Here is a 461,373-nt window from a genome sequence, read left to right as displayed (position 1 = left end):
TTGATTAAGCTTATAAGCTTCTTCTCTAGTTAACCAGCCACGCCATAGTGAGATAAACCCCTGAGAAAGCACCGGTTTAATTTCGTCATTTTCATCGTAGAAATCAGATATTTTCAAAATGCCCTCCGAACACCTAACGCCCTTGCTAAGCGGCTACCAACAATAAAACAAAACTCCAGCAAACCACCGTAAACACTAAACATAACCAGACACAAAACCACCAAGCGTTGGTTGTCCGTCTTGAGCTGATTGTTAGCTCGATAAGGTGAACATTTTACGATACTCAGCATAAATTGACTCTGCACCTTTATGTACTTGAGGGCTAAAGAACCGCCCACTTAAGCTCGGTTTCAAATCGCAAGGATATCGACCAGACCACCTTACTGACTCAGTCAATATTTCTAATGTAAGTTTATATTGCTCTGATAAATCAAAATTTATTGATTCAGCAAGCTTTATCAAATCATGTGTTTGGATTGCTTTAGGAAACTTTGATTCCGGCATCCAGTCTTCGCTAAGTGGCGAACCATATTTATTATAAACCCAAACAGCTTTGAATAAGTTTTCCAAGGCTAAGCCATACAACAAATAGCAAACACTTTCTAATTCTTGGCGTTCGGTATGATTTATAAGGATATCTACTCGTTCCATTGATATTCGTGCAGATGCCATTAAAGCTCTTGAGCGCTCAAACCAAGTATTAGCATCACAAACAACATGTGCAAAACTCGCGTCTTTTATTTCATTTAATTCCGTTAGTTCCAAAACTTCCCCCATCGAGCTAACGCCCTTGCTAAGCGGCTACCAACAATACCACAAAACTCCAACAAACCACCGTAAACACTAAACATAACCAGACACAAAACCGCCAAGCGTTGGTTGTCCGTCTTGAGCTGATGGTTAGGTATGCTCATTACGAATGCTTTTGCTCGCTTAAGCTATAAGACTAAACCACGAAACACCAAAGCTAACTACACCGCAACAACCACCGAAGCTGAATGGCAATCACATCACTATTTTTGCGGTGGTTCACTAAAGCCAAAAAGCTAGCCAAATTGAGATGACAAACTTCCAATGAATAGACTTGGACAAGAGCACTTAAAACAGAAGACGCTCTGCCTACTCACACAAATGTTTGTCAATAGAAGGAAACCTTCACCTAAAAAAGTTCGAGCCACATGACCACTGACACTAGCGAAAACAATATTATTGAAGTGGCTGGACCCCAAACTAAAAAACCGAACAAACTTAAAGCAACCTAACGCCCTTGCTAAGCGGCGACCAACGATACCACAGAACTGAAACAAACCACCTTAAACACTGAGCACAACCAGACACAAAACCGCCAGGCGTTGGTTGTCCGTCTTGAGCTGATTGTTAGGCATGCTCATTACAAACGCTTTGCTCGCTGAAGCTATAGGACTAAACGATGAAACACTAAAGCTAACTGCACCGCAATCACCATCGAAGCTGAATAAACAACCACGTCACTATTTTTGCGGTGGTTCATTGAAGCCAAAAAGCTAACCAAATTGAGATAACGAGCTGCCAGTGAATAAACTTGGGCAGGAGCACTTAAAAACAGAATACACTCACCCACTAACGTCAAAACTTGCCAATTGAATGAAACTTTCACATGCAAAAGTTCGAGCCACATGGCCACAGATACTAGCGACAAACAAGAGAACTTAAGTGGCTGAGTGCCAAACTAAAAAAACGTACAAACTTAAAGCAACCTAACGCCGCGTTAAGGGGTGAACAACGCTACCACCGAACTTAACCTATTGTGCCGTAAACACTAAAACTGATTCAAACTGAAAGTGCCAAGCGTTGAGAATCCCTCTTAAACGCCTTGTTAGCTATTTGGTGAAGTGTACCCCGTAGTTGTCGCTACGATTTCAAAACCACGCTTTGATACGATTGGTTTACTCATATCTGAGGCATCGATTATAAGATATTTAACCCCCTTTCGACTTTGCTTCAGCAATACGCTTATTGAGTAGCAAACTATAATAACCGTTACCCCGAAATTCTTCGATGGTGCTTCCGCCCCAAATACCTGCAAATGGACTACTTCTATTAAATGTTAGCCAAGCAGAAGTGACCGGTTGGTCGTTGACATACACTACATAAATGGACACTGAATCTGGCGAATGTTCTTTGAGACTCATTAGGTAGTTGTATTGCCAATCGAAGTCTCCACCCCAAACCTGTTCTTGAACCCTTATTGCGTCACGAATGCCTGCGCTGTCAGAAACTTCTGTGATCTGAGATTCATCAAAGGACTCACCCGAGGCCTTTGAAAGATCCAAAACCATAAATGATTCGGAAGCTTCTTTTTCAAATCCATTAGCAAGCAATACGTCACCGATATTACTTGGTTTATCGGTGCTGTACGTTTTCCATTCAAAACATAAATTGCGCTTGTTAAAATATGCAAGTTGCTCTTTAACTATTGATTCAGTGAGACTTTCATCGAAGCTGAAAAATGAAATATAGCTACCATGACGATCATTTGATACGAACTTAGTCAGATTACTATCCGTTTTCTTTACACCATTAAACGAGTTAATGCGCTTTCGTTCAAACTCATTGTACTCTCGCATTACATCCACTGTATTCATTTTATCCTCGTATATAGCTAACGCCCTTGCTAAGCGGCAACCAACAATACCATAAAACTCAGACAAACCACCGTAAACACTGAGCACAACCAGATACAAAACCGCTAAGCGTTGGTTGTCCGTCTTGAGCTGATGGTTAGGTATGCTCATTACGAGCATCTATGTTCGCTTAAGCTATAGGACTCACCCATGAAACACCAAAGCTAACTGCACCGCAACAACCACCGAAGCTGAATGACAATCACATCACTATTTTTGCGGTGGTTCACTGAAGCCAAAAAGCTAGCCAAATTGAGATGACAAACTTCCAATGAATAGACTTGGACAAGAGCACTTAAAACAGAAGACGCTCTGCCTACTCACACAAATGTTTGTCAATAGAAGGAAACCTTCACCTAAAAAAGTTCGAGCCACATGACCACTGACACTAGCGAAAACAATATTATTGAAGTGGCTAGACGCCAAACTAAAAAACCGAACAAACTTAAAGCAACCTAACGCCCTTGCTAAGCGGCGACCAACGATACCACAGAACTGAAACAAACCACCTTAAACACTGAGCACAACCAGACACAAAACCACCAGGCGTTGGTTGTCCGTCTTGAGCTGATTGTTAGGCATGCTCATTACAAACGCTTTGCTCGCTGAAGCTATAGGACTAAACGATGAAACACTAAAGCTAACTGCACCGCAATCACCATCGAAGCTGAATAAACAACCACGTCACTATTTTTGCGGTGGTTCATTGAAGCCAAAAAGCTAACCAAATTGAGATAACGAGCTGCCAGTGAATAAACTTGGGCAGGAGCACTTAAAAACAGAATACACTCACCCACTAACGTCAAAACTTGCCAATTGAATGAAACTTTCACATGCAAAAGTTCGAGCCACATGGCCACAGATACTAGCGACAAACAAGAGAACTTAAGTGGCTGAGTGCCAAACTAAAAAAACGTACAAACTTAAAGCAACCTAACGCCCTTGCTAAGCGGCTACCAACAGTACCACAAAACTCAGACAAACCACCGTAAACACTAAATTCAACCAGACACAAAGCCGCCAAGCGTTGGTTGTCCGTCTTGAGCGGATGGTTAGGTATGCTCATTACGAACGCTTTGCTCGCTGGAGCTATAGGACTAACCCATGAAACACCAAAGCTAACTGCACCGCAATAACCACCAAGGCTGAAAACAACCACGCCACTATTTTTGCGGTGGTTCGCTGAAGCCCAAAAGCTAATCAAGTTGAGAGAACAAACTACCAATGAATAGACTTGGACAAGAGCACTTAAAAACAGAAAACACTCAGCCACTAACATCCAAGCTTGCCAGTTGAATGGAACCTTCACCTGCAAAAGTTCGAGCCACATGGCCGCTGAGATTCGCGACAAACAAGATTATTGAAGTGGCTGAACGCCAAACTACAAACCGTTCAAACCCAAAGCAACCTAACGCCGCATTAAGGTGTGAGCAACGCTACCACTGACCTAAACCATTGCGCTGTAAACACGAAACCCAACCTTGAATTGAAAATGCCAAGCGTTGGGAATCACTCTTAAATGCTTTGTTAAGTTTTCTATTTTACTTTAACAAAATTGAATGTTGGGTAGTTACTATGGCATCGTTGAGCAACCGTTGTATCTGCATTTTGGATAACGACAACTTTACCGGATGCATGTGCAGCAAGAAGCATTGATAGATGTCTATCGTTCAATGTTTCTGGGTTTTTGATAAAATACTTTAAGCTGTCTCCACACGGATTTTTATCCATTGTACCTTCAAGTTCAATACCAAAGTACGGGGTGTGTAAACGCTCATGCAGATAAATGCTCTTAATTTTTCCTTCATAAGTTGAGAATGTCTCCGCCAACACCTCTGAAGATTGTAATAGAGCAAAAAACACACCCCAAAATATCGATTTATAAACCTTCATATTACCTCTAAAAAATTTAACGCCGCATTAAGGGGTGAACAACGCAACCACCCGACTTAACATATTGTGCCATATACACTTAAATTGAAGTAGAAGCTGAAGTGCCAAGCGTTGAGAATCCCTCTTAAATGCTTTGTTATGTGAATTTTCACTCGTACTTTTTACCGTTGTGCTTTAGCCAACCGTGCGGATGCCTATTGTTGGGATCACGGTGTGTCCAGTGAATTACACCACCCTTTTTATTCCATTCATATTCGCCGTAAAACTGAACTCGATCGCCGACTTTTAGGTTGGGGGTTCTTGGCGCTAAATCGATATTATGGGCAACAAGCAAAGTCTGCTTACTATCTAATTTGAGTATAAATCTTTGATGTCGAGTTCCTTTGTTGTCATCTGGCAATAGGCGAATCACTGTTCCTGAACCACGAACTTGAAGGTCACTTTGATGATTTTCAAACGCCTGCCCGAGCTTGTAGTTATTCGCTAGAGCATCAACTGAAACTAAACAAAAAGCTGCAATAAATATTGCGAAGAACTTCTTCATACACTCAATTCTCTCTGATTCACATAACGCCGCATTAAGGTGTGAACAACGCGACCACCAAGCTTAACCTTACCACCGTAAACACTGAACTTAACGATGGAATGAAAAATGCCAAGCGTTGAGAATCACTCTTAAATGCTTTGTTAACTGTACTTTCCGACATGGACTCGATCCAATTCTACGGCTTTATCCAAAGCTCCAAACATTACGATAAGAGCTGTAAAAACCAAGCAAAGACAGCCAAACATAACTATGTACACAAAGAAGTCTATAGCTGCGTGGGATGATACGGATAAAAGATATGCTAGCGGGATGATCATGACTAATAAGAAAAATGATACAAAACCTACAAACTTAAGCCTTTCAAACACCCTTTTTCTTAAGGTGTTGACTCGTGGCGTCAGAGAGAATGTGTTGTTGCTAAGATCTGCTTCCAAGTACCTAGCTCCGCTAATACCAAAATCTTTGAGATAACGAAATGCACCTGGATATTCAACAAACCACTCAACTTCTTTCGGACTTAATTCTCGTGAAGTAATACAGTTCATTAGCACTAATAATTCAGCATAATTGTCAGTCAAAGAATCTTGAACTAAAGCCCTGACCTTTTCATAGATCTGATAGTACTCTTTATTCTTGGTAAACGAATAATCCTGAATTTGCCTTAATAAAGGAACAATACCGATTACAGGAACAAATAATGCGATAAATTTTAGCCAATCTTCTAACATAAAATCCTTTCTCAGTACATACGATTTGCGGGTACAGTTAACGCCGCATTAAGGTGTGAGCATCGCTTGGCTATACTTGAGCGAAGCGAAAGCGCCAAGCGTTGCGAATCACTCTTAAATGCTTTGTTATGGTAATTTTTCCATGAGCTGCAAGAACTCATCAGATAGTTCTCGGCGTGAGATGCTCTCAGTATTTGAGATGCGCCAACTTGTGCCAAGCATAGTATTAATCTCAGGGTAAGCATATGTGTATCCTGTTGGGTTTTTTCGAGCTGCTTCAAATTTAGCCAGTGGAACTCTTAAACGCTCAAATTTATGTTTTAGTCCCCGCACTTCATCTTTAAAAGCCTTAAGAGCTGTACCCTCAGTACTATCTGCAAACTGAGATATTGTCCTTATTATTTCATAAGCCCCGAGAACCCATAAGTATGATTGAGTTAAATGAAAGCTTAAATCTCCTTTAAATTGTGTTGGATTACCTTCAATTATGTTCCTATCTTCAACAACCAATTGAGCGTCGACTAAAGCAATTCCTTGGTATGGTACTATCATTAATTTATGTATTAGCTCTAGTGTGTTTTGACATGCAATCCACTTGTTGCGTCTATCAAAATCCGTTGTTGCCTGCATATGCAACAGTTGCTGAATTTCTTTTTCACTTAATTCCAAAATAACACCTCATTACCATAACGCCCTTGCTAAGCGGCTACCAACCATACCACAAAACTAAAACAAACCACCGTAAACACTGAACACAATCGGACACAAAACCGCCAAGCGTTGGTTGTCCGTCTTGAGCGGATGGTTAGGTATGCTCATTACGAGTGTCTTTGCTCGCTGGTGCTATAGGACCAGCCCATGAAACACAAAAGCTAACTGCACCGCAATCTCCACCGAAACTGAATAACAACCGCGTCACTATTTTTGCGGTGGTTCGCTGAAGCAAAAAGACTGACCAGATTGAGATAACGAACTACCAATGAACAAACTTGGCCAAGAGCACTTAAAAACAGAAAACACTCAATCACTAACGTCAAAACTTACCAGTTGAATGAAACCTTCACCTGAAAAAACTCGAGCCACATGACCGCTGAAACTAGCGACAACAAAAGGATTCGAAGTGGCTGAACGCCAAACTAAAAAACCGTACAAACTTAAAGCAACCTAACGCCCTGTTAAGGGGTGAGCAACGCTATACCAAAGCCGCAGCATACCACCTTAAACACTAAAACCAACGCATAGTGAAAATACCACGCGTTGCGAATCCCTCTTGAACAGTTTGTTAAGTTACTGTTTCGAAGTACGTCTAATTAGAACATAAATAAATGGTACCAAAAGCCCCAAACCAGCAAACAATGGCTCATAATTACCTTCTGGGTCACTAAACCACATACCTGATATAAATATTAATGAAGCTATTACAACAAGCTCAAGTACCCACAAACCTATTTCTAATGGCGTTTTGATATGCACTCTTTTTAATTCAATTATTTTTAGGTTTAACTGGTTCTCAAAATTTGTTCTCGTAGCAGAAGTCTCTGACATTAAATCCGGTAACAAAGCCTCATATAAATCTGGTTTTCCAGCAATCTCTGTACTTCGTTGGAAAACCGACAGCACTTTCTTTGCGAAGCGCGTTTTAGCTTCAGAAACAAGACATGAAATATCTGACTCGAGTGATGAACTATATTGAATGTTAAGGCTATCGATATGCACGAGAGCACTGGAATATAGATTAGAGTCTAAACGTGAAACCAACTCCATTGTATCTTTGATCGTTTTTCCTGATCGCAACATGCCATCAGCAGAATTACGACGAAGTAGCGCCTCAAATTCAGTGTCCAAAGAAGTCATCAGTTCATCTGATATCAGCTCCAGCTTAACTTTAAGGTTTTGTTTAATTTCGTTTTTCATGTCCACTTTTCTGAAGTAACTTAACGCCGCGTTAATGGGCAGACAACGCTACCAAATACTTGAACCACTGTGACATAAACACAAGAATCAAACTGTGAACCAAAACTGCCAAGCGTTGGCTGTCCTATTGAACGCTTGGTTATGCTACCTTTTCGCCATTGGGTGGTCTGGGTTTAATTGAAGAAGGTCCCACAGATTTCCATACAAGTCTTCAAACACGGCTACCGTTCCATAGTCTTGTTCAGTAGGCTCGCGGACGAAGTTAATACCTATCGATTTCATACGCTCAAAGTCTCGCCAGAAATCATCTGTATTTAGGAACAGAAATACTCGGCCGCCTGCTTGATTACCAATGAAATCATGTTGTTCTGGCTTCGAGGCTTTGGCCAATAACAACGTAACACCATGAGAATTCGGTGGTGCTACAACCACCCAACGTTTGTCTTGCTCAGGTTGATAGATATCTTCAATAAGTTCGAATTTGAGTTTATTCACGTAAAAATCAATGGCTTCATCATAGTCTTTCACGACCAAAGCGATATGGACAATGTTCTGTTTCATAGTACCCCTTATTGAAGATTTTGACCGGTAGCATAACGCCCTTGCTAAGCGGCTACCAACAATACCATAAAACTCAAACAAACCACCGTAAACACGATACCCAACTAGACATACAACCGCCAAGCGTTGGTTGTCCGTCTTGAGCGGATGGTTAGGTATGCTCATTACAAACGCTTTTGATCGCTTAAGCTAGGACTAAGCCATGAAACACCAAGGCCAACTGCACCGCAATCCCCACCGAAGCTGAATAACAACCACATCACTATTTTTGCGGTGGTTCGCTGAAGCAAGAAAGCTAACCAAATTGAGATAACTAACTACCAATGAATAGACTTGGGCAAGAGCACTTAAAACGGAAAGTCCTCAGCCACTAATGTCAAAGCTTACCAGTTGAATGAAACTTTCACCTGAAAAAGTTCGAGCCACATAGCTGCTGAAATTCGCGAAAAACAAGATTATTGAAGTGGCTGAGCGCTAAACTAAAAAACCGTACAAATCCAGAGCAACCTAACGCCGCGTTAAGTGGTGAGCAACGCTACCACCAAGCCTAATCCATTGTGCCGTAAACACTAAATTCAAATTAAACCGAAAATGCCAAGCGTTGGGAATCCGTCTTAAACGCTTTGTTATAACTTCAACATCGCCACAAACAAAGGAACTATTGTGAACAATGGACCAAATATAAATACAGGTGAAAGCAGCCCGACTACGATTTTTATAACTGTTCGGCTTAACTTAAACTGTGCGAGGTAGTCACCAATAAACGCAGACAAACCAAATAAGAAACTCTGCCATACGTATGCAACACTGACCAGGGCAAAAGGAGCAATAAATAGGTTAAATTTACTAGAACCCCATGCTACGCAGATTACTACCGTTAAAGTCATCCACTCGACCCACTTAAAGAATGACTCTATGTGATCCTTTCTGAAAAAGTACTTTACTAGCGCCTCTCTTTGCATGCCACCTCCAGAAGTTATAACGCCGCGTTAAGTAGTGAGCAACGCTAACCACCTAACCTAAACCTTTACACCGTAAACACTAAAACCAAATTTGAATGCAGAGTGCCAAGCGTTGGGAATCTGCCTTAAACGCCTTGTTGGCATTCGAGCTTAAACTTGGATACTTTTTATGGAGCAAAGTATCGAGCACACTCTGAAGCAGATAACCCAGGACAAGTTACCGCTTTCGCATCGAGCGCCTTCCGAGTTTTCTTTTTGTGGAGTTCCTGAATAACTAAGTATCCCCAATAACCTCTTTGTGCAGTAACTATAATTTCTTCTCCAACTGAAAAATAATGAGATGCTATGTCATTGGAATCATATTTAAGTTCTCTTTCACCGTCGTTGATACACAGATACTTTATTCTCCCACCTTTGACTGAGCGCTCACCTTTACAAGTAACCGTGTAGTTGATTTTTACTACATCTCCATCCACATACCTTTCATTTGAAATTGACATCCCAATTCTTATTAAGATAAACAGCGGAATAACCAGAATTGGTAACAAACGAATTGCAGAGTTGGGACTCTTTCCATACTTTCCATGTTCCACTATTATGTTTTCGACGCGTTTAACTCTTCTAATTTTATACATGTATAAAATCGCAGTTAGAGATACTGCCAAGAAAGCTGAAACATAAGTCAAAACACCATTGTCGAGAGTATTGTGATATACCGAAACCCTTGCCTTAAACACAATAAACAATACAAAAATCAATGGAGCTATCAATGATACAATCTGAATACTTCCTCCTAGAATGCTAACGCCGCGTTAATGGGCAGACAACGCTACCACATACTTAAACCATTGTGACATAAACACTAATGCCCAAATGAGAGCCAAAACTGCCAAGCGTTGACTGTCCTATTGAACGCTTTGTTATATGGCTTTACACCAACACTGATTTACAACTAGCACCCTAATCCAGGGCTTTCAACTTTGGTGAAGCTGTATGCCAGACATCATCTCTTTTCATTTTCGGTGGTTCGTAAATTTGCTCAGGCTCTTTGGCTATGTCAATACCATAGTTTATTAGGATATCACGATGACGTCTTAGCGTTTGTTTAGACACATAGTGAGTGGATATTTGCCCCTTGAACCATAGCTCTGCAGTAACCCAAACATTGTATTTTTCACCTTGGTGTATACGCTTTAGCAAACTGTGAGGGTGATCCTCAGGATATGTGGGTTCAGGCACTTCAACATACTTCTTGAACTCAATAATATGCATCTTAAGCTTGGAACTATTTTTCCAATCATTAAAAAATGCTCTAGCTTCATCAATTGAGTTAAACTCAGCGGCTTTTCCCCAACCACATTTTCTCTTTTTTGCTGATAAATATAACGCGCTATCATATTCATTTGAGCCATAGGGCCAACGATCAAAATGTGCTGGGTCATATAATCCTATGTTGAAAAACGAACGATATTCCGTTGCCACTAGTTGCTCCTAAGTCATACATTAGGTTAATACCTGATAGCCATATAACGCCCTTGCTAAGCGGCAACCAACGATACCACAAAACTCAAGCAAACCACCGAAAACACTGAACACAGCCAGACACAAAACCGCTAAGCGTTGGTTGTCCGTCTTGAGCTGATGGTTAGGTATGCTCATTACGAATGCTTTTGCTCACTTAAGCTATAAGACTAAACCATGAAACACCAAAGCTAACTGCACCGCAACAACCACCGAAGCTGAATGGCAGTCACATCACTATTTTTGCGGTGGTTCACTGAAGCCAAAAAGCTAGCCAAATTGAGATGACAAACTTCCAATGAATAGACTTGGACAAGAGCACTTAAAACAGAAGACACTCTGCCTACTCACACAAATGTTTGTCAATAGAAGGAAACCTTCACCTAAAAAAGTTCGAGCCACATGACCACTGACACTAGCGAAAACAATATTATTGAAGTGGCTGGACACCAAACTAAAAAACCGAACAAACTTAAAGCAACCTAACGCCCAATTAAGGGGTGAACAACGCCGCCACCCTAACCTAAAGTATTGTGCCATAAACACTAAATTTGAAGTAGAAGCAAAAGTGCCAAGCGTTGAGAATCCCTCTTAAATTGCTTGTTATGTGCATGCTTTAGGTGTCACATACTTTGCGAGTTTTATACCTTTACTAATTTCTGTACCGTAAGACTCATTGATGTGTGCAGCTTTAGCAATAGATTTACTAGACGCACCAAGATCTTTGATTTCAACGGCATATTTGATTCCAAATAGGTGAATCATAGCAACTGAATCACCGTTAGGAGCATTGTGATACATACCTGATAAGGCTTCACCAAGTTCATTAAGAGTCATTATAAATTACCTCTGTTTGAAAATTGTAGGCCTTACGATCTTAGCTTAATGCTCAACAATGCACATAACGCCGCATTAAGGTGTGAGCAACGCCACCACCAGGCTAAATATTTGCGCCATAAACACAAAACCCAACGAATAGCACCGAAAATGCCAAGCGTTGGGAATCACTCTTAAATGCTTTGTTAGGGCTACGATACCCAGCAATTACTTTCTAGTCGTGATAAAGCTTTCTTGAGATATTTTTCTTTAATTGAAGCTTTATGGTCATTCCATTGATAGATGAATAACTTGATTGAGTCAAAGTCATTTGGACTATAACCCTCATGCTTAACAACCCAGTGAACCGTAGATAACACTTCCATACTTAATGGTGTTTCATATCCGCGTATCAGTTTCTCAACTTTACAAATAGCCTCATCACTTTCTGGATGGTTAGATAAATATTCTTCCGCTGCATCGAGTGAGTTATTAATGATAGAGATCCTTGATTTGGCAACACGGTCTCCAAAACCACTAATAAAATGTCCATCTATATGGCTCAACACATGGTTCAAATTATCGGCATACGGTCCAAAATTGTGAGCTTCATACTTCAGTTTAAGGTCAACTCCCGCTTCCTGGAGGAAGTATGCTAATTTCTGAGCTTCCAATTTAGTACACTCATAACCTTTAGAAGAATAAATACCCAATAGCTTAAGTAATAATGCTCGACCTTTGGTCATATTCGGTACTTTAGTATTAATTACTATATCTTTAGCATCCGGACTACCAAGTGGCTCATAGATATTAATAGAAACATCTTGAATACTACCGAGCTTATCGATAATCATCGATCTTACCGTTGACCACTCCAATCCACCCAGACCTGCGCCTAATGGTGGAATGGCAATAGACTTAATACCATATTCTTGTATTTTAATTGCTAAATCATCTAAGCCGGATTCAATATATTCATATTTTGACTTACCTTTCCAATGATCTTTAGTAGGAAAGTTAATAATAATTTTACGGTTAAACATGTCACCTTGCTCAGTGACAAACATCTTTCCTATTTTAACTTCTTTACGGTCACAAGCTGATTTATACTGTTTAAAGTTATCCAAAAATGCCTTTTTAAACTGTAAAGCAAGACCTTTCCCCATAACACCAACACAGTTTACGGTATTCACTATTGCTTCAGAGTCATCAATTATTATATTTCCAGTTCTGTAACTAATCATAACCCCTCCGCTAAAAATACCAACCAAGCTTAATTTCTACACTTGGTTTGTGTGCAAGATGTTGAATCAAGCTTTCAACACGATCTTTCATAGTCTGATTATAGACCCCAATGGTTTCTATGAGTTCCCAATCTAGTTTGGAGTGAACAAGGAACTCGGACTGCCTTAAGCGACTACCATCTACGAAGTTGTTCCAGTATTTCGCGTTGACAACATTCCAAGGCACTTCTGAAAGTTCAGTGAGGTCGTTATAGTAATCTGTCAGCGCCATAATTCCATGACCATCAGTAAATACAAACAACTTTCCAGCCCCATCAACTGTTTGAGCAGTTGTTTTAAAGAAAACAACTTCGCGCATATCGACACCTGGGATGTTTCTTCTATGCACCGCATAAAGCATTGGGGAAAGGCTATTAAAGTAAAAAGGCACATAGTCATGGATCACACCACCAGGCTCAACTGGGACTTCAAAGCTCTCCCTATGCCCTTGGACACTCTCATATGCTGAGCTTTGGTAAGTAATCGAACTCGAATCAACACCATTCTTACAAATTATTCCTCCTGAACTAATCAAGCTTGAGAGGTTGGAAATGTGCGTAAAATGATAAATCGGTGTTGGTAACGGAACTTGTGCCACTGAACTTTCCTTAAAAACTAGAATTTCGCAATTATACGGGACCAAACACTTAGACGCTATAGTCACATGCTGACAAGTAGCCCTAACGCCCTTGCTAAGCGGCTACCAACGATACCACAAAACTACAGCAAACCACCCTAAACACCACACCCAACCAGACACAAAATCGCAAAGCGTTGGTTGTCCGTCTTGAGCGGATGGTTAGGTATGCTCATTACGAACACTTTAGCTAGCTTGAGCTATAGGACTAACCCATGAAGCACCAAAGCCAACTGCACCGCAATCACCACCGAAGCTGAAAACAACCACATCACCATTTTTGCGGTGGTTTACTGAAGTCAAAAAGCTAACCAAATTGAGAGAATGAACTTTCAACGAACAAACATAGCCAAGAGCACTTAAAAATAGAAACACTCAGCCACTAACATCAAAGCTTGCCAGTTGAATGAAACCTTCACCTGAAGAAGTTCGAGCCACATAAACACTGAAACTAGCGACAAAGAAAGATTCGAAGTGGCTGAGTACAATAATAAAAACCGTAAAAACTTAAAGCAACCTAACGCCCTTGCTAAGCGGCAACCAACGATACCACAAAACTCAGACAGACCACCGTAAACACTAAACATAACCAGACACAAAACCGCCAAGCGTTGGTTGTCCGTCTTGAGCTGATGGTTAGGTATGCTCATTTTGAGTGTCTTTGCTCGTTGGTGCTATAAGACTAAGCCATGAAACACCAAAGCTAGCTGCACCGCAACAACCACCGAAACTGAATAGCAACCACGTCACTATTTTTGCGGTGGTTCACTGAAGCAAAAAGCTAACCAAATTGAGATTACGAACTTTCAATGAACAAGCCCAGCCAAGAGCACTGAAAACGGAAAACACTCAGCCGCTGACACCAAAACTTGCCAATTAAATGAAACCTTCACCTGAAAAAGTTCGAGCCACATAGCCGCAGATACTAGCGACAAAGAAAGATTCAAAGTGGCTGAGTACAACAATAACAACCGTACAAACTTAAAGCAACCTAACGCCGCATTAAGGTGTGAGCGACGCTTGGCTATACTTGAGCGAAGCGAAACTGCCAAGCGTTGCGAATCACTCTTAAATGCTTTGTTAGTTGCACAATGCGCACTGAATTTTTTGTTTATTTTCAGTGATATATTCTATGTCATTTAGATAGGCTTGAAGATGACCTTGCTCTATGTTTTCAGCAAAGGTTTCATTACCATTTTCAGCTTCATTGCGCATGAACAAAACTAAAGCCTGTAATCGCTCAATCATTGCGTCAGCTAGTTGATTTCTTTCGAACGTAGTTGCACCGTAACTATCACAGAATAACTTAGCTCTAGTTACCTGCTCAGAGATTGTGCCTAACTTATCATTGCTGTCAGTTTTGAAAGGCGACCAACAATAAACTGAATATGCCAAATCCCATATTCTTGGCGCAGGGTGCGCAGTATCAAAGTCAAATACACCTACAACTGTGTTCTCGGATAGAGCAACATTATAAGGGGTAAAGTCACCATGACAGATAACCTCAAAAGGCTCTCTTGGCTCTAGCATCCACTTGTGCGCATTGACATCTACTTGTTCCAAAAGTGGCACAGTTGAGTCATGTATTTTACGCAATAGTTTACCTGCTGATGTGAGTGCATCCACAGTCGAAATTGCACCGACTAGAGGGTAGTTATAAGTATTACCAACAACAAAACTTAGAACTTCCTGTTCTTGGTTAACACCAAGAAATCTTGGACATTCATCTACATTTTCTCGCTCGAGGTGTTTCAAAATAAGCTGAATTGTAGGACTCCACGGCTGAAGAGGACGATAGACAACTTCACCATCTCGATATATTGCTGATTCTCTTCCACCTGATAATTCTTCCACGAAACCTCCTCGTGCAACTAACGCCCTTGCTAAGCGGCGACCAACCATACACAAAACTCAGATAAACCACCGTAAACACGATACCCAACTAGACACAAAACCGCCAAGCGTTGGTTGTCCGTCTTGAGCTGATGGTTAGGTTGACGATTTCGATACTCTTCCAACATGAACTAAACTTGTAAGCTTTATTAGTGGTTTAATGATTAGTTGGGCACTACCTACAACAAACAACCAAGTACCACTTTCAACAAGAGACTCATTCAAAAAGAAAAAACTACCAACTAAAAACCAAATCGCTATTAGCAAATCATTGATTGCTCCCAAGGCCTCATAACGACGTTGGATGACAATATGTCGATTACCAATGTCTAGATCTAATTTCATTGTTTGGCTCATTTTCACCTCATAAAACGATACATGACTGAATAAAATAAGCATCAGGTCGCAAATGTCCATTGGCAACCTAACGCCGCGTTAAGTAGTGAGCAACGCTAACCACCTAACCTAACCCATTGCACCGTAAACACTTAACCTGGCTTAGAATGCAAAACGCCAAGCGTTGGGAATCTGCCTTAAACGCCTTGTTATGCGAATTTGCACGCATAAGCCAACTTGGCCCAATGCAGACTACCTTAAGCGCGAAAAACCACAAACAAACCAAACATTTTTTGTGATTCAAGAAACAGCAGGGTCACTATGTTACAGCCGAGATTTTAACAACCACTAAATGCGGCCTTTCAGCAACAATGCTGCTTTTAAACCAACTAACCTAGCAGAACCGAGCGTTCAACAAATACAAAGCGTCGATAGCCTTGCTATTTCCACACTTTGAGCCAGTGGAACTCGCCACAAACCAGCACTGAAAACCAATGAGGCAACCCGCGAATATTGGCATGTTTTACAGCCTGATAGATTCAAGAAATTGAGCCGACAATGCTGAGTTGCCGACACCGAAAGATGGATAGCCAAAGAGAGCGAAAACGAGAGATGGGATAATTTTCCTTCCAGTCGCATAACGCCCTTGCTAAGCGGCTACCAACAATACCACAAAACTCAAACAAACCACCGTAAACACTGAGCACCACCAGACACAAAACCGTTAAGCGTTGGTTGTCCGTCTTGAGCGGATGGTTAGGTATGCTCATTACAAACGCTTTTGCTAGCTTGCACTATAGGACTAAACCATAAAACACCAGAGCCAACTGCACCGCAATAACCACCGAGCCTGAATAACAACCCCGCCACTATTTTTGCGGTGGTTCGCTGAAACAAAAAAGCTAACCAAATTGAGATAACGAACTTTCAATGAACAAGCTCGGCCAAGAGCACTGAAAACGGAAAACACTCGGCCACTAACATCAAAACTTGCCAGTTGAATGAAACTTTCTCCTGAAAAAGTTCGAGCCACATGGCCGCTGAGATTCGCGACAAACAAGATTATTGAAGTGGCTGAACGCCAAACTACAAACCGTTCAAACCCAAAGCAACCTAACGCCCTTGCTAAGCGGCTACCAACGATACCACAAAACTCAAACAAACCACCGTAAACACTAAACATAACCAGACACAAAACCGCCAAGCGTTGGTTGTCCGTCTTGAGCGGATGGTTAGGTATGCTCATTACGAACACCTTTGCTAGCTTGAGCTATAGGACTAAACTATCAAACACCAAAGCTAGCTGCACCGCAATAACCACCCAAGCCGAATAACAACTAAATCACTATTTTTGCGGTGGTTCGCTGAAGCAAAAAAGCTAACCAAGTTGAGAGAACAAACTTCCAATGAATAGACTTGGACAAGAGCACTAAAAACAGAAGACGCTCTGCCTACTCACACAAATGTTTGTCAATAGAAGGAAACTTTCACCTGAAAAAGTTCGAGCCACATGGCCACTGAAACTAGCGACAAACAAGATTATTGAAGTGGCTGAGCGCTAAACTAAAAACCGTACAAATCCAGAGCAACCTAACGCCCTTGCTAAGCGGCTACCAACAATACCATAAAACTCAAACAAACCACCGTAAACACGATACCCAACTAGACACAAAACCGCCAAGCGTTGGTTGTCCGTCTTGAGCGGATGGTTAGGTATGCTTATTACGAACACTTTAGCTAGCTTGAGCCATAGGACTAACCCATGAAACACCAAAGCCAATTGCACCGCAATAACCACCGAAACTGAATAGCAATCATCACTTTTTTGCGGTGGTTCACTGAAGCAAAAAAACTAACCGGATAGAGATAGCGAACTTTCAACGAACAAACTTGGCCAAAAGCACTTAAAACGGAAAAGCCTCTGCCACTAACGTCAAAGCTTGCCAACTAAATGAAACTTTCACATGAAAATCTTCGAGCCACATGGCCGCTAAAATTCGCGACAAACAAGATTATTGAAGTGGCTGATATCAAGACTAAAAAGCCGTATAAGCTTAAAGCAACCTAACGCCGCATTAAGGTGTGAGCGACGCTTGGCTATACTTGAGCGAAGCGAAACTGCCAAGCGTTGCGAATCACTCTTAAATGCTTTGTTAGTTGCACAATGCGCACTGAATTTTTTGTTTATTTTCAGCAATATATTCTATGTCATTTAGATAGGCCTGAAGATGACCTTGCTCTATATTTTCAGCAAAGGACTTATTACCATTTTCAGCTTCACTACGCATGAACGAAACTAAAGCTTGTAATCGCTGAACCATTGCGTCGGCTAACTGATTTCTTTCGGGTTCAGTGGCACCGTAACTATCACAGAACAACTTAGCTCTAGCCGCCTGCTCGGAGATTGTACCTAACTTATCATTTCTGTCTGTTTTGAAAGGCGACCAACAATAAACTGAATATGCTAGATCCCATATTCTTGGCGCAGGGTGCGCAGTATCAAAGTCAAATACACCTACAACTGTGCTCTCGGAGAGAGCAACATTGTATGGGGTAAAGTCACCATGACAGATAACTTCAAAAGGCTCTCTTGGCTCTAGCATCCACTTGTGCGCATTGACATCTACTTGATCCAAAAGTGGCACAGTTGAGTCATGTATTTTACGCAATAATTTAGCTGCTGATATGAGTGCGTCAGCAGTTGCGATTGCACCAACTAGTGGGTAGTTATAAGTATTACCAGCGACAAAACTTAGGACTTCCTGCTCTTGGTTAACACCAAGGAATCTTGGGCATTCAGCTACATTTTCTCGCTCAAGATGCTTCAAAATAAGGTGAATTGTAGGACTCCACGGCTGAAGAGGTCGATAGACAACTTCACCGTCTCGATATATTTCTGACTCTCGTCCGCCTGATAATTCTTCCACGAAACCTCCTCGTGCAACTAACGCCCTTGCTAAGCGGCTACCCACGATACCACAAAACTCCAGCAAACCACCGTAAACACTAAACATAACCAGACACAAAATCGCCAAGCGTTGGTTGTCCGTCTTGAGCGGATGGTTAGGTATGCTCATTACGAGCATCTATGTTCGCTTAAGCTATAGGACTCACCCATGAAACACCAAGGCCAACTGCACCGCAATCACCATCGAAGCTGAATAGTAACCACATCACTATTTTTGCGGTGGCTCGCTGAAGCAAAAAAGCTAACCAAGTTGAGATAACGAACTTTCAGCGAACAAATATGACCAAGAGCATTTAAAGCAGAAGACACCCAGCCACTAACATCAAAGCTTGCCAGTTGGATGAAACCTTCACCTGAAAAACGTTCGAGCCACATGGTTGCTGAAACTAGCGACAAACAAGATTATTGAAGTGGCTGAGTACAAAACTAAAAACCGTACTAGCTTAAAGCAACCTAACGCCGCATTAAGGTGTGAACAACGCGACCACGAAACTTAACCTTACCACCATAAACACTGCACTCAACGATGGAATGAAAAATGCCAAGCGTTGAGAATCACTCTTAAATGCTTTGTTAGTTTACAGTTTTCCACATTGTTTTTGACTGCTCTTCAAAGCCCAGTTTGGCATAAAAACTTTGCGCACGCTTATTGAAAGCCATTACCTCTAGTCTAATTTGTTCAGCACCTTGGGATTTAGCCCAGTCATTACACTGAGCCATGAGTTGAGTTCCAATACCGGCAACTCTAACACTTTCATCAACTACGATTGTACCTACACGACAGATAGGTGTTTTAACGAGAAATGGGATTGCTTCATTTTGAGTCACTGTGGCAGTTACAAAACCAACAACATCACCAGAAATTTCCGCAACTAGAAAGAATCTTGATTGATCATTTATAGCTTGAAGAAGAAACTCTTTTTCTTCAGATGATGGTTCAACAAATGCTTCTGGTGCATTTTCAAAGTGCATGACTCCAATCTGATAATTTAGACGCAAGAGTGAGTCTAAATCTGACACTTCAGCCGATCTGATTTTCATTTTTGTCCTCTGAATTTGATATGTAAACTAACGCCGCATTAAGGTGTGAGCAGCGCTTGGCTATACTTGAGCGAAGCGAAACTGCCAAGCGTTGCGAATCACTCTTAAATGCTTTGTTATATTTATTTGGCGAGGATGTACTTTAAGTTTTCAACTCCCCCTCTGAGAGTACAACTATTTGTTCCAGATACCACAACTGTTTTTTGTGCAGCATAAGCTGTAAGGACTAGACTTAACGTCATTTGTCCCTCTGGCGTCGTTCCATCGAAAACGTAGTTGTACCATTGATTTGTGTGACATTCAGGCAAACTAGATGGATTAGTATCCACCGTAATTAGAACTTGTTTTCCAAATTCAGGGCCAGATAAAACTCGTTTTATCGTTGTCTCGCTGGTCTCACTTGCCAACGTTAAACTTGGCAAAAGATAGGTTAGTAAAAATAAATTTATTTTATTCATATATATCTCGTTCATTTCGTATATAACGCCCTTGCTAAGCGGCAACCAACGATACCACAAAACTCATACAAACCACCGTAAACACTAAACATAACCAGACACAAAACCGCCAGGCGTTGGTTGTCCGTCTTGAGCGGATGGTTAGGTATGCTCATTACGAACGCTTTGCTCGCTGGAGCTATAGGACTAACCCATGAAACACCAAAGCTAACTGCACCGCAATAACCACCAAAGCTGAATAACAACCACATCACTATTTTTGCGGTGGTTCGCTGAAACAAAAAAAGCTAACCAAATTGAGATAACGAGCTTCCAATGAATAAACTTGGACAAGAGCACTTAAAACAGAAGACGCTCTGCCTACTCACACAAATGTTTGTCAATAGAAGGAAACCTTCACCTAAAAAAGTTCGAGCCACATGACCACTGGCACTAGCGAAAACAATATTATTGAAGTGGCTGGACGCCAAACTAAAAAACCGAACAAACTTAAAGCAACCTAACGCCCTTGCTAAGCGGCTACCAACAATACCATAAAACTCAAACAAACCACCGTAAACACTGAGCACAACCAGATACAAAACCGCTAAGCGTTGGTTGTCCGTCTTGAGCGGATTGTTAGGTATGCTCACTACAAACACCTTTGCTAGCTTGAGCTATAGGACTAAGCCATGAAGCACCAAAGCTCAATGCACCGCAATCACCACCAAAGCTGGATAATAACCACGTCACTGTTTTTGCGGTGTTTTACTGAAGCAAAAAAGCTAACCAAATTGAGATGGCGAACTTTCAACGAACAAACTTGACCAAAAGCACTTAAAAACAACAAACACTCAGTCACTAACATCAAAGCTTGCCAGTTGAATGAAACTCTCACCCGACAGAGTTTGAGCCACATGACCACTGAAACTAGCGACAAACAAGATTATTGAAGTGGCTGAGCACCAAACTAAAAACGTACAGTCTTAAAGCAACCTAACGCCCAATTAAGGGGTGAACAACGCCTCCACCCAAACCTAAAGCACTATGCCATAAACACTAAAACTGAAGTAGAAGCAAAAGTGCCAAGCGTTGTGAATCCCTCTTAAATTGCTTGTTATACGTTTGTTTCCACCCAACTCGACGCTAGACATTCACCTTATATGTCAGGTCTTTAACGTCATCCCCGGTCATTCCACGAAAACCCCAACAGTGCGGTGGTTGCTCTTTAATCGTAATTTCGATGTCTACGGGAGAAATACCTAAGCTAGATTCAATATTGGCAAAAAGTGTCTTTATGAGAGCTTTTTTAGTTTCGGCTTTTCTCCCTTCCATCATATTGATTTCGATGACTGTATAAGCATCCGTACGACCTTCAGGGTAATAAAAGTCAGATTTGTCGAGAGGCACAATCCTATGAGCGCGTTTGCTTTCGGGCAGACTCAGCACTTTTGTCATAGAGGCTTGAATCACATCAGATAATTCAGCTTTGATCGGGTTTAAATACTCTTTGATTCCATATATTACTACCACCGTTCCTCCTTAGAACGTATAACGCCCTTGCTAAGCGGCTACCAACAATACCACAAAACTCAAACAAACCACCGTAAACACTAAACATAACCAGACACAAAACCGCCAAGCGTTGGTTGTCCGTCTTGAGCTGATTGTTAGAGGTATTCCGGGTCATCAGCTGCAGACCAATATACTTCATAATCAACATTTTCAATTATTTGATTGTCTTTAAACTGGTAAAAATCATACTTGGCAGGTTGCAGAAATTCCAAATCTGGTGGGATCATTTCAAATTCATCCTCACTACCACCTTCGACTTTGACTAATAACCCATTCTCGTGAGCTGAAACAATTATTCCCCAGAAACCATCATATTCATCATCGCGATTTGGATATACAATCCTTATGGATACTAATACACGTTTTCCAATTTCTTTGGATGCTTCATCAATTGAATATTCCACTTTATACCTCTAACGCCCTTGCTAAGCGGCTACCAACGATACAACAAAATACGGCAAACCACCGTAAACACTGAGCACAACCAGATACAAAACCGCCAAGCGTTGGTTGTCCGTCTTGAGCTGATTGTTATGCCTGTCCTAAAACGCGCTCAATAAAAGCTGACTTTTTTCGACGATACTCTTCGTGAGCCCAGCCTGTACAAGACATCTTGAGTTCATTGTATTGTTGAACTAACTCAGGGCTTTCACGAAGCTTGTCCCTAAAAACCACAAAGACGTCAAATTCTGAGCCATTCACTACGACTTGGAAAGCTACATCTTCACCTGAGCTATTCTCCAGCATGCAAAGCTCTTGTGTTCTTAACGTATTGGATTTTTCGTTAAAACCTAAAGTAGAAAGTAACTTCACTGCTTTTTCTAGCTCGTTAACGTTAACACCAACAAGTATGTCTAGGTCTCCCTTAGATACAGCATTAGGAATAGAAGAAGCACCAATATGCTCAATTGTTGCGCGCGGAAGTAAAGCGGCTATCTGAAGTTTATACTTACGATAAAGGTCTTCACAAGATGCCTGATACTCATCTGCTTTGTAAAACTGCATATTTTCCCCAAAAAGGCATAACGCCGCATTAAGGTGTGAGCAACGCTACCACAAAACTTAACCATACTACCCTAAACACTAAGCCCAACGATGGAATGAAAATGCCAAGCGTTGGGAATCACTCTTAAATGCTTTGTTATGTGTTTTTTATTAATGGGTTAACGATTTCAAAACTTTCATTTAGAGGCATTACACCTTCAAAGAATCCCTCAACAACACATTGAAATCTTTCTCTAAAGTTATGTAATTCACTATCAGTTATATTTAACAGCTCAAAGCCATCATTGGAACTATAATGCGCTTGAATTGACATCATAATATAACTAAAAATTCGAGTGATTGGCCATGCTATATCCCTCGGTATATCATTAGAATGATTTTCTTTAGCCAAATCAAAAATGTCTTTTTCAAGTTCCCAGTATCTATCAATATCGAATAAAGACTCTTCATGCCAAATTCCAATAAAGGAACTATCTTGAAACTCATTACAGTGAGGAAAATTCATAAGTAAATTTTTCATAGTTAAAGATCATATAAAACAAGGAGACACATAACGCCCTTGCTAAGCGGCTACCAACGATACCACAAAACTCAAACAAACCACCGTAAACACTAAACATAACCAGACACAAAACCGCCAAGCGTTGGTTGTCCGTCTTGAGCGGATGGTTAGGTATGCTCATTACGAACACCTTTGCTAGCTTGAGCTATAGGACTAAACTATCAAACACCAAAGCTAGCTGCACCGCAATAACCACCCAAGCCGAATAACAACTAAATCACTATTTTTGCGGTGGTTCGCTGAAGCAAAAAAGCTAACCAAGTTGAGAGAACAAACTTCCAATGAATAGACTTGGACAAGAGCACTAAAAACAGAAGACGCTCTGCCTACTCACACAAATGTTTGTCAATAGAAGGAAACTTTCACCTGAAAAAGTTCGAGCCACATGGCCACTGAAACTAGCGACAAACAAGATTATTGAAGTGGCTGAGCGCTAAACTAAAAACCGTACAAATCCAGAGCAACCTAACGCCGCGTTAAGGGGTGAACAACGCCACCACCTAGCCTAAATCATTGTGCCGTAAACACTAAAGCTGAATCAAACTGAAAATGCCAAGCGTTGAGAATCCCTCTTAAACGCCTTGTTATGTTTATATTAGAAACCACTTTTTCTCAGTCCGGCAAATTTCTTTCAAAACAATCTGTCTTGCAGATTCTCTGTTAGACGCTACGTTTTGCCCTTTAGTCGTTTGATCCAACAATTCATCGAATCGGGCTACCGCTTTTTTAGAAAACTCTTGTCGAAGCGTATAGTAGTGGTCTTTCTTAGTATATTGAACAATGCCGAATTGCTTTGACATTACATATGCTCTCGCTTCATGCATAAGTTCATATCGAGCAGCTCGCCTCGTTTGACGCTTTTCAATACCCCAATGGACCCAAGGAGCTATCAGAGACCCAATAACACCACTTATTAACCCGAGAACTGCCGCAATAACATTGTCCAACGCCAAAATATGTTCCACCGAAACTCCTCATAAACATAACATTTGTATACTGCGCGAGCTCTGTTTGAAACACCCGGTTTTCGATGAACCTCTCTGATTCCTATACAGAAAACGCTAGAAAAACCGTAAACAAAATGCGCGTGCGTATTTTGACTGCGCAGTATCTCTTTATTACTTTTTGTAACTTATTGAATTTTAAAGTCACTTATCATTTGTCACAAACATAAATGAGCGTCATCGTGTGTATGATCACTTTTGTTATTCAATTCTTTGTTCTTCCAGATGCAGATACAAAACCGCCGCATAGTTTATGCGGCGGTTTCACGATTTGCTTCGCTATAGGAGATGAAGCTCGTTAAGCCACTTCAGTCGTTGGACGAGAGAAATACGCTGGGTACTTCTGGCGAATATGGCGCTGCTCTTCAACCATATTCTTAAAAGATGGACCTTTTCTGAGCTTAACAATTACCTCATTTTGGTCGAATCGTAGCACATTGCCCTCAAAGGTCACTTGCTTGTTGTTATGCAAATGAATCGTCCCAGACATTGCTAACCCTTTGTACCAATTGGTAAAGGTATTTTTTACCACTCGGATACCACCCTCAGACACTTCGGTGACGTGAAACAGTTCGTTAGAAATACGTACTGAAGGCCTTGCTCTTCTTGGGTACTTCAATCGATAAAATTTACGCTTTTGTTCAAAATCACTCATTAACTTTCTCCTATAACTTCGAGTGATAACGTCCCGAAGAGTCTTATCTTTCTGGTGATTCTAGGGTCAACCAGATAAATCTAATTTTAAGATAATATAATTGTCGGCTATCAAAAGAAAATCTTTAGCCGCTAGTTGTGAGCCTGTGATCTCTCAGCATACTATTCAGCTCGCAACATATAATCATAAACATCTGATTTTAAACAAGTAAAATCAAAAAACCAATCATAACAAATCTCTTTACAATACGAGGTTTTGCTCATACATTGCACGCATCAAAATCGCTAGGTGTATTCCATGTCACAAGAACGTACTGGTAACTGGATGGCTGCTCTTTCATTCCTTTTATGGGGATTGTTACCACTCTATTATCAATATTTGCCTAATGCGGCTTTGGACGAGTTACTCACCGTTCGACTAGCTGCCTCTGTACCCTTTGGTATACTGATCGTACTGTTTGTCACAAAAAAGTGGCCTAATTTTACAGCTATTTTTAGTGATCACCGCTCTTTAGTCATCACACTATTGGGCAGCACTCTAATGTCAATTTCTTGGTGTGCATTCACATGGGCGATGACAAATGATCGCGTGATTGATGCCAGTTTAGGCTTTTTCATCAGTCCACTAACAATGACAGCCTTGGGGGTATTCGTGTTAGGTGAAAAACTCTCACTTGGCAAAAAGGTGGCATTAGTATTAGCGACGGCAGGATTAAGTTATCAAGTCATGCAATATGGGCAAATACCTGTTATCGCACTGACTATGGCCATTTTCTTTACACTGTATGGTTGGTGTAAAAAGAAGATTCAATACGAATGGAGCACATGCCTGTTGGTCGAAGCCTTAGTGTTGCTGCCCTTTGCACTTGGCTATCTCACTTTCAAAGAACTCACTGTTGGTACTGAATCACTGAACTCAGGTTGGTCAACCTTTGCACTTTATATTGGCTCAGCTCCTGCAACCCTCGTTCCTTTGTTGTTTTACTCTTTAGCGATTCGTTGGACCAGTATGTCAACGGTCGGATTAATGCAATACATTGAACCGTCAATTCAATTTCTATTAGCAATATATCTCTTTGGTGAAATCTTTGATGAAGTCAAACTAATCAGCTTCAGCCTGATATGGACCGGTTTGCTTTTCACCATTGCAGAAAGTGCCAAAAACCGAATGATACTGAAACGCTCATAAAATCCCCCTCCGGGGGATTTTTAAAATGAAAGATGAAGCGTTCCTTGCCAAAGCAATCCGACAGCCAAAACAGCAGCTACACTCAACACACCAGCACCAAGTTTCTCTTTACCTTCAAACGGGTTGATCCCCTGCTCTTTCTTGGCCTGAATGTAAAAATACAGACCAGGCACATAAAGAATCGCCGAAAGAAGTAGGTAATTGAGCCCAGATGCATACAGTAGCCACAGACCATATAACGTAGCGCCAATGCCCACAGCAAGTAAGCTATCTCGGCTTTTTTGTGTTATTGCTAATTTGAGTACGTAGGCACCGACCAAAAAATATGGTACTAAGATCATTTCAGAAGCAATGATCAACAAGGTATCGTACGTGCTGCCCGCAAACATCACCAAGATCAGAGAGATCTGAACCCAAATATTGGTCAAGGTTAGCGGCTTTACCGGGCTACCAGCTTTATTCAACTTCGCATAACTGGCCGGAAACATTTTCTCTTTTGCACACAGATAAGGTGCTTCTGAAGCTAAAACCGTCCAACTCAAGAATGCACCACACACAGACACGAGCAAGCCGACACTGATTATGTATTGACCCCATGGCCCGAGAATATGAGTCAGCACTTTTGCCATTGACGGGTTTTGATAGTGCGCCAACTCTGTTGGCTTAATGACTCCCATAGAGAGCAAAGTCACCAACACATAGATAGATAAGGCAGTCAGCAGCCCCAATATTGTTGCACGTCCAATATCTTTGCGGTTACGAGCCCGACTGGATACTACCACCGCACCTTCGATACCAATGAACACCCAAACTGTCACTAGCATAGTACTTTTTACTTGATCCCATAGCGTATGCGCATCACCAAAATGGAGACCACTGAAGTCAATCGTAAATGTGTCCCAGCTAAACGCAAACATTGCACAGAGTATAAACACCACCAGCGGTACAAGCTTCGCGTAAGTCGTTACCATATTAATCAAAGCGGCCGTTTGCACACCACGTAGGACTAATGCATGTACCATCCACAAAAGCATGGATGCCCCTAAAATAGATACCCAAGTATTACCCTGGCCAAAGATCATGTTGTCAGGTGTGTCAAACAGCATGCCTAAGGTACTAAACACAATAACCAGATAAGAAACGTTGGCCAACATCGCACTTAGCCAGTAACCCCATGCAGAGCAGAAGCCGACAAAATCTCCAAAGCCTTCTTTTGCATAGCCAAACACCCCGCTTTCAATCTGAGGTTTATGAGAAGCCAGCTTTTGGAATGAGAATGCAAGAAAGACCATGCCAATACCAGTAATCGCCCAGCCAATCATGACTGCCGCAGGGCTTGCAACAGAAGCCATGTTTTGTGGCAAGCTAAATACGCCTGCGCCGATCATTGAACCAATGACGATCGCAGTGAGAGAGCTCAACCCAAGTTTGTTATTCATTGTTGTTCCGGATTATAAATTCAATGGTTTCGGAAATGGTCATATTACGGAGAAACTGCAATAAGAGGCAGAGTGGTTGTGACTTCTATCGCAAAGAAAAGCGAATAATCAGACACTTCATTGCTGCCGATCAAACCAAATCTTAATATTTAATTCCAGCAATTAAAATATAATTAGAATTTAAAACCACAAAAATGGCAATAAAACAGCCCACAACATCAACAAAAGGGCCACTAAACAGCAAATTGAACTTTAAAAAGAAAAGGTCGCTTGGGGAATAAAAGAAGACAAAAGCAGGACCTAAAGAGCCCTGCTTTATACTGGGTTAGTGATGAGAGCCAGACGGGTCAAATCCGAAGTCTGACTGCTGGTAAATGTCCGACAAAGCCTTTTCTTTCTTAGACTTAGTCGAACTCCTTGAAGCCCCTGTGTGGTGTACATCCTGTGACTCCAAAGCCTTTTCATGTGCTTTTGCCGATCGAATAAATTCTGGGTTGTTAAGCGCCTCCTGACGCAGGCGATTAACACGTTCAAGGGTTTCCCACAACATAACTCACCTCCAGACTCTGTGTTTATATACAGTATAGATAACCTCACTAATATCTCAAGAAAACACTGTCTATTTGAACAGTTATTTTACTGCAAATAGGCGTTAAGCATCCACATCAGCTTTTCTTGCTCTCGAATATAGTCTCCCATCAGGGCTGCCGTACCTTCATCTTCTGCTTCTTCTGCTTGGTTTAAAATCGCGCGTTGCTGAGTCAGTAACGTGCTAAAACTATGAACAAGACCTCTCACACATTCTTTACCTGTTGTCGCATTTTGGTGTTCTTCAATGCCACTCTTTGCTAAATACTGGCTAAAACTGTGGTCTGGCGCTGAGCCAATAGTCAGAATACGCTCTGCTAGCTCATCAATTTTGGTTTGAAGATCGGTGTAGATCTCTTCAAATTTCAAATGCAGTTCAAAGAATTGCTGACCTTTGATGTTCCAGTGATAACCGCGGGTGTTCATATAAAGCACTTGATAGTGCGCTAACAACGCATTCAACTCGGTCGCCAGTACTTGTGATTTTTCGTTGTTTAGGCCAATTAAGTTAATTTGGTTTGTCATAGTGCATTCCTCATCACAATCAATGTTTTTGGCTGTTGCCTTTCAATGATTTAACTATACTCACTCCTAATAGATAGTTAAAAACGTTCATTTCTATAGATTTAATAGGCAATTCCTATAACACTCAGTCTAATAGTGAGCAGCCTCTACTCTCTGTAGAAGTGAACTAGCGTTACTCTGAAGCTGTAGTGCAAATATGAAGATAATGGCTAAATAGGGGCTTATGCGGGTAAAAGAGCACTTTAACCGCGAGAGAGTTGAAATAGTAGGAATGACAGAAATGAGAGTTCTCATTTCTGTTCCTTAATGTACACAATGAGTTTACGGCACGCTTGTTGTACTAGGGTATTGAATGAAAGGTATATCCACTAAAGCGAAGAGAGATCCAACTCAACAGGTTTGCCCAACCAATAAGCAAATTCGGTATGATCTTTGAGGTCATTACCCGTCAATGCGTGAACCAAAACCGGTAACTCCCCACGGGATTTATCTAACCAAGGGATTAAAACATCAAAGTCATCCGCCGTAAACGTCACAGAAAAGCTCCACATGGTATGAGGGCCAACCAGTTTCTGATTAAATCGCCCGACAGACAAAGCAAACTCACGGCTGATTTGATCCCTCAAGTCAGAAGCGAAATCGTTGCTGTAGGCGTCAAAATAGACATGTGCATGGTAATCTTGATGGATATTTTTTGGATAAGTCATAATAATCTTCATTGAACGTGTTCGGATACACGATCCTGCCACGTTATTTAGTTAACTTGTGAATGCAGATGCGGTCGCTAACCCAATAGCCCTTGTTCGACAGCATATTTGGCAAGCTCTGCAGTGCTGTGTATATCTAGCTTCTGCTTAATGTTTTGCCGATGGGTTTCCACGGTGCGGTAACTAATACTCAGCAAAGCGGCGATTTTCTTACTACTGTTTCCTTCCGCAACCAATTTAAGAACGGCTTCCTCGCGTCGACTGAGAGGGTTAGGTTTTTGCGCAGCGGGAATCACTTCTTGAGAAAACAAAGTCTGTGTCACGGATTCGCAAAAATAGGTCGAGCCTTGATAGACCGTTTTAATCGCCTGCACCATCCGACGGGCACAAATCTCTTTCAGCATGTAACCAACCGCGCCAGCCTGCATCACCTTCATGATGTATTCGCGGTTATCATGCATGGTCAGCATCAACACCTTAATCTCTGGCAACTCTTCCTTAATCAGACGCGTGGCATCGATGCCGTTCATTAATGGCATACTCACATCCATCAACACAACGTCTGGCGTTAGCTCCTTAACCTTTTCAACCGCCTCCAAGCCATTGCTGGCCGAGCCAATCACCTCTATTTCTGGTTCCAGTTGGAGCCGAGCGATAAATCCATCTAAGACGACCTGGTGATCGTCGACTATCACCACTTTGATCGGTTTATCCATATATTAATCCATCTAATTTCAACAGAACGGTAATCTCTGTACCAAACCCTGGTTCGCTTTCAAGCTCAAAATCGCCACCCAAAAACTCTACTCGCTCACGCATATTGCGTAAACCAATACCCGACTTTCTTAGCGTTGAGCCTACATCAAACCCGACACCATCATCACGTATGATCAGTTGAAGCATGTCACCCAATTGCTGCAGGATTACCGTCACCTGCTTCGCTTGAGAGTGCTTCTCTATATTGGTCAGCGACTCCTGCGCTACCCGGTAAAGCGTGGTTGCTACCTCTGATTTTAGCCTGCTCTGACTGGTTGACAATGACGCCTCAACATTGACGCCAGAATGCGCTTTAAAGTCCGTCAGCAGAGTCGTCATCGCAGCCTCAAGGCCGATATCATCCAGCGCACTAGGCCTTAACTGATGCGAAATATGTCGAACTTCATTAATCGCTGTCATGAGAGAATTCTGCGACTTAGCTAGATGCTGCTTTTGTGTTTCGTCATCAAGTTTAGTGCCAAGCAACTCCAAATGGCATTTGCTTGAGATCAGAAGCTGGTTAATACCATCGTGAAGCTCCCTCGCTAAATGCTTTTTTTCATCTTCCTGAAACATCACAGTTTTATGCGCCAGCTCTTTTAAGCTCTTATCCGCCAGTCGATGCTCATGTAAATTGACCGCTAATGTCAAAACCAGAATCACCGCGACGGTCACCACAACAATCACAATAAGTGAAAAGAAGGTCGTCTCAATATTGTCGTTGACCGCTAATTGGAGGTTTGCCACTTCTTCAGTGACATCTTCAATGTACAAGCCCGTACCAATCATCCAGTTCCATTTGCTTAACCAAGCCGCGTAACTCAATTTAGGAACGCTTTCTCCTGTGGATGGCTTTTGCCACAAATACTGATGAAAACCGCCACCGGATTTTGCCTGCGCCAATAAAGATTCAATTAAGTGGTTGCCGTTTTCATCCTGAATGTGTAGTAGGTTTTGCCCCACCAATTCGGGCATAATTGGGTGAACTAGATTGGTCCCGTTCTTGTCGTAAACAAAGAAGTAGCCATCAGTTCCATATTGCAGACGACTGATGATCGCTTTGACCTGCTCCTTGGCCTGATGCTCTTCGATATTAGGATCGTTATAGATGTGCTCAATGGCATCAAAGGCCAAATCCACCAGATCCTTGAGCGCCGATTCTTTTGACTTAATGAGGCTGGAGTGGAAGATCTTCACTTCTTTATCACCCAGCGTTTTGGTTTGGTAGATAGCGATCCAACTTGTCAGCGCCATCACTAACAACAGCGGTAACAAGCTCAACAAAATCAACTTAGCTTTTAGAGGCATTCCTTCTCCCATACTAAAAAGCTGCCCATACGAGCAGCTTTACTTTAGCAAGAGTTGTTACATTTCTGTAATCAGTCGATCACATTCCATAGAATCCAGGGAAGACTAACAGTGACGCCAGAACGAGGATCTGAATACCGATGAATGGCATCACGCCTCGATATATATCTCGAGTTGTCACCCCTTTTGGTGCTACACCTTTGAGATAAAACAGGCTGAAACCAAATGGTGGGGTCAAGAAGGAGGTCTGCAGGTTCATCGCAATCAAGATCGCAAACCAAGTCATGTTTATACCCATAATCTCGGCAACGGGTGCGATGATTGGAACGATGATAAAACAGATTTCCACAAAGTCGATGAAGAAGCCCAGAACCAGAATCACCAACATAGTGATGATCAGAAAGCCCCATTTTTCCCCCGGTATTTGTAGCATCCACTCTTCAACTAGGTAGTCACCGCCCGTGTAGGTGAATGCCATGGAGAACGCTGTGGCACCGAGCAGAATCGCAAACACCATAGCGGTTACTTTGACCGTCTCTTTCGACGCTTCGTACACCATGTTCCAGCTGAATTGCTTGTAAAGCAGAGATAGCACTATCGCACCTGCTCCACCAAGCGCGGCAGATTCTGTTGGTGTCGCGACACCAGCAAAGATGGAGCCGAGTACCACTACGATAAGCGCAAGTGGCGGGATCACAGCTTTAAGCGCAGTGATGACTTCCTGCTTACGGCTTACCGACTCATCACGAGGAATAGGCTGCGCAGCTTCTGGATTGAGTTTGGCGTAAATCAGAATATAGAGAACGTAAGCGCCAACTAAAACGAGACCCGGCCAAACCGCTGCCTGAAACAAATCCCCAACAGGAACACCTAACACATCGCCAAGAAGGATTAAGACGATAGACGGTGGAATGATTTGACCTAACGTACCTGAGGCACAAATCGTTCCGCACGCTAACCCTTTATCGTAGTTGTACTTAAGCATAACTGGCAGAGAGATAAGCCCCATTGCTACAACAGAGGCACCAACAACGCCTGTAGAAGCCGCCAGCAAAGCACCCACTAACACGGTAGAAATCGCGATACCACCGCGCACACCGCCAAACAACTTACCCATGGATTCAAGCAGCTGTTCCGCTAGACGTGTTTTTTGCAGAACCAAACCCATGAAAACGAACAATGGCACTGCCATCAATACCGTGTTTTCCATGATGGATTGGATGCGATATGGCATGAAAGCAAACATATCCATGCCTTCGGCCCAGACGCCGAATATCAATGCAATACCACCAAAGGTGAACGCAACTGGGAAGCCAAGCAGTAAAGCAAACAAGGCAACAAAAAACATTACAATACCGACCATTTTTGTCTCCTTACTTTTGCTCTGTTGAGTTGGCGTAAATTAAATGCGGGTTAAAAATCTTATTGAGAGAATGAAGCAGTAATCCAACACCACTTATTGCCATAAACATAAACGACAATGGAATCATGGCTTTAATTACCCAGCGATAGGGCAAGCCACCTGGATCACCAGACGTTTCACCTAGGGCGAAACTCTCTTTAGCGAAATCAACGCCGTACCAAGCCACCAGCAGACAAAACGGAAAAAGAAAAACGATGGTACCGATTAAATCAATGATGGCCTGAGCTCGATGAGACAAGCGCTCGTAAAAAAGGTCTACCCTGACATGGCCACCCGCTTTAATGGCATAAGGAACACCCAATAGGAATACGGCAGAGAACAAGTGCCACTCCATTTCCTGAAATGCAATGGAAACATCATTAAACACGTAGCGCATCACCACATCGTAAACGACATTTGCGAGCAATAAGATAAACAGGATACTCGACAGCCATCCTAGGAAATCGCCGAAGCGATTAAAGATGCGCTCTATATAGATTAGATTTCTCATTCCCTACTCCATGGAACTTTGAAATAACTCCGCTTGGCCGAAACCTGCGGAGCTTTGTTATAGACTCTTCAAATTATAAGAGAGTTTTCTTGGGCTTCTCGTTGCCAGCTCAATCAAACTGGCAACGAATTTTTATGATTATTGTTGTGCCTGACTGTTCAGGTATGCGCGGTGTGAGATGTCAGACCAAGGACGAACTTGCTCGATATAAGCTGCCTGAGACGCTTGGATCTCTTTTGCCATTTCATCTTTGTCAGCATGTTCTTTAAGCAGACGCTCGTTAGCTTCGCGAAGTGCTGTCATAACTTCCGCTGGGAAGTTTTTCACCTGTACATTTGGATATTCAGACTTGATTGACGCCCAGTTCTTACCACTTTCGTGTTTAGACTGAGTGTACATATCGTAAGCCGCAGTTTTCATGGCAACCTGAAGAATCGCTTTCAGATCGTCAGGCAGACGGTTCCAAGTGCGCTTATTGATCAGGAATTGCAGCTCTGTACCTGGCTCATGCCAACCTGTGTAGTAGTAAGGTGCAATCTTGTGGAAACCCATACGTAGGTCAAGTGATGGCCCTACCCACTCAAGTGCATCGATAGTGCGGCGCTCAAGCGAGGTATATAGCTCACCCGGTGCGATGTTGGTTGGTTTTGCACCCAGCTCCGCCAAAATCTCACCGGCAAATCCAGGGATACGCATTTTCAGACCTTTTAGGTCATCAACCGAGTTGATTTCTTTCTGGAACCACCCCCCCATCTGAGTATCAGTGTTACCTCCAGGGAAAGACATCAGGTTATGAGGTGAATAGACTTTCTCCATTAACTCCATACCACCACCGTAATAGAACCAAGCGTACTGCTCTGTCGGCAGCATACCAAAAGGCATCGAGGTGAAATAAAGCGTATTAGGCACTTTACCTTTCCAGTAGTAAGACGCAGAGTGCCCCATGTCATACTGGCCCGATTTCACCATGTCAAACACGCCCAGTGGTGCTTTGTGCTTATTTGCAGAGTCGATTCGAATCTGAAGGCGGCCATTAGACATTTCTTCCGCCATCTTCGCCATGTTTTTGGTTGCGTCACCAAAGATTGGGAAGTTTGGCCCCCAAGTTTCCGCCAGCTTCAAGCGGTACACTTTTTCAGCAGCATTCACTGATGTCGCAGCAACAGCTAGTACTGCTGCCATAGCCGTACCTTTCAGTACTCGTTTCAAAGATTGTCTGATTAGACTCATGTTCACGTCCTTTGTTAGATTCAGCAACTTTCCAGCTACTTTTTACTCAAGCAAAGAGTGGTTCATCTAATCAGTTTTAGAAATAAGCGTGAACACGGAGAAAAATTAACAATGTCGTTTGCTATTTGACTTGTTAATTACGTATTTATACGTAGGCCAAAGTGCAATGAAGATTTTTAGTCATTAACAATCAATCCATTACATAGAGGCAAAGTATGAGTTTATTTCAATAATACGTAGACAACGATACGTGATACGGATAGGTGGGGATTTTTTATAAATGTGACAAATGTTAAATATTGATAGATATAGCGATAACTGACCAGATATTATTCTCAAAATAACAGCGCCCCGACATTAAAGTGGGGGCACTTCTATTCGTTCTCAACAACAGAGTGCTCTGCTGTTCAAAAGAGCGCTATAACAGTATGAATTAAAGGGCTTTATAGATAACTTTGTTACCTGCTAGCTGCTCTTTTGCCACTAGGTTTTCTTCTAGCAGTTTTTTCAACGCGCCCGTCGCCCATGAAGCAGCTTTGGCTTCTTCTTGGCCTGCGGCAAGACCAATGCCTTTCGGGTTAATGCCTTCTGCATTGGCAACAACAATGTCTAGCACTTGTTGTTGTTTAGGAGTCAGTGCAACGCTAACTTCTTTAGTCGCAACAACTTTCTCCGCTGCTGATGCTACAGCTACTTTTTTCTCAACTACAGGCTTAGCTTTCTTAGTTGCTTCTACGTTTGCAACTGTCGCCTTAACGCGTTTTTGCAATTTCATCTGCACTTTACGCTTATGAGCAAGTCTCATCGAGTTTCTCTCCATTTCACTGCATACGGAGCAGTGGTGAAAATTTGAAGCGCGATTTATACCAAAATTTTGCGGCTATTTACAGGGTATAAGGGGCTTTATCGAGCAAAAATGCGTGATATGCTGTCATCAGACTACAATTTAATCAGTGCTGATTATGATCCTTTTCATAACTACTGAATATATAAACAGAGGTTTGGGTCATTGCTAGGGAGTCGTAAATGCAGACGTTGCATCTTACCAATCAACCTATCCGGCTTTCTTCACCGTTAGCCAAAATCATTGCGACTATCACATCTATTATAATGATTTCTCTTGTTATGTTTTCACCAGACTTTCAACAAGCCCTTTTAACGCTGGTGGTAATTTTATCGCTGGTTGGTTTTGGCTACCTGATGATTCTTAAAGGCACAGTTTCCTACACGTTGACGGCTACACATTTTCAGCAGCACTTGTTCAAAGGAGGTTGGGTAGTGAAATGGAATAACGTCAGCAAAATTGGCATCTGCCACTATGATCAAGAAGGCTGGCAACAACCTTTGCCTTGGATTGGCATTAAACTCAAACACTACTCCCCTTATCTCGATAGCATCTGCCCTCGAATCGCCACAGAAATCCTTCTCAGCCAAAGAGCGCTGTTGTATCTCGGTGCCAAGCAAAGTCAACAGGGCATTCAGTTTGAAGACATCGTTTTGGACTCCCAACCTTACAAGAACTCAACAGGAGAAGAGTATTCAGGTTTACAAGCGATGCTCGCTAATCGCATGCGATACCAGAGAAACTACTTTGATTACGATATATTCATTTCTGCTCATGACTTGGATCGATCGGCTGAAGAGTTTGTCGGGCTTGCAAGACGATATCTTGCGGCTGCAGAGCCTGAAGAAGGTTAAGAATAACAAAAGGTCGCGCGAGGCGACCTTTTCAGTGATTAATAAAGTGGCATCTCATCAGCCACAAATGGGTTGGAAGCGCGTTCTCTGCCAAATGTCGACTCTGGACCATGGCCAGGTACAAACCGAACGTCATTACCTAGAGGCCAAAGTTTGGTTTTAATCGAGTGAATCAGAGTATCGAAATCGCCTTTAGGAAAGTCCGTACGTCCAACTGAACCGTTAAATAACACATCACCAACAAAGGCCAATTTAGCTTCTTTACTGAATAACACCACATGACCCGGTGTGTGACCCGGTGTGTGATAGACATTGAGAACTTGATTACCAAACTCTACGGTATCGCCATCATTCAACCACTTTTGCGGTTCGAATGCTTCGGTCAATGGAAAACCAAACATCTGGCTCTGCCCTGCTAAGCCCTGAAGCCAGAAATTGTCATCTTTGTGTGGACCGACAATCTCTACTCCACCAAGTTCAGCGGACAAAGGTTCAGTACCACCAACATGATCCAAATGACCATGTGTCAGAACCAAGTTTGTCACCTTAACCCCTAACTCTTTGATCAACGCAGCCAATTGCTTTACATCCCCACCGGGATCAACCACTACGCCTTGCATAGTTTCATCACACCATACGATGGAGCAGTTTTGCGAAAAAGAGGTAACGGGAACGACTTGGTACTTCAGAGACATATTGAAACCTTACGAATATCTAAACTGGCGAAACTATGACATTTGGTAAGGTCTTTGACAACCTTGTCTTACGCAAACGTACTTACCAACGACGTACAGGCCCAGTATCAATGTGCACAAAGTTGCTTCTCGGATAATAACCGACTCCACCCGCTTGAAGTTCAATCGCAGCATCACGAACCCTTTTCAAATTGACGCCATCGAGTCGAAAATCAATCGCCTGTCCCAACATGTGGTAACTCTTCTTAGCCACACCGTTTGACTTAGAGCGCAGCGCAGCGTTGGTAGCGGGAGAGCGGTAGCCAGAAATGATCTGCACTTCTGCATCGACTCCAAGTTGAGATTGAATCAGCGAGATTTGATCAAAAAGATACTTATCCATCTTATGGACTTCATTGCGGCGAAAGTCTCGACAGATATTATCTATTCGACTCAACTCATTCGCCACATAGACTCGGCCATCAAAGTAGCAAGATTCCAGCTCTTCCCCAGTATGGAGGTTACTAAATGCCAGAGCGCGAGGTTGGTCTGGGTGAGCGGCGAAAGCAAGAGAAGGAGCGCAGCTGGCTACAATTAAACCACTACCAGCTAACTTAATAAAATCTCTACGAGAAAAATCCACGGTGAACAGCCTTCAAAATATCGTTGATGATGCGTGTCGAACGGCGACACTACCTAACTCTAAAATGAAGTGCAAATGCATAAACTGTGCTCACAGAGAGATCTTGAGCATCGAAATTTACTTAGTACTTGACCTTATTAATAAAAAAGTTTGTTGGGAGAAAATGTGATTTTTTGGTCAGGTTTACCCTTTGCCGTAACTGAAACGATCCCAGCGGTATATATCGTCCCTGTAATGGATCTTGCCGCCCTCTGACCAGGCTGTTTGGTAGATGATATGCACCGGCACCCACTGTTTGAGTGGAATCGATTTGTTTGCCGCCAACTCTTCTTCGTCCAGCGTCGACATATCCAGCCCTTGGGTCTCAAGTAGCCGAGTTGCAAACTGATCGGCATGTTCAACCCGAATGCAGCCTGAGCTAAATGCCCGGCTTGCTTCATCAAACAAATTTTTACTTGGTGTATCATGCAGATAGATCGCACGGCGATTAGGGGTGTTAAACTTGTATAGGCCGAGCGCATTGTTGTTTCCTGAAAGCTGCGTCATTCGATAAGGAAATGCACTGGGGCGCATGTTCTGCCAATCAATATCCTCTGGGTTAATCAACTCTTTTGATCCCCACTTAGGCACAATCTTAATATTTTGCTTAACCAAATACTCAGGGTCTTCTTTTACCTTAGGAATTATATCTTCAACCATAATTTTCCAAGGCACGTTCCAAGTAGGATTGAGGATCAGTGAGTCCAGCTTAGTCGTCATCATCGGTGTTGGTCTGCCTTTACGCCCTACAACTACTTTGGACTGAAACACAGCTTGACCTGAGTACCAATATTTCATTTCAAAGCCCGGAACGTTCACCACAATGATGGTGTCACGCTCAATCGGCCACAGTCGACTGCGCTCAGCATTGAGTGCCAAAATGGATAAGCGTTCACTCGGGCTAGTATTAAGCCAGCGAATCGTATCGGGGCCGATAATGCCATCACCGATTAAACCATGAAGGCGTTGGAACTGCTTTACTGCGACTTCTAAGGTAGCATCGTACCAGCCGACATCACGTCGAACTCCCGACAAATCAACATCGACCATCTCCATTCTGACTAACAACACTTCGCGGTTTTCAAGCTTATCACCGATTTCTCTTAATCCTCGCTGGTGGTATTCAGGGAGGTTCAATTCTTCAAACTTTACAACGTGCAGGTAACTATCTATCAGCTGCTGGTAGTCATCACTATCAGGCGTATACACTTCGATCAGCTCGCTTAACTGCTGATGTTCGACCGCCACTGCGACAGCGATCAAATTGGTCTGGCTCAATCTCGGTAAGGGCTTATACAGCTTAGACTCGAAAAACCAGTCATAGCCAAGCAGCTTGGCTTGCTCAGCATAACTGATATAAAGAAGTAAGGTGTCGGTGGCAAGAAGGTCATATTCATGCCAGCGATTACTCTTACGATAGTACTCAAGGTATCTCAATTGACGGGCAAACAGAGGGCTGAACCCCGCACTGGTAATGATTTCAAGCTGGAACTCAAGGCGAGAGCTCTGTTGCAGGTCAAACCAAATCAGTTGGTTGTGATTGCTCTGATAAATGTGTTCGACATCTTTGGAATATTGCAGAACCCGAAGGACATGACTGTCTGGCTCCAACCACCCAATTCGCTCAAAATAGCTACTGGCCCAAGTCGGTATAGGAATAATTATCAGCAGTAATAGAAGGGGGTTAAGTCTAGCCATCTTACTCTCCAATCTAATCACCCGAGATCAAAGTATGGCAGAGAAATAAGAGGCTAGGATGAAATGTTGATGAGAATATTAATTTTCCCAAGCTTTACAATGAAGTAGGCTAAGAAATCATCGACCAGTGGTTATCCCATTGAATTCCTGACTGAATTTTTTTCTTCTCTTCGGGTGAATATTGCGTGATCACGCCGCCAGCCCCCGAGCTAACTCGGAAAAAGCCGTTCTGAACGACGACACCCGAAGCGTCTGGCAATGAGGCCAATTCAACCATTTTTCTGGTTTGCTTAGACCAGATTCCATAGCAGTTTCCGCGAGGTGATGTTGCCAAGATCCACTCATCGGTTGCCGCAATACTCGCGATGTAGTGATTGAACCTTGCCCACTGTTCCGGTTCCCCTTCAAGCGGGATCATTTCACCACCTTGAGTATGCATTGCCAAAAGAGACGGATACTCATCAGGCTCACCACGGTACTGCTGACCGCAAAGAACCGTTTTAGAACCATCATGGGCAAGATGACGAATGCTTAAATGGTGATCCGGTAGAGAAACTTGTTCGGTCAGTTCACCGTTCGAGTTCAGGTAACTTAAGCTAGGTTTCATGGTTGCAATATTAAGCGGCTGTCGGCCATTGGTATGAACGCCGCCAACACCAATTGCCAGAGAGCCATCTGGCATGGCAATAACTTCATGAGGCCCGAGGCCAAAGTTGGTAAACTCTGCCACCTTGTCGTATCCAGCCAGCACATCGTAAACACCAATAATCCCTCGACTGGTACCACGCTCACCTTCTGTTGCATACAGCCACTTACCGTCGTTTGAATACACGCCATGACCATAATAGTGACGATTGGAATGGGCGGCTGATGATTTGATCACTTCACCCGTCATGTAATCAAACACAACGAAAAACGTACCCGGACGACGAGCAAACGCCACCGCATGGTTAAGTTTCGCGTTTGTTGCGACTCCATGCCCTCTTGCAGGAAGAGGAACTTGTCTTATCGGGTGACCAAACTCATCTGCGACCACCGCAGAGTACTTGTCTCGACCATATAAGGAGCAACCGATCAGTGACGGCTGACCCAATGTCTCGGACGTGCTCGCGCAACCGAAAGGCAGCAAAGGCGCAGCAGCGCCAAACAGCGCTGCCTTGAGAAGGTTTCTTCTTGTGTTATCAGTCACCATCAGTTGCGTTAAACCCTATTACGACACCAAGTTCAATCGCCACTTCTTCGTGGATAAGATACTTCAACTGCTCCAGCTTATTGTATTGAGCGTAGGCTTTGCGATAGCCCTCTTTTGTCTGCAGCATGTCAAACAAGCTTTCATCGGTCGGCCACGTTTCCAGTGCGGTATCAAACTGCTGAGCAATGCTGTCAGCAAGTTGTACTTTTCCACGCTCACGCAGCAGTTTATCCAGCCCATTTCCGCCCGCTAAGTACAACGCCTGCATCGCTTCAATGTTAGCTTTGAGATTCTGCATGGAAGTTTCTGATCGCCAAGACTCAGCGAAATACGGTCTTGGTTTACCAAAGTTAGCTAAAGGGCGACTCATCTTTTTCATGCTGTATTCAAGCTGATTAGAAAGAAGAGAAATGTACTCGGACGTCCATGCTTTTTCATCCAGATCAACCCAAGGGTTAGTCTCCCATGCCGTAGCAATGGTCTCAGCATTCGCGGCAATGTTCTCTGCGATTGCAATACCGGTTTGGCAGGTAGCTTGTGATGAACTCAAAGAAGAGGCTTGATCATACAACAGCCATTCTACCGAGCCTAACCCCTGAACCGTCACGCTCTGCTGTGAAATTTGCGCTTGCGTCCAAGTCTTGCTTTGGCCCGTCAGTGCAGTCATCTTGCGACCCGTCGTATTTTTCTTGTCTGGCCAAAACTGAATATTCCAGCTCTGCTCAAGTGCCTTTTCAGGCCCCCTTTCCTGCCCTTGTAGTGCCATCCAAGCAACCATGGTTTGATGCCATTGTGACTTCAGTGACTCCAATTCCGTCGCGTCCGCACAATAAGCTGCCATTTGAGCGGCCAGCTTATCAGCTTGATTTGAGAAAGTGTGCGCTGCGGCAAACTCTACTTGATAAACCCCCTGACTAGGATGAGAGGTTTTCTGGGCGACAGGCCCTGTGCTGCTGGTTGACTGACAGCCAGCCAGTAGCATCATCGAGGCAGCCAGTGCGGATAAAGAAAAGATCTTCATCGTGATTCCTTACAATGAATTCAAGAAAGCGATCAATGCATCGCGCTCTTTTTGATTGAACTTGAGAACGGTTTGTTTCGCCGGCTCAGCTTCACCACCATGCCACAACACCGCTTCCATCAGGTTACGTGCTCGGCCATCATGAAGGAAATAAGTATGGCCGTTGACTTCTTCGGTGTAACCGATGCCCCATAATGGCGCAGTTCGCCATTCACGTCCATTAGCCAAATACTCAGGCCTGTTATCTGCAAGTCCTTCACCCATATCATGAAGCAGCAAATCGGTGTAAGGATGAATTTTCTGATTCGATAAAGCTGGCAGGCCTTCTCTCTTCATAGTTCTGACTTCGCTCTTATGGCAGCTATCACACCCTGCTTTGGCAAATAACTTCTGCCCAAGCTTAACTTGCGGATCATTCATATTACGACGAATCGGTACGGCTAAGTGCTGAGAATAGAATTCAACAAAATCGAGAATGTTGTCGCTTACTTCGGGAGCTCCACCGTTTGGTAATTCAGCACAAATAGATTGCTTTGACGTGCAGTTTTCATTCGGGAACAGGTTGCTGGTCAGGCCAACATCACCGTTAAATGCCGCAGCATTTTGTTGCATCAGCGTGGGTTGCCCAGACTTCCAGCCAAAGCGACCAATGGAGAAATCATTCTTCTGTACATCCCAAACTATGTTCACCTTACCTGAGATACCATCGCCATTGGCATCATGTTCATCTGCCCAAGTTTGCAGCGTTTCATCAGAAATACTTTCTAATAGCCCCAAGCCAATCATTGGCGGAGCAACGCGTGCAGAAAATTGGGTATCTGGGTGCATCTCGCCATAACCTAAATCTATAATTTTCAGGTTTGGTTTACGTAGCACCACTTTTGTACCATCGGTAAAGGTCACTGGTACATCTGTGTATGTAATGTTGATCTGTCCTTCAGGAGTTTGATCCTGAAGTGAAAAGTCTTGTAGCTGACCACCATACGTTGGTTCAGGGATCACACCGTCTTTGATGAAAGCTTTTTTCTGCTCTGGTGTCATCGCAGGAATACTCAAACGCACTAGCATGGAAACGGCATGAATGTCCCCTTCTTCTGGTGGGTGGCCACGACCATCTTTAATATGGCAGTTTTGACAACCATTGGTATTAAAAAGAGGCCCTAAGCCGTCACGGGCATCAGTAGAAGCCGGTGCTTGTACCCATGGGTTACGGAAAAAACTGTTACCAACACTGAAATCCAGTCGCTTGGACATTGGCAGGTTTCCAGCCGGCAAAGAGTATGCATTGGCACCCTCTTTCTTAACCGCTGTACCGCCGCCAGATTTCATTTCATAACCAGAAACAGAAGCACTCACCAGTATTAGAGAGGCTAATATGGACTTTTTATACAACTTCATACCAATAGTTCTCGGGTAAAGACCAACACTTTGTTAAGAAATATTCTCATTAAAAGTGTGGTTATATAAACAGCAAAAGGGCTCACTAAGAGCCCTTAAAATTAATTAATTGTTTTTAGAATTCGTGGTCAGCTGTATCAGGGTTCAGGCTGTTGATACCAACGATTTTTGCCGCACGTTCGATAGATGAAGTCTGAGCAACTAGAGACATGATTGTCTCGTTTACTAGCGCGTTACCTTGTGCATTGCCTGCTGCAATTAGCTGGTCAAAGTACTGACCGTTCTTTTCAGCAGAAGTGACAAGTTGACCTACTTGAGAGCGTGTTACGTCGAATTGCTTCTGGATCTCTTCCGCTGCTGCTTTATCTTTCTGAGCTACAAGATCTGCGATGCTAGGACCAGATAGAAGCGTACCGTCTTCACGCTTGTACAGACCAGTGTATACGTTGTAGATCCCCTGCTCGTTGTAGTAGTGAGAGTTGTGCGTGTTGTCAGAGAAACAATCGTGCTCATCTTCAGTAGAGTTTGCTTCTAGAGCGACTTTCATACGTTCACCAGCAAGCTCACCTAGAGATAGAGAACCCATGCCGAATAGCATTTTGCGAAGGCCATTGTCCGCAGAGTCGTTGAGAAGTTCTTCACGGTAGTTACCTTTTACATCTGAAGACCACTGCTTCTCCATCCACTGTAGATCTTGAACCAGTAGATCAGCCGCTGCTTTTAGGTACTCACCACGACGGTCACAATTGCCATTAGTACAACCTTTACCAACAACGAAGTCAGTGTAAGCACGCTCACCAGCACCAGCGTTAGTGCCATTTAGGTCTTGACCCCAAAGCAGGAATTCAATCGCGTGGTAGCCAGATGCAACGTTCGCTTCAGAGCCACCCACTTCGTTCAGATCAGCAATCGCTTCTGGAGTCAGCTGTGCAACGTCAAGTGTAGTTGCACCAATCGTTAGCTGCTTGTTTGCAACGATATTTGCGCTCGCGCCTTCGTTACCTAGCTCATATTGGTAATCCGTTGATACGTAGTCGATAAGGCCTTCATCAAGAGGCCATGCGTTTAGTTGGCCTTCCCAATCATCAACAACCGCGTTACCAAAACGGAATACTTCAGACTGTTGGTACGGTACGCGAGAGTCCAGCCAAGCTTGTTTTACTTCAGCAAGTTTGGCTTCAGATGGAGCAGCAAGGAAAGATTCGATAGATTGGTCTAGTGTCTTAGCAGTAGTTAGTGCATCGGCAAATACTGCGTGAGCAACATCTGCGTAGTGTTCTACCACTTGCTCTTTTGTCACGTTCGCTGCAAAAACAGAGCTGCTAGCAAGAACGAGAGAAGTGGCAACAGAGCGCGCTAAAAGTGATTGTACATTCATTGAAAAGCATCCTTGTTGAGCTTAATAATTATTCTGCAAAATAAGTGCTAATTATTCTCATTTGCACTCATAGTCGCAGATAATACAAACTTACATTTTTTTTGCAAGCGCTATACAAAAAAGCCTCACAAAAGTGAGGCTTTTATCAACATAGGGTATTCAACGGGTTACAGCTTTAGATCGTGCTTACCATGCGAGACTTTGGCTTGAAGGTATCCCTCGTTGCCTTCTTTGACATGAGCTGAAGTATTGACAGTGTCTTCAATTTCGATGCCATGCTCTTTCAATTCACGGATCTTTTTCGGGTTATTAGTGATTAGACGGATCTTATCAACGCTTAATGCTTTGAGCATCTGCGCGGCTTCGGTGAAATCACGCAAGTCATCACCAAATCCTAGATGATTATTGGCTTCATAAGTGTTCATGCCTTGGCTTTGTAGCTTATATGCGTCAATCTTATTATATAAGCCAATACCACGACCTTCTTGGCGAAGGTAAAGAATAATGCCACCAGACTCTCCCATCTTATTGATGGTTTCATCCAATTGTTCACCGCAGTCACATCGAGAAGAATGGAACACGTCGCCTGTCAGACACTCTGAATGTAAACGAACTAAAGGGCTGGACTGGGTCTTATCGGCTTGTTTGAAAATGACGGCTACGTGTTCCTTGTCGGTCTTCAGTCCTTTAAACGAAAGAAGCTCAGCTTCTATGTCACTGTTTTTACCGACTTTAAAATCTACTCTGGCTCTAACTTCCGCCATATCCCTACTCACTTGAATCTTGCTATCTTCTATTTCTATCATTTTAGAAATCTCTTATGTGACTAACTATGGGGATTGATACCCGATAAATCAATGGTCAGATCACTTTTTGTTATAATATAACAATTTAATTTTGAGGCAATAAAAAACCTCAGCGAATTTCATTCGTGAGGTTCTTTATAAAACTGGGTGAGTAGGGTCGTTAGTGATTCTGTTTTTTCTTCCAAACAGAAAGTTCAATCCACAAAGCTTCAAGCACTTGAAGTTCTTCTTCGGTCAATAGAGAAAGAGTGGGCTTAGTCTGCGGCAAAGAGTAAGCCTGTAATGAGCTTATTTGAGCATAAAAATCTTTGCGTAATTGAGAGATATTTGTATCCACTACTATTCCCTAAGTCTCTTTCTATAAACCGATATAAATTGGTGACTCAAACCATTTGTCTCAAAAATGATAGCAAATTACATAAATTGCGCAAAGGTATGAGCTAATTTTGAGTAATAAATCACATTTTATTTGCTAGCTATATCTTTATAATTCAGCATATTACTTGATCAAATTTGATCTTTTAAAAGAGCTCTACGTAATCCAAATGATCATCATCATTCGGACCTGCTCTTCCTAAGATGAGATCTTCATAACACTCAATTCGGTTACGCCCATTCTCCTTCGCACTGTACAATGCAGTATCCGCATGACCTAAAATCGTCGGCAAGTACTCATGCCGAGAGATCGCACATACACCGCAGCTGAATGTCATACTATTAACTCGTGGGAAGCGGAATGCCTCTATATGTCGACGAAAGCGATCAAGTTCATTGATCACTTGCTGTTTTTCCTGAGGAGGCAGCAGTAAGACAAATTCCTCACCACCGAAGCGAAATAACTGAACTTGCTCTGAAAAAAAGTTCTGTAGTTGTTGAGAGAACATCAGTAGCACTTCATCTCCAATCATGTGCCCGTAGGTATCGTTGATGCACTTAAACAGATCAAGATCAATTATCGCAACCCATGCCTGCTCATCCGCTTCATGGCCAGAGGCCAAATTAAAGCTATGAGACAACCTTTCTTCTAATGTTTTCCGATTGAGTAACCCAGTTAATTTATCCCGCTCACTCTCATGTAATACAATTAAGTAATTGCGATAAATCTTTGAAAAACCATCGATAAGAAGTTCAAATTGAGATGGGTCCGAAGTGGTTTTTATCTCTAACAACGCTGAGCTCTGCTCAGAAATAGGGATCGGGCACTGACAAACATACTGAGTGTTATTGAGTTGGTTAATAGTCAGCACACTATGACTATGCTCGTGGCTATAACATTGCTCAGGTGCTTGATCATATGTCCATTGGTAGTCATTACTCTCACCATGTCGATAAACACTCGCAACCACAATAGAAGTACTCGATAAATAATGAACAAGACGAATTGATTCAATGGGCATCATTTCTAATAAGGTGGCAACGAGGCAGTGGCCAAGAGATAAAGAATTTCTTTGCTCAGTGATTTCGACAACAGAGTTCAGAATCTTATCTTCCATCAACAAACCTAACCAGACTTCATTAACTAAATTCATTATAGACGTTAATAAAAATAAATGAGTTTTATTGCATATAATAAAGATTCAAGGAAGCAAACGCGCAATCACAAGGAGAAGACTATGTTCCTAGTCAGGTTGGTTTACACCAGTACCATCGCTAAGGGAGTGACTGAATCAGACATTCAAAACATTCTTGATGTGGCAAGGAAAAACAATTCCCTCATTGATGTGACAGGCTTACTTTTGTTCAATCGCAATTACTTTTTGCAATGTCTTGAGGGTTCAAGGGCGCAAGTTAATAAAATCTACCATCAGATCCTTAATGATCCACGACATGAGAATATTCTATTGCTGGACTACTCCGAAGTCACTGAACGAGAATGCAGTGAATGGAGTATGGGGTATATCCCAGAAGTCAACGCAACCATGCCCATCCACCTTAAGTATTCAACCAACTCAAAGTTTGAACCATACAGTTTGTCTGGCAGCAGTGCTCATAAACTTTTGCTTGATCTACGTAATGTAGTCACGGTTGTTTAGCGAATAAAAACAAAGCAGCCAATTGGCTGCTTTGTCTAGTCTCGATGCCCAAGTTTTACATTACCTTCTGAATCAAACCACAAGGCCTCTTTACGTCTACGGCCAATAAGAATAGGCCCATCATCGTAAAACAAAAAGTTTTTCCAGTGCTTCTTAAATACACTCCACTTGGTTTCAATAACATTGTACTTTTCGTAGCAAAAATAAACCGTAACATCGTCTTGCCAGTCAATGAATTCTGCAACTCCCTCGGGCAATGCTTCTTCATCCGACTCCCAGGCCGCCATCCAGTTCACATTATCTTTCCAGTTGGACTCTTTCATTGGCCAATCACCCGAGCTTAAACGCTCTGAGTCTGGGCTTTGAGCACTAATATTATCTTTCCAAAGCTGCGCAGCACGAGCCTGCGTCATGGGTTTTATTTGCTCTAGTTCCTGTTCTGGCACAGGCATAGATTGATGAGTGAAAATCCATTTTCTTTGGTATTCATCCAAAGTGAGATACGACATTCATTTTCCTCGTAATGGCATTCATTTAAACTTTGAGCCAGCCTTTTTGGGTGGCTTCTTCAATGATTTTCTGTGCTTTATCCCATAAAGCTTCTGAGCCATATTCTATTTTTCTATTCACCGTCAGCGCCTGTTCACGGGTTACTCCGTGTTCAAGCCAGCTCTGACCATTATTGTGGTAATTAAGCAGCATAGGAATGAGCCTATCCAAAGCTTTACCAAATTTGGCATCTGCCGATTCTGCTCGCTCAAACTCTAGCCAAAGATCAAGCAGTTCTTGTCCTTGCTCTTTTGGTAACATCGCAAACAATCGCTTTGCAGCTGCAAGCTCTTTCTCTTGCTGAACTTGCGATGCCGCAACGTCGTATACGAAAGTATCGCCAGCATCAATTTCCACTATGTCGTGCAATAACAGCATCTTAACGACGCGCGCAATATTCACCGGCTCATTAGCATGTTCTTCCATTAAAATTGCCATCAAAGCAACGTGCCAGCTATGTTCCGCACTGTTTTCAAGACGCCCCTCCGCACTTTTGACTCGAGTACGTCTCAAAACCGATTTCAGTTGATCCAGCTCCATCAATAAAGCCAGTTGTTGCTCTAATCGACTCATGCTCAGCCTTCTTTCCAATCCGGGTTAATCAAAGAGGTTAGGTTATGGTCTTCCCATTTTCCATCAATCAATAGGTAATCCTGCGCAAAACCTTCTCGTTTAAAACCAAGACGGTCAAGCACTGCCTCGCTACGATGGTTGCGCGGCATGTAACCCGCCATAATCCGATGAATATTTTGGATGCGAAACATATAGCGAACCGCCATTCTCAACGCTCGTGTCATGACTCCTCGACCCTGAGCGCTCTCACCAAGTGAGTAACCAAGATTGCAGGCATGAAAAGGAAAGCGTGAAATATTGCTAAACGACACCGTACCGAGCATTGCTCCTGACTCACTATCAATGATGATGAGGTAATAACCTAAGCCCATACGATGCAGCTCATTGAGCTTAATCAAACGCTGGGTCCAACCTGATTCCGAAAAGAAAGCTTCTTCCCTTCTTGGCTCCCATTGCTTGAGGTGCTCTCGATTGGCAATGAAGTAATCGGAAATTAGCTGACCGTCAGAGGGTTCAGCAGTACGTAGGATAATATCCCCATCCTGCTCAAATACCTGCTGGGGAGTGCTGATTCGTTCCATTTAGTTTTTTCTTATTCCGTATTCACGTAATTTGTTGGCCACTGAAGTGTGAGAAACATTGAGACGCTTCGCTAGCTTCCGACTTGATGGGAAAGACTGATAAAGGCGCTCAAGAACCTGAGATTCATAATCTTTCATTATCTCATCCAGCGATCCATCCAAATTGATCGTGGGCCCGCTGGCCGTTGGACTTTCAAGCTGAGGAAGGTGGAATAGGTCAATAGTGAGAGTGTCGGAATCCAGCTCTGTCAACGCTCTAAGTACCATATTCTCTAACTGACGCATATTGCCTGGCCACTGGTAGTTAACTAACTGATCCACCAAGGTTTCATCAATATCTGGTTTCTTGATACCCAGCTGTTTAACGTATTTCACAACGAACAAGTCCAATAAAGGGCCAATATCATTGGAACGTTCACGCAGAGCTGGGATATTGAGCGTCAAAACGTTAAGACGGTAGAAAAGATCTTCACGGAAAGACTTAGACTCGGCAAGATCCGCAAGGTTATGTCGAGTAGAAGCAATCACTCGCACATCAACATAAATTTCCTGCTCAGCACCGACACGACGGAAAGTACCATCCTGCAATAGGCGTAGTAATTTAATTTGCAGATGCGGACTCATCTCACCGATTTCATCTAAGAAAACCGTGCCCCCATCAGCTTGCTCAAAAATCCCCTTATGGCCCTGTTCATGATTGAACGAGCCTGGCGCATGACCAAATAATTCCGTTTCTGCCACATCGTCTGGCATAGAGGCACAGCTTAGTACCAAGAAAGGAGAAGCCGCACGATGTGATCGGTTATGACACGCCCTGGCCAGCATCTCTTTACCTGTCCCAGTCTCCCCTTGAATCAATAAAGGCTGGTCAAGCATAGAAAGTTTTTTTGCTTGGCTTATCAGAGCCTTGTGCCGATTTGACACACCTACAAAATGCTCGAACCCCAAATTATTGTGCAGAGGTAGTGAGTCTTCTAGGGCGGATTTTTCTTGCGAAGAGCGAATGATCATAACGGTACTGGCTAGAATCGACTCATTCGATTCATCGGTAATATAGACCGGCATGATCTCCATGCTGTAGTCGAGGCCACTAATAACAATGTTTTCGCGTTGGCGAGTAATTTTACCTTCAGCCCATTTAGAAAAGTTAAAGCTCGGCAGTAGAGTGCTTATCTGGTGGCCAATCATTTCCTCTTCTTCACAACTAAACAAGCTCAATGCAGCATGGTTCGCCATGTCCACATTGCCCTTTAAATCAATCGCCAAAACTGGCTCAGGAAGGTTGTTCAATAGAGAAATGAGTTCCGTGTTATGCCTTTCCATAGGCATGAACTGAATCTTGCGTACGTCTCTTACTCCCGAAATTCGACGTATCTCGGCCATGAGTTCACTAAAAGTATCAAAATCAATATCAGGACAATTCAGGTAGATAATGCCTGTAATGTCGATTTCGATCCCTCGTAAATCAATATTTTTAGAAGCCAGAATATCGAGTAGCTCACGAGTGAGCCCTAATCTGTCTTCACATGTCACTTCTAAACGCACTGATTATATCCCTAGTCTGAGGTGTCAGGAAAAGTTGACAGTAGTTTCCCCTAAGCCTAGATCCTCGTCAAGCAAACCAACATCACCTGCTTCACATTCACACTATTTGATTGTTATGGCGGCGATTTTTTCAACGATCTGCTTTCTTATCGCCCCGAGTTTGACTCTCCTGTCTTGGTGCCACGGAGTTGGTCTCAGCAGCGCCATCGCTTTGATGCCCAATCTTGCTGTCAGTATACCAACGCCCAGCCCCTGACCTGCTCTGGCCGATACTTTCCCAGCAAGATCCATCGACATCAAATCCATACTGGCGTCAACCGCAAGTTCACTGGCACCTGCAGCCGCCATATTGATCAACGTCGCTTTGAACAGCTTCAACCTAGACCAGTATCCAAGCTCTACACCGTAAACATCGGCAAGACTGTCGATCATTTTGAAATTGCGCCATGCCACCAGCAACATGTCGGCAATAGCCAGTGGGCTTATTGCCACTAAGGCGGCTGATTCCGTTGCATGCTGAGTGACGATTTTGGTCGCTTTCTTATCTTGTTCACTCACCACCATCGCGTCATACATGTCGAGCACTTCGGCGTCGCTGTGTGAGGCATTCACACTGTGTGTCCAACGGTCATAACTTGGTGATACTGTCTTAATGCCACTTTGCTTCGCTATAGATTCACAAAACGCTTTACCTTGCCCAACACTGTTGGCTTCTATCAAGGCTTCACTCTGTTCTTGCACAGAAAAGTGATGACGTAACGTTTTAAGCTTCCACAGCTCCTTACCAATTGCCCCGATCCCTAACGCTGCCAGTGTCGACATAAAGCCAGCCCAGCCAAGCGCTAGCCAATCTGCACTTTGAACAGACGTAATAATACTGTCGATGGCTTGCCAACCAACCAAACCAGAAAACGCCATAAGTAACCCGCTCGCTAACCATCGGCGCCCTGTTTTAGGTCGAATCACCTGTTCCAGCTTTTCTTCTGCCTCGCTTTGCGTTTCTTTTGAGTTGATTGCCGTTGGTATAAAGGTTTCTTGTTCTTCAAACTGCATTTGGGAGGTCAAGTCCGGGTCGCTGCCCATAGGCTCTTGCTCCAATGTTTGAGTGAAGACTTGTTTTTGCTTTAGCTTTGCATCTTGAGAATCGGTCATTTCAGCTTGTCTCCAATCAGGTATTCCAGCGCTTTATCAATACGAATATGGGGCAGAGGATCGTCTACCGAGCTAGGGAGTGGCCGGAAAGCGGTAAATTCGAACCCTTCATTTTGCCAGAAACTCTTCTGAGGCAGTTTTTTCGGAACTTCACCAGGAAAGATTGTCAGTGGTTGTTCATCAAGGGTTATGCCCTGAATTGCCGGCACCGATTCAGTACCACGATTGATGAAACCTGTTTTAGTTGCCTGAATAGACGCCATGGAGATACAACTCATTTCGATGTTCTCATAAGACGCCGTTTGCCAAGCGGGATGTACCATCTGCTGCAATAAAGAAACTAGATTTGGATGCTGCTCTGGCGTGACATGATCGGCCTTAGTCGCCGCGAACAATATCTTATCGATTCTCGGGGCAAATAATCTCTTTAACATATTGCTTCTGCCATAGCGGAAGCTGTGCATGATCTGCTCAATCGCATGGCGCATATCGTGGAAAGATTCGTAACCGGCGTTCAATGGTTGTAAGCAATCAACTAATACAATTTGACGGTCAAATGTCGAAAAGTGATGCTTGTAAAACGCTTTCACAACCTTTTGCTGATACTCCTGATACCGCGCTTTTAGCATGGCTAAATTAGAGTCTTTGCTGGCTTTGTCCTCTTGTTCGAAACGACAAGGAAAAAACTGCAGCACGGGGGCTCCTTCAAGCTCACCTGGCAAAACAAATCTTCCTGGTTGCACCCAGTGCAATCCCGCATTTTTGCAATCATGCAAATACTGGGTATAGCTTTGAGCGATCGCCTCAAGCTCTCTTTCGTTGACGTCATCTGCTAGGTTTAGTTGTTCAAGTTTAGCTAACCACTCTTGTGCCAACTCTCCACGCTGACCTTTTAGAGCCGCGAATTGCGTCTGTGACCACTCATGAAAACTCATATCCAATAAAGGGAGATCCAGTAACCATTCACCGGGATAGTCAATGATATCGATGTGCAGCGTTGATGTGCTGCCAAACAACTTTTTGGACTTTCTCGTCGGCTTGTATTTCACTGCAAGACGGATTTCACTCACATCGCGAGTCGGCTCGGGCCATTTTGGCGGCTGCGTGAACACATGCTCCATCGCTTCATCGTAGGCAAAACGTGGCACCATCATATTGGCTTGGGGTTCACGCTTCGCACCCACTAGGCGCTTATCGCGTGCTGAAACCAGTAAAGGAAGATTGTCGTGAGTGGAAGTGTGCAACAACTGATTCACCAAGGAGCTGATAAACGCCGTTTTCCCCGCACGAGATAAACCAGTCACCGCGACACGCACATGGGAATCAACGCTTCGATTAATAAAATCATTCACTTCCTGAGTAATGCTCTTCATTGACAGTCTCTTTGTTTTGAAAACATATCCATCCTAATCATTGTAATCTTAATGAAAGATGAATAAAAAACCTCTGATAATAATCAGAGGCTTAGTTATTTTCAGCGTAGATGGGAGGTACTTTTAGTCATCTTCTATCAACTTGTAGATCACGAATAAAGCTATTTCCAGTAAAACAAACAACGCGCAAGTAATGGTGACGTACTTCTGATCAAAGATGCTGATCCCATGCAGAATAAGATCGTAGCCGACAAATACACCGATCACTGCGGCAATAACCAGCTGTAGGATTTGAATAAATCGAGGCATGAATGCTCCTGAGGTTCTCCAACATAAAAAGCAGTATATAAAAAAAGGTGCATTATCTTCTGCACCTTTCATCAAATATTTGCTATGTAATTCAGCTATTTCTCATCAGCCTTAGGCTTGAGATTCCATTTCTTGGATTTTCACTTTCCAAGTATCCGGGCCGATTTGGTGTGCATTAGCACCATTCGAGTCAACCGCAACCGTGACAGGCATATCTTCGACTTCAAACTCGTAAATCGCTTCCATACCCAGGTCTTCAAATGCCACAACGCGTGCTTTTTTGATGGCTTTTGCAACAAGGTAAGCCGCACCACCAACTGCCATCAGATAAACCGCTTTGTGCTTTTTGATCGACTCAACCGTCGCTGGGCCACGCTCAGCTTTACCTATCATGCCCATAATGCCAGTTTCTTCCAGCATCATATCAGTGAACTTATCCATACGGGTGGACGTTGTTGGGCCAGCTGGCCCCACTGCCTCATCCCCCACGGCATCGACAGGACCGACGTAGTAGATAAACTTGCCTTTAAAATCGACGCCTTCTGGAAGGCCTTCACCATTTTGCAGCATAGTCTGAATACGCTTGTGCGCAGCATCACGGCCGGTCAGAATTTTTCCTGATAGTAGAACGGTTTCACCCGTTTTCCACTGCTCTACGTCTTGCTGAGTGACTTCGTCCAAGTTCACACGGCGTGTGTTTGCCCCCGCTTCCCAAGTGATATCCGGCCACTCTTCAAGTTTAGGTGGAGTGAGATCCGCAGGGCCTGAGCCATCGAGAGTAAAGTGTACGTGGCGTGTCGCCGCGCAGTTTGGAATCAAGCACACTGGCTTAGAAGCGGCGTGCGTTGGTGCTGTTTTGATCTTCACATCGACCACAGTTGTTAAACCGCCAAGGCCTTGTGCACCGATACCCAGTTTGTTGACACGATTGAAAATATCAAGACGTAACTCTTCTTCAGCATTTTCTGGACCACGTTCGATCAACTCTTGAATATCAATATGCTCCATCAGAGATTCTTTCGCCAATACCGCTGCTTTCTCGGCCGTCCCGCCAATACCTATACCCAACATTCCCGGTGGACACCAGCCTGCCCCCATGGTTGGCAGTGTTTTCTCAACCCATTCTGCAACGTCATCAGATGGGTTAAGCATCACCATCTTGGTTTTGTTCTCAGAGCCACCACCTTTTGCCGCAATCTGAATTTCAACTGTATTACCCGGAACCATATTGATATGAACAACCGCTGGCGTATTGTCCTTGGTATTGATTCGTTTACCTGCTGGGTCAAGCAGAACAGACGCACGTAGCGGGTTGTCTGGATTAGTATAGGCCTGACGAACGCCTTCATCGACCATCTGTTGCACCGTCATATCAGTAGAGTCCCACTGAACTGCCATACCGATATTCACAAAACAAGTGACGATTCCGGTGTCTTGACAGATAGGTCGATGACCTTCTGCCGACATTCGAGAGTTAATAAGAATCTGAGCAATAGCGTCTTTGGCCGCTTGGCTCTCTTCTTTGTGGTAGGCTTCTTCAAGGGCTTGAACAAAGTCTAGAGGGTGATAGTAAGAAATATACTGAAGTGCATCAGCGACACTGCTGATCACATCTTGCTTGCGAATTACCGTCATTGCATGCCTCGTTATAGTTATGCTTCCTTTAACACCGCCGTATAAACGCCAGTTTTATATTCTTGCTTGTCACCACAAGTTTAGAAGACTGACACTATCTTTTTATTATAAAACGTCACTGTAGCGGCGATAGTTGGCAATATGATACTCTTGGTTCTCCTCTCTTGCTATGCAGTGAACGATCTCTTTGTCACAAATTAAACAAATGAATAACAACACACCAAATTGCTTAGAAATCAAACCCATTAATTACCATGCTGAACTTTCAAAGCAGCTTTTCAGCCATATTGAGGACAAGCCATGGGCAATGTTGTTACGTTCTGCATCCGAAAACCACATTGACAGCCGATTCGACATTTTGGTCGCTGATCCGCTGGTGACACTTACCACCTGTAGTGACATCACAAAGATAGTGAATCCTGAAGGACAATTTGAGTCTGACCAAGACCCTTTTATGCTTTTAGAGCAACAGCAGAGTCAATGGCTACCAAGCCAAGAATACAAAGGTGAACTACCTTTCATTGGCGGTGCACTAGGGTACTTTGCCTATGATTTAGGCCGCCGAGTTGAAAAGCTGCCACAAATGGCGGAGCACGACCTCTCGACACCCGATATGGCCGTCGGCGTTTATGAATGGGCTGTAGTGATAGATCATAAAGATAAACAAGCATTCGTCGTTGGCGAAAATATCGAGCGCCATTACGATTGGCTTCTATCTCAATCATCTAAACAGTCGCCGCCATTTGCCCTCATCAGTCCTTGGCAGTCAAACATGACAAAACAAGGTTATCAAGCGCGCTTTGAACAAGTCCAAGAGTATTTGCGCTCAGGAGACTGCTATCAAATTAACCTCGCCCAGCGCTTTAAGGCAGAGTATTCAGGGAGCGAGTGGCAAGCATATCAAAAACTGGAAGCGTATAACAAAGGACCATTTTCGGCTTTCGTTCGCACTGAACACAGTGCAATTCTTAGCGTCTCACCAGAGCGTTTTTTGCAAGTCCATGATCGCCTCATCGAAACAAAGCCGATCAAAGGCACTCGGCCAAGGCATCAAGATGCTGAGTTGGATGCTGCTTCAGCACAAGAACTCGCACTAGCAGAGAAAGATCAAGCAGAAAACCTGATGATTGTCGACTTGCTGAGAAACGATGTAGGACGAGTGGCGAAACCGGGGTCTGTTCATGTACCAAAACTGTTTGATATTGAAAGCTTTCCCGCAGTGCATCATCTTGTCAGTACAATACGAGCAGAATTAGATACTCAGTATTCATCTGCGGACTTGCTTCGTGCCAGCTTTCCCGGTGGTTCAATCACTGGGGCCCCTAAAGTTCGGGCCATGGAAATTATTGAAGAGTTGGAACCTCATCGGCGCAGTGCCTACTGCGGGAGCATTGGCTACATCAGCCGACATGGAGCCATGGATACTAGTATTACCATTCGTACGCTCATTGCAGAAAACCATCAAATATACGTTTGGGCTGGCGGCGGCTTAGTCGCGGATAGTGGTTGCGATGCGGAGTATCAGGAAACGTTAGACAAACTTTGCCGTATTCTTCCGATATTGGAGAGTTAAGCCCATTTTTCCAACATAAGCTTGAGATCTTTGGCGGTATACGGTTTGGTGAGAATATCATCCATACCACATTGGATGCATTTCTCGCGCTCTTCCAACGTTGTCCCAGCCGTTAAAGCAATAATTGGCAATTTAAATTCTTGCTCGCGCAAGTAGCTGGTCGCTTCAAAGCCGTCCATTTCTGGCATACGACAATCCATAAAGATAAGGTCATAACGGCTTCCTAATGCCGCTTGAATCGCTTCCACACCATTGTTGGCAATGTCAGGCGTGATCGACCATTTTTTCAACATTTGATTGATGATGACTTGATTCATTCTGATATCATCCACTACCAAAATAGATAGGCTTTCAAGTGGCTTAGCGTTGGTATGACTTTCGGCTTTGTTGGGTATTGACTCTTGCTCTGCAACTTTGAGGGGAATAGACACCTTAAACTCGGTACCCACCCCTTTTTTACTAGTAAAGTTAATCTCACCTTCCATTAAATCAATCAGGTTTTTGCAAATAGCTAACCCTAAACCTGTCCCTTCAAAGTGGCGTTTTGCGGTTCTGTCGGCTTGAACAAATGGATCAAAAAGAATCGGCTGCGCAGCCTCAGGGATACCTATTCCGGTATCTTTGACCGATACTTTTAAGCTATTTTCAGACCACAGGACTTCGACAGTTACAGAACCTACTGAGGTAAATTTGATGGCATTACCAATAAGGTTAATCAGAATTTGGCAAATACGGTCAAAGTCACCAATAAGTAGAGCAGGCACTTCTGAGGAGGAGTGAATGGAAAATTGCACCCCTTTTTCTTTCGCCTTATTAACGAACACTCCCTGAAGCATTTCATTGAGATCAACCCAAGCAAACGTCGACGGAATAAGATCCATCATACCCGCGCTCATTTTGCTGAAATCAAGAATGTCGTTAATGATGTGCCTTAAAAAATCACCGGTATGCGAAAGGTTAGTCAACAAAGTGCGTTGCTCGTCATCCAGAGAAGTGTCGGACAGTAATTCAGCACTACCCAGTAATCCATTGAGCGGTGTTCTCAACTCATGATTGATCATCGCAACAAATTCTTTCGTTGATCTCTCTGATTCCTCAGCCCTCGCTCTGGCTTCCTGGTTACTAGTTAACATGATTTGTCGGCTGATGGCACTGCAAAGTAAGTCCGCAACCAGGCGCATCTGACTCACAATGAACTCAGCGTCTATATCGTGGTCTTTTGTCAGAACAGACAGTTCCCCAACCACTTGATGATCGACTTCTAAGGGCAGTGACACTCTTTCGTCTTCCCAATAAGCATAGGGTTTGATCGCATCGATATGCTCTCGTTGAACACAACCAAAATGACTGTCATGCACCGTTGACACAACATCTGGGACAATATACAGACCAGATTTGGTCAGCGCGGAGGAAGAGTCTAAGCGCTCAAGAAGACTCGAAAGCAAACCATCATCCAGTGTCCGGCTTAAAAAAGCACGACCAAAGTGAATTAATGTCTCGTTGATTTGCTCTTCAAAAGCCAGCTTGTGTAAGTCTTTATGCGTCTGCCTTTTTAACTGAGTAAGCACCAGTTTCAGGTGTTCATTGGCTTCATAAAGTTCAAGACTTTTCTGTTCCAATAACAGCTCTGCTTGCTTGCGCGCAGCAATCTCTCTGGCAAGTTTCCGCTCTAACGCAGACTGACTACTCATCTACATTTACCCTACGACCGTCACCTTGAACCTAACATCATTGCCACTTTTATTGTTGTTTTCCATGGCTATATTCAATGATTCATCAAAATGCTGGGCACATCCCTCAATTAAACCTAAGCAAACATGGGACATACATCGGGCGCTTTTGTAATCAAATACCATCTCAGTTTCCGTTTCCGAAATGAATTCAAAGCGTGGCGGGTTGGCGTCCTGATAAAGCTTTTTGACCTCAATATGAATATAATCTTCCACTAATCGGATAAATTGCAGCGAGTTTTTGCACCCCTGAAGACTACTTCGCTCGGGTAAAGATTGGTAAAGATTTTCAAAAACAGACTGACCAAATACGCGCTGTAATTCCTCCGCAGAAATACCTGTTTGCTTACTCAATTGAACAATCAATGCGACCAAAGCTTTATGGTCGTAACTGCCTACAGCCGTGTAAATTCCATCATCACCAACATCTGAAAGCAGTTGGTCAAGTGCATCAAGACCAAACTTCTCTTCGACTAAGTCCATAAATTCTGTGAAGATAATTCCTTTCATATATTGAGCTATCCTTGGTATATGATGGTCTTTCAAGCATGAATCATAAAGTTCAGTTTTTCAAATACACATACGGAGCTAACGTGTTGTCAGAACTCAATAAAAACCAATTAATTCAGAAGTTCCAGCTACAACAAACTGTCGACTACCACCATGAAGCGTTAAAGCGAGTTGCGCATATTAACCATGCCTCTTTACGTAAAGCCTCGGTACTTATAGGGTTTGTTGAAAGAGACGACGGCCTGAACATTATTTTCACTAAGCGAGCCAAACACTTAAAGCACCACCCTGGGCAAGTCAGCTTTCCAGGTGGAAAATATGAACACTGGGACAATTCACTAGCTGACACAGCATTGAGAGAGACTTATGAGGAAATCGGCATTGCACAGCATGAAATCTCCATTTTTGGCCAAATGCCAGAGCTCATCACCATTAGTAAGTTTACAGTGACACCATTTCTTGCTTTTGTGTCCCCCGATTACCAAGCAACTATAGACACCAACGAGGTCGATGAAGTGTTCGAAGTGCCAGCGGAGATTGTCCTTGATAAACGACACTTGCACAGTGAGCGTTTCCAATTCCGGAATCATTCACATCGTGTATTTGGCTTATCCTATGAAAAGCACTTTATTTGGGGTATGACTGCACAAATTATCCACGCGATGCAGAAGCATATCATGCACCAATATTAATAAATCTTAATATCGACCGACATTCACTCACATTAGTTAAACTATTCATCAATAAAGAAAACGTTTTCTTGCGACATACACAAAACATTATCGCAACAATATTAGTTTTTCTAATCTTAACAATTAGCATAAATCACCAGTAGCACATCATTTTCGTGAGCAAAAACCTGTTTTTGACATATCATATTATCACTCGTATCAATTCATGATTTAGATCTATTTTTCGTGCAAGATTTTTATGCAAAATTGCACCCGACTTATTTCCTGTTCCCAAAAATGAGTATCACAAAATGAATGTTACAAATTCGGCGGTTTCAGCCGCACAATCGTCTAGTAAGTTTACTTACAAGGACTTCACTTGGTGTCTATCACTTTTCGGTACTGCTGTAGGTGCTGGTGTACTATTCCTTCCAATCAAAGCAGGTGCTGGCGGCTTTTGGCCATTAGTTATCCTTGCTTTAATCGCCGCTCCAATGACTTGGTTCGCTCACAAATCTCTGGCTCGTTTCGTTCTTTCCGCGAAAAACCCTGAAGCAGATATCACTGATACAGTAGAAGAACACTTCGGTAAAGCTGGCGCAAACCTTATCACTTTTGCTTATTTCTTTGCTATTTACCCTATTGTTCTTATCTATGGTGTAGGTATTACAAACACAGTCGATTCTTTTCTCGTCAACCAAATGGGCATGGAGTCCATCCCTCGCTGGTTGCTGTCTGGTGCACTGATTGCAGCAATGACTGCAGGCGTTGTATTCGGTAAAGAACTAATGTTGAAAGCGACATCTGCGATGGTATACCCACTGGTATTCATCCTTCTTGCTCTGTCTTTCTACCTGATTCCTGACTGGAACAGCTCAATGGTTGAAGTCGCACCGGACTGGTCTGCAATGCCTTCTATCGTTTGGCTAGCCATCCCAATCATCGTTTTCTCTTTCAACCACAGCCCAATCATCTCTCAGTTCTCTAAAGAGCAACGTCGTGTATATGGTGAAAATGCTGTTCAGAAAACAGATGCTATCACCGGCGGCGCAGCTATGATGCTGATGGGTTTTGTTATGTTCTTCGTATTCTCTGTTGTACTGTCTCTATCTCCAGAGCAGCTAGCAATGGCGCAAGAGCAGAACATCTCTGTACTGTCTTACCTAGCAAACGTTCATGAGTCACCACTGATCTCTTACATGGGCCCACTTGTCGCATTCGCGGCAATTACATCTAGCTACTTTGGTCACTTCCTAGGAGCGCATGAAGGTCTTGTTGGCCTAGTTAAATCTCGCTCTGAAGCACCGAAGAGCAAGATTGAAAAAGCTTCTCTACTATTCATCGTTATCACCACTTGGATTGTGGCTATTGTTAACCCAAGCATCCTTGGCATGATCGAAACCATGGGCGCGCCAATGATTGCGGCCATCTTATTCTTAATGCCTGTATTCGCAATGCAGAAAGTCCCAGCAATGGAGAAGTACAAAACTTCTGCACCTGTACAGATTTTCACAACTATCTGTGGTCTTGCGGCAATTAGTTCTGTAATCTACGGAGCACTTTAATCACACTAGTGAATTAAGTGGTTAAACAAAAAATATAACGATAATAATAAGCCTCCCGCTCCCCCTTGGGAGGCTTTATTTTGAGGAAATCGATATGATTAGTGTTTTTGACATCTATAAAATCGGTGTTGGTCCTTCAAGTTCGCACACTGTAGGCCCAATGAAGGCGGGCAAAGAGTTTATTGATGATTTACGTTCAATGGGAAAATTGCGCGACATCACTAAAATCACCGTTGACGTTTATGGATCGCTATCACTGACAGGGAAAGGTCACCACACAGATATCGCTATCATCATGGGTCTTGCAGGCAATACTCCTGAGAAAGTCGATATCGACTCTATTCCGGGCTTTATCGCTCGTGTAGAGGAAACGGAGCGCCTACCTGTTGGCATGCACTGTCACACAGTATCGTTCCCGAAAGATGGCGGTATGAACTTCCATACTACTAACCTTGAGTTGCACGAAAATGGTATGCAAATCCACGCATGGATCGACGACGAAAAAGTGTACTCAAAAACCTATTATTCAATCGGTGGTGGCTTCATTGTTGACGAAGAGAACTTCGGCAAAGAAGAAGAAAACCCGATCAAAGCACCTTACGAATTCACCACGGCGGAAGAACTAGTAAACCAGTGTAAAGAAAACGGTCTTTCAATCAGCACTCTTGTGATGAAAAACCAAGCAGCTCTACACTCTGAAGAAGAATCTCGAACTTACTTCGCTAACATCTGGAAAACCATGCGTGAGTGTATGGATCGCGGTATGAACACAGAAGGCATTCTGCCTGGTCCACTGCGCGTGCCTCGTCGTGCTGCGGCTCTTCGTCAGCAGTTGATGACTTCTGAGAAAACGACGAACGACCCAATGGCTGTTGTAGACTGGGTCAACATGTTTGCTTTCGCCGTCAATGAAGAAAACGCAGCAGGTGGCCGTGTGGTTACGGCTCCAACGAACGGTGCGTGTGGCATTATCCCAGCGGTATTGGCTTACTATGACAAGTTTATCCAAACCGTCACTGAGAAAGATTACATCCGCTACTTCGCCGCTTCTGGCGCGATTGGTGGCCTTTACAAGCGTAACGCGTCAATTTCAGGTGCGGAAGTTGGCTGTCAGGGTGAAGTTGGCGTTGCTTGTTCTATGGCTGCAGCAGGTCTTGCTGAGCTTATGGGTGGTAGCCCTGAGCAAGTCTGTATGGCAGCTGAAATCGCGATGGAGCACAACCTAGGCCTCACATGTGACCCTGTCGCAGGTCAGGTGCAGGTTCCATGTATCGAGCGTAACGGTATTGCCGCAGTGAAATCGATCAATTCCTCTCGTATGGCTCTACGCCGTTCATCGGCTCCGACTGTGTCTCTGGATAAGGTTATCGAGACCATGCTAGAAACCGGTAAAGACATGAACGCAAAATACCGCGAAACGTCTCAGGGTGGTTTAGCCGTTAAAGTTATTTGCTAATTTGCCTCTTTATCCAATTTCAAAGCCCGGTATTTCACCGCAACGTAGTTCACTTAAGAGGAGCCGCGTAGCGATTAACAGGGTATCGGGTCTTTGATATTTTTACCGCCCTAGGCCGATTTGGCTTAGGGCGTTTGTCTATAAAGAGGATAGATAAATCTCCTCGAAGGCTCTTTAAGCGTTTCGGCGTGTTACCTAAAGACTCCGCTTTACTCATCATTTTGAGCTGGCTGGCTATAAATTGGCAAGCGTACTTAAAGCTGATTTCATTAGGTAAGCGTCCGTGTTCAACGGCAGCTTGACTAGCCTCTCGTCTCACCAAGTTATAACCAAGTAATAACCCCCACAGCTCTTGATAGACGAGTTCGACTGTTTTGCTTCTCAACACTAAAGCGTTGTGTTGCATTGAGCTCTTGATGTCACGATAACCTAATTCGATTTCCCATCTTTCATGATAAAGCTCTGCCACAGATTGAGCGTCATACAGCTCTCTAGGAAGCGAGGTAAACACCGTTTTGGATTTACCTTGAACCTCATAACTGACGGCTCTGACTGTCCATTTTTCTGGAAGACGAGGATTCTTTTTACGAGCTTGCGGTGAGACCTTCATCTCCACAAGCATGTCACTGCTTTCTTTATCATCCAGTAGAGTATATTTGACTCCTTTCCTTGCAGGGAGAAGCCAGTGTCTATTTATTCCACTGTTTTGCAGAGAAAGGAGTAAATCTGCACCATAAAAACCTTTATCCAGTAACGTCACTGAGTTGTCTGGTAGAGCGTTGATGAAAGGCATCGCTAGAGGAATTTCACCTCGGCGATACGGGCTTATCGCCGCATCAACGATGACATGAGAGCTAGTCACAACTCTCAATACTGGATGAGGTGTTTGTCTGTTGCTAGACGTATTTCCAGAGCCAAAATGTTCCCTCAATTCTGGTGTGTCAGCCGTTCTAAAAAGAGCGCCATCGACAGCAAAAACTTGTAAGCCTTGCCATGTATCATCAGGGTATCGCTCAAGTCCCCACGTTTTCCCACATTGCTTAAACAGCCATTCGGGTGCTGCTTTGCCTAAGCGTTGTCTTGCTTGGGTTAAGGCGCTCTTTGCCAATAGCTCTTCATCAGCCAAACCGTCAGCACAGACGTTCATTCTTCGAGCGACTTCGGCAATGGGTTCATTGCGGAAAAAAAGCCATACCCACAATCAGCCACAACACCATATCGCTCGGTAATCGGCGTCGACGGATAGTCGCTTTATCGGACAGTGAGGCTGCTTTAGCTACCCACGCATCGGGAATGTGTTCAGAAAAGGTGGTGAGTTGGGCAACATCAACAGGGTTTTCTTCAAGGAAATCGGCAAAGAAGTGTTGAATAGACATAAAAAATCGGAAACCTATAAACAGATTTCCGATTGTCTCTCATCATAAGGATCGGTCAACCGATCCTTATCTGATCTACATTGCGGTATTTCACCGGGCTTTTTCATTAAATAACCTGTGAGACCAGCAAGAAACTACCAAACAACAAAGAGAACATCAGCATTATAGCGCCTCCCTCAGCGGTGTATCGCGTCGTTGCGGTATTTGCCAATCTGACTTTATACACCATCGTCAGTGGCACAAATACAGCCAGAAACACCAAAATGATACCGGCGTAACTCAGTACCGCCAAAAACTTATCAGCGGCCAATAGTGCACCGACAAGAGGCAAGATAAACGTCATCACATATGTCACTACGCGATTTTGTCCGAACATATCGCGGTTTTGGTTAAACAGAGACATCGCCACACCAAAAAATGACGTCAAAAGTGCAAGCCCAGTGAATACAGATAATATCGTACCGATCCAAGGTGAGTGATATTCAAACGCAATAATAAGTTCTGAGACATTAGAAAACTCGCCTAACTGCTCTGGTTGTAAGTTACCCACAACCGCAAACAACCAGCACAAGTAACAGATCAAAGGAATCACAGAACCAATAATCACCATGTTTCGCAATTGCTGATCTGTCGCTTCATGGTTGTAGGAAACAAGAGAAGGAATAACAACCATAAAGCCAAAGCTGGTAAACAGAACCGCACTAGTCTTGATCAACGCAACTTGATCATGATTCATCACCTGCATCAGATTCGTTAGGCGAAAATCCGGTAGCAGGAGTATTAAACTTAAACTCAAGCTGGCAATCATAATGAAAAACAGCGTGCGATTGAGCTTGTCAATGACACCTGTACCGCAAGCGATAACCGCGCCAGCAATAAGCGTGAAGAGGATCTGAGTTTGGCTTGCAGAAAGCTCAATGCCAATCGCACGAGTCAGCTGACCGACAAGATCAGCAGCGCCAAGAATATAAGCCATTAATAGACAAATTAGCAGAGCGTATAGAAGCAAGTTTGTCACTAATTGCCCTACTTTTCCTAACGTTTGGCGAGCCACTGAGTTAAGACCAAGGCCACCGCCTGCCTTTAACGTCGCTTCAAGCAACAACAAAGCCGCATATGTGGTGCCGAAGCAAATAAAAACCATTAGTAAGGCTCCATACCACAAACCAAATTGTGCCAGAACCATAGGAATTGCGAGCATACCAGCACCGAGCGCGGTACCAGAAATAATCAGGGAACTACCAAGAAGTTTAGTATTCATATTTTCGTATCTATTTTGAAAGTGAAAAGATTGAGATGTGCGCGTGCCTAGCGCGAGGGCTAACAATCAAAAACAATACGAATAGCGAGCTTTAAAGAAGAAAACGCGTTGAAAAGAATGACGTAGAGAGGAAACATTGTTGAACGCTTGAGAGGCAAGAGAAAAGGTAACAGCAGTGTGTGGCGAACCTTCCGTAGGTTCGATGATCGGTGTGGTAATTTTGAAGATCATTTAGGTGTCCGATATTATGAGACAATCCCTTGAAACAAAAGCAGCAATCCTTCCGCTGCCTGCCCTTCAACATGAAGGGACTCGTCATCTTAATCATTGACAGCGGGATTGCAATGTCTTCAATAAAGAAATTTCGCTATTCACCTACTGGTACATTCATAGGCGAGTATTCATAGCGGATCTCATGACGATCAAAAAAGCGAAGCTTTGAGCTTCGCTTTTCACAATTTATATCGTCGCTTAATTGCCGGTGTAAATACAACCCGCAGTACAGGTTTCTTTGATTTCGACTTTGCTTAATAGTGGCAAAGTTGGTTTAAGTTTCTGCCAAATCCATTTCGCCAGCACTTCACTGGTCGGGTTTTCTAAACCTTCAATGTCATTGAGGTAATAGTGGTCAAGTTGATCATAGATAGGTTTAAACGCAGCTTTAATTTCTGCAAAGTCAACAACCCACCCAGTATGTGGATCGACTTCACCTTCTACGTAAAGACGAACTAAGAAAGAGTGGCCATGCAATCTGCCGCACTTATGGCCTTCCGGTACGTTAGGAAGATGGTGCGCCGCTTCAAACATAAACTCTTTGTATAATTCAGTTTTCATTTTGGATCTCGGGCATTACAAAAGACACGCAATACTAAGGAAATAGTATAGTAGTGACAAGGTTCACCCCGAGATTAATAGAATTATTTATAAGAGCCTAGTTCTTCGACCTTTGTAGCACGTCGAAAAAATGTCGTCGCGTCAAAGATTTGGTTACATCAGTTCCACATCACATTTACATAAACCACACATTGTGTATGGTCACAATAAATCTCTCTATCGATTGAGTGAATATGCATATAAGTCATTATATTTGACGTCTATTCCAATTCTAACAATTAAGCATTTGAAATGAGTTCAACCATTACTACCAAATTGCTGGCAACCCTCGTCACGGTTTTCTCTCTGGTACTAGCCTCCTCCACCGCGTATCAGTACTGGCAACAGAAAGAGCTAATGAATTCCGTACTTAGCGAGCAGTTACATGATAAAGCCAGTAACTACTTTGACAGCCTCAATATGATGATGCTAACAGGCACTATGGCGCAAAAAGAAACTCTACGACAAAAAGCTCTTGCTCAAGACGGCATTGAGCAAGTCAAAGTACTCCGTGCTGAGGCTGTCAGTAAACTTTATGGCCCAGGCCAGCCAAGTCAGGCACCTGAAGACGAGATTGACCAAAGAGCTCTAAAGGGTGAACTGGTCATTGAACCGATTTCTGCCAAGTGGGGTAAAGGTTTAGTTGTCGCCTTACCGATGAAGGCAAGCGAAAACTATCGCGGAACAAACTGTGTCTCTTGTCACATGGCACCAGAAGGAGAAGTGCTCGGCGCGATTCGATTAGAATACAACTTATCTCACGTCAATAGCATGATCAGTCAGCGAACCATTATCGCCGTGACCATTATGGCAACCTTCGGCTTTATCGGCTTTTTGTTGACCCTGTTCTTGATCCGTAAATTCATTGTTCGCCCGATTCAAAAGACATCGCGCTACATGCAGAGCGTGAGTGAAAGTAAAGATTTATCCAAACGAATTAAACACGAGAACAAAGATGAGATTGGCCAGCTCTCTGTAGCGATCAATTCGTTTATGGACACGGTAAGCCATAGCTTGGAAAAAGTTCAGGAAACCTCACACCACCTAAACAGTTCAGCGGCAGGGCTTACCGACGTCGCTCAAGTGACCGATCAAGCCGCACATAATCAGCAAAACGAGACATCAGACGTTCAAGCCAACATCGAACAAATGCAATCTCAGCAAGTTCAGGTAGAACAGGCTACCGATGATGCTTCCAACTTGATCAAACATACCACCAGCATTGCTGAGCAAAGCGCTGGACAAGCGCACAGCGCCAGTACTGAAATCAAGAGTCTGGTAACCGATATAGAGCAAGTAAAAGTCAATATTGTCGAGCTCAACGATCAGACGGCTGAAGTATCTACCATTTTAGAAGTGATAAAGGGTATTGCAGAGCAAACCAATCTACTGGCACTCAATGCCGCTATTGAAGCCGCTCGCGCAGGCGAACAGGGCCGTGGCTTCGCCGTGGTCGCGGATGAGGTCCGCCAACTTGCCAGCCGAACATCCGACGCGACTGGAAGCATCGAAAACATTATCTCGCAATTCCAGAAAGACAGCCAAACTTCTCTGGCTTCCGTTGATACTGTATGCGAGACCGCTCATGAACGCTCCAATGAGATTGAAGCGCTGTCTGTAGCAATGTCTGAAGTGGTAAGCGAAATGCAACAGGCACTCGCTCATGCGCAGAGTATTCAGCATCAAACCAGCAATACCACTCAGATTAGCCAACAAGTCCAACGTAAGGTCGAAATTATTACACAACACGCAGATAACACATCACAATCCGCTGCGAAAACACGTGATATCAGCATGAACCTAGAACAACTTTCTGAGCATTTGGAGTCTTTGATCAACCAGTTTACGCTTTCGCGGAAGAATTAAGTCGATTTGGACAATTTTTGCGCCACTATTCGCGAATAAAGGTTGAAGCATAATAATTGAAAGGTAATATGTTCCATTGAATAGATGAATTCAGTCCAACCCAATGTTTGCTCACTTTTTATTCGGTGAGTCCACAAAAAAACATTGGGTTGATTTTTTACTCAATGGAGAATATTTACAACATGACTTACGCGCCTGTATCAGACGTATTGAACGGTAAGCTAGCAGTTGACAGTGAAGTCACTGTCCGCGGCTGGATCCGTTCGCGTCGTGATTCCAAAGCTGGAATCTCTTTCCTTGCCATCTACGACGGCTCTTGTTTCGACCCGATTCAGGCCGTGGTCCCTAATAATCTAAATAATTACAACGATGAAGTCCTAAAGTTAACAACAGGCTGCTCTGTTGAAGTAACAGGCACTATCGTTGAATCTCCTGCGAAAGGTCAGGATTTTGAGCTTGCAGCGACAGATGTAAAAGTCGTTGGCTGGGTTGAAGATGCTGAGACTTACCCAATGGCGAAAACTCGCCACTCAATTGAATACCTACGTGAAGTAGCACACCTTCGTCCACGTACCAACGTTATTGGTGCAGTCGCACGTGTACGTAACTGTTTGTCTCAGGCAATTCACCGTTTCTACCACGAGCAAGGTTACTTCTGGGTTTCTGCGCCACTTATTACCGCTTCTGATGCAGAAGGTGCGGGTGAAATGTTCCGCGTATCGACGCTAGACATGGAAAACCTACCGCGCACAGAAGAAGGTAAAGTGGACTACAACGAAGACTTCTTCGGTAAAGAGACGTTCCTAACGGTATCTGGCCAGCTTAACGGCGAAGCTTACGCTTGTGCACTAAGCAAAGTTTACACGTTCGGCCCTACGTTCCGCGCAGAAAACTCAAACACCAGCCGCCATCTAGCGGAATTCTGGATGGTTGAACCTGAAGTTGCTTTCGCTGATCTTGAAGATATCGCGAAACTGTCGGAAGACATGCTGAAGTACGTATTTAAAGCAGTACTAGAAGAGCGTCGTGATGACCTTGAGTTCTTTGCACAACGCATCGACAAAGAAGCGATTACTCGCCTAGAGAAATTTGTTGAGTCTGATTTCGCTCAGGTTGATTACACTGATGCAATCCAGATTCTTCTAGACTCTGGCCGTGACTTCGAATTCCCAGTTGAATGGGGTATTGATATGTCTTCAGAGCACGAGCGTTATCTAGCGGAAGAACACTTCAAAGCACCGGTAATCGTTAAGAACTACCCGAAAGACATCAAAGCCTTCTACATGCGCCTAAACGAAGATGGCAAAACAGTAGCAGCAATGGATGTACTTGCACCGGGCATTGGTGAAATCATCGGCGGTTCTCAGCGTGAAGAGCGTCTGGACGTTCTAGACGCCCGCATGCGCGATATCGGTATCGACCCAGAGCATATGGATTGGTACCGTGACCTTCGTCGCTACGGTACAGTGCCTCACTCAGGTTTCGGTCTGGGCTTTGAGCGCTTGGTTTCTTACGTAACGGGTATGGGTAACGTACGTGATGTTATTCCATTCCCACGTACACCACGCTCAGCTAACTTCTAAACAAGAAGTGAATGACATAAATATCAAAAAAGCCTCCTTGGAGGCTTTTTAAATGAATAAACCTCCAATATGGAGGTTTATTTTTGCACTTAAGACTGTTCTGCTTTCGAGGCATATTTAATACCAAACAGGCAAAGTCCAAACATCACAAACGGAATGGCGGCTGCAGTGTATTCCGTCCACACCAAATCAGCAAAAGACTTAGCAAGAATCAGGTGACCAAAAATCAATAAGAATGCGCTGAATATCGCGATGGCAATCAGTCGAAATTCATGCTTATAGCGTTGTTTTTCCATACTTTCCTCGCTAACTGTTTATATTTCTGGTGTATTTCATCACAGACCTCGTCAGTCAGCGCAGTACAGTTGAAGCGAAAAATAGCCAAACAGTAGCTAATCAGTGATCACCTTAGCAATTCCAATAATGGTCTGTTCCAACTCACTTGTCATCGGATAGGATGCGTTCAAACGCACACAGTTCTGAAACTTTTCCCTTGAGCTGAATAGTCCGCCATAAGCAATGGTAATTCCTTGCTTTTGCAACCTTTGGTACAACTGGTAAGTATCGACGTCCTCATTCAATTCTAGCCAAACAAAGTAACCACCACTGGGCCGGCTGACCTTCGTTCCTTTGGGAAAATAACGCTCCACAACATTAATAAAAGCATGCTGTCTTGCTGCCAATTCCTTACGCAGTTTTCTTAGGTGATTATCTAAGCTTTCATACTGGAGATAATGCGCGATCCCCTCCTGAACAGGTACGCTACCGGATAACGTTGAAACCAGCTGTAGCTTTTGTAAACGCTCGTTGTACTGACCATTAACTACCCACCCGACCCGATAACCGGGGCATAAGGATTTGGATAAAGAGCCACAGAGCAGCACCCTATCTTCTTGGTCCCAGTATTTAAGCGGCATCGGTTTGTGAACACCAAAATAGAGTTCGGAATAGACGTCATCTTCGACGATGGCGAGCTGATGTTGGTTCGCCAACTCAATGACCTTTTGCCTGTTAGCGGACGATATGCTCGCTCCGGTCGGATTGTGGAAGTTTGGCATCAACCAGCACGCCGTCACCTTATGTTTTTTAAGCGCTCGCTCAAACTTCTCCAAACATAACCCAGTTTCAGGATGAACAGGGACTTCAATAGCTTTCAGGTTTAATCGCTCAATTGCCTGAATGGCGCCATAGAACGCTGGAGCTTCAACGATGACAGTATCACCTGGCTGTGTTACCACCTGTAGCCCTAGATTCAGTGCTTCCATTGCGCCTGAAGTAATGACGATATCTGTATGAGAAACTGTTATTCCTTGCTTGAGGTAACGCTGCGCGATTTGACGACGCAGTGCCTCATTACCAGGCGGCATGTTATCAAACACACTGTTGAGCGGCATTTTGCGCCCCGCACTCGCCAGGTGACGATTCAGTGATTGAAGAGGAAATAATTGAGGGTCAGGAAAAGCCGAACCGAGAGCAATATCAGCTTTACTATTACTTTGTAAGAACTCATACAGCTTATCGTTAAATTCAGGTGCAACGACTTTGCTTTCTGGCTCAGGAGTTGGAACCCGTTCCATGATCGAGGTAACGAAATAACCTGACTGTGGTTTGGCGAGTAACCATCCTTGAGATTCAAGAAGTTGATACGCCTGAAGGACAGTTGAAGCGCTGACTGAGCAGTTACGACTGGTCATCCTGACTGAAGGAACTTTCTCTCCGGCTCGCCAGACACCATTCTCAATTTGTACCTTAAGCTGTTCAGCTAACTGTTGATAGCGATTCATACTTCCCTCACCTCTTCATTCAGGTGACAAAAGATAACACACATTTGATTCACACTGGCTTAAGCTAATTAAAACAAACTCGTTAATTTTTAACGCATTCCGTTTGTTGATGATAATCACATTAAATATTTACTTCTCTGTTACATTTAATCACGTATTAGTGATCAAACTAACCTTAACGTAAGGATTGATGATAATGAAGAAATACGATGAGTCGCATATCGAATATAAAGGTGAAAGCAACGGCGTTCATAGCTGGATAGCTCCACATGGTCAGCCGTACTATTGGCACCCAGATTGGCTACACATTGCCGAAGACGCAACAGGTTCACACCCCAAAAAAGATATTGATATTGAGCAAGGTGAAAAACCGACCCAAAAACACGCACTAAAAGCGATTATTTCGCATGTAAATGACTGGGCAGCGAAAAAGCTTAAATAATCGAAGCTAATAGCAAGTGCACTAAACAACAGCAGAGCCACATATCCGGACACGGTTATGTGGCTTTCTTCTGAGTAGCGAGATGGCATTGGATATCCCTAAATTGGTATTACCACTACTACTAAAGTTGCAAAAATCTATCTAAACTCGAAATGAAACGATACTATCGCGGGTCATTTATACAGGATAGATATGAAACTTAATCCAAACAGATTAATTTCAACGCAAAAATAAGGGCTAGAAGATGGTTAACTCAAACTACAACGCGCCTCTCACACTAAAGCTGTATGCTATTGCAGCGATGGTTTTCGGCACTTATGGAGGTCGAGTCTGTCCTTTTCTTGAAACACTGACAACAAAAGAGATTTTGTTTCATGTTGGAGTCACCTTTGGCTCACTATTCTTAATCCGACATTTTTTGCTCAACAACCACTCTCTCCTTGCCGAACAACGTCAAGCAAGGCTTGACGCCACTCTATTCTTCATGGGTAGTGTTCCTCTGGCCCTGTTCTATAACACTCAATACGACTTCGCTCTCGATAGCAACCTTAAAGTCTTGTTCGGTATGACTCTCTTCGGGTTCTTTACGGGTTTAATTCTCCAACTCATTTCTAAGATCAAACAGTTCGAGCACTTGAGTCAGGAAGAACAATATCAGTTCGAACTTAGTGGTGAACGTCAATCAATGGTCAAGCAAATGATCATGATGATCTGTATGTTACTCGTGACTCTTACCACTATGTTAACGATGGTTGCGGTGAAAGATATATTCTGGTTACAACACAACCCAGAACGTGTCCTAGATGGCAGTGGCACTATCAGTATCATTAAAGAGTTTATTTACCTGTCATTGGTTCTTGGCGCGTACGTCGTCACAATTCTTGTGCTTTGGACCAAATTAGTGCGCAAAGTTTTGCTCACTCAAGAGTGTTCATTGCTGGAAGTTACGCAAGGCAATATTGCCAAGCGCTTGCCTATTTTTGAGCATAATGAATTAGGTTCGATGGCCTCACTCACCAATAAAATGCTCGATAGCCTGCAGGCGAGTCAGGATGAAGTAAAGACGACGCGTGATGTCGCAATTGTATCCCTCTCCGCTCTTGCCGAATCACGGGATAATGAGACAGGCGCCCATATTCTGCGTACGCAAGAATACATCCGTGCGCTGGCCAATTATTTAAGTCAGTTTGATAAGTACAAAGCACTTCTTACTCCAAACTATATAGAATTGTTGTACAAATCGGCACCGTTACACGATGTGGGTAAAGTGGGTATTCCAGACAATATTTTGCTCAAGCCCGGTAAACTCACAGATGAAGAGTTTACCACCATGAAACGTCACCCAGAAATTGGGGCAAAAGCACTGTCGATTGCAGAAAAGCACTTAGGCAGCAACTCTTTCTTACGTCTTGCTAAAGAAATCGCACTTACCCACCATGAAAAGTGGGACGGCGCAGGCTACCCTAAAGGCTTGAAAGGTGATCAAATCCCACTCTCAGGCCGTTTGATGGCACTTGCCGATGTTTATGATGCTCTCATCTCTGAGCGCGTTTACAAGAAAGCCTTCAGCCACGAAAAAGCCAAATCAATAATCCTAGAAGGAAAAGGCAGTCACTTCGATCCTGAGTTAGTTGATGCGTTTCTCACCATAGAGCAAGAATTTGTCGATATTGCAGATAAATACCGTAGTTTAGAAGCGGAAGAGAATGCGATGGCTTTGGAAGAACTTCAAGCCAGTGCGTCCGCTTAAATTTCTTCCAGCGACTTCACATTGATTTACAAAGTTCAACCACTTTTGACCTGCTTTTTATTGGCAAAATGCAGGTTAGGCAATGAGCGCTAACAAAATGTGCTTATTTTATAATTTTCTTACTGGTTGATGTTGTCTCAGCGCGCGCAGATAAGGTATAAATAACCGAAATACTTATATCCTCCCTTCGATTAACATGGATGACAATTATGTTTGAAAAAGTAGTAGCTGCACCTGCCGATCCTATCCTTGGACTGACGGAAGAGTTTAAAAAAGACTCTCGCGCAGACAAAATTAACCTCGGCGTTGGTATCTACAAAAATGAACAAGGTGAAACACCTGTTCTTGCGACCGTAAAGAAAGCCGAAGCCGCCCTGATTGAAAGTGAAAAAACCAAATCATACTTGACCATCGAAGGGACTGCAGAGTATGGTCTAGCGGTACAAAAACTGCTATTTGGTGATGACTCGAACATTGTAACTAACAAGCTGGCAAAGACAGCACAGGCGCCGGGCGGTACAGGTGCTCTGCGTGTCGCAGGTGAATTCATCAAGCGTCAGCTTGGCAATGTAAAGATCTGGATCAGCAACCCTACTTGGGCCAACCACAACAGTGTATTCACTGCCGCTGGGATCGAAACTGCACAATACAGCTACTACAATGCTGAGACAAAAGATAAAGATTTCGCGGCAATGCTCGCTGACCTTGAAAAAGCGTCTGAAGGTGACATCGTCCTTCTTCACGGCTGCTGCCATAACCCAACAGGTATTGATCCTACAGTTGAAGAGTGGGAAACATTAGCGAAACTGGTCGCAGACAAAAAACTTCTGCCTCTATTCGATTTTGCTTATCAAGGTTTTGCTAAAGGCGTTGAAGAAGATGCCGCTGGTTTACGTGTCTTCACTAAGTACAACAAGGAGATCTTAGTTGCGAGTTCGTTCTCAAAAAACTTTGGTCTTTACAATGAGCGGGTTGGTGCGTTTACCTTAGTTGCAGAATCAGAGCAGACGGCAAATACAGCATTCTCTCAAGTGAAAGCCATCATTCGCTCTATCTACTCTAACCCACCAGCACACGGTAGCGCAGTTGTGACGCACATTCTTAACAATGCTGAACTGCGCAATGAGTGGGAAGCGGAAGTAAAAGAAATGCGTGACCGCATTCAAGACATGCGCGAGCTGTTTGTCACGACTCTAAAAGAGCAAGGCGTTGACGCTGACTTTAGCTTCATTGAGCGTCAAAATGGTATGTTCTCCTTCTCTGGCCTTTCCAAAGATCAAGTGGCTCGCCTTAAAGATGAGTTCGGAATCTACATCGTGGGTTCAGGCCGTATCAGCGTAGCCGGTATGACTCGTTCAAATATGCTGCCACTGTGTAAAGCCATTGCAGCGGTTTTGTAAGCCTATTCTCTAATAGAAAGAGCCATCTGGCTCTTTCTATTACTACTGCCCTAAAGTAAATATCGTAGACTCACGCCACCTTCGTTAGTCGTTGTCGAGCCGTTATTGCGATGAGTATAAAAACCTCCAAGCATTAGCTTAGGTGAGATTTGATAATCGCCACGCATATTAAAGATATCTTCATCCAAGATATCACTTCGCCTTACTCCTCCAGTGACTGACAGTTCCCAAAGTTTGCTCAATTCATATTTAAGGGTTATATCGCCACCCCACATGAATTTACTGTCACTCGAGATTTTCTCATCTGTAACGTCATTCGTTTGAGTTGACCATATAAAGCCAGCTTTAGCACCTGCGACCAAGTCCCATTTATCCTCTAGCGAATACCTGAACGCTGCACCGGGCAGTAATGTGTAACGCTCAGTAGTGGTATCTTTCGGATGGATAAACCTCGCTTCATAATCCAGTGTCGCGAGAAACTGATCATCAAGAAGCATATTGCCACCGACGGCCAAAGAGGTCACATTGCTGTTGACCCCTAAATTCTCATCCAACGAGCCTGCACTCAAGTCTGCGTACAGAAAGTTATAATTAAGGTCGTGGGCCGTGTTTTGTCCAAAAGCGGATAAAGATGTAACCAAGAATATAGGAGCAAGCAGATAAGGCAGTTTTACTTCCATGAATACCTCTCTTAATACAGACAAATAAAGCCAGTCTATGGGAAAGAACGCATCCTCTATAACGAGAGATGGGCATCGTTCTGGATTAGAAAGTATAGAACAAGTTAACGCAAGTTATTGAGAGATATATAGGATTCTCTGAAGAGAATAAGGCCCGATACAGGGCCTTAAAGTGTAATGAACAGTTCGTCCTGCTGATCGCTTTCGATAGAGGTATTTGAGCGAGTTTCGAGGCTTTCAATTTGTTCTTGCTCTAGCTCATAGGGCATAACCACCTTGAGCTCTTCAATACCTTCACTGCGAGCAATCTGCATCAGTATGAGAATATTGGCCTCATCACTACGACTTGCCGAGAGCGATTTCATCGCTTGGTCCCACAAGCGGTCTTCGGCTGAGATTGCTTCTTTGATTGAACTTTTCCAGGCAAGGCTGAAAATAGGGGCAAACGTACTCATCGCTTCTAGGAAAGTCCATTTTTTGCTGCACGATGCGCCAAGAAAAGAAGTATAGTCAAAAACAACACTAGTCTTGCCCTGATGTTCCATATCAACCTCCTCTGGTAGGCAACACAGTGTTCTCAATATCCTCTATCCTTAGTCATATAGCAATAGGATATAAAACAATCGTCTTTTATACCCATTTTTTCGAGAAAAAAGCTATATCAAAACCAACCCGATAACAAAAGATGTACAAAATCGAGACATACACAATCTGTTGCGTAATATTTTAGAGACCAAATTTATCCCTACGGTTTAGATAATTATTCCTCTATCGAATATCTACGATTCGGCTCGCTTTCTTGTATTGAACTCGCCAACCGGACCATCGCGGCAGTTCCCAACGTTTTGGGTCTCCCTTTCTCAATCCAGATTTATACACCACATACACCAGCTTCTTTTTCGGGTGATATTCAACACTTAGTTGTAAATCACCAATGAAAAGCTCAAATGGGTAAGTCACTGCAAAATCTTCATATTCCCAATAAGGTATTCCATCAAAAGGAAAATCGTCAGCGCTGAACATTTCTAGCTCCGAGGCATCTGTCAGTTCTAATGCTTCGAGTTGTTCTATAAACCAAGTATCAAAAGTGAGTGGTTCATGACATGCCTGAGAAAGCGTCTTATCTAGCGCTTGATAGAGTTTCCAATGTTCGATCTCCTGATGACGCTGTTTCGCAAAACCGGGCAGTAATTCCTCACGTTTTACCGCTTCAAGCAGCGGCTTAATCGCAAATTCTCCCTCAGCTTGCGTTTTCTTTGAAGCCACCTTACGTCCCGCGTAAATCAAATTGAGCTCGACATGAGGGATATCATCAACATTCACTACATCGCCTTCCACCCACTTTCCGACTCCAAGTGCTTCAAACAGTGCAAGATTGACTGGCATAGCTACGGTTACGAGGTTTAAAGTCTGCTTAACGCCTCGTCCTGGTAGGCTGTGAGTATCCAACACCAGCGCTGCATCGACATTACTGGGTAGCCGACTCGCTCGTCCTAGTATGACTTCCATATGTCCGTTGCCCAATGCCTCTTTGCGCTTTTCCCGTCTAACGAACAAAAGCTCAGGATGCAAAGCAGCGATGGCCTCTACCAATTCATGGTGTGCATAGCGAGATGCCACGCCAAGTTGCGGCAATTCGAACACCACTCGCATCTGTTCAGACAAAGCTTTGGCTTCTTTCAGAACATCCGATTCAACGTTCACTCCCGGTAGACGTTCACCTCGCAAAGTCCGAATCGCGACCTCAGCATCACAACCCAATGGCTCTTCTTTATCGAGTTGCTCTAACGCTTCTGTATTTGACGACAATCGATACAAAGCCGCGGGGGTAGCAAGAACCGACGTAAGATCCACCATAGCTTCCTGCAATTTTCGAGTTGGCATACGCGTCACCAGATCCGCATACAGAGCGTCTATAGGTAAAGGGTATATTCGTTGACCATGAGATGTAGCAAGGCCGGAATCGTCAATCGCCCCCATGTTTTTCAATATGGTCATCGCCTGCTCAAATGACTTGTCAGGCAGTGGTTCCAAGAAATTTAGATCCGTCAATGATTGACCACAACAGGCCGATGCCAGCATTGCTTCAGTCAATGTTTCACGATGAAGCTCTGGCGGTGTCACATCCGCTAAAGCGGCATGCTCACCATATAAACGAATACACACGCCATCCATAACTCGACCTGCGCGGCCACTGCGCTGCCTAGCGCTGGCTTTAGAAATATGCTTCAAGCTCAGCGTGGTCTTACCGTTTCTCTGTTCCGTACGGCGCTCTAAGCCGGAATCAATCACCGCCACGACATTAGGTATCGTCAGTGAGGTTTCCGCCACGTTGGTCGCAAGCACGATTTTCTTTAGGCTTTGTTGGTTTAAGGCAATTTCTCTTTGCTGTTCAGTAACTGAGGCATGCAGTGGAACCACAATCACATCATTTATGTGTGACAGCGCACCTTGACACTGAGCAATCTCTTTTCGTCCGGGCAAAAAAACCAGAATATCGCCATCAACATCGAGTAGAGCCTCCACCTCGGTTTTGACTTTTTGTTCCAAGTTTCGGCTATCGGGCAACTGACGAGAGTCACCCGCTCTATGGGCGACTGCAACTTCAAAATTACGTCCTTTGGCCTGCAATCTTTCAGCACCCACATAGCGGGCAAGTTTCTCACCTTCGATTGTCGCTGAAGTAATAACCAAACGGTGCTGGTCGAGTTTTCTTAGTAGAGCAACCATCAAATCGGTATCCCAACGACGCTCATGAAACTCATCAATAATAATCGTTTGATAGCCACTCAACCGATTTTCTGAATACCAACGCAGTGCAACTCCGGGGGTGACAAAGACGATTTGTGTCTCTTCATCACATCGGTTTTCAAGTTTGATTGAGTAACCAACTGATCGACCAAGTGGCTCCTTTTTTTGTTCCGCAAGAAACTGCGCTAGCGAGGTACAAGCGATACGTCTCGGTTCAATCACCAGCACTCTCCCCTTCTCTGCTGACCAAAGCGGTAATCGGGTTGATTTGCCCGAGCCAGTTTCGGCTTCTACTATCATATGGTGAGTAGAAAGCAGGTTCAGAAAGTCGGGTTTGAGAATATCTATAGGTAGGCTGGACATCGTTAGCATCGAGATCGTGGAAAAGGCGGAAAGTATATAACTAATCTGTGCCAGAATGCATGAATATTCGGTTTACAATATGGTCACTAATCCCTATCATTTTCTGGTTCCCGTTCCTTAAGACCCTACGACAAGGCAAGTGATGAATAACGATAAACGCCCTTTATATATCCCTTTCGCTGGTCCAGCGCTTCTTAGTACGCCTCTTCTCAATAAAGGCAGCGCATTCTCAGCAGAAGAAAGAGCTTCTTTCAATCTCGAAGGTTTGTTACCAGAAACAACTGAAACCATTCAGGAACAAGTGGAACGTGCTTACCAACAGTATCGCAACTTTGAAAGCGATATGGATAAACACATCTACCTACGTAACATTCAGGATACCAACGAAACTTTATTCTACCGCTTAGTGCAGAACCACGTTTCAGAAATGATGCCGATCATCTATACACCAACGGTAGGTGCGGCCTGTGAGAACTTTTCAAATATCTATCGTCGTGGTCGTGGTCTATTCGTCTCTTATGCAAACCGTGACCGCATTGATGATCTTCTTAACAACGCCTCAAACCATAACGTAAAAGTGATTGTTGTTACCGATGGTGAGCGTATTCTTGGCTTAGGTGATCAGGGCATCGGTGGTATGGGTATCCCTATCGGTAAACTTGCACTGTACACCGCCTGTGGTGGTATCAGCCCAGCTTACACACTACCTATTGTACTGGATGTTGGTACGAATAACCCTCAGCGTCTTGCTGACCCAATGTATATGGGCTGGCGTCATCCACGTATTACTGGCTCTGAATACGATGCATTCGTCGAAGAGTTTATTCAAGCGGTGCAGCGTCGCTGGCCAGATGCGTTGATTCAATTTGAAGATTTCGCACAGAAAAATGCAATGCCTTTGCTTGAACGTTACAAAGATCGCATCTGTTGTTTCAATGATGATATTCAAGGTACGGCTGCTGTCACTGTTGGCTCTCTACTGGCAGCTTGTCAGGCAGCGGGCACGCAGCTTTCTGAACAGCGCGTGACGTTCCTTGGTGCAGGCTCTGCGGGCTGTGGTATTGCAGAAGCTATCATCGCTCAAATGGTATCGGAAGGGATTTCTGACGAGCAAGCACGTTCACAAGTTTACATGGTAGATCGTTGGGGCCTACTACAGGAAGGAATGCCAAACCTACTTGATTTCCAACAGCGTCTGGTACAAAAGCACAGTAACACCGGCGACTGGGAAGCGGAAGGCAATGGCTACTCACTACTCGACGTTATGCGCAATGCCAAGCCTACCGTTCTGATTGGCGTTTCTGGTGCTCCAGGTTTGTTCAGTGAAGAAGTGATCAAAGAGATGCACAAACACTGTTCTCGCCCAATTGTATTCCCTCTGTCAAACCCAACCAGTCGAGTTGAAGCAACGCCTCATGACATTATTCGCTGGACTAACGGTGAGGCTCTCGTTGCCACTGGCAGCCCATTTGACCCAGTCGTACACGATGGTAAAACTTACCCAATTGCACAATGTAATAACAGCTACATCTTCCCGGGTATCGGCTTAGGCGTACTTGCTGTACAAGCAAAACGTGTTACTGACGAAATGCTCATGGAATCCAGCCGTGCTCTCGCTACGTGTTCTCCGCTGGCGATTAATGGTCAGGGTGCGCTGCTGCCTCCTCTCGAAGCTATCCACTCAGTGTCGAAGAAGATTGCTTTCGCAGTAGCAAAGAAAGCGATTGCACAGGGCGTAGCGCTTGAAATTACTGACGAGGCACTAGAAGAAGCGATTGAAAATCACTTCTGGCAACCGGTTTACCGTCGTTACAAGCGTACTTCATTCTAATTACTATATTGACTCAGCCCCTACTAATAGGGGCTTTTTTGTTTATGATGATTTTTGAATTCCTTTCCCCTGCGGGAAAATATCTCTTACCTTATCTAACTGAAATTTCAACAGCGCTGATCGCTTGTTTTCTTGTGATGGCTGGTGGCGAAGTCAACACTTTGCTCAGAAGAACGCTGCGAAACCACAACTTTGTACTCAGAACCGTCGTATTTGTCTTGATTAACGCCTTTGGTTACGGCTTAATCATTGTTAAAGCCACCCCTTACCTCGCTCGGACATTACGTGATATGGACGCTGGCATCATGTTTTCTATTGTTATTGTCAGCTTTATATTAATTGGTTCATGGGCACAACGGAATCGACAAATTTAGTGCGAAGACTCTTTCACAGACCAAAACCCTCTGATCATTATTTAGCCTACGCGCTAAAGGGGCTTCGCTGTATCCCTCTCTTGCTGATCTGCGCGGCTATCTCTCTCTTTTTGATAGACCGTTGGGTCTCCTATCAGACCAAAGATCAGCTCTATACTAGTTCAGAGCAAGTCGGTAATTTTGATGTCGCCGTCGTCTTGGGCACCAGTAAGTATCTTGGAAAAATCCTTAACGATTACTATACCAATCGCATTAGTGCAGCGATCGAGCTATACCAAAGTGAGAAAGTCGATAACTTCCTGTTAAGCGGCGACAATGCCCACCGGTCTTATAATGAACCTTGGACAATGAAGCGTGATTTGCTCAAAGCGGAAGTGCCTGAGAATCATATATACCTAGATTACGCAGGCTTTCGCACTCTTGACTCTGTGGTTCGAGCAAAGGAAATTTTTGATACCGATAATTTTTTGATCATCACTCAGAAGTTTCATTGCGAGCGAGCGCTATTTATTGCCAACTTCCATAATATCAATGCCAAATGTTTTGCGGTTCCCGGCCCTTCGTCACATTCTGGTTATCAAATCCGATTACGAGAAGTGTTTGCCAGAGCCAAAGCCGTATTGGATCTTTACATCACACGAGCCAAGCCCAAATTCTTGGGGCCAAAAGAACCAATTCACCCCAACGAAGCAGAGCCACTAAATATTGAAGATAGCGTAGTTGAAGACACCGAATAGCCTATCGAAACGGGCTGACTTCACCCCCAGCTACATCGTTTATCTTCATAAAGCCACATCAGCCAAGTAGCAATATGGTCGATAACGATTCTCTGCTACACTAACCGCTGAGTTAAACAGCTCAAATACAACATTTACCCATATAAGAGCTGTCAATATAAAATGAGTAATGTCATGTCTTTAATCGCAAAAGGTACGCTAAGTAAGATGCGTGCTTCGTTAGATGGTGAAGTACACTATCATCTTCCAGTCGGTGATGAACTCGTCGACCTTCAGCCTTTCATAGGCCAGAAAATAACTCTAAACCATACCGGTAACATCTTTTGTTGCTCTTGTGGTAAGAAAACCAAAAAAAGCTACTCACAGGGCCACTGTTTCGTGTGCATGAAAAAGCTCGCGAGCTGCGATATGTGCATTATGAAACCGGAAACGTGTCACTATGATCAAGGCACATGTCGCGAGCCGCAATGGGGCGAAGATAACTGCATGGTTGACCATTTCGTCTATCTTTCGAATACATCAAGCCTCAAAGTCGGAATTACTCGCCATACACAGATCCCGACACGTTGGATTGATCAAGGAGCCACACAAGGCCTTCCAATATTCAAAGTGAAAACTCGCCATATCTCAGGCCTGATTGAAATTGAGTTAGCAAAACACATTGCAGATAAAACCAATTGGCGGACTTTGCTCAAAGAAGATGGCGAACCAATGCCACTTGAAGAGAAGTTTACAGAGCTATTGCCGTTGGTTGAGGACAAAATCACTGAGATAAAACATCAGTTCGGTGATGATGCAATTGAGATACTCAACGCTGATATCACGTCCATCAGCTACCCAGTTTTGCAGCACCCGACAAAAATCACATCGCATAACTTTGATAAGAACCCTGAAGTGGCAGGCACTTTACAGGGTATTAAAGGTCAATATATGATTTTTGATACTGGTGTGATTAATATCCGCAAGTTCACGTCTTACGAAGTTGAAGTCAGCGTATAACACCTGGCTTATTAACTCCTATTAAAAAAGCCCTTTCATTAAAGATGAAAGGGCTTTTTGTAACAAGGCGACTTATTGGTCTAGCGGGCTAAGTATGTATTTGTAATGCTCTGCACCTTGACCAAATGACTCTATAGCACGAACTCGCACGTCATCTAACGTAATCGTTTTTGCTACCTCTCTTGATTGAGTGAAGGCTTCTTCACCAAAATCATTCACCAAAGTTAAAGCACGGAACCAAGCAACGTCTGAGGGGTAGTTAATCGTGTCTTCAAGGTACACATCCAACTGCTCCTTCGCAATCGCTAGCTCCTCTTGGCTCACAGAAGTGATCAGATTCTGAATGACCTTATCAATGGCTTGTTCTACCTTAGGTAGATCTTCTGCTGCAACTTGAGCTTCAATCGTCCAATCCGTTGCCGGCTCATTATTGTCAGTAGAAAAGTAACTGTCGGGGGCATAATCTAAGCTCAGCTCTTCACGTACGTAAGCATCTAGACGTCTGGCTAAAATACGCTGAACAACCTTATCTACCAACGTAAGTTTTGCATCTTGAGCCCTTGCGGATTGATTAATAGAGCGCAGTCTGTAACGGCTATTTTGCTCATTATTGATCGCTAGGTTAATTTTGCTATCGGGGCGAGCATTATAACGCACTTGATAAGGCGGCATCTTCGCAGCTTCCAGAGGAATTGTCGAAATATAGTTCTTCACACCATAAGCAATCTGCGAAGATTCAACCCCAGCCACAATCACCAGCTTACTATTGCGAGCCTTTCTAAATAGCTCGTCATAAGCTTGTTGCACTTGATCGACCGTCACGCTTTCAAAATCATGAGCATAAGTAGGAAAATACACACTTTGAGCAGCAAAGGTATTCGTTTCAATCGCGTCATACCATTGACCGAGCGGAGATCTGAGATAAGACATGAGTTCATCCGCATACTCCTGCTTTAACACTTCGATCTGCTGTTCACTAAACTTAGGGTATGCCATCACGTTATAAAGAAGTTTGAGTACCTCATTAACTTGGTCTTTAGGAGCACTGATTTCAAAACCATGTTCAGTGCCATTAATGTAACTCTGAACATCAATATCATTTTTGCGGATATACGCTTTGAGCTGAGTACCATTAAACTGAGCAACACCACTCTTTATGAGGGTTGCCAAGAGTAATTGAGATGCTGGTACAAGCTCTCGCTCCAGAACGGCTTTCCCACCCGAAGACATATAAACAATATGAGCAAAATCAGTGTCGTTATCGGGGTCAAATAGTACGTCAATACCATTATCCAAGGACCAAGTCACTTCTCCATTGTTTTGTTCTATGGCATTAGGTAGAGGCTTTTCTGACTCCACTTCAACCAATCCATTCATATCCGTACTTATGTGATTACTGGCCACACCAGGCATTCCATACATGCTTTTCCACTCAGGCAGACTTTGCTTCACTTGCTCAATCGATTCCACGGGGTCAGTACCGACGAACATATCATATGAAGAAGATAGCATATTTCGTACATGTTGATTGATGTAGTCAATATCCGCTAAACGCAGCAGTTGATCGAGACTGCGCTTGTAATCGGCTAATGACTGAGAAGGTTCTCCCTCCGCCAATTGGCTTGTTCTGTCTTCAGCGAAGTCTTCGCTTCCACGCCGAAACCACTCATCGTCCGCGTGTTCACGACGACTTCTATATTCAGCCATAACTACCTTCAATTCTTCTTGGCTAACACCATGATCCCTGAGCGACGCCAAAGTTTCAAAAAACAAAGGCTGAACGGCATTTCGATCTTGAGGGGAGAATGAGATAGACGCATCGTATACGCGCTCTTGCACACTCGTATAAATACTAGAATCCCAACCGCGTAAAGGTAAAGCATGTTCGGTGTATACTGCATCTAATCGATGTGATATCAAGCGAGCAACAATTTTGTCTTTCCAATACTCGATAAGATCATTTCTTGTGAGAAGCAAATTTTCCCCCAGATAGAAAGTCATCCCTACCACCGATGGCTCATCAATACTAACTTGAGTAACAAAGTCACCTCTGTTGATCGCAGCTTTTGCTCGAACAGGTGGTGGTAAGTCATTCGTTGGCTGCCAATCTGCAAACATTTTTTGGATTAACCCTTTCGCATCTTCACGCTTAATATCTCCGACAATGATTAATTCACTGGATTGTGGCTGATACCAAGTGTCATAAAACGCTTTCAGTGATTGAGAAGTTGCGCTTTGGATAGTCTCTGGTGTACCAATCGCGTCCTTTCCCTCATAAGGTGTCCCTTTCACGCTGTTTTCATACGCCTTGTCGTAGAAAGACAAATGCTCAGGCACCCCTCGGCGATATTCTGCCAGAACGACTCCTTTCTCGCGCTCAACCTCCTCAGGGGCGAATGTCACACGATTTGCAACGTCTCTTAGCCAAAGTATTGCTTTGTCGAGTTCATCTTGGTTCGGTAAACTTAGTGTGTAGACTGTTTCCTCGTACGAAGTATAAGCGTTAACATCGTGACCGCTTGCTCCCGTCTTCTCCATCAGTTCAATGACTTCATTTGGCGTAAAATTTTCACTACCATTAAATGCCATATGCTCGACAAAGTGGGCATACCCGAGTTGGTCAGGTGTTTCTTCCAATGAGCCAACATGGACAAATAACCGAAGAGATATTGCTTCTGTATCAATTGGGTAAATATGGTATCTGAACCCGTTGTCTAACTGACCTGACGTCCAGTTAGTATCTTGCTGAATAGGTATATTCGTACTTTGCTGAGCACAACCGGCTAACAGCAAGACAAACATAATTAAGACTTTCTTCATAATCGATATGCTTCTGTTTTATATTCAGCCGAAATATAACTGTTAATACATCAATGTCGATAGTCTATTTAATAAGAATTAGTCCTTCACGATCAAAAAAGACCCTCAATGAGGGCCTTATTTATAGCTTAAACACAGAAAAAGTCTTTCGCTATTCATTGTCCTAAGATAAGTTTCAGCTCATCAAACAATACATCGACTTCTTCTAATGTGTTGTAGTGCATAAAACCAATTCGAACCACACCACCTGATTGTTCAAGATCGAGCTGACGGGCCAAGCCAAGCGCATAAAAATGTCCGTTCCAAACACAGATATTACGCTGACCCAGCTTCTGAGCAATCTCCTCAGGGGAATGGCCATCAAAAGTCAGTGCGAAAGTTGGCGTTCTCAACTCACTGTTGGCTTCATTGCGTCCCCACAACCTCACTCCTTTTAGCTCTGCTAAACGTGTAAGGAAACGTTCACTGATCGCGGACTCGTGTTGATTAAACTGTTGGAAAGAGTCGACTAACCGGCGGCGAAGATCATCACCATCCTTACCCCATTGAGCCAGATACTTGACAGCGGCAATGACCCCCGCAAGACCTTCAAAGTTCTGAGTGCCCGTCTCAAATCGACCCGGACCTGTATTGGTGGCAGGCTCGACTTTGTATGGCTGTAAAGACTGTAACCACTTAGGCGCGATATATGCAATCCCAACATGGGGGCCAAAGAATTTATACGCAGAGCAAGCCAAGAAATCACAACCTAGCTGTTGTACGTCAACCAAGTGGTGCGGAGCGTAATGTACAGCATCGACATATACCATAGCTCCCACACTGTGTGCGGCTTCAACTACACGTTTCACGTCCACAATTGAGCCTGTGGTATTAGATGCGTAAGTCAGCGCGACAAGTTTAGTCTTAGGAGTGATCAGCGATAGCAAATGCTCTAAGTCTAGTGAACAATCTTGCTCATTCACTCGAGCCTGATAGACTTTCACTTGCTTATCATCCGCCGCTTGCTGCCAACTCGACACGTTGGAGTAGTGATCGAGAGAGGTAACGATGACTTCATCTCCTGCTCGCCAACCGCGACTAATTGCCCGGCTAAGCTGGAACGTCAAAGAGGTCATGTTGGCACCAAAGACGATGTTATCGCTCGATTCTGCATTGAGTAACGCTTGTGCAGATTCTCTCGCTTGTTTCATCAAGTCAGTGGTATGGGCACTGGAAAAATAGTGACCACCAAGATTCGAATTAAAAAAGCCCAGATACGCGGTCATCGCCTCTAGCACACTATTTGGCACCTGTGATCCACCCGGGCCATCAAGAAACATCACCGGCAGGTCATTGTGACTTTGCTGTAAGGCGCGAAACTGCGCGCGTACCAAGTTAGGAGTGAAGTTCATTCACGGCTTCCTTCGCGGTTAGTACAAATACGTCCATATACCCTTCTTCACCCTCAATCACAGAGCGAATTGGCGTTGCGTTATGCCACAATTTATTGTCGGCCAACATGGCAACTTCACCGTTTTGAAGCACTTTGCGGAAAAAAGGTGCTTCGTTGAAACTGCTGTATAGCATCACATCGCCACCTTCGATGTTATGGCGACCCATTCCGACAAGTGCAATATGGTCGAAGCCATCTTGATGCACGCCTTCAGGAGCTACCTGCGTCTCATCAAAAATGGCAGAGATGCGCATTTGGTGAATTTCAATTTCCTGACCATCTATCAACTTATTAGCATCGACAAACAGCTGACAGATCTCGCGCATCCCTTCACTTTGAAGGGTCGTCGCTTCAATAGGCTCAAATTGACGCACGACATTGCCTTGAAACCGGTTGATATCATCGGTTTGCATGAACTCATTTTTCTGAAGATCAATAACCTGACCATCTTTAAACTGGATGACTGAGTAACGACGCAAACGGTATTGACCGTCTGCATGCTCGGTATTAGGTAGTTTGGTAAAAGACGGCGCCAACTGTGCAAACGCAGAGTCACTTAACTGAGTGAGCTGCAAAGTTGTTTCGCGGTTATGTAACATCATCATCTCCTTAATGAATGTTCATATGGGAATCTTTGGTTAACATCTTGTTCACAACTATTATTTGCGCATTTATATTGCAAGTTCAACAAATATCAGCAGTTAAAACCAACAAAAATTATAATTTGGAATGTAACACCAATAATAAAAGCAATTACAGTTAAATAAACCATTTTGAGAGTTTAACGAGTCAAAAATTCAGATGACTTATCTGTTAACAGCGATATAAATCTTTCAGCTCAATTAGTTAAGGTGCTCTTTTGTCGTTACAAGCGTCATCGTTTGCGTTCTAATCTATAACCATTTATTACATTTCGACGACTTGCTAACGCTTTCAATACCCCAAACTATTCCATACAATCGAATGAAATTGATAAGCGTCACCGCTAATGGAGCACAAATGAGCGACGTAAAACACAGTAAGTTACTTATCCTTGGTTCTGGTCCTGCGGGCTACACTGCTGCAGTATACGCTGCGCGCGCAAATCTAAACCCAGTATTGGTGACTGGTATGCAACAAGGTGGTCAGTTAACGACAACAACCGAAGTTGAAAACTGGCCGGGTGATCCTGAAGGCTTGACTGGGCCAGCTCTCATGGAACGTATGAAAGAACATGCCGAGCATTTTGAAACCGAGATCGTTTTTGATCATATCAACCAAGTCGACTTCAGCCAGCGCCCTTTTCGTCTGAAAGGCGACAGTGGTGAATATACATGTGATGCTTTGATTATCTCGACTGGTGCCTCAGCGAAGTACCTTGGCCTTGAATCCGAGGAAGCGTTCAAAGGGCGTGGCGTATCAGCATGTGCAACCTGTGATGGTTTCTTCTACCGTAATCAAAAAGTCGCGGTGGTTGGCGGCGGCAACACGGCTGTTGAAGAAGCGCTTTACCTCTCTAACATTGCTTCAGAAGTACATCTGATTCACCGTCGTGACAGCTTCCGTGCTGAAAAGATTTTGGTTAAACGCTTGATGGACAAAGTCGAAAGCGGCAACATCATTCTCCATACGGATCGCACTTTGGAAGAAATCACTGGCGACGACATGGGTGTGACGGGCGTTCGCATTAAAGACACCAAGTCAGACTCTATCGAAGAATTGGAAGTGATGGGTGCTTTCATCGCAATTGGCCATCAACCCAATACAGGCATTTTTGAAGGTCAGTTGGAGATGAAAGATGGCTATATTCTTGTCCAATCTGGCCTTGACGGTAATGCGACACAAACCAGCGTCCCAGGCGTCTTTGCTGCGGGTGATGTCATGGATCACAACTATCGCCAAGCAATCACTTCAGCCGGAACCGGTTGTATGGCAGCCCTTGATGCTGAACGTTTTCTGGATGCTCTAGCAGACCGTAAATAATATTTTTCATTTTTGACTCAAATCCTTAAAGCCTCGTGGTATTCCCACGAGGCTTTCTTTTGTATAATCGCGAACCTCAACTCGCATAATAATTATCATTAAGCCTTCACGATGGACAAAAAGAAACAGCGCAGCTTGAATAAATGGCTCAAGCAGCAAAGTAAGTTAGCAAAACGCTGGCTGATGATTGCTGTTGGCCTCGGCGTACTTTCAAGCGTATTTTTGTTAGCTCAAGCAGCCTTGCTCGCCACCATTCTGCATCAATTGATCATAGAACAGGTCGACAAATATCAACTTGTGCCTTATTTCATTGGCTTAGCCGCCGTCATTGGTGTTCGAGCGCTGTGTTCATGGGGCCGAGAGATCGCAGGTTATCGCTGCGGCGCGCAAATTCGTGTTTATATACGTCAGCTTATTCTCGACAAGCTAAGAGAGTTAGGCCCAGCTTATATCAAAGGTAAACCTGCTGGTTCGTGGGCAACATTGTTGCTTGAACAAGTAGAAGATATGCATGATTTCTTCGCGCGTTATCTGCCTCAAATGTCTCTCTCTGTGCTTGTTCCCTGCGTGATACTTATTGTCGTCTTCCCAGTGAACTGGGCAGCCGGTCTTATCTTCCTGCTCACTGCTCCATTAGTGCCAATGTTTATGGCCCTAGTCGGTATGAAAGCCGCCGACGCCAACCGCAAGAACTTCAAAGCATTACAGCGTTTATCTGGTCACTTTTATGACCGCTTACAGTCGATGACAACGATCCGTCTTTTTGACCGAACCAAAGCAGAAACGGAAGTCATGCGTGGGGCTTCTGAAGTATTCCGAACTCGTACAATGGATGTCCTGAAAATTGCATTTCTGTCTTCCGCCGTTCTGGAATTTTTTACCTCTATTTCCATTGCACTGACCGCCGTTTACTTCGGTTTCGCCTTTATCGGTGAACTTAACTTTGGCGACTATGGTGCAGGGGTAACCTTGATGGCCGGCCTGTTTATTCTGGTGCTGGCTCCTGAGTTTTATCAACCACTGCGTGATTTAGGTACTTTCTATCACGCTAAGCAACAAGCGGTTGGAGCTGCTGAAAGCATTGTTGAGTTCCTTGATACTGATGTCAGTGCCGTTCGTTCAGGTGACAAAACGCTCAGCGCGAATGACGCTATTTCCATCCAAGCAAAAGATTTAGAGGTGTTCTCACCAGAAGGCATTAAATTGCTTGGTCCTGTGAGTTTTGAACTCTCGACGGCTCAAACGACAGCTTTAGTTGGCCCAAGTGGCGCCGGCAAAACCAGCTTAATCAATGCGATACTCGGATTTCTCCCATATCAGGGATCACTCATCATCAATGGCATTGAGAGAACAGAGCTGAATCTCGAAAACTGGCGAGAAAAAATCAGCTGGGTTGGCCAAAACCCGTTGCTATTGCATGGCTCTATCCGTGACAACATCACGTTGGGCAAGGACAACGTATCGGATGACGCTATTCAAACTGCATTACAAGAGTCTTTCTCCGCAGAATTTGTTGAGCAACACGGCCTCGATTACGCCGTATCCGACCGCTCTGGCGGCCTTTCCGTTGGGCAAGCTCAACGATTAGCACTCGCAAGAGCGATGGTACAGGACGGAAAATTCTGGCTTCTGGATGAACCAACCGCTAGCTTGGATGCACGTAGTGAGCGCTTAGTCATGCAGGGTTTAGCTGGTCAGATCGAAGGTAAAACAACGCTGATGGTCACCCACCAGCTTAGCCCTTTACAGAACGTTGCACAGATTCTGGTCATGGAAAACGGTGCGATTATTCAAAGTGGTCACTACAACGAACTCTCCAGCCAAGAGGGGTTATTCCAAAATATGCTTCAGGCGAATAATACTCTAAACCAAGCCAATAAGGGGAATCTCGATGCGTGATTTAGTTCCCTATCTAAAACTGTATAAAAAGCACTGGTTCGGCCTATCTCTGGGAATGCTGTTGGCCCTCCTGACTCTATTTGCCTCTATTGGCTTACTGACTTTGTCCGGTTGGTTCTTATCTGCAGCCGCAGTGGCCGGGTTAACTATCGCCCGAGAAACCTTCAACTACATGCTGCCAGGGGCTTTTGTCCGCGGCTTTGCCATGGGACGCACCGCTGGTCGATGGGGTGAGCGCGTTGTTAGCCATAACGCTACCTTCAAGCTACTGACCGATCTGCGTATTTTCTTCTTCTCCAAACTCGCACCATTAATTCCGGGTCGAGTATCAAACCTGCGTGATGCCGACTTACTCAACCGCCTAGTTGCCGACATCGACGCGATGGACCACGTCTATCTTCGCCTTGTCAGCCCTATGGTCGTCGGCACACTTGGCATCCTAGGTTTAACAGCACTAATTTGCTGGTTTGATATGGAGCTCGGCTTAACGCTTGGCACCATTCTTATGGCTTTACTGCTCATCTGGCCAGTGTTGTTCTACAAATTAGGTAAAACCAATGGCGCAGAGCTGACACAGAACAAAGCCGATCTGCGTATCGCGACATTGGATTGGTTACAAGGCTACAGCGAGCTAACCCTATTTGGAGCGGAAGAACGTTACCGTAATGCGATTTTAAATGTGCAAGAACGCTTACTGAAGAATCAGTATTTTAATGCTCACTTTGCAGGTTTAGCACAAGCATTGCTGATGCTGGCTAACGGTTGGACAATTGTTCTGATGCTATGGCTTGCGGCAGATGGAGTGGGCGGTAATATGCCTGATCCTATGGTTGCCTTAGTGGTATTCGCTACAATGGCCAGTGTCGAGCTTCTAATGCCAATTGCTGGCGCTTTTCAACATTTGGGTCAAACACTGACTTCAGCACGGCGATTAAACGACATCATCTTGTCCGAGCCTGATGTTCAATTCCCAGAGCAAAATACAGAGCACGACGACACCTATTCAATTGAGTATGAGAATGTCACTTTCCGTTATCCGGATGGCGACTCAAATACACTGCAAGACATTAGCCTGCAAATTCCTGCCAAGCATCGCATCGCAGTGGTGGGGCAAACCGGTTCTGGTAAATCGACATTAATGCAGCTACTGAACCGCTACTGGGACACCCAGCAAGGCGACATTAAAATTGCGGGCCAATCCATTCGTCATTGGAGTGAAAGCCAGTTACGCCAAGCCATCAGCGTGGTCAGCCAGCGAGTTGATATATTAAACGGTACTTTGCGTGATAATTTATTGATGGCTTCTCCAGATGCTAACGATGAACAGTTAGCTGAAACGTTATCTAAGGTCGGCCTAAACAAGTTATTGGATGAGCAAGGTTTAGATACATGGTTAGGTGAAGGTGGTCGCCAACTGTCCGGTGGGGAAAAGCGCCGTATCGGTATTGCGCGTGCTTTACTACACAATGGCCCTATCCTATTACTTGACGAGCCTACCGAAGGTTTGGATAAGCAAACAGAACGACAGATCATGAAACTGTTCGAGCAGCACTTTGAAAACAAAACGGTTGTTTTCATTACTCACCGCTTAGTGGATCTCCACAGAATGGATGCCATTTGCCTAATTGAGCAAGGCCAGATTGTCGAGCATGGTAGCCATCAAGCGCTACTTGAAAAGCAAGGGCGATATTTCGCACTTAATCAAACACTATGATCCACAAGGGCGATAGACATCGCCCTTTTTTACGTCTCCTTTGTTATCCATCATACTCCGTAATTTCATACACATTAATTGGGTATAAGTGCTCGCATACAATCTAAAAGTCACTTGGTTGCGAGAAAACATCAAGCAACTTAGTATGCGTAGAATACTTAATCAAAGCGGAACACACGCATGGAATTGGATATCTATCAAGTCGACTCATTTACAAGCGAAACTTTCAAGGGAAACCCAGCTGGAGTCTGCATTACAGATCAACCACTTGATGAATCATTAATGTTTGCTATTGCTGCAGAAATGGCGGTGTCTGAAACGGCGTTTTTATCCTTAAACGATATGCGATTACGCTGGTTCACACCTGCAGTAGAAGTCAAACTGTGCGGACATGGGACACTCGCAGTTGCCCATGTTCTCAAACAACAAGGAAAGATTAGAACTGGTGACAATATTACCTTCAATACCCTTTCCGGTTTGCTGAATGTCAAGGTGTTAACTTCGACTTATGAGTTGGACTTCCCTACCCCTGAATTGAAGTATAACCCACATTGCTCTGAAGAGAGACTCAATGCACTTGGGTTATCTGAACAACAGGTTATGTCCTACTGTCAGTTTGATGACAAAGAACTGTTTGAGCTTACCGACGAACAAGCAGTGCATGACCTAAGCCCGGATTTTTCTTCATTGGTAAGACAACCGGGACGAGGGATCATCGTCACCGCTCGATCAACTCAATCCGATAGCGATATCATCTCTCGCTACTTTGCGCCTTGGGTCGGTGTGAATGAAGATCCAGTGACAGGTTCAGCGCACTGTGCATTGGCAGAGTTCTGGGCAGGTACAATCAAAAAGTCTGTATTCACCGCCTACCAAGCATCCTCAAGGGGCGGTTATCTTGATATCAAACGAGAGGGAAATGGGAGGGTCAAGATTTCTGGTAGCGCGGTGACCGCTCTAAAAGGCACGCTATTTATCTGATTGGGGTACAAAAAAGCAGCCACACGGCTGCTTTTTGAAATAGATTGATTAGCGCTAACGCTGCTTATTACGAGCACCTTGCTCACCCGCACCTTTGCGCGGTTTACGGCGAGCTGGATTGTTACTACGTCCACCACCGTTGTTCATTCGTTCTTCATGACGCTTAACTGCGCGACGAATTTTCTGGCTACGAGAACGCTCACGCTTACGTGACGTATTGGCTTTGTTTTCGTCAAGCATGGTCTCTTTTTCAGGACGCAGCTCTACCAATTCACGCAAGTAGTTCACCTCTTTGAGGTCAAGCTCCATCCATCCGCCACGAGGCAATTTCTTATCAAGGAAGATATCACCGTAACGAACACGCTTCAGGCGGCTAACCGTACAGTCCTGAGATTCCCACAAACGGCGTACTTCGCGATTACGGCCTTCGTTGATCACAACGTAGAAAGTGTGGTTCATACCATCACCACCTGCGTAAACAACATCTTCAAAGCGCGCTAAACCATCTTCCAGCTCAACACCACTGACGAGGTTACGTACTTTCTTCTCATCCACTTCACCAAATACACGCACTAGGTACTCACGCTCGACCTGACGACTTGGATGCATGAGACGGTTAGCAAGCTCACCATCGGTAGTAAATAACAGCAAGCCTGATGTATTCGCATCTAGGCGACCAACAGAGATCCAACGCGAACCACGGATTTTTGGTAGACGGTCAAATACAGTACGACGACCTTCAGGATCATGACGAGTACACAGCTCACCTTCCGGCTTGTAGTAAGCTAGCACACGGCACACAACTTCTTCCTGCGCCTTCGCAGAAACAGTGTGACCGTCAATACGTACTACGGCATTTTCGTCTTCTAGTCGTTCACCAAGCTTAGCCACAACACCATTTACACTTACACGACCCGCTTTAATTAAGGCTTCTAGCTCGCGTCGTGAGCCATGGCCTGCTCGCGCTAATACTTTCTGTAATTTTTCGTTCATTCATCTACCTTTGTGTCGTCTTCTCAGACGTCGATTCTATTTTGCGACCTAAATTCGCGGCCGCATATTATCGCAAATCCTTGGAAAAAACGCATGCTTTATTTTCGATTTTGACAGCAATAACAATAGCCAATAATAAGAGTAATCGTAAGATTTTATAACCTTTATACACCTCATTAACCTAGCTCTTTATTGACGAGAATGAACAGAGCCTATCGCCTTAGCTTTTGGTTCAATATCCCCCCAACGCTGATCTTCTAACACCTCTAGCCAAGGTGTTAACTGTTCTGCAGGCTTCGGCCGACTAATAAAATAGCCCTGCGCATAATCACAGCCATTGTTTATTAACCAATCCAGAGAGGCCTGGTCCTCCACACCTTCCGCGACCGTTTTCAACCCAAACCTTTTAGCCAGTTTGATTGTCGATTGTGCAATCGTCTGATCTTGCTGGTCGTCAGCGACATTTAGGATGAAGGATTTATCAATTTTGAGTTCTGTAGCAGGTAAATGTTTGAGCTGAGATAACGATGAGTAACCTGTTCCGTAGTCATCAATCGAAATTGACAGACCTCGTCGGGACATTCTGCTCAGTAGCGATAATGCATACTCAGGATCCTCTGCAAGAGCGCTTTCGGTGATCTCTATCGTAACCTCAGCTTCACTGCAACCAAACTGAGAGAGGAAACGAGCGACTTTAACATCAAAGTCTTTCTGTTTAAGGTTAACCGCTGAAACATTGATCGCGACGCCAAGCTCATACCCCGCCTCTCTCCAAGTTTGAAGCTGCCGCAATGCATTACCTATCACCCAGTCCGTTAGAGCATCGATTTGCCCTGTTGTTTCTGCAATTTCAATAAACTCATCAGGAGGAATCATGCCCAGCTCTGGATGTACCCAGCGCACAAGAGCTTCGACTTTATCGATTCGTGATGTGTGTAGATTTAATTTGGGTTGAAAGTGAAGAACCAACTGCTCATTCCGAATAGCTTCTGTCAATTCATGGATTAGACGCACTCGGTTAATTGCACTCTCCGCCATGCTAGAAGCAAACTCTAAGCTGGGTTGCTTTATTTTCATTGCCTGTTGTAAAGCAATCCCTGCATTATGAAGCAGTTGTCGCGCCGTTTCACCATGTTTGGGATAACGACAATAACCAGAAACAGTGTGCACCGTCACTGAAATACGTCGCAAAGTAAACACTCCCGATAAACACTGCAAAACTACATCGACACTTTGTTCATCACTTTGAAGCTTGCTACAGGTCGTTAGTAAAGCAAATTCAGATGAGTCAAGCTGGTAAAACTGAGCTTGTTCATCCAAAGTCAACAAACGACTCGCAGCCGCCACCTGCAATTCTTCCCCCGTATCCAGACCTAGGCTGTAATTAAGTTCTTCAAACTCTAGGACTCGAAATCGAATTAGCATAAAGCCATCGCATTGGTTCTGAATCAAATGGGCAATATCTTCAAATAACTTTTTCTTATTCGGCATTTGTGTCAAATCAGAGTGATAGGCACGGAAATTAAGCTCTGCTTCACGATCATTAACCGCCTGATTCATTAAATTGAACTCATGAGCCAATACACCTAACTCATCTTTGCGTTTAACCACCAACTCGTTACTTGCCTGACCCTTAGCGATTTGTTGTGCCTTTTTCACTAGCTCCTGCAAAGGTTTCGCAAGGCTTTTTGACAAGAAATACGCAGCAAGCACCGAACAGCCAAACGTACCCAATACGATCAGCACAACTTGGAACCAACGGCTTTGAAGTGTGGCGAATAGATCCGATCTGGAGAGGTAAAGTGCAGCGATCAGGTCTTTTTCTTCTTTAAAGCCAATCGCTACCTCAGTCGCTATAGTATTGGCATCCGTTTGCTGGGGCTTAGAAGAAACACCACTCTCTTTACCTTCAATACTACTAGCAAGCAGTGACCATTGACCACTTTCCTGATAGCCGATATCAACATTCATACCGGTTAACAGTGCTAACCTTTGGGCCAATATCTGATCGATAGCGAAGCCAAAACCTATCCATGCAACGGTTTCTGCACCACTTTGTACTGGAACCAAAACTAATTGGAACACAGCGCCCTGATAATCATAAAGGATGGGGCGGTCTTCATCTGGGGCAGCAGTTTCAGCCATCGTCAGCATATTGTTTTCCGTATCGGCAAGTGTCCGATTACTGCTTCTGTCATAAACCAATTTGCCAATAAAATTACCATCGGCAGTAAGACCGATCGCCAAATCAGCGGATATCCGTTGACGGTGATTGTTTAACGCCACCAAAAAGCTGCGTTCATCCTCTCTCAGCGCCTGTTTAAGGCCAAAGTCTTTTGCCACAGTTTGTGCAAATGCGGTCAGATTCCGCGTACGTTGTTCAAACTGATTTTCAAACACCACCTTTGCTGTACTTAGGTGTATTTGGGCTCGTTCAGCTCTCTCTTTTTCATTCGATTGAACGATGGAGTAAAACAGAACACACTGTACAGTGACTAATACCGCCAGGAATGAAAGCAGAATTTGTGTCTGAATGCTTTTGAATTGACTCATTTGTATGACCCGTAAGATCTGTAAAAATCAATCGTCTGAGTATTTTTCTGTTTGGGTATTGGTGACATCTTTTTCGTCAGCGACAAGGTCAACTCTTTCTCTTGACTAAGCTGGGCATACAGTTCCTCATTCATCTGAGGGTGCCATGCAATAACTTTCACATTTTCCAATTCATCCGGTAAGGTCATTCTTACCACTCCAGATTTACCTGTGATGGTAAAATACGGCGTGTCCACAACCTTAATATAGCCGCTCATCCAATCATGAATATTACACCCCATCGCTATGACTCCTTCACTGGGGAAGGACTTCTCTACCCCTGCTTCCGAGGAACGAATAACGAAAGAAAAATCCAGTGGACCAGTAATTGAGTATATATGGTGAGAAATGTTGTCTTTATTGGTAAACAACACTGGCTGGTTTACTTTAACTACTGAGATATAAGGCTTAAATGCACGCTTATCTTGCGAGATCTCAGTCACTAAAGTTTCTTTTACTGAGGAAGATTGCTTCGGTAAATTGGACGCCGTGACATAGACCACTGCATCTTTAACAGGTTTACCATTATTTTGGACAACACGAATTTCAACCGGAGCAGCGAGGCAGACAAGGCTGAAAAAGGAGAGAGCAAAGATCAAGTGACGCATATTGCATATCTGATTAGTGAGACTTAACAATCAGCATAGCAGTCAGTGGGAAGTTTTGCGGGTAAAGAGAGCATAAGCATCAATGTCTTATGCTCTTTAGGAGCCAGCAAAATTGGCTGTTACTTAAAAGGCGCAGGGTCTCCAGAGCCTAAACGAGCAATAACAGGTTCATCATCACTGAAGTCAACCACTGTTGTTGGTTGCTCACCAAGGTAGCCACCGTTGAGAATACAATCGACAGCATGCTCCAGTTGGTCGCGAATCTCTTCTGGATCAGACTCTGTAATGTCGTTACCCGGAAGAATAAGAGACGTCGACATCAGTGGCTCACCGAGCGCTTCGAGAAGATCGAGTGCGATGCGGTTATCGGGGACGCGGATACCAATCGTTTTACGCTTCGAGTTCATTAAGCGACGAGGAACTTCTTTGGTGCCTTTGAAAATGAAAGTGTACGGCCCAGGCGTGTTGTTCTTTAGTAAACGAAATGCCGTATTGTCGACACGGGCATACAAAGACAATTCGGACAAATCACGACAAAGTAGCGTGAAGTTGTGCTTCTCATCCAATCGGCGAATCTTACAGATTCGTTCTAATGCTTGTTTATTTTCTAATTGGCAACCCAGTGCGTAACCTGAATCTGTTGGGTAAATAACCACGCCACCATTACGAATGATTGCTACAGCCTGATTAATCAAGCGAGCCTGCGGGTTTTCTGGGTGAACGTAAAAAAACTGGCTCATTGTCATTCCTCATCATCGAGTCTCTCGACTCTATATATCTTAACGTATTGATTTAATAGCAATCTTATAAACTAATCAGTCCAATTATTGACCATCAGCTTGCGAAGGCTCAATACCCCAATCTTTCCATACAGGTTCAACACCTGCAGGTAGCCATAGATTTCTGCCTAACTCCATCCAAGGAGATGGATAATGGAAATCGCTGCCTTGAGACGCTAATAGTTTGTATTGTATAGCATAATTAGCCAAGTTGCGTCTTTCTTGTTGACCTTGTTGTGGTTGAGCCACCTCCATCGCATCACCACCCGCTTCAACAAATGCTGTAATCAGTCGTTTTATCCACTTAGCGGTTAAGTTGTAACGTCCCGGATGGGCTAGAACGGCCTGCCCACCTGCGCTATGAATAGCCGATACCGCTTCTTCCATTGAACACCAACTGGGCGGCACGTAACCAGGGTTATTGCGAGTTAGATATTTTTTAAATACCTGCTGCATGGTTTTCGCGTAACCGTTATCAACCAACCATTTAGCAAAATGAGCACGGGTGATGGGCGCATCCCCCGCAATAGCTTGAACTTCTTCCAGTACGCCCTCTCTGGTTGCCTTAGCCAAACGATGCGCCATCATTTCTGCTCGACCTTCTCGATGCTTTTTCTGCTGCTCGATGAGCTTGCCGAGTTGCTCAGATTGCGGATCTAAATTCAACCCAACGATATGGATATCCTTGTTCTGCCATACCGTTGAGATTTCGATACCGTTAATGATCTTAATTGGCAGCTGGTTTGCTTCTACGTACTGATGCGCTTGCTCTAAACCATCGACCGTATCATGATCAGTGATCGCGAGGACATCAATGTTGAAACCGAGAGCTCTGTCTATCAATTCGTTGGCAGGTAATCGTCCGTCAGAGGCGGTTGTGTGGCTGTGTAAATCAATTCTCATAAATGTGTTTTTTTAGTTGACTTTTTACCTCTGCACTAGTTAACTAGTACATAAATACGAAGTACCTGAATAAAGGCTCACTATGTTACAAGAATTTAACCAAAACCAAAAAGCGAATCTTGCATCTGACACTCTACGTGACAGTTCTGCAAACCTTGCTTGGTGGCGCACTTGGACAAGTTCTTGGTGGGCTAACGTGTACTTTTAATTGAACAGATTAATGTTACCAAGCCCGCTACTAAAGCGGGCTTTTTGTTTTGTCGGATACAAAGCACTCAACTGATCAAACATTCATCAATTACTGCAAAATCCACATTGGGTGAATGTTTTCTTTGTGCGACTATGTACGACAGGAAGTAAGAAAGAATACAAATGAAAAGGAGGTCTTGTGAACAAGGCCATTGAAATCAAAAAGCTAGGAAATCTTGAAGTCATTCAAGCGTCTGCACCTTACGCACAGGACCCAACTCGTCTGTTTCATTCCTTGTGTGAGAATAAAACTGACAGCCTATTATTAGAGTCTGCGGAAATTGACTCTAAGCAAAACCTCAAAAGCTTGCTGATCGTAGATTCTGCCGTTCGCATCGTTTGCAACGGTCACATTGTTACCATGCAAGCACTGACGAATAACGGCAAACACCTGCTTTCTCATTTGACTCACAACATTCACAACAATGTGACTCATTCTTTTGATGGCACGACGCTGATACTTAAGCTCGAAGCACCTTGCGACACATTAGATGAAGATTCTCGCTTACGCGAAGCTTCATCCTTTGACGCCCTGCGCCTAGTTCAACACAGCTTTGACCTCAGTGAACAGCAAAAGCATGCGCTTTTCCTTGGTGGCTTATTTGCTTACGATATGGTGGCTAATTTTGAACCTTTAGGTGATGCCGAAGCCACCAATAAATGTCCAGATTATGTGTTCTATGTCGCTGAAACACTGCTCATTGTTGACCACCAGCGCGAGTCCTGTGACCTACAAGCTACCTTATTTGCAAACGAAGAAGAAAAAGCAACGTTAGAAGCTCGTATCGAAAGCATTCAATCTCAATGCTCCAACCTTAAACATTTACCACTGGCAACGAAACTGCCAAACATCACCCCTCAACCAAGTGTGAGTGATACCGATTTCTGTCAGATCGTTCGCGATCTAAAACAATATGTGGTTAAAGGCGATATCTTTCAGGTTGTTCCGTCACGTCGCTTTACTCTGCCTTGCCCCTCACCTCTTGCAGCATATAAAGAGCTCAAGCAAAGTAACCCAAGCCCTTATATGTTCTATATGCAAGATGAACTCTTCACACTATTCGGAGCTTCACCAGAAAGTGCTCTGAAATATGAGACTGAGACTAATCAGGTCGAGATCTACCCTATTGCTGGTACACGTCGCCGTGGCAAACGCCCAGACGGCGCTATCGATTTCGATCTAGATAGCCGTATTGAACTTGAACTGCGTACTGATATGAAAGAGAACGCCGAACACATGATGTTGGTGGATCTCGCGCGTAACGACGTTGCTCGTATTTCCCAAGCGGGTTCTCGCCACGTTGCAGATTTGCTTAAAGTCGACCGCTACAGCCATGTAATGCACTTAGTATCCCGAGTGGTTGGTCAGCTTCGTGAAGATCTGGACGCTCTGCACGCTTATCAAGCTTGCATGAACATGGGGACGCTGACTGGTGCACCTAAAATTCGTGCGATGCAACTTATCCGTGATGTCGAAGGTGCACGCCGTGGTAGCTATGGCGGTGCCGTTGGCTACCTCACTGGCGAAGGTACATTAGACACCTGTATCGTTATCCGTTCTGCTTATGTCGAGAATGGCATCGCTCAAGTTCAAGCAGGAGCTGGCGTTGTGTTTGATTCAGAACCACAAGCCGAAGCAGATGAAACTCGTGGTAAGGCGCAAGCCGTTATCTCTGCAATTCAGTCAGCACATAAGGAGTCGTAGAGATGGCTAACATTGTATTTATCGATAACTTTGACTCGTTTACTTATAACTTAGTGGATCAGTTTCGCTCACTCGGACACAACGTCAAAATCTACCGTAACCACATTGCCGCGGAAACGATTGAAGGTGCGGTCAACGAGCTAGACAATCCGGTAGTGTTATTGTCTCCCGGCCCAGGGGCGCCATCTGAAGCGGGCTCCATGCCGGAAGTCATCCAACGCCTGAAAGGTAAAGTGCCGATGATCGGTATCTGTCTCGGTCATCAAGCCATTGTTGAAGCCTATGGTGGTACCGTTGCTGGCGCGGGTGAGATTGTCCATGGCAAAGTGTCGATGATGGAGCACCAGAATCATCCGACATACTCCAACCTACCTTCACCACTTGCCATTGCACGTTACCATTCGTTAGTGGCTACACAGGTACCTGAAACACTTACTGTAACCGCAGAAGTCGATGGCCTTGTCATGTCTGTGGTTCATGAACAAGATAAAATTTGTGGCTTCCAATTCCACCCTGAATCCATCATGACTACTCATGGCGCAACACTGCTAGCCAATGCGATTGAGTGGGCTTTACAAAAATCAAATCTAACGTCAGCGCAGCAATAAGGAGCAAATAAGAATGGAAACGATCATCAACAAACTCTATGAACAACAACCGCTAACTCAGGAAGAAAGCCAACAGCTTTTTGACATCATTATTCGCGGTGAACTTGATCCAATTCTTATGGCATCGGCGCTGACAGCACTGAAGATTAAAGGCGAAACACCTGATGAGATCGCTGGAGCGGCTAAGGCCTTACTTGCTAACGCAAACCCATTCCCACGTCCAGATTATGATTTCGCAGACATCGTTGGCACTGGTGGCGACGGGCATAACACCATCAACATTTCGACCACAGCCGCCTTTGTTGCCGCTGCCTGTGGCCTAAAAGTCGCCAAACATGGAAACCGCAGTGTATCAAGTAAATCAGGCTCTTCTGATCTACTCGACTCATTTGGCATCAACCTAGCGATGAGTGCGGAAGACACTCGCTCTGCTGTTGATAGCCTAGGAGTGGCTTTTTTGTTTGCGCCGCAATATCACAGTGGTGTTCGCCACGCGATGCCAGTGCGTCAGACAATGAAAACGCGCACCATTTTTAACATCTTAGGCCCGCTGATTAACCCTGCTCGTCCAAATATTGAGCTTATGGGTGTTTACAGCGAAGAGTTGGTCCGTCCTATCGCTGAAACCATGCTAAAGATGGGCATGAAGCGTGCTGCAGTAGTGCACGGTAGCGGTCTAGATGAAGTTGCTATTCATGGCAACACCACAGTGGCGGAAATCAAAGATGGGCAAATTACTGAATACACTTTGACTCCAGAAGACTTTGGCCTAACAGCGCATCCGCTTGAAGCGATTAAAGGCGGCGATCCAGAAGAAAACAAAGCCATTATTACCAATATCCTTACGGGCAAAGGCACCGATGCGCAGTTGGGTGCGGTAGCGGTTAACGTTGCGCTTCTCATGCGTTTATTTGGTCATGAAGATCTCAAGGCCAATACTCAGCAAGCGATTGAGGCTATGAACTCTGGTAAAGCGTTTGAGCTGGTTAATCAGCTAGCAGCTCACGCCTAAGCACCTGAAGGAAGGAACAAAAGATGACTCAGACGCAAGATAAACTTTCAGAGCACGTGTCCCTAAAAGAAGCGCAAATGGCAGAAGTATTGGCAAAAATCGTTCGTGATAAGTACATCTGGGTGGAAGAACGTAAAGCCTCTCAACCTTTGGAGCAGTTTAAAGAGGCGCTAACTCCGTCTGATCGTAGCTTCTATGACGCAGTAAGCGGTAAAAAAACTGCCTTCATCACAGAATGTAAGAAGGCGTCTCCGTCCAAAGGACTGATTCGTGACGACTTTGACCTCGATTACATTGCGTCCGTGTACAATAATCACGCTGATGCGATTTCAGTGCTCACCGATGAAAAGTACTTTCAAGGAAACTTCGATTTCCTGCCACAAGTGAGAAAGCAAACATCTCAACCGATTCTGTGTAAAGACTTTATGGTCGATACTTATCAGGTTTATCTAGCTCGCCATTATTCTGCTGATGCGATTCTGCTGATGCTATCTGTACTTGATGATGCCGAGTATAAAGGACTAGAAGAAGTGGCTCACTCACTCAATATGGGTATTCTGACCGAAGTCAGTAATGAGGAAGAGTTGCACCGCGCGGTGAAACTTGGCGCTAAAGTTATTGGTATTAATAACCGCAATTTACGTGACCTAACAACAGATTTGAACCGCACCAAAGAGCTGGCACCAACAATACGTGAGCTGGCACCAGAGGCGACCATCATTTCGGAGTCAGGCATCTACACACACCAGCAAGTTAGAGATCTTGCAGATTTTGCTGATGGTTTCCTCATCGGCAGCTCATTGATGGCAGAAGACAACTTAGAGCTGGCAGTACGAAAAGTCACACTAGGTGAAAATAAAGTTTGTGGTCTGACACACCCAGATGATGCTGCGAAAGCTTACCAAGCAGGAGCAGTATTTGGCGGACTGATTTTTGTCTCTAAGTCGAAGCGTTGCGTGGATTTAGAAACCGCTCGACTAACCATGTCTGGTGCTCCTTTGAAATATGTGGGCGTATTCCAAAACCATGATGTCGACACCGTGATTAGCATTGCGCAAGAGCTTGGCCTCTGCGCTGTTCAGCTGCATGGAGATGAAGACCAGAACTTTGTCACTGCGATCCAGGAGCAGCTGGGTGATCAAGTTGAAATCTGGAAAGCTTACGGTGTTACTGACAGCTCACCAGATCTGCTAGACACTCCAGTCAGCCGCCACTTACTCGATACCAAAGTTGGCTCTCAAGCGGGTGGGACAGGCCTAGTCTTCGACTGGTCATTGATTGGTGATAGATCAAAAGTAATGCTCGCGGGTGGCATTTCACCTTTCAACGCTCAGAAAGCGGCCCAACAAGGCTGTCTAGGTCTGGATTTAAACTCAGGCGTTGAAGTTTCACCCGGCAAGAAAGATGCAGAGAAGCTGCAACAGGCATTTGATGCGATTCGCAGCTACTAAATAGATTTATTAAAGATCAATTACTCATAATTAAAGAAATTTTTTGGTGTGCTAGAGAGCAATGCCAAACTGAATTGAAGGAATAAAACCATGGCAAAACTTGATGCCTACTTCGGCGAATACGGTGGTCAGTATGTACCGCAAATTCTCGTTCCTGCACTGGAACAGCTAGAACAAGCGTTTATTGATGCGCAAGAAGACCCAGAGTTTCGCAGCGAGTTTATGACCCTGCTGCAAGAGTACGCAGGTCGCCCAACGGCGCTAACACTGACTCGCAATCTGACCAAAGGTACAAAAACCAAACTGTACCTCAAGCGCGAAGATTTATTGCATGGCGGCGCACACAAAACTAACCAAGTGCTAGGTCAGGCACTGTTGGCTAAGCGTATGGGCAAAAACGAGATCATTGCAGAAACTGGCGCGGGTCAACACGGTGTCGCTACCGCATTGGCTTGTGCATTGCTCGGTCTGAAATGTCGCGTGTACATGGGAGCAAAAGACGTAGAACGTCAAAGCCCGAACGTGTTCCGTATGAAACTTATGGGCGCGGAAGTCATTCCTGTTCACTCGGGTTCTGCAACTCTGAAAGATGCATGTAACGAAGCACTGCGTGACTGGTCAGCAAGCTACGAAGAAGCTCACTATTTGCTGGGTACCGCTGCTGGTCCTCATCCATTCCCAACCATAGTGCGTGATTTCCAACGAATGATTGGCGAAGAAACAAAAAACCAAATTCTGGCTCGTGAAGGTCGCCTTCCTGATGCAGTCATCGCTTGTGTCGGTGGTGGCTCAAATGCAATCGGTATGTTTGCTGACTTTATTGAAGAGGAAACGGTTCGCCTGATCGGTGTTGAACCTGCAGGTAAAGGTATAGATACCGACCAGCATGGCGCCCCTCTTAAGCACGGTAAAACCGGCATCTTCTTTGGTATGAAAGCGCCACTGATGCAAGACGTAAACGGGCAAGTTGAAGAATCTTACTCTGTTTCTGCGGGCCTTGATTTCCCTTCAGTTGGGCCTCAACACGCTCACTTAAATGCAATTGGCCGTGCGGAATACGACAACGTAACCGATGATGAGGCTTTGGACGCATTCCAAGAACTTGCCCGAAGTGAAGGTATTATTCCTGCACTAGAGTCATCTCACGCACTAGCTCATGCACTACGTATGGCTCGTGAGAACCCAGACAAAGAACAACTTCTCGTCGTAAACCTATCAGGTCGTGGTGACAAAGACATCTTTACTGTTCACGCCATTCTAGAAGAAAAAGGAGTTATCTAATGAGCCGTTATGAGTCTATGTTTGAGCGCCTGAACGAGAAAAACCAAGGTGCATTTGTTCCTTTCGTAACCGTGTGCGATCCAAACCCGGAGCAGTCCCTGAAAATTATGGAGACACTGGTTGAAGCGGGTGCCGATGCACTTGAACTGGGTATTCCGTTTTCGGATCCACTTGCGGATGGCCCTACTATTCAAGGAGCGAACATTCGCGCACTGGATTCGGGAGCAACCCCAGATATCTGCTTTGATTTGATTGGAAAAATCCGCGCCAAATACCCAGAACTCCCAATCGGCCTTCTGATGTACGCAAACCTAGTTTATGCGCGCGGGATTGATAGTTTTTACCAGCGTTGTGCGAATGCCGGTATCGATTCTGTATTGATTGCTGACGTACCAACCAATGAAAGCCAAGAGTTTGTTGAGGCGGCTAAGAAGCACGGTATTGAACCTATCTTTATCGCACCGCCAACGGCGTCAGAAGAGACACTAAAATCAGTTGCTGAACTAGGTGGTGGCTATACCTACCTACTCTCTCGTGCTGGTGTAACCGGTGCAGAAACAAAGGCCAACATGCCAGTTGGAGACTTGTTAGAAAAACTCAATAAATACGACGCACCGCCATCGCTTCTCGGTTTTGGTATATCTCAGCCCGATCAGGTTAAACAAGCGATTGAGTCTGGTGCCGCAGGGGCAATTTCAGGCTCTGCTATCGTCAAAATCATCGAATCACACGTTGAGTCTCCGCAAGAAATGTTAAACCAACTCGCGAGTTTTGTTTCACCGATGAAAGCCGCAACACAAAAGTAGCGAACTAGCCATCTAAACACCTATGAGATCGGTTTTTTAACAACTTAAGACACCGATCTTTTTTTTTAACATCTATTCTTTTTATCCACGCCTTCATTTGAATTAAAAAAACCAATGTTTAGATAACAACTCATCCCCCAAGCGAACAGCAAACGTTTGCTATCGGTCAAAAAGTTATCACCCATCAAGGAAAATGATTTTAATCGACCCAATTAACTTGGGCGCTTATTGCTAAATGTAAAAATAAAGTGTAAAAAGCGAAGCGAAATTACTGTCTAAATTATAAATTTGATTTAGATATTAATTCTGGAATTTTAAAATTTGTTAGCACAGAGGTTATGGAAGTGTTAAAAGAAAAGAGTTTACTAAACAACATCGGCGTTCAAGTTGTGATCGCCATATTGTGGGTACTGCCGCGGGTGCCTTCATGGGAGACAGCGCTACGGTCTTCGCTCCACTAGGTGCGATTTTTATTAACCTAATCAAAATGCTGGTTATTCCATTGGTCGCTGTCGCGCTAATTTCGGGCGCAGCGGGCTTAGGTAATAGTCAGTCAGCGGGTAAAGTTGGTTTAGTCACTTTAGGTTACTTCGGTCTAACATCTGCACTCGCTGTTGCACTTGCTCTATTTATGGGTGAAGTCTTCAAACCAGGCATGGGTATCGATGTCTCTGGCGTTGAGGGCATGTTCTCATCTGAATACGCTTCTAAAGGTGACCTACCTTCTTTCTGGGCAACCATTACTGGTATGATCCCAACTAACGTTTTCCAGTCACTTAATGAAGCCAACATCCTACAGATCCTAGTTTTCTGCATGTTTTTCGGGATCGCTATTTCTAAGCAAGCTAAAGAACGCCGTGACCCAATCATTAACGGCGTAAACTGCATTGTTGATGCCATGGTTTGGATGATCAACAAAGTGATGATCATTGCACCACTGGGTGTATTTGGCCTGATGGCAGAAGCAGTGGGAACCTTCGGTTTTGGCGCCTTAATGGTGGTATTCAAACTATTTGTTGTCTACATCGCTGCAATTCTTATCTTTGGTTTCGTGGCCTACCCTCTTATGGTTCACATCTTCACTAAGACCTCTGCGAAGAAATTCCTGACAGCGATGAAGAAGCCTCAAGCCGTGGCTTTATCTACCGCTTCATCAATGGCAACTCTGCCAGTCACGATGGACACCTGTGAGCATGAGCTGGGTGTACGAAATTCAACAGCGTCTTTCGTTCTCCCGCTGGGCGCAACAATCAATATGTCAGGTAACGCGATTTACTACGGTTTAGTCGCAATCTTCTTCGCGCAACTGTTCAACATCGATCTTGGTATGGGCGCGTACATTGCCATCATTATTACCTCGACACTTGGTGCAGTAGGTCAAGCTGGGGTACCTGGTCCTTCGTTCCTAGTGGTTGCCGTTCTTCTGGCAGCGGGTATCCCTATCGAAGGTCTGCCTCTACTGTTCGCTCTTGATCGTATCTTCGACATGATTCGTACTGCATTGAACATCACTGGTGACGCCGCTTGTGCTGTGATTGTTGATTCACTGATTGAAGAAGACGTAAAAGAAGCTGAGCTTCAAAAACAGCAAGCTTAATCACTGATTTCAGGTAACAAAAAGCCCGGCTAGTTACTAGCCGGGCTTTTTCGTGATATGTCTATTACAAGAAGTGGAATGTCGCGTTTAGCGAGAAGTTCTTCACATCGTCTTCTTTCATATTGAATACGCTGTAGCTTGCCCCTAAAGAAAGAGGCCCCATGACAAAGTACTCAGCCCCAACGCCATACATCACATCGATCTCATCTTCTTTAAAACCATCAGCTTCTAAGTCATATGAATGAAGGCCGCCTTTCGCGTATACATGCAGTGGGCCAAAGTCAAGGCTTGGTTTCGCAGCAAAGTAAATTGAAGAACCGGTTAGGTTCGTTTTAATACCAGAGTAATCAACACGATCATAATCGCCCAAGTCTTGGTAGCCCGCTTCAAGGCCGATGAATGGCAAAATACCTGTACCAACATGAACGTTGTATGAGGTTGTAGATTCACCACCTAAGTCTGCTTGACCTACACTTGCACTACCGTAGATCCATGAGTCCGCTGATGCTGTTGCTGATGCACCTAATAAAGCTAGTGCGAGTAGTGTCTTTTTCATATTTAACCTTCTTTCTTTTCCCTTTGCAGAGGCTGCCACGGCAATCCTCTGCCAGTATAAGTCAAAATATTGTTATGTTTAAGTTTAATGCAATTTATATACCTAGCATTGGTCAATCGCGTTCTTTACGCGTTTGTCCGATACCGGATATGGCGTGCCCAGCTGCTGAGCAAAATAGCTAACGCGCAGTTCTTCAAGCATCCAACGCACTTCTTTGACGTTATCTGGTACAGCCATTCCTTTAGGAATTTTGTTGAGCAATTCTTTGTAGTCGTTAGTAACGGCCTCAATCTTCAACATATGCAAACGGTCCTTATTAGGATCGATTGGCAACTTCTCCATACGACGCTCAATCGCTTTCATGTAACGCAAAATATCTGGAAGGCGTCTCCAACCACATTCTGTCGCAAACCCTTTAAAGATAAGCCCCTCAATTTGTGCCTTAATATCAGACAAAGCAAAAGCCATCGAGAAGTCTATCTTGCCCTTTAACTTCTTATTAATACTGAATGCGGTTGTCAGAATTGTCTCTACTTGTTTCGCAATCTCCACCACAGTATCACCGAGTTCGGCTCGAACATGCTCTTTAAGCTGCTCAAATTCCTCAGGTTGCCAAACTATTCCGCCTTTTTCTTCGATCAGTTTATCCACACCACAAGCAATACAGTCATCAATCAGGTCAAGGACTTTCCCATAAGGGTTAAAATATAGACCGAGTTTAGACTTATTTGGCAAGTTACTGTGCAGGTATTTGATCGGAGATGGTACGTTCAGCAATATCAATCGACGTTGGCCAGCCCGCATCGCAGAGGCCTGTTCTTGCTCCGTCTCGTAGAGTTTGATTTCAACACTGTCTTTGCTGTCAACAATCGCTGGATAAGCTTTGACGTCATAGCCGCCGCGCTTTTGCTGATAGACTTTTGGCAACTCACCAAAACTCCAAGTATGAAGCCCTTGTTGCTCAATATCGTCATCGGCGACTTTAGAGAGTGTTTCCTGAACTTTGTCTTTTAAGCTCTCTTTTAGCTCATGCAGATCGCGATTTTCTTTGAGTTTACGATTTCTATGGTCCACTGCGCGGAAGGTAACCTTCAAGTGATCTGGTACTTGCTCCATATTCCAATCTTCGCGTAACACTTCCACACCAGTCATACGACGAAGCTCTTTTTCCAGAGCATCAAGTAACGGCACTTCCATTGGCGTGGCACGAGCTAAAAATGCATCAGCGTAGTTGGGGGCAGGGACGAAGTTTTTACGAATCGTCTTTGGCAGTGATTTGATCAGGCTAACGACCAATTCATGGCGCAGCCCCGGAATTTGCCAGTCAAACCCGGCTTGTTCAACCTGATTCAATATAGGTAGAGGTAAGTGAACAGTCACACCGTCATTGTCTTCACCCGGTTCAAACTGGTAACTCAGTTTCAGCTTGAGGCCATTTTGGTGCCAGAAGTTAGGGTAATCCAGATCCGTAACATGGCTAGCGTCACCTTTGAAGAGCATTTCTTTTTCAAAGTTCAGCAGCTCACTGTTTTCTTTAGACGCGTTCTTCCACCAAGTATCAAAATGACGCCCTGAAACAACTTCCGTCCCCACTCGTTGGTCATAAAAATCAAACAGCTCATCATCATCAACCAAAATATCACGGCGACGGGACTTGTGTTCCAGCTCTTCCACTTCTTGAAGCAACTTACGATTTTGCTTAAAGAAAGCGTGTTTGGTTTCCCATTCACCTTCTACCAAAGCACTGCGGATAAAGATCTCACGGCTCACTTTTGCATCGATAGGGCCATAATTCACTAGGCGTTTAGGCACGATTGGCACGCCATAAAGCATCACTTTTTCATGAGCCATGACAGCAGCACGCTTTTTCGACCAATGTGGTTCGCTGTAACTGCGTTTAATCAGGTGCTTTGCCAGCGGTTCAATCCACTCCGGTTGGATCTTGGCGATAATACGCCCCCACAACTTTGATGTTTCCACTAGCTCAGCAGACACAATCCACTTTGGCTGTTTCTTAAACAACCCAGACGCAGGGAAGATATGGAAGCGCGCATTCCGTGCCCCTTGGTACTCATTCTTCTCCTGATCTTTCATACCAATATGAGAAAGTAAACCGACCAGTATCGCACTGTGAGTTGCTTGGTAGCTCGCTGGTTCATCATTGAGTTTGAAGTCCATCTCACGCATAGACTGGTGTATCTGGAAATAGACGTCCTGCCACTCTCGGACTCGGAGATAGTTTAGATAGTCCTGCTTGCACTGCTTGCGGAATTGGTTTCCAGACAGCGTTTTTTGCTGCTTCTGAATGTAATCCCACAAATTAACCAACGTCAGGAAATCAGACTCTTCGTGAAAGAAACGTCTGTGCTTATCGTCTGACGATTGCTGTTTATCGCTTGGTCTCTCTCTCGGATCCTGAATCGAAAGTGCAGAAGCGATAACCATGACTTCTTTCAGTGCCCCATACTTTGGCGCTTCCAAAACCATACGGGCCAAACGTGGATCGATTGGCAAACGAGCTAACTGGCGACCAATTGAAGTCAGACGCTTTTTAGGGTCTTTTGCGTTTTCATTGATTGCACCCAGCTCTTCCAACAGTCGGACACCGTCTTGAACATTGCGTTTATCAGGCGCTTCAACAAACGGGAAAGCTTGAATGTCACCCAACCCCAGCGCCGTCATCTGAAGGATAACCGATGCTAGGTTAGTACGAAGAATTTCAGGATCGGTAAACTCTGGACGAGACTCAAAATCTTCCTCAGAGTACAAACGGATACAAATGCCCTCCTCAACACGACCACAACGACCTTTACGCTGGTTGGCACTCGCTTGAGAGACAGGTTCAATCGGCAGACGTTGTACCTTGGTTCGATAGCTGTAACGACTGATACGCGCAGTACCCGGGTCGATGACATACTTGATGCCCGGTACTGTCAGAGACGTTTCAGCAACGTTGGTCGCCAATACGATTCGACGCCCTGCATGAGGTTGGAAAATTTTGTTCTGTTCACCGGCTGAAAGGCGCGCATACAATGGGACAATCTCTGTGCTCTTCAGGTTACGCTTTGCCAATGCATCAGCAGTGTCACGAATTTCTCGTTCACCGTTCATGAAGATAAGAATATCCCCTAACCCTTCATCGCAAAGCTCATCGACCGCATCAAAAATACCTTCTAGCTGGTCACGCTCGACATCATCATCACCACGTAATGGTCGGTAACGCGTTTCGACTGGGTAAGTACGGCCAGACACCTCAATAATGGGTGCATCATTAAAATGCTTAGAAAATCGCTCAGGGTCAATCGTTGCCGAAGTGATGATCACTTTAAGATCAGGACGGCGTGGCAGCAGTTCTTTCAGGTAACCAAGGATAAAATCGATATTAAGACTGCGCTCGTGCGCTTCATCGATAATAATGGTGTCGTACTGGTTCAAGAAACGGTCATGCTGGATTTCAGCCAGCAAAATCCCGTCAGTCATCAGTTTAATTTGGGTATTGTCTGAAATTTGATCGTTGAATCGGACTTTATAACCGACAAACTCACCCAATTTGGTTTCCATCTCTTCCGCGATACGATTCGCTACCGAACGCGCAGCAAGGCGTCTTGGCTGTGTATGGCCAATCAAACCATATTTGCCACGCCCAAGCTCAGCACAAATTTTGGGGAGCTGAGTGGTTTTCCCTGAACCCGTTTCACCGGCGACAATAACCACTTGGTTTTCTTCAATCGCCTTTGCAATATCATCTTTTTTCTGACTTACTGGCAGAATTTCCGGGTATTCGATGGTGGGTTTGTTACTGGCTCTTTGCTCGACATCCATCATGGATTTAGCAATATCTAAGGCTATTTCATCGAAAACGGCATGACGAGACGCTTCTTTCTTTATTTTACTGGCGCCTGAAATGCGCTTACTCAGACGAAACCTATCTTTGAGCATGCACTGATTCAATGCCTTACGCAGAGAAGTAGCCGTGTTGGCCTGCACTTTCTCTTCAGAGGCGGTATTTTTTTCTGGCTGTGACGAAGTCAAAGCGTTACCTATTCTTTTCACTACATAAAACTGCGACAAATTGTACCACAGTCACCGTGACAAATGTCTCAGTCCATACAACAAAAAAGCCGTTAGTGACGTTCTCACTAACGGCTTTTCATCATCGGCTCAATCAAAAGTCGAACTGCACATAGATGGTATTGTAGTTACTGCCACCTTTGATCCGACCATATTGGGACGCTTGTTCAAATATCGCGCTGCGATGATGCAGTGAATAACCCACCCACATGTTGTCTAAGTCACGCTTGTTGAATAAATCGCCAATATTGACGTCAAACGAAAAATCGAGATAGTTAAGGAAATTACTCGCGTTGTAACCCTTAGAGTCCATCTCCGTTTGTTCGATATACGTGATGCTGTCAATGAATGACATCCCTTCAGCCACACCAAATCGCCACTGAGTTGGCCAATTAAACGTGTAGTAGGCTTTAATCGCAGCAACGTATTCGGTGCTGGCAGATTGCACATCTGAAGACCAGTGATGAACAATGCCCGGTGTAAAGTAAATATCCAGCGGCATACCAAACAATTCGTCCGTTAAAGGATGGCCATAGAAAAGCGACGTCATTTGGTTATTGTATGGGTCTTTTTCTGTATTGAGCTTCATGATGTCGCCGATATTGGATGGCGTTGCCCAACCATGCGCAATCCGAACGTAACGTTTATTCTTGAGTTCAGGCTTAGGCGCTTTCGATTTATCATTAAAGAAACCAAAGCCAACAAAAAGCTCGCCTTGATACCTATCTTCAACGGTATTGGAATGATAGGCGTTATTATCCAGTCGGGTCACGCTGGTAGAACCCAACAGATACAAGTTGGAATAAACGTGATAACGCGCGTCTATTCCTATGTTGAGATCAATGCCACCACCAATATTTTCTTTGGTGATATCGGAAAAAGAGTAATACTGACTATTGAAATCCGCATCCTTATAACGAAGACGGGCATGTGGCCTAAGTTCCCAGTCCCCATAATCAAACTCACCACTCACGCTTAGGTTACTATGGAAACGAAACTCGTCATCTGTCATCAATTCAGCATCTAGGTACCAATCGTCATCAAGGAAATAGCGTAGTTGACCACCAAAGTCGACCGCATCTCCACCGTTAGCATTTTGTTCAGAAGAGGGGATGTCTACAAACCTAAGCCGCATTAATGCACTCAACTGGAAGGCTTCATCCTCTGGCTTAAAAAGATAAGCCCCGCCCTGCAAACCTTCGACAAACACGTGCTCGCTCTCAAAATACATCATCGGTACAAACGTACCAACCGTCTGGTCATTGTTACCCGTGTAAAAAGGGATGGAAGCCATACGATAGACAGCAGCAATACCCCAATCTTGTTCACTGATGCCTTTTTCTTCCTCGGCGACAGCAGAAAAACTGACGGCGTTTACAGCTAGCACCGTCAGTGTCGATAGTCTCTTTACGCTAATCATTTTTTGTCCAAAACTGACCGAACGACTCAAATTCTCATCAATCGATAAAGTTAATACTTATCTTTAAGCACGATTCGCCGTTAATATAAGAGTACATGTTCGCCTAAATTCTAAAATTGTGAAAGCATCAGATTTAAAGAAAGTTCTCGACTCATTACCTGAAAACCAAGATCCGCACATAGTGACTGGAGAAGAATGGCTTCCTGAAAGGTTGGTTAATACTCACCTCGACAATGACATGCTATTTTTAGAATTTGATAACGCACCCGAAGAAACCCAAGGAGAGGAAGAAGGTCGAGGATTTGTCGAGCACGAAGTTGACATGATTCGTCAGCGATTTAAACAAATTCTTGACGAAAGCTCCGATACAAAAACCAAAGCAGATGCTATGCTGGCGCTCTTTCTCATGGGTCACGAAATGTCGAGTTCTGAGATCATCGAAATATTGGAAGACCCTGAAGTACCTAAAGATCCGACAGAGAACCAATGAAACCAACACCTGAATTGCCCTTTCTCTTAGCTGGCCCCATTTTAAGAAAATCTACCGCTGATGAGCTTGTCTTCTGGTTAGCAACCAGTCGTCCCTTAGAGGGAAAGTTCATTCTTTCTCAAGCGTCCGATCACAACGTAGTCTTTCAAGACAGTCTTTCTGATTGCCAGCAAATTCAGGTGGGCACACACTGCTTCGTGACCTTAGCGCATTTTAAAAGTGACTTTCCAACTGATGTGGCGCTTAGTTATGAATTCGAGACTCACCTCGGTCCACTAAGCACGCTTTACCCGCATTTACTGCATACTGACGAAGAACAGTTGACGTTTAAAATCTCGACTAAAGCGAATTATGTCCTGCATGGTTCCTGCCGCAATCCGCATTATCCTAGTAAAGATGCGCTCGCCACTATGGATAATAAGGTCGCCACTCAATCTCTGAATGAGAGACCAGACATGCTGATCTTGAGCGGCGATCAGATCTATGCTGATCATGTAGCGGGACCAATGCTTGATGCGATCTTACAAACCATCGACATACTTGGTTTGCCATCAGAGTCGTTTCCTGATGCTCCCATTGATTGTGCCGAGTCGCTATATGCGCATCCCGACTGCTTTTATGGGCGAGATAAAATTCTACCCCACTACGTTGATGACGGGACATTCCTGAGCAAATTATTTCCCAAGCGCCGTGTCCCTATTTTCAGCTCACGCGAAAACGAAAATCATCTGGTCACTTTTGCTGAGTTCCTAGCCATGTACATTTTGGTCTGGTCTCCCACTCTTTGGCCATGCCTCAATTTGACACGTCTGCTCGATAAAGAATTTACCCATGGCGGTCAAACGCTTTCCCCTCGCTGGCAACAGCAATGGCGTGAAGAAAAACAAGTACTCGAAGCATTCATCGGCACTTTACCTCAAGTACAGCGCTTACTTGCTCATATACCGACTTATATGATTTTCGATGATCATGATATTACTGATGACTGGAATCTGACCGTTGGTTGGGAGAAAGCCGCATACGAAAACCCATTCTCTAAGCGTATTATTGGCAATGGCTTGATTGCTTATTGGTTGTGTCAAGGGTGGGGAAATGAACCGGATAACTTCAATGACGAGTTTCTGTCCGAGGCATTGAACTACCTAAGCCAACCCACAGCGCAAAACCAAGATGAGTTCATCAGTTACCTTTACAGTTTCGAGCGATGGCATTTTACCATCCACACTTCACCTAAAGTTGTCGTTCTGGACACCCGCACACGAAGGTGGCGTTCAGAATCAAGAATGAACAAACCCTCTGGTTTAATGGATTGGGAAGCACTAATAGAGTTTCAGCAAGAGCTAATGCATCAAGATAAAGTGATTGTCGTATCCGCAGCCCCCATGTTTGGCGTCAAGTTTATCGAAGCTCTGCAAAAAGGCATGACCATGCTTGGTCAACCACTAGTGATTGATGCAGAAAACTGGATGGCACACCCTGGCAGTGCAAATACGCTATTGAGCATTTTTACTCACACGAAAACACCTGCAAACTTTGTTATTTTGTCAGGTGATGTCCATTACTCATTTGCGTACGATATAAAACTCCGTTTTCGACGCTCTAGCCCCAATATTTATCAGATCACCTGTAGCGGCTTTAAAAGTCAGTTCCCTGAGCCTTTATTAGCAGTGTGTGACCATCTGGATAGGCTACTCTATTCCCCACGCTCACCACTCAACTTTCTGACTAAACGTAAACGTCTGAAAATCAAAAAGCGGGATCCCAATACCGAAGGAGCCCGTCGTTTGGTCAATGCCAGCGCCATCGGCGAAGTAAAGCTGGATGACAACGGTAAACCTAAACGGATCTCGATATTAACGGGAGATGGCAAAGAAATTGATTTTCCACCGATAGGAGAAAAGTAATCTTTTTGTAAAGAGACTTGTGCTTGCTTCACATCATCACTATCTATAGAACTAGGAAACAAATTTGAGGCGCGTCACATGCTGAATTCCATCACAACTCTATTTAAACAACTTATCGACGGTCAAGATCTCGGAAAACACGTAGAGACAGACCCAAATCTTGCCATCGCCTGTTTGCTCTGCGAAGTCTCCGGTGCTGATCACCAAATCATTGGCGCCGAGACTGAGGCCAAGTGTCAATTGCTCACTCGTCTTCTAAATATCAGTCAACCTGAAGCGTCTTCTCTCCTCGAACGTGCTGCGATAAAAAGTAAAGAGTCTGCCTCTTTGTATGACTTTACTTCACAGTTAAGAGAACTCAGTCAGAATACTCGGTTTGACCTTATTAAAGCGATGTGGGAAGTTGCGCACGCTGACGGAAACATTGATCCACTTGAAGATGCTGTTATTCGCAAAGCCGCAGAATTGCTCTATGTCGATCACAGCGAGTTTATTCGCGCCAAATTGCAGGTGATTGAGAATAATAACGGCTAACCTAAGCCACCATGACGACAGCCTAAGGCCAACTTTCCGCCACTAAAGCATGGTTAACGCTAATTTAGCGAGATTATAGGCGTCAACGTATCCAGAGTGCTGTCGTCCTTCCCAGTCAATATTTTGCGCTTCCTGAGCGGCCTTGTGGCCAATGCGTTTATCTTTAAGGCGATGCTGGATGCGATACAGAGTAGCTAAGTTAATGAACTCTTTAAACGGCATTTCAATGCCTTTATCCTGACATTCTTGCGCTAAGATCAGATCGTCTCTACCCCATGAGGCGTAAATTTTATTCGCGCCGCCGAAGTTTTTGATCATCGACTTGAGCACTTCTTCGAGCGGGCGACCCTGTTTCTCAATTTTACGCGGCGTAATACCCGTTAGTTGAGAACAAAACAGGGACACTTCATCTTGTTCTGGTTTCACATAGTACTGAGCACGTTTGACGATCTCGCCTTTGACAAGATCAATTTCCGCCAGTCCGACTTCGATGATTTCACCAGTAGTACCGACACCGTTTTCATTCCAACAGCACATTTCCAAATCGAAACAAACTATACGGTTATGGTTCATTGCTCGCCTATGTTTTGTTTTCTGATAAAGCGCCGAATTCTACCTCAGTTGAAGCTAAAACTCGAATCACACCGAGTTGGTTGCGCAGTTCTTCCGCAATCTTGTGTCGAACTCACCACCTAATTTTGGTCAACTTACCTATAGTGTGACTCAAAATGCCTAAAAACAAATCAATCAGGCCTGTTACTGCCTCTTTTCTGAAGGCCTGTTGACTTGAATGTGATAATATTTGCCCCAATTTAACCCAATAATTACGACAATAGCACTCAGGTGTGACTGCTATTTCTTCCATCAATTAAGAGAAATGTCATGACGTTCGATTTACAAATGATCCCTCAAACGTTCGATATGCTGCACGCTGGCCTAACGGCATCAAGCGTCCTTTTACTTCTGATTGCGGTATCACGCAAATCTAAAGTCGTCGAGAAAGTGGTTGAAAAGCCCGTTGAGAAAGTCGTCGAAGTTGAGAAGCCAGTTGAGAAGATCGTTGAAGTAGAAAAAGTAGTCGAAGTAGAGAAAGTCGTAGAGCGTGTTGTAGAAGTTGAATCAAAACTTGCAACCGCTTCAACAGACTCTGCTATGCAGCTACTTTCTATCATGCAACAAGAAGCTCGTCTGATTGACTTCCTAAAAGAAGACCTAACCTCATTCTCTGATGAAGAAGTCGGCGCGGCCGCTCGAGTTATCCACACGGGGGGGCAGAAAGTGCTGAACGATTACGTTTCGCTTGAGCATATCCGTAATGAAGATGAAGACACTCGTATTACGATTGAAGACGGCTTTAACTCGCAGGAGATTCGCCTAACCGGTAATGTGACAGGAAGTGCACCTTTTAATGGCACCTTAATTCATAAAGGCTGGAAAGCACGTGAAATGAATCTACCGAAACTTGCTGAAAACTACGACGCTTCTATTATTGCACCTGCCGAGGTGGAGCTGTAATGGAACACCACAACACAGCGACTGACACGCCTAAATTCAGTGTTGGTATCGACTTAGGCACAACACACTGTGTGATGTCTTTTATCGACACGCACAATGAAGATGCGCAAGTTGAAGTGATGCCGATTCCACAGCTCACTGCGCCCGGTACAGTAGAGACTCGCAGCCAATTAGGCTCTTTTCTATACCAACCACATGAGCACGAAATGAACCCGCAATCACGCGTTCTTCCGTGGTCGAGCGAGCCAAAAGCGCTGGTTGGTGCTATTGCACGTAACCTAGGCTCTAAAACACCAATTCGTCTTGTTGCCAGTGCCAAATCTTGGCTTTGTCACTCAGGTGTGAACCGTCGTGATGCTTTCCTGCCAGCGGGTAGCCCAGAAGAAGTGGAAAAAGTATCCCCTCTTCGCGCGACAGAACTTTACCTAGAGCACCTAAAAGACGCTTGGAATCACGCGAATCCAAATCACAACCTTGCCGATCAAGACGTGACTATTACGGTTCCTGCTTCTTTTGATCCTGCAGCTCGCGATCTCACTGCAGAAGCAGCACGCAACATTGGTTTTGTGCACCTAACGCTTCTAGAAGAGCCACAAGCTGCGCTTTACAACTGGATCGATAACAGCAACGACAAATGGCGCGACCAAGTTGAAGTTGGCGACATCGTACTTGTGGTCGATATCGGTGGTGGTACCACTGACCTTTCTTTGGTGGAAGTCACTGAAGACGGCGGTAACCTAACTCTGAACCGTATCGCGGTAGGTGAACACATCCTACTTGGCGGTGACAACATGGACCTCGCACTTGCGTACCGCTTGAAGATGAAGCTAGCGCAAGAAGGCAAAGAGCTACAGCCATGGCAAGTTCAGGCAATGACGCACGCATGTCGTGACGCGAAAGAAGCACTATTGAACGACAGCGAGCTGCAGTCAGTGCCAATCGTAGTACCAAGCCGCGGTTCTAAACTGCTTGGCGCAACGTTGAAAACAGAACTGACTCAAGAAGAAGTACAGCAAACACTGGTTGACGGTTTCTTCCCTCAAGTTGCGATTACGGACCACCCTGTTCAACGTAACCGTGGTGCACTAACGCAAATGGGGCTACCTTACGCACAAGATGCAGGCATTACTCGTCACATCGCTGCGTTCCTGTCTAAACAAGCTAATGCCCTTTCTACTTCAGGAAATGGTGGCACAGAAGCAACTCAAGATTTCAACCCATTCGCTAACATGCCGGGTATGCCAGGTGCTGATACAGAGCAATCAGCTGACTTCATCAAGCCCACCGCAATCCTATTCAACGGTGGTGTTCTGAAATCGAAACTTCTAGCAACTCGTCTAGAAGACACGATCAACGAATGGCTAATTGAAGCAGATACTGACATGGCAAAACGCCTAACAGGTGTGGATCTAGACCTTGCAGTTGCTAGCGGTGCGGCTTACTACGGCTCTGTGCGTCGTGGACAAGGCGTTCGTATCCGCGGTGGTATTGCTTCGGCTTACTACGTGGGTATCGAAAGTGCGATGCCAGCGATTCCGGGCATGGCGCCTCCAATGGAAGCACTTTGTGTCGCACCATTTGGTATGGAAGAAGGCTCAAGTGTTGACGTACCAAGCCAAGAGTTTGGTTTGATCATCGGTCAGCCAGTTAACTTCCAATTCTTCGGCTCAACCGTTCGTCGTGATGACCTAGCAGGTACTCACCTAGACTACTGGGCACCAGAAGAGCTTGAAGAGCTTCCAGAAATTCAAGTAACGCTACCTGTATCTGAAGGTCGTCGTGAAGGTGAAGTGGTTCCAGTAACTCTAGCTTCTCGCGTCACAGAGCTGGGTACGCTTTACTTAGAAGCCATTGCCGCTGATAACGGTCAAAAGTGGCATGTTGAGTTCGATGTGCGCGAAGACGCGAAAAGCGACTCAAACGAAGAAGAATAAATAGAAATCAAACGGCATCCAATCGGGTGCCGTTTTTAAATACACGAAGGTTTGTATGGCATCTCCTCGTTTTCTTGTTGGTATTGACCTTGGCACCACAAACACTGTGGTGGCGTATTGTGAAATCACCGACAACCTTGAACAATCCGAAGTATCCCTATTCGACATCGACCAATTGATTGGTCCGGGTGAAGTGGTTCGTAAACCATTACTGCCCTCTTTCCGTTACCATCCTGCGGTTGGTCAAATCTCCCCTGCTGACATAACACTCCCATGGGAAAACGAACCCGTTTCCGGCGACATTAGTCATGTGATCGTGGGTGAATGGGCTCGTGAATTAGGTGCGAAGGTAGAAGGGCGTCAGGTCTCCAGTGCAAAAAGCTGGCTATCGCACCAAGCAGTGGATCGTAGTTCAGACATTCTTCCTTGGGCTGGTGCGCAAGACGTGGATAAAGTCTCCCCCGTGATTGCCAGCGCAAGCTACCTCAACCACATTCGCCAAGCATGGAACTACCGTCATCCTAGCAACAAGCTAGAAGACCAAGATGTGGTTGTGACGGTTCCTGCCTCGTTCGATGAAACCGCTCGTAAGCTCACGCTTGAAGCCGCTGAGCTGGCAGGTTTAAACAAAATCGTCTTGCTCGAAGAGCCACAAGCGGTCTGTTACGATTGGTACGCTCGCCACCAGCAAACTGCAGCCGATGAGTTAAAAGAGCTACCACTGATCCTAGTTTGTGATGTGGGCGGCGGTACCACCGATTTGAGTTTAATCGAAGCAAAGTACCACAATGATGAACTGGCACTGGATCGCATTGGCGTGGGTGAACACCTGATGCTCGGTGGTGATAACCTCGACTTAGCATTAGCGCACCTTGCAGAAAGCCGCTTCAATCAAAGTAAAAAACTCACTGCTGCGAGCCTAACTAAACTGATTCAGCAAACTCGTAAAGCAAAAGAAGATTTGCTGTCAGCGAGTGCCCCAGAAGAAGTAAAAATCACCATGCTGGGCAGCGGCTCGAAACTGCTGGGCGGAACAAAGAGCATTGGGCTGAGCAAACAAGAAGTGCACCAAATTGCTTTGGATGGCTTCTTCCCGCGTTCTGATTTCAGTGAAGTTCCAGATAAACGCCGCAGCGCAGTGGTCGAGTTTGGTCTTCCCTACGTTGCTGACCCGGCAGTGAGTAAGCACGTCGCCGAATTTTTAACTCAGCATCAACAGGTCTCTCGCGCCGCGCTTGGCATTGAAGATGACAAACAAAATGCTATCCCCGTTGGAATACTGCTTAATGGTGGTGTATTCAACAGTGAATTGGTCACAGAGCGTGTCACCACGTTGCTTTCTGATTGGCGCGGAGATCCTGTCACCGTGCTGGATAACCCACACCCAGATTGGTCTGTGGCCCTCGGTGCTGTTGCATTTGGTAAAGCGCGTCGCGGGGCACAACTCAAGATCGGTGGTGGTGCCGCACGTTCTTACTTTTTGCACCTGCAAGAAAAGAACAAGATGGGTAAAGCGCTTTGCTTGCTGGCGAAAGGGACAGAAGAAGGCAACGAAATTCGCCTCAGTGGACGTCGCTTTTCGTTAACGCTTGGTGAGCCAGTACGCTTTAACCTTTTGACATCGACTCACGATACATTAAGCCAAAACACCGCCATTCAAAACGGCGTAATGGTTGATGTTGACCCAGATTTGTTTGCTCCTCTGCCACCTTACATCACCACCCTTGAAGGCGAAGGGGCCGAGCTGCACGCCAACCAAAAAGAGCGTGTTGAAGTGCAACTGGCGTGTCAGTTGACTGAAGTCGGCACACTGAAAATGGAATGCGTCAGTGCAGAAGACGACAACAAGCGCTGGCAGTTAGAGTTTGAAGTTCGCAACAAGCAGGCCGAAGAAGAGGATCAGGTTGAACTTCACCCTCGTCTGAATGAGTGTAAAGAACTGATCGGTCGACTTTACAGTGGCAATAAGAAAAGCGCTGATGGTAAAGAGATAAAAACCCTAGCTAAAGATCTAGAAAAGAAACTTGGCAAGCGCGACGAATGGGACTTCACCACTCTACGCCAACTGTTTGATACGTTTGCTCAAGGTCGAAAGCGTCGCCGCCGCTCTGAACCACACGAGAAAAACTGGCTGCGTTTAGCTGGCTTCTCTTTAAGACCAGGGTTCGGTGACGCTACGGATTCATGGCGTATCGAGCAGGTATGGGGGCTTTATCAGCAAGGTATCCAGTTTAAAAACCACCAAGGTTGGACGGATTGGTGGGTCTTTTGGCGTCGTGTTGCAGGTGGTCTTAGCCAAGAGCAGCAAGAAACCATCTTGGCGGACATGGCTAAATACCTTCATCCGGGTGCAATGAAAAACCCACAATCAGCCAAAGCGGCACAAGAAATGGGTTACGAGTCCATGGTACGCCTTGCGGCCTCCTTGGAGCAGTTAGAAGTCGAAGACAAAGTGCTACTCGCAAGCTGGTTTATGAGTAAAGCGATTAATCATAATCAGTTCGAGCAAGCGCACTGGTGGGCTCTAGGGCGACTCGCTTCACGAACACCTCTTTATGGTAGCCAACATAGTGTTATACCTCGCGAGCAAGCTGAACAGTGGTTGCCTAAGCTATTGGAACAAAACTGGCACAAAGAGCCAATGATCGCTTTCGCAGCAGTAATGATTTGTCGTAAGACGGGTGACCGCCTATTCGATATTTCTGACGACTACCGTGAACAAGTTCTCACTAAGCTGAAGCAAAGCAAAGTGCCTGAGTCTTGGTTATCACTGGTTGAAGAAGTCAAAGAGCTGTCTGAGAGCGAATCGAAGCGAGTCTTTGGTGATGCACTGCCGAGTGGCCTAACACTGGTCAATAGCTAAATGTCAGTGGCCTATCTGCTAGAAACATCGAGAGCAGATAGGCCATTGAAACTGTCGTATTGTATATTGGACAGATAAAGCCACACTATTTACGAAGTAAAGCCACACACTCGTCATATGACGGGTTATCACTGACTCCAATGTCCCACAGTTGCTTAGCCGCGTAGTGAGCAAAATTTGGATCAGCTGGGAATAAAGCCTGCCTAGAACGCTTCTTTTTCAGATAGATAATTTTTATTTCTTTTAATTCAGAACCAATAATATGCCTAGAGTTGGCACAGATTTCTGCAAGTCCTTCATAAGCATAAGCGTTAACTTCGGCCATATTAATCGCGGCAAACGCATTAACAGGGGCCAATACAGTCAACAGAATTATCTTGTTATGCTTTCTCATATGTTACGCCCCTGCCACATTACAGGTTGTGAGCGAATAGAACATTCCGAACCTCCAGCGCTAGCCTACATCCACTTAGTGAACTAATCGTCGTTCTGTATATTTTGTAAAAAAGCGGCTTCCGATTGCATGATTTCACTGTACTCGCCGGTTTCCATCAAATGCTGTAAACCTGCGTTAAATTCTTTGACCAATACTTGACTGCGTTCACTATCAAATCGGCTGAAAATCACAAACATATCATCTTCAAGTAAAGGTTTAGTATCCAATTTAATGTGTTGTCTTAGCTCTTTAGGCACATAGTGTTTTATGAGATACAAACCGCGTTCAACACCCGTTGGATAAGCATCAAGTCGTCCCTTAGCCATTTTCTGAAAATTAGTTTCTTCAGAGTTATTTATCTCTACTTTAACACCAAGTTTCTGCATCACATGGGTTGCTTGATACCCTTGAGTCGCACCTATTTGATACTTATGAAGATCGGCCACTTCCTGCCAAGAAAATAGCGTATCAGAGTGGTAAAAGAACTGAACCCGTTGACTAAAGAAGGGCTCTGAAAAGATAAACTCTTTCACCCTATCCTCATTTTTCATCCAAGGGAAAGTACCATCAAATTTACCTCTTATCGCATACTGATAAGATCTCACCCATGGGTAGTATTCGAGTTCTACGGTATAGCCTCGAACTTCAAATGCCCTTCGTACCAATGTTTCCGATATTTTTAGCTCAGGATCAGACAGAGAGCTGGTATATGGCTCCCAATCTCCCACCGCAAACTTAACCACCTTATCGTCAGAAAAAGACGGGAATGAATAGAGTAAAAGAAGTAAAAAACTCACCCAAAAGCACTTCATAACAACACAACTATCAGTAACACCAATTGTAAGTGTAGCCCTAATACTCATATCCGATAAGCAGTATAGATTTTAGAAAGATCGCAGTGTTCTTAGAGCACTAGGTGCTTTGCCTGACCAGCGTTTAAAACTTCGCCTAAAATTCGCGCTATCGCTATAACCAAGACGAAAAGCGATGTCATCAACCGTCAAGTTTGTGCGCAACAAAAACTCTTTGGACAATTCAAAACGGACTTCATCAAGCAGAGACTGATAGCTGGTTCCTTCTTGGTTTAGCTGCCTTCGTAACGTCCGGGTTGAACAAGCGTGTAGCTGGGCGACGTCATCAAATGAAGGGAATACTCCAGCACTTTGGTAAAGATGTGCTTTAATCTGATTACTCAGTCGCATTGGAGACTGAAATAATGCGATGACAGACTCACAAGAATGGAGGTAAATTCCGAGCAGATCAGCATTATGGGAAGTCAATCGCCAATCCAATACATGAGCGTCAAAAGTCAATGCGAACCGTGGCTGTTCAAAGTTAACTTCACATTGAAAGCGCTGCACATACTCTTCTGCGTACACTGGTGGTGCGAACGGGAGCTCAAGCTTTCTGGCCTTGAGTTGTTGCCCCGTCAGTTCAGCAAATAACGATAAAAGTGAGCTAAAAAAGTACTCTGTACAAAAAGGCAATAACTCACCAATATTTAAGTCATTTTCGATCTCAATCGAAGCTGTGTTATCGCCCCGTAATACTCTGACCGAGAAGATAGGGCCATTTAGATTCAAATACTTAAATCCAGCTTTTATTGCTTCAGAGACGGTTTGACTGCTCATAATGGCATAACCCAATATACCAAAGTGACTGAGTGTGGCTTTTCCACCCAGTAATAAACCTAAGCCGATAGAGGGGTAGCACTGCTGAGCAGAGCGAAATAGCAGAAGCTTGTCCGAGTAACTGATATGGCTCTGGGGCTGCTGCCAATCTAAATCATCAAGGCCCGTTTGTCGTAATAAACTCTGCGAGTCTAAGCCGTATTTCTCTAAAATGGTAAGCAACAAAGAGACATCAAGTACCCCTAACTGATAACGATGTTCAGTGGGTAAATACTCCGCGATCACTTCCATATCAGCTCCCATTTCCAGTTACTGTTTAGAGTAACCAAGTTTAGCTCTCTTAATCGTGATGTTTATTCGTTTTCTGACCGAAAATGACCTGTCAAAATAAACCAAAGCACGTAAAACTAACGGAAATGTTATCAACTTGTGAATACATTATGTTACTGAGTCAAGCGGCTCCAGAGTGCCTAATTCAATCTAATGGGAAGCCTTATTTCGGCCACTTTGATGGCGTACCCAAGCAGCTGGGGATCACCCATTTTGATTATCGAAACAATATGGACCGTAAAGTCGGTAAGATGAAAAAGTACTTTCATTACAAGCAGTTTCAATTCGCAAGTATATCAACGTCTAGCTATGTCATCGGTATCGCTATTGCCGATATCCGCTATGTGGGTTCCGCATTTTGCTACGTCTACGATATGGAAACCGACACACTGATAGAAAAGAGCTGGCTAAGGCCGTTATGTATCGATAAACAAATGGCTGCATCTCCGTACCGCGGTAAGACGACCATTGCTGCAAAGCGCCTGATATTTAATATCGAACATCCTAGATGGCGCATGAAAGCCGATACTGATTTTCTACACCTTGATGTGTCACTGGAGCCATTACGCCATAGCTTACCGCTCTCGCTCTGCACACCGACAGGCTATAACGGCTGGACTTACACCCAAAAGCACAACGCGCTGACCGTGACAGGAAACATTGAAATTGGTGGTGACACTATCGACCTTTCGGGCGCGTTAGGCGGCTACGATTTTTCCGCTGGTTTCATGAGGCGAGAAACCAGTTGGCGATGGGCAAGTATTAATGGCAAGACTAAGGATGGCACACTAGGCCTCAATTTGGCCGCCGGTGTAAACGAGACCGGTAGCCATGAGAATGCCTTATGGCTCAACGGTTCACGACATTTGCTAGGAGCCGTCCACTTTCGTTTTGATCGTCAATCCTCTCAGAGAAATTGGCATATTTTCTCGGATGATAGTCGAGTTGATCTCACCTTCACACCAATCAACAGAAGAAGCGAAAAGCTTAATCTTTGGCTGCTACAAAGTAATTTTCGTCAGTTTATTGGCCGCTTTTCTGGTTTTATTGAGGATGGAAATGGTATCCGTCACACGCTAGATCAACAACTTGGGTTAACCGAAGATCATTTCGCTCGTTGGTAACTCTCTCGGAGCTTCACTTATGGACTTCAGAACTCTTATCGAGCACCCAGAATGGCTGCTGATACTGTTAGCCCCCTTATTTATTGGTTTAATGTTGGCCGAATACTTCATCGGACAAAAACGCGGTAAGCTACCTAGAAGCTCCTCCTATATACTCCCTGAAGTTCTGTGTAACTTTACCCTTGCAGGCATGCACCAACTCGCAGATCTATTAACTGGGCTTTTGATCATTCAACTATATCAGTGGTTATTTGGCTGGCGTCTATTAGAGATTGAAATGGGAGTGACCAGCTTTGTGATACTGCTCGTTCTGCAAGATTTCTTTTACTACTGGTTCCATCGAGCCAGTCATCGTACTCGCTGGATGTGGGCAGCACATGTCGCTCATCACAGCTCTGAACGTATGAACTTCAGTACCGCCTTTCGCCAGAGCTTGATGTACCCTTTCGCTGGGATGTGGTTATTTTGGGTGCCTCTGGTGATCATCGGATTCGAGCCTAAATGGGTTATTTTCGCCGTACTACTGAACTTAGGTTTGCAGTTCTTCGTCCATACGCAATGGATACGCTCGCTTGGCCCCTTAGAGTCTATTTTTAACACTCCTTCCCATCACAGAGTTCATCACGGAAGAAACCCTCAGTACATAGATAAAAACTATGCGGGCGTATTGATTATCTGGGACAAATTGTTTGGCACCTTCGAACCCGAAGTAGAGACCGTCCGCTACGGTGTCACAAAGCCAGTAAACAGCTTCAATCCTTTGATCGTGACCTTTCAAGAGTGGGGAAACCTATACCAAGATGTCTTCAAGAGTAAGACATCGATAGCCCACAAACTAAAGGCTTTATTTTCCCCACCCAAAGATCAATGAGCCCCCTAAGCCTTACAGGTAGGCTTCCCAAACACTACCGGCAAAATTTATTTCTTGTCTTGCCTAACAACCAAGAAATCCAACGTTTTCTGGAATTGAGGACAAACTCTTCCTCTGGGCCGATACCATCAACAATCCAACCATCAACATCCTTGCTTTGGCCAAGTGCTGAAAATTGCCAGTCTTGACTGCTGACTCGCTCGCCCTGAATCAAAGCCTTATTCAACGCTTGACTTCTCACCACGATTTTTATTCCCTCGGCCAAACCAATTCCTAGGCCTGATTCTCCTCTTTGCCCTACTGCAACTGGTATTTTCATCGTGCAATGATGGCCATGTCGATTCACCCAAGTGTAATTGCCTTCTCCCACACGACCTCGAAGCCAAAGCAATTCACCAGATGCCGTATCATCGACCTCAAAAATACCCAGTACCTTTTCAGGATAAATATGAGGGTCAAACCCCGCCATGGATTCAGAAACAAAAACAAGTAGTAGCCATACTATCCACTTCATGAGCATTGTCCTCCATGGCTTTCAGGCACAATGCCATGCTGAACAAGTAGGTACGTCAACCAGAATGGGCCTAGGGCGGGGATAAAAAACACTAGCCCCCAATAGCCCGACTTGCCAATATCATGCATCCGCCTTGATACCAAAGCGATGATAGGAATAAAGCTGGCGATGCTATACAACACGTCAAACGAAGATAAAGACAAGCTAACGTCCACAGCAATAAATACCAAACTCACCACTACATGAACCAACATAAACACCCAAAACTCTTGCCTTGATGAGTGACCCGAAAAGTCCAATCCTCGTTTCCAAGCTAACCAATAGAAGTGCATCTTTGTTCTCTCTAGATTGTAAAATGAGAGTGTATTTTGCTCATGAAAAGAGAAACGATGCGTCCTAAAACGGGTTTTAGGACGTTCTGATACCCGTTTTAGTCTAGTCTGAGCTTCTAATTCAGTTTCATATCGTTATGCTATGACGAGTTTATCTATCACTTTTTCAATCCAGGACAAACTATGCTCGCGATTCCTGTCCCTTTTGTTGTCTCATTGCTTTTAGGGCTACTGGCTGTCAGCCTCTATTCAAATAATCGTGATCAATCAAAGTTTGCTTGCGGTTTCTTACTTCTCTGTGCCTTGACGACCGCTGTTGTAGGGCTTAGATGGACATATCAGGCACCTCTTCTTTTGTTCGCTCAACCTATCTTAGCGTCTATCATTCCAATCGCAGCATGGTATGCATTCACACGTACTCATAACACAGCTCTAAGCTCGATATACAAGCATGCTGTGCTTCCATTGATTGTCGTACTATTTCTCCTTACCCAAACGTTTTGGCAGCCTCCGCTCGATGAATTACTGACGGTTATTTACTTGTTTTATGGCATCGCTTTGATGAGAACCTCTTCTGCTCAAGAACTGCTAGTGAATGTCTCGCTGGGCAGTTGGGAAAGAGTGAAGCACGCAAGAGTGATAGCGGGTTGGATGCTCATGTTTTCCGCTTCCATCGACGCTTTTATATCGCTCGATTTTGCCTATAACCATGGCAACCTGACACTGTATATATTAACTATCGGACACCTTGTCCTCTTACCCATTTTATCTTTGGCGGTTGTGATTACAGGTATTCACACATCACCCAGCAGAGCAGAACCGGCATTTGAACACAAAGAACCGACAGCTCAACCTGCTATGTCAACATGTAAAGCCAAGGAAATCGCATCACAGCTGGATGAAACCATCAAAGAAAAGTGCTTATACCTAGATCCAGAACTGACGCTTTCTCGTTTGTCGCGCAAGCTTGGTATTCCCGCTAAGCAAATATCAATGGCCGTCAATTTGGTTCACGGCAAAAATATATCAAAGCTCGTCAACGAGTATCGAATACGTCATGCACAGAACGCTCTAATTCAAACCGATGAGCCTGTTACGCAAATTATGATGAACTCAGGTTTTCAGACTAAATCTAACTTCAATCGAGAATTTAATCGCATTGCAGGAATGAGCCCCAGCGAGTACAGGAAGCAATCAAAATGAAGGATGAATAATTTAGGCGTTGTTTTGCTTGATACGACGACTGAGTTTGCCCGGCGTGATCCGCGCAAAGCTCTTAAACTCTCTGGTCATATGCGCTTGGTCAGAAAAGCCTTGATAAGCGGCTAAGTCGGCAAGCGATAACTCGGGGTTATTTCGCAGCGCTTGAATTGATGTATGCACACGACGCAGGCGTTGAAAGTGCTTAGGGGACATACCAATCCAGTGCTGGAATTTGCGTTCCACCTGTCTTTGACTCTCACCGAAGCACTCACCTATCTTGCCATCCTGAGCTCGTTGAATCAGTTTCGCTCTCTCATCAGTGGTATTACTTTGAGCCACAAAGCCCAAACACCAACGCATCAAAAGCACGATACGAACACTGTGGCTTGGCGCCTCTTTGAGTTGGGTAAGCAACTTACTTGGTCCCTTAAAGGGAAACGTGTCTTGAAAGCACACTTGATTCGTCTCAACCAAACGATCCAAAAACGAAAAGCTCATCCCAGGGTGAAAACGAATACCACAAAGCTGGCTTTTTGGTGCAAGAGTAATGGTTTTGGTAATTTTGCTGTATGGCTGATACATCGCACTCTCAGTGTAGGTTTTACCTTCAAGGCCTACCATCCCTTGTAAAACAAACATCACACCAGAGCCGCCATCACAGTAGAGAGGTTTACAGACCTCGCCTTCGTGAGACACGTTGACCGACCATATTGCTTGAATATGGTCGGCGAGTGGCCCAATTGGGTTAACTATTTGAAAATCCATATTCTGAGAAATAGCTATACTCACTCTTTTGAAAAGCTGCCCACTTCTGGCTTGAATGCTTTGACAATACGATTCCAGCTGTTTATCGCATTGATTGCCAACGTCAGGACGACAAGCCCTTTTTCACCAAACGTATCGAGTGTCACTTGATAGTCAGCATCCGCTACCTGACCACCCTTCGTTATACTCTCTGCCCAATGTAGCGCAACTTTTTCTTGTTCGCTATACAAAGGCATATCTCGCCATGCACTCAACCCGATCAAGCGGTGCTGAGACTCACCTTGCTTCAGAGCATCTTTACTGTGCATATCGATACAAAAGGCACATTGATTGATCTGGGATATGCGAAGTTTAACCAGCTCCCACAGCGTGATCGACAATGTACTTTGCTGCTCAAATTGAGCTTTAAGATACTCTTCTTGCCCCATTAAAATTTGGATACCTTCTGGCGCTGCATTAAAGTAATTTAATCTTGGTGTCATAAGTCTATCTCCTTGTTTGATATTGGTAGCCTACCCCCAGCAAAAAACAAAAGATTGAATATTTTCGACATCCCTACCCACCAATCTTGTCTATGCTGTTAAAACACTCTCCACAACAAGGAATTAGCTAATGCGCAACCTGACATTGATGTTTTTTAGCCTGATCTTGCTAACATCGCCAGTACGTGGCGATGTTCTTACTCTTACATCTCTTGAGTGGCCTCCCTATGCAGGGCGAAACTTAGACGCTCAAGGAGCCTCCGTTGCTGTTGTAAAAGCCGCTGTAGAAGCCATGGGGCACGAGCTAAACGTCGAATTCTACCCTTGGGAAAGAGCGGTCCATCTCGCGAAGAATCAAGCAAAATATGCTGGCTACTTCCCAGAATACTACTTCGACGCCTCTGACCTAATATTTTCTAACCCCATAGGAACCGGTCCTTTAGGTTTTGTTGAGAATAAAGCCAATCCCATCTCATGGAGCAGTTTACAAGACTTAAAATCCGTTAAGATCGGGGTGGTGCGTGGGTACGTGAACACCGAGGAACTCGACAGCATGATTGCGAGCGGTACACTTCAATCTGAAGCGGTCACCAGTGATAACCAAAACCTGAAAAAAGTCTCGGGGCAGCGCATCCCTCTCGCCGTTATAGATAGCAATGTTCTTAACTACTTACTGACTAGTGACAAGAGCCTCCAAGCAGCACAAGACAAGTTGCAAATGAACTCAAAGTTACTTGAAGAGAAGGAACTGTTCATTGCATTTGGTAATGATGAAACAGGTAAAAAGTGGAAAGCAATCGTTGATGAGGGGCTGAAAAAAATCGACAGCAAGCAAATTATGTCGGACTACTTTAAAAAATAGTCCTTGTCTTACGGATGCAAATGGGAGAAAAACTCCCATTTGCAGTTATATACCGACCAGATTCATAGATAACGATAACTGATCTCATGCCATCGCTTATCGCCTATTTTTTCAGTCACGGCCTTAACAAATTCTGCAGATAAACTTCCATCAGTTTCAAATTTCAATTGAGTCATCAAGTTATCTAGACTTGAGCCTACCCCATTCAAAGCTGAATCCAATTCATACCAAAACGCAGAGCCTTTAAAGTAAAACAACGGATAATATTGCCCTGCTCCTTGTTCATTGTAGAGGCGGTTTGCTTTAATCAGCCCTGTTGTAGAAAAAGGAAATTTTTTAGCAAAACTACCCCAGAAACGAGTCGGTTCTTCAGCAGCATAATCCGTAGCTTGCAGCGATTTTATCGCGTAGTACTCAGCCAAACTTTCCGCTGCCCAAGTTGGTCTGCTAGCTGAGTCTAAAACATGCACTGACTCATGCGCTGCAATCTTGAGTAACATCTTTAGTGAAGCTGGGGTGAGTTTTCCTTTCTCTAGCCAGGCATTAATCAAGATCATATTTTCACCAGCAGCTCCACTTATACTCCCTGACGAGCTGTCCTTTTTGAAAAACGCCATTTGCCAATCGTGTCGCTGTGAGTTCGAGAATACGCTATTCAAGTAATTGAGTGACGTTTTTAATACTGGCTTCCATTGTTCTACCTGCTGCATCACTTGAGGCGCATCGCTGAAAACGGTGACTTTTTTGTCATTGATGTTTAGTTCTGTACTTTCCATGCCCCAAACAACAAACAATGGTGGCTCAGATAAGTCAGGCATCGACTGACAGCTATGAGCAGGAGTACAAACGCGAATATCTTCACTCCCTTTGAAACGCGGCAGGGAATTCCACTCACTAACGAAATACCAACCATCATTGATGCTCCTGCTATCAATTTGTTGTGAGGTATCCATACCTTGCTCAGGTGTGTGCTCCATTCGCAACGACCATTGAACCTGTTGGCATTCCTTAGGGTTCAATTGCTCTAAAGCTGTGACCCGCCCCAAACCAGATTCGCATGATACCGACGGCTGATCCATGGTAGTTAAAGTGCGAGCAGATATCATCTCTACTTGCTCTAAATTACTCGTATCTACAGTGACGATGACAATATCAGCGTCATCAGGATCGACAGATAACTGATAAGTCAAAGACGGGTTAGCAAACACCTCAGCTGACACAAACACAGTTATAACGAGCAAAGCATGTTTCAAATTGAACATAAACGTATGGAGTTGAAAAGTTTGCTAGATAGGACATCGACTACATAAATAAAGTTCGACCAAGGAAGTGAAAACTAAATATTCACATAGCAGATTTTCAGTAAATTCGACGCAGAAGAACTTCGGCAAGCTGGTTAACTAACTATGACAAGAGGCCAGAGCTTATTGATAAGCTGCCTTTTCCCAATCGGTGAGCAACTTCATGATCTGGTATGAATCATCAAGGGTAGCACTTGGTCTGCTCAAGCCCTTCTTACCTCCTTCAATTGCTTTGCGTATGTTCGCCACTTGGTAGAAGAACCCGTCCCCATCTGCCTCTATTTCGACTTGTCGTTGTGACGCTTCATAAACTTCCACAGTGAATTGGTTGCTCTGTGTCGCAAGCCAAGGGTTTGAATCGAGCGAGATCGCCCCTTTGCTCCCCAAAATGGTGAAGCTGTGCTTCAAACCATGATCTTCAGCAGTATGAATTTGAGCGGTTAAGCTGTCACTAAAATGAATCAGCACTGAAGATTCACAAATATTACCGTCTTGCCCTAAACGACCCAAAGCCTGCATCGAGTAACTATCGAAGATCTGATCGCCAAATTGCGATTGAAGGAGTAGGTGCAGCAGAGACATTGGATAGCAGCCTAAGTTATACAGAGCACCTTTACTGCCCGGATTAGTAAACTGTGAGATAGCAGCAATATACGATGCCTGAATTGAACGAATTTCGCCTATGGTGCCCTGATTTAGCTCTTCAAGAACCGCGCTCACTAAAGGATGATTGAGATACATCAGACCTTCCGCAAAAAAGACTCCACTCTGCTTCACTACTTCCAGTGCTTGCTGAGTTTTCTCCATATCCACCGATAACGACTTCTCACAAAGTATCGCTTTACTTTTTTGAGCCGCTTTAATGACATACTCGTGATGAACATGATTTGGAAGTGCAATATAAACGATATCGACTTTGTCATCACTTAGCACTTCATCGTAGTTTGAATAGGTTTTAACAGGCTTGTAGTTTGAAACAAAATCCTCCAAAGGTGCTTGGCTACGCCCTGCTACTGCATATAACTCGCTGCCTTCATCATTATTGATCGCTTCCGCCATCACGCCCGATATAAAACTGGTTCCGAGGATGCCCCATTTCATCGTTCCACCTCTCCACTTCGTGACTCAAACACCTGCACTAAATCCGTCATACCCATCTCGATAAACGCCTTTGTATGGCACATAGTAAAATGCGCTTCAATCGCTGTGCGATCCTGATACCTTTCCCAAAGAATCACTCGGCTCGGATCCTCTAGATCATACGTGGCTTTAGCTTCCAAGCAGCCAAGCTCATTCTCCATATCCCTACAAAACTGTTCGATTGCCATACGAGCTTCATGGCGCTGCACTTCAGGTTTAATTTTTAATTCGGCCGTGACGTAAATCATTTCTTTACTCTCAGAATTCGACTCATATTCAGACTCCATAATGTAATTATCTCCATTCAATTGATAAACTCAGCTTTAGTTAATTATTTATAAACCCTGAGTGTTCAATGGATAAATTCACAAGTATGAGAGTCTTTGCCTACATCGTAGAACATGGCAGTTTTCGCAGGGCAGCGAATCACTTTGGCCTTTCACCGACCATGATCAGCAAACACATTAGTCACCTAGAGAGGAATCTGGCGACGCAATTGATCCATCGAACTACTCGAAAACAAACATTGACCGAGTCAGGTCAACTCTACTACGAGGAATGTCTGCGCATTCTTGAGGACATCGCGAATGCTGAGAATCTAATCCAAACGTTGGAAAACCGCCCGAAAGGAACGGTAAAAATCAATTGCCCAATCACTTATGGTAACAAGGTCATCGCACCACTCATTGCTGATTTTCTCTCATTGAACCCCAACATTAACGTCGAAATGGAGCTCAGTAACGAGCTCGTTGACCCACACCTTACTGACGCAGACATGATGGTACGGATCGGCAATCTTGAAAACTCTACTCTGGTCGCACGTTACCTCGGAGATTATCAACTCATCTTCTGTGCTGCACCTAGCTACCTTAGTGCTCACGACCCCATCCATTCAATCTCTCAACTTAACCAGCATCAATGCCTTGGCTTCAGTTACAGTGAATGCAGCGCCAACCTAACCACACAACTGGCTAGGAGCGCGTTCTTACGCGGACAGACTCGACTAGCCTCGAACAATGGCGAAGTATTGCGCAGTGCTGCGCTATCCGGTGTAGGTGTGATGCTGCAACCTGCTATATTAGTCGCTGATGATCTAGCGAATGGCAGACTGGTCGAAATACTCAAGCAGGATGCACCAGAGCCAAAACCCATACACTTGCTTTACAAGAATAAACACCTGTCGCTAAAGAACCGAACATTTGCTGATTTCATCCTCAAAAACTGCCGGCATAGTCAATTGAGATAAAGCCTAACAGGCTGTTATGATGTGGAAAATTTAAAAAGGGCAACGTGTATGACTGTTGAGAAATTTGAACATATCTATCAGAGAGCGGCACAACGAAAAGGTGGTGAAGAGCAACTGGAAGCCCTACTCTCTACTCCGCTGAGTAAAGAAGAGATCGCTGCTATACCCAACGATCGCTGGCTATCGGCATTCAGTATGAAGGTATTCCAAAGCGGGATTTCATGGAGTGTAGTTCGTAATAAATGGCCTAACTTTGAAGAAGTTTTCTTCGGTTTTAAAATTGAGCCGTTACTGATGTTGTCTGAAGAGCAATGGGATAACAAAGCAGCGGATAAACGTATCATTCGCCACCATGCCAAAGTGAAATCCATTTATGCTAATGCGCAAATGATTCATGAAGCGTCACTTGAGCATGGTTCTTTCGGGCAAATGGTCGCAGAGTGGCCCACCGAGACCATCACGGAATTATGGCTTTTTTTGAAGAACAAAGGTCATCGACTTGGCGGAAATACTGGTCCTTATAGTCTTCGCCAAATGGGCGTCGATACCTTTATTTTGTCCGGTGACGTTGAAGCTTATCTAAGAAACTGCAAAATCATCGAAGGTGGTAAAGACACTAAACGTTCTTTAGAGGCAGCAAATAAAGCCTTCGCTGAATGGCAACAACAAAGTGGACGCAGCCTGACTCAGATTAGCCAGACGATTGCGTTTAGCACCGGAGACAATCGTGTTTAGCCTAAACTAGGTTCTTCAGCACTTTTTCACATAACTGTTTCAACGTAATCAGTTCATCGAGTTCAAGGTCGATTTTACAGCGCATAGCGTTAGGGACTGACTTGGCGGTTTCTTTCAGTGCTTGACCTGATTTGGTTAGGTTAAGCACTCTCACTCTCTCATCGTCCTGACTTCTTCCCCTTATAACAAACCCTTTTGCTTCTAACCTTTTCAGTAATGGTGTCAACGTGCCTGAATCAAGGTACAGCCTTGTACCTAAGTCCTTTACGCTAGCACCGTCTTTCTCCCATAGCAGCATCATCACTAAATACTGTGAGTAGGTGAGATCCAACTTATCAAGCATAGGACGATACGCGCGGATGACGGCATTAGCAGCACTGTAAAGTGGGAAGCAAAGCTGATTATCGAGAAGCAACTTCTCTTCATCTGTTATGTTGTCTACGTTTTGGCATTCTCTCATTCGACGCTCACAGAAACATTTAAGTTGCGCACAATATAGTTGCATTCCAGACAACTTTCGATCTAATATTGCAAGCAATTAAATTGCACACAACACAAATAGAAGGAAAGATAACATGACAACTCTATACAAAACTTCCGCTAAAGCACTGGCAGGTCGTAACGGCCAAGTTAAAACAGACGATGGTTTACTTGATCTAGAACTGACTTATCCGAAAGAAATGGGCGGTAGTGGTGCAGCGACTAACCCAGAACAACTTTTTGCCGCAGGTTATTCTGCCTGTTTCTCTAATGCCATTTTGCATGTTGCTCGTGAAGCGAAAGTGGCCCTTAGCCAAGCACCTGTCACGGCAGAGGTAGGAATTGGTCCAAATGACAATGGTGGATTTGCACTTACTGTAAGCCTAGCTGCAGAAGTGGACTTACCACAAGAACAAGCTTTGGAGCTCACACGCGTTGCCCATCAGGTATGTCCGTACTCAAACGCGGTCCGTGGTAATGTGGATGTTCAGGTCAGTGTAAATGGTGAGTCGATCTAAGTTAGATAGCAACCGAAGATTAAACCTTCGGTATGAGCTTCCAAAAGATGTCCCTGACTAAAAACCTCGTATTCAAGAGACACCGCGACATAACAATAGAGACCCAAATGGGTCTCTATTTTCATTTAGAGCTTCAATATAATCGAATTCAAGTTCAATTGTTGGTCAGAACTTTACTGTCAATTAGCACACCATTGATATTGCGTGACTCGATTGTCAGCTCTTCGCCTTGAATATGCAAAGTTGTGAAAGTATGAACATCATCGTCATACAAAACATCTGCAATCGGTACTATGCCATCTTGACCCGCATCATAGAACTTCATTGACGCAGAACCTGCAATCAAATAGTTCACCCCTGCAGCGTTTGGCTTACCACCTTCAACCGCAACACTGCGAGAGTAGATATGGTCATGACCCGAGAGCACAAGGTCAACGCCTGCTGTGTCTGCTGCTTGCGGAAGGTACTGATTCACCATGTCATTACCCGAATTCGGATTCGCATTGTATGGTGGACGGTGCAGCATAACTAGTTTCCATGGCTTATCAGAAGCTTGCATATCATTTACCAGCCAATCGGTCATATCAATCCACTCTTCATCAGTAAAGAGTTCGGTATTCAACACAGCAATATGAGCGTTGCCATAATCAAAACTATAGATAGACTTTTGGTTAGGGTATCCGAAAGGCCCGTTCTGAGGTGTATTGAAGATGGCTTCGAATTTCTCGCGTCCTTCGTTATAAACCTCATGATTACCCACAGTCGGAACGAATAGCTTAGACGCCAGACGACCTTCACCAGAAATTGCATCGAAGAATTGACGCACCAATTGGTAGTCACTCATATCTTCAGTAAAGTCACCAACATGCATGATAAGGTCAGTATCTGGAAGTTGACTCTCCATTTTATCAAACAGCTCAGTCACCAGAGGAGCACCATGGTTAATACTACCATCACCGGTTGTTTGCGTGTCACCGTACAACATGATACGCACATCATCGTCTTGATCATCGGTAGTAAAGCGATAAGTTTCACTCAACTTCCCTTGATGACCCACTCGATATTGGTACTCAGTACCAGGTTTCAAGCCGCTCAATAGAGCATGATGAACACGAACAACACCCGCTTCCTCACCGTAGAAAAACGGTAAGATCTCAGAAGAAGTAACAGAAGCGGTTTGGTTCAAACCATCCGTACCATAAAAAGCCACTGTATCTTCAACCGTAGATTCGGTGAACCAAGTTACATTCACCTCACTCACATCACGACCTGGTGTAATAAACACTTGACTTGGTACATCTGTTAACTGCTCATCAAGAGACATCAAAGTAGACATCAGAGAAGCGCCTTCATCATCATAAGCTCGGAAATAAACTTCTCGGCTTGGCCCTGCATCTATCTCATCGAACTCAACTCTACCTGTGTGATCTGTGGTACCTAACCATCTAGGGAATGAAACTTCATCGTTTTCACTGTTATACAAGAAGGTTTCTACCTCAACACCAGGAGCAGGTTTGCCTTGTGCATCGGTGACCAATAGCCATTTCGTTTGACCTTGAATAGTGTGGTCCGTGATCAGCATATACTTACCACCCACATCCTGCTTGATCATTGGATGATAGTAAGTTTCACCATCTAGGGTACCGCCAATGCCCAGAGATATAGCACTGTTCTGAACATAATCATTAACCATTAGCTCAACGCGAGCCAAAGTCTCTGAATTTTCGTCCATACCAGTGAAGGTGCCTTTCCAATAACCCACATCTGTTTCAACATCAGTAGGCACAATATCTTCAGCCTGAACAATCAACTGCGATTTAGTCGCATCATAAGTCAGCTCTAGAACAAAGGTACCGAGATCTTCGCCTTTAGTCACTTTAACAGGGAAATCAAACGTACCTGATGGATAGATCAACTCATGTTCAGATTCAACATACACTCGAGATTGATCGGTCACCACATTAAATAGTGTGTCCCCTGCAGAAACGTTGCCATTCTTATCGTAAGCACGATATTCGACCTTGTGCCAACCATCAGACAAACCGCTCGCATCAAACCATACCGCATCAATGCCATTGCTTTGCAGTGAGCCACTGACATCTTCGCCATCTAGGATCAGTTCGGTGCGCTCGAAATCCACTTCTGAGTCGTCAAATAACTGCAGACGAATCGAAACATCTTGGCTGTCGACCGTCTCTTGGTCTGCTGGTGTCACGGTCACACTTGGGCCATTCAGGTCGGTATCACTGCTATAAATGGTCGTGAAGTTATCAAGAATAACGTGCGAATCAATGCGATTGGCTGTTTCCAACACCAAGAAACGGAATGGTTCACTCATTTTAAATGGAGGAGTAAAGCCTTCAGGTACTGGCGCTTGCATAAAGTGCCAGCCTTTCTCGGGCAAACTATCACCTTCATTATTGTAATCGATGGCTACGTCAGAGCCATTTTTATCGACAAGCTTGCCGCGCACCCACCACTCTTTTCCAGCCAGCTCTTCGGGAATATAAACATTCACACCAAATGCTTGAGGATAACCGCTAAGTTCTCGTTGCAGATCATCTACCACATAAGCACCAAACGTGCCTGGCTGTGCTGGGTCTGTTATCCAGCTTAACTTTAATGCAGAGCTACCATCAAAGACATTTTCACTTTCTGGCTCAATGTTAACTTCCAAATGTCTAGAACCACTAGCTACATAAGTATCAACCCCAGACTCAAAGTCATCCACCACCTCAGGTGGTACACCTATCTTAATCAGTACAGAGGCTTGCTGGTCTTGATATTTAACCGTCGCTTCAACTTCCGCGCCTTGAACATCTTTGGCATGGAAAACCCCAGTCTCTGGGTCAATATAGCCAAACTCATCACTACTTAGCTGATATTCAAGTTGGTCAGGTGTATAGGTTACCTGTTCATCGTTAGCAATAAGAGTCGGGAGGAGCGTCACTTCACCGCCCGCATCCACAGTCACTTCCTCCAAATCGAAGATGAGAGAATCAACACTGTCTACCACTTCAACTTGAGCAAAGCCTTGCAGCTCACCGACATTAACACCGACATAACCTTCAGCCGCTTTGTCAGACGCTTTAAATGCACCTGAATCAATATTTATTCGACCGATATCGATTGAGCTAATACCAAACTCTTTATCGACCTCATTTCCAGCAAGCGTGGAGCCATCGTAGCCAATCGCCATAAAGCTCTCATATTCAGCACCAGCCAAAATGGTCATAGTTTTTGGATAAATCGCCACATCATCAGGATAAGTCGCTTGATCTTTATCTAAAGTCAGTGCCAGTTTATTGGCAACTTCACGCTCACTGCCATCAGCAGGGACATTAATCACATGATTTTGTTTCTGCCCAGGCATCTTCGCCACCATAGTGGTCGAGCCGCCACCATCTAGGTTAACCGCTTTCACTGCGCCATAACCCAGCATGATTTGACCCAGCTTCTTCAAACTAATGCCATCGCCATTAGAACCAACAGGTTTATCCACCGTAAGAAAGAAAGAGGATCCATCTGCCTTAATACCAAATGCGGTACGACTATTGATATCGCTTGGATCATCGATAGCACCATCAGAAAGCTCGCCCTCTTTAACAAGCAAGTGTGCATGGTTGCCGGCACCGATAGCGTGCTTTACATCAGCCCAATCCGAGTCTTCGGTGATAAATTTAGCCTCGAATTTATCACCTATTGCCAAATCTGTTTTTCCAGCATCGTAAGCCACTAGCGCGTAGCCAGAAGGGATCACATAACTACTATCCCCTTGAATAATCTCAGTGATTTCACCCGCTAAAGGAGCAAACTGCACTTGTGCCGAATCATCGCTGTTTGCCACCACAGTGATGCCGTTTACCTCAGGTTTGACCAAAGCACCAGTCATACTAGAGAGATCGACTGTGCCGCGGTAACTATCGCCTGGGTAAATCGAAATTGAGCCCTTATCTGGGGTTTCTGACGTATAAATTTTACTTATATGTTCAGCTTTATCGAAATAGTGAACCCCTTTTACGCGCTCAAACTCACCACCATTTAAAGCCCAAACCAGCTCGAAATAAGGGGAAGATTCGACAATGTCTACCTGACCATCATGTTTGATCACAATGGCGGCTTCACTATTGGTGTCCCAACCGGTGTAGTTCACTCCATCACGGGTAAAAATACCTAGGTTCCACCCATCATAAATGTCGAAAAAATCTCCATTTACCGCGCCGATAACATTGATGCCTTTTTCCAGTTCACTGTTGGCTGACTCGGTGGTCGATTCCATAGTGAACTGACCCGTTGAGCGCTCTAGCGGTAAAAGATCTAAACCGTTTCCGGTTAAGAACTCCATTGACATGATAGATGAGCCTTTAGTGTGGTTCAGTTCACCACGGGTCAGCTTCAAATCCGAGTTAATTTGATACTCGTTGTAATCAGAGATCTCGGTAGAGTCAGGCTCAGCTCCAGTAGTTCCATCAACGACTGGTGGATCTATTGGTAAAAACTGCTCTTCAATATCATCGGGCGGGGTAATAATGTTGACTCCGAAATTGTTGTCACCATTAACTGTGTCGTTATCAGAAGAGTCATCGCAGCCTGACAAGGCCAGCATCAGCATGACTGCTACTGAAGAATATTTAAACTTGATCTTCATTGTTCATCCGAAGAAAGGCTAAAAGTGGCTTGAACTGTTCAACGCCACATTGAAAAGTGCGACACTTTAGAAACTCTGTTTTACAGTTCTAAGTCAGTTTTTTTACATCAAACAATAAGATAGATAATTAAGGGTAATCATGAAAAAAATACCAGTAACGCGTGAGAATAAACTCCCTAAGCCAATGAAAAAGCTGTAAATTATTTATTTTAATTATGTATAGATACACACATAAAAATGCCGACATAAAGCCGGCATCTCATCTTTGGTGTATTAAGCAAATGCCACTCGTAGCTTTTTCGCCGCCGAAACCATGTTAGCCAGTGACGCTTCGGTTTCTGCCCAGTCTCGTGTCTTCAAACCGCAATCTGGATTCACCCACAAACGGTTTGCCGGTATCTTATCAGCGGCCTTGTACAACAGGCCTTCAATCCACTCTTCAGTTGGGATATTTGGAGAGTGAATGTCGTAAACGCCAGGGCCAATTTCATTAGGATAGTCAAACTCCTCAAACGCTTTTAGTAACTCCATATTTGAGCGAGAAGTTTCTATCGTAATCACATCCGCATCTAATTCAGCCACGGAATCAATAATCTCATTAAACTCTGAATAGCACATATGTGTATGGATTTGTGTCTCGGGCTTGGCACTGGCTGCAGCGATCTTGAATGCCGCTACCGCCCACTCTAAATATTCGGCATGATCACGTTTTTTAAGTGGCAAGCCTTCTCGAATAGCCGGCTCATCAATCTGGATAATATTGATACCTGCCTCTTGCAGAGCAGACACTTCATCACGCAATGCTAGCGCCAATTGATTGGTTATTTCTTTGCGACTGATATCCTCACGAGGGAATGTCCAACAAAGAATTGTCACTGGTCCTGTCAACATCCCTTTCATTTGCTTAGAAGTGAGTGACTGGGCATATGTCGACCATTCAACTGTAATGGGTTTTTCGCGCTCGATATCCGCAACGACTATCGCTGGTTTAACGCATCGTGAGCCGTAGCTCTGTACCCAGCCAAATTTGGTGGTTTGAAACCCTGCTAAGTTCTCGGCAAAATATTCCACCATGTCGTTACGTTCGGCCTCACCATGCACCAGTACATCAAGGTCCAGTGCTTCCTGGCGTTTTACCGCATCTTCGATGTGACCTTTCAAGGCTGTCAAATAGTCTGATTCCGATAGCTGGCCGCTACGGTAAGCACTACGCTGAACTCGTATTTCATTCGTTTGTGGAAAAGAACCAATCGTCGTTGTGGGGAACAATGGCAAACCTAATACCGCATTTTGATACTGAGCGCGCTCCTCATAAGGTACACTGCGATCAGACCAAGCTTTTGTTATCTGATTAAGACGCTGCTGAACTTGAGGCTTGTTGACGTGGACGGCATTCTTACGAGCCTGAATTGAAGCACTGTATGTATCGCACGCTAAAATAGCCTGATGATCACCATCCAAGGCTCTGCCTAATAAGGCCACTTCGGCCACTTTTTGCTTTGCAAAAGCAAACCAACTGCGTACTTCTTCGGTCAACTCAGGTTCAAGATCCAGATCCACAGGGCTATGAAGCAATGAACACGAGCTCGCAACCCATAACCTATCGCCCAGACGCTTTTTCACAGGCTGAAGCCGTGCAAGCTGCGCGCTTAGATCCGCCCGCCAAACATTGCGCCCATTAATAACGCCTGCCGAAAACACCCACTCTTTCGGTAATCGAGAAATGACTTCACTTAACTGTTCTGGGGCTTCTGACAGGTCAACATGCAAACCATCGATCTCTAATTCGACAATCTTGTCCAATGTGTCTTCCACTGAATCAAAGTAGGTCGTTAGCAGTATTTTCACCTCGCCACGAATGACCTGATAAGCAAGCTTGAATGCATCAAGCCAAGGTGCCTCCAACTCTAGTGATAGAATAGGTTCGTCGATCTGCACCCACTCAACACCTTGGCCTGCTAATTTGGCTAGAATGTTTTGATAAGCGGTAAGAAGACGTGGTAACAGCGTCAAGCGATCAAACCCTTGTTCCACTTCTTTACCAAGGTAGAGATAGCTCAACGGACCTAACAGAACAGGTTTCACATTTTGTCCCGCTTTGATAGCCTCATTAACTTCCTCAAACAGTTGAGGCCAGCTAACTTCAAAGCTATCATCCCGACTAAACTCAGGTACGATGTAATGATAATTGGTGTTAAACCATTTGGTCATATCCGACGCCGCAGATCCGCTACAGCAACAATTTGCCTGAGACTGACCACGTCCAACTTTGAACAAGGTATCCAAATCAGACTCCCCTTCTCGGTGACGTTTAGGAACATGCCCTAGTAATAAGGTCGTGGTCAGAACATGGTCATACCATGCAAAATCACCTGCGGTAACAAAGCTCAGTTCGGCCTCAGATTGTACTTGCCAATTTTTCTTTCGAAGCTGGGCCCCCACTGCTTTGAGCTCAGCTTGGTTAATTTCTCCTCGCCAATATTTCTCCAGTGCAAATTTCAATTCACGCTTTTCGCCGATTCTTGGGTAGCCTAGGATATGAGTCGTCGTCGCCATATTTCTAATCCTTCTTGATTATTAAAGCAATTAGGCCTGTACTGCCTAAACAACAGTAAGGCGTCTAGATGGCTAAACTATCTCGATTAAGACATGAATGAACAACCTCCAATTATTCAAGCTGTTTATTAGAAAACTTCATGTCCACGACAGCGAATTAGCTCAACTAACGAATTCAATCATTAATGTCTTTTTAGACGTCTAGATGTTTACATGCCTATAAAACACAGGTAAGTTAGTTATATTCATCATCAGCGAGCAAGATTGAAGGGATTTCATGATTGAGATTAAGCATCTGAAAACATTAGCCACATTGCGGGACACTGGCTCTTTGACTGCCACTGCAACAACGCTACATCTGACTCAGTCAGCCCTGTCTCATCAAATAAAAGATCTAGAAGCTCGTATTGGTGGTCAGCTTTTTCTGCGTAAGACTCGTCCTGTGAGATTTACCTCTGAAGGCGAAATCCTTCTTAGCTTGGCAGATGAAGTGCTACCACGCATTGCCAGAGCGGAAAATGAATTAGCCAGTTTGAAAGAGGACGTTAACGGACGTTTGCATATGGCTATCGAATGCCACTCCTGTTTTCAGTGGCTAATGCCTGCGCTAAGAGAATATCAAGTGGCTTGGCCAAGTGTAACTCTAGATTTCTCATCTGGATTTGGTTTTGAGCCTCTACCGGCGCTGATGAATGGCGAGTTGGACTTGGTGATCACCTCTGATATTCAACCAAGATCAGAAGTCCATTATGAGCCTCTCTTTGATTTTGAAATGCGCTTAGTTACCGCAACTACCCACCCACTGGCATCAAAAACCTCTATTGAGCCGGAAGATTTAGCCAATGAGACCATGTTGTCCTACCCAGTTCAAAAGAACCGACTTGACGTGGTGAAACACTTTCTACAGCCCGCAGGCATTGAGCCCGCCAAATGGAAACAAGCAGACAACACACTGATGCTAGTACAAATGGTGTCTGCCGGTTTAGGAGTAGCCGCTTTACCTAACTGGGCAATAAGCGAGTTCTCCCGTCAAGGCTTGATTACCAGTCTCTCTTTTGGCGATGGGTTGTGGCGACGTCTGTTCGCTGCAACACGAAATTCAGACAAAGACAAACGCTACCTTCAAGCCTTTTTTAATACTGCCAGACAACAATCAAAAAGCCATTTAGAAGGGATAAAAACGGTATAAAAAAGGAGGCATCAGCCTCCTGTTTCATTCTATCTATCGTAAGATTTAAACTGATTGGTGAGCGGATCATATTGATAACCCAATATATCCAATTTCCCCACCACTGTTTCGACATCCATTTCATACATGGTCACGAGTTCTTCAAAGCTATCACACTCGAGTCTCAGCTTTTCATTAACAATGCCAAGTAAAATCGCACTGTCTAACCGACCTACATGAGTCATATCCATAACCACGCTCCTGTGTTGACCATCTATATCAAGCGTAGCGTCAAATCTTCAAATTAACAGTGAGCGATTTCTCTTCTAAAGAACAAACAAGCCTTGATTGAACGTCATTGCCGAGATAAGACTTAATAATGCAATCGCCAACTGAGCCTTATGTACCGTCTTTGACATAATGATGTGCCAACACCAGATAAGAACCGAAGTAATGAGCAGTGCAAACCCAATCAATAGTGGCTGAGTAGCTTGAGCAAGAATGGCTTCATCTAGGCCAAAGGCTTTAAGCAAAATCGCTAAACTCATCAGCATTGCTGAAAGCACACCAGTCACCGGCAGAATACGGTGAAAAGCTTGTAAACGCGTTCTCGCTACGGTGAGGAGCAAGTGAGCAAACAGCGCACCTAAAAGTATGATTTGAATAAACACACTCAGGCTAGCCGCAAGATCGGATTGCTCTCCAATACCAATCGCAACATAGGCAAGTGCCAAACCATTAGCAAGGTACATAACCCACATTGGCCCTTGTACTCGCGTTTTTTTGGTTTGAACTTGAGAGTAGAAGTATGCAATGGCAAATACAATCATCATGGCTTCAATTTTCAATGAAGCAACAGCCAGCCACATAATTGCGAGCACAGGAAGGACCTTATGAATACGGCCTCTCTGACCCGGGCAGATATCACCCTTGACCAAAATGAGCGTCAAAATGAATTGAGCACCTAAAAGCATAGGAGCAAACACTGCTAACAATTGCTGAACCATGATGTCTGATATCGCTGTAATTTCTGATGGGTGCGGATAATAACAGACTTGCTAAGGCCAATTCCACCAGCGATTCATATTTAAAAATTTGCAAAGCTCATCCCTAAATAAACTCGTCTAAGGCTTAGATTTACAACTCAATAAATACTGCATAACTCTTTCATGTTCGACGATACCTTTGAATCGTGATTCATCATCAACCAGCACCCAGGGCAGCGGTGATCTTGCCATTAAGTCTTCCAATTCCATTAATGGTGTATGCCAAGACAGTAGTGATTCCGGTGCAGACATTATACGGTGAGCAGACTTATGCCACATCGTGTGCTCTTTACTGGTCTCATGATCTGTTCCCATATTCGGCGTCAAATGCAAATTCATTGCAGCTCTGCTAATAATGCCCACGCAATGATGTGATTCAATAACAGGCAAAACATTGATCGTTTCCGTTTTAAAATAAGTGTAAATAAGGGACAGAGGTTCGCCCGGGTCAAGATGTGGTAACTGAGGTGTTATCAACTCTAATAACGTACCGGTTTTAGCATTTGACATACTTTGAGTTGACGGTAAAACACAGTAATGACTCACCGATCGTAGATCTTTTATTGGCAATGGCTTCGAGAAGAAGTAACCCTGAATGCAATCAACGCCTAAATTACGTAATGTTGTATACTCACTTTCGGTTTCAACACCTTCAGCCACCACTTTTAGCCTGAGTTTTTGGGCTAACTGAATGATGGTATTCACGACATGATATTGCCGACTGCCAAAGCAAATATCTTGAACAAAGCTTCGATCAATCTTCAGTACATCAAAATAGTTTCGATTAAGATAATCGAAAGACGCGCACCCAGTACCAAAATCGTCAACCGCGATGGAGACGCCTGCTTTTCGAATCGCTGCCAGTAACTGCTCTTGATAACTGTCGCCACCAAAGTACGCACTTTCGGTGAACTCAATCGTCAGCATGTTTGGTTTAATGCCGCTTTCATCGATGAGCTGGGCACAGTGACGAAGGATTTCGACAATGTCTTGTTTAGAATTGAATGAACGATTAACAGACAGCCCAATGTCCTCGCCAAACAATTGCTGCAGTTCCGGCAATGCCGACATAGCTTTTCGATTGACAACATCATCCAATCGGACAATTAGATCAAGATCTTCAACGACATTGATCAACTCCTGCGTTGAGGCGCTGGCAGTGTCACTTTCAGGAAAGCGACACAAGGCCTCAAATTTATCAATTCTTCCTTTTTTGATATTCACAATCGGTTGGTAAAAAACATCTATTGTCTCTTCCAATATGGCTTGTTCAACCCAGCTTTCCAGCCGTTTCTTACGCTCCACTTGTTCGTGAAGTTCGCGGTCATAAAACCTCACTCTTTTATTTTCGTCTGAGTGCAACTCCAGCAAAGCTTGCAATGCGTGCGAGAGTAATCGCTTGGGCGATTTCGCATCAGAATGCAACACAGAGACACCGGTGAGACCAAATCTAAGTGCTTGTGCAACGGGCGCTTGAGCATGCTTAAAACTGTGGAAAAAAGCTTTAATTAACTTTCGGATAGAGCGGATACTCTCACTCCCCTGCTTCATACTCGCTTTTAGCGTAACGGCAAACCGGCTATCACCAACATAACTAGCAGACGAGACTAGCGAATTTTCAGCAATATAACTGGCAAATTGACGCTTGATTTCCTGCTCATTCTCCAAAGGAAATTGTGGTTGTAATGCCAACATGATCAACAAATCTTCACATTGGCTGTCAGCGTAGTCTTGCTCGAGCTGCTCTAAAAAGCGTTCACGCGATGGCAGTTGCGTCAGTAAATCTACACCGCCAGTTTCTCTGCCATCAATCCGCTGAAGCTGATTCGATAAGTCTGCACACAACCCCAGTAAATACGACTCGCCGTTCCCGGGTTCAATCTTGTGAATTGTCAGTTCTTGAGGCAGTAAAGAATCATCAGCCTTTCTTGTCAGCATAGGACCACTCCAATGCCCATGTTGTTCTATGCTTTGCCAAAGCTCACGGTAATAATCATCACTGAGTTTCCCTGCATTCAAAATATTCGTTTTTAGACCAAGGATATCCTCAAGCCTATGGCCCGTTATACGCTCGAAATGACGATTGCAAGCTAGAATTCGAGTCTCTGAGTCCGTTACGACCACACCATGATGCCTATTCTCAAACACAGAATAGAAAATATCTGCTGCCACCATCCGTGATGAAATGACCAAACAAGGTGCAACAACCCCTTTCAGTAAAAACTCACTTTCAGCTTTGATAATGAACTCTACATAAGTAAAGAGGCTATTGGGCGTCAGTAAGCAACAGGGAAAGGAATGGGCTTTGTTGGAGGTTAATGCGGTTTTAAACATGGTGCGAGCCATACGGCGTTGAGCGGTAGGCAATAGCTTAAGTAGTTCCTTAGCCGAAATGGTGAGCTTGTCACAACCGAATAATTGCTTCATCGCTTCTGGCTCACAGCTAAATTCCTGAGTCACAAGGTCCAACTGCCAAGCGTACGTTTTGTACTTTCGCTGGCGAGTAGGCGCGACCATCTCCTTCACAGCGGTACCAGAATCAACCTCATACATAAGCGCCCACCTCAAGTTTAGTGCTCATCACTACTCTATAATACTAGTCCCATATGGTACCGTAATCTGTTATATAGCCAACACATCTAATAACAACGTGATGCATAACTAACCGAGAGACACTTAAACATGCAAAACCTAGGGATATGTTGAGGTAGATACTCCGCTCGCAAGCCGCTATAATTCGCGCTCCCTGGAACAGAGAACAAAATATGTACAGCAATATCACCCCTATTCATGAGCACAAAAAATACTGGGCAGAATGCTTCGGTAATGCCCCTTTCCTACCGACAAGTCGCAAGGAAATGGATGCCCTAGGATGGGACAGCTGTGACATTATTATCGTAACTGGCGATGCTTACGTTGATCACCCCAGCTTTGGCATGGCGATCATTGGCCGCTTGCTAGAAGCACAGGGATTTCGAGTCGGCATTATTGCGCAGCCTGAATGGCAAAACAAAGATGCCTTTACTCAACTGGGTAGGCCAAACCTGTTCTTTGGTATTACTGCAGGCAACATGGACTCAATGATCAACCGATACACCGCTGATCGTAAACTACGCCATGACGATGCTTATACCCCTAATAATGAAGGGGGAAAACGTCCAGACCGTGCAACGCTGGTTTATTCTCAGCGTTGTAGAGAAGCCTACAAAGGGGTGCCGATTGTTCTCGGAGGAATCGAAGCCAGTTTGCGCCGTTTGGCCCACTACGATTATTGGTCAGACAAAGTTCGCCGCTCTATTCTGTTTGATGCCAAAGCGGATATATTGCTGTTTGGTAATGCTGAACGTGCTTTGGTTGAGGTCGCACATCGACTGGCTGACGGCGAAGATATTGGTAATATGACCAACATTCGCGGCACGGTAGTGAGCCTCCCAGCAGCGCCAGAAGGCTACAAGATCATTGACTCTTCACGCATTGAGAAACCACGTAAAGAGGCCTTCATACCGCCCAATCCATATGCCGTCGAAGAACAATGTGACACTAAAGCAAAAGCAGAAGAACAAACAGCGAAGCCAATCACTATTCGTCCATCACGTCATGATGCAGCAACCACGGCAGTGCGCATTCCACACTTTGAAAAGCTGAATAATGACCGAATTCTCTATGCTCACGCTAGCCGTATTATGCACCTTGAAACCAACCCTTACTCGGGGCGTGCATTGATTCAGCGTCATGGTGATCGTGAACTTTGGGTTAACCAAGCTCCGATTCCTCTTTCAACGGAAGAAATGGATTACGTTTTCGGCCTGCCTTACGCCCGTGTACCGCACCCGAAATATGGTAAAGCAAAGATTCCTGCCTACGACATGATCAAAACCTCCGTGAACATCATGCGTGGCTGTTTTGGTGGCTGTTCTTTCTGTTCTATTACTGAGCACGAAGGTCGTATCATCCAAAACCGTTCTCAAGAGTCGATCATAAACGAGCTTGAAGAGATCCGAGACAAAGTACCAGGCTTCACTGGTACTATTTCCGATCTTGGTGGTCCAACTGCAAACATGTATCGACTCGGCTGTAGCGATCCGAAAGCTGAAGCAAACTGTCGCCGTCCATCGTGTGTTTTCCCTGGGATCTGTAACAAGCTGAATACCGACCACAAGCACACTATCGATCTGTATCGCGCAGCGCGCAAAGTAGAAGGCGTAAAGAAGGTAATGATAGCTTCTGGCGTTCGTTACGATTTGGCCATCGAGTCACCAGAATACGTTAAAGAACTGGTTACACACCATGTTGGTGGTTACTTGAAGATAGCGCCTGAGCACACAGAAAAAGGTCCGCTTGATCTGATGATGAAGCCGGGCATGGGCACTTATGACCGCTTCAAAGAAATGTTCGAAAAGTACAGTGCTGAAGCAGGTAAGAAGCAGTATCTGATCCCTTACTTCATCTCCGCGCACCCAGGCACCGAAGATGAAGATATGCTGAACTTGGCTCTATGGCTGAAGAAAAACGACTTCGAGTGCGATCAAGTACAAAACTTCTACCCATCACCTATGTGTAATGCCACCTCTATGTATTACTCAGAAACGAACCCGCTTAAGCGAGTGAAATACAAACAGCGTGAGGAAGTCCCAGTTGCGAAGGGTGAGCGCCAACGCCGATTACATAAAGCCCTACTTCGCTACCATGATCCCGCCAACTGGCCTTTGATCCGCGAGGCATTGATCAGCATGGGCAAAAAACACCTGATAGGCGACAAACCAAGCTGTCTAGTCCCAGCAGAAGACAATGAAGCCCTGACTCCCGCACAGCGAAGAAAATCTGGTCGTCATGGCTCGAATCGATTCGCAACCAAGCACACCAAGAGCCAGCCAGGTTTTGAAAAGATGAACGGCTCTGGTAACAAAAAGCCAAACAATAGCCGCAACTCAGGCAACGGTGGTAAACCAACAGGTGGTCGCAACGGAAAATCGGCTGGTCAAGGAAATAGCAGGCCAGTAGCGGGCGGGAAACCTTCGGCAGGTCGCAAACCTAAACGTCGATAAGCAAACCACTTTAACACATTTCAAAATCGCAGCTTAGGCTGCGATTTTTTATGACAACCAATCAACATCATGCCGATAATTATCACCGAATTTGTCAATTATTTTTGCACCTTAAGTCATAAGCTCCATACTTAGTTCATTGGAATCCAACTCCCGATGGAGAGATATAGATGAATGTTCGTCTGTCCCATGCCCTCTACATGGGCTTTTCAATTATCATCATTACGACCCTAATATTAGCTTTCGTCGTCTGGTCTCTAGTCAATAAATCCGCCACTATTTCAGAAGATATAGAATCAGATGATGTTCCCGGTGTACTTGCGTATTTCAACGTCTTGGATGAGATAGGTGATCTTCAAACCAACGCTCTGGAATATCTTAATGGAGATGCTGGTCAGCGTAACGCATTTGAAGTGAATGCCAGCGAGTTTCAGCAACACTACTCTCGACTCCGCTCTCTAGAGTCAGCGAAAGCGTCTGACGTCAAAAAAATGGACCGTATCATAGGACTGGCTAACCAATACATAGATCAAGTGAAGCAAGGTGTTTTCACCAAATACAACCCCGCCGACGAGCAACAAGCCATTCAAAAAATAAACCAATTAACCAAAAATGTAGGGGCTCCACTGGAAGATTTACTCAATCAATTGGCTGAAAAACGCTTTACCGAAGCCTACAGTAGTACCAATCTTAACCGCTCTCTCAATCAAGATTTGCCGAGTATTCGCTATTACCTTGAGCTCGTTGACGAAGCAGGCGATATGATTGCAACTCTCAATGCTTATATCATGGGTGATCCGACTGCTCGTGAGACATTTAATGATGATGCTGGCTCCTTTGCTGGCTATCTTGATAAGCTTCGCCCTCTGGAACCAGACCCACAAGCTGCAAGCCAAATCGATGATGTAGAACAATATTACTACGACATTATCCGTACCGCTCAGGAAGTATTTGAAGGCTATGATCCATCAGGAAAAATGTCTGCAAATCAATTGGTAAGGGAACTAAAACAATCTATTATCCTACCACTCGAAAAAGTACTTAACACCTCAGCCACTGAAGAAACCAGTGACTCTATACAAGCTCTCGCAGAATTGAATGACAATATGTCGACAATTATCTTCTGGCTAACCGTCAATGTCATTGTGGTATTAGTCGTCGGCATTGTTGTCGCTTGGGGGCTTTCGAACATCATACGTCAGAGACTGGATGTGATTGCCGCCAAAGCGAAATCTATTGCCGATGGCGATTTGTCAGAACCACCCATCAACGAAACCAACAAGGATGAACTGGGCGAACTCGCTCGTGCTATTGATGCTATGCAACAATCTCTCAGACGTGTGCTTTCCAACATCACCAATGTCGCCTCCGAAGTGGCCAGCAACACTCAGATGGTAGATGACACAAGCAAACAGGTTGCTTTAGGTATTAAAGAGCAAGCAGACAAAGCGACATTAATCGCCAGTGCCGTTGAAGAAATGACGGTGACAGTTAATCAAGTTGCCGATCAAAGTAGCGATGCGGCTGAAAGTTCTAGGCAAGCGGGAGAAGAAGCCACCAGTGGCGGAAAACTAATGCAAGAAACCGTTCACGGTATGAACCGTATTTCGGAAGTCGTGAATGAAACTGCGGAGACGATCGATAGTCTAGGCAAGCGAGGAGAAGAGATTGGCAATGTGATCCAAGTGATCAACGATATTGCTGAACAAACCAATTTGCTGGCACTAAACGCTGCGATAGAGGCAGCTCGTGCAGGTGAGTTAGGCCGGGGATTCGCCGTCGTCGCTGATGAGGTCCGAGGGCTCGCGGAAAGAACCTCGAAAGCAACCGAAGAAGTAGGTGGTTTGATTTCTTCCATTCAGAATGAGACCCGCCAGGCAGTCTCTAGAATGAGTGAAGGCACTCAACTGGTCGCTGAGGGAGTTACTTTATCGAACTCTGCGGGTGATGCTCTGACACAAATTGTTTCGAGAGCCCAAGATGTCAATCAAATGATCGATATGATTGCCACAGCAGGTAATGAACAAGCCACCGCTGCGCAAGAAATATCACGTGATATCAACGCCATTAGCCAAATTGCAGGTAATTCCGTTCGGACGACTCAAGATGGTGAGCAGGCCGTTAGTCAGCTGTATAGAAAAGTCGAAGAGCTAGAGCAAGTCGTGGCGAGATTCCGGCTTTAAGCCATAAAAAAGGCTTAGCCATTGTGGCTAAGCCTTTGTCTATTTATGAGTTAAGCGTTCTCTGCTTCAAACTCTTTCATAAACTCAACCAGCGCTTTAACCCCTTCAACGGGCATCGCGTTATAAATCGAAGCACGCATACCTCCCACTGCACGGTGGCCTTTCAACGAAACAAGGCCTTTTTCCGCGGCCAGCTCTAAGAACATGCTGTCTAATTCTGGTTTTGCTAACTGAAAAGGTACATTCATTCGGGAGCGGTTCTGAGCATGGACATCATTTTTATAAAAATCCGAACTATCAATGTAATTGTACAAGATCGCGGCTTTCTCACGGTTAACCTGCTCCATCGCTGCGACACCACCCTGTTCTTTCAGCCATTTGAACACCAAGCCTGACAGATACCATGCGAAAGTTGGGGGCGTATTAAACATTGAATCTTTTTCAGCTAAAATTTTATAACTGATAAAACTTGGTAAAAGATCGTGGGCAAGATCGAGTAAGTCATCGCGAACTATGGCAATACAAATCCCTGCCGGACCAATGTTCTTTTGCGCACCGGCATAAATAACACCATATTGAGAAACATCTATTTCTCGTGACAATATGTTAGATGACATATCTGCAACGATAGGTTTGTCGGTCTTTGGCAAATCTGAGATTTCAATACCATCGATCGTCTCGTTTGGACAAAAGTGCACATAAGCTGATTGAGGGTCAATTTGCCATTCAATAGGGTCTGTAACCGTTAGTTTGCCATCTTTTGTCGTTTTGGCATTAAAAACATCAACTTCACAGTATTTTTCTGCTTCTTTGATCGCACTTTCCGCCCAGTAACCTGCATTGATATACGTCGCTTTCTTAGCACTCCCTAAAAGGTTCAGAGGAACCGCTGCAAACTGAGCACGAGCCCCACCTTGACAGAATAAGACTTTATAATTGTCAGGGACATTCAGTAGGTCGCGTAGATCTTGCTCTGCTTCTTCTGCTACCTTAATGAATTCTTTACTTCTATGACTAATTTCCATCACAGAGGTGCCAAGTCCATTCCATTCAACGAATTCAGCTTGTGCTTTTTCCATTACAGCTCTAGGTAGACCAGCAGGCCCAGCACTAAAGTTATAAACATTGTCCATTTCGAGGTTCCTTGCTCATACTTCAATAAGAAATTAACAGGATTAATAGCATGTTTTTCCAAGTATAAAAAGCAAGAAAAGGAGCCTTTCAGGCCTTTGTTTAAGTAGAAGTGCAGAAAATTGAGTATCCCACCATGATGAAAGTCGATGTTATCACTCATTGAAGAGGGTAATCGCAACCCAATTAGGCTTTAATGTAGTCCAACAATTCATCTTTCAATTCACGCAGTACACCTGGCTTGGGCTGTGTATGAGACAGAGTACGGATCCCATAAATACCCATAACTAAAAATTGAGCCAATTGGGTCGCTGACTTATGCAGGCTAGCTTCTCCTGCTTGCTGTGCTAAAGCAATTTTATCTTCAATCGACTGATGCCAATCTTGTAGCATCATACTGATTAAACGCTCTACTTCATCATCTTGCTGTGCCATTTCGCTGAGTGATTTCTGCAGTAAACAGTCTTTGATCTCCTCTGTTTCACACTCTTCAAGCACCCAATTTAAGTACATCTCAAAACCAGCCATAACACTGGTCTGAGATTCAAAAAGAGTTTGAAAGTCTCGTTTTTTATCGTCACGGTATTGCTCTAGAGCTGCGATTAGCAAGCCTCGTTTATTTTCAAAAGCACAGTAGATCGACCCCGGGTGCAACCCGGTTACGGCTTTTAGATCTTGCATACTGGTTTTAGCGTAACCCTTAGTCACAAATGCATCCATAGCAGAACGTAGGACGTCTTTTCGATCAAATTCAGCGCTGCGCATCGGCTCTCTTATCTCAATCATCAATATGTGTTGATTCTACTTTATTTTGAACAATCATTCAAAAAGTAGTTGAACGCAGGTTCAAATTAGAATAACTTGAATGGGCATTCAAGAAATCATACAAGGGAACATCATGAACAACCTATTTGAGCCAATAGCACTAAACGACACTATTACGCTAAACAATCGAATTGTGATGGCTCCACTGACCCGCTGCATGGCAGACAATCACTTAGTACCAACTCAACAAATGGTAGATTATTATGCCCGTCGTGCAGACACTGGACTTATTATCAGCGAAGCAACCATCATTCGCCCAGATGGACAAGGCTACCCTAACACCCCGGGTATCTACAGTCAGAAACAAATAGCAGGATGGCGAAAAGTGACAGATGCTGTTCATGCCAAAGGAGGGAAAATATTTGTTCAGCTGTGGCACACCGGTCGCGTTGCTCACCCACACTTTTTCAACGGTGAATTCGTTTTAGCGCCCTCTGCCATAGGCGTTGAAGGAAGTGTACCGCGCATGCGTGAGCTGACATACACCATTCCTAAACCTGCCTCTCGCGAAGAAATTGAAGAGTTGGTTGAAGATTACCGCCAAGCGGCCATCAATGCATTAGAGGCGGGCTTTGATGGCGTTGAAATCCATGGTGCAAATGGCTATCTAATTGATCAATTTCTTCATTATTCAAGCAACACTCGTGACGATGAGTTTGGCGGTTCGGCAGAAAATATGGCACGTTTCCCCCTACAAGTCGTAGACGCTGTCGTTGATGCCATTGGTAAAAATAGAACCGCACTGCGGCTCTCTCCTGGCGCTTACTTCAACATGGAAGCCGACAATCGTGATCGATTGGTGTTTGATTACTTACTTCAAGCACTAGAAAGTCGAGACTTGAGCTACCTTCACGTTGGCATTTTTGATGACAGTATGACATTTGATTATTTAGGCGGCACAGTATCTGAGTATATGCGCTCTCATTATAGTAAGACGTTAATGGGGGTTGGTGGCTTTACACCAGAGACAGGTAGTGCTGCCCTTGAAGCTGGGAAATTCGATTTACTGGCAATCGGTCGGCCATTGATCGCAAACCCAGATTATGTAGAGAAAGTAAAATCCGGCTCTGATCTAACTGACTACTCTGAAGAAATGTTGGCGCAACTAGTTTGAGCCCATGACTAGAGATCGGCAGCTTTCGCTGCTGATTTTGATTATGTACGCCATAATCAAAAAAGCCCTGACCTTAGGTCAGGGCTTTCTTAACTTGGAGCGACACACGAGGTTCGAACTCGTGACCTCAACCTTGGCAAGGTTGCGCTCTACCAACTGAGCTAGTGTCGCATAAATGCGTTAGATGGTGCCCCGGGCCGGACTTGAACCGGCACAGCGCGAACGCCGAGGGATTTTAAATCCCTTGTGTCTACCAATTCCACCACCAGGGCACACAAATCTAATTTGTGATGGAGACACCATCTTGGATATCGCTACATTCTCAGCGCTATCCTGAAATTTGGAGCGACACACGAGGTTCGAACTCGTGACCTCAACCTTGGCAAGGTTGCGCTCTACCAACTGAGCTAGTGTCGCAAATGGAGGCGCGTCCCGGAGTCGAACCGAGGTCCACGGATTTGCAATCCGCTGCATAGCCACTCTGCCAACGCGCCTTCGTAACTCCAATTGGATGCTTTTCTGCGTTCCTCTTGGGTACGGGATGCATTCTACGGATTCGAACTAATGAGTCAACACTATTTTTAATTTTTTGAATCGTTTGTCTAATTAACAGTCAAAAGCAGTCAATTTGATTAATTTACTGCCAAAATTCTTTTGATTTTGACTAAGTTAGCTTAAACAAAGTAAATTGTAGGCATAAAAAAACGGGCAACCGCCCGCTTCTTTAGTGATGTTCTTCATTAAGTAGATCGTCTTTCGCAGCCATAAGATACTGCGCCATCGACCAATAGGTAAGCACTGTTGCTATATACAAAGCCACATACCCCAGCCAAACCATCCAATCATCATAACGCCAGATAAGTACCCACAAAGCAAACATCTGGCTAAGCGTCTTCACTTTACCGACCCAAGATACAGCCACACTCGCGCGTTTACCGATCTCTGCCATCCATTCTCGTAACGCGGAAATAATGATCTCGCGAGCGATCATAGTTACAGCAGGGATCGTCACCCAAATAGAGTGATAATGTTCAGTGATAAGAATAAGAGCCGTCGCCACGAGAACTTTATCCGCAACAGGGTCGATAAAAGCGCCGAAACGGGAAGTTTGACCCAACTTTCGAGCTAACATTCCGTCTAGCCAGTCTGTAAAGCCTGCCACCCAGAACACCATCGCAGCAGCAAACGGAGCCCAGCCATAAGGTAAATAGAAAACTACGACAAATACAGGGATAAGGAAAAGTCGTAGTAAAGATAAAATGTTAGGGATATTTAAACGCATATTTATTGAGGCTCTTATCGTTTGCGTATTGCTCTGTTTACTGCTGAAAAACAGGGCTCTTATGGTGCGGGATTTTTCCTATTGTTTCAATGCTTGATAAATGTTTTCTGCCAAAGAAACACTAATCCCAGGAACTTTGGCGATTTCTTCAACGCTCGCACGCTGCAGTTCCTGTAAACCTCCCATGTATTTGAGCAAGGCTTGACGACGCTTAGGCCCTATCCCTTCAATACCTTCGAGTGCACTGGTTCGCCGAGTTTTACCGCGCTTAGCCCTGTGCCCAGCAATCGCATGGTTGTGGCTTTCATCACGGATATGTTGCATTAAGTGCAAGGCAGGCGCATCACTGGGTAGATTGAATTCTTCACCATCTGAGCTAATTAAAGTTTCCAGCCCCGGCTTACGGGTCACACCTTTTGCAATGCCAATCAAGCGTGGTCGCTTAGGCCAATCTCCCCAATATTGAGAGATAATTTCAAGCGCTCGGTTAAGCTGCCCTTTGCCACCATCAATAAATACAATGTCAGGGATTTTCTCGACATCCAATTGCTTCGAGTAGCGCCGCTCTAAAGCTTGCCCCATCGCAGCATAGTCGTCACCACCTGTGATTCCCGTGATATTGTAGCGGCGGTATTCTTGTTTGACAGGGCCTTCATGATTAAACACTACACATGAAGCGATAGTGCTTTCCCCCATCGTATGCGAAATATCAAAACATTCCATCCGTGAGATGTTGTCCATCCCCAACACTTCTCGTAGCTCTTTAAAGCGTTGCGAGATGGTCATTTTGTGATTGATCTTAGTCGTAATTGCTGTCAGCGCGTTGGTATTCGACAATTTAAGATAGCGACCTCGAGTGCCCGTCGGGTTTACGTGGAAGTGAACTTTTCTCCCTGCAATGTCCCCTAATGCATCTTGCAGTGATTGTAACTCCGTCATCAACCCAGAGTTAAGGATGATTCGTGTAGGAATGGTTCGAGCTTCGTTGTGACTCAGGTAATACTGACTCAAAAAACTATAGAAAACCTCTTCCTGAGTAGTGTCATTAGGAATTTTAGGAAAGTGACTTCGACTGCCTAAGATCTTACCTTGACGGATCATAAGGATATGAATACAAGCGATACCATTTTCTTGAGCAAAACCCAGTACATCCATATCGTCTTGAGAGTCTTCAGATACAAATTGCTGTTCCTGAATGCGACGTATGGCTTGGATTTGGTCTCTAAATTTCGCCGCCTCTTCAAACTTAAGGCTACGACTGGCAAGCTCCATTTTCTCAACCAGGGTCGTCAATACTTGCTGATCTTTTCCTTGCAGGAATAAACGCACAAACCCAACTAACTCAGCGTAGTCTTGATCAGAAATAATGCTGCTAACACAAGGGCCTGCACATCGGCCAATCTGGTACATCAAACATGGGCGTGTCCGATTACTGTACACCGTATCTTCACACTGTCTAACAGGAAAGATTTTCTGAATAAGATGTAGCGTTTCTCTTACTGCTCCAGAATCAGGGTAAGGCCCAAAATACTCACCTTTCCGCTTTTTAGCCCCACGGTGCATCGATAATCTAGGGTGCTTATGCCCGCTGACAAAGATGTAAGGATATGATTTATCATCACGCAGTAACACGTTGTACTTGGGTAAGTACTGCTTAATGTAATTATGTTCTAGGATCAGCGCTTCTGTTTCACTGTGCGTGACCGTGACATCAATCTTGTTAATATTACTGACTAATGCACGTGTTTTTTCACTATCTACCTTCTTGCGAAAGTAGCTAGAAAGACGCTTTTTGAGATCTTTGGCTTTACCAACATAGATCACTACAGCCTCAGCGTTATACATTCTGTAAACGCCGGGCTGATTGGTCACTGTTTTAAGAAAGGAAGCCGAGTCAAATGTGGCATTCACTACAATGTCTCGGTATCTAACATTCCATGACGGATAGCAAGGTGGGTCAGCTCGACATCACCGCTTATGTCCAGCTTGTTGAACAGGCGATAACGGTAGCTGTTGACGGTTTTCGGACTCAGGTTTAGCTGCTCTGAAATATCCGTCACTTTCTGCCCTTTGGTGATCATCATCATGATCTGTAACTCACGCTCAGACAGATCGGCAAAAGGGTTTTCCGATGCTGGAGAGAATTGGCTAAGCGCCATCTGTTGAGCAATTTCAGGTGAGATATAACGTTGGCCGCTATTAACGACACGAATGGCGTTGACCATTTCATCTGGTCCCGCCCCTTTAGTCAGGTAGCCAGCGGCACCTGCTTGCATCACTTTAGTTGGAAACGGATTTTCCGTATGAACAGTTAAAACAATGATTTTCACATCAGGATTGAAACGCAGTATTTTTTTGGTTGCCTCTAAGCCACCAATACCCGGCATATTCATATCCATCAAAATGACATCGGCATGGTTGCCTCGACACCATTTTGCTGCATCTTCACCGCTTTCAGCTTCCCCTGCTACGTTCATTCCACGGACGTCTTCAATAATACGTCGTATCCCTGTGCGAACCAGCTCGTGATCATCTACAAGGAAAACACTTATCAAACTTGTATCTCCACACTTCTTGATTGGCTCTGTATCTACTCTGAAGCAGATGACAGCATAGCAGCCTATTTTAACTCAAATTTCGTTTTTTGCTTACTCTGAATATGTGCCCAAACGCAAACTTTAGCAAGTACTTATTTTCACATCTGCCGCTTAGTACACTAATGACATTACAATCAATAATTTAAGCCATACACTGCGGTTATGATTCAGAAATCTGCATATAGCCACACAACACAAGGCTTACCATTGAAAATGAATCTAATTTCACTTATTAATACATAGTGCATACATACAATTGCACAAAATAAATACACTTTAAATGATATCTTATAAGGATATATTATGAAAAAGCTTCTAGCAGTGGCAGCCCTAGCAACAACTCTTCCAATGTCTAACTTTGCACTGGCTGATAACGATGTAGGTTGTGGTTTGGGTACTATGGTATTTGACGGTCAATCAGGTAAGGTTTCTAAAATTCTAGCGGCGACAACGAACGGCACTTCTGGTAACCAAACTTTTGGTATCACTTTCGGTACTTTAGGTTGTGACGGTACTGGCACTATTTCTTCATCTGAAAAACTAGCCATGTTTATTGATGGAAATATGGATAACCTAGCACGTGACATCGCTAAAGGCGAAGGCGAAACTCTTGCAACTCTTTCTGAAGTTTGGGGTATCAATGAAGCGGACAAAGCAACATTCAATACTCTAGCTCAAGAAAACTTTGCCCAAGTTTTCAAATCTGAAAATGTCACTTCTCAAGAAGTATTTGTAAACCTAAACAATGTTGTTGCCGATAACGCACAACTAGCAGGTTACGCTATTTAAGTTATACCCCCTAAAAGGTGCCTTCCTAGGCACCTTTTTAACATCACTCTCAAGCCTTCCTATTATTCGTTGTGTCTTGACGCAGAAAGTAAGAAACTCAACCAAACCGTAAGACTGTGTATTAGATGAAGTCACCTGTGCTGAAAACCTCTTTGTTGTGCGGCTTAAGCTTAAGCCTTTTATTACCTTCGACGTTAATGGCTAGTGAGTTCGATGTCGATCAACTTTCAAAGCACTCCTATTGGCTCAAACTCGGCCACTATTTGCCGACGTTTCTATCTGGTTACGAAAGTACTGTTGATAAAAGTGAGTTTTTTCTTGCGAAAGAGGGAAAATACTCCCCTAAAGCAGAACTGGAAGCAACTATCAGTCGGCTGTACTCCGAAGACAAACAACTCGCTGTAGAGACTCAATGCCAATACCCTGCGCGTTATCACTGGTTGGAGCAACAACAAGGCCGCCAGGCAAAACTCAATTGTCCAGAGCTAGAAACTTGGAGCCAAGTGATTGACCCTGCAGGCCTTACGCTGGTTTTTCCCACAGCGTTTATGAATAACCCTTCTTCTATGTTTGGACACACTCTGCTGCGTGTCGATTCCAAAGACCAAACGAGACACAAAGAATTAGTCGCGTTTGCCATTAATTTTGCTGCGGAACCAGAAACCGACGACAACCCCGCCTTATTTGCGCTCAAAGGGTTGTTCGGTAGCTACCCCGGTCGTTATACCGTGATGCCATACTATCGAAAAGTTCGAGAATATAATGACATCGAATCTAGAGATATCTGGGAATACAAACTCAACCTCACTGAAGAGGAAGTCAATCGCGTTTTGCTCCACTTATGGGAAATGCAGCGGGCAGAGTTTGATTACTATTTCCTAGATGAAAACTGCTCTTACCAGCTTCTTTCACTATTGGATGTCGCCCGAGACGACTTACGATTAATTGAAGGCTTTCCAATCCAAGCAATCCCATCAGACACTGTGTATGCCTTGGCTGAAAATGGATTGTTGGCAGAACCTCATTACCGAGAAGCGTTTGGAACCCGATTATTACACCAAGCTAATGAAGCCAACAAGGAGATCTTCGAGGCGGCGCAAAGAGCCATACAAGGTGAATACCCAAGTGAAAGCGAGTTCTCAGTTCAAGAGCGAGCAGCAATCCTAGAACTCGCTTACGAATGGCTTAACTTCCAACTATACGATTCTGGTTTAGAGCGCGATCCGACAGCCAAAAGGCTAACCAAGCTACTTTATCTGCGTAGTAGAATAAAAGTAGAGTCTCCATTTACTCCTGTTCCGCAACCTGAAGTCCCACCGGAAAAAGGACATGCATCCGCTCGAATCGGATTGAGCTACCAATACTGGGATGAACACAATAATCAAGCCACTATTGAATGGAGAGCAGCGTATCACGATTTGCTTGATTCTCAGGACGGCTTTATACCCGGAGCCCAAATCAACTTCCTAGATACGCAAGTGAGTGTCGACCAGCAAGGCACTTCTCGACTCGATAGATTTTACTTTATCGACACAATGGCGCTCGCACCCAGCAATAGGGTGTTCGATAGTTGGGCTTGGAACATTCGTACAGGCTTTGATAGGCAGCCTATGTCCGATGAATTGGCTGGAAGATGGTTTGGTCAAGGTGGATTTGGTAAAGCTTGGGGCTCTTCGGATAAACTCCACGTATACTCGCTCTTATCAGGTGCGGTAAGTGGCGGCACTCTGACTCAATATGATGCGATCCCGGGGCTAGGTTTAGAGATGGGCGCCATTTACCAAGCAGGCCGTCACCACAGAATCGGATTACAAACTCAATACATGGCGCTAATCGACTCTCAGGATGACAGTCATGTTGAGATTGATGCCAGCTGGAACTGGAGCTTTAACCGTAATTTTGCCGTGCGGACACAATTGAGTTACCAAAGTTGGCAGTCTGAGAATATTGGTGCCAAGGTGACAGGCTTTATCTATTATTAAGAGCACGCCTGCTTATGCTAAGCTAGTGAAACCAAGCTTCATCCGTTGCTTGGTTTTCTTTTAGAGCAGTTTCATGGCAGTCCAACACGGTTTTCTCCTTACTCGACAAGCCAGAGATATTTCTGGTAAAACGCAAATTGATTTGTGGCTCTCGACTGATAGCGGCCCGACTAGGCTTGTGATCATAGGTGAAAAACCTGTTTTCTTTATTCCTCAAGCGGATATAACAACAAGTCTCTCCTTGATGAAGCAATTATCCGTTGATGCCGAAGTTAAGCCTCTCTCTCTTGAAAGCTTCGATGGCACCAAGCTGGCTGCTTGTTACTGTTCAACGATTAAAGACTCACAACTACTGAGTCAAAAGCTCAAGCACCAAGAAATCCTCGTCCTAGAGGATGATATACGCCTGGCGGATCGCTATCTCATGGAACGCTTTGTTCAAGGCAGCGTTGAGTTTACTGGTCAGCCACAAAAGAGAAACGGTTATACTCAAGTTGCCAATGTGAAATGCCGCCAAGGTAGTTATACCCCTCAGTTAAAGGTCGTTTCACTTGACATCGAATGCTCAGAAAAGGGGCTTCTCTACTCTATCGGTTTAGATAGTCCAATGGACAGCCGTGTCATCATGATTGGAGAACCACAAGAGGCAGAAACGGAGATCGAGTGGGTCAAAGATGAAAAGCAATTACTCCTCTCATTGATCTCGTGGTTTAGGCAATTTGACCCCGATGTCATCGTAGGTTGGAATGTCATCGATTTTGACTTTCGACTCCTACATAAAAGAGCTGAATGGAACAAAGTTCGATTAACCATTGGGCGAGCCAACCAAGCGAGCTTTTTCCGTACCTCAAATAGCACACAGCAAGCCTTTATTTCTATCCCAGGACGTGTGGTGATGGACGGCATTGATACTCTGAAAACGGCAACCTACCATTTTCGCAGTTGGTCATTGGAGTCAGTGTCACAGGAGCTGCTCGGCGAAGGGAAGCAAATTCACAACGTCCATGACCGAATGGCAGAAATCAACCATATGTTCAAAAAGGACAAACCGTCACTGGCCAAGTACAACCTGCAAGATTGTGTTTTAGTTAACAAGATTTTTGCCCACACTCACCTACTCGAATTTGCCATTGAACGTTCCAAGCTCACTGGTGTTGAGTTAGATCGCGTCGGTGGCTCAGTCGCTGCATTCACCAATCTCTATTTGCCACAAATTCACCGTGCCGGCTACGTTGCTCCTAATCTCCAACCTGAGAACTGGTTGGCAAGCCCTGGGGGATACGTAATGGATTCGATTCCCAATCTTTATGACTCGGTACTTGTGCTGGATTTTAAGAGCCTTTATCCATCGATTATCCGTTCATTTCTCATCGATCCCATGGGCTTAATAGAAGGCCTTAAATTGGAAGTAGGTAAAGGTGAAAATCAGGCTGTAGCAGGATTTCGCGGGGGTCAGTTTCATCGTCACAAACATTTTCTGCCTGAGATGATCGAACACTTATGGGCTGCCCGTGATGTTGCTAAGAAAAACAATGAAAAAGCCTTCTCACAAGCGATTAAAATCATCATGAACTCCTTCTATGGCGTATTGGGCTCTTCCGGTTGCCGCTTCTTTGATACTCGCCTAGCATCAAGCATCACCATGCGTGGGCATGAAATCATGAAGCAAACCAAGAAACTGATTGAGGAGAAAGGCTATCAGGTGATCTATGGGGATACTGACTCAACCTTTGTATCACTAAACGGAAAATTCTCGCAAAGCGAAGCCGATGAGGTTGGGCACCAGCTTGTTGAACACATTAATGCTTGGTGGACTGCTCACCTAAAAAACGAATACAACCTCACTTCTATCTTAGAGCTAGAATATGAGACTCATTATAAAAAATTTTTGATGCCAACCATTCGCGGCCAAGAAACTGGATCTAAAAAGCGTTATGCAGGCCTAATAGGTCAAGGTATAGAAGAGAAAATTGTCTTTAAAGGTCTGGAAAGTGCACGTACCGATTGGACACCGCTCGCTCAACGCTTCCAGCAAGACTTGTACAGTCTAGTTTTTCACGGTGAAGACCCTTCCAGTTACATTCGAGGTTTGGTTGAGAAGACCATGGCAGGTCAGTTTGATGAAGAATTAGTTTATCAAAAGCGCTTACGTCGAAAACTATACGAATACCAGAAAAATGTGCCTCCACAAGTACGTGCCGCTCGATTAGCCGACGAAATTAATGCTCAGTTAGGCCGTCCTTTGCAATACCAAAATAAAGGGCGAATAGAATACTTGATCACGATATTTGGTCCAGAACCCAAAGAGTACCTTAAGAGTACTATCGATTATCAACATTACATTGATAAACAACTCAAACCCGTAGCCGAAGCTATCCTACCTTTTATTGGCATCGACTTTGCGACACTCAGCGAACCGCAGCTAGGTTTATTCTGAACCAGCCGAGCTCTTACCCTATCTTAAATTCGGTTTTTTTGTACTGCTTCGCCAACCACTCACCGAAGCCATCAAGAATACCTATGACAGAGCGTTTTGCGATCACTCGGCCAGTGAGCAAAATCCCCAAGCGCTCTATCTCGACCTTTTTTTCTGGATAATAGCGCAGAAAGTTCTGACCACACTCGACAGGATCGTCAAACCAATTTTTGTCTTTGTACATAACCAATGAATAACTCGCACGTAGCAGCTTCTTAGCAATAATTTGCTGAGCTTTAGACTGCTCTTCTGGTGTTGCAGAGCGAGCAATACGATTACGATAAACAGCAACCCAATCTTCCACATCCATGTTCCAATGTTTAGCAATTTCCCAGCTCGGCTCATAGTCGCCAAAACATTCAGATAAGTCTTCACCATAAATACAAACAGAACAGTGGCGTAGCTGGAAACCCCAAGAAAAAATACTCTCTAAACTTGCTACTTCTTTCGCGAGTGTATTTTTTAAAGAGACCTCAGTGATGAAAGGGTAAGATTTCTGAAATCGCCACTTTATCGAGTTGAAGAGCGTTGTTCTGATATCACTAAAGCTCTCATGCGTAACGACTAGTACATCAAGATTCGAACGATGTGGCTTCGCTCGTTTGCGAGCCACGCTTCCATAGATATATACGCTGTGTAAATTATCGCCTAATCCTCCTCTTAGAAAAGCAATAAGATCATTGATGGCAGGTTGGTACCTTTCTTGAAAAGGTTGCTTAGGATCGATAACGGAAAGAAGCATTAAATTGATAGCAATAATTGTTAGACTTTCGATATCTTAATGTTCGCCTACACGCTTACACGAATCAAGATATTCCTTACCCTAAACTCTATGTATATAATACGACAATTCCATTCCACACTAAGGAAACACTTTTATGCCAAGGGCAAGTGAGCTTAAAAAAGGTTTTGCGATTGAATCTAATGGTAAAACTCTCCTGATCAAAGATATCGAAGTTACCACACCAGGTGGACGTGGCGGCGCAAAAATCTACAAACTGCGTTGTACTGACCTTTCCACTGGCGCACGAGTTGACGAACGTTTTAAATCGGACGACGTGGTTGAGACCGTGGACATGTTTAAACGTGCTGTGGCTTTCTCGTACGTCGATGGCGACGAATACATCTTCATGGATAACGAAGACTACACGCAGTACACTTTCAAGAAAGAAGAGATCGAAGAAGAGCTCATGTTCGTTACTGAAGAAATTCAGGGGCTACACGTTATTGTGGTCGATGGCAACGCTGTTGGTTTAGAGCTTCCTGCTTCCGTAGAGCTTGTTATTGAGGAAACCGATCCATCAATCAAAGGCGCATCAGCCTCTGCCCGCACAAAACCTGCACGTTTTGCAACAGGCCTTACGGTTCAAGTACCGGAGTACATAGCAACAGGTGATCGCATTGTGGTCAACACAACTGAACGCAAATACATGAGTCGAGCCTAATTATGTCTGAACTTATCTCTTATGATGACGCCATTGAGACGGCTTACGACATCTTCCTAGAGATGGCTGCGGATAATCTAGAAGCGGCAGATGTGATCATATTCACCGCTCAGTTTGATGACCGTGGTGCAGCTGAACTGGTTGAAACTGGCGACGATTGGGCGGGCCACGTAGGTTTTGAAGTCAACAAAGAAACCTACGCTGAAGTACGTATAGGCCTAGTCAATGAAGAGAATGATGTGTTAGATGAAGTGTTTGCTCGTTTGTTAGTGAGCCGAGATCCAGAACACAAATTCTGCCACATTCTATGGAAAAGAGATTAAGAACAAAAATACCCAAGCTGTGATAGCTTGGGTATTTTTAGGAATAGCTAGAGGACGAATTATCGATTAATCCGTCTTCTAGAATTCTGTAGGTTTCAACTGACAAGCATCATGCGTGTTAGTCTTCTACCTTGGCATTTTCTACACGGGCTTTTAGTTTTTGCCCCGGGCGGAAGGTGACAACGCGACGAGCACTGATTGGAATGTCTTCACCCGTCTTTGGGTTTCGACCTGGACGTTCATTTTTTTCTCGGAGATCAAAGTTACCAAATCCAGACAGTTTTACCTGTTCGCCACTCTCTAGTGCCTTACGAATTTCTTCGAAAAACGCCTCAACCGTTTCCTTGGCATCCCGTTTACTGTATCCGAGCTTCTCAAACAGGTTTTCTGCCAAATCGGCCTTTGTGAGCGCCATAAAACTTTCCTCAAAGCTGTGTTAAACATTGCTACCGAATGGGTAGCGCCAAAGCATTTTGCCCAGCCAATCAACAACATATCGGCTTTACTTGGGAAAGTGTATGCCAACCTTCTGATTTTCGCCAACTTTTTTGTTAAGAGAACGCAAATTAACCAAAAAAATCAGCAGTATATAGTATTCTTAATCTAGATTTATGTATTACTCAGGATGCAATCTGGCTCTATAAAACCAGAGATTAGCCTCCATATTTCTAGCTTCAAGGAATTTCATTCTGATTATATTTACATAAAACTCAAAAACGAATACTAACCAAGCTAAATCATCATTTTATCGCTACTGTCAATGATGCCTAAACCAGACTCACAGTAATAGCTAAAACCTAAACACCCCAACAACTAAATACTACTTTCCATCGACTTTTGTAACAGCCCCGATTATATAACCCAAAGTTACATTAACAATCTGTCATATTTTTATAAAATGATGAGATGAAGCTCAGATAGTCATACAAATCAAGTTGCATTGACACTGTCATCATGTAAATAGATAAGTATAAAAATATAAATGCAACTTACAACGTCTATGGTTAATACAAATCAATTACTACCGACAGGTAAACTGGAAGATAAGAGAGCATCGTGGTTCAAGGAATTAAAAGGCTTATTTGAAAACGAAACTCACCTATTTTTTAATCAAGTTCTGAATGCTCGCTTTAAACAAATAGATGAACTTATTCCTGACCTTAAATATCAAAGTTCATCAAAGAAGGTAAACTCAACCTACTACCAAAAAATCATTAGCAAGGAGTGCCCTTATCTACCGCAGGGTTGGCACACGATAGAACGTCAAGCCTATCAGTTATTCGATAACTGGGCGGAAGCTTGGTGCGAATATCTAATATGGCAAATTAAAGAAAAATATTGTGGTACTTCTTCCATGAGTGGAAGCTATCCAAAACAGATCTCAATCAATGAAGATAATTTCACTGATAGTGTCATTGAAGACATATCTAACCATGAACAGCAATATTATACTCTGCATTCTGATACCCCGATGAAATTGTCAGATGCAGTCACATTAATAAACCTTTCGACCTTTGTTAAAGAGCAACAATGGTACGAAATGCTTGGTTCAATTGAACTGTCAAACGCAGGGAGGCACTTTATACTGACGTATAATTCGGAAGAAACAACTGTCCCCACGATAGTCTCAACGGTGAGAATAAACTTATATGAAGACGCTAAGAATTGGCTTTATTTCTCATCTTTCTTTATGTCTCCAAACTGGCAGTTAGTTCCTAAGCGTAATATTCTGGCACAACTTGGAGTAACACATCATCTTCTCTCTAGCCCCCTGTCACTTTCAGCATCCGACTTTGACACACAAATTTGGCCGGAACTATCCACTAAACATCATTGTTGTGAGATCATTCGCATGACAGTCAGTGGAACTCAGAACCAGAAAATGTTCTTTTTGTACCTATCACAAAAGCGATTAATGAAGCAGCTTCACGAGAAAAACTTCGAGATCGCTTTTGTTGTGATCGAACAACCGTTCATGATCAAGTATTATGAGAGTCTACCCACTGACGCATACTGTCATATCAGTAGGAATACTCTCTCCGATAGCGGGTTTTCGACTTACAAGGGGCTGTGGTTGATAAAAAACCTTAACTATGAATTACAAAACTCTGACTTTAGAAAGTACAAAAGACAAACTTTAAGTCAGCTTAAACAACATCACAAGCCGGTGCTAGAAGAACATCATGTCCAGTTATCTATTTAGTCAAATTTTGTATACAAAAGCTGTGTTCTTAGCCCTTACTGCTACTCTAGTTCTAGTATGGACAGGCTATTTCTGCATGGCTTTAGCTAAAAGACACGGTTCTTTGAGCTTGAAGCAATATTCCTACTACATCTCATACACTGCGGGTTTGTTCATTTGGATATTGAGTAATAGCTACTTTCATACTGGGCTACTGAAAGAATTTGGAAATGCTATTGCAATTAATATGGCAGTAGTAGCAAATATTTCAGCCTTAGTGGCGTTTACTTCTGCTTATCTCTTTTCTGTAAAATTACAAACCTACTACGCTCATAAGTCCGTTGCTGCATGGCAAAGCCTTTCGGTGACGGTCATTGTCATCTTTGGAGTCATCTGTAACCTAGTTCCTGAACTAACGGTTAAAGGAGTTACAATTACGGGCCCAAGTCAATTTGAGCTAGACTTTGGCCCCTATACACAACCATTTTTCTTAGGGCTCACAGCACTAGTTATACTAACCTTCATCAACCTGCTATCACTTAAAAAATGTAGTAATAGGATCCGTCGTACAAGAATTAATTATATGATTCTTGGTATGACCATATTCATGTGCTCCACAGCAATAATCCAACTTGGTTTCACATTCTTTTTCAATGACTTCTCTTTGACCTGGCTACCACCAGCACTTTCAGTAAGTGAGATGTTGTTTATGGGCTACGCATTGCTTACATCGAGATTTTATAGCCCCAAATACGTTTTCTTTATCATGACCAGCGTAGTAGCTACCGCTTTGATCTATACGGGGCTGTTATCTGTTCTCAATGTATTTGACGATGTTAAGCGGACAGAAGTTATACTGATAGTGCTATTTGTAGGACTGACATGGCGAAAAGCTTATCAAACAACGCAAATGGTCATAAGTCGAGCCCTTTATGGTGACCCACTTTCTCCGGTAGAAAAAATTTCACGTCTAGAAGAGGAATTTCAAAATTCACCGACTTTGGCAATAGATATGCTCGCTAACTACTTAGGTGTACCAAAAGAAAATCTTCGTTTACTTGATGACTACCAAGGTGCAAGCTTTTACAGGCCTTATTTCGAAAGCAGCACTACTCCGCTTGTGATTGATGAGGTTGAAGAGGAGCTATCTCAGACCAGAAACCAAACGTTGAGCAACATCCATCACAACATGAGCGAGACACAGTCAGCAATAGTGCTTCCTATCTATGAAGGAAGAAATAGGCTCTCCCATGTACTAGTTTCTAGTTATAAAAACGATGGCTTGCACTTCTCCAATGAAGAGCTGTCTGCTCTCGAGCGAGTTTTGCAGAAAGTTCAGGTCCACATCAATTACGAGAGAAAAGTGCGACAGTCCCAAGCTCTTGCGAACTCCATCGCCCATGAGATGAGAAACCCACTTACACAAGTTCAGTTTGAATTTGAAAACTTAGAGCAAAAGATTGAAAGTCGACAATCATATAGTGATCTAGCTATACATGTAGACAAGGGGAGGCAAGCTATCAATAGAGGTCGGCAATTGATCGATATTATTCTTCGTGAAGTCAATAGTTCGTCTCTAGATCAAGAACCTGCTGTACCGACATCTATATCTTCAGCAATTCACTCAGCGGTCAATCAATATGGATTTGATGATGAACTGATGAGACAGCGTGTTCAGCTAGATATCCAACAAGACTTTGTTGTTAAGCTCAATGAAACGCTATTTAACTTTGTACTATTTAACTTGCTCCGTAATGCTATCTATTATTTTGATTCATACCCTAATAGCACTATATGCATTCGAACAGAAGCAGGAGAGTATGAAAATAGAGTAATCTTTTCCGATACTGGCCCTGGTATACCTCAAGATTACTTAACAAGAATCTTCGATGACTTTTTCAGCCATAACAAAAGTGGAGGAAGTGGTCTTGGTTTGGGATACTGCCAAAGAGTGATGAAAGCATTCGGAGGTTCAATTCGCTGCGAGTCCCAAGAAGGAGAATTCACAGAGTTTCATCTATCATTCCCCACTGTCGCTGGAGTAAAACCAGTTAAAGTAGATAACGATGTACCTCAAAATGTGAAAACTAGTATGCAAGAGCAAACGAATGCCTTTGTCGCTAATTTGACACACTCTATTGAGAGGTTCGATAAGCACCTCATTTTAGTTGTCGATGATAAAGAAGTTCAACGCTCCCTTGTCAAATTATATCTTGAGCAACTAGGCTACGATGTCGTCCTAGCCAACAATGGTAAAGTCGCTATTGAGATTATACACAACAACCCAATTAATCTAGTTTTCATGGATATACAAATGCCCGTCATGAATGGTTTTGAAGCGGCAAGCATCATAAAGCGCTCTTACCCGACAATTCCCATTATTGCGTTATCTGGAGAGTCAGGAGAAAGGGAATTAAGTATGATAAGTGAACTCATGGATGGACGCCTTTCGAAACCGACAACCAAACAAGCGCTCGAACAAATGTTAACATCAGCTCTATCGATGAATGTTCATTAACAACTCCTCTATACTGGAGCAGAATAACACTCAAAGAAAGGTGGAATAAAAAAGCGGTAAAAGGGAGACTCACTTTCACCGCTTTTTCGTTTTATCATCATGCTGTTCATAGAGTGAGCCATTCAGCCGAACCAGACTAAATCTAGTCATTATCCACTCTAAAACTTTACATAGAACAAGCTTTTCATATCAAAAAGTGGGACAGCGCTCAGACACAAATAAAAAACTAGTTGCATAATTACTTTTGTCAGGTAAATAAGTCTATCAACGTTGAATCTACTAACTCACATTAGTCATTGGTTGTCTTACACTTTTCACTCAAAAGTCAGTTAATTGCCTAGATACAAATGAATACCGACGAAGACACCAACCCAACTCGGACCCACGATAGCAATGTCAATATCTGGTGAAAACAGAACATCATGTTCAATTATTTATTGAATCAATTAATGTATACCAAGGCGGTTGTTTTAGTTTTAACCGCCCTACTCGTACTATTGTGGGCTGTCTACTTTTGTACAGCGCTTGCAAAACGTCATGGTACGTTCAGTTTGCAGCAATATGGCTACTATATTGGCTACACAATTGGTGTTTTCATATGGATGCTGAGTAATAGCTATTTTCATACAGACCTGATTAAGCAATTTAGTCATGAAGTGGCTATCAATATGGCTATCTTAGCCAACTTAGCCAACTTGATTGCATTTGCTTGTGCTTATTGCTTTATTGCAAAGCTACACAAACATTACACAGGACAATCAGTCCCTTATTGGCAACAGAAATTGGTTTTTGCCATTTTTATCTCTAGTGTTGCTTGTAATCTACTTCCAGGCTGGACAATAAAAGGCATAGAAATTACCGCACCGAGTAACTTTCGACTGGAGTTCGGTCCATACACTAAATACTTCTTTCTTGGCATCGTAACACTGATTTTACTTACATTTACTAACCTGCTTTCACTTAAAAATAGTAATAGCCCAATCCGCAGAACTCGTATCAACTACATGATATTGGGTATAACCATATTCATGTGCTCAACAGCAATTATTCAAGTAGGCCTAACCTATTTTTTCAATGAATTTTCACTCACTTGGTTACCACCAACGCTTTCACTCAGTGAAATGCTTTTCATGGGTTATGGACTACTTACTTCTAGATTCTATAGTCCAAAATACATTTGCTTTGTAGCTCTAAACGTTGGAACAACCGCTCTTATTTATGCAAGCTTGATTTCAATTCTTTATCCCTTTATTGAAATTAGATTGACCGATGTACTGCTATCAGTATTGCTCGTTGGCGTGACTTGGCAAACACTCTACAAAACGATAAGAAGAGGAGCCAGCTTGCTTCTGTACGGTGATTCAATATGCCCTGTAGAGCGCATTTCTCGGCTGGAGGAAGAATTTCAGCACTCACCGGCTCAAGCCATAGAAAGCCTTGCCAATTATTTGCAAGTACCCAAAGATAAGCTTCGTTTACTTGATGACTATCAAGGCGCACATTTATATCGTGCATATTTTAAAGATCACAGTGCAGCACTCGTCATTGAAGAGGTTGAAGAGGTATTGTCACAACTTGGGAATCATACATTAAGTCTCGTTCACCAGAATATGAACAAGACGCAATCGGCACTTGTCCTCCCTATATATAAGAGTAAAAACAATCTTTCACATGTCTTAGTGTCAAGTCCTAAGAATGATGGTGTGTATTTTTCCTATGAAGAGTTATCCGCATTAGAGAGGGTGTTTAAAAAAGTACAAGTACATATTAACTACGAACGAGAAGTTCGTCAGTCACAAGCCTTAGCAAGTTCTATTGCCCATGAGATGCGTAACCCCTTCGCTCAAGTCCAATTTCAGTTTGAGCACCTAGGCTCAGGAATCGATAGCAACCGACCACTTGAAGAACTTGCTACCCACGTAAACAAAGGAAAACAGGCCATAAAACGTGGTCACCAATTAATTGATATCATAGTGCGCGAAGTGGATAATGCATCGCTCGATCAGGAGCCTGTACTCCCTTCATCTATGTCATCGGTGATACTTGCAGCAGTGAACCAATATGGGTTTGATGACGATTCTATGCGTCAAAGAGTCCACTTAGATATTGAGCAAGATTTTGTCGTAAAAATAAACGAAACCCTGTTTAACTTCGTTCTCTTCAATTTGCTACGTAATGCGATATATTACTTTGACCCCTACCCTGATAGCACAATAACAATCCGAACATTAAAAGGTAATGACCAAAACCAAGTTATATTCTCAGATACTGGTCCCGGTATTCCTGAAGCATATTTGTCTAAAATATTTGACGACTTCTTTAGCCACAACAAAAGCGGTGGCAGTGGATTAGGACTAGGATACTGTCAACGTGTAATGAAGGCTTTTGGTGGCACGATTTGCTGTGAGTCAAAAGAAGGAGATTTCACAACATTTTATTTGTCTTTTCCACCGATGCCTAACACCACTAATGTTAAACTTAATAACGGCGCTAACGAATCCTTGGAGCTCATTTCCAGCACGCCAACGATTGCTATTTCAAATCAGATAAAGCCCTCAGCCAAACGAATGGAAAAGCCGTTAATCCTCGTAGTAGACGATAAGCGGGTTCAGCTTTTACTTGCTAAGCTTTATCTTGAGCAACTAGGCTATAACGTCCTACTAGCCAATAACGGGAAGGTCGCAGTTCAGACGATTCAGAACAACCCTATTGATCTCGTCTTTATGGACATTCAAATGCCGATAATGGATGGGTTTGAAGCGGCTAGCATCATCAAACGCTCACACCCATCTTTGCCCATCATTGCTCTGTCCGGAGAGTCGGGTGATAAAGAGCTAAAAAAAATCAATGAACTGATGGATGGTCATTTATCCAAGCCGACATCAAAGCAAGCATTAGATGAGGTGTTGACCACTGCATTAGCGCCTGCTCCTGTCTAATACATCGCTGTTTCAAAACGACTCGCAATTTGCATGTCAGCTATCATGCGATAACCCAAGGACTCATTTTCATTATCAACGCCTCATATGTGTTTGGATGTTGACGTGACTTTAACCTACATTAACTGGTTAATATCGTTAATAAAAAATCTATGTCATGGCATTTTCAGTAGTTGTGGCACTTATTATGCTTTTAGACAGCTATGAATGAAAAAGTGGCAATATTTTGTCTTTGCCACTTTCTCAGTCTGAGAGAGACATCAGACTGACATAGCTAAGAGAGGCAGCTTATGGAAATTCATCGTCATACATACTATCGCCTTATTCATCATGGCATTAAAAGCTTGTTGGTTGATCGTCTTGGTCACTTTACTGAGCATGAATATCACGACTACCTCAACTATATGACAGGCAAATCGAGCTGTTTCGCAATGTCCAATGAAGAGCTTCAAGTTGCCGTTTCTAACTTGAAAGACGAGGGCTACCTCGAAGATATTAAGCCCCTAATTAGGCGATTAGAAATGCACTCATAAGTCATCAGTATTAGGCTGGTCAAATATGGCCAGCCACTTGAACACTTGAAACAGCAAAATAAGGTTTTAAATCCGCTGCTTTTAATACCTTTGTGATTTCATCAGACTTGGTTAGACTGAATCCTCCCCAAACTCTATAGAACCGGCAATAATGAAACAACTGATCGATTTTATTCCGCTCATTATCTTTTTCGTTTTATACAAAATGCACGATATCTATGTGGCGACTGGTGCTCTAATCATAGCAACTGCTATCCAATTGGTTATCACCTATGCCTTATATAGGAAAATCGAGAAAATGCAGTTGATCACCTTTGTTATGGTTGCTCTGTTTGGCGGAATGACCATCGTCCTGCACAACGATGATTTCATCAAATGGAAAGTCACTATTGTTTATATCGTTTTCGCTATCGGCCTTGCAGTAAGCCATGTAATAGGCAAATCCGCGATAAAGGGGATGTTAGGTAAAGAAATCAGCCTACCAGACCACGTGTGGTCAAAAGTGACTTGGGCGTGGGTTGCCTTCTTTTCTTTCTGTGCTGGAGTGAACGTCTATATTGCCTTTAAACTTCCGCTCGATGTTTGGGTTAATTTCAAAGTCTTCGGCTTACTCGCAGCAACATTTGGCTTCACCTTAATCACAGGTATCTACATCTATAAACATCTTCCAAAAGATAAATCCGAAGCCAATTCTGGTGACTAACCACACGCTTTTGATATAATTCATACTAATTTTTCCCCTTTGAGATATTGCAGCGGCCACTTCGGCCGCTGTTTAGTTTTACGGATGTCAAAATGAGTAAAGAAATCACTTCCCCTCGTGGACAAATGCTTTTGCGCACCCTTGCAATGCCTGCAGATACTAATGCGAATGGTGATATATTCGGAGGCTGGATCATGTCTCAGCTCGACTTAGCTGGTGGGATTCTGGCTAAAGAAATATCGGGTGGGCGTATTGTGACGGTTTCCGTCTCAAGTATTACCTTTAAAAAGCCAGTAAAGGTGGGTGATGTGGTTTGCTGCTACGGTGAATGTACCAAGATTGGTCGCACATCAATGAGTATTGATCTCGAAGTATGGGTTAAGCCAGTCAAAGAACATGGTGTAGAAGATCGCTTTATGGTGTGTGACGCGACATTCAACTACGTCGCTATTGATACTGAGGGTAAACCTCGCCCAATCAAACAAAACTAATCTCACACTTTGCTGTCAGAAAGTCTTTAAAAAGCTGTTACATTCTGTAGAGTTAGGTAAATCACACAATAACCGGCTGCTTAGTCGCTTATTCATTATAAGGACATCAATACATGTGGTATGTTATTTTCTCTCAAGACGTTGAAAACTCATTGGAAAAACGTCTAAGTGCACGCCCAGCACACTTAGAACGACTTCAAAAGCTTCGAGATGAAGGACGTTTACTGACAGCGGGGCCTATGCCTGCCATCGATTCAGATAACCCAGGTGAAGCTGGCTTTACAGGTTCAACAGTTATCGCAGAGTTCGATTCACTTGCGCAAGCGCAAAGCTGGGCAGATGCTGATCCGTATATTGAGGCGGGTGTGTACGAGAAAGTCATCGTTAAACCATTCAAGAAAGTATTTTAAGATGAAACTGAAGATTACCTTAGCCGTGCTTTCTGCTGCCATATTGGCAGGCTGTGCCTCACCAGAGGGCGATAAACAGCGCGAGCTCGAATTGCTTGCCGCCAATCGAGCGAATTTGTTGGCTTCGGAGTTACCTATGGAAGCTGGCCCACTTTCTATCATGAGAGCAAACTCCAAAGGCACAATGATCGAGATCATGATGGTGTATAACCAAGATGCTCAGGGCGCTAAGCCATTGAAGCAAGTGCTTCGTCACAGCGTTAATAGTTACTGCACGAACCCTGACACAAAAAATAATTTGGAGGTTGGCTTAAGCTATCGACTTAAGATGCGTAACAGCCGCGGGCAACTGATGGTCGACGAAATCGTCACAAAACAAACCTGCCAAGCCGCGACCCCTTAAAATTCTCTAAAGACTCTGGAATGTAAAAAGACTTCCACAAGCGAAGTCTTTTTCTTTAAGCCTTCCAATAAATAGGTATCATTTCACATCAATCCACACCGCACATCGAGCTAACATAAATTAATGAAATTTTTATGACATTACTTATATAGGCAAAATGAGACAATCTCACCTAAGGTCATATTGTTTAACAAAATAATCCTCCTCCCACTGAATACATAAGAACCAAAGCAAAGACAATTATTCTTTAAAAGTGTGATCTCATATTGACGATAGCTCAATCGACTCCTAACTTTTCATATTAGTGTCATAACCAAGGAGGATCACCTAAATGAAACGCGCAAGCAATTCCTATCGTCTGCAATTAATAAAAGAAGTCGCGACTCGGCAAGAACGGCTAAATTGCAGTGATCCTATGGCCAATTACATTCAACAACTGCTTGATTCAAAACCTGAATCTGAGCAACACCCTGAACAAAACTATCGCTTTAGCGGCAATCACTTTGACGACCATGTCGGTGGTTGGATAAGTGATAAGTGGGGAATTAAATAGACCCTCCTCGCTTTCAAAAAAGAAGGCGAATCTAGATTGGTATTAAAATAGATCTTGCTGTGGGCTTTGAAGCTCTAAGCCCACTTCTGGCTCGGTCTTCGCACCTTGCATTTTTCGGCGATAGCGTAAGCGGCACAGTTTGATAATGTGGCGCTGTTCGTCTGGGGTAAAATTCAACCAATTAAAACGCTCGTCACGCTTGCGCATACAACCTTTACAGTAGCCTTTTTCATCTACTGTGCAAACGCCTACACATGGGCTTGGGACGGCAAAAAATTCTAGTTGTTCCATATGTGCCTCATCATAGTTTTCTTAGCTACGCTTTAAGCACTTACTCCTACTGTATTAAATTTATAATTAAATGAAATTCAATAACTTTCATTATGTGACTGTAAACAAACTATGACCTTAACCTGACAAAAATAGTGCTTTCTGACCTATACTTTGTGCCATTAAAGTCGACAAAATGTCGAATAACGTTTCTATATTTCGGAGTTCATTACTATGAAGTTTAGTCCAAAAACATTACTTGCTGCTGCCTCACTCCCTTTTGTCATGACAGCTTGTGCAAGCAATGGAGGCGATGTGAAACAAATTACAGCTCAAGATCTTCAGCATCACAACTGGGAACTGGTTAGTATTGATGGCGAAGCAGTTAAGGTAGAAAACCATCAGAAAAAACCTCGCCTTGAAGTGGGAGAAAATTTGATGGCTAATGGTAATGCAGGCTGTAACAATTTTTTCGGTCAAGCTGAGCTCAAGGGTAACCAGCTCCGCATTGAAAAAATGGGCATGACGATGAAAATGTGTATTGGAGACGTGATGGACTTAGAACGTGCATTCTCTCAATCCTTGGCGGAATGGAGTGACGTAACATTGACCGATGAAGGTATGGTATTAAAGAACGACATTCATACTTTGACTTTCAAGCTTAGCGACTGGAAAGGCTAGTTATTAACCTACATATTATAAAGCAGCCATCAATGGCTGCTTTTTTGTTATTAAGCTAAGAACATGTTCAATTCTCATACAGTCCGCTTACAATTCCTTCAAATACATAAGAAAATTAAATTTTTTCAGTCATAATGAATGAAAACCATAGATAGCACGGTCTATCACCACATCAATGAACTCATTCAAAGGGTAAGGACAACCATGAAAAGGCTGATCACTTTCATCTCTACCTTGTTGCTGTCTTTTGGGGCAACGGCGCAAGATAATTGGCAACAGATTACAGAGAAAGCCAAAGGGCAAACCGTATACTTCCATGCATGGGGTGGCAGTCAAGAAATCAACAACTATCTACGCTGGGCAAATAGCCAACTGCAAGCGCGCTATGATGTGACATTACAGCATGTAAAAGTAACTGACATCGCCGAAACCACAACACGCTTGATTGCAGAGAAAGCGGCCGGAAAGAATACTGGCGGCAGTGTCGATATGGTTTGGATTAATGGCGAAAACTTCAAATCTATGAAGAACAATCAATTACTTTTTGGCCCTTTTGTTCAGCACTTACCAAGCTGGCAGAAAGTAGATAAATCCTTACCGGTTGATCGTGATTTTTCAGAGCCAACAGAAGGTTTAGAAGCCCCATGGGGTGTCGGGCAGTTAGTTTTTATTCACGATAAACTAACTCTCAACAACCCTCCTGCCTCCTATACGGAGATGTTAAGTTACGCCAAGGCATTTCCAAACAAGCTGAGCTACCCTCGCCCGCCAGAGTTTCATGGTACCAGCTTTCTTAAAGCCGTATTGATTGAACTGACTGCCAATGATCCTGCTTTGGCTAAGCCGGTTGAACAGGTCAACTTTGATGCTGTCACTGCGCCTTTATGGAAATACTTAGATGAATTCCATCAAGTCGCTTGGCGACAAGGTAAGCAATTTCCGGCAAGCTCTGCAGAAACAGTACAGCTCTTAGATGACGGACAGCTTGATCTTGCCATCACATTTAACCCAAATTCCGTTTACTCTGCTCAGGCAAACGGTAACCTAGCCGAGAGCACAACGGTTTATGCAATGGATGGAGGTGCTCTCTCTAATATTCACTTCCTTGCGATCCCATGGAATGCCAACGCCAAAGAGGGTGCATTAGTGGCAGTTAACTTCCTGTTGAGCCCTGAAGCTCAATCTCGCAAAGGTGACTTGTCTATTTGGGGCGATCCATCCGTGCTTGAGAATCAATACTTAACAGGCAGCGCAAAGAAAACAACGCTATTCAAATCTGTTGCTGAACCACACCCTAGCTGGCAGGCTGCTCTGGAAACAGAGTGGCAGAAGCGCTACGGTAATTAAGAGCAACCATAACCATTAAGTGACGAAAGCCAGATGTTAAGAGCTGCGTACACAGTATTCATTTTGATTTGCATTACCCCAACAATCCCCGGATTAGTTGGTGTATTGCTCTCATCATTTGGTTATGTTCCTCCTGTCGGCCTGTTCGATTTCTCACTCAGCAGCTATCAGCAGTTTTTCGAATGGCCGGGGATTGAGCACTCCATTGGGCTCACTTTATTCAGCTCCATAGCCAGTACTTATCTTTCTTGTTTAATCTGCTTTGCGATTCTTCAAAGCCTTTGGTTAGACCACCATTGGCGAAAAGTTGAAGCACTGCTTTCCCCCTTGCTAGCGATGCCTCACGTCGCTTTCGCGATAGGGTTTGCTTTTCTTTTCGCTCCTACAGGCATGGTTGCACGTTTGTTGGCTCAAACCTTAGGTATTGACGTCGACACACATGAAGCAACTTGGTTAGTGCATGACCCTTATGCGCTGGGGTTAGCCATGGCACTTTCATTTAAAGAAGTGCCATTTTTACTGCTCATGAGCATTCCCGTTTTGCAGCAGATTAAAATCGACAAACTGTATCAAGTTAGCAGTTCTCTGGGCTATTCACCCGCACAAATGTGGTGGAAGGCGGTCTTCCCTCTTTGGTTGGTAAGAATGCGCTTCGCTATGTTTGCCGTGATGGCTTATGGCGTTTCCGTGGTCGATTTGAGTTTGATCTTGGGCCCAACCAATCCACCTACTTTGGCCGTATTAGTATGGCAGTGGTTTAACGACCCTGACTTATCACTAATCCCTCGTGCGGCATCTGGCGCGGTTATGCTGTTTGTGTTAGCCAGTTTACTTTTAGTCTTAATCGTACTGGTCGAAAAGCTTCTCGTCGGCCATTTTGGTCAGTGGCAATACTCAGGTCGAAGAGGGTTTAGTCTCCCCGGGAAAACGCTGTTTACCGTTTCGGCCATTTTAGCCGGCATTATGTTTCCACTGATGTTGATCTGGAGCTTCGCTCATCGATGGCGCTTTCCGGACTTTCTCCCTACCCGATATAGTGACCGCTTTTGGAGCAATGAGTGGCTCAATATATTACCGACGATTAACCAAAGTTTGATCATTGCTGCCGTTACCGCTTGTTTTGCTTTGATATTGGGTGTGGTGGCTCAAGAAAGTCGTATCCGTTTTCGCTTACACTTGCCAGGTTATGTCATTGCTTTACCTATGCTTATCCCACAGCTTTCTATCTTATTTGGTATCCAGATAACCACTCTCTACTTGTCTGGTGATGCCTATTACATCTGGGTCATCTGGTCACACGTGTTCTTCGCTTTCCCATTTGTGTACTTAGCACTCGATGGCCCATGGCGAAGCTATGACAACAACTATACTCGAGCAGCATTAAGCCTTGGCAAAACGCCTCTCTTTGTCTTTTTTCATATTAAGGTTAAGTTGCTGCTACCAGCCATCTTGTACGCTTGGGCTGTCGGAGCCAGTGTGAGCTTGGCGCAATATCTACCGACTCTGATGCTCGGTGGGGGCAGGATTGCAACCGTGACCACGGAAGCCGTCGCTCTTTCGAGTGGCTTCGATCGACGCGTTACTGCCATCTACGCGATTTGGCAAGCCATCTTGCCATTTGTTTTCTTTGTCTCTGCCATCCTTATTGGCAGATTCGCATTGCGACAACCTGATTATCAAAAACAAACGAACAAGGATGCCCTTACGCATGACGCTGTCTCTAGAAAGCCTCGCCATCCATAAAACCAGCGGCGAAGCCCTATTTTCTGATTTGAATATATCCGTTTCAGCGCAGGAAGTCGTTTGCCTAATGGGCCCCAGTGGATGCGGAAAATCAACCTTATTGAGTTTGATCGCCGGGCATATGAGCAGTGAGTTTGTCCATTCCGGGCGCGTGCTACTGAATGGCATTAACTTAGCTAAACTTGAACCCCATCAGCGACAAGTTGGAATTCTGTTTCAGGATGATTTGCTATTTCCACACCTAAACGTGTGGCAGAACCTCGCTTTTGCCCTTCCTAACTCAATCAAAGGCGATGAAAGACGCCACCAAGCCATGGTCGCATTGAACAAGGTTGAGCTCTCACAACTCGCAGATTCATTTCCTGACCAGATTTCCGGCGGCCAACGTGCTCGTGTCAGCTTGCTAAGAATGCTACTGGCCAAGCCTAAACTAGCGCTGTTAGATGAACCGTTTAGCAAACTGGATAAAGAACTTAGAACACAGTTTCGTGACTGGGTCATCGCTCAACTGGCAGAAGCAAATATTCCTACCTTGATGGTGACACATGACAAGGATGATGTTCCTGAGAACGGACGGGTATTAAGTTGGCCGTGGGAGACTCATCATGCTTGATCGGTTCAGTATCAAAGTCATTCGCTCCCCTTTGGCTATTACAGCCGCCGGATTAGATAAACTCGGTGTGACCGCAAACCAAACCACGCTAAGTGGTTTTCTTCTTGGGTGCCTAGCGTTTCCTGCTCTGTACTTTGAGCAATACGAGCTGGCACTTGTGTTCATCGTTATTAACCGAGTATTTGATGGTTTGGATGGCGCGCTAGCTCGGCGTCAGGGCATCACAGATGCAGGTGGATTTCTCGATATCAGCCTCGACTTCCTGTTTTACTCTCTGATCCCATTTGGCTTTGTGGTCGCTAATCCAGAGCAAAACGCGGTGGCGGGCGCCTTTCTCATTTTCTCATTCATTGGTACTGGCTGCAGCTTTCTTGCTTTTGCCGTCATGGCAGGGAAACGTGGAATTGAGAATCCTGTTTATAAAAACAAATCCCTTTACTATATGAGTGGGCTGACTGAGGGCACTGAAACCATAGCGTGTTTCATTGCGTTTTGTCTTTTCCCACAGCACTTTGCCATCATTGCATATCTGTTTGGCACCGCCTGCTGGTTCACGACCTTTACTCGCATCTATTCAGGTTTCCACACTCTGAAATAGACATAAAATAGGTCGCTCAATGCGACCTTTTTTAAAAGACAAAATTGATTATCACTGCGACCAACAATCCGGAGAAGAAACTCGGAACATGAAACTGACGTTTCGGCATAGATTGGAATTCTAGTGCTGGCTCTTCCTGAAATGTTTTCTTTGATAATTCCTTGATGTAGTCATTTTGCATATCCGTTCTCCCAACTGAAGTAATTCTGACTTCAGCATAGAAGCTCAAGTTAAGTTGAGGTCAATATGGAATTACAAAGAACTCAGTAAATTTAGCGGAACAGCATCACTTTAAGCGCCGCTTCACTATCAACATCAGCAAATTCTGGCGGATTATCTAACCGTTGTACAAAGCTCAGCTCCGGTGCTTCTTCCTTCATACTTTCAATTAAGAAATCGCTACTGACCTGAGGAGAGTTCACACACGCAAGCACTTCGCCCTTATCAGTGAGCAGCTCAGGTAGACGACGAAGAATTCTCTTATAGTCTTTGGTTAGCGCAAAGCTGCCTTTTTGAAAGGAAGGTGGATCGATGATGACTAGATCATACGGCCCTGATCTTTTGATTTTTCCCCAAGATCTAAAAATGTCATAAGCCAGAAACTTCACTTGATTAAGGTTGTGCTCATTCAATCTATGGTTATCTCGCCCTTTCGACAGAGACGCCCTTGCCATATCGACATTCACAACCTGATCAGCACCACCATCGATAGCCGCAACTGAAAATCCACAGGTATAGGCAAATAAGTTGAGAACATTTTTATGTTTAGCATGCTGCTGAACCCACTCTCGGCCTAGGCGCATATCGAGAAACAAACCAAAGTTTTGGTTACGTCCAATGTCGAGTTGGTACTTCAGCCCTGACTCAACCACAACAGGTTTAGTGTTCAGTTCACCGATGATCACTTCCGATGGCGAACCTTCGCTGTATCTATGCTGGATAACCACACATTTGACGCCTTTCTCCTGCCATAGCACAGTCTCAGATAGCTCACGTAATCCCTGTTTGAGCTGTTCAAGAAACTCGTCGTCAACACTCTTGAATATATTGATCAGCAATTGGCAATCGACCCAGTCACAAGTGATCTGCTCTAAACCTTGGTATACGCGGCCTCGACCGTGAAATACACGCCTGACTTCGTTGGAAGTACTCGATAACTGCTCCGAAATGTGAGCGAAGAATGTAGGGAGTTGTTCAACCTGCATACTGGTTCCTGTTATTTTTTGATTTTCGGCCATGAGAGCTCCCAAGGTTTTAGCCAAGTATTAATGCCTTGGCTGACATTTTCCTGCCGCCATTTCTCACCAAGCCGAGCATTTTCTCTCGGCTCACAGACAAACTGGAATGCTTCTCCATGAAACTCAAATTCAAGCGCAAATGCATGGAGGTAACCTCGGTCTGATTTACTGGTGGGGGCATAAATCGCATCTCCGACGATAGGTGAACCGACCGACTTTAGTGCTACCCTGATTTGATGCGTTTTACCTGTATGGGGCTTGCACAAGAACAAACGCTCTCCCGGTTCCGCGCTAGCTGAAAGAAACTGCGTGATCGCAGGATTTGAATGAGAGTTGGTTAATTTCCATGCAGAGCGACGCGAGCGCTCCATATCACCACTAACAAGCCCTTGTTTCTTTTTCGGCTTCTTACTACCAATCGCCAAATAGAATTTTACCACACGACGTTGAGCAAATTGTGTCGATAACTCACTCGCAGCCGCAGCGTTGCGCGCAAGCAAGAGAAGCCCAGAAGTCATCTTATCCAATCGATGCACAAGATAGAGTTGCTCATCACCAGTAACTAATGCCACTTCATGTAGCAACATGGTTTCGCCATCATCTTTATGAACGGAAACATTGGGGTGTTTATTAATGACGACAAAGTCTGAATGAGAAAAAACGATATCAAACATAGAGGGCTCCACTTTGGACGCATGAGTATACCTGTTATGCGTTCTAATTCCACAAGTAGATAAGCAAATAAAAACGGGGAGCCATGTAGGCTCCCCGTTTACGTTGTTAACTGGATTCAGCGTTACAGTTTCTTAGAAAGCACACCTGCAAACGCAATGATTCCGATACCCAGTAGCATGATTTCACCTTTGCCACTATCAAAGCCAGACTTGATGCCCATGAAAGCAACGATTGCGATAGCAACAGGGATTACGTATTTCACTAGGTTGTACCATAGGCCAAACAGTGGGAAAGAGACTTCACCGTCATTAGTGATTTCTTTCTCAAGGTCAGCACGGCTTAGACGCCAGCCCGCAAAGATACATACCAACATACCGCCAACTGCTAGGAAAATCTTATCAGTCAGTAGGTCGAAGATATCAAATGCACCAGTACCAAACAGAGTTGGACCAACGCCACCCAGAGATAGAGAAGCAAACACACATAGTGCCGCCATTACTGAGCTTGCTGCGATTACCGCTGTTGGGCGCTTCATACCTTTCTCATCGATTAGGTAAGAAACTACAACTTCAAGCAATGATACCGAAGATGTCAGTGCCGCTACTGTTAGACCAATGAAGAACAGCAGTGCGAACAGAAGACCAATAACGCCGCCCATTTCAGCGAATAGCTGAGGCACAACAACAAAGACCAGACCAGGACCTGCTGCTGGTTCCATACCAAATGCGAACATAGCTGGGAACATTGCCACACCAGCTAGGATAGCAACACCCGTATCCATAGCCGTTACCATACCGGTAGTCTGAACTAGGTTCTCTTTCTTCTTCAGGTAAGAACCGTACGTCATCATACAACCCATACCAAGACTTAGAGAGAAGAACGCCTGACCCAGCGCTGCAAGCACTACGTTGCTATCTACTTTGGAGAAGTCCGGCATGAACAGGAACTCTAGACCTGCCATCGCACCTGGAAGCATCAGACCTTTCACTGATACAACGATCAGGATAAGGAATAATAGTGGCATCAGAATCTTACCTGCTTTTTCGATACCGCCAGAAATACCTTTCATTACGATAACGATGTTAAACATCAGGTAAATACCCATCCACATCAGTGGCTGTACTGGGTCAGAGATAAAGCCACCAAAACTATCACCAATAGCTTCTGGCGTGCTAAGCAGACCACCACCTACTTTAAAGATGTATGCCAGTGCCCAACCGCCTACTACCGGGTAGAAGCCCATGATAAGCAAGCCACTGACAACACCGATAACGCCGGTAAATGTCCAACGACGATCAGTAGACTTAAATGCACCTACTGCAGATAGACCTGTCTTACGGCCAATAGCGAATTCTGTCAGCATAACGCTAAAGCCAATGAAAATTACAAAAATCAGGTAGATAGCAACGAACGCACCGCCACCACTCTCACCTGCCGTGTAAGGAAACTTCCATATGTTACCCAAACCAACAGCAGAACCTGCTGCGGCCATAACGAAGCCTAATTTAGACCCCCATGTATCACGGGGCTGTGCACTTATACTGTTAGCCACGATTACTCCATTAAAAATTTATAAGTTGTGTTTGCTTACGTTAGGCGTCGAAAAGTTGAGTGTATAAAAAAATTTACACTTATTAGAATTCTAGGTGACCCTAACAATGTGGCAAGTAAAACAGTTTGAGATTAAAATTGGAACCCCAAAAAGTGTAAATTCCCACCACCGCACGGTATATCGCGCTTAAACGCTGCTTTTTTGAACTAATACCTCCCCTTTTATCTACATTTTACACTTTTGCAACATAATAATTCTATTTAGGATATTTATCTAACCCACTACGTCACATTACTCATAACAACATTTGAAAACGAAATGTTTGTTGTCGCCGCACCTAACTGGATTTAATATTTAAGTTAATCCTTTATTATACTCAAGCGATTGATTTATTCAGGAAATTGAATGGAAAAGTTCTATCACTTCCTCACATTGGCTGGCATTGTCTTCTACTGGATTCTGGTTGCTGGGGTAACATTACGAGTTGTTCTCAAACGAAGAGCGGTGAGCGTGTCTCTTTCTTGGCTGATGATCATCTACATCATTCCTATCGTCGGCGTGGCTTGTTACTTCCTCTTTGGGGAACTAAACCTCGGCCGAAGAAGAGCAGAAAGAGCAAAAGAAATGTTCGTTCCGTTCGCCAAATGGTTTTCCAGCCTTAATGAATGCCATGCACACGATACTGAGAGCTTCGGTCGTCACATCTATCGCATTGATGAACTGTGTAACAATCGACTTGGATTACCTGCCCTGAGTGGCAACACCTTATCATTACAAAGTTCTCCGAATGATATTCTACATTCGATCATTGAAGATATTGAGAATGCGCAAACCAGTGTACGAATGGTTTTTTATATCTGGCATCCGGGTGGATTGGCTGATGCCGTGGCTTCTGCTCTGATCAGAGCTGCGAAGCGCGGTGTAGAAGTCAAACTGCTTCTTGACTCTGCTGGCAGCCTACGTTTCTTCCGCAGTCAGTGGCTCAAGATGATGCAAACAGCTGGGGTTGAAGTCGTACAAGCTTTAGAGGTCAGCCCTTGGCGTATTTTTCTCCGCCGCCTCGACCTACGTCAGCATCGTAAAATCATCGTTATAGATGACAAGATTGGCTATACAGGTTCAATGAACTTAGTTGATCCTGCCTTCTTCAAACAGGAATCAGGGGTTGGTCAATGGATAGACATCATGGTGCGAGTGACAGGGCCAACCGTTAATGTACTCTCTGCTATCCACTGCTGGGACTGGGAAGTTGAAACTGGGTCGCGCTCTCTTCCCCAATTACCAGAATGCCAATTAGACCCTAACGAGCCTCAGCACCCAGTTCAAGTCGTCCCTTCAGGACCAGGGATGCCAGAGCACCTAATTTCTCAGGTATTGACCCTTGCCATCAATCAGGCAAACCAATCAGTGAGAATCACAACACCATATTTTGTACCCAGCGCGGATCTGCTCGAAACGCTTAAAATGACAGCGCAGCGTGGCATTACTGTTGAGCTGATCATTCCACAAAAAAATAATTCACTCATGGTGCAATGGGCTTCACGTGCTTTTTACGCAGAACTTATGGAAGCAGGTGTAAAAATTTATGAGTTTTATGGCGGCCTACTGCATACAAAATCCGTGGTCATAGATCAGCAATTCTGTTTAGTTGGCACCGTAAATATTGACATGCGCAGCTTATGGCTCAATTTTGAATTGACGCTAGCCATTGATGACGAAGCTTTCACCAAAGAAATGTACTGGCTGCAACAAAGTTATATAGAAACCTCTCATGAAGTAAAACTAGAGGAGTGGAAAAAGCGCTCTCTATATTCACGTTTCTTAGAGCGAACCTACTACTTATTCAATCCTCTTCTATGATAAGTAATTTCTGACTTCTGACTCTCTTGCTATTAATGCGTTGCCATGTTTTAAATAAGGCAACGCATTTTCAGATAAGGATTTTCAATGTCAGAAGATAAGCAAACCAAGCTGGTCACCGCAGGTCGAGACAAAAAATGGACCAATGGGGTCGTGAATCCACCAGTTCAACGCGCTTCTACTGTCGTATTTGATACCGTTGCAGAAAAACATCACGCAACGGTTAACCGAGCAAATAAAACCCTCTTTTATGGCCGTCGTGGCACCCATACTCACTTTGCTTTCCAAGATGCAATGGTTGAAGTTGAGGGTGGTGCCGGCTGCGCTTTGTATCCTTGTGGTACAGCAGCTATTTCCAACGCGATTCTTTCTTTTATTGAATCAGGCGATCATATTCTGATGGTGGATACCTGCTATGAACCAACTCGAGACTTCTGTGACAAGATCATGAAGAAGATGGGAGTGGAAACAACCTATTACGACCCAGTGATCGGCGAAGGTATCCGTGATTTAATTCAGCCAAACACCAAAGTGCTGTTCCTAGAGTCGCCCGGCTCTATTACCATGGAAGTACAAGACGTTCCAACCTTAGCCAAAATTGCCCATGAACATGACATCATTGTCATGCTCGACAACACTTGGGCCGCTGGTGTGAATTTCTCACCTTTTGAGCATGGTGTTGATATTTCCATTCAAGCCGCGACTAAGTACATTGTTGGCCACTCTGATGTCATGCTGGGCACCGCTGTCGCAAATGAAAAACACTGGGATCAGTTGCGAGAACAAAGCTATTTAATGGGCCAATGTGTGTCACCTGATGATGCCTATCTTGGGCTACGTGGCATTCGTACTCTCGACGTACGTCTTCGCCAACATGCAGAGAACAGCCTGAAAATTGCTAAGTGGTTACAAAATCGTCCGGAAGTCGATCATGTTCGCCACCCTGCACTAGAAACTTGCCCTGGCCATGAGTTTTTCCAACGTGATTTCACCGGTGGTAATGGCTTATTCTCATTTGTGTTAAAAACTAGCTATCCTCGCGCCACCACGGCACTGCTTGATGGTATGAAGCATTTCAGTATGGGGTACTCTTGGGGCGGGTTTGAAAGTCTGATTTTAGCGAACGAGCCAAAAAGCTTTAATAGCCTACGAACCGTTGCGAACCCCAACTTCGAAGGCACACTCATTCGGCTACATATAGGGCTGGAAAATATCGACGATCTGATCACTGATCTTGAACGTGGCTTGGAGCGCTATAATTCGCTCATTCTAGAACAACATACCACCGCTTGATCTAACAAACTCCTATAAGCCCCACCTCTGGGGCTTGATTTTAAAATATTGATATTATTGAATATTTTATCAATACATAATAACACGTTAAACAATTGTGTTGTTTTCCTTTCTCAATTCACAGTTCTATCGCTTAGCTTATATTCATATTTCTTATAGCTCATTTTCTAATCTACTGTTTATTTACTCATCAGAGGTCAAACCAGAAGGAGCTAAACTTTGAAACACAAACTGATACTTGCTGCGCTCTGTATCTTCAGCTTAGGGCTATCAGCAACCACTAGTGCGTCCAGTGCTAGCGGTTACACACAAACTCAACACCCTATTGTTCTTGTCCATGGGTTATTCGGTTTTGATACATTAGCTGGCGTGGACTATTTCTACGGCATTCCTCACGCTTTAACCAAAGACGGAGCAAGTGTTTACGTTGCTCAGGTCTCTGCGACGAATAGCTCAGAAGTTCGAGGCGAGCAGTTGCTAGAACAAGTTGAAACTTTACTTGCGGCAACAGGCGCAGCAAAAGTCAACTTAATCGGTCATAGTCATGGCGGTCCAACAGCGCGCTATGTGGCTTCTGTCAGGCCAGATCTTATCGCCTCTGTGACCAGCATCGGTGGTGTCAATAAAGGTTCTAAAGTAGCTGACCTCGTTCGCGGTACGGTGCCTGAAGGATCTGGGTTAGAAGCTTTAGCGGTAAAACTGGCTGAAGGGCTAACGACACTGATTAATCTATTGTCTGGTGGCAGTGACCTTGATCAAGATCCTCTTGCCTCTTTGGATGCCTTAACGACCGAAGGCTCACTTGCGTTCAATCAACACTACCCGGAGGGTATTCCCGACACTGAATGTGGCAATGGCGATTTATTAGCTGATAACGGTGTGTACTACTATTCTTGGACGGGTTCATCCACTTTTTCTAACATCTTTGACCCGACTGACGCTGCAATGATGATTCTTGGTCTAGCATTTGACGAGCCAAATGATGGTCTTGTTGGGGCGTGTAGCACTCACTTAGGGCAAGTTATTCGCGACGATTACAAGATGAACCATCTGGATGAAATAAATGGATTGCTCGGTATTCATCATTTATTTGAAACAGACCCAGTCACCCTTTATCGTCAACATGCTAATCGCCTGAAGCTGCAAGGCTTATAGGAAATAAAAGATGAAAAAGACCGCTCTAATAACGACAATGATGATCGCCTTGATGAGCCTCGGAGCGGTCTATTTTATCAATCAAGGCAGTGAAGAAATTACAAATCAATCGCAATCCCAACGAGATACCCAGATCGATACCTCCTCAAGTCGAGATTTGTTTGATTACGCGTTAAGCAGCTTAGGAGAACAGCAATTAGACCAAATTAAAGCTCGGATACAAAGTCTTCCTAAAGACCAACAAGGGCTAGTCGTCGATGAAGCACTTTTCGAGACCTATTTACAATACAAAACAGAACTAGAAACTCTGGAGTCTATAACCTCACAGCAAATTACCTTGACCGACTTAGAGCAGCTTCATCAGCAGATTATGGCGCTGCAAAGTCAGTATTTTACTGACGAACAGATACAGACATTGTTTGGTGAAGAAAATCGATTACGCCAGCTCGCGATCGATAAGCTTGCGATAGCCAATCAAAACTTGGATGCGGAGTCGCAAGCGCAATGGTTAGAAGAGACCTTAGCCGAACAACCTGATTACATTCAGCAAGCAGAACGCAATAACCAGCTCATTATAGGGCTCAACCACAGTGAGCAGATGGAAGCACAAGATAAACACCTCACCCGTGTCGAGTTGGTTGGGGAAGAGGCTGCGGGCAGGCTAAGTAAACTCGACGAGAAACGCGAGCAGTTTAATTCTCAACTGGATAGCTATTTGGCGCAGCGAAATGAAATACTGGCTGACAACACTTTATCGGATGCCGCAAAGCAAACCCAGATAGCTTACCTAAGAGAGCAAAGCTTTGACACCGTACAGTGGCGCAGAGTCGAAGCACTGGAACGCATCCATGATCAAAACTTATCGCCATAGCATGCCCCTACGTCACTAGTATCTAGGTTTCTTGGGGCAATTCACCATATGATCGTCAACCATGCCTACAGCCTGCATAAACGCATAGCAAATGGTCTCACCTACAAACTTAAAGCCTTTCTTTTTCAGGAATTTGCTCATGGCTTTTGACTGCTCTGTCGAGGCTGGCACTTCGCTCATATCCTGCCACTGGTTGACCTTAGGCTTACCATCTACAAACTGCCATAACGCCTTCGATAAGCTGCCATATTCTTCGATAAGAGCTTTAGCCGCCCGCGCGTTGCTGAACACTGATTTGATTTTTCCTCTGTGCTTGACCACATCATAACTTTCTACGATATGTTCCGCATGTTCATCATCGTATGCCGCCAACTTATCTAAGTCATAATCATCAAAAGCCTGTCGGTAACCTTCTCGCTTCTTTAATATGGTTATCCAACTCAGTCCTGCTTGAGCACCCTCTAACGTAATAAACTCGAACAATACCTTATCGTCATAAACCGGAACGCCCCACTCTTTATCGTGGTATTCACGCTCAAGTTCATGATTCATTGCCCATGCGCAAGTGGTATCCATTGCTTTCTCCTTAAATAAAACGCCCCCAACAAAGTCAGGGACGTCTTCGATCTTAGTTGAATCAGTTTGGCACTGTCACTTTGTGGAAGATACGATACAACACTGGCACGACAATAAGTGTCAGTACGGTCGCAAATCCCAAACCAAACATGATGGTAACCGCCATGGGTTTGAAGAAGATATCCGGTAACAGTGGGATCATGCCCAAAATAGTCGTGATTGCTGCCATGCAAACAGGTCGCACACGGCTTAGAGATGCCTCGACAACAGCTAAATATGGGTCTTTGCCTGACTTCATTTCAATTTCAATCTGATCGAGCAATACGATGCCATTTTTCAGCAGCATGCCTGACAAGCTAAGAAAACCGAGTAATGCCATGAAACCAAATGGGGTATCCAAAACCAACAGCCCTGTTGTGACACCGATAATTGCCAGTGGCACTGTCAACCAGACGATGAGCGGCTCTTTAACAGTGTTGAACAAGAACACTGTGACTAAGAACATAAATAAATAGCCCATTGGCATGGTAGTGAACAGTGAGGCCTGCGCATCGCCAGAGGATTCATACTCCCCCCCCCACTCCAACGCATAACCAGATGGCAGTTCGATGGCTTCAATCAAAGGCTGTAAACGCTTTTGCAATGTCGAAGCCGTTTCCTCTCCCAACAAGTCAGGATCAGCCATAACCGTCAATATACGCTTACGATTCTTACGTACTATAATCGGGTCTTCCCAGCGCATGTCGTAGCCTAATGTCACTTGCTGCAAAGGGATATATTCACTTAACGCTGGGCTCCAAATTTTCATGCCCTCAATATTGCGAATATCGACACGCTCTTCTTCTGGCAATCGAGCAACAATTGGCATTAACGTTGTACCGTCACGATATACCCCGACTGATTTACCTGAGAAAGACATTGCAAGGAACTCGTCAACATCTGATTTAGTGATGCCGTAACGGCGAGCTTGTCCTTCGTTAAACTGCGGCTCTAACACTTTAGTACGTTCACGCCAATCATGGCGGATGTTCGTCGCTCCAGGGTCCGCATGCATGATATCTTCAACTTGTCTGGCAATCCCTCTAAGGATAGTTGGGTCAGACCCAATGATACGTGCCTCAATTTTAGCTCCGCCGCCAGGGCCGAGTTCAATTTGCTTGAGCTTGTAATTGATCTCTGGGAAGTTGGCTTCAACATGCGCTCGAAAATTAGACATCAAATCCGCAAGTTGCTCATAATTCTCGACTCGAGTGGTGATTTCACCATAGGCAGCGTAGCTTTTCTCTGGCGCATAAGTCAGCATGAAACGTTGCAAACCTTTACCTGCTGTCGTAGTTATATGCTCAACTCCGTCTTGATCTGACAGCCAAGATTCCAAAGCTTTAAGCTTGGTGTTGGTTGCACGAATATCGGTCCCTTCTGGTAACCAGATATCGGCTTGGAACATAGGCGTTGTTGACGATGGGAAAAACGACTGCTTAACGAAAGTAAAGCCATAGATACTTGCCGCAAGACCAACAATCATAACCACAACCGTTAGCCAAGCCCGCTTCATACAAAACTCTAGAAACCCCTTGTATAGCACAAAGATCATACCGTTGTAGGGGTCACTGCCTTCGCCACCCCCTTTGATTTTTTGCCCTTTAAAGAAGATATCAGCAAAAAAAGGCGTCAACGAAATCGCAGTGAACCAACTGAGCATGAGTGAGATTAATAGTACCGTGAACAAAGTACCACAATACTCACCTGTCGCATCCTCAGACAACCCAATAGGGGCAAAGGCAGTCACGGCGATGACGGTAGCACCAAGCAATGGCCATTTAGTCTGAGTCACGATATCAGTCGCCGCCTGCATTCTTGTTCGGCCTTTCTGGGTCCCGATGAGTATTCCTTCAACCACTACAATCGCATTGTCCACCAGCATACCGAGCGCAATCACCAATGCTCCCAACGAGATGCGTTGCAGGTCGATTGCAAAGTACTTCATAAAGATAAATGTACCCAACACGGTAAGGAGCAGAATCAAGCCAATAAGTAAGCCGGAGCGTAGCCCCATAAAGAACAGTAAAACGATAATAACGATCGCGACCGCTTGCCCCAAACTAACGACAAAGCCACTCACTGATTTGTCGACTTCTTTTGGCTGACTGTAGATTTCAGAGATCCCAACTCCCACAGGTTGTTGGTACTTTAGTTCGGCAAGGCGACGGGCAAAGCGCTTACCTACCTCAACCACGTTAACGCCTTGCGCAAAAGAAACACCGAGATTGAGCGCTAACTTGCCATTAAAAGTAATAATATTGTCCGGTACGTCGATGTAACCGCGTTTGATTTCCGCAACGTCACGCAGATAAATTAATCCTTGGGCACCACTTTCAGTAATGATCAAGTCTCCTAGCTGGTCAACATTCTGGAACTCACCCGTTGGTTGGATACGGATGTACTCATCACCGATCCGAATTGCACCGGCATCCGAGACCACATTTTGAGTTGAGAGCAAATTAAACACGGTATTAGGAGCCAAACCTAAACTACTCAAACGCTTCATCGAAATCTCAATGAAGACTTGCTCTTGTTGCTGGCCAGAAACAGAGACTTTACTGACCCCCTCTACCAACTCTAATTCACGCCTCAAATAGTCAACATAATCGAGTAACTCCTTGTAACTGTAACCTTCTCCTGTGACGGCAAGTAAAATACCGTAAACATCACCAAAATCGTCAATGACCTTTGGATCATTCACTCCGGGAGGAAACTGACCTTTAAGGTCATTGACCTTACGGCGTAATTCATCCCAAATCTGCGGTAAATCATCAGGACCATAGTTATTTTTCATGGTCACGGTAATTTGAGATAAACCTCGGCTGGAGATCGAATTAACTTCATCAACATAAGTCAGTTGCTGAATGGCCTTTTCGATTGGGTAAGTCACTTCTTCCTCGACTTGCTGAGGTGTCGCCCCTGGATAGGATGTCACCACCATGGCATCTTTGATCGTGAAAGCAGGATCTTCGAGACGGCCTAAACCAAAGAAAGCGGCTACACCACCAATCAAGAAAATTAATGAAATCATCCAACTGATGACACGGTTGCGAATGAAATATGCAGCGATACCAGTCACATCTTGGTCTTTCTGAGACAGTGGGTTATTTTGATCACTCATTGCCTGCCTCCTGCTTTACGATTTCCACTTTCACCCCTTCTCTTAATCGGGAAATTCCCGCCACGACAACTTTTTGTTTGCTCTCGAGCCCCTCTAGGATTTGCAACGCTTCTTTCGTCATTTTGCCAATCGTCACAGCTTGTTTGGCAACGGTATTATCATCGTTTAGCACCCAAACAAACCTGTTAAGTCGGTCAATCTCATCACCATCTGCATTGAATACCGCTTCTATAGGAACCAAAACACCAGTATTCAAGTTCAGACCAATATCATTACTTTTGGACGTAACTTCAACGGCCATACCGTCAAGGATGAACTCTTCCTCAGGCATAGGAAGTGACAAAGTTACGGTAAACGTCCTTGTGGCTGGGTCAGGTTCAGTCGTAAATTCTTTAATTGAGGCCGAGTATTCGTTACCACTTGGTACTTTAACCAGAGCCTCAATACGCGATAGGGTTTCTTGATCCGGCTGGTTGACGTATAGACGATCTGGCAACTGTATGAGCACTTCAACACTATCGAGACTATGAATATTCACGATTTGCTGACCGACTTGAATGTTTTCAAATTGCTCGACATTCACTCGGGAAATGATGCCATCGACAGGCGCCAGCAACTTAGTGAAAGATAGCCTCAACTGCGCTAACTTCAGCTCTGAGTAGGCTATCTGACGATTGGCGGCAATCTCATCAAATTGCGACTTGGCCAGCAGGCCTTTATCGACAAGAGGCTTAGAACGTCTATATTGGCTATCGATAACACTAAACTTTGCCGATGCGTTATCAACATCAAGCTTGTAATCTGTCGGATCCAGCTTCGCAAGCACATCGCCTTTTTTTACCTGATCGCCTTCTTTAACGTTGAGCTCACTGATTTCACCCGCTACCCGAAAACTTAAATGAGAGCGCTCAGCGGCATTGGCGACAGCAGGGAAATATAAGTGCTCCTTTGGGATACCACTGTCTATTTCTATGATTTTGACTTTAGGGGGGCCAAAGTCAACGTATTCACTATCACCACCGCAGCCTACAAGAATGACAGCTGTTGAGAGCACGATGAGGCTAATCCATTGCTTCATATTACAATCCTCGCTCCTTGATCCACTCCCTCACTTTGGTCCCGGGTTCAATGCCACTGACACCAGAAATGATGATCTGATCACCATCATTTAAACCACTCTTAACTTCACGCTTGTTGTTCAACACAATGGAAGCTTTTTCCACTACGCCATTGTGTGCTACACGCCAAACACAAGTTTTTCCGTTTTCGTTAAATATTGCTGCATTAGGAATCCGTGTCGCTCCTTCTGAATCAATTTTGACATGCACCTCCCCCGCCATACCCGGCAAAATTCCGGTATCTGTTGGGCGTGCCATGACCATGGTGACCTTGTAAGAGCCCGTTTTAGGATCGGCCTCCGTATCTACTTCCTGAAAAGTCAGCTCATAGCGGCTCTCAGGAAAAGCATCAAATTTCATAGTTGCAGTCAGGTTGATGCCGCTTGCAAAGCGATTCAACAGGTGGTCAGGGAGCTGGAATTGTACTTTCATTAACTGATTCGTCTGAATATTCATTACACCTTGCTTAGCAGCAATGTATTCGTAGTTATCAGCCGTAATCAGTGAAATCGTGCCATCATAAGGTGCAACCAACTTGGTATAACGAAGATTGGCACGGGCTTGTTCTAATGTGGCTTTGGCAGAGTTAAGGTTCGCTTTAGCTTGATCAAAATCTTGCTCTGAAACTACCTTATCAACACGCAGTTTTTTATAACGTTCAAACTGAACATCCGCGAGGCGGTACTGCGCTTCTGCCTGCTTAGCTAATAAGGAATATTCATCTGGGTTTAGGGAGGCAAGGGCTTCACCTTTGCTCACAGGTTGGCCCGAAAGGACATCGATAGACTGAAGTTGTCCGGGTACTCGGAAAGCTAAAATCGCTTTGTCACCAGCTTCGGATGTGGCGGGAAAATGTCTTTCAAACTGTGCGTTGCCAACCGAAACGGTAAAGAGTTTTGCTGGTCTGGATTCGGGTTCAGGAACAGGAGGGAGCTCCTTACCACAGCCACCTAATGTTGCAGCTATGGCGAGAAGCACAAAATTCTTGTGCATAGTCAAACATCCATTTGTCACTTTTAGTTACAAAGATAGATGAATGATTACGCGACTGCCAGACACATACCAGTAAATTATTATTAAAATTAATAATTTGCTAACAAAACATAGTGGCGGTTCTCATTATCGAACTATAAACTTTTAAACTCTCGATCAACTTTAAACGTATCGGAGGTGACATACGCCTCTAGGCCACGAATTTGATTTTCAAGGCCATCAAAATCTTTCTCAAGCGTTTCTAGCAATGCCCCAGGAGCCTGACCTTGTTGCCATGGTTTACTTTTCAACTTGTGTTCCTGCTCCATTTTAAGAGATTCAACATAATTAGCAGGTTGTTTTTCAAGCATGAAAGTCATCGCGATATAGGCCAACAACACCAAGAAGCTGCCACCAAGAAGTGCAGCAGAGATCACTAAGATTCGAATCAACCAAACTTCAGTACCAAAGTAATTAGCTAAGCCTGCACAAACACCTGAAATCTTACCATTAACGGTATCGCGGTACAGCTCTCGCTTATTCATATCGGCGTCTCCAGTTAGGGGTTTCAGCATCAAGAATACGCTCTAACGTGTCCACACGCTTTTGCATCTGTTCTGCTTTTTCTGACAAGGTTTGTAATCTCTGGAAATCATCTTCTGATAGACCACTTGCCGTTTTCTTCTTGCTACGATAATGAAGTATTAACCATAGTGGAGCGACGAAAATCAGAAAGACAATCAGTGGTCCTGCAATAAGAAATGACGACATAAATGACTCCTAATAAATAGACAACAGTTTCACACGAGTACACCTCTACTCTGCCGCAAGCTGTTATAAAATCAATTAAATAAAACTAAGAACTTCGAAAATATTGGAAAAACCATAAATTGGTTTTGATGAGGTCAGGTGCGACCCACCTGACCTGTGCACCTTCAGATCTCGACTTTTATGACTTTTTTTCGTTCATCTGTTTTTTCAAATTTTCAAGCTCTTGTTCAATCTCGTCTTGCGCTTGCAGCTCAGCAAATTCCTGATCTAAGGATTTCGAATTACCGGACTTAGCATATACATCTGCTTCTGCTTCCAGTTCATCTATCTTACGAGTGTATTGCTCGAACTTTGCCATTGCTTCAGATGTACGCGCCGTATGTAAATGCTTTTGCACATCACGTCGGTTCGAAGCCGCTTGAGAACGAATAGCAAGTGCTTGCTGCTTAGCACGTGTTTCGGTGATTTTACTTTCAAGCTTACTGATTTCGCCGGTGAGCTTTTCAATCGTTTCTTCCACTAATGTTTGCTCAGTATGCAAACCTTTCAACATATCTTGCAGTTTTTGCTTTTCAATTAAAGCTGCACGAGCCAAATCCTCACGCTGCTTGGTCAGAGCTAGTGTAGCTTTCTCTTGCCAATCGCTAATTTGGCCTTCAAGAGATTCAACTTTACGTGCCAACTCTTTTTTATCAGCAATCGCCTTGGCCGAATTCGTACGAACTTCGACTAATGTATCTTCCATTTCCTGAATAATAAGACGAATCATTTTTTCAGGATCTTCCGCTTTATCTAATAAGGCACTAATGTTTGAGTTTACGATGTCGGCAAAACGAGAAAAAATACCCATATTTAACTCCTTATCCTGTAATCAATCACATTATCGCGACTTGGTTACATCTGATGTTCATTGTAGGTTTCACTTACTTATTCAATAACCAAGATACGTGCCAACTTATAAATAAATACAAAACAAACACTTACGAAAACTACCATTGTAATTCGAACTTATCTATGATGAATTTAGCTAACAATAGGTAAATTTCACCATTGGAGTGTTTTCATGCAACAAAATCTCATTGGCGAGTCACCAGCTTTCCTGACGATACTAGACAAGGTCTCCAAACTCGCAGCCATAGAACGTCCTATTCTGATCATTGGTGAACGAGGGACAGGTAAAGAACTGATTGCTCAACGCCTCCATTACCTATCAAAACGTTGGGATCAGCCACTAATTTCCCTCAATTGCTCTACCTTGAGCGAAGGCCTGATCGACTCAGAGTTATTCGGCCATGAGCAAGGCGCTTTTACTGGTTCAAAAGGACGTCACAAGGGGCGCTTTGAACGAGCTGAAAATGGCACCCTCTTTCTCGATGAGCTCGCCACCGCTCCATTGCTGGTGCAGGAAAAGCTATTACGAGTGATTGAATACGGCCAATATGAACGCGTTGGTGGGCACCAATTGCTTAACGCCAATGTGCGGCTGATCTGCGCGACTAACGCCGATCTGCCGACAATGGCTGAGGACGGTAAGTTTCGAGCAGATCTGCTTGACAGGCTTGCTTTCGATGTCATTCATTTACCTCCACTTCGAGAACGCCAAGAAGACATTCTGCTGTTAGCGGAATATTACGCCATCAAGATGTGTCGAGAGTTGAACTTTGACTACTTCGTTGGTTTCTCTCCTGATGCTCAGCAAGCACTGCTTGACTATCAATGGCCCGGAAACGTCCGTGAACTTAAAAATGTGATAGAAAGGGCGGTTTATCAGCATGGTCAGCAAGATGAGCCAATCAAACAATTGATATTCGACCCGTTTGCAACACAGTGGCAAACAGAACCTGAGCCCGTTTCTCTTCAATCACAACCATTACCAGACCAACCAACCTTTCATTTTCCAATGGACTACAAAGCGTGGCAGGAAAGCCAAGATATTCGCCTGCTGAAAGCGGCCCTTGAAGAGAGCAAATTTAACCAACGGAAGGCAGCCGATATGCTTGGCCTGAGCTATCATCAGCTAAGAGGGATGATCAGAAAGTACGACCTCTCGAATCTTTCCTGAGTGCGTATAGGTTATTTTAAAAACCATAAACTAATAATGGTAAATTACTGAGATATTAAGGCATAATGGTGAGTTCTATTATGCTTTGTCTCTGGCAATTGTTCTTCTATGAAAGCATTCATTCAACTGACATTAAGTATCTTCAGCATCACCTTGCTTACAGGCTGTGGTGAAGAGCTTGATCACAATAAAATTCGCCAAAGTGGTTTCGTCTACTGTGGTCAAGGCGGTCCAACCAGCTTTAACCCTCAATTGGTTGATAGCGGCATTACGTCTGAAACTCTTAGCCCTCAGCTATTTGATACTTTGCTGACGCTAGACTCGAACAATTTCAAACCTATTGCCAACCTTGCGACCAGCTGGTCCGTTAACAAATCCGGCACAGAATATACGTTTAACCTGCGCAAAGACGCTCAATTCCAAAATACCGCTTGGTTTACGCCCAGCCGAGCCATGAATGCTGAAGATGTAGTGTTCAGCTTCCGTCGAATCATCGACAATTCCCATCCTTATCATTATGTTGGAAGTGGCCTCTACCCTTGGTTTAGCGGGATCGATTTTCAAAACCTACTCGTTGATGTTCGGGCTATCTCACCATATCAAGTCCGTTTCACCCTAAGCCGACCAGACAATACGTTTCTGTCCAATATCGCCACTAGCCATGCAGTTATCCACTCTGCAGAGTACGCTAGCCAACTTACGCTGAGCGATAACAAAGCCATGCTCGACAGCCACCCTGTTGGAACCGGTCCATTTTATCTTGATGATTATCAGGTCAATGACCTCGTCAGGCTCAAACGTCACAATGGGTACTGGAAAGGCAAACCTAAGATGGCTCAAGTGGTATTTGATATTTCTCACCGAGGTACAGGCACTTTAGCCAAGCTACTTCGTAATGAGTGTGATGTACTCAACTCGCCATTATCGAGTCAGATCCCCATTATTAAACAACAAAGCGATATTAAACTAATGGCTAAACCCGCGATGAATATTTCATTCATTGCCGTCAATACCACTCACCCAGCACTTAATGACCCTAGAGTTCGTAAAGCTCTTAACTACGCCATTAATCGCCAAAACATTCTCGAATCCGTTTACTACGGCACCGGTAGTCAGGCCTATTCGGTGCTCCCTCCCAGCTCTTGGGCTTATCTCAAAGACAGTGTGCAAATTCGTTACGACCGTAATTACGCGATTGCATTAATTAAAGAAGCAGGATTCGATAAAGGGCTGGAGTTGACCATGTCAGTCCCTCTTGAGCCACGTGCTTACAACCCAAGCCCTCGTAAAACGGCTGAGCTTATCCAAGCAAACTTAGCAGATATCGGCATTACACTTAACCTACTGACAGATGATCGCTATGATCGCACTGACGTCGCCAGCAACACCAACATCGATCTGTACCTTACAGGCTGGATTGCCAATACAGGTGACCCAGATAATTTCCTCCGACCATTACTATCGTGTGATTCAAAACGAGTGGGCTTGAATGTCTCCAGCTGGTGTAATGCTGATTTCGATTTCCTACTCGACCTTGCACTGGAAGTCGATAAGCCACGTTACCGTCTTAACTTGTATAAACAGGCACAAAACATTCTCAACGAAGAATTTCCGGTGATTCCACTTAGCCATGGTATGCAGTTCCAAGCTTATGATGCTTCATTACAAGGGTTTAAAGTGAGTCCATTTAACGCACAACCTTTTGATGCGGTAGAGAGGGTCAAATAATGTTTCTCTATACTGTTCGACGTATCAACCTTTTCATCATCACATTACTTATCCTAACCATGGTAGGCTTTAGCCTGCTTAGGCTTGACCCAAATTCTCCTTGGACCGTTCAAGATTTCTGGCCGGGTTGGATGACTTATATTGGCGAGCTGATGCACCTCAACTTTGGGATGACAAAAAGCGGTGTTCCAATCGCAGATGAACTCGCTGTTGTTTTCCCTGCAACGTTGGAATTATGTTTGATTGCTTTTGCCCTTTCTCTCCTGATCGGGATCCCAGTTGGCACGCTCGCCGGTATGAAGCAAGGCAAGTGGATTGACACAGCCATTTCCTTTACCTCAATGTCCGGTTACTCCGCACCGATTTTTTGGGTCGCACTCCTCATGATCATGGCATTCTCACTGCATTTCGAGCTATTCCCAGTCGCTGGCCGTTATGACCTACTCTATGAAATTGATCATGTCACGGGTTTTGCCATCGTGGATGCATTCTTTGCGCGTGGCGAGTATCGCGCTCATGCACTACAAAGTGTTTTAGAGCACTTGATACTACCTTGTTTAGTGTTAGCACTTGCTCCAACCACTCAAGTCATTGGCTTAATGCGTACTTCGGTTGCCGAAGTCATGGGCCAAAACTATATTCGAGCCGCTCGCATCAAAGGTCTATCGACGCACAAAATCGTCACTCAACACGTGCTGAGAAATGCGATACCGCCGATTATCCCTAAGATAGGCGTTCAGCTATCTAGTATGTTGACTCTAGCTATCATTACAGAATCGATCTTTAACTGGCCGGGTATTGGTCGCTGGTTACTCGACGCACTTTCCAATCAGGATTATGTTTCTATTCAGGCTGGTGTTATTGTTGTCGCCACCTTAGTGTTGACGGCGAATATTCTTTCAGATTTGGTTGGCGCTATGGTCAATCCGTTAGTAAGGAAAGAGTGGTATGCTAACCGATAACATCTATCAAGAAGAACAAATCCCGACGCAATTCGAGCGTTTCTGGCGCAGCTATCGTGCAAACGGCTTAGCCATGTTCGGTTTATGGTGCCTTGTTTTTATTGTTGTCGTCACTTTAGCTTCTCCTTGGCTAACTCCTCATGACCCTCAAGCCCAGACGGGGGAACTGCTGGTCCCTCCCTCTTGGAACCCAGCAGGCACAGTCGAATATTTTCTCGGTACTGATGACCTAGGTCGAGATATCCTATCTCGGCTTATTGAGGGATCACAGTTAACGTTCGGCGCTGCTGTTATCATCACACTCATTGCAACAATTGTGGGTTGTTTGATTGGTATTTTAGCTGGCATGACCAAAGGATTGTTATCAAGTACACTCAACCATTTACTTGACACCGTCATGTCGATTCCATCGCTTCTCCTCGCGATTATTTTTGTCGCTTTCTTGGGGTTTGGCGAGTTTAATATTCTACTTGCGATATGCCTCGCTTTGATCCCAAGATTCGTCCGCTCAGTCTATATCGCTGTGCATACTGAAGTTGAAAAAGACTACATTATGGCTGCTCGCCTTGATGGTGCGAACGACTTTTATCTGCTCTGGAACTCCATTCTTCCCAATATTTTGGTTGTGATTGCTTCTGAGGTAACCCTCGCTCTGTCAATCGCGATTTTGGATATTACTGCACTGGGCTTCCTTGGTTTAGGCGCACAAACCCCAAGCACTGAGTGGGGTGCGATTCTTGGTGACTCTGTTGAATTAATCTATTTAGCACCTTGGACAGTGACGCTTCCTGGCCTTGCCATCATGTTCATCGTGATTGTCATTAATTTGGTGGGTGAAGGCGTTCGTCAGGCACTTAACGCGGGGATCGAATAATGCCGTTACTAGATATTCGCCACCTAACGATTGAGATTGAAACTCCGCAAGGCCTGATGAAGGCAGTGGATCGCATGAGTCTAACCATGAACGAAGGAGAAATTCGTGGATTGGTGGGAGAATCTGGCTCAGGTAAGAGTTTGGTAGCCAAAGCCATCGTTGGAGTCTGTAAGGAAAACTGGAAGATAACAGCCGACCGAATGCGCCTTGGCAATGTGGATTTGCTGCAGTTAACCCCTAAAGAGCGTCGCAGAGTCATCGCACGTGATATTGCGATGATCTTTCAAGAGCCTTCAACGTGTCTGGATCCTTCGGAAGAAGTCGGACGCCAATTGATAGAGTCCATCCCCGCTCATTCTTTTAGCGGAAAGTGGTGGGAGCGCTTTAAATGGCGTAAGAAACAAGCGGTTGCTCTACTTCATAAAGTAGGGATCAGAAACCACGAACAAATCATGTCAAGCTATCCGTATGAGCTGACGGATGGCGAATGTCAAAAGATCATGATTGCGATGGCCATCGCCGCTAAGCCTAAGCTTCTGATTGCCGATGAACCGACCAACGATCTCGACCCAATCACTCAATCCCAAATCCTACGACTTCTTAGTCGTATGAATCAGATCAACAACACGTCGATCATGCTCATCGGCCATGACTTGACAACCATTACCCAGTGGGCAACGCGGATTACCGTCATGTACTGTGGCCAGTCTGTTGAGTCAGCGGACACTAAAAAGATTCTTGCCAAGCCAAAGCACCCTTATACCGTTGCTTTACTTAAAGCTATGCCCGATTTCGGTGAATGGATTCCTCATAAAGAGAAACTCCAGTCTCTCCCAGGTAGTATTCCGCCACTGCAGCATCTGCCCATTGGTTGCCGGCTTGGCCCCCGTTGTCCTTATGCTCAAAGGCAGTGCGTAGAAATGCCAATCACTAGACGAGTCAAAAATCACAAATTTGCCTGCCACTTCCCTCTGAATATGGAGAAGAAGAAAGCATGAGTGCGCTACTAGAAGTTAATGGCCTAAGTAAAGAGTTTGTCACTCGCTCAGGCTTGTTTCGCAAAAAAATCCACCATGCCGTTAAACCTGTCAGCTTTACATTAGAAGCTGGGCAAACCATTGGTTTTATTGGTCAAAACGGTTCAGGAAAGTCGACATTAGCTCGCATGCTTGCGGGAATGATCGAGCCAACCAGTGGTGAAATACGGGTCAATGGCGAACTTTTGGAACACAAAGATTACTCGACTCGTTGCAAATTGATCAGGATGATATTTCAAGACCCGAATACGTCACTCAATCCACGTATTCAGATTGGCCGCATTCTTGAAAGTCCTTTGAAACGAAATACCAGTATGACACCTGAAGCACGTATGAAGCGCGTTAAAGATGTTTTGCTTAGGGTCGGACTGCTTCCAGAGCACGCTTATTTTTACCCTCAGATGCTAGCTGCAGGCCAAAAGCAGCGCATATGCTTGGCTCGTGCGTTGATTCTACAACCTTCGATTATTATCGCTGATGAAGCACTAAATGGTTTAGACATGGCCATGCGTTCTCAGATTATTAATTTATTCTTAGAATTGCAGGAAGAGATGGGCGTATCGTTTATCTATGTTTCCCAACACTTAGGGGTTGTCAAACACATTACTGACAAGGTGATGGTTATGCATGATGGAGAGGTAGTGGAAGCAGGTGAAACACAGCAAGTGTTAACCTGCCCAGACAACATCATTACTCAACGCATGGTGGAAAGTCACTTCAACAAAGCAACCTGTTTCAAATAATAATCCCATCTGCCAAGGCTGCAATGGGATCATACACTGTTTGACTTAGCCAATACGGTAGTGACATCTCTTGGGAAAAGATGCCCTCAGGTTTAGCATTTCTTTTGGTGCTTTTTCAGTTCAAATTCGAACTCATCAGGGTACAGAACTAGCCCTTCTTCGCTTTGATTGGGAAACACGACAATAGATAACTCATCGTCTTCAAGTCCGTAGGTCCAACGACTAAACCATTTTGCGGTCGATATAGCCTCTGCTTTGCAGTGCTCCCAATCACCTGTAGCCCATTGATTGGCAAATTCTTCATGGGGCCAAACCGGTATACAATCTTCATCTTCTGTATTAAGCATCACGCAGCCATGCTCATCAGTCAAAATCCAGACTTGTCTGTTTTTGGCGATTTCTTTCACCGTGTAACTGAATCGCTCGTCTTCACGCATTTTTAGCACAGAGTCTATCTGTTGTTGTGAAAGTGGCTCTGACATTTCCTTACTCCTTAAAGCAAAACGCCCACGATGACCGTGGGCGTTACATTTAATCATTGAACGGTGTTATGCTAACTCAGCCTGAAGCCAAGGCCAACCTTGCTTCTTACGACTTAGCGTATTTTCCATCATCAGCATGCCGTCTTGCTCGTGCTGAGTCAGTTTCTCTGCCCACTCACCTTTGTATAGTAGGCGAGTTTGAGCTGTAGTGATGTCAGTTAGCATTACTGCAGCAAAGGCTAGGTTTTCTTCGGCACAGCGGCGTTCTAGATCTGACTCCAGCGCTTCAATCATGCCGTCTACTTGCTCTAGAGTCGCCAGTTCAACCTGACCGACAACAACATCACGGCCGTTAAATGGATAGCCTTTCAGATCTTTTTCTACAAGCTCAGCCGCAGAAAGACCTTCGATGTTTGTTTTTGCGATAAGAAGATCCTTGATGAAAGCGTCAACATCACATACGTCTGCAATTTTCGCTAGCTCTTCAACGGCATCTTTATCTTTCTGTGTGCAAGTTGGAGAAGCAAAGCCGACGGTGTCAGACAGGATAGCCGACATCATTAGCTTAGCGATTTGCGGTGAGATTTCATGACCTTCAATTTTGAACATGTTGAATAGAACAGTGTTGGTACAACCAACAGGCCAGATCCATGCTTCCATAGGGTTTACGGTCATGACATCACCAAGACGGTGATGGTCAACAATACCTAAAATTTCAGCTTCAGCCACGTCATCCGGTGCTTGCGCTAGATCTGAGTAGTCAACCAACCAAATTTTTTCACCCGCAACAGAAGTACGAAGTTCAGGTACTTCTGCGCCCGCGACTTCAAGAATGTGCTGTGTTTCACGATTGATTTCGCCTTGGCGAATTGGCATTGCTTCAACGCCACGAGCTTTTAGCAGCTCAGTTGCTACCAATGCACTACAGATGCTATCACTATCAGGGTTCTTGTGACCTACAACTAGAATCATCTTTTTTCCTATTACGACTTACATAGGCCCATATTGGGCAATTACTCACAAAGGCCGTTACTTTACCTGAATTTTGAAATTTGTCATGAGTTAGCAAAAAGAAAAGTGTAAATCACAACTTTTAGTTGCAAATAATTCTCATTAAAATATATTGATAATTATTCTCATTTGTATTTTGGAATTATGAATTCGATTAGACTTCTAGCGGCTTTACCCCATTGGCTGTCTTTCTCTCAGTTCCAACCAGCTTACAAACGCCTTTTATTACCCGTCGTTTTGCTGGCTTTAGTGCTTAACGAAGCAACCCGAGAGGTCACAGTTTCAACGTTGTCTGATGCCTTTTGGGCAGTGTCAGCCTACGTTGCTTTTACTTTGGTCATCTACCACTATATGTCCCTATGGATGAACAAAGAGAGCAAGCTGGTTAACTTATACCAGAGCTCACGTAGCTATCAGGTTTTCTTTGCTTCTTTACTGGGTGCACTTCCCGGATGCGGTGGTGCCATCATAGTCACGACACAATTCGTTAGTGGACGAGTCGGGTTTGGTGCTATTGTCGCGGTGTTAACCTCTACGATGGGGGATGCTGCGTTTCTTCTGTTAGCCAGTAAACCTGACATAGGTTTGGCCGTTGTTGCACTGGGCATTGTGGTAGGCTCGGTCTCTGGATGGGTTGTCAACGCTATCCATCAAGACGACTTCTTAAGACCAACCGTTACATCAGCATTAGCTGAAAAGTTCTGCTGCCGCTCTGATCATAGTCAGCAGTCCCACTTTGAAAAGAAGGCCATCAATCTCCAAGGTGCCTTTTGGCAATGGCTAATCGTACCAGCAATATTTGTTGCCGTACTAGGCTCGTTTCAAGTGGATATCAACACGCTTCTTTCTCTTCCTGCAGCGAGTATTGAATGGCTAGGAACAGGGCTTATCATTCTTAGCATGTTACTTTGGTCCTTAACCAAAGAAATCAAAGATTATGAGTCAACAGTATCGGAAGATAAAAAAACCGTTTCTTCACATCCCCTGCAGAAAGCGGCGCAAGATACTAACTTCGTAACTGCATGGGTTGTTCTCGCTTTTATGACCTTTGAACTCATAGCCTACTTTGGTCACATTAACTTAACGGAGACTTTTTCCGGTTGGGGTGCGTGGATGCCTTTGCTCGGGGTCGCTGTCGGTATGCTACCAGGATGTGGGCCTCAAATCTTAGTCACCAGTCTCTACATTTCAGGCGCGGTGCCTTTATCTGCACAATTAGCGAATGCGATATCCAATGATGGCGATGCGCTATTTCCTGCTATCGCATTGGCCCCTAAAGCGGCACTAGTTGCGACTGTTTACTCTGCGATTCCAGCCCTAGTGGTGGGTTACAGTTACTACCTAGTATTCGAGTGACAACGTTAAGTCAACGCACAAATGAGTTTGCATAAAATTGATGGCTTCTATCGTTTAATAACTAGCTCATGTGGCCTATTTTAACGCATTCGCGATTTTCGCAAGAAGGATATCAGCTTTCGTCGGTTTCACAACATAATCGACAGCACCCAGGCTGATACTGGATTTAATGATGTCTTTATCAGAGTGACTGGTTAGCATGATAATTGGTATGTGCTTAATAGTCTCGACCTTTTTCACTGCGTCTAACGTTGCTAAACCATCCATGATCGGCATATCTATATCGAGAAGTATGAGCTCTGGTTTCATGACTTTTGCTTTCATAAGAGCTTCGACACCATTACTTGCGCTTTCGACTTTATAGCCCTTTGGCTCTAAAATTGAGGATATGATTTTTAGCATCACAGGCTGATCATCAGCAACAACGATCAACGGCCCTTTAGATAAAGTCTGAGGCTTTGAAGCGTCCAGAGAGCTGGAAATCTTATTCAGCATTTCTGCACTGTTATTGCGATATTTTTCTAGATCATCACGAAATTCTTTAATAGAGAATTGGCTGAGTGTCGTTCTTTGTACAGATTCCGGCATTGAGCGCACAATATTAGTAAATGCTTTTTCCCACTCAATGGCTGGCACTCGAGCCAATAGCTCATTAAGCGACTTAGTCACCTGTTCAAACTCACTATCTTGCTGAGTTGATGTCTCCTGTACCTGCGTTTGCAAAGCATCTATCGACTCAATACTGCTATTAATGCTCTCTTCCATCTTAAGATTATCTTGTTCAACTTGTTGGAGCTCTACTTTGGTCGCCAAGTGCTGCGCTAGTCGACGCAATGTCAGGATAACCTTGTTGGTGTCATAAATTGGCTTGATCGTTTCATAGCTATAGAACAGTTCCTTAACGCATAGGTCATATGCTTCCTGACGATAAGATTTATTGCACATTAATAGATCGTATTTAGGAATGTGTGCTTGATGTTGAAGAGCACCATGCTCATTGAGCAACTTGGAAAGGGTGGCCGCTTCTTTAGGACTTTCAAAAGCATAGATAGAAATAATGCTTAAGTGTGGCTGCTTAAGCGACTGCACAAACTTGGCTTGTTCTTTCTCAATATTAATGGGTGACACATTATCGAACAATATTGACGCAACAGGCTTTACCATATCTAGTATTTCTTTCGAATTATAGAATATGTAAATACTGGTTTGCGAAACATCCATGTCACCCCCTAACTCTTTCTTTTAACTCGATCGTGCACTTTTTATTGCACTCATTACCGTCGCATCTAGCTTATCTGTATAGTTGTGTTTCTCAGAGCCAATTTGAGCGACAACACTCGCCTCGGTTAATTCCCTTTCTAGTGTATCCAGACAAAGTTTAAACTGCTTATTTGAGCTATTCGCTAACAAAATGGTAAATATGTTATCACTAAGCCGGGCGATAACCCCCTCATCAGTGACTGATGAATTAATGATAGATACAACAATAGTCAGCAACTGTTGATACTCATCTCCCTTTTCTTTGCCAGGCAAGGTCACATCCAGAGCCACAATATACAGAGGAGTCCCCACTGCACGAACATTACTCTCCTCCTTCTCCAAGTATATTGACCACCCTAATCGGTTTAAAAAACCCGTTTGGTTATCTTTTAATGGTTCAGGTAAAAAACTAATTTGCTTACGAGATAAAGCTATATTTTGCAGTTCTAACTGCAATAGGCTTGAGAGTAGTTTAGAGACTAATTCAACGGTTTCTTTACCATCCGCAGGGATTCTACCAGATGGTACTGTATCAATCGCACATAAGGTGCCAAACAGATCGCCATTGGCAAAACAAACTGGGATCCCAACATATGACTTAATTTTTTCCGCTCTATAAATTGGCGCTTCAACATAAGATGGAATGTCATCGACATCAGGAGCCCACCTAGGCCCTTCACCTTTGACCATGCGACTGCACATAGAGTCATTCCAATTAATGACCGTTAACTCGTCGATTTGATACCCATCTCCTTCAACCTGTAATATAACCCACTCATCCTCATTTTTACGCGTCATCATCCAAGCCCCATACCCATACTTATTTCTAAGGTATTTCAGCGTACTACGACTCGCCTCAGAAAATGTCGCAAAAGGCGTTTGATCCATCACATGTAGGTTTAACAAAGTACCTCCTTGCCATCGGCTAGATGATTTTATCTCGCTCTAACTGCTGCTGTATTTTCTTCATCATATTGACCACTTCTTTTATCGCTTGCTCGACGTGTTCAATATCATGGCTGTTTTTTTCTATCGAACGAAAGATCTCACTCAGTAATAAAGCCCCACTGGAAGCTGCTGCCCCCTTCGCACCATGAGACAAACTTTTAACTTGTGATAAGTCGTTCTCTTGGCAGGCTACTTGCATTTTCTCGATATCCTGCGACACACTTTCCCAAAACATCGATAAAACAGCTCGAGTCATTTCTTCATCTCGGCTACCGATCACTTCACTAAGGTGATTTAAGTCGATCAATGGCTTCGAGTCATTTTCAGGTAAATCAAGAGTTTTGACTGGTTCAGCAAGTTGGTTCTCACTGTCACCTTTCGGCTTGCGTAGTGATTTGCCACGTAAACGAAGTGCTAATACTTTCCTTAGGGTAGAAAGCTCAACAGGCTTGGGAATATAGTCATCCATTCCCGCTTCTAAACAATGTTCCGCTTCACCGACCAACGCATTGGCAGTAATGGCAATGATCAGAGTCCTTTCACTGACCATTTCCGACTCAATACGGCGAATTTCTGAAGTCAGTTCAAAGCCATCCATTTCCGGCATATGGCAATCTGTTAACACTAGCGCATAGTCATTTGATTGCCATTTTTCAAGCGCCTCACGCCCGTTGTCCACCATATCAAAGCGATAACCTAACTTAGTAAGCTGCTGAGCCAATACCATCTGATTGGTTGGTTGATCCTCTGCGCATAGGATTGTGATATCTTGATTATTCACCCAATCAATTTCGCTGTTATCGGTGCTCTCAGCTGTAATCGCTTCGCTCCAATCAAAATCTGGGCTTTCTTGACCGGTCAAGATAGCTAGACCGATCACTAGCTCACTGGGCTTGAGTGGGTGTGTACCAACACCATACTTATCCGGCGCTATGTACCCCCCTTTTGCTGCCGGATTATCACTGAGTATCAGCGAACGCCCTTGAGCCACATTGGCGATATCATCGTCGGTCAAATAGACCGCTTTATGCTCTTCCCAAGTAAACGATGACTGAACATCAACAATAATATCTCGTGTCTCGAAGCTACTTAGAATTTCAGCACATATATGCTTGAGGTTGGCATTTTCAATGTCTAAAACCAACGTTATCGTAGAGAAATCAAAACGACCAAATACTGAGTGGGTACGGCATGGCGCGGCAGGAATCGTAAACGAAAATTTGCTTCCTTCACCAATACGGCTTTCGACATCAATATTCCCCCCCATTAGATCAATGAAGGATTTAGTAATGCTAAGACCAAGCCCTGTACCACCAAACTTTCTTGTGGTTGAGCTGTCAGCTTGTGTAAATGGCTTAAACAGCTTCAATTGCTGCTCTTCTGTCATACCCACGCCATTATCTTCTACCGAGATCGAGAGAAGCTGCTGTGTATTATCATAGCTCGTCGCCACTTTGACTAAGCCCGATTTATCTTTGCACTGACTAAACTTGACGGCATTGCCAAGCAGATTAAGGATAATTTGGCGAGTTCTAACTGGATCTATAAGTATAAATTCTGGAATTTGGCTCTCGTATGTCATAAACACATCAACGCCTTTCTGATTAGCGCTTAACCACAGCGCCTCCAGTGTTTTTTCTATCAGATAAAGAGGGTTAGTTTCCGTCGGATCTAACTCCATCTGCCCCGATTCGATTTTCGAGAAATCGAGAATGTCGTTAATGATTTCCAGTAAGGAGAAGGACGAATCACGAATGGTGCTCACCATTCTCCCTTGATCGTAGTCGAGAGCAGTTTCTTTCAGAAGGTCTACCATGCCTATAACACCATTCATCGGTGTACGTATTTCATGGCTCATCGTGGCGAGGAAGCGAGATTTGGCTTCATTCGCTTGTTTTGCGGCAATACTCTCTTTCTCGAGAGCGGCCTGAATATCTCTTTCTTCTGTGATATCGAGGTTAATACCAAAGACATGACGTAAATTAGAGTCTTTATCAACAACTACATCCCCAGCGGCCTTCACCCAATGCATTGTGCCTGTAGCCTGGTTAATGATTCGAAACTCTGCGTTGTATACATCACCGTCTTCAACCGCGCGATTAAAGCTTGTTACTGCACTTTCACGGTCATCAGGGTGTATGCTTTGTTCCCAATCGGGATAGGACACTGGCTTATTGGGTTCAATACCATATAGGCGATACATGCCTTCATCCCAGCGTAGTGCCTGTGACTGAATGTCTAGCGACCAGTTACAGATACCACCAGCGTCAGAGGCTAAACGCATTCCTCGTAATAACTCGTCTCGAACAGCTTTTGCAGAGCGAAGCTCTTTTTCAATCCGTTTTCGATTAGAGATATCTTCAACAACAGCCACAAAATATTTGGGTACTGTGTCGTCCTCGCAAACGATGGACACTGAAATAGTCGCCCAGAACTCTGACCCCGATTTACTTAAGTAGAGCTTATCGATAGTGAACGATCGCTTATCGCTTTCGGTCAGTTGCCCTACCAAACGTTGGCTCTTTTCGCGGTATTCAGGATGAGTCACATCGAGATAGCTCAGCTCTAATAGCTCAGGTTCACTGTAACCGAAGATCTCACACATTTTGTCGTTTACTTCGATAAAGTTGCCATCAAGATCCACTCGGCAAATACCTACTGCCGCCTGATTGAATGCGGCGCGGTAGACCAGTTCCCGCTCGCGTAATTCCGACTGTAGTCTCTTCTCTCGCTGTTTGGTTTCTTCTTGTGATGTAATGTCTTTGACTACGCCAACAAAAACCTGAGCATCTCCCAACCAAGTTTCCCCAACAGAAACCTCGATAGGAAATACACGACCAGATTTATGTAACCCTTCTACTTGGCGTGGTGTCCCGATGAGTTTTTTATTTCCAGTTAACAAGTACTTAGAAATGAAACCGTCATGAACATCAGCATAGTGTGGAGGCATAAGAATGCTGACATTTTCCCCAACCAGCTCCTCTCTTATTCGACCAAAAATCATTTCAAGCGAGCGGTTAACATCAACGATAATGCCTTTATTATCAATCACCACCGTACCATCGAGCGCAGTATCAAAAACCGTACGTAGGCGACTTTCAGAATCACGAGCTTGCTGGGTTCTTCGGGCAACTTCATCCTCAAGCTTAATTTTCGCTTGATCCTCAATCCTCTTAATTTCAGTAATATCCGTCTGAACACCAATGTAATGAGTGAGTTCGCCATCATCATTAAATACAGGGTCGATACGTAAATTGTTATAGAACAAGGTACCGTCTTTTTTGTAGTTCTTTAGCACTACCGAACAAGATACTTTATTGGCTATTGCATACCTGAGTTTCTCAATATCAGGTTGCTCGGTATCATTACCTTGCAGGAATCGGCAATTGCGACCGATGACTTCATCTCGTGTATACCCAGTAAGATCTTCAAACGCTTTATTAGTAAATATGATTGGTGAGTCAGGCAACCGTACATCTGCAACCGTAATACCCGTTGCTGTCGAATCGATTGCGCGGCTTTGGATTTCTAATTGAAAACGCTGCTCATCCGTTTCTTTGGTTAGCTTAGCTCGCTCCACAACGATTTCTTTGAGGTTTTTCAACTCAGAAACCATTTTAGCAATTTCATCTTTTCCGGATATTTCCGGTAAAGTCACATCCTTCTCTCCATGTGCTAAGCTGTTGATTGCTTTAGATAATTCATTCAGCGGTCTGGCGATTCTTTTCCCAAGATAAAACGCCACTAAGATGATGAGCGTCAATAATAAGCCCGCCAGCGCAAAAGAGCTTTTGTATAGACTTTCCGAATCCGCGAATGCCTCGCTGACTTCAACACGTATTAACGCGGACCAACCTAAACCTGGGTAGTCATAAGCGCCATTGGTGTAGGCGTATCCTGTCACCTGATCGACTTGTTTCCGAAAATGGGTAGACACATTTGAGCCACTCAGCCCTGACACCGCCAGTCTTGCCCCCTCAACACCATTGGTTGCTAAGTTTAACTGGCTCAGAACGTCGAAATCCCTTTCATAGACAGCTTCACTTTGTCCTACCGGATCGTAGTCAACAATTATCCGGCCCTTGTTATCAAGTATCGTTAACTCAGAACTTAAGAAACCACGTTTCGATAACAGGTCGTATGTATCAGAGACAATGGCCTCTACAGCTTTAAAATCAACCACATTTACCCAAAGGCCCGCCGGCTCTCCAGCTCGGTCTAAAATTAGCGTGGCAAAAACCATATCGTAAGAATTAGGGTTGTCATCGATCAAATATCGTTCAGGCCCAAAAACATAACTACTTCTTGGGCTGTCTGGGGCTAATGTGATTCCAGAAATGGCTTCCGAAAACCACTGGGTCTCTCTTACCTCTCGTGCGGTACGTGTGAGATTAGGTAACGTTTTTCCAAATTCATTCTCTGTATTACTAGCAAGAATATTACCTTCGTAATCGAAAATAAGTATCCGCCTATAAACTTTATAATTTTGTACAAAATTATTAAGGTTTTCAGCCATCAAAGAACTGGTTGCCACGTAGTCTAACTGCTCTTTATCTACCACACCTAACGACATAGGAAACGCTTGAGCATCGTGGTAGCGCTCAAATAAGTTACGCTCAATAAGGCGGATAAGCAGCGCCGCTTCCCTTTCAATATTCGTGAACGTCGTCTCTTGTAGAATGTCTTTACCTTTCCAAGATGTCAGAGTCACCGCTCCCAACATCAACACTCCAAAAACAAAAAACAGTAACGGTAGTTTGGTAGAAAACTTCATGAGCGATCCTCATAAATGCTATTTGAGCGCTTCATATAAGCAAGGATGTAGCTCAGTTCGTCCGGCTTAGAATACAAGTAGCCTTGGGCAATATTGCAACCGATAGACACTAAAAATTCTTCAACTTCACGATTTTCGACCCCTTCGGCTACAACACTCATACCCATTGCTTTACCCATCCGAACACTTTGCTCCAAGATTGCTTGAGACTTGGTGTTTGTTAAGCAGTCGAGCACAAAGCGCTTGTCTACTTTAAGTTCATTGAAAGGTATAGAGTGAAGCTGAGCAATAGAAGAATAGCCTGTACCAAAGTCATCGATTGAAAGATTAAACTTAAGTAGCCTTAGCCGAAGCAATTGCGTGTTAATAGCCGCCTGATCATGAGTCAGCGCTGTTTCGGTTAACTCACATAAAATGCTTTCTTGCGGAATTTGATATTCATTTGCAACCTGGTCCAGCCAGCTAGTAAAACCTTGGTCTTCCAAAACTTTTGCCGATATATTGAGGGAAAATGTAATGTCTTGAAGAGATTGGAAATGTTTGGCTATATCAGAAAAGGCTGCTCGAATAATGGTTTTGGTGAGTGATAAAATGAGGTCTAAATTCTTTTCTGCTACGGGAATAAAACTGTCAGGAGGGATAATATTATCATCTTCATCCACAACACGAGCCAAAACTTCTAAGCCACAGACCCGACCCGTTTCCAACTCTATCTGGGGTTGAAAGAATGCCCTCACGCAACCCGTATCAATAAAGTGTTGAACCGATGCCGCACTCAAAACCGGGGGAGGACGATTGTTGATTCTTGATATTGTTGACTTTTCGACCTGTGACATCAAATCTTTCACCGTAGTAAAAGAGATGGGTTTCTTCAAACTACCTAAAATGTCGAGCTTGTAAAGACGGGCTAGGTTCGAAGATGAAGATAACACTTCTTCTTCCTCGCCACTGATTAAAATCACACTGCCACTGAAATGGATTTCGCCTAAGTATCGCAACACCTCAAAGCCATCTTCAACTGGCATATTTAAGTCACAAAAGATGATATCAATATCGTGCTCGACTGCGAGTTGCTTGGCTTCTTTTCCATCACATGCTTCTAGCACATCCTGATAATCGAGATTTTGTAAGCAGAGCTTCAGGGTGTGCCTCACTACTTTTTGATCATCTGCAATAAGCGTTATTTTTTTGCCGTGAGCCACCTTCACTCCGACCTCCTCATAACTCAACAACCTCATTTCGTCTTACGCTACAACTTCTTACCAACAAAAGTAGCAACATAAAAGCCCTTTTAAGAAGAGTAGTTTATATACGCGATAACGAAAGAAACGATCGATAAAGATGATATTTACAACAAAAAAACCGTAAGGCGTACTTACGGTTTAGTCAGGGGAGATGTTGAGATGAGTATACTTATAAGATTAGGTTTTGCTCGAAAGCCAAAAAGCTATTTATGACGCTCTTTAAGTTTGTTCACTACGTCATTCATCGATAAGCCTTGGTCTTGCAGCAATACCAGCAAGTGATAAATCAAGTCTGCTGATTCACACACTAACTCCGCCTTGTCACCCGACGTCGCCGCAAGCGCGACTTCAACGCCTTCTTCGCCCACTTTCTGCGAAATACGCTTGGTGCCACGGGCATAAAGACTGGCAGTATAAGAGGAATCTGGGTCGGCACTCTTGCGGGCAGCCAATAGCTGCTCAAGTTGATGAAGCCACACCATTTGTGACTCCTCTTGTGGATCGACATCCCAGCAAGTTGTGTTACCCAAGTGGCACGTAGGACCAATGGGATTCACTTTCACCAGTAGCGTATCGTTGTCACAATCGAGCTGAATGTTCACCAATTGCAATACATTGCCAGAGGTCTCACCTTTGGTCCAAAGACGCTGTTTGGTACGAGAGAAAAACGTCACTTGACCCGTTTCACCCGTTTTTGCCAACGCATCTTGGTTCATGTAACCCATCATCAGCACTTGGCTTGATTGGAAATCTTGTACGATGGCAGGTACCAGACCATCCACCTTTTCCCAGTTGATTCGCTCAGCTAGCGAACTGACTTCGGCGGCTTTCACACTCATAGTCGTACCTCAATGCCTTGTTGTTTCAAATACTGCTTTAGTTCACCAATGTTGATGACTTGTTTGTGGAATACCGATGCGGCAAGCGCACCATCCACATTCGCTTTTTGGTAAGCTTCTGCGAAGTGCTCCATGGCCCCCGCCCCGCCTGATGCAATCAGCGGAACGTTACACACTTCACGTACCATGTTCAGTTGTTCGATGTCGTAACCGTTACGCACGCCGTCTTGGTTCATCATGTTCAATACGATTTCACCAGCGCCACGCTTTTGCACTTCTTGCACCCAATCACGCGTTTCCCATTGGGTCGCTTTAGTGCGTTCCTCATCGCCAGTAAACTGGTAAACCTGATACTTGCCAGTATCTTTGTCGTAATAAGAGTCGATGCCAACCACGATACACTGAACACCAAATTTATCAGCAAGGTCGGTAATCAGTTGCGGGTTCGCCAATGCCGGTGAGTTGATCGACACCTTGTCCGCACCAAACTCAAGAATGCGTGCTGCGTCTTCGGCTGATTTAATGCCACCAGCGACGCAGAACGGAATATCAATCACTTCTGCAACGCGAGCGACCCAGCTTTTATCGACGACACGACCATCACTGGAAGCGGTAATATCGTAAAACACCAGCTCGTCGGCGCCTTCTTCCGCATAACGCTGTGCCAGAGGAACGATGTCGCCAATGATTTCGTGGTTGCGGAACTGAACGCCCTTCACCACTTGTCCATCGCGAACATCAAGACATGGAATTATTCGCTTTGCCAGCATGCAAATGCCTCCTCTGCCGTGAACTTTCCGTCTAGCAGTGCGCGACCAACAATCACGCCTGCCACACCACTGCCTTTTAGTGCTTCGATATCTGCTAGCGATCCGATACCGCCTGAAGATTGGAACTGCACTTGTGGGTACTGTTTACATAGGTCAACATAAAGCTCTACGTTTGAGCCTTCTAACGTACCGTCACGTGAAATGTCGGTACAAAGCACATGCCGTAGACCTACTGTTAGGTAATCGTTGATAAGCGATTCGATGGTCACGCCTGAGTCTTCTTGCCAACCAGAGATCGCCACTTTACGTGTGCCGTTTTGGTCGATGTTAATGTCTAGTGCGAGAACGATTTTCTCTGCGCCGTATTTTTCCATCCAACCTTTCACAAGCTCTGGTTGTTTTACTGCTGTAGAACCAACTACAACACGTTGAGCACCGGCTTCTAACAGATCAATCACGTCTTGCTCAGTACGCACACCACCACCGATTTGGATGTTCGCTGGCGTACTTGCTAATAGCTTTGCAATCAAATCAAGCTGGCGTGCTGTCGTGTCTTTCGCGCCAGTTAAATCCACCAAGTGCAGCCAGTTAGCACCTGCTTGGTGGTACAAGTTGAACTGCTCTGCTGGGTCGACTTTGTACTCGGTTACTTGACCGTAATCACCTTGATAAAGACGAACCACCTGTCCTTCAATTAAATCAAGAGCTGGAATAATCACACTAAATCCCTTTTATAATTCTAAGAAGTTTTGAATAAGCTTTGCGCCCGCTTTTGAAGAACGCTCAGGGTGGAATTGCACGCCGTAGTAATTACCGCTTTGCACCGCTGCCGTGAACGGATTTCCGTATTCACATTCTGCAATGGTGTAGTCCCCTACTGGCATGGCAAAGCTGTGTACAAAGTAGAAGTACTCACCTTCTTCAATGCCTTTGAACAGCGGGTTGCCTGTTTTCGCAGAGACTGTGTTCCAGCCCATATGCGGCAGCGGCAAGTCGCCAGTTTGTAGTAGCTTCACTTCGCCATCACAAAGTCCAAGACACTCAACCAATTCATCAGCTTTCTGTCCTTTCTCTTGAGACACTTTACCTAACAGTTGCATGCCTAAACAGATACCTAGTAGTGGCTTTTCTACCTGTTTTACCAAGCTGATAAGATCGCGCTCTTCTAGGTTCTTCATCGCTTCACTGGCGGTTCCTACGCCCGGTAGAAATAGCTTATCTGCCGACAATACAACTTGTGGATCTTTTGAAATCGTTACGTCATAACCTAGGCGTTCAATAGCAAACTTCACCGAAGAGACGTTGGCGCAGCCAGTATCGATGATGACAACTTTCTGTTCTGTCACTGTTTTTCTCCTTGCTAACGTGAGCCTTATAGCACGCCTTTACTACTCGGTAGCTCAGTGCCTTCTACTTTGATTGCTTGGCGCAGAGTGCGACCAAACGCTTTAAATAGGCTCTCGATGATGTGGTGATCATTGTTGCCCGCAGAAGAGAGGTGTAGCGTACACGCTAGGGTGTCAGTTAGAGAGCGGAAGAAGTGAACCACCATCTCGGTTGAAAGGTCACCCACTTGCTCACGGCTAAACTTCGCGTCGAACTTAAGGTAAGGACGCCCTGATAGGTCTAGCGCACATTGTGCCAAACACTCATCCATTGGCAGGCTAAAGCCAAATCGGCCAATACCACGCTTATCACCTAGCGCTTCTTTCAGCGCTTGGCCCAACGCAAGTGCGGTATCTTCTACTGAGTGGTGATCGTCTATGTGTAGATCGCCCTCCACTTTACACACCATCTTAAATCCACCGTGTGTTGCGATTTGATCCAACATGTGATCGAAGAAGCCTAAGCCCGTAGAAATGTCATTACCGCCTTGGTCATCAAGATTTACCGCGACTTTAATATCAGTTTCTTTCGTAGTTCGAACCACTTCAGCAACGCGAGCCTTCACCGTCAGATCTTTCAGGATCTGTTTCCAACCCATGGTTTCTGGGTTGTATTGAATACCTCGAATTGCCATGTTTTCTGCAAGTTGAAGATCGGTTTGACGATCGCCAATCACAACAGAGTTTTGGAAGTCCACTTTGCCACCCTGAAGGTACTCTTTCACCATGCCTAATTTAGGCTTACGGCATGAGCAGTTATCTTCTTCAAAGTGAGGGCAAATCAGTACGTCATCGAACTTCACACCTTGAGATTCGAAGATTTCCATCATCATATCGTGCGGTGCATCAAAATCTGCTTGTGGGTAGCTGTCAGTCCCTAAACCGTCTTGGTTCGTTACCATCACTAGACGGTATCCTGCATCCTGCAACGACAGCAGACTTGGGATAACAAATGGTTCTAGTTTTAGTTTATCTAAACGATCAACTTGAAAATCAACCGGCGGCTCAACAATTAAGGTGCCATCACGGTCGATAAAAAGGATTTTTTGTTGTTTGCTCACTCGAACTTCCTTATTGCTAATCTTTGGCGCCTCCGCTTTGTCAGCGAAAGCAATTAATTTTGTCTCTACTTATGAGTAGTAGTTTCTAATAAATCCGAGTGTTTTTTCGCACTCGTCGCGGTTACCCACACTGATACGTACGCAGTTCTCAATTGGCGAGTTACGCAAGATAATGCCTGTTTCCCAAGCGGCTTTGAAAAGATCATCACCATCTGGGAATTTAACCAATAGGTAGTTACCCCATCCTTCAAAGACTTCCAAGCCCGGAATCATCGACAACCCCACCTGCAAATAAGCACGGTTCGCGTTCAAATCGAGAACTTGGAACTTCGCTCTCGCTAGGCCTGCTTCAGAAAGCGCTTGAGTGGCAATTTCTGCAACAGGAACTGGGACTGGGTATGGTGCGATGACTTTCAGAAGTACATTAATCAGCTCTTCGTTCGCAAGCGTAAATCCACAACGCAAACCCGCAAGGGCAAAAGCTTTCGACAGAGTACGCAGAATTGCAAGATTCGGGTATTGCGCCAGTAAATCTACCGTTGACGCTTCTGGGCAGAAATCAATGTACGCTTCGTCCATCACCACGATTGCGCGGTCTTTTGTCATTTCAAGCAGAGAGACAATATCTTCACGCTTAACCAAGTTACCCGTAGGGTTATTTGGTGAACATACGAAAACCAGTTTAACGTTATCCAGATTAGCTTCGATGCCAGCAAGGTCTAGTTGCCAATCTGATGTTAGCGGCACGGTTTTGCGCTCTACACCAATGGCTTCAGCGCTGATGGAGTACATACCGTAAGTCGGTGGGCAGTAAAGAATCGCATCTTCACCTGGCTCACAGAAAGCACGAATCAGTAACTCGATGCCTTCATCTGCACCGCGAGAAGTCAACGTTTGTTCTGGGTTCACCCCTGCATACGCAGCGTATGCAGAAATCAGTTCTTTAGGCTGACATTCGCTATAACGATTAAGACGAGCGAAGTCTGTTTTGTATTCATTGTTGAATGGCGATTCGTTGGCGTTCAGCCAAACATCACCTGTACCACCGATACGACGAGCCGATAAATAAGGGGTCAGTTTTTGGACCTGTTTACGCGCTAGCTTTTCCATCTCATTGCCCTCTTACTTAACTGCCAGTTTTTCTACACGAATAGTCACGGCACGTTTGTGTGCATCCAAACCTTCTGCTTCAGCCATGGTCACCACCGTTGGAGCAAGGTTTTTTAGACCATCAGCAGACAACTCTTGAACTGTCATCCGCTTAGAGAAATCCGCTAAACCTAAGCTCGAATACGTACGCGTGTAACCGTAAGTAGGGAGAACGTGGTTAGTGCCCGATGCGTAATCACCCGCCGATTCTGGTGACCAATCCCCTAGGAAGATGGAACCTGCATTATCGAGTAAAGGCAAAAGCTCGCGAGGGTTCTTGGTCTGAACAATCAAGTGCTCAGGGCCGTAGTAATTTGAGATTGAAACCGCCTGAGTCAACGACTCCGCGATGATAACCAAACTTGAAGCGAGTGCCTTCTCAGCAATATCCGCACGAGATAGCTCTTTGAGTTGGCGCTGAACTGCGTCAGTGACTTGGTCCGCAATCACAGGTGAAGGCGTCACAAGCACTACTTGAGAGTCAGGGCCGTGCTCTGCTTGGCTTAGCAGGTCGGCAGCAATAAAATCAGGGTCCGCAGTTTCATCGGCCAAAACCAGTACTTCTGAAGGACCCGCTGGCATGTCAATCGCTGCGCCGCGAAAATCATTACTTACCTGACGTTTTGCTTCTGTCACATAGGCGTTGCCCGGGCCAAAGATCTTATCGACTTTGGATACTGTCTCTGTACCATAGGCCATCGCAGCAACGGCTTGGCCACCACCGACGTTGTACACTTCATCAATACCACACAGTTTTGCTACATAAAGGATCTCGTCAGCAATTGGCGGTGGAGAACAAAGCACCACTTTACGACAGCCTGCAATTTTTGCAGGAACCCCAAGCATCAAAACCGTCGATGGTAATGGAGCGCTGCCACCTGGAATGTACAAACCCACTTTTTGGATTGGACGCGTGACCTGTTCACAAAGCACACCCGGTTGAGTTTCTACTTTGATAGGTTGTGGCTTCTGCGCTTTGTGAAACTTAGAGATGTTGGCATAAGCTTGCTCCAGTGCGTTCTTCATTTTTTCAGAAAGACGTGCTGACGCTTCCTCAATCTCTTGAGCCGATACACGAATGGATTCCGGCTTCACGCGATCAAACTTCTCAGTTAATTCAAGCAGGGCTGAATCGCCCTCACTACGAACTTTCGCGATAACGTCAGAAACCGCAGCAGTGATGTTTGCACCCTCTGCAATTGCAGGACGTTCTAGAATCGAGTCTTGCTGAGATTCACTCAGCGATTGCCATACGACGGTTCTCATTGCGGTTACTCCATCATTTTGTCAATTGGTAGCACTAGGATTGAGCTTGCGCCCAGCTCTTTCAGCTGTTCCATGGTTTCCCAGAACAGGTTTTCAGTACTGACCAAATGAACCGCAACTTTTTGCTTGTCGGCAGACAGAGGTAATACAGTAGGGTCTTCAGCGCCCGGAAGTAGTGCCTTGATTTGGCCTAGCTTCTCAGCAGGTGCATGTAGCATGATGTATTTAGATTCTTTCGCTTGCTGTACGCCTTGCATACGAGTCAGGAGTTTCTCGATTAACGCCACCTTGTCCGCATCGAATTCACCGGTGCGTTGAATCAGTGTCGCTTTTGACTTGAAGATGATTTCTGCTTCTTTGAGGCCGTTCGCTTCCAGTGTTGCCCCCGTAGACACTAAGTCAGCGATCGCATCTGCAAGACCAGCGCGAGGGGCAACTTCTACTGAGCCTGTCAGCATACATGTTGAGAATGGGACACCCGCTTCATCCATGTAAGCTTTTAGCAACTGTGGGTATGTAGTTGCGATGCGCTTACCAGCAAGGTCTTGAGGGCCGTTGTACTCTTCGTCTTTGTCAATTGCGATAGACAAACGGCAGCCACCGAAATCAAGTCGACGAAGTTGGATAAATTCCGATGGTTCGCCCAATGCTTTACGGTCGAGGCGAACTTCTTCTAATTCATTTTCACCAATAAAGCCTAGGTCAACGACACCATCCATAATCAGACCCGGAATATCGTCGTCACGAACCAAAAGTAAATCAATTGGCATATTTTCAGAGTGAACGACAAGGCGCTCACCCATAACGTTGAATTTAACGCCACACTTTTTAAGTAGAGCTTGGCTCTCTTTACTGAGGCGACCTTTCTTTTGGATTGCGATTCTCAGGCGTTGTGTTTGCATTGCTTTTATCCCTGTGCAAATTAATTCTTAAATCGTTAAAACTAAAAAACCCTCGGAAGAGTAGTCTCCCGAGGGTTCTAAATCTTGTAGTTTGCGATTTCTGCCTCCGGGAGTTTCCTGTCCCCCGGGTATGCGTACATCTCCCGAAAGACTAGACTGGGTGATGATGGTGATGAATGTTCATTACAAAATTACGCATACTTATAAGCTCTTCAGTTCGCTTGCTTGATAACCACACTAACCAAGGAAAAACTATTTTTCAACTAAAAATTAAAGATTTTTAAAATTTGTATTAGACAAATAAAAAAGGAGCTTTCGCTCCCTTTTAAGTTCTTTATTGAGTTCAATTCATTAAGCGTTATGACAGCTTGCTATCTTGGCTCTTGAAAGAATTGACAACAATACACAAACGCCAAAGAAGGCAACGGCTGAAGCGGCAAATGAAATTCCTACGGAAGCCGTCATCCCCAATGTGATAAAACCAATACAAGATACAGCAGCCACTGAAAGCGCATAAGGTAACTGGGTCGCTACATGATCAATATGGTTACAACGAGCCCCTGTTGAAGATAGAATCGTCGTATCAGAAATTGGCGAGCAGTGGTCACCAAATACTGAACCAGCTAATACAGCACTTAGCATAGGCAACATCAAAGCAAGATCCGTTGCGCCAGCCATATCACCGGCAATTGGAAGCATGATGCCAAATGTCCCCCATGACGTACCGGTAGAAAATGCCATAAGGCCAGAGAGTAGGAATAGAATAACTGGCAGCCAATTTGGATTTATATTACCTTGCGCCAATGTCGACAGGTATTTACCCGTATTCATATCACCAATCACTGAGCCAATAGTCCAAGCAAAAACTAAGATCAAAATGGCACCAAACATTGATTTTGCACCAATCCATAGTGTGCGTGTGATCTCGCTTACCGCAATACCTTGCTTAAATACCGTAAACAGTGCGATAGCTAAACCAACAAGGCCACCATAAATTAACGAGGTGCCTACATCGGTGTTTTCAAAGGCACCTAGAATATTAAATGCCTTGCCATCAGCAGCCAAAGCTTGACCGCCGGTGTATAACATAGAAGCAATGGTCGCAACAATCAGGAATACGATCGGTAAAACCAAGTCTGAAACTTTACCGCCTTCGCTCTCTTGAATATCTAACTCTTCATTGATTTCATGAGCTTCCTGTGAATCATTCGCTTGCTCTTTCTCAAAACCATGGCCTTGTGAGGCCGCAATTTCGTGATTACGCATTTTACCAATATCAAGGCCAAACCAAGCAACGGCAAACACCATCAGCAATGCAAATACCGCATAGAAGTTCATTGGAATAAGACGCACATATGCGCCAAGAGCGGAATACTCAGTAATGCCATGTGAAACGAGAATGCCACCAATAATCGTCATGATATACGCGCCCCAGCTTGATGCAGGCATAATCACACACATTGGTGCTGCTGTTGAGTCTAAGATGTAAGCCAATTTAGCTCGAGACACATAGAAGCGGTCTGTGACAGGACGAGAAATCGCACCAACGGCTAGGCTGTTAAAATAGTCATCAACAAAAATAAATACGCCTAGAAAAGCCGCGAGTAATTTGGAACCACGTTTACTTTTAACGCGCGATTGCGCCCATTCGGCGAAAGCACGGGTACCACCCGATAACGTCAGTAACGCCGTCATCATACCAAGTAAAAGTAGGAAACCAACGATACTCATATTCCATGTATTAATACCGCCGTCTTCAATGAAGACACTCGATACCGTTGAGCCTACATAGCTGAGTGTATTACCCAGAGAGTAATCGTTAAGAAGGACAGCGCCCAAAGTGATACCCACACCTAAAGACACCAGTACACGACGAGTAATAATCGCCAAACTCAGTGCAACCAATGGAGGTAGCAAAGAAATCGGAGATGTTGCAAAATCAATTAAATTCATGATCTTCAAAAACCAGTAATCAATGGTTAGAGATCTACTGCAGATAAATTGAAAGAAATGAGTATCAAACAATTTATGTTGAACTAAGCGAAAGGGAAGCGAAAACTCCACCCTGCCCTACAGTAGCGCTCCATAGTTTTACAAAATTATAGACTATGGCAGTGTTACCCCTTTCGAGTGTAACCCCAGCAAGCACCGTTGATATGAATACTCACTTCGGCAAAACAACCTTTCATATCTGTTCATTGGCATCACCCCAACAAATACTACTGATTTATTTCGCACCTCTACCGCGACAGTTGATATTTTAAACTACTGAAAAACAATTTTAACAACAATTTAACCAACACATCGCATTAGGTGGCGCCCATTGTACTGATCGAAAGCCCCATTGCAATACATCTTACCCAATTAAGCATTAATGATTTTTCTTCTTCTGTGCATAAAGTTTCTGCTCATACCATTTAAGCTCAACTAATATCATAATGGGCGAGCGATGACCCTTCCTATTTATTCATCAACTCGGTCTTTTCGATGTACATCTTCGATTACGCTCGTAAAGTGAAGAAAAAAATCAGCATTTAGTGAGAAAAAATATGAATTAAAGAAGATTTGTTACTATCTTGATAATGTCATGACAAAAGGATAATCCAACTTATTTTTATGATATAAAATAAATATCATTAGTGTATGAAACTTATCCTCTATCAGTATTGTCAAAATCACAAAACCAACGATATTCTATGCAACAAGAATTCATCAGTTAATAAGAAAGGTCTCATTACTCTAATCCTTAGGCGATTAATTAATAGTTTTTATAACAATTTAACTGGAAAATATTGTATTGCGAATAATACGGGTTTAATATTTATTTCATCGGCTCCTTAATTAAGTGGGAAATTACATGTCGGAACTAACAAAAACTCTATTAAACATTCGTAGCCTACGAGCATTTGCGCGTGAGCTTACCTTGGAACAACTAGAGGAAGCTCTAGACAAATTATCAACTGTTGTAGCTGAACGAAAAGAAGCGGAAGAAGCAGAGCGTGAAGCCAAAGCAGCACAAGAAGCAAAATTGGCAGATATTGCTGAGCAAATTAAGCAACTAGGTCTAGATAAAGACATGGTTATTTCAGCTCTAGCAGGTGAAGCTACTGGTAAACAGAAATCAAAACGCGCTCCACGCCCAGCAAAATACAAATATGTAGATGCTAACGGCGAAGAAAAAACATGGACAGGTCAAGGTCGTACACCTTCAGCAATCCAAGAACAGCTAGATGCAGGTAAATCACTTGATGACTTCCTGATCTAATTGAAATTTATAGAAGTGTTTTTAATAAACACTTTTGTATTGTAAAAAAAACCTCGCTATGCGAGGTTTTTTTGTAATTAATTATTACTGAATTAACGTTCCCAATATGCTTCTTCTAAACTATCTTCACGCTCTGGCAAGCCTCGTGATAGGCGTGGTGAATGCTGAACTAAAACCTCATAACTAGCACGATTCGAATATTTGCAAACCTGAGAGAATGACGAATATGTCAAGAATGTATGTGCATGCTTACTTGAATTAGGCACATTTTCTTTATGGTATTTATTCGCAGCCATATCATGCAATAACGCGGACAATGCTGCATCACCTGCCCCATTAGTATTTTTAATTTTTTCTGGCCCCCCCATGTAAGGTGAAATATGCGAATACACCTTAATTGGGTTCTCACAGGCCGCTTTCGCTGCTGGACGACTAAATTCAAAACGATTAAATTCAGCAATACTACCTGGAAGTAATGGTAGAGAAGTCTGACGCTTGGCCGCTTCCTCAGTATAACCTGCCATAAATAGACCCACAGGACCGGCGGTACAGAGAACCAAATCTACCCACTCCAATGTCTTATCTGACGCCGCTAACGGATCGGACTCACCGGTTAACGCCTCAGCTTCATCCTCATTCATTGCTACGACGCTAACGTGGTCACGCAAAAAGTCTTGCCAGAATACAGGATCATCTTGAATCACAAATTTCGTTCCGAGAGTAAGAACGACTGGCACATTGTATTTCTTCGCATATTCAATGGCTTTCATCGTCGCTTCCGGCATTGGATCACCTTCTTTGCAACGCACTAAATAGGCGGTTAATACTAAAGCAGAGGCATTCTCGAAAATCGTTTCAGGAATACTACTTGGATGTAATTGATTCATCTGACCTTCGCTAATAGCAAACGTCCTTTCACCATCATCAGAAATGAGAGCAAAACACCGACCAATTGCACCATCAACACCTTGAAGGTAATTCAAATCCATCCGGCTTGAAGTGTTGCATAAATAGCGAAAGCCGTAACTTCCGATCTTAATATCTTGGCTCATGACACCCAAAAGTGTTGAACGATCATCGGCCAGAACAGAATAGTTATGAAGTGTATTACCGATCGTCCCACCAGCATATTCATTGGTGATGAGGGCATTATCTTTCAACTCATTATAAAGCGCTTCTGCAGTAGCATCATCTATGACTAATGAGTGACCTTTACTCAGCTTGTATTTCTCAATAAGCTCCGAGCTTACTTTCGCTTCAATATCGACCAAAGTTTGGTCAATACCAATAATGTGCGTGCTGGACATTTTCTTGCTTTCTTGAGATTGACTCACTAAAGGGTCACGCGCATGCACAGGAAAATAGTGCTTAGATTTTCGTTGGCCAGGAAACTTCATAACAAATATTCTGAGTAAGGGATGAAAGGATGCCGGATTCTACCTCGCACTACCTAACGCGGCAATAACTGGAATTATAGCAAACGTTTGCCACTAAAATTTAATCTTGATGTAATAAATAAGAGGGACTCATAAAACCCTTCAAGGGTCTGTATGAAAAATATGCCAGCTCTATTTGAGTGGCACATTGGGTACCTAAATGGAGGCTTATTCGCCTTCCATAAACCCTATATCGGGGAGCCTGTCTAAGTGCTCAGAGTAGCGCTTTAAGTTGAATTTACCCTCGTTTTTCATGACATCAAATATTTCAATCGAAACAGCACAAGCCATCATCGCTATGGCTTCGTCTTTTGGTGTTCCCGTCATCATCAATCGCATTAGCGTTTCTTTAACCTTCAGCGGCTTACCATCTTCAAGCTGATTTTCAACAATCTCAATCAGCTCTGCTTCCGACATGAATTGGTTATCATCACTCATGTTTACACCTTGTTTAACTTGAATTTCGTCAACTATGCCATATATAGGCTGTCTATAGTCATAAAATCGTAGATTTCAGTTACGTGCGAGTAAAATTGCAGCAAAATCGAAGTGTGAGTTCGATCTCGGAACTGTCACCTCGAAACGCTTTCTGTTAAGATCTGCCTCCAGTTAAATTGTGTGGTGTTTAGTAATGTCTGAGAACTGTACTGACAACAGTAAAAAGAAAGTTATCGTCGGCATGTCTGGCGGTGTCGACTCATCCGTTTCCGCGTATCTTCTGAAACAACAGGGCTATCAGGTCGAAGGACTGTTCATGAAGAACTGGGAGGAAGACGATAACGAAGAATACTGTACTGCTGCAGAAGATTTGGCTGACGCTCAAGCCGTTTGTGACAAGCTAGGTATTCATCTGCACACCATCAACTTTGCTGCAGAGTACTGGGACAACGTTTTTGAATACTTTTTGGCAGAATACAAAGCTGGCCGCACCCCTAACCCAGATATCCTTTGTAACAAAGAAATCAAGTTCAAAGCTTTTCTTGAATTCGCCGATGAAGTGCTCGATGCCGACTACATCGCAATGGGTCACTACGTACGCCGTACTTTCCCTGAAAACGGCGAAAAACCTCAAATGCTTCGTGGCCTTGATGGTAATAAAGATCAAAGCTATTTCTTGTACACACTCAGCAGTGAGCAAATCGCTCGCAGTCTTTTCCCTGTCGGTGAACTAGAAAAGCCTGAAGTACGTCGTATTGCAGAAGAGCAAGATTTGATTACCGCTAAGAAAAAAGACTCAACCGGAATCTGCTTCATCGGTGAGCGTAAATTCACCGACTTCTTGTCACGCTATTTACCGGCACAACCAGGTAAGATCGAAACACCGGAAGGTAAAGTGATCGGTGAGCACCAAGGTCTGATGTATCACACTTTGGGACAACGTAAAGGCCTGCATATTGGTGGCCAGAAAGGTGGTGGCGGCAATGAAGATCCTTGGTACGTTGCTGATAAAGATTTAAAGCGTAACGTACTTATCGCAGTTCAAGGCGCTGATCATCCATTACTAAAGTCTCAAGGGCTAATTGCCTCTCAACTACACTGGGTAGACCGTGAAGTCATCAAAGCACCTGTTCAGTGCAGCGTGAAAACGCGTTACCGTCAGACAGATATTCCATGTACTCTCATCCCTATTGATGATGAAACGATCAAAGTAATCTTCGACGATCCCCAGGTCGCCGTGACTCCTGGTCAGTCAGCGGTATTTTATAAAGACGATGTCTGCTTAGGTGGCGGCATCATTGAAGAACGAATTTAATTCAACGCATTTAGGAGTATTACTACGTGGCTAACGCACTTTACGATCGCACCATCGCATTTGCAGGAATTTGCCAAGCTGTCGCTCTGGTTCAACAGGTCGCGAAAAATGGTCACTGTGACTCTGATGCGTTTGAAACGTCACTAAAAGCGATCCTCAACATTAACCCAAGCAACACCGTTAGTGTTTATGGTCGTGAGTCGGATTTAAAGCTAGGACTTGAGTGCCTAGTAAAAGGCATTGATAGTACCCCTACTGGTAGTGAAATTACTCGCTACATTATTAGCCTGATGGCGTTAGAACGTAAGCTGAGTGGCCGTAACGATGCAATGTCTCAACTTGGTGATCGTATCCAGATGATCGAAAGACAGCTTGATCACTTTGAGTTGCTTGACGACCAAATGATCAGCAACTTGGCCAGTATCTATCTCGATGTCATTAGCCCAATTGGTCCTAGAATCCAAGTCACTGGTACCCCTTCTGTCCTACAGCAGACAGGTAACCAGCACAAGGTTAGAGCATTGCTGCTATCGGGTATTCGAAGCGCAGTGCTTTGGCGTCAAGTCGGAGGCAAGCGCCGTCACCTTATCTTTGGGCGTAAGAAGATGGTTGAACAAGCTCAAATCCTACTCGCCAGAATGTAAGACTTAATCATACCGCTCGCGTCACGACGCGAGCGTATTTTTTCTACCAGAACAAACCCAAAGCAAACGTTTGCGCAATGTGCGTGACAATTGCGTAAGTTATTGGTATAAAGCTCACGAAATTTAGACACTCAATTCAGGAGAACATCATGGAACTGTCAGCATTGACTGCTGTTTCGCCAGTAGACGGCCGTTACGGAAGTAAGACCATTGCACTTCGCAGCATTTTTAGCGAGTTCGGCCTTCTAAAGTACCGCTCTATCGTTGAAATTCGTTGGTTGCAAAAGCTAGCAGCCACTGATGCAATCAAAGAAGTACCAGCTTTCAGTGCAGAAGCAAACCAGTTCCTTGATGAGTTAGCAGCAAACTTCTCGGAAGAGGACGCAGCGCGCATCAAAGAAATCGAACGTACCACTAACCACGACGTTAAAGCGGTTGAGTATTTTCTAAAAGAGAAAGTAGCTGGTATTCCTGAGCTTCACGCGGTAAACGAGTTCATCCACTTTGCATGTACATCAGAAGACATCAACAACACGTCTCACGCTCTAATGCTGAAAGAAGCTCGTGACGAAGTGATTCTTCCTGAAATCAAAAACATCATAGATGCTATTAAAGCACTTGCTGTTGAATACCGTGACATCCCTCTTTTATCACGTACACACGGCCAGCCTGCTTCTCCATCTACTATGGGTAAAGAAATGGCGAACGTGGCGTACCGTATGGAGCGTCAATACAAGCAGATCGCTAACGTTGAAATCCTAGGTAAGATCAACGGTGCTGTAGGTAACTACAACGCTCACCTTTCTGCTTACCCAGAAGTAGATTGGCACCAATTCTCTGAAGAGTTTATCACTGAGTCTCTAGGCGTGACTTGGAACCCGTACACAACCCAAATCGAACCGCACGATTACATCGCTGAACTATTCGATGCTGTTGCACGCTTCAACACTATCCTAATCGACTTCGACCGTGACATTTGGGGCTACATTGCACTGGGTCACTTCAAACAGAAAACGATCGCCGGTGAGATCGGCTCATCCACAATGCCTCACAAAGTTAACCCAATCGACTTTGAAAACTCAGAAGGCAACCTTGGTCTTGCAAACGCGGTATTCGGCCACCTAGCACAAAAACTGCCTATCTCTCGCTGGCAGCGTGACCTAACTGACTCTACGGTTCTTCGTAACCTAGGTGTAGGTGTTGGCTACGCGATCATCGCATACACTTCTACTCTGAAAGGTATCAGCAAGCTAGAAGTTAACCGTGAAGCACTGCTTGCAGAGCTAGACCAAAACTGGGAAGTTCTTGCAGAACCAGTACAAACAGTAATGCGTCGCTACGGTATCGAAAAACCATACGAGAAGCTAAAAGAGCTAACTCGTGGTAAGCGTGTAGATGGCGAAGCAATGCGTCACTTTATCGATGGTCTTGAGCTTCCTGAGCACGAGAAAGCACGTCTGAAAGAGATGACGCCAGCTAACTACATCGGTCAAGCGATTGAATTGACAGATAAGCTGTAATAGAACACGGTATAAAAACAACAGGGTTGACGTAACAACGTCAACCCTTTCTTTTTGACTCCCAATTACCTGAAAGCTATCGAGTTAATTCGGTGTCCGTTTTTGAAAGAACAAAGTGATTTGACCGACTTCAACACCCAACTTACGAATACTGGTGATATTAAATACATGTCGATCGTCCTGTCTGAATAACCAATCATCAAAAGTGACCTTCACCTTTGAATCATCAAGGGTCAGCTCAAAGTCGTATACCCAGTGGAGCGCATTACCTACTTCTTTACCTTGTGCAATACCCAATATATCCCCCGCTTCCCCCTCATAAGTGCTGTCACTTAATCGCTTAATTTTCCAAATTCTCTGGTCAAGCTCACCATCATCAAACACAAAATCTTCAACGAGAGTTATGGTATCTCCATTAATAGTGCCAACGATGTCAACCTTAAAACGGCGCTGCTGTTTATTGGTATAATCTTGAACCATTCCCCAAGCGGTCACTTCACCATCAAAGTACTCAAATAGATTAAAAGCTGGCGTACTTCCTTTATATTCAGAAACTTCTGTCGAACAGCCGATAAGTATCGTTAAAAGTACACCGATGATGGCCGTTTTCATTTTTCGCATGCTACTTAGCTCCAATTAAGTCTTGTCTAAGCTTTGGGTATTGCGTTTGAGGAGATAGCCAGATCGCAAGAAACGCGTCATTGAGCTTCGGATCCGTAATCGATCCAATCCACTGATTTTTTTCTTGATGAGAAGAAAAGTAGAAACGTCCTTTATCACCATCGGATACGTAGGTCAGTTGCTGTCCATCTTTGATATCTGGGAAGATTTTTTCTAACTGAGTAACCCATGGGCCAGTGTCAGAATAGCCAAGTTTCTCCCACTGCTCTCTGGTGGCATTAACCAACTGCTTTTGGCTAATATCTCTTTGATACTCAATAGATAAAGCGAGAGGATGTGGGGAAAGATCTCCGCTTTGGGTATAATTACCAGTAGGTGTGAGAAGCTGAGAATGGTAGATTTCGAAAAAGAAATAAGTAAGTTGAGCACTCCCAACTTGGCGCCACTCCTGCCAATTTTTATCACTCACAGCATCAGCTTTTATGCTTGTACTGATGGTTAAAGAGCTAGCGATTAACCCTGCCAGCGTAACCGATTTTATTTGACGTATTTCCATAAACCTTTATCACAGCAGCAATTATGAGTAACCACTCGACCATTAATATAAGAATCGTTGTGGTTGTCGGTAAAGGAAAATAGACTGCGCCCAGTTTTTCTCCTGCTAAATAACTGAGTGCTCCTCCAATTCCTCCTAATATAGATACGAGAAAAATTGGAAATCGGCTCACTAGTGGGGCAAGAAAATACGCATACCAAGCAAAAATAAACCAGAGTGCCATCAACCAAATCGGGAATTCACTGAATTGGAAACGAAAGATCCCCAGCGTCATATTGGCGTAATCAACAACGACGCCCAATACCGCCATTAAAAACACTCGTTCAAGCTTTATCGGTGCGACTAACTGACTGTATACGTAACTAACAACAACAAGGCCAACAGCCACCCACTCAAAGTCCTCCCGGCCTAATACCGCGACAAGCCAGACAACTTGGAACCAGAGAGAGTAAACGATCAGCCTTTTGTTTGTCATATCAAGCCTTTTGAAAAGTCATATGTACCGTGCTGATACTTCTCGCACGGAATCCACCCTCGCAATAGCAAAAATAATATTTCCACATACGAATAAACGTCTCATCAAACCCTAGTTGTCTTACGTCTCTCTCCGATGCCACAAACCTTGCATGCCACTCTTTCAAAGTGTTCGCATAATCTAAGCCAATGTCGAAAAGGTTTCTCAAGACTAGATCGCTATGAGTCGTCGTCGCGTGAGTTAAGGCTGTTATCGAGGGTAAAAAACCGCCAGGAAAAATATACTTCTGGATAAAATCTACATTGTTGCTGTAGTAATCGTACCTTTGATCGGCAATGGTTATCGCTTGAATCGCCATTAACCCTTGTGGTCTTAAAAGGGACTGACATTTGTCGATATATGACCCCAAGTATTCTTTGCCCACCGCTTCGATCATCTCAATAGACACTAACTTATCGTAATGGCCTTTTAACTGTCTGTAATCCTGTTTTAGTAGAGTTATCTTATGCTCAAGTCCCTTTTCGATTATCTTCTGTTGAGCGTACTGGTACTGTTGCTCCGATATCGTGGTGGTCGTTACATGGCAGCCATACTTTTCCGCCATGTATATCGCCATCCCTCCCCAACCGGTACCAATTTCAATCACCCTATCACTGGATGTCAGCTCAAGCTGCTGACATAGCCTTTCCATTTTATTGAGCTGAGCTTGCTCTAAGCTATCTGACGCTGAGTTGAAGAGGGCTGCCGAATACAACATTTCTTTATCAAGAAAGGTTTCATAAAGCTCGTTACTCAAATCATAATGAGCACTAATATTCTTCGCGGCATTTTTCTCTGTATTGCGATTGAACCAATGCCCGAGTTGGTAAGATATGCGGGAAATAAAACTACTCTGTCCTTCGATAGAATCTAAGGTTTTTAAATTTAAGGCCATCAATTCCATCAGCTTGGTTAAATCCGGGCTATCCCACCAACCATCCATATAAGCTTCACCAGCAGCAATACTGCCACCTTTAAGCAACCTTGCGTAAAAACTCGGGTGTTTGATCTCAATGACCGCATGTAACCGTGATGTCTGCGCTGCGCCAAAAGTTGCTCTAACTTCTGACTGTGAGAAAGATTCTATGACAGTGAGTGAACCTGATGTGATTTTTTTTAGGAATGACATTGCCAAACTGCGCGCTGTTTTTTGCCCTGCGCTCAGTGATGATGAGTAACCTAAAGTTTGGGAGTTGATCATGTCCTATGCTCCTTAACCTGATCTCTCGATTTATATTTTCCGGAAGAGGCTTCCGGCTTTATTTTATATTTAGGATGTGAGTAGAACGGTGCACCTTTACACCACAACTTAAACGCATGCCAGTATATGCCTGACAACATTTTTGCTGCCATTAACGGCGTTCTAATCAAATGTTTAAGGAGTATCCTTGATGTAAGTGGTTGCTTACTCATACTGAGCGTGGCATCAAATTCCTTTTGATCCCGATGACACTCAAGATGAATAGAAAGCTTCTTCCCTAAGGGTTTCAACCGCCAAACATATTCTTGTTCTATGGGGTTAAAAGGGGACACATGAAATGCTTTGCTGTGTCGCCACAATGTTTCATCGAAAGCAGGAACTGCATAGTAGTGCCTTTGATTCCAGGGAGTATTACTTACCTCAGCCAACAGATAACGCCAATCTCCATCCTTGTTATAAACATAGTAGAAGTTTACCGGACTGAAATAGATGCCGAGATAGCGAAGGTGAATAACTGCCTCAACGCGCCCATCCACTTTCTCTCCAGTCAATTCTTCTATCTTATCGAAGACCGCGCGTTTTAGATCTCCTTCCCCAAGGTAATCCGTTCGTTTGAATCTCGCCCAGTGCCACCACTTCTGCCCAAACCCCCATACAGATTTTTCCACTGCTTTGATCTGGTCCAAATCAATACAAGGCATAAAAATGGGGTATTTTAACTGATGCTCTACTGGGCTAAAGCGTCGATGTCTTACGTCACCAACAAGCAGAGAGCAGCCATGCTCAGGCTTCATTATGCGGCACCTCTCTGTCGTTCTTCTTCATCACGAAGGCGAAGCTCTCTCACGACATCCAAAGCACTTTTTACCCCGTCTTCATGGAACCCGTTATACCAATAGGCACCACAGAACCAAACTTTATCCTGTCCATTTATGTCAGGGCGGCGCTTTTGAGCGCGCATCGATTGTTCACTAAAAACAGGGTGATGATAGGTAAATGTTTTAAGCACTTTGCTCGGCTCTATCAGGTGTGAACTGTTTAAAGAAACACAGAATGTCACGGGAGCTTGTATGTGCTGCAGTATGTTCATGTTGTAGGTCAGCGTTGGCGGACACTCACTTTCACCTTGCTCTCCATCTAACCAATAATTCCAAGAAGCCCACGCTGATTTTCGCTTGGGAAGTAAACTTTCGTCCGTATGAAGAGTGACCTCATTGGCTTGGTACTCCAACTGACTAAGCACTTCATTCTCTAGGTCATTAGCATCCTGTAGCAAAGCTAGCGCCTGATCGCTGTGACATGCAAAAATCACTTGGTCAAAGCGTTCAGTTCGCTGACCTAGGTCGATTCGTACACCAAGTTGCTCTCTGCGGACAGATTTAACCGGCGTTGACAGCCGTATACGATGTGCGAACTCACGGGTTAGCGGCTCAACATAAGCATTTGAGCCTCCTTTCACAACGTACCACTGAGGTCTGTTCAGTACATCGAGTAACCCATGATTCAGAAAGAAACGAGCAAAAAACTGAAGAGGAAAAGCACGCATATCAGCCAAAGTGGAAGACCAGATAGCAGCCCCCATGGGTAAGATATAGTTGTCGCAAAAATAGTCACTAAACTTCTCTTCTGATAAAAATTCGCCAAGCGTTTTTTCAGGTTCATTAGCTTGCTTGACTAACTGTTTTACCTGTTTGTTGAAGCGTAAGATCTCGAATATGAAAGCGTAGAATTTAGGATTGAACCAATTTCTTTTCTGCGCGAAAAGTGTCGATAATGTATGGCCGTTATACTCTAGGCCACAACCGTCATTGCGCACGCTAAAGCTCATCTGCGTTGGAATACCTTCGACACCAACTTGCTTCATCATGGCAATGAAATTGGGATAAGTCCTATCATTGTAAACAATAAAGCCAGTGTCGACTGCATAGTTCTCACCTTGCACCTCAACATTGACCGTAGCAGTGTGGCCACCAATATAGTCGTTGGCTTCAAAAAGAGTGACATCATGTTGCTTGTTGAGATGATAAGCGCATGTCAACCCAGAGATACCTGTCCCGATTATGGCTATTTTCATTGTGAATCCTCTTACTCTGAGATCAATTTGGCGGTAAGCCACTTCTGCCAGCGGTATGGCATCGTGCCGATGAGACGCAATAGCGTTGTAAATCTTCGCGGAAAGTAAATGTAAGGTTTACGTGCCGACAGCCCTTTCCGTATTGCTTCAGAAGCCTGTTGTACCGATACCAGCATTGGCATTGGAAATGTGTTTTTGTCCGTAAGAGGCGTTTTGACAAAGCCTGGATATATGAGTGACACTGAGATGTTTTTCTTATCCAAGTCGAGTTGAAGTGTTCGGCCTAGATAACTCACCGCGGCTTTAGATGCCCCATAGGCTTCTGCTCTTGGTAACGCCACTTCACTGGCGATAGACCCCACCAGAGCAACAATGTGCCCGGGTTGAAAGTGGTGCTGACTGGCTTCAATAGCGTTGGCAAGACCAATCACATTGATTTCGAATACGCGCTTAATCAATTGAGCATCAATGACACCGTCGTCTATATACTCACAATCACCAGCGTTAAATATCCAAACCTCAGGTATAACCTCTAGAGTTTCTAGCGACCGTTTTGTACTAGATAACTCGGTTAAATCGAACTCAAGCGTAGTAATAAAAGGAGAGCTCGATCTTAGCTCTTCAAGCGCTTGTTGGTTTCTTCCACAAGCCACTACTTCATAACCCGCTTTAGCATAATCTTCAGCAAGTTGCCTGCCGATACCAGATGTGGCACCAGTGATGAGAACACAAGTCATTGTCCTAACCTCTGCTTGATTGTTTTGATGATTGAGCCAAGCAAAGGTAGATTTTCATACAGCATTTCACCTAGGTCGAAATAATCCCGGTGATAGATCACCCTGCCATCTTTGAACTTGAGATGACTGACTCCATTGACGACAACCGTCTTACCTTTTTGCAGCTTGGGGTGCTCTAGCGACATTGACCAAGTCAAGAATCCACTGTCGCCTAATTGCTGATGTTCTTTTATATCAAAGTCACAGCGTCTGACATTAGTGTAAAGACTATCGAAATAACTTTGTAAGGCCTGCCAACCTTGGAGGCGATGCGCTGAATCTTCAAAGATCACATCTTGGTGATACACATCGTTCAACAGATACAGATTGCTTTTACTTAGTTGCTGGTAGACTTGACCAACCGACTCGACGTTCATGCCTTCTCCGATAAGCAATTTAGTTATACAAAATATTTTTATGTACAAGATAAACTAAAGATTAGGTCACTTTCTTGAGTTGTACAAATATAAATTTTGTAAAAGTTTAATTTGTACATTTGTACGTCGATTCGATAGGAAGGGATCAAAAAAGGCTTGATATAGAATCAAGCCTTTTCGTTAAATCAAAAACTTATGAGTTACGCAACGCCGCAATGCGCTTGTCCAATGGTGGGTGACTCATCAGTAGCTCTGTCATTGAACGTTTGCCATTAATACCAAATGCCATCATGGAGCCTTCAAGTTGGGATTCATGGCTGACTTTCAAACGCTCTAACGCAGCAATCATTTTGTGCTTACCAACCAGCTGCGCAGCACCTGCATCCGCATGGAACTCACGGTGACGGCTATACCACATAGTAATAAAGCTCGCGAGGAAGCCAAAAACGAGTTCAAGAACAATGGAAACCCCAAAGTAAACCATCATATTGCTACCGCCTTCTTCTTCATCATTAGAAGACACAATATTCGCAATGAAGCGTGATAGGAAGATAACAAACGTGTTCACAACACCTTGCATCAGTGTCATCGTGACCATATCACCATTAGCAATGTGGCTCACCTCATGCGCAAGTACAGCTTCGGCTTCATCACGTGTCATATTATGAAGTAGGCCAGTAGAGACCGCGACCAATGAGTCATTGCGCTTAGCTCCTGTCGCAAAAGCATTGATATCTGCAGAGTCATAAATAGCAACAGTTGGCATACCAATACCCACTTGCTCGGACTGGCGTCGAACGGTTTCTAACAGCCAGTGTTCGGTCTCGTTACGTGGACTCTCAATAACCATGCCACCAACCGAGCGCAAAGCCATGCCTTTTGACATCATTAACGAGATGAAAGAACCACCAAAACCAAATACCGCAGCCATGATCAGCAGCCCCGATAAGCTGCCTGGTTGCATCCCGGTTACCGCATAAACAATATTAAGAACAACGCTCAAAACCAGCACAACGGCTAGGTTGGTCGCCAAAAACAGCATTACTCGCTTCATTACTTTTCTCCGAAACTGGAAGCTTAATGATTTGCCTCACCGATACGAACGTCGCACCAAGGCTTTATGTCTAATTAATAGATATAGTCTATCCCTTTTAAATACAAGGGATAGATGCAAATTGAAACATTTGTTTTCTTAGCTGTAAAAATTGTGAAAACTTCTTATTTCACACGCCACGAAACCATCAAAAAGCACCAACATAATACAGAGATATTAGACTTTGGTCTTATTGTACCTAGACTAAAGCGTGCTAGATTGTTATCAGATTCAAATACCCATGTGTGAAAAGGACAAAATCATGGTTGAAACTAACAACTATCAAATGGCTATTGACCTACTATGCTGCCACCTTGGTATTTCAGAGGAAGAAGCCAAGCAGCAACTTGGTATTTCTTCAGAGCAACATGCACAAAAGCGTATCTCTGATACCCAACAAGCACTGATGGGCTTAAACCAAGACAAGTAAACATTAGAACATAAAGACGACAAAGGCTGCCAATGGCAGCCTTTTTGTTTAGGTTAAGTGATGACTACTACACTGTGAGCAAAGTTGAGACATCAATATATTTGGCCAAGTCTTTCTGTTTAACACTCGGTACGTAGGGAATCTCTCCAAGTTTAGGGGCTTCTATTTTCTGCTCTAGCATTTCAATGATATCAGCATAATGCTCAGTGCCAGGATTGACTCGGTTAGCCACCCAACCAATTACATTTATGCCATCAGCTTTAATAGCATCAATAGTTAACATGGCATGGCTCAAACAGCCTAGTTTTATACCTACCACCAGTATGACCGGTAAGTTCTCTTGTTGAACCCAGCTTGAAAGGCAATCTGAATCAGACACTGGCACACGCCAGCCACCCGCCCCTTCAACCAACACCACATCGGATTTCGCTTTGTGTTCCGCCAGTTTCTCACTCAGAACAGAATATTGAATATTGACCCCTTCTCGTTTCGCCGCAATATGTGGTGACGCTGGTAGCTCTAATGCATATGGATTGACATCATCATAATCGACGTCAAGTGTTGCCGCACTTTGAAGGTACAATGCGTCAGAATTACGGTATCCGTGCGATGTTTTTTCACAACCTGCCGCGACAGGTTTATAACCAATAGTTTTTAAGTCCTTTTGCGCTAACGCGTTCAGAATTGCCTTTGAAGCAACTGTTTTACCAACATCGGTGTCCGTACCAGCAATAAAAAATGCATCAATCATAGATGTATAACCCCTAAACAAACCTGATAAGTTGCAGGTAGAAGACCTTGATGGTTTTTGAACTGTCGATACGCCCGTTCAACTTGCAGCAACGTACTGCGACTGGTCAACCCATGTGAACGACCGTTAACATGATTGGCTCCAATCCCCTTTAAATCACGCATGAGTGCAAACGCGGTATCGTACCAAACTGTCATGGTAGGCAAGTCTAGATGATGGTTCTGGTTACCAGATTGCGCTAACGCAATTTTTACCTGATTGCTGCTGATAAAATCGTTGACGTGTTGATATGAATCAATTTCACGCCACGCGCACTTCAACTCTTTTAGAGAGCCGTCTAACAGTGTAGAGAAATAGGCTTTACCTTGAGGTTTGATCACTCTGCGCATTTCGCGTAAGGGCAGTGATAAGTCGTCACACCATTGCAGTGCAAGACTAGAAAACACATAATCTACCGAACTATCACGAAATGGTAAGGACTCAGCATCTGCTTGCTGATATTTAACCCCCTCAGAGCCACACCTCTCTTTTGCTTTATTCAACATTTGTTGAGATAAGTCACAACAGATCACTAAAGCCCCACGTTCGCGCAGTTTCTCAGAAAAATACCCAGTCCCGCAGCCCAAATCGAGTACTGTTTTACCAAAAAGATTGTGAGGTAGCCTTTCTAATAAACGCTCTCCCACTTCTCTTTGAAAAGCGGCATGACTGTCATAGGTATTCGCGGCTTTTCCAAACGCTTCTGCGATGGCAGATTTGTCTTGCAGACAAGTCTTCTGTACTAAAGTCGCTTGTTCCATCAATATTCCTTCTCCATCGCAGTCTCAACGATGTTCGCCAACTCTCGAACTTGTTGTACAGAGTGATTAACTGAGAGGGTCACCCTAAGCCTTGCTGAATTTTTCGCCACTGTTGGGGGCCTAATCGCTGTTAGCCAATAACCTGATTGCCTGACAGAATCTGCAACTTTGACCGAAAGTTGGCTCTCTCCCAGTAACAACGGTTTGATCGGGGTTGGTGTATCAACATAGCCTTCAAACGAAGAAAAGCACTGTTTGTACTCTTCTTGTAGCTCTTGAAGCTTCTCTCTCCTCCAAGCTTGATTTCGTACCATATGAACAGCGTGGGTAAGCGCAAACGCTTGAGAGGGAGGTATAGCGGTCGAGTAAACATGGTGTCGAGCGAATTGAGTTAAGTAGTCTCCGGTTTCTTTGTTGCACATGATAGCAGCACCAGAAAGCCCCAGAGCTTTACCAAAGGTAACAACGAGTACCTCTGGCTGAATACCAGCAAAGTGACAACTGCCTCGTCCTTCTTTTCCGAGCACGCCAATACCGTGCGCATCATCCACAACCAACCAAGAGCCTCCTCGCGTGACAGCATGTATCTTTGCAAGAGGAGCCAAATCGCCATCCATACTAAACACCCCCTCTGTCACAACAAGAGCACTTTGCTCCAATAGAGTTTGTAAATGAACTGGGTCATTATGGTGAAAGCGTTTCATTTTCGCTGGAGAGAGCATGCCAGCTTCCATTAGTGACGCATGATTCCGTTTGTCTTGGAGGAGAAGATCGTCTTTATGCAATAGGCTAAATAGCAATGCTTGGTTAGCAGAAAAACCTGAACTGAACAAAATAGCGCGTTCATAACCTAGCCAATCACATAGAGAAACTTCTAAATTGTGGTGCGCTTTTGAATATCCGGTTACCAACGGGGAGGCTCCACTGCCATTACCATACAGATCTAATCCACGCTGCCATGCAATGGCCAACTCTTTGTCGGCAGCAAGGCCTAAATAATCATTATTGGAAAAGTTGATGTAAGGTTTGCCTTCAAAGAGCAGGTTCGCACTGTTACCAGCCCCAACCACTTGAAGTGAACGTTCCAATCCCTGATGTTTTCTTGATATCAGGGATTGGCGGATACGGTCGCTAAACACTGGCATCGTAGAAAAGATCGTCTTGCGTTGGGCGAGCAGCTACACGCTCAACAACTCGGTCAAGCAAGTCATTTTCTTCAATTTCATCTGGGCGCTGGGATACTTCCTGACTATTGATACCCAGTTTATTAAACAATTGCATGTCTTTATCTTCAGACGGGTTTGGTGTGGTCAGCAATTTACATCCATAAAACACCGAGTTCGCACCAGCCATAAAACACAGAGCTTGCATTTGCTCATTCATATTTTCACGGCCAGCAGACAAACGAACCGCCGACTTGGGCATCAAGATACGAGCAATGGCAATTAGACGAATAAAGTCGAAGGGTTCAACATCGTCGACTTCTTCCAGTGGTGTACCTTTGACTTTGACCAGCATATTGATTGGCACACTTTCAGGGTGAGTGGGTAAGTTAGCCAATTCAACCAACAAGCCTGCTCGATCGTTAGCACTTTCCCCCATGCCGATGATGCCACCCGAGCAAATTTTCATGCCGGCATCACGCACGTGAGACAATGTATCAAGACGATCTTGATAAGTGCGTGTCGTAATAATATTGCCGTAAAACTCTGGAGAGGTATCGAGGTTGTGGTTGTAATAATCCAGACCAGCATCAGCCAGCTCTTTTGCTTGGTCTGGAGTCAGCATTCCCAAAGTCATACAAGTCTCAAGCCCCATTCCTTTTACGCCCTTAATCATTTCGGTCAGGTGCGGCATGTCACGAGCTTTTGGGTTCTTCCAAGCAGCCCCCATACAAAAACGCGTCGAACCTGCACTTTTCGCTTTTTGTGCAGCATCGAGCACGCGTTCCACTTCCATCAAACGCTCTCTTTCAATGTCAGTCTGATAACGCGCACTTTGAGGGCAGTATTTACAGTCTTCAGGACAAGCCCCAGTTTTAATAGAAAGTAACGTACTGACCTGTACGTGGTTGTGTTGTTGATAGTGACGATGGACTAACTGCGCTTCAAAAAGAAGATCCATAAACGGTTTTGCCATTAGCTCGCGTACTTCAGCCACGGTCCAGTTATGACGTACTTCCACATGTATTCCTTACTATTATTGTTAGTTTCTTGACTTGGCTAGTCTACTGACGCGCGTTAAACTGTCAATTAAATTCAAAATCAAAAGTTTACATTTGGTTATTTTTTACTCGAATTGTATTTAGGAAATATTAATGGATCTTGAGTTTGACCGCCGCCATATATGGCATCCCTATACGTCGACACTGACACCTCTGACCTGCTACCCCGTGACATCAGCTAAAGGTGTTTATATTCAACTTGAAGATGGCAGAGAGTTAATTGATGGTATGTCTTCTTGGTGGTCGGCTATTCATGGTTACAACCATCCTCATCTTAATAAAGCAGCTCATGAACAAATAGAAAAAATGTCGCATGTTATGTTTGGTGGCATAACTCACGACCCAGCGATTCATTTATGCAAAAAGCTCCTTTCTCTCACTCCCACTAACCTTAAACATGTCTTTCTCGCAGATTCAGGCTCTGTTGCCGTTGAAGTAAGTTTGAAAATGGCGCTTCAATATTGGCATGCCAAAGGAGAAAAGCGACCAAAGTTCCTAACGCTCAGAGATGGTTATCACGGTGATACTTTTGCAGCGATGTCAGTCACCGATCCTGACAACTCCATGCACTCTCTATACAAGGGCTTTCTTCCAGAACATATCTTTGCTGAATCCCCAAAAATTGGCTTCCATCAGGAGTGGGATGACTCTGATCTTGAGGACTTCGCCTCGAAGCTAAAAAAGCATCATAACGAAATCGCAGCAGTGATCCTTGAGCCTATTGTTCAAGGGGCGGGAGGGATGCGTATTTACCATCCTAACTTTCTAAAAGGGGTACGTAAGCTATGTGATCAGTACGGGGTATTATTGATTCTTGATGAGATAGCAACGGGCTTTGGAAGAACAGGAAAAATGTTTGCCTGTGAACATTCAGAAGTCGAGCCCGATATTCTTTGTGTGGGCAAAGCTCTTACGGGTGGGTATATGACACTGTCAGCCACTCTTGCTTCAAAAGACGTTGCTGACACAGTATGTGGAGGTGAAGCCAGCTGTTTTATGCATGGGCCAACTTTTATGGGTAACCCGTTAGCATGTGCTGTAGCAGCTGCAAGTTTAGAATTGCTTGAGCAAAATCATTGGCTTCGCCAGACACAACAAATCCAATCCTCTTTTTCAGAACTATTGCCTAGATTAAAAAAATACGACTTAGTGGCTGATGTGAGATGGCTGGGAGCGATTGGAGTGGTTGAAACAACCAACTCAGTCAATATGGAAAAAATACAAGCACTCTTTGTTGAACAGGGGGTATGGATCAGGCCTTTTGGTAAGCTTATTTATATGATGCCACCGTTTATTAGTCAGCCCAACCATATAGAAACTCTCATTGGTGCGATTGAAGCTGCTCTATTAAATCCAACTTGTTTCAATTAAACATTGATACTAAAGAGGCTTCCAATTGGAAGCCTCTTTACATCAAATTAGTCTTGTTCAATCATCCAGCGCTTGAAATTTTTGCGCTCTTCATCACTTGAGCGTAGATACAAAAGCTTTAACTGCAGTGTATTTTCTGATTCTACTACTCCTGCAATAGTCGTCGTTTTTCTCTCGCCTGATCCGACAGCCTCACTTTGCTCAAGTTTCGCTAGCTCTGCTTTAAGCTCCACGACTTTACCTGAATCAAAAACCAAACCACGCTCTTTGTTGTATGCATCTACCAAAGCAGGGACATTTGAATAAGGAAACGCCCCTTCAGCTGGAGGTAGCATTTCTTGAGTATCGGTGACTGTTTTACCATCAATGATAAACTTAAAAATAGGCTCACGCTTATCAACTTTTTTTTCAATGCTGCTGAGTCGATTTGAAACCAACTCTACTTTCAAAATATCCGCATTTTCTAAATCCAGCGTCACGATATACGGGCGAGAAGAGTAATATTCGCGCTTGTGGCCATCTTTGAGCTTACCGTTAAATTCAAACACAAACTGATTGTCACCATTAATCAGCTCATAACTTTCATCTTTGACTTTTTTACCGTTAAGTATTTCCGCTGAAATACCACTGCCTAAATCCAAATCAAGCGCTAGAGAAGGAAGAGAAATAGCAGTCGCCAGTACAGCCAGAAATAGAGGTTTCATTTTTTTCACGTGGTATTCCCTTGTTAAATAACAAAAAGCCAACGCGTGAGCGTTGGCTTTAACTTATTCTAAATAACTAGCAATTAGAATGTGTAGTAAGCACCTAGAACAACTGTATCAGCGTCTTGGTCAGCGCCAGCAGAGAAATCGTTAGAAGTTTCTGCAGTTTGGTACTCACCGAAGATAGTTACATTGTCTAGTAGAGCGTAATCAACACCTAGAACCCAGTTAGACGTATCGCCATTTGCGTCTGCACCAGAAACTGTCGCTTCATCTAGAGACATAACAGCATAAGTAGTGTAAAGGCGAGTCTTCTCAATAGTGTACGCAGCAGCTACACCGTATGCATCACCATCGTAGTATGCAGCAGAGTCATCGAATAGACCCCAGCTGTTGTTACCTTCGAAAGCACCGTAAGTCGCAGCAAAGTAGAAACCTTCAACGTCAACAGATGCAGACACACCCATTACTGAGTAGTCAGTATCTTTTGCTTGTTCGCCAGATACGTATGAAGCACCTACAGAGAACATGTCGTTAATAGCCCAGTCAAAAGAAGCACCTGCAGTATTATCGATATCTTCGTCAGACTCTGTGTTGATATCAGCAACGAATACTAGGCCATCAGTAACCTTAGCTTTGAATACAGCACCATGGCCAGTAGATTCTGCACGGTGACCACCTGTAGAACCCATGTACTCACCTTCGTTAGTGATGTCATCTTTTTGGATAGCATCCATAGAGTCAGCTACGTCACCAACTTCACCAACAGCAAAACCCCATACGTCAGTTTTAACACCAACATGTACGTCATCAAATTTGGCGTTGTTATTAGTTTCATTGTAACCAGAACCAGATTCAATCTCGAATGACGCAAAACCAGTTAGTGAATCACTGATATTGTGCTCTGCATCCAACTGGATTTTAGCCCATACATTAACATCTGGGTCAGTTTGTGTTTTAGTAGTGCCGTTGTCTACTTCTGTTTTTGATAGGTAAGCATCAACTTCACCTTTTAGCTTAACTACAGACGTATCCGTGCTGTAGATCTCGCCAGCGCTAACTGTTGTTGCTGCCGAAGCAACTAAAAGTGCTAATAGAGACTTTTTCATAATAATCCACTGCCTTTTCTATAGAATAGGGGAAATCCTTATCCGGTTCCCTTTATGTTTTTTGATGACAACTCTGAACTCTAACTGGTCAGATGTTGTCGCCACTAAAATTCGGGGTCTAGATTGCAAAAGAATCCTCTCACTGTCAAATGATATAAATAAAACAAATCAAAAAACATAAAAACCTTTCATTACAAAAACTTAGACACATCAAGCATGGTATTTAGAGCAAGATATAAGCAAACTAAGTAAACTATCATCAAAAAGAAAAAACGAAATTATCAACATATAAACCCAAAAATAGTTAAATTAAAGTTAATAAACAGAGCTTTTCTCTTATCAAAAAACACTTATGGAGAGATATATTTTTAAATCAAAAAATATGCTCTAAGTTTATGAAGGTTCAGTTTTTTTTTGTGAAGGAGATCTAGATTTGGCATGAAATGATCTCATTTCGTGAACTACATATCATTTGAAGAAATGTGCTAACATCGCCTTCCCCAATTGAAGGCTCCTGTATGACAACCAGTAAAATCCAGAAATCCATTCGTACCAGTTATCAAAATTTGCAGTCTCAGCTGGATCATTTTGTGCCTCGCAGAGCTCAAAACTATCTCGTTGCAGAGATTGCTAAAACCCTATGTGGCGAGTACCACAAATCAACACGTATGATTGTCGCAGAAGCTGGGACAGGTATCGGGAAATCGCTCTCCTATTTAATGGCAGCGATTCCAGTAGCTTTATTCAATAATCGCAAAGTCGTTATTTCTACTGCCACTGTTGCATTACAAGAGCAGTTAATGAATAAAGATCTTCCTCTTTATAGAAGGCTTATTGATCGGGAGTTCTCTTTCATTTTGGCAAAGGGCAGGCAACGCTATTGCTGCGCAGAAAAACTTGCTGCTGCATGTGGTGCTGATGGCGGTCAAATGACGATGTTTGATAGCAAGCCAAAACGAAAAGACATCGAGCAGCTTGAGTTGATGTATAAGAAACTCGCCCAAAACAAATGGGATGGTGACAGAGATTCTTGGCCAAAGCCGATCCCAGATGAAATTTGGCAGTCCATCGTTAGTGACAAACACAGCTGTAATAACAGCATGCCCGTTCACCGTGACTGCCCTTTTCAAAAAGCACGTTCAGAGTTAGACAAAGCGGATGTCATCATTGCCAACCACAGCCTAGTCATGGCTGATGCAGATCTCGGCGGGGGTGTCATTCTTCCTGAGCCCGAGAACACGATTTACGTTTTTGATGAGGCTCATCATCTACCTCATGTGGCACGAGATCACTCTTCAGCCGCCGCGAGTTTAAAAGGTGCGTCAAGCTGGCTTGAGCGTTTAAATCAATCCGTGACTAAATTTGCCAACTTGGCTGATGAAAAGCGTGTAGGCCGCTTTCGAAATGAGCTTCAGGACTCTGTACAACAGCTCATCCCTTCTCTTACTCAACTGGCTAGTCGTTTTAATGCTGACCAATTTGAGGATGGCTGTTATCGCTTCGAAAATGGTGACCTACCTGCATGGTTAGAGGAGGAATCTAAGCAATTAAAAGTGATGACTCAAAAAGGTGCGCAATCTGTCGCCAAGATTGCCGACCTCATCGCTGAGCAGGTCAAAGATGGTGAGCTTGCCAATCGACTTGCCGAGCCGGCTTTAGCAGAGCTTGGCTTTTACATACAGAGAATGGACAATCTTGCCCAAGTTTGGAATTTGATGGCTGAGCCTCAGCGCGAGAAAGGCGCACCTCTAGCGAGATGGTTGGAAGTCGCCCCAGAGCGTGAAGGTGACTTCGTCGTAAATGTGTCACCACTGGAGGTCGGCTGGCAATTAGATCAACGGCTTTGGAGCCGTTGTATTGGCGCCGTTCTTGTGTCTGCAACCATGAGAGCCCTTAATTCATTTAGTTTTTTCTGTCGACAGGCTGGGATCAGTGAAAAGCCAGAAGACGGTGTCAGGTTTTTAGCTCTTGCCTCCCCGTTCGATTACCAAAACCAAGCAGAACTGCGCGTCCCGAAAATGGCTTATGAACCTCAAGCGCCTCAGTTTACCGATTATTTAGTGGACCGTTTACCAGAGCTTATTGCAAAGAACAAAGCCAATCTTGTTTTGTTTTCATCCTACTGGCAGATGAATCAGGTGACAGATGCTTTATCCTCATATTTTATAAAAAAAGGATGGACGTTACAGGTTCAAGGTAAAGAGTCGCGCTCAGAGATCCTAAAAAAACATAAAACCTTAGTTCAATGTCAAAAAACTAGCATACTATTTGGCACTGGCAGTTTTTCGGAAGGGCTTGATCTTCCGGGAGAATTACTGGAAAACCTGATCATCACTAAGATACCTTTTGCAGTACCCACATCCCCCGTAGAGCAAGCTCATGCCGAATACATTGAAAGTAAAGGCGGTAATCCTTTTATGCAAATCACAGTGCCTGAAGCGAGCAAAAAAATGATTCAATCCGTGGGACGGCTGCTGCGCAAAGAGCGGGATTCTGGTACAGTCATCATCCTTGACCGCCGTATCGTGACTAAGCGATATGGAAAGGCGCTACTCGATTCTCTGCCGCCATTTAAACGTATCATCGAATAACTAGAATTAAGACACTGTATGGAATTTTTTGAACCAACAATGCTGTTGGTGCTAGCGCTGGTCGCCTTCGTTGCAGGCTTTATTGATGCTGTCGCTGGTGGAGGCGGTATGCTGACTGTCCCTGCCCTTCTTTCATTGGGCTTACCCCCTCATATCGCTTTAGGGACCAATAAACTAGCCGCCACGTTTGCTTCCTCGACGGCTGCGTTTACCTACTACAAAAAACGCTTATTCAAGCCTCACTGCTGGGGACGGGCATTTATCGCCACTTTAGTCGGTGCCATACTTGGCACACTGGTTGTCGATCTAATCAGCACCGAGTGGTTGGAAAAAATTCTCCCGCTGATCATCTTGCTGGCGGCGATTTATACCATTTGGCATAAGACACCGCATTCGAACAGTAATGAAATGCCACAGCCATGCCCTAAGTTCAACAAGAAGCAATACCTCCAAGGGTTGAGTATAGGTTTCTATGACGGCATCGCAGGTCCGGGGACAGGCGCATTTTGGACCGTCAGCTCTATGGCTCTCTATCGACTGAATATTTTGCTGGCATCCGGTTTATCGAAAGCAATGAACTTTACCAGTAACTTCACCTCACTAATCACCTTTGCCATTCTTGGTCACATTGATTGGCTGTTGGGGCTAACCATGGGCGTCTGCCTGATGGCGGGAGCTTTTGTCGGTGCGCATTCGGCAATACGATTCGGCGCTAAGTTTATTCGCCCCGTATTTGTTACGGTAGTGAGTATTCTTGCCGTTAAGCTTGCTTATGAGGCTTGGTTTGTAAGCTTATGAATCAATTTAACCGACTGTCATCATTGTTAGAACATCTAGAAAGTGAGGCTGCTCAGTTAGACTCCACCAGAGGCGAGCACTACGGTCCTCTATTTGATCAAAAGTTATTTCGCTGTCAGTCCAAACAATTAGCTCCGTATGTAGACGAAACTCGAGAGACCCTAGACAAAATTCTTATGGAGCAATCATCAAGGTCACTAACACCCGAACAGGCCGAATTTTTGTCTGAACGCCTACTTTGCCAAGTGAGTGCGATTAAGCGAGAGCTTGCCACCCAATCGTTGAGAATAAACGAACCTAGGGATAAGTCTTTCAATCAACAAAGCCTTAACGATCTCTATCAAAATCTAGCTCAGCATCAAGAGTGGGAACTGCGCTTAAAAGATTTGGTTCAAAGTAAGGAAATCGAACATAAGCATGCCGATGCGAGAAGCAAATCACTTGCAGCGCAGACATTGCAGTCGGCTCGTCGCCGCTTACAACGATGCCAGCAAGCTAAAGTCAAAATCGAAAAGCAAATTATCTACAAAGAGCGGAATCAGTAACATGTCATCGAACTCGTCAGGTCTGGATCAAGCGCCAGACGAAATCAAACTCGCCGTTGATCTGATTTATCTTATCGAAAGTAACGACATCGATCCTAAAGTGGCCCTTGCCGCCATCAAGATTGTTAAGTCGGATTTGGAAAGAAAGCTGGAGTCTAACTCGTGAATTATCCCATCAATTTTGATATGGCCGAGTTTCTCACCCAATATTGGCACAAGAAGCCCACCGTAATTAAAAACGGATTTAGTAATTTTGTTGACCCAATTTCTCCAAACGAATTAGCCGGGCTTGCCATGGAGGAAGAGGTTGATTCTCGTTACATTTCCAATTCAAATGGCCAATGGTCTGCACAACACGGCCCTTTTGACGATTCTCTGTTTGAACATCTTCCTGAGTCACACTGGCAGTTAGTTGTTCAAGCCTGTAATCACTGGCACCTTGGGGCAGCCGAGCTCATAGAGCCTTTTAAGCAGCTGCCAAACTGGCTATTTGATGATCTGATGGTCTGCTTTTCCGCACCAGAAGGAGGAGTTGGCCCACACATAGATCAATATGATGTATTTATTATCCAAGGAAGTGGTAAGCGACGCTGGCGTGTCGGTGAACTGGACAAGGGGCAATATCGTGAATCTATCCAAGCTGGTGCGCTGCGACAGATTGAAGGTTTTGATGCCATCATTGATGAAGTTCTCGAACCCGGAGATATTCTCTATATTCCCCCAGGTTTTCCTCACGAAGGAAATACATTAGAGCCAAGCATGAGCTACTCTATGGGTTTCCGCTCCCCCAAAGAACAAGAACTGCTCAGTAATTTCGCTGACTATGTGCTAGCCAATGAAAAAGGCGATGTTCACCTGCATAACCCTGAGATGACGGTTCAGCATCAATACGGCGAGATACTCAACACTGACTTAGAAAAGCTGACAGCCATGCTTCGTTCAGCCCTACAATCAGAATCCGATATCCGAGAGTTTATGGGGGGCATGTTAAGTCAGTCTCGCCATCAGCTCGATATTGTCGAACCTGAAGAGTCGCTCAATACTCTAGAAATCTACCACCATCTAGAATCACTGGGCAGTTTACGCAAAGTCTCTGGTTTACGCGCGCTGTACCATGAGAATGAATCTACACATGTTTACATTAACGGTGATGCTTATCTGGCTGAGTCACAACATCTCGTCGACCTACTGTGTAATCAAGAGTCGATTGAGATCGAACACATCGATGGCAAATTATCTGACTCACAAATGCAGCTACTTACAACACTAGTTAACCTTGGTTACTGGTACCTAGATTAGGTAGCAAAAGGGCCTCATCAAGAGGCCCTTTACTTTTACACTTTAAACTGGCTCACCAGCTGTTGCTGTCTTTGGGACAAATTTCCAATTTGCCTACTGACAGTTTCGGACTCTTCTGCTTGAGATAAGATTTGTGCGCTCAAGTCTCGAATATTGCTGACGCTCTGATTGACCTCCGTAGAGACCGACTGCTGCTCTTCAGCCGCTTTCACAATCTGCGAGTTCATATCGTTAATCGAAGCAATGGCTTCAAAGATATTGTTCAGTTGCAACACCGCTCTTTCAACTTGCTGAGCAGAATCGTTGGCGAGATCATTACCGTCTTGAATGGCATTCACCACATCTTGCGTCCCCTTTTGAACATCTTCAATCACTTGACGAATCTCTCCCACAGAAGACTGAGTTCGGCTAGCGAGGTTGCGTACCTCATCAGCAACAACCGCAAAGCCACGCCCTTGGTCACCGGCCCGTGCAGCTTCGATAGCAGCGTTTAATGCCAGCAAATTTGTCTGTTCAGAAATCCCTTCAATAACCGTCAATATCTCAGTGATGTTGGCATTATTCTTCGCTAACTCTTCAACAACAGGCACCGCTGCCGTCATTCTCTCAACCAAACGAACCATCTCATCCTGAGATTGTTCTATTACTTTTTTACCTGAGTCTGCAGCGACGTTGGCTTTTTCAGCTTCACTGACAGCCACTTCCGCGTTTTGAACAACAAGGCCTGCCGTTTGTGTCATTTCTTCAGAGGCGGTGGCCACCAAATCGACTTCTTTAAACTGAGAATCACTGCTTGAGCGAGTTTGCTGAGCTGCGATTCGAGACTGCTCTGTCGTCGTACCTATCTGCAACGTCGTTTCTACGACATCACTAATAATAGACTGAAGCTTATCAAGGAATTTGTTGAACCCAGTAGCAAGCTGACCAATCTCGTCTTGGGATTTCACATCCAGCCGTTGAGTTAAGTCCCCTTCACCAGATGCAATATCATCCAACCTCGCAACCACTTCACGAATGGGTTTGACTAAACGAGAGGCCATCAACGCGATGGTCACTAAACCAAAAATAACCAAAATTAAGCCCGCTAGTACTTCGGTTTTCACACTCGACTCTACTTGGTGACTGATGGTCTGATCAAGCATCTCTGCATCAGCCAACACACTGCTTCTTGGCATATCAAATAATACACCCCAAGTTTGATTAGCAACCATAATAGGGGCAAATACGCTCAACCATTTTCCATCTGCACTCCATTGGGTTTGCACCTCTTGGCCAAACAGAAGGTCCGTCAGTTGGTCATTGGACAACGTCTTACTATTGAAAGCTTGACCGACTGCATGAGAAGGATCATCACTAGCAATTAAGGAACCATCCAAGCTGATAATATTGACATTTCCGCTACCATCAAAAAGCTGGCTGTCTGACTCAGCCACAATATTCGCCATCGTATCTAGGCGAAGATCAGTACCAAAGAAGCCAATCACAGTATCATCAATCATGATAGGAACAGATATAGAGGTAGCCAGAACCTGTCCACCAGCTTGGCTGATGAATCTAGGCGTGCTAACACATGAACCGCCACTAGATAGCGGGCAAAAGAATCTCTCACTATTTTGAGTATCTTCCAGTGCAGCTTCACTTAGCACATTCGATACAACATTCTCTCCATTTTGCGCTGTCACCCAATAAGGCGCAAATTGCCCTCTCTCATTCGAGCCTACGTATTCCGCATCAACGTAGTTACTGTCTTCGCCATCTAACATGTTGGGCCTAAATACCAAGTAAGCTCCCTGAATAGATTCAAAGCCCAATACTGATTTGCGCACCATTTCATCCAGCGCTGTGCGTAATTCTTCACTATCTCCAAAATTTTCTTCGGTATTGGTTTTCAGAAACAGTGCGTTCGATGCCAACATCTCAGCGCGATACAAAGCCTCATTGAGGTATTCGGCAACCTCTGTCGCATTGAGTAAGGCTCGAGTTTCAAGTAGTTGTTCCGATTTATTGATAACAGATGCAGCACTCTGTGCTTTGATCTGCTGCTGGTTAGTCACCGCGTTGTAGACAGAGAACCCGATCAGGGATAGAGATGTGATGAGCAGGCAGCAACCTGCTAGTAAGGTTATTTTCCATTGAACGGAAAGGGCTCGCATAGTACATCCTTATAAGCAAACTCATTCATACAGATTAAGAACAAAAGCAGATTCTACATTCCGAGACCAATTACAACATATTGCAATCAATTATCAATTGAAATATTACCAATATGTTAATACCAATCAGTCACTGTTAACTTTAGGCGCAGGATAAAGAAAGTGGTAATATCGGAAAAATTTCAATTCGTTGAATTATTTCAATAATAAGGAATAAAAATGAAAGTCATCAGCTTTAATATCAATGGTCTTCGTGCACGCTTGCATCAATTACAGGCAGTTATTGATAAGCATCAGCCAGACGTAATCGGTCTTCAAGAGATCAAAGTGCATGATGAAGCTTTCCCTATCGAAGACGTTGAAGCGATGGGCTACAAAGTCTACTTCCATGGTCAGAAAGCACACTACGGTGTTGCTATGCTATGTAAGAAAGAACCGCTTTCAGTGCAGAAAGGCTTTCCAACTGACAATGAAGAACATCAAAAGCGTATGATCATCGCGACGTTTGAAGATGATAATGGTGAGAAAGTCACCGTGCTCAACGGCTACTTCCCACAAGGTGACAACATCAGTCACGAAACCAAATACCCTTACAAACGCCAGTTCTACAAAGACCTGATGACTTACCTTAATGATCATCACAACAGCGACGAACAGCTTATCGTGATGGGCGATATCAATATCAGCCCAATTGATGCCGACATCGGCATTGGAGAACCTAACCGTAAACGCTGGCTGAAGACAGGTAAATGTTCTTTCCAACCAGAAGAGCGTGAATGGTTGAAAACATTAATGGACTGGGGGTTTGTGGATACCTTCCGCCAGCTTCACCCTGAGGTAGAGGATCGTTTCTCATGGTTTGATTACCGCTCACGCGGTTTTGATGACAATCGGGGGCTGCGCATTGACGTGGTACTGGCGACACCAAAGCTCGCTGAAAAATGTATCGAGTCAGATATCGACTACGAACTGCGTGGTATCGAAAAACCTTCCGACCACGCGCCGATTTGGTCAACGTTTAAATAGCGAAAAGAGGTCAAGGGGTGACGTGTTTTGTCACCCTTTTTGCATGCCCAAACGCAACATATTGGTCCCAACGTCGATGCGATTTTCAGTGGCCTATTTCTAGTCTTACTCGGATTGATTATCGACTAGATTCCAGAAGTCACTCCACGACGTGTCTTTAATGGCACGGTGTTTAATTTGATTGCCACCCAGCGTATACATGACTCGTCCTGCATTTTGCGCTTCAAGCCTTTTCTTATGCGCTGAAAGTGGCGACTCACTATCATGTCTCTCAAACAATTGCTCAAGGATGCGAGTCAGCCATACCTTAGTTTGTTCAGTGAATTGATTTTGGTTTTTCAGCTTTCGCCGTACCAATAATTCTGCCGCCTCAATATAGGCCCTTTTGGCTTCCTTATCTTCCACCTTATCCCAGAACTTGGTCTCATCCACCCCTGCACTGACAAAGATCCGATTAAGTAACCTTTTTACCGCCTGATCATCGGATATCCCTATGTCATCGATATAGTAATACTTATTGCAAAACACAACGTAAGGCTCTGACTTATCCAACCTCTTCTTTGGGATGGAAGGCACATCCAACTCCCAAGCATATCGCCCTAAAACGTCATCCCATACTGTTTCAAGAGAAATATGATTGTCTTTGTGCATATCCAATTTGAGCTGAATTGCCGCTAGCACGCCGTCAGAAGTGAGAAACTCACAGTTACGCAAACTGTAAAAATTGCCAAAAGCGCTATATGCCCCACCCATGCCCAATTCGTTTTGATACTCAGGGTCCAACTGAGATCGCGCTTCAACCCGACTAATGCCGATTTGCCCAAGGTGAAGATATTCACTTAAGCTGAACACGTTGGTTCTGGGGAGGATGTTCGCGTCTTCATTAACGCCAGATTGATGACCAAAATAGAGGGTACTTTTGTAGTTCTCCGCTAACGCAACATGTACGCACCTTTGCTGAGTGCGATTCAGGCCATGAGGCGCATCCATCACATCGGTCAGGTCAATCAAATTTGTTCCCACCGCGGCGCAATAGTTCTGCCAATCGGTGACCTCACCTGGCGTTAATTTACTACCCACGAAACAAATATCATGCATGGGTAAATGCTTATCTTCATTGATTTCATTGATGATGTTTACAATGTCTTTAAAGGCTTGCATGTAAGTGCTGTGTCTTTCATTTCTCGGATCCCAAACCTCGCTTTTGGCTCGCCGGTTAATGTTGAATATCGCCAGGCACTTTTCTCTGTTTCTAACCTGTACAATGTTTTTCGAGTTTAGATATTGTATGACACTCAGATCATTGTTGATTTTGTCTTTATAGAATAGCAACGCTTGTCGGCGGATATCGCGATCATAAGTGTTGTTGTCATATTCTTGGTAATGATGGACTTTATCTGCGTGCTTTTTGACTTCATTGACATCCTTGGTGGTCAACCAAACATAGTCCCGCCCCTCTTGGAGTAAGCCAAGATCTCTAATGTGCTGATTGATTGCCGGGATATTTCGATTAAATTCTTCCTGCTCAGACCCTTCTTTGGGAGAATCAAAATATTCAAATACCGTAATCGGTCGCGACATTTCGTCTTTGAAGGCGACGTATTTGTAGGCATTCATATCCCCTCTGGCACTGGGTGGGTAATGCACAAAAGGCCTTTTTGAATTCAAAAGCCTTAAGACCAAACTTTTTTTATACTGCGCTATATCTGGCTGTGAAACGATGTCAGTTAAATATTTATTGCTCATTGATTTCTCACTTAGAAAATGAATACCATAAAATCAAAACGCACCACCTAAAGATATCGACTCTATAAAGCAAGATATTTCAAACAATTAGCTAAACACCGATTTTAAATTATTCGCTAAGCCTCAACATTAGACAGTCCTACCAGCGTTATATGCAGGTTTATCTTAGTGGCTTATTACTGTGAGTAATTGGGCTGTTAAGTGAGAAATCAGGGGAAAATTAGGGTTTGATGAATCCGCTATTAGCGAATGTCATCTTCTTAGGGACAGGCATGATTCGTCGCTCGCGGTCTAAGTAGAAACCCACATTGACTGCCAATTATAGAAATTACGGGTATAAAAAATCCGGAGCCTAGACTCCGGATTTGCTTTCTAATTTTGATGCTCAATTAGATAGTAATAAAGTCTGCTTTGTAGTCAGGGTTAACATCAGCATCATAATCAACACCTTCAACGCCAAAGCCAAATAGCTTCAAGAACTCTTCTTTATACTCAACGTAGTCTGTCAGCTCTTTAAGGTTCTCAGAGGTGATTTGTGGCCATAGGTTACGGCAGTGCTGCTGAATGTCATCACGCAGTTCCCAATCATCCAGACGCAGGCGGTTCTTGTCATCAACTTCAGGCGCAGAACCGTCTTCCTTGTATAGACGCTGGCTGAACATACGGAAGATTTGTTCCATACAACCTTCGTGTACGCCTTCTTCACGCATTTTTTTGAATACCATTGCAATATATAGCGGCATTACTGGGATTGCAGAGCTTGCTTGAGTCACGACAGACTTCAAAACTGCAACGTTTGCGGTTCCACCTGTTGCAGAAAGCTTCTCGTTTAGAGCAGTCGCAGCACGGTCTAGATCCATTTTCGCTTTACCTAGCGCACCATCCCAGTAGATTGGCCAAGTAAGCTCAGTACCTATGTAGCTGTATGCAACGGTTTTACAACCTTCAGCTAGAACGCCAGCATCAGAAAGCGCGTTGATCCAAAGTTCCCAATCTTCACCGCCCATTACTGTGACAGTGTCTTTGATTTCTTCTTCAGTAGCAGGCTCAACGCTTGCTTCGATGATGACATCTTTGTTGGTGTCAACAGCGGTAGACGTGTAAGTCTCACCGATTGGCTTTAGCGATGAGCGAATCACTTCGCCCGTTTCTGGCATTTTACGCACTGGAGAAGCCAGTGAGTAAACCACCATATCGATTTGGCCTAGATCTTCTTTGATGAGATCAATTGTTTTTTGCTTCGCTTCATTAGAAAAAGCGTCGCCATTCAGACTCTTCGCGTAAAGACCTTCTTCACGAGCCAGCTTTTCGAAGGCAACTGAGTTGTAGAAACCTGCTGTGCCTGGCTTTTTCTCTGTGCCTTCTTTTTCAAAGAACACACCGATAGTTGAAGCGCCGCCACCAAATGCCGCAGCGATACGAGAAGATAGACCGTAGCCACTTGAAGCACCAACAACAAGAACACGCTTAGGCGCGTTTTTGATTGGGCCTTGTGCTTTTGTGTAAGCAATTTGTTCTTTTACGTTAGCTTCACAACCCACAGGGTGCGTTGTAGTACAGATAAATCCACGAATTCTAGGTTTGATGATCATATTCAACTTCCTTTAAAAAACTCCGCTAGGATAAAAGGTTCAACACCAGTTCGCATCTAATTTCTGTAAAAATGTCGGCAAAATGCAAGTGGTTGGAGCACTTTCATACGAGTTTTAGATTTCGCCCAAAAAAGAAAGGCACCCGCTAAGGTGCCTTGACTGATTATGGATTAGCGCTTTATGCAACACTATCCAATTTTGGCTTTACCGGCGCTTGACCCGTTCTCACTTCACTAAAGTCGTGGCTAAAGTCATCGACCTGAATCGCTTGGTAGCGCAATGCATCCGCAGCAACAATTTGATCGACTTCGTCCTGAGTCAGCACGTTGGCTTCAAGCGCTTGTGCGAGGCGATCTTTAAGTAGGCCTTTGCGGGCAACCTTGCCCTCTTTGGCTGCTCTCATTAGCTTGCGTTCAAGGCTCTTCACCCCGTACATCGCAAGGAAAGCATTTTCCATCAGACCAACGCTGTCGTCCTCTTCTTTACCGATATAACAAAGATGGGTTAAGCGATCGCGGTGCGCTCCTGGTGTCATCAAACTTTCAGCCAATTTCACAGTTAAATTGTCACTTGGCTTGGTAAAGTGGTTACCCAATGGGAAGATCAGCACCTTCAACAAACGGCCCACTGCTTTTTGAGGATAGTTGGTAAACGCTTCTTGAAGCGCTTTCGCAGCGTTATGCAGACAATGTTGAACCGCATAATGCACGTAATCAAGATCCTGCTGCTGACGACCTTCATCTTCGTATTTCTTGAGCGCGGCTGAACCCATGTAAAGGTATGCTAGAACATCACCTAAACGCGCCGAGATCATTTCTTTACGTTTTAGATCTCCACCCAAGGTCGCCATTGCAATATCAGAACTTACGGCCAGAGCACGGCTTAGACGAGTCAGGTCTTTGTAATAACCTTGAGTCGGACCGCTCATATCGGCTTTGATGAAGCGTGAACCAGTGAGGGCTGCCGCAAACGCACCAAATGTATTCTTAGTCGCATGGGCAATATGCTTGAAGAGTAACTCATCAAATTCTTTTGCCCCTTGCTTCTCATCTGGGTTCGCTGCCGCTTCCATTTCTTTTAGAACAAATGGATGACAACGCGTCGCACCTTGACCAAAGATCATCAGATTTCGAGTCAAAATGTTTGCCCCTTCCACCGTAATGGCAACCGGAATGCCTAAGTAGTGCGTCGCCAAATAGTTCATCGGACCGTCCTGAATCGCACGACCCGAGTGAATATCCATCGAATCATTTAAGATGGTGCGCGCCATTTCTGTCATATGGTATTTAGCAATTGCCGTTACAATGCCCGGCTTTTCTTTGAGATCCAAAGATGTCGTCGTTAGAGTACGTGTCGCTTCCAACAAGTAGGTAAGGCCACCAATTCGGCCCATTGCTTCAGCCACACCTTCAAACTTACCAATCGACATACCGAACTGCTTACGAACATAGGCATAAGCACCCGTGGTGCGTGATGTTAGATGACCAATCGCGGTGCCCAGTGCTGGTAATGAGATACCACGCCCTGCAGACAGACATTCCACCAGCATACGCCAGCCTTTACCTGCGTAATCCTGACCGCCAATCAGCCATTCCATTGGAATGAACACATCTTTACCACGCGTTGGGCCGTTCATGAAAGCAAGACCTAGTGGGTCATGACGCTCGCCAATCTCAACCCCTTTGTGATCGGCAGGGATAAGAGCACAGGTGATCCCCAACTCTTTCTTATCGCCCATCAAGCCATCTGGGTCGTACATTTTAAATGCAAGACCAAGTACGGTGGCGACTGGCGCCAGCGTGATATAACGCTTGTTCCAGTTAAGGCGAATACCCAGTACCTCTTTGCCTTCGTGTTCGCCATAGCACACGATACCATCATCAGGAATGCCGCCAGCATCAGAGCCAGCTTCAGGGCCAGTTAATGCAAAACATGGAATATCCGTACCATCGGCAAGACGTGGTAACCAATAGTCTTTTTGTTCTTGAGTCCCGTAGTGTGAAAGAAGTTCGCCTGGGCCTAATGAGTTCGGTACCATGACAGAAACGGCAGTACTAATACTGCGTGTTGCAATTCGAGTGACGATTGTCGAATTTGCTAACGCAGAAAACTCTCGACCACCGTATTCTTTAGAAATGATGAGTGAGAAGAAACGCTCTTTACGTAGGTACTCCCAAACTTCAGGAGGCAAGTCGCGGTCTTCTTTAACGATCTTATGGTCATCAAGCATTCCCAACAAAGTTTCCAACTCATTATCAATGAAAGATTGCTCTTCCGCGGTCAAAGTTGGCGTTGGATATTGGTGTAACTTGGAGAAGTCCGGGCGACCAGAGAACAGCTCCCCGTCCCACCAAACACTACCCGCTTCCATCGCTTCCTTCTCTGTGCTGGAAAGCGGTGGCAGTACTTTTTTAAACATTTTGAAAGCTGGGTCACTGACCCATTTTCTACGTAGAGAGCACATAATCAGATCCTTTTGTTCACAGTTGGTGGTCTAATTTATATTTGTTTTATGTTTCGATTTGTCTATTTACTCAGCTGCAACACCAGCCGCCAAGTATGGGATAAGCTGATCGACAATTGACTTCGCGTCCATCTGCTTCCCGTAAGCATTCTCAGCAATTTCCATCAGAGCTTGGCTTGACGCCATCGTGAAGACACAAGTCCCCAAGGTGAAATGCAATCTCCAGAACAGCTCTTCCTGAGTCAGTTTAGGATTCGCCTTCATTACTGATTCAGTAAATAAAGACAACGTATCCTGATAACGAGTGGTAATAAACCAGCGTAAATGACCTTGTACATCGGTATAGCCACGGCCGATCAACAACATGAAACGACTCGTACCATTAGGTCTGACATCATTGAGCGCACGCAAAGGCCCTCGCAATGATTCAAATACGTCGGACATTGCGTAATCTTCGTTGAGATTAAGATTGATCAAGGCATCTTGAACCGCTGGCATAAATGCCTCCAAATAGCGATTCAATACGGCACGTACCAATGTCTTCTTATCACCAAAGTGATAGTTCACCGATGCTAGGTTGACACCCGCTTTGCTGGTTATCGTACGCAATGACGTGTCATTGAAACCGTGTTCTGCAAACAGAGCTTCCGCAACATCTAGGATTTTCTCTTTGGTCGTATTTCTCATCGACATTTCAATCACTCGTATTAAACAACTGTTTGAAATATACAACCGAAACAAATAACCAACAAGTTTTTAACATCACACTTTTGAACATTGGTCCGACCAGATATCAAAGTTGCTAGATAACCTTCTGAAGAAAAAATTAAATTTTTTTGCTTTTGATGGAACTGATTTGAATAAAGGGGGTCTGAATAGGTGTAGTTAGCAGAGCCTTCTTAAGTTTACAGGCCGTAATACTTGTTTTCTTGACTGACACTACTAATTTACGCTGCTTTTTCTTATTAACTCCTATGTTTTGTATCAGCCCAGGGCCAGATTGCTCTGGGCTTTTTTTATCCTATTATTTTCTACAATACTTCTAGGCCATAACCTTTCCCATATGCCATCAACCTTACGTGCATCGGTTTTTGATCCACCTTCATACATTTGAACCTTATTCGAGTAAGATAGCCCTCCTTCATGCACAGACAGACAGACAAATGAAACTTAGCGACACGCCAATCACTCAGCATCAATTCGATGGTATTGATTTTTACCTAAAACGTGATGATCAGCTGCATAGCCACTTCAGTGGTAACAAAGCGCGCAAGTTCATGACACTGTTGGAAGGAGATTACCCAAATACAAAAACGCTGATTAGCTATGGCAGTGCACAAGCCAATTCACTCTATTCATTAGCAGCACTGTGTGCAATCAAGGGCTGGTCATTGGAATTTTACGTAGATCATATCCCCCAATGGTTAATTGAAAGACCTATCGGTAATTATCGTGGTGCGCTAGACCTTGGTGCCAGCATCATCCCCGTCAATGCACTCAACCTTCACCCAACTGAATTCATTAAAACTGTCCGTCAGCCAGATTCCACCTGCCTAGTCGTCGAAGAAGGTGGTCGCTCCAACGATGCCCGATTGGGGGTTGAACAACTTGCCCGTGAAATATTGTCTTGGACTCGCTTTGAAACAGGTAAAACGTTTACCGTCGCCTTACCTTCAGGAACGGGCACCACCGCTTTATACCTACATCAATTTCTTAAAATGCATCATATCGAGGTCATTACTTGCCCATGTGTCGGAGGTAAGGAGTATCTTATCGAGCAATTTAAACAGCTCGGCGAAACCGATTTCCCACATATCCTTGAACTCGAAAACAAACATCATTTCGGCAAACTTTATCGCCAAGATTACGAAATCTGGCGTAAACTTTTGGAGCAAACTGACGTTGAATTTGATTTACTCTACGACCCAATGATGTGGCAATGCTTACGGTCTTGGTTTGCGGAGAACCCTGATAAAACGATCATTTACGTCCATCAAGGTGGCTTACTGGGGAACGAAAGTATGCTACCTCGTTATCAGCGTAAATATGGAGACTAAAGAGAAACAAACACAATCACACATTTTTCTCGGTAACGACTTAATCGCGACTAAGGATCGGTCGCCTATAACTTATGATTTCGTCTAAGGAGAGTTTATGCGCATCAATCTATTCACTTTGCTGTTGTTGGCATCAGCATCCGCTTCAGCAAACGTTATTACGACGCCCGGCAAAGCCGTCATAGCCATTGATGGAAGCGAAGCGGCCAAGCGGGTTTGTTACTATCAAGACCAAGGATACTCATTAGGCGCGATACTTCAGGTCGGAGAACACTACATGAAGTGCACCGAAGCCAATGATTTTGAAACTAACGGCGCGTTAAAATGGGCTCCTCTCAATGAACAAACGCAATCGGAACCCAAGCAGACAAACCCAAGCGTAAAAAGCTATTCGATTAACTGATTTATTGTTCAAACGAATGCAGGAACGCTGCTCCGCGAACACCTGACGAGTCACCATGAACGTTTTTCACAATGCGCGTTTTGGCTGATTTATTAAACGTATACTGGTTAAGTTTTTCATTGACAAGCGGATACACGGCATCAACATTTGACATCCCACCTCCAAGAACAATTACTTCAGGGTCGATAAAATTGACAATGGAAGCACATACGCGAGCTAGTTGGTCACAGTAGAGATCAAAATGCTGTCTTGCATCTTGGTTACCTTGCGCATACATAGCCATAATTTTTTTCGAATCCGCAGGATAGTACTTCTCTGAAAATGAACGACTAAATCCAGTACCAGATACAAATGACTCAGTACAGTTAAGCGAACCGCAGTAACACTCAACTGGTTGACCGTCTTTTTCCTTATCGTATCCAGGCAATGGGTTATGTCCTAACTCTCCGCCTAGCTTATTTAAACCCGTCACTAAACCATTATTGATGATGACGCCAGAACCACAGCCCGTGCCAATAATCATAGTGACGCAGGAGTTCTGTGCCTGTTTTGCTGCCCCATCTTTAAACTCGGACAGCGCAAGGCAATCAGCATCATTGGCGAGCGCAACGGGAACATCAATAAACTTGCGCAAATCCCCAATGAAATCTTGACCATTTAACACCGTGACATTCGCCCCTTGCATCAGCCCATCGTTACCCACCGAGCCACAACAACCAATGCCAATCGAATCAACCTCACCATATTTCTCAACTTGTTTGATCACAGTGAGGACTGAATGGAGAAACCCTTGATAGCTTTTGGTATCCGTTGACTCACGATACTTGATTAGCGTTGCATAGGTCTCTTTATCTAACCCCACACCTTCTATTTTTGTCCCACCTATATCCAGCCCTACCAGCATAGTTTTCCTCGTCATCGTCCTGCTAAAATTTCACTTCATCATGACATAGTCACACTCCTATCTCTTTTATCTTGCTCATGATATTGGCAAGTTTGTAAACTAGACGAGTTTAGGCCTGAGAACTTTTTGGCCATTTGCTAGCGGTATTTTTTGTAAGGTATAAGAATGTCTCACTCTGCTCCATTTTTCCTATTGGAAAACGTTATTCAAAACTACCCTTGGGGTAGCCACGATTCGATCAATACATTGTTTGGTATCGCCAACCCTGACCATCAGCCTCAAGCGGAAATTTGGATGGGCGCCCACCCAAACGGCTGCTCAAAGATCCAGGTTGATAATAAAACCGTACTGCTTTCTGACTACATAGAGCAAAACCCAGACCAAACCATCGGTGCAGAGACAAATCAACGCTTCGGTGAGCTGCCTTTCCTGTTTAAAGTGCTAGCTGCCGCACAAGCGCTGTCCATCCAAGTACACCCGTCCAAAGCACAAGCTGAAGAAGGATTTGCGAGAGAAGACAAAGCCGGTATTGACCGCGGGGCATCTAACCGAAATTACAAAGACCCTAACCATAAACCGGAATTGGTTTACGCTCTTACACCTTATATGGCGATGAATGGTTTTCGTGATTTTAACGATATTATCGCGCTATTTGACGCCCTCAACGCGCAAGTTCTGCAATTCGATATTGACGCATTTCGTTCAGACCTTTCTCCGCAAGGGTTACAGAAATTCTTTAAAGCGATACTAGAGCTTGATGGCGAGAAGAAGTCGAAAGCGCTTGATGCACTGCTAAGTTGGGCGGGAAATAGTAAAGATCCACTGGCAACACTGGTTTTAGCACTCAACAAACAATATCCGAACGATGTGGGCTTACTTGCTCCGTTGATGTTGAATGTACTAGAGCTCCAGCCGGGTGAAGCCATGTTTTTAGATGCAGGTACTCCTCATGCCTACATCAAAGGCACAGGTCTAGAAATCATGGCTAACTCTGATAACGTGTTGCGTGCAGGCTTAACCCCTAAATACATGGATGTTGAAGAGCTGGTCAATAGTTGTAAATTCGAAGCACTGGATAACAACAAAATCTTGACTCAACCAATTACAGACGGTTGCGAGCTAAGCTTTCCAGTTCCTGTCGACGACTTTAAATTCTCTGTGCTCCAACAGCCAGAAAATCATACATTGGTGTTGAGCCGAGCAGAGATCATCTTCGCCATCGATAACGATGTAACACTGCAAGCTGGTGACAATACCTTAGTTCTAAGTAAAGGGCAGTCCGCTTTCGTCCCTCTATCAACCCTAACGATCAATGTCAGCTCGCAAGGTGCAGTCGCAAGAGCGCATTAAGCTTTTACGCTTGAAGTGATACAAATTAAACAATGTAAAGGAGCAATCAATTTGCTCCTTTTATTTTACAAACTTTTAGCGCGTGAGAATATTCTATGATTCAGCCTATTGCGACTCGACTCACCAAAGGGCAAGACCTAAAAAAGCAAATTCAGTCTCTGGTAAAACAACATAGTATTCAGGCAGGAACAATTGCATCCTGTGTAGGGTGTTTGCAACAAATCAGCATTCGCCTCGCAGGCGCCGAACAATCCATAACGCTAACCCAACCTTTTGAAATTGTTTCAGTGATGGGGACACTGACCCCAAATCACCAACACATCCACATTTCGGTCGCAAATAGCGCAGGTCAGGTAATTGGCGGCCATCTTCTCGAAAACAGTATCATAGACACCACAGCAGAACTGATCCTTCACAAGTACCCTAACCTGAATTTTTCCAGAGAACAGGATGAAACAACGGGGTATACCGAGTTGGTGATTGGAGGTTGTTGAGATAAGAAGTAATGGATGGTAATGACTCCAGCCTCTTTAAAACACCCACCTATTACCTTAAGTAGGCATAAGCCTGACAGACCAGAGCGCTGTTTAGACCTCGTCTTAACAACATAAAAATCCAAGTGCACGAATACACTTGGATTCTGACATCCTCGTAGGCTCGTTCAACCGTCCATTTCGGGCTTAACTAATCAGCACGGGTGCTGCTTGTATCTGAGTAAGCAGTGATGAAACACGATCTGAGCTTTGTACTCTCTAGCGCGTATAGGTCGCTGTCAATGTCGCTTTACCTAAAGCCACACTATTTAAGGTAAACCCGACTACTGCTGCGGGCGTTTGTGCATTAAGATCTAAGGTGGCAGTAGGAAGCGCCCAAACAGTAAACTGGTAGCGATGCATACCATCTCCAACGGGCGGGCACGCACCTCCATAGCCGGTCGTGCCAAAGTCGATTCGAGATTCTGTGCCACCTAATTTGTTAATGTCTGCTCCGCGGGGTAATGCATTAACAGAAGCCGGAATGTTAAATGCCAACCAATGCCAGAAGCCACTGCCTGTCGGTGCATCGGGATCATACACTGAGATTGCATAGCTCTTGGTCCCAGCAGGTGCTCCCTTCCATGTCAGCTGAGGAGACAAATTGTCACCATCACAACCCCAGCCCTGATACTCAAAGGTTTTCTGCATCGGATGGCCTTCAATAACGTCTTCGCTCATAAGTTCAAACGCCTGAACAGAGCCCGTCGTTAGGATACCGACTGCCAGTAAAGATTTAGCTATCTTTTTCATTGTTGTCCTTTCCTGTTTTGTTTAAAAGTAGCAGCTTGAGCCCAGTGCCTTTAGCCATACGTAGGGTAATCGGTATACCCGCGTTCATCACCACCAAACAGTGTCGCACCATCCAGCTCCTGCAGAGGCTGTTGATGCTTTAGGCGTGCCACCAAATCTGGGTTAGAAACAAACGGACGCCCAAACGCGACTAAATCTACATACCCTTTTTCGAGTACGATCTCCGCACGTTGTTGGGTGTAGCTGCCCGCGACAATAATGGTATTGGTGAAGTAGTCACGCAGCTCAGCTCTGAAACTTTCGGGAATCACTGGCGCGTCATCCCAGTCAGCTTCCGACAGATGTAAGTAAGCAATATCACGAGCTTGAAGTTGCTTAGACGCTTTTAAAATCGTCGGTACAATCTCCGGGCAGTTCATGTCCTTAAACGTGATGAAAGGCGCCAGTCGCACTCCGACTTTATCAGCACCGATGGCATCACTAACGGCATCGACCACCTCTAATAAAAAGCGGATACGGTTTGCCTGAGTTCCGCCGTATTGATCGGTTCTGTGATTGGAGTTTGTGCGCAGGAACTGATCAATCAAGTAACCGTTACCGCCGTGAATTTCAACGCCATCGAAACCCGCTTCAATCGCACGCTTTGCCGCATAAGCAAAATCGCTCACCACTCGGTCAATATCTGCCTGAGACATGGCTCTTGGCTCGACACAATCCACCATATTGCCATCGCCATTTTCGTCGGCGATCCACACTTGAGTATCTACTGGCTTCAGAGCTGATGGCGCGATAGGTTGCTCGCCGTTTTGAAAACTTGGGTGCGATACGCGACCGACATGCCAGAGCTGACAAAACATGACAGCACCTTGTTGTTTGGCGGCTTGAGTCACGGTTTTCCAACCCGCGACTTGTTCGTCGGTGTATACGCCCGGAGTGAAAGAATAACCTTGCGAATCGTCAGAAATCTGTGTTGCTTCAGAGATAATTAAGCCCGCGGTCGCGCGTTGCTGGTAATAAGTTGCCATCATTGGGTTAGGTATATTACCCGGCTGGCTGGTGCGCGCTCGGGTCATGGGTGCCATTACAACACGGTTTTGCAGATCCAGTTGCTTTAGTTGCGTCGGTTCAAATAGTTTGCTCATCATCGGTTCCTCAGTTAAGACGCGGTCACTGGGATGATTGCTAACGAACTCCAGTCGACCTGATAATCATGGAGTCAGTATATTGATCAGAGCTAGTTTGATAATTAGGGGAAATTTGAATTAACTATTCGGCTCAGCCAAATAATGACGAATGAGGGGCTGAATGGGTGAGCCGCCTCAACTAAAGATCAAGAAGCGGAGAGCATGGCATTGTAACCGATGTGATAGTGGACAAGATATCAGGGTACGACAGAACTATGACTAGTGTGTCGCAGGATAAGTTATCGACTATTCGGTTTGGATAAAAAGTGTTTTTAGGTTGGCTGCCCTTCTCTTTGCCGTCACCGATCACGTATTGTGAATAGTACGTTTCCCTTCAGGCACAAGGCAATCATATGCGTATAAAGGCCATCGATCACTTTACCATCAGAACCTCTAACCTAGATATAACCATACAGTTCTTTGAACAGTCTCTTGGGCTGCAGCGCGGCCCTCGCCCTCAATTTGCTTTTCCAGGTGCTTGGATGTACAACGATGATGGACACCCTATTTTACATCTAGTGTCTCTCCCTGCTGGGCATACTCCCAAAGCTCTGGTGGATTATTTAGGAGGCAAAGAAGGCCAATCAGGCTCAGGGGCCATAGACCATATCTCATTCAAAGGGCACCACCTCGCATCAACTCAGCAGCACTTGACGCAACTGAAGATTCCTTTTCGTGAACGCGTGATCCCGCAAATCAATGAGCATCAGATCTTTCTCGACGATCCAAACGGTATCACGATTGAAATTATTTTCCCTTTTTCACCCGACAACAAGATAGTAGGCGCCCCATTACCCGTGGTCGAACTCACTTAACAATGTGTGTGGGGGGGCTCTGGACTTTAGGGGATATCTAGCCGCTGATGAGTTTTATTCCACACCCATTTTGCTCTTACTGTATCGTTTTATCAGTCGGCTCATGACACGGTCAGAAGGTAAGAGCGAATTCGGCATCTCGACCTGTATTAGCTCGTGAGTTATATATGCCGCAATCACTTATGGTGATGTGTGTCCGTGTTGGTCATATTAGAAAGCCAATCATGCATTACTGACTTAAGGTATTCATAATTTAATTAGTCACCTATCAGTAATTCAGTCCTCACCACACTAACCACTTAAAATAACAAAGAATAATAAACGCTGTCGTCAATCCGACCCAGCCAATAGCTTTGGTGACAATTTCAGGAGAATGCTGATTGAAATGCGGAAACAATATGGCACCAAAAGATAGCGCTGGTAACAAACCGTAAAGTTGCCCCATATACTTAGACGTCATAGCGGGAAATGGCTCTATCAGCAGATAGACAATCAGGTAGATCCCATACAATGCCATAGCAATAAGCGCTTCCTTTAAGGATGTCTCACTACCCTCGACAAAGAAGTAAAAAAAACCTAGAACAACAAACACCATTGTTTCAATCACATTGATGCTCCTTTTGAGCTAGGCCGATAGATTGCGTTATGACTTGATCTGACGGCCTCATTGAAGAAGTGATACCGGTGAACCGGAACTCAATAGATCGCATTCATCATTGCTGAGATCGTAAGGAATAACCCTTACAGACAGCCGTTCGTCAAATTTAAATGGTGGTAGAGGCTCATTAAAGTTCTCGTATGCTGGGTAGATAAGATATACCACACCTGAGCCACCTAAATAACTTTGACCATATATAAACATCTGATACATGTCCGGTTGACTAATACCATACTTATACTTGGCCGTGGCTTGCTTCTCGTCAATTCGTTTCCACTTAGTATCAGCCACATACAGCGGCTCATGCGAAGTCTTATCCCTAACAACAATATCGGGCTTGAGTCTAAACCACTCTTGAGACTTTCCGCTACGGGGCTTATGAGTCACTAGGGCACAACTGCTTGCTTGAGCTCTTAACGTGAGCTCATGAGAAAGCGATTTTCCGAGCCTGATTGTTACGTATTGCTCAAATAGGCTCTCCATGGGGAAAAGCATCGAGATGCCATTATGCCCCCCTGATAGTGAAACTGGTGATTGGTAACTCAAAATTAACTCACACCAGGGTTTCACAGACCAATAATGGATAAGTGAGCGCTCCTTGGACCACTGACGAAAATCCAATGCATAATTTGTTGAGCAAGAGATCTCATCAAACGCAAACTGCAATTCACTCCCTAAACGCAAGTTATCGCTATTTTTGGACCACTTTATCACTTGACTAAGCGCAGATCGTATTAGTCTATTTTCCGCTCTATCCGGTGAAAACTCATCGTAAGAAATATGGAAGCTATTGAGACAACCTGGTCTTTGATTGATTTGCTTTGAAGTTTGTAGCTGACCTTTGAGATAAGACTTCCGAGCCTGAACTCTTTTGTATTGGCTGCGGACTCCCTTTTTAAGTACATCCGAAACTTCTTTCAAGAAATAACCAATCAATTCTTCAAATAAAGGCCTGTTTAATGTTTGCAGGGAAGAGCTTTCAAATCTCTGCAAGTTAAGCTTATGGACCGTTGAAAGCATCTTGAGAAGTACTTTCGTGGTAGCTTGGCTGTCTTCCTTCTCTGATATTTTAGGAAGAATTTCAACACGAGTTCCACAAGGGGTCTCTAAAACCCCGACATAGTTGATAACTTGCAAAGCAATCAAACTACCGTGCTTCTTTACCCTTACAAGATTAACGGATTCTGGGTTATTACTTTGGCCGTTGACCATCAGCCACTCAAACGCTGTGCGTGGTATTGAGTGGCAATCAATGCTCGACTTATCGCCACCATTAAGCAACAAGCCGAACTCTCGAATAGTAATATGAGAATAAACTTTTCTAGAAAGCATTAAGAATAGATACCAATGTATGCATCAGGATTTTTTAACGCTTCACTGTTTCTTACATAAGGCTGAGCACCATTTAACTCCCAATCGACACCCATCAACTTAGTCATCTCTTTCATGTCAAATTGCTCTCGAATGAAACGATGACCTTCACTGCTCTTAAGGTGATCTCCCAATACCATCGCGACACGTTCCCAGTCCTCGAAAAAGTACTCTTCAAGCAGCGGAAGAATTTCTAGTTCCATGATTTGTGATAGTCTTTCAATCGATGAATCTTTAACCAGAGGTAAAAAGAAGCTGTGACCTATTGTATGTTCATGATCATAAAGCAACTCTATTCGTTTGTTGATAGTTTCAACCATCTTCTTAATGTCAATACCATTAATTGTTGGTATCGTCGAAAGTAACTCATAGTCCGTCATCATCTCTTGAAACTGAAAACGACGACGTAATGCAATGTCGACCTGAGCCAATGATTTATCCGCTGTGTTCATGGTGCCAATGATATGCAAATTATCCGGAACCGAAAAAGTCTCTTTTGAATATGGTAGTCTTACCGACAATGCTTCTTCACCACCAGCCCTCTTACTTGGCTCAATCAAGGTAATGAGTTCACCAAAGATATTGGATATATTGCCTCGGTTAATTTCATCGATAATAAGTACTTTTTGAGCAGAATAATCCTCAAATACGCCCGATAAAGGTGGATTTGTTGCTCTTCTTCTTTCAAGAAGCTTGGGAAGCATATCTCGATACAATGTATCAAAACCCGTAATTAAATATGGCTCCAGTCGGTTCTCAAAACTCTTCAGCCAATACTTTTGATCTAAACTTAAATCAAACTTACCATTATCGAAAGCTTGGCAAAACTCGTCAATGACCTCTCTTGCGATTGGCAATCGGTTCCCATTTCTCTTACGAAAAACAATTAATTCATCAGTAATATCTTCTACGCTAAAGCTTGCGAAGCACTCTTGCTGGACAATTAAATCGCTGAACTTGTATCTAGAAGTTTCCATGTGCGAGCACATTTTTTTGAAAATACCATCTTCGACTTTGTAATTTACCTGATTATTTTCCGTAGCCGCTTTCAAACCTTCCACAAAATCTTCATAACTAAAGCTTTGATGAAAAGTAACAAAACCAATACGATTAATGTTTAGAAGTTCATCAAATCTCTTTTTGATAGCAACTCGATCATCGCAATGTAAATGGTAAAACTCAGGATCAACAATCTCTAGAGCTTTATTAATTGTATTGTAGGTTTTACCCGTTCCCGGAGGTCCATAAAGGATCATATTAAGTGGTTGAGGTTTACCATTCATCTTTACGTCATACTCCAGTACTGTGTCGTTGATCTCATAAGTGGAAGATGGCTTAGGCCGTTTCCATTTCGAAAGCAATGGCTCAACATAGTAGTCAAGTTCTCGAGTACCGAACTCAACTTCAAATGATTGTCTCAGCGCCAATAATTCAGCGTCCACCTCATTGGCATTCATGCGGTTGTATTGAGCAGTAGAGATATCAGATAAAGTCGTTAGAATAGCTCTTCTATCAGTATTACCAAATATGCGCTCATGGGACTCTGGAAACAGCAGGTATAAAAACATATGACGAAACTGTCTCGAACCATTTTCTGGAATAGACTCTAGCCACTGAGGTAAGCGCTCAACATCATTCAAAAGCTCTCTTCTCTCCAATTCAGAGAGTTTTAACAAAACAGTAACCAACTGGACAACATAAACGAGCTCACGACAGCGGCCCGTGTTATACGCTGTGCCAGCACTACCAATTCCAGTTAAAGCGATGTCAGAAAGGAATCTTTGTCTCGATTCTGTAGTAATCTTATATCCACTCCAGTTAAATACTCTTTCAATGCTTTTGCGCTTAGATTCGGGACCAGTATTACTTGGGCAAAGAAACATCAACCACAGCATCTCAGATGCTAGTACTTTCGCTTCTGCAGAGGAGTTTGCCAGTTGAGTTTCCAACTTTTCTAAAAAGTCGCCATCACCTTCATCCAAGTTTTCAACATAAAAATCAATAAGCTCTTGGCACGTGAGTGGATTCCACACTGCGAGATCCGTAAAAAGAGAGCAACCTTGAATTAAACAACGCTCTTTGAACTCCGACATATTGTTAAGTAAATGAGTCGAATTCTTTTCGCCACAGTAAACAGCCAATTTGTAGTCCTTATTTATAATGCGTTATGTCTAGGTTCATAAATATCTTTAATTGCTAGAAGTAGATCTTCAACAACTTCATCATATTAGGCAGCTAGGCATGAAAAACGTTAAGATTTGTGATAAACCTGTTCCCTAGTTGCCTTAATAGGTTCAAGTCTTTCGGCTCCCGTTGTAGTTTACTTTTAGCTGTCAAAAGTTGTTACTAAACCACAATCGCATAGTACAACTGGCAGAATTCATAGATCAATGATTGAGAATAAATAAGTCTAAAGCAAACTAAATTCACATATGCCATTGTTATATAAAGATTTTTATCTTTAAGAGTTAAGTTACGCTTAGATGTCTCATTTCCTTTGAGCACCTCCTATTCAAGCTCTCACTCTTTCTCTAACCTTTCCTCGCTGTTTCTTCTTAACTGTATTGAGCCTTAATCCACTGAGCAATATGAGCTTCTGAGGGGTTATTAGAGTCTCTTATCTGAACATACAACTCATGAACTAGTGATGTAGCTTCTAGGAAGTTCTTTGTTCTAAGGCTAATCTTTATCTTTTGTAGGAGCTAGCGCTCTCTTTGACATGCCATCTAAATGAGTAAACACCATAGCTAGAGCGAACAATGTATAAATTAGGATTTACATCACTGTAGCTTGCTGTTCTCGTAGTGTTATTTAGTGCACTTGAAGAATTGTTATCTGCTAGAAACGACAAAGACTTAGCCATCTTCACTTTATCCTCTATTATACTCGTTATCGTACTTGTTAGAGATAAGCTACTTAGCTAAGTCTTTGCTATAGAATGTGGCGGTGAGTGAGAGATTCGAACTCTCGATACGTTGCCGTATACACACTTTCCAGGCGTGCTCCTTCAGCCACTCGGACAACTCACCGAATCAAATTGTGGTTGGTTTGCTCACCAACGAGGCGCTAATTTAATGATTCTATTGGGTTAGGTCAAGCCTATTGAGGAAAAAAAACGCCACATCTTGAACGTTTGATTACTTAATGGCTAATTCGACCAGATTTCCTGCACAATCAGGCTTGCTGGTAGTATCCCGGCACCTTAAACCACTTGCGGCACATATCGAGAAAATAGCCATAGAGAACGCCCATTCCACATGAGATCACTGCATTCGAGGTTACTGCAGTTAGGATTTGATCACTTGAGGCCCCAACCGCCACCAAGATCGCTGCATACACTGGCGATTGAAACAGTACGTAGGCGATCAAATCGGACATATTCTTCATCATACTTGTGGATGAAACTCGCTCACCTTGCCTAAGCATGAAATCTCTGAACATGCCGTATGGCCAAGCAATCGCAATATTTACCGGAATAGAAAGGGTTCGTGAAGCCAACGATTGTTCGAACGTCATCCCGGAAATAAAGATTTCTATGATCATCCCAGAAATAAAGCAGAATACCACCATAGCAAAAGTGTCTGCTGCGGCATTACGAATACAAAATGGCCCACGCGGCTTCATCCAAAACCTCAGTATATAAATCCAAATTAAAACAACAAAGATAGTGATACAAACTGGATAAATTTCAAATTACCAGCATATAAGACTATTATTCCATGAATTAATTAGTTTTAGATTTCAAATAAAAACAAAAGTAGTAAATAAACCACCAAGCTCAGTAAAAAGGTCAGATTAATTCACTAAAAATCTGGACTTTGCTCACAAAGCAACCAAAATCAAGTAATTTACTTACAAAAATCTTTTAGCAGAACGGTTAAAACGTCCAAATCTGATTGGGAAGGGACCTCCCCTAATGTAAGTTTCATCTGTATCGCTTTCAGGGTTTCTTCCAAGTGTTGATCTTCAATGCCTGTTGTCACCGCTTTCAGGGCTTGAAAATGCTCTTGCGCTTCTTCTAGATCACCATTCTCTAGAGACATATAGAACGTCAGCAATACTGATTCTGTTTCTTCAGTTTCTATGTTTGAGCCACTCAGTAACATGGGCTTGTATTGGTACAAACGCTCAGAATATTGATAAAGTGCATCATCCAGCTCATTCTCGTCAATGGGCTTAGATACTATATAATCCACTCCAACCCCCAACATTCGTTCACGCGTTTCTTTAAAAACATCAGCTGTGCAGCCTAAAATTAGAATTTTAGATTTTGAGCTAGGCAAAGAGCGAATAGCAGAGGTGGCCTCCACACCATCCATAACTGGCATATGATTGTCCATTAGCACTAAATCATACTCTTTACTGGCAATAGCGTGGATAGATAGTTCACCATTCTCAACTACATCACACTCAAAGCCTTTGTTGGTCATGAAGGTATTGATGATGATGGCATTGGTGCGGTTATCCTCAACGATAAGAGCTTTTAAGCCACTATAGTTGAGCTTACTGTGTTCTTTAATCTCCTGATTGCGAGGCTCACAGTGGTCCATTGCCACCAATACATCAAAACTGGTACCTATACCCAATTCACTCGCTAACGTCACACTGCCATTCATTAGGTTACATAACTGTTTGACGATGGCTAATCCTAAGCCTGTACCTCCAAAACGTCGCGTGGTAGAAGACTCAGCCTGTTCAAAAGGCTTGAATATTTTTTGCTGCGCTTCTTTTGCGATGCCAATTCCAGTATCACGTACTTTAATCTCCAAATAGTTTTGCCCTTGCTTCTCTATCTCTTTGAAATACACCTCTACATATCCACGCGATGTGAACTTCACAGCATTATTAAGGAGGTTGAACAATATTTGCCGTAAACGTGCTTTATCAGACATATACCAGCGGTCATGAGGGACTTCTGAGTAAACTTTGAATTGCAGACCTTTTTCTGAGCAAAGGGTAAAGTAGACACTATTAATACTGCCGATGATGGCTTCAAGTGGGAATGGATTATTTTCAAGCTCCAAATGACCTTGCTCGATTTTCGAGAAATCAAGAATTTCGTTAAGTAGTGTCATCATATGATCACCTGATTCATATAAGGTTTTCATATGCTTTTGCTGCTCTTCCGTGAGATCCGTTTTCAGAAGTATCTGCGCGGTACCAAGGACGCCATTCATCGGTGTCCGAATTTCATGAGATAAGGTGGCAAGAAACGCGCTTTTGGCTTTTGTTGAAGCTTGTGCTTTTTGCTTCTCTGCTTCGAGAAAGACGGTTTTCTGGTTGAATGTATCAATAAGATGTTTGATTTCGTCTTGGCTGTTATAAGTCATGTCGATGATTCCTCCCTCAATTGAATCATCAACTTTCTTAGCGATAATCACGATAGGCGAAATCAGGAAACGATTGATTAAGAAATACCCCATCATCACACAAGCCAGCATTATGGGGATGATACCCGCTTCAACTTTTGACACTAAGTCATACACTTGCTCCGTCACTAAACGATTAGCATTGACGACATCGATATACCATTTAAAGTCACCAAAATCAGTGCTACTGATGTAGATGTCTTCAACAACCTGAAAATTATGTTCAGTGATCACATCCCCATAGGAATCTTTTAGTATGACACCTAGTTCGTACTCTTCTGCATGTTTGCGAACAAAAGAAACCAAGCTCTCGAGCGATATGTCTATGGTGGCTACACCAGAAAAAACATCATCAATATAGTAAGGTGAGGAGGCGGTGATCATTTGAACATGTGTAAAAGGATCAATATATACCTCTGACCAAGACACCGTCCCCACCGGTTTATTGACTACAGAGGTATACCAGGACTCTTTGTCGTAGCCGCCCGACTCCGGATTATCCCAAGAAAAAACCTGATCGACTTGACCGTCACTGGCACGATTGAAAAACAAACTTTTGTAAGCAGTCCCTCTATCTATTGAATAAGGAATCGGCCATAAACCACCGCTGATAGCCACACCATCGATCACCGAGAAAAGCTTATAAAGCATCTCTGCCTGATGGCCTTGTGGTTCATTAGTACTCCCAATACTAACGACACTTTGCAAAATACCAAGAGAACTGTTCAAAGGCTCTTTGATTTCAGCAGCGATGATTTGGGTTCGTAGGTCGAGGTTCTTCTCCAACTGATCGCGCACAGGTGGTTCAACCACAAGATAACTCACCGTACCTATCACTGCTATGACAAATGCCATGTACATAGCAAGCGCTAAAAAGCTCTTTCTTTTGAGGGAGGAACGAATTTCCATAAGCCTTTGAATTTTGTCCGTTTACATCCAATTATAGCGGAGATAGCGCAGCTGCCACCTTTTTATGTCTCGTTTTGGCTGTTAGTATTAGCTCAATTTCAATTACCCCTCTTTGGTATTCATTTTGACACTACAAGACATTCTTTCTCAGCCAGAGCTGGAAAACCGACTGATCAACGAACCCAAAACACAAGGATTCGTTACCGCTATGGCTGCGGCACCCAATGTATTGCCACCTGAAGAGTGGCTTCCTTTTCTATGGGGAGGTGAAGAGGTAGCACCATTCACTGATGGTGAGCAGTTGGAAACCTACATCGAGTTGATCATCGCAATATGGAATGAATACCGCCCTGCTTTACTGGGCAACCAATGGGTATGGCCAAGTACATGTTCTCTAGACGAAGCAGACATCGTCAATCAAGCAGCAAGAGACTTCTGTGAAGGTGTTCTACAAGGTTGGCAACTCGCCAGAGACGATTGGGAGACCATCATGCCCGAAGCTAGCGAAGACAGCGCATTGCTGGGCGGAGTGTTGCTATCTTTAAGCATGCTTTATGACCCAGAGACATCAATTGCAACACTTGCAGAGCAAGGAATTGAAGGTCTTGAGCAGTTTGAAGAGATATTTAATGCAATTCCGACCATGTTATGTGGCCTAGCAATGCGCGGCTCCATGTTGGCAGAAGCGGATTAAAGCATAAAGGGCCCAATTGGGCCCTTTATGCTTAACAATGAGTTATTTCAATCGTTCCCATTCAAAAGACTCTATCCGTTCATCTGCGATGTAAAACAACTTAGTTCCTGGTGGGATGACCGTATCTAAATCAGGGTTGAGCTCGATCCCTTTCCCTGTATCAATGGCGATAAGTGTCGCCTGATAGGCACGCTTGATGTAAACAAATATAGACTGCACATCCGTGGCAGCTGCGTCTTCCGGGTAGGTGGTTGAATACTGGGTCATTCCACGCGTCGAAGCCAATAGTTCCTGATGAAGAGCACTAGAGCCAGGGTCCACCGCTGCTTTTGCGAGCATTTCCGCACCAACAGCTGGAATACACTCAGCATTGGGGCAATGTTGATTTAACAATCGGCTTAGTGCTTCGTCTTTAAAGTACGCGAGTAAATGTGCCTTTGGGTTCACATTAGCAGAGTACAAGGCCGCTGACAGCGTAATATCATCTTCTAAGTTGTCCACTACAATACAACTTGCTTGTGTAATCGACGCTTTTTCCATCTCTTGTTCGTCTGTGTAGCTAGTCACTTTAACAAAATCTATTTCTCCAGGGAGCGGGTTTTCAATATCAGAGCGACTACACAGAACTATGGGGCGCTTCCCCTCTTCCTCATGCTGTAGCATGCGAATAAGATGCATTGTTCGTTGACCATTCCAGCCCAAAAGCAGAATATGATTTTCCACACCAACTCTCCGTTTTCCTAATATGCCTGCCCGCCAATAATCCACTGAAGCAGAAGCTAACCGTCCAATTAATGCAGCAAACAAGGTTAAGCCGCCCGGTATAACAAATAAAATGACTACCCATTTTCCCGCTTCAGTCACTGGTGAATAATCGCCATAGCCCACCGTCGACGCAGTGACCATGAGGTAATAAACAAACGTCGAAGCATCTTCTGTAAGAGCGGTTTCCCCACTTGCAACCAAGGCCAGCCAAGACAATGCAATGTAGACTAAAAGCAATACCATAAGGTTACGATTGCTTAATTGAAACAAGCGTACTTGAAGCCACTTTTTAAAGACGAACCACGCTGACATACTTTCACTTACTCGACTGATTACTATCAATATTCTTACAAGACTAACTGACTCATGACCGATAAGCCAATCCTGTCACTTACAGCTATATGTACCCAAGTTACTCATTTCACCAAACTCAATAAAAGCGATTGCTATGAAGTATAGGGAAACAAAAAAGCCAGCTTCACGAAGCTGGCTTACATTCAATATCGTTTAGGCGTTACCCTTAACCTGCATGTTAAGCTTCTCTGCGAAGTCGAGCATACGATTAAGTGGAATTAATGACTTAACGCGAAGCGCTTCATCAACAAAAATTTCATGCTGTTCACCACCTTCTCGCAACGCTTGCTCAATCGCTTTGAGACCATTCATCGCCATCCACGGACAATGGGCACAGCTACGACAAGTGGCTCCGGCACCGGCTGTTGGTGCTTCAATCAGTTCTTTCTCCGGAACCAGTTGCTGCATCTTAAAAAAGATACCTTTATCAGTCGCAACAATCATTTTTTGCTGAGGAAGCTCTTTCGCAGCTTTGATCAACTGGCTGGTTGAACCAACTGCGTCGGCAAGCTCGACAACACTCGCTGGTGATTCAGGGTGTACGAGAATAGCAGCTTCAGGATACAAGCCTTTCATCTTGCGTAATGCATCAGCAGAAAATTCATCGTGAACCACACATTCACCTTGCCACAGCAGCATGTCTGCCCCAGTTTGGTTGGCAATGTATGAACCTAAATGACGATCAGGCCCCCAGATAATAGGTTTGTCTTCAGAATCTAAGTGCTCGACGATTTCCAAAGCAATACTTGAGGTAACCACCCAGTCAGCACGGGCTTTTACTGCTGCTGAAGTATTGGCATACACCACAACAGTATGGTCTGGATGAGCATCACAAAACTCTGTGAACTTATCGGCAGGACAGCCCAAATCTAACGAACATTCAGCTTCAAGCGTTGGCATAAGGATACGCTTTTCCGGCGTCAAGATCTTCGCAGACTCGCCCATAAAGCGCACACCACCAATGATCAATGTACTCGCAGGATGGCGGTTACCAAACTTAGCCATCTCTAGTGAATCACCAACAAATCCACCAGTCTCTTCGGCGAGAGCTTGGATCTCAGGGTCCGTGTAGTAATGGGCAATCAATACCGCGTCTTTCTCTTTAAGCAATGCTTTAATATTTTTAATGTGCGCTTGCTTTTGTTCGTCTGTCAGCGGTGTTGGTTTTGGCGGGAAAGGGTAAACTGTTTCGATTGTATCTAAAATGTGGCTCATTGCTCTTGCTCTACGCAACTTCCAGTAATCCGAGTATTGTAACCTTAACCCAGATCAAGATGCCAGTTTCCACAAGAATTACTTATAGTGTTTATAGAGCCAATAAAAAAGGAGTGACCATGCACTCCTTTCCTGGTTACTTAATACGCTCTGCGGCTAATTTCGCAGAAGCACTATCAGGATATTCATCAAGTACTTGTTGATAGTATTTTTTTGCCTGCGCTGCATTGTTATTACGTTGAGCAATATCGCCCAGTTTTACTAACGCATCTGCACGCTTATTCGAATCTTTATAAGACACAACCGAGGCAAAGCTCTTCACCGCATCTTGGTCTTGCTTCTTAGCAAAATAAAGCTGACCTAACCAATAATGCGCATTCGGCGAGAATGTTGAATCAGGAAAGTCTTTCTGAAATTGCTGGAACGCTGAAATCGCTCCTGTGTAATCTCGTTTTTTAAGAATTAAGTCTACGGCGTTCTGGTAAGCCGTTTGTTCATCAGCGTTGGTACTAAATTTACCCACTGGTTTAGCATTAGCATCGCTTGTAGACGTAGCCGCTACTGGGGCACTATTCACTTGACCGCGAAGTTTATCAAGTTCGATAAACAGCTCACGTTGACGTTGCAGCATCTGCTGCATGTCATAGTTATTCTTTTCTAGCTGACCACGAAGGTCACTAATTTCCAGTGCCATTTCATCTAGCTGTTGCTGCATTTGCAACTGAACACGATTACGGTTTTCTAATAAACGTTCGAGACGTTGAACTTCGGTTTCATTAGCCGGAGCGGCTGAGGAGGATGGCGCAGAGTGACTAGCACTGATATCTGATACTGGAGCTGGTGCAGCGAACACAGAGTTCGCTGCACTTGCCAGTAACGTAAGCGTAACTACGCGCTTAAGGTTACTGAACATAAGGACTTTCCTTGATTAGTATACTAGAACCGCACGACGGTTCTTAGCGTATACATCTTCCGCTTGACCTAGAAGAAGAGGCTTCTCTTCACCGTAGCTCACGATTGAGATTTGATCCGCTTGAACACCTAATGCTTGTAGGTACTTAGCAACTGCCGTCGCACGACGCTCACCAAGAGCAATGTTGTACTCAGGAGTACCGCGCTCATCTGCGTGACCTTCGATAGTCATTTTTAGCGCTGGGTTTTTGCTTAGGTAAGCCGCGTGTGCTGCTAGCATTTCTTCGTAGTCACCAGCGATGGTTGCGTTGTCAAACGCGAAGTAAATTGTTTGAGACTCACGAAGTGCCTGCTCTTTAAGCTCTTGCTCAGAAAGTTGGCCGTTCTCACCGATTGGTGAAACTACTGTTGTATCAACACCGTTAGCAGAACCAGATGTTGATTGGTTCGTTTCAGAACCAGAAGCGTTAGCTGCATCATCGCTTGAACTACACGCTGTAACAGCTAGAACTGGTAGCGCAATCAATAGCCCTTTTAGAACTTTGTTTAGTTGCATTGTTATATTTTCCTTACTTTTTGATACTTATTACTTGCTACAAGAACGGAGACCATGCTGGTGCACGGACACGACCGTTTGTTGCCGGTAATCGAGCTTTAAAGCGTCCATCTATAGAAACCATTGAAAGTACATTGGTTTTATTAAAGATAGAGCTATAAATAACCATACCGCCATTTGGTGCGATGCTCGGCGATTCATCTAGCAAAGTTTTGGTCAGAATTTGAACGGCACCCGTTTCAAGATCCTGCTTCGCCAAATTGAAGCCCGAGTTACTACGATTGACCATTACTAGGAATCGTCCATCAGGTGTAATTTGCCCACCTAGGTTCTGATGCCCCTGCCAGGTAAGACGGTTGGTTGAACCACCAGCCAAATCTACTTGATAAATCTGAGGTTTACCACCCCGATCCGAGGTAAAGATCAAGGATTTGCCGTCAGGATGCCAAAATGGTTCCGTATTATTTGATCTACCACGTGTTATTTGTGTCAACTTACGGGTTTTCAAATCCAATGTATACACTTGCAGGCTGCCAGTTTTCGACAACACTAAAGCTAGTTTATTGCCATCAGGAGAGAATCGTGGCGCACCATTATGACGTGGGTATGACGTTACTTTTTCACGCTCACCAGTATAAATGTTCATGATATAGATTTCTGACTGGCCGTTTTGGAAACTCACATAAGCCAGTTTCTTACCATCGGGAGACCAAGCTGGTGACATCAGCGGCTGCTTAGAACGTAATACCAAACGCTCATTGTAACCATCATAATCAGACACGCGTAACTGATACGGGTAGCTGTCTTTGTCATTCACAACAACATAAGCAGTACGAGTCAAAAAAGCACCACGCTCGCCTGTCAGCTCTTCATAAACTAAGTCAGAAATACGGTGGGCATATTCACGTAAGCGCTCGCCAGGAACCGTTGCACGCTTGTTGAATAGAACATGATCTTTAGACAGTACCAGCTGGCCATCCGTACTTAATGCCTTACTTTTCCCTTGCGTTAACTGACCTCGAACCACATCAACGAGCTGATAGTTAACGACATAGTTCCCCTCAGCATTTTGAGAAATCGTCCCTGTTAGCAGTGCATCAACACCTAACCCCGTCCAAGCATCAAAATTGATTTCAGTTTCACTGTATGGAGTTTGTGGCATTTTACTTGTTGCCACGGGGCTGAACTTACCACTTCGCTGTAAATCCGAGGCAATAATCGCCGAAACATCATGAGGTAATTTAGTTGAACCTTCCCATTTGAATGGGACAATAGCGATTGGACGTGCAGAGTCAATGCCGTCTGTAATCACAAGTTCCAGCGCCGCATTGGCCATCTGAAACACGCTCATCACTGTGAGCAAACATCCTAATACTAGTCGCTTTAACACAAGCTTTTCCTTATGACTTAGGTTCTACGGTTAAATTGATACTTTTTAGCTTATTAATGACATCTTGCTCTTTGGGCAATGGAAAACTACCCACCTGAGCAACAGCACGCTTTGTTGCAGAACATAAACGGCTATCACCATCAAGCACACTTAAATTGCCAACTATTGCACCTGACCCCGTCGGTATCAGGCGCAGGTTAACTCTGCAGGACTTTCCCCGAAAGCTATCCTCCAAAAGCAAATTTTGCTGAATTAGCTGAGTATAAATAGCGCCATAACGGTCCGTTTCACTATTTACATGCTGTTGCCTTGCCGAGCTATTCTGCTCTGCTTCGTTTTCAAGGCCCGAAAAAATATTATCTAACGCTGCTTCTTGCTCTTTACGCTCACGCTCTAAACGTTCTAAACGCTCCTTCTCCTTGCGCGCTTTTTCAGCGGCCTCTTTGGCTGCTTTTTCTTTAGCTATACGTTGTTTTTCAGCTTTTTCGGCTGCTTCACGTTGACGGCGAGCTTTCTCTTCCGCTTCTTTTGCCGCTTTCTCTCGAGCAACTCGCTCTTTTTCTGCCTTAGCAATTGCAGCCTGTTTAGCCAACCGTTCCTGCTCTGCTTTTTTAATGGCTTCTTCTTTCGCTTTACGTTCAGCTTCAAGTTTCGCAGCACGCTCACGCTCTTTACGTACACGAGCTTCTTCTGCTTTCCGCTCTTTCTCTTTCTGTTGTCTCGCTCTCTCAGCCTCGCGCGCGGCTTTTGCCTCTCTCGCTTGCTGCTCTTTTAGCTTACGAATACGCTCTTCTTCAGCTTTGCGATTCTTCTCAAGTTGTTCACTCTCACGGCGTAACTTATCCAAGCGATCTTGCTCTTTCTTCGCTGCGGCTTCTCTCTGGCTGCGTATTTGCTGTGCTTGCTGACGAACTAAATTCGGATCTATTACCACTGCCTGAACCATCTGTCCGGAAGGTTCAGGTTTGGACATGGTAAAGTCCGTCCCCCAAATCAACGCAACGATCAAAAGCAAATGCAGTACCGCTGATATCACTATCGGCTTAGTGTAATCACTCTTTTTTTTCGGTTTCGTGTCTTTCATAACCAGAGAGCGCTTATTCCTTTATGTCCGTCAATAAACCAACTTTAGGGATACCCGCGCGGCTTAATTCATCCAATACTAAGACGACTTCAGCATACGGCGTTGAAGCATCACCACCCACTGCGACTGGCGAATCCGGCTTCAGCGAAAGCTCCGCTTTTACCCGTACGATAACATCCTGAAGAGAAAGACCTCTTATCACGTCTTCATCGTTCACACTCAGGCCTAAATTACCTTCGCGATCGATTTCGACAATGATAAAGCTGGCATCACTATCTCCAGCTAAATCAGAGGCAGGCTTTGCTGTCGTGGTTTTTGGTAGCTCAACATCAACGCCCTGTGTTACAAATGGGGAAGTCACCATGAAAATGATCAACAAAACCAGCATAACGTCGATATAAGGAACAACGTTAATTTCTGCCGTCATCTTACGTTTTTTAGGTTGGTAGCCAGCCATATCCATTAGTCCCTAGTGGAAGAGTCACGCCCAGCCATAGCTTGGCGATGTAGGATACTGTGGAATTCTTCGGAAAAAGTCGCGTAGTTATGTTCCAGCTTACCGACTTTATTGCTCAAGCGGTTATAGGCCATGACTGCAGGGATCGCAGCAAACAGGCCCATAGCTGTCGCGATAAGCGCTTCGGCAATTCCTGGTGCCACCATAGCAAGTGTTGCTTGCTTAACTTCACCCAAAGCAATGAATGCATGCATAATGCCCCAAACGGTACCAAACAGACCAATATATGGACTGATAGAACCTACGGTTGCAAGGAATGGCAGATTAGTCTCTAACTCGTCCACTTCGCGTGCCACAGCGACACGCATCGCACGACCAGTGCCTTCCATTATAAAGTCCGGCGAATCAGAGTTAGATTTTCGAAGGCGAGCAAACTCAGTAAAACCGGAATAGAAAATTTCTTCGGTGCCAGCCAATTCATCTTTACGCTTTTTCGCATTTTGATACAGGACAGAGAGATCTGTACCTGACCAGAATTTATCTTCAAATGTCTCTGCGCTTTTTGACGCTTGAGAAAGCACTTTGCTGCGCTTAATGATCATTGCCCACGACACGATCGACATACCTAACAAGGTCAACATCACCATTTTTACGAGCAGACTTGCTTGCAAAAACAGGTCAAGCATTGAAATATCAGCGGTCACTGTGAGTAAACTCCATAACTATTGATTGAGGAATCGCTTTTGGCCTCATTTTTTTATTATCGATGCATGCTACCTTAACCATTGCTTTACACAATGTTTTAGCATCAGGATTTACGATCTCTTGACAGAAAATAAGGGTGGCTTTCTTGATCTCTGCAACCGATGTCTTAACCGTCAGACGGTCTTCAAGACGGGCACCTTGCAGAAAATCAATGTCCATATGTCGGACTACGAAACCGGTGTTTTGTTCCAAAAGGCTGGATTGTGAAACACCAATACTGGTCAGGTATTCCGAACGACCACGCTCAAAATACTTGAGGTAGTTGGCATGATAGACCACACCACCAACATCAGTATCTTCGTAATAAACTGTTACCGGCAGCTCAAATACCGCACGCTCGTCTTGCACATCAATCCCTTTCTACCATTTGAGGTGCTTTACTATAACGCACCTCATTACCGTTTATGCAATGGTTAATAACGGTTTTCAAAGGTTTAGACAAAAAAATAGCGTCAACTATCAATGAGTGACGCTATTGTGACTATTTAGTGGATAATTTTCAGTCAGTTCAACTTATAAAGCACGTATTAATGTTAAATAAATTAGAATCGTTAAGGAAAAATAGGGACTGAATAATACTTGCCAATACCAGTTTTTCGGCTTAAAGCTCAAACCAAAGATCATGCTGGAACAAATCGCCCAAATCATTAGCGGAGAGATTAAAGCATTAAAGCCGCCAATAGAGGCTGAATATTGCTCCGGATCCCACATCACCATAGCCACATGGTAAAAGCCGAGAATCAAGGATAAGGCTCTGAATAGAGCCTTATCTATTGGCGCATGTAGCTTAGCTACTTGCTCCGCCAGATTACTCACTATCTTTATCCATCATTTCAGAATGCTCTAACCAAAGAGCGTTGATGATGCCGAATGCACAAGCAAGTAGTACACCTAGAATCCATGCGAAATACCACATAGTAATAGCTCCTTAGTAAAGTGAGTTTTTGTTGTCTTCAATGAACTTGCTGTCCAGACGACCAAACATCTTGTAGTAAGTCCAAATGGTGTAAGCCAAGATAATAGGCACCATGATAAAGGCAACACCAGTCATTAGGTTGAGCGTCAATTCAGATGACGTTGCATCCCACATGGTCAGGCTGTGGTTAGGCATCAAATCAGAAGGCATGATGAATGGGAACATCGCCAGACCCGCTGTGAAAATAATACCTGCATTACCTAGGCTTGAAGCGAAAAATGCGATACCACCATGCTCAAGACGTGAAGCCAATACAGTCACAAGAGACATCACTACACCCAGCGCCGGAGCAATCCACATCAACGGGTACTGCTCGAAGTTGTTCATCCAAGCACCCGCTTCACGAACTACTTCTTTAGCAAGTGGGTTAGATGCGCCGTTATGGTCAATTGCACTAGTAATCACATAGCCTTCGATGCTTTGAACCCAGAAACCAGCAGCAACGAAAGTCGCAACCGTTAGTAGACCCATGATTTGTGCAACACTACGCGAGCGAGCGTGAACTTCGTCTGTAGTCTTCATCTGTAGCCAAGTAGCGCCCTGCATTAAAATCATGAACAAGCTGACTAAACCACATAATAAGGCGAATGGGTTTAATAGACCAAAGAATGAACCGTGATACGTTGGCATCAAAAATTCAGTCAGCTGGAACGGTACACCTTGCAGTAGGTTACCAAATGCCACACCAAAGATGATTGGTGGAACGAAGCCACTGATAGAAATACAGATGTCCCACGTTTGACGCCACTTAGTATCTTCAATCTTCGAGCGATAAGAGAGGCCCAAAGGTCTTAGCCACAACGCAGCCAACGTCAAAATCATCGCCAGATAGAAGCCTGAGAAAGACGTAGCGTAAACCAAAGGCCATGCAGCGAAGAGTGCACCACCTGCTGTCACCAACCAAACTTGGTTGCCTTCCCAGTGAGGTGCGATCGAGTTGATCATCACACGACGTTCAGTATCATTTTTTCCGATTACAGGTACTAGCGCACCAACACCCATATCGAAGCCATCAGTCACTGCGAAACCTACCAGGAGAACACCGATCAGAACCCACCAGATAAGTCGCAAGATTTCGTATTCAAACATATGTTTCTCCTTGCTTTACGCGTCTACTTGACGACTAACTTTGTCTTCAACAGAGTCAGCGTTTTGCTCAAAGTGGTAACGACCTGTCTTCAGGCTGCTAGGACCTTTGCGAGCAAATTTCAGCATCAAGTACACTTCTGCAATCAGGAAGACGGTGTATAGCGCCAAGATTGCAAACAGTGACGTCCAGATTTCTCCAGCGGTGAGTGCCGATGCCGCCACATGTACAGGTAGAATTTCACCCACAGCCCATGGCTGACGACCGAATTCAGCAACAAACCAACCTGCTTCGATAGCAATCCAAGGCAGTGGGATACTCAGCAACGCGGCTTTTAGTACCCATGGTTTTTGCTCGATCTTCTGACGACAAGTCTGGATGAATGCGGCACCGAATACGAATAGCATGATAAAGCCACACGCAACCATGATTCGGAACGACCAGAATAGTGGCCAAACTGTTGGGATAGAATCATCCGCCGCGGCTTGAATTTGATCTTCAGTCGCATCAACCACGTTTTCTGTATAACGTTTCAGAAGAAGACCGTAACCTAGGTCACCTTTCACTTCATCAAAGGCGGCCATGTTTTCTTCTGACTTGTCACCTGCACGAAGCTTTTCAAGCAGTTCATAGGCGTACATACCTGTGCGGATACGATCAACGTGTTCATCACGAAGATCACGTAGACCTGTTACTTGCTCATCCAAAGAACGAGTCGCGATGATGCCCATGACGTAAGGAATCTTGATCGCATAATCAGTATGCATGGTTTCCTGATTTGGCAAACCAAACAAAGTGAAAGCGGCTGGCGCTGGCTCGGTGTGCCATTCTGCTTCTACTGCTGCCAGTTTTACTTTCTGTACTTCACCTAATTCATAACCAGATTCGTCACCAAGCACGATTACAGACAGGATTGCCGCCATACCAAAAGAGGCTGCAATGGCGAATGAACGACGAGCGAAAGCGATGTCACGACCTTTTAATAGGTAGTAAGAACTGATGCCAAGAATAAACATCGCGCCTGTCGTATAGCCCGAAGCGACTGTGTGTACGAATTTCACTTGAGCCACAGGGTTAAGAACCACTTCAGCAAAGCTCACCATTTCCATTCGCATGGTTTCAAAGTTAAAGTCTGCCCCAACTGGATTTTGCATCCAGCCATTTGCTACCAAAATCCACAATGCCGAGAAGTTAGAACCTAGAGCGACTAACCAAGTGACAACTAAGTGTTGCCGTTTAGTCAATCGGTCCCAGCCGAAAAAGAAAAGGCCAACAAAAGTGGACTCAAGGAAGAAGGCAACCAAGGCTTCGATGGCCAAAGGTGCCCCGAAGATGTCTCCGACGTAATGAGAATAGTAAGACCAGTTAGTACCAAACTGGAACTCCATCGTCAGACCGGTGGCAACACCTAGTACGAAGTTAATACCGAACAGCTTACCCCAGAACTTTGTCATGTCCTTATAGATTTGCTTATCCGTCATAACGTACAGAGATTCCATGATGGCGAGAAGGAAAGCCATACCCAGAGTCAATGGTACGAAGAGGAAGTGATACATCGCAGTGAGCGCAAACTGCAACCGCGACAGATCGACTACATCAATCATGTTTACTCCTATGTGTCGGCTGAAGACACTTTTTACATTTCTGCGGCATAAGTAAGCGTTGAACAAACTCAAACAATGTTGCTAAAGAACAGCATGTTGTTGCAAAAATGTACCGTAACGGTTAGTTAATTGTTAAGCATCAGCTAATATAGCTAGTGCTAATACTACTGCTAAAAACTGTCTGTTTCAAAAGGTTTGTATTTAGACTTCGCTTTGATTTGTATCAAATTTTGTGCGGCATTTTTGTCTAAAAAACCATCACATTGATCAACATCAACAGTTTAAACGAGCTTTTGTTAATTTGTGGTTATTTGTGAGGGAGAACAAGGTATTTATGCAAAACAAGTGCTTAACAACTCGTCTACTTTAGTTACCTAAATGGCAGGAGCAAGATTCCATTATTGTGACTTTCATCACTAAAAATAAAAACCAGCTCATATTGAGCTGGTCCTGAAAACTTATTTTTCAATTCCGAAATGAAGATAAGCCCTATCGGTAGCTATACGCCCTCTTGGCGTCCGCTGTAGATAGCCTTGCTGTATCAGATATGGCTCCAAGACATCTTCAATGGTATCCTTCTCTTCACCAATGGCGGCTGCCATATTATCCAGCCCAACCGGTCCACCACCGAACTTCTCCATAATGGCTAACAGTAGCTTGCGGTCCATGTAATCAAAGCCCTGAGCATCAACATCCAACATGTTAAGAGCCTTGTCTGCGATGTCTGCACATATATGCCCGTTACCTTTCACTTCTGCGTAATCTCGCACACGGCGCAACAATCGGTTGGCGATACGTGGCGTACCACGAGCACGTCTTGCGACTTCAAGCGCGCCTTCGCTCTCCATCGACAAGCCCAAACAATCAGCGCTACGCTGAACAATATGCTGAAGATCTGGGATTTTGTAGTATTCAAGGCGCTGAGTGATGCCAAAGCGATCTCGAAGTGGAGAAGTTAACGAGCCCGCTCGCGTCGTGGCTCCTATTAGAGTGAATGGAGGTAAGTCAATTTTAATAGAGCGCGCGGCAGGACCTTCACCAATCATAATATCGAGTTGGTAGTCTTCCATCGCGGGATACAACACCTCTTCAACCATCGGACTCAAACGGTGAATCTCATCAATGAACAGCACATCGTTTTCTTCTAGGTTGGTCAGAAGCGCGGCCAAGTCACCCGCTTTTTCCAGAACAGGACCAGATGTAGTGCGAATGTTTACGCCCATTTCATTGGCAACAATGTTTGCCAACGTGGTCTTACCTAAACCTGGAGGGCCAAAAATCAGCAGATGATCCAACGCCTCTTCCCGGAGGTTGGCTGCTTTGATGAAAATCTCCATTTGATCACGAACATGATCTTGACCTTGATAATCCGCCAGCTTCTTTGGACGAATGGCTCTATCGATGACGTCTTCTTCTTTATAAACCGCATTATCCGGTGCGATTAGACGATCCGCTTCAATCATTAACCGTTCCTAGTTGTCACTTAAACCATGGACTTCAGTGCTTCGCGGATCAGCTCTTCACTGCTCATCTCTGAAGTCTTAACCTGAGACACAACTTTAGAAGCTTGGGTCGGTTTGTAGCCTAGTGCAAGTAAGGCACTAATCGCTTCTTCTTCTGCATTAGATTGATCGGCTTGCGGTACAGAATCCACTGGGGCTGCGTCTGTATGAGGAGTGAACAAATCACCCGCACCCCAGCCTTTGAGACGGTCTTTCATCTCAACAACCAGACGTTCCGCTGTTTTCTTACCAACACCCGGCAATTTAACCAGTGTTGAAATGTCTTCACGTTCAACACATGAAACAAATTGGCTGGCTGTCATACCTGACAATATACCCAAGCCCAGTTTCGGACCGACGCCATTAGCTTTAATCACTTCGCGGAATAAGGCACGTTCTTTAACAGTATTAAAGCCATAGAGTAGCTGGGCATCTTCGCGAACAACAAAATGCGTGTAGATGATTGCTTCCTCACCAACATTCGGCAATTCATAAAAACAGCTCATCGGCATCTGAACTTCATAGCCAATACCGTTTACTTCAATCAACAATTCAGGGGGTTGCTTTTCAAGCAGAATGCCACGCAAACGTCCAATCACACTCAATACTCTTTAGAAATGAATTTGCGACAGGATAATAAAGAACTGGATAGACATCCAGTTCTTTATACGGTGTATCTAGATTTTTGAGACCACTTGATCAAGTTGGGATGTGAGAGTACGCACTGTCTCGACCTGCCCGTTTAACTGCGAACCATTTTGTGCAACAAGCTCGGAAATGGTCTTGGTTTCCACCACACCATTAGCCACTTCACTGCTCGCTTCATCCAGTTCTTTGAGTGCCGACATTTGGTTGGTCATGATATTGGCTAAGCCGTTTACATCTTTCGAGATACCTGTCACTTGTTCGATGACTTCTTTCATTCGCGTCGCACTAGCGTGGACCACCTCTTGACCGTAACGCACTTCCTGTTCGCTTCGGTCAAGCAAGTTACGAATCTCCACCGCGGACTCACTACTCTTAGCTGATAACTCACGAACCTGATCCGCCACCACAGCAAACCCTCTGCCCTGTTCACCCGCGCGAGCGGCTTCAATCGCTGCATTCAGTGCCAGTAAATTGGTTTGTTCCGCAACCGAAGTGATCAAATCAGCGACTTTCATGATTTGATCATGGCTGTCGATGATCTGGCTTATTGCACTGATAGAAGCTTCAAGCAGTTCTGAGCTCTTCTCTGCCTGTTTATGGACAGCGTCACTTCGTCCGCGCAACTCAGTGACAAAGTGGCTAGAATCTTCAAGCCCCTCGGTCATCTGATGCACCTGCTGACTCATCTGTTCAGCGGCACTGGCCTGAGATTCACTATTGATGTTGAGCTGACTAACCTGGCTTTCGAGAGCTTCCGACTGAGACTCTAAAACTTGCGAGACTTCTTTCAATTGATGAGAATTCTGATTTGCTTGCTCTAGTACACTCGATAAATGTCGCTCACCTTGGGTAGCTTTGTCGGCTACCGCTTCACTTTTTTGTTTTGCGTACTCTGCTAACTCAATCGCCTGATCACGCTGTTTCACCGTAAAGGCTTGAGCAATACAAATCACCCCCAGCGGGAGAATGGTTCCTGACCATATTTCAATGCGCAATGCCGATTCAGATAGAATCAATTGAGGAAAGCTAAAATCCGAGAGATGAAGATACGTCATGGCAGCCGATAACGAAATGACAATCGCACTCCAACAAATCGCCATGCTCCTCGTCCCTGAAAGGAAAAAAGCAACAACCAGTAAAGGCACCCAATAGGTTTGAGTTGACTCTACCACTCCGCCACTTTGGTAAATGATGTTGAGCGCATGGACCGTCATACCAACAAACCCAAGATTGAGCGCAAAACCGGGATGTTTAAGCCACTTCAGACAAGCTGCAGAAATCAACTCTAAGACAATCAGAAACACAGAAGTCAGCACTAAGCTGTCATGGCTGTGTTTACCCCATTTAATAAAGCTATAAAGACCAACGAGGAAGGCAATAAAAGTGAATAGAGACAGGATGTCAGCCTGTCGCTGTTGTGATTTTGTCCAATTGTGTTGGCTCGGCATGCACGCACGACGCCAGAGAGTGGCTGGGTTCATTGTCAATCATCCTTGATTGAAAGTTGTAAGACCTCCGACCACTATAGGTTTACAACATTTTCATAACAAATCGCATTATTAGATCTGTTTAGGACGTCTCAGTTTTGAAATCACTATACACAATCAACGGTAACGACCTCGTCGTGCACTGGTTGCTTTACCAGCCAAAGCAACTAAGGTTTTATTGGTATTCGCATGACAGATAGCAACGCCTAGGGCATCAGCGGCATCCGCTTGAGGCTTGGCAGGCAACTTGAGCATTGACTGCACCATGTGTTGTACCTGTTCTTTATCTGCGCCACCAGTCCCGACCACCGCCTGTTTGATTAAGCGCGCTGCGTATTCATATACCGGAAGGTCAGCATTCACTGCAGCAACAATCGCACTGCCACGGGCTTGACCAAGCTTTAAGGCGGAGTCCGCATTGCGCGCCATAAACACTTGCTCAATAGCGAACACATCCGGTTGGAATTGGGTGATGATTTCGGTCACTCCGGCGTAGATTTGCTTGAGCCGTCCTGGCAGCTCTTTTTCTGATGTCCGAATACAGCCACTACCTAGATAATGAAGGTGACGTCCGGTTTGGCGGATAACGCCGTATCCAGTGATGCGGGAACCCGGGTCAATGCCCAAGATGATTGACATAGTGCTTATAAAACCTATTCGTTTAGCCAACGCGTATCTTAGCTTACACCATGAGCATTAGCGAGGTTTCAGGGCGCAGTGACCACTGCTCTGCTCGATAAACCCGCATCCAACGTCACTTCAATAACCGCGGTGCGCTCATGACTAAGCTTTTCCCCACTCCAGTAGTCATACCAATGCACTGGGAAATCAGACGTCAGAGTGACCTCTCGTGCCGGTTGCTGGAAATTAAATAGACAATGTAAGTCGTTTTGCTCCGTCATGGGTAGATACGCGTGGTGCAAACTCAATGACGTGAATCGGGCGGCATTTTGATTATGCTTATGGCGGATAAACAAACGCGACAGTGTTCGCTGAGCAAACGGCGTCATCTCAGGTAATGGGTCACCTGATAACAACAGCCCACCACTCGCCAGCAATACATCACGATGAAATTCATAGTAACGCCGCTCAGTCGCTTGATTAGGTAGTGAGACTAACGTGGCGCAATCCGGATCAACCTGCCATAACTTCCGATGCTGCCAACTACGATAAAAGGTTTCTTTAGCAATCTGTTCGAAGCGCCTCTCATCTCGCTCGACATCGTCTGAGATCCGCATTGCATCGACAAGTCCCAGCGATGGCCACATTGGAGCATTACAGCCAAGAATCAAGGCCTCACCCGCTCCTTCGGCAATGGCTTCCATACCCAGCCGATACGCCTCTACACCTGTGATACCACTCTGATGTCTAAAACCTTTCAATGTTCCCCAATAGTTCGCATCGAGCTTGAATAACTCAATACCCCACTCTTCACGCATCGTTTTCACTACGTTTGTTAGATGTTCCTGAACATCTGGATTAGACGTATCTAATATGTACCAAGGTGTACAACGCCAGCCCGCGTAAGTCACCTCTTCAGCTTTAAGTAGAGAGCCATCTTCATGAGTCACAAACCAATCTTGATGTTGCTTAAAAAGCTCCGATTCTGGCTGAGCAATAAAGGGGGCTAGCCAAATCGCGGGCTTCTTACCCTGAAGTTTGATTTCTTTTATCAGCGCTTTTACGCCAGAGGGGAATTTGTCAGACGGTGCGAGCCAGTCTCCCATAAAAGCCTGGTAACCGTCATCCAACAGAACATAATCGAGTTGTTGTAGATCACCCTGCATACACTTCATGTTATCCAGAATATGCCCTTGTGTAACTTCAGCGTAATAAGCGTACCAAGAGCACCAGCCAATTGGTGCGTCCTTCATAGCGCCCTGACGAGCAGGATGATGTCGCGATATCAGTGTCGCATATTCATCATAAAGGGTGGAAAGAGACGTTCCCTGCAGCACAACAACAGATTCGAGTTGATTAGAAGCCCAATCAAGCGGGTGAGTATTTTCACCATCAATGCATATCTTCAACCAAGTGTGATTTTCAATATCGACAATTTCGAAATATCCAGCGAAACGGTGACAAGAAGTAAAACCAAATAGGGTGTAACCCATCGAATCTTCTACCACCAGATAGTTGTAGTAACGTTTTGCCGCAGTGGGAGGATAAATTCGGTAACTGGAAGAGTTGTCAGGACAACGTCCTATATCAATGGGGTGCTCCGCCGTGCCAGTCGTCTGAGCTAACATCTGAAAACCATCACCCAGCAAAGTGGCAGTATGCTCAAAGCCAAATTCAGTAATCGCCAAGACATAACGTCCACCAATGGGATCATTATTCAACCCTTGATAAGTAAACGTAATCTCATTGTGATTAAGATCGGCCTGAAGATTGATGTCTCTTACTCGCAGGGTGCGACCATTCTCCAGTTTGACTGAAAACGACATAAATGAACTCCCAGACCCTATATATTTTTGCACTGTTAAACAAATTAGAGCACTAGGCTTTTTTATTGTCCAATCACTAACTTAGGTAATATTGGTCTAGGTCACGAATTGTCCACTTTAAATTCACAAGTTGAGTAAATACGGTTTTAGATGAGGTATAGCATAGAGATGAAACGAAAAAGCCCTCCAACTCCGGGAGGGCGAAAAGGCAGTGGATTATTGCGCTAAGCTTCCTGCTTAAAAAAAGCCCACCTCAGTGGGCTTTAAGGGATATGAACAAACTCAGTCGTTAAATTAGAATGCGTAAGCCAGTTTAACGAATGATTCGATGTCGCCTTCTTCTGCGCCAACACCTAAGCTGTAACCTTCATCAGAGATGTGGTAAGCAACATCTACTAACGCAGTCACATTGTCAGTGAACGCGTAAGAACCGCCAAAGTTCACTGCCTCACGAGTGTCTTCGATCGTTACGTAGCCCACTGCTAGGTAAAGAGCATCGATAGTGTAACCCGCAGAAGTGTTGTACATCTTCACTTTCTTACCATCTGCGAATTCTTCTTCGGCAAATGTCGCGCCGATACCTACTGAGCCCAGCTTCACAGAGCCGTTCACTAGGTAAAGTTTGTCAGTAGTACCTTTATCTTCATCGTTATCTTCGTAACCAAAGTTAACCATGAAAGTGTCGTTTTCATAACCTAGGTAACCGTTGTAACCTGGTTGGCGCTCTTCTTCAGCAGAATCGTCCGTATAGTTGCGGTCACCATAGTAAGAGATGCCGTACTTAACGCCTTCTTTATCGCCTTCAAACTTAACTACCTGACGTGCGTCAGAAGCGTCATTTGGTGACCATAGGAACTCAATAGTTTGGTCTGCAGCACCATCCACTGCGTCGAGAGCTGTGTCGTTAGCATAACCAGCAGAAACAACACCAGCTCCAGTTTTGTAACCAACCCAAGTATCTGTAATAGTAAACGTTGAGTCTGATGTACCGTAGTCATTTTCTACGTCAAATTCACCACCAAACTTACCGACAATGTTGCCGTTTTCGTAATCAGCGAAGATATCAAAACCCGTGACACCACCGTTGTAAAACTCTTCGTCTTTTTGTTTGTCGAAATTATTTACTTCTTCATTAACTTCTTTACGGTCTGTTTGGTAATAACCACCAACGGCGATTTCACCTGATACTGTAAATTGGTCGCCTGAAAGTGCGTCTGCGGCTACCGCTGAACCAGTAATAAGAGATAGGGCTACTGCTAAAACTGTCTTTTTCATTTTCTATGTTCCTATAGATTTTTATTTATGAGCGTCAAATACCACCTGCCCGCTCTGGCTATAGAAACTATTGGCACTAATAATTATTAACAAATGAATCAATAAAAAATGACCGTAGCCACATAATTAAGGTTGTCGAAAACACTTAAGTTTTATTAATCACTAATAACAAGTAACTCAATTAAAAGAAAAAAGTGCCCATGCTGTCATAGAAGATGAAAAGCAGCCTTGTCACTCCAATGGACTGAATCACGAACATGATTGAGTAAACACCGCCATACCTATGCCCTGAGCAGAAATATTCTTTGCTTTCTCAACCTCAACTAAACTTATAACTAAGAGGTTTGATGGAACAGACTGGTGTACAGATCCGCGATTGGACAATTCATTTACCTTATTCTCATTCTTTGGGGTGGAGTCGTATGGTCCTCGCCACTGAGAGTGGCTCAGGATTTATGGCCCCCGTATGTCATGAATTCTGTATTAGGCAGTGGTATCGCGCATGATTTAGTCACCGATGGACTTGTCTCATCGGGCTATGAAATTGAGTATTCTGTCAAACCATGGTCGCGAGTGCTGAAAGAAACTATTAATGGAAAAAATGACGTCATCATCGCCATCTGGAAAACAGAGCAACGCAATAAGGATTACTTGTTTACTGATGTCTATATGTACAACCAAATGGCTTTCGTGTCTCGCTCTGACACCAAGTTCGAATACGTATCGCAAAACAGTTTAAAAGGGGAAAGAGTCGCGTTAATTAACAACTACGGCTACGGTGCTGGCTTACGCGAATTTGATGGGTTGATTCCAATAGACTCTATAGACTTACCTAATAGTATCCGTCTCGTTATGACGGATCGCGCTGATGTATTAGTCACCGACGAGGCTGTCGGCAGATGGACGGTAAAAGAGATGAGAATTAAAAAGGGCGAGCTGTACTTTAGCACGACTTACCTTGATTCAACCCCGCTTCACGCAGCCGTCAGGCGAGATCACCCACAAGCTAAAGCAATCGTCTCAGCTCTCAATCGCTACTTCCGAGAGCATGCCGCTCAGAAGCTTGAGCAACTCAGAGTAAAGTACGGGCTAACTGACTAAATATGAACACTTGTTTATTCCGTCTGGCGCATTTCATTGTGGCAAGCCACAAAATGATCACGAATGGTTTTATTCCCATAACATGGTGCAATCGCGTCACTACCTAATACAGTCAAGAAGAACTCGGGGGGGCCGACCCAATTCTCTGGCAAGTGAGGAAAGAACCATAACAAAGCTCGACGAACAATATCAGGGACAGAAACGATCGAAACAGGCTTGCTCTGTACTTGAAAAGCCAAACGTGCGAGCTCATTAATCGATAATACCTCAGGGCCTCCGATATCATACTCATTTTGATCTGAGTCTAACTGACTTAAACAAAAACTAGCCAAGTCTTCCCCATCAATGGGATTCATTCGCATCGTCCCCTGACCAAATTGATAGATTCGTCCTTTGGCCGCCATACGATAGAACTCCTCAAGGTCTACAAAAAATCCATTTGGCCTGATGACACACGGAGATAAATGTTCTGAATTCAGTAATCGACGCGCAAATCTCTCTTTGGCTCGAAGCAATCGAACTTGTGGGTACTCTTGTGCCTTAAAGGCCGAAACATAGATAAACCGTCTAACGCCAGAGCTTTCCGCTTCAAGTAAGATATTTAGATTCGCTTGGTAATCGACATCCATATAACTGACATCATCCTTCTGGCGAGTAATACCTAAGCAAGAAATAACCACATCGACACCTCGGCATATGCCCTCAAGTTGCTCTGGCTTAGTGACTTGCGCCTCAACGATTTGTGATTCGCTGAGCCCTATTTCAATCAGCTTTTTCTTATTACGAGCAAGGGCAATAAAGTCGCGCTTCTGTTCTAAAAGTTGTTTCACAATATGCGTGCCCAAATAGCCTGTGGCGCCAACAACCAAAACTTTATGTGATGTTGCCATTCCATTCTCCTTATTCACTCATCATGACTTATTGACGATTCGATTTTCGTTGGGCGGTGTAATCCTTCACTAAACGTTCAGAACATTACCAGAATTGAAGAAGATATACTGGAATCTGTATATGATGGCTTCATTACTGCCCTTCTGGGATACGTCGCGCAGAGACAGAAGAGAACATTTCTACAAAGCGGAAACCGGAATCGAGCCCTACCTGATAATCATGCAACAACGCATCGCGACTGCTCATTAAAGAGTTAGATAGCAAAGGCTTGTCGGGCTTAATTTGCACAATAAAGCAGTCATCAGGAGGATTATGCAGAAAGTTTTGAGTTAATGCGTAAGTTTGATAGTGCACCATGAGCATGTCAGCCAAACTCGAGTCAAATCTGTCCCCAAGTAAGTAGCCCAATCTATATATGCTGTCCGCTCCAAATAGCCAACGTCCTCCATTCAATGGCTCTATATACTGTTGGCTTATTTTTTCTTCTTTTGCACGTTGCAGTTGTTCATAAAAGAACGTTCGCCAGTCAATTTTCCATTGGGCAAACCTCTCTTGCCATTGTTCCTGTATTAATTGAAATGAGCCTCGATTCCAATTAATGCGTTCACCTTCAGGCAAAGGTAACGGCCCAGGCTCCTCTAGATCCTCACCTTCCGTGCGAATGACAACGATACACCTTGCCTCTTTACGCCATGCTTCCTGGACTGGTATAGACGCCGAGACTCCGCCGTCCACATAAACCCCATGTTCAAACTCAACCGCTTCATGGTAGAGCCTTGGAATTGCACAGGTAGCGATCAGCACTTTTCTCCAATCATCTTCAAGCATGGGCAGATAATGGTCCAATAGACGTCGGGTATCTGTCACTGCCGCATATGCTTTACGATCAGCCAACACCCGCCGACCCATATCAATATCTAGCTTATAAGGAAATTCACTGATTTTATCTAAAGCCCAGTCAAGGCCTAGATATTGTTTACGGCGGATGTAACGAAATAGATTGAAAAACTCTGGTTCAGTGGTGAGTTCAAGAATGAATGAGCGTCCCAAACCTCTTTGACGACATAGGTAGGCGCAAAGGTTTAATGCACCTGCGGATGTTCCATAAAAAGTATCAAAGGGATCGAAATTCGATAACTGAAAGGCATCAAGCACTCCCGAGGTAAAAATACCACGCTGACCACCCCCTTGAGCAACCAGCGCATTTTTACCACCTGTGTACTTTGCAAAGCGTTGAGTATCCAACCGGATAGCAGCGCTGGTAACCACACCGCTATTGTCCATAAGCTCAACCTAGGCTGAAGTGATTGCGATTAGGCCAAAACCTATCAGAACAGCAAAAACTGTTACAGTGATGACTAACGCATATTTCAGATCGTGTTCCATAGACACCTCCATTATTGTGTAACAAAGTAATAACATCGTTGTGAGATATCTTCAATAATTCCCTTTTTTGTGTGCGTAATTATGACGTTACTATCACAATTAGAAGATATCGCTCTGATAGGACAGTGCTTATGAACAACAAAAATATCCCTCTGCTCGGTTGCATTTTGCTTAGTTTTACTCCGACAACTTTTGCAGATGTATATCTAACACCTTGGGCTGGTTACACCTCAGGTGGCAGTGTAGAGAATCAAGATCAACAAGAGTACGATCTGAAAGGTTCCGAAAGCTTTGCAATAAGCGCTGAAATGGATCTAGACAAAGGCAGAATCGGTTTGTTTTACGCCAATCAAAAAACCGATGTAGAAACCGTCAGCCTCAGCTCAACCATGCACTATCTACATTTTCAAAGTAGCATTTATTATCCCGTTGAAGAGTCACTATACAGTTATCTTGGTGTTGGGCTGGGCGGTTCATACATAGATGCAGATTGGGTGGGCGATGAATTGGGCTTTTCTGCCAGTATCTTCGGTGGTTTTGAATATCGTCTCACTGAGCACTTTGCACTGAATACTAAGCTGCGTTGGCTTGGCACAGTTGTCGATAACGACACCAGTGGCGTATGCAATCTGCCCGCTTCACAGGAAGGAAGTTGCCTCATTAAATTCAAAACAGATTGGATGAACCAATTCTCGGCAAATGTCGGATTAACCCTACGTTTTTAGAGGCAATGCCTTTTCATTGCAAATAATTTAGTAAAATACATTAACTGAGCGTATATTTTTCAGTCATACGCTCTCTTAATTTTAAAAGAGTTATGTTTCACTGCACACAAAAAAATCTCAAGTTTCTTCTAGAAAAGTATGTAACAACCATTTAACTCACTAATAAGTCATCACAAATACATTTTTCTCACCAAACCCCAACATTGAACTCACAATTACAATCTATTGCTTTAACCTATGCTTGTAGTTAGTCTTTTCAATATGCACAGCTGATTATTTCAGTTAGAGCAAACACACATTGAAAAATTAAGCATTTATATCTGAGAAACCTTAAAGAAACCCAAATAAACAACCACAAACTTATTTAGATAAGACAGTTAAGCATCCATATTAATCGTTATATCTGCTTTACTGATTATAAGTTTGCTCAGGCTCCCGTTCAGCCTGAAGGGGTTTGAGGTAGCTTCACTCTCGGAAATCGGATTGACAGGAGTCCTTTATGAAGCGAGAACAATGGGGATCCCGCGCCGGGTTTATTCTGGCGGCAGTGGGATCGGCTATCGGCTTAGGAAACATTTGGCGTTTCCCATATATGGCCTATGAAAACGGCGGTGGCGCTTTCTTTATCCCTTACCTTTTTGCAATGATCACTGCAGGCATACCTTTTATGATCCTAGAGTTCAGCATGGGTCAAAAATATAGAGGCAGCGCGCCAAGAACTTTAGCTAAAATTCACTCCAAATTTGAATGGCTTGGTTGGTTCCAGGTCGGCGTTGCTGCTGTCATTGCCGTTTACTACGTGGCTGTGATTGGCTGGGCGATCTCCTATTTTGGTATGTCGTTTAACCAGAGCTGGGGAACCGACACCAATGCATTCTTCTTTAGTGATTACCTAGCTTTAGGCGATAACTCGCCAACAGACCTTGGCAGTATCCAATGGAAGATTGCCATCGCGATGCTGATTGCTTGGGGGATCACCTACGCTGCTATTGTTGGTGGCGTTAAGGCTGGTATTGAGCGGGCCTCTAAAATCATGATGCCTATTCTCTTCATCATGGTAGTACTTCTTATCGGTCGCATGATATTTCTGCCTGGTGCTCTGGATGGCGTCAACTATATGTTCGAGCCTGACTTCAGCAAAATTTGGGATGTTAAAGTTTGGGCAGCAGCGTACGGCCAAATCTTCTTCACACTCAGTATTGGTTTTGCCATCATGCTGGCTTACTCTAGTTACCTACCTGAGAAGTCGGATATAACCAACAATGCGTTTATGACCGTATTGATCAACTGTGGCTTCTCAATTCTGGCTGGTATCATGATTTTCTCTGTATTGGGCTACATGGCACAAGAACAGGGCAAACCACTGACTGAAGTGGTTTCTGCTGGTGTTGGGTTAGCGTTTGTGACTCTACCAGCAGCAATTAACTTGCTCCCAGCACCATATATCCTCGGTCCTCTGTTCTTCTTCGCTCTTGTCGTGGCCGGATTGAGCTCACATATCTCCATTATGGAGGCCGTTACGTCAGCCGTTATCGACAAACTAAAATGGAGTCGCAAAAAAGCGGCAACTGTTGTTATTGGCGCGGGCGTGATTGTCTCAATGGCATTTGCAACCAATGGTGGCCTACTACTACTAGATTTGGTCGACCATTTTGCTAACAACGTCGGTATCATGGTGGGTGGTTTTGTCGAGATTATTCTTATGGCTTGGCTACTGAATAAAGTTGGTGATGTACGCGAATACGTCAATGAGATCTCTGACTTTTCTATCGGTGCTTGGTTCGTGATTTGTCTGCGCTTCATCACTCCAATTATGCTGGCAGTTATTCTCGCAACCAAACTACAAACCCTATTCACTGAAGGCTACGGTGGCTATGACCTAACACTAGGTTGGGCAATGATAGCAGCTCTATTCGTTATCGGTGTACTCATTAATGCAGCTAGCCGCAAGGAGGCCTAATTATGACAACAGGTGCAATTATTATGATGGTAGTAGGTTTAGGTATCACATGGGGTGGTGCTGCTATCTGTATCAAAAGAGCAATGAATAAGCAGGACTAACCTTACTGCTTATCTTTATCTCAAATGCCGGCATTGAATGTCGGCATTTGTGTATTGATCAGAGCTAAAATGTGTACTTAACGCCAAGGGCTCCGCCAATCTGAAGTTCTGGGCCACTATACAAATCTAGCTCAGGGTGAACTTGACCATACATGTTCCAACCTTGACTGAAATTCCAGTTCAAACCAAGCGGCACACGGGCACCAAATTCGTTATGGTCCCATTCGCTCCATGCCCCCGCTCCAATATACCAAGTGAAAGGTGTACTCTCGCTAAATTCACCACGCTTAATAATGTAATCAAACGCAGCGCCATCATTACCAACAGTAAAGCGATACTGATTATCCAGTTCAAGTACTGCACTTAAGTCTTGATCAACCGCCAAGCCCGCGGAAATGCTCGTAGATTCAGAGCCCTCCGCAATCGTAGCAGTACTACCGATTAACGCTGATAGGGCCACCATAGTTTTAACTAGTGCACTTGTCTTCATCACTATTTACTCCCACAAAGTAAAACAACATACAATCATCCCAATTTATGAGTTCACAGTGTCAAATAGAGGTAAAAGTAGGGTTAAAGGCAAGGCAGGTATGAAGCTAGCTCGGATCAAAAAAGGAGGCCGAAGCCTCCTTTTTCACACGAATGAAGAGTAGGAATTAACCGTGGTTACGGATCCATTCATCCATCTCAGTTTTTAGGTTGTCAGACTTAGTACCAAAGATAGCCTGAACACCACCTGCCACCACTACTACGCCTGCAGCGCCTAGTTGTTTTAGTTTGTCTTGGTCAACAGCTTCTGTATCCGATACTGCTACACGTAAACGAGTGATACATGCGTCTAGACCCGTGATGTTTGCTTTACCACCGAATGCTGCAACTAGCTCACCAGCCATGTCTGAACCAGATGTCGCGACTGCTTCTTCAGATTCATCTTCACGACCTGGAGTCTTAAGATCCATCGCTTTGATAACAGCGCGGAATACTGCGTAGTAGATAACCGCATAAACCAAACCAACACCTACCATCAGACCAATTTTCTGTGCGTTACCAGATAGTACAATGAAATCGATCAGACCGTGTGAGAACGAAGTACCATGTACAAAACCTAGAGTGTTTGCAACAACGTATGCAGAACCCGCTAGTAGAGCATGGATACCGTACAGTACAGGAGCAACAAATAGGAATGAGAATTCGATTGGCTCTGTGATACCTGTTAGGAATGAAGTCAGGGCAGCAGACGCCATGATACCCATTACTTTCGCGCGGTTCTCTGGCTTAGCAGAGTGAGCGATTGCAATAGCTGCTGCTGGTAGACCGAACATCTTGAACATGTAACCACCTGCTAACTGACCGAAGCCATTACCCGCAGCACGAGATGCTTCGTCTGCAACTAGGTAACAAGTTAGAACGCCGTTTTGTGTTTCGCCAGCAGCATTCACACAAGTACCCGCTTCGAAGAAGAATGGTACGTTCCAAACATGGTGTAGACCGAATGGGATTAGAGAACGCTCAACGATGCCGTAGATGCCGAATGCAACTTGTGGGTTCTGATGTGCAGCCCAGTCAGAGAAAGAAGCGATAGCGCCACCAATTGGAGGCCATACCACTGACAGTACAATACCCAGTGCGATAGCAGCGAAACCAGTAATGATAGGCACAGCACGCTTACCAGCGAAGAAGCCTAGGTATTCTGGCAGTTGAATCTTGAAGAAGCGGTTAAATGCCCATGCAGCCACACCACCAACAAGAATACCACCTAACACACCTGTGTCTATTTTCTCAACACCCATGACACCAGCCATCACACCCAGCGTTGCTGTCATGATACCGTAGCCAACGATTGCAGCCAGACCTGCTACACCATCGTTGTTAGTGAAACCAAGCGCTACACCCACCGCAAATAGCAATGCCATCTGACCAAATACAGAGCCACCAGCCTGTTCCATCAAGTTGGAAACAATTTCCGGAATAAAGCTCAGATCGGCAGCACCAACCCCGAGTAGAATACCTGCAACAGGTAAAACCGATACTGGTAGCATCAGCGCTTTACCCACTTTTTGCAGGTTGGCAAAAAGATTCTTAAACATGTTTATGCTCCTGAAAAGTTATAAGAATTATTGGGTTCTAACGGCACACCCCCGTAGCCTTAAATGTTAGCACCCAGAGAAAATGTAACCACGTAAAACAGTATATTTTCCGGCTCTAAATATATATTGATGGTGAACAAACTTTCTAGTTAGTGATGGAAATTAGTTTCAAACTAATAGATGGATCACAATCCATAAGAGACTAAATTAGCTCACTTTTACCATATATCTTATTGATATTTATAAACTTATCATGAAGCGCAATTAATTTTGATGAGTAAATAAAATAAGCCCGATTGTTATTTCATGTAACAAAATTACAATTTGATATTTACCGCCTCTCACCTTCAACAGATTTAGTAAACAAGCGACTTTTTATGAACTAACGTGATATTAGACACAAAAAAAAGGAGCAGGCGCTCCCTTTTTAACCAGAACTCTTTTTCTATCTCAAAAAAAGATTTCTGAAGTTTTCACTGGTTTTACTTCCGACTTCGCTCAACGAAGTATTTTTCAATTGGGCAATATAGGAAGCGACTTCAACCACATAGGCTGGCTGGTTTTGCTTTCCTCGATGCGGTACAGGGGCCAGATAAGGTGAATCGGTTTCTATTAAAAGCCTTTCAAGCGGTAAAGCTTTCACCACTTCTTTCAACTCAATGGCTTGCTTAAACGTCACAATCCCTGAGATAGAAATATAAAAGCCCAGCTCCATCGCAGCTTCGGCAAACGCAAGATCTTCGGTAAAACAATGAATCACACCGCCACACTTTTCTGCTTGCCCACGACGAAGAATATCCAACGTATCTTGTCTAGCATTACGCGTATGTATAATCAAAGGCTTATTCAGCTTAACACCTAGCTCAACTTGCTGTTGAAATCTCAGTCTTTGTAACTCAGCGGTTTCAGGCTGGTAGTGATAATCCAGCCCGGTTTCGCCTATCGCTACCACTCTTGGGTTCGAGGCATATTCATGCAACCGATCCAACGCAAACTCACTCTCTACATCCAAAGGATGAACACCACAAGAAGCGTAAACGTTGTCAAAAGGCTCGATCATTTCCAGCATGGCAGGGAAAGAGTCTAACGTCACCCCAACCGAAAGTAGCTCTGATACATTAGCGGCCTTGGCCTTCTCCACGACATCCTTAATACCAGAATGCAGCTCCTGATAATCCAATTTGTCTAAATGACAGTGCGAGTCTACGAACATGATTCCTCATTAAATCTAAATAACCAATCTAAGATTAACAGCTCACTATTTAGGCCAACGTGCTCTCTAAGCTGATCAAGTAACTGACTCAATGTGTCAGTTTGGCGGTACAATATCTGATAGCTGATACATCCTGCTAATAACTTTGCCCCTGGCGTGAAGTAAGGCTGATTCAAGCCAAAATGGACTTTTTGAGCATCTGTCATCAGGTACCACAACCATTGTAGGTACTCTACTGGTGAACTAGCCAGTTCTTTTGCTAACTTGACATTATCTCCCATATTTTGAACAACCTTTAGGAGTTCAGCTTCAAATGACAAATACTTCTCTTTGTAATCTTGTTCAATGAATGCTTGTGTTTTGAGCGGCGCGTTACCATTAATGTGCGCGACATAAGGTGCGATAGTGACAGACACTTGTGTGTTTAACCACTGAGTGACTACCTCAGGTTCTGGATTCACCACCTGCCATTGCTGACAGCGGCTGGTTATGGTTGGTAACAGTTGGTGCACTTTGTGGCTCAACAAAAGAAACATACAGCTTTCGGATGGTTCTTCTAGTGTTTTCAGTAATGCGTTAGCCGCAGACTCGTTCATCGCTTCCGCTGGTTCAATAATGAACAGCCTAACCCCCGACAACTGAGAAGACTCCTGTGCCAAGCGATTACATTGGCGAATCTGTTCCACTGTAATCGCCTTGCCTTCTTTTTCAGGCTTAACGATATGAAAATCTGGATGGTTGTTCGCTTGCATCAACTGACAACTATGACAGAAGCCGCAAGCTTCATTGACGTAATTACTACACATCACAGCATTGCTGAATTTTTCGACCAGCTGCTCAGCACCAAGACCTTCCTCTATAGCCAATAAGGTGGCATTAGAGAATCGCTCAGCCTCAAGGCTTAATTGCCACTCCTGCCAGATATCAGTCAGCCAAGGATACAGTGCTTGCATAGCTATTGTTCCAACCAGTTGGTTAAGACGGTTTTGATGTCTAAAGCAACTTTATCAATACTTTGCTCAGCGTTAACGACAACGACGCTCGGGTCGTTGTCTGCCAACTCAAGATAACGCTCTCGTGTACGATCGAAAAAGCTCATATCCATTTTCTCGATTCGGTCTAACTCCCCACGCCCACGAGCTCGTTCAAGGCCGACGCGTGGGTCGAGGTCAAGATATATCGTTAGATCGGGTTTGAAATCACCCAATGTGGTCTGTTTAAGTACACTCATTGTTTGCTTGGAGATTTGACGACCACCGCCTTGGTAGGCCTGAGAAGACATATCATGACGATCTCCTACCACCCATGTACCGTCAGCGAGAGCTGGTTTAATCACATTTTCGACCAACTGAACACGAGCAGCATACATAAGAAGTAATTCAGTCATATCTTGCAGCTCCTCACCTTGGTGCTCTTGCTTCACCAAGGTTCTGAGTTTTTCCGCTAATACCGTGCCACCAGGTTCTCGGGTGTTTCGGATTCTTTCTATACCCGTTTGTTTTAGCGTATCAAGCACTGCATTGATAGCCGTGCTTTTCCCCGCGCCTTCTAACCCTTCAATTACGATGAATTTCGCTTGTGTCATTTGTTGCTTCTTAATTGTCTTAAATACGCACGAACGGCTCGATTATGCTCGCTCAGTGTTTTGGAAAATACGTGGCCACCTGTACCGCTTGCCACAAAATAGAGATAGTTGCTATTTTCAGGATTAGTGGCTGCCGCGATAGAGGCTTCGCCAGGCATAGCAATTGGCGTAGGTGGTAAGCCAAATATCACATAAGTGTTATATGGTGTCGGTGTTCGCAAGTCTTTCTTACGTATATTTCCATCATACTTGTCACCCATGCCATAGATAACAGTGGGATCCGTTTGTAAACGCATTCGCTTATTGAGGCGATTAACAAAAACACTCGCAACACGTTCGCGCTCAGCACCTACCGCCGTTTCTTTTTCGATGATAGAGGCAAGAATTAAAGCATCGTAAGGTGTCTTTAACGGCAAGTTGTCCTGACGTTGCTGCCAATGTTTTTCGAGAACCTGTTCAAGTTTATCAGCCGCACGTTTGAGAATATCGAGGTCGGAAGTTCCAAACGTATAGTGATAAGTCTCAGCCAGAAGTACCCCCTCCAATTTGGATTGAGTAAGACCAATCTGTTGAGCAATTTCTGCTTCACTTAATTCTGAAGTTTTATGTTCAAGATATGGCGCACTCTCCATTGCTTCACGCCACTCTGCAAAGGTTGAGCCTTCAACAAATGTAATAGCAAACTGATGCTCTTTACCTGTCTTGAATAATTCTAACGCTTGAGTGAGGTTGAGCTCTGGTTTAAGCAGATAGGTACCTGCTTTTACTTGGGTTAGTTCGGGATGAAAGCGACGAACGAATCGAGCCATATCACTAGACTCGATTAGGCCTTGCTCTGTCAACTCGGAAAGAAGGCGATTGAAACTCACACCGGACTCTAAGGTATAGATTTGTTCTTGTTCGAGTTTAAGGGGCTGAGCCACGTACTCATCCACTTGTTGCTTCACATATAGATATCCAGCGCCAGCGATCAGCATGGCGAGAACCAGAAAAAAGGTGATCTTTTTAATCACGGGTTAACCATCTCCTGAATTTTTTTCGTTATCGTTCCTATTGAATAGGCTTGTGTGCCAACACTTTTAACAGGAGCAACACCAAGAATCGAGTTACAAACAAACACTTCATCCGCACTACAGAGCTGATCAAGCGTATAGTCTCCGCTTTGAGCTTGAACACCGTCACGGAGCAAAGTCTCAATGACCACTCGGCGCATAACACCTGAAACACCTGCATTCGTCAAATCTGGGGTATGTATAATACCTTGCTTAACCCAGAACACATTGGCCATCGTCGTTTCAATGACTCGATCGTTCACATCTAAAGCAATGCCATCCGCCCAACCTGCATTATCCATTTCAGCTTTCAACAATATCTGCTCAAGACGATTATTATGTTTATGACCAGCTAACAAAGGGTTCAAGCCTAACCTTTTTTGACACACGCCTAGACAAATCCCATCCGTTAACCATTTTTCATAATGGACAGGATAGTGAAAGGCGCTAATAGTAACATTTGGTAAGGTCACTTGAGTAGGGCTATATCCACGCCCCCCTACACCGCGACTGATATGTAGCTTTAAACCCGATTTAGGTGCGTTGATCCGCGCGCTCCTGAGCCAAGTTTCTACATCCTGCCAGTCAGGTGGTTGGATATCGAGCACCTCCAAACAAGACTGCATTCGCTCTTTGTGCTTACCCCAATGTTCTATGTCACCATCAACAACCAACATGGTCGTAAAACAGCCATCTCCGTATTGAAACGAGCGATCTGCGAGCGCAATCATTTCAGCGGCCTGTCCATTAACCCAATACATATCAGTGCCCAAATAAAAGAAAACGGCTTAATGCCAAAGCATTAAGCCGTTTTATCACAAATTAGAGAATGACTCTTTAGATCTTTTTGAAAACCAATGAGCCATTTGTACCACCAAAGCCAAATGAGTTACAGATAGCGTACTCTGAATCGATTGGTTTTGCCGTATGAGGGACTAAATCAATGTCTTCAAGGCCTTCTTCACGGTTGTCTAAGTTAATGGTTGGTGGAACCATTTGATCAACCAAAGACATAATCGTCACAATGGCTTCAACAGAACCAGCAGCGCCAAGTAGGTGACCCGTCATTGACTTGGTAGAAGAAACTTTCACTTGCTGAGTACCTTCTTCGCCCAGTGCACGACGGATGCCTTTCACTTCAGCAACATCCCCAGCCGGAGTAGACGTACCGTGAGCATTTACATAGCCGACTTGTGTACCAGTGATGCCAGCGTCGCGCATTGCCGCTTCCATTGCCAGCGCACCACCAGAGCCATCTTCACTCGGCGAGGTCATGTGGTAAGCATCACCAGACATACCAAAGCCAACCAGCTCTGCGTAGATCTTAGCACCGCGTGCTTTGGCATGTTCGTACTCTTCCAGAACAATGATACCTGCGCCATCACCCAGTACAAAACCGTCACGGTCTTTATCCCATGGGCGAGAAGCTTTTTGGGGTTCGTCATTACGGGTTGACAGCGCTTTCGCTGCACCAAAGCCAGCCATGCCCAGAGGAGTCGAAGCTTTTTCTGCGCCACCTGCAACCATAGCGTCAGCATCACCGTATGCAATCATACGGGCAGCATGACCGATATTATGTAGACCCGTTGTACACGCCGTAGAAATCGCGATATTAGGACCGCGCAAACCACGCATAATGGATAAGTTACCAGCAACCATATTTACAATGGTTGAAGGGACGAAGAATGGGCTAACTTTGCGAGGGCCTTTTTCGACTAGTGCAGTATGACCAGACTCAATAAGGTCAAGACCACCGATGCCTGAACCAATCGCAACACCTACTCGCGCTGCGTTTTCTTCATTAATTTGTAAACCAGAGTCGTCTAAAGCTTGGATACCAGCAGCGATGCCGTATTGGATAAACAAGTCCATCTTACGAGCATCTTTTTTAGACATGAACTCTGTACAGTCGAAATCTTTTACTAAGCCTGCAAAACGAGTTGAGAAATTTTTAGTATCAAAGTGCTCGATATTCACAATACCACTTTGACCAGCTAGCAAGGCTTTCCAGGATGATTCTACAGTGTTGCCGACCGGTGACAACATACCCATGCCAGTGACAACAACACGACGCTTGGACACGATTTTATTCTCCGGGATTGAAATGATTCTATGAGAGGATAGAAGGAATAAAAAGAACACAGGCGGCCAGAAGGCCGCCTGGGAGAGATATTACTGAGCGCTGTTCACGTAGTCGATAGCAGCTTGAACAGTAGTGATCTTCTCAGCTTCTTCGTCTGGAATCTCAGTGTCAAATTCTTCTTCTAGAGCCATTACTAGTTCAACAGTGTCTAGAGAATCAGCACCTAGATCGTCAACGAAAGAAGCTTCATTTTTAACTTCTGCTTCGTCTACACCTAGCTGTTCAACAATGATTTTCTTTACGCGTTCTTCGATGTTGCTCATTTTTCTTTTCCTTTACAGATTTCGCTCAATGCGATGATTCCGTAGTTTATTCGAACTATTGAAAGTTGCAAGGGGGTCCTTGCTGGTCAAACCACAATTTTCGCGATTTTAACCGAAATTCAATACATTTTTGACTTATATCATGCACAAATGTTGCGCATTTTAATGCCAGTTATCACAAACTATAGGCTACTTTTGTGACAGCAAATAGCCCATTTGGTTCAAGATTAGGCATTAAACCATGTACATGCCACCATTAACATGCAAAGTTTCACCAGTAATGTACGCAGCTTCTGGAGAAGCTAGGAACGCTACTGCTGATGCAATTTCACGTGGGTCACCAAGACGACCAGCTGGGACGTTAGCCAAAGTTGCTGCACGTTGCTCGTCATTTAGCGCCTTAGTCATGTCAGTTTCGATAAATCCTGGTGCAACGGTGTTAACGGTTACACCACGAGAAGCCACTTCACGTGCCATAGATTTAGTGAAACCAATCACACCTGCTTTTGCTGCTGCGTAGTTAGTTTGACCTGCATTACCCATAGTACCAACAACAGAACCAACGTTGATGATACGACCTGCACGCTTCTTCATCATGCCACGAAGTACAGCTTTAGACATGCGGTAGATAGGCGTCAGGTTAGTATTGATGATGTCATTCCATTCATCATCCTTCATACGCATCAATAAATTATCACGCGTAATACCTGCATTGTTCACCAGAATATCGATTGCGCCAAACTCATCGTTAATATTTTTCAGAGTTGCTTCAATTGATTCGATATCTGTCACGTTTAGCGCCAGACCTTTCCCATTTTCACCAAGGTATTCACTGATTGCAGCAGCACCATTCTCAGAGGTCGCAGTACCGATAACCTTAGCACCACGTTCAACAAGTAGTTCAGCGATAGCACGGCCAATACCACGACTTGCGCCTGTGACCAGTGCGATCTTGCCTTCTAGGTTCATCATGATTTATTCCTTAAAAGTTTACTTAGCCGCTTCTAGAGATGCAGCATCGTTAACTGCAGCGCCACTAAGTGTCTTTACGATACGTTTTGTCAGGCCGGTAAGAACTTTACCTGGGCCTAATTCAAGCAATTTCTCTACGCCTTGCTCGCTCATTAGCTGTACGCTTTCCGTCCAACGGACTGGGCTGTATAGCTGGCGTACAAGTGCATTCTTAATTTTCGCAGGGTCCGTTTCAGCAACAACATCAACGTTATTGATCACTGGCAACTGAGGAGCATTGAATTCAATCTCTTCAAGAGCGACAGCCAGTTTGTCGGCTGCTGGCTTCATCAAAGCACAATGAGAAGGCACGGAAACAGGTAGCGGTAGAGCTCGCTTAGCGCCAGCTTCTTTACATAAGGCACCTGCGCGCTCAACGGCATCTTTACTACCTGCAATCACAACCTGACCTGGTGAGTTGTAGTTTACTGGAGATACCACTTCACCCTGAGCCGCTTCTTCACACGCTTTAGCAATAGATTCGTCATCTAGACCAATGATTGCAAACATAGCACCAGTGCCTGCAGGCACTGCTTCTTGCATCAGCTGACCACGTAGCTCAACCAGCTTGATTGCTTGTTTAAAGTCAATCACACCAGCACATACTAATGCCGAATATTCACCTAGGCTGTGACCCGCTAGGTTTGCTGGCTGCTCTAGGCCAAGCTCTTGCCAAACACGCCAGATAGCAACCGAGGATGCTAGCAGTGCTGGCTGAGTGCGGAAAGTTTGGTTGAGATCTTCAGCTGGGCCATTTTGAACCAACGCCCATAGGTCGTAACCTAACGCCTCAGATGCTTCCGAAAAAGTGTTTTTTACTACTTCATACTGTTCGCCAAGCTCTGCAAGCATACCCACTGCTTGAGAACCTTGACCTGGAAATACGATAGCAAAATTGCTCATTTTCTTTTCCTTAAAACAAAGTAAGAACGAAAAGATGCCTAAAAAGGCACCTTAAAGTTTAAATTCAATTGAGGTTAGAACTTAACCAGAGCTGAGCCCCAAGTAAAACCGCCACCAAACGCCTCCAACAGAAGCATCTGACCACGTTTAATTCGCCCATCACGCACAGCTTCATCCAGTGCTGTCGGGACAGTGGCCGCAGATGTATTGCCATGCCTATCCAAGGTAATCACTACTTGATCTAATGACATGGACAGTTTCTTAGCCGTCGCGGAGATAATACGGTAATTGGCTTGATGAGGAACTAACCAATCTAGTTCAGACTTATGCATATCGTTGGCAGCCAGCGTGTCCTTAACGAGTTTGGACAGCTGTGTCACCGCCACTTTAAAGACCTCGTTGCCCGCCATATGTAGCCACTTATCAGCATCTTTACCACGCTCAGGAACCTCAAGGCTTAGCAACTCACCGAAACGGCCATCTGAGTAGATATGCGTTGAAAGAATCCCAGGCTCTTCACTTGCACCAACAACAACTGCACCAGCGCCATCACCAAACAAGATAATGGTAGAACGGTCTGTTGGATCACAAGTTTTCGACAGAGTGTCTGAACCGATAACCAGTACATTCTTACACATACCCGTTTTGACATGCTGGTCAGCGACAGAAAGTGCGTAGACAAAACCTGAACATGCCGCGGCAATGTCAAATGCAGGACAACCTTTGATATCCAATTTAGCCTGAACTTGGCACGCAGAAGATGGAAAAGTATGACTACTACTGGTTGTCGCGACAATAATCAGGTCGATATCGTTTTTGTCGATACCCGCCATTTCAATAGCATTCTCTGCCGCGATATACCCCATATCAGCAACAGTTTCACCCTCGGCTGCGATGCGACGCTCTTTAATACCAGTACGAGCGACAATCCACTCATCACTCGTATCTACCATTTTCTCTAAATCTGCGTTTGAACGCACCTGAGATGGCAGGTAGCTGCCAGTACCTAAAATTTTGCTATACATGAAGACTAATAATGCCTCTCGAGTAAAACCGCTTCCAAACGATCACTAATACGGCTGGGTACTTGTCGTTTGACCTCGTGTAACGCTTCACCAATGGCATTGATGACCGCGTCTACATCAGCACTTCCGTGGCTTTTTATGACAATGCCGCGCAATCCTAGCAAACTTGCACCGTTATACTGGTCGGGGTTCAATGTTTTTAGTTCATTAAATAGCCCAGAAAATAATTTTCTTGCAATCCAACCTTTTATCGATGAAGCCATCATGCTCGTTTTCAGCTTATCGATAAACAGTTGAGCGGTACCTTCACATGCTTTGAGACACACATTGCCGACAAAACCATCACAAACCACCACATCAGCAGAATCGTGCAATAACTGATTACCTTCAATATAGCCGACGAAATTCACGGATTGCGTCTGAGATAACATTTCAGCACAACGTTTTACGAGATCGTTACCTTTAATTTCTTCGGCACCGATATTAAGAATCGCAACACGTGGAGGCCGGCCTAGATACTGTTCAGTTAAAGCACTACCCATAACCGCAAACTGAAACAGAGAATCCGCATCGCACGATACATTGGCACCAAGATCTAACATCCAAGTTCGACCACCGGAAGCGGTCGGTAAGGCTGAGATTAGTGCTGGACGCTCAATTCCTGGTAGTAGTTTCAGTCGAAAACGTGACAAAGCCATAAGTGCACCAGTGTTACCACCACTGACACAGGCATCGGCTTCGCCTTGAGCCACAGCATCAATAGCGGTAGCCATTGAAGTACCATTGCTGTTTCGCAGCGCAAGAGAAGGTTTTTCTGAGTTAGAGATCACCCGGTCACTGTGCTGAATACTCAGACGAGCATCAGGCTGATAACCAAGAGACAATAATTGAGTTGTGATCGCGGTCTGATCACCTGTGAGGATCACTTTCAGCTCTGGGAAATGCGACAGTGCCTGCACGGCGGCAGGCACTGTGACGCGAGGACCGAAATCCCCGCCCATTGCATCAAGTGCAACGGTTATATTAGGCAAAGGTCAACCTTACTTGTTGATAACCTTTTTACCACGGTAGTAACCTTCAGCAGTTACGTTGTGGCGCAGGTGAGTTTCACCTGAAGTTGCGTCTACAGATAGTGCAGCTGTAGATAGGGCATCGTGTGAACGACGCATGCCACGCTTTGAACGTGATTTCTTGCTCTTTTGTACGGCCATTGACCCTACTCCTATGTTAATTCTTAAAGAATTACTTCTTTAAGTTTTTTAAAACATCGAATGGATTCGGCTTATCTTCCACAATTTCTTCTGGAATTTCACCAAATACCAAATTGTCTGATTTAACGCTACAGTCCGCTTCATCATGTTTTGCGATTTGAGGCAAGTTTAGAATGAACTCGTCTTCAACAAGCTGTATTAGGTCAATTTCACCGTACTCGTTCAGATCTACCAAATCGTACTCTTCCGGTGCTTCCTCTTCAGTCTTTTCACCTTTGTAAGGTGTATAAGTGAATTGGACATCGCACTCATGTGCGAAAACCTCATTACAGCGTTGACACTCTAAATCAACTTCGATGTTAGCTTTACCAGAGATAACAACGAGCCGCTGTTCATCTAACTCAAATGACAATGACACTTGAGCGTCGCGTTTAACGCCTTCGACTGAGTCAAACAAACGCTTAAAAAGGCTAACTTGAATGATACCATCATAATCAAGTCGCTTCTGAGCAGCGCGTGCCGGATCAACCGTTCGCGGTATTTTTACCTTTTGCATAGGGCGCGAATTCTATCTTCCAATTCGTTTTGAGTCAAAGGAAAAGGACAAAAAGTTAGAGTTTTTTTCCTTAGTATCAGAAGAGCTAGGACGACTAGCGTAATATCGATTAAGCTGTGGCTAACTCCCTGAAAGATTGTAATAGACAATGTCAAAATACCAACTTGTTTTAGCCTCAACCTCTCCATATCGCAAACAACTGCTTGATAAGCTATCACTCCCTTTTGTCACTGCCTCTCCTCGTTTTGATGAGACACCACTTTCTAATGAGCAACCTGAAAACCTAGTCAAGCGCTTAGCAATAGGTAAAGCTGAGTCTTGTCAGACCGATCAGCCGAGTCTTATCATAGGCAGTGATCAGGTTTGTATTATTAATGGGCAAATAATAGGTAAGCCTCACAATAGGGAGAAAGCCATTCAGCAGCTCACTCAACAAAGCGGCAAGGCCATTCAATTTTTTACTGGGCTAGCGATCCATAACACTGAAACAGAAAAGACAGAAGTACGGGTAGATACATTTACCGTTCAATTCCGAAAGTTGACGCACCAACAAATCTGCAATTATGTCGATAAAGAACAACCATTCTATTGCGCAGGTAGCTTTAAGAGTGAAGGATTAGGCATCGCCTTATTTGAGCGACTAGAAGGTAAAGACCCGAACACCTTAATTGGCCTTCCTTTGATTGACCTGATAGATATGCTTGAAACTCAAGGAGTCTCTGTACTTTAATCAGATTGAGTGTATTCACACGCGAGAGTAGAACTCTGTTACTGTTTAACTCTCGCTTATAAGACCTATCACTTCATTTAAAGATTACGAAGTCCAGCTAATGCCTTTTCAAGCTTTGGCTCCATTGGGGCACTTATCTCCATCCATTCGTCATTAGATGGATGTTGGAACTTGATATTAGCTGCATGAAGGAAAAGGCGATCAAGCCCTACTTTCGCGGTATATGCATCAAATCGACGATCACCATATCGGTCATCCCAAGCAATTGGATGACCTGTATACTGAGTATGAACACGGATTTGGTGGGTACGCCCCGTGATAGGACTCGCCTGAATCAAAGTCGCATCTGCGAACTTTTCTATGATCTTAAAGCGTGTCTCTGAAGGTTTTCCCTGCGGATTCACACGCACAATACTATTCACCTCATTTTTGAGTAGTGGCGCTTTGACAACCTTACAGCTGCTTTTCCACTGACCCATCACCAAGGCAAAGTAGTATTTCTGCACGGTTTTCTCTCGAAACTGAGCTTGAAGATGGCGCAAAGCTGAACGCTTTTTCGCCACGAGCAAAATACCAGAAGTATCACGGTCAATACGATGCACTAGTTCAAGAAAACGAGCTTGTGGTCTTAGTGCACGTAATGCTTCAATCGCGCCAAACTTTAGCCCACTGCCACCATGAACAGCGGTACCCGAAGGTTTGTTTAGAATTAACATATGTTCATCTTCATGGATGATCATATGTTCAAGTTCAGCCACCTTATTGAGTTTGACACTTGGTGCAACTTCGTCTTGCTTTTCTTCAATCGTCACAGGAGGAATTCTGACTAAATCCCCCGCTTTCAATTTATATTCAGCTTTGATTCGCTTCTTGTTTACGCGCACTTCCCCTTTGCGCAAGATCCGGTAAACCATGCTTTTTGGAATGCTTTTCAGTTGGTTGCGTAAGAAGTTATCGATACGCTGGCCAGCCATGTCTTCGTCGATATCGACAAACTGGACTTTTGTTCTAATTTCGCTCATTTGGCTATTCTATCATTCTAGCTTGCGTAAGTTCACGTTTTCTAGGCAACAACTTAATCATCCCCTCTCTTAGAATGAATTTCTGTTGTTCTACGAATAAAAATCCACCAAGCTAATTGCAATTTTCAAAAAACCTTATACAAAGTTTTTAAATACATGAACTTAAAAAATTTAAAATTAGGTTTTTTAGCGTTTTATAATAAAGCAGATTGCTGAGTTTAATGGGTACTGCTATAGTTCACACCTGCAATGAATGATTAGGTTGCATTTTAAACAAGCCCGATCACTTTTGAGCAAGAGAATGAGTAGCCCGCTAATTTACCAAAATGCAGCATATGGCGTAAGACATTTTCGGGATTAGTACAGCTTGCTGCCCTACTCAAAAATCTTTCATGTTGAGTATCATCCGCCACTATTGCGGCTTACAAGCCAAACGTTTGTAAGACTGACGTGCCCAAAGAGCATCCCTCCAGCCGGGAGGCTGCACACATTAAGCCATGGGATCAGGCACCGTGAAAGAAATTACTAGGCAGCAAGAAGACATAGAATGACAACGAGATTTATCAATGAAAAGAATGTTAATCAACGCAACTCAAAAAGAAGAGTTGCGTGTTGCTTTGGTTGATGGTCAGCGCTTATATGATTTAGATATCGAAAGCCCAGGCCACGAATCCAAAAAAGCAAATATCTACAAAGGACGTATCACTCGCATCGAACCAAGTCTGGAAGCAGCCTTCGTTGATTATGGTGCTGAAAGACACGGTTTCCTCCCTCTAAAAGAAATTGCCCGCGAATATTTCCCTGAAGGCTACACCTACCAAGGCCGACCTAGCATTAAAGAAGTGCTGACTGAAGGCCAGGAAGTGATTGTTCAGGTTGAGAAAGAAGAACGAGGCAGCAAAGGCGCTGCACTCACGACTTTTATCTCTCTTGCTGGTAGTTACCTTGTTCTGATGCCAAATAACCCTCGTGCCGGTGGTATCTCTCGCCGAATCGAAGGGGATGAGCGCACTCAACTTAAAGCCGCACTGAGCACTTTGGAACTGCCGCAAGGCATGGGCCTGATCGTTCGCACTGCGGGTGTTGGTAAAAGCGCAGAAGAGCTTGAGTGGGACTTAAATGTACTACTCAACCACTGGGGAGCGATCAAACAAGCCTCTGATGCTAACCCCGCCCCTCTTCTGATCCACCAAGAAAGTAATGTTATCGTACGCGCCATTCGCGATTATCTTCGTCGTGATATTGGTGAAATTCTGATAGATAGCAATACCATCTATGAGCGTGCATTAGAGCACATTCGCCTTGTTCGCCCTGACTTCGTGAATCGAGTCAAAAAATACGACGGTGAAGTACCTCTATTTAGCCATTATCAGATTGAAAGCCAGATTGAATCCGCTTTCCAACGAGAAGTGCGCTTGCCATCTGGTGGTTCAATTGTGATTGATCCAACAGAAGCACTAACGTCAATCGATATTAACTCCGCTCGTGCAACGAAAGGCGGCGATATCGAAGAGACGGCACTGAACACCAACCTTGAAGCAGCGGATGAGATTGCGCGCCAGCTTCGTCTTCGTGACTTAGGTGGTCTTGTTGTTATCGACTTCATTGATATGACGCCTGTTCGTCATCAACGTGAAGTGGAAAACCGTCTGCGTGATGCTGTTCGTCTTGACCGTGCTCGCGTCCAAATTGGTCGTATCTCACGCTTTGGGCTACTAGAGATGTCTCGCCAGCGTCTGAGCCCATCTCTTGCAGAGGCTAGCCACCATATCTGTCCTCGCTGTAGTGGTACAGGTGTAGTACGTGATAACGAGTCTCTTGCACTTTCCGTTCTTCGTTTAATTGAAGAAGAAGCATTGAAAGACAACACAGCTCAAGTTTTGGCTGTTGTTCCTGTTCCAATTGCATCATACCTTCTGAATGAAAAACGCCGCTCGGTTAACCACATTGAACGCATTCAGGAAGTGAAGATCACGGTAGTTCCTAACTCAGACATGGAAACACCGCATTTCGAAGTGATCCGAGTTCGTGAAGGTGAAGAGTTTGATTTACTGTCTTACTTGCTGCCTAAGAAACTCGAGTCAATGAAAGAAGCGGAAGGCCGCGAGACCACGGAAACCGAAGTTAAACCAAAGAAACTCGAAGAACCAGCACTTAAAGGTTTCGCTGCACCTTCTCAGTCAGCACCTGCGCCGAAACAACCAGTGAAGACATCTGAGAAGAAAACAGAGCCTAGCGAGGAGAAACCTAGCTTAGTGACTCGATTCTTCAAAGCATTAGGTAACTTCCTGTTCAGTTCAGATGCTGAAAAAGAGCAGCCAGAAGAGACACCGAAGCATACGAAAAAAGAAGGCCAGCGTAACAATCGCAACCGCCGTAATCGTAATGACCAACGTCGTCGCAACTCTCGTGACAACCGTAACGAGAATCGTGAAGACAAGCGTGATAATAAACGTAACAAGCCTCAGCGTGAGCGTGATGAATCTGCGAATGAGAACAAAGCAGCTTCTAATGAGCGTAAGCAGCAAAACCGTAAGCCTAAGCAAGACCGCCGTAACAAGCAGCGTGATGATGCCAAAGCAAGTAAAGTTGCTGAAGAGGGCCTAAAACTTGCTGCCGAAGCACAGAAAGACGACAAACCTAATCGCGCAGAAGAAAAGGCTGCAAAAGTTAAAGAGCGCCGCCAGCGCCGTAAACTGAATAAGCAGGTTCGCGTAAAAGATCAGAAAGCCCAAGCTGAAGCTGTTGAAGAAGTGAAACAGGTTAAAACCGAAGCGGTAGCAGAAGCGGTTGAGCAATCTGTTGATGAAGCAGCAGCGGAAGAAGGCGAACAACCAAAACAGCGTCGTAACCGTCGTTCACCACGTCATCTTCGTGCAAGTGGACAGCGCCGTCGTCGTGGTCGTGATCGTCGCCCTAATCCTTTCCGTCTACGTAAAGGTGGCGTCGCTTCGCCAGAAATGGCAATGGGTAAAGTCATGCCAAGTTACGGTATTACCAAACCAGAAGCTAAGCAGAAAGCAAAGACTGAGCAAGTCGCTAGCGCTGAAGCTACAGCAGTCCTTGGAGGTTTTGCTTGTCCAGAAATGGCAATGGGCAAAGTAATTGTTCGCCAACAAGAACCTGTGATTGAGCCAGTAGTGGAACAAGCTGAACCAGTTGAAGCGACCACAGCGGTTGAAGCAGCTCCAATAGCAGCTGCAGAGACTGAAGAGACAAAAACTGACGTTATACCGGTAGTCGAAGAAAACACCGTAAAAGAAACGGTTGTCGCGCCTGAAACTCAGCCAAGCTCAGATATTGTCGTGCCTAAAGCCTTTAAAGGTCACGCTTCTGCACCAATGGCTAAAGCGCCAGGGACTACAGAGATGAAAGAAATCAATGTGGTTGCGGCACCTTTCCGCGAAGAGCGTTATCTGTCTAAAGGGGCAGGCAGCCAAGTTGCTAGCAATAAAGCCAGTGCTGCAATGGCAAAGCCTCAAAGCTTTTAATTAGATTTGATGAAGAGTAAAACAGCCCCATTTTGGGGCTGTTTTTTTATGTATACCTAGGGCAGTTCATGACTGCTCTCACTATTTGTCACAAATATTAGCCAATATTGGCTTCTTTGTTGAACTTAATCACACTTTTAGGTAGCATTCGCCGACTCGATCTGAATCAATTGTTTGGTTTTCAGTGCTCTTTTACATCGCATTTTGCTCACATGAAAACTAAACCAGAACCTATACTTTAAACTGTCGTTCTCTGATATTCAGAATAACCGTAAACATTTAGCATAACTGAGCAATCATGTTTGAATTCCCTCAATTTTCGAAACACTCTGTAAAAAACGACGTGTTATCCGGCCTAACCGTTGCGTTAGCGTTAGTGCCTGAAGCCGTTGCTTTTGCATTCGTTGCAGGCGTTGACCCTATGGTTGGTCTCTACGCAGCATTCATTGTTGGCCTTATTACCTCTATCTTCGGTGGTCGTCCCGGTATGATCTCTGGTGCAACAGGCGCAATGGCTGTTGTTATGGTATCACTGGTTGCATCCCATGGAGTTCAGTATCTGTTCGGAGCGATCATGCTAGCAGGTATCCTCCAAGTAGCGGCGGGCTTGTTTAAGCTCGGCAAATTCATTCGCATCGTGCCGCATCCAGTTATGATTGGTTTTGTGAATGGCCTGGCGATTGTGATTTTCCTAGCTCAGCTTGGTCAGTTTAAAGCGCCGGACATTAATGGCATGCTAACTTGGCTACCTCAAGACCAAATGATGCTGATGTTGGGTTTGGTGGCGCTAACTATGGCTATTATCCACTTCCTACCAAAGTTCACGACCGCCGTACCATCGTCCTTGGTAGCGATCGTCACAGTGACAGCTTTGGTAGTAGGCTTAGATCTGGAAACCCGTACCGTTGTCGACTTCCTACGCACGATGTCAGGTGATGACGCTGCAACGCTGGCAGGCTCGCTCCCAACCTTCTCCATCCCTATGGTGCCATTCACACTTGAAACTCTACAAATCATTCTGCCTTACGCCATTATTCTTGCAGCGATTGGTCTGATTGAATCTCTGCTAACACTGACTGTTCTCGACGAAATGACAAACACACGTGGTCAATCAAACCGTGAATGTATTGGTCAGGGTATGGCAAATATGACGTGTTCTGTGTTTGGGGCTATGGGTGGCTGCGCAATGATTGGCCAATCGATGATCAACGTTAACTCCGGTGGTCGCGGACGTTTATCAGGCATCGTAGCGGCATCTGCGCTGTTAATATTCATCCTGTTTGCCTCCTCTCTCATTGAGATGATCCCTCTTGCAGCCCTAGTCGGCGTCATGTTTATGGTTGTGATTGGTACTTTTGAATGGGCAACGTTCAAACTGGCTCGTCGTGTACCAAAACAAGACTTCTTCGTTATTGTACTAGTTACAGTGGTTACAGTATTGACTGACCTTGCTATCGCGGTATTTGTTGGGGTTATCGCATCCGCACTTATGTTTGCATGGCAACATGCGAAGCATATTTATGCCGATACTAATATCAATGAGGAAGGCTCTAAAGAGTACAAAATCCACGGCCCGGTCTTCTTCGGTTCCGTTGCTAACTTCCTTGAAATTTTCGATGCTCACGAAGACCCAAGTGACGTGATCGTTGATTTTGCCGATTCTCGCGTCACCGACCACTCGGCTATTGAAGCGATAGAAACACTAGCTGAGCGTTACGCTGCGCAAGGTAAGACACTTCATCTACGCCACCTAAGCCCAGACTGTCGTAAGCTACTCGACAAAGCAGGCAGCTTGGTCGAGATTAACGTCAAAGAAGATCCAAGCTATAAAGTCGCAACCGACGTATTAGCGGGTTAAGCAAATACATCAAGGGCTTCCACATGGAAGCCCTTTTATTATCCGCTATAAATGCTTGCTTAACTTTTCACCCATCAACTCCAGCCGCCAACCCTGCATTACATCTGGTAAGTGTGCCGGATCTCGATCCTTTTTCCATACCCAACTGATCAGCTGATTAAGCTGTTTCTTAGAGGCTAAGAACTCCGTTGCCAGACCAGAAGACTGCGAGACTTTTTTCACTTCATCTTTTAATGTCTTAAATTTCTGCTTGTAGCCCGGCATATCCATTAAGCGTTCAATTTTTTCTGGATACTCCTCCGCAGGCGTCATACGTGCTGACTTAACAATAGAGATGATTCTCGCACTGTGTCGTTGCACCGAGCGAAGATCCATACCTTCTTGTTCCATACGTTGTTTGTTTTGCAAACCGAGCTTAGCAATAGTAAGTAAATCATTCTCTTTGAAAACGAAGTTCAATGCTAAGTCGCGGCGAACCGCCTCTTTATAACGCCAAGTGGCAAGAGGCTTCAATATTGCTAACTCGCGAGGTTTAAGTTGCCATGCGCCTTTAATATCAAGGTAAGCATATTCAGCATTAACAGATTTGATACGTTTAGTCGCCAGTAACTCACTTTCCTGCTGAGCTGCTTCCCACCAACCAGCCTGAACAATGTCATCGTGCAACTTTTCGTACACTGGGAACAAGTAGTAGACATCCGCTGCCGCATAATCGAGCTGTTTATCAGTCAATGGCCTCGCTAACCAGTCTGTCCTAGACTCACTTTTATCCAGTTCAATCGCCAGATAAGATTCAACCAAAGAAGCGAAACCCGTCGACAAACCATGCCCTAAAAATGCAGCCATCAGTTGAGTATCCACCATTGGGAACGGTAGGCACCCAAAGCTGTTATTAAACACTTCCAAGTCTTCACCACATGCATGCAAGACCTTAAGCACTGAGGTATCTTTAAGAAGGAGCACAAAGGCCGTCATATCATCGATGACCGTTGGATCAATCAGAGAAAGTTTCTCACCATCAAACAACTGAATAAGGCCAAGCTGAGGATAATAGGTGCGGGTTCGAACAAACTCAGTATCGAGCATAACAACATCCGTTTCTCGAGCTTGTTGACACACACTTTCTAGCTGTTCTGAACAGGTAATGATCTGATAATTCACAAAGTTCTCACTGTGACTAATGGGGCCTGCAAATAAAAATGCCGACTGGTATTAGTCGGCATTTTAACACTAAACACTTGGTTCTGCTTATTTTTAACTTTAGCTGGCCTTCGCTAGGTTTGCATCATTCTCTTCACGAAGAACACGACGCAATATTTTACCCACGTTGGTTTTCGGCAGCTCATCTTTGAATTCAACCAACTTAGGTACTTTATAACCCGTTAGATGCTGGCGGCAGTGAGCAATGATCTCATCTTTTGTCAGGCTTGGATCACGCTTAACCACATAGATTTTAACCAGTTCTCCTGATACTTCATGTGGCTGACCAATCGCGGCAACTTCCAGAACTTTACCGTGCAGTGCAACCACATCTTCAATCTCGTTCGGATAGACATTAAAGCCCGAGACTAGAATCATATCCTTTTTGCGATCTACAATATGGATAAGACCTTCATCGTCAAATTTAACAATGTCACCAGTAGACAGCCAGCCTTCACCATTGATCACCTCTTTGCTGGCTTCCGGTCTTTGCCAGTAACCTTGCATCACCTGTGGCCCGCGAACTTGTAGCTCACCTACTTCCGTATTTGGCACTGGGTTACCTTCGTCATTAACAATACGTACTTCAGTAGAAGGGACTGGCAAACCAATTGCGCCCGTATACTCTGTCAGATCATAAGGGTTAACTGTCACCAATGGAGAGCACTCGGTCAGTCCATAACCTTCTAACAGATGGACACCCGTGGTCTTCTTCCATTGTTCAGCAACAGCTCGCTGAACGGCCATACCGCCGCCTACCGCCAATTTGAGATTACTGAAGTCGAGTTCATGGAAGTCTTCATTATTGACCAAAGCATTGAAAAGAGTGTTTACGCCTGTGATCGCAGTGAATGGACACTTTTGAAGCTCTTTGACAAAACCAGGAATATCTCTAGGGTTGGTGATCAACAAATTGCGCCCGCCAAGCTCAAGGAACAATAAGCAATTCACCGTGAGAGCAAAAACATGATAAAGCGGTAGAGCGGTTACAACCACTTCTCGACCTTCTTTGAGAACTGGCCCATACATACCTTTTGCTTGCATGATATTAGCAATCATATTGCTATGAGTCAGAATTGCCCCTTTCGCGACCCCTGTTGTCCCACCGGTGTACTGAAGAAAAGCAATATCATCCCCGGACATAAAAGGCTTAACGTATTGCAAGCGTCGACCTTTATGAAGAGCCTTACGCATGGAGATTGCACCTGGTAAATCATACTTAGGCACCATACCTTTAACGTACTTTACAACAAAATCGACAATCGTCCCTTTCGCACGTGGAAGCATCTGACCAAGGCTAGTCAGCACTACATGTTTCACAGGGGTGTTTTCGACAACTTGCTCTAAGGTATTAGCAAAGTTAGAGACAATCACGATCGCTTTGGCGCCAGAATCGTTGAGCTGATGTTCAAGTTCACGTGGGGTGTAAAGAGGGTTCACATTAACAGCAATAAGCCCTGCACGCAGAACACCAAACAGTGCAACTGGATATTGCAGTAAGTTTGGCATCATCAAAGCAACACGGTCACCTTTTTGCAATTTCAGTTCATTTTGCAGATAAGCAGCGAAAGCACGACTACGTTCCTCTAGTTTACGGAACGTCATAACCGAGCCCATATTCATAAAGGCAGGCTGATCAGCAAATTTTTGTACTGACTGCTCAAACATTTCCACCAATGACGGATATTGATCTGGGTTGATGTGTTCTGGCACATCGCTCGGATAACGTGATAACCAAGGTTTATCCACGGTAATACTCCTCGAAATAAGCTGGCTGTTGTCGACGAAACGCCGTGTTTTTTATTGACGACCATTACAACACAGGCCAAGTGCTTGAGCACGAAAGACTCAAACACTTGTTTAAATTTTGTTAACTAAGCCAAAAATTAGGTTAGATACTCTAGAAGGGACTTGTAGATGGCAGTGATGTCCACCAGGTACCGTGACAACATCGGTATTCATCGAGGCATCATTTGTTGGTTTCTGCAAGTGGGGAAAACCTTGTTCACCCAGGACAATGATCTGGGGGCAAACTATCTGTTGGCAAACGGATTGCGCGTGCTCAAAAGACATTCGATACAAAGATTGGCTTTGTAATTTTTCATCATGACGCCATACCCAGCCATCATCAGTCCTTGCCAGTGCTCTTTTGACAACAGGGCTAATAAGTTCAGGAGAGATTTGATTAATCTTGGCCCTGACATCGATAGCGGTGGTATCGGAATCAAATGCTCTAGTCGGTTTATTGCGTATTCTCTGTCGGCTCAAAACACCTTCTCTTAAGCGAGAGACGGTTTTACTTTCTTCTTCCGCCAGAGGCCCACGCCCTTCTATCTGAACTAATCCACTGATTTGTTCAGGAAAGGCGGCACTATAGCAACTTGCAATCAAAGCACCAAGTGAATGACCAACCAACACTAACCTGTTTGGCGATAACTTAGCCAAAAACTGGTAAACATCGTCAATATAATCATGAAATGGGTAAAAATTGCTACCTGACTTATGGCTAGAGTGACCATGACCGGGTAAATCGATAGCACAAAGATGTAAGAAAGGCGCTGACTGGTGCAACGCCTTCATTACAGATTGAAAACTGGCGGCGTTATCCAACCAACCGTGAAGGAAAACGATAGAGCAGTCTGCTGTTTGGCTATAACCGTATTCGATAGCGGCTAGATGACCGTCAGCTAGTGGGTAACGAGTGTCTCTTAGGGTCATTTGACTTCTTGGATCACTTTGCCCTGTCTGGTTCCTCGGGTGAGGTCACGACAATACAAACTTCGGCAAGGGTACCTTGAGGGTCCAAAATCATCGTGCACAATTACACGCTCTTCAATTCGCCACAGATGATAACTCTTGATATTCATGACAGGAAAATCGTAGCTATACTCACCCACTTTGGCAGCTTCAGTGCCATTGCTATCACCGAGCAAAGTAATCAATCGACCTTGAGAAAGAGTCACAGGGTCGGCGAAGCCGTCGATATAGCCTACGAATCGGCCTTGAGGTTCTTGGTCAATATCAGGCTTACCATTGGAACTGATGGGTAAATTAACGACTTCCACTCGCGTCTTGTCTTTCAGGTTAGTCACACTGGCAATCACACCACCCAATCGCAACTCTTGCTTTTTTGCTGCTGAAGCTTGCCAGCCGGAGTAATCCGTTTGTAGATCGGGGTTATTTGACGCGAGATTTTCTGGAAGTGTACTACACGCGGTGAGAGCAACAAGCACACTAGCTACAGAAACAAGTTTAAAAACACGTGGCAACATAAGGACTTACCGTAAAGAATTATATATAAATATCGACACCTAACAGCTGTGATAGTTCATCACGCTTAGACTGATTCATGACATTCATATACTCTTCCATCGCTTTGCGGCCCTGCCCTTCAGGCAAGTCGTATTGCACTTGAGCTTTATGGATGTCTGCTTCATTGACATGACGAATAGAGTGCGCCACCGCGTTGGCGACTTTAGATGGCTGACCAACAGACGGCTTATTCTGAGACTTTCTCGTCTCATCTTTTTTTCCGGTTTTATTGGCCTTATTCGGTCCCGGAACCGAAGGAGGCAATCCATTAATCGAAACCATACTATCCGTCTAATTACACCTTATTCTCTGCCTGGCAATTTCTTCCATGCTACGGTATCACGAAGATACACAGGACTTGCATCCTCTACCGTCACGGTGTTGCCACGTTCCAATTCGAATTTCGCTAGTGCGACGATATCTTCCGCATCAGGGAAAAGCACTTCTCCCGCCGCGACTTCAAATTTCAGCTCAGCTAGCACTTCCTGATACGCTTCCCAACCGGTTCCTGCAGTCAGCCAGCGTTGCTCGTCACTTTGACTATTTTCAGCCAAAACCGCTGGTGGAATAACACATTCGGCATCAACAGCAGTCCAAGTGCCATCTTCTTGACGCGAAAAACGCCCCCAATAGACTTCGCTCATTCGCGCGTCAATCGCACACGCTACATGACTTACGCCATGTTTACGGTAGCTACCTTGAGCCATTGCTTGCAATGTTGAAATCCCAATCATAGGCAGGTCAGCCCCAAATGCTAAACCTTGTGCAATACCGATGCCAATGCGTACACCTGTAAAGCTGCCTGGGCCACGACCAAACGCAAGAGCATCGAGCTCTGCCAGAGTGATCCCGGCTTCGTTTAACACTTCATCTACCATAGGGAGGATTTTCTTAGTGTGGTCTCGCGGTGCAACTTCACTGCGAACATAGATCTGATCGTTAACTAGCAATGCAACAGAACAGTTCTCTGTTGATGTGTCTAAGGCAAGAATTTTTGCGCTCATTGAATTCTCTGATTATTCGGTTGTTTCTGAAATTTGCTTAAGGAAATCCTGTACCAGACCTAAATCCCGTGTTCGAGGAATCGGTGGGAGGCTGGCCAAGAAAACGCCACCATAATCACGTGTAACTAATCGATTGTCACAAATGATCAGCGCACCTTTGTCTTTCTTATCTCGGATTAACCGCCCGACCCCTTGTTTAAGGGTAATCACGGCATCCGGAATCTGGACCTGAGAAAAAGGGTCACCACCTTTAAGCTGGCAATCTTCTATCCGCGCCTTAAGCAACGGGTCATCAGGTGCAGTGAAAGGTAATTTGTCGATAATAACACAGCTCAGTGTATCACCTCTAACATCAATCCCTTCCCAAAATGCTCCGGTCGCCACCAACAAAGCATTACCCAGCTCCATAAACTCTGCCAGAGTTTTTTGTTTACTGGTTTCCCCTTGCATCAGCACCGGAATACTCAAGCATTCGCGGAATCTCTCACCTAGCTCTCGCATCATGCTATGAGAGGTACAAAGGAAAAAACAGCGCCCCTGATTCTGCTCAATCAAAGGACTGAGCATGCGAACGAGCTTATCCGCCATACCCGGGCTATTCGGCTCCGGAAGGTAACGCGGAACACATAGCCTTGCCTGACTTTGGTAGTCGAATGGACTTGGCAATGACATTTCCGTCTCAGGTTTTAGCCCTAGACGAGAAGTAAAGTGACCAAAATCCCCTTTTACCCCCAAGGTCGCAGAAGTAAATATCCATGCCCCTTGCTTAAGTTCGATCTGTTCCCGAAACTTATCCGATACCGAAAGCGGTGTAATATGCAAGCTGAAGTGACGTGGGGAAGTATCGTACCAATAGGAGTACCCCGTTATGGAGACTTCGCAAATGCGTTCTAGCCTCGCTTGAATCGTACTTGCTCGCTCATAAGCTGTATCCAACAGTTGGCTGCGACCTAATGCTAATTTGAGTACTTCGAGACAAAAGTCTAAGGACTCGCGTAAACGCTCTAACTCTCTTGAAATTGAGGGAGACTGAATGGCTTCACGCCAATTACCACGGTAACCAGGCTCACCTAGCGCCACTCGCAAATCCATCGCACTTTGCTGTAATTTCTCACTGATCTTTTGCAATTGGCGCATGTCTTTCGCTTCGGTGCGATAGCCAATTTCAATATCTTTGGACAGTTCCTGTATTTGGCGACTGGACAGAGATTGGCCAAAGTACTGGCTAGCAATATCAGGTAGCTGGTGAGCCTCATCAAAGATAAATACTTCGGCTTCAGGTATCAGCTCCCCAAACCCCGTTTCTTTGATCGCTAGATCGGCCAAAAACAAATGATGGTTGACGACCACAACATCAGCATCCATGGCTTTTTTGCGAGCCTTAAGAACAAAGCAATCTTGATAACTTGGGCACTCTTTACCTAAGCAATTGTCGTTGGTTGAAGTAATGGTTGGGATCACTGGGCTGTCTTCAGCGATTTCGTCACAGTCGCCTAAATCCCCACTCTTGGTCTCGCTCGCCCATGAACGCACTTTAATCAGCTGGCTAAGCAATGTTGGATCGGCATGATGGCCATGGCTTTCTACCATTTGACGGCTAAGGCGATCTAAGCACAAGTAGTTTGCTCGGCCTTTTAGCAGCGCCACCTGACCATAAAACCCCAATGCGTCGGTCATCAAAGGTAGATCGCGGTGAAACAACTGCTCTTGCAAGTTTTTCGAGCCCGTACTGATGATGGTCTTTTTACCACTCAAAAGAGCAGGAACTAAATAAGCAAAGGTTTTTCCCGTACCAGTACCTGCTTCGATGACGACTTGCTGGTCATGTTTAATCGCCTTAACCACAGACTCAGCCATATCTAACTGAGCTTGTCTAGGTTGAAACCCCGGGATCGCTTTGCCTAGTGCACCATCCGCGGAAAAAGTTGTTGAGATCATCAAGGACTAACTATGTGAGTGAAACAAGTGATAAACGGGAGATTATGGCAGGTTTACAGACTTGGCGCGAATGCAAATCTGCTCCGCGCCGATAAGCCATCGTATTGATGAATGAAGAGTGTTAACGTCGGTTGAGATATCGTGATAGCCATGCTGGACCAGAAAACTCATTCTGACCATCCATCATAGCTCGAGCCGCTTCACTAGGTGACGCTTTGTTTTCCCACATTTCGTTGAGAAGCTCTTCATTCATGTCATGGTCACCCAGTAACGCACTGACTCTTTCAGAATACAACTTACGTGCTAGTAGATCTTTATCCATAATTACCACCTGTTGGGCTCAAATCGGATACTTTCCAAACAAATTCGCCAAGCTAATCGGTTAACTTAGATTAATTGTTGAAACCATCTTGATATTAGTTTAATTGTAGCTGTCATATTGTGGAGTGCTTCACCGTTCAAAGCCCTGCAAAAAATTCAGAATACGAAAAAAATAAATCACGGAAGTTTTAACCCAATGGAAAAGAAAACACTGCTTACTCATTGTACGGATGCGCCTGGACTGATTTCTAAAATCACCAATATCTGTTACAAGCACCAGCTCAACATCATCCACAATAATGAATTCGTCGATAACACCAGCGGTCACTTCTTCATGCGTACTGAGCTAGAAGGTTACTTCAATGACCAAACCTTTCTAGCCGACCTTGATCAAGCCCTCCCACAAGGGGCCAAAAGAAAGCTGATAGGCCCAAATCGCAAACGTATTGTCATTCTCGTGACTAAAGAAGCACACTGTATTGGTGATATTCTGATGAAAAACTATGATGGTAGTTTGGATGTTGATATTGCTGCAGTAGTGGGTAACTACGATACACTACAAAGCCTGACGGAAAAGTTTGATATTCCCTATCATCATGTATCTCACGAAGGCCTAAACCGTGAAGAACATGAACAGAAGATGCTGGCAGTGATCGACCAATATGATGCTGACTATCTCGTACTAGCAAAATACATGCGTGTACTAACCCCTTCATTCGTAGAAAAATACCACCACAAGATTATTAACATCCACCATAGTTTCTTACCGGCTTTCATTGGCGCTAAACCTTATCAACAAGCTTATGAACGCGGCGTTAAGATCATTGGTGCTACAGCACACTTCGTCACGAACGATCTAGATGAGGGGCCAATCATCAAGCAAGACGTGATTCCGGTCGATCATAACTTCAGTGCGAAAGATATGGCACAAGCAGGACGAGATGTTGAGAAGAATGTATTGAGCAAAGCGCTCAATAAGGTGATAAATGACCACGTATTTGTCTATGGTAACAAGACGGTGATTCTTTAAACTTCCAAATGCTAAAAGACCTCCCACTGGAGGTCTTTTTTAATCTAAGCGTTTATTAGAGCTTGCTTAAAGCTTCGCAGCAAGCTCTACACCTTGTCGAATAGCACGAACAGCATCTAGCTCACCCGCATGATCGGCACCGCCTATGATATGAAGCTTGTCGCCAAACTGCTGCCACTGGTCTTCAAAGGGTCTTACCGACTCCTGACCCGCACAGATAATGACTTTATCTACTTCAAGTAACTCGGATTTCCCATCGTGACTGATGTGTAGGCCTCTCTCATCGATCTTGTCATAGCTGACACCGCCAACTAAGTTAACGCCTCGTTTTTCTAACGTACGCTTGTGAATCCAACCCGTTGTTTTACCTGGCCCTTTACCCACTTTTCCTTTACGGCGCTGGAGAACCCAAACCTCTTTTTCACTTAAAGACTCAGGGTACGGATACAGCCCACCGGGATGAGCAATCTCTTTATCGATCCCCCACTCATGCAGCCAGTCATCTAAACTATGACCCACAGGCTCAGTTAGCATGGTAGCCACATCCACACCAATACCGCCCGCACCGACGATAGCGACCTTCTCACCAACGTAAGTTTTCTCTTTAATTAATGTCTGGTAATCAATTACTTTCTCTTGGTTGTCAACACCCTCAATCTTGACTTTACGGGGTTCGACACCAGATGCCATGACCACTTCATCGTACTCAGCTAACAGGTCAAAGTTTGCATCCGTTTCAAGATGCAGCTTCACACCAGTTTCATCAATCTGATTGGCAAAGTAACGAATAGTCTCGCGAAATTCTTCTTTACCGGGTATTTGCATTGCTAAGCGGAACTGCCCGCCAATACGGTCATTACGCTCAAACAGATCGACATGATGGCCACGCTTGGCCAACGTTGTAGCGCATGAAAGCCCAGCAGGCCCAGCTCCAACTACAGCAATATTCTTAGGCTTGTCAGTCGGTATGATTTTCAGTTCATCTTCACGACACGCTAATGGGTTGACCAAGCAACTAGCACGCTTGCCTTTGAAGACGTTATCCAAACAGGCTTGGTTACAGCCGATACAGGTATTAATTAAATGTGACTGTTTATTTTCAGCCTTGATAACAAAATGTGGGTCAGCAAGGAAAGGTCTCGCCATTGATACCATATCAGCGTGACCACCTGATAGAATGCGCTCCGCCTCTTCTGGCGTATTGATACGGTTACAGGTGACAATCGGTACATTGACGTGTGGCCGCACTTTTTCAGTCACCCATGTGAAGGCACCGCGTGGCACTTGAGTGGCAATCGTTGGGATTCTTGCCTCATGCCAGCCGATGCCCGTGTTGATAATAGTGACCCCCGCTTTTTCTAGCTCCTTTGCCAGCATTATGACTTCATCAAAGGTGCTACCTTCTTCAACCAAATCCAGCATAGAAAGACGGAAGATGATGATAAATTCTTCCCCGACTTCTTTGCGAATCGCGCGCACAATTTCTAGAGGCATACGCATGCGATTCTCATAGCAACCACCCCACTCATCGTAACGCATGTTAGTACGTTTACAGATGAACTGATTTATCAGATAACCTTCCGAGCCCATCACTTCGACCCCATCATAACCCGCAGACTGAGCCAGCTTGGCACTGTTAGCAAAGGCATCAATAGTTTTATGGATCTGACGGGTACTCATCTCACTTGGCGAGAAACGAGCAATAGGAGCTTTGATGGCAGATGAACTTTGAGAAAATGGATGCATGGCATAACGCCCTGCATGGAGCAACTGTAGAGCAATTTTTCCACCATGTTCGTGAACGGCTTCCGTTACGACTTTATGCGCTTTGGCATGTTTAGATTTACTGAACTCAGCGCTAAATGGGTGTAAACGACCACGTAGATTAGGCGAAAAGCCACCGGTAACAATCAAACCTACACCACCTTTCGCGCGCTCAGCGTAAAAAGCAGCCAACTTTCCGAGACCTTCTTTATGCTCTTCCAGACCAGTATGCATTGAGCCCATTAAGACTCGGTTTCTAATCTGAGTAAATCCTAGATCCAACGGCTTTAACAAGTTTGGGTACATGGCAGACATCACTTTGTTATTTTGTTCTGGTCTGACCAGAATATGAGGAGTTGTAATAAAAATCAAACAGGCGTTTACAATTTTGTAACACCGATCAATCTTGCAGTTGTTTGGGTATACTAGTTTAAGTAGGATATAACTTTCTGTACTTATCAGGTCTTAGACTGCCAAGACCTATACCTGTGCTTAGCACAGCGGAGCCCTAATGAAAAAATTATTCAAGTTTATTGGTATGATTTTTAAAGGTATATGGAAGCTCATCACCTTTATTCGTCTCGCCTTGGTTAATCTTATCTTTCTTGCCACCATTGGTATTATCTACTTCATCTACACCAATGCGGACTCTCCGGTACCCTCAGTACCTCAAAAAGGCGCTCTGGTGCTAAATATTTCAGGGCCTATTGTGGAGCAATCAAGATACGTAAATCCTATGGATTCTTTCACGGGGTCACTATTTGGTCAGGATATGCCAAGGGAAAATGTCTTGTATGACATTGTTGAGTCAATACGCCATGCCAAAGACGACCCGGAGATCACAGGTATTGTACTGGCTCTACGCGACATGCCGGAAACCAACCTGACTAAGCTGCGCTACATTGCGAAAGCTCTAAATGAATTTAAAGCGTCAGGCAAGCCAATTTATTCGGCGGGTGAGTTCTACAATCAGAGTCAGTATTACCTAGCCAGTTACGCTGACAAGATTTATCTAGCACCTGATGGCGCAGTATTGATTAAAGGCTACAGTGCTTACTCCATGTACTATAAGACGCTATTAGAAAAGCTGGATGTCAATACCCACGTTTTCCGCGTAGGCACCTATAAATCAGCCATTGAACCGTTTGTTCGTGACGACATGTCAGACGCGGCGAAAGAATCCGCGTCACGCTGGTTGAGCCAGCTATGGGGAGCCTACGTTGATGACGTTGCTACTAATCGTCAGGTATCAGCAAAAACCTTAAATCCGAGTATGGCTGAATTCTTAAGTTTATTGAAAGAACAAGATGGCGATTTAGCCGCTTTATCACTAGAACTCGGTTTAGTTGATGAACTGGCAACTAGGCAACAAGTTCGTGCTGATTTGACTGAAGTCTTTGGTAGTAATGGTGAAGATAGTTACAACTACGTTGACTACTATGAATATCAAACCACAATCAAACCAACATTCGATTTGTCGCAGGATGACATCGCCGTTGTAGTGGCGAGTGGAGCGATTATGGATGGCTCTCAACCACGAGGCACAACAGGGGGGGATACGGTTGCAGCGCTTCTTCGTCAAGCCCGCAACGATGATAAAGTCAAAGCCGTTGTACTACGAGTGGATAGCCCAGGTGGTAGTGCATTTGCCTCTGAAGTCATTCGCAACGAAATCGAAGCGCTAAAAGAAGTAGGTAAACCTGTTGTTGCTTCAATGTCTAGCTTAGCTGCGTCTGGTGGTTACTGGATTTCAATGAGCGCTGATCGTATTGTTGCACAGCCAACTACATTAACTGGCTCTATCGGTATTTTCAGTGTGATTACGACCTTTGAAAAAGGCCTCAATAAGCTGGGGGTGTATACCGATGGTGTTGGGACCTCTCCATTTTCAGGCGTCGGGATAACCACTGGCTTATCGGAGGGGGCTGCCGATGCATTCCAGATGGGTATTGAGCACGGCTACCATCGCTTTGTGGGCCTTGTTAGTGAAAACCGTGAAATTCCGTTGAACGACATGGATAGCATTGCCCAAGGCCGCGTTTGGACAGGTCAAGATGCGGCAAAGTTTGGCTTAGTCGATAAAATGGGTGACTTCGATGACGCCGTAAAGCTAGCTGCAGAGCTAGCCAAAGTCGAAGATTACAACCTGTACTGGGTAGAAGAGCCGTTATCACCTGCCGAACAGTTCATCCAAGACTTTATGAACCAGGTCAAAGTTAATCTTGGCTTGGATGTCAGTAGCTTGATTCCTGCGGCTTTACAACCTGTCGCGACACAAGTTGTTCAGGATACCAGCCTACTGGATAGCTTCAACGATCCAAAAGGCCAATATGCATTCTGTTTGAACTGCCAAGTTCAGTAATTATACACTGCTGATTCACCAGTTGGATTCCAATTATGTGGGGTATTCCTGTGCGGGATACCCCTTTTTATTGCTACTGATTGATATATAATCCCACGCTCTGTTCCCCCTACAATTAACTGGTTTCTAAGCAATGGCAAGAAAACACATTTATATCGCCTACACGGGCGGAACCATCGGCATGAAAAAGTCGCATGACCACGGTTATGTACCTGTGGCTGGTTTCATGGAAAAACAACTGGCTAGTATGCCAGAGTTCCAGCGCCCGGAAATGCCAGAATTTACTATTCACGAATACGATCCTCTAATCGACTCATCGGACATGACACCGAAAGACTGGCAACAGATCGCGGATGACATTCGAGAAAACTACGAAAAATACGACGGTTTTGTCATTCTGCACGGCACAGACACGATGGCTTACACAGCATCGGCCTTGTCTTTCATGTTGGAAAATCTCGGCAAGCCTGTGATTGTGACGGGCTCACAAATTCCGCTTGCTGAGCTTCGCTCAGATGGTCAGGCAAACCTGCTTAACGCACTGCATATTGCCGCTAACTATCCTATTAACGAAGTTACCTTATTCTTCAATAACAAGTTGATGCGTGGTAACCGAAGCACAAAATCACATGCTGATGGTTTCAACGCCTTTACGTCGCCAAACTTGCCTCCTCTGCTTGAAGCGGGTATCAACATCCAGATCAGCAGCGATATTGAGGTTGGTGAAGAACCTGCAGGTGAATTTAAAGTTCATGATATTACACCCCAGCCAATAGGTGTGATTACTATGTATCCTGGCATCTCACATGAAGTGATTCGCAACACCTTACTTCAACCAGTTAACGCGATGATCCTACTGACTTTTGGAGTGGGCAATGCACCGCAAAACCCGGAACTATTGGCACACCTTAAAGATGCTTCAGAGCGAGAAGTGATTGTCGTTAACCTAACTCAATGCCTAGCGGGTAAAGTCAACATGGGTGGGTATGCTACCGGATGTGCCCTTGCTGAAGCCGGCGTCATCAGTGGCTATGATATGACGCCAGAGGCGGCTCTTGCCAAGCTGCATTATCTTTTGAGTCAAGACCTGACTCACGAGCAAGTGAAAGTCCAAATGCAGCAAGTGCTGCGTGGTGAAATGTCGATATAATATTACTTTACAAGGTTTTAATAATAAAAAGCCAGCTCACTTGAGCTGGCTTTTTGGTGTTTATTTGAGATTAACCGATGTGCGTTGCGCCGCCCATGTACTTTTGCAGTACAGCAGGGATTGCGATACGGCCATCCGCTTCTTGATTGTTTTCAAGAAGCGCAACCATAGTACGACCAACTGCTAGACCTGAGCCGTTTAGCGTGTGTACTAGCTCTGGCTTCTTCTCGCCCTTACGACGGAAGCGAGCTTGCATACGACGAGCTTGGAAATCCCAAGTGTTTGAACATGAAGAGATCTCACGGTACGTCTCTTGAGCAGGAACCCAAACTTCAAGGTCATAAGTTTTACGAGCACCAAAGCCCATGTCACCTGTACATAGAATCACTTTACGGTAAGGAAGCTCTAGAAGTTGTAGCACTTTCTCAGCATGACCTGTCAGCTCTTCAAGTGCTGCCATTGACTCTTCTGGCTTAGTGATTTGTACTAGCTCAACTTTGTCGAACTGGTGCATACGAATCAGACCACGAGTATCACGACCGTAAGAACCTGCTTCAGAACGGAAACAAGGAGTGTGTGCTGTCATCTTAATTGGCAGATCCGCTTCATCAACGATAGTGTCACGTACCATGTTGGTTACCGGTACTTCTGCCGTTGGGATAAGAGACAGTTTACGTGGTTCTTCATCATTCACTTTTTCAGTCAATGGCTCAGTATGGAACAGATCTTCACCAAACTTAGGTAACTGACCAGTACCAAACAAGCTGTCAGAATTCACTAAGTAAGGTACATACATTTCCGTATAGCCATGCTCTTCTGTATGAAGATCCAACATGAACTGAGCAATTGCACGGTGTAGACGAGCAAATTGGCCTTTCATGATGATAAAGCGAGCGCCAGTGATCTTTGTTGCGCTAGCGAAATCTAGGCCATCGCCCATTTCACCAAGATCAACGTGATCTTTTACTTCAAAATCGTAAGACTTAGGCTCTCCCCAACGAGAGATTTCAACGTTCTCGTTTTCATCTTTGCCATCTGGCACTTCATCGTCTGGCAGGTTTGGCACAGACAGCGTGATGTCTTCCAGTTTGTTCTGGATTTCCACCAGCTCAGCTTTTTTCGCTTCCAGATCGCTACCTAACGTACCAATCTGCTTTTTAATCTCTTCAGCACCTTCTTTGTCTCCAGCAGCCATTTTCTGACCAATTTGCTTGGAGATGGAGTTACGCGTGGATTGTAAATTTTCAACTTCTACTTGAATGGACTTACGTTGTTCTTCAAGTGTACGGATTGTCTCTACGTCTAGCTTAAAGCCACGACGCGCCAGTTTAGCAGCTGTTTCATCCAGCTCTGTACGAAGTAATTTAGAATCCAGCATTGTTAATCCTATGCTTTTTTGGTTGTGAAAGTGCGTCCAAACTTCATGCTCAAACGCTTTTATAATTAACCGAACAAATGTATCCAAAAAAGACGCTTATTCATAGCGCTTTTGTGGGCTTTTTGCATCTAAACTAGCCAAGTAATCTAACTTTTCGCCAATTTTCGCCTCTAAGCCTCGGTTTGTAGGAGAATAGTAACGAGTCTCCCCCATTTCTGGTGGTAGATATTTCTCTCCAGCCGCGTAAGCACCTGGTTCGTCATGAGCGTAACGATATTCCGCTCCATAACCGAGATCTTTCATTAAACTTGTCGGTGCATTGCGAAGATGAGGTGGTACTTCGTACTCAGGTTGATTGTGGGCATCGCGCAAGGCTTGTTTCCAAGCGGTATAAACCGCATTACTTTTAGGTGCACAAGCAAGATATACAATAGCCTGGGCAATGGCTCTTTCACCCTCAGCTGGTCCTACTCTGGTAAAGCAATCCCACGCTGACAGCGCGACCTGCATTGCGCGCGGATCAGCATTACCGATGTCCTCAGATGCAATAGCTAACAATCGGCGTGCGATATACAGAGGGTCACAACCTGCGGCAATCATACGTGCTGACCAGTAAAGTGCGGCATCTGGATTCGAACCACGAATCGATTTATGCACTGCTGAGATCAAGTCGTACCAAATGTCTCCTTTGTTATCAAAGCGCGACACTTTTTCGCCAGCCACTTCAGCAAGGAGCTCTAACGTGATTTGCTTAACGCCCTTATCATCCTCTTGCGCCATGTCATACAGCAGCTCAAGATAGTTAAGTGACATACGAGCATCACCATTCACTAACTCAGATAAGCGATCCAATACGTTATCGGCGAAATGGGCTTCAAACTGACCTAAACCACGCTCGGCATCATTAATGGCTTGTTCTAGGGCCAGACGGATATCTTTCTGAGCCAAAGAGGTAAGCTTGTAGACCCGAGCCCGTGACAACAAAGCGTTGTTAAGCTCAAAAGATGGGTTCTCCGTTGTCGCGCCAATAAAAGTTACGGTGCCATCTTCAATATGAGGGAGAAACGCATCTTGTTGGGATTTGTTAAAGCGATGAACCTCATCAACAAACAAAATCGTTCTTCGACCGGTTAGTTTATTTTCACGAGCTTTATCAATCGCTGCACGAATGTCTTTGACGCCAGACGTCACCGCTGAAACTCGCTCGACTTCCGCATTGGCATAATTTGCCGCAACTTCAGCCAGAGTGGTTTTTCCGGTTCCGGGCGGCCCCCAAAGAATCATCGAATGAATATGCCCTGCCTCCAGCGCACGGCGCAGGGGTTTACCTAGCCCAAGAATATGTTGCTGACCAATATATTGGTCCAGCGTTTCTGGGCGCATTCTAGCAGCAAGGGGACGAAAATCTTCGTCCCCTGAAAAGTCCAATGAATAGTTGCTCACTATTAATTCCTTTGGTCGTCGACCTCTACCCCTTCAGGAATAGTAAAGGTAAAGCGATCGGCACTTGGTTTAGCCAGTTTGATGTTATTAAACTTGAAGGTACTTTTTTGGCCATCTTGCTCTATAACACTAAAGCCCTTCACCGCACCTTTACCATCAATCTCTAGCTTAAACTGTCCCTGATTGGTGTCCACTGCGGTCGGTACCAATGTAAACACATCGCCTTGCTGTGACACTTTGTAGTTTTCCCAATCGCTGGCGCGGTTGCGAGTCAGCAGAACAAAAGGCGTTTGCTCAGTAGCTTGCTCCTGCCAGTAAATGCTGACTTGTTCGATGAAAGGGCTGTAATACCACAGAGATTCACCATCTGACACCAAGACATTCTCATCTGGTGACGTGGTAGTCCAACGGAACAAGCTTGGACGCGCAATTTCGACTTTGCCTTCACCTTCCGTCAACATTTCCCCTTCAGGGCTGATCAACTGCTGTGAAAAATCCGCACTAAACCCATCAGTCAGTTGCAGTCGCTGGCTCAATTCATCTTTGGGCGCTGCGATGACGGAGAAGCTAAGGAAAAACAACGCGGCTAATTTCTTCATTCTTTATCATCCTATTTCGTCGCGAATACGACGTTATACCTCGGTTTAGATACTGTTTTGACCGGGTAAAGTTAACTTTGTTCTACTGACCGCAACACTGTTTGAATTTTTTACCACTACCACACGGGCAATTGTCGTTACGCCCGATATCTTTAAATGGGTTTACACTTTGTGCTTTGGCACCAACCATGGCTTCATCTGCCGCTTGTGCGACTTCATTAATCATCAAATCCAGCTGACCAAGAAAGTCATTTAGTGCCGGTGGCGTTTCGATACCTGCCTCTTCCATTTGTGCTTGAGTCTGCTCTTCATCGATTGCCAACATCATTGTAGTTAGCAAAGCTTGTAGCATGCGTAATGTCCCATCACCGATAGACGTTTCCGCCCATTGCTCTTCGATGGTGGGCCAGAGCATCATAAAACCTTCAGCGAAATCAGCGAGCTGCTCGTCACGCTGCTCTTCATTAAGCAAGGACAACAAAGAATATTCATTGCGCTTTAAATAGCTGTATTGCTGATTTATATGACCTTCAACCTCCGCCTTAACAGCCGGTGCTTGCTCAGAGAAAAGGCTAGGCAACCAACTTTCTGGCGCAAGTGGCCTTGTCGCCAAATTTGCCGCCAAGGTGACGCCTTCAAGATACAGTGCAGATTCTTCAGTTTGGGATGGTTCAAGTGTCAGTAGTTGATAAGTCATTATCTGATTCAGTGTTGCAAGATTCTAGCGCCATTATAACCCTATAAAAAGCTGGGGGTCACTCAGTCTTCCAGAGCATCGCTTTACGCTATCTTCATATTCTCGCCCCTTCCTCTCTTTATTAGAGTCTATAGAGCAAAGCAATGAGAAAAAATGATGTTTCGTTGTTAGACATCTCGCAGCGAAATCTCTAAAATCACGCCTCCTGATTCTAAGGTGATTTTTATGCGAGTTGTTCTGGGCCCTATGGAGGGCGTGTTAGACCATTTAATGCGAGAGATATTAACTGACATCAACGACTATGATCTGTGTGTCACGGAATTCGTTCGCGTGGTTGATCAGCTACTTCCTGAGCACGTATTCTACCGTCTCTGCCCAGAGTTAAAGCAAGGATCACAAACGAAGTCTGGTGTTCCTGTCCACATCCAACTTCTCGGCCAAGATCCTCATTGGATGGCGGAAAATGCCATTCGCGCCGCTGAACTGGGAGCGAAAGGCGTTGATATCAACTTCGGCTGCCCAGCAAAGCTAGTAAACAAAAGTAAAGGTGGTGCAGCACTACTCCAGCACCCTGAGCTTATTCACCGTGTGGTCAAAGCATGTCGTGAAGCCGTACCAGAAGGCACTCCGCTCACGGCCAAAATTCGCCTTGGTTGGGATAACCCTGAAGATTGCTTCGAGATCGTAGATGCGATTCAAAGCGCTGGTGCAGACGAGCTCACTGTTCACGCACGCACAAAAACGGGTGGTTATAAGGCCAGCGAGATTAAGTGGGACTATATCAACCAGATTCGTCAACGCTTTACTATCCCCTTAATTGCCAATGGCGAGATTTGGAACTACGAAGACGGTCAAGCCTGTATCGAAACCACAGGTGTTGACTCACTAATGGTATGTCGCGGGGCTTTCAATGTGCCTAACTTGGGTAATGTGGTTAAACATAATCATACCGTGATGCCATGGGCTGAAGTGGTTAAACTGCTGCTGCTCTACTCTCAATACGAAATGAAAGGGGACAAAGGGCTGTATTACCCTAATAGAGTCAAGCAATGGTTCTCATATTTACGTCATGAGTACCCTGAAGCCAATGAGCTATTTCGTGAAATTCGTACCTTTAACAAGGCAGAGCCGATTGTAGAGCGTATCAAAGCCTACCAAGACAAACTTTGTACAGTTTAAAGCCCTCATTAGCTCTTGCCGCTATTTTATCGTCATCGCCAGCATACTGCTTGCAATGACAAAGGCAGTAAAGCAACACGTAGGATATCGCTACATTTTTGAGTTCTAATTAAGAAGCAGACTGTCATCTGCCAACTCTTCTCCTCTGACTTTAGAGAACATCTCCAACAAATCTGGGACTTTCATGTTAGCTCTTTGTTGTCCAGCAACATCGAGTACGACTTCCCCTTGATGCAGCATCACAGTTCGGTCACCACACGCTAGTGCATCTTTCATGGAATGTGTCACCATCATCACCGTCAGATTAAACTCAGTCACTATCTTCTTGGTTAAATCAATGATAAATGACGCCATTCTAGGGTCTAGTGCCGCTGTATGCTCATCAAGTAACAATAGTTTACTATCAGAAAGGGTTGCCATGACAAGGCTCACCGCCTGACGCTGGCCTCCCGATAACAGACCAATATTGTCCCCTAGCCGGTTTTCTAAGCCTAAGCCAAGAATGCTGATACGCTCTTGAAACAGTTCGCGACGCTTACTTGATAAAGACAGACTCCAGCCACGCTTTTTGCCCCGCATATAAGCTAAAGCCATGTTCTCTTCTATCGTCAGATCGCCACAAGTACCCGCGAGCGGGTCTTGAAAAACTCTTGCACACTGGCGAGCTCTTTGATCAACCGACAGCTTAGTCACATCGAGCTTGTCGATAATAACTCGGCCGCCAAGCATAGGTGTTTCACCCGTTACAGCCCCAAGTAATGTCGATTTACCTGCACCATTTGAACCAATAACTGTCAAAAACTGATGTTCTGGCACCTCTAAAGAGACACCTTTAAGCGCAGGGTTTTCTAAAATGGTTCCAGGGTTAAACGTCACTTGGATATTTTCCAGCTGAATCATACTGTATCTCCTGACTTTTCAACCTGCACAGACCTCGTTTTTCCTTGCGCAGGCGTGTTAGGCTTTTTTGCTTTGATGTTTCCTTTTAACTTCGGTGCAATGAGCGCAATCGCCACCAGAACCGCTGTGACCAAGTTTAGATCAGAAGCCTGTAGACCAAACATTCCTGTACTCAGAGCGAATGCCACTGCGAGCCGATACAGTACAGACCCAACGATAACAGCCAATACAGCCACCCATATCTTTCGTCCCGGAATGAGCGTCTGCCCTAAAATAACAGCAGCTAAACCGACCACAATTGTCCCGACACCAGAGGTGACGTCAGCAAAACTGTTGGTCTGTGCAAACAAAGCCCCAGCAAAACCCACAAAGCCATTAGACAGCGCCAATCCAAAGTATGTGTAAAAGGACGTGCTGCCGCCTTGAGAGGACACCATACGCGCATTCACTCCCGTTGCACGTAGCCCTAACCCAAAATCACTGTTTAGTAACCGCACGACAAACCAAGCAGAAATCAAGACGAGCACACCGACAAGTAATGGCCTCATCAACATTGGATCACCAATCGTCTCAAAAGGGGTCAGGATTGTCTCTTCCCCTAGTAGAGCCATATTGGGTCGGCCCATTATGCGAATGTTAATAGAGAAAGCCGCGATCATAGTAAGAATAGAGGCTAGTAAGTGAAGAATCCCACAGCGTACAGCCAAAAAGGCCGTTACCCAACCAGTCGCTGAACCAGCCAATATAGCCATAACGGTTGCGACCCACGGATTAATGCCCGCGACAATTGCCGTTGCTGCCACAGCAGCACCCATTGGGAAACTACCGTCAACACTTAAATCGGGAAAATCCAGAACCCGGAAAGTAAGATAAACGCCCAGAGCCACTAAGCCATACAACAAGCCAATCTCAAGCGCGCCAAAAAAAGCAAAAGCAGACATACCCACTCCCTTTTCTGCTTTGAACAAGAGAGCGCATTACGCACTCTCATCTTGGGTTACTTAACCTTGGTCGCTCGGTCAAGAACAGAGGTAGGAATCGTAACACCTAGCTTTTTGGCTGCTGTCGCATTGATGACCAGATCTGACCCCTTGGCAACCTTCACATCCAATGAGCCAGGCTCCGAGCCTTCAAGAATCGCCGCCACGTAGTCTGCCGTTTGAACTCCAACCTGATAGTAATCAAAACCTAAACTAGCAATAGCGCCTTTTTCAACGTAGGAAGTCGCACCGCCCAGAACCGGGGTTTTCGCCTGATTCGCCGCAACAATCATCCCTTCTATTGCACTTGCAACCGTGTTATCAGTTGGCGCGTAAATCACATCCGATTTTTCTGCAATTGCTTGCGTCGCGGACTGAACATCTGCACTTTTTAATGCTGTTGCTTCAACAACTTCAATTCCCTGTGCTTTGGCACTCTCTTTAAGTAGCTTCACCAAGGTCACTGCATTTGCTTCACCCGGGTTAAAGACAACACCAATCGATTTCACATCCGGCATAATCTCTTTAATCAGCTCGACATGTTGACTAACTGGCGATAGATCCGAAAGGCCCGTCACGTTCTTTCCTGGTTTCTCCATGCTTTTAACTAGCTTGGCACCAACAGGGTCTGTGACGGCTGTAAAGACCACAGGTATAGTGCGTGTTGCAGACACAAGCGCTTGTGCGGTTGGAGTAGCGATTCCTACCAGCACATCTGGCTTTTCACCTACATATTGGCGAGCAATTTGTACCGCAATCGCTGGGTTTCCTTGTGCCGTTTTGTAGTCAAACTCAAGATTTTCACCTTGTTCATAGCCTTTCGCTTTAAGGCCATCTATCAGCCCCTGACGAGTGGCATCTAGCGCAGGGTGTTCAACGATCTGAGAAACTGCGACTTTTGCTGTTTTGGCCATGATACTTGTTGATGACAGTAGAGCTGCACCTGCCAGTACAGCAGCTGCAATAACGTTTCCTGCTTTCATCTCAACTCCTTGATTTCAGCATTATTGATGTGATGTTGTGTGCGGATGTTCTTTATATACTTATTGATTGAGTTGCACATTTTCTGTGCACATCACTCATTATTACCAATAACTTAGAAAAATTGAAAGGGAGTTTTAACAATAAATCAACAAATTTAGAGGTGTGTATTCGGCTATTTTTTAACCGCTTGAATAAGAATATTTCTCGGCGTGATTTTCTTCTCACAAAACATTTCAACTGAAACCTCGTAACCATGCTCAGCAAGGTATAACGCTTTATCGAGTACTAACCACATTTCAAGGCTACGACGAAAATGCTGCTGAACGAGACTCAATCGCTCCATCTGCCAATAACGTAGCTCACCTTTTAATTGAAACTCACGGAAGGAAACATCAACAGGTAAAGCTAACTGTTTTTTTTCTGCCGCCCAGTAACAGAAAGACTCAAAACCATCGGCTAATAAAGACTTTTTAATACTCGGTATGGGCACATAGTCTTGATACCTTCCTGCTTCTCTCAATAGTAAATCAAACCCTAGCCGATAACTCATTTCTTGAAAACGATGCCGCTTAACTCTTTCTCCACCCGTGACAGTTTCTTGAAGCGGTATTCTTAACTCAGATAGTGTGAGTACAAGCGATGAAGATTTGGCCAGCCGAGATAAAGTTTGGTATTGGTCGTGTTGAATCAGGTGATAACAGCAAGGAGAAATCGTTATTGCAGGTAATCCGACTAAGACCGCTTTTTCTATTAGTGATACATGTAAATCACCGCATGCATGTAAAGCTACGGCATGTTGATTGGGGTTGAGGGCGCGAACCGCATCCGCAGACAAAGCATCACCTTGAATGAATGTCATCGGTAAAGAGTGTTTATCCGCTTCTCTCTGCCCTGATTCACACAGTTTTTTCTGAAACTCGAAACTGGTCACAGGTTGCTGACTTTGACTAGCAAGGAGCCTTCCTAAGAAACCTTTACCTGAGCACCACTCTAGCCATTCACTGCCTTGATGAGACTGTAGCGCAGCTTCTCCCATCGAAACTATTTGCTCAAGTTTTCTCCCAGGAACTCCGGCATCTAAACCTCTGTCTAATTGCAGCCCTTGCAAAAGAGTCACAGGAAGTTGAGTGAGAACGGAAGCTACCTCTAAATCAGGGATAAAGGCTTGCAAAGCGTCAGTTAGAGCACGTGAGTCAGACTTGAGCGACTCAATCTGACCATGATCCAGCTGCATGAGCCAGTCACACAATTCAGGGTAATCGTCATGCCATGGTAACTGTTGATCAATACTGGAAAAGAATGGCTCAAAACGCCATAAGTTCTGATAAGAATAAAGAAATGAATCGAGTTGTAAAAATGTGTTTTGCATACTTCCCCCTGACAAGGAGATATTCTAGAGGGAAGCATAATCAGAAGAAAGTTTTAGCGCACTGGCAACTCAATATCTTTAAACATTTCTTCTATTTCTGCATTCGATTTAAGCGATAAGGCTTGCTCCACTACAGGGCGGGTTAGGTGTGGTGCAAAACGCTCCATGAAATCAAACATGTACGAGCGAAGGAATGTTCCGCGGCGGAAACCGATACTGGTTGTGCTCGCCCCAAACAGATGGCTGGCATCAATCGCGACCAAGTCTTCATCTTGATCCTTGTCGATTGCCATACTCGCAATCACACCCACACCAATCCCCATGCGTACATAAGTTTTGATCACGTCGGCGTCTGTTGCAGTAAATACAACGCGAGGCGTCAGACCAACTTTATTAAATGCTGTATCCAGCTCCGAACGACCAGTAAAGCCAAAGACGTAAGTGACCAACGGATACGAGGCAAGATCTTCAATGGAAATTGTGCCCTTTTGCGCAAGGGGATGGTCTTTCGGAACAACGATCGAGCGATTCCAATGATAACAAGGTAACATGATAGCATCTTGATATAAGTGCAGCGCTTCAGTCGCTATCGCAAAATTTGCCGTCCCTTTTGCAATCGCTTCAGACATCTGAGATGGCGTCCCTTGATGCATGTGTAGGGAAACCTTAGGATAACGGGCAGTAAACCCTTTGATGACATCAGGTAAAGCGTAACGAGCTTGAGTATGGGTCGTCGAAATGTTTAAGGTACCCATTTCAGGGTGAGTATGTTCTCCAGCCACCGCTTTAATGCTTTCAACACGGGCAAGGATTTCCTGAGAAATACGAATGATGTCTTCACCAGCCGAAGTAACTTGAGTCAAGTGCTTACCACTACGCTCAAAAATTTGAATGCCCAGTTCGTCTTCAAGCAAGCGTACCTGCTTACTGATACCAGGCTGTGAGGTATATAAACTCTCTGCGGTAGCTGATACATTAAGATTGTGGTTAACTACCTCAACAATGTACTTCAGTTGTTGTAATTTCATTCTCGACCCCGTAATCCCTTACTCGACGCCCCATTATGAGCAAATATAGTTTATAATATTTAGTTATAACGCCTCTTGGTTGAAATTGATACCCCATTTCACTATTTGGGTTCTTTATAAAAGAAGAATTTCTGGTTTGGATGAGTTTTTTGTAAGCAATAACTCAAAAATCACTCATAGATCAGAGTTTTCGTTAATAATTAGCCATGGAAACGTAATAATACAAAATAGGTGCAGTGGTTCTTAAGAATCGTGTATCCTTGTTCGCTAGCCAACAAAACATAAGATACGGAATTTATGAATATTGGGTTAATCATAGCTTTAGTTGCCATCTTACTGGTGTTAGTGCTTGGCTATAACATCATGCTCCAGTACAAAGTGAAAGTTGAAACTGCTAGGAAGCAGGAAGGTGCCAGATACCTTGCTATCATTGACGCGACGGAAGAGCTCATTGGTCACGCGCACCACATGCCATACAGCAAAGATTTATTGATTTGCTTAAATAATCGAATCTTGGATGCTGTTGAAAGCATGTATGAACTCGATCCTAAGAATAAACAACTTGAACAACGTGTCGCACACGTTAAACAGCAAATTAAGCAGCTTAAAGACGATAATAAAAGTGGAGAAAGCACCACATTCAAGACACCAAGCAGTGACAAACAAGCGATAGTGATGCTTAAGTTGGTCAAGCGTTTACGTGATACCATCCGCAGTGAACACAATAAAGGTCGTTTTGAAACTCAAGCTTATGTGGCAGAAAATGCTCGGCTAGAAACTATCCAAGTTCGGATTAACATTGAAAATGTCATTAAACGTGCCAATGATTCGATTGTACGTGGCCAACCTGGCACAGCTATCCAGCTACTGCGTAAAGGTCTTGATGCACTTAGCACCAAAAATGATAACTATTCCAACCAAGCCAGAGAAAAGCTTCAGGAAATGTATGATGAACTAGAGCAAAAACGCCAGTCTAAAAACGCTGAAGAACTTCATCAGATTGAAGAAGACCAACGTAAAAATGATATGGATGAGCTCTTTGGTGAAAAGAAAAAGTGGTAATATAATTCCCACTGCCTATTTCAAAAGGTCGCTGCTGGCGACCTTTTCTATTTTATTAAATGTTTATCATGATCGATTTAAAAAACTACGATTCTTTACTGCAGCCTATCAATAACTTTCTTCAATGCTCGACCCCCGGAGCCTGGATAACAGAAGCTCGAAAAGCCGAAAACCTAAAAACAATTCTGATCGATCACCTGTTGTGTGAGTTAAAGGCTGGCCAGTCAGCTATGTACCTTATTCGTAAATATGCCGTTGATAAAAACAGTGCGCATAACCTATTAGACTGGTTTAAACCCTATGAAGACTTTGCATATCGAAAAGTAGGTGACCTAGAAACGTTGAAAGGTAAAAGCAATATATCCAAAGCGATTATGGCTAAATCAAATTCCCCCTATAGCCAAGATTTAATCGATAAGATGGTGCTTTTAATTAAAGAAGAGTTACATCACTTTTATCAAGTTCTGGAAATCATGGATAGCCGAGGCATCGCTTACGAGCCAGTTCAAGCCAGTCGTTACGCCAAAAGCCTTTTAGCCAAAATGGCAACCTATGAACCACAAACACTGATCGACAAATTGATCATTGGAGCCTACATTGAGGCGCGCTCGTGTGAGCGCTTTGCCAAACTTGCACCTCATATGGACGATGATATCGCTAAATTTTATGTTTCACTATTGCGCTCTGAAGCTCGTCATTATCAGGATTACCTATGCTTAGCTGAAGAAATCGCTGGGGAGGATATTTCGGCGCGCGTTACCTATTTCGGAAAGCTAGAGGCAGAACTAATTTCTAGCCCTGATAAAGATTTTAAGTTCCACAGTGGTATACCAATCCAAAGTTAGTTAACCATGCCACTACCACAATGAGAAAGGATTCCGTTTGGCACCCTTTCTCATTAAGCGTATTGTATTACTTCACAGTGAACGGAATTTAGGCTCGCTGACAGTTTTCAAAAAATTTAGATCATCAAAGATTGGTTGATTTCTGATAATACGCTCGCTGGATCCGGTGCTTGAGTAATTGGCCGACCTATAACCAAATAATCTGAACCCGCTTGAATCGCATCAGCAGGTGTCATGATACGCTTTTGATCCCCAACCGCAGCGCCAACAGGACGAATTCCAGGCGTTACAAGTTTAAAGCTCTTACCTAACTCACCTTTCAGCATAGAAGATTCCTGAGCGGAACATACTACGCCATCAAGACCTGAATTTTGGGTTAACGAAGCTAAGCGAATTACCTGCTCTTTAGGCTCAATGTTGAGCCCAATACCAGCTAAGTCGCTTTGTTCCATACTGGTCAACACCGTCACACCGATCAATAGCGGGCGTTGTTTCCCATAAGGCTCAAGAATCTCACGTGATGCCGCCATCATGCGCTCACCACCACTCGCATGAACATTAACCATCCACACCCCTAGCTCTGCTGCTGCGCGCACAGCTTTTGAACAGGTGTTTGGAATATCATGAAATTTAAGGTCTAAGAATACTGAAAAGCCGCGCTTATGTAGCTCTTTAACGAAATCAGGACCAAACAGCGTGAACATTTCTTTGCCCACTTTTAATCGACAAGAATTTGGATCAATTCTATCGACAAAAGCCAATGCTTCTGCTTGATTGTCGTAATCCAGTGCAACAATAACTTTTTGGTCAATCATTTCATCTCCTACTTAATTCATACATATCTAAAAAAAGCAGCGGGCTCACCGCTGCTATTTTTGATTGGAATACCAATCGAATCTTTTATTCACCATCAAGCCCTCGAATTGGTTTAATGGTGCCCCAGCCTTTACATGATGGGCAATGCCAATACATTGAGTGGGTTGAAAAGCCACATTTTCGGCATCGATAATGCGGCTTGACCTTAAGTTGCTCACCAACAAGTTTCTGCAACGTTTGCAAACTGGCCTTAGCGCGGCCTTCCTCCGCATCAGCCAAGTGGTAGTCCATTAAACGGTAGAAACCCTTCATCGTTGGGTTCTTAACTAACTGGCGTGTTAAAAGCTCTTGCGCGGAACCTGGCCCTTCATGTTGGGCTACCAATTGGGCCAACATTAGCTCTGCAGAAACCCCAGCTTTAGCGGCAATGCATTGGCGTAAAAAGTCTAACAGCTCTTCTTCTTGCCCAAGGTGGTGGTAACAATCCGCAAGAGTCGGCAGTACCTCACTAATGAAGTCCGTATCTTGCTCAAGCACCATTTCCATATGCTTGATTGTTTTCGCATAGTCTTCGACTTCCAAGTATATTTTGCCTAACGCGATACTTGCTCTGACACACTTAGGATCTTCTGATAAGGCACGTTTAAAATGCTGAATAGCACGGTTATTATCACCATCAGCTTTTTCTTGCATGGCAAGCTCACACCAAAAATGAGCAATGCTATTCCTCATTCTCTTACGGCCTAACTTGACCAGCTGAGTCGCGTATTGAATCGCTTTACCCCACTCTCGGGTTTGCTGATAAATCGAAACCAACTGTTGCAATGCGGCTTCTCTATGATCTGGTTCATCAACAAGTTGTTCGAAAATTTTCTCTGCACGATCAAGAAAGCCTGATGCCATGTAGTCTTTTGCTAATTGCTGAAGCGCAATATTTTTCTGATCAATAGTCAGACCCGAACGGGAGATTAAATTCTGGTGGATACGAATGGCACGGTCAACTTCACCACGAGATCGGAACAAATTCCCCAGAGCTAAATGAGTATCAATCGTCTCGTTATCGACTTGAAGGAGTTCAATGAAGTGATCCACTGCCTTGTCCGATTGATCAGACAAAAGCAGGTTAAGACCCGTCACATACTGACGGGAAATTTGATTGGAGTGTTTCTGCTTGTCTTGTTGGGCACTTCGATTACCCATATACCAACCGTATGCAGCAGCGATTGGAAGTAACAAGAAGAGTATTTCTAGCATCGAGTAAAAAGCCTGCCTGTACTACTTAGTGGGCTTTAACCTGTTGAGGTTCACTCTCGGAAGGTGAAAGTTTTTTCACTTGTTTTCTTAGTTTGCGCACTTGAAGTTGAGAACGTAAATGCAAAGTACCGAAGATAATCCAAGCCAAAACAAAGCCAGTAACAAATACAACACCGAGTAATGTTGACAGATGAAACTCACCCTGTGCCAATAAGTAGTTAAAGTTAACTAATTCTTGGTTCTGAGAGCCTAAAGCCAGTGCGATTAAAAATAGGGCCAGCACGATAACAATTTTTATAATTTTCATATTCTACACCTAAGTGGATATCTGCCGATATGATTATGCAGTAAAACCCGTGAACAAACCATTCCTATCTCCGAATTTCATCTCATAAAAAAGCGGCATACACAGTGTATGCCGCTTTTCAAGAAAATAACTAGAGATCAGCCAAGGTTGACACGCTCGCGTAATTCTTTGCCTGGTTTAAAGTGAGGGACATACTTGCCATCCAACTCTACTTTCTCACCAGTTTTCGGATTGCGGCCCACACGTGGCTCGCGATAATGTAGAGAGAAGCTACCAAATCCACGAATTTCAATTCTATCGCCCGTTTCTAGTGTCGAAGCCATATGCTCTAAAATGTCTTTTACAGCATCTTCAATCTCTTTTGCTGAAAGATGGGTTTGCTCAGCGCAGAGTCTCTCAATCAGTTCAGACTTAGTCATAGTTTCCCTCGTAGAGTAGTTTATCACTTATTATAGTAAGTAATACCAATTCCAACAAACACTTGCTATCAATTCTAGATGCAAAACCAATAAATTGCGCACTTTCAAATCGCGTTTTATCAGAGTCACTTGCTGAGATTGGTATTAGGACTAGTTTAGCTCAATCCATAAAAAAGGAGCCTTTCGGCTCCTTTTTCAATAAAGCGATATATTATTCGCCTTTAGCTGCTTTGAAAGCGTCAGCCATTGCATTACCGAACGAAGCGTCGTCTGCTTTGTTCAGAGAAGCCATTGCTTCTTGCTCTTCTGCTTCATCTTTAGCTTTAACAGATAGGTTGATTACGCGGTTCTTACGGTCTACACCAGTGAACTTCGCTTCAACGCTGTCGCCAACGCTTAGGATTAGAGAAGCATCTTCTACGCGGTCGCGAGAAACTTCAGAAGCGCGGATGTAACCTTCTACGCCTTCTTCAAGCTCGATAGTTGCACCTTTAGCATCAACTGCAGTAACAGTACCGTTAACTAGTGCACCTTTCTTGTTCTCAGCAACGTAAGCATTGAATGGGTCATTTTCCATTTGCTTAACGCCTAGAGAGATACGCTCACGCTCTGCATCTACTGCTAGAACAACTGCAGAGATTTCGTCGCCTTTCTTGTACTCACGTACCGCTTCTTCACCTGCAACATTCCAAGAAATGTCAGATAGGTGAACAAGACCGTCAATACCGCCTTCTAGACCGATGAAGATACCGAAGTCAGTGATAGACTTGATCTTACCAGTAACTTTGTCGCCTTTAGCTTGCGCTTCAGCGAAAGACTGCCAAGGGTTAGCTTTACACTGTTTCAGACCTAGAGAGATACGACGACGTTCTTCGTCGATTTCAAGAACCATAACCTCAACTTCGTCGCCAACATTAACAACTTTAGATGGGTGGATGTTCTTGTTAGTCCAATCCATTTCAGAAACGTGTACTAGACCTTCAACGCCTTCTTCGATTTCAACGAAACAGCCGTAGTCAGTTAGGTTAGTAACGCGACCAGATAGTTTGTGACCTTCTGGGTAACGCTTAGCGATTGCTACCCATGGATCTTCGCCTAGCTGCTTAAGACCTAGTGATACGCGAGTACGCTCACGGTCGAACTTAAGAACTTTAACTTGGATCTCGTCACCAACGTTCACGATCTCAGAAGGGTGCTTAACGCGCTTCCAAGCCATGTCTGTGATGTGTAGAAGACCGTCAACACCACCTAGATCTACGAATGCACCGTAGTCTGTTAGGTTCTTAACGATACCTTTAACTTCTGCGCCTTCTTGTAGAGACTCAAGAAGCTCATCACGCTCAACGCTGTTCTCAGACTCGATTACCGCACGGCGAGAAACAACAACGTTGTTACGCTTCTGGTCAAGTTTGATAACTTTGAACTCTAGCTCTTTGTTTTCTAGGTGAGCAGTGTCGCGGATTGGACGTACGTCTACTAGAGAACCAGGAAGGAAAGCACGGATACCGTTTAGTTCAACAGTGAAACCGCCTTTAACTTTACCGTTGATGATACCAACAACAGTTTCAGCTTCTTCGTAAGCTTTCTCAAGAACGATCCAAGCTTCGTGACGCTTCGCTTTCTCACGAGAAAGTTGAGTCTCACCGAAACCGTCTTCAACAGCGTCTAGCGCTACGTCTACTTCAGAACCAACTTCAACTTCAAGTTCGCCAGCAGCGTTCTTGAACTGTTCAGCAGGGATTGCAGACTCAGACTTAAGACCAGCGTCAACAAGAACGAAACCGTTCTCGATAGCTACTACAGTACCTTTAACGATAGTACCTTGTTGGAATTCAGTCTCGTTTAGAAACTCTTCAAAGAGTTGAGCAAAAGATTCAGTCATTTATTTAATCTTCAATAAATTAAACGTCCACGGGTATCCTACCGCGTGGGGTTATTAAATTCGCCAGTCATCATCCATGCGACCAACGCTCCGACCTAGCCGCCTAAACGACTAGCTTAGATTCGATATATTGTAGTGCCTTTTCTACCACTTCGTCGATACTCATCGAAGTAGAATCCAGCAATAGCGCATCCTCAGCGGGGCATAATGGCGCCACCGGGCGGTTACGATCTCGATCGTCACGCTCTTGGATCTCGCTCAAAAGGTCGTCAAATTTAACATCTAACCCCTTGCCTTGCAACTGTTTAAGGCGGCGGTTAGCGCGCTCTTCGGCACTTGCATCTAGGAAAATCTTTACTTCCGCTTGAGGGAAAACTACGGTTCCCATATCGCGCCCATCAGCCACTAAGCCACTACCTTCGGCAAAAGCACGCTGGCGGCGCAACAGAGCCTCACGGACTCGTGGCAATGCAGCGACTTTGGATGCCGCCATCCCCGTCTCTTCTTTGCGTAACTCACCGGAAACGTCTTCACCCTCTAAGATAACTTTTACTAAGTCACCCTCAGCAATAAATTGTACGTCTAGATGCGTAGCAATTGGGACAAGTGCGTCTTCAGAGTCCAGATCGACACCATGGTGGATTGCTGCCAACGCCAATACACGATAAATCGCACCGGAATCCAATAAATGAAAGCCTAGCTTCTTTGCTAGAAGCATACAAAGAGTGCCTTTACCTGCACCACTTGGTCCATCAACGGTTACGACTGGCGTATGAGACGACATGTTTTACTCCACATTAGTTAAAAATAATAGTCATTAAGCTGACCAATATTCGGCGTGAATTATAGTGGGATTCGTCTCTCGGCACCAGCAGGTATTGAAAGGAAACAACCAAAAATAGAGCGCTTAGCGCTCTACCTAATTACAACTTTATTCGGCTGCGGTTTTTATCTATTAAAGCGGGGCCGATACCTTTTACCAAAGTCAGATCATCCACCTTCAAGAAAGGACCATTTTCATCCCTATATAGAACAATAGCCTGGGCTTTTTTCTCCCCAATACCACTCAATAATGTCGCCAATTCAGCCGCTTCAGCAGTATTTACATTCACGGTAATCTCTATTCCCGAGTATTCAGCGTGAGTCGGTTGTTCAGCCGATATGGTAATCGGACTATATGCGGCGATTGTCAATAATAAGCAAGTCCATAGTATATGTAACATTTCCCTTTTGTTCCTCTAAATAACATTGTGGAATAGATACCATAGAGGGCGTTTTCATTTATGGGTGGAGAGATGATACATAATAAAACGGGCTGCATCTGCAGCCCGTCATAAGTAGTTTATCAGTTACATCGATTAAGATTACTGAGTCACAGCGTAATATTCGATATCGATAGTTTTACGAAGAATATTGATCAAACCAGAGAGATCTTGTTGTGCGTTCATCTGGGTTAACTGAGTACCAATCTGTTCGTTGTACTGCGCATTTACATCAGATTTCACGTTGGTCAACTCAACCACAACGATGTCACCGTTAAAATCTTTAGCTTGAGCGAACTCCACTTGACCACTGCTTGGCTTCTTCATCGAGAAGACAACATCAGCCAACGGAGAGCTACGATCAATGTTTTCCGCGTCACTGAACTCAAGACCATTTTCAGTCATTAGGTCTTTGTTACCCTTCTTCAGCTCTGCAACCAAATTGTCGGCAAGCTCAATTGCGCTTTGCTCACCTTTAATTTTCGCTAAGGAAGCAGTCACTTGATCACGTACTTCTTCCAAAGGAAGTACCGTTTCATCACGCGTATCTTCAACACGAACTACGATGACATGCTCGGGCGCAACTTCAAGTACTTCAGAGTTTAAGCCATCTTCTTTCACTTCTGGGCTGAGAATAGCCTGCATTACAGCAGGTGTTTTCAGCAGTTCTGGTGCATCAGCCTGAGAAATAAAATCTGTGGTGTGAATATCCGCGTTAATCGCTTCAGCAGCATCATCTAAAGAATCAGGGTATTCAAATGCCACTTTTTCAAGCTCACTCTGCAATTCATAGAATTGATCGATTGCTTGTTGGTCTTTCAACTCCTGCTTGATTTCAGTCGCCACTTCTTCATATGGCTTAGCAACTGAGCCTTTCAGTTCATCGAGCTGAATGATGTGATAGCCGAAGTCCGATTTCACCAGACCGGTTACATCACCAACTTTCTTCAGAGCAAAAGCGGCTTCTTCAAATGCCGGATCCATCACATCACGCTCGATCCAACCAAGAGCCCCCCCTTCAGAAGCACTGCCAAAGTCGTCAGATTTCTCTTCCGCCAAGCTGGCAAAGTCAGCACCAGCATTCAACTCATCTAGAACAGATTGTGCTTTTGCTTTGTCGTCACCTTCAATCAGAATATGGCTTACACGGCGCTGCTCTTCTGAAGAATACTTATCAAGGTGCTCTTGATAGTATTGTTTAGCTTGCTCGTCAGACACTTGAATCGCATCTTTCAATTGCTGCGCTGAAAGCTCAATGTAAGCCACTTTCACTTGTTCAGGGCGCGTATATTGGTCTGCGTTCTGAGTGTAATAGTCGTTAATTTCTTGGTCAGAAAGTTCCGCTTTAGAGGCGAAATCCGTTAAAGAAAGTGTCACTTTCTTAATTTCTCGCGTCTGAGCCAGAAGCTTACTTTGAGCTTCAACCTCTCCTTCTAGTGAGAAGTCACTTGCTTGGACAGCCGTTAGAAGCTGATTACGTACAAGATCTCTGCGCAGATACTCAGCAAAACTATCCGGAGTGAATCCAGCACGACGAAGAGAGGCTTGATAGACTTCCTGATCAAACTTGCCGTCCACTTGGAACTGAGGCATATCAACAATCATGCTTCTTACCTGAGCATCGCTGACACGTAGGCCCAAAGCTTCAGCATGCTGCTCCAATAAAAGATCGTTAATCATTCGGTCAAGTACTGACTTACGGAAAGATTCAACGTAGCTTGGATCTGCTAACAGATTAGAAAAATAATCACCAAGCTGGGCTTGCATACGATTACGCTCGTTTTGGTAAGCTTGTTCAAACTCACCACGGCCAATCTCCACGTTACCAACCTTGGCTGCAGAATTGTTACTACCACCAACGATGTAGCTACCAACTCCAGCAAAGACAAAAGACAGGATGATTAATCCAAGGATAATTTTAACCGCGATGCTATTAACGCCTTCGCGTAATCGATCCATCATATGTAAAAAACTCTCCGCGTGTGGTCCATATTAGCCTTTACACGTGCTAACACGACATACGTTATAACTAAAATAAGATAGCGCGATAATATCAGAAAAAGAAAAGCGCATCAGTATGATGCGCATAATTTAAAAAGGTTCGATAAAAACTGCCACTGCTGGCAACTTTTAAACTAGTTGCAAGAGTCTTTTAGAGCTTTACCAGCTTTAAACGCAGGTACTTTTGCTTCTGCGATTTGGATTTCTTCACCAGTTTTTGGATTGCGACCAGTACGCGCAGCACGAGTACGAACACTGAATGTACCAAAGCCCACTAGCGCGACTTGGTCACCAGACTGAAGAGTGTCGCCTACAGCTTCAATAAATGCGTCTAGGGCACGGCCCGCTGAAGCTTTTGAAAGGTCAGCGTTTTCTGCAATTTTTTCTACTAATTGTGTTTTATTCACTGTGATTCCCCTTTGCGCCACCTTGTTATTATTTTTTAAAGGCAGCATTCGTTCCATTTCAATTTAAAACTAACTCCAATCCCTTATACAACAAGGCCTGAAGCTATGTGGGTAACGTTAGCCTCCAAAAAAAACGCTGACAAGCCTTTTTATGCTTATCAGCGTAATCTTTTACTTATTTTTGCTGCACATCACTATTTTACAGCAGCAATTTCGACACCTGATGGGTCTTTTTCTAACGCGACTTTAAGAACATCATCAATCCATTGCACCGGAATGACCTTAAGATCAGCGATAACATTATCAGGAATCTCTTCCAGATCACGTTCATTGTCTTTAGGAATCAGGACCGTTTTGATACCTCCGCGATGCGCTGCCAGTAGTTTCTCTTTTAAACCACCAATAGGAAGAACTTCACCACGTAGGGTAATTTCACCTGTCATCGCCACTTCCGCTTTCACAGGGTTACCTGTTAAGCTGGATACCAGCGCTGTACACATCGCAATACCTGCACTCGGCCCATCTTTTGGGGTTGCCCCTTCTGGTACATGGACGTGAATATCACGCTTCTCATAAAAGTCCGAGTTAATCCCAAGTTTTACTGCTCGAGACCGCACTACTGTCATTGCCGCTTGGATGGACTCCTGCATGACATCACCAAGTGACCCGGTCTGTGTCAGCTTGCCTTTACCCGGCATTGCTTCGGTTTCAATAGTAAGTAAATCACCACCAACCTCAGTCCATGCAAGACCTGTCACTTGACCAATTCGATTGCTATCATCAGCTTTACCGTAGTCATGACGCTGAACACCTAAGTAATCTTTAAGGTTATCCATTGTCACAGTGACCGTTTTCAGGTTGCTATCAAGCAGGATATTTTTCACTGCTTTGCGACAGATCTTCGAAATTTCTCGTTCCAGATTACGAACCCCCGCTTCGCGGGTGTAGTAGCGAATAATGCCAATAATCGCAGAGTCTTCAATCTCAATTTCACCCAGTTTCAAACCATTACGTTTGATCTGTTTCTCTACTAAGTGACGTTTCGCAATATTGAGTTTCTCGTCTTCGGTGTAACCCGATAGACGAATCACTTCCATACGGTCAAGTAGAGGACCTGGAATATTCATTGAGTTAGACGTCGCAACGAACATCACGTCAGACAGGTCGTAATCCACCTCTAGGTAGTGATCATTAAACGCGTTGTTTTGTTCTGGGTCGAGTACTTCTAGTAGAGCAGAAGACGGATCACCACGCATGTCAGAAGACATTTTGTCGATTTCATCCAACAAGAACAGCGGGTTTTTTACGCCTACTTTAGACATTTTTTGAATAAGCTTACCCGGCATAGAACCAATGTAAGTACGGCGGTGACCACGAATTTCAGCTTCATCACGTACACCACCCAATGCCATACGCGTATATTTACGCCCGGTTGCTGCTGCGATAGAGCGACCTAAAGAGGTTTTACCTACACCCGGTGGACCAACAAGACAAAGGATAGGTCCTTTAAGTTTGTTAATTCGATTTTGAACCGCTAGGTATTCAAGAATGCGCTCTTTAACACGCTCAAGGCCGTAATGATCTTCGTTCAGCACTTCTTCCGCTTTCGCTAGATTTTTCTTAACTTTAGATCGCTTGTGCCAAGGCACGCCTAACATCCAGTCGATATAACCACGAACAACAGTGGCTTCAGCCGACATTGGCGACATCATTTTCAGCTTTTGTAGTTCTTGCTCAGTCTTTTCACGCGCTTCTTGAGGCATCTTTGAGTCAACGATTTTCTGTTTCAGCGTTTCGAACTCATCAACACCGTCTTCCGTTTCACCTAGCTCTTTCTGAATCGCTTTCATCTGCTCATTCAGATAGTACTCTCGCTGAGATTTTTCCATCTGCTTTTTAACGCGAGTACGGATACGCTTTTCAACCTGCAGCAAATCGATCTCTGATTCCATTTGTCCCATCAGGAACTCAAGGCGCTCAGTGATGTCTAGTGTTTCCAAAACAATTTGCTTGTCAGCCAGCTTGAGTGGCATATGGGCAGCAATTGTATCGGCAAGGCGAGCCGCTTCATCAATACCGTTGAGGGAAGTCAGTACTTCAGGTGGGATCTTCTTATTTAGCTTGATAAAACCTTCGAACTGATTAATCGCACTACGAACAATCACTTCTTCTTCACGCTCGTCTAGCTGTTCTGTTGTTAAGTATTCAGCATCTGCGGTGAAGAATTCTTCTTCAGTAAACTTATGAATTTTTGCACGCTGCTGGCCTTCAACCAGCACTTTTACGGTCCCATCAGGCAGCTTCAATAATTGAAGAATGGTTGCCACGGTACCAACATCGAACAGGTCGTCTTTCGCTGGCTCATCGGTTTCCGCTTTTTTCTGCGCCACTAGCAGTATTTGTTTGTTGTTATCCATTGCCGCTTCAAGGCAAGCAATTGACTTTTCACGTCCAACAAACAAAGGAATTACCATGTGCGGGTAAACGACTACATCTCTTAGAGGTAGTACGGGGATCTCGATACGTTCGGAACGTTCCAAGTTCATATTCTTCTCTCTTCCGCTTAGTCTTATGAGCAGTATATGGGGGCTAATTAGTTGGATTCAATGAAAGAATAAAAAAAAGGAGGTAAATGATTACCTCCTTAAATTATTTACTAATTTATGTGAATTTGATTAAGATTCCGCACCCGCAGCCTGATTATCAGAGTTACTGTAAATCAGAAGTGGGTCAGACTCACCATTGATTACAGACTCGTCAATCACGACTTTGCTCACATCGCTCATCGATGGCAATTCATACATAGTTTCAAGTAGAACGCCTTCTAGGATTGAGCGTAATCCACGAGCACCTGTTTTACGTTCCATCGCTTTCTTAGCAATTGCACGCAAAGCATCTTCACGGAATTCAAGCTCTGAGTTTTCGAGTTCGAATAGTGCTGCATATTGTTTGGTGAGTGCGTTCTTCGGCTCACAAAGAATTTGGATAAGCGCTTCTTCATCCAGCTCTGTCAACGTTGTCGTCACAGGAAGACGGCCTATGAACTCTGGAATCAAACCATATTTAACTAAATCTTCTGGTTCTACCTGAGTAAACAGTTCACCGACAGTTTTAGTTTCATCTTTAGAACGAACTTCCGCACCAAAACCAATACCTGTGCCCGTGGCTACACGTTGTTCAATCACTTTATCTAGGCCAGCAAATGCACCGCCACAGATAAATAGAATCTTAGAGGTATCAACTTGAAGGAATTCTTGTTGAGGATGCTTACGCCCACCTTGAGGTGGAACTGAAGCCACAGTACCTTCAATCAGTTTTAGCAACGCCTGCTGAACACCTTCACCGGACACATCACGTGTGATCGATGGGTTTTCAGCCTTACGTGAAATCTTGTCGATTTCATCGATGTACACGATACCGCGCTCGGCTTTTGCTACGTCATAGTCGCATTTCTGCAGTAGCTTCTGGATGATGTTTTCAACATCTTCACCTACGTAACCCGCTTCAGTTAACGTAGTGGCATCCGCCATTGTAAATGGTACATCTAGGAAACGCGCTAATGTCTCAGCCAGCAGTGTTTTACCACTACCCGTAGGACCAATTAGAAGGATGTTACTCTTACCGAGCTCAACACCTTCACTTGTCGTGTCTCCATTACGTAAACGCTTATAGTGGTTATAAACGGCTACTGCTAGCACTTTCTTAGCGTAATCTTGGCCAATCACGTAATCATCAAGGTGTTCACGAATCTCTCTTGGCACTGGAAGTGCTTCCGATTGTTTCTTCGGCAGAACATCTTTGATTTCTTCACGAATAATGTCGTTACACAAATCGACACATTCGTCACAAATGTAAACGGATGGACCAGCGATTAGCTTGCGAACTTCGTGCTGGCTTTTGCCGCAGAAAGAGCAGTAAAGAAGCTTACTACTACCGCTCTCTTTGCTTTTGTCTGTCATTCGCTAACCTCTTAGCCTTTACTCTTTATAATCTGAGTGTATATCAATTATAGCCAAAATGCTCTGGCAATTATTACTCACCGCGATGAGTGAGCACAGCATCAACCAAACCGTATTCCACCGCTTGCTCTGCCGCCATAAAGTTATCACGATCAGTATCACGCTCAATCACTTCAAGAGGTTGACCTGTATGTTCAGCAAGCAGTTTGTTTAGCTTCTGCTTGATAGTCAAAATTTCTTGAGCGTGAATTTGGATGTCTGATGCCTGACCTTGGAAACCGCCCAAAGGCTGGTGAATCATCACTCGTGAGTTTGGTAACACATAGCGCTTACCTGGCGCACCACCAGCAAGAAGGAAAGCGCCCATTGAGCATGCTTGCCCCATACATACCGTGCTCACATTCGGTTTGATGAACTGCATAGTGTCATAGATTGACATGCCGGCAGTCACACTGCCACCTGGCGAGTTGATGTAGAGAAAAATATCTTTATCAGGATTTTCAGATTCTAAGAAAAGCAGTTGGGCCACGACAAGATTTGCCATGTGGTCTTCCACTTGACCTGTTAAGAAAATCACGCGCTCTTTGAGTAGACGAGAGTAAATATCGTAAGAACGTTCACCACGGGAAGTTTGTTCAACCACCATTGGTACCAGCGCGTCTAAAATTGGTGACATTGCATTTTTTTCTTGGTAGCTCATATTCTTATGTCCCTAAAATAAATGGCCCGGATGATAAATATCATACGGACCATTGTTAGCAGAATAGTTAACGATCCGTCAACCTTCTACGCAAGATATTGCTTATTAAGCGGGCTGCTGTTGGTTCATTAGCTCGTTGAAGCTAACTTCCTTTTCAGAAATCTGTGCTTTAGCGATGATCGCATCAATAGCTTGCTCTTCTAGAGCAACATTACGCATGTTGTCCATCATTTGAGTGTTTTGCTCGTAGTAAGCAATCACTTCTGATGGGTCTTCGTAAGCTGTCGCCATTTCTTCGATAAGTGATTTCACTTTCTCATCGTCAGCTTTTAGCTCTTCAGACTTGATGACTTCACCTAGAAGAAGGCCAACGACTACACGACGCTTAGCTTGCTCTTCGAATAGTTCACGTGGAAGTTGCTCAGCAGCTTCAGGGTTACCACCGAAGCGTTGTGCCGCTTGCTGACGTAGCGTACCGATTTCTTGATCGATAAGTGCAGCTGGTACGTCGATTTCGTTTTCTTTCACTAGACCGTCGATAGCCTGCTCTTTGATGCGGTTTTTAACTGCTTGCTTAAGCTCACGTTCCATGTTCTTACGAACTTCTGCTTTAAGAGCGTCAACACCACCCTCAGCAACGCCGAACTTAGAAACGAACTCGTCGTTAAGTTCTGGTAGTTCACGAGCTTCAACTTTGTTTACTTTGATAGCAAACTTCGCCGCTTTACCTTTTAGGTTTTCAGCGTGGTAATCTTCTGGGAAAGTCACATCGATTTCGAACTCCATACCAGCAGTTTTACCTGCGATACCGTCTTCAAAACCAGGGATCATGCGACCTGCACCCATTTCTAGAGGGAAGTTCTCAGCTTTACCACCTTCAAACTCTTCGCCATCGATAGAACCAACGAAGTCGATAGTAACACGCTTACCTTCTGCCGCTGCTTCTTCAACTTCTGCCCAAGTTGCTTGCTGCTTACGTAGCGTTTCGATCATTTCTTCAACGTCTGCGTCTTGAACTTCAGTGGTTGGTTTTTCAACAGCGATGTTCTCTAGACCTTTCAGCTCAACTTCTGGGTAAACTTCGAAAGTTGCGTTGAAAACGAGATCTTCACCTTCTTTGCTCTCAACTGGAGCAAAAGTTGGTGCGCCTGCTGGGTTGATTTTCTCTTTAACGATCGCTTCGATGAAGTGACGTTGCATAACTTCACCCATCACGTCTTGACGTACTGCTTTGCCGTACATCTTCGCAACCATTTTCAGAGGCACTTTACCCTTACGGAAACCATCGAAACGACGGTTCTTTGCGATGTTGCGTAGTTCAGCTGTTACAGCATCTTCGATGTTTGCAGCAGGAACAGTAATGTTTAGACGGCGCTCTAGGCCCTCTAGCGTTTCAACAGTAACTTGCATTATTCATTAACCTCAAAACTGGCTCAGCTGAGCTGAGCGTATGTGCCTTTATGCCATTATGACAAAACAAAAGGCCCATCCTTGTTTGCACTCTAAGAGCACTTTTCGTAAATCGAGTATCGATAACTGATCGAGTCAGCTACCGGACTAATTAGCGATATCTTTACAAACTCAGTTCGTGAAAGCTATCTCCGATTAGCCTCAGGATTAAAATTTAGACGCAGCATTCTACCGACCTCGTCAGTCACTGTCGAGCCGATCCCTAACATAGCTTGGGCTTTACCCTAAAAACTCTGCTAACTGCTAAAAAAAACATCAATCAAGCAGCTAATGGTTCCAGAAATGGGGACATTAATCGCTTTTTCAAGAGAAACTAGCCTTTTTTCTGAATTAAGCGATAAAACTAGATCCAAGTCCGGTTTTGTTCCTCATTTTCGTTACATAACTAAACACACCTGTAACAAAAAACATTACTCTAAGCTATCGGTCGCACCACAGCTACAAGGAATGTAATGTCACCTTTTCGTCGGGCAAACGCCTACCTGTTGATTCTTTATCTACTCTGTCTTGTTATCGGTTCACAATGGGTATGGAATTACCACTATCAATCTTTGTTAGACGAACACCAAGCTCAGCTCGACCGATTCGCTAGCCACATTGCCTCAAGACTGGATAAGTACGCTCACCTCCCCCAGTTACTGGCTAAAGACACAGAGTTAATTTCGGCCTTAATGCAGCCTGACAATCCGGCTCAACTAGACATCACCAATCGTTATCTGGAAAACGTCAATAACATCATCCAGGCGTCAGACACTTATCTGATTGATCGAGTCGGTAACACCATCGCGGCGAGTAACTGGAATTTAGATCGTTCTTTTATTGGCAAAAACTTCGCTTGGCGACCCTATTTTTCTGAAGCCGTGAAAGGTCATTCCAGCCAATATTTCGCGCTTGGCTCAACCTCTGGACAAAGAGGCTATTACTACTCTTTCCCCGTAGTTTACGCGGGTGAAATTGCAGGCGTCATCGTCGTTAAGATGGACCTGTCTGCAATCGAAGAAAATTGGAAAAGTAAGCAAAACACCTTTGTCGCTACCGATAGCTACGATGTCATTTTCATGTCGAGTAATCCCCAATGGCTCTTTAAAAGTTTAATTACACTTTCAGAATCAGAGCGACAGCAGATCACCTCCAGCAGGCAGTATTTAGATAAAGACATTCAGTCGCTCGGATTGGTCGGTCAACTCGATAAGCCCCAGTCCGAACTAGAGAATCGTTTTCTTGGTTGGATTCAAGGCGATTATATCGTCTCTAGCCGCCCACTTTCTTTGCTTGATCTGACCATTCGTGTCCTGACTGAAAAGACAACCGTATTTTGGTCTACTTTGAGTTTCGCACTGATACTAACTCTGCTGTTTGTGATTGCGTTTTTGACATTGCAACTGACTTATCAGAGACACCTGAAAAAACGACAGTTTGAGCAATTGCAGTCTGAAGCCAAGCAAAAGCTAGAGTTTTTGGTTTTGGAACGAACATCAGAGTTACAAGCTGAAGTGATGGAACGGTCTCGCACCGAACAGATTTTACGCCAAACACAAGACGAGCTAATTCAAGCAGCGAAGCTGGCTGTTCTTGGTCAGATGTCAGCCAGTATAAGCCATGAACTGAATAATCCACTCGCCGCCATTCGAAGCTTTGCAGATAACGGCCGTCGCTTTCTCGGCAAAAATAAACTCGATCGTGTTGATGACAACCTAAAGCGCATCTCAGCATTGACTGACCGGATGGCAAAAATTAGCAATCAGTTAAAATCCTTTACCCGCAAATCAGACACCAGCGACAAAAGCGTTCTCGATATCGAACCTATCCTGCTATCAGCGAAGGAACTGGTTGCACCTCAGATAAAATCTTATCGGGTAGAATTAGCCACACAATTTAATCACACCACAGCAGCGGCTGAGGTCAATGCGATTCAGCTGGAACAGGTTTTGATCAATCTGATCACTAACGCCGCTCAAGCCGTGGAAGAACAAGATGAGCGTAAAGTGGTGTTGTCTACCGAACAAACAGACACGGAAATACACATCTGCATCGATGATAACGGCCCAGGTATTGAGAAAGAGCAAGCCAAGCACCTTTTTGAGCCCTTTTTTACCACCAAGAAAAATGGATTAGGGCTGGGATTGTCCATTTCACAACAAATTATTAAAGCAATGAATGGCCAGTTAAGGGTAGAAGACTCTCCTTATGGGGGAGCCCGATTTACCATACAATTACCATTTAGTACTTCAGCCCCAAAAGAGACAGCAAAGGAATCTTGATGTACGACGTCTATTTTATTGATGACGAAAGCGACATTCGCTTAGCCATAGAGCAAAGCTTTGAATTAGAGGAAATATCCGCGCAATTTTTTGCCAGTGCTGAAGAGGCACTTCTAGCGATGAAACGCGACGGATTACCCAAAGTCGTCATTTCCGATATCTGCTTACCCGGCCTGTCAGGAGAGAACCTACTCTCAACGATTCTCCATCAAGATAAAGATGTCCCTGTGATTCTCATTACCGGCCATGGTGACATTTCAATGGCGGTCAATGCCCTCAGAAATGGTGCTTATGATTTTATCGAAAAGCCCTTTCCTATCGACCGACTGATTGATACCACTCGCCGAGCATTAGAAAAGCGTGATCTCACCTTGGAGAATCAAGATCTCAAACGCAGCCTCAAAGCGAGCCAGACGCTCGGCCCAAGGATCATAGGTGACACGCCCTCTATACAGATGCTGAGAGAGACCATTTCTCATATTGCCGATACCGACGCCGATATCCTCTTATTCGGTGAAACAGGGACGGGCAAAGAACTGGTTGCTCGTTCGATTCATGAACAAAGTTCAAGACGCGACGCGAACTTTGTCGCCATCAACTGTGGCGCAGTGCCTGAGAACCTCATTGAAAGTGAACTCTATGGCCACGAAAAAGGAGCATTTACAGGTGCTGAAACTAAGCGTATCGGTAAGTTTGAACACGCTCAGGGGGGAACCCTATTCCTTGATGAGATAGAATCCATGCCGATGCAGGCACAAATTCGCTTACTGCGCGTGCTTCAAGAAAGAGTGATCGAACGCGTTGGATCCAATGAATTACTCCCGCTCGATATACGGGTCATTGCGGCCACCAAAATTGACCTCAAACTGGCAGCAGAAAAAGGAGAATTTCGTCAAGATCTCTACTATCGCCTTAACATCGTCACACTGGATTTACCCGCACTGAGGGAACGTAAGGAAGACATCACAACCTTGTTTCATCATTTTTTACTGGTCGCCGCTTCCCGCTACGGAAAAATGGTGCCTGCGCTGCCTAACAGTACATTAAGCCAGCTCTTGAGCCACGATTGGCCCGGTAATGTACGCGAGTTAAGAAACGCCGCAGAGCGTTTTGTCTTGCTGGGTAAGCTGACTCAATTTGGAGAAAATACAGAGCAAAGCTCTCAGTCACACTCACTGGCGGAACAAGTCGCTGAGTTCGAGCGAAGTGTCATAGAGCAAGCCTTGCTTGAATCGGGAGGAAGCATTAAACAGACCATGGATAAACTGAGCTTGGCGAGAAAAACACTGTATGACAAAATGCAGCGCTACGGATTAGATAAAGCCAACTATAAATCGGATTAACTAGTTACGAAGTAACAGCCAGCACCAAGTGCTGGCTGTTACTTTCTAACCTCTCAGCATGGCATCAAGCTGGTCGACAACTTCCGCCCAGTCAGCATCTTCTTCTATCGCTTCTTTTAAAAACGTAGCCTGAGACGGTGACCAGAAAAACGCTTCATATAACGCCGTGCCAACTACCAACCCGCTGTGATTATTCACGAAATCCCGAATACTCTCTTCGGAGCTATCTAACCCAAGTTGTCGAAACAAATCTGGCATAGAGTGTTGGTGCATTTCCATAATGGCCTCACTCGTATCACGGTAAAGAACAGCGCTACTTCGACAGTAACGGCTCCCTATAACTATAGACTGGTTAGTGGAAAGCATAAAAAAGCCTCACCATCTGGTGAGGCTCTCGGTAGCCATTAAATCATTTAGTAATGATTTCCGGTCCCATCAATGTTGTAGGCAGCCAAGTTGACACCCATGGCACGTAAGTAACAATAATGAGGAACAAGAACATCACCGCGACCCAAGGGAGCGCAGCCTTGACCACCTGCATCATTGACATCTTAGCGACCCCAGCCGTCACAAATAAATTGAGCCCGACAGGTGGTGTGATCATCCCAATTTCCATGTTCACAACCATCATGATACCAAGGTGAATTGGGTCGATACCCAATGCAATAGCGATGGGGAATACCAACGGAGCAACAATGATCAGCAGGCCCGACGGCTCCATAAACTGACCACCAATCAGAAGCAAAACGTTGACCACAATGAGGAAAGTAATCGGCCCAAGGCCAGCAGATAACATCGACTCGGTAATCATCTGCGGGATGCGCTCTTCTGTCAGTACATGCTTAAGAATCAGGGCATTAGCAATGATAAACAGCAGCATAATGGTCAGTTTACCGGCATCATAAAGCGTATGTTTAGTATCTTTGTGAACAAACGCTTGGAAGACTTTTACGACGACCGGTTTGCGATTGTTTTTATCGGCAAATGGGCCCATGTCTTTGTAAATAAAGTTTGCAATCAGGAACGAGTATACCGCCGCTACGGCTGCCGCCTCTGTTGGGGTAAAGATGCCGCCATAGATACCGCCTAGGATGATCACTACTAGCAATAACCCCCAGCTCGCATCTTTCGCTGCTGCGAACATTTCGCCCCAGCCAACAAATGGCTGTTTCGGCAGATTTTTTACCCGCGCTGCAATATAGATAGCGATCATCAGCATCACACCCGCCAGAAGACCTGGAATCACACCGCCGAGGAACATACGCCCAACTGACACGTCCGTCGCAGCGGCGTATACAACCATAACGATTGACGGTGGGATCAAGATCCCTAGCGTACCCGCGTTACAAATTACCCCAGCGGCAAAGTCTTTGGAGTAACCGTTTTTGATCATACCTGCGATAACGATACTACCGATGGCGACAACCGTGGCTGGTGATGAACCAGACAAGGCGGCGAACATCATACATGCAACGACAGAAGCCATCGCCAATCCGCCACGGAACCAGCCGACCATTGCAATAGCAAAACGAATAATTCGCTTAGCCACACCACCAGTCGACATAAAGCTTGATGCCAAAATAAAGAATGGAATAGCGAGTAAGGTATAGTGACCTGCAAATGCATTGAACAGGGTTTGCGCTACCGAGGCTAAAGAAGCGTCAGAGTGCATCATCAAAAACAGGATACTCGATAGGCCAAGCGATACAGCGATTGGCACACCAATCAGCATAAAGCCAACCACCATTACGAATAAAAACAGAATATCCATGGCTTAGCTCTCCTTGCTCTTATCATTGGTTTGCTTGGGCTCCATCGCTTCACCAGCGTCTTTGAGCTCTTCTTTCAGCGCCTCAAGTTCTTCTTCTGCTTCATGACCTGCAATCAAACGGTCTAATTTACCGGTTGCGATTTGTACGGTGATTTGAATAAAACGGAATGTCATCAGTGCCATGCCAATCGGCAGCGCCATATAAGGAATAAAGCGTGGCAACTTTTCATAACGCTCTCCTTCGTTCAGCCAGTCAGCCAGGAACTGCAACATTTCAGGCATGGGAATATCATCCGTCTCATACCAAGCACGCTCTGTAACAAACGGATACCAGTAGTTCCACGAACCGATCAAAAGAAGTATTGAGAAGGTAAGACAGCAAGCTGCGGCAAGTAGCGCATACACTTTGCGTAGCTGTTCTGGTGCCATGTTGATAATGACATCAACACCGATATGAAAGTGTTTTTTCACACCATAAGATGCACCAACAAGCACCATCCAGGCAAAAAGGAAAACGGTGAGCTCAAGAGCCCAAAGAATATTGTCATTAAAGACATATCGAAAAATCACATTAGCAAAGGTCAGCAGTGTCATTGCTCCCAAGAAAAACGCAATCAGCGTTTCCTCGATAGCATCTGTCACCTTTCCTATTCTGGCAAAAATTGACTGTTCCATAGTTACATCGCTTTAATCACCTGTTGGCATAACCTCACAGGTATGGAAAGGAAAAAAGGCCCTCCTCTCGATTCAGAGGGCCAATAGTCATGGATGTTTTTATTATGAGATTACTGGTTAGAGGCCAGTGCCGCTTCGATCAGATCTGAACCTATGTCTTTTTCAAACTTCTTCCAAACAGGTTGCAACGCAGTAACCCATTGCTGACGCTGCTCAGGCGTTAGCGAGCGAACCTCACCCCCCGCTTCGATAATGTTATTCTTATTCGCTAGATTCACTTTTGTGGATTCAGCATTACGCTGAGCGGTAACTTCCTGAATAATGGTATTCAATTGCTCACGCTGATCCGCAGGGAGATTTTTCCAGAAGTCGTTCGAGGTAACTACAAGGTAATCAAGGATACCGTGGTTGGTTTCTGTAATGCCGTCCTGAACTTCAAAGAACTTCTTACCGTAGATGTTTGACCAAGTGTTTTCTTGACCGTCAATAACCTTAGTTTGTAGACCGCCATACACTTCTTTAAACGACATCTTCTGTGGGTTTGCGCCAAGTTGCTCGAACTGCGCCACCAATACATCAGACGCTTGAACACGGAATTTAAGACCTTTTGCGTCTTCAGGCGTCAAAAGAGGCTTGTTTGCCGACATTTGCTTCATGCCATTATGCCAGAAGGCCAGACCTTGTAGGCCACGACGCTTCATTGCATTTTTTAGCTTCTCACCAGATTCTGAGTTTTGGAATCGATCAACCGCAGCTACATCTTCAAACAAAAATGGTAAGTCAAAGATACGGTATTTCTTCGTGAACTTTTCAAACTTAGAAAGAGAAGGGGCAGCAAGTTGCACGTCACCGTTTAGCAGCGCTTCCAGCACTTTATTGTCATCGTAAAGCGTCGAATTCGGGAAAACCTGCATACACACTTTTCCATTCATCTCTTCGTTAACACGTTTTTCCAGTAGTGAAGCCGCAATACCTTTAGGGTGTTTATCTGTATTCGTCACATGGCTGAACTTAATCACGGTTTCACCAGGGTCACAGTTCGCAGCAGCGTTAAAACTAGTTACAGCAAGAATGGAGGCAGATAGTAGGGTCAAAGGCTTTAGCATTGTTTTTCTCCTTGTTAATAGAACAACCCCATCACTGGGTGTTGATATATTTATAAGGGCAATAACCAAGCCAACTTAGCTTTGTTTATTTAATGCTTATTTTTCAAATACTTAGCTACAAACTTCCACATCAAAGCAATTAAGACTGATTTCATCAGCTCAAAATGGGTGGGATATGACACATTCATAACAATCAAATGTGTCAGTTTACACATATTTAACATCAAGCAAATATTATAAAAACAAATGGCAGCCAAGCGCTGCCATTTTTATTAGATGAGACATGAGAGTCAGCAAGGAGACGAGACTGACTCTCAATACATACATGAATTGAATATTCATGTTGATGCTTTAAGCATAGTTACTATTGACACTTTTGTTAAAAATTTATCTAGCCAAATTAGGGGAGAACACGCTCCCAACTCGGACAGCAAGCCAGTCCGATTCTCCCCCGTACTGGTTGGGAGTGTGTTCAATCTTATCAATGGAACTCTATCCTTTGTTCTGTTTGCGCATCAAAGAATACCGCTTTTGACAGATCAAAATGCAGGAGAGCAACCTGACCAACACGAGCATCAAACTCCGGAGACAATCGGCATGCCACCTCCTGATCGTTGACTTTAATCATTGCGATAGTATCTGGCCCAGTGGGTTCCAGAACCTCAAGTTGCAGATCCAGTTGCGTGGTAGCGCCCGATTCCTCATTTTCTTTTTCAGTAATGTGCTCTGGACGCAAACCAATCACAACTTCCTTACCATCTTGCTCACGCATTGAGTTAGGTAAACGGATATGGTGTTCCTGATCGTTACCACCTTTGACTTTAATCACAGGCTGCTGCTCATCATCAAGATCAACCATGGTCTTAATGAAGTTCATCGATGGTGATCCCATAAAACCGGCAACAAACATATTGTTGGGCGTATTGTAGATTTCCTGAGGTGTGCCCAGTTGCTGCAATTCACCATCTTTCATCACGGCAATGCGATCAGCCAAAGTCATGGCTTCAATCTGATCATGAGTAACATAAACAATGGTGGTATTGAGTTGCTGATGAAGGCGTTTGATCTGATGACGCATTTCGACACGGAGTTTTGCGTCCAGATTCGATAATGGTTCATCAAACAGATATAACTTAGGTCGACGCGCTAAGGCTCGTCCCATCGCAACACGCTGACGCTGACCACCTGATAGCTGAGACGGCTTGCGGTCCAGCAAGTGGTCGATTTGTAGCATCTCGGCCACACGCTGCACTTCAGCATCAATCTCAGCGTCGGGCATTTTACGGATCTTAAGGCCAAACGCGATGTTGCCACGCACCGTCATGTTCGGGTACAAAGCGTACGACTGGAAAACCATCGCAATATCACGATCTTTTGGCTCCACGACTGAGACATCACGGCCATCGATCACGATTTCACCTGAACTGATACCTTCTAGGCCAGCAATGGTATTCATCAGGGTTGATTTACCACAGCCCGATGGGCCAACCAAAATCAGAAACTCCCCCGAGTCAATGCTGATATCGATTCCCTTGAGGGTTTCCTGTTCCGCTTTTGGGTAGGTTTTACGGATCTGTTTGAGTTCTAAAGTTGCCATTATGATTATCCTTTTACTGATCCGGCGGTCAGGCCACGAACAAAATATTTTCCTGCCAGCACGTAAACCAGCAACGTCGGTAGAGCGGCGATGATGGCCGCGGCCATATCCACGTTGTATTCCTTCACACCTGTGCTGGTATTCACCAAGTTGTTAAGTGCTACCGTAATCGGCTGTGTGTCCGACCCTGAATACACCACACCAAACAAGAAGTCGTTCCAGATTGATGTGAACTGCCAAATCACAGTCACCATAATAATCGGCGTTGAAAGTGGCAGCAGGATTTTGAAGAAGATGGTAAAGAACCCCGCCCCATCCAGCTTCGCTGCTTTGATCAGCTCATCAGGAATGCTGATGTAGAAGTTGCGGAAGAACAATGTCGTAAAGGCCATACCGTAGATAACGTGAACGGTCACCAAGCCCGCAGTGGTATTAGCTAGACCCAACTTACCTAGTACCGCCGCCATAGGCAGCAAGATGACCTGAAATGGGATAAAGCAGCCAAACAGCAGCAAGCTAAAGAAGAGATTCGAACCACGGAACTGCCACTTAGTCACAACATAGCCATTAAAAGCGCCAAGTAAGGTTGAGATCGCAACAGCAGGTATCACCATCTGGAAAGAGTTCCAGAAATAACCTTTCACACCTTCACATTTCACTCCGGTGCAAGCTCCGTCCCAAGCTTTATACCAAGCGTCAAACACCCACTCTTTAGGTAGGCTCATCAAATTACCCGCTTTGATATCTGGTAAGGTTTTGAATGACGTGATGACCATGACAAACAACGGCATCAGATAAACCAGACAGAAGAAAATCAGCGCTGAGTATATGAACAGGCGAGCAAAATTCACGTTGTGAGTCATGATTTTTTCTCCCTAAGTTCGGAATACAAATACGGCACCAGGATGGCAAGAATCCCGGCTAGCATCATCATGGCACTGGCAGCACCAAGGCCAATCTGACCACGCGTAAATGAATGGGCATACATAAACAATGCTGGTAGGTCTGAGGAATAACCTGGTCCCCCAGCCGTCATTGCGGTCACTAAATCAAAACTCTTAATCGCAATATGCGAAGTAATGATTACCGCGCTGAAGAACACAGGCCTTAGGCAAGGTAGAATAATTTTCACGTAAATCGTCGGCAGATTAGCACCATCAATTTGAGCAGCTTTGATGATGGATGAATCGATACCACGAAGACCCGCGAGGAACATCGCCATTACAAAACCGGAAGATTGCCATACTGCAGCGATGACTAACGTGTAGACCGCCATATCAGAGTCAACCAACCAGTCGAATTTGAAGTCTGTAAAGCCCCAGTCGTGCATCAGTTTCTCGATGCCCAGACCCGGGTTTAGAATCCATTTCCAAGCCGTACCTGTAACAATGAACGACAACGCCATCGGATAGAGATAAATAGTACGAATCGCCCCTTCCTGACGAATATTTTGATCGAGCAATATTGCTAGACCGACACCTAAGCCGATTGCGACCAGCATAAATAGCAGGCCAAAAATGCCTAAGTTTGAAATCGAAGTGATCCAACGATCGTTGTCCATTAGCTTTTCGTACTGGGTAAAACCGACAAAATTAAAGCTAGGTAGAAATCGAGAGTTGGTCATAGATAGTGCGGCAGTCCAGAAGATGTAACCGTAAATACACACCACAGTAACCAACATGGTCGGTGCTAATACGATCTTCGGCAGCCAGGTTTGTAGCCTGTCAGCAAAGCTTTGCTTATAGACAGACTGACTTTTTGACCCAGTCAAAACATGCTCCATAACGAATCCTTGTGACACTTTCCCTGAAAGTAAGTCTTAGAAGGAAAGGACAAGCAGGCTCCCCACAAGCCTGCCTGCCCTTGGGGGTGACAGAATAAAACGCCGTTAAATCGCCGCTTTTACTGCTTTCGCCAGTTTCTGCGCGGCGTCTTGCGGATTGGCATCTTTGTCGTTAAAGAAGTTAGTCACAACGTCAAAGATCGCGCCTTGTGCGTAGCTGGTTGTTGACATGCCGTGCGCCATACTTGGTACGAGATCACCGGATTTCGCCGTCGCTTTAAACTCGTCCATTGAATCCAGTGCACACTTATCAAACTTCGACATATCCATATCCAGACGCACTGGAATAGAACCTTTATTCAGGTTGAACACTTCTTGGAATTTAGGGTCAAGAATGGTGGCTGCCAACGCTTTTTGCGCTTGTTGGTTGCCTGATTCGCCTAGCTCAAAGAAAGCAAAGCTGTCGACGTTATGAGTAAACTGACCTGCGGTACCCGGAGCTGGCACACAGACATAATCTTTACCTGCCACTTTGCCGGCTGCTGAGAATTCGCCTTTCGCCCAGTCACCCATGATTTGCATCGCCGCTTCACCATTGATCACCATAGAAGTCGCAACATTCCAGTCACGACCCGGCGAGTTCGAGTCGATGTAATCATGCATTTTCTGGAATTTGGCAAACACTTCGACCATCTTATCGCCAGACAGAACATCCATATCCAGCTCAACAAAGGCTTTTACGTAGTCTTCGCTGCCTAGAACATCCAGTGCTACCGCTTCAAACACGGTTGCGTCCTGCCATGGCTGACCACCGTGTGCCAACGGGATTAGACCTGCTGCTTTGATTTTGTCACCTGCGACAAAAAACTCATCCAAGGTCGTTGGAACTTTTGCACCCGCTTTTTCAAATACCGCTGGGTTTGCCCAAAGCCAGTTCACACGGTGAACGTTGACTGGCACGGCCACAAAATCACCGTCCCACTTCATGACGTCGGTCACCATTTTTGGTACAACGCCATCCCAGTTACCTTTTTCTGCAACATCATCTAGGTTGGTCAGGAAACCCAGACCACCCCACTCTTGAATATCATGACCTTTGATCTGCGCCGCTGAAGGTGGGTTGCCTGACACCGCGCGAGTTTTCAGTACCGTCATCGCACTTTCACCACCGCCACCAGCAACCGCAAAATCTTTCCAGCTGTGGCCTTGCTCTTCCAACATGTCTTTCAGAACAGAAATGGATTTAGCTTCGCCACCCGAAGTCCACCAGTGAAGCACTTCAACTTCACCCGCTTGAGTCATAGAAGCCGCTGATAGAAGGGATAAGGTAAGTAGGGTTTTATTCATTTTCATTATTATCTTCCATGTATTGGATTAGACACAGGGCTGACAGCGAACAAGCCCCTGTTTCATGTGTTCGAAAATGAGTGTATAGATTTGCACAGATTAGATTGAAACAAACCGTAATAGGAATGTAACAACAATGTTACATTAAACTTCAAGTGTCGGTGGAATAAAGAGTTGCGCTCTCAAACCGCCTTGTGGACGATTGCTAATAATGAGATCTCCACCATGCCCATGCAGAATGTTACGGCAGATACCTAAGCCTAAACCGTGGCCCTGATCATCAGAAGCTAAGCGAAAATACGGCTCAAAAACGGCTTCGTGCTTATCACTTGGAATGCCCGGTCCAACATCGTCAATCGAGACGGAAATCCATTCATCCGTCACTTCAATCGACACAGTGGCACTCTCTCCATATTTAACCGCATTATCGATTAAATTGGTCAACACTCGCTTAATGGCTAAGGGCTTAGCCACCATAGGTTCCATCTCGATTGGAGTAAAAGTGACACAATCGCTCTTAAAGTTCATCGGTTCGATTACCGACTGAATCATGGCATTGAGATCAATAAAGGCATTGTTCTCGTGTAAATCAGTGTCTTTCACACATTGAAGTGCGCCTTTGACCATCATCTCCAGCTCATCTAAGTCCTGATTGAATTTATGACGTTTTTTGTCGTCATCAAGTAGCTCAGCTCTTAAACGTAATCGAGTGATCGGCGTTTTGAGATCATGGGATATGGACGAAAACAGGTGCTCCCTATCAGCCACATAGCGCCTAATACGCTGCTGCATTCTGTTAAACGCTCGAGTCGCGGTCACCAGTTCACTCGCCCCTTCTTCACCTAATGGCGGCTGATCAATATCCATACTCATTTCATTGGCCGCTTTTGCTAAACGCTTTAAGGGTTTGACTTGTCGGCGCATTAACAGATAAGTCAGACCAAGCAACAAGGTCGTCGAGAAGAAAATAAACAGGATCTGCTCTCGGCCAATTAAGGTGTCATCCAATGTGACATAGGGTGCGGGAAGTAACGCAGCAATATAGACCCACTCATTGCTTTTAAGCTCGATCTGTACCACCAGAACAGGAGGATCAATGGGCGATAATGTTAAAGTATGATGCGCCCATGATTTGGGTAAATCACTAAGGTAGATATCATTCTTTAGTAGACGAAGATTGTGCGCATGAGAAAAGTCGACAGATATCGAAGACACTTTAGGTAGTTTGTCGTTGAGCACAGTTTCCACCGCAGAAAGTGAGGCTCTTTTTAACTGTGTATCTGGGATGGGCTCAACAATCAGCTTTTCTTTATTGAATGACACAAAGAAACGCGTGCCACCCATATTACGAATCTGATCCAGCACAATGTGACGATAGCGAGTCGGTAGGGATTGGAAGAAGGTCACCGTTGAGGCAAACATGTTCGCCATGCTTTCAGAGGCTGACTGAATACCCGCTAGCTCTTTTTGCTTCGATTCGGTATACCATATCGCCGTGGCAATGCCCTGTGCTAATATCACCGCTAATAACGCTAACCCTAGAGTACGGGTGACCAATGAATTGGGTTTTAGCCTACGTAACAGAGTGTTCATCTATCAATGTTCAATACTGACAGGGACAGCGAGGATGTAGCCATTTCCACGCATAGTTTTAATATATTGCGGGTATTTACCGCTGTCGCCCAAGCGATGACGTAAGCGACTCAGTTGGACGTCAATACCTCGCTCAAAAGGAAGTGCCTCTCGACCTCTGGTCGCAAAAGAAATCGTGTCACGATCTAAAACTTCGTTCGGGCGCGAGAGAAACAGCATTAAGAGTGCGAAATCACTGCCCGACAGATCGTGTTCTTCTTGGGTATCACTATGGGTAATTTTGTGCGCTAAGGTATCAAGTTGCCAGTCACCAAACGTAATCTGTTTCGGTAGAGCGTCTGAACTTTTATCTTCATTGACTTGAACCCGTCGCAAGACTGCTTTGATTCGAGCGATAAGCTGACGTGGGTTAAATGGCTTGGCAATGTAGTCATCGGCACCAATTTCCAGACCAATGATCTGATCAGTTTCGTCCGACACTGCGGTCAGCATAATAATAGGTACATTAGAGTCGCGACGAATGTATTGGCACAAGGTAAAGCCATCGTCACCCGGTAGCATCACGTCAAGAAGCACCATATCTGGATAGCCTTCTTGATCGAGGTGCGCCTTTAATTCATCGCCATCCGCCACGGCGTTGACCTGATAACCCGCTTTGGTTAGGTATTCCCCCAACAGCTCCCGAATTTCTAGATCATCATCTACAACAAGTATCTTTGCGTTCATTCACTTCAGTTATCACTTACGATGTCTGGCCCTAGTTTAGAGAGGAATAGGCTTGGAAGCAGATGGAAAATTTTAGATTATTTGATCACAGAACAGATTCAGATCACAACCTATTAACAAATATAAAAATAAGTTCGTAGGTGTTCGTCAGCCATTTCATCAGAAGAGCAAAGTGGTCTTAGTTCGCGATAAGTGTGCGATACAATCAAAGAAGTACCACTGAAAATATTGTGACCGAAGCAATATCAAAGAGAAGAAAATAGAATAGAAGCCGCCTTAACAAATGGTTTTGAAGTAAGCAAACACATACTTATTAAGGCTTAGCTTTCTACGTGACTTGTTAGATAAGTGCAAATACACCAACAATACCAACAAGTGAAAAAAGACAGGTACGGCTGATAACACCGAAGTTAGAAGGTTGGATCATTTCTTGATGCTGCATATATTCTCCTCGTAGTATTTGTTACATCTTAATTACAATATGATGAATTTGAACAAAATCCTCAATACACAGGAAGATTAAATTTTTATGACAGCCAATAGAACTTGAGAGGTATTACACAACTTTTCATTTATCAAAAGCTGTAATTTATATTTTACACCCTGGAAGAAGTAGAGGGAAACACAGACAAAATCAGCGAAGCCATATCTGTCTAATCTTAGGCTGTTAGAAGGCTACTTAAGGCTTAGGCGAATACGCAAAAAGTCTTCGTCTTCATATTCTATACGGTGCTCAAAAATAGCGGATGTATAGATAATACGCAGCACAGAGTGCTTCTCACCACGTGAGCCTCTAAAAAGCATTGAGATATCCGCAGATAGACGATTACGGTTATCAAAGTGAGCGTTAAGGTCTTGTGATAATACACACAATAAGCAACCTTTTGGGTTAAACGAGAGATCAACCTCTTCTGGGCTTGAAACCAACACTGTCGTATTGAGTTCTTTCTCTATTGTGTTTATTAACAAGAGGAAACTGTCTAAATGAGGTAATTCGTCCCCGTTTAAGGGAGAAAGCAAATTACCCAGCATCATTTCCATATCTAGCCGCTGAGAACGAGCGTGGGTAACTAGAGAACGTATTTTTTTCTTGAAAGGCTTATATTTCTTACTGTTCGCTGCTTTATTCAGCCAAGCAGAAAGAATGTCGTTAATATCGGATCTCGACTTGTGTGTCAGTACTTTGGCTGAGTGGTTGCTACGTAAGTGAAGCAACGCATGCAATGCTAGCTCAGACAAGAGAGGTTCAAACTCGGGTTTAATTTTGGTGTGAATACTGCGCATGATGTCTGAACGTAAATACCGTGTTCAAGCCTTATCAATTAGATACAACTACATAGAAGGGGCGCAATGCTACCGAAAAGCTCAGCTTATGTACAGATTGAATTCAAGCCATTTTCACAGCTTTGCTCGCGTAACCACATTTAATGTCTAAAACGACAAAACCCTGACAGCAACTAAGCTATCAGGGTTTCTAATAATGGCACGCCCTACAGGATTCGAACCTGTGACCACATGCTTAGAAGGCACGTGCTCTATCCAACTGAGCTAAGGGCGCGTTACAGGGAAAGGATTATACGAGTTCGAGTTCTTAAAACAAGGTCTTTTATTAACATTCTGATCTGAATGACTAAAAAAAGGTCACCGAATTTCATTTTGATTAAAAACAGTCCAAAGCAAACGTTTGCTTATAGATGTTCGTCAAATAATTTGCGACAATGCGCGCAACTAAATAGCCATTCTATTTAAAGGAACGACATGACTGCTCAAAATATTGATGGAACACTTATTTCTCAAACGGTTCGTTCGGAAGTCGCTGCACGAGTTAAAGCCCGTGTTAATGCAGGCCTCAGAGCACCAGGATTAGCAGTAGTACTGGTTGGCGAAGATCCAGCTTCACAAGTGTATGTGGGCAGTAAACGTCGTGCATGTGAGGAAGTGGGGTTTGTTTCAAAATCTTTTGACTTATCGGCTTCCACCACAGAAGAAGAGTTACTTGCTCTAATAGATGAGCTAAACGCAGATGACGAGATTGACGGTATTCTGGTGCAGTTACCATTACCGGCAGGTATTGATACAACTCATGTACTAGAACGAATTCACCCAGAAAAAGACGTTGACGGCTTCCATCCATATAACGTTGGCCGTTTAGCGCAACGTATTCCTAAACTACGCTCTTGTACCCCGAAAGGTATCATTACTCTCCTTGATCGTTACAACATCAACCTTCGCGGCAAACATGCTGTTGTTGTGGGGGCATCGAACATTGTTGGCCGCCCAATGACGCTTGAGCTTCTACTAGCCGGCTGTACGACGACAACTTGCCACAGATTCACCAAAGATCTCGAAAGCCATGTCCGTCAAGCTGATGTAGTTGTGGTAGCCGTCGGTAAACCTAACTTTATCCCAGGAAACTGGATTAAAGAAGGCGCTGTTGTGATCGATGTTGGTATCAACCGACTTGACTCAGGTAAGTTGGTTGGCGATGTGGATTATGAGAATGCCAAAGAAAGCGCAAGCTTTATTACACCGGTCCCCGGTGGTGTTGGGCCTATGACCGTCGCAAGCCTCATTGAGAATACAATGCTCGCTTGTGAGCAGTTCCATACGAAAAAGAAATAATAGTAAGCCACTCAAATGAGTGGCTTTTTATTGGAATGATATAAATTACAGCTTTTGTCGACCAAGTAAAGAGTGTGACAGTGTCGTTCCATCAACAAGCTCTAACTCACCGCCCACAGGAACGCCATGAGCAATTCGGCTTGCCTGAACCTGATGCTCTTTGCACAGCTCAGCAATATAGTGGGCCGTTGCTTCACCTTCGACCGTAGGGTTTGTTGCCAAAATCACTTCAGACACATCTCCACGACGTAGACGATAATCAAGCACGTCAAGACCAATATCACTCGGGCCAATACCATCAAGAGGCGACAAGTGCCCCATTAGGACAAAATAGCGACCTGAGAACTGCCCGGTTGACTCCACCGCGGCAATATCAGCTGGGCTTTCAACCACGCATATTTGTCCATTCTCCTGACGTTTAGGATTAGTACAAATATGGCACGTTTCTTCTTCAGTGAACGTACGACATTCGTTGCAATGGCCGATTTCAGTCATCGCTTGACTCAATGCATCCGCCAGTTGTAAGCCGCCTTTTCTATCACGCTGTAACAAATGAAAGGCCATACGTTGAGCTGACTTGGGACCAACCCCAGGCAGACAACGTAAGGCCTCCATCAATTGCTCCAGCATATGACTGGTGCGCATTAACTAACCCTATCGATTAGAAAGGCATTTTCATGCCTGGTGGTAGTTGCATACCTCCAGTCACGCCAGCCATTTTTTCTTTTTGAGTTTCTTCAACACGACGAGCCGCATCGTTGAAAGCGGCTGCGATAAGATCTTCTAGCATTTCTTTATCGTCTTCCATTAGACTCTCGTCAATTTCAACGCGACGAACGCTGTGGCTACCTGTAATGGTCACTTTTACTAGACCAGCACCAGATTCACCTGTCACTTCCATATTTGCAATTTCTTCTTGAAGCTTTTGCATACGCTCTTGCATTTGCTGGGCTTGCTTCATTAGATTGCCCATACCGCCTTTACCAAACATGCTTATCTCTCTGGTTAGTTAGCTTATTTCGTTATTAAATGAGGCCGAAAATGCTGATTTTCAACCCCAGTGTTAAATTGGTCGCACGCTGTCTTTATCCAGTTCAGCAGAAAAGCGCTGCGCGATAAACTGGACATGCTTGTCATTTTCAAGGCTGACAAATGCCTGTTGTAATCGTCCTTGGTAAAGCTTTTCTCTTAACTCTAACGGAGTTTCCCCCCCGTCACCTATCTCAACCGACAGGTGGCACTCTTCACCTAACACACCATTTATCGCCTCGAGCAGTTCACTTTGAGCACGCTCTGTGTTCAAGTGTGCTTGCTGAGGTCGCAGTGTTAATGAGATAGACGAACCTTGTTTTTCAAAATGAGAGTTCAAAGCCAGTTGCTCAGTCATTTTAGCCGTATCTAACTGGCTAATCAGCTTTGCCCACTCACTCTTCGCTAGGCTTTCTTCGGCTAGTTTGGTCGCCATCTCAGGCGTTTTTTCATGCTCTAACGCCTTTTTTATTTGAGTTGGTGTTAACTCGCTGCCCTGCTTTTCTACTTGAGGAAGTGATGGCTTCCACTGATAAGGTTCGTTTTTATCCCGTTCAGGTGTCGCTACCGATTGAGGGTTTGACAATGGCGACACCTGCATAGTTCCTGAATGTCGCTGAGCAACACGGTCAAGAACGGATTCAGATTTTTTTACAGGTGTCGCATTAGCCTTTTTTGGCGTATTTCCCTGAGGGTTACCTTTGCGCTGAGAACGAAGCTGATGGCGCAAGCCGCTTATAGGTGACGCGGGTTGATTTTGTGGTGTCGGTGGCGTCACCGGCTCTTCATGCATAGGAGGCGCAGAAGTGTCATACTGAGGGGGCGTATTCCCCATAGATTCTGCATGATATTGCTCTGGCATGACTTCCGAAGGCGCTGGTACTTCCCTACCCTGCGGATAAGTATCAACTGGCGTTATCGTTTCAGTTGCCTTAGCCGATGACAAATGGGGTGAATGTGCATCAGTAGGAGTACTAGCAGGCAAAGAACCCACCTCGGCCGAAATATTCTTTACTTGAGGTTGAGAAGAAGGTCTGAATGCCATCATTCGTAGTACGACCATTTCTAAGCCGATACGCTCGGAGGGTGCTAAAGGCAAATCTTGCCGACCTTTTAAGGCCATTTGATAATACAGTTGCACGTCCTGCGGTGTTAATTTTCGGCTTAAAAGCTCTATTTTTTCCGAATCAGGCTGAGCCTTATCCAGCGTTGCGGGCAGAGCTTGATACATTGCCATTCGATGTAGTTGGGTGGCCAACTGCTGGAGAAGCCCATCCCATTCAACACCATTTCGTGCTAGAGCTGATAAGCAATCCATCGCGACTTGAGGTTGCTTAGAACTGATAGCCTCAAGCAAATGTAATGCTTGGTCAGTATCCAGCGTCCCCAACATATGAGCAACACTATCCGTTATAACCTGACCATTGCCTAACGCTATCGCCTGATCACTTAAACTTAACGCATCACGCATACTGCCGTCTGCAGCATGCGCGATCATACCTAAAGCTCTAGGCTCAAACGAGACTTGTTCCTGTTTTAGGATATGCTCCAGTTGCTCATGGATATCATCAACACTGATAGGCTTAAGATGAAACTGCAGACAACGAGAAAGAATCGTGACTGGCAGCTTCTGTGGATCCGTCGTGGCCAGAAGGAATTTCACATACTCAGGCGGCTCTTCCAGTGTTTTCAGCAAAGCATTAAAACTGTGGCGCGAGAGCATGTGGACTTCATCGATTAGGTAAACTTTAAAGCGCCCACGTGCAGGTTTGTACTGCACGTTATCGAGTAATTCACGAGTATCTTCTACCTTAGTTCTGGACGCAGCATCGATTTCGAGCAAGTCAACAAATCGACCTTCGTCAATCTCTTTACAGGTATCACAGGTGCCACAAGGGGTGGAGGTAATACCCGTTTCGCAGTTTAGCCCTTTGGCAAACAATCGACCTATCGTTGTTTTACCAACACCTCGAGTACCGCTAAACAAGTAGGCATGATGAAGGCGGTTTTGGGCTAAAGCGTTTTCTAACGCCGTCAAAACATGGCTTTGCCCTACTACTTCACTAAATTTTGTAGGGCGCCACTTTCGAGCTAAAGCAAGATAACTCATGAATATATCCGATTAATGACCGTCAAATTCGCAAATGCTATACACATTAAGACCTAAGCCTTCAAGGCGCTTATCACCGCCAATTTCAGGCAGGTTAATAACAAAAGCCGCATGTTCTACCACACCACCTAACTGGCGGATTAACTTAGTCGTTGCTTCGATTGTCCCACCTGTCGCCAACAGATCGTCGACAACGAGTACTTTATCCCCTTCTGAAATCGCATCTGTATGGATTTCTAATACGTCTGTACCGTACTCAAGCTCATACGACTGAGCCATCGTCTCACGTGGTAATTTACCCGGCTTGCGAACAGGAACAAAACCCAGTCCTAATTCTAAAGCTAAAGGGGCGCCAAACAGAAAGCCACGTGCTTCGGTACCCACAATTTTGGTGAACCCCATGTCCTTATACTTCTCAACCAAAAGCTGAATCGTTGCTTTATAGGCAGATGCATCTTCCATTAAACTCGTCACATCACGAAATAGGATGCCTGGTTTCGGATAATCAGGGATGCTCTTAATACTAGATTTGATCTGTGAAATTGTTTCAGTTGTCATAACTCATTTCTTAGATTGGCTAAGCTTGTTCCTTGTCATGTAATTGTATGGCAAGCGATAGCAGGGACTCTTTGCACATCAGGTCATTAAACAGCTGACTAAAATTTTCTGTGCCTAGAATTACAAACGCCCACTCGGAATAGCGGGCACACTTCACTGCAATCTTAGTGATTTTCTTGCTTGTCAGCAAGGCACTCAATCACAGGCAAACGAATAAACCAGGTCAATAGAAGAATCAACATAACCACCAGCATGATCTTTAACCAAAAATGTGGCACAACCCAAATTGAAAAAACAAAACTTGCCACCATGCAGAGCGCTCCACGTGTTTTTACCTTGCTGGTCACAGCGCCATGTTGATGCCAGTTATCTAATATGGGGCCAAATGTTTTGTGCTCATGCAACCAACGATGAAAAGCAGGACTACTACGCATAAAGCATGCGCTCGCGAGAAGAATAAAAGGGGTCGTAGGGAGAAGAGGAAGGAATATGCCTAGGAAGCCTAGGCATAAGCTCAAGCCACCAACAATATTTAAGCCAAATCTTTGAATACTGATGGGAAGCTCCGATGAATTCAGTTAGAAGCCCGCATATCCGTTGACTACTCGAATCCAAGTTAGAGTCGCAGGTAGTGTGGGAATCAATAGAGCTGCAATAAAACCTAAAAAGTAAAAAATATTATAAGGTTCTTTGAAATCTTTGTCTGCCATGGGATTACTTCTCAAATGTAAATGACGATTTTACGACCACTAGTTACACTTTCGTTAAAACAATGGGTCATTTTTGTTTTGGCGGACTATACATCAATCTCTGGGTCTTAAACACCGAACAAAAAAAGGGTTATTTCGACATTACACTCAATAGTCGGATAGCGCTTACGCGCTACCGCCACGGAAAATATCTAAACTAAAGCTACTTGAGCCTAGGCAACTCAACGTTAGCTGGCAGGCAGACTGTATAGGCAAATCAGTTGTAATAAAGTTTTTCGCGCAACTATCACCTAATTTAACGCCAGCCGGAATGTGTTGAGAAAAGTACCCATTCGACCATTGGGCATCCAAACCTGCGGGTAAAATAGACAGCGTGCCTTCCGATACATCAGCAATGCCAAAGAGCGCTTTAACGGGGCTTGCACACTCTGAACAGGCTAACCCTTTCTCTAAAAGGTCGGCAATGTCTTTGAGATCCGCATTAAAACATTTTAGATTTCGCAAATAATCATGAAAGAGAGCACGCACTAGCAAGGTCGTTGCCGCACCGTGTCGACCTTCGCTGGCCGAATCAACAAGGTAAAAAGCAAACTGACCGTTCATTAACCACGCATAATCAAACACCAGAGGCATAACATCAGTTGATTGCAACAGGCGATAACTGCATTTCCAGTCGCCTTGAGAAGTATCTTTTTCTGGCAACAAGGCGTGCAGAAGGTCTTTGGCAGCAATAGGGTTATCCTGAAGATATTCTAAATGCCAATGCAGCTCTTGCTCTTCAGGCATGTCACCACTGTCGACGCGAAACCACTGGCTAGCAAAATCACGCTGATCACACAAATGGTTATCAGAGTCATCCAATGTATTTTCAATCGCGCCAGCGAGGTGCTGATGATTAGAAATGGGCTTGGGTAAGAAATCCTTAATACCAAAGCGTAATGCCTTTGCCACATCGGACATTTCATCCGTTGCAGACACGACAATCAAAGGAAGCGATGGGTATTCCAAACTCACTTCTTCAACAAATTCGATACCATCCAATACTGGCATGGAGAGATCACACAGAATTAAATCCGGTTCAGCATCCCTAAGTTTTTTTAGGCCTTCTAAGCCATTTTCAGCTTCTACGACTAGGTAACCTTGAGCTTTCAAAAAACCACAAGTGATATTACGAAACACTGGGTCATCGTCTACTAACATGATCAGTTTTTGGCTAGCAGCCAGCTGAGCTGAGGGCGTTGTCGCCACTTCATATGTTTTATGCATAAACCTTCGCCTCACACAACTTAAAACGTACAACGGCTGTTATTATTGTTTTTATAAATTGTTTCAAACGTTCATTTAAAAGTAGTCGCGAAAGTGTATTTATACAAATCTTCCACTTTTCGCTTTAGTTGCATACTATATGTACGCAATATCACAGATCGTCAAACTTGTTGATGTGACTCAACCTTTGACATCTGATATAGATATAAATTACTCAAATTCGTAAAAATGTGTCGGACATAATGAAATTAGACGATCTCAACCTTTTTAGGCTAGTTGTTGAAAATGGGAGTTACACTGCGACATCTCGTAAAACGATGATTCCCGTTGCGACAATTACTCGACGCATACAGGCGTTAGAAGAGGCACTCAACCTTAGGTTACTCAACCGCCACGCTCGTAAGCTTTCTCTTACTGAAGCAGGCGAACGTTTCTACAACGAATGCTCTCCTCTACTCAACCGACTTACTATGGCCGCCGAAGAAATCACCGACGAATGCCGTGGTGCAGCAGGTAAAATTCGTATTTCAGCGCCTTCTAATCTTACCAAACGAATGATGATGCCGATGTTCAACGAGTTCATGACGCATTACCCAGATATCAATATTGAACTCACCACCAGTAATCATGCAGATCAACTCGATCCGACAGAGTGGGATGTCATATTTCGTGTCGGACCACAACGAGATTCGAGCCTCATTGCACGTAAGATAAGCTCGGTAGAAGACATCTTAGTGGCCAGCCCTAGTTACTTAAAAAACAACCCTGCCCCTAAGCACGCAGAAGACTTACATAGCCACTCACTTCTAAAAGGCTCACCTCTCCTGAAATGGCAACTTACCAACGCCAGCGGCGAAGCGGTTGTCAATAACGATAAAGGACGTTTTCAAGCCAACACGTTAGATGTTGTTCGTAGCGCCTGTTCTGATGGGTTAGGTATCACGCTGATGCCAGATGTTATGCTCAGAGAATACATTGAAGATGGTAGCTTAACTCGAGTGCTTGAAGAATGGAGTGCCAACCCAAGAGACATTTACATGTTGTACAACCACAAAGATCACCTCCCAGAAAAAGTCCGTTTGTTTATTGACTTTGTGATCGCTTACAACATTCATTAATGAGAAAAGAGCTTGGGCAACCCAAGCTCTTCCTTTTACAAATACTCAACGAACTTACTCAATTCCCGTTCTGGCACCTTCATTGGTGTACAAGTCGGTGTGCCCAAGTAAAGGAAACCAACGATTTCATCGTCACCTTGTAATCCAAACGCATCATGAACCACTTGGTGGAACATCCACTTACCTGAACGCCAAAAACCTTGGAACCCTTGTGCAACTGCTGCCAGTTGCATCGCTTGTACGGCACAGCCTGCTGACAAGTACTGCTCTAAAGCCGGCACTTTGTCATGTTCTGTTACCTTAGCGATGACTGTAATAACCATAGGTGCTCTAAAAGGCGCATTCTTCAGTTTTTCAATCACCGTCTCGTCGCTATTTTCGGCTTGAGCTGCAGAAACCAGAATGTCCGACAGCTTGTTCAATCCCTCACCTTGAGAAATAACAAAACGCCAAGGTGTTAGGCCTGCGTGATCTGGGGCTCGTAATCCTGCACGGATAATATTCTCAAGTACCTTTCCTTCAGGTGCCGGATCAGATAGCTTGGCTATTGAACGTCGGTTGAGCAACAAATCTAAAGCATCCATTTGAATTCCTTACTGAGTTTTTATAATTGCTTTAACGTGATCATAACCTCAGGTAACAAAAAAGGCGAACCTTACGGCTCGCCTGATTGTCATCTTGTCGTGTATTACTCGTAGAACGATTTCTCTAACCCTGCTCGGGTCAACAAACCGTCACATGGAGCGAAGCGATCACCATATTTCTGTGCGTGATCGTTCATCATTTCTACCAGTTTCTTCACGCCAATCTGATCCATATAGCGGAAAGGACCACCAAGGAAAGGAGGGAAGCCGATGCCAAAAATTGCACCAATATCACCATCTCGAGGGCTACGAATAATACCTTCATCTAGACAACGAACCGCTTCGTTGAGCATTGGTAACACACAGCGCATCGCGATGTCTTTCTCTGCCATCTTAGACTCTGGTGATAAGCTCAATAGCTTATACACTGACTTGTCGACTTCCTTCTTCTTACCTTTATAGGTATAGAAACCTTTACCTGTTTTACGGCCTTTTCGGTTATCGTTGAGCAAAGTATCGAATACGTCAGGGCCTTGGAAACGTTCGCCTAATTCTTCAACCAGAATCGGCATGATCTTAGCACCTATATCCACACCTACTTCATCAAGCAAAGTGATTGGGCCAACTGGGAAACCAAAATTCAACAAGGCAGAATCCAGTTGCTCAATTGGTTCGCCGGCCATCAGAACATGAGCTGCCTCATTCATGTACGGGGCAAGAATTCGGTTAACGTAAAAGCCAGCGCAATCTTTGACAACAATCGGTGTCTTGCCTTGCTTACGCGCAAACTCGACAACCGTAGAAACAGTCTCGTCAGATGTTGTTTCATGTGGGATGACTTCCACTAACGGCATCTTTTCTACTGGGCTAAAGTAGTGCAAGCCAACAATATTCTCTGGTCGCTGTGCCTTCTCTGCAATTTGGTGGATAGGCAGAGATGACGTATTAGTCGCGAAGATAGTGCTCTCTTTCGCATTCTCTTCCACATCAGCAACCATTTGCTGCTTCAGGTTCAAATCTTCAAATACGGCTTCTACGACAACATCCGCGTGATTGAAGCTAGTGAAATCTGTACCACCTGACATTTGAAGCATTTTGGACTGCAGTTGTGCTTTAGAAATAATGCGACGCTTACGCTGCTTATCAAACAACTTATAGTTGTACTTCAATGCGTTAAGAACACCATCGTTAGAGACATCTTTAATACGCACTGGAACTTTCGCTTTCGAGACGCTCACATGGCTAATACCAGCCCCCATTAACCCACCACCTAAAACAGCAGCACGTTCAACGGTTTTTGGTTGGGCATCACTGCCATTCTCTTTCTTCATCTCTGTCGTGGCAAAGAAAATAGAACGAAGAGCTTTTGACTCCGAAGTCATTACCAGCTCACCAAAGCGTTGCGCTTCTTTTTGCTGACCTTTATCAAACCCTTTCTCTAAGCCATAGCGAATGACTTCAAGAATCGCCTCCGCTGCTGGGTAATTACCACGAGTCTTTTCATTGGTTTTCTTAGATGCTTGTTCAAAAATGACCTTTCGACCAAGACCCGTATTTGCAATCAATTTTTCTTTGGTTGAAACCTTACGCTTAGCTTTAGACTTGCCTGAATTCTTTTCAACGAAGCTTTTCGCAACTTCAAGAAGAATGGTTTCCGGCACGACAGCATCAACGACACCAAGCTTCTTGGCTTTTTTAGCGCGTAACTGCTTTCCTGTAAGAATCATATCCAGAGATGGTAACAATCCGATAAGACGTGGCAGTCGCTGTGTACCACCAGAACCAGGAAGAAGACCAAGTTGCACTTCTGGCAAGCCTAAACGGGTTTTATCTGAATTTGTACAAACACGGTAATCACATGCAAGTGCTAGTTCTAATCCACCACCAAGACATGGGCCATGAATAGCCGCAACCACAGGGTATGGAAGATCTGACAACTGCTGGAACATTTTCTGCCCTTGCTCAGCTAACGCTTGCGCTTCTGCAGCACTACCACATGCATCCAACATGCGAACATCAGCTCCCGCGATAAAGTTGTCTGGTTTAAGAGAGTGGACAATCAAACCTTTTACAGAGGACTTTTTCTCTTTTAACTGAGTGAAAATATCTTCCATTTCCTGAGAAAACGCCGCTTGCAAGGTATTCATTTTCTCGCCTGGAACATCAATCGATAACCATGCGATACCTTGTTCGTCAATCTTTAGCTCAAATGCTTTTTGCTCACTCATTACTCCACCTCCAATACCATAGCTGCACCAAGACCACCTGCCGCACAGGCTGTATTCAACGCCAGACCACCGCCTCGACGCTGAAGCTCACGTAATGTCTGAGTGATCATACGTGCACCAGTCGCTGCAAACGGGTGACCGTAGGCAATGGAGCCACCAAGTACATTGAACTTGTCCATATCGATTTCGCCGATTGCTTTAGAGCGACCCAACTGCTCTTGAGCAAACTTTTTGGAGGCAAACATTTTCACATTGGACAAAGTTTGCGCTGCAAACGCTTCATGCATATCGATCAGAGTAAGATCTGACAGCTCAATACCGGCTCTATCAAGAGCCATTGGCGTAGAATAAGAAGGCCCCATCAGCATATCGCTTTCAACACCAATAGCAGAGAATGCATAAGAGCGGATATAGCCCATGATATCTAACCCAAGCTCTTTGGCTTTGCCTTCACGCATCAACATTATCGCTGCAGCACCATCAGTAAGAGGCGTACTGTTTGCCGCCGTCACACTGCCATACTGACGATCAAATGCAGGGCGTAGTTTAGCGTAGCCCTCTAAGGTAGAGTCATGGCGGATGTTGTTATCTTGTGAGATCCACTTCTTATATGGTTCGGGAAACGCGGTCATCACCTCGCCTTCGATCTTTCCATCATTCCATGCTTGTGCAGCGAGAGTATGAGAGCGATGGGCTAACGCATCCTGTTCCAGACGCGTAATAGAGTGTGACTTCGCCATCTGCTCTGCCGTCTGTCCCATAGAAAGACCAGTAGAATATTCAGCGACAGCCGGAGGGACTGGCATCAAGTCTTTAAAAGACAAGTTCTTGAGGATCTTGAGCTTTTGGCCCATGGTTTTCGTTTTACTTAGCGCCAGTAGATTAGCCGCTAACTTTTTAGATACACCAATTGGCAAAACAGAAGAAGAATCAGCACCACCCGCGATTCCGACATCAATCGTGCCCGACATAATACTTTCAGCAACGTTGACCGCAGACTGAAAACTCGTCGCACAAGCTCGGGTCACGCTGTAAGCGTCTGTGTGAATGTTCATTCCGGTGCCCAAAACAATTTCACGAGCGATGTTCGGAGCTTCCGGCATTTGCACGACCTGACCAAAAACAACCTGATCGATAAGCTTAGGATCGATCTCAGTTCGTGCCATCATTTCGCTCACTACCATTTTACCCAGATCAACTGCTGGCACTTGACTGAACTCAGTACTTTGACGTGCAAATGGTGTACGCAAACCCGCGACAACCGCGACGCGCTCTCCAGAACGCGTTTTCACTTCCTGTTTGCCCATTGTTTCTCCTTTAAAGAATAAGAGGTCTGACCAGAAACATTGTAATCAGAATGTTAACACAATCAAACAGCCGTTTAAATAAACGTGATTTAGGATGGAAAAGCACTTTACTTGATAGGAATGAACTAAAACTGAACGAAGTAGCCATTGGTAGGATAAATAACTAACCAGAAAGGATTAGCCCACCCAATCTGTTAGCTTAAGATACTATCAACTATAGTTACAACAACGAAGAATACTAGGCAAAAAAAAACCACACAGAACTGTGTGGTCGGAATATATAAAACAATTAACTTACGCCAATTGAAAATAATCAGTTTCCTGATTAGGAGAAAGTAAAGTCAGCCTTCAAAAGGAAGTGTCATCTTGCTCAACTTGTTAGTCATAAGACCAACTAGATGACAAGGAGTACTATAACCTTTGAAATTCATTAGATTTTGAAATAGATCAAGTTTAGGTGGATTTATCTCTCTTATTGAGTTTTATAAAATCTATTGGCTAGGTTTCACTCTTTCCGTAGCAATGAGAACATTAACTGCTATACAAAGTTGGACATTCCCGTTTGATTCAGGCCTCGTGCAACAGCCTCTATCTACAGGCGTATAACCACAAACCACAGAGCAAATTTGGAGGCTCATGTGTCAGTCATCAATTTTTTTGGGAAGAAAAAGTCCAGCAGTCCGGTCAACTCGGATATGGACAGACAAAGAAAATACGAAGCGCTTGTCAGAGCGTACCATAGGGACCTGTACCGTTATGCTTACTGGTTATGTAAAGATCAATCAGTCGCAGAAGATTTAGTACAAGAAACCTGCTTACGAGCTTGGAAGTCTTTAGATAGCTTACAAGATGAAAAAGCCGCAAAGTCTTGGCTTATTACCATATTGAGACGAGAAAACGCCCGACGCTTCGAAAGAAAACAGTTTGATTTGGTCGACATTGATGACCACGGTAATGATGCAAAGGTCAGTGATGACCCACATCATCAGTCGGAATGGGTCCAAGCGCAGATCATGAAGCTAGAAGATGAATATCGCGAACCACTTTTCCTACAAGTCGTCGGCGGCTTCAGTGGAGAAGAGATAGGTGAAATATTAGGCCTGAATAAGAACACGGTAATGACTCGTCTGTTCAGAGCAAGAAATCAACTGAAAGACATGCTGGATACAGCAAACAGTCATAGAGGGCAGCAAAATGGATGAATTAGAATTTCGTCGTCGCATCATGTCCGATCCTAAAGGCCGAGACAGTGATATTTTAGAGGCAATTAAGTCGAATGACGCCAATGGCAAATTCGCCGATGATATTCTTGATCTTGACGCTCAAATCGCCAAAGCGATGAATGTCGATGTGCCTGAGGATTTGGCCGATCGAATATTGTTCAATCAAACATCAAGCGCCGAAGCAAATATCGTTAGACCAAGTTTTGTTAGACGAAGCATGGCCATGGCCGCATCGATTGCTTTTGTCTTTGGTTTACTTATCGGGCAGGTAAACTGGGGCAACATCGTAGTATCACCAGCACAAGCCAGCCTGGCGGATACTGCCATCAAACACGTCATTGATGAAAAGCCATTTGTTGAACACTTGGATGAAAACGTCGCTTCATCGCAGATCAACGCCAAGATGATGCCGTTTGATCATCAGCTCGGTGAAAACTTCCCTTATCACGTTTACTACCTCAATCATTGTGGTTTTGGTCCGTCAAATGCACTTCACATGGTTTTCAGAGGTGAAAAAGGCAAAGTCACCCTGTTTTTTACAGGTATATCTTCTGACAAAACTGTTGACTTCGAGAAAGAGGGGATGGCAGGTGTTGTAGAACCTGTCGGTCAGACCAGTTTAATCTTAGTCGGAGAAGAAGGTGAAGATGTGGCTAAAATCGCCGAAAACCTGATGACTATCATCAAACCTATGAGTTAACCAAATGTTAACATTTTGTGACGTACTTCATGGCTTGAGCATACCGTTCAAGCCATTTTTTCAGCACAAAATTAGAGCTCAAGCTCTAAAAAGAAGTTTTTTTCAGCATATTCCTGCCAGATAGACATCATTTCCATAATTTTATCATCCAATTAGGCAATGGTCGGATTTCTATCTTTTATACTTGAGTCTAGTATCAGCCACCACTGAGCTTTTGCTCGAGTATAACGTCCGGTAGAGACGAACAGAAAAAGGAAAAAGCAAAAATGAACAAGACGCGTCTGTTTAAAAAATCACTTCTAGCAGTGACCATTGCCACAACCACAATGGCTTCGCAGCAAGCTCTCGCTGCAGGTTTCCAACTGAATGCTCAATCCGCGACAGGTATCGGTCGAGCCTTTGCCGGTGATGCGGTAATCGCTGATAATGCTTCCGTAATGGCACGTAACCCCGCTGCAATGGCACTATTCGATAAAATGGAGCTTTCCCTTGGCTTTGAAAGTATTACCTCAATGATTGAAGTTAAGGACGTGACATACTCTGGTACACTAGTCGGCGATGTTGATGTAGCAAATACAGATGATGTAGGAGATACATCTATTGCTCCTAATATTCACTTAATAGTTCCAGTAAATGAAAAGTTTGCTTGGGGTGTTAACGCTTACTCAAACTTTGGTACAAAAACAGAGTTTTCTGATAACTACCCAGCGTCGGAGTTTGGTGGCTTAACTGATGTTAAGAGCTTTAACTTAGGTGTAGCAGGTTCATACAGAATCGATGAACAATTTAGCATTGGTGCTGGCATAGATTTTATATATGGACAAGGTACTTTCAAGAGAGTAACGGGTGATGGTTTCGCTGGGGTAGGTCCTATTCCTCCAGCTGGTACAAGTATCATCAATATAGATAAAGCGGATGGCTGGGCAGTTGGCTTAAATGTTGGTGCAGTTTACGAGTTAGATGAGAACAACCGATTCGGCCTATCATATCGCTACAGTCCAGAATTCGAGGCAGAGGATGACCATGGCCAAAAAGTAACTCTTCCACTGCCAGACATTGCTGAATTTTCCGGGTTTCACAAAATTGAAAACACTAAATTTGCAGTACATTATAGTATCCAATATATCGGTTGGGGAGATTTCGATAAAATTGAATTCTCTAATCTAAGCTCAACACAATCTACAATCGGTAGTAGCGAAGCGGTTAATGGTGTATACACCAGCGACTATAAATGGCAAGACGGTTGGCACTATGCCATCGGTGGTACATACTACCTAAACAGCGACTGGACATTACGTGCTGGATATATGTACGATACTAGTGCTCAAGATGATGTAACTTCTATTTCAGTACCAGACTCAGATCGCCAATGGCTATCCACAGGGTTCACTTATCACATCGACGCTGAATCAAATATAGATTTTGGTTTTACATACTTGATGGGTGATGATGTGAAAGTGACTGAAGCAAGCTCAGTGACCACACTGAATGCAACCACTCACGCTGATGCTATCCTACTAGGCCTACAATACAGCCGTAGTTTCTAAAGATTCCATCACTCCGATTTATACAAGGGTCAGCTTATGCTGATCCTTTTCTTTTTCAGCAAACCTGAATTCCTATCCAAGGTGTTGTTTTTCTTTCCTTTCAGCTTACACCTGTACTCATAAACCACATTTTCACACCACATGTGTACGCTCAAATACAAAAACAAGTCATTAACATTTAGAATTTTAATAATGTAAATTTAGATTTATTGAAATTTTATATTAAATATAAGATTTACACTGTTTTTAATTTTTAAAGTAATAGCTCTAAAACTATTATCGCATGACGAATTTATAAATCATTCAGCGAACATTAAAATGAAAACAAGCAAAACTCTTCTATCTCTTGCAGTGGCAGGTGGCCTTCTTTCAGCATCGGCATCCGTAAATGCAGCGGGTTTCCAGCTCGCTGAGTATTCAGCAACAGGTTTAGGCCGAGCATACGCAGGTGAAGCTGCTATAGCTGACAATGCCAGTGCGCAGTGGCGTAACCCTGCAATGTTGACCTACCTTGAGGGTACTCAAGTTTCTGTCGGCGCTATCTATGTAAACCCTAATGTTGATGTTAGTGGAACGATTAATAATTCTCTGAGAGCAGATTCAAAAGACTTTGCCGACGACGCTGTCATTCCAAACTTCTATCTATCTCATCAATACTCCGAACAACTCGTCGTTGGCCTAGCACTAGGTACAAACTACGGTATGGAAACCAACCTAGGCACAGACTTTGCCGCTTCTCATTTTGGTAACGAAGCAAGCGTTACTACAATGGAAGCAAACTTAAATGCCGCCTATAAACTTAACGACTCAATTAGTATCGGGGGAGGCATCCGTTACATCATGGGTGAAGGTAGTTTTGGCGCGATCGCACCTACTCACTCGCCGCTATCTGGACGAACCTTAAAATATATGGAAGGCGATGATACTGCATGGGGCTGGCAGCTGGGTGCAGCTTGGCAAATCAATCCAGAACATAGGCTAGGTGTTACTTACAAATCCGCCGTTGATCTGAAGCTGTCCGGAAACGCCAAAATTCTCAATGCAACAACTTTTCAAGTTCAGGAAGACACTGGCTCAATGGATTTAACATTGCCTGCTACTCTTGAGCTAGCAAGCTTCCATCAGTTAAATGAAGAGTTGGCTGTTCACTTTAGCCTAAATTGGACCGATTGGAGTAGCTTTCAGCAGCTTTACGCAGATCTAGACACTCTAGACTCACAAGTTGTTAAGGTAGAAAACTGGGACGATAACTATCGCTTCGCCATCGGTGCAACCTACCAGCTTGATCAAAAACTGGCTCTTCGTACAGGTATTGCTTACGACACCTCAGCGGTGAGTGATAAGAACCGCACAATTACCATCCCAGAAACCGATCGTACATGGTTAAGCTTGGGTGCAAGCTATGAGTTTACAAAACAATTCACCCTAGATGGTGGACTAACATATATTCTTGCGAAAGATGCGCCGATCACCGAATCACGTGGTTATGCATCAGATGAAGCCGCTGAATTAGTCGGTGGGCAATTTGTTGGTGAAGCCAGTGGTAATATCTGGCTAGTTGGTATTCAGGCGAATTACAAGTTCTAAATAAACTATCCAGTAAAGAAAAGGCTTGGTCACTGACCAAGCCTTTCTACTAGAAATCATCATCTAAGTACTCATCTAGGTAAGCTTCTTCTTCTGCGTCGTAATCGTCTTCAGGTTCGATTTCCGCATTGAAGTCTTGCCTTTGGAGATAGGCACCACGTGTTAATGCATAAGGGTCCGGTGAATCTTCTAGCATCGATTCTTGAGACACCAATGCCGCGCGCGTCTCCATGCCTTCTAGCGCCCATTTCCCTAAGCCAGCCCAAAAGTTGAGTAATGAAAGGGGAACATACAAACCATCGACAATATCCGTGGACTCACGTACAGTCCAAGGGCCATACCCAGGCACCATCACATACGGGCCGTTACCTACCCCATAGTGGCCTACAGCATCACTGAACGCTTTATCATTATGATCAGTAATTCCAGCTTCGGAAGCAATGTCGATAAGGCCGAGTAAGCCAAAAGTACTGTTGATCCAAAAACGGTTAAAGTGATCGAGAGCTTTCTCCCCATTCCCCATCACTAGGTTATTAATCATGCTTGCTGGTTCATCCAAATTACCAAGAAAGTTTGACACACCGTGGCGAAGTGGATCAGGAACATAATTCACATAAGCTAAGGAAACAGGGCGGACGAAGTAAGGATCTAAATAATCGTAATTGAGCGACCACATTGTTCGGTTAAACCCTTCGAACGGATCATTCACTTCTGATTCGACTGACGTTGAGTTTGCATTTTCCTGAGGTGACCCTGCACAGCCAAAAAGAAATATTGACGTGCAAGCAACAACCCATATATGAGACTTGAGGCTCTTCATTATTATAATTTCCATAAAAAAGACCGGTGAAAAACACCGGTCTCTGTACATTCATAACGAGTATCTATTGATACTGCTTATCAATTATAACTTCAACAGGTTGACCCATTTTAACGGCTTCACTCTCACCAAACCAGTCCCCTTGTTTAGTTGCAACGTTTCCATCGCTATCAAGACGCACTCTTACCATCAAAGACTCCAATGAAGATAGCTTACGATCTTGCAACATGCTATTCCCATCATCTAGAACTACAGACCTTGGAAAAGAGCCTAGTGGATACCTAGCAGCTGCAACTGGCATAGGAGCCCCATCAGCGGTATGCACTGAGACAATCAATACTGAATTAGCGTCCGCTTGAACTTGATCACTGAGCGATATAGAAACAGACACTGACTTGCCACTAGCAACATGCTCACCCATTTGCTGCTGAGCATTTTCAATACTGCGTGACAGCATTTCGTAGCGACTGTCTTGCGGGCCAATCATCTGCTGCATAATCCCCCAGTAGCGGACCGCTGCCGAATAATCCTTACGCTCGTAAGCATCAAAAGCTAATAACGAGAATACCCTCAAGTCCACATAATCACTTTGGACCAACTCACCAAGAATCTTTCGAGCCTTGTCTTGATCGATTTCATCCTGTGACAACATCAATGCCTGAGCATAACCCAATTTGACATCGGTGTTTTCAGACTCAAGCTTATAAGCCTTTTTCATTGCTCCAATGGCAGTTCCCACATCTCTATTCGCAAGAGCGATACGACCGAGTAACAGCCAACCCGTTGAATCATCAGGCTGATAGTGAAGACGGGTACGTAATGCTAACGTTAAATCACGCATTTCGTCGTCACTCAACGCTGTTCCTTCCGGTGCCATTAATTTTTTCGACAAAGCTGGTAAGTTGGCACTGACTTGTTGCCATTCTACGACTTTATCTGAAGCACCAAACTTCATGTACATCGCATAAGATAGAACAACAACAAGAAGCACGGACGGAACAAGGACGGCCATCGGTGAAATACCACTGACGCTTTCTTTCTGCTGCTCATTTGGAATATCATCCAATAGAGACTGCTTCAGATCATCAATCAGGTCCTGCTGATTTTCAACCAAGCCTTCTTCGGCTTCTTCTTTAAGTTCTGATAAACGATCTTTGTAAAATGCTTTATTCAGCTCATCACGTAACGCTTCATCATTATTGGCTTTCTTACGTATGATCGGTAGCGCGATAAAAATTGAGCTCAATACAACAAGAATGACTGAAGCTATCCAAAATAATGTCATTACTGCTTATCTCCATCATTCTTATTATTCAGCAGCTCTTTCAAGCGTGCTTCTTTGTCTTGATCCCATGTTGAATCTTGAACAGTTTGCTCTTTTCGAGAACGCGTTCTTAAGACAATAAAACCAAAGCCAAATACAACCACAAATAGAGGACCTAACCACAAAATTGCCGTTGCAATGGTGAACGGTGGGTTATAAGTGACAAAGTTGCCGTAGCGAGCAATCATATAATCTATGATTTCTTGTTTCGACTTGCCCTCTTTTGTCATTTCATACACTTTTTGCCGTAAGTCGACAGCCAGCTCGGCATTAGAATCCGCGATCGTATTGTTCTGGCATTTTGGGCAACGAAGTGTACTTCCTAGCTCCTTGAACTGCTGCTCTTGTTCCAGGCTTTCAAACTCATAAATTTGAATAGCAGCATTTGCAACGAGAGAAAAAGCCATTGCGGCTAGTACAGCAAGGATCATTTTTTTCATTTCCCTGCCTCCACTAGCATTTGCTCATACATAGGCTTGAGCGTTTCATTCCAGTTGCGCTCGTTAACATCACCAACGTGACGATAACGGATTTTCCCTTGCGCATCGATTAAGAAGGTTTCCGGTGCACCGTAAACCCCGAGGTCCAAACCTAACATCCCATTTCCGTCAAACAAGCTGATCAAATAAGGGTTGCCTAACTCGTTTAACCATTGCACGGCTTTACTGCGATCATCTTTATAGTTCATCCCGATGATCTTAACGTCTTGGGCTGCAAGTTCATTCAAATATTGGTGTTCTGCGTAACAAGTTGGGCACCACGTCGCCCATACATTTAAAAGTAGAGGCTCACCCTTAAAAATTGATTGATCGTAGAGTTTGCCCGGCTCAGCCAGATCTTCTAAACGAAACTCAGGCACGGACTTTCCTACCAGAACAGACTCAAGTTTAGTTGGGTCATCACCATGTGAGTTCTTCACCAACTGAGTAGCGAATACTGCCACCAAACCTAAAAACGCCAACAGTGGAATAAATAGAAGTTTCTTACTCATTATGCCTCCTGCGGTTTCACGCTTTTTCTGAACCGGTAACGCTTATCGCTAATAGCAATTGCGCCGCCCAATGCCATCAGCAACGAGCCAGCCCAAATCCAACGAACAAAGGGTTTGTAATAAATACGGACAGCCCAAGACTTGTTGTCATCCAAACGCTCTCCCATCGCAATATACAAATCACGTGTGACGCCTCGGTCAATTGCGGCTTCTGTCATCATTGAGCGAGCGGTACGGTAGAAACGCTTTTCTGCATGAAGCGTATTAATGTATTTGCCATTATGAGTGATTTCGAAGTCTGCGATGTAACCGTCATAGTTCGGGCCATCTTTATCACGCAGACCTTGGAAATAGAAGTCATAGCCTTGCATGTTGTAGTGCTGACCAGGGGCCAAACGTACATCGCGTTCGATACTGTAATTCTGCACCATGGCAATACCAATAATGCTGACTGCTAAACCAATATGCCCCATCATCATCGCCCAATGACTTCGCTGCAACTTCTTAATTCCGACAGCAAAGCTGTGGCGATGGGTCGCTCGTTCATACAACTCAAAACCATGCATGAAGATAATCCACAATGCCATCACCCAACCTAGATATGCCATGAATTGGAAGAAGTCAGCAAACAGGTAGACAAAAACACCCGCCAGAGCGAATGACGCTACACCGGATATCAGCATAGGTTTAAGCAAGCTGGAGAGATTATCGCGCTTCCAACGAATCAGCGGACCAATACCCAACAAGAACGAGAATGGGATCATTAGCCAAGCAAATAGCATATCGAAGAATGGAGCTCCAATAGAAACAGAACCAAGGCCGATCTGCTTATGTACTAACGGTAATAGTGTTCCTACTAAGACAACCACTAAAGCAGCAATCAATAACACGTTATTGCCAAGTAGTGCGTTCTCACGCGATACAAGATCAAAGTTACCGCGAACTCTAACCGTGGCACCTTTTAATGCAAATAGGAGTAATGAACCACCAATGACAAACACTAGGAAGCCAAGAATAAACATTCCTCGTGAGGGATCGGAAGCAAACGCGTGAACTGAAACAAGAATGCCGGAGCGAACAAGGAACGTACCCAATAAACTCAATGAGAACGCTGAAATAGCTAACAGTACCGTCCACGCTTTGAAAGTGCCGCGTTTTTCTGTCACTGCAAGCGAGTGCATCAGCGCAGTACCTGCTAGCCAAGGCATAAACGACGCGTTTTCGACAGGATCCCAGAACCACCAGCCACCCCAGCCAAGTTCGTAATAAGCCCACCAAGAGCCTAGTGCGATACCCAAAGTGAGGAACAGCCAAGCGGCTGTGGTCCATGGTCGTGACCAACGTGCCCAAGCCGTATCGAGTCGTCCTGTCATCAATGAGGCGATGGCGAACGAGAAAGCGACAGAGAAACCGACATAACCCATGTACAGCATAGGTGGATGAATGATCAGCCCAGGGTCTTGGAGTAGCGGGTTTAGATCTCGCCCATCAACAGGGAAAAACGGTAATGTTCTAAGGAATGGGTTAGAAGTGACGATTATAAACAGTAAGAAACCGACACTGATCATCCCCATCACAGCAAGCACTCGCGCAACCGATTCTTGAGGCATACCACGACTAAATGTTGCTACTGCAACCGTCCAAGCCGCTTGGATCAATACCCAAAGTAACAGAGAACCTTCATGAGCTCCCCAGACCGCAGTCAGGCGGTAGTACCAAGGCAACTGACTGTTTGAGTTAGTCGCAACGTAATTCAGTGTAAAATCATTGGTATAAAAAGCCCAAAGTAAAGCACCGAAAGAGAGCAATAGAAGTAGGAACATTCCCCAAGACAACGGTCTTGCGGTGTTCATCAACATTGTATTATTTCGTGATGCACCGACTAATGGCAGTATGCTCAACAGTACTGCCATCGCCAGTGAAACAATCATGGCAAAATGGCCAATCTCAGCAATCATTGACCGCTTCCTTGTTTTTGTTGTTCTGTATATTCGAGCGGCTGGTGATTTTTCTTCATCGCTTCCGCTATCTCAGGCGGCATGTACTCTTCATCATGCTTAGCCAACACTTCAAATGCTTCTACCGTAGTGGCATCTTTAAGAACACCCTGGGCAACAATCCCCTGCCCTTCACGGAATAAGTCAGGGAGAATTCCATCGTAAACAATAGTCACTTTCGGGCCTACATCATGTAAGTCAAAAGAAACGCGCAATGACTCAGGGTCACGTCGTACCGAACCCTCAACAACCATACCACCGATACGCAGCCGCTGGCCGACTTCAGGTTTCGTGCCATCGGGTTTACCGTCTACGAGCTCCGTTGGTGTATAAAATAGATCCATATTTTGATTCAGTGCGTAGAGCATTAAGCCAACAGTTGCACCAATACCAATGAAAATGGCTAAGACAATTCCCAGCCTTTTTTTACGCCTCGGATTCATAGTGTGTTCTCCAAATTTTTAGCCGCATCAATACGCGCTTGTCTGTCAACTTTCGACTGCACTTCATTCAACAGCTTTTTGCCACGACGGATACTCACCGTAAGCAGAACAAACATCGAAAAAAATGTGATACCAAAAGCGCTCCAAACATAGCCGGCATAACCGCCCATTGCGAAAAAATCGCTCAAAGATTCAAAATGCATCAGTTTAATTACCTCTCTGAGACTGAGCTAAAGCAATCACCCACGGACGGTGACTCTCCTTGCTGATAATCTCATTACGTAGGCGAATCATAGTCACCGCACCAAAGAAAAATGCAAAACCAAAGATATTCAACAACAACGGCCAGAGCATATCGGTAGAAATAGAAGGTTTGGCAAATTTGGTGATAGTCGCGCCTTGATGAAGGGTATTCCACCACTCGACTGAAAAATGAATGATCGGCAGATTCACGACCCCTACAATGGCTAGAATCCCCGCTGCCTTAGCCGCTGTTTTCTGGTCATCAAATGCGTGGTATAACGCAATCACACCCAAGTAAAGGAACAAAAGAATCAGCTCAGAGGTTAAGCGCGCATCCCACACCCACCATGCTCCCCACATTGGTTTCCCCCAGACCGCTCCCGTCAGTAGAGCAATGAAGGTATACACTGCACCAATTGGAGCCATTGCGGAAGCCGCCATATCCGACAATTTAACCTGCCAAACTAAACCGATAAATGCAGCGATGGCCATGGACATGTATACGCCCATTGACCAAATCGCAGAAGGGACATGGATGTAGATAATCCTAAAACTGTCGCCTTGTTGATAGTCTGAAGGGGCGAAGGCCAGCCCCCATACTGTCCCGACCGATAAACACAGTAGGGCTAATATGGAAAACCAGGGCAAAAGCTTACCACATAGCTGATAAGCGGTTTCGGGCTTGGCATAAGGATGAAGCCATTTCCACATCGTCATTCTCACTCTTACTTCAGTGTTGTCTTGTTACGTCTCACGGACTGATTTTGACAATTATTAGTTTTGTAATTTATATAAAGGGAATTTTTCGTGCTTGATCGAAAACAATTAATTTACACTTACACGCAAAGCCGCACTAATAGCAAATGGCGTCAAGGTCATTGCGCCCATAAACATGGCGCCAAGTATGGCCAATTGGCCGTTGTATGCCATTCCCAGTGATGCTGCATCAATCGCTGATGTCGCGAAAATCAATATTGGTATATACAAAGGCAACACAAGCAAACTCAGTAGCACACCACCTTTTTGTAAACCAACCGTTAATGCCACCCCGATAGCACCAATGAAACTTAACGTAGGTGTACCAATCAGCAGGGTGGTGACAACAGCCAGCCATGAGTTCATATCCAGGGAAAGCAAAATGGCCAATAAGGGGCTAATTAAAATCAGTGGCAACCCAGTCAACACCCAGTGTGCAATCACTTTTGAAATCACCACGACAGGCAATGGGACAGGCATTAGCATCATTTGTTCCAAAGCTCCATCTTGAAAGTCATCTCTAAATAACCTTTCAAGAGATAATAATGCCGAAAGAAGAGCAGCCACCCAAACGATACCCGCAGCAATACGAGCCAAGAGGTTAGGTTCAGGCCCTATACTCAGCGGGAATAGCGTGATGACGATAATAAAAAACCACAGAGGGTTGAAAATGTCTGCCTGACGGCGAAAAGCAATCAGCAGTTCTCGTCGAATAATACTACTCATCGTTGCAAACATGACTACTCACCCAGCTTTATTTTTCTTAATTTTGGATTATCAGCAAACATGTCCTGATGCGTCGTCAGTATCACAATGCCCCCATTTTCAGCATGACTGAGAAAGAGTGACTCTAGAACTTTAACTCCTTGCTTATCGATCGCCGTTAAAGGCTCATCTAAAATCCAGAGTTTGTGCTCACTCAGCCACAAACGTGCCAGCGCAACCCTACGTTGTTGACCAGCCGATAACTGTGCAACAGGAACATCTTCACGCCCCGCTAGCCCTACTTTAACAAGGGCATTAAAAATGGTCTCTTTGTCTACGCGTTTTCGAGTATGTACATTGAGATAAAATCTTAAGTTTTCGTAGGCAGTCAGCTCACGTTTTACGCCTGTTTGATGGCCTAGAAACAGCAAGTCTTGATGGTAACCATCTCGATTGGATTCGATGTTTTCACCATTCCAAAATATCTCACCATCATCTCGATCGCCAAGCCCAGTAACGATTCTCAACAGTGTCGTTTTTCCTGTACCATTGCGACCTTCAATCTGGACTAACTCACCGGAATTAATAACAAAAGAGAGGGATTCAAAGAGAACTCTTTCATCCCTGATGGCGGTCAGCTGAGATACTTCTAACATGGACATTCACTACATAAATTTTGTGTGGGTATAGTACCACAGCCACTCTCACACAAAATAGAATTAGCCCCACGCGAATCACGAAACTCGGTAAGATTATGTTAATAATCTACCATGGTTCATTTCAACTACCACTAAATGGTTACATTTAAAAACAAAAAAGGATGCCGCTGGCATCCTTCCTGTTATTACTTTCTGGCACTTTTTCGCCGAACAGCTGATTTTTTGTGTTCATCGCTAGCGCGCAAAGGCGGGACTTTCTCTTTACCTGCAATTTTCTTCTGCAGAGACAACATCAGTTCAGCTTCAGCTTTTGGTAATTCGCATTCTTCAATCAGCTCATTGACATCTGCCCCCAACTGAACCATTTTTGTCGCTCTGGAGTACAGACGTCCATCACCATCTTCTTGTTCTAGTTCTGATATTCTTTCATTCAGATGCTGGATGATATCTTGCTGTTCACTGACACGCTGACCTAGCCCAACAACCACTGAACGTACTTCAAGCAACTGCTTGTTCGCTTTCTGTAACTCTTTATCCAAGTGTCTATTTTGTTGCCACCAATGATCAGACATCGAGCGCTGCCCTTTCTTAATTCGAAAAAGAGCTAATATAACCAACAGTACAACCAGTGCAGCAACTCCCGCAATCACAGGAGCATTTGCAAATACAACTGCATCCATTACAGGTGTGCCATCTCATCCCATTCTTCATCGGTGAGAAGTTTGTTCAGATCGACAAGAATCAGTAGCTTACCATCGCGGTTGCTCACACCTTGGATAAACTTAGCACTCTCATCCGTACCAACGCTTGGTGTGGTATCGATTTCAGAAGAGCGTAAGTAAACCACTTCAGCAACGCTATCGACAAGAATGCCAATGACTTGGTGTTCTGATTCAATCACGATAATACGCGTGTTATCGGTGATCTCACCTTCCATCAAACCGAAGCGTGAACGAGTATCAATCACGGTGACAACATTACCACGTAGATTGATAATACCCAGAACGTAATCAGGCGCTCCTGGTACAGGGGCAATCTCTGTATAGCGAAGCACTTCACGTACCTGCATTACGTTGATGCCGTAAGTTTCTTCTTCAAGCTGGAACGTCACCCACTGAAGCACTTCGTCATTGGACTGATCTTTTCTTACTTCGACTTCATTAGTTTGAGACATACCTATTCCTCTCTAAGCCTAAATCGGCATAAATGTTTTATTTATCTAAGGCTTTTACATCAAGTCCTGCATTAAGCATAGCTATCAATGCTTCAACATGGATCAAAGCACACATTTTTTCTTTAACCATACCTGCGAGCCAAGGGCGTTTCCCTGCTGTTTTACGCCAACGCACTTTCTCTGGATTCAGTGATTCTGTGCCCATTAACTGTGTAGAAGCAAGACCCCACATACTTTCATCCAGCATCACAATGTATTGATAGTCATCTTTGTAGGTTTCATCAGACAGTTTTTCCGCCATGACCCACTTCGCTGTATCAACCACATCAAGTTGAGCTTCACGACTGGTTTGCAAACCTAAGTACCAATCAGGGCGACCTATTAAGTGATTTAACTCGGCAATTCGGTGAATACCACCGAGTTCATCCAATGGCACTGCAAACGTAACACCATTGACATCAAAGTAGAGAACCTGAAACTCAATATCACGCTCCGTAGAATGCCAAGTGCCTAAACCACTATCACCAGTCTGTGTTTCAGGCTGAACTTCTACTTGCTCTGCATTTTCGGTGATGATTTCAGGCTCAGATTCAAGCTCTGTTTCTACTTCTACTGAAATATCTGGTTCAGTAATAACTTCGGCTACATCAGGAGTTTCAACATCCCATTCCTGAATCTCTTCTATCGCCACTTTCGCTTCAGCAATCTGAACCGTATTTTGCTCCATCACTTCTTCAAGCTGAAGCTCAGCAACCGGATTGGTAGACTCCAATTGCTCTAGCAGTCTCTCCACATCATCCAAATTTGGCACTTCTACTTCTGCTGTGAGTGCCGAGTAGTAACTCTTTTCCTCTACCGATTGCATAACAGGTTCGAGCTCTGGCTCTGGCTCTGGCTCTGGCTCTGGCAAGTAATCCTGAGCACTGACTGTCTCTTCTAGAAACTCTTCAGATTCAACCGTTTCATCAAGTAGCGCAGAAAAATATTCATCCAACGCCTGTTCACTTGATAGTAAAGTATCACTACTCATTCACCGCTAACCTCTCTAAGTAGATCAACAGCTGTTTGTAAGCAAAAACACCCCTGCTTCCAGAAGCAAAGTGTGAAACTGGGAGATGTTTTAAACTGGCATCTCTAAATTTAGTATCGATTGGCACTGCAGAAGACCATACTTGGTCAGGATAATCCTTCTTTAATTGCTGTAAAGTTTGTAATGACGCCCTTGTACGCTTGTCATACATGGTTGGAACAATGGTGACATTAAACGCTTTATTGCGTGATTTCTGCATAATCGCGAGCGTACGAACCATCCGCTCAAGACCTTTCATCGCCAAAAATTCAGTTTGAACAGGGATGAGGATTCGATTACTTGCCGCTAGTGCATTCACCATCATAACGCCAAGTATCGGCGGGCAATCTATTAAAACGTAATCATAATGGTCTTTTATTGCCATCATCGCTCGCTTTAGAATGAGCCCCATGCCACTGCGATTCCCCATCACTCGGTCCAGAGTTGCGAGTGACATGTGTGCAGGAATGATATCAATACCTTCAATGTCAGATTTCATCACCAGCGGCAAGACACTTTGCTCGTTGAATTCCTTTAATTGAAAGAGATCGAACAAGCTTGCTGGAACACCATCAGAGTCGTACCCCAAATACGTCGTCAGAGAAGCATGGGGGTCCGTGTCAACAAGTAGTACCCTTTTACCTTGTTTGCTCAACAAACCAGCCAGAGTAATCGTAGTCGTTGTCTTGCCTACGCCTCCTTTTTGGTTTGCGATACTCCAAACAATCATGCGCTACTACTCCTACGACAAACCAACTTCGACCAGCATACGCTCTGCGATACGGTCTAATGGTAGGTCTTCTGTGGAAATACCAGCTTTAGCAACCGCTTGTGGCATGCCATATACAACACAGCTTTCTTCATCCTGTGCCCAGATGGTCGAGCCAGCACTCTTAAGCATACGAGCGCCTTCACGCCCATCCGCTCCCATACCTGTCAGAACCATAGAAAGTACTTGATCTGAGTATATTTTTGCCGCACTACCAAATGTCACATCCACACACGGCTTGTAATTCATACGCTCACCACCATCAATGATGCGCAACTTAGCTGAGCCCGGACGACCATCGATCATCATCTGCTTACCACCCGGAGCCAAATAAGCCACTCCTGGTTTCAGTGCATCGCCATCTTCTGCTTCTTTCACTTGAATTTTACATAAAGAATTCAGGCGACTCGCAAAGGCAGCAGTAAACGTCGCTGGCATATGCTGGATTAACACAATAGGGTGAGGATAGTTTGCTGGTAATTTAGTCAAAATCTTCTGCAAAGCAACGGGGCCGCCAGTTGAAGTACCAATAGCTGTCAGCTGATACTTCTTACCACTCGACTTAAATCTCGCTGAAGCCGCTGGCTTCGCTGCAGATGACGTAACTGGACGAGTCGCACGTTGAGTCGCAGTTGTCGAAGTTGCTGACCTCGCAGCCGGACTGGGCGTTGATGCAGGTTTTGCCGCAGGGCGGCGCATAAATGTACGGCGAGAAGAGATTTGAATAACTCGTTGCTGCAACAAAGACACCGCTTCATCACGATTGCGCGCAATATCCTCAAATTTCTTCGGTAAAAAATCCAGTGCTCCGGCATCGAGGGCATCCAATGTAGCCTTTGCACCATCATGTGTGAGCGAGGAGAACATTAAAATTGGCACTGGGCTTTTGGCCATAATTTCACGGACGGCGGTGATTCCATCCATTACTGGCATTTCAATGTCCATCGTAATGACATCTGGCTTCAGTCTGACTGCTTTTTCAACGGCTTCCTTGCCATTAGTCGCCACATCCATAACCTCAAGGCGAGGTTCAGAGTTGATTATTTCACTGACTCGGCGACGAAAAAAACTCGAATCATCTACTACTAAAACTTTAATCGCCATAGCTATCCTTTTTAGTTCTACGACTTAGATTCGAGAAGCAGCTGCATACTGCTTGAGCAAATCCGGTACATCCAGAATAAGCGCGATATGTCCATCACTGGTAATTGTCGCACCCGCCATTCCTGGCGTGCCTTGGAGCATACTATCAAGTGGTTTAATGACCACTTCTTCTTGCCCAATCAAGGTATCCACAACAAAACCTACGCGCTGACTGCCAATCTGGACGATAACAACATGACCATGCCCTTTACGAAGCTCTACGTCTCCAGCTTGCGGGGCAAGCCAGTTTTGAAGGTAAAATAGCGGGATTGATTTCTCACGAACGATAATGGTCAACTGCCCATCAACAACGTTAGTGCGGCTCAAGTCGAGGTGGAAAATTTCATTAACGCTTGCTAGCGGTAGAGCGAATGGATGTCCGGCAACACCTACCATCAAGGTTGGTAGAATCGCTAAAGTTAATGGAACCTTGATCGTAATTTTAGTGCCTTTACCCATTTCTGAGTCAATATCAATGGAACCATTCAAAGTATTGATGGCTGTTTTCACCACATCCATACCAACACCACGGCCAGAAATATCCGAAATCTGCTCTTTACTAGAGAAGCCAGGCATAAAGATCAGATTAAAACACTCTTTGTTGGTCAAACGCGATGCGGCATCTTCATCCATTATGCCGCGCTTAACAGCAATGCCTCGAAGCTTATCAGGATCCATACCGCCACCGTCATCCACAATGGCAAGTTCGATATGGTCACCTTCTTGTGAAGCAGATAAAATAACTTTACCCGTTCTTGGCTTGCCTGCTTTAACGCGGTCATCTGGCATTTCAACACCGTGGTCAACAGAGTTACGCACTAAGTGAATCAGTGGATCCGCAAGGGCTTCAACCAGGTTTTTATCCAGATCGGTATCCTCGCCACGCATCTCAAGATTAATATCTTTCTTCAAGCTCCGAGCAAGGTCTCGTACCACTCGAGGGAAGCGGCCAAATACCTTCTTAATTGGCTGCATACGAGTCTTCATTACTGCGCCTTGTAGATCCGCAGTAACAACATCTAGGTTAGCAACCGCTTTAGACATTTCTTCATCGTTACTGTTCAAGCCTAAACTCAACAGGCGGTTACGGACAAGGACCAACTCACCCACCATATTCATAATGGTATCCAGTGTTGAAGTGTCAACACGCACTGTAGCTTCTGCTTGAGGCTTTTTGGCTTGTGCTGCTGGCGGCGCGGCTTCTTTTTTGGCAGGTGGCGCGGCTGTCTCTTTAGGTTTAGGCGCCGAAGTGACTGGTGCAGCCGCAGTTGTGCTGGCTTTCGGAGCAGCAGCCGCTTTAGCAGGCTCCGGAGCTGGTGTGGTATTTTGTGCTATAGGTTTAGTTGCCGCATCCAACTCTTCAACAGAAGGGCCTTTTCCTGAACCATGTAAATCATCAAGAAGCTTTTCAAATTCGGCATCCGTCATGAGGTCACTGTCACCGCCAGATGCCGGAGCCGGTGATTCAGGTTTGCTTGGAGGTGGTGTAGAAGCCTTCGGGGTAGCCCCTTCCCCTGGCGCTTTCCCGGTTCCGTGCAATTCATCTAAGAGTTTTTCAAACTCATCATCTGTGATATCACCGCTCATGTCACCATCGAGAGCTGATGGAGCGGCTGGGGTTTCTGGGGTTGTATCGGCTCCGGCTCCCGGCGCACTGCCTTCACCATGTAGCTCGTCTAACAGTTTTTCAAATTCATCTTGCGTAATTTCATCAATAGAACCTGCAGAGACCGTTTCAGAACTTGGCTCTTCAGCAGCTGGCTCAGTGACAACAGGTTCCTGAGAAACCACAGGTTCTTCTACGACCTCAGGTTCAGCGGGTGCTGTGGCACCTGTTGATTCATCTTCATCCGCCGATTGAGGCTGACTTAAGCGATGTAATTCATCCAACAGAGATTGGTCGGCAGGAGTCAAAGGCTCACGGTCTTGTACTGCTTGGAACTGTTCATTAACAGTGTCTAACGCTGTCAACATGGTATCCATGAGACTTGCAGATACCTGGCGCTGTCCATTGCGCAAAATATCGAACACGTTCTCCGCACCGTGACAAGTATCTACCAATTCGGTTAATGAGAGGAAACCAGCCCCGCCTTTGACAGTGTGGAAACCACGAAAGATTGCATTTAAAAGGTCTTTGTCATCAGGGTTATTTTCCAACTCTACCAACTGCTCTGAAAGAAGCTCTAAGATTTCTCCGGCTTCGACCAAAAAGTCCTGTAGAATGTCTTCGTCTAGTTCATAGCTCATAAGTTACCTCTAAAACCCAAGACTCGAGAGTAAGTCGTCGACTTCGTCTTGTGATGAAACCGCATCTTCCCTTTCATGAGGGTTGAGAATCGGTCCCTCTGGGTCTATCGATGAATTGTTCTTATTGTTTGCAGCATCTTCTAGCTGGCTAGCACCAAATGCTGTCAGTATTTCTACTAAACGGCCTTCAACTTCATTAACTAAAGTAATCACTCTGCTAATAATCTGACCCGTCAAGTCTTGGAAATCCTGAGCCATTAGAATCTCGGTCAGTTGACCTCTAAGTTCAGAGCTATCGCCCTCAACCTCACCTAGTAAGGCGTCAATACGGTGGCAAAGCGCTTTAAATTCATTGAGTTCTATACGCCCATGCATGAGCTCATTCCACTGGGGGCGAACCTGAAGTAGGCCCTCATGGAGGTTATCGGCTATTGGCATACAACGGTCGACAGCATCCATAGTTTTGTTCGCTGCTGTTTCTGTTTTGTCAATCACATACTGAAGCCTATCCCGAGCATCTGGGATTTCGTCATTGGCAATCTGACTCATACGTTCATCAAGACTAAATTGCTTGATAGACTCATGGAGATCACGAGTCAGCTCGCCTATTTCTTGCAGCATAGGGTTTGCTGAACCTTCATGTATATTTTTAACAAGTTTATCAGCTTCTTCCTGCTGGTCGTTCTCTAACAACTCTACGAGGTGCTTTGCCTGTTCTAATGAAATCATTCTGAATTGGCCTTTCGCGTTATCGTCAATTCCTTGACTTATAAACGCTCAAAGATTTTATCTAATTTTTCTTTTAATGTTGCTGCAGTAAATGGCTTAACAATGTAACCATTAACACCTGCTTGCGCAGCTTCGATGATCTGTTCACGCTTCGCTTCTGCCGTGATCATCAGAACAGGTAGGTGTTTAAGTTCATCGTCGGCACGAATATGCTTCAAAAGGTCAATGCCTTGCATTCCTGGCATATTCCAGTCTGTCACAACAAAGTCGAACTCACCCTTCTTTAGCATTGGTAACGCCGTTAAGCCGTCATCCGCTTCTTGAGTATTATTGAAACCTAAGTCACGAAGTAAGTTCTTAACTATACGGCGCATTGTTGAAAAATCGTCAACAATAAGGATCTTCATGTTTTTATTCAAAATTGCCTCCACTGAGTTCGATATCAGTGATTTCTAGTCATTATTTGTCCAAACACTCAATTTAGTGCGTAGACGCTGCATTGATTGGCTTAGTATCTGGCTAACGCGCGACTCGCTAACACCAATAACTTCGCCGATTTCCTTCAAGTTTAACTCTTCATCATAATAAAGCGAAAGTACTAGAGCTTCTCTTTCAGGAAGTGATTTAATGGATTCTATAAGTGCCGTACGAAAATATTCATCTGCGACACCCTGAAACGGGATATTTTCTCCGTCTGCATCTTCATGCGAAATCGCATCTTCTGACACACCTAAATCGTCAATACCGATCAATCGAGAGCAGTTAATGTCAGTTAATGCACTGTGATACTGCGTCAGGCTTATATCAAGGTGCTTAGCCACTTCAGCATCAGTAGGGTCTCGATTCAGTTCCCCTTCCAATTGAGCTATGGCCTGACTGATCTCTCGACTGTTTTTATGAACAGAGCGAGGGACCCAATCCCCGCGGCGTATATCATCAAGCATAGCACCACGGATGCGAATACCAGCATAGGTTTCAAAGCTGGCTCCTTTACTGCCATCGTAGTTTTTTTGGGCTTCTAAAAGGCCGATCATCCCAGCCTGAATAAGGTCTTCGACCTGTACACTCGGCGGCAATCGTCCGAGTAAATGGTGAGCAATCCGCTTCACCAGCACCGAGTATTTCTCTAAAAATGCTCGCTGACTGTTTTGATTTGCGTATTGGTCATAGGTCAATGCCTTATTCACCAAATGGTTCCTCTAACATCTCTGTTCTATGAAGTAAGCGTTCTACAAAAAACTCCAGATGTCCACTCGGTGTCTTAGGAATTGGCCAAGTTAGAGCTTTATTTGCTAACGAACCCAAGGCTAATGACGCTGGCGAGCGAGGAAATGCATCCACGACAATCTTTTGTTTTTTCACAGCTTGTCGAACTTTATCATCCAATGGAATACATGCTACGAGCTCAATGCTAACATTCAAGAATCGCTCTGTGACCAAGGTCAACTTTGCAAACAATTCTCTCCCTTCACGATAGCTTCTGACCATATTAGCAACAATTTTAAATCGTTGAACTTGGTGTTCTTTACTCAAAAGTTTGATCAGAGCATATGCATCAGTGATAGAAGTTGGTTCATCACAGACCACAACTACCACATCCTGAGCCGCACGTGAAAAGCTCACTACCATATCTGAGATCCCAGCAGCAGTATCAATGAGTAGCACGTCCATCTCATCTTCTAAGCTGCCAAAAGCGCGAATTAAACCAACATGTTGTGCGTGGGACAGCTCCGTCATGGACTGCGTCCCTGACGTCGCAGGAATAATTCTAATTCCGTACGGTCCTTCAACAATAGCATCTTGTAGGTCACATTCGCCTGCTAATACATGGCCAAGGTTTTTCTTCGCCCGTATACCCAGCATTACATCAACATTTGCCAAACCAAGGTCAGCATCAAGTACCATGACCTTTTTGCCCTGACGAGCCATACAAATCGCGAGACCTAAAGTCACATTTGATTTGCCCACGCCCCCCTTACCGCCAGTCACTGCAATGACTTTGGTGAGTGAGGGTTGTGTTAAGCGGCGTAGTCCGCTTGCTTGGTCTTGTATCATATTCTTAGTCATAATCGTCCGCCGCCTAGAACCCGTCTGATTCACTATTCCAATAGTGAGGTTCGTCATCTGTCGACTTCTCTAACAATTCATTTGCCTTGGCAACCATATATTTCGGTTGCGCTATCACTATATCTTCCGGGACTCGCTGTCCGTTTGCGATATAAGCCACAGGTAACGAGTTTTGTACTACGACGCTCACAAACTCGCCCAGACTTAGCGATTCATCCAATTTAGTGAGGATACAACCCGACAGTGGGATCCTCTTGAAATGATCGATGGTCTCCTGCAGTACTTTTCGCTGTGCAGTCGCAGGTAGAACGAGATAGCTGTGTATCACTTCACCACTTTCGTGCATAAGCGTATCCAGTTGCTCTGACAGACGTACATCTCTCTGCCCCATACCTGCTGTATCAACCAGAATTAGGCGACGATTTCTCAATTGATATATTACATCGGCTAACTCTTTGGAATCTTTAGCAACTTTTACAGCGCATCCCATAATGCGTCCATAAATCGCTAATTGCTCATGAGCACCAATACGGTAAGTATCGGTTGTCACTAGAGCAACGTTATCTGGACCAAACTCCATGGCCGCTCTTGCGGCAAGCTTAGCCACCGTTGTGGTTTTGCCAACGCCAGTTGGTCCAAGAAGAGCAACCACACCACCACGCTTAAGAATGTCTTGTTTAGAAATAGGAATCTGATCGGATACCAAACCTAGTAAGGCTTTCCATGCTTTTGTTGGAGGAGTATCTTCTGGAATATAGCAAGCTAGCTGATCAGCAAGCTCAGCCGACACTCCCATGCGCTCAAGACGCTTAATCAACATGGCTCGCAGCGGCTCTCGGCGCTCGACTTCTTGCCACATTAACCCTGAAACTTGATGTTCAAGCAAACGACGAATTGAAGTCATCTCCTCGCGCATATCTTCGAGATCTTCATTACGTACATTTTGCTCTTCTGCACGGCTACGCTCGTAACGAGAGGGATCGAGGCGTGGCGCTGGTCGCTCTGCATTTCGGTCTTCAGCGATCAAACGAGCGAGTGGAGAGTCTTCTTTTAACTGAACTCCATTTTGCTCATGGCGCGCTGCTGATTGGCGTTTTAGCAATGCGGAGAGCGAGTCAGCACTTTCTACCTCTCTGCCATCAGCTTCATCTACACCATTGCTGTATTGTTTGAGCATATTGGCAAAACGCTTCGTCATTGAACGACCTGAATCAGCTTTAGTCTGCAGGCTTACGCGGTCTTCATCTAGTTGACGCTGCCTCGGTGTCGGTGCACTCTGCGTGTTTGCCGATGCTTGAGAATTGTTGTAGCGAGGTTGGGAGTTGTAGTTAGCGCTAGAGCGCGCTGCCGCCGTCTCATTGTCGACCGCAGCAACAATTTCTACACCACCTGCGACTTTTTTATTAGACATGATTACTGCATCATCGCCCAACTCCCCTTTTACTTGGAGTAGCGCGGTACGCATGTCTTTGGCAAAAAATCGTTTAATCTTCAAAGTAGATATCCGTCTATTAACGCATTAATGCTAGTTACCAACAGCTTGAACAATACGTATTTGTTTCTCGTCTGGGATTTCCTGATAAGAGAGTACGCGTAACGATGGAATTGTGTTCTTCACAAACTTAGCTAGTGTTGAACGCAATACGCCAGAGGTCAGAAGGACGGCGGGCTCCCCTTTCAACTCTTGCTCTTGAGTCGCTTGAGTTAAAGAAGATTGTAGCCGCTCAGCCAAACCTGGTTCGATACCTGCAGATTCTCCCCCAGATGCTTGCATTGTCTGATGCAATATTTGTTCCAGCTCAGGAATCAATGTAATGACTGGCAACTCTGGCTCTATTCCATTGATTTCCTGAACAATTAGTCGTTTCAACGAGATTCGAACTGCCGCTGTTAGTATGTCAGGTTCTTGACTCTTACTTGAATATTCAGCCAAGGTTTGGACGATAGTTCGGATGTCTCGGATAGGTACCGCTTCATTAAGCAAGTTCTGTAATACTTTCACGACGACACCAAGTTGAAGCTGATCCGGCACAAAGTTCTCGACCAGTTTAGGCGCACTACGCCCAAGCATTTCCAACAAGTTCTGTACTTCTTCATGGCCAATTAAGTTTGAAGCATTATTGGTCAGTAATTGGCTAAGGTGAGTCGCAAGCACTGTTGAAGAGTCGACCACGGTATAACCTAGCGCCTGCGCATGTTCACGCTGCTCATCTTTGATCCACACCGCCTCAAGGCCAAAGGCAGGATCAATCGTCGGTTCACCTTCCACCATGCCATACACCTGCCCTGGGTTAATGGCGAGTTCCATATCCGGACGAATTTCTGCCTCACCTACAGCCACCCCCATCAAAGTAATTCGGTAACTGTTTGGGGTCAGCTCAAGGTTGTCACGGATGTGGACTGCGGGAATGAGAAAACCGAAGTCTTGAGAGAGCTTTTTACGCACTCCCTTCACTCGCTCTAGCAGTTCTCCCCCTTGATCTTTGTCGACGAGCGGGATCAAACGGTAGCCGACTTCCAAACCAATAACATCAACAGGTTGTACATCATCCCACGATAGCTCTTTTGGCGTTGGAGCATCCTGTTCGGTTGTTGCTGGTAATTTAGCCTTTTCAGCGTCTTTCTTCTGTTTACGATGAATCCAGTACGCCCCGCCACCAGCCAGTATCGCCAGTAACAAGAAAGCAAAATGAGGCATGCCCGGCACAACCCCCATTACTCCTAATATACCTGCCGTGATCATCAGAGCTTTAGGGTTGTCAAACATTTGGAAGACAACTTGCTGGCCCATATCTTCGTCAGTGTTCTGACGAGTGACCATGATCGCCGCGCCAATCGAGAGTAATAGAGATGGAATTTGAGCAACAAGGCCATCACCGATGGTCAGCAAAGTATAGATTTGGATAGCCTCGCCAAACGCTAGTCCATACTGAGCCATACCAATCGACAAACCACCGATAATATTGATAAATAGAATCAAAATACCGGCAATAGCATCGCCTTTAACAAATTTTGACGCACCGTCCATCGAGCCATAGAAATCAGCTTCTTTAGTGACTTCTTGACGACGCGTTCTTGCCTGATCTTGATCGATTAGTCCCGCATTTAAGTCGGCATCGATCGCCATCTGCTTACCGGGTAAGGCATCTAAGGTAAAGCGAGCACTCACCTCAGAGATACGACCTGCACCTTTCGTCACAACCATAAAGTTGATGATCATCAAGATAAGAAATACGACTAAACCAACGGCATAGTTGCCACCAATCACGACACTACCAAAAGCTTCAATCACACTACCCGCTGCGCCCGTTCCCTCATGGCCATAGAGCAGTACAACACGGGTCGATGCAACGTTTAACGCCAAACGTAACAAAGTTGCAATAAGCAGTACCGTCGGAAAAGCCGCAAAGTCTAAAGGCCTACGGGTATAGACCGTCACGAGAAGGACAACCATCGCCAATGCGATATTGAACGTAAAGAATAAGTCGAGCAGGAATGGAGGTATCGGTAATACCACCATCGCCAGCGTCGCCAACACCATAATAGGCGCACCTACCGCTGGCATTGCTCTCTGAGGAATGGGAGGTAACTTATCCGCGAACGGCAACGTAAACTTCATAGAGGTGAAATCTATAATTTAACCAAAAAATTAAAGGACTTAGGCCGATATGCAAGTTTCAGTCCATAAGTCCTGTCAATTTTATGGCTACATTAAGATATGGTTATACTTGAAGCACTAACTCATTGAATTGGCGAGCTTCCCAATTAATCGTGAGAACGCACTAAGGTTGGATATTGAAAAGCAGTTCACCACGTCGTTTTGCTAAGTCATAGTCCACGCACACGATACCTGAGGTAGGAAACATCGGAGGCACCATATCCGGAACCAACTCTGCAGTGAGATACCCAACAAGCGGTAAATGTGACACCAACAATATTGATGCTAGCTCCTCTACCTCGGCTGTCGCTACTACATAGTCCGCCACTTGGTTGGACTCACCGTACGGTGTAATGTCTTCGCATGTTTGGATCTGTTTCGCACTAAAACTGCGTGAGATCTCTTGCCAAGTTTGCTGAGCACGTAAGTAAGGGCTAACTAATACTTTATCGAATTGTGCATAACCTTGCTCTGCGCATGCTCGGGCTACTGCCGCAGAGGCACTGCGCCCTCTCTCTGTCAGCGCACGCTCTGCATCAGTTGCTGCATAATGCTCAGCTTCCCCATGACGCATAATGAATATTTTCATGGCTTCTTCCTAAATCTGTGATCTTGTAATTATCATCATTGTTATTTTTATACGCTGATTTTTAGCACTTGTTTAAAAATAATTATATCAAGTACCTTGCTAAAGACTTCGACTTTCTTAACAATCTTAATGGACGGATTCATATTTTGTGTATGCTTATATTTCTCAAAGAGATAGTTGGCACTCATCCACATCGCGTACATACTAATACCTAAGCACCTTCAGCGGAGAAATACTTGTGCACATAAGCCCCAATGATACCAACCAATATCGCTACCTCACGTTGAAAAACGGGCTTAGAGTGTTAGCTATTCAAGATAAAGACGCGCAAAAATCAGCCGCAGCGTTAGCCGTCAATGTTGGGCACTTTGATGATCCAATGGATCGTCAAGGTCTTGCTCATTACTTGGAACATATGCTGTTTTTAGGGACAGAAAAATACCCTAAAGTTGGTGAATTTCAAAGTTACATTAACCAACATGGTGGCAGTAATAACGCATGGACTGGTACCGAACATACTTGCTTCTTTTTTGACGTCACACCTTCGGCTTTTGCCGATAGCCTCGACAGGTTTAGTCAATTTTTTACCGCCCCACTCTTTAATCCTGAGGCGCTCGACAAAGAACGCCAAGCGGTTGAATCTGAATACAAACTCAAACTAAACGACGACTCTCGAAGGCTGTATCAGGTCCACAAGGAGCTCGTCAATCCGAAGCATCCATTTGCCAAGTTCTCTGTGGGCAACCTAGAGACATTAGGTGACCGCGGCGGTCAATCTATTCGAGATGAAATCGTTGATTTCCATTATCAGCAATATTCCGCTGACTTAATGACATTGACTGTAATGGGCCCACAGCCGTTAGACGAACTAGAAAGTTGGGTCACCAAAAAGTTTTCAGCCATACCGACTCACAACCTCGCGGGTAAATCAATCGACGTCCCTTATACCGATGAAAACTCCACCCGTATCTTGGTCAATGTCGAACCGATTAAAGACATTCGCAAACTGATTTTGACCTTTCCCATGCCATGTATGGATGAACATTACCGTCAAAAGCCTCTGTCTTACTTTGCTCATCTTCTCGGCTACGAAGGTGACGGAAGCCTGATGCTCGAACTCAAAGAAGCCGGATGGATTACTTCCCTTTCAGCTGGTGGCGGAACCAGCGGAAGTAACTATCGAGAATTTACGGTTAGCTGCGCGTTAACCCCTGAGGGCATAGAGCATGTTGACGATATTGTTCAAGCTATATTCAGTTATTTATCGCTACTAAGCCGTGAAGGTTTTGACGAGTGGCGCTACCTCGAGAAGCAAGCCGTATTGGAATCTGCATTCCACTTTCAAGAACCCACCAGGCCACTCGATCTTGTCAGCCATTTAGTAGTTAATATGCAGCATTATGCGCCAGAAGACACCGTCTATGGCGATTTTATGATGACTGAATATAATGAAACACTGCTCAGAAGCCTTCTGCAATACCTAACGCCGGAGAATTTGCGTGTCACGCTGATTGCTCAAGGCTTATACTATGATAAACAAGCTCAGTGGTACGCATCCCCTTATTCAGTGTTACCGTTTTCATCGGAACAGCTAGCCAAATATAAAACACCAAGCGACTTGAACTTCGCGCTTCCACCTAAAAACCCTTTTATCTGTTATGACTTGGATCCTCAACCTGTTGAAGCTCTTTCTGACATTCCAGAAGTGATAGAAGAGCTACCAGGATTTAAGCTATGGCACTTACAAGATCATGAATTCAAGGTACCTAAAGGGGTTATATACGTCGCGATAGACAGTCCTCACGCCGTCGCTAACCCCAGAAATATTGTGAAAACTCGCTTGTGCGTGGAAATGTTCCTCGATTCTTTAGCCAAAGAAACTTATCAAGCTGAGATCGCAGGTATGGGTTACAACATGTATGCCCACCAAGGTGGAGTAACCCTAACACTTTCAGGCTTCAGTAAGAAACAACCAGAATTAATGAAAATGATCTTGGAGCGCTTTGCCAAACGTGACTTCAGTTCAAAACGCTTTGATACCATTAAGAATCAATTGTTGAGGAATTGGCGGAACGCGGCACAGGATAAACCTATCTCGCAACTTTTCAACGCTATGACGGGCCTGTTACAACCAAACAACCCTCCTTACGCTGATTTGCTCGAAGCCTTGGAAACCATCCATGTGAAAGAATTGGCTGAATTTGTGCAGGCAATACTCGCTGAGTTACATGTCGAAATGTTTGTCTACGGAGACTGGACTCGCTCTGATGCTATCCATCTTGGGACAACACTGAAAGACGCACTTAGAGTACACAACCAACAGTACGAAGAAGCACTGCGCCCTCTGGTGATGCTTGGCAAAAATGGGACTTTCCAGCGTTCAGTGGAGTGTAACCAAGAAGATTCAGCAATTGTCGTTTATTACCAATGCGATGATATAGAGCCACGCAATATTGCTTTGTATTCGCTGGCTAACCATTTGATGTCCGCAACTTTTTTTCATGAAATAAGAACCAAGCAGCAGTTGGGCTATATGGTCGGTACTGGCAACTTACCACTCAATCGTCATCCAGGTATTGTACTCTATGTACAATCACCCAATGCCGCACCTATCGATCTAATCAGCTCCATTGATGAATTCCTCAATGCTTTCTATATGGTGCTGCTTGAGCTGAATGAGTACCAATGGCATAGCAGCAAGCGAGGACTATGGAATCAGATCGCGACACCTGACACGACACTAAGAAGCCGAGCTCAACGCCTTTGGGTTGCGATAGGTAACAAAGACGATAACTTCAACCAGAAAGAAGTGGTATTAGAGGAACTGAAAACCTTAACTCGTGCAGATATGATCCGCTTTGTTGTCAATGAGCTCAAACCACGGACAGCAAATCGACTCATCATGCACACCCAAGGAAATGCACATCACGAGTCAGCACCACTGGACTTAGGCCTAGAAATAGGCTCAATAGAAGAGTTTCAACTTAGACCGAAGGATATTGACTTAGGCTGATTGTTCAGACTCGACAATTGTCTTTAATGAATGGGGGTGAAGCTTAATACACACACCCTCATACTTAAACGCCACTGTGGGGTTATTGAGCCGCTCACCCTCACCTTTCGGGCTAGATAACTTGATCTTCACTCCCTGCTCACTTAACTGTTCCCATTGCTTCGCCATTTCTGGCTGTATGCCCTTAATCTCCTGTAGATATTCCTCTGCTGTTTCAGCTTGCGAAGGCACAACAAACTCAACATGTTCCCAACTCTGTTGTGGGTAGCGTTTTCCCTCGGCCGGGTAAGGTAGCTCTAAGCATTCAATTGACCAATTTAACGCCTTCAATGGCTCAGTGAATTCAATCACGATGATCGGACGACCATTTATCACCGCATTTGATATTTCACAGCCTTCTTTTAACCACTCTTGATGAGCCAGTTTTGCCAATTCCAAGTCATTGATACGTAATGCAATATGATCCGCCTGAAAAGGACGTAAATTAATATGCAGTTTCTCGCTTAAACCTTGAATTTTATGCATAAAATCTTCAATCTTGCCTTTCATTTGTGAAGGCATCAATTCAGCATCCAATAGTCTTTGAGACATTTTCATTTATCCAAAACGTTGATTTTTCCGCAATACTAGCAAGAACCTAAGGAAAAGTAGAAAATTTCCCAGTTCACTCCCTATAAGAGAGGCAATAAAGTTGGTATTATGTGCGCCAATTTATGAACTCTACAGAGATATGCATTTATTCCACTAGAGTGGATATTATTCAGCCATAGCCATTGACTAAACTGAATATTTATATGCATATCCAACCAATTCCCAGAATTGAAGGAAGCGCGTGTGAATATCCAAGCACTTATTAACGACAAAGTATCTCAGGCTCTAGAAGCCGCTGGCGCACCGGCAGGTAGCCCTGCTGCAGTTCGCCAATCAGCAAAGCCTCAGTTTGGTGATTACCAAGCAAACGGCGTCATGGGTGTTGCTAAGAAACTCGGTACCAACCCACGCGAATTTGCTCAAAAAGTACTGGATGTTCTGGACCTTGATGGCATCGCTAGCAAAACAGAAATTGCTGGCCCAGGTTTTATCAACATCTTCTTGAGCGAAGAATTCCTTGCTAAACAAGCTGAGTCCGCACTATCTGACTCTCGTCTTGGTGTCGCGCCTGAAACTCAAAAGACTATTGTTGCTGACTACTCTGCGCCAAACGTGGCGAAAGAAATGCACGTTGGCCACCTGCGTTCAACTATTATCGGTGACGCCGTTGTGCGCACACTTGAATTTTTAGGCCATAAAGTCATTCGTGCTAACCACATCGGTGACTGGGGTACTCAGTTTGGTATGCTGATTGCGAACCTTGAGCGAGTGCAAAAAGAGTCTGGTGAAATATCAATGGAACTCGCTGATCTAGAAGCTTTCTATCGTGAATCGAAAAAGCTGTACGATGAAGACGAAGAATTTGCGCTAAAAGCTCGTAATTACGTGGTAAAACTACAAAGTGGTGATGAATACTGCGCTGAGATGTGGAAGAAGCTGGTTGATATCACCATGATCCAAAACCAGCGCAACTACGATCGTCTTAATGTCTCTCTAACTCGTGAGAACGTAATGGGTGAGAGCATGTACAACGACATGCTTCCTGGCATTGTGGCAGACCTGAAAGAACAAGGTCTTGCACAAGAAGATGACGGTGCACAAGTTGTGTTCCTTGAAGAGTACAAAAACAAAGACGGCGAGCCTATGGGTGTGATCATCCAGAAGCGTGACGGCGGCTTCTTGTACACCACTACCGATATCGCTTGTGCTAAATACCGCTACGAAACGCTAGGTGCAGACCGCGTATTGTACTTTATTGACTCACGTCAGCATCAACATTTGATGCAAGCTTGGACTATAGTTCGTAAAGCGGGCTATGTGCCAGAAGAGGTAACTCTTGAGCACCACGCTTTCGGTATGATGCTAGGTAAGGATGGCCGTCCATTTAAGACGCGTGCAGGTGGCACAGTTCGTCTGGCGGATCTACTAGACGAAGCAGAAGAGCGTGCAATCAAACTTATCGAGTCTAAGAACCCAGACTTAGAAACAGCTGAAAAGCAAAACATCGCGAATACGGTAGCGATGGCTGCTGTTAAGTACGCAGACCTGTCTAAGCACCGTACGACTGACTACGTGTTTGACTGGGATAACATGCTGGCCTTTGAAGGCAACACTGCCCCATACATGCAGTATGCTTACACGCGCGTTGCATCTATTTTTGCTAAAGCGGGCATCTCAATGGATGAGTTAGAGGGCGACATTAAGATCACCGAAGAGAAAGAGAAATCTCTTATCGCCAAGCTACTTCAATTTGAAGAAGCCGTGCAGTCAGTTGCTCGTGAAGGTCAACCACACATTATGTGTAGTTACCTATTCGAACTTGCTGGCCAATTCTCAAGCTTCTATGAAGCATGCCCAATTCTGAACACAGAAGATGAGTCTGTGAAACAGAGTCGTCTGAAGCTGGCAGCACTGACGGCGAAGACCATCAAACAAGGTCTTTCTCTGCTAGGTATTGATACACTAGAACGTATGTAAGCTAGGGCTTTAGCGATAGAAAATAAAGGTTGATGTGAAAGCATCAACCTTTTGTTTTTTCTGGCGTATACTGGCTAAAAATACTAATAGGAATGAATCATGAGTTTTGAACTCCATCCACAACTGACAAAGGATACTAACGTCATCGGTCACTTTCCTTTGACTATTGCTCTACTCCACAAGGACAACGCTGTTCCTTGGGTGATTCTTGTCCCTAAACGGGAAAGTCTTAAGGAGCTGCACCACCTGCCAATGCAAGATCAACAACAGTTCTTACTCGAATCACAAGCAGTAAGCCAAGCATTAGAAGCAACGTTTCGCCCAGATAAACTCAACTTAGGTGCGCTTGGAAATATGGTCCCACAGCTGCATATTCATCATATCGCTCGCTTCAAAGACGACATCGCTTGGCCCGGTCCCATTTGGGGTAACACCAACGGCGTGTTTCGTTCTGAGGAAGAACAACAAACCATGCTTTCTCGCATTCAAAACGTACTATCACTAAGTAGTCTGTTTCGAAAGGCATAAAAAAATGCCGCTGTTATCCAGCGGCATTGTTTACATTGTAACCGTGAGAGCAATCCCATCCGAACAATTCGCGGAGTAACGCACTCTCATCACCCTGTGAGCTTTATTCGTATCAACCAGTCTAGAGATCTGACCCTTCCTGATCCATACCGCCAGCATAGCATCGACACCATCCTCACTCAGCGCAAATTTCTTAGCAAGCTCTCTCTGACTTACACAGCCCTGCTGTTCGATATACTGTTTCAGCTCTCTCAGGATCATGCTGTTTGTGTCTCCACATAGAGTGTTTGTTTCTCACCTGCAGTTTTAAGAACGCGGTACGTTACCAAGGAGACAAGCAGGATACCAGCAATCCACGCTGAGCTATAAACAGGATGATCAGCAAAATGCATGACTTGGTAATATAAGGCTGCACCACCATAAGCTAAGCCCATTGTCCACGCAGCAATAAAACGCGCATACTTTTGACCAAACTCTCGTACATAAGCTCCCATAGCTGCCACACAAGGGGTGTAAAGCAGGATGAAGATCAAATAAGCAAAAGCCGCATGACTCGATGCAAAGTGCTGATTCAAGTTGCCAAAAATCGAGGCATCCACTTCCTGTTCCTCAGCAACCGTAGAGCTATCCGTTAAGTCACCGACTTCGATACCCAGTGGATCTGAATAGCTTAACCCTGCTAGATTATCAGGAATCGACATCACCGCCTCTTCTAAACTCGCCATCAAGTTAAACTCGGCTTCTTCACCTTCACTAGGCGCATAGAGATTATTCAGCGTACCTACAACCGCCTCTTTTGCGAAAATACCTGTAATGATACCTACCGTTGCTGGCCAGTTATCTTCTTTGACACCAATAGGAGCAAATACAGGTGTCACAACCTGAGAAACTTTAGACAATACGGATGTTTCACTGTCTTCATTACCAAATGAACCATCTGTACCAACAGAATTAAGAAAGCTGAGAATGGTGACCACAACGACAATGGTTTTGCCAGCCCCTAAAACAAATCGCTTAAGTTTCTGCCATGTTTTGATCAGAACATTTTGTACTGTAGGTAGCTCGTAATCTGGCATTTCCATCACTAAGCTATCGCTTGAACCCGGGTAAAGTGTGTGCTTCAACACTAGCCCTGTAAAAACAGCGGCTACTATACCCAGCAAATACAATGCAAACACAATATTTTGACCACTTTCTGGGAAAAATGCGGCAGCAAACAAAGCATATACCGGCAGGCGAGCACCACAGGACATAAATGGTGCCATTGATGCCGCTAACTTACGTTCGCGCTCTTGATCTAGGGTACGTGTTGCCATGATTGCCGGTACATTACACCCAAAGCCAAGTACTAGTGGAACAAATGCTTTGCCCGGTAAACCAATTTTTTGCATCACTTTATCAAGTACAAACGCTGCACGTGACATGTAGCCCGAGCTCTCAAGAACGGCAAGGAAAAGATAGAGGCAGGCAATCACTGGAATAAAGGTTGCCACCGTCTGAATCCCCCCACCAACGCCATCAGCAACTAAGGTGACAAGCCAAACAGGAAGGTGTTCGTCGAGTAAATAGTGCCCTCCATCAACCAATAAGGCACCAACACCAATATCAAAGAAATCAATGAACGCACTTCCGATGTTAATTGAGAACATAAACATCAGATACATAACCACAAAGAAAAACGGCACTCCAACCCACTTATTCAGGATGACGTTGTCCACCTTTTCGGTAAAACTATGACTGAGCTTTCCTTCTGTTCGGCGCACTCTTTTACACTGTTCATGTAAGAAGGTGTACTTAGTGTCGGCAACTAATAAATCAATATCCAGCTCTATCGATTGCTGAACATTGGCAATCATACTTCTCTCCTCTGAAGAGAGGCTATTGAGGACAAGCAAGTCTTGCTCTAATGCGCGAATTGAAAGCGCTCTTGCAGATACTTCAGAGTGGTTTTCAAAAATAGGTTGGATCTGCTCGATTGCATATTCAAAATCTGATTGGTAATGGATATTCAGCTCATCCAGCGCTACACCTTGGACAACAGCTTTATGTAAACGCTCTTTAAAGCGTTGAACCTGCCCATTATTATTCGCTGATAGCGCAAACACCGGACAACCCAACACTTTTTCTAGCGCTTTAATATCGATCGTCTGGCGTTCTCGTTTTAAAGCATCCATTTTATTTAACACGACCATCATAGGTCTGCCTAATTCACGTAGTTGAAGCGTCATATACAAGCTGCGCTCTAAACAAGTCGCATCAACAACATTAATAATCAGGTCCGCTGGATGAGTTAATACGGCACGAGAAGCAATGGACTCATCGATACTGTTACCATCATTGCCACTATCAAGCGCATAAATACCGGGTAAGTCAGTCAGCATGAATTCATCACCTGAATGGCGATATCGACCTGTTTTCTTTTCGACCGTAACTCCAGCCCAGTTACCGACTTGCTGCTTTGCCCCAGTCAGACCGTTAAACAGCGTGGTTTTGCCACTGTTTGGATTACCAACGGTTAAAATGTGGTACTTCATTAGCTAGCCTCCACAAGAATAGCGTTCGCAATATTGGTTCTCACCGCTAAAGAAACGCCACGCACTTCAACTTGAAGCGGATCGCCCATTGGTGCTTTGCGGATAAGCGTAACTGGTGTTTGCGGCAATAACCCCATAACCATGAGTTTTTTTCGGACATCGCTTGAAAGCTCAGAGAAACCAGTAATGGTTGCTTTTTGTCCTTGTGTTAGATCTGACAGTTTCATAGACAGGCCAATTAAAGATAAAAATGAGAAATATTATTATTAAGAATTTAGATATTAGCCCGTGTGAAATTTTTAAATCTTGTCTGAAATCAAACATTACATTTATGGAACGTCACTTTCGTTAATTAAAGCCTCGTTAATTCCGTTAAAAGCCATAATTAATGTCACTTAATCAGCTAGTTTCATTGAGTTCCTTTCATTCAAAAACAAAATAAAAACAATAAATATCAAAAACTTAAACCAAGTGTCGTTTTTATCATGTAACCTTGGCGTTAATTTTATAAGTAAAATAAGTCGATAGTTTTATAGTTAACCACGTCGACGAGGAAAGCTTCTTGAAGACATTGAATTCCAGAGGTGGTGCTACCGCACCACTCCGGCAGCAAGCGAAGGTGTCATTGACACCCGTGGTATAGTCCCCCCGGCTATACCACGATATTTTTTTCATCACGCATCACGCATCACGCATCACGCATCACGCATCACGCATCACGCATCACGCATCACGCATCACGCATCACGCATCACGCATCACGCAGAGTGTTCATTCAAACAACCTCAACACAACACTTTTTACTTAATGCAGAGAATCGCCTTAGATTACTGTTCTTGTTCTTCAATGAACTGAGAAGGGGAAACACCAAAACGATGTTTAAATCGCTGGCTGAAATAGGAAGGGTCATTAAACCCGCACTCGAATGCGACATCAGAGATCTTCTCTCCTGCAAGTAAACGTCGGCATGCATAGTCCAAACGTACTTCCGTGACGTAGTCCATAAACGTACGTTGTGTGGCGGTCTTAAATCGACGTTGCAAACTGCGTTCTGATACAAACATCTGCTTAGCGGCCAGAGCCGTGCCAAATTCAGGGTCTGAATAGTGTTTTATAACCAGCGCTTCGAGTTTTTCAACCCATGGATCTTTCTCTTTAGATTGCTCTTCGAATAATCCTGTATCAGTCAGATGAACGATCGAATTTTCTTCAAACTCATTACCTACAGGCCACACGCACTCGAGCAAATTTCTCTCATTTGAACTATATCGATGGAAACAACCTCCACTTTCTTTAACGAGAGACTCGATCTCATTCCATAGTTCTTCAGCTGATACTGAATCGCCATCAAGCTTTTTACCTTGTTCAGTGATAGAAAAATGGACTTTTCCATCCTCGACGCGGCAAGCCATCAAAACGACTTGTCCGCGATACATACGTTTGATCAGGTTATCAATCAGAAGATTAAACACACTATCCAAGTTAAACACGTCGAGCGTGACGTATATGTCTTTATCTTGATCCGAACTTATCTCAACAGATAAACCGGCTTTATTCAGTTCTTCTCGCCAACCATCCAACGCTGAGCGCAATACCAGAGACAAGTTGTACACTGGTAAGGCATCACCATTTGCCGCACGTACATTGAGGAGCAAATCTAATTCATGAATCATAAAGCTCATGAGTTGTTGCTTCCCTTGCTCCGATTCGGAAATGACTTGAGCTGCACAGCTTTGCAATCTTTCACGCAACGATTGCACCGACTGGCGGTAAAGAATACGCCTTATTTGGAGCTGCTTTCTTAATTGATCGTTGTTAGTGAGTAAAATTCGGCTTTGATGACGCAACTGGTTCGTCTTCAATGCAATCTGTGATTTTAACTCTTTATTCGTTCTCGCCATTATTCGTGAACGCCAATAAATTACTATCGCTAACAAAACTAAAGTAAGGGCAATATATGACAAGATCGCATACCCGCGTAAATACCAAGGCTCTTCAACCGAGAACACGAACGGATCGATCGCGCTTTGAGCCATGCCATTGCTGACCACTCGTGCTTCAAGTGCATAATGTCCTGGAAGAATATGCTCAATGGTTAGCTTCATTCCCTCAAGATCTTGCCACTCTTCCTGAGATCCGAGCCGGTATTGAAGCGCGACATGACTCACCTGAGGCAGCACTCCAAACTGAAAAGCAATTGGCTGCCCATACTTTACATGTGGGGCATTGAATAGGCTTCCACCAAGAGAAAATAGCTCTTGATTAGCAGTGACTTGGCTAATAATGGCCTGTACTTTCGGCGGATGACTCATACTCAGGCTTTGGGTATCAACCTTGACCAAGTTTCGCCTAGAACCAAGTAAGAGGTTTTGCTGACTTTCTGAGCCTAGACTGCATAAGCCTGATAGGAATTCGTTGTTTACTAAACCCAATGGCTCACCAAAATGTGCTGCAATTTCCCCATTGCTTGTATAACGAGTGAGCCCTGCAGAAGAAGTCATCCAAATACCTTTCCCACTGCTAAGCAAACACTTAGGGGTAATATGATTCTCTACCATACCTAGAGGTTCGAGTTGGAAACTGGCTAGATCTAATCGGTACAAACCGTAAGTACTCGCTACCCAAATTTCCCCTGTCTTACCTTCCTCTATGCTCACAACTCGCCCAAAGTGTTCCGAATCATCAATATAATGAATCTGACCATCAATCAGTACATAAGCGCCATGATCAGTACCAAGTACCAAACTGCCATCATCAGTAACGGACATTTGAGTAAGTTGTGCAGGTAAGTACTGATTCAGCATCCAATCTGAGCCATATTGCACCAGCTCACGATTGTTTGTATCGAAACGCCATAACTTATGGTCGCTGGCCCCCCAGACTCGACCTTGCTTATCCAGTTCTAGCAATTCAACCGATGAGGTCTTTAAAAAATTGGGCAAACTGTCTTTGAGCAATGCACCAGATACACTATCAATGCAAATGATGCCATTGTCAGTGGCTAGCCACAGCGTACCGTTATGCTCAATGACATTATTCACTCTGCCTTTATATACCAGTTTTCTGGAAGGTCTGCTATTGAGTTTAAGGGTATACACGCCCACACTAGTCACCATCCAAAATCCGCCTCGACTGTGCATACTCTTTAGCTGAATCAGCTTTTCCGACGTAGAGCCATGGTTGATCATCAAAGTTGGAAAGCGTTGAAAATGATGAGAAAACAAGGAAAAGTAATGAATTCCCCTCTCCGTAGCGATCCATATGCCGCCACGACGATCATTCAGCAATGAATAGACCTTTTCACCAGGCAAAGCATTGCTATACGTCAAGGTTCTCAAGGCATAGCGGCTCTCACTCGATCCGAAAGAATAAACCTGTAAGCCTGATTCGGTGCCCAGCCAGTATCCATCTTCTGTCTCAGCAATACTGAGAACATGACCTCCAGGTATGCGTTTGAGCGGTCCGTTAGGATGACTAATACTGAAAAGGATGGCTCCGCTTCGAGTCCCAACAACCAACTCTTGTCGCTTCTCAGAAAAATAGAGCGTTTCGATGTGATTTTTTCCAGAGCGAGGAGCATGCTCAAAATGATCCCCATCTGACAAGTACACACCTGAATTTGTTGCTAAAACCCATTTTGATTTAATGAGTTTGGCATCCGTGACACTGATTTCTGCCGACTGATTATACTGATACAGCTCCATTAAGGAGTATGAAGAAAAATCTCCGCTTTCAATATGATAGGTGTAAAAATTGGCAGTATCGGATACCCAAACATAACGTCCGGAAACCCCTATCCGTAAAATTTCCGTACCAGGGGTAAGACTAAACATGAGTTCTCGTGACTTACCCGGAGTAGTACGATAAATCTCATTACCAGCAAAAGACCAAAATGCGTTATCGAGAAACGCAATATGTGCTGGATTAAACTCAAGTGCGGAGCCTGATTTAGGCAAGATGTTTTGACCGTCAAAAAATAGCACTTGATTCCTGACATCCTGAAACCAAATACCACCATTTTCGGCAAGAAAAAGCTCTTTTGCCGCAAATGCCTTCCCCTTAGCCTGTGTCGGTAAGGGATAAAAGACCGATAAAGGAAGATCCATAGCGACGGCTAAACGAGCTATAAAATATAGTGCCAGAAAGCAAACGGCTCTTTTCACTCACAATTCCCTTGCATCCGCAGCCACAATACTCCAATAAGAGTGACAACATGGCTGCTTGATTGACGATATACAGTTCTATGTAGACAACGTCATTAAATTATTTTGTGCCAATAATTATCTTGTATTTAGACGGATAAACAAGATGTTGCTTCAAAGAATCCAGCTTTTCTTTTTCAATTACATCGAAAAAGGGAAGCATTGCGCTTCCCTAGGTTATTCATTAACCGATGTTTACTCGCCCAAACACTCCGTAAAGCTGTCGGTAATGGACTGAATGAAAGTAAAGTAGCTACCAGGCCCAACTGGAATCTCCGATCCGATAGGATCAAGAATACCTTGCTTTGCTTGACTTCCTCGCGTCACCGAATTCACAACTGCTGGAGTAAATTGAGGCTCAGCAAAGACACATTTAGCATCTCCTTTCGCTAATGCTTTTTTTATTTTTATCAGAGTTTTAGCTCCCGGTTTTCTTTCGGGACTTACCGTGAATTCACCTAAATGATTCAACCCATAATGCTGTTCAAAGTAGCCATAGGCGTCATGGAAAACGTAGTAACCAACATCCTTAATAGGCTCAAGTGCCGCACGCCATTTCTTGTCATACTCATTCGAGTTGCTTAAGAACGCTTGATAGTTGGCCTGATATGTTTCTTTGTTTTTAGGATCTAACTCACCTAGCTTTTTACTTATCGCTTCTGCCACTTGTATACTTTGCTCATAACCAAGCCAAAAATGTGGGTCATGCGAACCATGGTTGTGCCCATCATGATCATGATGACTGCCATCAAATTCACGCAACGCTATGCCCTCAATTTCACTGACCGTCAGCACATTTTTCTGTCCTTCTAACACCTTAGATAGAAATGGCTCTAAATCATGACCAAACCAAATGACTAAATCTGCTTTTCTGATCCTTTTCACATCAGAGGGTTTCAACGCATAGTCATGGGGAGAGGTATTTGAATCAAGCAATAATTCTGGCTCAGAAACACCTTGAGTGATCTCATAGGTAATCATTTGAATCGGCTTGATACTAGTCAGTATCTCGCTAGCATTAGCATTACCTATCGCAAAAATGGATAACAAAGGAATTAGATGTTTCATAAATCAATACCACTACTCTCTGGCGTTAAAGTTTGACAAATGTTACATTATAACAATAGTTATTTGCAAATGAGTTCCATTCATGTCGGCATTAGTCGAACTTCAACAAGTTTGCGTTCAGTTTGGTGAGCGTAAAGTTCTCGATAATATCAGCCTCAATATCAAACGAGGTGAGATAACCACTTTAATTGGCCCCAATGGCGCAGGAAAATCGACACTTGTAAAAGTGCTTTTAGGCCTTCAAAAAAAGTTCACAGGCTCTGTCAAACGATCCAAGGGCTTGAAAATTGGTTATGTCCCACAGAAGCTCAGGCTTAATGACTCACTCCCTCTAAACGTTAAACGCTTTATGAAGCTGGCAGGTAAATACAGCGAACAAGAATTACAAGATGCGCTAAAGCTTGTCGGCGCAGAGCACCTGATAAAGTCTAATATGCACTCGCTATCGGGAGGAGAGAATCAACGCATTCTACTGGCGAGGGCTTTGTTACAACGGCCTGATCTATTAGTACTGGACGAGCCAGCTCAAGGGGTCGATGTTCAAGGACAGATTGATTTGTACGACTTGATTGACACCATTCGCCATCGCTTTAGCTGTGCTGTATTCATGGTCTCGCACGACTTGCATCTAGTGATGGCAAAAACGGATGATGTGATCTGTTTGCATCATCATATTTGTTGTTCAGGAGCCCCTGCCGATATCACCAAACACCCAAGCTACATTGCTTTATTCGGTGAAGTGCGTAGTGAATCTCTCGCCTTCTACCATCACCAGCATCAACACCATCATCATGATCTCGCGGGTGATCCCGTTTCAGGTGAAGCGTCTACTTGTTCCCATCATTCACACGGTCATCACCATGATTGAGTTTTTGTTACCTTCTATTCTAGCCGGCCTTGGCATCGCAGCTATCGCCGGCCCACTTGGTTCGTTTGTCGTCTGGCGCAAAATGGCCTACTTTGGCGATACCTTAGCACACGCATCACTGATGGGGCTTGCTCTTGGCTTCTTACTCGACGTCAATCTTTATTTTGCTTTGATCGTCTGCTGTCTTGCACTCGCTTTCATTTTGGTAGCGCTGCAAAGACAGCAATTAGTCGCCACTGACACCTTGTTAGGCATTTTAGCTCACAGTGCACTCTCTTTAGGCTTAGTGGCGGTTAGCTTCCTAGACAATGTTCGTATTGATTTAATGAGCTACCTATTCGGTGATTTACTCGCAGTGACTCCCACCGATCTTGTTTATATCTATGCGGGAGCCGCGCTTGTGTCCGTCATATTGTTTTGTTTTTGGCGTTCACTGTTGGCCACAACGGTCAACGAAGATTTAGCTGCCGTTGAAGGGCATAATGTTGACTTAATGAGACTTATTCTGATGATTATGGTTGGTTTAGTCATCGCAATTGGTATGAAGTTTGTGGGGGCGCTCATCATGACATCGCTTTTAATCATTCCCGCAGCCACAGCGCGACGTTTCTCCAAAACACCTGAACAAATGGCGTTCATGGCCTCTTGTATTGGCGCAATAGCCGTTCTACTTGGATTAAGTTTGTCATGGCACTATGACACCCCTGCAGGCCCTTCCGTTGTCATCAGCGCAGCGGCCATGTTTATGTTGACCCAGTTATATCGTATCAGATACTAAAGATTGGAGATAAAAGAAGGGCTGACGCATTGCATCAGCCCTTCTTGTTTATGTGTCGCTTGCAGCCAAAGCTCTCTTTAAGCCCCTTCGTTATGCAACTCAAGATTAGCCAAGTCCTGTTGAATCTCTCGCTGGATCTTAGCATCGTCACTACGCAAAGACTGTAGGAAGTCCAGATACTGCTGGTCAATATCGCCCGTTACGTATTCACCATTAAAAACCGACGTTTCAAATTTGGTGATGTCTGTGTTGCCCATTCCAACAGCTTTCACTAGGTCATCCAGAGTTTGGAAAATCAACTCATCCGCACCAATTTGCTTACATATTGCATCGTTGTCACGCCCATGAGCGATGAGTTCATTCGCACTAGGCATATCAATGCCATACACATTAGGGAAGCGAATTTCAGGTGCGGCTGAAACCATAAAGACTTTCTTCGCGCCTGAATCACGTGCCATTTCAATGATTTGTTCTGATGTGGTGCCACGAACAATTGAATCATCAACAAGTAAAACATTTTTATCTTTAAATTCTGAACGAATTGCATTCAGCTTTCGACGTACCGACTTTTTACGCTGCTGCTGCCCCGGCATGATGAAGGTACGGCCAACGTAGCGGTTTTTCACAAACCCTTGACGGTAAGGTTTATCGATAGCTTGTGCGATCTGTAGTGCAATATCACATGAGGTCTCTGGAATCGGGATAACCACATCGATATCGAGATGACTGAAATCATCACGAATACGCTCACCTAACTTTTTACCCATTTCAACACGAGCACTGTAAACTGAAATCTTATCGATAAATGAGTCTGGACGTGAGAAATAGACAAACTCAAAAATACATGGATTCAAAGCTGGGTTATCAGCACACTGCTTGGTATGTAACTGGCCGTCAAAAGTCGCATAAATGGCTTCGCCCGGTGCTACGTCACGAATGAAATCAAAGCCAACAGCATCCAGTGCCACAGACTCCGATGCCACCATATATTCAGTCGTATCTCCAACTACACGCTTACCAAGGCAAAGAGGACGGATTCCATTTGGGTCACGGAAAGCTATCATGCCGTGACCAATGATCATCGCTGATACTGCATAAGCACCGCGAATCGTGCGATGTACGTTCGTCACTGCGCGAAAAACATCTTCTGCTGTGACATTTCCCTTTACAGTATCAATCTCGTGAGCAAGCACATTGAGTAAAACTTCAGAGTCAGAGGTCGTATTCACATGACGGCGATCTTTCTCAAACAGTTTCTCACGCACTTCCGCCGAGTTAGTTAAATTACCATTGTGAGCGAGCGTAATACCAAAAGGAGAGTTTACATAGAAAGGTTGAGCCTCTGAAGCACTTGAGCTACCTGCTGTTGGGTAGCGAACATGGCCAATTCCGACCGTTCCCTGAAGGCGTTGCATATGTTTAGCTTCAAACACATCCTTAACTAAACCATTCGCCTTCCTCAGACGAAAACGATTGCTTTCTATGGTACAAATACCCGCGGCATCTTGGCCACGATGCTGCAACACAGTCAGTGCGTCATAGATAGACTGGTTTACAGGCGTTGTACCCACGATTCCAACAATACCACACATGTCCTAATCCTCGATTTGCGACAATGGCTGGCGCGCTATAGCGCGCCAGATAAGAAACTCGATGTTGCTTGCAAGTGCTCGAAGAAAGGCGCAATGATACGGCTAAACTCTGGTACCAATTGCGAGCTTCTCCACCACTCTGAGTCTGGAAACGACGTAAACGCATCCATAAAAAATAATGCAGCAGAAACAATCAGGACACCGCGTAAGCCGCCAAAGACGACACCAAGTACTCTGTCTGTTCCCGACAAACCTGTTTTCTGTACCAACTGAGCAATGACATAGTTGACTATAGCCCCTACTATCAAAGTTGAAACAAACAAGGCTGCAATCGCTGCTCCGTTACGAAACATGTCGTCTTGGATATTGGAAAAGTACACCGCCAATTTTGCGTAGTACTGACTGGCGATAAAAAACGCCCCAAACCAGATAACCAAAGACAATGCTTCTTTTGCAAAGCCACGAATTAAACTGATCAATGCCGACAGGCCGATCACACTTAAAATGACAATATCTAACGAATTCATCTGTTCTTACATCTTAAGTTGGCGCGCATTTTAACAGAAAAAACGCTGACGCAAACGTTTTCTTATGGATTTAATGGTTTAAATTTGAGCAATCGACCTTTTGAACCAGTAATTTTCTCCAGTTCCACAACTTGTCTCTCTAACTTACTCTTTGAGATGTCAGGGCCAATAATGACACGAGTGAAGCCATTTTCGAGTTTGGTGTGTGCTTGATAACCACGCTTTTGAAGATCCTTGACTACGTTCTTCGCATTTTCAGCATTCTTCAGTGCCATCAGCTGAATTATCCAAGCACTGTCCTGATATTCGTTGCGTTCAGGAACCTCTTTAACTGCGACTGGGAGTGGTTCGTCATTCACTTTTTCAGCGGAAGCTGGGGCCTCAACTTCTTGTGCAATAACTTCAACCGGCGTTTCAGGCAGGCTTGCTGAATCATCTATCGGTTCTAAAACTTCAAAGCTTTCTACATCGCTATCAAGCTCTGGTTTAATAGGAATGCTAGCAATCTCTTCTTTGTAATGTGTTTTCTTACCATCGAGGACATCCGGTAATACGATGACGCCGATTGCGACCAGAATAATGGTGCCAACCAAGCGGTTTTGAAATTTACTCGCCATTTACTCTCCTTGGCTCTGCCAGTACTCAAGGACTTCACCCACAGTATGGAATGAACCCAACACTAAGATGACATCTTTACTCTGTGCGTTTGTCATCGCGGCTTTAAAGGCGTCAACAGGGCTATCATAACGCTGATTATTTTCAGGTAAGAATACACAAAGTTCATCGGCACTCGCCGCTCTTGGACCTTGTAATGAGGCAGGGTACCACTGGCTAGCAATAGGCGATAAAACTTCCAGAGTGGCTTTAATATCCTTGTCATGCAACATAGCAACAACAGCGTGGACCTTCTTGCCGGAGTATTGTTCCTGAATTTGACCGAATAAATACTCTGCCGAGTGAGGGTTATGCGCAACGTCAAGAATAATGGTTGGCTCTGTACTGACAATCTGCATTCTTCCAGGTAGCTGGGCTTCTCTTAACCCTTTGACTATATTGATATCGGAGATATCCAGATTTGCTGAAGCTAGCGCCATCAATGCGGTGGCTGCGTTCTGCAGTGGCAAGCCAGGGATAGGAAGTGCGTCAAGTTCATAGGGGCCATGACTCCAACGCCAAGTATTCTCATCCTCAATGTGGTAGTTGTATTGGATTCCAACCTGAAACAACTCCGCACCAATATCATCAGCATGCGCTGCCACAGTAGATGGCGCTTTAGGCTGACCACAGATTGCAGGCTTACCACTTCGGTAAATACCTGCTTTCTCATAGCCAATCACATTAATGTCATCACCGAGCCAGTCAACATGGTCTACTGCTAAGCTGGTAATCACGGATACGTCGTGCTCAACAACATTCGTTGCGTCCAGTCTCCCGCCTAAACCAACTTCAAGTAAGACAATATCAACGTTTTCAGTTTGAAAGAGACGTAATGCTGCAAGTGTCCCGTATTCGAAGAAGCTTAGGCTAATATCACCGCGCTGATTTTCTACAAAGGCGAAAGCCTCAGTGTGCTTTTCATCCTCTAGATCTTGACCATTAATACGAACACGCTCGTTATAACGAATAAGGTGTGGCGAGCTATAGACACCAACAGAATATCCAGCATCAAGCAAAATAGCTTCCATCAGTGCACAGGTCGAACCTTTGCCATTGGTACCGGCAACAGTAATAACTTTTGGGGCAGGCTTAACTAGGTTAGCTTTTTCAGCGACAGTTTGGACACGCTCTAAGCCAAGGTCGATTGCAGAAGTGTGTATGGTGGTTAAATAATCAAGCCACATCGCAAGAGAGGATGTGGCTTGAGGAATTTGGGTTTGACTCATCTAACTCTAAACCAAGTAATTGTGGTTGTTTGTTAGTATGTTACTTTACCCTTTTTCGTCCGCTTCTGGTACAGAATAAGCAGCTTCATTTTGTGAATCGTTCACAGAAACTACCAGAGGCGAGGGTTGATTGGTCATTTTAGCGATCAAGCTCCCCACACGCTGGCGCATTTCGCGGCGATCAACAATCATGTCGATCGCACCATGCTCAAGCAAGAATTCGCTACGCTGGAAACCTTCTGGCAGATCTTCACGTACTGTCTGCTCAATAACACGGCGACCAGCAAAACCGATCAATGCTTTTGGCTCACCAATATTCACATCACCAAGCATCGCGAGACTTGCCGACACACCACCCATGGTTGGGTCTGTCATTACTGAGATAAACGGTAAGCCATTCTGAGAAAGACGCTCTAAAGCCGCACTCGTCTTCGCCATTTGCATCAGAGACATAAGCGCCTCTTGCATACGTGCACCACCGCTTGCAGAAAAACAAACTAAACCACAGTTGTTCTCTATCGCTGCCTCGACCGCACGAACAAAACGAGCACCAACGACGGAGCCCATCGAACCACCCATGAACGAAAACTCAAATGCACAAGCGACGATAGGTAGACCTAACAGTTCACCTTTCATTACAACAAGCGCATCTTTCTCACCGCTACTCTTTTGTGCAGCAGAGATACGATCTTTGTATTTTTTCGAATCTTTGAACTTCAGCTTGTCTTGTGGCTCAAGTTCATCCGCTAATTCTATGCGGTTGTCTTCGTCCAGAAATGTTTCAAGGCGACGACGAGCCTTCATACGCATGTGATGATCACATTTTGGACACACTTCTAGGTTACGCTCTAGTTCAGCGTGATAAAGCACTTGTTCACAAGACGTACACTTAGTCCAAACACCTTCTGGAATGGACGCTTTACGTGAACTAACAATGTTGCTTTTTTCTAAAATCTTTTCAAGCCAACTCATGGAAGACCTTTTTCTCTACATCGCCTCCGCACGGTGCGAAGGACAAAAATTCTGAATTTACGCGAGAGGATTAAAGCATATAAAATGCCAAGTGTAGACAAAAAACTGGTTGTACCTATTTCTTACACTAATGTCTCACGCCCTAAAGAACTGATTAGTTGGACAATTTAACACGGTTTAGTTCAAATTGTCTGGCAAAAATAGTGGCCCAATAGGCACTCTCGGCAATCCAAACTCTTCAGGGTAATCCACATCTACCAAGTAGAGCCCCTCAGCCTTAGCGGTTGCACCTGCCAGTTTGCGATCTTTTACTTCCAACAGCCAGTTTAACCATTCAGGCGGCTGCTCGCCACGCCCAACACATATCAAACTGCCGGTAATATTGCGAACCATGTGGTGAACAAACGCATTGGCTTTGATATCGATGACAACATACTGACCATGGCGAGTCACATTAAGATGCATCATATTTCGCCATGGACTTCTTGACTGACAATGCACGGCACGAAATGACGTAAAGTCATTTTCACCCAACAAGTACTGGCCCGCTTCGTGCATTTTTTCTGCATCAAGCTCACCATGATAATGACTCACTCCAGATGACAAAATACCAGGTCGCAGAGCACTATTGAATATGATGTAGCGGTAACGACGAGCAGTCGCAGAAAACCGAGCATGGAACTCTTCAGGAACTTCTTTCGCCCATCGAACTGCAATATCGCTGGGTAGATTTGCGTTAGCTCCCATTGTCCAAGCCACTGTTTTTCGGCTAGCCGTGGTATCGAAATGAACAACTTGCCCGGTGCCATGCACTCCCGCATCTGTACGACCTGCACACTGAACTTCTACTGGGTGGTTTGCTACGATACTCAGTGCACGTTCCAGCTTTTCCTGAACACTTGTCACTTCTTTCTGACGCTGCCAGCCGAAGTACTGAGTGCCATTGTACTCAATACCTAATGCAATTCTCATCGGGGTGCTCTCTTAAAAAATTGGGCGGGAAGTATAAACATTTTTGCTCAAAAAGATAAAGGGGCTAACGCCCCCTTATTCGTGGAAAAGTTTACCTTCCGTTAATCGCATCAATCAGGTTTTTAGCCTCTCGACGAATTTCGTCACTACCATCAACAATTGCCTCTTCAAGCAGCTTGATTGCCCCTTGTGAATCGTTCATTTCAATGTAGATCTTCGCCAAATCAAGCTTACCTGCTGCTTCTGAGTTGTTATCGACATCAACATTACCTGTATCACCAATAACATCTGGGAAATCACTCAGCCCAACATCTAATTTCAGCTCTTCTTCCTGAAAGTCTTGCTGCTCTTCTTTCTCTACCTCAGCCATCAGCTCATCAATGGTTCGGAATTCTCCTTCCTGAGGATTGAAGTCCCCCAGCTCTTCTTGATCTTCCCAGTTTTCATCAAGAATCTGAGCTTGTTCTGGGCGGTTATTTTCATCCCATACGCCCTGCTCGTCTTCCGGGATATCATCGTTGATCTGAGCTTGCTGCTCAGGAGAAAGGCTGAAACCATTCCAATCTTCTCCTCCTACCTCCAACATAGCTTCGATATCCATACCAGCGCTATCAGAAGTCAGAGTATCAGGAGACTCAAAATCGAAGTTAGCCGCTTGATTTGGCTCTTCTTCTGCAAGGAGCTCATCGAAAGCATCTTCATTATACTCGTGATTAGCTAACTCTTGTGCAGCCTCAGATGGAATCTCACCCAAAGACGGAAGTTCCAAATCATCGAGTTTAAAATCGACTTCTTCTGAGCCAGAGTCGTCCGCTTCAGCCAACGCATCTTGCTCATCAAATTCTGGAAGGTCCTGATCGTCGATCTTCGAATCATGTCCTTCTCCTTCAGAAGCACTATCGGGAGCCCCAACATCCCCAAATGTAGGAATATCCAGATCATCCAAGTCCAAAGTTTCACCGGATACACTCGAAGCACTGGATTGGCCTTCAAGGTCCGATTCTTCACCAACATCGGCGAGTGCATCTTCTTCGCTGTACTCAGGAAGGTCTAAATCATCCAGCTCTAGCGATGCTTCAGATTCCACTGGCGCTTCAGGTTCGGGCTCTTCCGCCACATCCGCCAGTGCATCTTCTTCACTGTACTCAGGAAGGTCTAAATCATCCAGCTCTAGCGACGCTTCGGCTTCCACTGGCGCTTCAGGCTCAGGCTCTTCCGCCACGTCCGCCAGTGCATCTTCTTCACTGTACTCAGGAAGGTCTAAATCATCCAGCTCTAGCGATTCTTCGGCTTCCACTGGCGCTTCAGGCTCGGACTCTTCCGCCACGTCCGCCAGTGCGTCCTCTTCGCTGTACTCAGGAAGGTCTAAGTCATCCAGATCTAGCGACGCTTCGGCTTCCACTGGCGCTTCAGGCTCAGGCTCTTCCGCCACATCCGCCAGTGCGTCCTCTTCGCTGTACTCAGGAAGGTCTAAATCATCCAGCTCTAGCGACGCTTCGGCTTCCACTGGCGCTTCAGGCTCAGGCTCTTCCGCCACGTCCGCCAGTGCATCTTCTTCACTGTACTCAGGAAGGTCTAAATCATCCAGCTCTAGCGACGCTTCGGCTTCCACTGGCGCTTCAGGCTCAGGCTCTTCCGCCACATCCGCTAGTGCATCTTCTTCACTGTACTCAGGAAGGTCTAAATCATCCAGCTCTGGCGACGCTTCGGCTTCCACTGGCACTTCAGGCTCAGGCTCTTCCGCCAGTGCGTCCTCTTCGCTGTACTCAGGAAGGTCTAAATCATTCAGCTCTAGCGACGCTTCGGCTTCCACTGGCGCTTCAGGCTCGGATTCTTCCGCCACATCCGCCAGTGCACCTTCTTCGCTGTTCTCAAGAAGATCTGCATCATCACCAACTAACCAATCATCATCTTCCGGGATACCAAACTCATTTGGAATCGCTTCTGGCATTGAAGAGATAGGTTCAGGTTCTGGCTGTTCAGAGATCTCTGGAGTCTCTGGAGTCTCTGGAGTCTCTGGAGTCTCTGGAGTCTCTGGAGTCTCTGGAGTCTCTGGAGTCTCTGGAGTCTCTGGAGTCTCTGGAGTCTCTGGAGTCTCTGGAGTCTCTGGAGTCTCTGGAGTCTCTGGAGTCTCTGGAGTCTCTTCAGATGGTGTATTTACTTGCTCCTGCTGAGCAAGCAAATCTTCTTCTACAATTTCATTTTCTTCAGTCGTCGTGTTTGCGTTTTCTGTCAAGTCTGAGGAAGAAGTGATTGGAACATCGTCTTGATCACTCGGTGCAATATTTGGATTTTCTACCTCATCAATTGCAGACGTTAACCAGTCATCTTCTTCATCTTGATTACCTGCAAGATCCGCTTCCTCTCGCTGAGGTGGCTGCTCCTGCTTCTCTTCAACATCAGATTCTGGCGCAACATCCAACGACTCTCCGGACTGAAGGTTTTCAACTTCATCGATCGCTGACGTTAGCCAATCGTCTTCTTCTAGCTCTGGCTCTGGCTCTGGCTCTGGCTCTGGCTCTGGCTCTGGCTCTGGCTCTGGCTCTGGCTCTGGCTCTGGCTCTGGCTCTGGCTCTGGCTCTGGCTCTGGCTCTGGCTCTGGCTCTGGCTCTGGCTCTGGCTCTGGCTCTGGCTCTGGCTCTGGCTCTGGCTCTGGCTCTGGCTCTGCAAGAGTTTTGTCGGTCTCCGGGGTTTGTTCAACACTCTCTAGTTTATTTTCTTCTGTTACTGGTTCATCAAGATCAAACTCATCCAGCAATGGGTCTCCCTCGGGAGCAACACTCAACATGTCGTCAATAAATTCTTCACTAGAAAATTTACTGTCACTTGCTAGCGCTTCTGGTTCTATCTCTTCCTCAGTAATAAGATCTTGGTTCGCCTCTACTGTTGAAGCTTCTTCAAGTGCTTCACTTTGCTTTTCAATTTCCAGCAACTCTTCGAATAAGTCAGTACCTTCATCTCCAAGCTCTTCGGAGGCCTGCGCCTCTATATCAGATTGTGGCTCAACCAACTCATCAAGCAGATCTGTACTCTCTTCCAGCGAGGGAACATCGTCAATGTGATCATCTGACAGGAACTCATCCAGTGTTTCTGTAGAGTCATCATCCAAGTCACTGTTATCTTCAGTAATGAGCTCATCAAAAGCATTTTCATTGTCAGTACTTAAGTCGAGATCATCACTTAAAAAGTCATCTAGCGTTTCATCTGTGCCAAGCTCATCAGCCTCGTCCATCAATTCATCAAGTAGCTCTGTGCTATCTTCGCTGACCGCTGTTGTAGGCTCTTCCACCATTTCATCCAACAACGCAGTTTCATCAAGCGCTTCTGCTTCTAGCTTTTCAAGATCTGCCTGCGCTTCAACTTGGGCAAACAGATCATCAATTTCACTGTCTGAGGCAAGATTAGGCTCATTTGACTCAGCTGTATTTGCACCGCTATCGTCATCACTAAGATCGAAGCCATCACCGGCTTCATCCAATAGCGAATCGAAGTCCAATTCATCACCAGCCTCGTCAGAATCAGTCTCATTAAACAAATCGTCTAACAAAGATTGATCCAACTCGTCCATTTCTAGGTCTTCAGATTCACCATCTGAGGCCAGAAGCGAGTCCAAGTCACCTTGAGAAATATCCTCATCATCGTCTGATAGATCAAACTCTCCTTCAGGTGAATCATCCTCCTCAATAACGACTTCATCTAGAGCGCGCTCCATCTCTTCTAGACCGAGTGCTTTATCTTCACTGTTAACACTGATGCCGTTAGCGCTCATATCCATATCGGCAAGCGCTTCATCTAACTCACCATCGTCACCGATACCTGCGAATGGGTCTTCTCCATCTTCTCCCTCAAGATTGAAATCGAGGTCGTTGTCTTCCAAGTCAGCAAAGATATCGTCTTCGTCTTTGCCTTCCTCAGCTAAGCTCTCATCGGAGAATAACTCTTCTTCGTCAGTAGAGTCGCCAAACAAATCATCATCAAGTAGAAGATCATCATCCACTTCTTCATTGAGAGAGTCTGGGGCAATAGGGGCAACGGGCGCGACTTGCTGTTCATTCACTTCTTGTGTGGGGGTCTCTTCTCTCTTACGGCGCCCCAGAAGCATCATGATCAGTAGGCCTATGAATAGACCTGGAATAATCGCGGCAGCAGCAACTAACCACGTGTTGGACAGCAGTTCATCCAAGGGTGACGGTTTCATCTTTTGCTCTTCAGCTAAACGTAAACGCTCAGCTTCTAGTAGCTTTTCGACCTCGTTACGAATTCGAGATTCATCACCCAATTCATCTTTAAGTACATCGACTTCAGACTGAACATCAGCCAGCATTAAGCGCAATTTATGGTTCTTTTCTTCAAGAGCCATTAGCTCGCTTTCTGAGCTTTCGAGTTGACGCTCAAGTGTCGATACCTGAGCTTTTTGTTCTTGCTTAGCAATTTTCGCGAGATCAGAAGTGGCCTCAACTGCTGGCTTAGTATCATCCGCTACCGGCTTCTCCATGTCAGTCGTCGCGGGCGTTTCATTAACAGGCGGCTTAGGTTGAGCAGGTTGTGGCGTGGCAGGAATATTTGTTAACCGAGCCTGATGCGCGGCCATTACATTAACCGCTTCTTGGGTTGATACACTTTGTACTTGAGCTAGTGATGGAATACGCAACGTACTCCCAGGAATGAGCTCATGGATATTTTGATTGTCAAATGCTTGAGGGTTGAGCTGGTATACAGCAAGTAATGTTTGCTGAACACTCACATTGGTTGACGGGCGTAAACGGCTTGCAATAGCCCAAAGTGTTTCCTGAGAAGTGGTTGGCCCATAAAAGCGAGAGGGTTCGTTATTGTTACGCAGATCTTGGGGAACAAAATCAGAATACCGCGGCGATGATTGAATTTCGCCATCGGGTCCCTTAAGGCGAATACTTTCTGCACTAACAATCGATGTTTGAGTCACGGCTACTAATGCAACTGGCAGCAGCAGACGCTTAAAAATTCGAAGCATAGAAGGCTCAGCTATGTACTCAATAAGTTTTAATGTAATGATCTGTTAAATATATCGGATAAACACGCTAAAACTATAGGCGTATAGCTAAAAAATGTGTGGCTGCCGCCATATTCGCACTAATCTCACACTAAATTTCGCAATCTGATTAAAAAAGCCTCACACGATGGTGAGGCTTTGCTATAGGTGATAATAATACACTCAGTAGTAGTCGCGAATCAGAACTTCTGCAATCTGAACCGCATTGGTTGCTGCGCCTTTGCGAACGTTATCTGCTACAATCCACAAGTTGATACCACTATGGTGGCTGATATCGTTGCGAATACGACCAACCATCACGTGATCTTTACCACCCGCATCACGAACCTGTGTCGGGAAATCTTCACCATGGAACACTTCAACACCTTCGGTCTGTTCTAACAAATTAGCCACTTCCTGAGCATCAATGGGTGCACGAGTTTCGATATGAAGTGCTTCCGCATGACCATAGAAAACAGGCACTCGCACACAAGTCGGGTTGACCATGATTGACGAGTCATTAAATATTTTCTGCGTTTCCCACACCATTTTCATCTCTTCTTTGGTATAGCCATTTTCCATAAACTGGTCAATTTGCGGCAGACAGTTGAAAGCAATTTGCTGTGAGAACTGCTCATTTTCAGCCGGCATGCCATTAAGCAGCTTAGCAGTTTGGCCTGCCAACTCATCGATACCAGATTTACCAGCGCCAGAAACGGATTGGTAAGTCGAGACATTAATACGATCAATACCCACGGCATCATGAATCGGCTTAAGTGCTACCAACATTTGAATCGTCGAACAATTCGGATTAGCAATGATGTTGCGGTTACGGAACTCGGCAATCGCTTCAGGGTTAACCTCAGGCACAACCAAAGGAATGTCATACTCATAACGGAAGTTAGAGGTATTATCGATGACAATTACCCCTTCATCGGCAGCGATTGGCGCCCACTTAGCCGATAATTCTCCCCCTGCGGAAAACAGGCCAATGTGTACCTGAGACCAATCAAAGTTCTCTACGTTTTCGACTTTGATGCTTTTGCCGTTAAAACGGTAAGTCTTGCCTTCACTGCGTTCACTCGCTAGTAGAAAAAGGTCACCAACAGGAAACTTACGCTCCTGAAGTACTTCGAGAATTGTTTCACCGACTGCGCCGGTCGCACCTAAAATGGCAACGTTATATTGCTGGCTCATTGACTTACCTCAATTTGAAAACCTAATTTCGCTAGTGGTTGCAGGTTAGCCTCTGCACTTCCTCTCAGCGTGACTGCACTGTATTCACGGCGATCCCAGTAGTGTTTACGCATCAAATCAAACGCACCAGGCTGACTGATTTCACGACGGAACAATGCATCGTCTTTACGCACATCATAGACAAGTTGCGTCAAGTTGTGCAGCGTAGCTTCATCCCAAGCTCTGTCCAATACTAACTCCGGAACTGGTGCTGTAGGCAGAAGCTCACTGGCATGTGCACGTAAATCGTTATTCAGAAACTCGCAGAAACTATTAAAAATCATCGTGGTTCCACGAGCTTTCCCCTCTAAACCATAACCGGCGACATGAGGGGTTGCGAATGCTAGCAGAGGCAGAAGCTCCATATCAACCTCTGGCTCGAATTCGAACACATCCAATGCAGCAATAAAGCCATCTTGTTTTCTCAGGCGAGCTTTCAACGCAGTATTATCAACAACTGGCCCGCGGGCGGCATTAATCAAAATTTGGTCGCCACGTAACCTATTCAACACGGTTTCATTGATTAGATGATGGGTCGGAAAATCACCATCACGGGTGATTGGAGTATGAGTCGTAATGATATCCGCTTGCTCAAGCAACGCATCTAACGGGGTGAAATTACGCTCATCTCCCGCCGCTTGCTTAGGTGGATCATTGATGAGCACCTTAATACCAATGCCTTCCAAGCACTGCTGAAGGTAGCTCCCCACCTGACCTGCGCCAATGATTCCAACGGTTTTATCAAATACTGAAAAACCTTGTTGCTGAGCAAGTACCATCATGACGCTAAACGCATATTCTGCTACACCGACTTTGTTGCATCCGGGTGCCGCAGTGAAAAAGATGCCCTTCTCTTTGAGTAACGCTTGATCAACATGATCCATACCTGCCGTGGCCGTTCCGACAAACTTAAGCTTGTTCGCTTTGGCGATAAGATCAGCATTCACTTTTGTCACTGAACGAATCATCAGCGCATCTACATCAATTAAGTCTTCGGCGGTCAACGTGCGCCCAGATTTTAAAACAACCTCGCCCAGCTGGCTAAAAAGCTGCTCAGCATAAGGCATATTTTCATCAATTAGGATTTTCATGGCTTAAGAGATCTGATTTGGGAATAGCAGAGATTGTGCAGAAAAGCGCAGTCGCTGTCGAGCACTAGCGATAGAAAGAAAAATGCCCGGCATTAGCCGGGCAAAGTTCCAGAACAAAAGGATCCCGACCCGCTCTCCATGGGTCAGAGTCTGCGTCTGTTCGACTACCCTTTTTTCAAAAGGTAGCCAAGCTCTGGAAATTGGTATGCTGGGGAAACCCCAGCGCTTTCGTTAGCCTTGGTATTTCTTGATAACCAATGTTGCGTTTGTACCACCAAAACCAAAGCTGTTTGACATGACTGTCGTCAGTTTCGCATCGCGCGTTTCTGTTACGATATCTAAACCCTGAGCCGCTTCGTCAAGGTTTTCAACATTCACACTCGGCGCGATAAAGTCGTTGTTTAGCATCAGTGTTGAGTAGATCGCTTCGTGAACACCAGCCGCGCCAAGAGCATGACCTGTCATCGCTTTTGTCGCAGAAATTGCTGGGCTGTTGTCACCAAACAATTCTTGAATAGCACCTAACTCTTTTACGTCACCCACTGGTGTTGATGTTCCGTGTGTGTTCACGTAGTCGATTGTCTCTACGCCTTGCATCGCCATCTTCATACAGCGCACTGCGCCTTCACCTGATGGCGCAACCATGTCATAACCATCAGATGTTGCGCCATAGCCAACGATCTCACCGTAGATTTTCGCGCCACGAGCCAGAGCGTGTTCAAGCTCTTCAATCACCAGCATGCCGCCACCACCAGAAATAACGAAACCGTCACGGTCTGCGTCGTATGTACGAGAAGCTTTATCTGGCGTTTCGTTGTACTTAGTAGATAGTGCGCCCATAGCGTCAAACATCATAGTTTGAGACCAATCCAGCTCTTCACCACCACCAGCGAACACGATGTCTTGCTTGCCAAGCTGGATAAGCTCCATTGCGTGGCCAACACAGTGTGCAGAAGTTGCACACGCTGAACTCATTGAGTAGTTAACGCCACGAATTTTAAATGGCGTCGCAAGACATGCAGAAACCGTAGAAGACATGGTACGAGGAACCATATAAGGGCCCACACGTTTCACGCCTTTCGCACGCATAGTATCTACCGCTAATGCTTGGTTCAGTGCCGAAGCACCCCCAGAACCCGCTACGATACCTGTTCGGTCATTAGAAACCTGTTCTTCAGTCAGGCCAGCATCTTCGATTGCCTGCTGCATTGATAGGTATGCATACGCAGCCGCATCACCCATAAAGCGCATCTGTTTACGGTCAATATGCTCTGATGGATTGATTTTAAGATCACCCCAAACCTGTGAACGTAGACCTTGTTCTTTAAACTGCTCAGAGGCAGTAATGCCAGATTTACCTGCTTTAAGAGACACTAAAACTTCTTCGACGTTGTTACCGATACTTGAAACAATACCCATACCGGTGATTACGACTCGTTTCATTATGACATTCCTATAATTCAAAAATCTGCTAGATGATAACTAAGTTACCCGTGAAAAGTGGTCAGCTTTCCCAGAAAACCGTACAATCGCCACAACTTTATCGTCTTCATCACAATAATTCAGACATTATGACCTCAATTACCAATGCTCAGCTGGGCTGGAACGATGTTGGAACACCTGTATCAGACCAGTTCGACGATGTTTACTTTTCTAACGTAAACGGACTTGAAGAAACCCGCTACGTCTTCCTCCATCAAAATCATCTGCCACAAAGATGGCAGGATTATGACCAGCGCCGCTTCGTCATTGGAGAAACCGGCTTTGGCACAGGTCTGAACTTCCTTGCTGTTTGGCAATGGTTTGAAGAATTTAGGCGTCAAAACCCAGATGCGCCACTCAGAGAACTGCATTTTGTGAGTTTTGAAAAGTATCCACTGAGTAAAGATGACCTGATTAAAGCGCACCAAGCATGGCCAGAACTTGCTGAATACGCAAGCAAATTACAACAACACTATCCAATAGCCGTTCCTGAATGTCATAGAATTATTCTGGAAGACGGGGCTATTACTATCGATTTGTGGTTTGGCGACATTAAAGATTGCATGCCAAAGGTACCCGTTGATGAACGAGGCCTTATCGATGCTTGGTTTTTGGATGGCTTCGCTCCTAGCAAAAATCCCGATATGTGGAACCAAGAACTGTTCAATAGCATGGCGAGACTTGCCAAACAGGACTGTACCTGTGCGACGTTTACGGCAGCCGGTTTCGTTCGCCGCGGCCTAATCGAAGCCGGTTTCGATATGAAGAAAGTCAAAGGCTTTGGCACCAAACGGGACATGATCGCAGGTCATATGGCCAATCGCCAAACACACACAAACCATAAACCTTGGTTTGCCCGTAAAAATGCAGAACAAGCTCAGTCCATCGCGATTATTGGCGGTGGCATTGCCAGCGCAACATTAGCAAAAACACTCATCCGCCGAGGAAAACAGGTCACACTATACTGTCAAGACTCAGAAGCCGCACAAGGTGCATCTGGTAATCGTCAAGGTGCTGTTTACCCTCTACTTAATGGCTCCCATACAGGCGTGTCTCGCGTATTTGCTCCGGCTTTCCTTTTTGCCAGACAATTTGTCGAGCAAGCAGCAGAGCAGATCAAATTCGACCATGACTGGTGCGGCGTGACTCAACTCATGTGGGATGAGAAATCACAAGCCAAACTTAAGCGTATGCTGGGCGGCGACTTTGATAAAGCATTGATCCACCACCTTGATACCGAGCAAACAAGCCAAACCATAGGTCTCCCTATCGATATGGAGAGCGTCCATTATCCACTTGGTGGATGGTTATGCCCCGCTCAGCTGACTCAAGGACTCATCGACCACTTATCAGAAAGCCCGCTTTTCAGAGTATGTTTCGATACTAAGATTGATGATATGCGCTGGAATGAAGAGCAGAAAAACTGGACGTTAAATAGTGGCCAAACTCAATTCAGCCATGACACCGTTGTGGTCGCGAATGGTCATCAGTTTACCGATTTGCCACCGACCCAAGACATCCCTTTGGGACAGGTTAAAGGTCAAGTCAGCCACATTCCAACCACGAGTAAACTGAGCCAGCTTAAGACCGTCCTTTGTTACGATGGCTATATGACCCCCGTAAACCCTAACAATAGGCATCACTGTATCGGAGCCAGTTACGATAGAGATAATTTGGACCAAGAGTTTGATCCGCACGCACAACAGAGCAATGGTGACAAACTGCGTCAGTGCGTGCCAAATCAAAATTGGCCTCTTGAAGTCGACACCTCGGGTAATCAATCGCGTCAAGGGATTCGCTGTGTGAGTCGCGATCATCTGCCATTTGTTGGCAGCGTGGGCGATCTCGAAACAACGAAACAGGTTTACCGTAACCTGCAAACCACCCAAGTAGAAGACGCAGAAAAAGCACCGCACTTCCCTAACCTATTTTGTATGCTTGGGTTAGGCTCTCGTGGTTTAAGTTCAGCACCACTCTTGGCTGAGACCTTAGCGTCACAAATATGTGGTGACCCTTTACCGCTGCCAGTGGATGTGCTGGAGGAACTCCATCCAAGCCGCATGTGGGTGAGAAAATTGAGAAAAGGCAAAGCCATCACGGTATTATAAAATGCATAAGGGCTTGCTCGAAAAACTCGATCAAGCCCTTAAGTAGTATGCTATCTGTGAGGTTAAGCTTGGTTGACTAACTCTAACCATAGATCGTTAACGATGGTGCGGTCGGCAGGACTCAGCTCTGCACGTGCCTCATCCAAACTACTCTGAATACGTACTTTCAGCTCTTCTATATCATTGACGCCTTCTTCTTCACACGAAGCAGCAGATAGAGAAATATGTCCACGTAAGTAACCACCAGCAAATAACTCATCATCAGATGCGGTTTCAATACGCGCATCAATCATTTCTAGCAGCTTCTCTTCAAATTCAATAATCATAATGCTCTATTGCCTGGGTCAGTTTGATTCTCAAAAAGAGTGCAGAGCTTCTCACATTGAGAAAATTAACGCAAACCCTAGTTATATCAAGGCCTGACAGCATGGCACGCGCTGTGCACTTCCTCAACTATTCACAACGTTCAGCGAGGAAGAACTCATGAAAACACAACACAAGGCTTTGAAAAAGTCAGTCGTGGCGGGTGTTTTATTTCAAGCATCACTCGCCTTTGCTGAGACACCATTCACTTCGTGTCCAACTCAAGCATTTTTAATTCAGAATCCCTCAGGTACGCCCGTCGTTTATGGCGTCAGCATCGACGTAGGTAGCTATGTCACACTGGATTCCAATTTAGATACCGCGAAGCTAAATGGTGTCGGCTACAGCAAGCATGATGACTTCATCTACGGTTGGGATTACGGTACCGCATCGCTCTCCCGTATTGATTCCACCTTTACAAAAACCTTGCTTAATATCAGCAAGCCATCTGGCGCACCCACGTCTATCTACGTTGGTGATGTCTCTCTTGATGAAAATGCCTGGTATGGCTACAGACCCAACTACGGGCTCTACCGCATTGACCTTGATACACTGGTGATGGAGCTTTCATCACCGCCTAGCCAATTCGGCAATCCTGCAATATACGATTTGGCCTTTCATCCTGACAATAGCCTGGCTTATTCCATCGATTCAAATGGTTACCTGTGGGAGATTGATGTCTACGCGGGCACAGCGAACCGACTAAACCAACTGCTAGATAAAAATGCTCTCGGGTATCGCTTAACTTTTGGTGCGGTCTATTTCGATGTCGATGGCAACTTTTACACCAGCAACAACAGTAATGGGTATGTCTTCAAAGTAACTATCAATGGAAACAGCTCCAGCGCAGAATTTTTTGCTTATGGCCCTTCAAGCAACTCCAATGATGGTGCTCGCTGTGCTCTGGCACCGGTCGAACCCAGTGAATACACCGATTTCGGAGACGCCCCAGATAGTTACAAAACCACATTTGCATCCTCTGGTGCCCGTCATGGCTTGTCGGAACTCAAGCTAGGTTCTGTCATTGATGGAGAGACCGACGGTAGCCCGTATCCGCTCAGTGATGATACTTCAGATGGTTCGGACGATGATGACGGTATCCAGTTCCCCGTTCCAATTCAGGTGGGACAAACCAGCAAAATCATCGCAACGGCTGCAGGCACATCTGACAGTTCAGTGCTCAATGCTTGGATTGATTTCGACCGAGATGGTGAGTTTGAGTCTAACGAAATCATCATCAGCGACCAATCGATGAGCGATAGCACTGGCGACATTTTCTTCACTGTTCCAACTTGGGCTGTCACCGGGGAGACTTGGGCTCGATTCAGAATTTCCAACACATCAGGCATAGGTCCAAGCGGCGGTGTTCCTGCTGGTGAAGTAGAAGACTATTTGGTCGACATTACAGAAAGCGGTGTCGTGACCGAACTATACCCCAGCGGCGGTGGCTACACATCTTTCGCCTATGAAGATCAGTATCCGAAAAGCGGCGACTATGACATGAACGATGTATTAATGAATGTTAAATACACTGAGTATCAGCTCAACGACCAAGTCATTCGTATGAAAATCGAGGGTAAAGTAGCCGCACTTGGCGGTGACTACCATTCAGGCTTTGCTATTCGATTGCCAGGTGTAGTGAAAGAGGACATCAAATCTGACTCTGTTCAACTTTACGTGAATAACGAGCTGCAAACCGCAACTGTACTTGAAACCGACACCATTGACGCTGTCTTCATTATCCACGAAGACTTGTGGGAGATGACAGAACCGGGTGAAGCCGAAGCGTGCACTCTATTTCGCACTCAAGAAAATTGCGGTACCGCTTATCGCCCTGGCTGGAGGCTGACCTTTTCGTTAGAAAATGCAGTCGATACCTCAACCATGCCACCATTCCCGTACGACCCCTTCATCTTTGCAGCTCCCGGCCACTATTACGGGGATATTGGTTATCAACTAACAGGTGGATTCCCAGGAAGAAGCTTAGAGATTCATCTTAAAAACCAGTCCCCTACCAGTAAGTTTGACTTACGTTACAAGTCTTATGGTGTCGATGCGTCAAGTGGCAATACTCACTATCACGATGACAAAGGTCTACCTTGGGGTATAGAGATCCCTACTACTTGGCAACATCCCTATGAACAAGTCAATATTTTAGAGGCCTACACCAAATTTGATGATTATGCCCAAGACGCCACTGGCCAGACTGAACCTACCTGGTACGAAGCATCTGTAGACGGCAAGATTTATATCGACTAAAGGAGAAATAATCATGTGGAATATCAAACTTATACACTTATGTACAATGATGATACTGGTTTCACTCTCCGGCTGTGGTGGTGGCGGAGGTGGTGAAGGAGGCTCTTCAGGTTCATCAACAGGTTCTTCAGCCACAGCAGTATCAACCGATGAAGATTCCAACAGTTTGGCAAATGTGCGTATCGATTACGACAACGACCTCACTTCAATTTATCAGGTCGATATCGATGTCAGTTTGCCGCACCTTTCCGCTTCTCAGGTTTACATCTCTGTCTGCGATAACACAGGGGGGAGCATCGACGTGGTTGACTACGACAAATGCCTCTTAAAAGCGGCATTACAAGCCGGAGCAGGCAATTACCAGCTACGGGTACCGAATCATTGCGAATCGCTAATCGCGATAGTTTCTGTCATGGAACCCAACACTGCACCATTGGTGTATACGCTCAATCACAACAATCAAGCCGAAACGACTTGGCTAATTCAGTGAATATAAATCCAGCCGCATATTGCGGCTGGCTTTATTCTACTTTAAACATAGAATAATCAAGCTCAGGTTGCTGGTAAAAAGACCGCAATGCCTCTGACAACATGCGAACGCGCAGTGGCAAACCTTGCTCAAATATCCTACCAACTTCCTTATGGACCTTATGCATAAAGGCTAATCGATCGGGTTCAAACTCACCATTTAAATTGTCACAACTCACCGTAAACGGGAAACCTGCGCTAAGAGAAAGAATCCATTCATACGCTTGAGGTCGAATTTCTACTTTCTCAAACTCAGCCTGAACCGCTTCAGTGCGTCCATCCGGTTCGTACCAATAACCGAAATCCTCTAATAAGCGACGCTCTGGCCCTGCGACACACCAATGCGCGATTTCGTGAAGTGCTGACGCATAGAAACCACGAGCAAAAATAATCCGGTGGTTAGGCTGATTATCGCCTGCAGGAAGGTAAATAGGCTCATCCCCTCCTAGCTCCAAACGTGTATTGTACTCGTCAAGAAAAGTGGCGTTAAAAATGTCGATCAAGTCCTGATAGTGGTGGCTCATGAGATAAAGTCGTGGTTTAAATAACAGCGCTCGGCATTCTCGCATTTTTGATCCCAATTGCAAATCTCTATACCAGTTAATGACATTAGAAATAATTATGTGAAAAACCCTTTCACATTCATAAAATCTCATTCGTCACAGATCACATTTCCCACTAAACTGCCTTACATTGGTTACAGAGAGGCTGATTTCTCAAGCCATACGTCATGTAGGACAAACCATGTTATTAAGCATTTTATATATCATTGGCATCACGGCTGAGGCCATGACTGGTGCACTTAGTGCCGGTCGCAGAAAAATGGACTGGTTTGGGGTTATGCTCGTCGCAAGTGCGACTGCGATTGGTGGTGGAACAGTGCGCGATATCCTCCTCGGTCACTACCCGTTAGGCTGGGTGGAGAATCCACAATTTCTCGCGATCACCTGTATTGCTGGCGTACTAACGACTGGATTAGCCAAATGGATCATCAAGTTTAAAGGGTTGTTCATTCGACTTGATGCGCTGGGCTTGATTGTTTTTAGCATCATCGGTACCAAAGTTGCACTAAGCATGGGTCATCACGCAATGATCTGCATGGTGGCGGCACTGGTCACAGGCGTTTTTGGTGGACTATTACGTGATTTAATCTGTCGCCAAACACCGCTTGTGTTACACGAAGAGTTATACGCTTCTGTCGCCCTAGTAGCTTCCGGCCTTTACTTAGCCTTACTTGAGTTTGGTCTTAATGATGTCACCGCGACCATCTCAACACTAGTTTTTGGCTACATGCTGCGCATGGCTGCGGTTCGCTTTAAATGGCGTCTGCCTTCATTCCACCTAGAAACTGAAGGTTCTCTTCACTAATTCAAACGCCCCGCCCTCGGGGCGTTTTACTCTCTAACGGCCACTTAGCTATGAATAATATTCGCGCGAAATTTACCGCTAGGGATAATTTGTGACCCAGCTTGGATTTACCACTCAAACCTACCATCGAAGCGCGCTTGTGCGATGAAAGTGCATTCAAGTATTATGCAAATCTTTTCATTGGGTTAATACCCCCCTTAAGAGCGACGTACTTGCTCACCAATCGCTAACATATTGATGCAACTTTCAATCAAGCGTGCGCAGCGGGTTAATTATCCGTTAATTTGTCCTGTGACCTTTTGCACAAATACCATTGCCGACTTATTTTACTCTGGTCACCCACAAGGAAGAGTTCGGCTTCACTTTGATTAAGCTCTCCCAATTTTTCCTTGCTGTTAACCAAAACAGCTGAAAGGTCTGAAGATGAGAAACCAACACCGTATTACCCTATCGGCTATAACGCTAGCTATCATTTTGGCTGGTTGTAGCTCCGCGCCAAAAACAAGTGATGCTTCCACCCAGCTGGCGGCACTACTCGACAGCTACCAACATGAATCGCAATCCCTAGATAACACTCACTTTGGTATCATCAATGATCAAATGGCTGCCGCTCGTCAGTCTTTGGATCGTATCTATCTCAACAAACTGCTTGAAATAGAAAGAAGCGCTTTAACCGATGAAGAAAAAGTCTATTACGATACTTTCCGCTTTGACCGCACCATTGCGATTCGCGGCGCAAGCTTCGCTAACGCGCGTTTTGGCAACTTCGATGTACCTATCACCCACTTTTACAACAACATCCAGTGGAACGCCGAAGAAGCAGGTGCTGCTATTGATACCGATTCCGACAGTGAACAAACGTACCAAGATCAACTAACCATACTCAAAGAGTACACCTCTTGGGTCAGGGGCTTACACAGCCAATACCAGCAAGCTACGCAGCAGGGTATTCAACTACCCGCCATTCTTGCTGAGCGCCTATATCAAAACAGCGTGGACACGATAAGCTATAATAATTTTTCCATGCTCAAGGTAGGATTAAACGACTTAAAAACTCAGTCAGGGTATACGCCAACTTTTATCAATCAATACACGCAGGAAGTTGAGAAAGCACAGCGGGCAACCCAAGAGCTATTAGCGTATCTGCACAATCAGTACGTTAAAAGCGCTCACGGTGAAGGCCAACTCACCGACAAAAATATTGGCTGGGGTGATTTACCCAATGGGCAGAGCTGGTATCAGTGGCACCTAGACCGAAACAGTACTACCGGAAAGTCAGCCGCCGAGTTACATAATATGGGTGAACAACTGGTCGCAGAAGCTAAAGCTGAGATGATTCGTGTGGCAAAAGTGGTGGTTGCCAAGCGCGGTTCTATCGTGGAAGCGGCGTATCGAGACCCAGCAACAGGTGACGTTTCAACTCGAACATTTGAACTCGCCACAGACTCAGGTCAGATCAACCTCGGCGAGTTTTTTAAATACCTTAATAGCGAGCAGTTCTTTTATGGTCGAGATGGTCAGCAAACAACGACCAAGCAATACGCAGCGGTCTGCAGTAGCGCGTCCTCCCCTTCCGCCTGTGAAAACGCGCTGACGGACTACTATGTGTTTAAAAACAATGCCAACGATGTCGTTGCCAGCTATTTTAAACCTATCAAAACCGACTACACCATAGAGCCAACCCCTGCTGAAAGCGAGATGTATGATGGTGTGGCCTCCTACGACGACAATGTGTTCACTCTCAACACCAACCCAGATTACAGCCTGCAAAAATGGAATGTCTCCACCTTGCTGTTACATGAAGCGGCGCCTGGTCATCACTTCCAAAACGCATACGCGCAGGAATACCCACCTGCTAATCTGCCCGATTATATGCAGGATATCTGGTACACCGCCTATGGTGAAGGTTGGGCGCTCTATACCGAGTGGCTTGGTATCGAAATGGGCATTTATGGAGAGCTTAACGAGCAGAATCAGCCGACGTTTGTTAACGGCAAAGGAATGTGCACTCCCAACACTGACTATAACCAGTTCCAAGGCGGAATCTATACGGATGAGCAAGAGTGTAACGCCCTACAGTACTTTGGCAGTCTAAACGAAGCACAGTTGAGGAATATGCGATTGGCGGTCGATACTGGCATTCACGCTAACGGCTGGAGTATTCAGCAAGCACGCGATTATATGCACGCCAATTCCGCGCTCGGCGAAGGTGATATAGAGTCAGAAAGCTTCCGCTACGCCGCCTATGTCGGTCAGGCGGTTTCTTATAAGTCCGGTTATCTGGTTATCCGAGAATTGCTTGAAAAGGCTCAACAAGAGCTAGGAGATAAGTTTGAATACGCTGAATTCCACGACCAACTACTACGCTACGGGCAGCAACCGATGGAAGTGATGAAAAGCAACATCAACAACTGGATTTCCGCAAAACAACAAGCCTAAATAAAAAACGGCTTCCTTGTGGAAGCCGTTTCTATTCATTAAATCTGAGGTGTTTCTGTCGTCACACCGTGATTCTGACCTCGATGGCGAAGTAAGTGATCCATCACGACAATTGCCAGCATCGCTTCTGCAATAGGCACTGCGCGAATACCAACACATGGGTCATGACGACCTTTGGTGATCAGCTGAGTAGGTTCGCCTTCTCTGGTGATGGTTTCACCCGGAACGGTGATACTAGACGTCGGCTTTAGCGCAATGTTCGCAACAATATCCTGACCAGTCGAGATACCACCTAAAATCCCACCAGCATGGTTACTACCGAAACCGTTTGGAGACAAAGTATCACGGTGCTCGCTGCCCTTTTGGCTAACAACGTCGAATCCATCGCCGATTTCAACACCTTTGACCGCGTTGATGCTCATCAGCGCGTGGGCAATATCAGCATCCAGACGGTCAAACACAGGTTCACCTAAACCGACAGGTACGTTGGTTGCGACAACCTGTAGCTTGGCACCAATCGAGTCGCCTTGCTTTTTAAGATCGCGAATCAACTGATCTAACGCATCGACTTTGTCGAAATCTGGGCAGAAAAACGCGTTATTTTCAATCTCGTCCCAATCCACTTTCTCAATCGACACATCACCCATTTGAGATAGGTAGGCACGGATTTCGATACCAAACTCTTGCTTCAGGTATTTCTTAGCGATAGCACCCGCAGCCACACGCATAGCGGTTTCACGTGCTGAGGAACGACCTCCGCCTCGGTAATCACGTACACCGTATTTCTGGTGGTAGGTATAGTCAGCGTGACCTGGACGGAACTTATCTTTGATTTCCGAATAATCTTTTGAGCGTTGGTCCGTGTTTTCAATCAACAAACCAATCGAAGTACCCGTGGTTTTACCTTCGAATACGCCAGACAGAATCTTCACTTCATCTGGTTCGCGACGTTGAGTGGTATAACGAGAAGTCCCCGGACGACGACGATCGAGATCCGTCTGAATATCCGCTTCAGTTACTTCTAGCCCTGGAGGGCACCCGTCGACGATACATCCTAGTGCGATACCGTGACTTTCTCCGAATGTCGTCACTCGGAAATGCTGTCCGATACTGTTTCCTGCCATTACTTCCTCAAATTTCTTCAGCCCTGTAAACAAAGCTGTACATTACAATTATTGGTAAATTCATAGTGGCGTTATTGCGATTTGATGTAAAGCCCTAAAGCCGAACTATTTTGCTTTCTTTGCCAATAAAAAACGCCGGACATGACTGTCCGGCGTTTTATCACATCAAGCGAACTGAATAATACTCAGTCTTTATAGATTGTGAACTCTTCTGCATGTTGTAGCATCTGTTCACGCGTTAACATGAATACACCATGGCCGCCATTTTCGAACTCAAGCCAAGTGAACGGGATATGCGGATATTGCTCCATCATATGAACCATAGAGTTACCCACCTCACAGATAAGAATACCGTTATCCGTTAGATAATCAGGAGCATTAGCCAGAATACGACGCACCAGTTTTAGACCATCCGTACCCGCAGCGAGGCCAAGCTCAGGTTCATGGGTAAACTCGTCAGGCAGACTGTTCATGTCTTCTTGATCCACATACGGTGGGTTAGACACAATCAGGTTGTACTTCTCTTTTGGCAGATCACGGAACAGATCCGAGCGAATCGGGAATACCTGCTGCTCCATACCATGGTCCTGAATATTCTGCTCTGCGACTTGAAGTGCATCGGTAGAAATATCAATCGCATCAATTTCTGCATCTGGGAAAGCATGTGCACAGGCGATCGCGATGCAGCCACTCCCGGTACATAGATCCATGATTCGTGTTGGCTCTTCGACTAACCAAGGTTGGAACTCAGCCTGAATCAGCTCACCAATTGGAGAACGAGGCACCAGAACACGTTCATCGACAAAAAACTCTAAGCCACAGAACCAAGCACGGTTGGTCAGGTATGCGGTTGGAGTACGCTCATTGATTCGTTTCACAACACGTTCGACAATGCGCAGACGCTCACTGCTAGTCAAACGAGAATTTAATACATGTGGAGGCACATCAATGGGTAAGTACAATGTTGGCAGGATAAGCTGAACCGCTTCATCCCATGCGTTATCCGTACCGTGGCCATAGAACAGGTTTGCGGCATTGAAACGGCTCACAGTCCAACGAATCATATCCTGAAGCGTGTGTAACTCTGACACGGCTTCTTCTACAAAAATCTTATCCAAAATTGCCTCCGAAAAGCGCTACAATACTGCCAATAGCATTTTATTTATGTATCTATGACCCAATGAGCAAAAAAGACACCGAAATTGATGATGATTTCGCCCTTTTTAGGGATGCAGTACAAGGCGTAAAAAAGTTGCGACAGGATACCATAGTCCAGCAACCAAAAAAAAACACTAAGCAAAAAGAAATCAAGCGTAGCGCCCGTGAAGCCAGCGATACAGAGTTCTATTTTTCTGACGAGTTTGTTCCTCTTCTCAATGAGGATGGTCCTACTCGTTACGCGCGTGATGACGTCTCTCACTACGAGGTGAAACGCCTTCGCCGTGGGGTGTACGTCCCAGATGTGTTTTTAGATATGCACGGCATGACACAAAATAAAGCCAAGCGCGAACTCGGCTCGATGATCGCA

420 protein-coding genes, 6 tRNA genes, 2 pseudogenes, 1 riboswitch and 2 other annotated features (2 of these 431 only partly in view) are annotated in these 461,373 nt (G+C 44.5%); of the genes and pseudogenes, 125 read left to right on the top strand and 303 right to left on the bottom strand.

Annotated features, from left to right (window positions below; all coding sequences use genetic code 11):
- The 35 genes from CTT30_RS06100 to CTT30_RS05925 form a co-directional block, all read right to left on the bottom strand.
- Positions 1-117, bottom strand: partial view of a hypothetical protein gene (locus tag CTT30_RS06100; protein ID WP_252036358.1) — the 5' end (the start) only. It extends 303 nt beyond the left edge of the window; 117 of the gene's 420 nt are visible here — the first part of the coding sequence; it begins with the start codon at positions 115-117; its stop codon lies beyond the left edge, outside the window.
- Between the two features lie 135 nt (positions 118-252).
- Positions 253-765 (bottom strand): hypothetical protein, encoded by a 513-nt coding sequence (locus CTT30_RS06095; protein ID WP_252036357.1) that lies wholly within the window; start codon positions 763-765, stop codon positions 253-255.
- Complete coding sequence (locus tag CTT30_RS06090; protein ID WP_305130641.1) at positions 756-914, bottom strand: hypothetical protein; 159 nt, start codon at positions 912-914, stop codon at positions 756-758. Before CTT30_RS06090 ends, CTT30_RS06095 begins: the two co-directional genes overlap by 10 nt.
- Positions 915-1,958: 1,044 nt before the next feature.
- A complete protein-coding gene (locus CTT30_RS06085; protein ID WP_252036356.1) occupies positions 1,959-2,774 on the bottom strand; it encodes a GNAT family N-acetyltransferase in 816 nt (271 codons plus the stop codon).
- A 754-nt stretch (positions 2,775-3,528) separates the two neighbouring features.
- Positions 3,529-3,729: a hypothetical protein gene (locus tag CTT30_RS06080; RefSeq protein ID WP_252036355.1), complete on the bottom strand. Its 201-nt coding sequence runs from the start codon at positions 3,727-3,729 to the stop codon at positions 3,529-3,531.
- A gap of 470 nt (positions 3,730-4,199) precedes the next feature.
- Positions 4,200-4,556, bottom strand: coding sequence for a hypothetical protein (locus CTT30_RS06075; RefSeq protein ID WP_252036354.1), 357 nt, complete (start codon positions 4,554-4,556; stop codon positions 4,200-4,202).
- Positions 4,557-4,704: 148 nt separating this feature from the next.
- On the bottom strand, positions 4,705-5,100 hold the full coding sequence (locus CTT30_RS06070) for a DUF3465 domain-containing protein (RefSeq protein WP_252036353.1): 396 nt from the start codon (positions 5,098-5,100) through the stop codon (positions 4,705-4,707).
- A 143-nt stretch (positions 5,101-5,243) separates the two neighbouring features.
- Positions 5,244-5,831 carry a hypothetical protein gene (locus CTT30_RS06065; protein ID WP_252036352.1) on the bottom strand — a complete coding sequence of 196 codons (588 nt, stop codon included), beginning with the start codon at positions 5,829-5,831 and terminating at the stop codon, positions 5,244-5,246.
- 126 nt (positions 5,832-5,957) lie between these two features.
- Positions 5,958-6,500 carry a hypothetical protein gene (locus tag CTT30_RS06060; protein WP_252036351.1) on the bottom strand — a complete coding sequence of 181 codons (543 nt, stop codon included), beginning with the start codon at positions 6,498-6,500 and terminating at the stop codon, positions 5,958-5,960.
- 618 nt (positions 6,501-7,118) lie between these two features.
- Complete coding sequence (locus tag CTT30_RS06050; protein WP_252036350.1) at positions 7,119-7,745, bottom strand: hypothetical protein; 627 nt, start codon at positions 7,743-7,745, stop codon at positions 7,119-7,121.
- Between the two features lie 144 nt (positions 7,746-7,889).
- On the bottom strand, positions 7,890-8,306 hold the full coding sequence (locus CTT30_RS06045; RefSeq protein ID WP_252036611.1) for a VOC family protein: 417 nt from the start codon (positions 8,304-8,306) through the stop codon (positions 7,890-7,892).
- A gap of 1,129 nt (positions 8,307-9,435) precedes the next feature.
- Positions 9,436-10,038 carry a hypothetical protein gene (locus CTT30_RS06040; RefSeq protein WP_252036349.1) on the bottom strand — a complete coding sequence of 201 codons (603 nt, stop codon included), beginning with the start codon at positions 10,036-10,038 and terminating at the stop codon, positions 9,436-9,438.
- A 190-nt stretch (positions 10,039-10,228) separates the two neighbouring features.
- The gene (locus CTT30_RS06035) at positions 10,229-10,750 is read right to left on the bottom strand and encodes a hypothetical protein (protein WP_252036348.1); all 522 of its coding nucleotides are present in this window, start codon (positions 10,748-10,750) and stop codon (positions 10,229-10,231) included.
- Positions 10,751-10,771: 21 nt separating this feature from the next.
- Entirely contained in the window at positions 10,772-10,927 is a 156-nt protein-coding gene (locus tag CTT30_RS06030; protein ID WP_252036347.1) for a hypothetical protein, read from the bottom strand.
- Positions 10,928-11,392: 465 nt separating this feature from the next.
- On the bottom strand, positions 11,393-11,626 hold the full coding sequence (locus CTT30_RS06025) for an HTH-like domain-containing protein (protein ID WP_039509115.1): 234 nt from the start codon (positions 11,624-11,626) through the stop codon (positions 11,393-11,395).
- A gap of 191 nt (positions 11,627-11,817) precedes the next feature.
- A complete protein-coding gene (darG, locus tag CTT30_RS06020) occupies positions 11,818-12,849 on the bottom strand; it encodes a type II toxin-antitoxin system antitoxin DNA ADP-ribosyl glycohydrolase DarG (protein ID WP_252036346.1) in 1,032 nt (343 codons plus the stop codon).
- 10 nt (positions 12,850-12,859) lie between these two features.
- The gene (gene darT, locus CTT30_RS06015) at positions 12,860-13,486 is read right to left on the bottom strand and encodes a type II toxin-antitoxin system toxin DNA ADP-ribosyl transferase DarT (protein WP_252036345.1); all 627 of its coding nucleotides are present in this window, start codon (positions 13,484-13,486) and stop codon (positions 12,860-12,862) included.
- A 398-nt stretch (positions 13,487-13,884) separates the two neighbouring features.
- Positions 13,885-14,175: a hypothetical protein gene (locus CTT30_RS23380; RefSeq protein ID WP_305130636.1), complete on the bottom strand. Its 291-nt coding sequence runs from the start codon at positions 14,173-14,175 to the stop codon at positions 13,885-13,887.
- Between the two features lie 430 nt (positions 14,176-14,605).
- Complete coding sequence (locus CTT30_RS06005; RefSeq protein ID WP_252036344.1) at positions 14,606-15,379, bottom strand: aminoglycoside phosphotransferase family protein; 774 nt, start codon at positions 15,377-15,379, stop codon at positions 14,606-14,608.
- Positions 15,380-15,514: 135 nt separating this feature from the next.
- Positions 15,515-15,775, bottom strand: a complete 261-nt coding sequence (locus CTT30_RS06000) for a YrhK family protein (RefSeq protein WP_239871653.1) — start codon at positions 15,773-15,775, stop codon at positions 15,515-15,517.
- A gap of 518 nt (positions 15,776-16,293) precedes the next feature.
- Positions 16,294-16,524, bottom strand: coding sequence for a hypothetical protein (locus tag CTT30_RS05995; RefSeq protein WP_252036343.1), 231 nt, complete (start codon positions 16,522-16,524; stop codon positions 16,294-16,296).
- Positions 16,525-16,556: 32 nt separating this feature from the next.
- Entirely contained in the window at positions 16,557-17,000 is a 444-nt protein-coding gene (locus tag CTT30_RS23375) for a hypothetical protein (RefSeq protein ID WP_305130635.1), read from the bottom strand.
- Between the two features lie 312 nt (positions 17,001-17,312).
- The gene (locus CTT30_RS05985) at positions 17,313-17,540 is read right to left on the bottom strand and encodes a hypothetical protein (protein WP_255906300.1); all 228 of its coding nucleotides are present in this window, start codon (positions 17,538-17,540) and stop codon (positions 17,313-17,315) included.
- A gap of 367 nt (positions 17,541-17,907) precedes the next feature.
- The gene (locus CTT30_RS05980; protein ID WP_252036609.1) at positions 17,908-18,681 is read right to left on the bottom strand and encodes an aminoglycoside phosphotransferase family protein; all 774 of its coding nucleotides are present in this window, start codon (positions 18,679-18,681) and stop codon (positions 17,908-17,910) included.
- Positions 18,682-19,295: 614 nt separating this feature from the next.
- On the bottom strand, positions 19,296-19,763 hold the full coding sequence (locus tag CTT30_RS05975) for a GNAT family N-acetyltransferase (protein ID WP_252036341.1): 468 nt from the start codon (positions 19,761-19,763) through the stop codon (positions 19,296-19,298).
- 122 nt (positions 19,764-19,885) lie between these two features.
- Positions 19,886-20,221, bottom strand: a complete 336-nt coding sequence (locus tag CTT30_RS05970; RefSeq protein ID WP_252036340.1) for a hypothetical protein — start codon at positions 20,219-20,221, stop codon at positions 19,886-19,888.
- Between the two features lie 11 nt (positions 20,222-20,232).
- Positions 20,233-20,376 carry a hypothetical protein gene (locus CTT30_RS05965; protein WP_305130634.1) on the bottom strand — a complete coding sequence of 48 codons (144 nt, stop codon included), beginning with the start codon at positions 20,374-20,376 and terminating at the stop codon, positions 20,233-20,235.
- A gap of 132 nt (positions 20,377-20,508) precedes the next feature.
- Positions 20,509-20,853 carry a hypothetical protein gene (locus tag CTT30_RS05960; RefSeq protein ID WP_252036338.1) on the bottom strand — a complete coding sequence of 115 codons (345 nt, stop codon included), beginning with the start codon at positions 20,851-20,853 and terminating at the stop codon, positions 20,509-20,511.
- A gap of 493 nt (positions 20,854-21,346) precedes the next feature.
- Positions 21,347-21,733 carry a tautomerase family protein gene (locus CTT30_RS05955; protein WP_252036336.1) on the bottom strand — a complete coding sequence of 129 codons (387 nt, stop codon included), beginning with the start codon at positions 21,731-21,733 and terminating at the stop codon, positions 21,347-21,349.
- Between the two features lie 137 nt (positions 21,734-21,870).
- Positions 21,871-22,179: a hypothetical protein gene (locus CTT30_RS05950; RefSeq protein ID WP_031856600.1), complete on the bottom strand. Its 309-nt coding sequence runs from the start codon at positions 22,177-22,179 to the stop codon at positions 21,871-21,873.
- A 127-nt stretch (positions 22,180-22,306) separates the two neighbouring features.
- Positions 22,307-22,780, bottom strand: a complete 474-nt coding sequence (locus CTT30_RS05945; protein WP_252036333.1) for a GrpB family protein — start codon at positions 22,778-22,780, stop codon at positions 22,307-22,309.
- A gap of 136 nt (positions 22,781-22,916) precedes the next feature.
- Positions 22,917-23,300, bottom strand: a complete 384-nt coding sequence (locus CTT30_RS05940) for an Imm41 family immunity protein (protein ID WP_172858321.1) — start codon at positions 23,298-23,300, stop codon at positions 22,917-22,919.
- Complete coding sequence (locus CTT30_RS23370) at positions 23,266-23,463, bottom strand: hypothetical protein (RefSeq protein ID WP_305130631.1); 198 nt, start codon at positions 23,461-23,463, stop codon at positions 23,266-23,268. The genes CTT30_RS05940 and CTT30_RS23370 overlap by 35 nt, the downstream gene beginning before the upstream one ends.
- Before the next feature lie 469 nt (positions 23,464-23,932).
- Entirely contained in the window at positions 23,933-24,307 is a 375-nt protein-coding gene (locus CTT30_RS05930) for a hypothetical protein (RefSeq protein ID WP_140052693.1), read from the bottom strand.
- Between the two features lie 337 nt (positions 24,308-24,644).
- Complete coding sequence (locus CTT30_RS05925; protein ID WP_239876921.1) at positions 24,645-25,001, bottom strand: PilZ domain-containing protein; 357 nt, start codon at positions 24,999-25,001, stop codon at positions 24,645-24,647.
- 297 nt (positions 25,002-25,298) lie between these two features.
- Here CTT30_RS05925 and rarD point away from each other — a divergent pair, with 297 nt between their 5' ends.
- Positions 25,299-26,189, top strand: coding sequence for an EamA family transporter RarD (rarD, locus tag CTT30_RS05920; RefSeq protein ID WP_252036331.1), 891 nt, complete (start codon positions 25,299-25,301; stop codon positions 26,187-26,189).
- A 20-nt stretch (positions 26,190-26,209) separates the two neighbouring features.
- Here the strand turns inward: rarD and CTT30_RS05915 are convergent, their stop codons facing one another.
- The 10 genes from CTT30_RS05915 to CTT30_RS05870 all read right to left on the bottom strand — a co-directional run bounded on the left by CTT30_RS05915 (position 26,210) and on the right by CTT30_RS05870 (position 35,460).
- Positions 26,210-27,628 (bottom strand): basic amino acid/polyamine antiporter, encoded by a 1,419-nt coding sequence (locus tag CTT30_RS05915; RefSeq protein WP_252036329.1) that lies wholly within the window; start codon positions 27,626-27,628, stop codon positions 26,210-26,212.
- A gap of 325 nt (positions 27,629-27,953) precedes the next feature.
- A complete protein-coding gene (locus tag CTT30_RS05910) occupies positions 27,954-28,178 on the bottom strand; it encodes a hypothetical protein (RefSeq protein WP_252036328.1) in 225 nt (74 codons plus the stop codon).
- Between the two features lie 86 nt (positions 28,179-28,264).
- Positions 28,265-28,741 carry a Dps family protein gene (locus tag CTT30_RS05905; RefSeq protein WP_252036325.1) on the bottom strand — a complete coding sequence of 159 codons (477 nt, stop codon included), beginning with the start codon at positions 28,739-28,741 and terminating at the stop codon, positions 28,265-28,267.
- A 368-nt stretch (positions 28,742-29,109) separates the two neighbouring features.
- Positions 29,110-29,448: a DOPA 4,5-dioxygenase family protein gene (locus CTT30_RS05900; RefSeq protein WP_252036323.1), complete on the bottom strand. Its 339-nt coding sequence runs from the start codon at positions 29,446-29,448 to the stop codon at positions 29,110-29,112.
- A 77-nt stretch (positions 29,449-29,525) separates the two neighbouring features.
- Entirely contained in the window at positions 29,526-30,164 is a 639-nt protein-coding gene (locus tag CTT30_RS05895) for a response regulator (protein WP_252036322.1), read from the bottom strand.
- Positions 30,157-31,512: a cache domain-containing protein gene (locus tag CTT30_RS05890; protein WP_252036321.1), complete on the bottom strand. Its 1,356-nt coding sequence runs from the start codon at positions 31,510-31,512 to the stop codon at positions 30,157-30,159. The genes CTT30_RS05895 and CTT30_RS05890 overlap by 8 nt, the downstream gene beginning before the upstream one ends.
- Before the next feature lie 79 nt (positions 31,513-31,591).
- Positions 31,592-32,875, bottom strand: a complete 1,284-nt coding sequence (locus CTT30_RS05885; RefSeq protein ID WP_006958853.1) for a TRAP transporter large permease — start codon at positions 32,873-32,875, stop codon at positions 31,592-31,594.
- Positions 32,876-32,885: 10 nt separating this feature from the next.
- Positions 32,886-33,425 (bottom strand): TRAP transporter small permease subunit, encoded by a 540-nt coding sequence (locus CTT30_RS05880; protein WP_006958854.1) that lies wholly within the window; start codon positions 33,423-33,425, stop codon positions 32,886-32,888.
- Positions 33,426-33,563: 138 nt separating this feature from the next.
- On the bottom strand, positions 33,564-34,655 hold the full coding sequence (locus CTT30_RS05875) for a TRAP transporter substrate-binding protein (protein ID WP_239836563.1): 1,092 nt from the start codon (positions 34,653-34,655) through the stop codon (positions 33,564-33,566).
- 433 nt (positions 34,656-35,088) lie between these two features.
- On the bottom strand, positions 35,089-35,460 hold the full coding sequence (locus CTT30_RS05870; protein ID WP_239871780.1) for a MarR family transcriptional regulator: 372 nt from the start codon (positions 35,458-35,460) through the stop codon (positions 35,089-35,091).
- 221 nt (positions 35,461-35,681) lie between these two features.
- On the opposite strand from CTT30_RS05870, the gene CTT30_RS05865 reads away from it, so the two are divergent.
- Positions 35,682-36,353, top strand: coding sequence for a DUF2982 domain-containing protein (locus CTT30_RS05865; RefSeq protein WP_252036319.1), 672 nt, complete (start codon positions 35,682-35,684; stop codon positions 36,351-36,353).
- A gap of 38 nt (positions 36,354-36,391) precedes the next feature.
- On the opposite strand, the gene CTT30_RS05860 is transcribed toward CTT30_RS05865, so the two are convergent.
- From CTT30_RS05860 to CTT30_RS05815, 10 genes are all read right to left on the bottom strand, one after another.
- Complete coding sequence (locus CTT30_RS05860) at positions 36,392-37,048, bottom strand: MBL fold metallo-hydrolase (RefSeq protein ID WP_239868521.1); 657 nt, start codon at positions 37,046-37,048, stop codon at positions 36,392-36,394.
- Between the two features lie 82 nt (positions 37,049-37,130).
- Positions 37,131-37,670 (bottom strand): peptidoglycan L,D-endopeptidase MepK, encoded by a 540-nt coding sequence (gene mepK / locus CTT30_RS05855; protein WP_252036317.1) that lies wholly within the window; start codon positions 37,668-37,670, stop codon positions 37,131-37,133.
- 183 nt (positions 37,671-37,853) lie between these two features.
- On the bottom strand, positions 37,854-39,407 hold the full coding sequence (locus CTT30_RS05850) for a L,D-transpeptidase family protein (RefSeq protein WP_252036315.1): 1,554 nt from the start codon (positions 39,405-39,407) through the stop codon (positions 37,854-37,856).
- Positions 39,408-39,516: 109 nt separating this feature from the next.
- Positions 39,517-40,599, bottom strand: coding sequence for a DUF1513 domain-containing protein (locus tag CTT30_RS05845; protein ID WP_252036313.1), 1,083 nt, complete (start codon positions 40,597-40,599; stop codon positions 39,517-39,519).
- Positions 40,589-41,620: an imelysin family protein gene (locus tag CTT30_RS05840; RefSeq protein ID WP_252036311.1), complete on the bottom strand. Its 1,032-nt coding sequence runs from the start codon at positions 41,618-41,620 to the stop codon at positions 40,589-40,591. The genes CTT30_RS05845 and CTT30_RS05840 overlap by 11 nt, the downstream gene beginning before the upstream one ends.
- A gap of 9 nt (positions 41,621-41,629) precedes the next feature.
- On the bottom strand, positions 41,630-43,018 hold the full coding sequence (locus CTT30_RS05835; RefSeq protein ID WP_252036310.1) for a di-heme oxidoreductase family protein: 1,389 nt from the start codon (positions 43,016-43,018) through the stop codon (positions 41,630-41,632).
- A gap of 115 nt (positions 43,019-43,133) precedes the next feature.
- Positions 43,134-44,396: an imelysin family protein gene (locus tag CTT30_RS05830; protein WP_239836572.1), complete on the bottom strand. Its 1,263-nt coding sequence runs from the start codon at positions 44,394-44,396 to the stop codon at positions 43,134-43,136.
- A 167-nt stretch (positions 44,397-44,563) separates the two neighbouring features.
- Entirely contained in the window at positions 44,564-45,202 is a 639-nt protein-coding gene (locus tag CTT30_RS05825; RefSeq protein WP_239876908.1) for a GTP cyclohydrolase II, read from the bottom strand.
- Positions 45,203-45,362: 160 nt separating this feature from the next.
- A complete protein-coding gene (locus CTT30_RS05820) occupies positions 45,363-45,539 on the bottom strand; it encodes a hypothetical protein (protein ID WP_239836574.1) in 177 nt (58 codons plus the stop codon).
- A 184-nt stretch (positions 45,540-45,723) separates the two neighbouring features.
- On the bottom strand, positions 45,724-46,695 hold the full coding sequence (locus CTT30_RS05815) for a GGDEF domain-containing protein (protein WP_239868495.1): 972 nt from the start codon (positions 46,693-46,695) through the stop codon (positions 45,724-45,726).
- 120 nt (positions 46,696-46,815) lie between these two features.
- On the opposite strand from CTT30_RS05815, the gene CTT30_RS05810 reads away from it, so the two are divergent.
- Positions 46,816-47,235 carry a BLUF domain-containing protein gene (locus CTT30_RS05810; protein ID WP_239868492.1) on the top strand — a complete coding sequence of 140 codons (420 nt, stop codon included), beginning with the start codon at positions 46,816-46,818 and terminating at the stop codon, positions 47,233-47,235.
- Between the two features lie 35 nt (positions 47,236-47,270).
- Here CTT30_RS05810 and CTT30_RS05805 read toward each other — a convergent pair whose 3' ends face one another.
- From CTT30_RS05805 to CTT30_RS05770, 8 genes are all read right to left on the bottom strand, one after another.
- On the bottom strand, positions 47,271-47,744 hold the full coding sequence (locus CTT30_RS05805; RefSeq protein ID WP_252036308.1) for a DUF2947 domain-containing protein: 474 nt from the start codon (positions 47,742-47,744) through the stop codon (positions 47,271-47,273).
- A gap of 25 nt (positions 47,745-47,769) precedes the next feature.
- Positions 47,770-48,357 carry an HD domain-containing protein gene (locus tag CTT30_RS05800; RefSeq protein ID WP_252036307.1) on the bottom strand — a complete coding sequence of 196 codons (588 nt, stop codon included), beginning with the start codon at positions 48,355-48,357 and terminating at the stop codon, positions 47,770-47,772.
- Between the two features lie 2 nt (positions 48,358-48,359).
- Positions 48,360-48,938 (bottom strand): ribosomal protein S5-alanine N-acetyltransferase, encoded by a 579-nt coding sequence (rimJ, locus tag CTT30_RS05795; RefSeq protein WP_252036306.1) that lies wholly within the window; start codon positions 48,936-48,938, stop codon positions 48,360-48,362.
- Positions 48,939-50,483 carry a transcriptional regulator TyrR gene (gene tyrR / locus CTT30_RS05790; protein WP_252036305.1) on the bottom strand — a complete coding sequence of 515 codons (1,545 nt, stop codon included), beginning with the start codon at positions 50,481-50,483 and terminating at the stop codon, positions 48,939-48,941.
- A gap of 102 nt (positions 50,484-50,585) precedes the next feature.
- Positions 50,586-51,635, bottom strand: a complete 1,050-nt coding sequence (locus CTT30_RS05785; RefSeq protein ID WP_252036304.1) for a YcjF family protein — start codon at positions 51,633-51,635, stop codon at positions 50,586-50,588.
- Complete coding sequence (locus tag CTT30_RS05780; RefSeq protein WP_252036303.1) at positions 51,632-53,008, bottom strand: YcjX family GTP-binding protein; 1,377 nt, start codon at positions 53,006-53,008, stop codon at positions 51,632-51,634. The genes CTT30_RS05785 and CTT30_RS05780 overlap by 4 nt, the downstream gene beginning before the upstream one ends.
- Before the next feature lie 123 nt (positions 53,009-53,131).
- The gene (locus CTT30_RS05775) at positions 53,132-53,317 is read right to left on the bottom strand and encodes a hypothetical protein (protein ID WP_239868477.1); all 186 of its coding nucleotides are present in this window, start codon (positions 53,315-53,317) and stop codon (positions 53,132-53,134) included.
- Between the two features lie 111 nt (positions 53,318-53,428).
- Positions 53,429-54,952, bottom strand: a complete 1,524-nt coding sequence (locus CTT30_RS05770; RefSeq protein WP_239836585.1) for a fumarate hydratase — start codon at positions 54,950-54,952, stop codon at positions 53,429-53,431.
- A 205-nt stretch (positions 54,953-55,157) separates the two neighbouring features.
- On the opposite strand from CTT30_RS05770, the gene pabB reads away from it, so the two are divergent.
- Complete coding sequence (pabB, locus tag CTT30_RS05765) at positions 55,158-56,525, top strand: aminodeoxychorismate synthase component I (RefSeq protein ID WP_252036302.1); 1,368 nt, start codon at positions 55,158-55,160, stop codon at positions 56,523-56,525.
- On the opposite strand, the gene CTT30_RS05760 is transcribed toward pabB, so the two are convergent.
- Complete coding sequence (locus CTT30_RS05760; protein WP_252036301.1) at positions 56,522-58,216, bottom strand: ATP-binding protein; 1,695 nt, start codon at positions 58,214-58,216, stop codon at positions 56,522-56,524. The genes pabB and CTT30_RS05760 overlap by 4 nt on opposite strands.
- Before the next feature lie 6 nt (positions 58,217-58,222).
- Entirely contained in the window at positions 58,223-58,765 is a 543-nt protein-coding gene (locus tag CTT30_RS05755; RefSeq protein WP_239876902.1) for a heme NO-binding domain-containing protein, read from the bottom strand.
- 38 nt (positions 58,766-58,803) lie between these two features.
- Here CTT30_RS05755 and CTT30_RS05750 point away from each other — a divergent pair, with 38 nt between their 5' ends.
- The 3 genes from CTT30_RS05750 (at position 58,804) to CTT30_RS05740 (ending at position 62,457) form a co-directional block, all read left to right on the top strand.
- Positions 58,804-59,457 (top strand): CoA pyrophosphatase, encoded by a 654-nt coding sequence (locus CTT30_RS05750; protein ID WP_252036300.1) that lies wholly within the window; start codon positions 58,804-58,806, stop codon positions 59,455-59,457.
- A gap of 290 nt (positions 59,458-59,747) precedes the next feature.
- Positions 59,748-61,001, top strand: a complete 1,254-nt coding sequence (locus CTT30_RS05745; protein WP_252036299.1) for an aromatic amino acid transport family protein — start codon at positions 59,748-59,750, stop codon at positions 60,999-61,001.
- Between the two features lie 94 nt (positions 61,002-61,095).
- On the top strand, positions 61,096-62,457 hold the full coding sequence (locus CTT30_RS05740; RefSeq protein ID WP_239836591.1) for an L-serine ammonia-lyase: 1,362 nt from the start codon (positions 61,096-61,098) through the stop codon (positions 62,455-62,457).
- Between the two features lie 49 nt (positions 62,458-62,506).
- On the opposite strand, the pseudogene CTT30_RS05735 reads toward CTT30_RS05740, so the two are convergent.
- From CTT30_RS05735 to queD, 3 genes and pseudogenes are all read right to left on the bottom strand, one after another.
- Positions 62,507-63,833 (bottom strand): annotated as a pseudogene (locus CTT30_RS05735) (IS4 family transposase).
- A 106-nt stretch (positions 63,834-63,939) separates the two neighbouring features.
- Positions 63,940-65,094 carry an amino acid permease gene (locus CTT30_RS05730; RefSeq protein ID WP_252036298.1) on the bottom strand — a complete coding sequence of 385 codons (1,155 nt, stop codon included), beginning with the start codon at positions 65,092-65,094 and terminating at the stop codon, positions 63,940-63,942.
- Between the two features lie 471 nt (positions 65,095-65,565).
- Positions 65,566-65,928: a 6-carboxytetrahydropterin synthase QueD gene (queD, locus tag CTT30_RS05725; protein ID WP_239836593.1), complete on the bottom strand. Its 363-nt coding sequence runs from the start codon at positions 65,926-65,928 to the stop codon at positions 65,566-65,568.
- A 291-nt stretch (positions 65,929-66,219) separates the two neighbouring features.
- On the opposite strand from queD, the gene CTT30_RS05720 reads away from it, so the two are divergent.
- Together CTT30_RS05720 and asnS are read left to right on the top strand one after the other, a co-directional pair.
- Positions 66,220-67,833 (top strand): methyl-accepting chemotaxis protein, encoded by a 1,614-nt coding sequence (locus tag CTT30_RS05720; protein WP_252036296.1) that lies wholly within the window; start codon positions 66,220-66,222, stop codon positions 67,831-67,833.
- 182 nt (positions 67,834-68,015) lie between these two features.
- Positions 68,016-69,416, top strand: coding sequence for an asparagine--tRNA ligase (gene asnS / locus CTT30_RS05715; protein WP_239836595.1), 1,401 nt, complete (start codon positions 68,016-68,018; stop codon positions 69,414-69,416).
- A gap of 89 nt (positions 69,417-69,505) precedes the next feature.
- On the opposite strand, the gene CTT30_RS05710 is transcribed toward asnS, so the two are convergent.
- The gene (locus CTT30_RS05710) at positions 69,506-69,712 is read right to left on the bottom strand and encodes a hypothetical protein (RefSeq protein ID WP_239836596.1); all 207 of its coding nucleotides are present in this window, start codon (positions 69,710-69,712) and stop codon (positions 69,506-69,508) included.
- 96 nt (positions 69,713-69,808) lie between these two features.
- Positions 69,809-71,200 carry an aminotransferase-like domain-containing protein gene (locus CTT30_RS05705; protein WP_252036294.1) on the bottom strand — a complete coding sequence of 464 codons (1,392 nt, stop codon included), beginning with the start codon at positions 71,198-71,200 and terminating at the stop codon, positions 69,809-69,811.
- Between the two features lie 196 nt (positions 71,201-71,396).
- Between CTT30_RS05705 and CTT30_RS05700 the strand changes: the two genes are divergently transcribed.
- The 3 genes from CTT30_RS05700 (at position 71,397) to CTT30_RS05690 (ending at position 74,792) form a co-directional block, all read left to right on the top strand.
- Positions 71,397-71,642, top strand: coding sequence for a hypothetical protein (locus tag CTT30_RS05700; RefSeq protein WP_239836598.1), 246 nt, complete (start codon positions 71,397-71,399; stop codon positions 71,640-71,642).
- A gap of 244 nt (positions 71,643-71,886) precedes the next feature.
- Positions 71,887-73,392, top strand: coding sequence for an HD-GYP domain-containing protein (locus CTT30_RS05695; RefSeq protein WP_252036293.1), 1,506 nt, complete (start codon positions 71,887-71,889; stop codon positions 73,390-73,392).
- A gap of 209 nt (positions 73,393-73,601) precedes the next feature.
- Positions 73,602-74,792, top strand: coding sequence for an amino acid aminotransferase (locus tag CTT30_RS05690; protein ID WP_239868454.1), 1,191 nt, complete (start codon positions 73,602-73,604; stop codon positions 74,790-74,792).
- Positions 74,793-74,842: 50 nt separating this feature from the next.
- Here CTT30_RS05690 and CTT30_RS05685 read toward each other — a convergent pair whose 3' ends face one another.
- The 3 genes from CTT30_RS05685 to CTT30_RS05675 all read right to left on the bottom strand — a co-directional run bounded on the left by CTT30_RS05685 (position 74,843) and on the right by CTT30_RS05675 (position 78,586).
- Positions 74,843-75,472, bottom strand: a complete 630-nt coding sequence (locus CTT30_RS05685) for a transporter (protein ID WP_239836601.1) — start codon at positions 75,470-75,472, stop codon at positions 74,843-74,845.
- Between the two features lie 167 nt (positions 75,473-75,639).
- Positions 75,640-76,017 carry a transporter gene (locus tag CTT30_RS05680; protein WP_239836602.1) on the bottom strand — a complete coding sequence of 126 codons (378 nt, stop codon included), beginning with the start codon at positions 76,015-76,017 and terminating at the stop codon, positions 75,640-75,642.
- A gap of 223 nt (positions 76,018-76,240) precedes the next feature.
- A complete protein-coding gene (locus CTT30_RS05675) occupies positions 76,241-78,586 on the bottom strand; it encodes a DEAD/DEAH box helicase (protein WP_252036607.1) in 2,346 nt (781 codons plus the stop codon).
- 142 nt (positions 78,587-78,728) lie between these two features.
- Between CTT30_RS05675 and CTT30_RS05670 the strand changes: the two genes are divergently transcribed.
- The 4 genes from CTT30_RS05670 to CTT30_RS05655 all read left to right on the top strand — a co-directional run bounded on the left by CTT30_RS05670 (position 78,729) and on the right by CTT30_RS05655 (position 82,527).
- Positions 78,729-80,417: an NAD-dependent malic enzyme gene (locus tag CTT30_RS05670; RefSeq protein WP_239868450.1), complete on the top strand. Its 1,689-nt coding sequence runs from the start codon at positions 78,729-78,731 to the stop codon at positions 80,415-80,417.
- 44 nt (positions 80,418-80,461) lie between these two features.
- Positions 80,462-80,791 (top strand): DUF3392 domain-containing protein, encoded by a 330-nt coding sequence (locus CTT30_RS05665; RefSeq protein WP_239836604.1) that lies wholly within the window; start codon positions 80,462-80,464, stop codon positions 80,789-80,791.
- Positions 80,791-81,528: a SanA/YdcF family protein gene (locus CTT30_RS05660; RefSeq protein ID WP_252036292.1), complete on the top strand. Its 738-nt coding sequence runs from the start codon at positions 80,791-80,793 to the stop codon at positions 81,526-81,528. Before CTT30_RS05665 ends, CTT30_RS05660 begins: the two co-directional genes overlap by 1 nt.
- Positions 81,529-81,702: 174 nt before the next feature.
- Positions 81,703-82,527 (top strand): DUF2797 domain-containing protein, encoded by an 825-nt coding sequence (locus CTT30_RS05655; RefSeq protein WP_252036290.1) that lies wholly within the window; start codon positions 81,703-81,705, stop codon positions 82,525-82,527.
- A 72-nt stretch (positions 82,528-82,599) separates the two neighbouring features.
- On the opposite strand, the gene CTT30_RS05650 is transcribed toward CTT30_RS05655, so the two are convergent.
- The 3 genes from CTT30_RS05650 to CTT30_RS05640 form a co-directional block, all read right to left on the bottom strand.
- A complete protein-coding gene (locus tag CTT30_RS05650; protein ID WP_252036289.1) occupies positions 82,600-85,347 on the bottom strand; it encodes a M16 family metallopeptidase in 2,748 nt (915 codons plus the stop codon).
- A gap of 155 nt (positions 85,348-85,502) precedes the next feature.
- Positions 85,503-86,738, bottom strand: coding sequence for a cysteine desulfurase-like protein (locus CTT30_RS05645; protein WP_252036288.1), 1,236 nt, complete (start codon positions 86,736-86,738; stop codon positions 85,503-85,505).
- Complete coding sequence (locus tag CTT30_RS05640; protein WP_239836902.1) at positions 86,722-87,378, bottom strand: 2OG-Fe dioxygenase family protein; 657 nt, start codon at positions 87,376-87,378, stop codon at positions 86,722-86,724. The genes CTT30_RS05645 and CTT30_RS05640 overlap by 17 nt, the downstream gene beginning before the upstream one ends.
- Before the next feature lie 400 nt (positions 87,379-87,778).
- Here CTT30_RS05640 and trxB point away from each other — a divergent pair, with 400 nt between their 5' ends.
- The 4 genes from trxB to CTT30_RS05620 all read left to right on the top strand — a co-directional run bounded on the left by trxB (position 87,779) and on the right by CTT30_RS05620 (position 93,335).
- A complete protein-coding gene (trxB, locus tag CTT30_RS05635) occupies positions 87,779-88,741 on the top strand; it encodes a thioredoxin-disulfide reductase (protein ID WP_252036287.1) in 963 nt (320 codons plus the stop codon).
- Positions 88,742-88,852: 111 nt separating this feature from the next.
- Positions 88,853-90,640, top strand: coding sequence for a heme ABC transporter permease/ATP-binding protein CydD (gene cydD / locus CTT30_RS05630; protein WP_252036285.1), 1,788 nt, complete (start codon positions 88,853-88,855; stop codon positions 90,638-90,640).
- Positions 90,633-92,354, top strand: coding sequence for a heme ABC transporter ATP-binding protein/permease CydC (gene cydC, locus CTT30_RS05625; RefSeq protein ID WP_252036283.1), 1,722 nt, complete (start codon positions 90,633-90,635; stop codon positions 92,352-92,354). The genes cydD and cydC overlap by 8 nt, the downstream gene beginning before the upstream one ends.
- A gap of 180 nt (positions 92,355-92,534) precedes the next feature.
- Positions 92,535-93,335 carry a PhzF family protein gene (locus CTT30_RS05620; RefSeq protein WP_252036281.1) on the top strand — a complete coding sequence of 267 codons (801 nt, stop codon included), beginning with the start codon at positions 92,535-92,537 and terminating at the stop codon, positions 93,333-93,335.
- Positions 93,336-93,389: 54 nt separating this feature from the next.
- Here the strand turns inward: CTT30_RS05620 and rluB are convergent, their stop codons facing one another.
- From rluB to rnm, 5 genes are all read right to left on the bottom strand, one after another.
- The gene (gene rluB / locus CTT30_RS05615; RefSeq protein WP_239836613.1) at positions 93,390-94,328 is read right to left on the bottom strand and encodes a 23S rRNA pseudouridine(2605) synthase RluB; all 939 of its coding nucleotides are present in this window, start codon (positions 94,326-94,328) and stop codon (positions 93,390-93,392) included.
- 189 nt (positions 94,329-94,517) lie between these two features.
- A complete protein-coding gene (locus tag CTT30_RS05610; protein WP_252036280.1) occupies positions 94,518-96,881 on the bottom strand; it encodes a putative bifunctional diguanylate cyclase/phosphodiesterase in 2,364 nt (787 codons plus the stop codon).
- Positions 96,878-97,528 (bottom strand): cupredoxin domain-containing protein, encoded by a 651-nt coding sequence (locus CTT30_RS05605; protein ID WP_252036279.1) that lies wholly within the window; start codon positions 97,526-97,528, stop codon positions 96,878-96,880. Before CTT30_RS05605 ends, CTT30_RS05610 begins: the two co-directional genes overlap by 4 nt.
- Before the next feature lie 119 nt (positions 97,529-97,647).
- Complete coding sequence (locus CTT30_RS05600; RefSeq protein WP_239868416.1) at positions 97,648-98,268, bottom strand: L-threonylcarbamoyladenylate synthase; 621 nt, start codon at positions 98,266-98,268, stop codon at positions 97,648-97,650.
- Positions 98,269-98,352: 84 nt separating this feature from the next.
- Positions 98,353-99,210: an RNase RNM gene (rnm, locus tag CTT30_RS05595; RefSeq protein ID WP_239868413.1), complete on the bottom strand. Its 858-nt coding sequence runs from the start codon at positions 99,208-99,210 to the stop codon at positions 98,353-98,355.
- A gap of 82 nt (positions 99,211-99,292) precedes the next feature.
- On the opposite strand from rnm, the gene trpL2 reads away from it, so the two are divergent.
- The 8 genes and pseudogenes from trpL2 (at position 99,293) to CTT30_RS05555 (ending at position 107,919) form a co-directional block, all read left to right on the top strand.
- Positions 99,293-99,418, top strand: coding sequence for a tryptophan operon leader peptide (gene trpL2 / locus CTT30_RS05590; protein WP_239836618.1), 126 nt, complete (start codon positions 99,293-99,295; stop codon positions 99,416-99,418).
- Positions 99,365-99,467, top strand: a sequence feature (Trp leader region). Its footprint overlaps the gene before it by 54 nt.
- A 131-nt stretch (positions 99,468-99,598) precedes the next feature.
- A complete protein-coding gene (locus CTT30_RS05585) occupies positions 99,599-101,164 on the top strand; it encodes an anthranilate synthase component 1 (RefSeq protein ID WP_252036278.1) in 1,566 nt (521 codons plus the stop codon).
- A 2-nt stretch (positions 101,165-101,166) separates the two neighbouring features.
- The gene (locus tag CTT30_RS05580) at positions 101,167-101,772 is read left to right on the top strand and encodes an aminodeoxychorismate/anthranilate synthase component II (protein ID WP_252036276.1); all 606 of its coding nucleotides are present in this window, start codon (positions 101,167-101,169) and stop codon (positions 101,770-101,772) included.
- Positions 101,773-101,785: 13 nt separating this feature from the next.
- Positions 101,786-102,784, top strand: coding sequence for an anthranilate phosphoribosyltransferase (trpD, locus tag CTT30_RS05575; protein WP_252036275.1), 999 nt, complete (start codon positions 101,786-101,788; stop codon positions 102,782-102,784).
- A gap of 23 nt (positions 102,785-102,807) precedes the next feature.
- Positions 102,808-104,235 (top strand): bifunctional indole-3-glycerol-phosphate synthase TrpC/phosphoribosylanthranilate isomerase TrpF, encoded by a 1,428-nt coding sequence (gene trpCF / locus CTT30_RS05570; protein ID WP_252036274.1) that lies wholly within the window; start codon positions 102,808-102,810, stop codon positions 104,233-104,235.
- Positions 104,236-104,325: 90 nt separating this feature from the next.
- The gene (gene trpB / locus CTT30_RS05565) at positions 104,326-105,516 is read left to right on the top strand and encodes a tryptophan synthase subunit beta (protein WP_252036273.1); all 1,191 of its coding nucleotides are present in this window, start codon (positions 104,326-104,328) and stop codon (positions 105,514-105,516) included.
- Positions 105,516-106,322 carry a tryptophan synthase subunit alpha gene (gene trpA / locus CTT30_RS05560; RefSeq protein ID WP_252036272.1) on the top strand — a complete coding sequence of 269 codons (807 nt, stop codon included), beginning with the start codon at positions 105,516-105,518 and terminating at the stop codon, positions 106,320-106,322. Before trpB ends, trpA begins: the two co-directional genes overlap by 1 nt.
- 243 nt (positions 106,323-106,565) lie before the next feature.
- A pseudogene (locus CTT30_RS05555) lies at positions 106,566-107,919 on the top strand (dicarboxylate/amino acid:cation symporter).
- A gap of 64 nt (positions 107,920-107,983) precedes the next feature.
- Here CTT30_RS05555 and CTT30_RS05550 read toward each other — a convergent pair.
- From CTT30_RS05550 to CTT30_RS05540, 3 genes are all read right to left on the bottom strand, one after another.
- A complete protein-coding gene (locus tag CTT30_RS05550) occupies positions 107,984-108,475 on the bottom strand; it encodes an outer membrane beta-barrel protein (RefSeq protein ID WP_239875405.1) in 492 nt (163 codons plus the stop codon).
- Positions 108,476-108,577: 102 nt separating this feature from the next.
- Entirely contained in the window at positions 108,578-112,507 is a 3,930-nt protein-coding gene (gene hrpA, locus CTT30_RS05545) for an ATP-dependent RNA helicase HrpA (protein WP_252036271.1), read from the bottom strand.
- Positions 112,508-112,640: 133 nt separating this feature from the next.
- Positions 112,641-113,966 carry a MipA/OmpV family protein gene (locus CTT30_RS05540; RefSeq protein ID WP_252036270.1) on the bottom strand — a complete coding sequence of 442 codons (1,326 nt, stop codon included), beginning with the start codon at positions 113,964-113,966 and terminating at the stop codon, positions 112,641-112,643.
- Positions 113,967-114,084: 118 nt separating this feature from the next.
- Between CTT30_RS05540 and CTT30_RS05535 the strand changes: the two genes are divergently transcribed.
- The 3 genes from CTT30_RS05535 to CTT30_RS05525 all read left to right on the top strand — a co-directional run bounded on the left by CTT30_RS05535 (position 114,085) and on the right by CTT30_RS05525 (position 116,894).
- On the top strand, positions 114,085-114,456 hold the full coding sequence (locus CTT30_RS05535) for a VC1380 family protein (RefSeq protein ID WP_239868386.1): 372 nt from the start codon (positions 114,085-114,087) through the stop codon (positions 114,454-114,456).
- Positions 114,453-116,360 (top strand): alkaline phosphatase D family protein, encoded by a 1,908-nt coding sequence (locus CTT30_RS05530; protein ID WP_252036269.1) that lies wholly within the window; start codon positions 114,453-114,455, stop codon positions 116,358-116,360. The genes CTT30_RS05535 and CTT30_RS05530 overlap by 4 nt, the downstream gene beginning before the upstream one ends.
- A 78-nt stretch (positions 116,361-116,438) precedes the next feature.
- Positions 116,439-116,894: a tellurite resistance TerB family protein gene (locus CTT30_RS05525; protein ID WP_239868380.1), complete on the top strand. Its 456-nt coding sequence runs from the start codon at positions 116,439-116,441 to the stop codon at positions 116,892-116,894.
- Between the two features lie 42 nt (positions 116,895-116,936).
- Here CTT30_RS05525 and CTT30_RS05520 read toward each other — a convergent pair whose 3' ends face one another.
- On the bottom strand, positions 116,937-117,467 hold the full coding sequence (locus tag CTT30_RS05520; protein ID WP_239836629.1) for a 3'-5' exonuclease: 531 nt from the start codon (positions 117,465-117,467) through the stop codon (positions 116,937-116,939).
- 309 nt (positions 117,468-117,776) lie between these two features.
- Here CTT30_RS05520 and CTT30_RS05515 point away from each other — a divergent pair, with 309 nt between their 5' ends.
- Genes CTT30_RS05515 through CTT30_RS05505 form a run of 3 tightly spaced genes read left to right on the top strand, consistent with a single transcriptional unit; the run spans position 117,777 to position 123,206 of the window.
- Positions 117,777-118,409 (top strand): DUF2760 domain-containing protein, encoded by a 633-nt coding sequence (locus CTT30_RS05515; protein WP_252036268.1) that lies wholly within the window; start codon positions 117,777-117,779, stop codon positions 118,407-118,409.
- Positions 118,409-120,343 carry an Hsp70 family protein gene (locus CTT30_RS05510; protein WP_252036267.1) on the top strand — a complete coding sequence of 645 codons (1,935 nt, stop codon included), beginning with the start codon at positions 118,409-118,411 and terminating at the stop codon, positions 120,341-120,343. The genes CTT30_RS05515 and CTT30_RS05510 overlap by 1 nt, the downstream gene beginning before the upstream one ends.
- Positions 120,344-120,398: 55 nt before the next feature.
- Complete coding sequence (locus CTT30_RS05505; protein ID WP_252036266.1) at positions 120,399-123,206, top strand: Hsp70 family protein; 2,808 nt, start codon at positions 120,399-120,401, stop codon at positions 123,204-123,206.
- 85 nt (positions 123,207-123,291) lie between these two features.
- Here the strand turns inward: CTT30_RS05505 and CTT30_RS05500 are convergent, their stop codons facing one another.
- The 3 genes from CTT30_RS05500 to CTT30_RS05490 form a co-directional block, all read right to left on the bottom strand.
- Entirely contained in the window at positions 123,292-123,600 is a 309-nt protein-coding gene (locus CTT30_RS05500; RefSeq protein WP_252036265.1) for a hypothetical protein, read from the bottom strand.
- An 83-nt stretch (positions 123,601-123,683) separates the two neighbouring features.
- Positions 123,684-124,439: a substrate-binding periplasmic protein gene (locus CTT30_RS05495; protein WP_252036264.1), complete on the bottom strand. Its 756-nt coding sequence runs from the start codon at positions 124,437-124,439 to the stop codon at positions 123,684-123,686.
- An 87-nt stretch (positions 124,440-124,526) separates the two neighbouring features.
- Positions 124,527-125,564: an AraC family transcriptional regulator gene (locus CTT30_RS05490; protein ID WP_252036262.1), complete on the bottom strand. Its 1,038-nt coding sequence runs from the start codon at positions 125,562-125,564 to the stop codon at positions 124,527-124,529.
- A gap of 149 nt (positions 125,565-125,713) precedes the next feature.
- Between CTT30_RS05490 and CTT30_RS05485 the strand changes: the two genes are divergently transcribed.
- The gene (locus tag CTT30_RS05485; protein ID WP_252036261.1) at positions 125,714-126,727 is read left to right on the top strand and encodes a DUF2804 domain-containing protein; all 1,014 of its coding nucleotides are present in this window, start codon (positions 125,714-125,716) and stop codon (positions 126,725-126,727) included.
- 19 nt (positions 126,728-126,746) lie between these two features.
- The gene (locus CTT30_RS05480) at positions 126,747-127,598 is read left to right on the top strand and encodes a sterol desaturase family protein (protein WP_252036260.1); all 852 of its coding nucleotides are present in this window, start codon (positions 126,747-126,749) and stop codon (positions 127,596-127,598) included.
- A gap of 34 nt (positions 127,599-127,632) precedes the next feature.
- On the opposite strand, the gene CTT30_RS05475 is transcribed toward CTT30_RS05480, so the two are convergent.
- A complete protein-coding gene (locus CTT30_RS05475; protein ID WP_252036259.1) occupies positions 127,633-128,112 on the bottom strand; it encodes a hypothetical protein in 480 nt (159 codons plus the stop codon).
- The gene (locus CTT30_RS05470; protein WP_252036257.1) at positions 128,109-128,444 is read right to left on the bottom strand and encodes a DUF805 domain-containing protein; all 336 of its coding nucleotides are present in this window, start codon (positions 128,442-128,444) and stop codon (positions 128,109-128,111) included. Before CTT30_RS05470 ends, CTT30_RS05475 begins: the two co-directional genes overlap by 4 nt.
- A 183-nt stretch (positions 128,445-128,627) precedes the next feature.
- Between CTT30_RS05470 and CTT30_RS05465 the strand changes: the two genes are divergently transcribed.
- Positions 128,628-129,647 carry a helix-turn-helix domain-containing protein gene (locus tag CTT30_RS05465; protein ID WP_252036256.1) on the top strand — a complete coding sequence of 340 codons (1,020 nt, stop codon included), beginning with the start codon at positions 128,628-128,630 and terminating at the stop codon, positions 129,645-129,647.
- Between the two features lie 12 nt (positions 129,648-129,659).
- Here CTT30_RS05465 and CTT30_RS05460 read toward each other — a convergent pair whose 3' ends face one another.
- Positions 129,660-130,412 carry a helix-turn-helix domain-containing protein gene (locus CTT30_RS05460; protein ID WP_252036255.1) on the bottom strand — a complete coding sequence of 251 codons (753 nt, stop codon included), beginning with the start codon at positions 130,410-130,412 and terminating at the stop codon, positions 129,660-129,662.
- Between the two features lie 20 nt (positions 130,413-130,432).
- Positions 130,433-130,894: a carboxymuconolactone decarboxylase family protein gene (locus CTT30_RS05455; RefSeq protein ID WP_252036254.1), complete on the bottom strand. Its 462-nt coding sequence runs from the start codon at positions 130,892-130,894 to the stop codon at positions 130,433-130,435.
- Positions 130,895-131,024: 130 nt separating this feature from the next.
- Here CTT30_RS05455 and CTT30_RS05450 point away from each other — a divergent pair, with 130 nt between their 5' ends.
- On the top strand, positions 131,025-131,756 hold the full coding sequence (locus tag CTT30_RS05450) for a substrate-binding periplasmic protein (RefSeq protein WP_252036252.1): 732 nt from the start codon (positions 131,025-131,027) through the stop codon (positions 131,754-131,756).
- 62 nt (positions 131,757-131,818) lie between these two features.
- Here CTT30_RS05450 and CTT30_RS05445 read toward each other — a convergent pair whose 3' ends face one another.
- The 3 genes from CTT30_RS05445 to CTT30_RS05435 all read right to left on the bottom strand — a co-directional run bounded on the left by CTT30_RS05445 (position 131,819) and on the right by CTT30_RS05435 (position 134,484).
- On the bottom strand, positions 131,819-132,997 hold the full coding sequence (locus CTT30_RS05445; protein ID WP_252036251.1) for a hypothetical protein: 1,179 nt from the start codon (positions 132,995-132,997) through the stop codon (positions 131,819-131,821).
- Positions 132,998-133,180: 183 nt separating this feature from the next.
- Positions 133,181-134,158, bottom strand: a complete 978-nt coding sequence (locus CTT30_RS05440) for a Gfo/Idh/MocA family protein (RefSeq protein WP_252036249.1) — start codon at positions 134,156-134,158, stop codon at positions 133,181-133,183.
- Positions 134,155-134,484: a putative quinol monooxygenase gene (locus CTT30_RS05435; RefSeq protein WP_239868334.1), complete on the bottom strand. Its 330-nt coding sequence runs from the start codon at positions 134,482-134,484 to the stop codon at positions 134,155-134,157. The genes CTT30_RS05440 and CTT30_RS05435 overlap by 4 nt, the downstream gene beginning before the upstream one ends.
- 68 nt (positions 134,485-134,552) lie before the next feature.
- Here CTT30_RS05435 and CTT30_RS05430 point away from each other — a divergent pair, with 68 nt between their 5' ends.
- Together CTT30_RS05430 and CTT30_RS05425 are read left to right on the top strand one after the other, a co-directional pair.
- Positions 134,553-135,443 carry a LysR family transcriptional regulator gene (locus tag CTT30_RS05430; protein WP_252036248.1) on the top strand — a complete coding sequence of 297 codons (891 nt, stop codon included), beginning with the start codon at positions 134,553-134,555 and terminating at the stop codon, positions 135,441-135,443.
- A gap of 48 nt (positions 135,444-135,491) precedes the next feature.
- Positions 135,492-136,178, top strand: a complete 687-nt coding sequence (locus CTT30_RS05425) for a DNA-3-methyladenine glycosylase I (protein WP_252036247.1) — start codon at positions 135,492-135,494, stop codon at positions 136,176-136,178.
- A 1-nt stretch (position 136,179) separates the two neighbouring features.
- Here CTT30_RS05425 and ohrR read toward each other — a convergent pair whose 3' ends face one another.
- Complete coding sequence (gene ohrR, locus CTT30_RS05420; RefSeq protein WP_239868324.1) at positions 136,180-136,638, bottom strand: transcriptional regulator OhrR; 459 nt, start codon at positions 136,636-136,638, stop codon at positions 136,180-136,182.
- 115 nt (positions 136,639-136,753) lie between these two features.
- On the opposite strand from ohrR, the gene ohr reads away from it, so the two are divergent.
- Positions 136,754-137,176, top strand: a complete 423-nt coding sequence (gene ohr, locus CTT30_RS05415) for an organic hydroperoxide reductase Ohr (RefSeq protein ID WP_239836648.1) — start codon at positions 136,754-136,756, stop codon at positions 137,174-137,176.
- 154 nt (positions 137,177-137,330) lie between these two features.
- Here ohr and CTT30_RS05410 read toward each other — a convergent pair whose 3' ends face one another.
- The gene (locus CTT30_RS05410) at positions 137,331-141,824 is read right to left on the bottom strand and encodes a phosphodiester glycosidase family protein (protein ID WP_252036246.1); all 4,494 of its coding nucleotides are present in this window, start codon (positions 141,822-141,824) and stop codon (positions 137,331-137,333) included.
- A gap of 273 nt (positions 141,825-142,097) precedes the next feature.
- Entirely contained in the window at positions 142,098-144,380 is a 2,283-nt protein-coding gene (metE, locus tag CTT30_RS05405; RefSeq protein WP_252036245.1) for a 5-methyltetrahydropteroyltriglutamate--homocysteine S-methyltransferase, read from the bottom strand.
- 277 nt (positions 144,381-144,657) lie between these two features.
- On the opposite strand from metE, the gene metR reads away from it, so the two are divergent.
- A complete protein-coding gene (gene metR / locus CTT30_RS05400) occupies positions 144,658-145,569 on the top strand; it encodes an HTH-type transcriptional regulator MetR (protein ID WP_239875384.1) in 912 nt (303 codons plus the stop codon).
- A 29-nt stretch (positions 145,570-145,598) separates the two neighbouring features.
- Here the strand turns inward: metR and CTT30_RS05395 are convergent, their stop codons facing one another.
- The 3 genes from CTT30_RS05395 to CTT30_RS05385 all read right to left on the bottom strand — a co-directional run bounded on the left by CTT30_RS05395 (position 145,599) and on the right by CTT30_RS05385 (position 149,147).
- The gene (locus CTT30_RS05395) at positions 145,599-145,799 is read right to left on the bottom strand and encodes a DUF4250 domain-containing protein (RefSeq protein WP_239836651.1); all 201 of its coding nucleotides are present in this window, start codon (positions 145,797-145,799) and stop codon (positions 145,599-145,601) included.
- Positions 145,800-145,874: 75 nt separating this feature from the next.
- The gene (locus tag CTT30_RS05390) at positions 145,875-146,555 is read right to left on the bottom strand and encodes an HI_1241 family integral membrane domain (RefSeq protein ID WP_252036244.1); all 681 of its coding nucleotides are present in this window, start codon (positions 146,553-146,555) and stop codon (positions 145,875-145,877) included.
- Between the two features lie 117 nt (positions 146,556-146,672).
- A complete protein-coding gene (locus CTT30_RS05385; protein ID WP_252036243.1) occupies positions 146,673-149,147 on the bottom strand; it encodes an EAL domain-containing protein in 2,475 nt (824 codons plus the stop codon).
- Positions 149,148-149,359: 212 nt separating this feature from the next.
- Between CTT30_RS05385 and CTT30_RS05380 the strand changes: the two genes are divergently transcribed.
- Together CTT30_RS05380 and CTT30_RS05375 are read left to right on the top strand one after the other, a co-directional pair.
- Complete coding sequence (locus tag CTT30_RS05380; protein WP_252036242.1) at positions 149,360-151,639, top strand: YgiQ family radical SAM protein; 2,280 nt, start codon at positions 149,360-149,362, stop codon at positions 151,637-151,639.
- Between the two features lie 170 nt (positions 151,640-151,809).
- Complete coding sequence (locus tag CTT30_RS05375) at positions 151,810-153,822, top strand: methyl-accepting chemotaxis protein (protein ID WP_252036241.1); 2,013 nt, start codon at positions 151,810-151,812, stop codon at positions 153,820-153,822.
- Between the two features lie 50 nt (positions 153,823-153,872).
- Here CTT30_RS05375 and serC read toward each other — a convergent pair whose 3' ends face one another.
- Positions 153,873-154,955: a 3-phosphoserine/phosphohydroxythreonine transaminase gene (gene serC, locus CTT30_RS05370; protein ID WP_239875380.1), complete on the bottom strand. Its 1,083-nt coding sequence runs from the start codon at positions 154,953-154,955 to the stop codon at positions 153,873-153,875.
- 184 nt (positions 154,956-155,139) lie between these two features.
- A complete protein-coding gene (locus tag CTT30_RS05365) occupies positions 155,140-155,718 on the bottom strand; it encodes a TetR/AcrR family transcriptional regulator (RefSeq protein WP_239868296.1) in 579 nt (192 codons plus the stop codon).
- Between the two features lie 133 nt (positions 155,719-155,851).
- Between CTT30_RS05365 and CTT30_RS05360 the strand changes: the two genes are divergently transcribed.
- Positions 155,852-156,892, top strand: a complete 1,041-nt coding sequence (locus CTT30_RS05360; RefSeq protein WP_275666096.1) for an alkene reductase — start codon at positions 155,852-155,854, stop codon at positions 156,890-156,892.
- A gap of 95 nt (positions 156,893-156,987) precedes the next feature.
- Here CTT30_RS05360 and CTT30_RS05355 read toward each other — a convergent pair.
- From CTT30_RS05355 to uvrY, 7 genes are all read right to left on the bottom strand, one after another.
- Positions 156,988-157,063 (bottom strand) — tRNA-Gly (locus tag CTT30_RS05355).
- A gap of 14 nt (positions 157,064-157,077) precedes the next feature.
- Positions 157,078-157,164: transfer RNA gene (locus tag CTT30_RS05350), tRNA-Leu, on the bottom strand.
- 69 nt (positions 157,165-157,233) lie between these two features.
- Positions 157,234-157,309 (bottom strand) — tRNA-Gly (locus tag CTT30_RS05345).
- Positions 157,310-157,312: 3 nt separating this feature from the next.
- A tRNA-Cys gene (locus tag CTT30_RS05340) sits at positions 157,313-157,386 on the bottom strand.
- 230 nt (positions 157,387-157,616) lie between these two features.
- A complete protein-coding gene (gene pgsA, locus CTT30_RS05335; RefSeq protein WP_239836659.1) occupies positions 157,617-158,174 on the bottom strand; it encodes a CDP-diacylglycerol--glycerol-3-phosphate 3-phosphatidyltransferase in 558 nt (185 codons plus the stop codon).
- Positions 158,175-158,252: 78 nt separating this feature from the next.
- Positions 158,253-160,085 carry an excinuclease ABC subunit UvrC gene (gene uvrC, locus CTT30_RS05330; RefSeq protein WP_239836660.1) on the bottom strand — a complete coding sequence of 611 codons (1,833 nt, stop codon included), beginning with the start codon at positions 160,083-160,085 and terminating at the stop codon, positions 158,253-158,255.
- Complete coding sequence (gene uvrY, locus CTT30_RS05325) at positions 160,085-160,729, bottom strand: UvrY/SirA/GacA family response regulator transcription factor (protein ID WP_239836661.1); 645 nt, start codon at positions 160,727-160,729, stop codon at positions 160,085-160,087. Before uvrY ends, uvrC begins: the two co-directional genes overlap by 1 nt.
- Before the next feature lie 345 nt (positions 160,730-161,074).
- Here uvrY and CTT30_RS05320 point away from each other — a divergent pair, with 345 nt between their 5' ends.
- From CTT30_RS05320 to CTT30_RS05310, 3 genes are all read left to right on the top strand, one after another.
- Positions 161,075-161,560 (top strand): DUF3015 domain-containing protein, encoded by a 486-nt coding sequence (locus CTT30_RS05320; RefSeq protein ID WP_239836662.1) that lies wholly within the window; start codon positions 161,075-161,077, stop codon positions 161,558-161,560.
- A gap of 125 nt (positions 161,561-161,685) precedes the next feature.
- Positions 161,686-163,542, top strand: a complete 1,857-nt coding sequence (locus tag CTT30_RS05315; protein WP_252036239.1) for an Lnb N-terminal periplasmic domain-containing protein — start codon at positions 161,686-161,688, stop codon at positions 163,540-163,542.
- Positions 163,543-163,615: 73 nt separating this feature from the next.
- Entirely contained in the window at positions 163,616-165,979 is a 2,364-nt protein-coding gene (locus CTT30_RS05310) for a DNA polymerase II (RefSeq protein ID WP_252036238.1), read from the top strand.
- A gap of 13 nt (positions 165,980-165,992) precedes the next feature.
- Here the strand turns inward: CTT30_RS05310 and CTT30_RS05305 are convergent, their stop codons facing one another.
- Positions 165,993-166,760, bottom strand: coding sequence for a nucleotidyltransferase domain-containing protein (locus CTT30_RS05305; RefSeq protein WP_252036237.1), 768 nt, complete (start codon positions 166,758-166,760; stop codon positions 165,993-165,995).
- 136 nt (positions 166,761-166,896) lie between these two features.
- Here CTT30_RS05305 and yeiP point away from each other — a divergent pair, with 136 nt between their 5' ends.
- Positions 166,897-167,463 carry an elongation factor P-like protein YeiP gene (gene yeiP, locus CTT30_RS05300; RefSeq protein ID WP_252036236.1) on the top strand — a complete coding sequence of 189 codons (567 nt, stop codon included), beginning with the start codon at positions 166,897-166,899 and terminating at the stop codon, positions 167,461-167,463.
- A gap of 2 nt (positions 167,464-167,465) precedes the next feature.
- The gene (locus CTT30_RS05295; protein ID WP_239836667.1) at positions 167,466-167,786 is read left to right on the top strand and encodes an HI1450 family dsDNA-mimic protein; all 321 of its coding nucleotides are present in this window, start codon (positions 167,466-167,468) and stop codon (positions 167,784-167,786) included.
- A gap of 118 nt (positions 167,787-167,904) precedes the next feature.
- Here the strand turns inward: CTT30_RS05295 and ihfA are convergent, their stop codons facing one another.
- Positions 167,905-168,201: an integration host factor subunit alpha gene (gene ihfA, locus CTT30_RS05290; RefSeq protein ID WP_045974367.1), complete on the bottom strand. Its 297-nt coding sequence runs from the start codon at positions 168,199-168,201 to the stop codon at positions 167,905-167,907.
- Between the two features lie 567 nt (positions 168,202-168,768).
- Here ihfA and CTT30_RS05285 point away from each other — a divergent pair.
- From CTT30_RS05285 to CTT30_RS05245, 9 genes are all read left to right on the top strand, one after another.
- Positions 168,769-169,989, top strand: coding sequence for an acyl-homoserine-lactone synthase (locus CTT30_RS05285; protein WP_252036235.1), 1,221 nt, complete (start codon positions 168,769-168,771; stop codon positions 169,987-169,989).
- On the top strand, positions 169,970-172,486 hold the full coding sequence (locus CTT30_RS05280; RefSeq protein ID WP_252036234.1) for a hybrid sensor histidine kinase/response regulator: 2,517 nt from the start codon (positions 169,970-169,972) through the stop codon (positions 172,484-172,486). The genes CTT30_RS05285 and CTT30_RS05280 overlap by 20 nt, the downstream gene beginning before the upstream one ends.
- Before the next feature lie 449 nt (positions 172,487-172,935).
- On the top strand, positions 172,936-175,425 hold the full coding sequence (locus CTT30_RS05275; RefSeq protein ID WP_353505743.1) for a hybrid sensor histidine kinase/response regulator: 2,490 nt from the start codon (positions 172,936-172,938) through the stop codon (positions 175,423-175,425).
- Positions 175,426-175,715: 290 nt separating this feature from the next.
- On the top strand, positions 175,716-175,958 hold the full coding sequence (locus CTT30_RS05270; RefSeq protein ID WP_239836671.1) for a hypothetical protein: 243 nt from the start codon (positions 175,716-175,718) through the stop codon (positions 175,956-175,958).
- A gap of 151 nt (positions 175,959-176,109) precedes the next feature.
- Positions 176,110-176,661 (top strand): septation protein A, encoded by a 552-nt coding sequence (locus CTT30_RS05265; RefSeq protein WP_252036231.1) that lies wholly within the window; start codon positions 176,110-176,112, stop codon positions 176,659-176,661.
- A gap of 92 nt (positions 176,662-176,753) precedes the next feature.
- On the top strand, positions 176,754-177,152 hold the full coding sequence (gene yciA, locus CTT30_RS05260) for an acyl-CoA thioester hydrolase YciA (RefSeq protein ID WP_239836673.1): 399 nt from the start codon (positions 176,754-176,756) through the stop codon (positions 177,150-177,152).
- A gap of 113 nt (positions 177,153-177,265) precedes the next feature.
- Positions 177,266-177,562, top strand: coding sequence for a YciI family protein (locus tag CTT30_RS05255; RefSeq protein ID WP_252036230.1), 297 nt, complete (start codon positions 177,266-177,268; stop codon positions 177,560-177,562).
- A gap of 1 nt (position 177,563) precedes the next feature.
- Positions 177,564-177,965, top strand: coding sequence for a GspS/AspS pilotin family protein (gene gspS2, locus CTT30_RS05250; RefSeq protein WP_239836675.1), 402 nt, complete (start codon positions 177,564-177,566; stop codon positions 177,963-177,965).
- A gap of 331 nt (positions 177,966-178,296) precedes the next feature.
- Positions 178,297-178,518: a hypothetical protein gene (locus CTT30_RS05245; RefSeq protein ID WP_252036229.1), complete on the top strand. Its 222-nt coding sequence runs from the start codon at positions 178,297-178,299 to the stop codon at positions 178,516-178,518.
- 42 nt (positions 178,519-178,560) lie between these two features.
- On the opposite strand, the gene CTT30_RS05240 is transcribed toward CTT30_RS05245, so the two are convergent.
- On the bottom strand, positions 178,561-178,809 hold the full coding sequence (locus tag CTT30_RS05240) for a DUF1289 domain-containing protein (RefSeq protein WP_239836677.1): 249 nt from the start codon (positions 178,807-178,809) through the stop codon (positions 178,561-178,563).
- A 213-nt stretch (positions 178,810-179,022) separates the two neighbouring features.
- On the opposite strand from CTT30_RS05240, the gene CTT30_RS05235 reads away from it, so the two are divergent.
- The 5 genes from CTT30_RS05235 to CTT30_RS05215 all read left to right on the top strand — a co-directional run bounded on the left by CTT30_RS05235 (position 179,023) and on the right by CTT30_RS05215 (position 183,770).
- The gene (locus CTT30_RS05235) at positions 179,023-179,469 is read left to right on the top strand and encodes an META domain-containing protein (protein ID WP_252036227.1); all 447 of its coding nucleotides are present in this window, start codon (positions 179,023-179,025) and stop codon (positions 179,467-179,469) included.
- Positions 179,470-179,673: 204 nt separating this feature from the next.
- Positions 179,674-180,816: an ABC transporter substrate-binding protein gene (locus tag CTT30_RS05230; RefSeq protein WP_252036226.1), complete on the top strand. Its 1,143-nt coding sequence runs from the start codon at positions 179,674-179,676 to the stop codon at positions 180,814-180,816.
- 33 nt (positions 180,817-180,849) lie between these two features.
- Positions 180,850-182,559, top strand: a complete 1,710-nt coding sequence (locus CTT30_RS05225; protein ID WP_252036225.1) for an ABC transporter permease — start codon at positions 180,850-180,852, stop codon at positions 182,557-182,559.
- The gene (locus CTT30_RS05220; RefSeq protein WP_252036224.1) at positions 182,525-183,172 is read left to right on the top strand and encodes an ABC transporter ATP-binding protein; all 648 of its coding nucleotides are present in this window, start codon (positions 182,525-182,527) and stop codon (positions 183,170-183,172) included. The genes CTT30_RS05225 and CTT30_RS05220 overlap by 35 nt, the downstream gene beginning before the upstream one ends.
- The gene (locus CTT30_RS05215) at positions 183,165-183,770 is read left to right on the top strand and encodes a CDP-alcohol phosphatidyltransferase family protein (protein WP_064487689.1); all 606 of its coding nucleotides are present in this window, start codon (positions 183,165-183,167) and stop codon (positions 183,768-183,770) included. Before CTT30_RS05220 ends, CTT30_RS05215 begins: the two co-directional genes overlap by 8 nt.
- A gap of 31 nt (positions 183,771-183,801) precedes the next feature.
- Here the strand turns inward: CTT30_RS05215 and CTT30_RS05210 are convergent, their stop codons facing one another.
- The 4 genes from CTT30_RS05210 to CTT30_RS05195 all read right to left on the bottom strand — a co-directional run bounded on the left by CTT30_RS05210 (position 183,802) and on the right by CTT30_RS05195 (position 187,175).
- The gene (locus CTT30_RS05210) at positions 183,802-183,951 is read right to left on the bottom strand and encodes a hypothetical protein (RefSeq protein ID WP_252036223.1); all 150 of its coding nucleotides are present in this window, start codon (positions 183,949-183,951) and stop codon (positions 183,802-183,804) included.
- A 91-nt stretch (positions 183,952-184,042) separates the two neighbouring features.
- Positions 184,043-184,975, bottom strand: a complete 933-nt coding sequence (locus CTT30_RS05205) for a class I SAM-dependent methyltransferase (protein ID WP_252036606.1) — start codon at positions 184,973-184,975, stop codon at positions 184,043-184,045.
- A gap of 11 nt (positions 184,976-184,986) precedes the next feature.
- A complete protein-coding gene (locus CTT30_RS05200) occupies positions 184,987-185,682 on the bottom strand; it encodes a TIGR01621 family pseudouridine synthase (protein WP_252036222.1) in 696 nt (231 codons plus the stop codon).
- A 122-nt stretch (positions 185,683-185,804) separates the two neighbouring features.
- Positions 185,805-187,175 (bottom strand): sodium-dependent transporter, encoded by a 1,371-nt coding sequence (locus CTT30_RS05195; protein WP_006962749.1) that lies wholly within the window; start codon positions 187,173-187,175, stop codon positions 185,805-185,807.
- Positions 187,176-187,640: 465 nt separating this feature from the next.
- Between CTT30_RS05195 and cls the strand changes: the two genes are divergently transcribed.
- From cls to CTT30_RS05175, 4 genes are all read left to right on the top strand, one after another.
- On the top strand, positions 187,641-189,095 hold the full coding sequence (cls, locus tag CTT30_RS05190) for a cardiolipin synthase (RefSeq protein ID WP_239836684.1): 1,455 nt from the start codon (positions 187,641-187,643) through the stop codon (positions 189,093-189,095).
- 87 nt (positions 189,096-189,182) lie between these two features.
- A complete protein-coding gene (locus CTT30_RS05185) occupies positions 189,183-190,388 on the top strand; it encodes a cystathionine beta-lyase (RefSeq protein WP_239868197.1) in 1,206 nt (401 codons plus the stop codon).
- Positions 190,389-190,619: 231 nt separating this feature from the next.
- Entirely contained in the window at positions 190,620-191,543 is a 924-nt protein-coding gene (locus CTT30_RS05180) for an esterase/lipase family protein (RefSeq protein ID WP_442308689.1), read from the top strand.
- A 10-nt stretch (positions 191,544-191,553) separates the two neighbouring features.
- On the top strand, positions 191,554-192,414 hold the full coding sequence (locus tag CTT30_RS05175; protein WP_252036221.1) for a lipase secretion chaperone: 861 nt from the start codon (positions 191,554-191,556) through the stop codon (positions 192,412-192,414).
- A gap of 15 nt (positions 192,415-192,429) precedes the next feature.
- Here CTT30_RS05175 and CTT30_RS05170 read toward each other — a convergent pair whose 3' ends face one another.
- The 7 genes from CTT30_RS05170 to pspA all read right to left on the bottom strand — a co-directional run bounded on the left by CTT30_RS05170 (position 192,430) and on the right by pspA (position 199,864).
- On the bottom strand, positions 192,430-192,990 hold the full coding sequence (locus CTT30_RS05170) for a DNA-3-methyladenine glycosylase I (protein ID WP_239868191.1): 561 nt from the start codon (positions 192,988-192,990) through the stop codon (positions 192,430-192,432).
- 61 nt (positions 192,991-193,051) lie between these two features.
- A complete protein-coding gene (locus tag CTT30_RS05165) occupies positions 193,052-196,153 on the bottom strand; it encodes an efflux RND transporter permease subunit (protein WP_252036220.1) in 3,102 nt (1,033 codons plus the stop codon).
- Complete coding sequence (locus CTT30_RS05160; RefSeq protein ID WP_252036219.1) at positions 196,146-197,231, bottom strand: efflux RND transporter periplasmic adaptor subunit; 1,086 nt, start codon at positions 197,229-197,231, stop codon at positions 196,146-196,148. The genes CTT30_RS05165 and CTT30_RS05160 overlap by 8 nt, the downstream gene beginning before the upstream one ends.
- Before the next feature lies 1 nt (position 197,232).
- Complete coding sequence (locus CTT30_RS05155; RefSeq protein WP_252036218.1) at positions 197,233-198,264, bottom strand: efflux RND transporter periplasmic adaptor subunit; 1,032 nt, start codon at positions 198,262-198,264, stop codon at positions 197,233-197,235.
- A gap of 134 nt (positions 198,265-198,398) precedes the next feature.
- Entirely contained in the window at positions 198,399-198,788 is a 390-nt protein-coding gene (pspC, locus tag CTT30_RS05150) for an envelope stress response membrane protein PspC (protein WP_239836691.1), read from the bottom strand.
- Entirely contained in the window at positions 198,781-199,014 is a 234-nt protein-coding gene (pspB, locus tag CTT30_RS05145) for an envelope stress response membrane protein PspB (RefSeq protein WP_239836692.1), read from the bottom strand. Before pspB ends, pspC begins: the two co-directional genes overlap by 8 nt.
- A gap of 178 nt (positions 199,015-199,192) precedes the next feature.
- On the bottom strand, positions 199,193-199,864 hold the full coding sequence (pspA, locus tag CTT30_RS05140) for a phage shock protein PspA (RefSeq protein WP_239836693.1): 672 nt from the start codon (positions 199,862-199,864) through the stop codon (positions 199,193-199,195).
- A gap of 213 nt (positions 199,865-200,077) precedes the next feature.
- Here pspA and pspF point away from each other — a divergent pair, with 213 nt between their 5' ends.
- From pspF to CTT30_RS05110, 6 genes are all read left to right on the top strand, one after another.
- On the top strand, positions 200,078-201,076 hold the full coding sequence (pspF, locus tag CTT30_RS05135) for a phage shock protein operon transcriptional activator (RefSeq protein ID WP_252036217.1): 999 nt from the start codon (positions 200,078-200,080) through the stop codon (positions 201,074-201,076).
- Positions 201,077-201,184: 108 nt separating this feature from the next.
- Entirely contained in the window at positions 201,185-202,804 is a 1,620-nt protein-coding gene (locus tag CTT30_RS05130) for an ABC transporter substrate-binding protein (RefSeq protein WP_239868175.1), read from the top strand.
- Entirely contained in the window at positions 202,804-203,766 is a 963-nt protein-coding gene (locus tag CTT30_RS05125; protein WP_239836696.1) for an ABC transporter permease, read from the top strand. Before CTT30_RS05130 ends, CTT30_RS05125 begins: the two co-directional genes overlap by 1 nt.
- Positions 203,753-204,640, top strand: a complete 888-nt coding sequence (gene sapC, locus CTT30_RS05120; protein WP_252036216.1) for a putrescine export ABC transporter permease SapC — start codon at positions 203,753-203,755, stop codon at positions 204,638-204,640. Before CTT30_RS05125 ends, sapC begins: the two co-directional genes overlap by 14 nt.
- Positions 204,640-205,638, top strand: a complete 999-nt coding sequence (locus tag CTT30_RS05115) for a peptide ABC transporter ATP-binding protein (protein WP_252036215.1) — start codon at positions 204,640-204,642, stop codon at positions 205,636-205,638. The genes sapC and CTT30_RS05115 overlap by 1 nt, the downstream gene beginning before the upstream one ends.
- Positions 205,635-206,420 carry a peptide ABC transporter ATP-binding protein gene (locus CTT30_RS05110; RefSeq protein WP_239836699.1) on the top strand — a complete coding sequence of 262 codons (786 nt, stop codon included), beginning with the start codon at positions 205,635-205,637 and terminating at the stop codon, positions 206,418-206,420. Before CTT30_RS05115 ends, CTT30_RS05110 begins: the two co-directional genes overlap by 4 nt.
- A 92-nt stretch (positions 206,421-206,512) precedes the next feature.
- Here CTT30_RS05110 and CTT30_RS05105 read toward each other — a convergent pair whose 3' ends face one another.
- Positions 206,513-206,902: a DUF2750 domain-containing protein gene (locus CTT30_RS05105; RefSeq protein WP_252036214.1), complete on the bottom strand. Its 390-nt coding sequence runs from the start codon at positions 206,900-206,902 to the stop codon at positions 206,513-206,515.
- A 66-nt stretch (positions 206,903-206,968) separates the two neighbouring features.
- The gene (locus CTT30_RS05100; protein WP_252036213.1) at positions 206,969-207,874 is read right to left on the bottom strand and encodes a manganese-dependent inorganic pyrophosphatase; all 906 of its coding nucleotides are present in this window, start codon (positions 207,872-207,874) and stop codon (positions 206,969-206,971) included.
- 183 nt (positions 207,875-208,057) lie between these two features.
- Here CTT30_RS05100 and CTT30_RS05095 point away from each other — a divergent pair, with 183 nt between their 5' ends.
- Positions 208,058-209,269, top strand: coding sequence for a putative manganese transporter (locus tag CTT30_RS05095; protein ID WP_252036212.1), 1,212 nt, complete (start codon positions 208,058-208,060; stop codon positions 209,267-209,269).
- A gap of 75 nt (positions 209,270-209,344) precedes the next feature.
- Here CTT30_RS05095 and CTT30_RS05090 read toward each other — a convergent pair whose 3' ends face one another.
- The 13 genes from CTT30_RS05090 to CTT30_RS05030 all read right to left on the bottom strand — a co-directional run bounded on the left by CTT30_RS05090 (position 209,345) and on the right by CTT30_RS05030 (position 226,820).
- The gene (locus CTT30_RS05090; protein ID WP_255906278.1) at positions 209,345-210,490 is read right to left on the bottom strand and encodes a response regulator; all 1,146 of its coding nucleotides are present in this window, start codon (positions 210,488-210,490) and stop codon (positions 209,345-209,347) included.
- 21 nt (positions 210,491-210,511) lie between these two features.
- Entirely contained in the window at positions 210,512-211,435 is a 924-nt protein-coding gene (locus CTT30_RS05085; RefSeq protein WP_252036211.1) for a diguanylate cyclase domain-containing protein, read from the bottom strand.
- A 19-nt stretch (positions 211,436-211,454) separates the two neighbouring features.
- Positions 211,455-216,251 (bottom strand): PAS domain S-box protein, encoded by a 4,797-nt coding sequence (locus tag CTT30_RS05080; RefSeq protein WP_252036210.1) that lies wholly within the window; start codon positions 216,249-216,251, stop codon positions 211,455-211,457.
- Positions 216,248-217,453, bottom strand: coding sequence for an EAL domain-containing response regulator (locus CTT30_RS05075; protein ID WP_252036209.1), 1,206 nt, complete (start codon positions 217,451-217,453; stop codon positions 216,248-216,250). The genes CTT30_RS05080 and CTT30_RS05075 overlap by 4 nt, the downstream gene beginning before the upstream one ends.
- A gap of 245 nt (positions 217,454-217,698) precedes the next feature.
- The gene (gene hisIE, locus CTT30_RS05070) at positions 217,699-218,334 is read right to left on the bottom strand and encodes a bifunctional phosphoribosyl-AMP cyclohydrolase/phosphoribosyl-ATP diphosphatase HisIE (RefSeq protein WP_005450749.1); all 636 of its coding nucleotides are present in this window, start codon (positions 218,332-218,334) and stop codon (positions 217,699-217,701) included.
- A complete protein-coding gene (gene hisF / locus CTT30_RS05065) occupies positions 218,331-219,104 on the bottom strand; it encodes an imidazole glycerol phosphate synthase subunit HisF (RefSeq protein ID WP_006962773.1) in 774 nt (257 codons plus the stop codon). Before hisF ends, hisIE begins: the two co-directional genes overlap by 4 nt.
- Complete coding sequence (hisA, locus tag CTT30_RS05060) at positions 219,086-219,823, bottom strand: 1-(5-phosphoribosyl)-5-[(5-phosphoribosylamino)methylideneamino]imidazole-4-carboxamide isomerase (RefSeq protein WP_006962774.1); 738 nt, start codon at positions 219,821-219,823, stop codon at positions 219,086-219,088. Before hisA ends, hisF begins: the two co-directional genes overlap by 19 nt.
- A 12-nt stretch (positions 219,824-219,835) precedes the next feature.
- Positions 219,836-220,450 carry an imidazole glycerol phosphate synthase subunit HisH gene (hisH, locus tag CTT30_RS05055; protein WP_252036208.1) on the bottom strand — a complete coding sequence of 205 codons (615 nt, stop codon included), beginning with the start codon at positions 220,448-220,450 and terminating at the stop codon, positions 219,836-219,838.
- A gap of 26 nt (positions 220,451-220,476) precedes the next feature.
- Complete coding sequence (hisB, locus tag CTT30_RS05050; RefSeq protein WP_172845812.1) at positions 220,477-221,550, bottom strand: bifunctional histidinol-phosphatase/imidazoleglycerol-phosphate dehydratase HisB; 1,074 nt, start codon at positions 221,548-221,550, stop codon at positions 220,477-220,479.
- Positions 221,551-221,619: 69 nt separating this feature from the next.
- Positions 221,620-222,660: a histidinol-phosphate transaminase gene (gene hisC / locus CTT30_RS05045; RefSeq protein ID WP_252036207.1), complete on the bottom strand. Its 1,041-nt coding sequence runs from the start codon at positions 222,658-222,660 to the stop codon at positions 221,620-221,622.
- A gap of 12 nt (positions 222,661-222,672) precedes the next feature.
- Positions 222,673-223,965 (bottom strand): histidinol dehydrogenase, encoded by a 1,293-nt coding sequence (gene hisD, locus CTT30_RS05040; RefSeq protein WP_252036206.1) that lies wholly within the window; start codon positions 223,963-223,965, stop codon positions 222,673-222,675.
- 5 nt (positions 223,966-223,970) lie between these two features.
- On the bottom strand, positions 223,971-224,867 hold the full coding sequence (hisG, locus tag CTT30_RS05035; RefSeq protein ID WP_239875345.1) for an ATP phosphoribosyltransferase: 897 nt from the start codon (positions 224,865-224,867) through the stop codon (positions 223,971-223,973).
- A 40-nt stretch (positions 224,868-224,907) separates the two neighbouring features.
- Positions 224,908-225,043, bottom strand: a sequence feature (His leader region).
- Positions 225,044-225,218: 175 nt separating this feature from the next.
- Positions 225,219-226,820: a Na+/H+ antiporter NhaC family protein gene (locus CTT30_RS05030; protein ID WP_252036205.1), complete on the bottom strand. Its 1,602-nt coding sequence runs from the start codon at positions 226,818-226,820 to the stop codon at positions 225,219-225,221.
- Positions 226,821-226,935: 115 nt separating this feature from the next.
- Positions 226,936-227,118: riboswitch (Lysine riboswitch) on the bottom strand.
- A 606-nt stretch (positions 227,119-227,724) separates the two neighbouring features.
- On the opposite strand from CTT30_RS05030, the gene CTT30_RS05025 reads away from it, so the two are divergent.
- Entirely contained in the window at positions 227,725-228,132 is a 408-nt protein-coding gene (locus tag CTT30_RS05025) for an H-NS family histone-like protein (protein ID WP_239836716.1), read from the top strand.
- A 92-nt stretch (positions 228,133-228,224) separates the two neighbouring features.
- Here CTT30_RS05025 and CTT30_RS05020 read toward each other — a convergent pair whose 3' ends face one another.
- Complete coding sequence (locus CTT30_RS05020) at positions 228,225-229,529, bottom strand: inosine/guanosine kinase (protein ID WP_239868101.1); 1,305 nt, start codon at positions 229,527-229,529, stop codon at positions 228,225-228,227.
- A 207-nt stretch (positions 229,530-229,736) separates the two neighbouring features.
- Complete coding sequence (locus CTT30_RS05015) at positions 229,737-230,006, bottom strand: hypothetical protein (RefSeq protein ID WP_252036203.1); 270 nt, start codon at positions 230,004-230,006, stop codon at positions 229,737-229,739.
- 193 nt (positions 230,007-230,199) lie between these two features.
- On the opposite strand from CTT30_RS05015, the gene mnmA reads away from it, so the two are divergent.
- The 3 genes from mnmA (at position 230,200) to purB (ending at position 233,485) form a co-directional block, all read left to right on the top strand.
- Positions 230,200-231,321: a tRNA 2-thiouridine(34) synthase MnmA gene (gene mnmA, locus CTT30_RS05010; protein WP_239868098.1), complete on the top strand. Its 1,122-nt coding sequence runs from the start codon at positions 230,200-230,202 to the stop codon at positions 231,319-231,321.
- Between the two features lie 26 nt (positions 231,322-231,347).
- Positions 231,348-231,965: a high frequency lysogenization protein HflD gene (hflD, locus tag CTT30_RS05005; protein ID WP_239836720.1), complete on the top strand. Its 618-nt coding sequence runs from the start codon at positions 231,348-231,350 to the stop codon at positions 231,963-231,965.
- A gap of 149 nt (positions 231,966-232,114) precedes the next feature.
- Positions 232,115-233,485 carry an adenylosuccinate lyase gene (purB, locus tag CTT30_RS05000; protein WP_252036202.1) on the top strand — a complete coding sequence of 457 codons (1,371 nt, stop codon included), beginning with the start codon at positions 232,115-232,117 and terminating at the stop codon, positions 233,483-233,485.
- A gap of 84 nt (positions 233,486-233,569) precedes the next feature.
- Here the strand turns inward: purB and CTT30_RS04995 are convergent, their stop codons facing one another.
- The 9 genes from CTT30_RS04995 to htpX all read right to left on the bottom strand — a co-directional run bounded on the left by CTT30_RS04995 (position 233,570) and on the right by htpX (position 240,658).
- A complete protein-coding gene (locus tag CTT30_RS04995) occupies positions 233,570-234,106 on the bottom strand; it encodes a DUF3833 domain-containing protein (protein ID WP_239875341.1) in 537 nt (178 codons plus the stop codon).
- 1 nt (position 234,107) lies between these two features.
- Complete coding sequence (locus tag CTT30_RS04990; RefSeq protein WP_239875340.1) at positions 234,108-234,662, bottom strand: chalcone isomerase family protein; 555 nt, start codon at positions 234,660-234,662, stop codon at positions 234,108-234,110.
- A complete protein-coding gene (locus CTT30_RS04985; RefSeq protein ID WP_252036199.1) occupies positions 234,613-235,137 on the bottom strand; it encodes a DUF2878 domain-containing protein in 525 nt (174 codons plus the stop codon). Before CTT30_RS04985 ends, CTT30_RS04990 begins: the two co-directional genes overlap by 50 nt.
- Before the next feature lies 1 nt (position 235,138).
- Positions 235,139-236,377 carry an SAM-dependent methyltransferase gene (locus CTT30_RS04980; protein ID WP_239868081.1) on the bottom strand — a complete coding sequence of 413 codons (1,239 nt, stop codon included), beginning with the start codon at positions 236,375-236,377 and terminating at the stop codon, positions 235,139-235,141.
- Positions 236,374-237,171, bottom strand: coding sequence for a DUF1365 domain-containing protein (locus tag CTT30_RS04975; RefSeq protein WP_239868078.1), 798 nt, complete (start codon positions 237,169-237,171; stop codon positions 236,374-236,376). The genes CTT30_RS04980 and CTT30_RS04975 overlap by 4 nt, the downstream gene beginning before the upstream one ends.
- Complete coding sequence (locus CTT30_RS04970) at positions 237,171-238,451, bottom strand: NAD(P)/FAD-dependent oxidoreductase (RefSeq protein WP_252036198.1); 1,281 nt, start codon at positions 238,449-238,451, stop codon at positions 237,171-237,173. The genes CTT30_RS04975 and CTT30_RS04970 overlap by 1 nt, the downstream gene beginning before the upstream one ends.
- Positions 238,452-238,462: 11 nt before the next feature.
- Positions 238,463-239,188, bottom strand: a complete 726-nt coding sequence (locus CTT30_RS04965) for an SDR family NAD(P)-dependent oxidoreductase (RefSeq protein WP_252036197.1) — start codon at positions 239,186-239,188, stop codon at positions 238,463-238,465.
- Positions 239,185-239,604, bottom strand: coding sequence for a nuclear transport factor 2 family protein (locus CTT30_RS04960; protein WP_252036196.1), 420 nt, complete (start codon positions 239,602-239,604; stop codon positions 239,185-239,187). The genes CTT30_RS04965 and CTT30_RS04960 overlap by 4 nt, the downstream gene beginning before the upstream one ends.
- 193 nt (positions 239,605-239,797) lie before the next feature.
- The gene (htpX, locus tag CTT30_RS04955) at positions 239,798-240,658 is read right to left on the bottom strand and encodes a protease HtpX (protein WP_006962801.1); all 861 of its coding nucleotides are present in this window, start codon (positions 240,656-240,658) and stop codon (positions 239,798-239,800) included.
- A 301-nt stretch (positions 240,659-240,959) separates the two neighbouring features.
- Here htpX and CTT30_RS04950 point away from each other — a divergent pair, with 301 nt between their 5' ends.
- The gene (locus CTT30_RS04950) at positions 240,960-241,127 is read left to right on the top strand and encodes a hypothetical protein (protein WP_239868054.1); all 168 of its coding nucleotides are present in this window, start codon (positions 240,960-240,962) and stop codon (positions 241,125-241,127) included.
- Between the two features lie 67 nt (positions 241,128-241,194).
- Here CTT30_RS04950 and bioD read toward each other — a convergent pair whose 3' ends face one another.
- From bioD to bioB, 4 genes are read right to left on the bottom strand one after another with little or no spacing between them, the layout of a single operon-like run.
- Complete coding sequence (bioD, locus tag CTT30_RS04945; RefSeq protein WP_252036195.1) at positions 241,195-241,878, bottom strand: dethiobiotin synthase; 684 nt, start codon at positions 241,876-241,878, stop codon at positions 241,195-241,197.
- Positions 241,875-242,678 (bottom strand): malonyl-ACP O-methyltransferase BioC, encoded by an 804-nt coding sequence (gene bioC, locus CTT30_RS04940; protein ID WP_252036194.1) that lies wholly within the window; start codon positions 242,676-242,678, stop codon positions 241,875-241,877. The genes bioD and bioC overlap by 4 nt, the downstream gene beginning before the upstream one ends.
- Positions 242,678-243,823: an 8-amino-7-oxononanoate synthase gene (locus tag CTT30_RS04935; RefSeq protein ID WP_252036193.1), complete on the bottom strand. Its 1,146-nt coding sequence runs from the start codon at positions 243,821-243,823 to the stop codon at positions 242,678-242,680. Before CTT30_RS04935 ends, bioC begins: the two co-directional genes overlap by 1 nt.
- Positions 243,810-244,862, bottom strand: coding sequence for a biotin synthase BioB (gene bioB, locus CTT30_RS04930; protein ID WP_239836734.1), 1,053 nt, complete (start codon positions 244,860-244,862; stop codon positions 243,810-243,812). Before bioB ends, CTT30_RS04935 begins: the two co-directional genes overlap by 14 nt.
- Positions 244,863-244,995: 133 nt before the next feature.
- Between bioB and bioA the strand changes: the two genes are divergently transcribed.
- Positions 244,996-246,273: an adenosylmethionine--8-amino-7-oxononanoate transaminase gene (gene bioA, locus CTT30_RS04925; protein ID WP_252036192.1), complete on the top strand. Its 1,278-nt coding sequence runs from the start codon at positions 244,996-244,998 to the stop codon at positions 246,271-246,273.
- Between the two features lie 47 nt (positions 246,274-246,320).
- Here bioA and CTT30_RS04920 read toward each other — a convergent pair whose 3' ends face one another.
- Both CTT30_RS04920 and CTT30_RS04915 read right to left on the bottom strand, forming a co-directional pair.
- Positions 246,321-246,977 (bottom strand): DUF2057 family protein, encoded by a 657-nt coding sequence (locus CTT30_RS04920; RefSeq protein ID WP_252036604.1) that lies wholly within the window; start codon positions 246,975-246,977, stop codon positions 246,321-246,323.
- Positions 246,978-247,060: 83 nt separating this feature from the next.
- Entirely contained in the window at positions 247,061-248,086 is a 1,026-nt protein-coding gene (locus CTT30_RS04915) for a porin (RefSeq protein ID WP_252036191.1), read from the bottom strand.
- A gap of 518 nt (positions 248,087-248,604) precedes the next feature.
- Between CTT30_RS04915 and dinG the strand changes: the two genes are divergently transcribed.
- The 5 genes from dinG to CTT30_RS04890 are packed head-to-tail and all read left to right on the top strand — an operon-like array spanning position 248,605 to position 253,319.
- Entirely contained in the window at positions 248,605-250,677 is a 2,073-nt protein-coding gene (dinG, locus tag CTT30_RS04910) for an ATP-dependent DNA helicase DinG (RefSeq protein ID WP_252036190.1), read from the top strand.
- 18 nt (positions 250,678-250,695) lie between these two features.
- On the top strand, positions 250,696-251,475 hold the full coding sequence (locus CTT30_RS04905; protein ID WP_239868030.1) for a sulfite exporter TauE/SafE family protein: 780 nt from the start codon (positions 250,696-250,698) through the stop codon (positions 251,473-251,475).
- Positions 251,472-252,020, top strand: coding sequence for a primosomal replication protein (gene priC / locus CTT30_RS04900; RefSeq protein WP_252036189.1), 549 nt, complete (start codon positions 251,472-251,474; stop codon positions 252,018-252,020). Before CTT30_RS04905 ends, priC begins: the two co-directional genes overlap by 4 nt.
- 1 nt (position 252,021) lies before the next feature.
- Positions 252,022-252,186 carry a pleiotropic regulatory protein RsmS gene (gene rsmS, locus CTT30_RS04895; RefSeq protein WP_239868024.1) on the top strand — a complete coding sequence of 55 codons (165 nt, stop codon included), beginning with the start codon at positions 252,022-252,024 and terminating at the stop codon, positions 252,184-252,186.
- Positions 252,187-252,206: 20 nt separating this feature from the next.
- Positions 252,207-253,319 carry a cupin domain-containing protein gene (locus CTT30_RS04890; protein WP_252036603.1) on the top strand — a complete coding sequence of 371 codons (1,113 nt, stop codon included), beginning with the start codon at positions 252,207-252,209 and terminating at the stop codon, positions 253,317-253,319.
- A 35-nt stretch (positions 253,320-253,354) separates the two neighbouring features.
- Here the strand turns inward: CTT30_RS04890 and CTT30_RS04885 are convergent, their stop codons facing one another.
- Complete coding sequence (locus CTT30_RS04885; protein WP_252036188.1) at positions 253,355-255,472, bottom strand: methyl-accepting chemotaxis protein; 2,118 nt, start codon at positions 255,470-255,472, stop codon at positions 253,355-253,357.
- Between the two features lie 219 nt (positions 255,473-255,691).
- Here CTT30_RS04885 and xthA point away from each other — a divergent pair, with 219 nt between their 5' ends.
- The gene (gene xthA / locus CTT30_RS04880) at positions 255,692-256,498 is read left to right on the top strand and encodes an exodeoxyribonuclease III (protein WP_239836741.1); all 807 of its coding nucleotides are present in this window, start codon (positions 255,692-255,694) and stop codon (positions 256,496-256,498) included.
- 105 nt (positions 256,499-256,603) lie between these two features.
- Here the strand turns inward: xthA and CTT30_RS04875 are convergent, their stop codons facing one another.
- The 4 genes from CTT30_RS04875 to psrA form a co-directional block, all read right to left on the bottom strand.
- Complete coding sequence (locus CTT30_RS04875; protein ID WP_252036187.1) at positions 256,604-258,115, bottom strand: hypothetical protein; 1,512 nt, start codon at positions 258,113-258,115, stop codon at positions 256,604-256,606.
- Between the two features lie 518 nt (positions 258,116-258,633).
- A complete protein-coding gene (gene fabV / locus CTT30_RS04870) occupies positions 258,634-259,836 on the bottom strand; it encodes an enoyl-ACP reductase FabV (RefSeq protein ID WP_252036186.1) in 1,203 nt (400 codons plus the stop codon).
- Positions 259,837-260,014: 178 nt separating this feature from the next.
- Complete coding sequence (locus CTT30_RS04865; RefSeq protein ID WP_239868009.1) at positions 260,015-262,300, bottom strand: acyl-CoA dehydrogenase; 2,286 nt, start codon at positions 262,298-262,300, stop codon at positions 260,015-260,017.
- A gap of 66 nt (positions 262,301-262,366) precedes the next feature.
- Positions 262,367-262,993 (bottom strand): TetR family transcriptional repressor PsrA, encoded by a 627-nt coding sequence (gene psrA / locus CTT30_RS04860; protein WP_252036185.1) that lies wholly within the window; start codon positions 262,991-262,993, stop codon positions 262,367-262,369.
- A 470-nt stretch (positions 262,994-263,463) separates the two neighbouring features.
- Between psrA and CTT30_RS04855 the strand changes: the two genes are divergently transcribed.
- Complete coding sequence (locus tag CTT30_RS04855; protein WP_239875321.1) at positions 263,464-264,357, top strand: 1-aminocyclopropane-1-carboxylate deaminase/D-cysteine desulfhydrase; 894 nt, start codon at positions 263,464-263,466, stop codon at positions 264,355-264,357.
- Between the two features lie 97 nt (positions 264,358-264,454).
- Entirely contained in the window at positions 264,455-264,760 is a 306-nt protein-coding gene (locus CTT30_RS04850; protein WP_252036184.1) for a DUF1496 domain-containing protein, read from the top strand.
- A 1-nt stretch (position 264,761) separates the two neighbouring features.
- Here CTT30_RS04850 and CTT30_RS04845 read toward each other — a convergent pair whose 3' ends face one another.
- Positions 264,762-265,679 (bottom strand): ROK family protein, encoded by a 918-nt coding sequence (locus CTT30_RS04845; RefSeq protein ID WP_252036183.1) that lies wholly within the window; start codon positions 265,677-265,679, stop codon positions 264,762-264,764.
- A gap of 150 nt (positions 265,680-265,829) precedes the next feature.
- Between CTT30_RS04845 and manA the strand changes: the two genes are divergently transcribed.
- Both manA and CTT30_RS04835 read left to right on the top strand, forming a co-directional pair.
- Complete coding sequence (gene manA / locus CTT30_RS04840; protein WP_252036182.1) at positions 265,830-267,014, top strand: mannose-6-phosphate isomerase, class I; 1,185 nt, start codon at positions 265,830-265,832, stop codon at positions 267,012-267,014.
- A 95-nt stretch (positions 267,015-267,109) separates the two neighbouring features.
- On the top strand, positions 267,110-267,508 hold the full coding sequence (locus tag CTT30_RS04835) for a PPC domain-containing DNA-binding protein (protein ID WP_239875317.1): 399 nt from the start codon (positions 267,110-267,112) through the stop codon (positions 267,506-267,508).
- A 258-nt stretch (positions 267,509-267,766) separates the two neighbouring features.
- Here CTT30_RS04835 and CTT30_RS04830 read toward each other — a convergent pair whose 3' ends face one another.
- Together CTT30_RS04830 and CTT30_RS04825 are read right to left on the bottom strand one after the other, a co-directional pair.
- A complete protein-coding gene (locus tag CTT30_RS04830; protein WP_239875316.1) occupies positions 267,767-268,300 on the bottom strand; it encodes a YbhB/YbcL family Raf kinase inhibitor-like protein in 534 nt (177 codons plus the stop codon).
- 50 nt (positions 268,301-268,350) lie between these two features.
- Positions 268,351-269,442, bottom strand: a complete 1,092-nt coding sequence (locus CTT30_RS04825; protein ID WP_252036602.1) for an alkene reductase — start codon at positions 269,440-269,442, stop codon at positions 268,351-268,353.
- 395 nt (positions 269,443-269,837) lie between these two features.
- Here CTT30_RS04825 and CTT30_RS04820 point away from each other — a divergent pair, with 395 nt between their 5' ends.
- On the top strand, positions 269,838-270,299 hold the full coding sequence (locus CTT30_RS04820; protein ID WP_239867983.1) for a VOC family protein: 462 nt from the start codon (positions 269,838-269,840) through the stop codon (positions 270,297-270,299).
- A 283-nt stretch (positions 270,300-270,582) separates the two neighbouring features.
- Here CTT30_RS04820 and CTT30_RS04815 read toward each other — a convergent pair whose 3' ends face one another.
- The 6 genes from CTT30_RS04815 to CTT30_RS04790 form a co-directional block, all read right to left on the bottom strand.
- Positions 270,583-270,906, bottom strand: coding sequence for a hypothetical protein (locus CTT30_RS04815; protein WP_239867980.1), 324 nt, complete (start codon positions 270,904-270,906; stop codon positions 270,583-270,585).
- Positions 270,907-270,963: 57 nt separating this feature from the next.
- A complete protein-coding gene (locus CTT30_RS04810; RefSeq protein WP_252036181.1) occupies positions 270,964-272,289 on the bottom strand; it encodes an McrC family protein in 1,326 nt (441 codons plus the stop codon).
- Entirely contained in the window at positions 272,289-274,421 is a 2,133-nt protein-coding gene (locus tag CTT30_RS04805; RefSeq protein ID WP_252036601.1) for an McrB family protein, read from the bottom strand. Before CTT30_RS04805 ends, CTT30_RS04810 begins: the two co-directional genes overlap by 1 nt.
- Positions 274,422-275,269: 848 nt before the next feature.
- Positions 275,270-275,357 (bottom strand) — tRNA-Ser (locus CTT30_RS04800).
- 145 nt (positions 275,358-275,502) lie between these two features.
- The gene (locus tag CTT30_RS04795; RefSeq protein ID WP_252036180.1) at positions 275,503-275,952 is read right to left on the bottom strand and encodes an L-alanine exporter AlaE; all 450 of its coding nucleotides are present in this window, start codon (positions 275,950-275,952) and stop codon (positions 275,503-275,505) included.
- Between the two features lie 224 nt (positions 275,953-276,176).
- On the bottom strand, positions 276,177-278,606 hold the full coding sequence (locus CTT30_RS04790) for a hybrid sensor histidine kinase/response regulator (protein ID WP_252036179.1): 2,430 nt from the start codon (positions 278,604-278,606) through the stop codon (positions 276,177-276,179).
- 124 nt (positions 278,607-278,730) lie between these two features.
- On the opposite strand from CTT30_RS04790, the gene CTT30_RS04785 reads away from it, so the two are divergent.
- Positions 278,731-279,300, top strand: coding sequence for a UPF0149 family protein (locus CTT30_RS04785; protein WP_252036178.1), 570 nt, complete (start codon positions 278,731-278,733; stop codon positions 279,298-279,300).
- A 42-nt stretch (positions 279,301-279,342) separates the two neighbouring features.
- Here the strand turns inward: CTT30_RS04785 and CTT30_RS04780 are convergent, their stop codons facing one another.
- The 19 genes from CTT30_RS04780 to CTT30_RS04690 form a co-directional block, all read right to left on the bottom strand.
- Positions 279,343-280,377, bottom strand: coding sequence for a potassium channel family protein (locus tag CTT30_RS04780; protein WP_252036176.1), 1,035 nt, complete (start codon positions 280,375-280,377; stop codon positions 279,343-279,345).
- 195 nt (positions 280,378-280,572) lie between these two features.
- A complete protein-coding gene (nadA, locus tag CTT30_RS04775; protein ID WP_239836760.1) occupies positions 280,573-281,634 on the bottom strand; it encodes a quinolinate synthase NadA in 1,062 nt (353 codons plus the stop codon).
- Positions 281,635-281,770: 136 nt separating this feature from the next.
- Positions 281,771-282,547, bottom strand: coding sequence for a tol-pal system protein YbgF (gene ybgF / locus CTT30_RS04770; RefSeq protein WP_252036175.1), 777 nt, complete (start codon positions 282,545-282,547; stop codon positions 281,771-281,773).
- Between the two features lie 15 nt (positions 282,548-282,562).
- Positions 282,563-283,102, bottom strand: a complete 540-nt coding sequence (pal, locus tag CTT30_RS04765) for a peptidoglycan-associated lipoprotein Pal (RefSeq protein ID WP_252036174.1) — start codon at positions 283,100-283,102, stop codon at positions 282,563-282,565.
- 37 nt (positions 283,103-283,139) lie between these two features.
- A complete protein-coding gene (tolB, locus tag CTT30_RS04760) occupies positions 283,140-284,492 on the bottom strand; it encodes a Tol-Pal system beta propeller repeat protein TolB (RefSeq protein WP_252036173.1) in 1,353 nt (450 codons plus the stop codon).
- Between the two features lie 10 nt (positions 284,493-284,502).
- A complete protein-coding gene (gene tolA, locus CTT30_RS04755) occupies positions 284,503-285,576 on the bottom strand; it encodes a cell envelope integrity protein TolA (protein ID WP_252036172.1) in 1,074 nt (357 codons plus the stop codon).
- A gap of 13 nt (positions 285,577-285,589) precedes the next feature.
- Positions 285,590-286,033, bottom strand: a complete 444-nt coding sequence (locus tag CTT30_RS04750) for an ExbD/TolR family protein (protein ID WP_239836765.1) — start codon at positions 286,031-286,033, stop codon at positions 285,590-285,592.
- Between the two features lie 5 nt (positions 286,034-286,038).
- Entirely contained in the window at positions 286,039-286,737 is a 699-nt protein-coding gene (gene tolQ, locus CTT30_RS04745; RefSeq protein ID WP_239836766.1) for a protein TolQ, read from the bottom strand.
- The gene (gene ybgC, locus CTT30_RS04740; protein WP_252036171.1) at positions 286,727-287,146 is read right to left on the bottom strand and encodes a tol-pal system-associated acyl-CoA thioesterase; all 420 of its coding nucleotides are present in this window, start codon (positions 287,144-287,146) and stop codon (positions 286,727-286,729) included. The genes tolQ and ybgC overlap by 11 nt, the downstream gene beginning before the upstream one ends.
- Positions 287,147-287,311: 165 nt before the next feature.
- Positions 287,312-287,614, bottom strand: coding sequence for a cyd operon protein YbgE (gene ybgE / locus CTT30_RS04735; protein WP_252036170.1), 303 nt, complete (start codon positions 287,612-287,614; stop codon positions 287,312-287,314).
- A complete protein-coding gene (cydX, locus tag CTT30_RS04730; RefSeq protein WP_000270284.1) occupies positions 287,607-287,714 on the bottom strand; it encodes a cytochrome bd-I oxidase subunit CydX in 108 nt (35 codons plus the stop codon). Before cydX ends, ybgE begins: the two co-directional genes overlap by 8 nt.
- A 12-nt stretch (positions 287,715-287,726) precedes the next feature.
- Positions 287,727-288,863 (bottom strand): cytochrome d ubiquinol oxidase subunit II, encoded by a 1,137-nt coding sequence (cydB, locus tag CTT30_RS04725; RefSeq protein WP_252036169.1) that lies wholly within the window; start codon positions 288,861-288,863, stop codon positions 287,727-287,729.
- A gap of 15 nt (positions 288,864-288,878) precedes the next feature.
- Positions 288,879-290,465, bottom strand: coding sequence for a cytochrome ubiquinol oxidase subunit I (gene cydA / locus CTT30_RS04720; protein WP_239875309.1), 1,587 nt, complete (start codon positions 290,463-290,465; stop codon positions 288,879-288,881).
- Positions 290,466-290,923: 458 nt separating this feature from the next.
- A complete protein-coding gene (gene ruvB, locus CTT30_RS04715) occupies positions 290,924-291,928 on the bottom strand; it encodes a Holliday junction branch migration DNA helicase RuvB (RefSeq protein ID WP_239875308.1) in 1,005 nt (334 codons plus the stop codon).
- A gap of 20 nt (positions 291,929-291,948) precedes the next feature.
- The gene (ruvA, locus tag CTT30_RS04710) at positions 291,949-292,566 is read right to left on the bottom strand and encodes a Holliday junction branch migration protein RuvA (RefSeq protein ID WP_239836911.1); all 618 of its coding nucleotides are present in this window, start codon (positions 292,564-292,566) and stop codon (positions 291,949-291,951) included.
- A gap of 78 nt (positions 292,567-292,644) precedes the next feature.
- On the bottom strand, positions 292,645-294,096 hold the full coding sequence (locus tag CTT30_RS04705) for a methyl-accepting chemotaxis protein (RefSeq protein ID WP_252036168.1): 1,452 nt from the start codon (positions 294,094-294,096) through the stop codon (positions 292,645-292,647).
- A 123-nt stretch (positions 294,097-294,219) separates the two neighbouring features.
- Entirely contained in the window at positions 294,220-294,741 is a 522-nt protein-coding gene (gene ruvC / locus CTT30_RS04700; protein WP_006962853.1) for a crossover junction endodeoxyribonuclease RuvC, read from the bottom strand.
- Between the two features lie 68 nt (positions 294,742-294,809).
- Entirely contained in the window at positions 294,810-296,549 is a 1,740-nt protein-coding gene (locus tag CTT30_RS04695) for a glycoside hydrolase family 36 protein (RefSeq protein WP_252036167.1), read from the bottom strand.
- 294 nt (positions 296,550-296,843) lie between these two features.
- A complete protein-coding gene (locus tag CTT30_RS04690) occupies positions 296,844-297,824 on the bottom strand; it encodes a porin (protein ID WP_252036166.1) in 981 nt (326 codons plus the stop codon).
- A 471-nt stretch (positions 297,825-298,295) separates the two neighbouring features.
- Here CTT30_RS04690 and CTT30_RS04685 point away from each other — a divergent pair, with 471 nt between their 5' ends.
- On the top strand, positions 298,296-298,925 hold the full coding sequence (locus CTT30_RS04685) for a substrate-binding periplasmic protein (protein ID WP_252036165.1): 630 nt from the start codon (positions 298,296-298,298) through the stop codon (positions 298,923-298,925).
- A 14-nt stretch (positions 298,926-298,939) separates the two neighbouring features.
- Here CTT30_RS04685 and CTT30_RS04680 read toward each other — a convergent pair whose 3' ends face one another.
- The 3 genes from CTT30_RS04680 to cydH form a co-directional block, all read right to left on the bottom strand.
- Positions 298,940-299,815 carry an SDR family oxidoreductase gene (locus CTT30_RS04680; protein WP_252036164.1) on the bottom strand — a complete coding sequence of 292 codons (876 nt, stop codon included), beginning with the start codon at positions 299,813-299,815 and terminating at the stop codon, positions 298,940-298,942.
- Between the two features lie 133 nt (positions 299,816-299,948).
- On the bottom strand, positions 299,949-301,100 hold the full coding sequence (locus CTT30_RS04675) for a patatin-like phospholipase family protein (protein ID WP_252036163.1): 1,152 nt from the start codon (positions 301,098-301,100) through the stop codon (positions 299,949-299,951).
- Between the two features lie 9 nt (positions 301,101-301,109).
- A complete protein-coding gene (gene cydH / locus CTT30_RS04670; protein WP_239836778.1) occupies positions 301,110-301,202 on the bottom strand; it encodes a cytochrome bd-I oxidase subunit CydH in 93 nt (30 codons plus the stop codon).
- A 131-nt stretch (positions 301,203-301,333) separates the two neighbouring features.
- Here cydH and CTT30_RS04665 point away from each other — a divergent pair, with 131 nt between their 5' ends.
- From CTT30_RS04665 to CTT30_RS04655, 3 genes are all read left to right on the top strand, one after another.
- Positions 301,334-301,927, top strand: coding sequence for an outer membrane beta-barrel protein (locus tag CTT30_RS04665; protein ID WP_252036162.1), 594 nt, complete (start codon positions 301,334-301,336; stop codon positions 301,925-301,927).
- Between the two features lie 499 nt (positions 301,928-302,426).
- Positions 302,427-303,887, top strand: a complete 1,461-nt coding sequence (locus CTT30_RS04660; RefSeq protein WP_252036161.1) for a sodium-dependent transporter — start codon at positions 302,427-302,429, stop codon at positions 303,885-303,887.
- 2 nt (positions 303,888-303,889) lie between these two features.
- Positions 303,890-303,988, top strand: a complete 99-nt coding sequence (locus CTT30_RS04655; protein WP_239836781.1) for a MetS family NSS transporter small subunit — start codon at positions 303,890-303,892, stop codon at positions 303,986-303,988.
- Between the two features lie 64 nt (positions 303,989-304,052).
- Here CTT30_RS04655 and CTT30_RS04650 read toward each other — a convergent pair whose 3' ends face one another.
- The 15 genes from CTT30_RS04650 to yceD form a co-directional block, all read right to left on the bottom strand.
- Complete coding sequence (locus tag CTT30_RS04650) at positions 304,053-304,478, bottom strand: hypothetical protein (protein ID WP_252036600.1); 426 nt, start codon at positions 304,476-304,478, stop codon at positions 304,053-304,055.
- A gap of 166 nt (positions 304,479-304,644) precedes the next feature.
- Entirely contained in the window at positions 304,645-306,075 is a 1,431-nt protein-coding gene (gene ptsG, locus CTT30_RS04645) for a PTS glucose transporter subunit IIBC (RefSeq protein WP_239867857.1), read from the bottom strand.
- A 445-nt stretch (positions 306,076-306,520) separates the two neighbouring features.
- Positions 306,521-307,288, bottom strand: coding sequence for a TatD family hydrolase (locus CTT30_RS04640; RefSeq protein WP_239836784.1), 768 nt, complete (start codon positions 307,286-307,288; stop codon positions 306,521-306,523).
- A complete protein-coding gene (gene holB, locus CTT30_RS04635; protein ID WP_252036160.1) occupies positions 307,279-308,241 on the bottom strand; it encodes a DNA polymerase III subunit delta' in 963 nt (320 codons plus the stop codon). The genes CTT30_RS04640 and holB overlap by 10 nt, the downstream gene beginning before the upstream one ends.
- A gap of 2 nt (positions 308,242-308,243) precedes the next feature.
- On the bottom strand, positions 308,244-308,873 hold the full coding sequence (gene tmk / locus CTT30_RS04630) for a dTMP kinase (protein ID WP_239875299.1): 630 nt from the start codon (positions 308,871-308,873) through the stop codon (positions 308,244-308,246).
- Entirely contained in the window at positions 308,870-309,886 is a 1,017-nt protein-coding gene (gene mltG / locus CTT30_RS04625) for an endolytic transglycosylase MltG (protein WP_252036159.1), read from the bottom strand. The genes tmk and mltG overlap by 4 nt, the downstream gene beginning before the upstream one ends.
- On the bottom strand, positions 309,883-310,686 hold the full coding sequence (pabC, locus tag CTT30_RS04620) for an aminodeoxychorismate lyase (protein WP_252036158.1): 804 nt from the start codon (positions 310,684-310,686) through the stop codon (positions 309,883-309,885). The genes mltG and pabC overlap by 4 nt, the downstream gene beginning before the upstream one ends.
- A gap of 76 nt (positions 310,687-310,762) precedes the next feature.
- Complete coding sequence (fabF, locus tag CTT30_RS04615) at positions 310,763-312,007, bottom strand: beta-ketoacyl-ACP synthase II (RefSeq protein ID WP_252036157.1); 1,245 nt, start codon at positions 312,005-312,007, stop codon at positions 310,763-310,765.
- A 90-nt stretch (positions 312,008-312,097) separates the two neighbouring features.
- The gene (acpP, locus tag CTT30_RS04610) at positions 312,098-312,331 is read right to left on the bottom strand and encodes an acyl carrier protein (protein ID WP_004406112.1); all 234 of its coding nucleotides are present in this window, start codon (positions 312,329-312,331) and stop codon (positions 312,098-312,100) included.
- A gap of 234 nt (positions 312,332-312,565) precedes the next feature.
- Positions 312,566-313,300, bottom strand: coding sequence for a 3-oxoacyl-ACP reductase FabG (gene fabG / locus CTT30_RS04605; protein ID WP_239836912.1), 735 nt, complete (start codon positions 313,298-313,300; stop codon positions 312,566-312,568).
- A 21-nt stretch (positions 313,301-313,321) separates the two neighbouring features.
- Positions 313,322-314,245, bottom strand: a complete 924-nt coding sequence (gene fabD / locus CTT30_RS04600; protein ID WP_252036156.1) for an ACP S-malonyltransferase — start codon at positions 314,243-314,245, stop codon at positions 313,322-313,324.
- A gap of 74 nt (positions 314,246-314,319) precedes the next feature.
- Positions 314,320-315,270 carry a beta-ketoacyl-ACP synthase III gene (locus CTT30_RS04595; RefSeq protein ID WP_239836791.1) on the bottom strand — a complete coding sequence of 317 codons (951 nt, stop codon included), beginning with the start codon at positions 315,268-315,270 and terminating at the stop codon, positions 314,320-314,322.
- Positions 315,271-315,275: 5 nt separating this feature from the next.
- Entirely contained in the window at positions 315,276-316,301 is a 1,026-nt protein-coding gene (gene plsX, locus CTT30_RS04590; protein WP_252036155.1) for a phosphate acyltransferase PlsX, read from the bottom strand.
- A gap of 9 nt (positions 316,302-316,310) precedes the next feature.
- Positions 316,311-316,481 carry a 50S ribosomal protein L32 gene (gene rpmF, locus CTT30_RS04585; protein ID WP_006959289.1) on the bottom strand — a complete coding sequence of 57 codons (171 nt, stop codon included), beginning with the start codon at positions 316,479-316,481 and terminating at the stop codon, positions 316,311-316,313.
- 31 nt (positions 316,482-316,512) lie between these two features.
- Positions 316,513-317,037: a 23S rRNA accumulation protein YceD gene (gene yceD / locus CTT30_RS04580; protein ID WP_239836793.1), complete on the bottom strand. Its 525-nt coding sequence runs from the start codon at positions 317,035-317,037 to the stop codon at positions 316,513-316,515.
- Positions 317,038-317,185: 148 nt separating this feature from the next.
- Between yceD and CTT30_RS04575 the strand changes: the two genes are divergently transcribed.
- A complete protein-coding gene (locus CTT30_RS04575) occupies positions 317,186-317,767 on the top strand; it encodes a Maf family protein (protein ID WP_252036154.1) in 582 nt (193 codons plus the stop codon).
- A 77-nt stretch (positions 317,768-317,844) separates the two neighbouring features.
- On the opposite strand, the gene rluC is transcribed toward CTT30_RS04575, so the two are convergent.
- Positions 317,845-318,789, bottom strand: a complete 945-nt coding sequence (gene rluC, locus CTT30_RS04570) for a 23S rRNA pseudouridine(955/2504/2580) synthase RluC (protein WP_239875294.1) — start codon at positions 318,787-318,789, stop codon at positions 317,845-317,847.
- A 566-nt stretch (positions 318,790-319,355) separates the two neighbouring features.
- On the opposite strand from rluC, the gene rne reads away from it, so the two are divergent.
- Entirely contained in the window at positions 319,356-322,280 is a 2,925-nt protein-coding gene (gene rne / locus CTT30_RS04565; protein ID WP_252036153.1) for a ribonuclease E, read from the top strand.
- Between the two features lie 298 nt (positions 322,281-322,578).
- On the top strand, positions 322,579-324,138 hold the full coding sequence (locus tag CTT30_RS04560; RefSeq protein ID WP_252036152.1) for a SulP family inorganic anion transporter: 1,560 nt from the start codon (positions 322,579-322,581) through the stop codon (positions 324,136-324,138).
- Positions 324,139-324,183: 45 nt separating this feature from the next.
- Here the strand turns inward: CTT30_RS04560 and rnd are convergent, their stop codons facing one another.
- The 8 genes from rnd to CTT30_RS04520 form a co-directional block, all read right to left on the bottom strand.
- A complete protein-coding gene (gene rnd / locus CTT30_RS04555) occupies positions 324,184-325,299 on the bottom strand; it encodes a ribonuclease D (protein ID WP_252036151.1) in 1,116 nt (371 codons plus the stop codon).
- A gap of 99 nt (positions 325,300-325,398) precedes the next feature.
- Positions 325,399-327,087, bottom strand: a complete 1,689-nt coding sequence (fadD, locus tag CTT30_RS04550) for a long-chain-fatty-acid--CoA ligase FadD (protein ID WP_252036150.1) — start codon at positions 327,085-327,087, stop codon at positions 325,399-325,401.
- A gap of 111 nt (positions 327,088-327,198) precedes the next feature.
- Positions 327,199-328,056 carry an alpha/beta hydrolase gene (locus tag CTT30_RS04545; RefSeq protein WP_252036149.1) on the bottom strand — a complete coding sequence of 286 codons (858 nt, stop codon included), beginning with the start codon at positions 328,054-328,056 and terminating at the stop codon, positions 327,199-327,201.
- The gene (locus CTT30_RS04540) at positions 328,053-328,610 is read right to left on the bottom strand and encodes a Slp family lipoprotein (protein ID WP_252036148.1); all 558 of its coding nucleotides are present in this window, start codon (positions 328,608-328,610) and stop codon (positions 328,053-328,055) included. Before CTT30_RS04540 ends, CTT30_RS04545 begins: the two co-directional genes overlap by 4 nt.
- 19 nt (positions 328,611-328,629) lie before the next feature.
- On the bottom strand, positions 328,630-328,932 hold the full coding sequence (locus CTT30_RS04535; protein WP_252036147.1) for a chromosome partitioning protein ParA: 303 nt from the start codon (positions 328,930-328,932) through the stop codon (positions 328,630-328,632).
- Between the two features lie 20 nt (positions 328,933-328,952).
- Positions 328,953-329,654 carry a tRNA (adenosine(37)-N6)-threonylcarbamoyltransferase complex dimerization subunit type 1 TsaB gene (gene tsaB, locus CTT30_RS04530; RefSeq protein ID WP_252036146.1) on the bottom strand — a complete coding sequence of 234 codons (702 nt, stop codon included), beginning with the start codon at positions 329,652-329,654 and terminating at the stop codon, positions 328,953-328,955.
- Between the two features lie 12 nt (positions 329,655-329,666).
- Complete coding sequence (yoaA, locus tag CTT30_RS04525; protein WP_252036145.1) at positions 329,667-331,592, bottom strand: DNA repair helicase YoaA; 1,926 nt, start codon at positions 331,590-331,592, stop codon at positions 329,667-329,669.
- 121 nt (positions 331,593-331,713) lie between these two features.
- Positions 331,714-331,914, bottom strand: a complete 201-nt coding sequence (locus tag CTT30_RS04520; RefSeq protein ID WP_239836805.1) for a hypothetical protein — start codon at positions 331,912-331,914, stop codon at positions 331,714-331,716.
- Between the two features lie 195 nt (positions 331,915-332,109).
- Between CTT30_RS04520 and purU the strand changes: the two genes are divergently transcribed.
- Positions 332,110-332,943, top strand: a complete 834-nt coding sequence (gene purU, locus CTT30_RS04515; RefSeq protein WP_239836806.1) for a formyltetrahydrofolate deformylase — start codon at positions 332,110-332,112, stop codon at positions 332,941-332,943.
- A gap of 66 nt (positions 332,944-333,009) precedes the next feature.
- On the opposite strand, the gene CTT30_RS04510 is transcribed toward purU, so the two are convergent.
- Complete coding sequence (locus CTT30_RS04510) at positions 333,010-335,013, bottom strand: NADPH-dependent 2,4-dienoyl-CoA reductase (RefSeq protein WP_252036144.1); 2,004 nt, start codon at positions 335,011-335,013, stop codon at positions 333,010-333,012.
- 205 nt (positions 335,014-335,218) lie between these two features.
- Between CTT30_RS04510 and sppA the strand changes: the two genes are divergently transcribed.
- Both sppA and ansA read left to right on the top strand, forming a co-directional pair.
- On the top strand, positions 335,219-337,069 hold the full coding sequence (sppA, locus tag CTT30_RS04505) for a signal peptide peptidase SppA (RefSeq protein ID WP_252036143.1): 1,851 nt from the start codon (positions 335,219-335,221) through the stop codon (positions 337,067-337,069).
- Positions 337,070-337,202: 133 nt separating this feature from the next.
- Positions 337,203-338,219, top strand: coding sequence for an asparaginase (gene ansA, locus CTT30_RS04500; protein WP_239836809.1), 1,017 nt, complete (start codon positions 337,203-337,205; stop codon positions 338,217-338,219).
- Between the two features lie 70 nt (positions 338,220-338,289).
- Here ansA and serS read toward each other — a convergent pair whose 3' ends face one another.
- From serS to CTT30_RS04480, 4 genes are all read right to left on the bottom strand, one after another.
- Entirely contained in the window at positions 338,290-339,597 is a 1,308-nt protein-coding gene (gene serS, locus CTT30_RS04495; protein WP_252036142.1) for a serine--tRNA ligase, read from the bottom strand.
- A gap of 96 nt (positions 339,598-339,693) precedes the next feature.
- Complete coding sequence (locus CTT30_RS04490) at positions 339,694-341,040, bottom strand: replication-associated recombination protein A (protein WP_043007320.1); 1,347 nt, start codon at positions 341,038-341,040, stop codon at positions 339,694-339,696.
- Positions 341,041-341,042: 2 nt separating this feature from the next.
- Positions 341,043-341,639 carry an outer membrane lipoprotein periplasmic chaperone LolA gene (gene lolA, locus CTT30_RS04485; RefSeq protein WP_019277901.1) on the bottom strand — a complete coding sequence of 199 codons (597 nt, stop codon included), beginning with the start codon at positions 341,637-341,639 and terminating at the stop codon, positions 341,043-341,045.
- An 82-nt stretch (positions 341,640-341,721) separates the two neighbouring features.
- Positions 341,722-342,336 (bottom strand): SEC-C metal-binding domain-containing protein, encoded by a 615-nt coding sequence (locus CTT30_RS04480; RefSeq protein WP_252036141.1) that lies wholly within the window; start codon positions 342,334-342,336, stop codon positions 341,722-341,724.
- 225 nt (positions 342,337-342,561) lie between these two features.
- Here CTT30_RS04480 and dusC point away from each other — a divergent pair, with 225 nt between their 5' ends.
- Positions 342,562-343,515 carry a tRNA dihydrouridine(16) synthase DusC gene (gene dusC, locus CTT30_RS04475; protein ID WP_239836814.1) on the top strand — a complete coding sequence of 318 codons (954 nt, stop codon included), beginning with the start codon at positions 342,562-342,564 and terminating at the stop codon, positions 343,513-343,515.
- Between the two features lie 105 nt (positions 343,516-343,620).
- Here the strand turns inward: dusC and CTT30_RS04470 are convergent, their stop codons facing one another.
- The 5 genes from CTT30_RS04470 to cysB all read right to left on the bottom strand — a co-directional run bounded on the left by CTT30_RS04470 (position 343,621) and on the right by cysB (position 348,776).
- Complete coding sequence (locus CTT30_RS04470) at positions 343,621-344,415, bottom strand: ABC transporter ATP-binding protein (RefSeq protein WP_252036140.1); 795 nt, start codon at positions 344,413-344,415, stop codon at positions 343,621-343,623.
- Complete coding sequence (locus CTT30_RS04465; RefSeq protein ID WP_252036139.1) at positions 344,412-345,356, bottom strand: ABC transporter permease; 945 nt, start codon at positions 345,354-345,356, stop codon at positions 344,412-344,414. Before CTT30_RS04465 ends, CTT30_RS04470 begins: the two co-directional genes overlap by 4 nt.
- Before the next feature lie 56 nt (positions 345,357-345,412).
- Positions 345,413-346,378 (bottom strand): ABC transporter substrate-binding protein, encoded by a 966-nt coding sequence (locus CTT30_RS04460; RefSeq protein ID WP_239875279.1) that lies wholly within the window; start codon positions 346,376-346,378, stop codon positions 345,413-345,415.
- A 173-nt stretch (positions 346,379-346,551) separates the two neighbouring features.
- Positions 346,552-347,748: a methyltransferase gene (locus tag CTT30_RS04455; RefSeq protein ID WP_252036138.1), complete on the bottom strand. Its 1,197-nt coding sequence runs from the start codon at positions 347,746-347,748 to the stop codon at positions 346,552-346,554.
- A 53-nt stretch (positions 347,749-347,801) separates the two neighbouring features.
- Positions 347,802-348,776: an HTH-type transcriptional regulator CysB gene (gene cysB, locus CTT30_RS04450; RefSeq protein WP_239867763.1), complete on the bottom strand. Its 975-nt coding sequence runs from the start codon at positions 348,774-348,776 to the stop codon at positions 347,802-347,804.
- A gap of 297 nt (positions 348,777-349,073) precedes the next feature.
- On the opposite strand from cysB, the gene CTT30_RS04445 reads away from it, so the two are divergent.
- Both CTT30_RS04445 and miaE read left to right on the top strand, forming a co-directional pair.
- Entirely contained in the window at positions 349,074-349,838 is a 765-nt protein-coding gene (locus tag CTT30_RS04445; RefSeq protein ID WP_239836820.1) for a DNA repair protein, read from the top strand.
- Between the two features lie 68 nt (positions 349,839-349,906).
- The gene (gene miaE, locus CTT30_RS04440; RefSeq protein ID WP_252036137.1) at positions 349,907-350,683 is read left to right on the top strand and encodes a tRNA isopentenyl-2-thiomethyl-A-37 hydroxylase MiaE; all 777 of its coding nucleotides are present in this window, start codon (positions 349,907-349,909) and stop codon (positions 350,681-350,683) included.
- A gap of 116 nt (positions 350,684-350,799) precedes the next feature.
- On the opposite strand, the gene pyrF is transcribed toward miaE, so the two are convergent.
- The 13 genes from pyrF to tig all read right to left on the bottom strand — a co-directional run bounded on the left by pyrF (position 350,800) and on the right by tig (position 365,100).
- Complete coding sequence (gene pyrF, locus CTT30_RS04435) at positions 350,800-351,498, bottom strand: orotidine-5'-phosphate decarboxylase (protein WP_252036136.1); 699 nt, start codon at positions 351,496-351,498, stop codon at positions 350,800-350,802.
- Positions 351,499-351,583: 85 nt separating this feature from the next.
- The gene (lapB, locus tag CTT30_RS04430) at positions 351,584-352,753 is read right to left on the bottom strand and encodes a lipopolysaccharide assembly protein LapB (RefSeq protein WP_239836823.1); all 1,170 of its coding nucleotides are present in this window, start codon (positions 352,751-352,753) and stop codon (positions 351,584-351,586) included.
- Positions 352,754-352,778: 25 nt separating this feature from the next.
- Positions 352,779-353,060 (bottom strand): LapA family protein, encoded by a 282-nt coding sequence (locus CTT30_RS04425; protein WP_239836824.1) that lies wholly within the window; start codon positions 353,058-353,060, stop codon positions 352,779-352,781.
- A gap of 137 nt (positions 353,061-353,197) precedes the next feature.
- The gene (gene ihfB / locus CTT30_RS04420; protein WP_239836825.1) at positions 353,198-353,479 is read right to left on the bottom strand and encodes an integration host factor subunit beta; all 282 of its coding nucleotides are present in this window, start codon (positions 353,477-353,479) and stop codon (positions 353,198-353,200) included.
- Between the two features lie 211 nt (positions 353,480-353,690).
- Positions 353,691-355,361, bottom strand: a complete 1,671-nt coding sequence (gene rpsA, locus CTT30_RS04415; RefSeq protein ID WP_239836826.1) for a 30S ribosomal protein S1 — start codon at positions 355,359-355,361, stop codon at positions 353,691-353,693.
- A 103-nt stretch (positions 355,362-355,464) separates the two neighbouring features.
- Positions 355,465-356,145, bottom strand: coding sequence for a (d)CMP kinase (gene cmk, locus CTT30_RS04410; RefSeq protein ID WP_252036135.1), 681 nt, complete (start codon positions 356,143-356,145; stop codon positions 355,465-355,467).
- A 139-nt stretch (positions 356,146-356,284) separates the two neighbouring features.
- Entirely contained in the window at positions 356,285-356,584 is a 300-nt protein-coding gene (locus CTT30_RS04405) for a ComEA family DNA-binding protein (RefSeq protein WP_239867733.1), read from the bottom strand.
- Positions 356,585-356,725: 141 nt separating this feature from the next.
- Complete coding sequence (gene ppiD / locus CTT30_RS04400; protein ID WP_252036134.1) at positions 356,726-358,585, bottom strand: peptidylprolyl isomerase; 1,860 nt, start codon at positions 358,583-358,585, stop codon at positions 356,726-356,728.
- Between the two features lie 173 nt (positions 358,586-358,758).
- Positions 358,759-359,031: a non-specific DNA-binding protein Hbs gene (gene hbs / locus CTT30_RS04395; protein ID WP_004414742.1), complete on the bottom strand. Its 273-nt coding sequence runs from the start codon at positions 359,029-359,031 to the stop codon at positions 358,759-358,761.
- A gap of 194 nt (positions 359,032-359,225) precedes the next feature.
- Positions 359,226-361,577 (bottom strand): endopeptidase La, encoded by a 2,352-nt coding sequence (lon, locus tag CTT30_RS04390; protein ID WP_239867727.1) that lies wholly within the window; start codon positions 361,575-361,577, stop codon positions 359,226-359,228.
- A gap of 129 nt (positions 361,578-361,706) precedes the next feature.
- Positions 361,707-362,990, bottom strand: coding sequence for an ATP-dependent protease ATP-binding subunit ClpX (gene clpX / locus CTT30_RS04385; protein WP_239836831.1), 1,284 nt, complete (start codon positions 362,988-362,990; stop codon positions 361,707-361,709).
- A 73-nt stretch (positions 362,991-363,063) separates the two neighbouring features.
- Positions 363,064-363,690 (bottom strand): ATP-dependent Clp endopeptidase proteolytic subunit ClpP, encoded by a 627-nt coding sequence (clpP, locus tag CTT30_RS04380; protein WP_045975254.1) that lies wholly within the window; start codon positions 363,688-363,690, stop codon positions 363,064-363,066.
- A 105-nt stretch (positions 363,691-363,795) separates the two neighbouring features.
- Complete coding sequence (gene tig / locus CTT30_RS04375; protein ID WP_252036133.1) at positions 363,796-365,100, bottom strand: trigger factor; 1,305 nt, start codon at positions 365,098-365,100, stop codon at positions 363,796-363,798.
- A 512-nt stretch (positions 365,101-365,612) separates the two neighbouring features.
- On the opposite strand from tig, the gene CTT30_RS04370 reads away from it, so the two are divergent.
- Both CTT30_RS04370 and CTT30_RS04365 read left to right on the top strand, forming a co-directional pair.
- Positions 365,613-367,421 (top strand): sensor histidine kinase, encoded by a 1,809-nt coding sequence (locus tag CTT30_RS04370; RefSeq protein ID WP_252036132.1) that lies wholly within the window; start codon positions 365,613-365,615, stop codon positions 367,419-367,421.
- Positions 367,421-368,764 (top strand): sigma-54-dependent transcriptional regulator, encoded by a 1,344-nt coding sequence (locus CTT30_RS04365; RefSeq protein WP_252036131.1) that lies wholly within the window; start codon positions 367,421-367,423, stop codon positions 368,762-368,764. Before CTT30_RS04370 ends, CTT30_RS04365 begins: the two co-directional genes overlap by 1 nt.
- 45 nt (positions 368,765-368,809) lie before the next feature.
- Here the strand turns inward: CTT30_RS04365 and CTT30_RS04360 are convergent, their stop codons facing one another.
- The 12 genes from CTT30_RS04360 to CTT30_RS04305 all read right to left on the bottom strand — a co-directional run bounded on the left by CTT30_RS04360 (position 368,810) and on the right by CTT30_RS04305 (position 380,920).
- Complete coding sequence (locus CTT30_RS04360; protein WP_239836835.1) at positions 368,810-369,043, bottom strand: DUF2789 domain-containing protein; 234 nt, start codon at positions 369,041-369,043, stop codon at positions 368,810-368,812.
- A gap of 130 nt (positions 369,044-369,173) precedes the next feature.
- Entirely contained in the window at positions 369,174-370,535 is a 1,362-nt protein-coding gene (locus tag CTT30_RS04355) for a TRAP transporter large permease (protein WP_239836836.1), read from the bottom strand.
- Between the two features lie 3 nt (positions 370,536-370,538).
- The gene (locus CTT30_RS04350) at positions 370,539-371,210 is read right to left on the bottom strand and encodes a TRAP transporter small permease (protein WP_252036130.1); all 672 of its coding nucleotides are present in this window, start codon (positions 371,208-371,210) and stop codon (positions 370,539-370,541) included.
- A 110-nt stretch (positions 371,211-371,320) separates the two neighbouring features.
- A complete protein-coding gene (locus CTT30_RS04345; protein WP_239836838.1) occupies positions 371,321-372,316 on the bottom strand; it encodes a TRAP transporter substrate-binding protein in 996 nt (331 codons plus the stop codon).
- A 481-nt stretch (positions 372,317-372,797) separates the two neighbouring features.
- Positions 372,798-373,913, bottom strand: a complete 1,116-nt coding sequence (locus CTT30_RS04340) for an ABC transporter ATP-binding protein (RefSeq protein ID WP_252036129.1) — start codon at positions 373,911-373,913, stop codon at positions 372,798-372,800.
- 5 nt (positions 373,914-373,918) lie between these two features.
- Positions 373,919-374,776 (bottom strand): carbohydrate ABC transporter permease, encoded by an 858-nt coding sequence (locus tag CTT30_RS04335; RefSeq protein ID WP_252036128.1) that lies wholly within the window; start codon positions 374,774-374,776, stop codon positions 373,919-373,921.
- Complete coding sequence (locus CTT30_RS04330; protein WP_198560575.1) at positions 374,773-375,696, bottom strand: carbohydrate ABC transporter permease; 924 nt, start codon at positions 375,694-375,696, stop codon at positions 374,773-374,775. The genes CTT30_RS04335 and CTT30_RS04330 overlap by 4 nt, the downstream gene beginning before the upstream one ends.
- Before the next feature lie 105 nt (positions 375,697-375,801).
- Positions 375,802-377,049, bottom strand: a complete 1,248-nt coding sequence (locus CTT30_RS04325) for an ABC transporter substrate-binding protein (protein WP_006959371.1) — start codon at positions 377,047-377,049, stop codon at positions 375,802-375,804.
- Between the two features lie 138 nt (positions 377,050-377,187).
- The gene (locus tag CTT30_RS04320) at positions 377,188-378,636 is read right to left on the bottom strand and encodes an ATP-binding protein (protein WP_252036127.1); all 1,449 of its coding nucleotides are present in this window, start codon (positions 378,634-378,636) and stop codon (positions 377,188-377,190) included.
- A 3-nt stretch (positions 378,637-378,639) separates the two neighbouring features.
- Positions 378,640-379,362, bottom strand: coding sequence for a response regulator (locus CTT30_RS04315; protein ID WP_252036126.1), 723 nt, complete (start codon positions 379,360-379,362; stop codon positions 378,640-378,642).
- Between the two features lie 675 nt (positions 379,363-380,037).
- Positions 380,038-380,646, bottom strand: coding sequence for a DUF2913 family protein (locus CTT30_RS04310; RefSeq protein WP_239836843.1), 609 nt, complete (start codon positions 380,644-380,646; stop codon positions 380,038-380,040).
- 197 nt (positions 380,647-380,843) lie between these two features.
- A tRNA-Arg gene (locus CTT30_RS04305) sits at positions 380,844-380,920 on the bottom strand.
- 200 nt (positions 380,921-381,120) lie between these two features.
- Here CTT30_RS04305 and folD point away from each other — a divergent pair.
- Positions 381,121-381,984 (top strand): bifunctional methylenetetrahydrofolate dehydrogenase/methenyltetrahydrofolate cyclohydrolase FolD, encoded by an 864-nt coding sequence (folD, locus tag CTT30_RS04300; RefSeq protein ID WP_239876391.1) that lies wholly within the window; start codon positions 381,121-381,123, stop codon positions 381,982-381,984.
- A 45-nt stretch (positions 381,985-382,029) separates the two neighbouring features.
- Here the strand turns inward: folD and recR are convergent, their stop codons facing one another.
- From recR to CTT30_RS04270, 6 genes are all read right to left on the bottom strand, one after another.
- Positions 382,030-382,629 carry a recombination mediator RecR gene (recR, locus tag CTT30_RS04295; protein WP_006959387.1) on the bottom strand — a complete coding sequence of 200 codons (600 nt, stop codon included), beginning with the start codon at positions 382,627-382,629 and terminating at the stop codon, positions 382,030-382,032.
- A gap of 16 nt (positions 382,630-382,645) precedes the next feature.
- Entirely contained in the window at positions 382,646-382,975 is a 330-nt protein-coding gene (locus CTT30_RS04290; RefSeq protein ID WP_006959389.1) for a YbaB/EbfC family nucleoid-associated protein, read from the bottom strand.
- Between the two features lie 72 nt (positions 382,976-383,047).
- The gene (gene dnaX, locus CTT30_RS04285) at positions 383,048-385,123 is read right to left on the bottom strand and encodes a DNA polymerase III subunit gamma/tau (protein ID WP_252036125.1); all 2,076 of its coding nucleotides are present in this window, start codon (positions 385,121-385,123) and stop codon (positions 383,048-383,050) included.
- Positions 385,124-385,135: 12 nt separating this feature from the next.
- Complete coding sequence (gene apt, locus CTT30_RS04280; RefSeq protein ID WP_239836847.1) at positions 385,136-385,681, bottom strand: adenine phosphoribosyltransferase; 546 nt, start codon at positions 385,679-385,681, stop codon at positions 385,136-385,138.
- Positions 385,682-385,845: 164 nt separating this feature from the next.
- On the bottom strand, positions 385,846-386,211 hold the full coding sequence (locus tag CTT30_RS04275; RefSeq protein WP_239836913.1) for a YbaN family protein: 366 nt from the start codon (positions 386,209-386,211) through the stop codon (positions 385,846-385,848).
- Between the two features lie 345 nt (positions 386,212-386,556).
- Positions 386,557-387,657: a response regulator gene (locus CTT30_RS04270; RefSeq protein ID WP_252036124.1), complete on the bottom strand. Its 1,101-nt coding sequence runs from the start codon at positions 387,655-387,657 to the stop codon at positions 386,557-386,559.
- A gap of 242 nt (positions 387,658-387,899) precedes the next feature.
- Here CTT30_RS04270 and CTT30_RS04265 point away from each other — a divergent pair, with 242 nt between their 5' ends.
- Positions 387,900-388,775 (top strand): LysR family transcriptional regulator, encoded by an 876-nt coding sequence (locus CTT30_RS04265; protein ID WP_239836849.1) that lies wholly within the window; start codon positions 387,900-387,902, stop codon positions 388,773-388,775.
- Positions 388,776-388,810: 35 nt separating this feature from the next.
- Here the strand turns inward: CTT30_RS04265 and CTT30_RS04260 are convergent, their stop codons facing one another.
- The 3 genes from CTT30_RS04260 to fadI all read right to left on the bottom strand — a co-directional run bounded on the left by CTT30_RS04260 (position 388,811) and on the right by fadI (position 392,894).
- On the bottom strand, positions 388,811-389,359 hold the full coding sequence (locus tag CTT30_RS04260; protein ID WP_252036123.1) for an NAD(P)H nitroreductase: 549 nt from the start codon (positions 389,357-389,359) through the stop codon (positions 388,811-388,813).
- 104 nt (positions 389,360-389,463) lie between these two features.
- Positions 389,464-391,587, bottom strand: a complete 2,124-nt coding sequence (gene fadJ, locus CTT30_RS04255; protein WP_252036122.1) for a fatty acid oxidation complex subunit alpha FadJ — start codon at positions 391,585-391,587, stop codon at positions 389,464-389,466.
- Positions 391,587-392,894 carry an acetyl-CoA C-acyltransferase FadI gene (gene fadI, locus CTT30_RS04250; RefSeq protein ID WP_239876386.1) on the bottom strand — a complete coding sequence of 436 codons (1,308 nt, stop codon included), beginning with the start codon at positions 392,892-392,894 and terminating at the stop codon, positions 391,587-391,589. The genes fadJ and fadI overlap by 1 nt, the downstream gene beginning before the upstream one ends.
- Before the next feature lie 626 nt (positions 392,895-393,520).
- On the opposite strand from fadI, the gene CTT30_RS04245 reads away from it, so the two are divergent.
- The 4 genes from CTT30_RS04245 to CTT30_RS04230 all read left to right on the top strand — a co-directional run bounded on the left by CTT30_RS04245 (position 393,521) and on the right by CTT30_RS04230 (position 397,951).
- Complete coding sequence (locus CTT30_RS04245) at positions 393,521-394,096, top strand: sigma-70 family RNA polymerase sigma factor (RefSeq protein WP_239836853.1); 576 nt, start codon at positions 393,521-393,523, stop codon at positions 394,094-394,096.
- A complete protein-coding gene (locus CTT30_RS04240; RefSeq protein WP_252036121.1) occupies positions 394,089-394,817 on the top strand; it encodes a DUF3379 domain-containing protein in 729 nt (242 codons plus the stop codon). Before CTT30_RS04245 ends, CTT30_RS04240 begins: the two co-directional genes overlap by 8 nt.
- 266 nt (positions 394,818-395,083) lie before the next feature.
- A complete protein-coding gene (locus tag CTT30_RS04235; protein ID WP_252036120.1) occupies positions 395,084-396,364 on the top strand; it encodes an outer membrane protein transport protein in 1,281 nt (426 codons plus the stop codon).
- Positions 396,365-396,682: 318 nt separating this feature from the next.
- Entirely contained in the window at positions 396,683-397,951 is a 1,269-nt protein-coding gene (locus CTT30_RS04230; RefSeq protein WP_252036119.1) for an outer membrane protein transport protein, read from the top strand.
- Positions 397,952-398,000: 49 nt separating this feature from the next.
- Here CTT30_RS04230 and CTT30_RS04225 read toward each other — a convergent pair whose 3' ends face one another.
- The 23 genes from CTT30_RS04225 to sixA form a co-directional block, all read right to left on the bottom strand.
- The gene (locus CTT30_RS04225) at positions 398,001-398,786 is read right to left on the bottom strand and encodes an MlaA family lipoprotein (protein WP_370689708.1); all 786 of its coding nucleotides are present in this window, start codon (positions 398,784-398,786) and stop codon (positions 398,001-398,003) included.
- Between the two features lie 49 nt (positions 398,787-398,835).
- Positions 398,836-400,056 (bottom strand): c-type cytochrome biogenesis protein CcmI, encoded by a 1,221-nt coding sequence (gene ccmI, locus CTT30_RS04220; RefSeq protein ID WP_252036117.1) that lies wholly within the window; start codon positions 400,054-400,056, stop codon positions 398,836-398,838.
- The gene (locus tag CTT30_RS04215; protein ID WP_252036116.1) at positions 400,056-400,535 is read right to left on the bottom strand and encodes a cytochrome c-type biogenesis protein; all 480 of its coding nucleotides are present in this window, start codon (positions 400,533-400,535) and stop codon (positions 400,056-400,058) included. The genes ccmI and CTT30_RS04215 overlap by 1 nt, the downstream gene beginning before the upstream one ends.
- A complete protein-coding gene (locus tag CTT30_RS04210) occupies positions 400,532-401,086 on the bottom strand; it encodes a DsbE family thiol:disulfide interchange protein (RefSeq protein WP_252036115.1) in 555 nt (184 codons plus the stop codon). Before CTT30_RS04210 ends, CTT30_RS04215 begins: the two co-directional genes overlap by 4 nt.
- Complete coding sequence (locus tag CTT30_RS04205; protein WP_239867680.1) at positions 401,086-403,044, bottom strand: heme lyase CcmF/NrfE family subunit; 1,959 nt, start codon at positions 403,042-403,044, stop codon at positions 401,086-401,088. The genes CTT30_RS04210 and CTT30_RS04205 overlap by 1 nt, the downstream gene beginning before the upstream one ends.
- The gene (gene ccmE / locus CTT30_RS04200; RefSeq protein WP_171748606.1) at positions 403,041-403,526 is read right to left on the bottom strand and encodes a cytochrome c maturation protein CcmE; all 486 of its coding nucleotides are present in this window, start codon (positions 403,524-403,526) and stop codon (positions 403,041-403,043) included. Before ccmE ends, CTT30_RS04205 begins: the two co-directional genes overlap by 4 nt.
- The gene (gene ccmD / locus CTT30_RS04195; protein ID WP_239867676.1) at positions 403,523-403,729 is read right to left on the bottom strand and encodes a heme exporter protein CcmD; all 207 of its coding nucleotides are present in this window, start codon (positions 403,727-403,729) and stop codon (positions 403,523-403,525) included. The genes ccmE and ccmD overlap by 4 nt, the downstream gene beginning before the upstream one ends.
- A 4-nt stretch (positions 403,730-403,733) precedes the next feature.
- The gene (locus CTT30_RS04190) at positions 403,734-404,480 is read right to left on the bottom strand and encodes a heme ABC transporter permease (protein WP_239836914.1); all 747 of its coding nucleotides are present in this window, start codon (positions 404,478-404,480) and stop codon (positions 403,734-403,736) included.
- 114 nt (positions 404,481-404,594) lie between these two features.
- Positions 404,595-405,263 (bottom strand): heme exporter protein CcmB, encoded by a 669-nt coding sequence (gene ccmB, locus CTT30_RS04185; protein WP_239836864.1) that lies wholly within the window; start codon positions 405,261-405,263, stop codon positions 404,595-404,597.
- Between the two features lie 2 nt (positions 405,264-405,265).
- Positions 405,266-405,886: a cytochrome c biogenesis heme-transporting ATPase CcmA gene (gene ccmA / locus CTT30_RS04180; protein WP_252036114.1), complete on the bottom strand. Its 621-nt coding sequence runs from the start codon at positions 405,884-405,886 to the stop codon at positions 405,266-405,268.
- Between the two features lie 188 nt (positions 405,887-406,074).
- The gene (locus CTT30_RS04175; RefSeq protein WP_252036113.1) at positions 406,075-406,569 is read right to left on the bottom strand and encodes a DUF2802 domain-containing protein; all 495 of its coding nucleotides are present in this window, start codon (positions 406,567-406,569) and stop codon (positions 406,075-406,077) included.
- Positions 406,569-407,063, bottom strand: a complete 495-nt coding sequence (locus CTT30_RS04170) for a chemotaxis protein CheW (RefSeq protein ID WP_006959436.1) — start codon at positions 407,061-407,063, stop codon at positions 406,569-406,571. Before CTT30_RS04170 ends, CTT30_RS04175 begins: the two co-directional genes overlap by 1 nt.
- Positions 407,064-407,100: 37 nt before the next feature.
- Positions 407,101-408,093, bottom strand: coding sequence for a chemotaxis protein CheW (locus CTT30_RS04165; RefSeq protein WP_252036112.1), 993 nt, complete (start codon positions 408,091-408,093; stop codon positions 407,101-407,103).
- Complete coding sequence (locus tag CTT30_RS04160) at positions 408,086-408,862, bottom strand: ParA family protein (protein ID WP_239836868.1); 777 nt, start codon at positions 408,860-408,862, stop codon at positions 408,086-408,088. The genes CTT30_RS04165 and CTT30_RS04160 overlap by 8 nt, the downstream gene beginning before the upstream one ends.
- Before the next feature lie 12 nt (positions 408,863-408,874).
- Complete coding sequence (gene cheB / locus CTT30_RS04155; RefSeq protein WP_239867667.1) at positions 408,875-410,005, bottom strand: protein-glutamate methylesterase/protein-glutamine glutaminase; 1,131 nt, start codon at positions 410,003-410,005, stop codon at positions 408,875-408,877.
- 24 nt (positions 410,006-410,029) lie between these two features.
- On the bottom strand, positions 410,030-412,291 hold the full coding sequence (locus CTT30_RS04150) for a chemotaxis protein CheA (protein ID WP_252036111.1): 2,262 nt from the start codon (positions 412,289-412,291) through the stop codon (positions 410,030-410,032).
- 9 nt (positions 412,292-412,300) lie between these two features.
- Positions 412,301-413,020 carry a protein phosphatase CheZ gene (locus CTT30_RS04145; protein ID WP_239836871.1) on the bottom strand — a complete coding sequence of 240 codons (720 nt, stop codon included), beginning with the start codon at positions 413,018-413,020 and terminating at the stop codon, positions 412,301-412,303.
- Positions 413,021-413,058: 38 nt separating this feature from the next.
- Complete coding sequence (gene cheY, locus CTT30_RS04140) at positions 413,059-413,427, bottom strand: chemotaxis response regulator CheY (RefSeq protein WP_006879571.1); 369 nt, start codon at positions 413,425-413,427, stop codon at positions 413,059-413,061.
- A gap of 45 nt (positions 413,428-413,472) precedes the next feature.
- Entirely contained in the window at positions 413,473-414,207 is a 735-nt protein-coding gene (locus CTT30_RS04135) for an RNA polymerase sigma factor FliA (protein ID WP_239836872.1), read from the bottom strand.
- Positions 414,200-415,087: a MinD/ParA family protein gene (locus tag CTT30_RS04130; RefSeq protein ID WP_239867661.1), complete on the bottom strand. Its 888-nt coding sequence runs from the start codon at positions 415,085-415,087 to the stop codon at positions 414,200-414,202. The genes CTT30_RS04135 and CTT30_RS04130 overlap by 8 nt, the downstream gene beginning before the upstream one ends.
- 13 nt (positions 415,088-415,100) lie before the next feature.
- Positions 415,101-416,582, bottom strand: a complete 1,482-nt coding sequence (gene flhF / locus CTT30_RS04125) for a flagellar biosynthesis GTPase FlhF (RefSeq protein WP_252036110.1) — start codon at positions 416,580-416,582, stop codon at positions 415,101-415,103.
- A gap of 30 nt (positions 416,583-416,612) precedes the next feature.
- Positions 416,613-418,706 (bottom strand): flagellar biosynthesis protein FlhA, encoded by a 2,094-nt coding sequence (gene flhA, locus CTT30_RS04120; protein WP_239836875.1) that lies wholly within the window; start codon positions 418,704-418,706, stop codon positions 416,613-416,615.
- A 163-nt stretch (positions 418,707-418,869) separates the two neighbouring features.
- Positions 418,870-419,334, bottom strand: a complete 465-nt coding sequence (gene sixA, locus CTT30_RS04115; RefSeq protein WP_239836876.1) for a phosphohistidine phosphatase SixA — start codon at positions 419,332-419,334, stop codon at positions 418,870-418,872.
- A 238-nt stretch (positions 419,335-419,572) separates the two neighbouring features.
- Between sixA and CTT30_RS04110 the strand changes: the two genes are divergently transcribed.
- Positions 419,573-422,347 (top strand): insulinase family protein, encoded by a 2,775-nt coding sequence (locus CTT30_RS04110; protein ID WP_252036109.1) that lies wholly within the window; start codon positions 419,573-419,575, stop codon positions 422,345-422,347.
- On the opposite strand, the gene CTT30_RS04105 is transcribed toward CTT30_RS04110, so the two are convergent.
- Positions 422,339-422,938, bottom strand: coding sequence for a VOC family protein (locus CTT30_RS04105; RefSeq protein WP_252036108.1), 600 nt, complete (start codon positions 422,936-422,938; stop codon positions 422,339-422,341). The genes CTT30_RS04110 and CTT30_RS04105 overlap by 9 nt on opposite strands.
- 243 nt (positions 422,939-423,181) lie before the next feature.
- Between CTT30_RS04105 and argS the strand changes: the two genes are divergently transcribed.
- Positions 423,182-424,915: an arginine--tRNA ligase gene (gene argS, locus CTT30_RS04100; protein WP_239876373.1), complete on the top strand. Its 1,734-nt coding sequence runs from the start codon at positions 423,182-423,184 to the stop codon at positions 424,913-424,915.
- Between the two features lie 99 nt (positions 424,916-425,014).
- On the top strand, positions 425,015-425,443 hold the full coding sequence (locus CTT30_RS04095; RefSeq protein ID WP_252036107.1) for an HIT family protein: 429 nt from the start codon (positions 425,015-425,017) through the stop codon (positions 425,441-425,443).
- A gap of 30 nt (positions 425,444-425,473) precedes the next feature.
- Here CTT30_RS04095 and CTT30_RS04090 read toward each other — a convergent pair whose 3' ends face one another.
- The 5 genes from CTT30_RS04090 to znuA form a co-directional block, all read right to left on the bottom strand.
- Positions 425,474-425,704, bottom strand: a complete 231-nt coding sequence (locus tag CTT30_RS04090) for a FeoC-like transcriptional regulator (protein ID WP_239836881.1) — start codon at positions 425,702-425,704, stop codon at positions 425,474-425,476.
- Entirely contained in the window at positions 425,701-427,977 is a 2,277-nt protein-coding gene (feoB, locus tag CTT30_RS04085) for a Fe(2+) transporter permease subunit FeoB (RefSeq protein WP_252036106.1), read from the bottom strand. Before feoB ends, CTT30_RS04090 begins: the two co-directional genes overlap by 4 nt.
- A complete protein-coding gene (locus CTT30_RS04080) occupies positions 427,977-428,204 on the bottom strand; it encodes a FeoA family protein (protein ID WP_239836883.1) in 228 nt (75 codons plus the stop codon). Before CTT30_RS04080 ends, feoB begins: the two co-directional genes overlap by 1 nt.
- Positions 428,205-428,804: 600 nt before the next feature.
- Entirely contained in the window at positions 428,805-432,140 is a 3,336-nt protein-coding gene (locus tag CTT30_RS04075; protein WP_252036105.1) for a helix-turn-helix domain-containing protein, read from the bottom strand.
- A 234-nt stretch (positions 432,141-432,374) separates the two neighbouring features.
- Positions 432,375-433,247 carry a zinc ABC transporter substrate-binding protein ZnuA gene (gene znuA / locus CTT30_RS04070; protein WP_252036104.1) on the bottom strand — a complete coding sequence of 291 codons (873 nt, stop codon included), beginning with the start codon at positions 433,245-433,247 and terminating at the stop codon, positions 432,375-432,377.
- Positions 433,248-433,329: 82 nt separating this feature from the next.
- Here znuA and znuC point away from each other — a divergent pair, with 82 nt between their 5' ends.
- Positions 433,330-434,115, top strand: coding sequence for a zinc ABC transporter ATP-binding protein ZnuC (gene znuC / locus CTT30_RS04065; protein WP_239867626.1), 786 nt, complete (start codon positions 433,330-433,332; stop codon positions 434,113-434,115).
- Positions 434,108-434,893 carry a zinc ABC transporter permease subunit ZnuB gene (gene znuB, locus CTT30_RS04060; protein ID WP_239836887.1) on the top strand — a complete coding sequence of 262 codons (786 nt, stop codon included), beginning with the start codon at positions 434,108-434,110 and terminating at the stop codon, positions 434,891-434,893. The genes znuC and znuB overlap by 8 nt, the downstream gene beginning before the upstream one ends.
- A 77-nt stretch (positions 434,894-434,970) precedes the next feature.
- Here the strand turns inward: znuB and purF are convergent, their stop codons facing one another.
- From purF to fabB, 10 genes are all read right to left on the bottom strand, one after another.
- A complete protein-coding gene (gene purF, locus CTT30_RS04055) occupies positions 434,971-436,485 on the bottom strand; it encodes an amidophosphoribosyltransferase (protein ID WP_239836888.1) in 1,515 nt (504 codons plus the stop codon).
- A gap of 35 nt (positions 436,486-436,520) precedes the next feature.
- Entirely contained in the window at positions 436,521-437,012 is a 492-nt protein-coding gene (locus CTT30_RS04050; RefSeq protein WP_045975311.1) for a CvpA family protein, read from the bottom strand.
- A 62-nt stretch (positions 437,013-437,074) separates the two neighbouring features.
- Complete coding sequence (locus CTT30_RS04045; protein WP_239836889.1) at positions 437,075-437,629, bottom strand: SPOR domain-containing protein; 555 nt, start codon at positions 437,627-437,629, stop codon at positions 437,075-437,077.
- On the bottom strand, positions 437,630-438,895 hold the full coding sequence (gene folC, locus CTT30_RS04040; RefSeq protein ID WP_252036103.1) for a bifunctional tetrahydrofolate synthase/dihydrofolate synthase: 1,266 nt from the start codon (positions 438,893-438,895) through the stop codon (positions 437,630-437,632).
- A 45-nt stretch (positions 438,896-438,940) separates the two neighbouring features.
- On the bottom strand, positions 438,941-439,867 hold the full coding sequence (gene accD / locus CTT30_RS04035; RefSeq protein ID WP_252036102.1) for an acetyl-CoA carboxylase, carboxyltransferase subunit beta: 927 nt from the start codon (positions 439,865-439,867) through the stop codon (positions 438,941-438,943).
- Between the two features lie 177 nt (positions 439,868-440,044).
- Positions 440,045-440,839 (bottom strand): tRNA pseudouridine(38-40) synthase TruA, encoded by a 795-nt coding sequence (gene truA / locus CTT30_RS04030; protein WP_239836892.1) that lies wholly within the window; start codon positions 440,837-440,839, stop codon positions 440,045-440,047.
- A gap of 91 nt (positions 440,840-440,930) precedes the next feature.
- The gene (locus tag CTT30_RS04025) at positions 440,931-445,829 is read right to left on the bottom strand and encodes a FimV/HubP family polar landmark protein (protein WP_252036101.1); all 4,899 of its coding nucleotides are present in this window, start codon (positions 445,827-445,829) and stop codon (positions 440,931-440,933) included.
- A gap of 201 nt (positions 445,830-446,030) precedes the next feature.
- Complete coding sequence (locus CTT30_RS04020) at positions 446,031-447,044, bottom strand: aspartate-semialdehyde dehydrogenase (protein WP_252036100.1); 1,014 nt, start codon at positions 447,042-447,044, stop codon at positions 446,031-446,033.
- Positions 447,041-448,174 carry a 4-phosphoerythronate dehydrogenase gene (locus CTT30_RS04015; RefSeq protein WP_252036099.1) on the bottom strand — a complete coding sequence of 378 codons (1,134 nt, stop codon included), beginning with the start codon at positions 448,172-448,174 and terminating at the stop codon, positions 447,041-447,043. The genes CTT30_RS04020 and CTT30_RS04015 overlap by 4 nt, the downstream gene beginning before the upstream one ends.
- A gap of 231 nt (positions 448,175-448,405) precedes the next feature.
- Complete coding sequence (gene fabB, locus CTT30_RS04010; RefSeq protein ID WP_239867609.1) at positions 448,406-449,617, bottom strand: beta-ketoacyl-ACP synthase I; 1,212 nt, start codon at positions 449,615-449,617, stop codon at positions 448,406-448,408.
- Positions 449,618-449,745: 128 nt separating this feature from the next.
- On the opposite strand from fabB, the gene mnmC reads away from it, so the two are divergent.
- Positions 449,746-451,764, top strand: a complete 2,019-nt coding sequence (gene mnmC / locus CTT30_RS04005; RefSeq protein ID WP_252036599.1) for a bifunctional tRNA (5-methylaminomethyl-2-thiouridine)(34)-methyltransferase MnmC2/FAD-dependent 5-carboxymethylaminomethyl-2-thiouridine(34) oxidoreductase MnmC1 — start codon at positions 449,746-449,748, stop codon at positions 451,762-451,764.
- 62 nt (positions 451,765-451,826) lie between these two features.
- Here mnmC and CTT30_RS04000 read toward each other — a convergent pair whose 3' ends face one another.
- A complete protein-coding gene (locus CTT30_RS04000) occupies positions 451,827-452,090 on the bottom strand; it encodes a YfcL family protein (protein WP_239837637.1) in 264 nt (87 codons plus the stop codon).
- Between the two features lie 157 nt (positions 452,091-452,247).
- On the opposite strand from CTT30_RS04000, the gene CTT30_RS03995 reads away from it, so the two are divergent.
- A complete protein-coding gene (locus tag CTT30_RS03995) occupies positions 452,248-454,386 on the top strand; it encodes an LruC domain-containing protein (protein WP_252036098.1) in 2,139 nt (712 codons plus the stop codon).
- 13 nt (positions 454,387-454,399) lie between these two features.
- On the top strand, positions 454,400-454,876 hold the full coding sequence (locus CTT30_RS03990; RefSeq protein WP_252036097.1) for a hypothetical protein: 477 nt from the start codon (positions 454,400-454,402) through the stop codon (positions 454,874-454,876).
- 31 nt (positions 454,877-454,907) lie between these two features.
- On the opposite strand, the gene CTT30_RS03985 is transcribed toward CTT30_RS03990, so the two are convergent.
- Entirely contained in the window at positions 454,908-455,438 is a 531-nt protein-coding gene (locus CTT30_RS03985; RefSeq protein ID WP_252036096.1) for an elongation factor P hydroxylase, read from the bottom strand.
- Between the two features lie 220 nt (positions 455,439-455,658).
- Between CTT30_RS03985 and CTT30_RS03980 the strand changes: the two genes are divergently transcribed.
- A complete protein-coding gene (locus tag CTT30_RS03980; RefSeq protein WP_252036095.1) occupies positions 455,659-456,282 on the top strand; it encodes a trimeric intracellular cation channel family protein in 624 nt (207 codons plus the stop codon).
- Positions 456,283-456,705: 423 nt separating this feature from the next.
- Positions 456,706-458,721, top strand: a complete 2,016-nt coding sequence (locus tag CTT30_RS03975) for a DUF885 domain-containing protein (protein WP_252036094.1) — start codon at positions 456,706-456,708, stop codon at positions 458,719-458,721.
- 38 nt (positions 458,722-458,759) lie between these two features.
- Here the strand turns inward: CTT30_RS03975 and aroC are convergent, their stop codons facing one another.
- Together aroC and prmB are read right to left on the bottom strand one after the other, a co-directional pair.
- The gene (gene aroC, locus CTT30_RS03970; protein ID WP_252036093.1) at positions 458,760-459,845 is read right to left on the bottom strand and encodes a chorismate synthase; all 1,086 of its coding nucleotides are present in this window, start codon (positions 459,843-459,845) and stop codon (positions 458,760-458,762) included.
- Positions 459,846-460,030: 185 nt separating this feature from the next.
- Positions 460,031-460,963, bottom strand: coding sequence for a 50S ribosomal protein L3 N(5)-glutamine methyltransferase (prmB, locus tag CTT30_RS03965; protein ID WP_252036092.1), 933 nt, complete (start codon positions 460,961-460,963; stop codon positions 460,031-460,033).
- 62 nt (positions 460,964-461,025) lie between these two features.
- Between prmB and smrB the strand changes: the two genes are divergently transcribed.
- A protein-coding gene (gene smrB / locus CTT30_RS03960; protein ID WP_252036091.1) for an endonuclease SmrB crosses the window boundary here: on the top strand, positions 461,026-461,373 show its 5' portion. The gene runs 183 nt beyond the window's last position; 348 of the gene's 531 nt are visible here — the first part of the coding sequence; its start codon is at positions 461,026-461,028; its stop codon lies off the right edge, out of view.

The sequence above is a fragment of the Vibrio coralliilyticus genome (assembly GCF_024449095.1).
Taxonomy (GTDB): domain Bacteria; phylum Pseudomonadota; class Gammaproteobacteria; order Enterobacterales; family Vibrionaceae; genus Vibrio; species Vibrio coralliilyticus_A.
This window is presented reverse-complemented; position numbering and strand designations above follow the sequence as displayed.

Coding starts and splice junctions, on each gene's coding strand:
- CTT30_RS05255 (WP_252036230.1), top strand. CDS start 177,266: ATGTGGTATGTTATTTTCTCTCAAGACGTTGAAAACTCATTGGAAAAA.
- CTT30_RS04640 (WP_239836784.1), bottom strand. CDS start 307,288: ATGTTCGTAGACTCGCACTGTCATTTAGACAAATTGGATTATCAGGAG.
- CTT30_RS05785 (WP_252036304.1), bottom strand. CDS start 51,635: ATGACCGATTCTCAAGATGCAAAGCTAAAGCAAAAACAAGTCTTCACT.
- CTT30_RS05395 (WP_239836651.1), bottom strand. CDS start 145,799: ATGGATATGACTCATGTAGGTCGGTTAGACAGTGCGATTTTACTTGGC.
- CTT30_RS05485 (WP_252036261.1), top strand. CDS start 125,714: ATGTTACTGAGTCAAGCGGCTCCAGAGTGCCTAATTCAATCTAATGGG.
- CTT30_RS05175 (WP_252036221.1), top strand. CDS start 191,554: ATGAAAAAGACCGCTCTAATAACGACAATGATGATCGCCTTGATGAGC.
- CTT30_RS05160 (WP_252036219.1), bottom strand. CDS start 197,231: ATGAAGCAATGGATTAGCCTCATCGTGCTCTCAACAGCTGTCATTCTT.
- cysB (WP_239867763.1), bottom strand. CDS start 348,776: ATGAAATTACAACAACTGAAGTACATTGTTGAGGTAGTTAACCACAAT.
- CTT30_RS06045 (WP_252036611.1), bottom strand. CDS start 8,306: ATGAAACAGAACATTGTCCATATCGCTTTGGTCGTGAAAGACTATGAT.
- CTT30_RS04965 (WP_252036197.1), bottom strand. CDS start 239,188: ATGACTTGTGTTCTCATCACTGGTGCCACATCTGGTATCGGCAGGCAA.
- CTT30_RS05945 (WP_252036333.1), bottom strand. CDS start 22,780: ATGCAGTTTTACAAAGCAGATGAGTATCAGGCATCTTGTGAAGACCTT.
- accD (WP_252036102.1), bottom strand. CDS start 439,867: ATGAGTTGGCTTGAAAAGATTTTAGAAAAAAGCAACATTGTTAGTTCA.
- CTT30_RS05665 (WP_239836604.1), top strand. CDS start 80,462: ATGATGATTTTTGAATTCCTTTCCCCTGCGGGAAAATATCTCTTACCT.
- CTT30_RS05870 (WP_239871780.1), bottom strand. CDS start 35,460: ATGAGACTTGCTCATAAGCGTAAAGTGCAGATGAAATTGCAAAAACGC.
- cydX (WP_000270284.1), bottom strand. CDS start 287,714: ATGTGGTATTTCGCATGGATTCTAGGTGTACTACTTGCTTGTGCATTC.
- znuA (WP_252036104.1), bottom strand. CDS start 433,247: ATGAAACATCTAATTCCTTTGTTATCCATTTTTGCGATAGGTAATGCT.
- CTT30_RS05745 (WP_252036299.1), top strand. CDS start 59,748: ATGAATGTTACAAATTCGGCGGTTTCAGCCGCACAATCGTCTAGTAAG.
- CTT30_RS04960 (WP_252036196.1), bottom strand. CDS start 239,604: ATGAACGTCGAGTCGGTTGGTCAAGTCTACCAGCAACTAAGTAAAAGC.
- trpA (WP_252036272.1), top strand. CDS start 105,516: ATGAGCCGTTATGAGTCTATGTTTGAGCGCCTGAACGAGAAAAACCAA.
- CTT30_RS04680 (WP_252036164.1), bottom strand. CDS start 299,815: ATGGCAACATCACATAAAGTTTTGGTTGTTGGCGCCACAGGCTATTTG.
- CTT30_RS06090 (WP_305130641.1), bottom strand. CDS start 914: ATGAGCATACCTAACCATCAGCTCAAGACGGACAACCAACGCTTGGCG.
- ccmI (WP_252036117.1), bottom strand. CDS start 400,056: ATGACATTATTTTGGATAGCTTCAGTCATTCTTGTTGTATTGAGCTCA.
- rne (WP_252036153.1), top strand. CDS start 319,356: ATGAAAAGAATGTTAATCAACGCAACTCAAAAAGAAGAGTTGCGTGTT.
- CTT30_RS05655 (WP_252036290.1), top strand. CDS start 81,703: ATGTCTTTAATCGCAAAAGGTACGCTAAGTAAGATGCGTGCTTCGTTA.
- CTT30_RS05600 (WP_239868416.1), bottom strand. CDS start 98,268: ATGAGCCAGTTTTTTTACGTTCACCCAGAAAACCCGCAGGCTCGCTTG.
- CTT30_RS05705 (WP_252036294.1), bottom strand. CDS start 71,200: ATGAATCGCTATCAACAGTTAGCTGAACAGCTTAAGGTACAAATTGAG.
- CTT30_RS05295 (WP_239836667.1), top strand. CDS start 167,466: ATGTCTGAACTTATCTCTTATGATGACGCCATTGAGACGGCTTACGAC.
- htpX (WP_006962801.1), bottom strand. CDS start 240,658: ATGAAGCGAGTAATGCTGTTTTTGGCGACCAACCTAGCCGTTGTGCTG.
- manA (WP_252036182.1), top strand. CDS start 265,830: ATGTCTCACTCTGCTCCATTTTTCCTATTGGAAAACGTTATTCAAAAC.
- CTT30_RS05020 (WP_239868101.1), bottom strand. CDS start 229,529: ATGAAGTTTCCTGGCCAACGAAAATCTAAGCACTATTTTCCTGTGCAT.
- CTT30_RS04215 (WP_252036116.1), bottom strand. CDS start 400,535: ATGAAAAAAATGATCCTTGCTGTACTAGCCGCAATGGCTTTTTCTCTC.
- cmk (WP_252036135.1), bottom strand. CDS start 356,145: ATGTCGTCTCATACGCCAGTCGTAACCGTTGATGGACCAAGTGGTGCA.
- metR (WP_239875384.1), top strand. CDS start 144,658: ATGATTGAGATTAAGCATCTGAAAACATTAGCCACATTGCGGGACACT.
- CTT30_RS06050 (WP_252036350.1), bottom strand. CDS start 7,745: ATGAAAAACGAAATTAAACAAAACCTTAAAGTTAAGCTGGAGCTGATA.
- CTT30_RS05200 (WP_252036222.1), bottom strand. CDS start 185,682: ATGTTTGATATCGTTTTTTCTCATTCAGACTTTGTCGTCATTAATAAA.
- CTT30_RS04260 (WP_252036123.1), bottom strand. CDS start 389,359: ATGGATGCTTTAGATTTGTTGCTCAACCGACGTTCAATAGCCAAGCTA.
- rarD (WP_252036331.1), top strand. CDS start 25,299: ATGTCACAAGAACGTACTGGTAACTGGATGGCTGCTCTTTCATTCCTT.
- pspF (WP_252036217.1), top strand. CDS start 200,078: ATGCAACAAAATCTCATTGGCGAGTCACCAGCTTTCCTGACGATACTA.
- CTT30_RS05360 (WP_275666096.1), top strand. CDS start 155,852: ATGAACAACCTATTTGAGCCAATAGCACTAAACGACACTATTACGCTA.
- ruvC (WP_006962853.1), bottom strand. CDS start 294,741: ATGTCAATCATCTTGGGCATTGACCCGGGTTCCCGCATCACTGGATAC.
- cydB (WP_252036169.1), bottom strand. CDS start 288,863: ATGTTTGAATACGAAATCTTGCGACTTATCTGGTGGGTTCTGATCGGT.
- CTT30_RS05690 (WP_239868454.1), top strand. CDS start 73,602: ATGTTTGAAAAAGTAGTAGCTGCACCTGCCGATCCTATCCTTGGACTG.
- cydA (WP_239875309.1), bottom strand. CDS start 290,465: ATGATTGATGTAGTCGATCTGTCGCGGTTGCAGTTTGCGCTCACTGCG.
- tsaB (WP_252036146.1), bottom strand. CDS start 329,654: ATGAGCGCAAAAATTCTTGCCTTAGACACATCAACAGAGAACTGTTCT.
- CTT30_RS05470 (WP_252036257.1), bottom strand. CDS start 128,444: ATGCACTTCTATTGGTTAGCTTGGAAACGAGGATTGGACTTTTCGGGT.
- CTT30_RS05185 (WP_239868197.1), top strand. CDS start 189,183: ATGTCAGAAGATAAGCAAACCAAGCTGGTCACCGCAGGTCGAGACAAA.
- acpP (WP_004406112.1), bottom strand. CDS start 312,331: ATGAGCAACATCGAAGAACGCGTAAAGAAAATCATTGTTGAACAGCTA.
- CTT30_RS04480 (WP_252036141.1), bottom strand. CDS start 342,336: ATGACTTATCAACTACTGACACTTGAACCATCCCAAACTGAAGAATCT.
- CTT30_RS04340 (WP_252036129.1), bottom strand. CDS start 373,913: ATGGCAACTTTAGAACTCAAACAGATCCGTAAAACCTACCCAAAAGCG.
- CTT30_RS04915 (WP_252036191.1), bottom strand. CDS start 248,086: ATGAAAAAGTCTCTATTAGCACTTTTAGTTGCTTCGGCAGCAACAACA.
- ppiD (WP_252036134.1), bottom strand. CDS start 358,585: ATGATGGATCGATTACGCGAAGGCGTTAATAGCATCGCGGTTAAAATT.
- CTT30_RS05305 (WP_252036237.1), bottom strand. CDS start 166,760: ATGCTTCTTTCCGTTATCGATCCTAAGCAACCTTTTCAAGAAAGGTAC.
- hisIE (WP_005450749.1), bottom strand. CDS start 218,334: ATGAGTGTGAAAGCCGCCGAAGTCAGTTCGCTAGCTGAGCGAATCAAC.
- CTT30_RS05475 (WP_252036259.1), bottom strand. CDS start 128,112: ATGAAGTGGATAGTATGGCTACTACTTGTTTTTGTTTCTGAATCCATG.
- CTT30_RS05125 (WP_239836696.1), top strand. CDS start 202,804: ATGTTTCTCTATACTGTTCGACGTATCAACCTTTTCATCATCACATTA.
- CTT30_RS05850 (WP_252036315.1), bottom strand. CDS start 39,407: ATGGCTAGACTTAACCCCCTTCTATTACTGCTGATAATTATTCCTATA.
- CTT30_RS04845 (WP_252036183.1), bottom strand. CDS start 265,679: ATGACGAGGAAAACTATGCTGGTAGGGCTGGATATAGGTGGGACAAAA.
- rimJ (WP_252036306.1), bottom strand. CDS start 48,938: ATGGAACGAATCAGCACTCCCCAGCAGGTATTTGAGCAGGATGGGGAT.
- CTT30_RS05270 (WP_239836671.1), top strand. CDS start 175,716: ATGGAAATTCATCGTCATACATACTATCGCCTTATTCATCATGGCATT.
- CTT30_RS04425 (WP_239836824.1), bottom strand. CDS start 353,060: ATGAAAATTATAAAAATTGTTATCGTGCTGGCCCTATTTTTAATCGCA.
- CTT30_RS05205 (WP_252036606.1), bottom strand. CDS start 184,975: ATGCAGGTTGAACAACTCCCTACATTCTTCGCTCACATTTCGGAGCAG.
- CTT30_RS05530 (WP_252036269.1), top strand. CDS start 114,453: ATGAAACCAACACCTGAATTGCCCTTTCTCTTAGCTGGCCCCATTTTA.
- CTT30_RS05620 (WP_252036281.1), top strand. CDS start 92,535: ATGGAATTGGATATCTATCAAGTCGACTCATTTACAAGCGAAACTTTC.
- CTT30_RS05015 (WP_252036203.1), bottom strand. CDS start 230,006: ATGAGTGATGATAACCAATTCATGTCGGAAGCAGAGCTGATTGAGATT.
- cheY (WP_006879571.1), bottom strand. CDS start 413,427: ATGAAGATCCTTATTGTTGACGATTTTTCAACAATGCGCCGTATAGTT.
- CTT30_RS05095 (WP_252036212.1), top strand. CDS start 208,058: ATGAATTCGATTAGACTTCTAGCGGCTTTACCCCATTGGCTGTCTTTC.
- CTT30_RS04790 (WP_252036179.1), bottom strand. CDS start 278,606: ATGGAAATTCGTTCCTCCCTCAAAAGAAAGAGCTTTTTAGCGCTTGCT.
- trpCF (WP_252036274.1), top strand. CDS start 102,808: ATGACTCAGACGCAAGATAAACTTTCAGAGCACGTGTCCCTAAAAGAA.
- CTT30_RS04225 (WP_370689708.1), bottom strand. CDS start 398,786: ATGGAAATTATAATAATGAAGAGCCTCAAGTCTCATATATGGGTTGTT.
- CTT30_RS06075 (WP_252036354.1), bottom strand. CDS start 4,556: ATGAAGGTTTATAAATCGATATTTTGGGGTGTGTTTTTTGCTCTATTA.
- CTT30_RS05155 (WP_252036218.1), bottom strand. CDS start 198,264: ATGCACAAGAATTTTGTGCTTCTCGCCATAGCTGCAACATTAGGTGGC.
- hisG (WP_239875345.1), bottom strand. CDS start 224,867: ATGCAAACACAACGCCTGAGAATCGCAATCCAAAAGAAAGGTCGCCTC.
- CTT30_RS04310 (WP_239836843.1), bottom strand. CDS start 380,646: ATGCGCAGTATTCACACCAAAATTAAACCCGAGTTTGAACCTCTCTTG.
- CTT30_RS04150 (WP_252036111.1), bottom strand. CDS start 412,291: ATGAGCTATGAACTAGACGAAGACATTCTACAGGACTTTTTGGTCGAA.
- CTT30_RS04970 (WP_252036198.1), bottom strand. CDS start 238,451: ATGAAAATAGCCATAATCGGGACAGGTATCTCTGGGTTGACATGCGCT.
- CTT30_RS05525 (WP_239868380.1), top strand. CDS start 116,439: ATGCTGAATTCCATCACAACTCTATTTAAACAACTTATCGACGGTCAA.
- CTT30_RS04230 (WP_252036119.1), top strand. CDS start 396,683: ATGAAAACAAGCAAAACTCTTCTATCTCTTGCAGTGGCAGGTGGCCTT.
- CTT30_RS05925 (WP_239876921.1), bottom strand. CDS start 25,001: ATGAGTGATTTTGAACAAAAGCGTAAATTTTATCGATTGAAGTACCCA.
- mnmC (WP_252036599.1), top strand. CDS start 449,746: ATGACCTCAATTACCAATGCTCAGCTGGGCTGGAACGATGTTGGAACA.
- CTT30_RS05430 (WP_252036248.1), top strand. CDS start 134,553: ATGGATAAATTCACAAGTATGAGAGTCTTTGCCTACATCGTAGAACAT.
- CTT30_RS04975 (WP_239868078.1), bottom strand. CDS start 237,171: ATGAAGCCTGAGCATGGCTGCTCTCTGCTTGTTGGTGACGTAAGACAT.
- CTT30_RS04905 (WP_239868030.1), top strand. CDS start 250,696: ATGGAATTTTTTGAACCAACAATGCTGTTGGTGCTAGCGCTGGTCGCC.
- fabG (WP_239836912.1), bottom strand. CDS start 313,300: ATGAACCTAGAAGGCAAGATCGCACTGGTCACAGGCGCAAGTCGTGGT.
- purU (WP_239836806.1), top strand. CDS start 332,110: ATGGAAAAGAAAACACTGCTTACTCATTGTACGGATGCGCCTGGACTG.
- CTT30_RS05515 (WP_252036268.1), top strand. CDS start 117,777: ATGACGTTCGATTTACAAATGATCCCTCAAACGTTCGATATGCTGCAC.
- CTT30_RS05210 (WP_252036223.1), bottom strand. CDS start 183,951: ATGCAAAATGACTACATCAAGGAATTATCAAAGAAAACATTTCAGGAA.
- CTT30_RS04890 (WP_252036603.1), top strand. CDS start 252,207: ATGGCCGAGTTTCTCACCCAATATTGGCACAAGAAGCCCACCGTAATT.
- CTT30_RS05605 (WP_252036279.1), bottom strand. CDS start 97,528: ATGCGTCACTTGATCTTTGCTCTCTCCTTTTTCAGCCTTGTCTGCCTC.
- CTT30_RS04545 (WP_252036149.1), bottom strand. CDS start 328,056: ATGACCCTAAGAGACACTCGTTACCCACTAGCTGACGGTCATCTAGCC.
- CTT30_RS05100 (WP_252036213.1), bottom strand. CDS start 207,874: ATGATTCTAGTTGTAGGTCACAAGAACCCTGATAGTGATAGCATCTGT.
- CTT30_RS04205 (WP_239867680.1), bottom strand. CDS start 403,044: ATGATTGCTGAGATTGGCCATTTTGCCATGATTGTTTCACTGGCGATG.
- hisC (WP_252036207.1), bottom strand. CDS start 222,660: ATGGAAAAGCTAGCGCGTAAACAGGTCCAAAAACTGACCCCTTATTTA.
- CTT30_RS05840 (WP_252036311.1), bottom strand. CDS start 41,620: ATGAAGATCTTTTCTTTATCCGCACTGGCTGCCTCGATGATGCTACTG.
- CTT30_RS04095 (WP_252036107.1), top strand. CDS start 425,015: ATGAGTTTTGAACTCCATCCACAACTGACAAAGGATACTAACGTCATC.
- CTT30_RS05755 (WP_239876902.1), bottom strand. CDS start 58,765: ATGAAAGGAATTATCTTCACAGAATTTATGGACTTAGTCGAAGAGAAG.
- CTT30_RS05220 (WP_252036224.1), top strand. CDS start 182,525: ATGACGCTGTCTCTAGAAAGCCTCGCCATCCATAAAACCAGCGGCGAA.
- CTT30_RS04830 (WP_239875316.1), bottom strand. CDS start 268,300: ATGAAAAAGATAGCTAAATCTTTACTGGCAGTCGGTATCCTAACGACG.
- flhA (WP_239836875.1), bottom strand. CDS start 418,706: ATGAAGTTTACGTTGCCGTTCGCGGATAAGTTACCTCCCATTCCTCAG.
- CTT30_RS05825 (WP_239876908.1), bottom strand. CDS start 45,202: ATGATAGAAATAGAAGATAGCAAGATTCAAGTGAGTAGGGATATGGCG.
- nadA (WP_239836760.1), bottom strand. CDS start 281,634: ATGAGCCACATTTTAGATACAATCGAAACAGTTTACCCTTTCCCGCCA.
- CTT30_RS05385 (WP_252036243.1), bottom strand. CDS start 149,147: ATGTATGAGGTTGATTCTGGTACCGCTGTGAAGGAGATGGTCGCGCCT.
- CTT30_RS05610 (WP_252036280.1), bottom strand. CDS start 96,881: ATGAGTCAATTCAAAAGCATTCAGACACAAATTCTGCTTTCATTCCTG.
- purB (WP_252036202.1), top strand. CDS start 232,115: ATGGAACTGTCAGCATTGACTGCTGTTTCGCCAGTAGACGGCCGTTAC.
- CTT30_RS03980 (WP_252036095.1), top strand. CDS start 455,659: ATGTTATTAAGCATTTTATATATCATTGGCATCACGGCTGAGGCCATG.
- ccmD (WP_239867676.1), bottom strand. CDS start 403,729: ATGCATTTTGAATCTTTGAGCGATTTTTTCGCAATGGGCGGTTATGCC.
- CTT30_RS04535 (WP_252036147.1), bottom strand. CDS start 328,932: ATGGTTTCGATTAATGGATTGCCTCCTTCGGTTCCGGGACCGAATAAG.
- pspB (WP_239836692.1), bottom strand. CDS start 199,014: ATGTCGTCATTTCTTATTGCAGGACCACTGATTGTCTTTCTGATTTTC.
- CTT30_RS05215 (WP_064487689.1), top strand. CDS start 183,165: ATGCTTGATCGGTTCAGTATCAAAGTCATTCGCTCCCCTTTGGCTATT.
- CTT30_RS05720 (WP_252036296.1), top strand. CDS start 66,220: ATGAGTTCAACCATTACTACCAAATTGCTGGCAACCCTCGTCACGGTT.
- CTT30_RS04835 (WP_239875317.1), top strand. CDS start 267,110: ATGATTCAGCCTATTGCGACTCGACTCACCAAAGGGCAAGACCTAAAA.
- lolA (WP_019277901.1), bottom strand. CDS start 341,639: ATGAAGAAATTAGCCGCGTTGTTTTTCCTTAGCTTCTCCGTCATCGCA.
- CTT30_RS05320 (WP_239836662.1), top strand. CDS start 161,075: ATGAAAAAGCTTCTAGCAGTGGCAGCCCTAGCAACAACTCTTCCAATG.
- CTT30_RS04015 (WP_252036099.1), bottom strand. CDS start 448,174: ATGAAAATCCTAATTGATGAAAATATGCCTTATGCTGAGCAGCTTTTT.
- recR (WP_006959387.1), bottom strand. CDS start 382,629: ATGCGCACCAGTCATATGCTGGAGCAATTGATGGAGGCCTTACGTTGT.
- CTT30_RS04675 (WP_252036163.1), bottom strand. CDS start 301,100: ATGGACAATAGCGGTGTGGTTACCAGCGCTGCTATCCGGTTGGATACT.
- CTT30_RS05685 (WP_239836601.1), bottom strand. CDS start 75,472: ATGGAAGTAAAACTGCCTTATCTGCTTGCTCCTATATTCTTGGTTACA.
- CTT30_RS05675 (WP_252036607.1), bottom strand. CDS start 78,586: ATGTCCAGCCTACCTATAGATATTCTCAAACCCGACTTTCTGAACCTG.
- cls (WP_239836684.1), top strand. CDS start 187,641: ATGGAAAAGTTCTATCACTTCCTCACATTGGCTGGCATTGTCTTCTAC.
- aroC (WP_252036093.1), bottom strand. CDS start 459,845: ATGGCAGGAAACAGTATCGGACAGCATTTCCGAGTGACGACATTCGGA.
- CTT30_RS05550 (WP_239875405.1), bottom strand. CDS start 108,475: ATGAAAAAGACACTACTCGCACTAGCTTTATTAGGTGCATCAGCAACA.
- CTT30_RS05455 (WP_252036254.1), bottom strand. CDS start 130,894: ATGACACCAAGATTAAATTACTTTAATGCAGCGCCAGAAGGTATCCAA.
- CTT30_RS04705 (WP_252036168.1), bottom strand. CDS start 294,096: ATGAACCCAGCCACTCTCTGGCGTCGTGCGTGCATGCCGAGCCAACAC.
- CTT30_RS04820 (WP_239867983.1), top strand. CDS start 269,838: ATGCGTATAAAGGCCATCGATCACTTTACCATCAGAACCTCTAACCTA.
- CTT30_RS05310 (WP_252036238.1), top strand. CDS start 163,616: ATGGCAGTCCAACACGGTTTTCTCCTTACTCGACAAGCCAGAGATATT.
- CTT30_RS04520 (WP_239836805.1), bottom strand. CDS start 331,914: ATGGATAAAGATCTACTAGCACGTAAGTTGTATTCTGAAAGAGTCAGT.
- hisD (WP_252036206.1), bottom strand. CDS start 223,965: ATGAGAACCGTCGTATGGCAATCGCTGAGTGAATCTCAGCAAGACTCG.
- trxB (WP_252036287.1), top strand. CDS start 87,779: ATGAGCGACGTAAAACACAGTAAGTTACTTATCCTTGGTTCTGGTCCT.
- CTT30_RS04995 (WP_239875341.1), bottom strand. CDS start 234,106: ATGCGAAAAATGAAAACGGCCATCATCGGTGTACTTTTAACGATACTT.
- lapB (WP_239836823.1), bottom strand. CDS start 352,753: ATGCTAGAAATACTCTTCTTGTTACTTCCAATCGCTGCTGCATACGGT.
- clpP (WP_045975254.1), bottom strand. CDS start 363,690: ATGAGCTACCAAGAAAAAAATGCAATGTCACCAATTTTAGACGCGCTG.
- CTT30_RS05845 (WP_252036313.1), bottom strand. CDS start 40,599: ATGGTGACTGATAACACAAGAAGAAACCTTCTCAAGGCAGCGCTGTTT.
- ihfB (WP_239836825.1), bottom strand. CDS start 353,479: ATGACTAAGTCTGAACTGATTGAGAGACTCTGCGCTGAGCAAACCCAT.
- CTT30_RS05760 (WP_252036301.1), bottom strand. CDS start 58,216: ATGAGTAGTCAGTCTGCGTTAGAGCGGAAACTTGCCAGAGAGATTGCT.
- CTT30_RS04695 (WP_252036167.1), bottom strand. CDS start 296,549: ATGTCGTTTTCAGTCAAACTGGAGAATGGTCGCACCCTGCGAGTAAGA.
- CTT30_RS05510 (WP_252036267.1), top strand. CDS start 118,409: ATGGAACACCACAACACAGCGACTGACACGCCTAAATTCAGTGTTGGT.
- CTT30_RS05425 (WP_252036247.1), top strand. CDS start 135,492: ATGACTGTTGAGAAATTTGAACATATCTATCAGAGAGCGGCACAACGA.
- CTT30_RS05835 (WP_252036310.1), bottom strand. CDS start 43,018: ATGAAGTTGTATAAAAAGTCCATATTAGCCTCTCTAATACTGGTGAGT.
- CTT30_RS04985 (WP_252036199.1), bottom strand. CDS start 235,137: ATGACAAACAAAAGGCTGATCGTTTACTCTCTCTGGTTCCAAGTTGTC.
- CTT30_RS04175 (WP_252036113.1), bottom strand. CDS start 406,569: ATGGATGCAGTTGTATTTGCAAATGCTCCTGTGATTGCGGGAGTTGCT.
- CTT30_RS06065 (WP_252036352.1), bottom strand. CDS start 5,831: ATGTTAGAAGATTGGCTAAAATTTATCGCATTATTTGTTCCTGTAATC.
- CTT30_RS03990 (WP_252036097.1), top strand. CDS start 454,400: ATGTGGAATATCAAACTTATACACTTATGTACAATGATGATACTGGTT.
- CTT30_RS04330 (WP_198560575.1), bottom strand. CDS start 375,696: ATGGAGCATGTTTTGACTGGGTCAAAAAGTCAGTCTGTCTATAAGCAA.
- CTT30_RS06030 (WP_252036347.1), bottom strand. CDS start 10,927: ATGAGCATACCTAACCATCAGCTCAAGACGGACAACCAACGCTTAGCG.
- CTT30_RS05315 (WP_252036239.1), top strand. CDS start 161,686: ATGAAGTCACCTGTGCTGAAAACCTCTTTGTTGTGCGGCTTAAGCTTA.
- holB (WP_252036160.1), bottom strand. CDS start 308,241: ATGCAAGCACTGTATCCTTGGCTGACTGATATCTGGCAGGAGTGGCAA.
- CTT30_RS04320 (WP_252036127.1), bottom strand. CDS start 378,636: ATGAACACTCTGTTACGTAGGCTAAAACCCAATTCATTGGTCACCCGT.
- CTT30_RS04235 (WP_252036120.1), top strand. CDS start 395,084: ATGAACAAGACGCGTCTGTTTAAAAAATCACTTCTAGCAGTGACCATT.
- CTT30_RS05520 (WP_239836629.1), bottom strand. CDS start 117,467: ATGAACCATAACCGTATAGTTTGTTTCGATTTGGAAATGTGCTGTTGG.
- fadI (WP_239876386.1), bottom strand. CDS start 392,894: ATGGGCAAACAGGAAGTGAAAACGCGTTCTGGAGAGCGCGTCGCGGTT.
- CTT30_RS23375 (WP_305130635.1), bottom strand. CDS start 17,000: ATGAGCATACCTAACCATCCGCTCAAGACGGACAACCAACGCTTGGCG.
- CTT30_RS04405 (WP_239867733.1), bottom strand. CDS start 356,584: ATGTTACATATACTATGGACTTGCTTATTATTGACAATCGCCGCATAT.
- cheB (WP_239867667.1), bottom strand. CDS start 410,005: ATGGCGATTAAAGTTTTAGTAGTAGATGATTCGAGTTTTTTTCGTCGC.
- dnaX (WP_252036125.1), bottom strand. CDS start 385,123: ATGAGTTATCTTGCTTTAGCTCGAAAGTGGCGCCCTACAAAATTTAGT.
- CTT30_RS04325 (WP_006959371.1), bottom strand. CDS start 377,049: ATGAAAATGAATAAAACCCTACTTACCTTATCCCTTCTATCAGCGGCT.
- sapC (WP_252036216.1), top strand. CDS start 203,753: ATGCTAACCGATAACATCTATCAAGAAGAACAAATCCCGACGCAATTC.
- rpsA (WP_239836826.1), bottom strand. CDS start 355,361: ATGACTGAATCTTTTGCTCAACTCTTTGAAGAGTTTCTAAACGAGACT.
- CTT30_RS04335 (WP_252036128.1), bottom strand. CDS start 374,776: ATGACTCACAACGTGAATTTTGCTCGCCTGTTCATATACTCAGCGCTG.
- CTT30_RS05170 (WP_239868191.1), bottom strand. CDS start 192,990: ATGGATACCACTTGCGCATGGGCAATGAATCATGAACTTGAGCGTGAA.
- CTT30_RS04455 (WP_252036138.1), bottom strand. CDS start 347,748: ATGCAAAACACATTTTTACAACTCGATTCATTTCTTTATTCTTATCAG.
- gspS2 (WP_239836675.1), top strand. CDS start 177,564: ATGAAACTGAAGATTACCTTAGCCGTGCTTTCTGCTGCCATATTGGCA.
- serS (WP_252036142.1), bottom strand. CDS start 339,597: ATGCTGGATTCTAAATTACTTCGTACAGAGCTGGATGAAACAGCTGCT.
- miaE (WP_252036137.1), top strand. CDS start 349,907: ATGATCGATTTAAAAAACTACGATTCTTTACTGCAGCCTATCAATAAC.
- CTT30_RS05440 (WP_252036249.1), bottom strand. CDS start 134,158: ATGAAATGGGGCATCCTCGGAACCAGTTTTATATCGGGCGTGATGGCG.
- cydC (WP_252036283.1), top strand. CDS start 90,633: ATGCGTGATTTAGTTCCCTATCTAAAACTGTATAAAAAGCACTGGTTC.
- CTT30_RS04660 (WP_252036161.1), top strand. CDS start 302,427: ATGAAGCGAGAACAATGGGGATCCCGCGCCGGGTTTATTCTGGCGGCA.
- CTT30_RS05030 (WP_252036205.1), bottom strand. CDS start 226,820: ATGAATTTAATTGATTTTGCAACATCTCCGATTTCTTTGCTACCTCCA.
- CTT30_RS05165 (WP_252036220.1), bottom strand. CDS start 196,153: ATGAGTGATCAAAATAACCCACTGTCTCAGAAAGACCAAGATGTGACT.
- pabC (WP_252036158.1), bottom strand. CDS start 310,686: ATGTATTGGGTTAATGGACAGGCCGCTGAAATGATTGCGCTCGCAGAT.
- CTT30_RS04540 (WP_252036148.1), bottom strand. CDS start 328,610: ATGTTGCCACGTGTTTTTAAACTTGTTTCTGTAGCTAGTGTGCTTGTT.
- CTT30_RS05380 (WP_252036242.1), top strand. CDS start 149,360: ATGTACAGCAATATCACCCCTATTCATGAGCACAAAAAATACTGGGCA.
- CTT30_RS04050 (WP_045975311.1), bottom strand. CDS start 437,012: ATGAATTCGTTAGATATTGTCATTTTAAGTGTGATCGGCCTGTCGGCA.
- CTT30_RS05115 (WP_252036215.1), top strand. CDS start 204,640: ATGCCGTTACTAGATATTCGCCACCTAACGATTGAGATTGAAACTCCG.
- CTT30_RS04360 (WP_239836835.1), bottom strand. CDS start 369,043: ATGGAAATGCACCAACACTCTATGCCAGATTTGTTTCGACAACTTGGG.
- rnm (WP_239868413.1), bottom strand. CDS start 99,210: ATGAGAATTGATTTACACAGCCACACAACCGCCTCTGACGGACGATTA.
- pyrF (WP_252036136.1), bottom strand. CDS start 351,498: ATGATTGACCAAAAAGTTATTGTTGCACTGGATTACGACAATCAAGCA.
- CTT30_RS05645 (WP_252036288.1), bottom strand. CDS start 86,738: ATGAACTTCACTCCTAACTTGGTACGCGCGCAGTTTCGCGCCTTACAG.
- apt (WP_239836847.1), bottom strand. CDS start 385,681: ATGACAACTGAAACAATTTCACAGATCAAATCTAGTATTAAGAGCATC.
- CTT30_RS04460 (WP_239875279.1), bottom strand. CDS start 346,378: ATGAAAGCAGGAAACGTTATTGCAGCTGCTGTACTGGCAGGTGCAGCT.
- CTT30_RS05880 (WP_006958854.1), bottom strand. CDS start 33,425: ATGAGAAATCTAATCTATATAGAGCGCATCTTTAATCGCTTCGGCGAT.
- CTT30_RS04465 (WP_252036139.1), bottom strand. CDS start 345,356: ATGTCTGCTTTTGCTTTTTTTGGCGCGCTTGAGATTGGCTTGTTGTAT.
- ansA (WP_239836809.1), top strand. CDS start 337,203: ATGGCAAGAAAACACATTTATATCGCCTACACGGGCGGAACCATCGGC.
- rluB (WP_239836613.1), bottom strand. CDS start 94,328: ATGAACGAAAAATTACAGAAAGTATTAGCGCGAGCAGGCCATGGCTCA.
- ruvB (WP_239875308.1), bottom strand. CDS start 291,928: ATGATTGAAGCGGATCGTCTAATCGCACCGGATAATGCGGTTTATAAA.
- CTT30_RS05240 (WP_239836677.1), bottom strand. CDS start 178,809: ATGGAACAACTAGAATTTTTTGCCGTCCCAAGCCCATGTGTAGGCGTT.
- CTT30_RS04165 (WP_252036112.1), bottom strand. CDS start 408,093: ATGAGTAGTGATACTTTACTATCAAGTGAACAGGCGTTGGATGAATAT.
- clpX (WP_239836831.1), bottom strand. CDS start 362,990: ATGACAGACAAAAGCAAAGAGAGCGGTAGTAGTAAGCTTCTTTACTGC.
- CTT30_RS04560 (WP_252036152.1), top strand. CDS start 322,579: ATGTTTGAATTCCCTCAATTTTCGAAACACTCTGTAAAAAACGACGTG.
- metE (WP_252036245.1), bottom strand. CDS start 144,380: ATGGCGACGACGACTCATATCCTAGGCTACCCAAGAATCGGCGAAAAG.
- asnS (WP_239836595.1), top strand. CDS start 68,016: ATGACTTACGCGCCTGTATCAGACGTATTGAACGGTAAGCTAGCAGTT.
- fadJ (WP_252036122.1), bottom strand. CDS start 391,587: ATGAGTGAGCAAAAAGCATTTGAGCTAAAGATTGACGAACAAGGTATC.
- CTT30_RS05650 (WP_252036289.1), bottom strand. CDS start 85,347: ATGAAGAAAGTCTTAATTATGTTTGTCTTGCTGTTAGCCGGTTGTGCT.
- pspA (WP_239836693.1), bottom strand. CDS start 199,864: ATGGGTATTTTTTCTCGTTTTGCCGACATCGTAAACTCAAACATTAGT.
- CTT30_RS05390 (WP_252036244.1), bottom strand. CDS start 146,555: ATGGTTCAGCAATTGTTAGCAGTGTTTGCTCCTATGCTTTTAGGTGCT.
- dinG (WP_252036190.1), top strand. CDS start 248,605: ATGACAACCAGTAAAATCCAGAAATCCATTCGTACCAGTTATCAAAAT.
- CTT30_RS05025 (WP_239836716.1), top strand. CDS start 227,725: ATGTCGGAACTAACAAAAACTCTATTAAACATTCGTAGCCTACGAGCA.
- CTT30_RS05365 (WP_239868296.1), bottom strand. CDS start 155,718: ATGCGCAGCGCTGAATTTGATCGAAAAGACGTCCTACGTTCTGCTATG.
- CTT30_RS05090 (WP_255906278.1), bottom strand. CDS start 210,490: ATGGATGTTTCGCAAACCAGTATTTACATATTCTATAATTCGAAAGAA.
- CTT30_RS05480 (WP_252036260.1), top strand. CDS start 126,747: ATGGACTTCAGAACTCTTATCGAGCACCCAGAATGGCTGCTGATACTG.
- CTT30_RS05775 (WP_239868477.1), bottom strand. CDS start 53,317: ATGCCTCGATTTATTCAAATCCTACAGCTGGTTATTGCCGCAGTGATC.
- CTT30_RS04595 (WP_239836791.1), bottom strand. CDS start 315,270: ATGTATAGCAAAATTTTAGGTACTGGCAGCTACCTGCCATCTCAGGTG.
- CTT30_RS05885 (WP_006958853.1), bottom strand. CDS start 32,875: ATGGTCGGTATTGTAATGTTTTTTGTTGCCTTGTTTGCTTTACTGCTT.
- CTT30_RS05900 (WP_252036323.1), bottom strand. CDS start 29,448: ATGACTTATCCAAAAAATATCCATCAAGATTACCATGCACATGTCTAT.
- dusC (WP_239836814.1), top strand. CDS start 342,562: ATGCGAGTTGTTCTGGGCCCTATGGAGGGCGTGTTAGACCATTTAATG.
- CTT30_RS23380 (WP_305130636.1), bottom strand. CDS start 14,175: ATGAGCATACCTAACCATCAGCTCAAGACGGACAACCAACGCTTGGCG.
- CTT30_RS04865 (WP_239868009.1), bottom strand. CDS start 262,300: ATGTGCTCTCTACGTAGAAAATGGGTCAGTGACCCAGCTTTCAAAATG.
- CTT30_RS05975 (WP_252036341.1), bottom strand. CDS start 19,763: ATGAAAATCAGATCGGCTGAAGTGTCAGATTTAGACTCACTCTTGCGT.
- CTT30_RS05815 (WP_239868495.1), bottom strand. CDS start 46,695: ATGGAAGATAAGATTCTGAACTCTGTTGTCGAAATCACTGAGCAAAGA.
- CTT30_RS05105 (WP_252036214.1), bottom strand. CDS start 206,902: ATGTCAGAGCCACTTTCACAACAACAGATAGACTCTGTGCTAAAAATG.
- CTT30_RS05830 (WP_239836572.1), bottom strand. CDS start 44,396: ATGAATGTACAATCACTTTTAGCGCGCTCTGTTGCCACTTCTCTCGTT.
- CTT30_RS04130 (WP_239867661.1), bottom strand. CDS start 415,087: ATGACTAAGAATATGATACAAGACCAAGCAAGCGGACTACGCCGCTTA.
- CTT30_RS05245 (WP_252036229.1), top strand. CDS start 178,297: ATGAAACGCGCAAGCAATTCCTATCGTCTGCAATTAATAAAAGAAGTC.
- pal (WP_252036174.1), bottom strand. CDS start 283,102: ATGCAACTAAACAAAGTTCTAAAAGGGCTATTGATTGCGCTACCAGTT.
- fabB (WP_239867609.1), bottom strand. CDS start 449,617: ATGAAACGAGTCGTAATCACCGGTATGGGTATTGTTTCAAGTATCGGT.
- CTT30_RS05730 (WP_252036298.1), bottom strand. CDS start 65,094: ATGAATACTAAACTTCTTGGTAGTTCCCTGATTATTTCTGGTACCGCG.
- fabV (WP_252036186.1), bottom strand. CDS start 259,836: ATGATCATCAAACCTAGAATTCGTGGATTTATCTGTACTACAACGCAC.
- CTT30_RS05680 (WP_239836602.1), bottom strand. CDS start 76,017: ATGGAACATCAGGGCAAGACTAGTGTTGTTTTTGACTATACTTCTTTT.
- CTT30_RS04020 (WP_252036100.1), bottom strand. CDS start 447,044: ATGAGCCAGCAATATAACGTTGCCATTTTAGGTGCGACCGGCGCAGTC.
- CTT30_RS04470 (WP_252036140.1), bottom strand. CDS start 344,415: ATGATTCAGCTGGAAAATATCCAAGTGACGTTTAACCCTGGAACCATT.
- sppA (WP_252036143.1), top strand. CDS start 335,219: ATGAAAAAATTATTCAAGTTTATTGGTATGATTTTTAAAGGTATATGG.
- CTT30_RS04810 (WP_252036181.1), bottom strand. CDS start 272,289: ATGCTTTCTAGAAAAGTTTATTCTCATATTACTATTCGAGAGTTCGGC.
- CTT30_RS05875 (WP_239836563.1), bottom strand. CDS start 34,655: ATGAGTCTAATCAGACAATCTTTGAAACGAGTACTGAAAGGTACGGCT.
- CTT30_RS05435 (WP_239868334.1), bottom strand. CDS start 134,484: ATGGAGTCTGAATATGAGTCGAATTCTGAGAGTAAAGAAATGATTTAC.
- CTT30_RS05275 (WP_353505743.1), top strand. CDS start 172,936: ATGTATACCAAGGCGGTTGTTTTAGTTTTAACCGCCCTACTCGTACTA.
- CTT30_RS04665 (WP_252036162.1), top strand. CDS start 301,334: ATGAACAACAAAAATATCCCTCTGCTCGGTTGCATTTTGCTTAGTTTT.
- CTT30_RS04355 (WP_239836836.1), bottom strand. CDS start 370,535: ATGGATATTCTGTTTTTATTCGTAATGGTGGTTGGCTTTATGCTGATT.
- CTT30_RS05280 (WP_252036234.1), top strand. CDS start 169,970: ATGTCCAGTTATCTATTTAGTCAAATTTTGTATACAAAAGCTGTGTTC.
- CTT30_RS04090 (WP_239836881.1), bottom strand. CDS start 425,704: ATGATCCTGAGAGAGCTGAAACAGTATATCGAACAGCAGGGCTGTGTA.
- CTT30_RS04750 (WP_239836765.1), bottom strand. CDS start 286,033: ATGGCTGGCTACCAACCTAAAAAACGTAAGATGACGGCAGAAATTAAC.
- CTT30_RS04170 (WP_006959436.1), bottom strand. CDS start 407,063: ATGTCTCAAACTAATGAAGTCGAAGTAAGAAAAGATCAGTCCAATGAC.
- CTT30_RS04825 (WP_252036602.1), bottom strand. CDS start 269,442: ATGAGCAAACTATTTGAACCGACGCAACTAAAGCAACTGGATCTGCAA.
- trpD (WP_252036275.1), top strand. CDS start 101,786: ATGGAAACGATCATCAACAAACTCTATGAACAACAACCGCTAACTCAG.
- CTT30_RS04795 (WP_252036180.1), bottom strand. CDS start 275,952: ATGAAGCCGCGTGGGCCATTTTGTATTCGTAATGCCGCAGCAGACACT.
- CTT30_RS05490 (WP_252036262.1), bottom strand. CDS start 125,564: ATGGAAGTGATCGCGGAGTATTTACCCACTGAACATCGTTATCAGTTA.
- CTT30_RS04240 (WP_252036121.1), top strand. CDS start 394,089: ATGGATGAATTAGAATTTCGTCGTCGCATCATGTCCGATCCTAAAGGC.
- sixA (WP_239836876.1), bottom strand. CDS start 419,334: ATGAAAATATTCATTATGCGTCATGGGGAAGCTGAGCATTATGCAGCA.
- CTT30_RS05640 (WP_239836902.1), bottom strand. CDS start 87,378: ATGTTACATAACCGCGAAACAACTTTGCAGCTCACTCAGTTAAGTGAC.
- yoaA (WP_252036145.1), bottom strand. CDS start 331,592: ATGATCTCAACAACTTTTTCCGCGGATGGTGCACTAGGCAAAGCGATC.
- mnmA (WP_239868098.1), top strand. CDS start 230,200: ATGTCTGAGAACTGTACTGACAACAGTAAAAAGAAAGTTATCGTCGGC.
- CTT30_RS05860 (WP_239868521.1), bottom strand. CDS start 37,048: ATGTCTCTGAAGTACCAAGTCGTTCCCGTTACCTCTTTTTCGCAAAAC.
- CTT30_RS04210 (WP_252036115.1), bottom strand. CDS start 401,086: ATGAGTAAGAAACTTCTATTTATTCCACTGTTGGCGTTTTTAGGTTTG.
- CTT30_RS05750 (WP_252036300.1), top strand. CDS start 58,804: ATGAATCATAAAGTTCAGTTTTTCAAATACACATACGGAGCTAACGTG.
- CTT30_RS05800 (WP_252036307.1), bottom strand. CDS start 48,357: ATGAGTCGATTAGAGCAACAACTGGCTTTATTGATGGAGCTGGATCAA.
- CTT30_RS04690 (WP_252036166.1), bottom strand. CDS start 297,824: ATGAAAAAGACAGTTTTAGCAGTAGCCCTATCTCTTATTACTGGTTCA.
- ohr (WP_239836648.1), top strand. CDS start 136,754: ATGACAACTCTATACAAAACTTCCGCTAAAGCACTGGCAGGTCGTAAC.
- CTT30_RS05410 (WP_252036246.1), bottom strand. CDS start 141,824: ATGAAGATCAAGTTTAAATATTCTTCAGTAGCAGTCATGCTGATGCTG.
- CTT30_RS04445 (WP_239836820.1), top strand. CDS start 349,074: ATGAATATTGGGTTAATCATAGCTTTAGTTGCCATCTTACTGGTGTTA.
- CTT30_RS06025 (WP_039509115.1), bottom strand. CDS start 11,626: ATGACTCTTAATGAACTTGGTGAAGCCTTATCAGGTATGTATCACAAT.
- CTT30_RS04315 (WP_252036126.1), bottom strand. CDS start 379,362: ATGAACGCAAAGATACTTGTTGTAGATGATGATCTAGAAATTCGGGAG.
- yciA (WP_239836673.1), top strand. CDS start 176,754: ATGAGTAAAGAAATCACTTCCCCTCGTGGACAAATGCTTTTGCGCACC.
- CTT30_RS06080 (WP_252036355.1), bottom strand. CDS start 3,729: ATGAGCATACCTAACCATCCGCTCAAGACGGACAACCAACGCTTGGCG.
- bioC (WP_252036194.1), bottom strand. CDS start 242,678: ATGGAACAAGCGACTTTAGTACAGAAGACTTGTCTGCAAGACAAATCT.
- CTT30_RS05540 (WP_252036270.1), bottom strand. CDS start 113,966: ATGATTAGCGTAAAGAGACTATCGACACTGACGGTGCTAGCTGTAAAC.
- CTT30_RS05910 (WP_252036328.1), bottom strand. CDS start 28,178: ATGTTGTGGGAAACCCTTGAACGTGTTAATCGCCTGCGTCAGGAGGCG.
- truA (WP_239836892.1), bottom strand. CDS start 440,839: ATGAGAATTGCATTAGGTATTGAGTACAATGGCACTCAGTACTTCGGC.
- folD (WP_239876391.1), top strand. CDS start 381,121: ATGACTGCTCAAAATATTGATGGAACACTTATTTCTCAAACGGTTCGT.
- CTT30_RS06070 (WP_252036353.1), bottom strand. CDS start 5,100: ATGAAGAAGTTCTTCGCAATATTTATTGCAGCTTTTTGTTTAGTTTCA.
- cydD (WP_252036285.1), top strand. CDS start 88,853: ATGGACAAAAAGAAACAGCGCAGCTTGAATAAATGGCTCAAGCAGCAA.
- CTT30_RS04950 (WP_239868054.1), top strand. CDS start 240,960: ATGGTTGAAACTAACAACTATCAAATGGCTATTGACCTACTATGCTGC.
- CTT30_RS05895 (WP_252036322.1), bottom strand. CDS start 30,164: ATGGATAAACCGATCAAAGTGGTGATAGTCGACGATCACCAGGTCGTC.
- CTT30_RS04885 (WP_252036188.1), bottom strand. CDS start 255,472: ATGCGAGCCCTTTCCGTTCAATGGAAAATAACCTTACTAGCAGGTTGC.
- ybgF (WP_252036175.1), bottom strand. CDS start 282,547: ATGTTCAGTAACCTTAAGCGCGTAGTTACGCTTACGTTACTGGCAAGT.
- CTT30_RS04655 (WP_239836781.1), top strand. CDS start 303,890: ATGACAACAGGTGCAATTATTATGATGGTAGTAGGTTTAGGTATCACA.
- queD (WP_239836593.1), bottom strand. CDS start 65,928: ATGAAAACTGAATTATACAAAGAGTTTATGTTTGAAGCGGCGCACCAT.
- CTT30_RS04935 (WP_252036193.1), bottom strand. CDS start 243,823: ATGCCAGTGTTTAGCGACCGTATCCGCCAATCCCTGATATCAAGAAAA.
- CTT30_RS04650 (WP_252036600.1), bottom strand. CDS start 304,478: ATGAAGACAAGTGCACTAGTTAAAACTATGGTGGCCCTATCAGCGTTA.
- xthA (WP_239836741.1), top strand. CDS start 255,692: ATGAAAGTCATCAGCTTTAATATCAATGGTCTTCGTGCACGCTTGCAT.
- ccmA (WP_252036114.1), bottom strand. CDS start 405,886: ATGTTAGAAGTATCTCAGCTGACCGCCATCAGGGATGAAAGAGTTCTC.
- pabB (WP_252036302.1), top strand. CDS start 55,158: ATGAATAACAACACACCAAATTGCTTAGAAATCAAACCCATTAATTAC.
- CTT30_RS05285 (WP_252036235.1), top strand. CDS start 168,769: ATGCAACTTACAACGTCTATGGTTAATACAAATCAATTACTACCGACA.
- znuB (WP_239836887.1), top strand. CDS start 434,108: ATGATTGAGTTTTTGTTACCTTCTATTCTAGCCGGCCTTGGCATCGCA.
- CTT30_RS05265 (WP_252036231.1), top strand. CDS start 176,110: ATGAAACAACTGATCGATTTTATTCCGCTCATTATCTTTTTCGTTTTA.
- ptsG (WP_239867857.1), bottom strand. CDS start 306,075: ATGTTTAAGAATCTTTTTGCCAACCTGCAAAAAGTGGGTAAAGCGCTG.
- CTT30_RS04510 (WP_252036144.1), bottom strand. CDS start 335,013: ATGTACCCAAACTTGTTAAAGCCGTTGGATCTAGGATTTACTCAGATT.
- CTT30_RS04850 (WP_252036184.1), top strand. CDS start 264,455: ATGCGCATCAATCTATTCACTTTGCTGTTGTTGGCATCAGCATCCGCT.
- bioD (WP_252036195.1), bottom strand. CDS start 241,878: ATGATTGATGCATTTTTTATTGCTGGTACGGACACCGATGTTGGTAAA.
- CTT30_RS04160 (WP_239836868.1), bottom strand. CDS start 408,862: ATGATTGTTTGGAGTATCGCAAACCAAAAAGGAGGCGTAGGCAAGACA.
- bioA (WP_252036192.1), top strand. CDS start 244,996: ATGGATCTTGAGTTTGACCGCCGCCATATATGGCATCCCTATACGTCG.
- CTT30_RS04190 (WP_239836914.1), bottom strand. CDS start 404,480: ATGTGGAAATGGCTTCATCCTTATGCCAAGCCCGAAACCGCTTATCAG.
- hisF (WP_006962773.1), bottom strand. CDS start 219,104: ATGCTGGCAAAGCGAATAATTCCATGTCTTGATGTTCGCGATGGACAA.
- CTT30_RS06000 (WP_239871653.1), bottom strand. CDS start 15,775: ATGAGCCAAACAATGAAATTAGATCTAGACATTGGTAATCGACATATT.
- CTT30_RS05905 (WP_252036325.1), bottom strand. CDS start 28,741: ATGACAAACCAAATTAACTTAATTGGCCTAAACAACGAAAAATCACAA.
- fabD (WP_252036156.1), bottom strand. CDS start 314,245: ATGAGCAATTTTGCTATCGTATTTCCAGGTCAAGGTTCTCAAGCAGTG.
- ihfA (WP_045974367.1), bottom strand. CDS start 168,201: ATGGCGCTCACAAAGGCCGATTTGGCAGAAAACCTGTTTGAGAAGCTC.
- CTT30_RS04370 (WP_252036132.1), top strand. CDS start 365,613: ATGTCACCTTTTCGTCGGGCAAACGCCTACCTGTTGATTCTTTATCTA.
- CTT30_RS05865 (WP_252036319.1), top strand. CDS start 35,682: ATGCAGACGTTGCATCTTACCAATCAACCTATCCGGCTTTCTTCACCG.
- CTT30_RS05780 (WP_252036303.1), bottom strand. CDS start 53,008: ATGAAGAGCATTACTCAGGAAGTGAATGATTTTATTAATCGAAGCGTT.
- rluC (WP_239875294.1), bottom strand. CDS start 318,789: ATGAGCGAAATTAGAACAAAAGTCCAGTTTGTCGATATCGACGAAGAC.
- CTT30_RS05580 (WP_252036276.1), top strand. CDS start 101,167: ATGGCTAACATTGTATTTATCGATAACTTTGACTCGTTTACTTATAAC.
- CTT30_RS05465 (WP_252036256.1), top strand. CDS start 128,628: ATGCTCGCGATTCCTGTCCCTTTTGTTGTCTCATTGCTTTTAGGGCTA.
- trpB (WP_252036273.1), top strand. CDS start 104,326: ATGGCAAAACTTGATGCCTACTTCGGCGAATACGGTGGTCAGTATGTA.
- CTT30_RS05225 (WP_252036225.1), top strand. CDS start 180,850: ATGTTAAGAGCTGCGTACACAGTATTCATTTTGATTTGCATTACCCCA.
- cydH (WP_239836778.1), bottom strand. CDS start 301,202: ATGGAACACGATCTGAAATATGCGTTAGTCATCACTGTAACAGTTTTT.
- lon (WP_239867727.1), bottom strand. CDS start 361,577: ATGAACTTGGAACGTTCCGAACGTATCGAGATCCCCGTACTACCTCTA.
- CTT30_RS04290 (WP_006959389.1), bottom strand. CDS start 382,975: ATGTTTGGTAAAGGCGGTATGGGCAATCTAATGAAGCAAGCCCAGCAA.
- yceD (WP_239836793.1), bottom strand. CDS start 317,037: ATGCAAAAGGTAAAAATACCGCGAACGGTTGATCCGGCACGCGCTGCT.
- CTT30_RS04685 (WP_252036165.1), top strand. CDS start 298,296: ATGAATTCTGTATTAGGCAGTGGTATCGCGCATGATTTAGTCACCGAT.
- CTT30_RS04000 (WP_239837637.1), bottom strand. CDS start 452,090: ATGATTATTGAATTTGAAGAGAAGCTGCTAGAAATGATTGATGCGCGT.
- CTT30_RS05915 (WP_252036329.1), bottom strand. CDS start 27,628: ATGAATAACAAACTTGGGTTGAGCTCTCTCACTGCGATCGTCATTGGT.
- CTT30_RS05230 (WP_252036226.1), top strand. CDS start 179,674: ATGAAAAGGCTGATCACTTTCATCTCTACCTTGTTGCTGTCTTTTGGG.
- tmk (WP_239875299.1), bottom strand. CDS start 308,873: ATGACACAAGCGAAATTCATCGTAATTGAAGGGTTAGAAGGCGCGGGG.
- CTT30_RS05235 (WP_252036227.1), top strand. CDS start 179,023: ATGAAGTTTAGTCCAAAAACATTACTTGCTGCTGCCTCACTCCCTTTT.
- CTT30_RS04345 (WP_239836838.1), bottom strand. CDS start 372,316: ATGCTAAAGCCTTTGACCCTACTATCTGCCTCCATTCTTGCTGTAACT.
- priC (WP_252036189.1), top strand. CDS start 251,472: ATGAATCAATTTAACCGACTGTCATCATTGTTAGAACATCTAGAAAGT.
- CTT30_RS04025 (WP_252036101.1), bottom strand. CDS start 445,829: ATGCTTCGAATTTTTAAGCGTCTGCTGCTGCCAGTTGCATTAGTAGCC.
- rsmS (WP_239868024.1), top strand. CDS start 252,022: ATGTCATCGAACTCGTCAGGTCTGGATCAAGCGCCAGACGAAATCAAA.
- CTT30_RS04350 (WP_252036130.1), bottom strand. CDS start 371,210: ATGGAACAGTCAATTTTTGCCAGAATAGGAAAGGTGACAGATGCTATC.
- CTT30_RS05375 (WP_252036241.1), top strand. CDS start 151,810: ATGAATGTTCGTCTGTCCCATGCCCTCTACATGGGCTTTTCAATTATC.
- pspC (WP_239836691.1), bottom strand. CDS start 198,788: ATGAATAAGCGAGAGCTGTACCGCGATACCGTTAATGGTAAGATTTCA.
- CTT30_RS23370 (WP_305130631.1), bottom strand. CDS start 23,463: ATGAGCATACCTAACCATCCGCTCAAGACGGACAACCAACGCTTGGCG.
- CTT30_RS05710 (WP_239836596.1), bottom strand. CDS start 69,712: ATGGAAAAACAACGCTATAAGCATGAATTTCGACTGATTGCCATCGCG.
- CTT30_RS05995 (WP_252036343.1), bottom strand. CDS start 16,524: ATGAGCATACCTAACCATCCGCTCAAGACGGACAACCAACGCTTAACG.
- ccmB (WP_239836864.1), bottom strand. CDS start 405,263: ATGTTTGCAACGATGAGTAGTATTATTCGACGAGAACTGCTGATTGCT.
- tig (WP_252036133.1), bottom strand. CDS start 365,100: ATGCAAGTTACTGTTGAAACGCTAGAGGGCCTAGAGCGCCGTCTAAAC.
- CTT30_RS03995 (WP_252036098.1), top strand. CDS start 452,248: ATGAAAACACAACACAAGGCTTTGAAAAAGTCAGTCGTGGCGGGTGTT.
- CTT30_RS04265 (WP_239836849.1), top strand. CDS start 387,900: ATGAAATTAGACGATCTCAACCTTTTTAGGCTAGTTGTTGAAAATGGG.
- CTT30_RS05770 (WP_239836585.1), bottom strand. CDS start 54,952: ATGACGGTAATTCGCAAGCAAGATGTGATCAGCAGTGTCGCTGATGCA.
- CTT30_RS04145 (WP_239836871.1), bottom strand. CDS start 413,020: ATGATTTCATTAGAACAGGCAAAGCACCTCGTAGAGTTGTTAGAGAAC.
- CTT30_RS05695 (WP_252036293.1), top strand. CDS start 71,887: ATGGTTAACTCAAACTACAACGCGCCTCTCACACTAAAGCTGTATGCT.
- CTT30_RS05700 (WP_239836598.1), top strand. CDS start 71,397: ATGAAGAAATACGATGAGTCGCATATCGAATATAAAGGTGAAAGCAAC.
- CTT30_RS05810 (WP_239868492.1), top strand. CDS start 46,816: ATGTTCCTAGTCAGGTTGGTTTACACCAGTACCATCGCTAAGGGAGTG.
- CTT30_RS05500 (WP_252036265.1), bottom strand. CDS start 123,600: ATGAGAAAGCATAACAAGATAATTCTGTTGACTGTATTGGCCCCTGTT.
- yeiP (WP_252036236.1), top strand. CDS start 166,897: ATGCCAAGGGCAAGTGAGCTTAAAAAAGGTTTTGCGATTGAATCTAAT.
- CTT30_RS05805 (WP_252036308.1), bottom strand. CDS start 47,744: ATGTCGTATCTCACTTTGGATGAATACCAAAGAAAATGGATTTTCACT.
- feoB (WP_252036106.1), bottom strand. CDS start 427,977: ATGAAGTACCACATTTTAACCGTTGGTAATCCAAACAGTGGCAAAACC.
- CTT30_RS05195 (WP_006962749.1), bottom strand. CDS start 187,175: ATGGCCGCAGCAGGTTCTGCTGTTGGTTTGGGTAACATATGGAAGTTT.
- CTT30_RS06085 (WP_252036356.1), bottom strand. CDS start 2,774: ATGAGCATACCTAACCATCAGCTCAAGACGGACAACCAACGCTTAGCG.
- CTT30_RS05740 (WP_239836591.1), top strand. CDS start 61,096: ATGATTAGTGTTTTTGACATCTATAAAATCGGTGTTGGTCCTTCAAGT.
- CTT30_RS03985 (WP_252036096.1), bottom strand. CDS start 455,438: ATGAGCCACCACTATCAGGACTTGATCGACATTTTTAACGCCACTTTT.
- CTT30_RS04875 (WP_252036187.1), bottom strand. CDS start 258,115: ATGAATGCCTACAAATACGTCGCCTTCAAAGACGAAATGTCGCGACCG.
- folC (WP_252036103.1), bottom strand. CDS start 438,895: ATGAGTCAAACCCAAATTCCTCAAGCCACATCCTCTCTTGCGATGTGG.
- CTT30_RS05080 (WP_252036210.1), bottom strand. CDS start 216,251: ATGAAGTTTTCTACCAAACTACCGTTACTGTTTTTTGTTTTTGGAGTG.
- CTT30_RS05505 (WP_252036266.1), top strand. CDS start 120,399: ATGGCATCTCCTCGTTTTCTTGTTGGTATTGACCTTGGCACCACAAAC.
- ccmE (WP_171748606.1), bottom strand. CDS start 403,526: ATGAATCCGAGGCGTAAAAAAAGGCTGGGAATTGTCTTAGCCATTTTC.
- znuC (WP_239867626.1), top strand. CDS start 433,330: ATGTCGGCATTAGTCGAACTTCAACAAGTTTGCGTTCAGTTTGGTGAG.
- CTT30_RS04990 (WP_239875340.1), bottom strand. CDS start 234,662: ATGGAAATACGTCAAATAAAATCGGTTACGCTGGCAGGGTTAATCGCT.
- serC (WP_239875380.1), bottom strand. CDS start 154,955: ATGGACAATGTTTATAACTTTAGTGCTGGGCCTGCTGGTCTACCTAGA.
- pgsA (WP_239836659.1), bottom strand. CDS start 158,174: ATGCGTTTAAATATCCCTAACATTTTATCTTTACTACGACTTTTCCTT.
- CTT30_RS05450 (WP_252036252.1), top strand. CDS start 131,025: ATGCGCAACCTGACATTGATGTTTTTTAGCCTGATCTTGCTAACATCG.
- CTT30_RS05460 (WP_252036255.1), bottom strand. CDS start 130,412: ATGGATTTTCAAATAGTTAACCCAATTGGGCCACTCGCCGACCATATT.
- CTT30_RS04105 (WP_252036108.1), bottom strand. CDS start 422,938: ATGTCTCAAAGACTATTGGATGCTGAATTGATGCCTTCACAAATGAAA.
- CTT30_RS03975 (WP_252036094.1), top strand. CDS start 456,706: ATGAGAAACCAACACCGTATTACCCTATCGGCTATAACGCTAGCTATC.
- CTT30_RS04780 (WP_252036176.1), bottom strand. CDS start 280,377: ATGTCAGCGTGGTTCGTCTTTAAAAAGTGGCTTCAAGTACGCTTGTTT.
- darG (WP_252036346.1), bottom strand. CDS start 12,849: ATGATTAGTTACAGAACTGGAAATATAATAATTGATGACTCTGAAGCA.
- CTT30_RS04270 (WP_252036124.1), bottom strand. CDS start 387,657: ATGCATAAAACATATGAAGTGGCGACAACGCCCTCAGCTCAGCTGGCT.
- CTT30_RS05890 (WP_252036321.1), bottom strand. CDS start 31,512: ATGCCTCTAAAAGCTAAGTTGATTTTGTTGAGCTTGTTACCGCTGTTG.
- CTT30_RS04575 (WP_252036154.1), top strand. CDS start 317,186: ATGTCAAAATACCAACTTGTTTTAGCCTCAACCTCTCCATATCGCAAA.
- CTT30_RS05130 (WP_239868175.1), top strand. CDS start 201,185: ATGAAAGCATTCATTCAACTGACATTAAGTATCTTCAGCATCACCTTG.
- CTT30_RS05110 (WP_239836699.1), top strand. CDS start 205,635: ATGAGTGCGCTACTAGAAGTTAATGGCCTAAGTAAAGAGTTTGTCACT.
- CTT30_RS04045 (WP_239836889.1), bottom strand. CDS start 437,629: ATGGCGAGTAAATTTCAAAACCGCTTGGTTGGCACCATTATTCTGGTC.
- rpmF (WP_006959289.1), bottom strand. CDS start 316,481: ATGGCCGTACAAAAGAGCAAGAAATCACGTTCAAAGCGTGGCATGCGT.
- ohrR (WP_239868324.1), bottom strand. CDS start 136,638: ATGAGAGAATGCCAAAACGTAGACAACATAACAGATGAAGAGAAGTTG.
- CTT30_RS04080 (WP_239836883.1), bottom strand. CDS start 428,204: ATGAAACTGTCAGATCTAACACAAGGACAAAAAGCAACCATTACTGGT.
- CTT30_RS04980 (WP_239868081.1), bottom strand. CDS start 236,377: ATGATCAACTCCCAAACTTTAGGTTACTCATCATCACTGAGCGCAGGG.
- CTT30_RS04805 (WP_252036601.1), bottom strand. CDS start 274,421: ATGTCGGAGTTCAAAGAGCGTTGTTTAATTCAAGGTTGCTCTCTTTTT.
- CTT30_RS04365 (WP_252036131.1), top strand. CDS start 367,421: ATGTACGACGTCTATTTTATTGATGACGAAAGCGACATTCGCTTAGCC.
- CTT30_RS04855 (WP_239875321.1), top strand. CDS start 263,464: ATGAAACTTAGCGACACGCCAATCACTCAGCATCAATTCGATGGTATT.
- purF (WP_239836888.1), bottom strand. CDS start 436,485: ATGTGTGGTATTGTTGGAATCGTGGGTACAACGCCTGTAAACCAGTCT.
- CTT30_RS05940 (WP_172858321.1), bottom strand. CDS start 23,300: ATGAAAAATTTACTTATGAATTTTCCTCACTGTAATGAGTTTCAAGAT.
- CTT30_RS05670 (WP_239868450.1), top strand. CDS start 78,729: ATGAATAACGATAAACGCCCTTTATATATCCCTTTCGCTGGTCCAGCG.
- CTT30_RS05970 (WP_252036340.1), bottom strand. CDS start 20,221: ATGAATAAAATAAATTTATTTTTACTAACCTATCTTTTGCCAAGTTTA.
- trpL2 (WP_239836618.1), top strand. CDS start 99,293: ATGTTACAAGAATTTAACCAAAACCAAAAAGCGAATCTTGCATCTGAC.
- psrA (WP_252036185.1), bottom strand. CDS start 262,993: ATGTCGATGAGAAATACGACCAAAGAGAAAATCCTAGATGTTGCGGAA.
- CTT30_RS04920 (WP_252036604.1), bottom strand. CDS start 246,977: ATGAAACCTCTATTTCTGGCTGTACTGGCGACTGCTATTTCTCTTCCT.
- tolA (WP_252036172.1), bottom strand. CDS start 285,576: ATGAAAGACACGAAACCGAAAAAAAAGAGTGATTACACTAAGCCGATA.
- CTT30_RS05965 (WP_305130634.1), bottom strand. CDS start 20,376: ATGAGCATACCTAACCATCCGCTCAAGACGGACAACCAACGCCTGGCG.